Source organism: Nocardia sp. NPDC050718 (assembly GCF_040654235.1).
Lineage (GTDB): Bacteria > Actinomycetota > Actinomycetes > Mycobacteriales > Mycobacteriaceae > Nocardia.
Window position 1 is genome coordinate 230,687 of sequence record NZ_JBFAHQ010000002.1, and the last position, 461,373, is coordinate 692,059.

At 70.6% G+C, this 461,373-nt stretch carries 423 protein-coding genes, 5 tRNA genes and 4 pseudogenes (2 of these 432 only partly in view); 282 read left to right on the forward strand and 150 right to left on the reverse strand.

Annotated elements, in window-relative coordinates; all coding sequences use genetic code 11:
- The 3 genes from AB0H54_RS10540 to AB0H54_RS10550 all read left to right on the forward strand — a co-directional run.
- Positions 1–12,381, forward strand: partial view of a non-ribosomal peptide synthase/polyketide synthase gene (locus AB0H54_RS10540; RefSeq protein WP_357344576.1) — the 3' portion only. Its footprint begins 10,545 nt before the window's first position; 12,381 of the gene's 22,926 nt are visible here — the last part of the coding sequence; its start codon lies off the left edge, out of view; it ends in the stop codon at positions 12,379–12,381.
- Positions 12,382–12,516: 135 nt separating this feature from the next.
- Positions 12,517–13,848 (forward strand): pitrilysin family protein, encoded by a 1,332-nt coding sequence (locus tag AB0H54_RS10545; RefSeq protein ID WP_357345696.1) that lies wholly within the window; start codon positions 12,517–12,519, stop codon positions 13,846–13,848.
- 57 nt (positions 13,849–13,905) lie between these two features.
- Positions 13,906–15,345, forward strand: a complete 1,440-nt coding sequence (locus AB0H54_RS10550) for a tetratricopeptide repeat protein (RefSeq protein WP_357344578.1) — start codon at positions 13,906–13,908, stop codon at positions 15,343–15,345.
- Between the two features lie 4 nt (positions 15,346–15,349).
- Here AB0H54_RS10550 and AB0H54_RS10555 read toward each other — a convergent pair whose 3' ends face one another.
- Positions 15,350–15,682 carry a helix-turn-helix domain-containing protein gene (locus AB0H54_RS10555; protein ID WP_357344580.1) on the reverse strand — a complete coding sequence of 111 codons (333 nt, stop codon included), beginning with the start codon at positions 15,680–15,682 and terminating at the stop codon, positions 15,350–15,352.
- Positions 15,683–15,774: 92 nt separating this feature from the next.
- Between AB0H54_RS10555 and AB0H54_RS10560 the strand changes: the two genes are divergently transcribed.
- Positions 15,775–16,980 carry an MFS transporter gene (locus tag AB0H54_RS10560; protein WP_357344582.1) on the forward strand — a complete coding sequence of 402 codons (1,206 nt, stop codon included), beginning with the start codon at positions 15,775–15,777 and terminating at the stop codon, positions 16,978–16,980.
- Here AB0H54_RS10560 and AB0H54_RS10565 read toward each other — a convergent pair.
- On the reverse strand, positions 16,977–17,372 hold the full coding sequence (locus tag AB0H54_RS10565; protein ID WP_355277861.1) for a VOC family protein: 396 nt from the start codon (positions 17,370–17,372) through the stop codon (positions 16,977–16,979). The two genes, AB0H54_RS10560 and AB0H54_RS10565, sit on opposite strands and share 4 nt — an antisense overlap.
- A 134-nt stretch (positions 17,373–17,506) precedes the next feature.
- Between AB0H54_RS10565 and AB0H54_RS10570 the strand changes: the two genes are divergently transcribed.
- The 9 genes from AB0H54_RS10570 (at position 17,507) to AB0H54_RS10610 (ending at position 25,817) form a co-directional block, all read left to right on the forward strand.
- Positions 17,507–18,613 (forward strand): alcohol dehydrogenase catalytic domain-containing protein, encoded by a 1,107-nt coding sequence (locus tag AB0H54_RS10570; RefSeq protein ID WP_357344584.1) that lies wholly within the window; start codon positions 17,507–17,509, stop codon positions 18,611–18,613.
- Positions 18,614–18,687: 74 nt separating this feature from the next.
- A complete protein-coding gene (gene dapB, locus AB0H54_RS10575) occupies positions 18,688–19,434 on the forward strand; it encodes a 4-hydroxy-tetrahydrodipicolinate reductase (protein WP_357344586.1) in 747 nt (248 codons plus the stop codon).
- Positions 19,431–19,928, forward strand: a complete 498-nt coding sequence (locus AB0H54_RS10580; protein ID WP_357344588.1) for a hypothetical protein — start codon at positions 19,431–19,433, stop codon at positions 19,926–19,928. Before dapB ends, AB0H54_RS10580 begins: the two co-directional genes overlap by 4 nt.
- Positions 19,929–19,931: 3 nt before the next feature.
- A complete protein-coding gene (locus tag AB0H54_RS10585; protein ID WP_355277769.1) occupies positions 19,932–20,384 on the forward strand; it encodes a flavodoxin family protein in 453 nt (150 codons plus the stop codon).
- 91 nt (positions 20,385–20,475) lie between these two features.
- The gene (locus AB0H54_RS10590) at positions 20,476–21,534 is read left to right on the forward strand and encodes an NAD-dependent epimerase/dehydratase family protein (protein WP_357344592.1); all 1,059 of its coding nucleotides are present in this window, start codon (positions 20,476–20,478) and stop codon (positions 21,532–21,534) included.
- Positions 21,535–21,667: 133 nt separating this feature from the next.
- On the forward strand, positions 21,668–22,342 hold the full coding sequence (locus tag AB0H54_RS10595) for a response regulator transcription factor (RefSeq protein ID WP_357344594.1): 675 nt from the start codon (positions 21,668–21,670) through the stop codon (positions 22,340–22,342).
- Positions 22,339–23,559, forward strand: coding sequence for an ATP-binding protein (locus AB0H54_RS10600; RefSeq protein ID WP_357344596.1), 1,221 nt, complete (start codon positions 22,339–22,341; stop codon positions 23,557–23,559). The genes AB0H54_RS10595 and AB0H54_RS10600 overlap by 4 nt, the downstream gene beginning before the upstream one ends.
- Positions 23,552–24,577 carry a hypothetical protein gene (locus AB0H54_RS10605; RefSeq protein ID WP_357344597.1) on the forward strand — a complete coding sequence of 342 codons (1,026 nt, stop codon included), beginning with the start codon at positions 23,552–23,554 and terminating at the stop codon, positions 24,575–24,577. Before AB0H54_RS10600 ends, AB0H54_RS10605 begins: the two co-directional genes overlap by 8 nt.
- 40 nt (positions 24,578–24,617) lie before the next feature.
- Positions 24,618–25,817 carry a crosslink repair DNA glycosylase YcaQ family protein gene (locus AB0H54_RS10610; protein WP_357344599.1) on the forward strand — a complete coding sequence of 400 codons (1,200 nt, stop codon included), beginning with the start codon at positions 24,618–24,620 and terminating at the stop codon, positions 25,815–25,817.
- Positions 25,818–25,821: 4 nt separating this feature from the next.
- On the opposite strand, the gene AB0H54_RS10615 is transcribed toward AB0H54_RS10610, so the two are convergent.
- Positions 25,822–26,268 (reverse strand): toxin-antitoxin system HicB family antitoxin, encoded by a 447-nt coding sequence (locus AB0H54_RS10615; protein ID WP_357344601.1) that lies wholly within the window; start codon positions 26,266–26,268, stop codon positions 25,822–25,824.
- Positions 26,269–26,417: 149 nt separating this feature from the next.
- On the opposite strand from AB0H54_RS10615, the gene dapA reads away from it, so the two are divergent.
- Positions 26,418–27,326, forward strand: coding sequence for a 4-hydroxy-tetrahydrodipicolinate synthase (gene dapA / locus AB0H54_RS10620; protein ID WP_357344603.1), 909 nt, complete (start codon positions 26,418–26,420; stop codon positions 27,324–27,326).
- Entirely contained in the window at positions 27,323–29,359 is a 2,037-nt protein-coding gene (locus AB0H54_RS10625) for a ribonuclease J (protein ID WP_357344605.1), read from the forward strand. Before dapA ends, AB0H54_RS10625 begins: the two co-directional genes overlap by 4 nt.
- A gap of 61 nt (positions 29,360–29,420) precedes the next feature.
- On the opposite strand, the gene AB0H54_RS10630 is transcribed toward AB0H54_RS10625, so the two are convergent.
- Together AB0H54_RS10630 and AB0H54_RS10635 are read right to left on the reverse strand one after the other, a co-directional pair.
- Complete coding sequence (locus tag AB0H54_RS10630) at positions 29,421–29,975, reverse strand: hypothetical protein (protein WP_357344607.1); 555 nt, start codon at positions 29,973–29,975, stop codon at positions 29,421–29,423.
- Between the two features lie 36 nt (positions 29,976–30,011).
- On the reverse strand, positions 30,012–30,395 hold the full coding sequence (locus tag AB0H54_RS10635; RefSeq protein ID WP_355277746.1) for a DUF4189 domain-containing protein: 384 nt from the start codon (positions 30,393–30,395) through the stop codon (positions 30,012–30,014).
- Between the two features lie 297 nt (positions 30,396–30,692).
- On the opposite strand from AB0H54_RS10635, the gene AB0H54_RS10640 reads away from it, so the two are divergent.
- Positions 30,693–33,254 carry a DNA translocase FtsK gene (locus tag AB0H54_RS10640; protein ID WP_357344609.1) on the forward strand — a complete coding sequence of 854 codons (2,562 nt, stop codon included), beginning with the start codon at positions 30,693–30,695 and terminating at the stop codon, positions 33,252–33,254.
- Positions 33,255–33,417: 163 nt separating this feature from the next.
- Here AB0H54_RS10640 and AB0H54_RS10645 read toward each other — a convergent pair.
- Positions 33,418–33,491 (reverse strand) — tRNA-Leu (locus AB0H54_RS10645).
- A gap of 436 nt (positions 33,492–33,927) precedes the next feature.
- Between AB0H54_RS10645 and AB0H54_RS10650 the strand changes: the two genes are divergently transcribed.
- Positions 33,928–34,908, forward strand: a complete 981-nt coding sequence (locus AB0H54_RS10650; RefSeq protein ID WP_357344611.1) for a TerC family protein — start codon at positions 33,928–33,930, stop codon at positions 34,906–34,908.
- A gap of 54 nt (positions 34,909–34,962) precedes the next feature.
- On the opposite strand, the gene AB0H54_RS10655 is transcribed toward AB0H54_RS10650, so the two are convergent.
- Together AB0H54_RS10655 and AB0H54_RS10660 are read right to left on the reverse strand one after the other, a co-directional pair.
- Positions 34,963–35,247, reverse strand: coding sequence for a YciI family protein (locus AB0H54_RS10655; protein ID WP_357344613.1), 285 nt, complete (start codon positions 35,245–35,247; stop codon positions 34,963–34,965).
- Positions 35,248–35,283: 36 nt separating this feature from the next.
- Positions 35,284–35,850: an amino-acid N-acetyltransferase gene (locus tag AB0H54_RS10660; RefSeq protein WP_189024153.1), complete on the reverse strand. Its 567-nt coding sequence runs from the start codon at positions 35,848–35,850 to the stop codon at positions 35,284–35,286.
- A 182-nt stretch (positions 35,851–36,032) separates the two neighbouring features.
- Between AB0H54_RS10660 and pgsA (AB0H54_RS10665) the strand changes: the two genes are divergently transcribed.
- From pgsA (AB0H54_RS10665) to AB0H54_RS10685, 5 genes are all read left to right on the forward strand, one after another.
- Positions 36,033–36,689 carry a CDP-diacylglycerol--glycerol-3-phosphate 3-phosphatidyltransferase gene (gene pgsA / locus AB0H54_RS10665; RefSeq protein ID WP_357344615.1) on the forward strand — a complete coding sequence of 219 codons (657 nt, stop codon included), beginning with the start codon at positions 36,033–36,035 and terminating at the stop codon, positions 36,687–36,689.
- Positions 36,686–37,177 carry a CinA family protein gene (locus tag AB0H54_RS10670; RefSeq protein ID WP_355277733.1) on the forward strand — a complete coding sequence of 164 codons (492 nt, stop codon included), beginning with the start codon at positions 36,686–36,688 and terminating at the stop codon, positions 37,175–37,177. Before pgsA (AB0H54_RS10665) ends, AB0H54_RS10670 begins: the two co-directional genes overlap by 4 nt.
- A 91-nt stretch (positions 37,178–37,268) precedes the next feature.
- Positions 37,269–37,721, forward strand: coding sequence for a helix-turn-helix transcriptional regulator (locus AB0H54_RS10675; RefSeq protein ID WP_357344617.1), 453 nt, complete (start codon positions 37,269–37,271; stop codon positions 37,719–37,721).
- Positions 37,722–37,916: 195 nt separating this feature from the next.
- Positions 37,917–38,741, forward strand: coding sequence for a PspA/IM30 family protein (locus AB0H54_RS10680; RefSeq protein WP_355277728.1), 825 nt, complete (start codon positions 37,917–37,919; stop codon positions 38,739–38,741).
- 203 nt (positions 38,742–38,944) lie between these two features.
- Positions 38,945–39,799: a hypothetical protein gene (locus AB0H54_RS10685; protein WP_357344619.1), complete on the forward strand. Its 855-nt coding sequence runs from the start codon at positions 38,945–38,947 to the stop codon at positions 39,797–39,799.
- 58 nt (positions 39,800–39,857) lie between these two features.
- Here the strand turns inward: AB0H54_RS10685 and AB0H54_RS10690 are convergent, their stop codons facing one another.
- From AB0H54_RS10690 to AB0H54_RS10720, 7 genes are read right to left on the reverse strand one after another with little or no spacing between them, the layout of a single operon-like run.
- Positions 39,858–41,345 (reverse strand): carboxylesterase family protein, encoded by a 1,488-nt coding sequence (locus AB0H54_RS10690; RefSeq protein WP_357345699.1) that lies wholly within the window; start codon positions 41,343–41,345, stop codon positions 39,858–39,860.
- Positions 41,346–41,395: 50 nt separating this feature from the next.
- A complete protein-coding gene (locus AB0H54_RS10695) occupies positions 41,396–42,145 on the reverse strand; it encodes a GntR family transcriptional regulator (RefSeq protein WP_357344621.1) in 750 nt (249 codons plus the stop codon).
- 19 nt (positions 42,146–42,164) lie between these two features.
- A complete protein-coding gene (locus AB0H54_RS10700; protein WP_357344623.1) occupies positions 42,165–43,379 on the reverse strand; it encodes a M20 family metallopeptidase in 1,215 nt (404 codons plus the stop codon).
- Positions 43,376–44,347: an asparaginase domain-containing protein gene (locus AB0H54_RS10705; protein WP_357344625.1), complete on the reverse strand. Its 972-nt coding sequence runs from the start codon at positions 44,345–44,347 to the stop codon at positions 43,376–43,378. Before AB0H54_RS10705 ends, AB0H54_RS10700 begins: the two co-directional genes overlap by 4 nt.
- Entirely contained in the window at positions 44,344–45,306 is a 963-nt protein-coding gene (locus AB0H54_RS10710; RefSeq protein ID WP_357344627.1) for an ABC transporter substrate-binding protein, read from the reverse strand. Before AB0H54_RS10710 ends, AB0H54_RS10705 begins: the two co-directional genes overlap by 4 nt.
- 40 nt (positions 45,307–45,346) lie before the next feature.
- Positions 45,347–46,120 carry an ABC transporter ATP-binding protein gene (locus AB0H54_RS10715; RefSeq protein WP_355277712.1) on the reverse strand — a complete coding sequence of 258 codons (774 nt, stop codon included), beginning with the start codon at positions 46,118–46,120 and terminating at the stop codon, positions 45,347–45,349.
- Positions 46,117–46,971, reverse strand: a complete 855-nt coding sequence (locus AB0H54_RS10720; protein ID WP_357344629.1) for an ABC transporter permease — start codon at positions 46,969–46,971, stop codon at positions 46,117–46,119. The genes AB0H54_RS10715 and AB0H54_RS10720 overlap by 4 nt, the downstream gene beginning before the upstream one ends.
- Before the next feature lie 51 nt (positions 46,972–47,022).
- On the opposite strand from AB0H54_RS10720, the gene AB0H54_RS10725 reads away from it, so the two are divergent.
- Together AB0H54_RS10725 and AB0H54_RS10730 are read left to right on the forward strand one after the other, a co-directional pair.
- The gene (locus AB0H54_RS10725; RefSeq protein WP_357344631.1) at positions 47,023–47,466 is read left to right on the forward strand and encodes a hypothetical protein; all 444 of its coding nucleotides are present in this window, start codon (positions 47,023–47,025) and stop codon (positions 47,464–47,466) included.
- 28 nt (positions 47,467–47,494) lie between these two features.
- On the forward strand, positions 47,495–48,205 hold the full coding sequence (locus tag AB0H54_RS10730; RefSeq protein ID WP_357344633.1) for a PIG-L deacetylase family protein: 711 nt from the start codon (positions 47,495–47,497) through the stop codon (positions 48,203–48,205).
- A gap of 25 nt (positions 48,206–48,230) precedes the next feature.
- Here the strand turns inward: AB0H54_RS10730 and AB0H54_RS10735 are convergent, their stop codons facing one another.
- Entirely contained in the window at positions 48,231–48,908 is a 678-nt protein-coding gene (locus AB0H54_RS10735) for an HD domain-containing protein (RefSeq protein ID WP_357344635.1), read from the reverse strand.
- A gap of 128 nt (positions 48,909–49,036) precedes the next feature.
- Here AB0H54_RS10735 and AB0H54_RS10740 point away from each other — a divergent pair, with 128 nt between their 5' ends.
- The 3 genes from AB0H54_RS10740 (at position 49,037) to AB0H54_RS10750 (ending at position 51,689) form a co-directional block, all read left to right on the forward strand.
- Complete coding sequence (locus tag AB0H54_RS10740; protein WP_357344637.1) at positions 49,037–50,188, forward strand: nucleotide disphospho-sugar-binding domain-containing protein; 1,152 nt, start codon at positions 49,037–49,039, stop codon at positions 50,186–50,188.
- A 75-nt stretch (positions 50,189–50,263) separates the two neighbouring features.
- On the forward strand, positions 50,264–50,455 hold the full coding sequence (locus tag AB0H54_RS10745; protein WP_218716463.1) for a DUF3046 domain-containing protein: 192 nt from the start codon (positions 50,264–50,266) through the stop codon (positions 50,453–50,455).
- 7 nt (positions 50,456–50,462) lie between these two features.
- Positions 50,463–51,689 carry a phosphotransferase gene (locus AB0H54_RS10750; RefSeq protein WP_357344638.1) on the forward strand — a complete coding sequence of 409 codons (1,227 nt, stop codon included), beginning with the start codon at positions 50,463–50,465 and terminating at the stop codon, positions 51,687–51,689.
- Positions 51,690–51,708: 19 nt separating this feature from the next.
- Here AB0H54_RS10750 and AB0H54_RS10755 read toward each other — a convergent pair whose 3' ends face one another.
- Entirely contained in the window at positions 51,709–52,224 is a 516-nt protein-coding gene (locus AB0H54_RS10755; RefSeq protein ID WP_357344640.1) for a CGNR zinc finger domain-containing protein, read from the reverse strand.
- A 127-nt stretch (positions 52,225–52,351) separates the two neighbouring features.
- Between AB0H54_RS10755 and AB0H54_RS10760 the strand changes: the two genes are divergently transcribed.
- From AB0H54_RS10760 to AB0H54_RS10805, 10 genes and pseudogenes are all read left to right on the forward strand, one after another.
- The gene (locus AB0H54_RS10760) at positions 52,352–52,801 is read left to right on the forward strand and encodes a nuclear transport factor 2 family protein (protein ID WP_357344641.1); all 450 of its coding nucleotides are present in this window, start codon (positions 52,352–52,354) and stop codon (positions 52,799–52,801) included.
- Positions 52,802–52,976: 175 nt separating this feature from the next.
- Positions 52,977–54,014: a recombinase RecA gene (gene recA, locus AB0H54_RS10765; RefSeq protein WP_019048052.1), complete on the forward strand. Its 1,038-nt coding sequence runs from the start codon at positions 52,977–52,979 to the stop codon at positions 54,012–54,014.
- 528 nt (positions 54,015–54,542) lie between these two features.
- A pseudogene (locus AB0H54_RS10770) lies at positions 54,543–54,977 on the forward strand (regulatory protein RecX); the annotation flags it as partial.
- Between the two features lie 288 nt (positions 54,978–55,265).
- Positions 55,266–55,436, forward strand: a pseudogene (locus AB0H54_RS10775) (recombination regulator RecX); the annotation flags it as partial.
- A gap of 416 nt (positions 55,437–55,852) precedes the next feature.
- Positions 55,853–56,503, forward strand: coding sequence for an ABC transporter permease (locus AB0H54_RS10780; protein ID WP_357345701.1), 651 nt, complete (start codon positions 55,853–55,855; stop codon positions 56,501–56,503).
- Positions 56,496–57,668: an ATP-binding cassette domain-containing protein gene (locus AB0H54_RS10785; protein WP_357344643.1), complete on the forward strand. Its 1,173-nt coding sequence runs from the start codon at positions 56,496–56,498 to the stop codon at positions 57,666–57,668. Before AB0H54_RS10780 ends, AB0H54_RS10785 begins: the two co-directional genes overlap by 8 nt.
- Complete coding sequence (locus AB0H54_RS10790; RefSeq protein ID WP_357344645.1) at positions 57,665–58,432, forward strand: ABC transporter permease; 768 nt, start codon at positions 57,665–57,667, stop codon at positions 58,430–58,432. Before AB0H54_RS10785 ends, AB0H54_RS10790 begins: the two co-directional genes overlap by 4 nt.
- A complete protein-coding gene (locus tag AB0H54_RS10795) occupies positions 58,429–59,397 on the forward strand; it encodes a glycine betaine ABC transporter substrate-binding protein (protein WP_357344647.1) in 969 nt (322 codons plus the stop codon). The genes AB0H54_RS10790 and AB0H54_RS10795 overlap by 4 nt, the downstream gene beginning before the upstream one ends.
- A 175-nt stretch (positions 59,398–59,572) precedes the next feature.
- Positions 59,573–60,433, forward strand: coding sequence for a 3-hydroxyacyl-CoA dehydrogenase (locus AB0H54_RS10800; protein WP_357344649.1), 861 nt, complete (start codon positions 59,573–59,575; stop codon positions 60,431–60,433).
- Between the two features lie 38 nt (positions 60,434–60,471).
- Entirely contained in the window at positions 60,472–62,238 is a 1,767-nt protein-coding gene (locus AB0H54_RS10805; protein WP_357344651.1) for an oleate hydratase, read from the forward strand.
- Between the two features lie 59 nt (positions 62,239–62,297).
- On the opposite strand, the gene AB0H54_RS10810 is transcribed toward AB0H54_RS10805, so the two are convergent.
- The 4 genes from AB0H54_RS10810 to AB0H54_RS10825 form a co-directional block, all read right to left on the reverse strand.
- Positions 62,298–63,191 (reverse strand): amino acid ABC transporter permease, encoded by an 894-nt coding sequence (locus AB0H54_RS10810; RefSeq protein ID WP_355277672.1) that lies wholly within the window; start codon positions 63,189–63,191, stop codon positions 62,298–62,300.
- Positions 63,188–63,859: an amino acid ABC transporter permease gene (locus AB0H54_RS10815; RefSeq protein WP_355277669.1), complete on the reverse strand. Its 672-nt coding sequence runs from the start codon at positions 63,857–63,859 to the stop codon at positions 63,188–63,190. The genes AB0H54_RS10810 and AB0H54_RS10815 overlap by 4 nt, the downstream gene beginning before the upstream one ends.
- 92 nt (positions 63,860–63,951) lie before the next feature.
- A complete protein-coding gene (locus AB0H54_RS10820; RefSeq protein WP_355277667.1) occupies positions 63,952–64,788 on the reverse strand; it encodes a glutamate ABC transporter substrate-binding protein in 837 nt (278 codons plus the stop codon).
- 32 nt (positions 64,789–64,820) lie between these two features.
- Entirely contained in the window at positions 64,821–65,549 is a 729-nt protein-coding gene (locus AB0H54_RS10825; protein ID WP_355277854.1) for an amino acid ABC transporter ATP-binding protein, read from the reverse strand.
- A gap of 223 nt (positions 65,550–65,772) precedes the next feature.
- Between AB0H54_RS10825 and miaB the strand changes: the two genes are divergently transcribed.
- Entirely contained in the window at positions 65,773–67,314 is a 1,542-nt protein-coding gene (gene miaB, locus AB0H54_RS10830) for a tRNA (N6-isopentenyl adenosine(37)-C2)-methylthiotransferase MiaB (RefSeq protein WP_357344654.1), read from the forward strand.
- 137 nt (positions 67,315–67,451) lie between these two features.
- Complete coding sequence (locus tag AB0H54_RS10835; protein ID WP_357344656.1) at positions 67,452–68,030, forward strand: hypothetical protein; 579 nt, start codon at positions 67,452–67,454, stop codon at positions 68,028–68,030.
- 51 nt (positions 68,031–68,081) lie between these two features.
- Here the strand turns inward: AB0H54_RS10835 and AB0H54_RS10840 are convergent, their stop codons facing one another.
- A complete protein-coding gene (locus AB0H54_RS10840; RefSeq protein ID WP_357344658.1) occupies positions 68,082–69,461 on the reverse strand; it encodes a DUF349 domain-containing protein in 1,380 nt (459 codons plus the stop codon).
- A 263-nt stretch (positions 69,462–69,724) separates the two neighbouring features.
- Here AB0H54_RS10840 and AB0H54_RS10845 point away from each other — a divergent pair, with 263 nt between their 5' ends.
- From AB0H54_RS10845 to AB0H54_RS10875, 7 genes are all read left to right on the forward strand, one after another.
- Positions 69,725–70,498 (forward strand): hypothetical protein, encoded by a 774-nt coding sequence (locus AB0H54_RS10845; RefSeq protein ID WP_357344660.1) that lies wholly within the window; start codon positions 69,725–69,727, stop codon positions 70,496–70,498.
- Entirely contained in the window at positions 70,495–71,442 is a 948-nt protein-coding gene (gene miaA, locus AB0H54_RS10850) for a tRNA (adenosine(37)-N6)-dimethylallyltransferase MiaA (RefSeq protein ID WP_357344662.1), read from the forward strand. The genes AB0H54_RS10845 and miaA overlap by 4 nt, the downstream gene beginning before the upstream one ends.
- 8 nt (positions 71,443–71,450) lie before the next feature.
- Positions 71,451–72,275 (forward strand): TrmH family RNA methyltransferase, encoded by an 825-nt coding sequence (locus AB0H54_RS10855; protein WP_357344664.1) that lies wholly within the window; start codon positions 71,451–71,453, stop codon positions 72,273–72,275.
- Positions 72,276–72,318: 43 nt separating this feature from the next.
- A complete protein-coding gene (gene dapF / locus AB0H54_RS10860) occupies positions 72,319–73,209 on the forward strand; it encodes a diaminopimelate epimerase (protein ID WP_357345703.1) in 891 nt (296 codons plus the stop codon).
- Positions 73,210–73,372: 163 nt separating this feature from the next.
- Positions 73,373–74,803: a GTPase HflX gene (hflX, locus tag AB0H54_RS10865; protein ID WP_355277849.1), complete on the forward strand. Its 1,431-nt coding sequence runs from the start codon at positions 73,373–73,375 to the stop codon at positions 74,801–74,803.
- 127 nt (positions 74,804–74,930) lie between these two features.
- Entirely contained in the window at positions 74,931–75,803 is an 873-nt protein-coding gene (locus tag AB0H54_RS10870) for a lysophospholipid acyltransferase family protein (RefSeq protein WP_357344666.1), read from the forward strand.
- A 90-nt stretch (positions 75,804–75,893) separates the two neighbouring features.
- A complete protein-coding gene (locus AB0H54_RS10875) occupies positions 75,894–76,637 on the forward strand; it encodes a pirin family protein (protein ID WP_357344668.1) in 744 nt (247 codons plus the stop codon).
- 19 nt (positions 76,638–76,656) lie between these two features.
- Here the strand turns inward: AB0H54_RS10875 and lexA are convergent, their stop codons facing one another.
- Entirely contained in the window at positions 76,657–77,373 is a 717-nt protein-coding gene (lexA, locus tag AB0H54_RS10880; RefSeq protein ID WP_355277648.1) for a transcriptional repressor LexA, read from the reverse strand.
- 230 nt (positions 77,374–77,603) lie between these two features.
- Here lexA and AB0H54_RS10885 point away from each other — a divergent pair, with 230 nt between their 5' ends.
- The 3 genes from AB0H54_RS10885 to nrdR all read left to right on the forward strand — a co-directional run bounded on the left by AB0H54_RS10885 (position 77,604) and on the right by nrdR (position 80,150).
- A complete protein-coding gene (locus tag AB0H54_RS10885) occupies positions 77,604–78,251 on the forward strand; it encodes a hypothetical protein (RefSeq protein ID WP_357344670.1) in 648 nt (215 codons plus the stop codon).
- Between the two features lie 162 nt (positions 78,252–78,413).
- Complete coding sequence (locus tag AB0H54_RS10890; RefSeq protein ID WP_357344672.1) at positions 78,414–79,622, forward strand: hypothetical protein; 1,209 nt, start codon at positions 78,414–78,416, stop codon at positions 79,620–79,622.
- A 54-nt stretch (positions 79,623–79,676) separates the two neighbouring features.
- Positions 79,677–80,150: a transcriptional regulator NrdR gene (gene nrdR / locus AB0H54_RS10895; RefSeq protein ID WP_355277642.1), complete on the forward strand. Its 474-nt coding sequence runs from the start codon at positions 79,677–79,679 to the stop codon at positions 80,148–80,150.
- 12 nt (positions 80,151–80,162) lie between these two features.
- Here the strand turns inward: nrdR and hrpA are convergent, their stop codons facing one another.
- Positions 80,163–84,365: an ATP-dependent RNA helicase HrpA gene (gene hrpA / locus AB0H54_RS10900; RefSeq protein WP_357344674.1), complete on the reverse strand. Its 4,203-nt coding sequence runs from the start codon at positions 84,363–84,365 to the stop codon at positions 80,163–80,165.
- A gap of 192 nt (positions 84,366–84,557) precedes the next feature.
- On the opposite strand from hrpA, the gene AB0H54_RS10905 reads away from it, so the two are divergent.
- Entirely contained in the window at positions 84,558–85,199 is a 642-nt protein-coding gene (locus tag AB0H54_RS10905; RefSeq protein WP_357344676.1) for a Pr6Pr family membrane protein, read from the forward strand.
- A gap of 54 nt (positions 85,200–85,253) precedes the next feature.
- A complete protein-coding gene (locus AB0H54_RS10910) occupies positions 85,254–86,477 on the forward strand; it encodes an aminotransferase class III-fold pyridoxal phosphate-dependent enzyme (protein ID WP_357344678.1) in 1,224 nt (407 codons plus the stop codon).
- 15 nt (positions 86,478–86,492) lie between these two features.
- On the opposite strand, the gene AB0H54_RS10915 is transcribed toward AB0H54_RS10910, so the two are convergent.
- On the reverse strand, positions 86,493–86,984 hold the full coding sequence (locus AB0H54_RS10915; protein ID WP_357344680.1) for a GNAT family N-acetyltransferase: 492 nt from the start codon (positions 86,982–86,984) through the stop codon (positions 86,493–86,495).
- Between the two features lie 116 nt (positions 86,985–87,100).
- Here AB0H54_RS10915 and AB0H54_RS10920 point away from each other — a divergent pair, with 116 nt between their 5' ends.
- Together AB0H54_RS10920 and AB0H54_RS10925 are read left to right on the forward strand one after the other, a co-directional pair.
- Positions 87,101–87,691, forward strand: a complete 591-nt coding sequence (locus tag AB0H54_RS10920; RefSeq protein WP_357344682.1) for a DUF5134 domain-containing protein — start codon at positions 87,101–87,103, stop codon at positions 87,689–87,691.
- 58 nt (positions 87,692–87,749) lie between these two features.
- Positions 87,750–88,817, forward strand: a complete 1,068-nt coding sequence (locus AB0H54_RS10925; protein WP_357344684.1) for a hypothetical protein — start codon at positions 87,750–87,752, stop codon at positions 88,815–88,817.
- Positions 88,818–88,819: 2 nt separating this feature from the next.
- Here AB0H54_RS10925 and AB0H54_RS10930 read toward each other — a convergent pair whose 3' ends face one another.
- From AB0H54_RS10930 to AB0H54_RS10940, 3 genes are all read right to left on the reverse strand, one after another.
- A complete protein-coding gene (locus AB0H54_RS10930; RefSeq protein WP_355277625.1) occupies positions 88,820–89,521 on the reverse strand; it encodes a PhzF family phenazine biosynthesis protein in 702 nt (233 codons plus the stop codon).
- Between the two features lie 116 nt (positions 89,522–89,637).
- Positions 89,638–90,177 (reverse strand): carboxymuconolactone decarboxylase family protein, encoded by a 540-nt coding sequence (locus AB0H54_RS10935; RefSeq protein WP_355277623.1) that lies wholly within the window; start codon positions 90,175–90,177, stop codon positions 89,638–89,640.
- A 40-nt stretch (positions 90,178–90,217) separates the two neighbouring features.
- On the reverse strand, positions 90,218–90,805 hold the full coding sequence (locus AB0H54_RS10940; RefSeq protein ID WP_019048020.1) for a peroxiredoxin: 588 nt from the start codon (positions 90,803–90,805) through the stop codon (positions 90,218–90,220).
- A gap of 109 nt (positions 90,806–90,914) precedes the next feature.
- Here AB0H54_RS10940 and AB0H54_RS10945 point away from each other — a divergent pair, with 109 nt between their 5' ends.
- The 3 genes from AB0H54_RS10945 (at position 90,915) to AB0H54_RS10955 (ending at position 92,900) form a co-directional block, all read left to right on the forward strand.
- Complete coding sequence (locus AB0H54_RS10945) at positions 90,915–91,823, forward strand: hydrogen peroxide-inducible genes activator (RefSeq protein ID WP_355277620.1); 909 nt, start codon at positions 90,915–90,917, stop codon at positions 91,821–91,823.
- A 107-nt stretch (positions 91,824–91,930) separates the two neighbouring features.
- Entirely contained in the window at positions 91,931–92,167 is a 237-nt protein-coding gene (locus tag AB0H54_RS10950) for a hypothetical protein (RefSeq protein ID WP_355277618.1), read from the forward strand.
- A 103-nt stretch (positions 92,168–92,270) separates the two neighbouring features.
- Positions 92,271–92,900: a serine protease gene (locus tag AB0H54_RS10955; protein ID WP_357345705.1), complete on the forward strand. Its 630-nt coding sequence runs from the start codon at positions 92,271–92,273 to the stop codon at positions 92,898–92,900.
- A gap of 10 nt (positions 92,901–92,910) precedes the next feature.
- On the opposite strand, the gene AB0H54_RS10960 is transcribed toward AB0H54_RS10955, so the two are convergent.
- Positions 92,911–94,005, reverse strand: a complete 1,095-nt coding sequence (locus AB0H54_RS10960) for a LuxR family transcriptional regulator (protein WP_357344687.1) — start codon at positions 94,003–94,005, stop codon at positions 92,911–92,913.
- A 186-nt stretch (positions 94,006–94,191) separates the two neighbouring features.
- Here AB0H54_RS10960 and AB0H54_RS10965 point away from each other — a divergent pair, with 186 nt between their 5' ends.
- The 6 genes from AB0H54_RS10965 to AB0H54_RS10990 all read left to right on the forward strand — a co-directional run bounded on the left by AB0H54_RS10965 (position 94,192) and on the right by AB0H54_RS10990 (position 97,775).
- Complete coding sequence (locus tag AB0H54_RS10965; RefSeq protein WP_357344689.1) at positions 94,192–94,785, forward strand: biotin transporter BioY; 594 nt, start codon at positions 94,192–94,194, stop codon at positions 94,783–94,785.
- Positions 94,786–94,806: 21 nt separating this feature from the next.
- Positions 94,807–95,487 carry an ABC transporter ATP-binding protein gene (locus AB0H54_RS10970; protein WP_357344691.1) on the forward strand — a complete coding sequence of 227 codons (681 nt, stop codon included), beginning with the start codon at positions 94,807–94,809 and terminating at the stop codon, positions 95,485–95,487.
- A complete protein-coding gene (locus AB0H54_RS10975; RefSeq protein ID WP_357344693.1) occupies positions 95,484–96,086 on the forward strand; it encodes an energy-coupling factor transporter transmembrane protein EcfT in 603 nt (200 codons plus the stop codon). The genes AB0H54_RS10970 and AB0H54_RS10975 overlap by 4 nt, the downstream gene beginning before the upstream one ends.
- A 47-nt stretch (positions 96,087–96,133) precedes the next feature.
- Positions 96,134–96,724 (forward strand): TetR family transcriptional regulator C-terminal domain-containing protein, encoded by a 591-nt coding sequence (locus AB0H54_RS10980; protein ID WP_357344695.1) that lies wholly within the window; start codon positions 96,134–96,136, stop codon positions 96,722–96,724.
- A gap of 82 nt (positions 96,725–96,806) precedes the next feature.
- Positions 96,807–97,547 carry an SDR family NAD(P)-dependent oxidoreductase gene (locus AB0H54_RS10985; RefSeq protein WP_357344697.1) on the forward strand — a complete coding sequence of 247 codons (741 nt, stop codon included), beginning with the start codon at positions 96,807–96,809 and terminating at the stop codon, positions 97,545–97,547.
- A gap of 15 nt (positions 97,548–97,562) precedes the next feature.
- Complete coding sequence (locus AB0H54_RS10990) at positions 97,563–97,775, forward strand: 4-oxalocrotonate tautomerase family protein (protein WP_355277604.1); 213 nt, start codon at positions 97,563–97,565, stop codon at positions 97,773–97,775.
- Positions 97,776–97,830: 55 nt separating this feature from the next.
- Here AB0H54_RS10990 and AB0H54_RS10995 read toward each other — a convergent pair whose 3' ends face one another.
- The 3 genes from AB0H54_RS10995 to AB0H54_RS11005 form a co-directional block, all read right to left on the reverse strand.
- Positions 97,831–98,391 (reverse strand): hypothetical protein, encoded by a 561-nt coding sequence (locus AB0H54_RS10995; RefSeq protein ID WP_355277601.1) that lies wholly within the window; start codon positions 98,389–98,391, stop codon positions 97,831–97,833.
- Between the two features lie 96 nt (positions 98,392–98,487).
- The gene (locus tag AB0H54_RS11000) at positions 98,488–99,429 is read right to left on the reverse strand and encodes an alpha/beta fold hydrolase (protein WP_357344700.1); all 942 of its coding nucleotides are present in this window, start codon (positions 99,427–99,429) and stop codon (positions 98,488–98,490) included.
- Entirely contained in the window at positions 99,426–99,986 is a 561-nt protein-coding gene (locus AB0H54_RS11005) for a hypothetical protein (protein ID WP_357344702.1), read from the reverse strand. The genes AB0H54_RS11000 and AB0H54_RS11005 overlap by 4 nt, the downstream gene beginning before the upstream one ends.
- 154 nt (positions 99,987–100,140) lie before the next feature.
- On the opposite strand from AB0H54_RS11005, the gene AB0H54_RS11010 reads away from it, so the two are divergent.
- Positions 100,141–100,749 (forward strand): TetR/AcrR family transcriptional regulator, encoded by a 609-nt coding sequence (locus AB0H54_RS11010; RefSeq protein ID WP_357344704.1) that lies wholly within the window; start codon positions 100,141–100,143, stop codon positions 100,747–100,749.
- Between the two features lie 69 nt (positions 100,750–100,818).
- On the opposite strand, the gene speD is transcribed toward AB0H54_RS11010, so the two are convergent.
- From speD to AB0H54_RS11030, 4 genes are all read right to left on the reverse strand, one after another.
- Positions 100,819–102,021: an adenosylmethionine decarboxylase gene (gene speD, locus AB0H54_RS11015; protein WP_355277591.1), complete on the reverse strand. Its 1,203-nt coding sequence runs from the start codon at positions 102,019–102,021 to the stop codon at positions 100,819–100,821.
- An 8-nt stretch (positions 102,022–102,029) separates the two neighbouring features.
- Positions 102,030–103,145 (reverse strand): type III PLP-dependent enzyme, encoded by a 1,116-nt coding sequence (locus AB0H54_RS11020; RefSeq protein ID WP_357344706.1) that lies wholly within the window; start codon positions 103,143–103,145, stop codon positions 102,030–102,032.
- A 104-nt stretch (positions 103,146–103,249) separates the two neighbouring features.
- Positions 103,250–105,748: a DUF3516 domain-containing protein gene (locus tag AB0H54_RS11025; protein WP_357344708.1), complete on the reverse strand. Its 2,499-nt coding sequence runs from the start codon at positions 105,746–105,748 to the stop codon at positions 103,250–103,252.
- A 57-nt stretch (positions 105,749–105,805) separates the two neighbouring features.
- Positions 105,806–106,750, reverse strand: a complete 945-nt coding sequence (locus AB0H54_RS11030; RefSeq protein ID WP_355277582.1) for a PAC2 family protein — start codon at positions 106,748–106,750, stop codon at positions 105,806–105,808.
- A gap of 195 nt (positions 106,751–106,945) precedes the next feature.
- On the opposite strand from AB0H54_RS11030, the gene AB0H54_RS11035 reads away from it, so the two are divergent.
- Positions 106,946–107,686, forward strand: a complete 741-nt coding sequence (locus tag AB0H54_RS11035) for a sensor domain-containing protein (protein WP_357344710.1) — start codon at positions 106,946–106,948, stop codon at positions 107,684–107,686.
- A 137-nt stretch (positions 107,687–107,823) separates the two neighbouring features.
- A complete protein-coding gene (locus tag AB0H54_RS11040) occupies positions 107,824–108,987 on the forward strand; it encodes a DUF4192 domain-containing protein (RefSeq protein WP_357344712.1) in 1,164 nt (387 codons plus the stop codon).
- A 19-nt stretch (positions 108,988–109,006) separates the two neighbouring features.
- On the opposite strand, the gene galE is transcribed toward AB0H54_RS11040, so the two are convergent.
- Positions 109,007–109,987, reverse strand: a complete 981-nt coding sequence (gene galE / locus AB0H54_RS11045) for a UDP-glucose 4-epimerase GalE (protein ID WP_357344714.1) — start codon at positions 109,985–109,987, stop codon at positions 109,007–109,009.
- 3 nt (positions 109,988–109,990) lie between these two features.
- Positions 109,991–110,677: a metal-dependent transcriptional regulator gene (locus AB0H54_RS11050; protein WP_355277572.1), complete on the reverse strand. Its 687-nt coding sequence runs from the start codon at positions 110,675–110,677 to the stop codon at positions 109,991–109,993.
- A gap of 129 nt (positions 110,678–110,806) precedes the next feature.
- Here AB0H54_RS11050 and AB0H54_RS11055 point away from each other — a divergent pair, with 129 nt between their 5' ends.
- The gene (locus tag AB0H54_RS11055; RefSeq protein ID WP_357344716.1) at positions 110,807–112,048 is read left to right on the forward strand and encodes an acetoin utilization protein AcuC; all 1,242 of its coding nucleotides are present in this window, start codon (positions 110,807–110,809) and stop codon (positions 112,046–112,048) included.
- Positions 112,041–114,785 carry a GNAT family N-acetyltransferase gene (locus AB0H54_RS11060; protein WP_357344718.1) on the forward strand — a complete coding sequence of 915 codons (2,745 nt, stop codon included), beginning with the start codon at positions 112,041–112,043 and terminating at the stop codon, positions 114,783–114,785. Before AB0H54_RS11055 ends, AB0H54_RS11060 begins: the two co-directional genes overlap by 8 nt.
- Positions 114,786–114,897: 112 nt before the next feature.
- Here AB0H54_RS11060 and AB0H54_RS11065 read toward each other — a convergent pair whose 3' ends face one another.
- The 3 genes from AB0H54_RS11065 to AB0H54_RS11075 form a co-directional block, all read right to left on the reverse strand.
- Positions 114,898–115,866 (reverse strand): sigma-70 family RNA polymerase sigma factor, encoded by a 969-nt coding sequence (locus AB0H54_RS11065; RefSeq protein ID WP_022566390.1) that lies wholly within the window; start codon positions 115,864–115,866, stop codon positions 114,898–114,900.
- A 168-nt stretch (positions 115,867–116,034) separates the two neighbouring features.
- A complete protein-coding gene (locus tag AB0H54_RS11070) occupies positions 116,035–117,552 on the reverse strand; it encodes a methyltransferase (protein ID WP_357344720.1) in 1,518 nt (505 codons plus the stop codon).
- A gap of 450 nt (positions 117,553–118,002) precedes the next feature.
- Positions 118,003–118,749 carry a VOC family protein gene (locus tag AB0H54_RS11075; RefSeq protein WP_357344722.1) on the reverse strand — a complete coding sequence of 249 codons (747 nt, stop codon included), beginning with the start codon at positions 118,747–118,749 and terminating at the stop codon, positions 118,003–118,005.
- 201 nt (positions 118,750–118,950) lie between these two features.
- On the opposite strand from AB0H54_RS11075, the gene AB0H54_RS11080 reads away from it, so the two are divergent.
- Positions 118,951–120,342 carry an MFS transporter gene (locus AB0H54_RS11080; RefSeq protein ID WP_357344724.1) on the forward strand — a complete coding sequence of 464 codons (1,392 nt, stop codon included), beginning with the start codon at positions 118,951–118,953 and terminating at the stop codon, positions 120,340–120,342.
- On the opposite strand, the gene AB0H54_RS11085 is transcribed toward AB0H54_RS11080, so the two are convergent.
- Complete coding sequence (locus AB0H54_RS11085) at positions 120,313–120,672, reverse strand: DUF3099 domain-containing protein (RefSeq protein WP_357345707.1); 360 nt, start codon at positions 120,670–120,672, stop codon at positions 120,313–120,315. The genes AB0H54_RS11080 and AB0H54_RS11085 overlap by 30 nt on opposite strands.
- 143 nt (positions 120,673–120,815) lie before the next feature.
- On the opposite strand from AB0H54_RS11085, the gene AB0H54_RS11090 reads away from it, so the two are divergent.
- The gene (locus AB0H54_RS11090; protein ID WP_355277558.1) at positions 120,816–121,052 is read left to right on the forward strand and encodes a DUF3039 domain-containing protein; all 237 of its coding nucleotides are present in this window, start codon (positions 120,816–120,818) and stop codon (positions 121,050–121,052) included.
- Here AB0H54_RS11090 and AB0H54_RS11095 read toward each other — a convergent pair.
- Positions 121,025–122,011, reverse strand: a complete 987-nt coding sequence (locus AB0H54_RS11095; RefSeq protein WP_357345709.1) for a YihY/virulence factor BrkB family protein — start codon at positions 122,009–122,011, stop codon at positions 121,025–121,027. The two genes, AB0H54_RS11090 and AB0H54_RS11095, sit on opposite strands and share 28 nt — an antisense overlap.
- 385 nt (positions 122,012–122,396) lie before the next feature.
- Between AB0H54_RS11095 and AB0H54_RS11100 the strand changes: the two genes are divergently transcribed.
- The gene (locus tag AB0H54_RS11100) at positions 122,397–124,076 is read left to right on the forward strand and encodes a DEAD/DEAH box helicase (protein ID WP_355277838.1); all 1,680 of its coding nucleotides are present in this window, start codon (positions 122,397–122,399) and stop codon (positions 124,074–124,076) included.
- 10 nt (positions 124,077–124,086) lie between these two features.
- On the opposite strand, the gene AB0H54_RS11105 is transcribed toward AB0H54_RS11100, so the two are convergent.
- Positions 124,087–124,689 carry a TetR/AcrR family transcriptional regulator gene (locus tag AB0H54_RS11105; protein ID WP_357344726.1) on the reverse strand — a complete coding sequence of 201 codons (603 nt, stop codon included), beginning with the start codon at positions 124,687–124,689 and terminating at the stop codon, positions 124,087–124,089.
- Positions 124,690–124,836: 147 nt separating this feature from the next.
- On the opposite strand from AB0H54_RS11105, the gene AB0H54_RS11110 reads away from it, so the two are divergent.
- Positions 124,837–125,571 (forward strand): SDR family oxidoreductase, encoded by a 735-nt coding sequence (locus AB0H54_RS11110; RefSeq protein WP_357344728.1) that lies wholly within the window; start codon positions 124,837–124,839, stop codon positions 125,569–125,571.
- Positions 125,572–125,611: 40 nt separating this feature from the next.
- On the opposite strand, the gene AB0H54_RS11115 is transcribed toward AB0H54_RS11110, so the two are convergent.
- Both AB0H54_RS11115 and AB0H54_RS11120 read right to left on the reverse strand, forming a co-directional pair.
- Positions 125,612–126,154: a hypothetical protein gene (locus tag AB0H54_RS11115; RefSeq protein WP_357344730.1), complete on the reverse strand. Its 543-nt coding sequence runs from the start codon at positions 126,152–126,154 to the stop codon at positions 125,612–125,614.
- Positions 126,154–127,893, reverse strand: coding sequence for a DEAD/DEAH box helicase (locus AB0H54_RS11120; protein ID WP_357345711.1), 1,740 nt, complete (start codon positions 127,891–127,893; stop codon positions 126,154–126,156). The genes AB0H54_RS11115 and AB0H54_RS11120 overlap by 1 nt, the downstream gene beginning before the upstream one ends.
- Positions 127,894–128,018: 125 nt before the next feature.
- On the opposite strand from AB0H54_RS11120, the gene AB0H54_RS11125 reads away from it, so the two are divergent.
- Positions 128,019–128,777: a TetR/AcrR family transcriptional regulator gene (locus AB0H54_RS11125; protein ID WP_357344732.1), complete on the forward strand. Its 759-nt coding sequence runs from the start codon at positions 128,019–128,021 to the stop codon at positions 128,775–128,777.
- Between the two features lie 94 nt (positions 128,778–128,871).
- Here AB0H54_RS11125 and AB0H54_RS11130 read toward each other — a convergent pair whose 3' ends face one another.
- Positions 128,872–129,066 (reverse strand): hypothetical protein, encoded by a 195-nt coding sequence (locus tag AB0H54_RS11130; protein ID WP_029903635.1) that lies wholly within the window; start codon positions 129,064–129,066, stop codon positions 128,872–128,874.
- Positions 129,067–129,470: 404 nt separating this feature from the next.
- On the opposite strand from AB0H54_RS11130, the gene AB0H54_RS11135 reads away from it, so the two are divergent.
- From AB0H54_RS11135 to AB0H54_RS11145, 3 genes are read left to right on the forward strand one after another with little or no spacing between them, the layout of a single operon-like run.
- Positions 129,471–129,842 carry a DUF952 domain-containing protein gene (locus AB0H54_RS11135; RefSeq protein ID WP_357344734.1) on the forward strand — a complete coding sequence of 124 codons (372 nt, stop codon included), beginning with the start codon at positions 129,471–129,473 and terminating at the stop codon, positions 129,840–129,842.
- A gap of 38 nt (positions 129,843–129,880) precedes the next feature.
- Positions 129,881–130,363: a TrkA C-terminal domain-containing protein gene (locus AB0H54_RS11140; protein WP_355277544.1), complete on the forward strand. Its 483-nt coding sequence runs from the start codon at positions 129,881–129,883 to the stop codon at positions 130,361–130,363.
- 5 nt (positions 130,364–130,368) lie between these two features.
- Positions 130,369–131,547 (forward strand): cation:proton antiporter, encoded by a 1,179-nt coding sequence (locus tag AB0H54_RS11145; protein WP_357344736.1) that lies wholly within the window; start codon positions 130,369–130,371, stop codon positions 131,545–131,547.
- Here AB0H54_RS11145 and AB0H54_RS11150 read toward each other — a convergent pair whose 3' ends face one another.
- The 3 genes and pseudogenes from AB0H54_RS11150 to ppgK form a co-directional block, all read right to left on the reverse strand.
- Positions 131,548–132,438, reverse strand: a complete 891-nt coding sequence (locus AB0H54_RS11150) for an MHYT domain-containing protein (RefSeq protein ID WP_355277538.1) — start codon at positions 132,436–132,438, stop codon at positions 131,548–131,550.
- Between the two features lie 245 nt (positions 132,439–132,683).
- A pseudogene (locus tag AB0H54_RS11155) lies at positions 132,684–134,099 on the reverse strand (RNA polymerase sigma factor); the annotation flags it as partial.
- 194 nt (positions 134,100–134,293) lie between these two features.
- Positions 134,294–135,052, reverse strand: a complete 759-nt coding sequence (gene ppgK, locus AB0H54_RS11160) for a polyphosphate--glucose phosphotransferase (RefSeq protein ID WP_355277537.1) — start codon at positions 135,050–135,052, stop codon at positions 134,294–134,296.
- 95 nt (positions 135,053–135,147) lie between these two features.
- Between ppgK and AB0H54_RS11165 the strand changes: the two genes are divergently transcribed.
- Positions 135,148–136,044, forward strand: a complete 897-nt coding sequence (locus AB0H54_RS11165) for an inositol monophosphatase family protein (RefSeq protein WP_357344739.1) — start codon at positions 135,148–135,150, stop codon at positions 136,042–136,044.
- Between the two features lie 45 nt (positions 136,045–136,089).
- Here AB0H54_RS11165 and cei read toward each other — a convergent pair whose 3' ends face one another.
- Positions 136,090–136,773, reverse strand: coding sequence for an envelope integrity protein Cei (cei, locus tag AB0H54_RS11170; RefSeq protein WP_355277532.1), 684 nt, complete (start codon positions 136,771–136,773; stop codon positions 136,090–136,092).
- A 374-nt stretch (positions 136,774–137,147) separates the two neighbouring features.
- Here cei and AB0H54_RS11175 point away from each other — a divergent pair, with 374 nt between their 5' ends.
- Positions 137,148–137,450 carry a DUF4193 domain-containing protein gene (locus AB0H54_RS11175; RefSeq protein WP_218716942.1) on the forward strand — a complete coding sequence of 101 codons (303 nt, stop codon included), beginning with the start codon at positions 137,148–137,150 and terminating at the stop codon, positions 137,448–137,450.
- A gap of 16 nt (positions 137,451–137,466) precedes the next feature.
- On the opposite strand, the gene AB0H54_RS11180 is transcribed toward AB0H54_RS11175, so the two are convergent.
- Positions 137,467–138,003 carry a DUF3093 domain-containing protein gene (locus AB0H54_RS11180; protein WP_357344741.1) on the reverse strand — a complete coding sequence of 179 codons (537 nt, stop codon included), beginning with the start codon at positions 138,001–138,003 and terminating at the stop codon, positions 137,467–137,469.
- Positions 138,004–138,075: 72 nt separating this feature from the next.
- On the opposite strand from AB0H54_RS11180, the gene dut reads away from it, so the two are divergent.
- Together dut and AB0H54_RS11190 are read left to right on the forward strand one after the other, a co-directional pair.
- Positions 138,076–138,546: a dUTP diphosphatase gene (gene dut / locus AB0H54_RS11185; RefSeq protein ID WP_218716944.1), complete on the forward strand. Its 471-nt coding sequence runs from the start codon at positions 138,076–138,078 to the stop codon at positions 138,544–138,546.
- On the forward strand, positions 138,546–139,457 hold the full coding sequence (locus AB0H54_RS11190; protein ID WP_355277527.1) for a DUF3710 domain-containing protein: 912 nt from the start codon (positions 138,546–138,548) through the stop codon (positions 139,455–139,457). Before dut ends, AB0H54_RS11190 begins: the two co-directional genes overlap by 1 nt.
- 105 nt (positions 139,458–139,562) lie before the next feature.
- Here AB0H54_RS11190 and AB0H54_RS11195 read toward each other — a convergent pair whose 3' ends face one another.
- Positions 139,563–140,315, reverse strand: coding sequence for an alpha/beta hydrolase (locus tag AB0H54_RS11195; protein ID WP_357344744.1), 753 nt, complete (start codon positions 140,313–140,315; stop codon positions 139,563–139,565).
- A gap of 74 nt (positions 140,316–140,389) precedes the next feature.
- Here AB0H54_RS11195 and AB0H54_RS11200 point away from each other — a divergent pair, with 74 nt between their 5' ends.
- From AB0H54_RS11200 to AB0H54_RS11210, 3 genes are all read left to right on the forward strand, one after another.
- Positions 140,390–140,797 (forward strand): OB-fold nucleic acid binding domain-containing protein, encoded by a 408-nt coding sequence (locus tag AB0H54_RS11200; protein WP_019047972.1) that lies wholly within the window; start codon positions 140,390–140,392, stop codon positions 140,795–140,797.
- 3 nt (positions 140,798–140,800) lie between these two features.
- On the forward strand, positions 140,801–141,538 hold the full coding sequence (locus tag AB0H54_RS11205; RefSeq protein WP_357344746.1) for a DUF3159 domain-containing protein: 738 nt from the start codon (positions 140,801–140,803) through the stop codon (positions 141,536–141,538).
- Positions 141,539–141,667: 129 nt separating this feature from the next.
- Positions 141,668–142,288 carry a sigma-70 family RNA polymerase sigma factor gene (locus AB0H54_RS11210; RefSeq protein ID WP_355277519.1) on the forward strand — a complete coding sequence of 207 codons (621 nt, stop codon included), beginning with the start codon at positions 141,668–141,670 and terminating at the stop codon, positions 142,286–142,288.
- 41 nt (positions 142,289–142,329) lie between these two features.
- Here the strand turns inward: AB0H54_RS11210 and AB0H54_RS11215 are convergent, their stop codons facing one another.
- Together AB0H54_RS11215 and AB0H54_RS11220 are read right to left on the reverse strand one after the other, a co-directional pair.
- Positions 142,330–143,001 (reverse strand): TrkA family potassium uptake protein, encoded by a 672-nt coding sequence (locus tag AB0H54_RS11215; protein WP_357344748.1) that lies wholly within the window; start codon positions 142,999–143,001, stop codon positions 142,330–142,332.
- Between the two features lie 5 nt (positions 143,002–143,006).
- Positions 143,007–143,672 carry a TrkA family potassium uptake protein gene (locus AB0H54_RS11220; RefSeq protein ID WP_357344749.1) on the reverse strand — a complete coding sequence of 222 codons (666 nt, stop codon included), beginning with the start codon at positions 143,670–143,672 and terminating at the stop codon, positions 143,007–143,009.
- 172 nt (positions 143,673–143,844) lie between these two features.
- Here AB0H54_RS11220 and AB0H54_RS11225 point away from each other — a divergent pair, with 172 nt between their 5' ends.
- On the forward strand, positions 143,845–145,842 hold the full coding sequence (locus AB0H54_RS11225; protein ID WP_357344751.1) for an APC family permease: 1,998 nt from the start codon (positions 143,845–143,847) through the stop codon (positions 145,840–145,842).
- Entirely contained in the window at positions 145,839–147,206 is a 1,368-nt protein-coding gene (locus tag AB0H54_RS11230) for a TRAM domain-containing protein (protein WP_357344753.1), read from the forward strand. The genes AB0H54_RS11225 and AB0H54_RS11230 overlap by 4 nt, the downstream gene beginning before the upstream one ends.
- Before the next feature lie 82 nt (positions 147,207–147,288).
- Here AB0H54_RS11230 and AB0H54_RS11235 read toward each other — a convergent pair whose 3' ends face one another.
- Together AB0H54_RS11235 and glsA are read right to left on the reverse strand one after the other, a co-directional pair.
- Entirely contained in the window at positions 147,289–147,960 is a 672-nt protein-coding gene (locus AB0H54_RS11235) for an SIMPL domain-containing protein (protein ID WP_357344754.1), read from the reverse strand.
- Between the two features lie 67 nt (positions 147,961–148,027).
- A complete protein-coding gene (gene glsA, locus AB0H54_RS11240) occupies positions 148,028–149,836 on the reverse strand; it encodes a glutaminase A (protein WP_357345713.1) in 1,809 nt (602 codons plus the stop codon).
- Between the two features lie 304 nt (positions 149,837–150,140).
- Here glsA and dxs point away from each other — a divergent pair, with 304 nt between their 5' ends.
- Positions 150,141–152,039 carry a 1-deoxy-D-xylulose-5-phosphate synthase gene (gene dxs, locus AB0H54_RS11245; protein WP_357344755.1) on the forward strand — a complete coding sequence of 633 codons (1,899 nt, stop codon included), beginning with the start codon at positions 150,141–150,143 and terminating at the stop codon, positions 152,037–152,039.
- Positions 152,040–152,093: 54 nt separating this feature from the next.
- Here the strand turns inward: dxs and AB0H54_RS11250 are convergent, their stop codons facing one another.
- The 4 genes from AB0H54_RS11250 to AB0H54_RS11265 all read right to left on the reverse strand — a co-directional run bounded on the left by AB0H54_RS11250 (position 152,094) and on the right by AB0H54_RS11265 (position 156,463).
- Positions 152,094–152,927, reverse strand: a complete 834-nt coding sequence (locus AB0H54_RS11250) for a class I SAM-dependent methyltransferase (RefSeq protein WP_357344757.1) — start codon at positions 152,925–152,927, stop codon at positions 152,094–152,096.
- 77 nt (positions 152,928–153,004) lie between these two features.
- Positions 153,005–153,523 (reverse strand): hypothetical protein, encoded by a 519-nt coding sequence (locus tag AB0H54_RS11255; RefSeq protein ID WP_357344759.1) that lies wholly within the window; start codon positions 153,521–153,523, stop codon positions 153,005–153,007.
- 307 nt (positions 153,524–153,830) lie between these two features.
- The gene (locus AB0H54_RS11260; protein WP_357344761.1) at positions 153,831–154,508 is read right to left on the reverse strand and encodes a response regulator; all 678 of its coding nucleotides are present in this window, start codon (positions 154,506–154,508) and stop codon (positions 153,831–153,833) included.
- Positions 154,505–156,463, reverse strand: a complete 1,959-nt coding sequence (locus tag AB0H54_RS11265; protein WP_357344763.1) for an ATP-binding protein — start codon at positions 156,461–156,463, stop codon at positions 154,505–154,507. The genes AB0H54_RS11260 and AB0H54_RS11265 overlap by 4 nt, the downstream gene beginning before the upstream one ends.
- Before the next feature lie 165 nt (positions 156,464–156,628).
- Between AB0H54_RS11265 and AB0H54_RS11270 the strand changes: the two genes are divergently transcribed.
- From AB0H54_RS11270 to AB0H54_RS11280, 3 genes are read left to right on the forward strand one after another with little or no spacing between them, the layout of a single operon-like run.
- Positions 156,629–157,435, forward strand: coding sequence for an ABC transporter ATP-binding protein (locus tag AB0H54_RS11270; RefSeq protein WP_355277492.1), 807 nt, complete (start codon positions 156,629–156,631; stop codon positions 157,433–157,435).
- On the forward strand, positions 157,425–158,312 hold the full coding sequence (locus AB0H54_RS11275; RefSeq protein WP_357344765.1) for an ABC transporter permease: 888 nt from the start codon (positions 157,425–157,427) through the stop codon (positions 158,310–158,312). Before AB0H54_RS11270 ends, AB0H54_RS11275 begins: the two co-directional genes overlap by 11 nt.
- Before the next feature lie 3 nt (positions 158,313–158,315).
- Entirely contained in the window at positions 158,316–159,362 is a 1,047-nt protein-coding gene (locus AB0H54_RS11280; RefSeq protein ID WP_357344767.1) for an ABC transporter substrate-binding protein, read from the forward strand.
- Between the two features lie 51 nt (positions 159,363–159,413).
- Here the strand turns inward: AB0H54_RS11280 and AB0H54_RS11285 are convergent, their stop codons facing one another.
- Together AB0H54_RS11285 and AB0H54_RS11290 are read right to left on the reverse strand one after the other, a co-directional pair.
- Positions 159,414–160,661: an HRDC domain-containing protein gene (locus tag AB0H54_RS11285; protein ID WP_355277484.1), complete on the reverse strand. Its 1,248-nt coding sequence runs from the start codon at positions 160,659–160,661 to the stop codon at positions 159,414–159,416.
- A gap of 22 nt (positions 160,662–160,683) precedes the next feature.
- Positions 160,684–161,235 carry a DUF3000 domain-containing protein gene (locus AB0H54_RS11290; RefSeq protein WP_357345715.1) on the reverse strand — a complete coding sequence of 184 codons (552 nt, stop codon included), beginning with the start codon at positions 161,233–161,235 and terminating at the stop codon, positions 160,684–160,686.
- A 317-nt stretch (positions 161,236–161,552) separates the two neighbouring features.
- Between AB0H54_RS11290 and hemE the strand changes: the two genes are divergently transcribed.
- The 4 genes from hemE (at position 161,553) to hemQ (ending at position 165,217) form a co-directional block, all read left to right on the forward strand.
- Positions 161,553–162,608 (forward strand): uroporphyrinogen decarboxylase, encoded by a 1,056-nt coding sequence (gene hemE, locus AB0H54_RS11295; RefSeq protein ID WP_355277481.1) that lies wholly within the window; start codon positions 161,553–161,555, stop codon positions 162,606–162,608.
- A 204-nt stretch (positions 162,609–162,812) separates the two neighbouring features.
- Positions 162,813–164,171: a protoporphyrinogen oxidase gene (locus AB0H54_RS11300; RefSeq protein WP_357344770.1), complete on the forward strand. Its 1,359-nt coding sequence runs from the start codon at positions 162,813–162,815 to the stop codon at positions 164,169–164,171.
- 125 nt (positions 164,172–164,296) lie between these two features.
- A complete protein-coding gene (locus AB0H54_RS11305) occupies positions 164,297–164,452 on the forward strand; it encodes a hypothetical protein (protein WP_357344772.1) in 156 nt (51 codons plus the stop codon).
- A gap of 69 nt (positions 164,453–164,521) precedes the next feature.
- The gene (hemQ, locus tag AB0H54_RS11310) at positions 164,522–165,217 is read left to right on the forward strand and encodes a hydrogen peroxide-dependent heme synthase (protein ID WP_355277473.1); all 696 of its coding nucleotides are present in this window, start codon (positions 164,522–164,524) and stop codon (positions 165,215–165,217) included.
- A gap of 51 nt (positions 165,218–165,268) precedes the next feature.
- Here the strand turns inward: hemQ and msrB are convergent, their stop codons facing one another.
- The 4 genes from msrB to AB0H54_RS11330 form a co-directional block, all read right to left on the reverse strand.
- Entirely contained in the window at positions 165,269–165,697 is a 429-nt protein-coding gene (gene msrB / locus AB0H54_RS11315) for a peptide-methionine (R)-S-oxide reductase MsrB (protein ID WP_357344774.1), read from the reverse strand.
- Between the two features lie 65 nt (positions 165,698–165,762).
- Entirely contained in the window at positions 165,763–167,103 is a 1,341-nt protein-coding gene (locus AB0H54_RS11320; protein ID WP_357344776.1) for a glycosyltransferase family 87 protein, read from the reverse strand.
- 84 nt (positions 167,104–167,187) lie between these two features.
- Positions 167,188–168,741 (reverse strand): alpha/beta hydrolase, encoded by a 1,554-nt coding sequence (locus tag AB0H54_RS11325; protein WP_357344778.1) that lies wholly within the window; start codon positions 168,739–168,741, stop codon positions 167,188–167,190.
- A 32-nt stretch (positions 168,742–168,773) separates the two neighbouring features.
- Positions 168,774–169,535: a pyrimidine reductase family protein gene (locus AB0H54_RS11330; protein ID WP_357344780.1), complete on the reverse strand. Its 762-nt coding sequence runs from the start codon at positions 169,533–169,535 to the stop codon at positions 168,774–168,776.
- A gap of 35 nt (positions 169,536–169,570) precedes the next feature.
- Here AB0H54_RS11330 and zapE point away from each other — a divergent pair, with 35 nt between their 5' ends.
- Complete coding sequence (zapE, locus tag AB0H54_RS11335; RefSeq protein WP_355277461.1) at positions 169,571–170,590, forward strand: cell division protein ZapE; 1,020 nt, start codon at positions 169,571–169,573, stop codon at positions 170,588–170,590.
- Positions 170,591–170,651: 61 nt separating this feature from the next.
- Positions 170,652–171,449, forward strand: a complete 798-nt coding sequence (locus AB0H54_RS11340) for a tyrosine-protein phosphatase (RefSeq protein WP_357344782.1) — start codon at positions 170,652–170,654, stop codon at positions 171,447–171,449.
- Here the strand turns inward: AB0H54_RS11340 and AB0H54_RS11345 are convergent.
- On the reverse strand, positions 171,438–171,992 hold the full coding sequence (locus tag AB0H54_RS11345; RefSeq protein ID WP_357344784.1) for a GNAT family N-acetyltransferase: 555 nt from the start codon (positions 171,990–171,992) through the stop codon (positions 171,438–171,440). The two genes, AB0H54_RS11340 and AB0H54_RS11345, sit on opposite strands and share 12 nt — an antisense overlap.
- Before the next feature lie 71 nt (positions 171,993–172,063).
- Between AB0H54_RS11345 and AB0H54_RS11350 the strand changes: the two genes are divergently transcribed.
- Complete coding sequence (locus AB0H54_RS11350) at positions 172,064–173,572, forward strand: NAD(P)/FAD-dependent oxidoreductase (protein ID WP_357344786.1); 1,509 nt, start codon at positions 172,064–172,066, stop codon at positions 173,570–173,572.
- Positions 173,573–173,639: 67 nt separating this feature from the next.
- The gene (locus tag AB0H54_RS11355; protein ID WP_355277453.1) at positions 173,640–174,566 is read left to right on the forward strand and encodes a LysR family transcriptional regulator; all 927 of its coding nucleotides are present in this window, start codon (positions 173,640–173,642) and stop codon (positions 174,564–174,566) included.
- Positions 174,567–175,264: 698 nt separating this feature from the next.
- Here AB0H54_RS11355 and AB0H54_RS11360 read toward each other — a convergent pair.
- Positions 175,265–178,825 (reverse strand): hypothetical protein, encoded by a 3,561-nt coding sequence (locus AB0H54_RS11360; RefSeq protein WP_357344788.1) that lies wholly within the window; start codon positions 178,823–178,825, stop codon positions 175,265–175,267.
- A gap of 383 nt (positions 178,826–179,208) precedes the next feature.
- Between AB0H54_RS11360 and AB0H54_RS11365 the strand changes: the two genes are divergently transcribed.
- Entirely contained in the window at positions 179,209–180,162 is a 954-nt protein-coding gene (locus tag AB0H54_RS11365; protein ID WP_357344790.1) for a hypothetical protein, read from the forward strand.
- Here the strand turns inward: AB0H54_RS11365 and AB0H54_RS11370 are convergent.
- From AB0H54_RS11370 to AB0H54_RS11390, 5 genes are all read right to left on the reverse strand, one after another.
- On the reverse strand, positions 180,128–181,318 hold the full coding sequence (locus AB0H54_RS11370; protein ID WP_357344792.1) for a hypothetical protein: 1,191 nt from the start codon (positions 181,316–181,318) through the stop codon (positions 180,128–180,130). The two genes, AB0H54_RS11365 and AB0H54_RS11370, sit on opposite strands and share 35 nt — an antisense overlap.
- Positions 181,319–181,379: 61 nt before the next feature.
- On the reverse strand, positions 181,380–182,453 hold the full coding sequence (mraY, locus tag AB0H54_RS11375) for a phospho-N-acetylmuramoyl-pentapeptide-transferase (protein WP_355277444.1): 1,074 nt from the start codon (positions 182,451–182,453) through the stop codon (positions 181,380–181,382).
- Positions 182,454–182,627: 174 nt separating this feature from the next.
- Positions 182,628–182,702: transfer RNA gene (locus tag AB0H54_RS11380), tRNA-Val, on the reverse strand.
- A gap of 1 nt (position 182,703) precedes the next feature.
- Positions 182,704–182,774: transfer RNA gene (locus AB0H54_RS11385), tRNA-Cys, on the reverse strand.
- Positions 182,775–182,815: 41 nt separating this feature from the next.
- Positions 182,816–182,887, reverse strand: a tRNA-Gly gene (locus AB0H54_RS11390).
- A gap of 539 nt (positions 182,888–183,426) precedes the next feature.
- Here AB0H54_RS11390 and AB0H54_RS11395 point away from each other — a divergent pair.
- Positions 183,427–183,498: transfer RNA gene (locus AB0H54_RS11395), tRNA-Val, on the forward strand.
- Positions 183,499–183,728: 230 nt separating this feature from the next.
- On the opposite strand, the gene AB0H54_RS11400 is transcribed toward AB0H54_RS11395, so the two are convergent.
- A complete protein-coding gene (locus AB0H54_RS11400; RefSeq protein ID WP_357344795.1) occupies positions 183,729–184,361 on the reverse strand; it encodes a TetR/AcrR family transcriptional regulator in 633 nt (210 codons plus the stop codon).
- Between the two features lie 101 nt (positions 184,362–184,462).
- Between AB0H54_RS11400 and AB0H54_RS11405 the strand changes: the two genes are divergently transcribed.
- The 6 genes from AB0H54_RS11405 to AB0H54_RS11430 all read left to right on the forward strand — a co-directional run bounded on the left by AB0H54_RS11405 (position 184,463) and on the right by AB0H54_RS11430 (position 192,186).
- Entirely contained in the window at positions 184,463–185,548 is a 1,086-nt protein-coding gene (locus AB0H54_RS11405) for a hypothetical protein (RefSeq protein WP_357344797.1), read from the forward strand.
- Between the two features lie 8 nt (positions 185,549–185,556).
- A complete protein-coding gene (locus tag AB0H54_RS11410; RefSeq protein WP_357344799.1) occupies positions 185,557–187,050 on the forward strand; it encodes an aldehyde dehydrogenase family protein in 1,494 nt (497 codons plus the stop codon).
- A gap of 26 nt (positions 187,051–187,076) precedes the next feature.
- The gene (locus AB0H54_RS11415) at positions 187,077–187,919 is read left to right on the forward strand and encodes an SDR family oxidoreductase (protein WP_357344801.1); all 843 of its coding nucleotides are present in this window, start codon (positions 187,077–187,079) and stop codon (positions 187,917–187,919) included.
- The gene (locus AB0H54_RS11420) at positions 187,916–189,358 is read left to right on the forward strand and encodes a cytochrome P450 (protein WP_357344803.1); all 1,443 of its coding nucleotides are present in this window, start codon (positions 187,916–187,918) and stop codon (positions 189,356–189,358) included. The genes AB0H54_RS11415 and AB0H54_RS11420 overlap by 4 nt, the downstream gene beginning before the upstream one ends.
- Positions 189,358–190,272 (forward strand): oxygenase MpaB family protein, encoded by a 915-nt coding sequence (locus AB0H54_RS11425; protein ID WP_357344805.1) that lies wholly within the window; start codon positions 189,358–189,360, stop codon positions 190,270–190,272. Before AB0H54_RS11420 ends, AB0H54_RS11425 begins: the two co-directional genes overlap by 1 nt.
- 504 nt (positions 190,273–190,776) lie before the next feature.
- Positions 190,777–192,186, forward strand: coding sequence for a toll/interleukin-1 receptor domain-containing protein (locus AB0H54_RS11430; RefSeq protein ID WP_357344807.1), 1,410 nt, complete (start codon positions 190,777–190,779; stop codon positions 192,184–192,186).
- 379 nt (positions 192,187–192,565) lie between these two features.
- On the opposite strand, the gene AB0H54_RS11435 is transcribed toward AB0H54_RS11430, so the two are convergent.
- On the reverse strand, positions 192,566–194,095 hold the full coding sequence (locus AB0H54_RS11435; RefSeq protein WP_357344809.1) for a pentapeptide repeat-containing protein: 1,530 nt from the start codon (positions 194,093–194,095) through the stop codon (positions 192,566–192,568).
- A gap of 242 nt (positions 194,096–194,337) precedes the next feature.
- Positions 194,338–195,207, reverse strand: coding sequence for a phytanoyl-CoA dioxygenase family protein (locus AB0H54_RS11440; RefSeq protein ID WP_357344811.1), 870 nt, complete (start codon positions 195,205–195,207; stop codon positions 194,338–194,340).
- Between the two features lie 460 nt (positions 195,208–195,667).
- Here AB0H54_RS11440 and AB0H54_RS11445 point away from each other — a divergent pair, with 460 nt between their 5' ends.
- Complete coding sequence (locus AB0H54_RS11445; RefSeq protein ID WP_357344813.1) at positions 195,668–197,098, forward strand: FAD-dependent oxidoreductase; 1,431 nt, start codon at positions 195,668–195,670, stop codon at positions 197,096–197,098.
- Between the two features lie 132 nt (positions 197,099–197,230).
- Here the strand turns inward: AB0H54_RS11445 and AB0H54_RS11450 are convergent, their stop codons facing one another.
- Both AB0H54_RS11450 and AB0H54_RS11455 read right to left on the reverse strand, forming a co-directional pair.
- Positions 197,231–198,415, reverse strand: coding sequence for a saccharopine dehydrogenase NADP-binding domain-containing protein (locus AB0H54_RS11450; protein ID WP_357344814.1), 1,185 nt, complete (start codon positions 198,413–198,415; stop codon positions 197,231–197,233).
- Positions 198,405–198,866 carry an acyl-CoA thioesterase gene (locus AB0H54_RS11455; RefSeq protein WP_357344816.1) on the reverse strand — a complete coding sequence of 154 codons (462 nt, stop codon included), beginning with the start codon at positions 198,864–198,866 and terminating at the stop codon, positions 198,405–198,407. Before AB0H54_RS11455 ends, AB0H54_RS11450 begins: the two co-directional genes overlap by 11 nt.
- Before the next feature lie 42 nt (positions 198,867–198,908).
- Here AB0H54_RS11455 and AB0H54_RS11460 point away from each other — a divergent pair, with 42 nt between their 5' ends.
- From AB0H54_RS11460 to AB0H54_RS11475, 4 genes are read left to right on the forward strand one after another with little or no spacing between them, the layout of a single operon-like run.
- Positions 198,909–200,540, forward strand: a complete 1,632-nt coding sequence (locus tag AB0H54_RS11460) for an AMP-binding protein (RefSeq protein ID WP_357344818.1) — start codon at positions 198,909–198,911, stop codon at positions 200,538–200,540.
- Positions 200,537–202,111: a carboxyl transferase domain-containing protein gene (locus AB0H54_RS11465; protein WP_357344820.1), complete on the forward strand. Its 1,575-nt coding sequence runs from the start codon at positions 200,537–200,539 to the stop codon at positions 202,109–202,111. Before AB0H54_RS11460 ends, AB0H54_RS11465 begins: the two co-directional genes overlap by 4 nt.
- 49 nt (positions 202,112–202,160) lie before the next feature.
- Positions 202,161–202,376: a biotin/lipoyl-binding carrier protein gene (locus AB0H54_RS11470; protein ID WP_357344822.1), complete on the forward strand. Its 216-nt coding sequence runs from the start codon at positions 202,161–202,163 to the stop codon at positions 202,374–202,376.
- A 4-nt stretch (positions 202,377–202,380) separates the two neighbouring features.
- Positions 202,381–203,754, forward strand: coding sequence for an acetyl-CoA carboxylase biotin carboxylase subunit (locus tag AB0H54_RS11475; RefSeq protein WP_357344824.1), 1,374 nt, complete (start codon positions 202,381–202,383; stop codon positions 203,752–203,754).
- Positions 203,755–203,964: 210 nt separating this feature from the next.
- Here the strand turns inward: AB0H54_RS11475 and AB0H54_RS11480 are convergent, their stop codons facing one another.
- Positions 203,965–204,594 (reverse strand): TetR family transcriptional regulator C-terminal domain-containing protein, encoded by a 630-nt coding sequence (locus tag AB0H54_RS11480; RefSeq protein WP_357344826.1) that lies wholly within the window; start codon positions 204,592–204,594, stop codon positions 203,965–203,967.
- 54 nt (positions 204,595–204,648) lie between these two features.
- On the opposite strand from AB0H54_RS11480, the gene AB0H54_RS11485 reads away from it, so the two are divergent.
- The 5 genes from AB0H54_RS11485 (at position 204,649) to AB0H54_RS11505 (ending at position 210,951) form a co-directional block, all read left to right on the forward strand.
- The gene (locus tag AB0H54_RS11485) at positions 204,649–206,286 is read left to right on the forward strand and encodes a GMC family oxidoreductase (RefSeq protein ID WP_357344828.1); all 1,638 of its coding nucleotides are present in this window, start codon (positions 204,649–204,651) and stop codon (positions 206,284–206,286) included.
- Positions 206,283–206,711 carry a hypothetical protein gene (locus AB0H54_RS11490; RefSeq protein ID WP_357344830.1) on the forward strand — a complete coding sequence of 143 codons (429 nt, stop codon included), beginning with the start codon at positions 206,283–206,285 and terminating at the stop codon, positions 206,709–206,711. The genes AB0H54_RS11485 and AB0H54_RS11490 overlap by 4 nt, the downstream gene beginning before the upstream one ends.
- Positions 206,712–206,722: 11 nt before the next feature.
- Positions 206,723–208,213: an aldehyde dehydrogenase family protein gene (locus AB0H54_RS11495; protein ID WP_357344832.1), complete on the forward strand. Its 1,491-nt coding sequence runs from the start codon at positions 206,723–206,725 to the stop codon at positions 208,211–208,213.
- Positions 208,214–208,363: 150 nt separating this feature from the next.
- Positions 208,364–209,911: an NAD(P)/FAD-dependent oxidoreductase gene (locus AB0H54_RS11500; protein ID WP_357344834.1), complete on the forward strand. Its 1,548-nt coding sequence runs from the start codon at positions 208,364–208,366 to the stop codon at positions 209,909–209,911.
- Complete coding sequence (locus AB0H54_RS11505) at positions 209,908–210,951, forward strand: alpha/beta hydrolase (protein ID WP_357344836.1); 1,044 nt, start codon at positions 209,908–209,910, stop codon at positions 210,949–210,951. Before AB0H54_RS11500 ends, AB0H54_RS11505 begins: the two co-directional genes overlap by 4 nt.
- Before the next feature lie 103 nt (positions 210,952–211,054).
- On the opposite strand, the gene AB0H54_RS11510 is transcribed toward AB0H54_RS11505, so the two are convergent.
- Positions 211,055–212,350 (reverse strand): helix-turn-helix domain-containing protein, encoded by a 1,296-nt coding sequence (locus AB0H54_RS11510; protein WP_357344838.1) that lies wholly within the window; start codon positions 212,348–212,350, stop codon positions 211,055–211,057.
- A gap of 141 nt (positions 212,351–212,491) precedes the next feature.
- Between AB0H54_RS11510 and AB0H54_RS11515 the strand changes: the two genes are divergently transcribed.
- The 4 genes from AB0H54_RS11515 to AB0H54_RS11530 all read left to right on the forward strand — a co-directional run bounded on the left by AB0H54_RS11515 (position 212,492) and on the right by AB0H54_RS11530 (position 216,979).
- Positions 212,492–212,905 carry a nuclear transport factor 2 family protein gene (locus AB0H54_RS11515; protein WP_357344840.1) on the forward strand — a complete coding sequence of 138 codons (414 nt, stop codon included), beginning with the start codon at positions 212,492–212,494 and terminating at the stop codon, positions 212,903–212,905.
- A gap of 315 nt (positions 212,906–213,220) precedes the next feature.
- Positions 213,221–214,621, forward strand: coding sequence for an APC family permease (locus AB0H54_RS11520; RefSeq protein ID WP_357344842.1), 1,401 nt, complete (start codon positions 213,221–213,223; stop codon positions 214,619–214,621).
- 1 nt (position 214,622) lies between these two features.
- Positions 214,623–215,513 (forward strand): NAD(P)-binding domain-containing protein, encoded by an 891-nt coding sequence (locus AB0H54_RS11525; protein WP_357344844.1) that lies wholly within the window; start codon positions 214,623–214,625, stop codon positions 215,511–215,513.
- On the forward strand, positions 215,510–216,979 hold the full coding sequence (locus AB0H54_RS11530; RefSeq protein ID WP_357344846.1) for an oligopeptide:H+ symporter: 1,470 nt from the start codon (positions 215,510–215,512) through the stop codon (positions 216,977–216,979). Before AB0H54_RS11525 ends, AB0H54_RS11530 begins: the two co-directional genes overlap by 4 nt.
- 112 nt (positions 216,980–217,091) lie before the next feature.
- Here the strand turns inward: AB0H54_RS11530 and AB0H54_RS11535 are convergent, their stop codons facing one another.
- From AB0H54_RS11535 to AB0H54_RS11545, 3 genes are all read right to left on the reverse strand, one after another.
- Positions 217,092–218,726 carry a long-chain-fatty-acid--CoA ligase gene (locus tag AB0H54_RS11535; RefSeq protein WP_357344848.1) on the reverse strand — a complete coding sequence of 545 codons (1,635 nt, stop codon included), beginning with the start codon at positions 218,724–218,726 and terminating at the stop codon, positions 217,092–217,094.
- Positions 218,723–219,772, reverse strand: coding sequence for an alpha/beta hydrolase (locus tag AB0H54_RS11540; protein WP_357344850.1), 1,050 nt, complete (start codon positions 219,770–219,772; stop codon positions 218,723–218,725). Before AB0H54_RS11540 ends, AB0H54_RS11535 begins: the two co-directional genes overlap by 4 nt.
- A 231-nt stretch (positions 219,773–220,003) precedes the next feature.
- On the reverse strand, positions 220,004–221,428 hold the full coding sequence (locus AB0H54_RS11545; RefSeq protein ID WP_357344852.1) for an APC family permease: 1,425 nt from the start codon (positions 221,426–221,428) through the stop codon (positions 220,004–220,006).
- Between the two features lie 237 nt (positions 221,429–221,665).
- Between AB0H54_RS11545 and AB0H54_RS11550 the strand changes: the two genes are divergently transcribed.
- The 3 genes from AB0H54_RS11550 (at position 221,666) to AB0H54_RS11560 (ending at position 223,407) form a co-directional block, all read left to right on the forward strand.
- Positions 221,666–222,334, forward strand: coding sequence for an MspA family porin (locus tag AB0H54_RS11550; protein WP_357344854.1), 669 nt, complete (start codon positions 221,666–221,668; stop codon positions 222,332–222,334).
- 72 nt (positions 222,335–222,406) lie between these two features.
- On the forward strand, positions 222,407–223,072 hold the full coding sequence (locus AB0H54_RS11555) for an MspA family porin (RefSeq protein ID WP_357344856.1): 666 nt from the start codon (positions 222,407–222,409) through the stop codon (positions 223,070–223,072).
- Positions 223,073–223,170: 98 nt separating this feature from the next.
- Positions 223,171–223,407: a hypothetical protein gene (locus AB0H54_RS11560; RefSeq protein WP_357344858.1), complete on the forward strand. Its 237-nt coding sequence runs from the start codon at positions 223,171–223,173 to the stop codon at positions 223,405–223,407.
- Between the two features lie 88 nt (positions 223,408–223,495).
- On the opposite strand, the gene AB0H54_RS11565 is transcribed toward AB0H54_RS11560, so the two are convergent.
- Both AB0H54_RS11565 and AB0H54_RS11570 read right to left on the reverse strand, forming a co-directional pair.
- A complete protein-coding gene (locus tag AB0H54_RS11565) occupies positions 223,496–223,873 on the reverse strand; it encodes a hypothetical protein (RefSeq protein ID WP_357344860.1) in 378 nt (125 codons plus the stop codon).
- A complete protein-coding gene (locus tag AB0H54_RS11570; protein WP_357344862.1) occupies positions 223,870–224,454 on the reverse strand; it encodes a TetR/AcrR family transcriptional regulator in 585 nt (194 codons plus the stop codon). Before AB0H54_RS11570 ends, AB0H54_RS11565 begins: the two co-directional genes overlap by 4 nt.
- Before the next feature lie 219 nt (positions 224,455–224,673).
- Between AB0H54_RS11570 and AB0H54_RS11575 the strand changes: the two genes are divergently transcribed.
- The 8 genes from AB0H54_RS11575 (at position 224,674) to AB0H54_RS11610 (ending at position 235,285) form a co-directional block, all read left to right on the forward strand.
- Complete coding sequence (locus AB0H54_RS11575) at positions 224,674–225,642, forward strand: LysR substrate-binding domain-containing protein (RefSeq protein WP_357344864.1); 969 nt, start codon at positions 224,674–224,676, stop codon at positions 225,640–225,642.
- Positions 225,643–225,722: 80 nt separating this feature from the next.
- Entirely contained in the window at positions 225,723–227,024 is a 1,302-nt protein-coding gene (locus AB0H54_RS11580) for a D-arabinono-1,4-lactone oxidase (protein ID WP_357344866.1), read from the forward strand.
- Positions 227,025–227,026: 2 nt separating this feature from the next.
- Positions 227,027–228,019, forward strand: a complete 993-nt coding sequence (locus AB0H54_RS11585; protein WP_357344868.1) for a pyridoxal-phosphate dependent enzyme — start codon at positions 227,027–227,029, stop codon at positions 228,017–228,019.
- Between the two features lie 23 nt (positions 228,020–228,042).
- Positions 228,043–229,455 (forward strand): amidase, encoded by a 1,413-nt coding sequence (locus tag AB0H54_RS11590; RefSeq protein ID WP_357344870.1) that lies wholly within the window; start codon positions 228,043–228,045, stop codon positions 229,453–229,455.
- 144 nt (positions 229,456–229,599) lie between these two features.
- The gene (locus tag AB0H54_RS11595; protein ID WP_355277402.1) at positions 229,600–231,078 is read left to right on the forward strand and encodes a glyceraldehyde-3-phosphate dehydrogenase; all 1,479 of its coding nucleotides are present in this window, start codon (positions 229,600–229,602) and stop codon (positions 231,076–231,078) included.
- Between the two features lie 299 nt (positions 231,079–231,377).
- Positions 231,378–232,712 (forward strand): hypothetical protein, encoded by a 1,335-nt coding sequence (locus AB0H54_RS11600; RefSeq protein ID WP_357344872.1) that lies wholly within the window; start codon positions 231,378–231,380, stop codon positions 232,710–232,712.
- Between the two features lie 123 nt (positions 232,713–232,835).
- Positions 232,836–234,074, forward strand: a complete 1,239-nt coding sequence (locus tag AB0H54_RS11605; protein ID WP_357344874.1) for a MoxR family ATPase — start codon at positions 232,836–232,838, stop codon at positions 234,072–234,074.
- Entirely contained in the window at positions 234,071–235,285 is a 1,215-nt protein-coding gene (locus AB0H54_RS11610) for a VWA-like domain-containing protein (RefSeq protein WP_357344876.1), read from the forward strand. Before AB0H54_RS11605 ends, AB0H54_RS11610 begins: the two co-directional genes overlap by 4 nt.
- 20 nt (positions 235,286–235,305) lie before the next feature.
- Here AB0H54_RS11610 and AB0H54_RS11615 read toward each other — a convergent pair whose 3' ends face one another.
- Complete coding sequence (locus AB0H54_RS11615; protein WP_357344878.1) at positions 235,306–236,793, reverse strand: ABC transporter ATP-binding protein; 1,488 nt, start codon at positions 236,791–236,793, stop codon at positions 235,306–235,308.
- Between the two features lie 206 nt (positions 236,794–236,999).
- Positions 237,000–237,416 carry a hypothetical protein gene (locus tag AB0H54_RS11620; protein ID WP_357344880.1) on the reverse strand — a complete coding sequence of 139 codons (417 nt, stop codon included), beginning with the start codon at positions 237,414–237,416 and terminating at the stop codon, positions 237,000–237,002.
- A 333-nt stretch (positions 237,417–237,749) separates the two neighbouring features.
- Here AB0H54_RS11620 and AB0H54_RS11625 point away from each other — a divergent pair, with 333 nt between their 5' ends.
- The 4 genes from AB0H54_RS11625 (at position 237,750) to AB0H54_RS11640 (ending at position 243,557) form a co-directional block, all read left to right on the forward strand.
- Complete coding sequence (locus tag AB0H54_RS11625; RefSeq protein ID WP_357344882.1) at positions 237,750–239,942, forward strand: bifunctional SulP family inorganic anion transporter/carbonic anhydrase; 2,193 nt, start codon at positions 237,750–237,752, stop codon at positions 239,940–239,942.
- Between the two features lie 246 nt (positions 239,943–240,188).
- Positions 240,189–242,423: a bifunctional SulP family inorganic anion transporter/carbonic anhydrase gene (locus AB0H54_RS11630; RefSeq protein WP_357344884.1), complete on the forward strand. Its 2,235-nt coding sequence runs from the start codon at positions 240,189–240,191 to the stop codon at positions 242,421–242,423.
- 31 nt (positions 242,424–242,454) lie between these two features.
- Positions 242,455–242,931, forward strand: coding sequence for a TIGR02611 family protein (locus AB0H54_RS11635; protein WP_357344885.1), 477 nt, complete (start codon positions 242,455–242,457; stop codon positions 242,929–242,931).
- Entirely contained in the window at positions 242,928–243,557 is a 630-nt protein-coding gene (locus AB0H54_RS11640; RefSeq protein WP_357344887.1) for a (2Fe-2S)-binding protein, read from the forward strand. The genes AB0H54_RS11635 and AB0H54_RS11640 overlap by 4 nt, the downstream gene beginning before the upstream one ends.
- A 31-nt stretch (positions 243,558–243,588) precedes the next feature.
- On the opposite strand, the gene AB0H54_RS11645 is transcribed toward AB0H54_RS11640, so the two are convergent.
- Positions 243,589–244,407, reverse strand: coding sequence for an MBL fold metallo-hydrolase (locus AB0H54_RS11645; protein WP_357344889.1), 819 nt, complete (start codon positions 244,405–244,407; stop codon positions 243,589–243,591).
- Between the two features lie 129 nt (positions 244,408–244,536).
- On the opposite strand from AB0H54_RS11645, the gene AB0H54_RS11650 reads away from it, so the two are divergent.
- From AB0H54_RS11650 to AB0H54_RS11715, 14 genes are all read left to right on the forward strand, one after another.
- Positions 244,537–245,124, forward strand: coding sequence for an XRE family transcriptional regulator (locus tag AB0H54_RS11650; protein WP_357344891.1), 588 nt, complete (start codon positions 244,537–244,539; stop codon positions 245,122–245,124).
- A 212-nt stretch (positions 245,125–245,336) separates the two neighbouring features.
- Positions 245,337–247,403 (forward strand): threonine--tRNA ligase, encoded by a 2,067-nt coding sequence (gene thrS / locus AB0H54_RS11655; RefSeq protein ID WP_357344893.1) that lies wholly within the window; start codon positions 245,337–245,339, stop codon positions 247,401–247,403.
- Entirely contained in the window at positions 247,400–247,954 is a 555-nt protein-coding gene (locus AB0H54_RS11660) for an HIT domain-containing protein (protein WP_357344895.1), read from the forward strand. Before thrS ends, AB0H54_RS11660 begins: the two co-directional genes overlap by 4 nt.
- 5 nt (positions 247,955–247,959) lie before the next feature.
- On the forward strand, positions 247,960–248,637 hold the full coding sequence (gene pgsA, locus AB0H54_RS11665; RefSeq protein ID WP_357344897.1) for a phosphatidylinositol phosphate synthase: 678 nt from the start codon (positions 247,960–247,962) through the stop codon (positions 248,635–248,637).
- The gene (locus AB0H54_RS11670) at positions 248,634–249,557 is read left to right on the forward strand and encodes a phosphatidylinositol mannoside acyltransferase (RefSeq protein WP_357344899.1); all 924 of its coding nucleotides are present in this window, start codon (positions 248,634–248,636) and stop codon (positions 249,555–249,557) included. The genes pgsA (AB0H54_RS11665) and AB0H54_RS11670 overlap by 4 nt, the downstream gene beginning before the upstream one ends.
- Positions 249,554–250,678 (forward strand): glycosyltransferase family 4 protein, encoded by a 1,125-nt coding sequence (locus AB0H54_RS11675; RefSeq protein ID WP_355277354.1) that lies wholly within the window; start codon positions 249,554–249,556, stop codon positions 250,676–250,678. Before AB0H54_RS11670 ends, AB0H54_RS11675 begins: the two co-directional genes overlap by 4 nt.
- Positions 250,678–251,724: an NUDIX domain-containing protein gene (locus tag AB0H54_RS11680; protein WP_357345717.1), complete on the forward strand. Its 1,047-nt coding sequence runs from the start codon at positions 250,678–250,680 to the stop codon at positions 251,722–251,724. Before AB0H54_RS11675 ends, AB0H54_RS11680 begins: the two co-directional genes overlap by 1 nt.
- Before the next feature lie 347 nt (positions 251,725–252,071).
- Complete coding sequence (locus tag AB0H54_RS11685; RefSeq protein ID WP_357344901.1) at positions 252,072–253,250, forward strand: Cmx/CmrA family chloramphenicol efflux MFS transporter; 1,179 nt, start codon at positions 252,072–252,074, stop codon at positions 253,248–253,250.
- 150 nt (positions 253,251–253,400) lie between these two features.
- Positions 253,401–254,321: a pyridoxal 5'-phosphate synthase lyase subunit PdxS gene (gene pdxS, locus AB0H54_RS11690; RefSeq protein WP_355277352.1), complete on the forward strand. Its 921-nt coding sequence runs from the start codon at positions 253,401–253,403 to the stop codon at positions 254,319–254,321.
- A gap of 122 nt (positions 254,322–254,443) precedes the next feature.
- On the forward strand, positions 254,444–255,178 hold the full coding sequence (locus AB0H54_RS11695; protein WP_357344904.1) for a sulfite exporter TauE/SafE family protein: 735 nt from the start codon (positions 254,444–254,446) through the stop codon (positions 255,176–255,178).
- Between the two features lie 19 nt (positions 255,179–255,197).
- Positions 255,198–256,082, forward strand: a complete 885-nt coding sequence (locus tag AB0H54_RS11700) for a LysR family transcriptional regulator (RefSeq protein ID WP_357344905.1) — start codon at positions 255,198–255,200, stop codon at positions 256,080–256,082.
- A gap of 54 nt (positions 256,083–256,136) precedes the next feature.
- A complete protein-coding gene (locus AB0H54_RS11705; RefSeq protein WP_357344907.1) occupies positions 256,137–256,919 on the forward strand; it encodes an inositol monophosphatase family protein in 783 nt (260 codons plus the stop codon).
- 134 nt (positions 256,920–257,053) lie between these two features.
- Positions 257,054–257,773, forward strand: coding sequence for an SDR family oxidoreductase (locus tag AB0H54_RS11710; protein WP_357344909.1), 720 nt, complete (start codon positions 257,054–257,056; stop codon positions 257,771–257,773).
- 170 nt (positions 257,774–257,943) lie between these two features.
- Positions 257,944–258,441 carry a hypothetical protein gene (locus AB0H54_RS11715; RefSeq protein ID WP_357344911.1) on the forward strand — a complete coding sequence of 166 codons (498 nt, stop codon included), beginning with the start codon at positions 257,944–257,946 and terminating at the stop codon, positions 258,439–258,441.
- A gap of 66 nt (positions 258,442–258,507) precedes the next feature.
- On the opposite strand, the gene AB0H54_RS11720 is transcribed toward AB0H54_RS11715, so the two are convergent.
- Positions 258,508–259,122: a hypothetical protein gene (locus AB0H54_RS11720; protein WP_357344913.1), complete on the reverse strand. Its 615-nt coding sequence runs from the start codon at positions 259,120–259,122 to the stop codon at positions 258,508–258,510.
- Positions 259,123–259,201: 79 nt separating this feature from the next.
- Between AB0H54_RS11720 and AB0H54_RS11725 the strand changes: the two genes are divergently transcribed.
- Positions 259,202–260,023: an acyl-CoA thioesterase II gene (locus AB0H54_RS11725; RefSeq protein ID WP_357344915.1), complete on the forward strand. Its 822-nt coding sequence runs from the start codon at positions 259,202–259,204 to the stop codon at positions 260,021–260,023.
- An 8-nt stretch (positions 260,024–260,031) separates the two neighbouring features.
- Here AB0H54_RS11725 and AB0H54_RS11730 read toward each other — a convergent pair whose 3' ends face one another.
- Positions 260,032–261,831, reverse strand: a complete 1,800-nt coding sequence (locus AB0H54_RS11730) for an APC family permease (protein WP_357344917.1) — start codon at positions 261,829–261,831, stop codon at positions 260,032–260,034.
- Positions 261,832–261,937: 106 nt separating this feature from the next.
- On the opposite strand from AB0H54_RS11730, the gene pdxT reads away from it, so the two are divergent.
- Both pdxT and AB0H54_RS11740 read left to right on the forward strand, forming a co-directional pair.
- Positions 261,938–262,558 (forward strand): pyridoxal 5'-phosphate synthase glutaminase subunit PdxT, encoded by a 621-nt coding sequence (pdxT, locus tag AB0H54_RS11735; protein ID WP_357344919.1) that lies wholly within the window; start codon positions 261,938–261,940, stop codon positions 262,556–262,558.
- Between the two features lie 92 nt (positions 262,559–262,650).
- Positions 262,651–263,406 (forward strand): YebC/PmpR family DNA-binding transcriptional regulator, encoded by a 756-nt coding sequence (locus tag AB0H54_RS11740; protein WP_357344921.1) that lies wholly within the window; start codon positions 262,651–262,653, stop codon positions 263,404–263,406.
- Positions 263,407–263,468: 62 nt separating this feature from the next.
- Here the strand turns inward: AB0H54_RS11740 and AB0H54_RS11745 are convergent, their stop codons facing one another.
- Entirely contained in the window at positions 263,469–263,969 is a 501-nt protein-coding gene (locus tag AB0H54_RS11745) for an SRPBCC domain-containing protein (protein ID WP_357344923.1), read from the reverse strand.
- A gap of 105 nt (positions 263,970–264,074) precedes the next feature.
- On the opposite strand from AB0H54_RS11745, the gene AB0H54_RS11750 reads away from it, so the two are divergent.
- Positions 264,075–264,584 carry an O-acetyl-ADP-ribose deacetylase gene (locus tag AB0H54_RS11750; protein ID WP_357344925.1) on the forward strand — a complete coding sequence of 170 codons (510 nt, stop codon included), beginning with the start codon at positions 264,075–264,077 and terminating at the stop codon, positions 264,582–264,584.
- Positions 264,585–264,587: 3 nt separating this feature from the next.
- Here AB0H54_RS11750 and AB0H54_RS11755 read toward each other — a convergent pair whose 3' ends face one another.
- Positions 264,588–265,283, reverse strand: coding sequence for a GntR family transcriptional regulator (locus AB0H54_RS11755; RefSeq protein ID WP_357344927.1), 696 nt, complete (start codon positions 265,281–265,283; stop codon positions 264,588–264,590).
- A gap of 199 nt (positions 265,284–265,482) precedes the next feature.
- Between AB0H54_RS11755 and AB0H54_RS11760 the strand changes: the two genes are divergently transcribed.
- The 5 genes from AB0H54_RS11760 to AB0H54_RS11780 all read left to right on the forward strand — a co-directional run bounded on the left by AB0H54_RS11760 (position 265,483) and on the right by AB0H54_RS11780 (position 270,771).
- Positions 265,483–266,619 (forward strand): acetamidase/formamidase family protein, encoded by a 1,137-nt coding sequence (locus tag AB0H54_RS11760; RefSeq protein ID WP_357344929.1) that lies wholly within the window; start codon positions 265,483–265,485, stop codon positions 266,617–266,619.
- Positions 266,616–268,010: an amidase family protein gene (locus tag AB0H54_RS11765; protein WP_357344931.1), complete on the forward strand. Its 1,395-nt coding sequence runs from the start codon at positions 266,616–266,618 to the stop codon at positions 268,008–268,010. The genes AB0H54_RS11760 and AB0H54_RS11765 overlap by 4 nt, the downstream gene beginning before the upstream one ends.
- An 82-nt stretch (positions 268,011–268,092) precedes the next feature.
- A complete protein-coding gene (locus tag AB0H54_RS11770; RefSeq protein ID WP_357344933.1) occupies positions 268,093–269,064 on the forward strand; it encodes an ABC transporter substrate-binding protein in 972 nt (323 codons plus the stop codon).
- A complete protein-coding gene (locus AB0H54_RS11775; protein WP_357344935.1) occupies positions 269,061–269,945 on the forward strand; it encodes an ABC transporter permease in 885 nt (294 codons plus the stop codon). Before AB0H54_RS11770 ends, AB0H54_RS11775 begins: the two co-directional genes overlap by 4 nt.
- A 19-nt stretch (positions 269,946–269,964) precedes the next feature.
- A complete protein-coding gene (locus AB0H54_RS11780; RefSeq protein ID WP_357344937.1) occupies positions 269,965–270,771 on the forward strand; it encodes an ABC transporter ATP-binding protein in 807 nt (268 codons plus the stop codon).
- 87 nt (positions 270,772–270,858) lie between these two features.
- Here the strand turns inward: AB0H54_RS11780 and AB0H54_RS11785 are convergent, their stop codons facing one another.
- Together AB0H54_RS11785 and AB0H54_RS11790 are read right to left on the reverse strand one after the other, a co-directional pair.
- The gene (locus AB0H54_RS11785; protein WP_357344939.1) at positions 270,859–272,121 is read right to left on the reverse strand and encodes an amidohydrolase family protein; all 1,263 of its coding nucleotides are present in this window, start codon (positions 272,119–272,121) and stop codon (positions 270,859–270,861) included.
- A gap of 81 nt (positions 272,122–272,202) precedes the next feature.
- Complete coding sequence (locus tag AB0H54_RS11790) at positions 272,203–272,856, reverse strand: GntR family transcriptional regulator (protein WP_357344941.1); 654 nt, start codon at positions 272,854–272,856, stop codon at positions 272,203–272,205.
- Between the two features lie 181 nt (positions 272,857–273,037).
- On the opposite strand from AB0H54_RS11790, the gene AB0H54_RS11795 reads away from it, so the two are divergent.
- The 11 genes from AB0H54_RS11795 to AB0H54_RS11845 all read left to right on the forward strand — a co-directional run bounded on the left by AB0H54_RS11795 (position 273,038) and on the right by AB0H54_RS11845 (position 281,894).
- A complete protein-coding gene (locus tag AB0H54_RS11795; protein WP_357344942.1) occupies positions 273,038–273,784 on the forward strand; it encodes a sulfite exporter TauE/SafE family protein in 747 nt (248 codons plus the stop codon).
- Between the two features lie 31 nt (positions 273,785–273,815).
- On the forward strand, positions 273,816–275,018 hold the full coding sequence (locus AB0H54_RS11800) for an amidohydrolase (RefSeq protein ID WP_357344944.1): 1,203 nt from the start codon (positions 273,816–273,818) through the stop codon (positions 275,016–275,018).
- Positions 275,019–275,086: 68 nt separating this feature from the next.
- Positions 275,087–275,902 (forward strand): ABC transporter ATP-binding protein, encoded by an 816-nt coding sequence (locus AB0H54_RS11805; RefSeq protein WP_357344946.1) that lies wholly within the window; start codon positions 275,087–275,089, stop codon positions 275,900–275,902.
- Positions 275,899–276,753, forward strand: coding sequence for an ABC transporter permease (locus tag AB0H54_RS11810; RefSeq protein WP_357344948.1), 855 nt, complete (start codon positions 275,899–275,901; stop codon positions 276,751–276,753). The genes AB0H54_RS11805 and AB0H54_RS11810 overlap by 4 nt, the downstream gene beginning before the upstream one ends.
- 48 nt (positions 276,754–276,801) lie before the next feature.
- The gene (locus tag AB0H54_RS11815; protein ID WP_357344950.1) at positions 276,802–277,935 is read left to right on the forward strand and encodes an ABC transporter substrate-binding protein; all 1,134 of its coding nucleotides are present in this window, start codon (positions 276,802–276,804) and stop codon (positions 277,933–277,935) included.
- A gap of 58 nt (positions 277,936–277,993) precedes the next feature.
- A complete protein-coding gene (locus AB0H54_RS11820) occupies positions 277,994–278,506 on the forward strand; it encodes an MmpS family transport accessory protein (protein ID WP_355277285.1) in 513 nt (170 codons plus the stop codon).
- 39 nt (positions 278,507–278,545) lie between these two features.
- Positions 278,546–278,980 (forward strand): acyl-CoA thioesterase, encoded by a 435-nt coding sequence (locus tag AB0H54_RS11825; protein WP_357344953.1) that lies wholly within the window; start codon positions 278,546–278,548, stop codon positions 278,978–278,980.
- 91 nt (positions 278,981–279,071) lie between these two features.
- Positions 279,072–279,641, forward strand: coding sequence for a crossover junction endodeoxyribonuclease RuvC (gene ruvC, locus AB0H54_RS11830; RefSeq protein ID WP_355277825.1), 570 nt, complete (start codon positions 279,072–279,074; stop codon positions 279,639–279,641).
- On the forward strand, positions 279,638–280,237 hold the full coding sequence (ruvA, locus tag AB0H54_RS11835) for a Holliday junction branch migration protein RuvA (RefSeq protein WP_218721115.1): 600 nt from the start codon (positions 279,638–279,640) through the stop codon (positions 280,235–280,237). Before ruvC ends, ruvA begins: the two co-directional genes overlap by 4 nt.
- Before the next feature lie 3 nt (positions 280,238–280,240).
- Positions 280,241–281,338, forward strand: coding sequence for a Holliday junction branch migration DNA helicase RuvB (gene ruvB / locus AB0H54_RS11840; RefSeq protein ID WP_355277279.1), 1,098 nt, complete (start codon positions 280,241–280,243; stop codon positions 281,336–281,338).
- A gap of 43 nt (positions 281,339–281,381) precedes the next feature.
- A complete protein-coding gene (locus AB0H54_RS11845) occupies positions 281,382–281,894 on the forward strand; it encodes a GtrA family protein (RefSeq protein WP_308248646.1) in 513 nt (170 codons plus the stop codon).
- 11 nt (positions 281,895–281,905) lie between these two features.
- Here AB0H54_RS11845 and AB0H54_RS11850 read toward each other — a convergent pair whose 3' ends face one another.
- Positions 281,906–282,484 carry a DivIVA domain-containing protein gene (locus AB0H54_RS11850; protein WP_357344955.1) on the reverse strand — a complete coding sequence of 193 codons (579 nt, stop codon included), beginning with the start codon at positions 282,482–282,484 and terminating at the stop codon, positions 281,906–281,908.
- A gap of 36 nt (positions 282,485–282,520) precedes the next feature.
- Positions 282,521–283,150 carry a TetR/AcrR family transcriptional regulator gene (locus AB0H54_RS11855; protein ID WP_357344956.1) on the reverse strand — a complete coding sequence of 210 codons (630 nt, stop codon included), beginning with the start codon at positions 283,148–283,150 and terminating at the stop codon, positions 282,521–282,523.
- A 78-nt stretch (positions 283,151–283,228) separates the two neighbouring features.
- Between AB0H54_RS11855 and AB0H54_RS11860 the strand changes: the two genes are divergently transcribed.
- The 6 genes from AB0H54_RS11860 to AB0H54_RS11885 all read left to right on the forward strand — a co-directional run bounded on the left by AB0H54_RS11860 (position 283,229) and on the right by AB0H54_RS11885 (position 290,515).
- Positions 283,229–284,719 carry an NAD(P)/FAD-dependent oxidoreductase gene (locus AB0H54_RS11860; protein ID WP_357344959.1) on the forward strand — a complete coding sequence of 497 codons (1,491 nt, stop codon included), beginning with the start codon at positions 283,229–283,231 and terminating at the stop codon, positions 284,717–284,719.
- Between the two features lie 108 nt (positions 284,720–284,827).
- On the forward strand, positions 284,828–285,169 hold the full coding sequence (gene yajC, locus AB0H54_RS11865) for a preprotein translocase subunit YajC (protein ID WP_357344961.1): 342 nt from the start codon (positions 284,828–284,830) through the stop codon (positions 285,167–285,169).
- Between the two features lie 105 nt (positions 285,170–285,274).
- The gene (gene secD / locus AB0H54_RS11870; protein ID WP_357344963.1) at positions 285,275–286,984 is read left to right on the forward strand and encodes a protein translocase subunit SecD; all 1,710 of its coding nucleotides are present in this window, start codon (positions 285,275–285,277) and stop codon (positions 286,982–286,984) included.
- Positions 286,981–288,159: a protein translocase subunit SecF gene (gene secF, locus AB0H54_RS11875; protein ID WP_355277264.1), complete on the forward strand. Its 1,179-nt coding sequence runs from the start codon at positions 286,981–286,983 to the stop codon at positions 288,157–288,159. Before secD ends, secF begins: the two co-directional genes overlap by 4 nt.
- Positions 288,160–288,182: 23 nt before the next feature.
- Complete coding sequence (locus AB0H54_RS11880) at positions 288,183–289,895, forward strand: ABC transporter substrate-binding protein (RefSeq protein WP_357344965.1); 1,713 nt, start codon at positions 288,183–288,185, stop codon at positions 289,893–289,895.
- Positions 289,896–289,942: 47 nt separating this feature from the next.
- Positions 289,943–290,515, forward strand: a complete 573-nt coding sequence (locus tag AB0H54_RS11885) for an adenine phosphoribosyltransferase (protein WP_355277260.1) — start codon at positions 289,943–289,945, stop codon at positions 290,513–290,515.
- Here the strand turns inward: AB0H54_RS11885 and AB0H54_RS11890 are convergent.
- Positions 290,505–291,116 (reverse strand): GNAT family N-acetyltransferase, encoded by a 612-nt coding sequence (locus AB0H54_RS11890; RefSeq protein ID WP_357344967.1) that lies wholly within the window; start codon positions 291,114–291,116, stop codon positions 290,505–290,507. The two genes, AB0H54_RS11885 and AB0H54_RS11890, sit on opposite strands and share 11 nt — an antisense overlap.
- Positions 291,117–291,413: 297 nt before the next feature.
- Between AB0H54_RS11890 and AB0H54_RS11895 the strand changes: the two genes are divergently transcribed.
- Positions 291,414–292,991 carry an ABC-F family ATP-binding cassette domain-containing protein gene (locus AB0H54_RS11895; protein WP_357344969.1) on the forward strand — a complete coding sequence of 526 codons (1,578 nt, stop codon included), beginning with the start codon at positions 291,414–291,416 and terminating at the stop codon, positions 292,989–292,991.
- A gap of 6 nt (positions 292,992–292,997) precedes the next feature.
- Here the strand turns inward: AB0H54_RS11895 and AB0H54_RS11900 are convergent, their stop codons facing one another.
- Positions 292,998–293,435: a nuclear transport factor 2 family protein gene (locus AB0H54_RS11900; RefSeq protein WP_357344971.1), complete on the reverse strand. Its 438-nt coding sequence runs from the start codon at positions 293,433–293,435 to the stop codon at positions 292,998–293,000.
- Between the two features lie 88 nt (positions 293,436–293,523).
- Between AB0H54_RS11900 and AB0H54_RS11905 the strand changes: the two genes are divergently transcribed.
- From AB0H54_RS11905 to AB0H54_RS11920, 4 genes are all read left to right on the forward strand, one after another.
- On the forward strand, positions 293,524–294,036 hold the full coding sequence (locus AB0H54_RS11905) for a helix-turn-helix domain-containing protein (RefSeq protein ID WP_357344973.1): 513 nt from the start codon (positions 293,524–293,526) through the stop codon (positions 294,034–294,036).
- Between the two features lie 253 nt (positions 294,037–294,289).
- A complete protein-coding gene (locus AB0H54_RS11910; protein ID WP_357344974.1) occupies positions 294,290–295,237 on the forward strand; it encodes a hypothetical protein in 948 nt (315 codons plus the stop codon).
- A 25-nt stretch (positions 295,238–295,262) separates the two neighbouring features.
- The gene (locus AB0H54_RS11915) at positions 295,263–296,555 is read left to right on the forward strand and encodes an adenylosuccinate synthetase (protein ID WP_357344976.1); all 1,293 of its coding nucleotides are present in this window, start codon (positions 295,263–295,265) and stop codon (positions 296,553–296,555) included.
- Between the two features lie 128 nt (positions 296,556–296,683).
- Complete coding sequence (locus tag AB0H54_RS11920; protein WP_355277241.1) at positions 296,684–297,313, forward strand: NUDIX hydrolase; 630 nt, start codon at positions 296,684–296,686, stop codon at positions 297,311–297,313.
- On the opposite strand, the gene AB0H54_RS11925 is transcribed toward AB0H54_RS11920, so the two are convergent.
- Complete coding sequence (locus tag AB0H54_RS11925) at positions 297,310–298,041, reverse strand: metallophosphoesterase (protein WP_357344978.1); 732 nt, start codon at positions 298,039–298,041, stop codon at positions 297,310–297,312. The two genes, AB0H54_RS11920 and AB0H54_RS11925, sit on opposite strands and share 4 nt — an antisense overlap.
- A 175-nt stretch (positions 298,042–298,216) precedes the next feature.
- On the opposite strand from AB0H54_RS11925, the gene AB0H54_RS11930 reads away from it, so the two are divergent.
- The 21 genes from AB0H54_RS11930 (at position 298,217) to AB0H54_RS12030 (ending at position 324,964) form a co-directional block, all read left to right on the forward strand.
- Positions 298,217–299,893 (forward strand): fatty acyl-AMP ligase, encoded by a 1,677-nt coding sequence (locus AB0H54_RS11930; RefSeq protein WP_357344980.1) that lies wholly within the window; start codon positions 298,217–298,219, stop codon positions 299,891–299,893.
- Between the two features lie 27 nt (positions 299,894–299,920).
- Complete coding sequence (locus AB0H54_RS11935; protein ID WP_355277235.1) at positions 299,921–300,190, forward strand: acyl carrier protein; 270 nt, start codon at positions 299,921–299,923, stop codon at positions 300,188–300,190.
- 25 nt (positions 300,191–300,215) lie between these two features.
- Positions 300,216–304,445, forward strand: coding sequence for an aminotransferase class I/II-fold pyridoxal phosphate-dependent enzyme (locus AB0H54_RS11940; protein WP_357344982.1), 4,230 nt, complete (start codon positions 300,216–300,218; stop codon positions 304,443–304,445).
- Between the two features lie 128 nt (positions 304,446–304,573).
- Complete coding sequence (locus tag AB0H54_RS11945; RefSeq protein WP_357344985.1) at positions 304,574–305,584, forward strand: alkaline phosphatase family protein; 1,011 nt, start codon at positions 304,574–304,576, stop codon at positions 305,582–305,584.
- A 163-nt stretch (positions 305,585–305,747) separates the two neighbouring features.
- Positions 305,748–308,117 (forward strand): RelA/SpoT family protein, encoded by a 2,370-nt coding sequence (locus AB0H54_RS11950; protein WP_357344987.1) that lies wholly within the window; start codon positions 305,748–305,750, stop codon positions 308,115–308,117.
- Between the two features lie 278 nt (positions 308,118–308,395).
- Positions 308,396–309,976: a cutinase family protein gene (locus tag AB0H54_RS11955; RefSeq protein WP_357344989.1), complete on the forward strand. Its 1,581-nt coding sequence runs from the start codon at positions 308,396–308,398 to the stop codon at positions 309,974–309,976.
- 59 nt (positions 309,977–310,035) lie between these two features.
- Positions 310,036–311,088, forward strand: coding sequence for a hypothetical protein (locus tag AB0H54_RS11960; protein WP_357344991.1), 1,053 nt, complete (start codon positions 310,036–310,038; stop codon positions 311,086–311,088).
- A gap of 12 nt (positions 311,089–311,100) precedes the next feature.
- Positions 311,101–311,955: a hypothetical protein gene (locus AB0H54_RS11965; RefSeq protein WP_355277221.1), complete on the forward strand. Its 855-nt coding sequence runs from the start codon at positions 311,101–311,103 to the stop codon at positions 311,953–311,955.
- Complete coding sequence (locus AB0H54_RS11970) at positions 311,952–312,596, forward strand: hypothetical protein (RefSeq protein WP_355277218.1); 645 nt, start codon at positions 311,952–311,954, stop codon at positions 312,594–312,596. The genes AB0H54_RS11965 and AB0H54_RS11970 overlap by 4 nt, the downstream gene beginning before the upstream one ends.
- Positions 312,597–312,690: 94 nt before the next feature.
- Entirely contained in the window at positions 312,691–312,987 is a 297-nt protein-coding gene (locus tag AB0H54_RS11975) for a hypothetical protein (protein WP_022566424.1), read from the forward strand.
- Positions 312,984–313,238 carry a hypothetical protein gene (locus tag AB0H54_RS11980; RefSeq protein WP_218716423.1) on the forward strand — a complete coding sequence of 85 codons (255 nt, stop codon included), beginning with the start codon at positions 312,984–312,986 and terminating at the stop codon, positions 313,236–313,238. The genes AB0H54_RS11975 and AB0H54_RS11980 overlap by 4 nt, the downstream gene beginning before the upstream one ends.
- 11 nt (positions 313,239–313,249) lie before the next feature.
- Positions 313,250–313,846: a hypothetical protein gene (locus AB0H54_RS11985; RefSeq protein ID WP_357344994.1), complete on the forward strand. Its 597-nt coding sequence runs from the start codon at positions 313,250–313,252 to the stop codon at positions 313,844–313,846.
- Positions 313,843–314,658, forward strand: a complete 816-nt coding sequence (locus AB0H54_RS11990; protein WP_357344996.1) for a hypothetical protein — start codon at positions 313,843–313,845, stop codon at positions 314,656–314,658. The genes AB0H54_RS11985 and AB0H54_RS11990 overlap by 4 nt, the downstream gene beginning before the upstream one ends.
- 92 nt (positions 314,659–314,750) lie before the next feature.
- Positions 314,751–316,169: a hypothetical protein gene (locus AB0H54_RS11995; protein ID WP_357344998.1), complete on the forward strand. Its 1,419-nt coding sequence runs from the start codon at positions 314,751–314,753 to the stop codon at positions 316,167–316,169.
- Positions 316,166–317,662, forward strand: a complete 1,497-nt coding sequence (locus tag AB0H54_RS12000) for an SCO6880 family protein (RefSeq protein WP_357345000.1) — start codon at positions 316,166–316,168, stop codon at positions 317,660–317,662. Before AB0H54_RS11995 ends, AB0H54_RS12000 begins: the two co-directional genes overlap by 4 nt.
- Positions 317,663–317,669: 7 nt before the next feature.
- Positions 317,670–320,069: a hypothetical protein gene (locus AB0H54_RS12005; RefSeq protein ID WP_357345002.1), complete on the forward strand. Its 2,400-nt coding sequence runs from the start codon at positions 317,670–317,672 to the stop codon at positions 320,067–320,069.
- Entirely contained in the window at positions 320,066–320,374 is a 309-nt protein-coding gene (locus AB0H54_RS12010; RefSeq protein WP_218717193.1) for a transposase, read from the forward strand. Before AB0H54_RS12005 ends, AB0H54_RS12010 begins: the two co-directional genes overlap by 4 nt.
- 58 nt (positions 320,375–320,432) lie before the next feature.
- Positions 320,433–322,100: a peptidoglycan DD-metalloendopeptidase family protein gene (locus tag AB0H54_RS12015; protein WP_357345004.1), complete on the forward strand. Its 1,668-nt coding sequence runs from the start codon at positions 320,433–320,435 to the stop codon at positions 322,098–322,100.
- A gap of 68 nt (positions 322,101–322,168) precedes the next feature.
- Positions 322,169–322,681 carry a hypothetical protein gene (locus AB0H54_RS12020; protein WP_357345719.1) on the forward strand — a complete coding sequence of 171 codons (513 nt, stop codon included), beginning with the start codon at positions 322,169–322,171 and terminating at the stop codon, positions 322,679–322,681.
- A 40-nt stretch (positions 322,682–322,721) separates the two neighbouring features.
- A complete protein-coding gene (locus AB0H54_RS12025) occupies positions 322,722–324,545 on the forward strand; it encodes a TraM recognition domain-containing protein (protein WP_357345006.1) in 1,824 nt (607 codons plus the stop codon).
- Positions 324,542–324,964 (forward strand): DUF4913 domain-containing protein, encoded by a 423-nt coding sequence (locus AB0H54_RS12030; RefSeq protein ID WP_355281501.1) that lies wholly within the window; start codon positions 324,542–324,544, stop codon positions 324,962–324,964. The genes AB0H54_RS12025 and AB0H54_RS12030 overlap by 4 nt, the downstream gene beginning before the upstream one ends.
- Before the next feature lie 61 nt (positions 324,965–325,025).
- Here AB0H54_RS12030 and AB0H54_RS12035 read toward each other — a convergent pair whose 3' ends face one another.
- Positions 325,026–325,568: a hypothetical protein gene (locus tag AB0H54_RS12035; RefSeq protein WP_357345008.1), complete on the reverse strand. Its 543-nt coding sequence runs from the start codon at positions 325,566–325,568 to the stop codon at positions 325,026–325,028.
- A gap of 276 nt (positions 325,569–325,844) precedes the next feature.
- Entirely contained in the window at positions 325,845–326,750 is a 906-nt protein-coding gene (locus tag AB0H54_RS12040; protein WP_357345010.1) for a peptidylprolyl isomerase, read from the reverse strand.
- Positions 326,751–326,835: 85 nt separating this feature from the next.
- On the opposite strand from AB0H54_RS12040, the gene hisS reads away from it, so the two are divergent.
- The 3 genes from hisS (at position 326,836) to AB0H54_RS12055 (ending at position 329,931) form a co-directional block, all read left to right on the forward strand.
- On the forward strand, positions 326,836–328,110 hold the full coding sequence (gene hisS, locus AB0H54_RS12045; RefSeq protein ID WP_355281538.1) for a histidine--tRNA ligase: 1,275 nt from the start codon (positions 326,836–326,838) through the stop codon (positions 328,108–328,110).
- Positions 328,111–328,184: 74 nt separating this feature from the next.
- Complete coding sequence (locus AB0H54_RS12050) at positions 328,185–328,829, forward strand: hypothetical protein (protein ID WP_357345012.1); 645 nt, start codon at positions 328,185–328,187, stop codon at positions 328,827–328,829.
- A gap of 94 nt (positions 328,830–328,923) precedes the next feature.
- The gene (locus AB0H54_RS12055; protein ID WP_357345014.1) at positions 328,924–329,931 is read left to right on the forward strand and encodes a malate dehydrogenase; all 1,008 of its coding nucleotides are present in this window, start codon (positions 328,924–328,926) and stop codon (positions 329,929–329,931) included.
- Between the two features lie 9 nt (positions 329,932–329,940).
- Here the strand turns inward: AB0H54_RS12055 and AB0H54_RS12060 are convergent, their stop codons facing one another.
- Complete coding sequence (locus tag AB0H54_RS12060) at positions 329,941–330,954, reverse strand: Rv2578c family radical SAM protein (protein WP_357345016.1); 1,014 nt, start codon at positions 330,952–330,954, stop codon at positions 329,941–329,943.
- Between the two features lie 158 nt (positions 330,955–331,112).
- Between AB0H54_RS12060 and AB0H54_RS12065 the strand changes: the two genes are divergently transcribed.
- Positions 331,113–331,967 carry an SGNH/GDSL hydrolase family protein gene (locus AB0H54_RS12065; protein WP_357345018.1) on the forward strand — a complete coding sequence of 285 codons (855 nt, stop codon included), beginning with the start codon at positions 331,113–331,115 and terminating at the stop codon, positions 331,965–331,967.
- 12 nt (positions 331,968–331,979) lie between these two features.
- Here AB0H54_RS12065 and AB0H54_RS12070 read toward each other — a convergent pair whose 3' ends face one another.
- On the reverse strand, positions 331,980–332,954 hold the full coding sequence (locus AB0H54_RS12070) for an NAD-dependent epimerase/dehydratase family protein (protein WP_357345020.1): 975 nt from the start codon (positions 332,952–332,954) through the stop codon (positions 331,980–331,982).
- A 194-nt stretch (positions 332,955–333,148) separates the two neighbouring features.
- On the opposite strand from AB0H54_RS12070, the gene AB0H54_RS12075 reads away from it, so the two are divergent.
- Positions 333,149–333,478 (forward strand): type VII secretion target, encoded by a 330-nt coding sequence (locus AB0H54_RS12075; protein WP_357345022.1) that lies wholly within the window; start codon positions 333,149–333,151, stop codon positions 333,476–333,478.
- A complete protein-coding gene (locus AB0H54_RS12080) occupies positions 333,475–335,115 on the forward strand; it encodes a hypothetical protein (RefSeq protein ID WP_357345024.1) in 1,641 nt (546 codons plus the stop codon). Before AB0H54_RS12075 ends, AB0H54_RS12080 begins: the two co-directional genes overlap by 4 nt.
- Positions 335,116–335,185: 70 nt before the next feature.
- Here AB0H54_RS12080 and AB0H54_RS12085 read toward each other — a convergent pair whose 3' ends face one another.
- Positions 335,186–335,674, reverse strand: coding sequence for a hypothetical protein (locus AB0H54_RS12085; protein WP_357345026.1), 489 nt, complete (start codon positions 335,672–335,674; stop codon positions 335,186–335,188).
- Between the two features lie 53 nt (positions 335,675–335,727).
- Positions 335,728–336,654, reverse strand: a complete 927-nt coding sequence (locus tag AB0H54_RS12090) for a neutral zinc metallopeptidase (protein WP_355281471.1) — start codon at positions 336,652–336,654, stop codon at positions 335,728–335,730.
- 183 nt (positions 336,655–336,837) lie between these two features.
- On the opposite strand from AB0H54_RS12090, the gene aspS reads away from it, so the two are divergent.
- Both aspS and AB0H54_RS12100 read left to right on the forward strand, forming a co-directional pair.
- The gene (gene aspS / locus AB0H54_RS12095; RefSeq protein WP_357345028.1) at positions 336,838–338,655 is read left to right on the forward strand and encodes an aspartate--tRNA ligase; all 1,818 of its coding nucleotides are present in this window, start codon (positions 336,838–336,840) and stop codon (positions 338,653–338,655) included.
- Between the two features lie 75 nt (positions 338,656–338,730).
- Positions 338,731–339,699: a DUF389 domain-containing protein gene (locus AB0H54_RS12100; RefSeq protein ID WP_357345030.1), complete on the forward strand. Its 969-nt coding sequence runs from the start codon at positions 338,731–338,733 to the stop codon at positions 339,697–339,699.
- Between the two features lie 9 nt (positions 339,700–339,708).
- On the opposite strand, the gene AB0H54_RS12105 is transcribed toward AB0H54_RS12100, so the two are convergent.
- A complete protein-coding gene (locus tag AB0H54_RS12105; RefSeq protein WP_357345031.1) occupies positions 339,709–340,728 on the reverse strand; it encodes a hypothetical protein in 1,020 nt (339 codons plus the stop codon).
- A gap of 193 nt (positions 340,729–340,921) precedes the next feature.
- On the opposite strand from AB0H54_RS12105, the gene AB0H54_RS12110 reads away from it, so the two are divergent.
- A complete protein-coding gene (locus AB0H54_RS12110) occupies positions 340,922–342,091 on the forward strand; it encodes a kinase (protein ID WP_355281459.1) in 1,170 nt (389 codons plus the stop codon).
- Between the two features lie 76 nt (positions 342,092–342,167).
- Positions 342,168–342,986: a siderophore-interacting protein gene (locus AB0H54_RS12115; protein WP_357345033.1), complete on the forward strand. Its 819-nt coding sequence runs from the start codon at positions 342,168–342,170 to the stop codon at positions 342,984–342,986.
- Positions 342,987–343,081: 95 nt separating this feature from the next.
- Here the strand turns inward: AB0H54_RS12115 and AB0H54_RS12120 are convergent, their stop codons facing one another.
- The 3 genes from AB0H54_RS12120 to AB0H54_RS12130 all read right to left on the reverse strand — a co-directional run bounded on the left by AB0H54_RS12120 (position 343,082) and on the right by AB0H54_RS12130 (position 346,470).
- On the reverse strand, positions 343,082–344,329 hold the full coding sequence (locus AB0H54_RS12120; RefSeq protein WP_357345035.1) for a DUF6596 domain-containing protein: 1,248 nt from the start codon (positions 344,327–344,329) through the stop codon (positions 343,082–343,084).
- Positions 344,326–344,679, reverse strand: a complete 354-nt coding sequence (locus AB0H54_RS12125) for a YciI family protein (RefSeq protein ID WP_355281451.1) — start codon at positions 344,677–344,679, stop codon at positions 344,326–344,328. Before AB0H54_RS12125 ends, AB0H54_RS12120 begins: the two co-directional genes overlap by 4 nt.
- 114 nt (positions 344,680–344,793) lie before the next feature.
- Positions 344,794–346,470 (reverse strand): alkaline phosphatase D family protein, encoded by a 1,677-nt coding sequence (locus AB0H54_RS12130; protein WP_357345037.1) that lies wholly within the window; start codon positions 346,468–346,470, stop codon positions 344,794–344,796.
- 116 nt (positions 346,471–346,586) lie between these two features.
- On the opposite strand from AB0H54_RS12130, the gene AB0H54_RS12135 reads away from it, so the two are divergent.
- Positions 346,587–347,933 carry a replication-associated recombination protein A gene (locus tag AB0H54_RS12135; protein ID WP_357345039.1) on the forward strand — a complete coding sequence of 449 codons (1,347 nt, stop codon included), beginning with the start codon at positions 346,587–346,589 and terminating at the stop codon, positions 347,931–347,933.
- Positions 347,934–347,981: 48 nt separating this feature from the next.
- On the opposite strand, the gene AB0H54_RS12140 is transcribed toward AB0H54_RS12135, so the two are convergent.
- Both AB0H54_RS12140 and AB0H54_RS12145 read right to left on the reverse strand, forming a co-directional pair.
- A complete protein-coding gene (locus AB0H54_RS12140) occupies positions 347,982–348,380 on the reverse strand; it encodes a hypothetical protein (RefSeq protein WP_357345041.1) in 399 nt (132 codons plus the stop codon).
- A 52-nt stretch (positions 348,381–348,432) separates the two neighbouring features.
- Positions 348,433–349,155: a WYL domain-containing protein gene (locus AB0H54_RS12145; protein WP_357345043.1), complete on the reverse strand. Its 723-nt coding sequence runs from the start codon at positions 349,153–349,155 to the stop codon at positions 348,433–348,435.
- A 71-nt stretch (positions 349,156–349,226) separates the two neighbouring features.
- On the opposite strand from AB0H54_RS12145, the gene alaS reads away from it, so the two are divergent.
- The 5 genes from alaS to AB0H54_RS12170 all read left to right on the forward strand — a co-directional run bounded on the left by alaS (position 349,227) and on the right by AB0H54_RS12170 (position 355,643).
- Positions 349,227–351,890 (forward strand): alanine--tRNA ligase, encoded by a 2,664-nt coding sequence (gene alaS / locus AB0H54_RS12150; RefSeq protein WP_355281441.1) that lies wholly within the window; start codon positions 349,227–349,229, stop codon positions 351,888–351,890.
- The gene (gene ruvX, locus AB0H54_RS12155) at positions 351,890–352,453 is read left to right on the forward strand and encodes a Holliday junction resolvase RuvX (protein WP_355281438.1); all 564 of its coding nucleotides are present in this window, start codon (positions 351,890–351,892) and stop codon (positions 352,451–352,453) included. The genes alaS and ruvX overlap by 1 nt, the downstream gene beginning before the upstream one ends.
- Positions 352,450–353,997 carry an endolytic transglycosylase MltG gene (mltG, locus tag AB0H54_RS12160; protein ID WP_357345045.1) on the forward strand — a complete coding sequence of 516 codons (1,548 nt, stop codon included), beginning with the start codon at positions 352,450–352,452 and terminating at the stop codon, positions 353,995–353,997. Before ruvX ends, mltG begins: the two co-directional genes overlap by 4 nt.
- Positions 353,990–354,814 carry a shikimate dehydrogenase gene (locus AB0H54_RS12165; RefSeq protein ID WP_357345047.1) on the forward strand — a complete coding sequence of 275 codons (825 nt, stop codon included), beginning with the start codon at positions 353,990–353,992 and terminating at the stop codon, positions 354,812–354,814. Before mltG ends, AB0H54_RS12165 begins: the two co-directional genes overlap by 8 nt.
- Positions 354,815–355,190: 376 nt before the next feature.
- A complete protein-coding gene (locus tag AB0H54_RS12170; RefSeq protein ID WP_355281430.1) occupies positions 355,191–355,643 on the forward strand; it encodes a B-4DMT family transporter in 453 nt (150 codons plus the stop codon).
- Between the two features lie 51 nt (positions 355,644–355,694).
- Here the strand turns inward: AB0H54_RS12170 and aroB are convergent, their stop codons facing one another.
- The 4 genes and pseudogenes from aroB to AB0H54_RS12190 form a co-directional block, all read right to left on the reverse strand.
- The gene (aroB, locus tag AB0H54_RS12175; RefSeq protein ID WP_218717161.1) at positions 355,695–356,810 is read right to left on the reverse strand and encodes a 3-dehydroquinate synthase; all 1,116 of its coding nucleotides are present in this window, start codon (positions 356,808–356,810) and stop codon (positions 355,695–355,697) included.
- 437 nt (positions 356,811–357,247) lie between these two features.
- A pseudogene (locus tag AB0H54_RS12180) lies at positions 357,248–357,904 on the reverse strand (shikimate kinase); the annotation flags it as partial.
- A gap of 350 nt (positions 357,905–358,254) precedes the next feature.
- Complete coding sequence (aroC, locus tag AB0H54_RS12185; RefSeq protein ID WP_355281533.1) at positions 358,255–359,463, reverse strand: chorismate synthase; 1,209 nt, start codon at positions 359,461–359,463, stop codon at positions 358,255–358,257.
- A 188-nt stretch (positions 359,464–359,651) separates the two neighbouring features.
- Positions 359,652–360,116, reverse strand: a complete 465-nt coding sequence (locus tag AB0H54_RS12190) for an A24 family peptidase (protein ID WP_357345049.1) — start codon at positions 360,114–360,116, stop codon at positions 359,652–359,654.
- 176 nt (positions 360,117–360,292) lie between these two features.
- Here AB0H54_RS12190 and AB0H54_RS12195 point away from each other — a divergent pair, with 176 nt between their 5' ends.
- The 5 genes from AB0H54_RS12195 (at position 360,293) to AB0H54_RS12215 (ending at position 363,883) form a co-directional block, all read left to right on the forward strand.
- Positions 360,293–361,414, forward strand: a complete 1,122-nt coding sequence (locus AB0H54_RS12195) for an aminopeptidase P family protein (RefSeq protein ID WP_357345051.1) — start codon at positions 360,293–360,295, stop codon at positions 361,412–361,414.
- A 48-nt stretch (positions 361,415–361,462) separates the two neighbouring features.
- Positions 361,463–362,026, forward strand: a complete 564-nt coding sequence (efp, locus tag AB0H54_RS12200) for an elongation factor P (protein ID WP_355281422.1) — start codon at positions 361,463–361,465, stop codon at positions 362,024–362,026.
- A gap of 2 nt (positions 362,027–362,028) precedes the next feature.
- The gene (gene nusB, locus AB0H54_RS12205; protein WP_355281420.1) at positions 362,029–362,544 is read left to right on the forward strand and encodes a transcription antitermination factor NusB; all 516 of its coding nucleotides are present in this window, start codon (positions 362,029–362,031) and stop codon (positions 362,542–362,544) included.
- Positions 362,541–362,807, forward strand: a complete 267-nt coding sequence (locus tag AB0H54_RS12210; protein WP_357345053.1) for a YciI family protein — start codon at positions 362,541–362,543, stop codon at positions 362,805–362,807. Before nusB ends, AB0H54_RS12210 begins: the two co-directional genes overlap by 4 nt.
- A gap of 140 nt (positions 362,808–362,947) precedes the next feature.
- Positions 362,948–363,883 (forward strand): hypothetical protein, encoded by a 936-nt coding sequence (locus AB0H54_RS12215; RefSeq protein WP_357345055.1) that lies wholly within the window; start codon positions 362,948–362,950, stop codon positions 363,881–363,883.
- Positions 363,884–364,022: 139 nt separating this feature from the next.
- Here AB0H54_RS12215 and AB0H54_RS12220 read toward each other — a convergent pair whose 3' ends face one another.
- From AB0H54_RS12220 to AB0H54_RS12230, 3 genes are all read right to left on the reverse strand, one after another.
- Complete coding sequence (locus AB0H54_RS12220) at positions 364,023–366,506, reverse strand: NERD domain-containing protein (RefSeq protein WP_357345057.1); 2,484 nt, start codon at positions 366,504–366,506, stop codon at positions 364,023–364,025.
- A gap of 114 nt (positions 366,507–366,620) precedes the next feature.
- Positions 366,621–367,808 (reverse strand): serpin family protein, encoded by a 1,188-nt coding sequence (locus tag AB0H54_RS12225; protein WP_357345059.1) that lies wholly within the window; start codon positions 367,806–367,808, stop codon positions 366,621–366,623.
- A 126-nt stretch (positions 367,809–367,934) separates the two neighbouring features.
- The gene (locus AB0H54_RS12230) at positions 367,935–368,900 is read right to left on the reverse strand and encodes a zinc-binding dehydrogenase (protein ID WP_357345061.1); all 966 of its coding nucleotides are present in this window, start codon (positions 368,898–368,900) and stop codon (positions 367,935–367,937) included.
- 97 nt (positions 368,901–368,997) lie between these two features.
- Here AB0H54_RS12230 and AB0H54_RS12235 point away from each other — a divergent pair, with 97 nt between their 5' ends.
- The gene (locus AB0H54_RS12235) at positions 368,998–369,573 is read left to right on the forward strand and encodes a TetR/AcrR family transcriptional regulator (protein WP_357345063.1); all 576 of its coding nucleotides are present in this window, start codon (positions 368,998–369,000) and stop codon (positions 369,571–369,573) included.
- Positions 369,574–369,751: 178 nt separating this feature from the next.
- On the opposite strand, the gene AB0H54_RS12240 is transcribed toward AB0H54_RS12235, so the two are convergent.
- Both AB0H54_RS12240 and AB0H54_RS12245 read right to left on the reverse strand, forming a co-directional pair.
- Positions 369,752–370,375, reverse strand: coding sequence for an alpha-ketoglutarate-dependent dioxygenase AlkB (locus tag AB0H54_RS12240; RefSeq protein ID WP_357345065.1), 624 nt, complete (start codon positions 370,373–370,375; stop codon positions 369,752–369,754).
- A 37-nt stretch (positions 370,376–370,412) separates the two neighbouring features.
- Entirely contained in the window at positions 370,413–371,633 is a 1,221-nt protein-coding gene (locus AB0H54_RS12245) for an erythromycin esterase family protein (protein WP_357345067.1), read from the reverse strand.
- Between the two features lie 112 nt (positions 371,634–371,745).
- Between AB0H54_RS12245 and AB0H54_RS12250 the strand changes: the two genes are divergently transcribed.
- Together AB0H54_RS12250 and AB0H54_RS12255 are read left to right on the forward strand one after the other, a co-directional pair.
- Positions 371,746–372,441 carry a MerR family transcriptional regulator gene (locus AB0H54_RS12250; RefSeq protein WP_357345069.1) on the forward strand — a complete coding sequence of 232 codons (696 nt, stop codon included), beginning with the start codon at positions 371,746–371,748 and terminating at the stop codon, positions 372,439–372,441.
- Between the two features lie 167 nt (positions 372,442–372,608).
- Entirely contained in the window at positions 372,609–374,135 is a 1,527-nt protein-coding gene (locus AB0H54_RS12255) for an FAD-dependent monooxygenase (RefSeq protein ID WP_357345722.1), read from the forward strand.
- Between the two features lie 15 nt (positions 374,136–374,150).
- Here the strand turns inward: AB0H54_RS12255 and AB0H54_RS12260 are convergent, their stop codons facing one another.
- Entirely contained in the window at positions 374,151–375,041 is an 891-nt protein-coding gene (locus AB0H54_RS12260) for an RNA polymerase sigma-70 factor (protein ID WP_357345071.1), read from the reverse strand.
- A 116-nt stretch (positions 375,042–375,157) separates the two neighbouring features.
- Between AB0H54_RS12260 and AB0H54_RS12265 the strand changes: the two genes are divergently transcribed.
- Genes AB0H54_RS12265 through AB0H54_RS12275 form a run of 3 tightly spaced genes read left to right on the forward strand, consistent with a single transcriptional unit; the run spans position 375,158 to position 377,445 of the window.
- A complete protein-coding gene (locus AB0H54_RS12265; RefSeq protein ID WP_357345073.1) occupies positions 375,158–376,069 on the forward strand; it encodes an EamA family transporter in 912 nt (303 codons plus the stop codon).
- Between the two features lie 54 nt (positions 376,070–376,123).
- Positions 376,124–376,627, forward strand: a complete 504-nt coding sequence (locus AB0H54_RS12270; protein ID WP_357345075.1) for a VOC family protein — start codon at positions 376,124–376,126, stop codon at positions 376,625–376,627.
- Positions 376,628–376,656: 29 nt separating this feature from the next.
- Entirely contained in the window at positions 376,657–377,445 is a 789-nt protein-coding gene (locus AB0H54_RS12275; protein ID WP_357345077.1) for a MerR family transcriptional regulator, read from the forward strand.
- A 98-nt stretch (positions 377,446–377,543) separates the two neighbouring features.
- Here the strand turns inward: AB0H54_RS12275 and AB0H54_RS12280 are convergent, their stop codons facing one another.
- Positions 377,544–377,927: a hypothetical protein gene (locus tag AB0H54_RS12280; protein WP_357345078.1), complete on the reverse strand. Its 384-nt coding sequence runs from the start codon at positions 377,925–377,927 to the stop codon at positions 377,544–377,546.
- A 44-nt stretch (positions 377,928–377,971) separates the two neighbouring features.
- Here AB0H54_RS12280 and AB0H54_RS12285 point away from each other — a divergent pair, with 44 nt between their 5' ends.
- Positions 377,972–378,748, forward strand: a complete 777-nt coding sequence (locus AB0H54_RS12285; protein WP_357345080.1) for an AraC family transcriptional regulator — start codon at positions 377,972–377,974, stop codon at positions 378,746–378,748.
- Positions 378,749–378,840: 92 nt separating this feature from the next.
- Here the strand turns inward: AB0H54_RS12285 and AB0H54_RS12290 are convergent, their stop codons facing one another.
- Positions 378,841–379,128, reverse strand: a complete 288-nt coding sequence (locus AB0H54_RS12290; protein WP_357345082.1) for a hypothetical protein — start codon at positions 379,126–379,128, stop codon at positions 378,841–378,843.
- 550 nt (positions 379,129–379,678) lie between these two features.
- Between AB0H54_RS12290 and pyrR the strand changes: the two genes are divergently transcribed.
- From pyrR to pyrF, 7 genes are read left to right on the forward strand one after another with little or no spacing between them, the layout of a single operon-like run.
- Positions 379,679–380,311, forward strand: coding sequence for a bifunctional pyr operon transcriptional regulator/uracil phosphoribosyltransferase PyrR (gene pyrR / locus AB0H54_RS12295; RefSeq protein ID WP_355281373.1), 633 nt, complete (start codon positions 379,679–379,681; stop codon positions 380,309–380,311).
- Positions 380,308–381,264 (forward strand): aspartate carbamoyltransferase catalytic subunit, encoded by a 957-nt coding sequence (locus AB0H54_RS12300; protein WP_357345084.1) that lies wholly within the window; start codon positions 380,308–380,310, stop codon positions 381,262–381,264. Before pyrR ends, AB0H54_RS12300 begins: the two co-directional genes overlap by 4 nt.
- Positions 381,261–382,559: a dihydroorotase gene (locus AB0H54_RS12305; RefSeq protein ID WP_357345086.1), complete on the forward strand. Its 1,299-nt coding sequence runs from the start codon at positions 381,261–381,263 to the stop codon at positions 382,557–382,559. The genes AB0H54_RS12300 and AB0H54_RS12305 overlap by 4 nt, the downstream gene beginning before the upstream one ends.
- A gap of 13 nt (positions 382,560–382,572) precedes the next feature.
- The gene (locus AB0H54_RS12310; protein ID WP_357345087.1) at positions 382,573–383,079 is read left to right on the forward strand and encodes a transporter; all 507 of its coding nucleotides are present in this window, start codon (positions 382,573–382,575) and stop codon (positions 383,077–383,079) included.
- Positions 383,076–384,191, forward strand: coding sequence for a glutamine-hydrolyzing carbamoyl-phosphate synthase small subunit (gene carA / locus AB0H54_RS12315; RefSeq protein WP_357345089.1), 1,116 nt, complete (start codon positions 383,076–383,078; stop codon positions 384,189–384,191). Before AB0H54_RS12310 ends, carA begins: the two co-directional genes overlap by 4 nt.
- Positions 384,191–387,553: a carbamoyl-phosphate synthase large subunit gene (gene carB / locus AB0H54_RS12320; RefSeq protein ID WP_357345091.1), complete on the forward strand. Its 3,363-nt coding sequence runs from the start codon at positions 384,191–384,193 to the stop codon at positions 387,551–387,553. The genes carA and carB overlap by 1 nt, the downstream gene beginning before the upstream one ends.
- Position 387,554: 1 nt before the next feature.
- A complete protein-coding gene (gene pyrF, locus AB0H54_RS12325) occupies positions 387,555–388,379 on the forward strand; it encodes an orotidine-5'-phosphate decarboxylase (protein ID WP_357345092.1) in 825 nt (274 codons plus the stop codon).
- A 113-nt stretch (positions 388,380–388,492) separates the two neighbouring features.
- Here pyrF and AB0H54_RS12330 read toward each other — a convergent pair whose 3' ends face one another.
- Positions 388,493–389,587, reverse strand: coding sequence for a serine hydrolase domain-containing protein (locus AB0H54_RS12330; RefSeq protein ID WP_357345093.1), 1,095 nt, complete (start codon positions 389,585–389,587; stop codon positions 388,493–388,495).
- Between the two features lie 155 nt (positions 389,588–389,742).
- Between AB0H54_RS12330 and AB0H54_RS12335 the strand changes: the two genes are divergently transcribed.
- The 3 genes from AB0H54_RS12335 (at position 389,743) to AB0H54_RS12345 (ending at position 392,307) form a co-directional block, all read left to right on the forward strand.
- Positions 389,743–390,393: a DedA family protein gene (locus AB0H54_RS12335; RefSeq protein ID WP_357345095.1), complete on the forward strand. Its 651-nt coding sequence runs from the start codon at positions 389,743–389,745 to the stop codon at positions 390,391–390,393.
- Positions 390,394–390,535: 142 nt separating this feature from the next.
- Positions 390,536–391,660: an ATP-binding protein gene (locus AB0H54_RS12340; protein ID WP_357345097.1), complete on the forward strand. Its 1,125-nt coding sequence runs from the start codon at positions 390,536–390,538 to the stop codon at positions 391,658–391,660.
- Positions 391,651–392,307 carry a response regulator transcription factor gene (locus tag AB0H54_RS12345; protein WP_357345099.1) on the forward strand — a complete coding sequence of 219 codons (657 nt, stop codon included), beginning with the start codon at positions 391,651–391,653 and terminating at the stop codon, positions 392,305–392,307. Before AB0H54_RS12340 ends, AB0H54_RS12345 begins: the two co-directional genes overlap by 10 nt.
- Before the next feature lie 16 nt (positions 392,308–392,323).
- Here the strand turns inward: AB0H54_RS12345 and AB0H54_RS12350 are convergent, their stop codons facing one another.
- Positions 392,324–392,677, reverse strand: coding sequence for a DUF6463 family protein (locus tag AB0H54_RS12350; protein ID WP_357345101.1), 354 nt, complete (start codon positions 392,675–392,677; stop codon positions 392,324–392,326).
- A gap of 24 nt (positions 392,678–392,701) precedes the next feature.
- On the opposite strand from AB0H54_RS12350, the gene AB0H54_RS12355 reads away from it, so the two are divergent.
- From AB0H54_RS12355 to AB0H54_RS12395, 9 genes are all read left to right on the forward strand, one after another.
- Positions 392,702–393,292 (forward strand): TetR/AcrR family transcriptional regulator, encoded by a 591-nt coding sequence (locus AB0H54_RS12355; RefSeq protein WP_357345103.1) that lies wholly within the window; start codon positions 392,702–392,704, stop codon positions 393,290–393,292.
- Positions 393,293–393,639: 347 nt separating this feature from the next.
- On the forward strand, positions 393,640–393,960 hold the full coding sequence (mihF, locus tag AB0H54_RS12360; protein ID WP_043653536.1) for an integration host factor, actinobacterial type: 321 nt from the start codon (positions 393,640–393,642) through the stop codon (positions 393,958–393,960).
- Positions 393,961–393,965: 5 nt separating this feature from the next.
- Positions 393,966–394,550 (forward strand): guanylate kinase, encoded by a 585-nt coding sequence (gene gmk / locus AB0H54_RS12365; RefSeq protein WP_357345105.1) that lies wholly within the window; start codon positions 393,966–393,968, stop codon positions 394,548–394,550.
- Between the two features lie 28 nt (positions 394,551–394,578).
- Positions 394,579–394,857: a DNA-directed RNA polymerase subunit omega gene (rpoZ, locus tag AB0H54_RS12370; protein ID WP_110035543.1), complete on the forward strand. Its 279-nt coding sequence runs from the start codon at positions 394,579–394,581 to the stop codon at positions 394,855–394,857.
- A gap of 28 nt (positions 394,858–394,885) precedes the next feature.
- A complete protein-coding gene (gene coaBC / locus AB0H54_RS12375; protein ID WP_218721690.1) occupies positions 394,886–396,103 on the forward strand; it encodes a bifunctional phosphopantothenoylcysteine decarboxylase/phosphopantothenate--cysteine ligase CoaBC in 1,218 nt (405 codons plus the stop codon).
- A 246-nt stretch (positions 396,104–396,349) separates the two neighbouring features.
- Positions 396,350–397,561, forward strand: a complete 1,212-nt coding sequence (gene metK / locus AB0H54_RS12380; RefSeq protein WP_357345107.1) for a methionine adenosyltransferase — start codon at positions 396,350–396,352, stop codon at positions 397,559–397,561.
- A 14-nt stretch (positions 397,562–397,575) separates the two neighbouring features.
- Complete coding sequence (locus AB0H54_RS12385; protein WP_357345109.1) at positions 397,576–399,864, forward strand: primosomal protein N'; 2,289 nt, start codon at positions 397,576–397,578, stop codon at positions 399,862–399,864.
- A gap of 114 nt (positions 399,865–399,978) precedes the next feature.
- Positions 399,979–400,794, forward strand: a complete 816-nt coding sequence (locus AB0H54_RS12390) for an acyl-CoA thioesterase domain-containing protein (protein ID WP_357345111.1) — start codon at positions 399,979–399,981, stop codon at positions 400,792–400,794.
- Positions 400,795–400,921: 127 nt separating this feature from the next.
- On the forward strand, positions 400,922–401,536 hold the full coding sequence (locus tag AB0H54_RS12395) for a maleylpyruvate isomerase family mycothiol-dependent enzyme (protein ID WP_357345724.1): 615 nt from the start codon (positions 400,922–400,924) through the stop codon (positions 401,534–401,536).
- A gap of 29 nt (positions 401,537–401,565) precedes the next feature.
- Here the strand turns inward: AB0H54_RS12395 and AB0H54_RS12400 are convergent, their stop codons facing one another.
- Complete coding sequence (locus AB0H54_RS12400) at positions 401,566–402,411, reverse strand: NAD(P)H-binding protein (protein WP_357345113.1); 846 nt, start codon at positions 402,409–402,411, stop codon at positions 401,566–401,568.
- Positions 402,412–402,483: 72 nt separating this feature from the next.
- On the opposite strand from AB0H54_RS12400, the gene AB0H54_RS12405 reads away from it, so the two are divergent.
- Entirely contained in the window at positions 402,484–403,074 is a 591-nt protein-coding gene (locus AB0H54_RS12405) for a TetR/AcrR family transcriptional regulator (protein WP_357345114.1), read from the forward strand.
- Positions 403,075–403,076: 2 nt separating this feature from the next.
- Here the strand turns inward: AB0H54_RS12405 and AB0H54_RS12410 are convergent, their stop codons facing one another.
- Positions 403,077–403,478 carry a nuclear transport factor 2 family protein gene (locus AB0H54_RS12410; protein WP_357345116.1) on the reverse strand — a complete coding sequence of 134 codons (402 nt, stop codon included), beginning with the start codon at positions 403,476–403,478 and terminating at the stop codon, positions 403,077–403,079.
- Positions 403,479–403,521: 43 nt separating this feature from the next.
- Positions 403,522–405,096, reverse strand: coding sequence for an HD domain-containing phosphohydrolase (locus AB0H54_RS12415; protein ID WP_357345118.1), 1,575 nt, complete (start codon positions 405,094–405,096; stop codon positions 403,522–403,524).
- A gap of 89 nt (positions 405,097–405,185) precedes the next feature.
- Between AB0H54_RS12415 and AB0H54_RS12420 the strand changes: the two genes are divergently transcribed.
- From AB0H54_RS12420 to AB0H54_RS12445, 6 genes are all read left to right on the forward strand, one after another.
- The gene (locus AB0H54_RS12420) at positions 405,186–405,863 is read left to right on the forward strand and encodes a PadR family transcriptional regulator (RefSeq protein ID WP_357345120.1); all 678 of its coding nucleotides are present in this window, start codon (positions 405,186–405,188) and stop codon (positions 405,861–405,863) included.
- Positions 405,864–405,949: 86 nt separating this feature from the next.
- Complete coding sequence (locus AB0H54_RS12425) at positions 405,950–406,966, forward strand: alpha/beta fold hydrolase (protein ID WP_355281332.1); 1,017 nt, start codon at positions 405,950–405,952, stop codon at positions 406,964–406,966.
- A 77-nt stretch (positions 406,967–407,043) separates the two neighbouring features.
- On the forward strand, positions 407,044–407,583 hold the full coding sequence (def, locus tag AB0H54_RS12430; protein WP_357345122.1) for a peptide deformylase: 540 nt from the start codon (positions 407,044–407,046) through the stop codon (positions 407,581–407,583).
- Positions 407,583–408,506: a methionyl-tRNA formyltransferase gene (gene fmt / locus AB0H54_RS12435; protein ID WP_357345124.1), complete on the forward strand. Its 924-nt coding sequence runs from the start codon at positions 407,583–407,585 to the stop codon at positions 408,504–408,506. Before def ends, fmt begins: the two co-directional genes overlap by 1 nt.
- A 719-nt stretch (positions 408,507–409,225) precedes the next feature.
- The gene (locus AB0H54_RS12440; RefSeq protein ID WP_357345726.1) at positions 409,226–410,590 is read left to right on the forward strand and encodes a transcription antitermination factor NusB; all 1,365 of its coding nucleotides are present in this window, start codon (positions 409,226–409,228) and stop codon (positions 410,588–410,590) included.
- Positions 410,591–410,712: 122 nt separating this feature from the next.
- Positions 410,713–411,057 carry an MmcQ/YjbR family DNA-binding protein gene (locus AB0H54_RS12445; RefSeq protein WP_355281328.1) on the forward strand — a complete coding sequence of 115 codons (345 nt, stop codon included), beginning with the start codon at positions 410,713–410,715 and terminating at the stop codon, positions 411,055–411,057.
- 31 nt (positions 411,058–411,088) lie between these two features.
- On the opposite strand, the gene AB0H54_RS12450 is transcribed toward AB0H54_RS12445, so the two are convergent.
- Both AB0H54_RS12450 and AB0H54_RS12455 read right to left on the reverse strand, forming a co-directional pair.
- Complete coding sequence (locus AB0H54_RS12450) at positions 411,089–411,964, reverse strand: RNA polymerase sigma factor SigF (RefSeq protein WP_357345126.1); 876 nt, start codon at positions 411,962–411,964, stop codon at positions 411,089–411,091.
- Positions 411,964–412,386 carry an anti-sigma factor gene (locus AB0H54_RS12455; RefSeq protein WP_355281324.1) on the reverse strand — a complete coding sequence of 141 codons (423 nt, stop codon included), beginning with the start codon at positions 412,384–412,386 and terminating at the stop codon, positions 411,964–411,966. The genes AB0H54_RS12450 and AB0H54_RS12455 overlap by 1 nt, the downstream gene beginning before the upstream one ends.
- Positions 412,387–412,484: 98 nt before the next feature.
- On the opposite strand from AB0H54_RS12455, the gene rpe reads away from it, so the two are divergent.
- Positions 412,485–413,138 (forward strand): ribulose-phosphate 3-epimerase, encoded by a 654-nt coding sequence (rpe, locus tag AB0H54_RS12460; protein WP_355281522.1) that lies wholly within the window; start codon positions 412,485–412,487, stop codon positions 413,136–413,138.
- A 13-nt stretch (positions 413,139–413,151) separates the two neighbouring features.
- Here the strand turns inward: rpe and AB0H54_RS12465 are convergent, their stop codons facing one another.
- Positions 413,152–413,622 (reverse strand): hypothetical protein, encoded by a 471-nt coding sequence (locus AB0H54_RS12465; RefSeq protein ID WP_357345129.1) that lies wholly within the window; start codon positions 413,620–413,622, stop codon positions 413,152–413,154.
- A 541-nt stretch (positions 413,623–414,163) separates the two neighbouring features.
- Between AB0H54_RS12465 and AB0H54_RS12470 the strand changes: the two genes are divergently transcribed.
- From AB0H54_RS12470 to AB0H54_RS12490, 5 genes are all read left to right on the forward strand, one after another.
- On the forward strand, positions 414,164–414,787 hold the full coding sequence (locus AB0H54_RS12470; protein WP_355281321.1) for a riboflavin synthase: 624 nt from the start codon (positions 414,164–414,166) through the stop codon (positions 414,785–414,787).
- A 126-nt stretch (positions 414,788–414,913) separates the two neighbouring features.
- Positions 414,914–416,158, forward strand: coding sequence for a bifunctional 3,4-dihydroxy-2-butanone-4-phosphate synthase/GTP cyclohydrolase II (locus AB0H54_RS12475; protein WP_355281319.1), 1,245 nt, complete (start codon positions 414,914–414,916; stop codon positions 416,156–416,158).
- Between the two features lie 31 nt (positions 416,159–416,189).
- Positions 416,190–416,666, forward strand: coding sequence for a 6,7-dimethyl-8-ribityllumazine synthase (gene ribH, locus AB0H54_RS12480; protein WP_355281318.1), 477 nt, complete (start codon positions 416,190–416,192; stop codon positions 416,664–416,666).
- Positions 416,667–416,668: 2 nt separating this feature from the next.
- Positions 416,669–417,163: a PH domain-containing protein gene (locus AB0H54_RS12485; protein WP_357345728.1), complete on the forward strand. Its 495-nt coding sequence runs from the start codon at positions 416,669–416,671 to the stop codon at positions 417,161–417,163.
- A 23-nt stretch (positions 417,164–417,186) separates the two neighbouring features.
- Entirely contained in the window at positions 417,187–417,720 is a 534-nt protein-coding gene (locus AB0H54_RS12490) for a GNAT family N-acetyltransferase (RefSeq protein WP_357345131.1), read from the forward strand.
- Here the strand turns inward: AB0H54_RS12490 and AB0H54_RS12495 are convergent.
- Positions 417,717–419,663, reverse strand: coding sequence for a gamma-glutamyltransferase family protein (locus AB0H54_RS12495; RefSeq protein WP_357345133.1), 1,947 nt, complete (start codon positions 419,661–419,663; stop codon positions 417,717–417,719). The genes AB0H54_RS12490 and AB0H54_RS12495 overlap by 4 nt on opposite strands.
- A 124-nt stretch (positions 419,664–419,787) precedes the next feature.
- Here AB0H54_RS12495 and AB0H54_RS12500 point away from each other — a divergent pair, with 124 nt between their 5' ends.
- Positions 419,788–420,480, forward strand: a complete 693-nt coding sequence (locus AB0H54_RS12500; protein WP_357345135.1) for an HAD-IA family hydrolase — start codon at positions 419,788–419,790, stop codon at positions 420,478–420,480.
- Between the two features lie 16 nt (positions 420,481–420,496).
- Here the strand turns inward: AB0H54_RS12500 and AB0H54_RS12505 are convergent, their stop codons facing one another.
- Positions 420,497–420,916 carry a hypothetical protein gene (locus AB0H54_RS12505; protein WP_357345137.1) on the reverse strand — a complete coding sequence of 140 codons (420 nt, stop codon included), beginning with the start codon at positions 420,914–420,916 and terminating at the stop codon, positions 420,497–420,499.
- 99 nt (positions 420,917–421,015) lie between these two features.
- Here AB0H54_RS12505 and uvrC point away from each other — a divergent pair, with 99 nt between their 5' ends.
- From uvrC to tpiA, 7 genes are all read left to right on the forward strand, one after another.
- Positions 421,016–423,004, forward strand: coding sequence for an excinuclease ABC subunit UvrC (gene uvrC, locus AB0H54_RS12510; RefSeq protein ID WP_357345139.1), 1,989 nt, complete (start codon positions 421,016–421,018; stop codon positions 423,002–423,004).
- A gap of 119 nt (positions 423,005–423,123) precedes the next feature.
- Complete coding sequence (gene rapZ, locus AB0H54_RS12515) at positions 423,124–424,080, forward strand: RNase adapter RapZ (protein WP_357345141.1); 957 nt, start codon at positions 423,124–423,126, stop codon at positions 424,078–424,080.
- Positions 424,077–425,123, forward strand: a complete 1,047-nt coding sequence (yvcK, locus tag AB0H54_RS12520) for a uridine diphosphate-N-acetylglucosamine-binding protein YvcK (RefSeq protein WP_357345143.1) — start codon at positions 424,077–424,079, stop codon at positions 425,121–425,123. Before rapZ ends, yvcK begins: the two co-directional genes overlap by 4 nt.
- Positions 425,114–426,097, forward strand: coding sequence for a DNA-binding protein WhiA (gene whiA, locus AB0H54_RS12525; RefSeq protein WP_019047780.1), 984 nt, complete (start codon positions 425,114–425,116; stop codon positions 426,095–426,097). The genes yvcK and whiA overlap by 10 nt, the downstream gene beginning before the upstream one ends.
- 202 nt (positions 426,098–426,299) lie before the next feature.
- Positions 426,300–427,316, forward strand: coding sequence for a type I glyceraldehyde-3-phosphate dehydrogenase (gap, locus tag AB0H54_RS12530; RefSeq protein WP_355281305.1), 1,017 nt, complete (start codon positions 426,300–426,302; stop codon positions 427,314–427,316).
- Between the two features lie 5 nt (positions 427,317–427,321).
- Complete coding sequence (locus tag AB0H54_RS12535; protein ID WP_357345146.1) at positions 427,322–428,536, forward strand: phosphoglycerate kinase; 1,215 nt, start codon at positions 427,322–427,324, stop codon at positions 428,534–428,536.
- Between the two features lie 3 nt (positions 428,537–428,539).
- A complete protein-coding gene (tpiA, locus tag AB0H54_RS12540; RefSeq protein ID WP_357345148.1) occupies positions 428,540–429,325 on the forward strand; it encodes a triose-phosphate isomerase in 786 nt (261 codons plus the stop codon).
- A gap of 62 nt (positions 429,326–429,387) precedes the next feature.
- Here the strand turns inward: tpiA and AB0H54_RS12545 are convergent, their stop codons facing one another.
- Complete coding sequence (locus AB0H54_RS12545) at positions 429,388–430,176, reverse strand: META domain-containing protein (RefSeq protein ID WP_357345150.1); 789 nt, start codon at positions 430,174–430,176, stop codon at positions 429,388–429,390.
- A 108-nt stretch (positions 430,177–430,284) separates the two neighbouring features.
- Here AB0H54_RS12545 and AB0H54_RS12550 point away from each other — a divergent pair, with 108 nt between their 5' ends.
- Both AB0H54_RS12550 and secG read left to right on the forward strand, forming a co-directional pair.
- Positions 430,285–431,880, forward strand: coding sequence for an MFS transporter (locus AB0H54_RS12550; protein ID WP_357345152.1), 1,596 nt, complete (start codon positions 430,285–430,287; stop codon positions 431,878–431,880).
- A gap of 34 nt (positions 431,881–431,914) precedes the next feature.
- Complete coding sequence (gene secG, locus AB0H54_RS12555; RefSeq protein ID WP_357345154.1) at positions 431,915–432,148, forward strand: preprotein translocase subunit SecG; 234 nt, start codon at positions 431,915–431,917, stop codon at positions 432,146–432,148.
- A 15-nt stretch (positions 432,149–432,163) separates the two neighbouring features.
- On the opposite strand, the gene AB0H54_RS12560 is transcribed toward secG, so the two are convergent.
- The 7 genes from AB0H54_RS12560 to tkt all read right to left on the reverse strand — a co-directional run bounded on the left by AB0H54_RS12560 (position 432,164) and on the right by tkt (position 441,953).
- Positions 432,164–434,320 carry a thiamine pyrophosphate-dependent enzyme gene (locus tag AB0H54_RS12560; RefSeq protein WP_357345155.1) on the reverse strand — a complete coding sequence of 719 codons (2,157 nt, stop codon included), beginning with the start codon at positions 434,318–434,320 and terminating at the stop codon, positions 432,164–432,166.
- 223 nt (positions 434,321–434,543) lie between these two features.
- Complete coding sequence (locus tag AB0H54_RS12565; RefSeq protein ID WP_357345157.1) at positions 434,544–435,284, reverse strand: PaaI family thioesterase; 741 nt, start codon at positions 435,282–435,284, stop codon at positions 434,544–434,546.
- A gap of 123 nt (positions 435,285–435,407) precedes the next feature.
- A complete protein-coding gene (pgl, locus tag AB0H54_RS12570) occupies positions 435,408–436,193 on the reverse strand; it encodes a 6-phosphogluconolactonase (RefSeq protein WP_357345159.1) in 786 nt (261 codons plus the stop codon).
- Positions 436,186–437,094: a glucose-6-phosphate dehydrogenase assembly protein OpcA gene (gene opcA / locus AB0H54_RS12575; protein WP_355281291.1), complete on the reverse strand. Its 909-nt coding sequence runs from the start codon at positions 437,092–437,094 to the stop codon at positions 436,186–436,188. The genes pgl and opcA overlap by 8 nt, the downstream gene beginning before the upstream one ends.
- Positions 437,091–438,665, reverse strand: coding sequence for a glucose-6-phosphate dehydrogenase (gene zwf / locus AB0H54_RS12580; protein WP_357345160.1), 1,575 nt, complete (start codon positions 438,663–438,665; stop codon positions 437,091–437,093). Before zwf ends, opcA begins: the two co-directional genes overlap by 4 nt.
- A gap of 4 nt (positions 438,666–438,669) precedes the next feature.
- The gene (gene tal / locus AB0H54_RS12585; protein WP_355281289.1) at positions 438,670–439,806 is read right to left on the reverse strand and encodes a transaldolase; all 1,137 of its coding nucleotides are present in this window, start codon (positions 439,804–439,806) and stop codon (positions 438,670–438,672) included.
- A gap of 5 nt (positions 439,807–439,811) precedes the next feature.
- Positions 439,812–441,953 carry a transketolase gene (gene tkt / locus AB0H54_RS12590; protein ID WP_357345162.1) on the reverse strand — a complete coding sequence of 714 codons (2,142 nt, stop codon included), beginning with the start codon at positions 441,951–441,953 and terminating at the stop codon, positions 439,812–439,814.
- Positions 441,954–442,395: 442 nt separating this feature from the next.
- On the opposite strand from tkt, the gene AB0H54_RS12595 reads away from it, so the two are divergent.
- Positions 442,396–443,385, forward strand: a complete 990-nt coding sequence (locus tag AB0H54_RS12595; protein WP_357345164.1) for a heme o synthase — start codon at positions 442,396–442,398, stop codon at positions 443,383–443,385.
- Between the two features lie 67 nt (positions 443,386–443,452).
- On the opposite strand, the gene AB0H54_RS12600 is transcribed toward AB0H54_RS12595, so the two are convergent.
- A complete protein-coding gene (locus AB0H54_RS12600) occupies positions 443,453–444,940 on the reverse strand; it encodes an FAD-dependent monooxygenase (protein WP_357345166.1) in 1,488 nt (495 codons plus the stop codon).
- 96 nt (positions 444,941–445,036) lie between these two features.
- Between AB0H54_RS12600 and AB0H54_RS12605 the strand changes: the two genes are divergently transcribed.
- A complete protein-coding gene (locus tag AB0H54_RS12605) occupies positions 445,037–445,636 on the forward strand; it encodes a TetR/AcrR family transcriptional regulator (protein ID WP_357345167.1) in 600 nt (199 codons plus the stop codon).
- A gap of 86 nt (positions 445,637–445,722) precedes the next feature.
- Here the strand turns inward: AB0H54_RS12605 and AB0H54_RS12610 are convergent, their stop codons facing one another.
- Positions 445,723–446,688: a quinone oxidoreductase gene (locus AB0H54_RS12610; RefSeq protein ID WP_357345169.1), complete on the reverse strand. Its 966-nt coding sequence runs from the start codon at positions 446,686–446,688 to the stop codon at positions 445,723–445,725.
- Positions 446,689–446,764: 76 nt separating this feature from the next.
- Here AB0H54_RS12610 and AB0H54_RS12615 point away from each other — a divergent pair, with 76 nt between their 5' ends.
- Entirely contained in the window at positions 446,765–447,133 is a 369-nt protein-coding gene (locus AB0H54_RS12615; RefSeq protein ID WP_357345171.1) for a hypothetical protein, read from the forward strand.
- A gap of 63 nt (positions 447,134–447,196) precedes the next feature.
- Here AB0H54_RS12615 and AB0H54_RS12620 read toward each other — a convergent pair whose 3' ends face one another.
- From AB0H54_RS12620 to AB0H54_RS12640, 5 genes are all read right to left on the reverse strand, one after another.
- Positions 447,197–448,171 (reverse strand): heme A synthase, encoded by a 975-nt coding sequence (locus AB0H54_RS12620; protein WP_357345173.1) that lies wholly within the window; start codon positions 448,169–448,171, stop codon positions 447,197–447,199.
- Positions 448,172–448,237: 66 nt separating this feature from the next.
- Positions 448,238–449,020, reverse strand: a complete 783-nt coding sequence (locus AB0H54_RS12625; protein ID WP_357345175.1) for an ABC transporter permease — start codon at positions 449,018–449,020, stop codon at positions 448,238–448,240.
- Positions 449,017–449,949 (reverse strand): ABC transporter ATP-binding protein, encoded by a 933-nt coding sequence (locus tag AB0H54_RS12630; RefSeq protein ID WP_355281274.1) that lies wholly within the window; start codon positions 449,947–449,949, stop codon positions 449,017–449,019. The genes AB0H54_RS12625 and AB0H54_RS12630 overlap by 4 nt, the downstream gene beginning before the upstream one ends.
- Positions 449,946–451,664 carry a polyprenol phosphomannose-dependent alpha 1,6 mannosyltransferase MptB gene (gene mptB, locus AB0H54_RS12635; RefSeq protein ID WP_357345178.1) on the reverse strand — a complete coding sequence of 573 codons (1,719 nt, stop codon included), beginning with the start codon at positions 451,662–451,664 and terminating at the stop codon, positions 449,946–449,948. Before mptB ends, AB0H54_RS12630 begins: the two co-directional genes overlap by 4 nt.
- Positions 451,665–451,743: 79 nt before the next feature.
- Positions 451,744–452,676, reverse strand: a complete 933-nt coding sequence (locus tag AB0H54_RS12640; RefSeq protein WP_357345180.1) for a rhomboid family intramembrane serine protease — start codon at positions 452,674–452,676, stop codon at positions 451,744–451,746.
- Between the two features lie 395 nt (positions 452,677–453,071).
- Here AB0H54_RS12640 and AB0H54_RS12645 point away from each other — a divergent pair, with 395 nt between their 5' ends.
- The 9 genes from AB0H54_RS12645 to AB0H54_RS12685 all read left to right on the forward strand — a co-directional run bounded on the left by AB0H54_RS12645 (position 453,072) and on the right by AB0H54_RS12685 (position 460,337).
- Entirely contained in the window at positions 453,072–453,761 is a 690-nt protein-coding gene (locus tag AB0H54_RS12645; RefSeq protein ID WP_355281513.1) for a metalloregulator ArsR/SmtB family transcription factor, read from the forward strand.
- A complete protein-coding gene (gene sufB / locus AB0H54_RS12650; protein WP_218718234.1) occupies positions 453,758–455,194 on the forward strand; it encodes a Fe-S cluster assembly protein SufB in 1,437 nt (478 codons plus the stop codon). The genes AB0H54_RS12645 and sufB overlap by 4 nt, the downstream gene beginning before the upstream one ends.
- Positions 455,194–456,372 (forward strand): Fe-S cluster assembly protein SufD, encoded by a 1,179-nt coding sequence (gene sufD, locus AB0H54_RS12655; protein ID WP_355281270.1) that lies wholly within the window; start codon positions 455,194–455,196, stop codon positions 456,370–456,372. The genes sufB and sufD overlap by 1 nt, the downstream gene beginning before the upstream one ends.
- 35 nt (positions 456,373–456,407) lie before the next feature.
- Complete coding sequence (sufC, locus tag AB0H54_RS12660; RefSeq protein WP_355281269.1) at positions 456,408–457,175, forward strand: Fe-S cluster assembly ATPase SufC; 768 nt, start codon at positions 456,408–456,410, stop codon at positions 457,173–457,175.
- 1 nt (position 457,176) lies between these two features.
- Positions 457,177–458,430 (forward strand): cysteine desulfurase, encoded by a 1,254-nt coding sequence (locus AB0H54_RS12665; protein ID WP_355281267.1) that lies wholly within the window; start codon positions 457,177–457,179, stop codon positions 458,428–458,430.
- A gap of 3 nt (positions 458,431–458,433) precedes the next feature.
- The gene (gene sufU, locus AB0H54_RS12670) at positions 458,434–458,910 is read left to right on the forward strand and encodes a Fe-S cluster assembly sulfur transfer protein SufU (protein ID WP_355281265.1); all 477 of its coding nucleotides are present in this window, start codon (positions 458,434–458,436) and stop codon (positions 458,908–458,910) included.
- Positions 458,910–459,293 carry a metal-sulfur cluster assembly factor gene (locus AB0H54_RS12675; protein ID WP_355281263.1) on the forward strand — a complete coding sequence of 128 codons (384 nt, stop codon included), beginning with the start codon at positions 458,910–458,912 and terminating at the stop codon, positions 459,291–459,293. Before sufU ends, AB0H54_RS12675 begins: the two co-directional genes overlap by 1 nt.
- A gap of 126 nt (positions 459,294–459,419) precedes the next feature.
- On the forward strand, positions 459,420–459,794 hold the full coding sequence (locus AB0H54_RS12680) for a hypothetical protein (protein WP_357345184.1): 375 nt from the start codon (positions 459,420–459,422) through the stop codon (positions 459,792–459,794).
- Positions 459,795–459,908: 114 nt separating this feature from the next.
- Entirely contained in the window at positions 459,909–460,337 is a 429-nt protein-coding gene (locus AB0H54_RS12685) for a DUF4189 domain-containing protein (RefSeq protein WP_357345186.1), read from the forward strand.
- A 59-nt stretch (positions 460,338–460,396) separates the two neighbouring features.
- Here the strand turns inward: AB0H54_RS12685 and AB0H54_RS12690 are convergent, their stop codons facing one another.
- Complete coding sequence (locus AB0H54_RS12690; protein ID WP_357345188.1) at positions 460,397–461,026, reverse strand: TetR/AcrR family transcriptional regulator; 630 nt, start codon at positions 461,024–461,026, stop codon at positions 460,397–460,399.
- Positions 461,027–461,183: 157 nt separating this feature from the next.
- Here AB0H54_RS12690 and AB0H54_RS12695 point away from each other — a divergent pair, with 157 nt between their 5' ends.
- A protein-coding gene (locus AB0H54_RS12695; RefSeq protein ID WP_357345190.1) for a helix-turn-helix domain-containing protein crosses the window boundary here: on the forward strand, positions 461,184–461,373 show its 5' end (the start). It continues 1,034 nt past the right edge of the window; 190 of the gene's 1,224 nt are visible here — the first part of the coding sequence; its start codon is at positions 461,184–461,186; the stop codon falls past the right edge of the window.

Sequence of the window (461,373 nt, forward strand, 5' to 3'; positions counted from 1 at the left end):
GCCGTGCCGCGCGGGATCGACCTGCTGGTGGTGCTGCACGGTGTGCTCGCCGCCGGTGGCGTGTACGTGCCGATCGATCCGGCCCAGCCCGCCGACCGGATCGGGCACGTGCTCGAGACCGCGGCGCCGCGCCTGGTCGTCGCCGCGTCGGCGGGCAACCTCGACCATGTCGACCGGGGCATCCGATCCGCCACGGCCTCGGTGCATTTCGCCGCCGCGTCGCGCTCCGGCTTCCCGGTGCTGACCGTCGCGCAGCTCGAGGACCCGGCGCAGCCTCCGGTGCCCGGCGGCCCGGTCACCGACGCCGAACGCCTCGCCCCGCTGCACCCAGCGCACCCGGCCTACGTGCTGTTCACCTCCGGCTCCACCGGTCTGCCCAAGGGCGTGCTGGTCTCGCATCGGGCCGTGGTCAACGAACTGTGCTGGCTGCGTGGCGAATACGACCTGACCGCGGCGGACCGGCTGCTCCAGCGCGCGCCGCTGACCTTCGACGTCTCGCTGTGGGAACTGCTGTGCCCGGCGCTGCTCGGCGCCACCCTGGTCCTGCTGCGGCCCGGCGGGCACCTCGACCTCGCCTACCAGGCGCGGGTGGTGCGCGAACAACGCGTCACCGTCGCCGAATTCGTGCCGTCGGTGCTGGCCGCGATGCTCGCCGAAGGGCTGGCCGAGGACCTGAGCGGGCTGCGGATGCTGCACCTGGGCGGCGAAGAGCTGCCCGCCGCGCTGGCGGCCACCGTGCTCGCCACCGTGCCCGCCGAACTGCACAACACCTACGGCCCGACCGAGGTGACGATCACCAGCACCTTCCAGCAGATCACCGCGCCGGTCGAGCAGACCGAGCTGCCGATCGGCAGGCCGAGCTGGAACGTGCGCGCCTACGTGCTCGACGAGCGGCTGCACCCGGTGCCCGCCGGGGTCGCGGGTGAGCTGTACCTGGCGGGCGACCAGCTCGCCCGCGGCTACCTGGGCAGGCCCGACCTGACCGCCGACCGCTTCGTCGCCGACCCGTACGGGCCCGACGGCGGACGCATGTACCGGACCGGTGATCTGGTGCGCCGCGATCGCGTCGGCGCGCTGGTGTACCTGGGCCGCAACGACTTCCAGGTGAAGATCCGCGGTCTGCGGATCGAGCTCGGCGAGATCGAGGCCGCGCTCGGCGACGCGCCCGGCGTCACCCACGCGACCGTGGTCCCCGCGACCGACGACGCCGGACGACAGTGCCTGGTCGCCTACGTCGCCGGTGCGGTCGACCCCGCCGTGGTGCGCGCGCACGTCGCGAGCCGGGTGCCCGCCTACATGGTGCCCGCCCACCTGGTGGTGCTCGACACCGTCCCGCTCAACTCCGCGGGCAAGCTGGACCGGGCCGCGCTCCCGGCCGCCGACCTGTCCGTCACCACCGCCTACGTGGCGCCGCGCCCCGGCACACAGACCACGCTCGCCGCCGTGGTGGGCGAGCTGCTCGGGCTGGCCCGCGTCGGCGCCGACGACGACTTCTTCGACATCGGCGGCAACTCCCTGCTCGCCATGCGGCTCGTCGCCCGCGCCAACGCGGCACTGGGCAGCGCGCTCGACGTGCGCGACGTGTTCGACGCCCCCACCGTCGCCGGTCTCGCCGTCCGCGCCGTCACCCACACCGAGCAGCTGCCGCCGCTGACGGTGGTGGACCCGCGCCCGGCCCGAATCCCGTTGTCGCTGGCCCAGACCCGCCTGTGGCTGCTGAACCGGATCGACCCCGACTCCGCCGTCTATACGCTGCCCATCGCCCTGCGCCTCACCGGCGACCTGGACACCGACGCCCTGTGGGCGGCCCTGGGCGATGTCCTCGCGCGGCACGAATCGCTGCGGACGATCTTCCCCGAGGACGCCGAGGGGCCGACCCAGGTCGTTCTCCCGGTCGACCGGGTGCTGCCGGTCGCCGACGTCCGCGAGGTCGCCGAAGCGGACCTGGCCGACGCGGTGCGCGCGATCATCGGGGCGGGCTACGACCTGACCTCCCAGCCCCCGGTCCGCGCTGCCCTGCTCCGGCGGGTGCCGGACGATCGAGCAGCCGCACCCGCTGGCCGCAACGGTGCCGCCTTCGACGGCGCGGCACCAGGATTCGCGCTGCGCAACGGCACGGAGGACCACGCAGCCGGCACTCGCCGTGACGTGGTGTCCGACAGTGCCATTCGTCACGGTGTGACGTCCGTCGTCGCTCGCCACGACGGCACGGTCACCGACGGTGTCGTTCGCGGCGACGCGCGGGTGGACGAGGTCGAGCACGTGCTGGTGCTCGCGGTGCATCACATCGCCGCCGACGGTGTCTCGACCACGCCGCTGGCCCGGGATCTCGTCACCGCGTATGTCGCGCGCAGCGCGGGGACGGCGCCGGAGTGGGAGCCGCTGCCGGTGCAGTATCCCGACTTCACCCTGTGGCAGCACGCGGTGCTCGGCGACGCCGCCGATCCGGAATCGCGGCTGGCGCGGCAGCTGGCGCACTGGCGCGACGAACTGGCCGGGCTCGCACCGGCATTGGAGCTCGCCACCGATCGGCCCCGGCCCGCCGTGCGGACCGGCGCGGGCGGGTCCGTCGGGTTCGACGTGCCCGCCGACGTGGTGACCGGGATCGAGGAGCTGGCCCGCCGCCACGGTGTGTCCACCTTCATGGTGGTGCACGCGGCGTTCGCGGTGCTGCTGTCGCGGCAGGGAGCCGGGACCGACATCGTGGTGGGCACGCCCGTCGCGGGCCGGGCCGATGCCGCGCTCGACGATCTGGTCGGCATGTTCGTCAACACCCTGGTGCTGCGGACCACCGTCGACGCGGCCGCCGGGTTCGGTGACCTGCTCGCCGAGGTCCGCGCCGCCGATCTGCGCGCCTTCGCCAACGCCGAGCTGCCGTTCGAGCGCCTGGTCGAGGAGCTGAATCCGGCGCGCTCGACCGCGTATTCGCCGATCGTGCAGGTGATGCTCGCGTTCGAGCACCGCGACGACACCGGCATCGACCTGCCCGGCCTGCGCATCGGCGAGTTCGCCCTGCCCGCCGCGACCACCCAGTTCGACCTGTCGCTGGCGATCGACGAGATCACCGGCACCGCGGGCGAACCCGGTCTGCGTGGCTGGCTGCGCTACGCCACCGATCTGTTCGACGAAACCACGGTCGTGGCCTTCGGCGAACGCTTCGTGCGTGTCCTGGCCGCGGTGGTGGCCGACGAGACCGCGCCGGTCGGCGAGATCGACCTGCTCGATCCCGCCGAAACCGCCCAGCTGGCGGCATGGAACGACACCGCCGCCCCGCTGGACGCCGAGGCGACGCTCGTCTCGATGTTCGCCGCGCAAGCCCTGCGCACCCCCGACGCCGTCGCCCTCGACTTCGAGGGCCTGCGGATCACCTACGGCGAGTTCGCCGCTCGGGTCGCGCGTCTGGCGCGATTCCTGATCGCCGAGGGCGTGGGCCCCGGCGCCGCCGTCGGCGTCGGCCTGCGCCGCGGCATCGACCTGCTGGTCGCCGTCTACGCCGCGCAGGCGGCGGGCGCGGCCTACCTGCCGCTGGACCCCGACCACCCGGCCGACCGCATCGCCGACGTGCTCGCGACCGCGGCGCCGGTGTGCGTGCTCGCCGGCGCGGGCTTCCCCGGCGCCCGCGTCCTCGATCCGGCGGACCTGGACCTGTCCGGATTCGCCGCCGACCCGGTCACCGACGCCGACCGGATCCGGCCGCTGCGCGCCGCGGACCTGGCCTACGTGCTGTTCACCTCGGGCTCGACCGGCAAGCCGAAGGGTGTGGCCGTGAGCCACACCGCGATCGTCAACCGCCTGGTCTGGATGCAGGACGCCTACCGGCTCGACGCCGACGGCGTGGTGCTGCAGAAGACGCCGATCACCTTCGACGTGTCGGTGTGGGAACTGTTCTGGCCCTTGCAGATCGGCGCCACCCTGGTCGTCGCCCGCCCCGACGGGCACCGCGACCCCGCCTACCTGGCCGAGGTGATCACCCGCACCGGTGTCGATGTCGCGCATTTCGTGCCGTCGATGCTGGCCGCGTTCCTCGCCGAACCACGGGCCGCCGCGTGCGGGTCGCTGCGCCAGGTGTTCGCCTCCGGTGAGGCGCTGCCCGCCGCCGACGCCCAGCGCCTGCGCGCGCTGGTGCCCGGGGTGGCGGTGCACAACCTGTACGGGCCGACCGAGGCCGCCGTCGACGTCAGCTTCCACGAGGTCACCGACGCCGACACCGTCACCGTGCCGATCGGCGCGCCCGTCGCCAATACCGCCCTGCACGTGCTCGACGCCCGCCTGCGCCCCGTGCCGGTCGGCACGCCCGGCGAGCTGTACCTGGCCGGTGTCCAGCTGGCCCGCGGCTACCTCGCCCGCCCCGACCTGTCGGCGGACCGCTTCGTCGCCAACCCGTACGGGATCCCCGGTGAGCGCATGTACCGCACCGGCGACCTCGTCGTGCGTACCCGCACCGGCGAACTGGAGTACCTGGGCCGCACCGACTTCCAGGTGAAGCTGCGCGGCCTGCGCATCGAACTCGGGGAGATCGAGGCGATCCTGTCCGGCCTCGACACCATCGATCGGGCTGTCGTCACCGTCCGCGACGACGGCACCGGCGATTACCTCACCGCCTACCTCGTCCCAGCGAACGCCGATTCGGCGATCGACCTGGACGCGGTGAAGGCCGCACTGCGGCAAGCACTTCCGGCCTACATGGTGCCGAGCGCCTTCGTGGTGCTCGACGCGCTGCCCGTCAACGCCTCCGGCAAGCTGGATCGGCGTGCGCTGCCCGCGCCGGAACTCGCCGCGCGCGAATTCCGCGCTCCGGCGACGCCGTCGGAGCAGCTGGTGGCCGGGGTGGTCGCGGACGTGCTCGGCCTCGATACGGTCGGCGCCGACGACGACTTCTTCGACCTCGGCGGCAACTCGCTCATCGCGACCCGAGTCGCCGCCCGGCTCGGCGCCGCACTGGACCGGCAGGTCCCGGTGGCACGGATCTTCGAAACCCCCGTGGTGGCCGCGCTGGCCGCTGCGCTCGACAGCGCCGAGGGCACCGCCCGGCTGGCACTGGTGGCGGGGGAGCGGCCCGCCGTGCTCCCGCTCTCGCCCGCGCAGCAGCGCATGTGGTTCCTCAACCGGTTCGACCCCGATTCGGCCGGATACAACGTGCCGATCGCGGTGCGGCTCAGCGGTGTGCTCGATGTCGACGCGCTCGCCGCCGCCGTCGGCGATCTCGTCGAGCGCCACGAAGTGCTGCGCACCTACTACCCCGAGACCGCCGACGGCCCGGTGCAGCAGATCCTGTCCACCTCTGAAGCCGGTGTCGCCCTGCGGGTTCGTGACATCCCGGCCGACCAGGTCGTCGCGGCGGTCACCGAACTGGCCGGGACCACGTTCGACGTGACGGCCGGAGTCCCCTGGCAGGTCGTGCTGTACCGGCTCACCGCCGGACAGCAGGCGGACCGCGACCACGCGGACACCGACGAGGCCGTCCTGGCCGTGGTCGTGCACCATATCAGCGCGGACGGCTCGTCCGTCCCGCCGCTGGTCCGCGACCTGATGACCGCCTACCTGGCCCGTCGCGACGGCACCGCGCCCGCGTGGACGCCGCTGCCGGTGCAGTACGCCGACTACGCGCTGTGGCAGCGCGCGACCCTCGGCGACGAAGCCGACCCCGGCTCGGTGGCCGCCCGCCAGCTCGACTTCTGGCGCGGCGAACTCGCCGATCTCCCGGACGAACTGGCCCTCCCGCTGGACCGGCCCCGCCCGGCCGTGCGCACCCTCGCCGGTGGCACGGTGCCGGTCACGCTCGACGCGCGCACCCACGCCCGGCTGACCGAGCTGGCCAGGGCATCCGGCGCGACGCTGTTCATGGTCGTGCACACCGCGTTCGCGGCGCTGCTCGGACGCCTGTCCGGCAGCGCCGACATCACCGTCGGCACGCCCGTGGCCGGGCGCGGTGAGGCCGCGCTCGAGGACCTGATCGGCATGTTCGTCAACACCCTGGTCTTCCGCACCCGGCTGGTGGCGGGGGAGACGTTCGGTCAGCTGCTGGCCCGCCAGCGCGCCACCGACCTGGCCGTGTACGCCAACGCGGACGTCCCGTTCGAACGGCTCGTCGAGGTGCTCGACCCGGCCCGCTCCACCGCCAGGCACCCGCTGTTCCAGGTGGGCTTCTCGTTCCAGAACTTCGAGCGCGCCGAACTGGCGCTGCCCGGGATCACGGTGTCCGCGTTGGACACCGACAGCGAGCTGTCCCAGTTCGACCTGCACCTGATCGTCAGCGACACCTACGCCGCCGACGGTGCCGCGGGCGGTGTCACCGGTGTGCTCACCTATGCCCACGATGTCGTCGACACCGAGACCGCGGCCGCCCTCGCGGGCCGGCTGGAACGGCTGCTCACCGCCGTCGCCGCGGCGCCGCACACGCCGCTGGACGCCATCGACGTGCTCGAGCCGGTCGAGCGGACCCGCATCCTCACCGAGTGGAACGCCACCGCGCACGAGATCGACCGCACCGCGACGCTGCTCACCCCGTTCCGCGACCGCGTGCGGGCGAATCCGTCGGCGACCGCGCTCGTCTTCGAGGACACCGAGCTGACCTACGCCGAGCTCGACGCCCGGGTGAACCGGCTGGCCCGGCATCTCGTCGCCGAGGGCGTCGGCCCGGACGCGCTGGTGGCGGTGGCGATCCGCCGCTCGATCGACCTCGTCGTCACCCTGTACGCGGTGCTCACCGCGGGCGGCGCGTACGTGCCGGTCGACCCGGATCACCCGGCCGAGCGCATCGCCCAGGTCCTCGACACCGCGCGCCCCCACCTGGTCCTGTCCACCGCGCGCGACTACTTCGATCGGCAGTCGTCGACGGGGACCGGCATCGCGGCCATGGTGGCGCCCGCGCCCCGGATCGTCGTCGTCGACACCGTCGATACGTCGGTCTACTCGGCGGATCCGGTGGCCGCTGCCGAACTCCGTGCGCCGCTGCGGGATACGAACCTCGCCTATGTGCTGTTCACCTCCGGCTCGACCGGCAGGCCCAAGGGCGTGGCGATGAGTCACGCGGGGGTGCGCAACCAGATCGCCTGGCTGCTCGCGCGGTACGGGATCGACGGCGATGACGTGTACCTGCAGAAGTCCGCCGCCGGGTTCGACCTGTCGGTGTGGGGCTACTTCGCTCCGCTGGCCGCGGGCGCCACCCTGGTGCTCGCCACCCCGGACGGACATCGCGACCCGCTGTATCTGGCCGACCTGGTCGCCGCGCGGGGGATCACGGTCGCCGACTTCGTGCCGTCGATGCTGGCGATGTTCGCCGCGCACGGCGACGCGCGTCAGCTGGCGAGCCTGCGACTGGTGTTCGCGATCGGCGAGGCGCTCACCCCGGACACGGTGGCCGCCTTCGCCGCGCATTCGGCCGCGGCCGTGCACAACCTGTACGGACCCACCGAGGCCGCCGTCTCGGTCACCGCCTGGCCCGCCGAGGGGGCGACTGGGCAGACCGTGCCGATCGGGGTGCCCGCCTGGAACACCCGGGTCTACGTGCTCGACGAGCGGCTGCGGCCGGTCGCCCCCGGCGTGGCCGGTGAGCTGTACCTGGCGGGTGCGCAGCTGGCCCGTGGGTACCTCGGGCGGCCCGACCTGTCGGCCGACCGATTCGTCGCCGACCCGTTCGGCGCGGCGGGCGAGCGCATGTACCGCACCGGCGACCTGGTGCGCTGGAACCGCGACGGCGTCCTGAGCTACCTGGCGCGCATCGACTTCCAGGTGAAGTTCCGCGGTCAGCGCATCGAGCTCGGCGACATCGAGGCCGCGCTGGGTGGCCTGCCGGGGGTCAGCCAGGCCGCGGCGGTGGTGTCGGCGAGCCCGGCGGGCGACCGGCTGGTCGGCTACGCGGTGCCGGTGCCCGGCACCGAACTCGATGCCGCGCAGCTGCGTTCGGCGCTGGCGACGGTGCTGCCGTCGTACATGGTGCCGTCGGTGATCGTGCTGCTCGACGCGTTCCCGCTCAACACCTCCGGCAAGCTCGAACGCAAGGCCCTGCCCGCACCGGAATTCGTGGCCAGGCCGTTCCGGGCGCCGGTCACCCCGGCCCAGCGTGCCGTCGCCGAGGTCTTCGGTGAGGTGCTCGGCCGCGAGCAGGTCGGTCTCGACGACGACTTCTTCGAACTCGGCGGCAACTCGCTCATCGCCACCAGGGTCGCCGCCCGCCTCGGGGCGGCACTGTCGGCCCGGGTGCCGGTGCGCGCCCTGTTCGAGGCGACCACGGTCGCCGACCTGGCCGACACCCTGGCGGGCCGGATGGGCAGCGGCGCGGGCCTCGCGCTGACCGCCGCCCGCCGCCCGCACCGGATCCCGCTCTCGGCGGCCCAGCAGCGCATGTGGCTGCTCAACCGCCTCGACCCGGCGTCGGCGGCCTACAACATCCCGATCGCGGTGCGGCTGCGCGGCGACGTGGACGCCCAGGCGCTGGCCGCCGCCGTCGCCGATGTGCTCGACCGGCACGAGGTGCTGCGCACCGCGTACCCGGCGATCGACGGCATCGGTCATCAGGCGGTGTGGCAGTTCGTGCCGACCCCGGTCGTGGAGACCGTCGACCCGATCGCGGTGCCCGCGATGGTGGCCGCCGAGATCGGCCGCGGCTTCGATGTCACCGTCGCGCCGCCTGTGCGGGTGCGGGTCCTGCGCAGCGCGCCCGACGACGTCGTGCTGGTCGTGGTGATCCACCACATCAGCGCCGACGGTTTCTCCGCCGGTCCGCTGCTGCGCGACACCACCGGGGCCTACCTGGCCCGGCGCGCGGGCACCGACCCCGGATGGGCGCCCCTGGCGGTCCAGTACGCCGACTACACGTTGTGGCAGCGTGCGGTGCTGGGCAGCGAGGACGACCCGGACTCGGTCGCCGCCCGGCAGATCCGGTTCTGGCGCGACGAACTGGCCGGGCTGCCCGGCCTGCTCGAGCTGCCCGTCGACCGGCCGCGTCCCGCGGTCGCCTCGCAGCGCGGCGCGAGCGTGGACACCGTGGTGCCGCCGGAGATCTGGCGGCGGGTGGGGCAGCTGGCCCGCCGTGGCGACGCGAGCCCGTTCATGGTCGCGCACGCGGCGCTGGCCGCCCTGCTGGCCCGGCTGAGCGGCACCGGCGACATCGCCATCGGCACGCCCGTCGCGGGTCGTGGTGAGGCGGCGCTCGACGAGCTGGTCGGCATGTTCGTCAACACCCTGGTGCTGCGGACCGCCGTCGACCCGGCCGCGTCCTTCACCGACCTGCTGCGCCAGGCCCGCCGCGTCGACCTCGACGCGTTCGAGCACGCCGATGTGCCGTTCGAGCGGCTCGTCGACGTGCTCGACCCGGTCCGCTCGACCGCGCACAGCCCGCTGTTCCAGGTGATGCTCGCCTTCCAGAACCTGGACGCCGCGGCCACCGAGGTCAGCCTGCCCGACCTCACCGTCACCGGGCTCGACACCGACACCGCCGTCGCCAAGTTCGACCTGGACCTGGTGCTCGCCGACACCGCCGACGGCGGCTGCGCGGTGAGTCTCACCTACGCCACCGACCTGTTCGACGCCGCCACCGCGGCGCGGATCGCCGACGGCTACGTCCGGATCCTCGACGCCGTCACCGCCGACCCGGCCCGTCCGCTCGGCGAGGTCGACCTGCTGACCGACGCCGATCGGCGCCTGCTCGACACCTGGTGCGACACCGGGCATCCGGTGCCCGCCGAGATGCTGCCGGTCGCGTTCGACCGGCAGGCCGCGGCGACGCCGACGGCGATCGCGCTCACCGACGGCGACGTCTCGCTCACCTACGCCGACGTCGCGGACCGGGTGCACCGGCTCGCCCGCCACCTCGTCGACCAGGGTGTCGGACCGGACACGGCGGTCGCCGTCGCGGTGCGCCGCGCGCCTGAGCTGCTGGTGGCGGTGCACGCGGTGCTCGCCGCCGGTGGCATCTACGTGCCGATCGACCCCGATCACCCGGCCGAGCGGATCACCCGCGTGCTGCGGATCGCGCAGCCGGTGTGCGTGCTCACCACCTCTCGTGATCGCGCCGACCTGCCGGTCATCGGTTCCCCGGTGGACGGCGCCGATGTGGTGGAGGCCGACACGGTCGACCTCACCGCCTACCCGGCCGGACCGCTCACCGACGCCGAGCGCGTGCAGCCGCTGCTGCCCGAGCACACCGCGTACGTGATCTTCACCTCCGGGTCCACCGGTCTGCCCAAGGGCGTCGGGGTGCCGCATCGCGCCATCGTCAACCAGCTCGACTGGATGGCAACGGAATTCGGGTTCGCTCCCGGTGACACCGTCCTGCACAAGACGCCGATCACCTTCGACGCCTCGATCTGGGAACTGCTGCTGCCGTCGCGCGTCGGCGCCCGCACGGTCCTCGCCCGCCCCGGCGGCCACGGCGACCCCCGCTACCTGGCCGACCTGATCGCCGCAGAGCGGGTCGACACCGTGCAGTTCGCGCCGACCCTGCTCGCGGCGTACCTCGCCGAGTCGACGGCCCGGCCTTCCGCGGCCGAGCCGGTGCGCAACGGCGGTGCGGGCGCGGCACTTCCGTCGGCCGACGGCACCGCACTGCCGTTCGGTGACCACGAGACATCCGCGACCGGTCTGCGGCGGGTATTCGCCGGTGGCGAGATCCTGCCCGCGGCGCTGGCGCAGCGAGCGCGCGAACTGACCGGCGCGCAGGTGGTCAACCTGTACGGGCCGACGGAGACCGCCGTGCAGGTGAGCACCCACGTGGTGGACGACGCCGACACCGTGACGGTGCCGATCGGTACGCCGGTGTGGAACACCGGTCTCCGCGTGCTCGACGCGCGGCTGCGGCCGGTGCCGCCGGGCGTGACCGGCGAACTGTACGTCGGCGGTGCGCAACTCGCGCACGGCTACGTCGGCGCGGCCGGGCTCACCGCCGAGCGTTTCGTGCCCGACCCGTCCGCCGGGCCCGGTGCCCGGATGTACCGGACCGGTGACCTCGTGCGCCTGCGCGTCGGCGAGAACGGCACGGCCGCACTCGACTACGTGGGCCGCGGCGACCTCCAGGTCAAGCTCAACGGTCAGCGCGTCGAACTCGGCGAGGTGGAGGCCGCGCTGCTGGACCACCCCGGCGTCGCCCAGGCCGCGGCCGCCGTGGTGCCGGGTGCGGGTGCGGACCGGCTCGTCGGCTACGTCGTCGCCGAATCGACGGTGGCGCAGCGTGATCCGCTCGACCCGGCCGCCGTCCGCGCGGCACTGGCCGAGGCACTGCCCGGGTACCTGGTGCCCGCCGTGGTGCTCGTCCTCGACGAGTTCCCGGTCACCACCTCCGGCAAGCTCGACCGTGCCGCCCTGCCCCGGCCGCACCTGCGCCAGGCCGCCTACCGCGGCCCGGTCACCGAGACCGAACAGCGGGTCGCCGGAGAATTCGCCCGGGTCCTCGACCTGGACCGGATCGGCATGGACGACAACTTCTTCGACCTCGGCGGAAACTCGCTGACCGCGGTCCAGCTGTCCGCGCGCCTGAGCGAGGCACTGGGCGTCGCGGTGCCGGTCGCGTGGTTCTTCACCGACCCGACACCCGCCGTGGTCGTGGAACGGCTGCGCGCCCAGGACGATTCGGCCGACGACGCGTTCGCGGTGCTGCTGCCGCTGCGCGCTCACGGCACCGGCGCGCCGCTGTTCTGCCTGCATCCCGTGGGCGGTGTGTCCTGGTCCTTCGCCGGTCTGACCCGCCACCTCGACCCGGAGCGCCCGATCTACGGTCTGCAGTCGCCCGCCCTCACCGCCGACGAACCGCTGCCTGACACCATCGACGCCTGGGCCGAGCGCTACGTCACGGCCATCCGCGAGGTCCAGCCCGAGGGCCCGTACCACCTGCTCGGCTGGTCGCTGGGCGGCCTGCTCGCGCACGCCGTCGCCACCCGGCTGCAGGCCGAGGGCGCTGAGGTCGCGCGGCTGGCCATGATGGACAGCTGGCTCGGCGACGGACCCGAGCAGACGCCGCTGCCCACCGTCGGCGACCTGCTCGGCGGCCTCGCCGGCGACGAATTCGACGTGGCCTTCGACGCCGAGGGCCTCGCCGCCGCGGCCGCGGAGGCGGGCGGGCCACTGGCCGCGCTCGACCGGACCCGCGTCGCCCGCATCATCGACGCCGCCACCGCCTCGATGACGATGGTCGACGCCTACCGCCCCGAGCGCTTCCACGGCGACCTCGTCTACTTCGCGGCCACCCTCGACGACCCCACCGGCGCGCGCGGCGCGGCGAGCTGGGCCGGCGTCATCGGCGGTGACGTGCACCGGTACGGGATCGAGGCCACCCACTGGGCGATGGCGGGCGACGCCGCGCTGGCCCGGATCGCGGCCGTGCTCGACGCGGTCCCACCCGTGGACGCCGTGAGGGCCGATGCGCGAGCGGGGGTGCGGGGCGCATAGAATCGCGGAGCCGGCCGTCGAGCCTGCTGCCTGCTTCGCCGAGGCATCCGCGCACGTCGCCAGCACCCCTTTCCGAGAGGTTCGAGAAGCCATGTCAGTACAGCCGTCCGGTGGGATCGGGTGACGAAGCCACAGTTGACCGAGTCGAGTACCGAAACCGCTGACGACGTCTCCACCACCGGTGGTGTGCGCCGCACCGTGCTCCCCGGCGGGCTGCGCGTGGTGACCGAGCACGTGCCCGGCGTGCGCTCGGCCTCCATCGGGGTGTGGGTCGGCGTCGGCTCGCGCGACGAGGGCCCCACCGTGGCGGGCGCGGCGCACTTCCTCGAACACCTGCTGTTCAAGGCGACGCCCACCCGCTCGGCGCTCGACATCGCCCAGACGATGGACGCCGTCGGCGGCGAGCTCAACGCGTTCACCGCCAAGGAACAGACCTGCTACTACGCCCACGTCATCGACGAGGACCTGCCGCTGGCCGTGGAACTGGTCTCCGACGTGGTGCTCAACGGGCTGTGCCGGTCCGTCGACGTCGACGTGGAACGGCAGGTGGTGCTCGAGGAGATCGCCATGCGCGACGACGACCCCGAGGACCTGGTCGCCGACTCCTTCCTCACCGCGCTGTTCGGCGACCACCCGATCGGTCGGCCGGTGATCGGCACCGTCGAGTCCATCGAGGGCATGCGGGCCGCCCAGCTGCGTGGATTCCACCAGCGCCGGTACCGCCCGGACCGGATGGTCGTCGCGGTGGCGGGCAATGTCGACCACGACCGCACCGTCGAACTGGTGCATCGCGCGTTCGGGCCCCGCCTGGACGCCGCCGCCGATCCGGCCCCGCGCCGCGAGGGCAGGTTCCGCGCGCAGACCGCGCCCAGCCTGGTCCGGATCAACCGCGACAGCGAACAGACCCACCTGGTCTTCGGCGTGCGCGCCTTCGGCAGGCACGAAGGCCAGCAGCGCTGGCCGCTGTCGGTGCTCAACACCATCGTCGGCGGTGGCCTGAGTTCCCGCCTGTTCCAGCGCATCCGGGAGGAGCGCGGCCTGGCGTACTCGGTGTACTCGAGCGTCGACACCTTCGCCGACACCGGCGCGTTCTCGGTCTATCTCGGCTGCCAGCCCGAAAACCTCGCCCAGGTCACGACATTGGCGCGCGACGTGCTCGTCGACGTGGCCACCAACGGCGTCACCGACGCCGAATGCGCCCGCGCCAAGGGCTCGTTGCGCGGCGGCCTGGTCCTCGGGCTCGAGGACTCCGCCTCCCGGATGAACCGGATCGGCCGCAGCGAACTCAGCTACGGCAACCACCGCAGTGTTTCGGCCACGCTGGCCCGCATCGATGCCGTCACCACCGACGAGGTCAGCGCCATCGCCCGCACCCTGCTCGCCCGCCCCTACGGCGCGGCGATCGCGGGTCCCTACCAGCGCACCCGCGACCTGCCCGCCGCGGTCCGCAAACTCGTCGATCACTGAGCCCGCGCCCCGGCGGTAGTCTGCACGCGGAAGACCGCACAGGGGAGGGGAGAGGCCGTGCCGGTACAGGCGGCGATCGAACGCGCGCGGGTGGCCAGGGAACTCGGCCGGATCGAGGAAGCGCGGCGGATCCTCGGCACGGCGCTGGCATCCGCGCCCGACGATCCGGAAGTGCTGGTGGCACTGGGGAATATCGCGCTCGACCGCGACGAGCCCGCCGAGGCGTCGCGGTGGGCGGGGCAGGCGATCGTCGCCGATCCCGACCATCCCGACGCCCACCTGGTGGTCGGGATGGCCGCGGTGCACCTCGACGATCCGCGCCGCGCCCTGCGCCATCTCGAGACCGCGGTGCGGCTGAGTCCGCACAGCGCGCCGACGCTGCTGATGCTGGCCTGGCTGCTCGCCTACGGCCCCGAACCCGACCCGGCGCGGGCACGGGCCGTGCTGGCCGAGGCGGTCGAGCTCGCGCCCGACGACGCCGATGTCCACTGCGCGGCGGCCGAGATCTACCAGCGGCTCACCGACCAGGACGCGGTCCGCAGACACGTGGCGGCCGGGCTCGCCGTCGACCCGACGCATACCGACCTGCTGAACCTGCAGGCCAGACTGGAGTTCCAAGGCGTCGATGGCCGGGCCGGGGCCGTGGCCATCCTGCGCGGGCTCCTCGCGCGCACGCCCACCGATCCCACGGCCCGCAGGCTGCTCGCCGAAGTGCACTGGCGGGCGCTGATGCGATTGGCCACCTGGGTCTGGGTGTTCGCGGCGGGCCTCGCCTTCGCCACGATGTGGATTCCCGCGAGCGGGTTGCGCGTGCTGTCGCCGGTGCTGTTCGCCGCGTTGCCGCTGGCCTGGTTCGGGGTGTTCCGCAAACTCCGCGGGCAGCTGCCCGCCGGGTATCTGCGGGCCAGGGTGCTGCGGCCCCGGCCGCTGTTCGCCCTGGTCTCGGTCGGCGGTGCCGGCGTGGTCGCCGACATCGGCGCGGTCGCCCTGCGGTCGCAGTACGTCGAACTGGTCCGGCTGGGCGGGTGGTGCGTGGTGCTCGGCGCGCTCGGGGCCGCGGTCGGTCATCTGCTGCTGTTCACCGCCTGGCAGCGGCCGGGACGCGATGATCCCGAGGCCGAGGACGGCTTCGACTTCGCGCTGGCAATGCTGGTCGGCTCGGCGCTGCTCGGCGTGCCGCTGCTCGTCATCGCCGGGCTGGGACGCGGATGGGCGCGGCAGCCGGTGACATTCGGCGTGCTGCTCGCGGTACTCGGCATCGTGCTGGGCACCGTCGTGCTCGAGGGCGTCCTCGCGATGGCGCGGGACCGGGCGGGCTATCGCCGCGTCCCCCTGATCGTGGCGACGGTCCTGGCCCTGCTGGTCGCGGCCGGTGCCGCCGTGTGGTGGGGTGGCGGCGAGATCGCCGACGGCGAGGTGCGCGGGCACGAACTGGTGATGATGCCCGCCGGTCCCCCACCGAGCGGGGCGCTCGAGTCCTGGCCGCGCCTGCGGTAGGACCTCAGTCCGAAGCCGCCTGGTTGGCGGCGGCCACGACGGCGGGCAGCAGGCCGGGGACCGCGTCCTCCACGGCCTCGGCGCGCAGGCGCTGATAGGTCTGGCCGTCGATGGTCAGGCGCTCGATCAGGCCCGCCTCGCGCAGGATCTTGAAGTGGTGGGTCGCGGTGGATTTGTTGATCGCGTCGTAGAGCGCCGAGCAGCGCACCGGGGCGCCCGCGTTGGCCATGCGGCGAACCATCTCGAGGCGGACCGGATCGTGCAAGGCGCTCAGGACAGTGGGGAGCCCGGCGACCGGCAGGGGCGGCGCCGGGGGGAGACCGTTAGCCTGTGTCATGACATACCTCACTCGGGGGTTTGATACTCATCATACTAGGCGTAGGGTCGACGTCGTTCGATGGTGATCAAACTCTGCTGATAGGGGCTGCCATGGTGGCGACGACGATCGCTCCGGTCGAGTCGGGGAAGCGGTGGGCGTACGGACTCGTCCTCGCCGCCAGCGCGGTGGCGCTCGGTGTCTCCGGCGCGCCCGCGCCGCTCTACGGCATCTATCAGACCGAGTGGCACTTCTCGCCGCTCACCACGACCATGGTGTTCGCCGTGTACGCGGTGGCCGCGCTCGGCGCGGTGCTGGTCTCGGGCCGGATCTCCGATGTGGTCGGCCGTAAGCCGGTCATGGTGGCCGCCTTCGCGACGATGATCCTCGGCCTGGTGGTGTTCCTGCTGGCCGATTCCGTGCCGATGCTGTTGCTGGCCAGGGCCTTGCACGGCGCCGCAGTCGGCGCAACCGTCGTGGCGGGCGCCGCGGCCCTGCTCGATCTGCGGCCGACGCACGGCGCGCGGTCGGGCCAGCTCAGCGGGGTGGCGTTCAATGTCGGGATCGCGGTCGCGGTGCTGGGCACCGCGGTCCTCGCCCAATACGCGCCGTCGCCGCTGCGCACGCCCTACGTCGTGATCGCGGCGGTCTGCCTGGTCGCGGGCGCGGGCATCCTGGCCGTGCGCGAGCCGCACACCGCGCGGGTGAAATCGCGCATCACGATCGCGAAACCGGCGGTGCCGCACGAGATCAGGGCCGATTTCTGGTTCTCGGCGATCGGCGTGATGGCGGCCTGGTCGGTGCTGGGCGTGCTGCTGTCGCTGTACCCCTCGCTGGCCGCGGCGGAGACCGGCGTGCACAACCTGGTCTTCGGTGGCGTCGTCGTGGCGAGCACCGCGCTCGCCGCCGCGCTGGCGCAGCTGTTCGCGTCGCGGATTCCGGCGCGCCGCGCCGCCGTCATCGGTGATCTCGGCATGGCCGCCGCGCTGCTGGCCACCATCCCGGCGCTGGCCACCCAGCAGCCCGCCGTCGTCATCGTGGCCGGGCTGGTGCTCGGCGCGACCTTCGGCCTCGGCTTCGGTGGTTCGCTGCGGCATCTGTCGGAAGTCGTTCCGCCGCACCGCCGGGGCGAGACCATGTCGGCCTACTACCTGCTGGCCTACTCCGCGATGGCGCTGCCGACCCTGGCCGCGGGCTGGGCGGCCACCACCTGGGGCCTGTCGACGGTCTTCCCGTGGTTCATCGTGCTGGTCTCGGTGGCCTGCGTGCTGGCCGCGCTGCTCGGGCTCCGGGGAACCCGAGCAGCGCGTGCGCACTAGGCGGGCCAGCCGCCGTACGGCACGGTGATCAACTCCATGAAATGGCCGTTGGGGTCGAGGAAATAGACCCCGCGGCCACCGTCGTTGTGATTGATCTCGTTGACCCCGTGTTGCATCGGGTCGGCCCAATGATCCATCTGGTAGCGCTGGATCTTGGCGTAGGCAGCATCGAATTCGGATTCCGAGACGAGGAATGCGTAATGCTGCGGCTGGATTTCGGAAACATGCGGAGGCACCTTCGCGAAATCGAAGGTGACGCCATTGGCGACGGGGACCGGAATGAACGGCCCCCACTCTTTCCCTACGTCCAACCCGAGGAGATCCGCCCAGAATTCGGCGGTTTCCCGATTATCGTGACATCCGACAATGGTGTGATTGAACTGCACTGACAGTGGATTTCTCCTTGTTCGTGATGGCGCCGACCCTGGGCACGGTACGAGGCGGCCGACAGGAGCACCATCACCGCGAACGAGATTAGCCACCGATCCCGGATCGTGCAATCGTCGCGCGGGGTAGCGTCGCGCACATGAGGATTCGTGGAGCCGTCCTGGAACGCATCGCCGCGCCCGCGCCGTTCGCCGAGTCGCGGCCGATCACCGTGTGCGAGCTCGAGCTGGCCGCGCCGGGCCCCGGGGAGCTGCTGGTGCGGATCGAGGCGGCGGGGCTGTGCCACTCCGACCTGTCGGTCGTCGACGGCAACCGGGTGCGGCCGGTGCCGATGCTGCTCGGGCACGAGGCGGCGGGCCTGATCGAGGCGGTCGGCGACGGTGTCACCGATGTGGCGGTGGGGCAGCGGGTCGTGATGACGTTCCTGCCGCGCTGCGGCGAGTGCGCCGGCTGCGCGAGCAACGGCCGCACCCCGTGCGCGCCGGGCAGCGTCGCCAACAACGCCGGTGAACTGCTCGGCGGTGGCCGCAGGCTGCACCGCGACGGCGCCGAGGTGCACCACCACCTGGGCGTGTCCGGTTTCGCCACGCACGCCGTCGTCGACCGGCGGTCGGTGGTCCCGGTCGACGCCGACGTGCCGCCGGAGGTCGCCGCGGTGCTCGGCTGCGCGGTGCTCACCGGCGGCGGCGCGCTGCTCAATGCCGCGAAGCCGGGCAAGGACGATCGGATCATGGTCGTCGGGCTCGGCGGCGTCGGCATGGCCGCGGTGCTCGTCGCCGTCTCGCTCGGACTCGGTGAGGTGATCGCCGTCGACACCGTCCCCGAAAAGCTGGCGCTGGCAAAGGAATTCGGAGCGACCGCGGCATTCACGCCGGGGGAGATCGCCGAGCGGGGGGTCCAGGCGGAGGTGGTCGTCGAGGCCGCGGGCAATGTGCGCGCGTTCGAGACCGCCGTCGCCGCCACCGCGGCCGGTGGCGTCACGGTGACGGTGGGCTTGCCCGCCCCCGACGCCACCGCGACCATCTCGCCGCTGGCGCTCGTCGCGCAGGGCCGCACCATCGTCGGCAGCTACCTCGGCTCGGCCGTGCCCGAGCGGGACATCCCCGAATATGTCCGCCGGTGGCGCGCGGGCACGCTCCCGCTGGAACGGCTGGTGTCCGCCCGGATCGGGCTCGACCAGGTCAACGCGGCGATGGACGAGCTCGCGGCGGGCGCGGCGCTGCGCCAGGTGATCGTGTTCGACTGACCTCGGCGCCGGGTCACCCGTCGCTGCTCGATAGGCTTGCCGGTAAGGGCGAAGCGAGACACGAGGAGATACGGGTGACCATTCGGGTCGGAGTGCTCGGAGCACGTGGCAAGGTCGGACAGGCCATCTGCGCGGCCGCGGAGGCGGCGGCCGATCTGGAGCTTGTCGCCCAGGTCGACAAGGGTGACGCGCTGGAGACGTTCACCGAGACCGGCACCCAGGTGGTCGTCGATTTCACCCATCCCGATGTGGTGATGGGCAACCTGAAGTTCCTGATCGAGAACGGGATCCACGCGGTCGTCGGCACCACCGGCTTCGACGAGGTCCGCCTGGCCGAGGTGCGGGGTCAGCTGGCCCAGCGGCCCGAGGTCGGCGTGCTGATCGCGCCGAACTTCGCGATCGGCGCGGTGCTGTCGATGCGGTTCGCCGAGCAGGCGGCGCGGTTCTTCGAGTCGGTCGAGGTCATCGAGCTGCACCACCCGAACAAGGCCGACGCGCCCTCGGGCACCGCCTACCGCACCGCCGGGCTGATCGCCGCGGCCCGCGCCGAGGCGGGCGTCGGCCTCAGCCCCGATGCCACCACCACCGAGCTCGAGGGCGCCCGCGGCGCCGACGTCGACGGGGTGCGGGTGCATTCGGTGCGGCTGGCCGGGCTGGTCGCGCACCAGGAGGTGCTGTTCGGCACCCAGGGCGAGACGCTGACCATCCGCCACGATTCCATCGATCGCAATTCCTTCGCGCCGGGCGTGCTGCTCGGCGTGCGCGAGATCGCCGGGCGTCCGGGTCTGACGGTCGGACTCGACCCGCTCCTGGATCTGTGAACGCGTCCGAACCCGCCGCGTGGCGACCCGACCGTCAGGTCGTGAAGATCGTCGCGCTGGTGGCGTTCCTGGTGCTGGCGCTGGGCTACTACTTCCTCCGCCTCGGCGGACTCGCCATCGCCTACATCGCCGACGGCGGGTTCGCGGGGATCGCGATCGGCATCGGCATGCTGCTGCTGCCGATCGTCGGCGTGTGGATCGTGGGGGCGACGCTGCAGGCGGCGTTCGCGCACCAGCGCCTGGCCCGCCGGATCGACGAGGAGGGCCTCGAGGTCGACACCTCGGAGCTGCCGCGACGGCCGTCGGGCCGCATCGAGCGGGCCGCCGCCGACGCGTTGTTCGAGCGGATCAAGGCCGAATGGGAAGCCGATCCGGACAACTGGCGCTCCTCCTACCGGCTGGCCCGCGCCTACGACTACGCGGGCGACCGCACCAGGGCCCGCGAGACCATGCGCCGCGCGGTGGCCCTGGAAAAACTGGAACGCGAGGACTAGACCGTGGCCAGGTTGCTGCTCGTGCACCACACCCCGTCGCCGCACACGCAGGCGATGTTCGAAGCGGTCGTGTCCGGCGCCACCGATCCCGAGATCGAGGGCGTGGAGGTGGTGCGCCGGGCCGCGCTGGCCGTCACCGCGGTCGACGTGCTCGAGGCCGACGGCTACCTGCTCGGCACCCCGGCCAACCTCGGCTACATGAGCGGCGCGCTCAAGCACGCCTTCGACACCGTCTACTACCCGTGCCTCGATTCGACGCGGGGACGCCCGTTCGGGCTCTACGTCCACGGCAACGAGGGCACCGAAGGCGCGGAGAAGGGCGTCACCGCCATCACCACCGGGCTCGGCTGGGTGAAAGCCGCCGACTACGTGGTGGTCTCGGGCGCACCGGCCAAGCCCGACCTCGAAGCCTGCTGGAATCTCGGCGCCACGGTCGCCGCGCAGCTGATGGAGTGAGCCACCGCGCGCGGCACGGTCGCGAACAGTAAACTCCGCCTCGAAACAACGGGGTGGGGGCGAATCCCTCTGAGCTGCAAGGGAATCGACGATGGCGATTGTGTTGGTCACCGGTGCGACCGGTTTCGTCGCCGGACACTGCGTCCGGGAGTTGCTCGAGCACGGCTATCAGGTCAGGGCGACCGTGCGGGATCTCGACGCGGTCGGTCGGCGCACGCATCTGGTGGAGCTCGCCGACCGGCTCGGCGGCGCGGTGGAGTTCGTGCAGGCGGACCTGACCGCCGACGACGGCTGGGACGTCGCGGTGAAGGACTGCGACTACGTGCTGCACGTGGCCTCGCCGATCCCCGGCGGCGGCGAGGAATCCGAGCAGGCCATGGTCGAGGCCGCCGTCGAGGGCACCCTGCGGGTGCTGCGTGCCGCCGCCGTGAACCCGACCGTGCGCCGGGTCGTGCTCACCTCGTCGATCGTGACCGTCAACCTGGGCCACGACGTGGACAAGGTGTGCACCGAACAGGACTTCTCGAACCCCGACCGGCTCACCGGGTACGACAAGAGCAAGGCGCTCGCCGAGCGCGCCGCGCGCGAGTTCGTCGACGGGGCGCCGTCGCTGGGGTTCGACCTGGTCACCCTGCACCCGCCGATGATCCTGGGACCGCTGCTGCATCCGCAGACCAACATCTCCCACGAGCCGGTGATCCGGCTGCTCGGCCGCACGGTGCCGGGATCGCTGGACGTGGGGTGGTCCACCGTGGACGTCCGCGATCTCGCGCGCGCCCATCGCCTCGCCCTGGAGACCCCCGAGGCGGGCGGACAGCGCTACATCTGCGGGGGAGAGCACGTCTGGATGCGGGAGATGGCGGGCATCCTCGCCGCGGAATTCGGCCCGCGCGGTTTCACCGTGCCGTCGCGCACGCTGCCCCACTGGCTGGTGAAGCTCGCCGCGCTGACCGACGACACCGTCAAGCGCGTGGTCCCCGCGCTCGGCACGCGGGAGCGGGTCAGCGCGGAGAAGGCGAGAGCCGAGCTCGGACTCACCTTCCTGCCCGTCGCGCAATCGGTGCTCGACACCGCGGAAAGCCTGCTCACCCACGGCATCGTCACGGCGCCGGCGCCACGCCGGTGGACGCGGCGTCGCCGGACCGCCTGAGCGGGCCGACCGGGGCGAATCGCCACGGCCCCGAATTCTGGTGGGCTGACACGCGGGCGCCGGATGCGGTAGAACTCGACACCGACGGGTCGCGGGCTGGCCGCGAAGGGTGTACGAGGATGGGGAGTGGTCGGTGAGCGAGTTGCAGCAGACTCCGGCGGTACGGCGGATCGGGCTGGTCGAGGACCACGAGTCCGTCGCGATCGGGCTGGCGGCCATGCTCGGGCCCGAACCCGACCTGGACCTCGTCGCCACCGCCGACACCGTGGCCGGGCTGCTCGCCGCCGACGCCGCCCTGGACCTGGTCGTGCTCGACCTGCGCCTGCCCGACGGCTCGACCCCCGAGGACAACGTCACCACGCTGCGCGAACGCGGCATCGAGGTGCTGGTGTTCACCGGCGCCGACAACGCGTTCCTGGTGCGATCGGCGGCCAAGGCGGGCGTGCTCGGGGTGCTGCGCAAGTCCGAGAGCGTGGCGACCGTGGTCGCCGCGGTGCGCCGGGCCGCCTCCGGGGAACAGGTCGTCACCACCGACTGGGCCGCCGCGATCGACGGTGACCCGCAGCTGTCCGACGTCGGCCTCAGCCCGCGCCAGGAAGAAGTGCTCATGCTGTACGCCTCGGGGGAGAAGGCGTCGCGGGTGGCCCGGCTGACCGGCCTGTCCGAGCAGACCGTCAACGACTACCTCGGCCGCATCCGGCAGAAGTACGCCGACGCGGGCAGGCCCGCCCCCACCAAGACCGACCTGTACAAACGGGCCGTCGAGGACGGCTGGCTGCCCGTGCCGGAACGTCAGCAGCGCCCGTGACCACCACCGCGGTCCGCCCGGCAGCCGGGCCCGTCGCGGTGGACACCGAGCTCTCCCGGGCGGCGACCGACCAGATCCTGCGTCGGCTCGGCGTGGTGATCGGCGTCGGCGCCATCATCGTGATGGCCCTCGAACTGCCCGCCGTGCTGATCCAGCCGATCAACCGCTCGGTGTGGCCCGAGGTGCATCTGGTGGCCGCGTATCTGTTCTTCGCGCCGCTGGCCGTGGTGTCGGCGCGCGGGCCGGTCACCGCGATCCGCCGGGTCGCCGCGGCGGCCGCGATCTGCTATCTGGCGGCGACGGTGACGACGCCGCTGGTGTACTCCGTGGTGACCGTCGGGTCGTTCGCGTCGTGGCCGTATCGCGGGCTGGTCCTCGGGGTGATGGCGGGCGGGCTGGCCTGGTCGGTCCGCACGGCGTCGTGCTTCGCGGCGGTGCTCGCGGTGGCGACGAGCGCGTCCAACGCCGCGGTGGTGCCGGACAGTACGGCGTGGGCGCTGTTCGGTGACGTCACCAGGGCGCTGGGCGTGGCCGCGCTGTTCCTGTGGTGCGTGGTCTACGCGCGCACCGCCGCCGAACGGGTCGACAAGGAAGCGGTCCGGCAGCGCTCGCGGGCGGCGACGGTCGCGGCGACGGCGGCCCGCGAACGCGAGGCCGCCCGGTTCGCCGCGCTCATCCACGACGCGGTGCTGTCGACCCTGCTGGAGGCCTCCCGCACGGCAGGCTCCACCGCGGCCCTGTCCGCCCAGGCGACCCGCACCCTCGAACAGCTCGAACAGGCGCGCAGCGCACCGGAACTCGATCATCTCGACGCGGCCGCCGCGGTGGAGTTCCTGCGGGCCGCGGTCCGCGAGGTCGACGCCGACATCCCGGTCCAGGCGGCGCGGCGCGGCGCGGACCTGTGCCTGCCGCTGGAATCGGCGCAGGTGCTGGGCGCGGCGCTGAGCGAGGCCGTGCGCAACAGCGTGCGCCACGCGGAGGTCGCGGGCAGACGGGTGCGGCGCGACGTGGCCGTCACCGTGGCGACCGGCGGCATCAAGGTGGTGCTCTCCGACGACGGCGCCGGCTTCGACCCGGCCCGGGTGCCCGCCGACCGGATGGGCATCGCGGGCAGCATCCTGGGCCGGATGCGCACCCTGCCCGGCGGGGCGGCCTTCGTCGAGTCCGCGCCCGGCGCGGGCACCGTGGTGACCCTGGTGTGGGGCAGTCATGGCTGAGCGCGACCTGCCGTTCGGCATGCGGGACCTGTTCGGCCTCAGCGACGGCATGGCCTGGCTGTTCGTGGTGATCTTCGAGGCCACCATCGTCATGTACCTGCGGGTGAACTTCGACATCGTCCCGCCGATCCCGGCCGCCGTCGCACTGGTGCTGATGGCCGTCGCCGCGCTGGTGGTGCTGGTCTTCCCGGTGGATCCGCTGCCGTGGCCCGCCACCGCCTACGTCGCCTGTGCCGGACCGGCCGCGATGGCGCTGACGGTGCCGTGGATCGAGAACCCCACCGGCTTCTCGCACCAGCTGTGGACCGCCTACCCGACCTCGTACCTGCTGGCCATGCTGGTGCTGCGTGGACGCATCCTGTCGGCCTGGCTCGGCGTCGCCGCCGCGGCGACCGTGCTCGTCACCATGGGCGTGTTCACCACCTGGCATCCGGAGACGGTGGTGCGGGCGCTGACCCCGGTCGCCACCGTCGGCGTGGTGACGGTGTTCATGGCGATCGTGCGGCCCACCCAGCGCTCGCTGCGCGAGCTGCGCGGCCAGGCCAACCGGCGAGCGGCGACCGAGGCGGCGCTGGCCGCGGCGAGTGCCGAACGCGACCGTCAGCTGACCCGGCTCGAGCTGCGCGCCCGGCCGATCCTCGCGCGCATCGCCGAGGGCGCCCACCTCACCGACGGCGAACGCGAACAGTGCCGGCTGCTCGAAGCCGAACTGCGCGACGGACTGCGGGCTCCCGAACTGGTCACCGAACAGCTCAGCGCCGCCGCGCGCGGTGCCAGGGCGCGCGGTGTCGAGGTGACCCTGCTCGACGACGGCGGCTTCCGCGGCGTGCCGACCTGGGTGCGCCACAACGTGATCGACGCCGCCATCGAGGCGCTCGACGCCGCGCAGGAGGGCACGGTCACCGTGCGGGTGCTGCCGATCGGGCGCCGCTGGGTGGCGACCGTGCTGGCCGCCGCCGCGACCGGCGACCGGCGCACCGAGATCGATACCGCGGGGGTCGTGCGGGTTTCCACCTGAGCCGCGCCGATCTGTCGTACCCCTGTGCCAGGCTGAGGGAATGCAGCGGATGAATGCGGCGACGGCCCGGCGGATCGCGCTGGCCGCGCAGGGTTTCGGCAAACGTCGCCCGGCCAACCCGAACCGGCGGGCCGTCCTCGACGTCGTCGCCAGAACCCGTCTGCTGCAACTGGATTCGGTGTCGGCGGTGGTCCGGGCGCATTACGCGCCGGTGTTCAGCCGGATCGGTCCCTACGACCGCGCGCTGCTCGAGCAGGCGGCGTGGAGCGACAGCCCGCGCGCCCGTCGTGGCCTGGTCGAGTACTGGGCGCACGAGGCGGCGCTGATCCCGGTCGCGGATTGGCCGCTGCTGCGCTGGCGGATGGCCGAGTACCGGCACGGGCGCTGGTCGGGGATGCGCAAGGTTGTCGAGCGGAATCCGACCCTGGGCAAGGACATTCTCGATGTCGTCACCGAGGTCGGTGCGTCCAGCGCGGGCGAGATCGAACGCCACCTGGAACTGGACAAGCCCCGCCCCAAGGGCACCTGGTGGAATCTCAGCGACACCAAGATGGTGTGCGAACAGCTCTTCGCCGCGGGCGAGCTGTCCATCGCGCGCCGGGCGGGATTCACCCGCCAGTACGACCTGACCGAACGCGTCGTCCCGGCCGACGTCCTCGACCGCGAGATCGGCGAGGACGACGCCGTGCGCGAACTGCTGCGCCGCTCGAGTCGGGCGCTGGGCATCGGCACCGAGACCGACCTGCGCGACTACTACCGCCTGAACCGGCGCCAGAGCGCCCCCGCGATCGCCGATCTCGTCGACGCGGGCGAACTGCTCCCGGTCGAGGTCACCGGCTGGGACGCGCCCGCCTACCTGCACCCGGAGGCGAGCACCCCGCGCCGGATCACCGGCGCCGCCCTGCTGTGCCCGTTCGACCCGTTGATCTTCTTCCGCCCGCGCACCCAGCGGATCTTCGACTTCCACTACCGCATCGAGATCTACACGCCCGAACCCAAACGGGTGCACGGCTATTACGTCTTCCCGTTCCTGCTCGACGGCGTCCTGGTCGGCCGTGTCGACCTGCGCGCCGAGCGGGGCAGCGGCAGGCTGCTCGCGCCCGGCGCGTTCGCCGAGCCGGGCTACGCGACGGCCGAGACCGCGCACGCGCTGCGCGGCGCGCTGCGGGAGATGGCCGACTGGCTCGAACTCGACGAGGTCGTCGTCGGCGAGCGGGGCGACCTCGCCCCGCTGCTGTGACCGGCTACCAGCCCTTCGGGCCCTGGCCGCGCATCTGATCGCGCAGGGTGTTGGTGACCGCGCCCGAGAGCCAGGAGTTCAGCGACTGTCCGTTCTGCGCCGCCGCCTCCTCGGCCTTGGACTTGAGCTGCTCGACCAGGCGCAGGGTGACGCGGCTGATGTCGCCGGTCATCTCCTCGAAGGTCGGCTGTTCGTCGGAGCCCGACGGCGTGTTCTTGCGCACGTCGGCCACCGCCTCGGTGCCGTCGAGGCGGACGTGCACGGTGCGGTCGCCGAGTTCGGCGCTGATCTCCGCGGCCAGCTCCGACAGCGCCGACAGCAGCACCAGCCTGCTCGAACTCTCCACCGCCGCGGCCAGTGCGGCGGCGGTGGCCTGCGTTTTCTCGTCGCCGAGGGCCGCGGCGGCGATCAGTTCCTCGCGCAGCCGCGCGGTATGAGCGTTCAGATCCATGACATCAGTGTGACGTCATATCTGACGGCGCGCAAGGAAGGTCGTGATGTCACCGCCGAACAGGGAAGACGGCGAAAAACACCCACCGGCAGCCGGATCGGCCGCTAGGGTGTCGAGGCTCATCCGGCGACCGGGTAGCCTTTCTGACCATGACGAACGGTGAATCGACGCCAACGGAGCTGCACGCGTCCGGCACGGTAGGTGTCGCGATGGTGACCCCCTTCAGCGCTGCGGGCAAGGTCGACGTCGATGCCGGTGTGGCCCTGGCCGCACGCCTGGTGGACCGCGGCGTCGACCTGCTGGCCATCTCGGGGACCACGGGTGAGTCGCCGACCACCACCGAGACCGAGAAGGCCGAGCTGCTGCGCGCCGTCGTCGACGCGGTCGGCGACCGCGCCACCGTGATCGCGGGCGCGGGCACCTACGACACCGCGCACTCCATCGAACTGGCGCGCGCGGCCGAGGACGCGGGCGCGCACGGCCTGCTCGTGGTGACGCCGTACTACTCGCGTCCCACGCAGGAGGGCCTGCTCGCGCACTTCACCGCGGTCGCCGACGCCACCGCGCTGCCGGTGACGCTCTACGACATTCCACCGCGGTCGATCGTGCCGATCGCCATCGACACGATCCGCCGCCTCGCCGATCATCCGAACATCGTCGCGGTCAAGGACGCCAAGGGCGACCTGGTCTCCGGTGCCGACCTCATCGCGACCACCGGCCTGGACTTCTACTCCGGTGACGACGGCCTCAACCTGCCCTGGCTCTCGGTCGGCGCCACCGGCTTCATCAGCGTGATCGGACACGTCGTGCCCGAGCGCCTGCGCGAGATCCACCAGGCCTACACGGCCGGTGACGTGGCCAGGGCCAGGGAGATCAACGCGACGCTGCTGCCGCTGTTCGCGGCCATGACCCGCCTGGGAGGTGTGGCGATGTGCAAGGGAGCTCTTCGATTGCTCGGTGTCGATGTGGGTGAACCCCGGTTGCCCCAGCTGATGCCGACGCAGGCGCAGCTCGACGCGCTGGCGCTGGATCTGCAGGCCGCGGGGGTGTCGGAATGACCGAACCCACCGCACGTAAGCCGCGCCGCCGGTCCGCCAGTCGCGCCGCGGGCGCGCCCGAACCGACGCCGACCCCGGTCGAGCCGGTCGAGCCGCCGCGGCAGGCCGCGCCCGAGCCGGTCGCCGAGATCGTCGCCGAGGCCAACCTGGTCGGCGAGGCCGAGGTGGGCACCGATCTGATCAGCGTCGCCGAGGAGCAGGTCACCGCGCCGAAGAAGACCTCCTCGCGCCGCGCCAAGAGCAAGCCGGCCGCCGAGCAGGCGCCGCAGCAGCAGGCCCGCGGCGGTGGCCGTGGCAGGCAGGGCGGCGGCCGTGGCCGCGGTTCCGCGCCGGTGGCCGAGCCGCGCGAGAAGGCGCCCCAGGACCGCCTCGGTACCCCGCCCAAGCTGCCCAAGAACGGCCTGCGGGTGTTCGCGCTCGGCGGCATCGGCGAAATCGGCCGCAACATGACCGTCTTCGAGTACGACGGCAAGCTGCTGATCGTCGACTGCGGTGTGCTGTTCCCCGAGGACCAGCAGCCCGGCGTCGACCTGATCCTGCCCGACTTCCGGCCCATCGAGGACCGGATGGACGACATCGTCGCCATCGTGCTCACCCACGGCCACGAGGACCACATCGGCGCGGTGCCGTTCCTGCTGCGCAACCGCCCCGACATCCCCGTGATCGGCGCGAAGTTCACCCTCGCGCTGGTCGCCGCCAAGTGCCGTGAGCACCGGCTGCAGCCCAAGCTCATGGAGGTCGCCGAGGGCGAGACCACCGTGCACGGCCCGTTCGAGTGCGAGTACTTCGCGGTCAACCACTCGATCCCCGACGCCATCGCGGTCGCCATCCGCACCCAGGCCGGCGTCGTGCTGCACACCGGTGACATCAAGCTCGACCAGCTGCCGCTCGACGGCCGCCTGACCGACCTGGCCGGGTTCTCCCGGCTCGGCGACGAGGGTGTCGACCTGTTCCTGGTCGACTCCACCAATGCCGAGGTCCCCGGCTTCGTCACGCCCGAGCGCGAGATCGGCGGGGTGCTCGACAACGTCATCGGCAAGGCGCGCAACCGCGTCATCGTCGCGTCCTTCGCCAGCCACGTGCACCGCATCCAGCAGGTCGTCGACGTGGCGCAGAAGTACAACCGCAAGGTCTGCTTCGTCGGCCGCTCGATGGTGCGCAACATGCAGATCGCGCAGGACCTGGGCTACCTGACGGTGCCCGACAACGTGGTCGTCGAGATGGATCAGGCCGCGAACCTGCCCGGCAACCGCCTGGTGCTGATCTCCACCGGTTCCCAGGGTGAGCCGCTCTCGGCGCTGGCCAGGATGGCACGTGGCGACCACCGCCAGATCAACATCCGCGCCGACGACCTGATCGTGCTGGCCTCCTCGCTGATCCCCGGCAACGAGAACTCGGTGTTCGCGGTGGTCAACGGCCTGGCCCGGCTCGGCGCCACCGTCATCACCCAGCAGAACGCGAAGGTGCACGTCTCCGGGCACGCCTCCGCCGGTGAGCTGCTGTACCTGTACAACGCGGTGCGCCCGACCAATGCCATGCCGGTGCACGGCGAGTGGCGGCACCTGCGCGCCAACGCCGCGCTCGCGGTGGCCACCGGCGTGCCGGAGGAGCGGGTCGTGCTGGCCGAGGACGGCGTAGTGGTCGACCTGGTCGACGGCATCGCCTCCATCGTCGGCCGGGTGCCGGTCGGGCACGTCTACGTCGACGGTCTCTCGGTCGGCGACGTCGGCGAGTCGACCCTGTCGGACCGCCTGGTCCTCGGCGAGGGCGGCTTCATCTCGATCACCGTCGTCATCGACTCGACCACCGGCAAGGCGGTCAGCACCGAGCTCAACGGCCGCGGCTTCTCCGACGACCCGACCGCGCTCAACGGCGCGAACGAGCTGGTGGAGTCCGAGCTGCTGCGGCTGGCCGGCGAGGGCATCACCGACACCCACCGCATCGCCCAGGGCGTGCGCCGGGTGGTCGGCCGCTGGGTCGCCGACACCTACCGCCGCCGCCCGATGATCGTGCCGACGGTCATCGGCGTCTGATCCACCCAGGACACGAGAACCGCCGGGTGACATCGTCACCCGGCGGTTCGTCGTTCGTGGGTCAGGCTTGGCAGGCCGCGGAGTCGAGCTTCGCCGACTTCACGATGTTGCAGGCGAAGGTGTGCGAGACCTTCCAGGAATCGTCCTCGGCGACGAAGTCGACGAAGGCGTCCTGCACCGGCTTGCCGTCGATGGTGACGTCGGCGTCGGCCTTGAGCTTGCCGTCGGCGGGCTCGCCGACCTTGGTGATCGCGACGGTCACCTTGTTCTTGTTCGCGGCGTCGACGAACTTGTCGACCAGCATCGGATCCTGATCGGCGTCCTCGATGTAGATCTTCTTCTCGTCACCGGTGAGCTTGCCCGCCAGCGCCTTGTTGATCCGGCTGTTGAGCTCCTCGGCGGTCGGCTTGGGCAGGTTGGGCGGGGTGGTGACGGCGAGGTCGCCGCCCTCTTCCTTGCCCTGCTTGGTGCTGCCCGATTCGAAGCCGGCGCCCGCGGCGGTCGTGCTGCTCGCGCCCGCGCTCGACGAGGCGGTGTCGCTGCCGCACGCGCTGAGCCCGAGGGCCGCGACGATCGCGACGAGGACGGCGGCGGTCTTCATTGGACGGTTGTTCACTGCAACTCCCCAGATGCTGTTCGGAGACGGGTCGGGCTAGAGCTGGTAACCGCTGGTGCAGTTCCAGTGCTTGATGGCGGCGTTGCCCGGATTGTTGTTCAGCGCTTCGCGTTTGGCGCCGCCGATGGTCGACGCGGAGCCGTAGCTCCACCAGCCGCGCGAGATCGCGATCGCGCCACAGCCGTTGCGGTAGGACACCTTCACATCGCACCCGCCGCCTCCTCCACCGCGGCGGCAGGCCGCCATCGCGCCCGCCTCCGCGTCGGCATAGCTGCCGTAGTCGGTGGCGTACCCGTAGACCCCCGGTTTGACCGACACCGCGATGGCGCCGTAGTAGCTCCCTTGCGCGTTGGCCGGAGCGATGTGGCCCGCGACCAAGGCCGCGGTCGTCGCGCCGAAAACGGCAACGCTGGTGAGCATTCTCTTCACGTGTAGCTTCCCCTTCACGAGCTGCGGGTCATCGACCCGATCGAGCGCAGTCAACGTAACGGCCCGATCGTCGCGCGCGCCAGCGATCCGGCGCCGAAACGGCCGAATTGCAGGGGTTCGACAAGGATTCGATAAGCCACGGGCCGCGAAACGCGGTCGCGCGCGAGTTCTCCCCGTCCCGACCGGGGCCCCGCGACCTGCGACTCCGGGTGAGATCAGCGTCGCAACCGGGGTGGGACCAGTGTTGCGGATGGTCCGGACGGGGCCTGAGCGGCTAGCCTGATGGTCATGGCAGGTAAGTCCCGCAGCACCACGACCTCTCGGGCGCGGGCGGGATCGAGCCGGGGGCAGACGCCGCCGCCGCGATCTCGTTCCACGACACCGCGAGCGTCGGCGGCGCCACGCGGGCGCACCGCCCCCGCCCGCAGACCCGTCAAACGCGCGTCGAACACCGCGCCGCTGGCCGTGATCGGGCGCGGCGTCGGCAGCGGCTGGACCATGCTGGCCCGCGGCGTCGGCGCCACCACCCGCACGCTGAGCCGGGCGGGCGAGATCGAGCACGGGCACCGGCGCGACGGCATCGGCCTGGCGCTCATCGCGGTGAGCGCGATCATCGCCGCCGCCATGTGGCTCTCGGCGGGCGGCCCGGTCGGCCGTTTCCTCGAAGACGTCGTGCGCGCCATCGCGGGGACGGCGGGCGGATTGGCGCCGCTGCTGTTCATCGCGCTCGCCGTGGTGCTGATGCGCACCGAGCCGCACCCGGAGATCCGCCCCCGGCTGGTGCTGGGCGGCTCGCTCGTCGTGCTGCCCGCGCTCGGCATCTGGCACCTGGCCGCCGGGTCACCCACCGACGCGCAGGGGCGCTCGCGGGCGGCGGGCATCCTCGGCTACGCCATCGGCGGCCCGCTCGGGCAGGGCCTCACGCCCTGGCTGGCGCTGCCGATCCTGTTGCTGGCCATGGTGTTCGGCGTGCTGCTGCTCACCGGGACGACGGTGCGCGAGGTGCCCGCGGCGCTGCGGGAGTACTTCGGCCTCGGCGAACACGGTGACGACGACGATCCCTACGATCCGGCCAACTACGACGACGACGGTTTCCCGCTGCACCGCAACCGCACCCGTCGGCGCGGTCGGACCCCCGACGACAACTACCCGACCGACGAATTCGGCGGCTCCGACGCGCGCACCGAATCGCTCGGCGAACCGCCGTTGCGCGAGGCGAAGCAGCTGCAGCTCGACGAGGAACCGCCCGCGCCCGAACCCGCGCCCAAGCCGGCCCGCAAGCGTCCGCCCGCCAAGGTCGTCGACCAGACCCCGCCGCCGCCCGCGGCGCCGGAGTTCGTCACCGACCGGGTCGTCGACGGCGACTACACGCTGCCGCCGCTGACACTGCTGCTCGACGGTGAACCGCCCAAGAAGCGTTCGGCCGCCAACGAATCGATGATCGAGGCGATCACCGAGGTGCTGGTGCAGTTCAAGATCGACGCGGCGGTCACCGGTTTCGTGCGCGGCCCGACGGTCACCCGCTACGAGGTGGAGCTGGGCCCCGGCGTCAAGGTAGAGAAGATCACCGCGCTGGCCCGCAACCTCGCCTACGCGGTCGCGACCGAGAACGTGCGCCTGCTCGCGCCGATCCCCGGCAAGTCCGCGGTCGGCATCGAGGTGCCCAACTCCGACCGCGAGCTGGTGCGCCTGGCCGACGTGCTCAAGTCGCCGCACACCCGCAACGACCACCATCCGCTGGTGATCGGCCTCGGCAAGAACATCGAGGGTGAGTTCGTCTCGGCGAACCTGGCCAAGATGCCGCACCTGCTGGTGGCCGGTTCCACCGGTTCCGGCAAGTCGAGCTTCGTCAACTCGATGCTGGTCTCGCTGCTGCACCGGGCGACCCCGGACGAGGTCAGGATGATCCTGATCGACCCGAAGATGGTGGAACTCACGCCGTACGAGGGTATTCCGCACCTGATCACGCCCATCATCACCCAGCCGAAGAAGGCCGCCGCCGCGCTGGCCTGGCTGGTCGAGGAGATGGAACAGCGCTATCAGGACATGCAGGCCAACAAGGTCCGCCACATCGACGACTTCAACAAGAAGGTCAAGTCGGGCCAGATCACCGCGCCGCTGGGCAGCGAGCGGGTGTACCGGCCCTACCCGTACATCCTGGCCATCGTCGACGAGCTCGCCGACCTGATGATGACCGCGCCACGCGACGTCGAGGACGCGATCGTGCGGATCACCCAGAAGGCCCGCGCCGCCGGTATCCACCTGGTGCTGGCGACCCAGCGCCCCTCGGTGGACGTGGTCACCGGCCTGATCAAGACCAACGTGCCCTCGCGGCTGGCCTTCGCGACCTCCTCGCTCACCGACTCGCGCGTCATCCTCGACCAGCCCGGCGCGGAGAAACTGATCGGCATGGGCGACGGCCTGTTCCTGCCGATGGGCGCGGGCAAGCCGACCCGGCTGCAGGGCGCGTTCATCTCCGACGAGGAGATCCACGCGGTCGTCGAGTTCAGCAAGACCCAGGCCGAACCGGAGTACCAGGAGGGCGTGACCGCCGCCAAGGCAGGCGAGGTCAAGGACGTCGATCCCGATATCGGCGACGACATGGACGTGCTGTTGCAGGCCGTGGAACTCGTGGTCACCTCGCAGTTCGGCTCCACCTCGATGCTGCAGCGCAAGCTGCGCGTCGGGTTCGCCAAGGCGGGCCGGTTGATGGACCTGATGGAGACGCGCGGCGTCGTCGGGCCCAGCGAGGGCTCGAAGGCGCGCGACGTGCTGATCAAGCCCGACGAGCTGGACGGCTTGCTGTGGTCGATCCGGGGTGGCGACCCCGGCGGCGCCGAGGACGAGTAGGTCGAACGCACGCCGGTCTGCGCGCGATACTGGTTTGCTCTGACCGTGCCGGGAGTAGTCGGCGACGAACGAGGAGGGACCGTGGCTCACCGCGGAGTCGAACCGCGCGTCCGGGCCTTATGAGAGCCCGTCGGCACCTGCGTGAGCCGGGAGTGGTGAACGGTTCCCTCGGCGAGAGTCGAACTCGCACTTGCCGGTACCTGAGACCGGTGCCTCTGCCAGTTGGGCTACGAGGGAATGGCTGATCGCCCCGGGCCGCGCTGCGGCGGGCTGGGGTACGTGACAGGACCGCGAGCGGTCGGCTCGCGCGTGGGGGAGGGGTGCCTAGCGGCTCAGCGCCGGACGATGCCGGTCAGCAGTCGCCGCGGGCGCTCGAAAAGCGCTGCGGCAGCACGGCACCCAGGGGTAGCCGGTGCATCTCGACACGGCGTTCGTACTTCGCGGTGGATCCGTTCACGGCTAGCTCCTCTCGGGTACCGATGGGGTGACGATGCGTCGACGGTAGCAGCGGTCGGCGCCCGGCGAAACGGATTTTTCCGACGCGCCGACCGGCCCGTGCGCAGGTCAGGGCGCGTGTGTGTGAAATCATGACGAGCAAGCATTCCGCAAAATCAACTGAAACGGACATTTCGGGCATGATGGACCGCATGAACTTCATCGATCGGACCACCACATGCAGGTGACCACGCTCGAGTGGGTGATCACCGGTCTGGTGATCCTCGGCTTGTTCGTCTTCGACTTCTTCGCCCATGTGCGCACGCCGCACGAACCGACCTTCAAGGAATCGGGCTTCTGGTCGGCCGTCTACATCACCCTGGCGCTGCTGTTCGGCCTGGTCGTCGCCTGGAAATGGGGCGGCACCTACGCCGGGGAGTACTACGCGGGCTTCGTCACCGAGAAAGCGCTCTCGGTGGACAACCTGTTCATCTTCCTGATCATCATGAGCACCTTCGCCGTGCCGCGGATCTACCAGCAGAAGGTGCTGTTGATCGGCATCGTGCTGGCGCTGGTGATGCGCGGTGTGTTCATCGCTGTCGGCGCGGCCGCGATCAACGCGTTCAGCTGGGTGTTCTACCTGTTCGGCGCGTTCCTGATCTACACCGCGGTGAACCTGCTGCGCGAGAGCGGGCACGAGGTCGAACACGAGGAACGACGCGACAGCCGGATCGTCGCGCTGGCCAAGCGGGTGCTGCCCACCACCGACCAGTACGACGGCGACAAGCTCGTCACCCGGATCGACGGCAAACGTGTGGTGACCCCGCTGCTGCTGGCGCTGCTGGCCATCGGCTTCGCCGACCTGCTCTTCGCGCTGGACTCGATTCCGGCCATCTACGGCCTCACCGAACAGCCTTACCTGGTGTTCACGGCCAATGCCTTCGCGCTGATGGGCCTGCGGCAGCTGTACTTCCTCATCGGCGGCCTGCTGGACCGCCTGGTGTACCTGTCCTACGGCCTGTCCGCCATCCTGGCGTTCATCGGCGTCAAGCTCGTGCTGCACGCGCTGCACGAGAACACGCTGCCGTTTATCAACGGCGGTGAGCACGTGAACGTGCCGGAGATCTCCACCGTGCTCTCGCTGAGCGTGATCATCGGCATCCTGGTGATCGCCACGGTGGCGAGTCTGCTCAAGACCCGTCGCACCACCTCCTCCTGACCGCGCGCTGCCCGGAACCACCGTGGTTCCGGGCAGCGCTGTGTCAGCGGCCGGTCACTCGGCGAAGGCGCCCATCACCGGCTGCCATTCGACGACCCGCACGGCCTCGATCAGGCCCAGCTTCGCGAACGGGTCCTCGGTCAGCAGCGTGGTCAGCGCCTGCGCGTCCGCGGCGCGGAAGATCAGCAGCGCGCCGGTACCGTCCGGGTACGGGCCGCTGGTGAGCACCGTGCCCACGTCGACGAGCGCGTTGAGCCACCCGCGATGCTCGGGACGATTGGTCGCCCGGTCGGCCGCGGTGGCCTCGGTGTAGGTGTAGTGGACGGCGAAGATCGGCACTTCTCGATCGCTTTCTCGCGGTGGACTTGCGGATATTCAGAGAGTCAGCAGCATGCGGGTGTTGCCGAGGGTGTTCGGCTTGACGTAGCTCAGGTCGAGGAACTCCGCGACACCGGTGTCGTAGGACCGGCACATCTCGGCGTACACCTCGGCGGTGACGGGCGTGCCGTCGATCTCGACGAATCCGTGCCTGCCGAAGAAGTCCACCTCGAAGGTCAGCACGAACAGCCGCTGCAACTGCAGCTCGCGCGCGACCGCGACCAGCCGCTCGACGACGGCGCCACCGACCCCGCGGCCCTTCACCACCGGATCGACCGCGACGGTGCGCACCTCGCCCAGATCGGCCCACAGCACGTGCAGGGCGCCGCAGCCGACGACCTGTCCGTCGAGCTCGGCCACCCAGAACTCCTGGACGGACTCGTACAGCGTGACCAGGTTCTTCTCCAGCAGGATGCGGCCCGCGTACTCGTCGACCAGACGCTTGATCTCGGGGACGTCCGAGGTTCGGGCTCGTCGCACGACCACGCCGGAAACAGGCGCCGCGGAGGGCGCGACAGGATGCGCGTCGCTGGTCGAACCACCCAGTGGTCCCCGTGAGGTCATGGGGTGCACAGTAGTCGGCCGGGTTACCGATAGTCTGAACATGTGCCGCACATCCTGTCGTTCCGCTCACCGCATCGCGCCGGGCTCGACGACCGGATCGGACGGCATTGCCCACGCGAGCAAACCGCGCGCGAAACGGGTGGATTTCGGCGCAGTGCCGGTGAGTGCCGAGAGGGCGGGGCATGAGCGTGCGACCCGAAGAGATCGACCGCGGGTGGGAGGCGGCCACGGCGCCGCGGGTGGTGCCGGATCGCGCCGAGGCGCAGGTTCCCGTCTTGAATATCGCGAACGTGCTGACCATCGCGCGTATCGTGCTGGTCCCGCTGTTCGTGCTGGCGCTGTTCGCCGAGGGCGGGCACGACACCCGCTGGCGGATCATCGCGGCCGCGGTGTTCGGGCTGGCGGCGATCACCGACCGCTTCGACGGGCAACTGGCCCGCAAATACGGTTTGGTGACCGATTTCGGCAAGCTGGCCGACCCCATCGCGGACAAGGCGCTGATCGGTTCGGCGCTGATCGGGCTGTCGATCCTGGGTGATCTGCCGTGGTGGATCACCGTGGTCATCGTGGGGCGCGAGCTCGGGATCACCCTGCTGCGGCTGGTCGTGGTCCGGCACGGGGTGATCCCGGCGGGCCGCGGCGGCAAGCTCAAGACGCTGGTGCAGTCGATCGCCATCGCGCTGCTGCTGTTGCCGCTCTCGGGCGCCTTCGCCACCGCGGGCATGGTGCTGATGTACGTGGCCGTCGCGCTGACGGTGGTCACCGGCCTGGACTACGTCGGCCAGGCGGCCCGCCTGTGGCTGGCAGGGAGACGCGCGCGCGGCGAGTCCCGCTCGTGAGCGATCCGCTCGTCGGCGGCGCGCCGGTCGCCGAGCTGGTCGGGGCCTTGGCCGCGGCCGGTCAGACCGTCGCCACCGCCGAATCGCTGACCGCGGGCCTGCTGGCCGCCACGGTGGCCGGGGTGCCGGGTGCCAGCGCGGTGCTGCGGGGTGGGCTGATCGTGTACGCGACCGACCTGAAGAACCATCTGGCCTGCGTCGACGACGACGTCCTTCGGGTCGACGGTCCGGTGGCCGCGTCGACCGCCGAGCAGCTCGCCGTGGGGGCCAGACAGCGCTGTGGCGCCGACTGGGGTGTCGGCCTGACCGGGGTCGCCGGACCCGATTCCCAGGACGGGCACCCGGTCGGGACGGTATACCTCGGATTGGCCGGTCCACGGCACAGTGAGGTGGTCCGGTTGAAACTCGACGGCGACCGGTGGACGATCAGGATCGGTGCGGTGCACAGCGCGGTGCGGGAGTTGCTGCGCTGTGTGACGACGAACTAGCCGCGTCCGGGAACCACCGGCCGATGCTCGACGTTGTGCCAGAAAGAGGTGAGCACCGCTACGGCGGTGACACGAGGTGGAGGAGAACGAGATGACGCTGCTGCGGGAGGCAATCGGGGACAGTCTGCGGCGTGCGCGTCTCGCCCAGCATCGAACGCTGCGCGAGGTGTCGACCTCGGCGCGGGTGAGCCTCGGCTATCTGTCGGAAGTGGAGCGCGGCCGCAAGGAAGCCTCCAGTGAACTGCTCGCCGCCATCTGCGAGGCACTGGACGTGCCGCTGTCGCGGGTGCTGTGGGACGTGAGCACCATCATGGCCGGCGCCGACGGCTCCGCGCCGCGCGAGCCCGCGCTGACCGGCCCCGCCGCCGAGCGCGAGGCCACCGCTGCCGAGCCCGCGGCCGCCGAACCCGCCGCCGTGCCGGAGCAGGCCGCCACGGCGAGCGCGTCGGCCGAGCAGGGCGCCCGGATCGGCATCGCCGAGGACACCCGCATCGTCATCCCGGCGCCCAGGGCCGAGATGCTGGTACTGGTGAAGGGAATGTGACGCGGCGAACCACGTGCCCGACGCGCGAGACGCTGCACACAGCTGGTGAGAACGGATAGATTCTCATCAGGCGTCGATCGGGCCGGTCGCACCGGCCCGGGTGCCGCATGGTGAAGGATAAGCACATATCTGGTGCGTGACGGTCGCGCACCACCAGTCGCACGAGCGACGCACAGATGGAGGCGGGATCAATCGATGGCTAATCCGTTCGTGAAGGCCTGGAAGTACATGATGGCCCTCTTCGACTCCAAGATCGAGGAGCATGCGGATCCGAAGGTCCAGATTCAGCAGGCTATCGAGGAGGCGCAGCGTCAGCACCAGGCGCTGTCGCAGCAGGCGGCGTCGGTGATCGGTAACCAGCGTCAGCTGGAGATGAAGCTGAACCGCCAGCTCGACGAGGTCGAGAAGCTCAACGCCAACGCCCGGCAGGCCGTCACGCTGGCCGATCAGGCGGCCGCCGCGGGTGACACCGAGAAGGCGATCCAGTACACCAACGCCGCCGAGGCGTTCGCCGCCCAGCTGGTCACCGCCGAGCAGTCGGTGGAAGACCTCAAGGTGCTGCACGACCAGTCCCTGCAGGCCGCCGCGCAGGCCAAGAAGGCGGTCGAGCAGAACGCGATGATGTTGCAGCAGAAGGTGGCCGAGCGCACCAAGCTGCTCAGCCAGCTCGAGCAGGCCAAGATGCAGGAGCAGGTCTCGGCCTCGCTGCAGCAGATGGACTCCACCCTGTCCGCGCCCGGTTCCACGCCCAGCCTCGACGCGGTGCGCGACAAGATCGAGCGTCGCTACGCCGATGCGCTCGGTGCCGCCGAGCTGGCGCAGAACACGGTGCAGGGCCGGATGATGGAGGTCCAGCAGGCCAGCATCCAGATGGCGGGCCACAGCAAGCTCGAGCAGATCCGCGCCTCGATGCGCGGTGACGCGCTGCCCACCGGCAACAACGCCGCGGCGATCGATCCGGCGCAGCAGCAGCCCGCGCAGGCGCCGCAGATCAACAAGGGCCAGGCCGCCCAGCAGTAGGTGGTACCGGCCCACGCGGGTTCGCGGACGCGGGTCGGGCACCGTTGCTTGCTCGTTCGACGGCGACGCAACGGAGCCCGACCGGCGATCGGCCGCGAACCGGTGACCGCGTGGGCGCCGCCGCCGCGCTGGTCCCCGGTGCGGTGGTGGCAACTTGTCGTCGTCTGCTGCGACACTGGTCCGTGGCGACGAAAGGATGAGGGATGAGCGGGAGAACACGGCGCGAACGAGCCGAGATCGTCGATCCGGCGGCGCCGGTGGGGCCCACCGTGTCCGGTGGGGTGCCCGCTACCCTGCGCGAGGTCGGTGAACAGGCGATGGTGGCGGTGCGCCGCTGGGCCGATCCGCGCGAGAAGGAATTGCGCCGCAGGCGCCGCGCCCGTCGGCGCAGCTTCCAGCTCGGCACCGCCACGGGCATCACCACCGTCGGGGCGGTGGGTCTGGCCGTGGTGTCGGCGCCCGCCTGGGCGGTCGTCGTGATCGGTGGTGGCGCGGTCGCTTTCGTGACCGGGACCGCGTTGAGCGCGCGCCGGTATCTGCAATTGCGCGGTCAGCCGTTGCCGCAGGCGGCCTTCGTCGCCCGCAAGACCCCGGGCCTGCGCTCGGTGGCGCGCGGTCCGATCCAGCGCCTGATCCGCGCCGAACGCGCGTTGCACGGGCTCGGCGCCCAGATCGCCCGCACCCGCCGACTGCCCGAGGACGAACTGCGCGACCTGCTCGAGACGGCCCGCTCCGGCGCGGCCGCCCTGCACGCGCTGGCCACCGACATCATGGCGATGGAGCAGGCCGCCGACACCGTCGGCCGGGCCAATCCCGATACCGTTGCCGCGCTGAAGGTCACCGTCAACGGGGTGCTCGCGCGGCTGGAACACGGTGTCATGGAATACGAAGAGCTCGTCGCCGCGGCGGCGCGCATTCTCGCCGTCCCCGAGGACACCGTGGTCGCCTACCAGTTCAACGGCATCGTCGCGGATCTGCGCGAAGCCGCCGACCGGCTCGACGGCTGGGCCCAGGCGCTCACCGACCTGGCCGACCGCCCCGTCACCGGCCCGCGCTAGGCCGCGGGCGCACAACGACTTCCGGCCCCGGCGCCCTCGGCGTCGGGGCCGAGTCGGCTCAGGCGATGGTCTGGCGCAGGGCGTCGAGTTCGGCGCCGCGCGGGTTCGCCACCGTGGAGGACGCCGGACTGTCGAAGATCCGCACCTGCTTGCTCGCGCTGTCGAACGCAGGCCACCCCGGGTCGCCGTCGGTCGCGAATCGCACCCAGGCCGCGTGGATTTCGTCGGCCAGTGCCTGCGGCGGGTGCGGACCGGTCAGCGCGTGCGCCCCGGCGAGCGCGTCGAAGACGAACGGAACCTCGAGCACGTGGCAGGCGCCGAGGCCGGGAAGATCGGTGGGCCAGGCGAATTCGTACACATGGGTGGGCGCGCCCGCGGCATTGGCCTCGGCGAAGTCGACCGTGCCCGCCCGGAAGCACCAGTCGGTGAGGATCGCGTTGAAGATCTCGGCCGGGCCCGCGTCGGGGCGCTGCGCCGAATACGTCTGCGCCACCGCCGGATCGATGCCGTAGCGGGTGAGCACGAACGGCAGCGTGTCGGCGGTGACGGCCGCGGTGATGCCGGTCGGGACGGTGAAGAACCGGAACTCGTCGGCGGTGGTGCCCGCGATGAGCGGTACCGCGCGGTCGGGGTTCGCGGCCAGCACCGCCGTCGGCGCGCCGGGGACGATGTCGTCGTCGATCACCGGGAACAGGCTCATGATGCCCATGCCCTGCTCGACCACCGACGCGCCCCAGCGCCGGGGGTCGGGATCCGTCATCACCGCGAGGGCAACGGCGTTCTGCGCGGCGCGCAACTCGTCGGGGCCGAGCCCGCCGAAATCGGCGGCGGTCGGGGCGATGCCCAGTTCCGCGGCCAGCGCGGCGGACACCCTGCGGGCGTCGTCGGCGTCGGCGGCGACCGCGCCGTTGCCGCTCTGCATGATCGCGCGGCGGAACAGCCCGGTCGACTGCGGCGCGGCGATCAGCGCCGCCACGCTCATCCCACCCGCCGATTCGCCGAAGACGGTGACATTGTCCGGATCGCCACCGAAGGCGGCGATATTGTCGCGGACCCAGCGCAGCGCGAAGATCTGATCGTGGAGGCCGCGATTGAGCGGGGCGCCCTCGAGCACGGCGAAGCCGGAGATCCCGAGCCGGTAGTTGATCGACACCAGCACCACGCCGTCGCGCGCGAACGCGGTGCCGTCGTAGATGGCGCGCGCGTTCGACCCGCGCACGAACGCGCCACCGTGGATCCACACCAGCACCGGCAGCCCGCTCGCGCCCGGATCCGGCGTCCACACATTCGCGTTGAGGTACTCGTCGCCGGGAATGCCGTCGCTGCCGATCAGCGCGTGGATCGGCGCCGGATAGGGCGACTGCGCGCAGGTCCCGCCCATCGCCGTCGCCTCGCGCACCCCGTCCCAGGCGGGCGCCGGCGCGGGCAGCTGGAAACGTCGCGCGCCGACCGGCGCCGCCGCGAAGGGGACCCCGAGAAATCGGGTGACGCCCGCGTCGGTCCGGCCGCGCACCGCGCCGCTAGCGATGGTGACGATGGGTTCCATGGACTCCTCCTCGCTCACGCCCCGAGTATGGCCGGACGCGCCGCACGCCGTCAGCCGTTCGGCGCAGACATGCGCAGGGTGATCCGGTCACCGCGCATCCGGACGAACTCCAGGCAGGCCGGGTGGCCGTCGCTGAGCCGGGTGATCCGCTGCAGCACCAGCAGCGCACCGCCGGGCGGCAGCCCGAGCAGCGCGGCGGAGTTGTCGTCGGCGGTGACGGCATCGAGGTTGATCGAGACGGTGGTCAGCCGGTCGTCGGCGGCCCGCTCGATCAGGGCGAACAGGTCCTCGGTCTCCAGATCGGCGTGCAGCAGCGCGGTGCCGATGTCGAGTGGCAGGTAGGTGAGGTCGAGGGAGATCGGCTCGCCGTCGAGGCGGCGCAGCCGCTCGATGTAGCAGACGTGCTCGTCGGGACCGAGGCCGAGCGCGCTCGTCACCGCCGTCGGCGGCCGGACCTGCCCGGCGGTCCGGACCTCGTTGACGAGGGTCCCGTGTCCGCGCAGCGACGCGGCCAGCCCACGGGTGGCGGCGATGGTGTGCTCGAGCTTCGGGCGGCGCACCACCGTGCCGATGCCGGGAAACCGGTCGACCAGGCCCTCGCGCCGCAGGATCTCGAGTGCCTCGCGGATACTGTTGCGCGACACGCTGAATTCGCGTTGCAGCACCGCCTCGGCGGGCAGCTTGGTCGCGATGGTGCCCTGGGCGATCTGGCGGCGCAGCACATCGGCGACCTGCCTGGCCCGATCCGAGCGCAGCCGACGGCCGGGGTGCGCGCGGATCGGGTCGGGCTGGTGGGTCACGCGCCGAGCATACGCAGCCTCACCTGGACGGACGCAGATACCGGCCGATGGCGGCGGCCAAGGCGTCGACCGCGAACTCCATGGTGGCGACGCCGATGCTCTCGTCGTAGACCGCCCAGCCGTCGTCGCCGGGGCCGAAGGTGACCGCCGGGATGCCCGCGTGCCGGAAGCGGATGGTGTCGCAGTAGGCGGGTTTGGCGTAGGTGCGGACCTCACCGCCGCCCGCGTCCCGGTAGCCGGCGCGCAGCGCCGCCACGATCGGTTCGTCCGCGTCGAGGGGCACCGTGCCGGGGACGAAGGTCGGCCCGGGGGCGTAGGCGACGTGCACGTCGGTGCCCGGGGTCGGATGGGCGCGGGCGATGTCGTCGACGCGTTGCAGCAGCTCGGCGCGATTCACCTCGGGACCGAGTCCGACGATGGCGATCCGCGCCGACGCGGTGAGCGGGGTGAACTGGGCCATGCCCGCCTCGCCCGCGTCCAGCCCGACGACGCTGTGTCCCCAGCCCGCGGGCAACCCCGACAGCCCGGCCAGTACGGCGAGCAGGGCGTGCGCGGCATTGATGCCGGTGTCGGGCCGCCAGATGTGGCTGGACCGCCCGGTGACCGCGATGTCGACGAGCGCGTGGCCGGTGTGCTGGGTGGCCACCGCCACGCCGGTACCGGTGTCGTCGGTCCAGGCGGTCGGCTCGACGGTGATGCTCGCGTCCGCCCGCAGCCCCTGCTGCTCGAGCAGATACAGCGCGCCCTCGACGCCGTTGCGTTCCTCGTCGACGGTGAGCGCGACCACCAGCGTGCCGGTCTCCGGCGGCGTGGCGCACACCAGTGCGACCGCGCGCAGCAGCGTCGCCAGATTGCCCCTGGTGTCGGAGGTGCCGCGCGCGTACACCCGGCCGTCGTCGACGACGGCGCGGAAGGGGTTGTCGCACTTGGCCCATCGGCTGGGCGGCCCGGAGGGATAGGTATCGAGATGGTCGTTCAGCAACAGCGTCGGCCCCGGCCCGAACACCTTGGTGGCGATCAGGTTGGCGCGCGTCGTGGTGCGGCCGACGAGACGGGTCGCGAAGCCGAGTTCGTCGAGCAACGGGGCGATCTCGCGCGCCGCCCTGGTCTCCTCGGGCGGCCGCGCCGGACCGTCGAGGCTGTTCTCGCACCAGGGCTGACCGGCGGGGACCAGCAGCTCGACGAGTTCGGTGACGCTCAGGGCGGACAGGCGAGGGGTGTGCACGGTGGTCACGTCAGCGACTCCAGATGTTCGGTGAGAGCGGTGCGCAGTGCGGGCCCGGTCAGGCCACGCGACACCGCGACGGTGAGGAACACCCGCACCTGGTGCGGGGTGATGCGGTCGGCGAGCAGGACACCCGCCTCGACGAGCAGGCCACCGCCGCCGCGATAGCCGTAGACCGCGGCGGTGCGGCTGTCGGCGGCCCGGGTGGCGACCACCACCAGGGTGCCCGCGGCGGCGAGCTCGGCCGCGGCGGCCGCGAGGGCCGGTGGCAGGTTGCCCGCCCCGTTGCCCGCGACGACCACGGCGTCGCCACCGGCCGCGACGGCGCGCAGCGCGGTGTCGTCGGCCGCCATCGACGCGCCGACCAGCGGAACCCGGGCGATGACGGCGCCCGGTGCGCCCAGGGTGGTGGCCGGCGCGGGCGCGGGCTGCTCGACCGCTATCGCGGTGCCCGTGACGACGCCCAGCGCGGCCCGTCCCGGGGTCGCGAAGGCCGCGAGCCCGGTGCCGGACACCTTCTGCACCCCGCGTCCGAGCCAGAGCGCGCCGGCGAAGGCCACGACCGGCTCGGTGGACACCGGTGTCGCCACGGCGGCCACGGCGGCGCGCAGATTGGCGAGCGCGTCGCTGCCCGGTTCGCCGCCCGGGGTCATCGAACCGGTCACCACCACGGGCACGGTCCACGGTCCGGTGTAGGTGAGCCAGGCGGCGACCTCCTCGATCGAGTCGGTGCCGGTGGTGACGATCAGGCCGCCGCTGCCCCCGGCCACGGCGGCCGTCATCGCGGCGTGCAGGGCCCGCAGGTGCGTGAAGTCGACCTCCGAGCCGCCGACCCGGGCGATCTCGACGGCGGTCACGGGCGGGGTGCCGCCGAGCAGCCCGGCGACACCGTCGGCGTCGAGGGTGGGCACGGCGAGCCCGTCGACCAGCCGCATGCTGATCGTGCCGCCGAGGGTGAACAGGGTGGGCGCGCTCATGACTGCGGCAGCGCGCTCGGGTCGAGCAGGCGCGGGTAGTCGGCGGCGGGAACCGCCGGGTCCAGGTAGTTCCTCGATCGCGCCCAGGTGGCCAGCGCGTCGAGGTTGCCGGCGAGTTCCGGTCGCAGCTGCAGCGTGAAGTCGAACTCGCCCAGCACCTTCGCCACCAGCGCGGGCGCCAGCTTCGTCGCGTCGGCGACCGCGGTGGTCGCGGCGGGGTCGTGCGCGGCGAGGGCGGCGCTCGCCTCGGCGACGGCGTCGAAGAACTTCCGGAACGTCGCCGCCTTCTGCTGCGCGACGGCGGCCTGGGTCAGGTACAGGCTGTGCTGGCGGTAGGGGTCGGTGGTCACGTCCAGCTCGACCGCGTCCGCGCCGAGCACCTCCACCGCCTGGGCCTGGTAGGGCTGGAAGATCGAGACGGCGTCGACGTCGCCCTTGGCGATCGCCGTGGTGATCGCCGCGGGCGCCACCTGGACCAGTTCGGCGTCGACCCCGGCACTGGTCAGGGCCTTGGCCGCGAAGTAGGCCGCGCTGGTGCCGAGGGGGGTGCCGATCTTCTTACCCGCCAGCTGGTTCAGGTTCTCGATCCCGCGGCGTGCCACGATCCGCGAGCCCATCCAGCGCGACCCGTCGGCCACCACCCGCAGCTCGTTCGACTTGGCCAGCGCGCTCGCGGTGGGCACGTCGGCGGCGGTGGTGATGTCGACCTGGCCGCCCTGCAACGCCTGCAAGGCCTGCACACCGGTGGCGAAGTTGACCACCCGCACCGTCACTCCGTGCCGGGTGAAGGCTCCGCTCTGCTGGGCGACCGGGATCTGCGCCCACGACGGGTCGACGACGAAGCCGACGGTGAGTGTGTCGGCGCCGGTGGATGTTTCGCCCGCGCAGGCCGACAGGGACAGGGCCGCGGTGGCGGCGACGAGCAGAGCCGCGCAGGCTCTGCGCAGTGGTCCGGACATGGGTGACCTCCGAAAGTGGTTCCGAGTGAAGAGAAGCGAGTCAGTGCGGGAGCAGATCGTCCGCGTCGTCGCGCAATTCGGCGTGCAGCCTGCGGCGCAGGGCGCTGTAGCCGGGCAGCTCGGCGAGGCGGTCGGCCGGGCGCGGGCGGGGGAGCGGATTGTCGATGCGGGCGCGGATCCGGCCCGCGCCGAGGACGACGATGTGGTCGGCGAGCCGGATCGCCTCATCCACGTCGTGCGTCACGAACAGCACCGTGCGCCCCGAACTCGACCACAGCTCGGTCACCAGATCCTGCATGTGCAGCCGGGTCTGGGCGTCGAGCGCGGCGAACGGCTCGTCCATGAGCATCACCTCGGGCTCGCCGGCCAGCATCCTGGCCACGCCGACCCGCTGCCGCATTCCGCCCGAGAGCTGGTGCGGCCGACGGGTGGCGACCTCGGCGGGCAGGTGCACATCGGCGAGCAGTCGTGCGATGCGGGCCGGGCGGGCGCGGCGCGGGACACCGGCGGCGCCGAGCACGAAGTCGAGATTGGCCCGCACGCTGCACCACGGGAAGAGCACGTCGCGCTGGAACACCACCCCGCGGCGCGGTGCGGGCCCGGTGATCGGCACGCCGTCCTCGGTGACCACCCCGGCGGTCGGCAGCCGCAGCCCGGCGAAGCAGTCGAGCAGGGTGGACTTGCCGCAGCCGGACGGTCCGACCAGGACTGTGCAGGAACCGGATTCGATGGTCAGCGACAGATCGTCGAGGACCGGGCGGGTCCGGCGGGGGAAGTCGACGGTCAGACCGCGCGCGGTCAGGGTGACGCTCATCGTTCCTCCTGGTCCCAGCCGATGAACGGGGCCGCCGCGCGCGCCACCACCTGATCGCACAGCACCCCGAGGACGCCGAGCACCAGCAGGCAGAAGATCATCCGGTCGACCTGGGAGAACAACTGCGCCTGGGCGATGCGATAACCGAGCCCGACCGTTGTTCCGGCCATTTCCGCGACCACGATCAAGACGAACGCGGTCGCGGTGCCCACCCGCAATCCGGTGACGATATCGGGAAATGCCTCGGGCAGAACGACGCGCACGAGTGTGCGCCAGCGGGAAGCGCCCGCACAGCGCGCGACTTTCAGGAAATCGGCGGGTGTCGCGGAAAGTCCGGAATGCGTATTGATCCACACCGGAACGAAGACGCCGAGCGCGATGACGAATTGTTTACTGCCTTCGCCGAGCCCGAACCACAGAATGGCCAGCGGCACCAGCGCCACGGTCGGCACCGGGGCGAACAACCGCAGTACGGGCTGCACGATCAGCCTGCCCGCGCGGGTGGTCGCGGTCAGCGCCCCCACCGGGATCGCGACGAGCACGCCCACCGCGAATCCCCGGATGACGCGGTCCAGGCTGGCCAGCGTGTCGGCCCGGAGACTGCCGTCGCGCCACATCGCCGCGCCCGCGGCGGCGATATCGCCGAGACCGGGAAAGAGGATGTCCGGAAATATCCCGGCCGCGTGCACCGCGGTCCACAGCGCGGCCACGGCGACGATTCCGATTCCCGCGGTCAGGACGCGAGCGAGTGGTGTGCCCAGTCCGCGAAGAGTGCGATATGTCCGTTGCCGGGTGGGCGCCGCCGATATCGGTGCGGCGCGGGTTTCGAGGGTTTCCGTGGTCACGGCCATTCCCGCCTTTCCTGCGTCAGGAATGTTATAGAGCCGGGGTATTACGCCGAGGTGTCCGAATTCGCGTCCGCCGTGCTACGCCACCTGCACCGCCGGGAAACGCCCGCTGACGGGGCCGCTCCGGTCGGGATCCGCCACCGGATTCACGCTGATCCGAAGGTGACGGCCCGGGGCGTCCCGGTGTGTCCCGGCCTCGGGGTGAACCCTGAGATCGCCCCCGATTTCCGTGCTGACCTGGTGATTTATCGGATCGCGGGTGGGAGCATCGAAGGTGTCGGATCGCCGCGGGGCGGTCACGGAACTGGCGAGGAGCACATCATGGTCTGGAAAGTCATCGGCATCGTCGTGGTCGCGTTGATCGCGTTCTGGATCATCGGGGCGCTGATCAAGGCGCTGCTGCCGGTCCTGGTGATCGCCGCGATCGGTACCGGGGTGTACCTGCTGTACAAGGCGATGACCGGCTCGAACGACAAGACCACGCTGACGAAGCCGTAATCGCGGCGTCCGCGATTAGCATGGCCGGGTGGATCAGGTACCCGAGGACTGGCAGCGCGGACTGGTGATCGTCGCGCATCCCGACGACATCGAATACGGAGCGGCCGCCGCGGTCGCGCGGTGGACCGGACAGGGCAAGGACATCCGCTACCTGCTCGTCACGCGCGGCGAAGCGGGCATCGCGGGCATGCCGCCCGCGCAGGCCGGACCGCTGCGGGAGATCGAGGAGCTGGCGGGCGCGCGGGAAGTCGGCGTCCACACCGTCGAATTCCTCGACCACCCCGACGGGCGGATCGAGGAGGGCTTGGCGCTGCGGCGGGAGCTGGCGGCCGCGATCCGCAGGCATCGCCCGGAGATGGTGGTGCTGTTCAACTTCGGCGACACCTGGGCGCCCGGGATGGTCAACAGCGCCGATCATCGGGCGGTGGGCCGCTCGGCGATGGACGCCATCTCCGACGCGGGCAACGAGTGGATCTTCCCCGAGATCGCCGACCTGGCACCGTGGTCGGCGCGCTGGGCCGCCGTGGTCGGTCCGGTCGCGACGCACGCCGTCGACGTCGGCGAGCAGCTGGCGCAGGCGAAGGCGTCGCTGTCCGCGCACCGGCGCTATCTCCAGGTCCTCAGCCCGGTACCGGTCGAGCAGCAGGTGGACGAGATCGTCTCCTACGCAACGGGTCCCAAGGACGGGTTCCCCGCCGCGCACGCGGTCGGATTCGAGCTGTTCACCTTCGGGGGCTGAGTCACCTCTTTCGGGGTGCGCGGGCTCAGCCGACGGCGTCCGCACCGGGTCCGGTCCGCACCCGCCGACCGCGCCGGGCGAGGGCGGCGACGCGCTCGATCACCGGGCGCCACTCCCGCAGCGGCGCCACGGACAAGCCGACGACCTTGCCCGCGTCGTCGGCACGGCGCAATGCCAGCGCGGCGGCGAAGTCCGGGTCGCCGCGGAAGGCGCGCGCCTCCTCGGGCGACATCGGTCCGCCCTGCGCGATCAAGGTGCGCAGGCTCGAGGCGGACAGTCCGGCGGCATGCACCGGATCCGTCGCCACCAGAAAGCGTTTGGCGACCACATGCAGCGCCACCAGGCGCGCGACCCGCTCGCCGAGCAACGCACGCACCGCGTCGGCGCCGTGGCGGCCGTGGCCCGCGTCGTCGCCGGGGACCAGCACGTGCCCGATGTCGTGGACCAGCCCGGCGACCTGGAGTTCCTCGTCGGCGGGATGGTCGCGGCGCAGCAGTTCCGCGCACTGGCGGTCGTGATCGAGGATGTCGACCGGATCACCGGTGCGGTCGGCGGTGTCCCAGGCGTCCGCGCAGCGGGCGAGCAGCGCGAGCAGCGCGTCGACCGTGGCGATCGCGCCGCCCGAGCCTGGCGCCGCGTGCTCGGGTGTGCCGGGGACGGGTTCGCCCGCCGGCGGGTCGGGCGTGGGGTTTTCGGGCCGCACGACAGATCACTCCTCGCGATTCGACGGGCCGGCGGACGCGCGCCCGGCTGTCGTCGTGACGGTAGCCGACCAGCCGGTAGCCGGCTGGGCGCGGCGAACCATGCCGGGAGGTATGGCACGCTGACGGCATGCGAGTAGCTGTGGTGGCCGGGCCCGATCCGGGGCATGCGTTTCCCGCGATCGCGTTGTGTCTGCGATTGCTGGCCGCGGGCGACGAGCCGGTGCTGTTCACCGGCCCGCGCTGGCTCGACGCGGCCAGAGCCGCGGGCATCAGTGTGCGCAGGCTCAAGGGGCTGGCACCGCGACCCACCGACAACGACGCCGACGCGGGCGCGCGCATCCACGAACGCGCCGCCCACATCGCGACCGAGAACCTGCCCGAACTCAGCGCGATGCTGCCGGACCTGATCGTCTCGGACGTGCTCACCGCGGGCGGCGGGATGGCGGCCGAGCGGCTCGGCCTGCCGTGGGTCGAACTGTCCCCGCATCCGCTGTACCTGCCCTCGAAAGCGTTGCCGCCGATCGGCAGTGGTCTCGCGCCGGGGGAGGGCGTGCGCGGGCGGGTGCGCGACGGCGTGCTGCGCACGATGACCGCCCGCGCGGTCAAGGCGGGCAATCGGCAGCGTTCGGCGGCGCGCGAGAGCATCGGCCTGCCCGCCGAGGATCCCGGCCCCACCGCCCGGCTGGTCGCGACGCTGCCCGCGCTGGAGGTCGACCGGCCCGACTGGCCCGCCGACACCCATATCGTCGGGCCGCTGCTGTGGGAGCCGACCGACGCGATCCTGCCGGTCCCGCCGGGCGACGCGCCGCTGGTGATGGTGGCCCCGTCCACCGCGCATACGGGGGTGGACGCCATGGCCGACACCGTGCTGGCCGGACTGGCCGGGCTCGGTGTCCGGGCCGCCGTCTCGATGCTCGACACCCCACCGGCCGAGCTGCCCGCCTGGGCGACCGCCGGGCTGGGCCGCCAGGACACCCTGCTCACCGAGGCGGCGGTGGTCGTCGGCGGCGGTGGCCACGGCCTGCTCGCGAAATCCCTGGCCGCCGGGGTGCCGGTGGTGACCGTGCCCGGCGGCGGTGACCAGTGGGAACTGGCCAATCGTGCGGTGCGCCAGGGGAGTTCGGTGCTGGTGCGGCCGCTGACCCCGGAGGCGGTCGGCGCCGCGGTCCGGCAGGTGCTCGACGACCCGGCCTACACCGCCGCGGCTCGGCGCGCCGCCGCCGGGCGGGCCGAGGTCGAGGATCCGGTCGAGATCTGTCAGAAGGCCGCCGAGCGCTGACCCCGGGGTCGCGGGGGAGGTCTCGGGCACCGGTGGCCCTGTCGGGTGTCGCCGAGCGCGAGTATCTTGGGCTTCGTGCGGTTGACCGAATTCCAGGAGCTGATGCACACCGAGTTCGGCGTGGCGCGCGCCGACGCCATGCTGGCCGATCACGTGATCCCGGCGCTCGGGCGGACCGGTGCCGCCGCGATCGAGGCGGGCGTCGACCCGCGAGATGTGTGGCGCGCCCTGTGCGCCGACTTCGATGTTCCCCGAACCCGATGGTGAGCAGGTCATGGCTGTGACAGCGCAGAACCCGGACACCCGGCCGTACCGGTTCGACGAGCGGCTGCGGATGATCCCGGTCGATCCCGAGACGCTCGCGGCCAGGGTCGCGGTCGCCGACCCCCACGATTTCGGCGGCCTGCGCAGGCTCGGCATCGCGCTGATGCTGCTCGGCCGCCACGACGAGGCCCTCGACCGGCTCGATCAGGCGCTGGAATTGGCCGATACCGAGCGGCGCCGGATCACCGTGTGGATCAACCTCGCCGACGTGTACCGCTACCAGGGCGAACCCGCGCCCGCGGAGATCCTGTACCGGCGCGCGCTCGACGCCAGCCGCGCCCTCGATCCCGAGCTCGTCTCCTTCGCCGCCCATCACCTGGGCAAGTCGCTGGCCGAGCAGCACCGGCCGCGGGAGGCGCGGGAACTGCTCAACGAGGCGATGCGGCTGCGGGTGGCCGACGGCGATTCCGAACTCATCGAGTCCACCCGGGCGGCCCTGGACCATCTCGACGACCTGGCCCTGCCGCTGCCGCCCGCGATCGCCGAGCTGCTCGGCCCGGTGCCCGCGTGGTCGGACGATCACGAGGGCCGTGGCGGCAATCTCGCGCGGTCGGGCGGGTACTGGATCAAGCGCGGGCCGCGCGCCGTCGCCGAGCACGATCGGCTGATCTGGTTGCGCGACAACGGCATCGCGGTGCCCGCCGTGGCCGCCTTCGCCGAGGACATCCTGGTGCTGGCCGACGCCGAGGCCCGTTCGCTCACCGATCTGGCCGGGGATCCGGCCGAGGTCGGCACCGTGATGGGGCGGGCCCTGCGTGCGCTGCACGCCCTGCCGGTCACCGGCTGCCCGTTCGACGGCCGCCTCGAGGTGACCCTCGCGCAGGCCCGCAGGCAGGTCGTCGAAGAGTTCGCCGACACCGCCGATTTCGACCCCGACCACAGCGAACTCGCGCCCGAGGCGATCCACGAGCACCTGGTGGCGCAGCGCCCGTCCGAGGAGGATCTGGTCGTCGCGCACGGCGACTTCACCCCGGGCAATGTGCTCGCCGGTGGCGTGCTGATCGATGTCGGCGCGCTAGGGGTGGCCGACCGCTATCGCGATCTGGCCCTCGCCGAGCGCGACCTGGCCGGGGATTTCGGCATCGACGCGGTGGCCGCGTTCTTCACCGCCTACGGCCTGACCGGGCCCGACCGCGCGAAGCTCGAGTACTACCGGCTGCTCGACGAATTGTTCTGAGGCCGTGGCGCTGCGGCGCTCAGCTGGTCTTGGCGTAGTGCCGCGCGGCCTTGGTGCGGTTGCCGCAGGTCGCCATGGAGTGCCAGCGCCGGGTGCCGTTCTTGGACGTGTCGTAGAAGAACAGCACGCAGTCCGGGTGCGCACACTGGCGGATCCGGTGCGGCGCCGCGGCGATCAGGCGCAGCAGATCGTCGGCCGCGAGCCAGCCCGGCAGCCAGGCCGGGTCGGCCACCTCGGGGATGTCGCGCGGGCCGTCGGCGGTGAGTTCACGGCGCAGCCTGCCCCGGTCGAGCACCTGGTTGAGCGCGGTGGGATCGGCGGCGGTGACCGCCGCGTGGACGGCGTCGCGGGCGGTGTGCAGCGCGGTGAGGGTGTGCTCGTCGACGGGCACGCGGTCGGCGAGTCCGGTGAGCTCGAGCCACAGCCGCAGCCCGTCGAGATCGGTGAGCAGGTCACCGGGGGTGGCGCCCGCCCACCGCGTGTTGAGCAGGTCCAGAGCCGGTGGTTCGCCGGTGTGCGGACGGGGATCGCGCATGCCTGAGGTTACCAACTCATCTCCTAACCACTGTCGCGATTTCACGGGTTGACGGCACTGCCGGGTCACCCTACTGTCTAACCTGTCAACGCTGGATAGCTAGTTAACATTCCGGAAGGGGTCCCCCGTGCGACCGCCACTGCCACCCTTCGACCTCGAATCCGCGCGCGCCAAGGTGTTCGCCGCCGAAAACGCCTGGAACACCCGCGATCCCGAGCGGGTCGCCGCGGCTTACACCGAGGATTCGGTGTGGCGCAACCGCGACGAGTTCTTCACCGGCCACGCCGCCATCGTCGAGTTCCTCGCCCGCAAGTGGTCCACCGAGAACGGCTACGCCCTGCGCAAGGACCTGTGGGCCTTCCACGACAACCGCATTGCCGTGCGCTTCCAGTACGAGTGGCACGACGAGGCCGGGCAGTGGTGGCGCAGCTACGGCAACGAGCAGTGGGAGTTCGCGCCGGACGGGCGGATGGCGCGGCGCGAGGCCAGCATCAACGACGTGCGGATCGACGAATCCGAGCGGCGGATCTTCGGGCCGCGCGCCGAGGGCGACGATTCGGTGCTGCCGCAGCGGTGACGGCGGGGTCCGCGGTGTGTGATGTGCGCCGGGTTTGCGGGTCCTCGCGTGTTGCCGGGCGCGTCGCTTGACTCGAATGGGTGTTCGACTAATCTGAGCGCCAGAACTTGTCGGTGCCGGCCTCTACTGTGGGCGCCAACCAGAGAGACACTCACCTCGAGAAGGGGACCACATCATGGCACCGCAGGCCTACGATCGCGACAAAGCGCTGGAGCTGGCACTGGCGCAGGTGGAGAAGAGCTTCGGCAAGGGCGCGGTCATGCGTCTGGGCGAGGAGGCCCGCCAGCCCATCTCCGTCATCCCGACCGGCTCCATCGCGCTCGACGTCGCGCTCGGTATCGGCGGGTTGCCGCGCGGTCGCGTCGTCGAGATCTACGGCCCGGAATCCTCGGGTAAGACCACGGTCGCGCTGCACGCGGTGGCCAACGCCCAGGCCGCCGGCGGCGTCGCCGCGTTCATCGACGCCGAGCACGCGCTGGATCCCGACTACGCCCGCAAGCTGGGCGTCGACACCGACGCGTTGCTGGTCTCCCAGCCCGACACCGGTGAGCAGGCGCTCGAGATCGCCGACATGCTGGTGCGTTCCGGCGCCATCGACATCATCGTCATCGACTCCGTCGCCGCCCTGGTGCCGCGCGCCGAGATCGAGGGCGAGATGGGTGACAGCCACGTCGGTCTGCAGGCCCGCCTCATGAGCCAGGCGCTGCGCAAGATGACCGGTGCGCTCAACAGCTCGGGCACCACCGCCATCTTCATCAACCAGCTGCGCGAGAAGATCGGCGTCATGTTCGGCTCGCCGGAGACCACCACCGGTGGTAAGGCGCTGAAGTTCTACGCCTCCGTGCGCCTGGACGTGCGCCGCATCGAGACCCTCAAGGACGGCTCCGACGCGGTCGGCAACCGCACCCGCGTGAAGGTCGTCAAGAACAAGGTGAGCCCGCCGTTCAAGCAGGCCGAGTTCGACATCCTCTACGGCCAGGGCATCTCCAAGGAGGGCTCGCTCATCGACATGGGCGTCGAGCACGGCTTCATCCGCAAGTCCGGCTCCTGGTACACCTACGAGGGCGACCAGTTGGGCCAGGGCAAGGAGAACGCCCGCAAGTTCCTGCTGGAGAACACCGACGTGCGCGACGAGATCGAGAAGAAGATCAAGGAGAAGCTGGGCATCGGCGCCGACCTGACCGCCGAGGCCGACGCGCCCGCCGACTTCTAGCCGATGGGCTCGCCGACCTCCGGCGGCCGGGCGCCCCGCGACGCGGTGGATCCGGTCGAGGACATGCGCAGGCAGCTGGCCCGCCTCGGCATCGAGGTGGCGCCGGAACCGCCGCAGCGGCGAGACCGTCACCGCGACAGCGCGGACACCGAACTCGTCCGGTCGGCTCGGGTACACCGGGCCGAACTGGACGCCAGGGGAATTCGGTCGGGTGCGGGCGATCCGCAGCGCGCGCACCCGACCGGATTCGCCGATCATGATCAACCACACGATTCCGCTGCGCGGATCGGGGATGATCATGAAGAGTGGGGGAGCGGGGCACGGCCCCGCGGCGCCCGGCGCGGACGGAAGTCCGGCCGGCGCGAGAAAGACTCCCTGTCGACCGGCGTCGGTGGTGACGACGGGCGGCAGGTGGATCCGGTGGCGGCCGGATCCCAGCCGGGAGAGCCCGACAGGCGGGCCGGCACACGCCGGCTCGCCCCGGGCGACCGTCCGAAGGCGACCGTCGACCAGGCCAAGGACGCCTGCCTGAATCTGCTGGCGGTGCGCGCCCGCAGCCGGGCCGAGCTGGAGAAGCGCCTCGGGGAGAAGGGCTTCCGGCTCGAGGTGACCGCGGCCGCGCTCGACCGGCTCGCCGAAGTCGGCCTCGTCGACGACGGTTCCTTCGCCGAACAGTGGGTGCACGAGCGCCATACGTACTCCGGCCGCGGAAAGCGCGCTCTACAGCGCGAACTGCGCGACAAGGGCGTCGCCCCCGCCGAGGCCGAGAACGCGCTGGCGAGCGTCACCGACGACGCCGAACGCGCCCGCGCCACCGACCTGGTGCGCCGCAAACTGACCACCCTGTCCCGAGACCTGGACCGCGACAAGGCCGTCCGCCGTCTCGTCGGCATGCTGGCCCGGCGCGGTTACGACCAGTCCACGGCGTTCGCCGTCGTCACGGCCGAGCTCGCCGAGGCAGGCTTCGAACAGACACCCCCGCCGCCGCGCCGGGTGTCCGGGCTCGATTCGAGCGCGACCGGGCGGTCCCACGATCGCCGACGGCCCGAACGACCGGAGGATGATCCGTCGGACCACGCCGACAGTGAGACCGAGCCGGTCCCGGACGGCCGAGACCAGGGCATCCCGCGCCGAGACCGCTCCCGATGGTCACGCGCGGTCAGCACCCGGGCCGACAGCGAAGGACCCGGCGACACCGCCGACCCGGATCTGGTGCCCGACCGGCGCGCGCCGCGCCGCCCGGTCCCCGGCGACGATCAGGCCGCCGCCGACCTGGTCCGCCGCAAACTCCGCGCGATCCCCGCCGACCTCGACCGCGCCAAGGTCACCCGTCGCCTCGTCGACATGCTCGCCCGACGCGGCTACAGCCCCTCCGTTGCCTACGCGGTCGTCAAAGCCGAACTGGCCGAGGCCGATCGCTGAACCGGGGTGGCCGAACCTCGCTGGGTGCGCTGCCCGCGCGAGAACACCGAGCCGGTGGCCGACACGCCGAAGCGTTGTCCGTGCGAGAACGCTGGATCACGCGGGTGTCCCGTCGCCTCCGCACCGCGGACGCCCGACGCCGCGCAACGCGGGGTCCGCCCGACGACCGCGATGCCGGAACACTGTCGGCCGCAGCGGCGAGCTACTGCCGCACGGCCGGTGCCGGGAACAGCCCCCGTGCGGGAGGCGCGGCGCGTAGGATGATTCGGCGCCGGCGAAACGTGGTTTCGCGCAGGCAGATTCGAGCGTCGCAGACTGCGGCGGGGGTGTGGTGACGGGGTGTTTCACCCGAGGTCGGGGTGGGCATTCCGGGGGACAGGGCCCGGTGTGGCCGCCGAACTACGGGGAGGTGGACCCTGGACGCGTTGTGGTCGTTCGTGGTGAACCGGCGCGAGCAGTTGCTGGTCGATTCGTTTCTGCACGTGTCGGCGGTGGTGCAGTCGCTGGCGCTGGCGACGATCGTCGCGGTGCTCGTCGGGGTGCTCGTGTACCGGAGCCCGCTCGGCTCCGCGGCGGCGACCGCGAGCGCGGGGGCGATCCTCACCGTCCCGTCGTTCGCGCTGCTCGGCCTGCTGATCCCGTTCCTCGGCCTCGGGGTCGGGCCGACGATCGTGGCGCTGGTGCTGTACGCGCTGCTGCCGATCCTGCGCAACACCGTGCTCGGGCTGGCGTCGGTGGATCCGGCGGTGATCGACGCCGCGCGCGGTGTGGGGATGAACCGGCTGCGGCTGCTGACCGCGATCGAGCTGCCGCTGGCGTGGCCGTCGATCCTGGCCGGGATGCGGGTCAGCACCCAGATGATCATGGGCATCCTGGCCCTGGCCGCGTACGCGAAAGGCCCCGGCCTCGGCAATCTCATCTTCTCCGGGCTCTCGCGCCTGGGCAGCCCGAACGCGGTGCCGCAGGCACTGACGGGGACCGTGCTCATCGTCGTGCTCGCACTCGCGCTCGACGGCGTCCTGATGCTGCTCGGCCGGCTCACCATCTCGAGGGGAATTCGTGACTGACACCGACACCACCACCGGCACCGCCGCGGTCTCCGGGGTCGAGATCGTGCTCGACCGGGTCACCAAGCGCTATCCCGACCAGCCCGATCCGGCGGTCGAGGAGGTCAGCATGACCATCCCGGCCGGGGAGATCGTCGTCCTGGTCGGGCCCTCCGGGTGCGGCAAGACCACCACCATGCGGATGATCAACCGGCTGATCGAGCCGACCTCGGGCACCGTCACCATCGGCGGCCGCGACGCCGCCGCCATCGACGCCGACGAATTGCGCCGTGGCATCGGCTATTCCATCCAGCAGGCCGGGCTGTTCCCGCACCTGACCGTCGCCAGGAACATCGCCACGGTGCCGGGCCTGCTCGGCTGGGACCGCAAGCGCACCCAGGCCCGCGTGGACGAGATGCTCGGCCTCGTCGGCCTCGACCCCGCCGTGTACCGGGGCCGCTACCCGCGCCAGCTCTCCGGCGGGCAGCAGCAGCGCGTCGGGGTGGCCAGGGCGCTGGCGGCCGATCCGCCGGTCCTGCTGATGGACGAGCCGTTCGGCGCCGTCGATCCGATCACCCGCGCGCTGCTCCAGGACGAATTGCTGCGCCTGCAGGGCGAACTCGGCAAGACCATCGTCTTCGTCACCCACGATTTCGGTGAGGCCGTGAAACTCGGCGACCGGATCGCCGTCCTGGGCGAGCGGTCCCGCATCCTCCAGTACGACACCCCGGCGGCGATCCTGGCCGCCCCCGCCGACGACACCGTCGCCGGGTTCGTCGGCAACACCGCCACCATCGACCGCCTCGGTCTCGCCGTCCTCGCCGACCTGGACCTGGACCAGGGCATCGCCGTCCCCGAGGACACCGCCCCGGCCGACCTCACCGACCGCCTGCGCACCGCGCGGCAGGACTGGGGCATCGTCCTCGCCGCCGACCGCACCCCGGCCCGCCGGATCGCGGCGGGTGAACTCGCGCACGCGAATTCACTGCGCGACCTCGGAACCCCGATCCGGACCACACTGCCCACCGACGCCACCCTCCAGGACGCGCTCGCGATCCTGCTCACCGAACGCACGGCCTCGGCCGTGGTCGTCGACAACACCGGCGCGTTCGCGGGCGTGGTCACCGTCGACACGCTGATCAGCCACCTGGCCGCCGCCGGGACCGCCGAGACGGTCCAGGCATGACCGCGAACGCGCCCGCCGCCCCCGCCGCGCAGCGGCGCGCCGAATTCCTGCGGCTGCTCGTGCAGCCGGTGATCGTGCTGATCCTCACCGTCGGCGTGCTGGTGTGGGCGTTCCGGCGCGACCTCACGCTCACCCAGCAGGCCAGCATCAGCGCAGGCAACATCGCCGAGGTCACCTGGCAGCACATCCTGATCACCGCCGCGGTGGTGATCATCGTCGTCGCGGTGGCGGTGCCGCTGGGCACGCTGCTCACCCGGCCCGGCTTCCGCGGGTTCGCGCCGATCTTCGTCGGCATCGCCAATATCGGGGCCTCGGCGCCCGCCATCGGCCTGATCGTGCTGTGCTACCTGGTCACCCGCACCACCGGATTCTGGGTGGGGGTCGCGCCGATCGCGTTCTGCTCGCTGCTGCCGGTGCTGCGCAACACGATCCTGGGCTACCAGGAGGTCGACCCGGCGCTGGTCGACGCCGGTCGCGGGCAGGGGATGTCGGCGGCGCAGGTGTTGCGGCGCATCGAGTTCCCGCTCGCGGTGCCCTACATCCTGGCCGGGCTGCGCACCTCGCTGGTGCTGGCCGTCGGCACCGCGACGCTGTCGTTCCTGGTGAGCGCGGGCGGGCTCGGCATCCTCATCGACACCGGCTACAAGCTGCGCGACACCGTCACCCTGACGGTGGGCGCGGTGCTGGCCGTGGCCCTTGCCCTGTTCGTCGACTGGCTGGGCGCACTGGCCGAACAGTTCCTCGGACCGAGGGGGTTGCGGTGAGGATCACCCGATGGCTCGGCGTGGCCGGGGTGCTGCTGCTGGCGAGTTGTGGTCTGCAGTCGGGCGGTTCGGTGCCGCTGCCGGTGGGACCGGGCAGCATCGTGGCCGTGCCCGCGCTCGACGGGGTCGCGGTCACCGTGGGCTCCAAGGACTTCACCGAGGCCAACATCCTCGGCTACCTGATCGAATTCGCGCTCACCGCGGCGGGCGCGAACGTGCGTGACCTGACCAATATCCAGGGCTCCAACAGCCTGCGCGACGCCCAGCTGCACGGTCAGGTCGACATCGCCTACGACTACACCGGCACGGGCTGGATCAACTACCTGGGCAACGAGACACCCGAACCCGACGAGGTACGCCAGTTCGAACTCGTCCGCGACGCCGACCGCGCCGAGCACGACATGGTGTGGGCCGCGATGGCGCCGATGAACAACACCTACGCCCTGGTCACCAGCAGGCGCACCGCCGAGGAGACCGGGGTGCGCACGCTGTCGGACTACGCGGCCCTGATCGCGAAGGACCCGGCCGCGGCCGGCACCTGCGTGGGCACCGAGTTCAACGTCCGCCAGGACGGCTACCCGGGAATGGCCCGCAAGTACGGCATCGATGTCGGTGCCGTGCCGAAACAGATCGTCCAGGACGCGCTCGTCTACCAGGCGACGGCCGACGCGAAGCAGTGCCGGTTCGGCTCGGTCGCCGCCACCGACGGCCGCATCCCGGCGCTGGATCTGGTGCTGCTCGCCGACGATCGCGGCTTCTTCCCGAAGTACAACGCCGCGCTGGTCATGCACGGCCCGTTCGCCGACGCGCACCCCGAAGTCGCGTCGATCATGGCGCCGATCTCCGCGCGGCTGACCAACGCGGTGATCACCGAGCTCAATCGCCAGGTCGACATCGGCGGCCGCGAACCGGCCGACGTCGCCCGCGACTGGATGGTCGCGGAGGGACTGGTCACCGCGGGCTGACCCACCGCGGCGGTGTGCCGAACTGTTACCGGCGTTCCGCCCGGGATGTCCGAAACGCGGGGCTTCTTCACACCGCGCGCTCAGCTTCCCGGGCCATGATGGACGGCGGTGGAGACACCGGCAACCGAAACGCGGAGCGGCGTGGGGGTCCGCTTCCCGACTGGGAGGATGACGCATGACGATCGAATTCCGCAGGGTGACCGTCCTGGGGACGGGGGTGCTCGGATCCCAGATCGCGTTCCAGACCGCCTTCCACGGCTTCGATGTGACCGCCTACGACATCGACGACAAGGCGATCACCGCGGCGCGTGCCCGATTCGACGAACTCGCCACGGTGTACCAGCAGGACGTCGACGGCGCCGACGCGAGCAACACCTCAGCGACCGCCGCGGGTATCACGCTCACCACCGATCTGGCCGTCGCCGCGAGCGAGGCGGACCTGATCATCGAGGCGGTGCCCGAGGTCCTCGAGATCAAGCGCGACCTCTACGGCAAGCTCGCGACGCTCGCGCCCGAACGCACCGTGTTCGCGACGAACTCCTCGACGCTGCTGCCCAGCGACATCGTCGACGCCACCGGCCGCCCCGACCGGTTCCTGGCGCTGCACTTCGCCAACCACGTCTGGAAGTTCAACACCGCCGAGGTGATGGGCACCGAGCGCACCGATCCGGCGGTGTTCCAGGCCGTGGTCGCGTTCGCCCGGGCCATCGGCATGGTTCCGATCGAATTGCACAAGGAGAAGGCGGGCTACGTCCTCAACTCGCTGCTCGTGCCGTTCCTGAACTCGGGCATCGAACTCGCCGCGGGCGGCTACGCCGAACCCGCCGCGGTCGACGAGACCTGGCGCATCGCCACCGGCGCCCCGATGGGCCCGTTCCAGATCCTCGACATCGTCGGCCTGAGCACCCCGTACAACATCCTGGTCAACGGCAACGACGCGCACAAGAAGCTCGCGGCCTGGCTCAAGGAGAACTACATCGACAAGGGCAAACTCGGCGCCGCCACCGGGGAGGGGTTCTACCGCTACACCGCTTAGTCCCGCTCGACATCGCCGCCAACGGACAGAGGAGTCGGATGTACTACAGCAGTGGTAACTACGAAGCGTTCGCCCGTCCGCGCAAACCCGAAGGGGTGGACCGCAAGTCGGCCTGGTTCGTCGGGGCCGGCCTGGCATCGCTGTCGGGCGCGGCCTTCCTGATCAGGGACGGGCAGCTGCCCGGGGACCGGATCACCGTCCTGGAACGGCTGGCACTGCCCGGCGGTGCGCTCGACGGCATCAGGGAACCGAAGAAGGGGTTCGTCATCCGCGGTGGGCGCGAGATGGAGAACCACTTCGAATGTCTGTGGGATCTCTACCGTTCGGTGCCCTCGATCGAGATCGATGGCGCCAGCGTGCTCGACGAGTTCTACTGGCTCAACAAGGACGACCCCAACTTCTCGTTGCAGCGCGCCACCGTGAAACGCGGCCAGGACGCGCACACCGACGGCCTGTTCACCCTCACCGACCGCGCGCAGAAGGACATCGTGAAGGTGTTCCTCGCCACCCGCGAGCAGATGGAGAACAAGCGCATCGACGAGGTGTTCGGCCCGGACTTCCTGGCCAGCAACTTCTGGCTGTACTGGCGCACCATGTTCGCGTTCGAGGAATGGCACAGCGCGCTCGAGATGAAGCTGTACCTGCACCGGTTCATCCACCACATCGGCGGCCTGCCGGACTTCTCGGCGCTGAAGTTCACCAAGTACAACCAGTACGAGTCGCTGGTGCTGCCGCTGTACCGATGGCTGCTCGACCAAGGGGTGCGGTTCCGCTTCGACACCGAGGTCACCGACGTCGATTTCGACATCAGCGGGCCGCGCAAGCAGGCCACCCGGCTGCACTGGGTGTCCGACGGCGTCGACGGCGGCGTCGATCTCACCGCCGACGACCTGCTGTTCGTCACCATCGGCTCGCTCACCGAGAACTCCGACGAGGGCGATCAGCACACCCCGGCGAAGCTCGACGAGGGCCCGGCCCCGGCCTGGGATCTGTGGCGGCGCATCGCGGCCAAGGACCCCGCGTTCGGGCATCCCGACGTCTTCGGCGGCCACATCCCGGAGACCAAATGGGAATCGGCCACGGTCACCACCCTCGACGAACGCATCCCGCGCTACATTCAGAAGATCTGCAAGCGTGACCCGTTCAGCGGCAAGGTGGTCACCGGCGGCATCGTGACGGTGCGGGATTCGTCCTGGCTGATGAGCTGGACGGTGAACCGGCAACCGCATTTCAAACAGCAGCCCGCCGACCAGATCGTGGTGTGGGTGTACGCGCTGTTCGTCGACAAGCCGGGCGATTTCGTGAAGAAGCCGATGCAGGACTGCACGGGTGCGGAGATCACCCAGGAATGGCTCTACCACCTGGGCGTGCCCGAGGCGGAGATCCCGGAGATGGCCGCCGACGCCGCGACCTGCGTGCCGGTGATGATGCCGTACGTGACGGCGTTCTTCATGCCCCGCCAGGCGGGCGACCGGCCCGAGGTGGTGCCCGCGGGCGCGGTGAACTTCGCCTTCATCGGCCAGTTCGCCGAGACCACCCGCGACTGCATCTTCACCACCGAGTACTCGGTGCGCACCGGCATGGAGGCGGCCTACCGGCTGCTCGACATCGAGCGCGGGGTGCCGGAGGTGTTCGCCTCCACCTACGACATCCGGTCGCTGCTGGCCGCCACCAGCCGCCTGCGCGACGGCGAGGAGATGAGCCTGCCCGGGCCGGATTTCGTCCGCCACCGGTTGCTGAAGAAGCTCGACGACACCGAGATCGGGCCGCTGCTGCGCGAATTCGGTCTCCTCGGCGAAGACTGACGAACACACCGCGGGGCCCGATCCGTCCGGACCGGGCCCCGCGGTGGGTCGTCGTCGAGCTAGTTCTTGGTGATGTCCACGCCGGGCGCGGCGTCGGTGACGATCGAGTCGGCGGCGACCACGGCACCGCCGCCCTTCTTGCGCCGCGACCGCAGCCGCTTCTCCAGCGTGGTCGCCAGGAAGGTCAGCGCCAGGTTCAGCGAGATCATGATCAGCGCCACGACCATGAGCGCGGGGATGGTGTTCTGCTGCGCGGCACCCTCCTGCTGACCGGCGCGCACCAGTTCCACATAGGTGATCTGGTAGCCCAGCGCGGTGTCCTTGAGCACCACCACCATCTGCGAGACCAGGGCGGGCAGCATCGCCGTGACCGCCTGCGGCAGCAGGATCAGGCGCATCAGCTGGGTCTTGCGCATGCCCAGCGCCACCGCGGCCTCGGTCTGGCCCTTGGGCAGCGACCGGATGCCCGCGCGCACGATCTCGGCGATGACCGAGGCGTTGTAGATGACCAGCGCGATGACGACCGCGGCCAGCGCCAGATCGTCGGACCGGAAGACCTTGTACTCGCCGAACACGGCGAACAGGAAGATCATCAGGATCAGCACGGGGATCGCCCTGGCCAGCTCGACGATCGCGCCCGCGATCCAGCGGACCCACTTGTGGTCCGACAACCGCAGGATGCCGAAGATCATGCCGAAGATCAGCGCGAACACGATCGAGATGACCGCCGCGGTCAGCGTGCCCCGCAGACCCGGCAGCAGGTAGGTCTCCCAGACACCCGCTTCCAGGAACGGCTTCCATTTCTCGGCGGTGAACTGGCCCTGCTCGGCGAACGCGTCGTAGAGCAGCCAGCCGAAGGCGGCCAGCGCGACGACGACCAGGACCGAGTAGAAGTGATGCCGGACGCGCGCGCGGGGGCCCGGCGCGTCGAACAGGACCGACGCTGCGCTCATCGGGCTACCTCGAATCGCTTGGCCAGCCAGCCGAAGAACAGGCCGGTCGGCAGGGTGAGAATGACGAACCCGAGGGCGAAGATCGCGCCGATCGCGAGCAGCGCGGCCTCGTTCTCGTTCATCTCGCTCATCAGGAACGCGGCCTCGCCGACGCCGATCACCGAGGCGATGGTCGAGTTCTTCGTCAGGGCGATCAGCACGCTGCCCAGCGGGGCGATGACCGCGCGGAAGGCCTGCGGCAGCACCACCAGGCGCAGGTTCTGCGCGAAGCCGAAGCCGAGCGAGCGGCCCGCCTCGGACTGGCCGAGCGGCACCGTGTTGATGCCCGCGCGCAGCGACTCGCAGACGAACGCCGCCGTGTAGACGCTCAGGCCGACGATCGCCCAGCGATAGTTGTTGTCCGCCAGCGAATCACCGGCCAGCTTCCAGCCCAGCGTGGTGTAGAGGCCGAGCGAGCAGAACACGATGATCAGCGTCAGCGGGGTGTTGCGGAAGATCGAGACGTAGACGGAGCCGACCCAGCGCGCGACCGGGATGGGGGACACGCGCATGCCGGCGACGAGGGTGCCGAGGACCAGCGCGCCGATCGCGGAGAAGAACGTCAGCTTGATGGTCACCCAGAAGGCGTCGAGGATTTCGGAGTCGTACCTCGAGATCAGGTCGAACACGGACGCGCGTCCTCCGATCGATGTGGAAGGGTCAGCAGGACTTCACCCGCGATGGCGGCCCGGGACGTCCCGGGCCGCCATCGCGGAGGTGATCAGTAGCGGTCGACGGTCGGCGGCTGCGGGATCGCGAAACCGGTGCCCGCGAAGGACTTCTCCAGCGCGGCCTTCCACGAACCGTCGGCGATCATCGCCTCGATCGCGTCGTTGATCTTGGTGCGCGCCTCGGACTCGCCCTTCTTGATACCGATGCCGTACTTCTCGGTGGTGAAGGGCTTGTTGACGAGCTTGTAGGAGCCCGGCGACTGCGCGGCGTAACCGGCGAGGATCACGTTGTCGGTGGTGACCGCGTCCATCGCGCCGCCACGCAGCGCCTCGATGCACAGCGAGTACGTGTCGTAGGTCTGCAGCTGCGCCTGCGGGTACTTGTCCTTGATGTTCTGCGCCGGGGTGGAGCCCTTGACCGAGCAGACCTTCTTGCCCGCGAGCGAGTCCGGGCCGGTGATGTCGGTGTTGTCGGCGCGCACCAGCAGGTCCTGGCCGGCGATGTAGTACGGGCCGGCGAAGTCGACCTTCTCCTTGCGCTTGTCGGTGATCGAGTAGGTCGCGACGACGTAGTCGACCTGACCGTTCTCGAGCAGCGTCTCGCGCTGCGCCGACGGCGACTCCTTGAAGGTGATGTTCTCCGGCTTCACGCCCAGCTTGTCGGCGACGTACTTGGCCACCTCGACGTCGAACCCGCTGTAGGTGCCGTCGGTGTTGCGCAGGCCGAGGCCCGGCTGGTCGAACTTGATGCCGACGGTCAGCTTGCCGTCCTTGGCGTGGTCGAGCACCGACCCCTCGTCACCGCCGCCGCAGCCCGCGGTGAGCGTGGCAGCCAATGCCAGTGCCGCGGCGCCGATTCCGACCCGCATCGCACGATTGATCCTCATCGAGTGTCCTTCTCCTGGTGATGGGTGGATGGTCAGTGACTGAGAATTTTGCCGAGGAAGTCCTTGGCACGGTCCGAGGCGGGCGCGGTGAAGAAGGTCTCGGGCGCGGTGTCCTCGACGATCTCGCCGTCGGCCATGAACAGCACGCGATCGCCCGCCCGGCGGGCGAAGCCCATCTCGTGGGTCACGACGAGCATCGTCATGCCCTCCTTGGCGAGCGAGACCATCACCTCGAGCACCTCGTTGACCATCTCCGGGTCCAGCGCCGAGGTGGGCTCGTCGAAGAGCATGACCTTCGGGTCCATCGCGAGCGAGCGGGCGATGGCCACGCGCTGCTGCTGACCACCCGAGAGCTGCGCCGGGTACTTCTCGGCCTGGTTGGCGATGCCGACCCGGTCCAGCAGGGCGAGCGCGTTCTTGCGCGCGTCGTCCTTCTTGATGCCGCGGACCTTCAGCGGCGCGAGCATGACGTTCTCGAGGATCGTCTTGTGCGCGAACAGATTGAACGACTGGAACACCATGCCGACCTCGGCGCGCAGCGCGGCCAGCGCCTTGCCTTCGGCGGGCAGGGCGACACCGTCGACGGCGATGTCGCCGGAGTCGATCGGTTCGAGCCGGTTGATCGTGCGGCACAGGGTGGACTTGCCCGAGCCCGAGGGGCCCAGGACGATCACGACCTGCCCGCGCGGAACTTCCAGGTTGATGTGGCGCAGAACGTGGAGATCACCGAAGTGTTTGTCCACGTTGCGCATCGAGATCATCGGCGGCGCGCCAGCAGTGGCTGCGGCGTCGGCTTTCCCGGTCGCGGGTGCGGCGTCGTCGGTCATGGTCAGAAACCTTAGGCGTTCTTCGGAGATTTGCCCGGCTTTCCGTGACTCGCCGCAACGGCACGCCGAAACGACACCGGCCGGTAACCTGCCGGTACCACGGGCGACTCCCGGACGCGACGCAGACCACCTCGGGTGCGGCCCGTACCCTGGACGGGTGGATTCGAACGGACAGAACGCGACGGAGCGCGCGCAGACGCAGACGCGCAGTTACGAGGTCCGCACCTTCGGCTGCCAGATGAACGTACACGACTCCGAACGCTTGTCCGGCCTGCTCGAAGACGCGGGCTATGTGAAGGCGGCGCCCTCGGACACCCCCGACCTGGTGGTGTTCAACACCTGCGCGGTGCGCGAGAACGCCGACAACAAGCTCTACGGCACCCTCGGGCACCTGGCGCCGGTCAAGCAGGGCAGGCCCGGCATGCAGATCGCCGTCGGCGGCTGCCTGGCGCAGAAGGACCGCGAGACCGTCGTGCGCAAGGCGCCCTGGGTCGACGTGGTGTTCGGCACGCACAACATCGGCTCGCTGCCGGTGCTGCTCGAGCGGGCAAGGCACAACGAGGAAGCCCAGGTCGAGATCCTGGAATCGCTCGAGGCGTTCCCCTCGACGCTGCCCGCCAAGCGGGAATCGGCCTATGCGGGCTGGGTGTCGATCTCGGTGGGCTGCAACAACACCTGCACCTTCTGTATCGTGCCCGCGCTGCGCGGCAAGGAGGTCGACCGCCGCCCCGGTGACGTGCTCGCCGAGGTGCAGGCCCTGGTCGACCAGGGTGTGCTCGAGGTGACGCTGCTCGGCCAGAACGTCAACTCCTACGGCGTGAACTTCGTCGACCCGGAGCAGCCGCGCGATCGCGGGGCCTTCGCCCAGCTGCTGCGCGCGACCGGGCAGATCGAGGGCCTGGAGCGGGTGCGGTTCACCTCCCCGCACCCGGCCGAGTTCACCGACGACGTCATCGAGGCGATGGCGCAGACCCCGACCGTGTGCCCACAGCTGCACATGCCGCTGCAATCCGGGTCGGACCGGGTGCTCAAGGCGATGCGCCGCTCCTACCGCAAGGAGCGCTTCCTCGGGATCATCGACAAGGTGCGCGCCGCGATGCCGCACGCCTCGATCACCACCGACATCATCGTCGGCTTCCCCGGGGAGACCGAGGAGGACTTCCAGGAGACCCTGGACGTCGTGCGCCGGGCGCGGTTCACCAGCGCCTACACCTTCCAGTACTCCAAGCGGCCGGGGACACCCGCCGCCGAGCTGCCCGACCAGCTGCCCAAAGCCGTCGTGCAGGAGCGCTACGACCGGCTGATCGCGCTGCAGGAGCAGGTCTCGCTGGAGGCCAATCAGGCACTGATCGGCACCGAGGTGGAGCTGCTCGTCGCCGACGGCGCGGGCAAGAAGAACGCCGCCACCGCCCGGATGAGCGGCCGCGCGCGCGACGGCAGGCTGGTGCACTTCCGGCCCGGCGCCGACGCGGGGATCCGGCCGGGCGACCTCGTCGTCGTCGACATCACCGAGGCCGCGCCGCACCACCTGATCGCCGACGGCGTGGTGAAGTCGCACCGGCGCACCAGGGCGGGCGACGCGCACGAGCGCGGCGTGACGCCGAAGACCGAACCGATCGGCGTCGGCCTCGGGCTGCCGCGGATCGGCGCGCCCGCGGTCGAGCCGGTCAGCAGTGGCTGCTCGACCGGCTGCTCGTGACCGCGACGCCGGAGGAACCCGAATCTACTACCGGACGTAGTGGGTCGGGTGCCGGTGGCGCTGACGGGGATGGCACAGTAGAGCCCGGCGCACACGAGACCAGCAACGAGCAGCCTGCGGACAGGAGCGATGACGCGGTGAACCGGGTGGACGACAAGGAATTCGAACAGTTCCGCGGTGAACTCGACGCGGTGGAACGCCGCATCGCCGGCGAGATCGATCCCGGCGCGCGGGCGCTGGTCGTGGCGGGCGCGGTCTTCGCGCTGCTGATCTCCCTGGTGCTGCCGACGGCGGGCACCGCGCGCGGCTTCGACGTGCTGCTGAACACCGACGCCGCGGGCGTCGAGCACATCGGCCTGCCGTCGCGGATCTTCGTCTGGCTGGTCATCGTCTTCGGCGTCGGCTTCTCGCTGCTCGCGCTGACCACCCGCCGCTGGGTGCTGGCCTGGCTGGCCTGCGCCGGTTCGGCGGTCGCCAGCGTGTTCGGCGTGCTGTCGATCTGGCACCGGCAGACCCCGGGCCTGGGCAACTACGAGGGCGCGGGCCCCGGCATCGGCCTGATCCTGGGCACGATCGCGATCATGGTGCTCACCTTCCACTGGATCCGCGTCGTCTGGAGCCGGACCGCCGTGCAGCTCGCCGCCGAGGAACAGCGCCGCAACGCCGCGCGCGAGGCGGAGGAACGTGACCGCAAGCGCCTGACCGGCGAAGAGTAGTCCCCGAACGAAGAAACCCCCGACCGGACCGGTCGGGGGTTTCTTGCTGTCTCAGCGGTTGCTGACCGCGCCTTCGGCGGCCTCGGCCCATTCCCGCCACTGCTTGGCCTGCTCGAGCGCCTTCTCCGCGTCGCGCTTCTTGCCCGCCGCGGTGGCCTTGGCGGCCTGCTCCTCGAACTGGGCGACCCGCTCGCGGAACTGCGCGGCGCGCGCCACGGCCTCCGGATCGGTGCGCCGCCACTGCTGGTCGGCGGCGTCGCGCACGCGCTTCTCGATCGCGCGCAGCTTGCCTTCCAGCTCCTGCATGCGCTCGCGCGGCACCTTGCCGACGGCGTCCCACTTGTCCTGCAGTTCGCGCAGCGCGTTGCGGGCGGCGTCGAGCCCGGCGGCCGGGTCGATGTGCTCGTAGGCGCGCAGCAGCTCCTGCTTGGCGGTGGCGTTGTGCTCGAACTCGGCGTCGCGCTCGGAGACCGCCGCGTTGCGGGCGGCGAAGAACACGTCCTGGGCGCTCTTGAACCGCCGCCACAGCGCCTCGTCGGCCTCGCGCGGAGCGCGGCCCGCCGCCTTCCACTCGGTGAGCAGGTCGCGGAACACCGCGGCCGTGCCGGTCCAGTCGGTGGAGCCGGACAGCTCCTCGGCGCGCACGCACAGCTCTTCCTTGCGCGTCTTGGCCGAGGCGCGCTCGCGGTCGAGCTCGGCGAAGTGCGCGCCGCGGCGGCGGTTGAACGCCTCGCGGGCCTTGGAGTAGCGCTTCCACAGGGCGTCGTCGACCTTGCGGTCGACCCCGCGGATGGACTTCCACTCGTCGAGGATCTCGCGCAGCCGGTCGCCCGCGTGCTTCCACTGGGTGGACTCGGCGGCGATCTGCTCGGCCTCGGCGGCGAGGGCTTCCTTGCGCTCGGTGTGCTCGTGCCGGGCGCGCTCCTTCTCTTCCTTGGCGTGCGCGGCGGCTTCCTCGGAGTGCTCGGCGATCGCCTGTAGGCGCGCGGCCAGACCGTCGATGTCGCCGATGACGGCCGCGGTCGGCAGCGACTCGGCGATCGTCAGCGCGGCGGCCTTGGTCTTGCGGGCGTCGGCGCCCGCGGCCAGCCTGGCCTCGAGCAGCGCGACCTCGGTGGCCAGGTCGTCGAAGCGGCGGCCGAAGTGCTCGAGCCCCTCGGCGGCGTCGCCCGCCTGCCAGGACCCGATGATCCGCTCGCCGTCGGCGGTCTTGACCCACGCGGTGCCGTCCTCGTCGACGCGGCCCCACTTGCTGGGGTCGGTCACCGTCGGCACGACCACCGCGTGCGGATGCGGTTGATCGGGGCCCGGCGCCGGTTTCACGGCGTGAGGCTTCGGCGGACGCGGAGACTTTCCGCCGGGCTTGGGGGTACCGGACGGTCGCGGGCCCGGACCGGGGGTGGGCTTCGCGGTTCCGTTGCTGTCGGTCATTGCTCTCCGTCCCTGCCGCGCGTCACGGCTGCCTGGTTACGCCCTAGCACATCCCATTGAACCCGGTCGGAGCCGAGGAAACCATCGATCCGAGCGATCGGATGCCGGATTTCCTGGGATTTCGTCCCGGACGACGTGGGTAGTCGCACCTGAAAACACTAGCAATCTCGGTGGGCATCACCGCGCCGGACACTCGCAGACGCCTCCCTCGTCGCGGTGCGGCTGGTGCGGCCCCCCACCCGCGCTCCGGCTACGGTTACCCGGTGTTCTCGATAGCGGCCCTGGTCCCGTCGCCGCCGATGCTGGTGCCCGAACTGTGCGGGCGCCCGGTGGCGGCCGAAAGCGATCCCGACGACCCGACCGCGGTGCTGCGCGCCGCCGCCCTCGACGCCGCGGCCGCGCTCGCCGCCTCGGCCGACCGCTGGACGGTCCTCGGCGTCGGCGCGCACGACCAGAACTTCGCGGCCACGACCAGAGGGACGTTCCGTGGTTTCGGCGCCGACGTCGTCGTCGGGCTCGGCCCGGCGGGCCCGGATCCGGTCCCAGCAGACCCCCAGCTTCCGCTGCCGGTGCTGGTCGCCGGATGGTTGCGCGAGCGGGTCGCACCCGGGATCTCGGCGACGGCGCGGCTGCTCGCCGCCGACACCTCGCCGGCGGACTGCGTCCGCGCGGGCGCGGCGCTGCGGGCCGCGCTCGACGCCGATCCCGCTCCGCACGCGGTGCTCGTCGTCGCCGATGGCGCGGCGACGCTGACGGTCGGGGCGCCCGGCTACCTGGACGAGCGTGCGGCACCGGTCCAGGACGCGCTCGACGCCGCGCTGCGCGACGGCTCGCGCGCCGGTCTGGCCACGCTCGACCCCGCGCTGTGCGCGCAGCTGCTGCTCGACGGCCGGGCCGCCTACCAGGTACTCGGCGGTCTGTTCGCCGCCGATCCGGCCGATCCCCGGGTGCGTACCCTCTATCAGGGCGCACCCTATGGTGTCGGCTACGACGTGAGCGTGTGGGAACCCGGTGGGCAGGAAGGTAGCGGCGAGTGACGAGCAGGCCGGGGCGCCCCATCGCGGTCGTCGGCCCCACCGCCACCGGCAAGTCCGATCTGGCGCTCGACCTGGCCGAACGCCTCGACGGCGAGATCGTCAACATCGACGCGATGCAGCTCTACCGCGGCATGGACGTCGGCACCGCGAAACTGCCGCCGGACCAGCGCCGGGGCATCCCGCATCATCTGCTCGACGTCCTCGACGTCACCGAGACCGCGACGGTCGCCGCCTACCAGAGCGCCGCGAGCGCCGTCGTCGCGGACATCACGGCGCGCGGGCGCACCCCGGTCATCGTCGGGGGCTCGATGATGTACGTGCAGGCGCTGCTGGACCAGTGGGATTTCCCGGCCACCGACCCGGCGGTCCGCGCCCGCTGGGAGACGCTGCTGGCCGAGGGCGGTGTGGTGGCCGTGCACGCCGCGTTGCGCGCGGCCGATCCGGTCGCGGCCGCCACCATCCTGCCCACCGACGGCAGGCGGATGGTGCGCGCGCTCGAGGTCGTCGAGCTGACCGGGCAGCCGTTCGCCGCCTCGGCGCCGACCATCGGCACGCCGCGCTGGGACACCGTCATCCTCGGCGTCGACCGGGAGACCGCCGCGCTGGACGCCCGCATCGAGGCCCGCACGGCCCTCATGTTCGACACCGGTCTGGTCGAGGAGGTGCGCGGGCTGCTCGAGGTCGGCCTGCGCGCAGGCCAGACCGCCCGTCGCGCGATCGGCTACGCCCAGGTGCTGGCCCATCTCGACGGTGAGTACGACCTCGCCCACGCCCGCGAGCGCACCCTGATCGGCACCCGCCGGTACGTGCGCAGGCAGCGGTCGTGGTTCCGCCGCGATCCCCGGGTGGCCTGGGTCGACGGCGCCGATCCCGAGCTCGCCGCGACCGCGCTGGCCCTGCTCTCCACGCACCGAACAGACCCGACAGGACGGACAGCGCAGTGACGCGACGAGTGAGTACCCGCAACGCCTCGGTGCAGGTGTGGCAGGCCTACCTCAACAACCGGACGAAACGTCATCGTGACGGCCGGTTCCTCGTGCAGGGCGTGCGTCCGATCACCCAGGCGCTGGCCAACGACTGGCCGCTGGAGACCCTGCTCTACCGGCTGGGCACCCCCGAACTGTCCAGCTGGGCGCGCGAGGTGCTCGACACGGCCGACGTGCCACAGGTCGGGCTGGTGCCCGAGCTGATGGCCGAGCTGGGGGAGAAGGCGGCGAGCGTGCCGGAGATCGTCGCGGTCGCGGTGTCGCGCCAGCCGGACCTGGCCGACTACACGCCGGGCGAACCGGGCGAGGACGCGCCGGTCGTGGTCGTGTTCGATCGCCCGAACTCGCCGGGCAACCTGGGCACGCTGATCCGCTCGGCGGACGCCTTCGGCGCGTCGGGCGTGATCGTCACCGGCCACGGAGCCGACCAGTTCGACCCGCAGGCCGTGCGCGCCTCCACCGGCTCGTTGTTCGCGGTCCCCGTGCTGCGCGCGGCCGGGCCCGCCCAGGTGCTCGAGTTCCGCGACCGCCAGGTGGCCCGCGGCATCCCGACCCGCATCGTGGGCACCGACGAGGACGCGCCGAGCACCATCTACGACTACGACTTCACCGAGGCCACGATCCTGGTGGTCGGCAACGAGACCACCGGGATGAGCTCGGCCTGGGCCGAGGCGTGCGACGACCTGGTGACCATCCCGATCGGTGGCACCGCCAGCTCGCTGGGCGCGCCGTCGGCGGGCGCGATCAGCCTGTACGAGATCGCCCGCCAGCGGCGCACCTTCGCCCGGTAACGCGGCCCCCGGCGGCGCAGGGGAGAATAACGACGTGTCCGACATCGAATTCAGCAAAGGCCACGGCACCCAGAACGATTTCGTGGTGCTGCCCGACCCGCAGGTCCGGCTCGACCTGACCGTCGACCGGATCGCCGCGCTGTGCGATCGGCAGCGCGGTCTCGGCGCCGACGGCGTGCTGCGGGTCGCGACGGCGGGCGCGCTGGTCGAGGCGGGTGTCCTCGCCGCCCTCCCCGAGGGCGTCGCCGCCGCCGACTGGTTCATGGACTACCGCAACGCCGACGGCTCGATCGCCGAGATGTGCGGCAACGGCGTGCGAGTGTTCGCGCACTACCTCGCCGCGTCCGGGCTGGAATCGCGCACCGAGTTCGTGGTCGGCAGCCGCGCGGGCGCCCGGCCGGTCGTGGTGCACGCGGCCGGACCGGTCGACGGTGAGGTCACCGTCGACATGGGCGTCGTCCGGGAACTCGGGCCGTCCACCGCCACCCTGGGCGGCTGGGCGCTGTCGGGTATCGGCATCGATGTCGGCAATCCGCACCTGGCCTGCGTCGACGAGGGACTCACCGCCGACGCGCTGGCCAAGCTGGATCTGGCCGTCTCACCCGGCTTCGATCCCGACCTGTTCCCGCACGGGGTCAATGTCGAGATCCTCACCGCCCTCGGCCCCGACAACGCGGTCGACATGCGCGTCTACGAACGTGGCGTCGGCGAGACCCGGTCCTGCGGAACGGGAACCGTGGCCGCCGCGGCCGCCGCGCTGACCGCCGCCGGCGTCTCGGTGGGCACCGGATCCGGCGAGGTGACCGTGCGGGTCCCCGGCGGCCGGGTCCGGGTCACCGTCGATCGGGGCCGGGCGTGGTTGCGCGGTCCGTCGGTGCTGCTGGCCACCGGCACGCTGTCGCGGGACTGGTGGGACGCGCTGGAGCGCCGATAACCGGATGCACGGTGTCACCGTGACGTGGCAGCATAGAGGGCGTATGACGAAACCAGAAACCCCCACAGACCCCCACTCGACCGAGCACACCGCCGCGGCCGAGCCCGACGTGGCCGCCGATCGCGGCGACGTCGACGACGCGCTGGCCCGCCACGCGGCCCGTATGCGGCAGCCCGGCTGGTCCCCCGAACCCACCGTCGGCGAGATGCAGCTCGACGAGCGCTCCTCGCTGCGCCGCGTCGCCGGACTGTCGACCGAACTCACCGACATCACCGAGGTCGAATACCGGCAGCTGCGCCTGGAACGGGTCGTGCTGGTCGGGGTGTGGACCACCGGCAGCTCCGCGCAGGCCGAGGCGAGCATGGTCGAGCTGGCCGCGCTGGCCGAGACCGCGGGCTCGGAGGTCCTCGAAGGCCTGATCCAGCGCCGCGACAAGCCCGACCCGGCCACCTACATCGGTTCCGGCAAGGCCGAGGAACTGCGCACCGTGGTCCTCGAGACCGGCGCCGACACCGTGATCTGCGACGGTGAACTCACTCCGGCGCAGCTGACCGCGCTGGAGAAGGTCGTCAAGGTGAAGGTCATCGACCGCACCGCGCTGATCCTCGACATCTTCGCCCAGCACGCCACCTCGCGCGAGGGCAAGGCCCAGGTCGCGCTGGCGCAGATGGAGTACATGCTGCCCCGCCTGCGCGGCTGGGGTGAGTCGATGTCGCGGCAGGCCGGTGGTCGCGCGGGCAGCAACGGCGGTGTCGGTCTGCGTGGTCCTGGTGAGACCAAGATCGAAACCGACCGTCGCCGCATCCGCGAGCGGATGGCCAAGCTGCGCCGGGAGATCCGCGAGATGAAGACCGCGCGCGACACCATGCGCGCGCGCCGCGCCGGCAGCGGTGTCCCCGCGATCGCGATCGTCGGCTACACCAACGCGGGCAAGTCGAGCCTGATGAACGCGCTCACCGGCGCGGGCCTGCTGGTGCAGGACGCGCTGTTCGCCACCCTCGATCCGACCACCCGGCGGGCCGCGCTCGACGACGGCCGCGAGATGGTGTTCACCGACACCGTCGGCTTCGTCCGGCACCTGCCCACCCAGCTGGTCGAGGCGTTCCGCTCGACGCTGGAGGAGGTCACCGGCGCCGATCTGCTGCTGCACGTCGTCGACGGTTCCGATCCGCTGCCGCTCGAGCAGATCAAGGCGGTCCGCGAGGTGATCACCGACGTGATCAAGGAGCAGGGCACCGCCGCGCCGCCGGAACTGCTGGTGGTCAACAAGATCGACGCGGCCGACCCGAACGAGCTCACCCGGCTGCGCGGGCTGCTGCCCGACGCGGCCTTCGTCTCGGCGCAGACCGGTGCCGGAGTGGAGGAGCTGCGCGAGCGGCTCTCGGAGGTGCTCGGCGGGCTCGATGTCGACATCAGCGTGCTGCTGCCCTACAGCCGCGGCGATCTGCTGGCGCGCATCCACGCCGACGGCCGGATCATCACCTCCGAGCACGAGGAAGGCGGCACCAGGGTCCGCGCGCGGGTACCGCACGCGCTGGCCGCCGCCCTGTCGGAGTACGCGCACTCGGGCCCGGCGGAGGCCGTGCCGAACTGATCCGACCAGCGGGGTTTGCCGCGAGTTAGCGGTCAACGTCGATGCGACACAGCCATTTTCGGGCGCTATGGTCGATTGTCGACAGCAGGAGGGTGTTATGTCGAATGACCAGCGGGGTCCAGGAATTGTGAACGAGAACAGGGCGGGATCGGTCGAGCAGGGCGACCGGATCCTCTCCGACAACGCGCCGTTGAATCCGACGCCGAGCGAGTGGGAGATCCGCGCCTTCGAGGCGGTGTTCGCGCCTGTGCGCGCGTGGGCCAGTCCGCGGTTCTACGGTCTGGAGAACATCCCGGCCGAGGGGCCGGTATTGATCGTGGCCAACCACAATCTGCTCGGCGGGATCGACGCGCCGTTGCTGATGCCGGAGATCCTGCGGCAGCGTGGACGTTTGGTGCGCGGCCTGGCCGAGCACGTGCTGATGGTGCCCGGCGTGCGGGAGATCCTGCATCGCTTCGGCGCGGTGCGCGGCACCCGCAACAACTGCCTGGCGCTGCTGGAGCGGGGCGAGGCCGTGGTCGTGTTCCCCGGTGGCGGCCGGGAGGCGATCCGCCGCAAGGGTGAGAAGTACGTGCTCAAGTGGGAGGGCCGGACCGGCTTCGCGCGGATGGCGATCCAGGCGGGGGTGCCGATCGTGCCGCTGGCGATGATCGGTGTCGACGACGCGTTCGACATCGTCTTCGACGGCCAGCACCCGGTGATGCGCCCGCTGCGCTGGACCTGCAGCCTGCTCGGCATCAACCCCGAGCTGAATCCGCCGATGGTCAAGGGCATCGGCCCGACGCCGCTGCCCCGCCCGGAGCGGTTCTACTTCTCGGCGGGCGCGCCGATCGACCCGGCGCCCTGGCTCGAGGCCGACGATCTCGACGCCGCGGCCATCGATCTGCGTGATGTCGTGCGCAAGGGGCTCGAGGAAGAACTCCAGTTCCTGTTCAACGAACGCGAACGCGACTCCGGCCGCACCCTGATCGGTCGCCTGCGCGGCGCCCTGCCCTTCTGACCTTCGCCGGCCGGCGCCGTGGAATGCCCGCGGCGCCGCCCGCGTTACCCGCTATGCGGACCATAGTCCGGATGACGGAAGGTGACGACGATGGCGACGGCGCAGGTACAGGTGGTCCCGGGCGCGGAACGCGCGCACTGGTGGAACGCCTGGCTCGACTCCCGGCAGTCCTTCCCGGCGACGGGCAATTTCGTCCTCGAGGACAACGCGCACGGGCTGCTGCTGGTGCACAACGAGGACATCGTCGGCCCCGGTGAGGGCTTCGACACCCATCAGCACCGCGACACCGAGATCCTCACCTGGGTCCTGGAGGGCGCCGTGGTGCACCAGGACTCGGCCGGGCATTCCGGGGTGATCCATCCGGGCCTGGCCCAGCGGATGAGCGCGGGCACCGGCATCCGGCACTCCGAACGCAACGGCGCGGGCTACCGGGAACGCGAGCGCCTGCACGTCGTGCAGATGTGGATCCCGCCGGACACTCCCGGCGTCGGGCCGAGCTACCAGGAACTCGACATCGAGGACGCGCTGCGCCGCAACACCCTGATGCCCGTCGCCTCCGGCATGCCGCGCCACCGTGCCGACGCCGCGATCGGCATCGGCAACCGGCACGCCACCTTCCATGTGGCGCGGCTGGACCCGGGACACTCGATCGCCGTGCCCGACGCACCCTACGGGCACGTCTTCGTCGCCCGCGGCTCCGTCGACTTCGAGGACCACGGCGCGCTGGCGCAGGGCGACGCCGTGCGCCTGACCGCCACCGGCGGCCACCGCGTCACCGCGCTGACCGCCGCCGAACTGCTGATCTGGGAGATGGACGCGGCCGTGCGCGACTGAGCGCGCGCACGGCCACGGCTCAGATCTTGCGGATGACGGTGACGACCTTGCCGAGAATTTGCGCGTCGTTGCCCGGAATCGGTTCGAAATGCGGGTTGTGCGGCATCAGCCACACGTCCTTGCCGGTGCGCTTGAACGTCTTCACCGTCGCCTCGCCGTCGATCATGGCCGCGACGATGTCGCCACCCTCGGCGACGTTCTGCTGCCGGACCACGACCCAGTCGCCGTCGCAGATGGCCGCGTCGACCATGGACTGGCCGACGACCTTGAGCAGGAACAGCGAGCCGTCGCCGACGAGCTCGCGGGGGAGCGGGAAGACGTCCTCCACGGCCTGCTCGGCCAAAATCGGCCCACCGGCGGCGATCCGGCCGAGCACCGGAACGAATGTCGGCGTCGGCCTGCTCGCGTCGACCTCGTCGGGCGCGTCGACGGGGAGGGTCGTCACCGAGCGAACCGCCTCGTCCAGGCCGCGAACGTTCACCGCGCGCGGACGATTCGGGTCGCGGCGCAGATACCCCTTGCGCTCGAGCGCGCGCAGCTGATGCGCCACAGAGGAGGTGGAGGTGAGCCCGACCGCGTCGCCGATCTCGCGGATGCTGGGCGGATAGCCACGCTCGGTCACCGAGGTGCGGATGACGTCGAGGACCGTGCGCTGACGCACGGTGAGATCCGCACCGGATCCCGATGTGACGGTGCCGGTAGCGCTTTCGTCACCCGTGTCGTCTGTGTGGGTCACCGTGTCCCGCCCTTCCGCTGGTCGATTTCGCCTTTCCGACGTTAGTCGTGCCACGCCGAAGTATCAAACATCTGTTCGAGCATGTCGGGCGTTTCGTGCTGACATCGCCTCCGCGGCGTGGTAGAAATCGAACATCAGTTCGTCGCACAGGTGTTCGAACAATGTGTGACACAGCGGCTTCACCAGCACTTCCTTCAGCAGCGGAGCACACCACCCCGGAGGTTCTTCCGATGAGCACAGCGACCAGCGCCCTGCGTTCCCACGACCACGCCGCCTACCCCGAGCCGATCGTCCGGCGTCGTCGCGACGCCCGCGCGCGACGGCCGTTCTCGCTCGTGCGTGGCGTCGGTGCCGGCTCGATTGTTCGTCGCCCGGCGCCGGTGCCGCCGCCGCTGGTGGCGCGTCCCGAGATCTCGCGCGGGCCCGCCACCGAGGTGTTCGCCGCGTACGGGACCGACGGTCTGGCCGCCGCGCGCGACGTGCTCGTCGCGGCGTCGGCGCGGCCGGTCGACGCCGACCTCGATCTCGCCTTCGCCACGGTGCCGCAGACGGAAGCGCCGCGCCGCACCCGCGAGCCCGTCCGGACTGAGCGGGGGCCGCGGCAGGCGGGCCGTCGCGCCGACGCGGCGCTGTACGACCGCGTGTCCGGCACTCGGCGGGCCGGGGGAGTGCATCCGGTGCGCCGGGTCGAACAGGCTCAGATCGGTTTCGCCGCACTGGCGGTGGCGGCCCTGGTGACGGCGATCGTCGTCGTGGCCTTCCTCGGTCTGGCGCACCTGCGTGCCGGGAGCTTCGGTGATCGGTTCGAGCCGGCGAATCCCGGGATTTCGCAGTCGGTGGACGCCGGAACGGGCGGACTGTCCGGGACAGTCAACTAGGGTGAAAAGTCCTGGACAGAAAGGGTTTTCGGATCGTCCGGGCAGCTCGGAAGATCAACGGCATCACCGAAAAGCGTCCCAGAACTAGAACGCGTTGCTACCGTGACGGGCATCCCGAACCGAGGCGGGTAGGGGCCTCGGCGTTACCGGTTGCGAGGTCATATGCGCCGCTCTTCGATCGTTGTGCTGCTCTGTCTGCTCCTCGGCGCGGTAGCGGCGCCACCGGCCGGCGCGGCTCCCGCGTACACCGGCTATCTCGATCTCCCCGCGCTCAACGCCGACGGCGAGTTCGGCGGCGGTCTGCATCCGGCACTGCCACTGACTGAGTCACCGCTGCGGGAAGCCCTGGCCGAGGCGCGCGCCGACGGCGTCGCGCCCGCGCGCTACGCGACCCTGCTGCACCAGTATTGGCTCGTGGTCGCCACCGACAACGCGGCCATCGATCTGGCCGCCTGGGAGCCCGCGCGCGGCGTCGCCGCCAATTCGGCCACCTTCAGCCAGGTGTACGTCAACTACTTCCGCATCGCCGCGGCCCGGCCCGACTTCTACTGGGCGGGCCTGGCCGGGATCGCGGGCGGCTCCTTCGCCTCCGGCTTCTTCGACGTCGGTGACATCGGCGCGGTGCTCTCGGTCGCCGGGATCCACGAACTCGGGACCGCCGTCGCCGAGCTGCTGCGGGCCACCCCGCCCGAACTCGTGGCCGAGGTGCCCGCCGACATCACCGGGCTGGCGCTGCACGGCCCGCGCCTGACCGCCGCCGACCTCGCCTGGTACCAGACCCGGCTGATGATCATGCAGAAGCACATCTTCACCGACCTGGTCCCGCAGCACGAGGTCTACCTGGCCGAGGGGATGGCGGGCATCGAGGAACTGTTCGCCGCGGGCGTGATCGACGACAGCATGCGCGCGGCCTGGGCGGGCATCGACGGCGGCACCGCGGCGGGCCGGGCGGACTCGCTGGTCCGGATGACCGACCGCGAACAGAACCACATCGTCGCCGACCAGTGGGATGTCACCGCGGCCGGTCGCGACGGCATGGGCCGGGTCCTCACCTACGTCACCACGGTGGCGGGCAAGCCCGCCGTGCCCGGCGTGCGCGCACCCGGCGTCTACGCGCCTGCGACGGTGCGCGCCGGCGGACTCGGCCTGCGGATGCCGCTGCCCGACTTCAACTGGGCCGACCGCGACGCGCGCTGGGCCTACATCACCGCGGACCTGGTGCCGCGCCATCTCGACCTCACCGCCGACCCGGCGCACGCGGTGTCGGTCTTCGCCGAACCCTTCCCCGCCAAGCTCACCCGGGGCCGGATGTTCGCCCGGTTGCCCGAGCTGATCGCGGACCTGACCACGCAGTGGCAGGTGGTGCAGTAGTGACAGGTATTCTGTCAAGTGCCATGGAGTGCGCCTCGACGAAGGAACCCTCGGATGCATTGCCCGTATTGCCGACACCCTGACTCGCGAGTCGTCGACTCGCGTGAAGTCGAGGAGGGTACGGCGATCCGCCGCAGGCGGTCGTGTCCGTCCTGCGGTCGCCGGTTCACCACCGTCGAGACCGCGATCCTGTCGGTGGTCAAGCGCAGTGGTGTCACCGAACCGTTCAGCCGCGAGAAGGTGATCGTCGGTGTCCGACGCGCCTGCCAGGGCCGCGAGGTCGACGACGACGCGCTCAACCTGCTGGCCCAGCAGGTCGAGGACGCGGTGCGCGCCAAGGGCTCTCCGGAGGTGCCCAGCCACGAGGTGGGCCTGGCCATCCTCGGTCCGCTGCGCGATCTCGACGAGGTGGCCTACCTGCGCTTCGCCTCGGTGTACCGATCCTTCACCAGCGCAGCCGATTTCGAGCGCGAGATCACCGAGATGCGCAAGGCGCGCGCGGCGGCCGTCGCGGCGCCGACCGACTGACCCGCCGGCCGGTCAGCGCCGGATCGCGCCGATCGCCTTCTCGATCCGCTTGGCCGACACCGGATACGGCGTGCCGAGCTTCTGCGCGAACAGGCTCACCCGTAGTTCCTCGATCATCCACCAGATCTCGGTGACGTCGCGGGCGTTGCGGCGGCCCTCGGGCAGGCTGCGGACCAGCTTGTCGTAGGCCGCCAGCATCCGGTCGACCTCGACCATGCCCTGGCGATCGCGCACGGCCGAGCCGGGCAGCGATTCCAGCCGCTGCGCCGCGGCGAGCAGGTAGCGGGGGAGTTCGCGCAGCCTGGCCCGCCCCCATTCGGCGACGAAACCGGGGAACAGCAGATCCTCGAGCTGCTGGCGGACATCGTCGGCGATATCGGTCTCGGTGGTGTCGGCCAGGGCCGCGCGGGCCCGGTGCGCGGCCGAGAGTACCGGCGCCACGGCCCGGATCAGCCCGGTGACGGCGCCGGCCAGCTGGGGCCGGACGGTGGCGACCAGCGCGTCGAACTCCGCCGGGGTCCGGACCGGTCCGCCCGCGGCGGCGATGAGCTCGTCGGCGGCGGCCACCCGGCAGTCCTCGACCAGCTTGTCCAGCGAGCCGTCGGGGTTCTGGCTCAAGGCAAGCCGGTCGGCGGCGGGCAGCCCGGCGGTGACCGCGCGGGTGGAGGTCGGGATCGCGGCGAGCAGCAGGGTGCGCACACCGGCGCGCATGGCGGCGGCCTGCTCGGCGGGCGAACTGAGCACCCGCACGGCCACCCCCTCGCCCTCGGGCACCAGCGCCGGATACCCGGTGACGGTCTGCCCGGCCACCTCGCGGCGCACGGTCGACGCGACCGAACCCAGTGACTCGGAGGTCCACACGGTGGCGGGCGCCCGCTCCGCGCCCGCCGTCGCCCGCGCCACCGAGGCCGACACCTGGGCGGCCAGCTGGGTTTTCAGCTGGGCGAGATTCTTGGACTTGGCGAGCACGGTGCCCCGGCCGTCGACCGCGGCGAAGGTCATCCGCAGATGATCGGGGAGCGTGGTGGGTGCGAGATCGTCGGCGGTGATGGTGACCGAACCCAGCCGGGACAGCTCCCTGGCCAGCCCGGTGCGCAGCGGCTCGGCGCGGGGGACCAGCTCGCGCAGCGCGGCCGCCGCGAAATCGGGAGCGGGAACGACCTGGCGGCGCAGGGTCTTCGGCAGGGTCTTGATGAACGCGGCGGCCAGTTCCTCCCGCATGCCGGGGACCAGCCAGTCGAAGCCGACGGCCCGCACGTGCGCGAGCTGCTCGACCGGGATGCGCACCGTCACCCCGTCGTCGTCCTGGCCGGGCTCGAACTGGTAGGTCAGCGGGAAGCTGAGCTCGCCCTGGCGCCAGGCGTCGGGGAAATCGGTCGGATCGAGCGCGGCGGCACCGGCGTTGACGACGGTATCGGTCGAGAAGTCCAGCAGGGCGGGATCGGTGCGTTCGGCCTTGCGCCACCAGCTGTCGAAATGTCGCACCGAGACGACGTCGGCGGGGACGCGCTGGTCGTAGAACTCGAAGAGCACCTCGTCGTCGACGAGGATGTCGCGGCGCCGGGCCCGATGCTCGAGGTCGGCCACATCGTCGATCAGCGCGCGGTTGCGGGCGAAGAAGCCGTGTCTGGTCTGCCATTCGCCCTGCACCAGGGCGTGCCGCAGGAACAGCTCGCGCGACAGTTCCGGATCGATCCGCCCGTAGTCCACGGGACGGCCGGTGACCAGCGGAACGCCGTAGAGCGTAGCCCGCTCGTAGGCCCGCGCCGCGCCCCGCTTCGACGACCAATGTGGTTCGGAGTAGGTGCGTTTCACCAGATCGCCCGCGAGCCGCTCGGCCCATTCGGGTTCCACCTTCGCCGCGATCCGACCCCACAGCCGCGAGGTCTCCACCAGCTCGGCCGCCATCACCCAGCGCGGCGGCTTCTTGGCCAGCGAGGACCCGGGGAAGATCATGAACTTGGCGTTGCGCGCGCCGAGGAACTCCCGCGACTCCGCCTCGCGCACCCCGATGTGCGACAGCATGCCCGCCAGCAGGGACTGGTGGATCTGCGCGCTCGGCCACGGCATGGCCTCCTCGGCCGTCGCGGCCGAATCCGCTGATCCGCGAGCGTCTTTCGCCGCTGTGGTGTCCGTCGCCGATCCCCGTTCCGGCCGCGCCCCGCGCCCGCGTCGGGACGAGCCGCGCTGTCGCGCCGACGACCGGTCACCCGCGTCGGCGGCCGACAGTGGCTGCGCGCGGTCGGCCGTGCGTCCGCCGTCGCGCCTGCCGCGCCGCGGGCTCGCACCGTCCTCGACCGCCGCGTCGACGTTCTCCCCGCGTGTGGCCCCGGCGTTCCAGCCGAGCCCACGGGTGATCGTGCGCAGCTGACCGTGCAGGTCCTGCCACTCCCTGATCCGCAGGTAGTGCAGGAACTCCTCGCGGCACATCCGGCGGAACTGGTTGGACGACAGCGACTTGCGCTGTTCGGTCAGGTAGTCCCACAGCCGCAGGTAGGCCAGGAAATCCGACCCGTCGACGGTGAACCGCGCGTGCCGGGTGTCGGCGGCCTGCTGGTGCTCCACCGGCCGTTCGCGCACGTCCTGGATGGACAGCGCCGCCACGATCACCAGCACCTCGTCCAGGCAGCCGTTGCGGTGCGCTTCGACGAGCATGCGCGCCATCCGGGGGTCGACCGGCAGCTGCGACATCTCCCGGCCGATCGGGGTGAGCGTGAGATGGCCACCCGAATCCGCTTCGCCGTCCACCGCTTTGGCGCTGCCGTGGGCCAGCGCGCCCAGTTCCTCGAGCAGCGCGATGCCGTCGCGGATGGCGCGGCGATCGGGTGCCTCGACGAAGGGGAAGCTCTCGATGTCACCCAGGCCGAGCGCTGTCATCTGCAGGATGACCGCGGCGAGATTGGTGCGCAGGATCTCCGGCTCGGTGAACGCGGGCCGCGACTCGAAATCGTCCTCGGAGTACAGCCGGATGCAGATGCCGTCGGCGACGCGGCCGCAGCGGCCGGAACGCTGCCGGGCCGAGGCCTGCGAGACCGGCTCGATCGGCAGCCGCTGCACCTTGGTGCGCATCGAGTAGCGGGAGATGCGGGCGGTGCCGGGGTCGACCACATAGCGGATGCCCGGCACGGTCAGCGAGGTCTCGGCGACGTTGGTGGCCAGCACCACCCGGCGGCCGGTGTGCGGGGCGAACACCTTGTGCTGCTCGGCCGCCGACAGGCGCGCGTAGAGCGGCACGATCTCGGTGCGGGGGAGTCTCAGGTCGCGCAGGGTGTCGGCGGTGTCGCGGATCTCGCGTTCGCCGGACAGGAACACCAGTACGTCGCCGTCGCCCTCGGCGAACAGCTCGGTGACCGCGTCGGCGATGGCGTCGGTGGGGTCGCGGTCGACGACGCGGGTGTCGTCCTCGTCGTCCTCGGCGCCGGGCAGCTCCAGCGACAGCGGGCGATAGCGCAGCTCGACCGGATACGACCGGCCCGACACCTCGACGATCGGTGCCGGCGTGCCCTGCGCGTCGGCGAAGTGGCGGGCGAACAGCTCGGGATCGATGGTCGCCGAGGTGATGATCACCTTGAGGTCGGGGCGCCGGGGCAGCAGCTGTTTCAGGTAGCCGAGCAGGAAGTCGATATTGAGGCTGCGCTCGTGCGCCTCGTCGATGATGATCGTGTCGTAGCGGCGCAGCAGCCGATCGCGCTGGATCTCGGCGAGCAGGATGCCGTCGGTCATCAGCTTGACCAGCGTGCGGTCCGAGGCCTGGTCGGTGAAGCGGACCGTGTAGCCGACCACGTCACCCAGCTCGGTGCCCAGTTCCTCGGCGATGCGCTCGGCGACGGTGCGGGCGGCGAGGCGGCGCGGCTGGGTGTGGCCGATGGTGCCGCGGATGCCGCGGCCGAGCTCGAGGCAGATCTTGGGGATCTGGGTGGTCTTACCCGAGCCGGTCTCGCCCGCCACGATCACGACCTGGTGCGCGGCGATCGCGGCGGCGATGTCGTCGCGGCGCGCGGAGACCGGGAGTTGTTCGGGGTAGGTGATCCGCGGAACCGCCGCGCGGCGATTCGCCACGCGGGTCTCGGCGGCGGCGATCTCCGCCTCGAGCGCGGGCAGATCCTCGGCGCGCGACCGGTCGAGCTTGCGCCGGAGCCGGTGTTCGTCGCGCAGCGAGACCTCCGCCAGGCGGGTGCGCAGCGCGCGGGTACCGGTGCTAGCTGTCCTGGTCATTGCGCCTACCAGCCTAGCGAAGGCCGCCACCGGTTTTCCCGGCACGCCGCCCACGGCCGGTGTCGCGGAGACCAACGACACACCGTCGGACCGGACCGTCGGCCCGCGCGTGTCTGGAACCGTCGCCGTAGATGCCGCGACGCGACGCCGCAGACCGGCGGTTTCGCCGTCGGGGCGTGCGATGATCCCGAGATGAGCGCAGCGGCGGGCACGGCGTGGTGGATCAGGGTTCTGCGGATCGGGTTCGGCATCCTCGGCGCGGTCGCGCTGCTGTGGATTCCGCTGCGCAACATCGACTCCGCGACGTTCTCGCTCACCAACTACCTGAGCTACTTCACGGTCGAGTCGAACATCCTCGGCGTGATCGTGCTGCTGGTCGGCGGATTCCTCGCCCCGCAGGGCCGTGGCTGGCAGCTGTTCCGTGGCGCGGCGACGCTGTACATGCTGATCACCATGGTCGTCTACGCGGTCCTGCTGTCCCGGATCGACGTGATGCTCAACGACAAGTGGATTAACGACGTCATGCATCGGTACCTGCCGCTGGTGCTGCTGCTGGACTGGGTGCTGGTGTCGATGCCGGAGCGGCTGCGGCCGAGTCCCGCGCTGGTCGGGCAGTGGCTGGTCTACCCGCTGCTCTACGGCGCCTACAGCTTGATCCGCGGCCCGATCGTGGACTGGTACCCGTATCCGTTCATCGATCCGCGCCAGCAGGGCTACCTGTCGATGGCGATCGGGCTGGTCGTGTTGTCGCTGGTGTTCGCCGTGCTCGCGGTAGCCATGGCGTCGCTGGGCGATCTGCGGGCGTGGTGGCGGGAGCGCGCGTCCGCGGATTGAGACATCCGCGAGTCCGGCGAGCGCGGCCGGGCCGGTTCGGGTAAGTGTGGAACCATGAATGCGCTCTGGCATGGATTCGCCGATATGGGTGCCGTCACTCGGGACGGTGCGTTCGTCGTCGCTCGCGGTGACGGCGCCTACGTCTACGACACCGCGGGCACGCGGTACCTCGACGCCACCGCCGGGCTCTGGTTCGCCAATGTCGGGCACGGTCGCGCCGAGATCGCCGACGCGGTCGCCGAGCAGTTGCGCACCATCGCGCACTACTCCAACTTCGGTGACCTCACCGAACCGCCGACCCAGGAACTGGCCGAGAAACTGTCGGCGATCGCGCCGGTGCCGGGCAGCAAGATCTTCTTCACCTCCGGTGGCTCGGACTCGGTGGAGACCGCCGCCAAACTGGCCCGCCGCTACTGGCACGAACTCGGCCGCACCGACAAGAAGATCCTGGTCGGCCGCCGCCTGGCCTACCACGGCATGCACTACGCGGGCACCTCGATCGGTGGTCTGGCCGGCAACCGGGAGGGGTACGGCGAGCTCGTCGCCGACACCCGCACTGTCGAGTGGGACGACGCGAAATCGCTGCTCGCCCTGATCGAGGACATCGGCGCCGAGCAGATCGCGGCCTTCTTCTGCGAGCCGATCATCGGCGCGGGCGGGGTGTACCTGCCGCCGGCAGGGTACCTGGCCGAGGTGCGCCAGATCTGCCGCGACAACGACATCCTGTTCGTCGCCGACGAGGTGGTCACCGGTTTCGGCCGGATCGGCGGCACCTGGTTCGCCTCCACCAAGTTCGCACTCGAACCCGATCTCGTCACCACCGCCAAGGGCCTGACCTCGGGCTACGTGCCGATGGGCGCGGTCTTCATCGCACCGCACCTGGCCGAGCCGTTCTTCGCGGGTGGCGTCTGGTGGCGGCACGGCTACACCTACGGCGGGCACGCGGGCGCGGCGGCCGCGGCGCTGGCCAACCTGGCCATCGTCGAACGCGAAGGGCTGCTCGAGGAGGCGGCCCGCCTGGAGAGCACCCTGCACACGCTGCTCGCGCCGCTGGCCGAGCATCCGCGTGTCGCCGAGGTGCGCAGTGGGCTCGGCGCGGTGGCCGCCGTGCAACTGGCCGACCCGTCCGAGGGTCCCGGCCTGGTGAAAACCCTGCGCGAGCACGGCATCTCGGGTCGCGCCGCCGGTCAGGGCGCCATGCAGATCTCGCCGTCGTTCGTGATGACCGACACGCAGGTCGCCGAGCTCGTCGAGGGCTTCACCCGCGCCCTGGGCTGAGCGCGGGGCCGGTGGCTAGAGGGCCAGCGTGAAGAACTGGCTGTGTGGATCGAGGACGTAGTCGGCGAAGGGCGCGCACTCGGTGAACCCGTGCCGTAGGTAGAGGCGGCGGGCGGGCGCGAAGTACGCGTTCGAGCCGGTTTCCAGGCTCAGCCGCGCGTAGCCGCGTCGTCGCGCCTCCGCGACGATGTCGGCCAGCACCCGCGCGGCGACGCCGCGGCCGGTGAACCCGTCGGCGGTGCGCATGGACTTGATCTCGCCGTGGCCCGCGTCGAGTTCCTTGAGCGCGCCGCAGCCGGCCAGCTCGGCGCCCGCCCAGGCACTCCACACCGTGACCGCGGGATCGCGCAGGGCGGCCAGGTCGAGGGCGTGCATGCTGTCGGCGGGGGAGTTGGCCGCCATCTCGGTGTGATGGCCGGTCAGCAGGTCGCGGATCGGGGCGTCGGAGAGGTCGTCGACCGTGACGCGCAGTGCCTGCGCCGAGGCCACGGAGGGTGCGTCGGACATCGGTCCATGATCCGTCATCTCCCGCGGGTGCTCTCGCCTGGGGGCAAACCCGCCCGCGGGGACGCCGGTCGATGCGAGCATGGGGTGCGCGGGTCTCGACTCGAAGGTGGTGGGGTGTGGCCGAATTCGTTGAGCACTATGCACTCGTCCGGTGGCCGGTGGTCGCCGCGTTCGTGCTCGCGACGATCATCGTCGCGCGGCGGTTGACCGGCCGGGTGGCGCCCGGGCACCGGGTCGACGCGGCCGCCGACAGCGCCCACCTGCTCATGTGCCTGGTGATGCTGGCCATGCTGATCTTCCCCGCCGCGACCCATCCGCTGGCCGTGCGCGGTGTCCTCACCGCGCTCACGGTCGCCTTCGCGATCCTGCTGGCCGAGCGCGTCGTCGTGCTGCGGGCGCAGGCCGCCGCGGGTCCGGACGGCGTCCTGGCGCTCGGCTATCACACCGTCGCCGCCGCGGCGATGCTGTACGCGATGGCCGGGCACGGCGGCGGGCACACGGTGAGTGGACCGGCCTGGCCCGCGCTGGCGCTGGCCGCGTTGTTCGCGCTGGACGCCCTGCTCGCGCTCGGTACCGTCGGTCACGGACCGCGCCCGCACCGGTTCGTCCACCCGGCCGGTGCCCATCCACTGAGCTCGGCGCTGATCCCCCATGTGGTGATGGATATCGGTACCGCCTTCATGCTGATCGCCGCGATCGGGCGGTGAATACCGATCCACAACCGCTCGCGCTGCGAATTGCCGTTGTGTGGACAGGAATTCGACGATGAACCGGCAGCGTGGTCCCGACCCGGCGGTCGGTGGCGTCGAGCGGTCCGTCCCCGACCTCCCGTCCGAGCCGGACGACCGCGAGGCGCTGCGCACCCTCTTCCGGGCCACCGGTGCGGCGGCCTTCGGGCTGGCGCTGCGGGTGCTGCACCGGCGGGGTGCGGCCGAAGACGTTGTCCGCGAGGGATATCGGCGACTCCGCACGACCCCGTGGACGGCCGACGCCGAGCCACCGGACCCACCGGCCGACCTCGCGGACGACCACGGTCCCGATCTCGGGACGCCATGGGGCCGTTCGGCATTCGTCGGTGGGCAGCGGCGGGACCCCGGCTCCGACACCGGCTTCGGCCGGGGCGCGGTCTACGGCCGCGACGGTTCCCGGGTCGGCGGCGACCTCCCGCCGGTGGGCGAGCCGGAACTGCCAGCGCCCTATCGGGGGCGCGGCGAACCGCAGTTCGACGCCGAGCAGACCTGGCTGCTCGCCCAGGTCCACCGGCTCGCGATCCAGCGACTGCGGCTGGACCGGCACGACCGCGACGACATGCCCTGGCTCGCCGCGTCGGCCCGGCTCGGCTTCGCCGATCCGCTCGACAGCCACTGCGAGGTGTTCGTGCTCGCCTACTACGGTGGGCGCACCTACCGGGCGATCGGGCGTGAACTGGGCCTGCGGGTCCCCGTCGTCACCCGGCTGCTCGCCGAGAGCGTGGAGCGGCTGGCCGAGCAGCGCACCATCCGCGTCGGCAGCACGCGGCACTGGTGTCCACCGGGCTCGGTGCTCGCCCTCGCCGACGCCTACGCCCTCGACGCGGTCGCCGAACTCGAACACCACCACATCGAGAACAAGCTGGCCACCATGACCACGCCCGGCCTCGCGCAGTTCGCCGACCGGGTCCGCGGCGTGCACGACGTGCTCGCGCGCCTGGCCGCCGACGACCAGCGCACCCCGCCCCGGCACCTGGAGACCCGCATCCTCGCCGACCTGGCCGGACCCGGCAGCCCACGGCGCGGGCACTGGACCGCCCGCCCACCCTGGCTACGCCGCTTCGGCGGCCCGCTGGGGAGCTGAGCTCAGAGCACCACCACGTGGTCCTCGGCGACCCGGCCACCGAGCCGCACCCAGCCGTCGGAATCCCATTCGGTGTAGAGCTGGGACCCCTGGCCCTGGGTCACCACCAGACCGCGGCGCAACTGGGCGGTGAGCGCGACCGCCGCCGCGCCGGTGGCCTCGTCCTCGGCGATGCCCATGGCGGGGGCGAACATGCGGGAGCGCAGGGCGCCGCGCGGTTCGTCGGTCCAGGTCCAGAAGTAGTGCTGGCCCGTGCTGAAGTCGTCGGGCCGCAGCAGCGCCAGTTCCTCGGCCGTGGCCAGCTCGTGGAAGGTGAAGTCGGGCGCCCATTCGGCGCGGGCGGTGATCCAGGTCAGGCCGTCGGTCTGGGCGACGGCGACGGGTCCCGCGGGGACCTGGAGGGTGTGTACCGGCGTGCGCTGCACGGCCAGCCACCACGCGGTGCCGACGCTCGGATGCCCGGCGAACGGCAATTCCACGGTGGGCGTGTAGATCCGGACGTCGGCGATCCCGTCCACGGGGTCCTGCACGACGGTGGTCTCGCTGAAGCCGAGCCGCGCGGCCAGCTCCTGCTTGTCGAGCGCGACGACGTCACCCGCGCGGGCGATGCCGAGCGCGTTGCCGAGCTGCCCGGCGGGGTCGGTGAACACTCGGACGACCTCGACCTGGATGTCCGGGGCATCGGGCACATCATGTGCGTTCATGATCGCGAGCCTACCGGCCGGTACGCGAGCCCGGCAGGATCGCGCGCCCGGTCGTGTCCTCGGGAAACGACCGCGGCCCCCGACCGGATTCCGGTCGGGGGCCGCGGGGCGCTACCTCAGACGGCGGCCGAGGCCAGGGCCTCGGTGGACTGCACCGCCTGGCCGACACCGGCGACGATGGCCGCCGCGCGCAGCGACTCGAAGATCACCTCGCGCGAGGCACCGGCCTCACGCAGCGTCTTCTCGTGCGCCTCCAGGCAGTGCGCGCAGCCGTTGATCGAGGAGACCGCGAACGACCACAGCTCGAAGTCGGCCTTGTCGACACCGGGGTTGCCGATGATGTTCATCCGCAGCCCGGCGCGCAGATCGTCGTAGCGGCCGTCCAGGAACGCCTTGCCGCGGTAGAACACGTTGTTCATGCCCATGATCGACGCGGCGCCCAGCGCGGCCTCGTAGGCCTCGGCGGACAGCACGTCGGCGGCTTCCTCGGCGATCTCGCGCAGCGTGGTGGCCGAGCGGGTCGCGGCGGCCGAGGCGAGCAGGGTGCCCCACAGCTGCTGCTCGCTGAGCACCGTGGTGCGCGCGATCGACGACAGATTGAGCTTGAGGTCCTTGGCGTACTCGGGGAGGGAGTTCTTCAGGTTCTCGATGCTCATGACAGTGGGGCTCCTCTGGGTGTTCGGTGGGAAAGGTGGATCAGACGCTGGCCGAGAGCAGTTCGCCCGCGTTGATGGTCGGATCGCCCTTCTTCCAGTTGCAGGCGCACAGCTCGTCGGACTGCAGGGCGTCGAGCACGCGCAGCACCTCGTCGACGTTGCGGCCGACCGAACCGGCGGTCACCGAGACGAACTGCACCTCGTTGTTCGGGTCGACGATGAAGGTGGCGCGATCGGCGACGCCGTCGGCGTTGAGAACGCCGGTGGCGGCGGCCAGCTCACGCTTGAGGTCCGACAGGATCGGGAAGGGGAGGGTCTTGAGATCCTCGTGCTGGGCGCGCCACTGGAAGTGCACGAACTCGTTGTCGACCGAGGCGCCGAGCACCTGGGCGTCACGGTCGGCGAACTCCTCGTTCAGCTTGCCGAAGGCGGCGATCTCGGTGGGGCACACGAAGGTGAAGTCCTTGGGCCAGAAGAACACGATGCGCCACTTGCCCGCGTGGTCGTCGCTGGTGATCTGGGTGAAGTAATCGTCCGGCTGCTGCGCGTCGACCTTCGACAGGTCACCTCCGATGACTGCCTTGAGGTTGTATGCCGGGAACTGGTCGCCGATGGTCAGCAGAGCCATGCTCATCTCCTCATTCGTGGTGTGGTCGCGCTCGTCGTGTGAGCCCGCGGTGATCTTGCCGAAAGCGTACTGAAAGGTAAAGCCGATCGCTCGTCGTACACTGATAGGCGTGACTGATCAGACTTATCAGCCAACCCTGTCGCAGCTGCGTGCGTTCGTCGCCGTGGCCGAATATCGGCATTTCGGCACCGCCGCAGCGCGTTTGACTGTGAGCCAACCCACGTTATCGCAGGCACTGGCATCACTGGAAAACGGCCTCGGACTGCAGCTCATCGAGCGCAGCACCCGTCGCGTGCTGGTCACCGCGGCCGGGATGCGGCTGCTGCCGCAGGCGATGGCGACCCTCGAGGCGGCCGACCGTTTCGTGGCCTCGGCGACCGGTGACGGACTCGGCGGGGTGCTGCGGCTGGGCATCATCCCGACCGTCGCGCCCTACGTGCTGCCGGACCTGCTGCCCGAGCTGCGCCGCAAACTGCCCGCGCTGGTGCCCCAGGTGGTGGAGGACCAGACCGCCCGGCTGCTCGACGGGCTGCGCACCGGCGTGCTCGACGTCGCCCTGCTCGCGTTGCCCACCGACGCCCCCGGCCTGGTCGAGATCCCGCTGTACTCCGAGGAATTCGTGCTCGTCACCCCGCGCGGGCACGAGCTGGCCGGGCGCACCGACCTGGCCGCACCGGTGCTGGCCGACATGCCGCTGCTGCTGCTGGACGAAGGCCACTGCCTGCGCGACCAGACGCTCGAGCTGTGCCGCACCGCCGAGGTGCACCCCGGCGCGGTCGGCGACACCCGCGCCGCCTCGCTGACGACGGTGGTGCAGTGCGTCGCGGGCGGCCTCGGGGTGACCCTCATTCCGCAGATGGCCGTGGCCACCGAGACCGCGCGGGCCACCCTCGACACCGCGCGCTTCGCCGATCCCGCGCCGGGCCGCACGATCGGGCTGGCATATCGGGGGTCATCCGCGCGGGCCGAGGATTACGAATACCTCGCAGCTGTGATCCGATCGAAGCGGCCCTTTTAGATCTCATCTGTTCGTACGACGATATTCCGGGCCGTCGGTGCTGTCCTTTATAGGGTGACGATTCCGTCGTGGGATCGGCACGACAAATGTGGGAGACAGTCGAAGGAATGGCCATGTACAAAGTACGTTCAACCATCGCGGTGCTCGCTTGTGCGCCGATGATCGCTCTAGGTGCCGGCGTCGCCGGCGCAGCACCCGCGGCGGACCCCGTCCCCGTCGCACCGGTTCCGGTTCAGGTCGAGCCCGTTGTGTTGTCACCGTTCATCACGATCCCCGGTGCCTTCCTCGCATGCGGCATCGTCCTGATCACCGTTCCCTTCTTGTACCCGGTCTGCGTGGTCTGACACGCAGATGCCGAAAACGAGAAGCAATCAAGGCACTCCCGCACTTCAGCGCGGGAGTGCCCCTACGACATGGGGTCGGTGGTGGATCGCCGCCGCCACGCTGCTGCTGGTCTGGGGCACCGTCGGCACTGTCGGGACGGCGCAGGGAGCCGCCCCGGTGACGCTCGGTGGTGGCTCCGGCATCGTCCTCGACGACGGCTCGACCTGCACACTCACGACGATCGGCTGGGATGGTGCCGGTCATCTGGTCGGCTTCACGGCCGCGCACTGCGCCGCCGCCGGTGAGGGCATGGGAGTGGCCGCCGAGGCCGATCCCGAGGCAGGCAACGTCGGCACGATCGCGGTGCTCGGCAGCGATCTCGACTACGCGGTCATCGCCTTCGACGAGAGTGCGGTGATCCCGGTGAACCGGGTCGGCTCGACCACGATCACCGACGTCGGCGTGCCCGCCCAGTTCCCGGCTGTCGCCTGTAAGGAAGGACGGACAACAGGGCAGACCTGTGGGCTGGTCTACGGAGACGTCTTCGGTGGCGCCTCGTGGACGCTGACCCAGATCTGCGTGATCCTCGGTGATTCCGGCGCGCCCGTCGTCGTCGGTTCGACGCTCGTCGCGATCGTCAACGGCTATATCGGGCTGCCGTGCATCGGCCCGCAGGTCGGCGCGAATTTCTCGCTGATTCTCGCGGATGTCGACGCACGCGGCGGAATCGGTGCAGGATTCCATCCGATTTGATTGCGAATAGTTACTGCGCGGAAATGGCAGTGGTCAGCAGGAGCCGAACCAATTCCGCCTGCCGGTGTGTTTTCGTCTTCGCGAAAATATGCTGCAGGTGCGTGCGGGCGGTGAATACCGAGACGGAGAGCTGATCGGCGACGGCGGGCAAGCCGTCGCCGCGCAGCACCCCCATGGCGACCATGGTCTCCGCGTCGGTCAGGCCGTACAGATCGTGCAGGGCCTCCGGCTCCGGCTCGGGGTCGTGATCCGGATCGACGAGCAGGAGCAGCACCGCGCGGTGCCACAGTCCGTCGCCGGCGATGCCGTCGAGCGGGGACACCCGCAGAATCAGCGGCTTGCGGCCGGAACAGCGGGTGACGGCCACGTTGCCGCTGGAGAATCCGGGGTCGGCGGCGCAGTTGATCAGGTCCCTGAGCTGTTTCTGGGTGGTCGGGGATCCGGCCCGCAGACAGCCGAAGGCGTCCACCGACAACCCGTCGGACGCCTCGGTGATCCGCTCGGCCATCGAGTTGGCGAACACCAGCGCCGCGTCGGTGGTGACGATCATGATCCCGTAGTGCGCCTGCTCCAGGGTCGCGAGCGCGAAGGCCCGGTCCCGGGACAGTTCGACCAGCTTGGACTGGGTGCGCAGCGCGCCGCGCAGGTGCGGCACGAGCACCCGCAGCAGCGCCAGGCCCGCGGGATGGCCGGTGATCGACTGGTGATCGGGCATCGTCAGGCAGATCCACGACGACGGGCGATCGTCGCTGAGCCGGGCCAGGAAGCTGTTGGACAGGCCGTTCGCGCTGACCTGGTCGGCGAGCGCGCTGCCGTGCTCCGGCACGGCGAACAGGTCGTCGCTGGTGGCGGTGCTGCCGACCGGCAGCTGTTGGACCCGCTCGGCGACGCGCTCGAGCTGCGCGGGCAGATCCGGCGGGCTACTGGCCCCCGCGGATTTGATCGCGAACCGGTCACCGACCGGATCGGCGATGACCAGGAAGCCGTGGACCGCGCCGAAGGTGTCGGTGATCTCCCCGATCACCGAGTCCCACCGGTCCGGGTCGTTGCCCGCGCCGTAGATCGCGGCGATCAAGTTCGAAAAACGTTGTAGCGCTATCGACATGATGGCCCTTCCTCGGCCACGGGTTGTCGGCGCGCTGCCGTTGTGCGGCGAGCGCCGCCCGGGAAGTCCCAACCTTCGAATCGTAATCGATCTTCGGGCGCGGCGAAATGCTCGCCGATGTCTTCCGACCGCGGACTCAGGCGCCTCACCTGCTATCTTGAACGTCGTTCAATTCCATGGTGAAGGATGTCCGCTGTGTCCGATATCGAGAAATCCCCTAAGCCCGCGGTCGGTTTCGCCGCGCGGGACCTGGCGCAGATCGCGGTGTTCGCCGCGCTGATCGCCGCCCTGGGGCTGCCGGGCGCGATCACCGTCGGATTCAGTGGCGTGCCGATCACCCTGCAGACCCTCGGTGTGATCCTGACCGGCGCGATCCTCGGCGCGCGCAAGGGCACCGCCGCCGTCGCGGTCTTCATCGCGCTGACCCTGATCGGCCTGCCGCTGCTCTCGGGCGGTCGCACCGGCCTGACCGCGCTGGCCTCGCCGACCGCGGGCTATCTGATCGGCTGGATTCCCGCCACGCTGGTGATCGGGTCGCTGACCGCGCTGATCCTGCCGAAGTACCCGATCGTGCCGGGCCTGCTGATCAACGCGCTCGGCGGCATCCTGGTCATCTACCTGTTCGGTACCGCCGGCCTGCTGGTCCGCACCGACCTCGGGCTCTGGGCCGCCATATCGACCAATTTCGCGTTCGTGCCGGGCGACCTGGCCAAGGTCGTCATCGCCACCGTGGTGGCCAAGGGTGTGCACCGGGCCTATCCCGGACTGATCCGTGGCTGAGCGCGCGGGTCGGCGGCGCGCGTGAGCGAGATCGTCCTCGACGGGGTGGGCCACCGGTTCGGCGACCGGACCGTCCTGCGCGAGATCGACCTGCGGATCACCGAACAACGGGTCGGGCTCATCGGCGCCAACGGCTCGGGGAAGTCGACGCTGGCGCGGATGCTCAACGGCCTGCTGAAGCCGACCTCGGGCAGCGTCACGGTCGACGGGATCGACGCTGCCCGCAAGGGTGCCCAGGTGCGGCGCAAGGTCGGCTTCGTGTTCACCGATCCCGACACCCAGATCGTGATGCCGACCGTCACCGAGGACCTGGCGTTCTCGCTGCGGCGCAGCGGCCTCGGCCGCGCCGAGATCGCGGCCAGGGTGACCGGGATGCTGGACCGATTCGGGCTGGGCGCGCACGCCGACCATCCGGCGCACCTGCTCTCAGGCGGGCAGAAGCAGCTGCTCGCGATCGGTTCCGCGCTGATCCGCGAGCCCGAGGTGATCGTCGCCGACGAGCCGACCACCCTGCTCGACCTGCGCAACGCCCGCCGGGTGTCGGAGGCGCTGAACGCCCTCGACCAGCAGGTGATCGTGGTGACCCACCAGCTCGCCCTGCTCGACGGCTTCGACCGAGTCGTGGTGCTGGACAACGGGTCCGTCGCCTACGACGGCCCGCCCGCGGACGCGGTCGGCGCGTACCGGCGGCTCGTCGAGTGATCGGCCTCTACCGTCCCGGCGATTCCCCGCTGCACCGGATGCCCGCGGGGGCGAAGCTGGTGCTGCTCGTCGTCGCGATCGTCGCGATGACCGTCTTCGTGCGCGGTCTGCCGGGTGTGGGTGTGCTCGTGCTCCTGATCGCCTGCCTGTTCGCGCTCGCGCGGATCTCCTGGCGGGTGGCGCTGGCGCAGATCCGGCCGGTGCTGTGGATGACGCTGATCATCGGTGTGTTCCAGCTGTTCACCACCTCGCCGACCCGGGCGGTCGTCGTCTGCGCTGTGCTGCTCGCCTCGGTCGCGCTCGCGGCGCTGGTCACCGTGACGACCAGGGTCACCGACCTGCTGGACGCCCTCACCCGCGCGCTCGGGCCGCTGCGCCGGGTCGGGGTGGATCCCGAGCGGGTGGGGCTGCTGCTGGCCCTGGCCATTCGCTGCGTTCCGTTGCTGGCGCAGATCGTGCACGACGTCGCCGAGGCGCGCCGCGCTCGCGGGGTGTCCTGGTCGGCGACGGCCCTGGTCACGCCCGTGCTGGTGCGCGCGTTGCGGACCGCCGACGCGATGGGGGAGGCGCTGGCGGCGCGCGGCGTCGACGACGACTGACGACGACCTCTTGCGATTAGTAGACGACCGGTCGTATAGTCGTTCGCATGGCACGGCCCCGGCGTAGCGACGACACCCGAGCACTCCTGATCGAGGAGGGCGCGGTCGGTCTGCTGTCCAACGGCTATCACGGCACCGGCATCAAGCAGGTGCTCGACAAGGTCGGCGTGCCGAAGGGGTCGTTCTACAACTACTTCGACAGCAAGGAGAGCTTCGCGCACGCGGTGATCGAACATCACTCGCTCTGCGTGCAGCGCAACCTGGCCGAAGCCTTCGGCGGCGCCCCCGACGCGCTCACCGGTCTGCGCCGCTTCTTCGGCACGCTGACCGCGGACTTCGTCACCGCCGACTACACCGGCGGCTGCCTGATCGCCAATCTCGGCGGTGAACTCGAGGGCAGCGAGACCTTGCGCACCGCGCTCTCGGCGGCCTGGGCGGCCTGGCGCGACGGCGTCGCGGGCGCCCTGCGGACCGCGCAGGCCGAGGGGACGGTGCGCGCCGACATCGACGCCGTCGACCTCGCCGATCTGCTGCTGGAGTCGTGGGAGGGTGCGGTCATCCGGATGAAGATCGACCGCACCGTCGAGCCGCTGGACAAGTGTCTGCGCCGCCTGCTCGACGACTACTTCCGGCCGTAACCGAGCCCTATCTCGCGTCCCAACCCTGCCGGTCGTCCATCCTGAGACGACCGGTCGTTTCCGAACTCGAAAGGAACAGTCGATGTCGACTCCGAAGACGGTCGTCGTGACCGGGGCATCCAGCGGAATCGGGCGTGATGTCGCCCGCGCCTTCGTCGCCAGAGGCGACGCGGTGGTCCTGGGCGGGCGCGACGCGGACAAGCTCGCCGCCGTCGCCGCGGAACTCGACGCGCCGGATCGCGTGGCCACCGTGGCCGGTGATATCGGCTCGCCCGCAACGGGATCGGCATACGTCCGCGCCGCTCTGGAGCGATTCGGCCGGGTCGACGCGCTGATCAACAGCGCGGGCGTGTTCGGCGCGACCCCCTTCGTCGACGTCACCGAGTCCGAGCTCGACCGCTATCTCGGTGGCAACCTCAAGGGCACCTACTTCACCACCCAGGCCGTGGTGCGCCAGCTGCTCGCCCAGGGCGACGGCGGCAGCGTCGTCAACATCGGTACCGTGCTCATCGACCACGCGATGACCGGGCTCCCCGCGTCGGCCGCGCTGATCAGCAAGGGCGGCGTGCACGCCCTGACCACCAGCCTGGCCGCCGAACTCGCGCCCGCCCGGATCCGGGTGAACGCGGTCGCGCCCGGCATCATCCGCACCCCGCTGTTCGGTGACGGCGACGAGCGCGCCGCCGCGGGCGCTGCCCTGCTCGGCCGGATCGGCGAGGTCGCCGACACCACGGCGGCCGTGCTGTACCTGACCGACGCCGAGTTCGTCACCGGCCACATCCTCCCCGTCGACGGCGGGTTCATCTCGGGTAGAGCGGCGTAGAAAGGAAACCAAACCATGCCGTATGTCAACATCAAGGTCACCGACGAAGGGGTCACCCCGGAGCAGAAGGGTCAGCTGATCAAGGGTGTCACCGACCTGCTGTTCGAGGTGCTCGGCAAGTCGCCCGACAGCACCTACGTGGTGATCGACGAAGTGGCGCTGACGGATTGGGGCGTCGGCGGGGTCAACGTCGCCGAGTATCGCGCCCAACGCGCGGCGCGCGGCTGAGGGTGCCACGGTGCGCCGGGTGCGGGCTCTCCCGCGCCCGGCGCACCGCCGTTCGTCAGGCCGGGCCGTCGAACGGCACCGCGGCGTCGAGGGCGAACCAGCCCATCGGGATCCGCTTCCCCCGGGTCAGGAAGTAGCTCGGGCCCAGCCACAGATCCGGCTCGATCTCCCGCAGTTCGTCGTAGATCCGCCGGGCGGGCCGCCGCGAACCGACCCGCGGATCGTCATAGTCGAACAGCACCGCCGCGCGCCCGTCGAGCACGGAATCACCCACCGTGGCCACGAAATTCAGCGCCCGCATGCCGCCGAGCAGACGGAAGACGTTGTGGCCGACCGCCACCCCGCCGTCCACGTGACGAAACGATTTCGCCACCCAGAAATACGACGGCCGCGCCATCACCGGCCCGAGCACCCGCTCGGCGGACCCGGGGAACGACCGCATCGTCACATCACCGTCGAGCCGCGCGAAGTCGCGTTCGGTCACCGCGGGCGCCGCGTCGAACAGCGCGCGGAACTCGGTGAGCCCGGCCCGCGACAGGGCGTCCAGGCGCGGGCGATGGCCCGACGGCGCGCGGACCGGCATCAGACCGTCGGCGGACAACGGTGTCGGCGTCATGAGCGGACTCGATTCTGTCGATGCTGTGCATCTTGCATACTGCCAACGTTCGGCGCCGACGGCACCGGAATCGGCAGTCTGCCCCACCGACCGCACTCAGCGCCCGAACGGTGTCGTGAGCTCGCACGGCACCGGTGGCGCGTGCGCCGGATCCAGCGCACCCAGGACGAAGGAGACCGTGCGTGGACTGGCGGCGATGCTGAAATGCTCGGTGAAGTCCTGCTCGCACCCGTCCTGGAGGACGATGTTCGTGGTCTCCGGTCCCGGCACGAGGCTGGTCGGATAGGGCGTCAGCAGGACGTCGTACCGAGAGGTGATGTTGGTATAGCGCACGCCGGGCGCGTAGACCCCGTCGCGGGACAGTGCGGTGAGATAGTCCGAGCCGCGCAGGACTTGCGGACAGATCTCGCAGCCGGTGGCAGCCACCAGATTCCACAGCGGCGTGTCGATCCCGGTGCCGCGCAGCGACTCGCGCAGCCGATCCAGAGCCATCACATCGGTTCCCTCCCACAGCCCCGACAGCGCGACGATCCGTTCCACCGAAGCCGCGCCGCCCAGGTACTTCGCGTAGTGGTTGGAGGAGAGCGTGCCGAACGACTCGGCGAGGATGTCGACCTTGCCCGCACCTGTCGCCCGCCGGACCTCGGCGACGAAATCGCCGATCTGGCGGGCATTCTCGGTCACGGGACGCATCGCGCCCGGTGTCCATTCGGTGGGTGTCGCCCAGCCGGGGGAGCCGTAGGTCAGCGCGAACACGCAGTACCCGGCGTTGGCCAGCAGCGGGGACATGGTCTGCCAGTTGATCGTCCGGTTGACGAATCCGCCGTGGACGAGCACCACGGGATTCGGGTGCGCCGCCGAGGGGGTGCAGGACCAGTCGTTCGACCCCGGCGGGGCCGCGCCGGGCGTCTGTAGCTGTGCCCGCACGCCGTCGAGAATGCTCCACGGAACCGGAAGTGGTTGCGCTACAGCTGATCCGCTGTGCGCGGTGAGGAGCCCGATGGCCACGGCGACTACCGCGCGGCGTGCTGTCCTCATCGCACCTCCCCATAGCCGACCGAGCTGTCGACCGCGAACCAGCACACCGTCACCCGGCGTTGTCCGATCCGCAGAAATCCGGGGCCGAGCCAGAGGCCTGGTTCGATCTCCCGCAGTTCGTCGTAGAGACGCCGGGTCAGCCGTGGTCCGGCCAGGCGCGGATCGCCGTAGTCGATGCGGACCGCGGGCCTGCCGTCGACCACGGACGGGCCGATCGTCGCGGCGAACGGCAGCCCCCTGGAGCCGCCGAGGGCGGTGAAGAAGTTGTGGCCCGCGATGAGCTCGTCGTCGACGCGGCGGAACGACTTGCCCATCCAGAAGAACGAGGGCCGCGACAGGATCCGCCGTAGCACCCCGGTGCCGACCGGCGCGAAGCCGCGCAACATCAGATCGCCGTCCAACCGGTCCAGATCCCGCGCCGAGGTCGGGGTGGCGGCGCTGAATCGCCGCGCCAGGTCGGTGATCGGCACCGCCGAGAGGCGGTCCAGCCGGGGGCGGTGGTCATCGGGCCGGCGGACCGGCATCAGGCCGATGCCGGAAGGCAATGCTCGGGTCACGGGGTACTCGATTCTCGAGAAGGTTGGTTCGGGCATTGAAATGTCATCAGCATTCAGATGCTGTCGACATCTGAATGGGGAGAGTGTGCCCGGTCACACCCATCCCCGTCAATGGCATCGGGGGACATTCGCGGCGCGCCGGTAGGGTCAGGCCGTGCAGAAACGCTTGAGCCGGACGGAATCGCACGCGCTGACCCGCGCGAAGCTGATCGAGTCGGCCACTGTGCTCTACCTGCGCGATGGCTACGGCGCGACCTCGAACAATCAGGTCGCCGAGGCGGCCGGATTCAGTCGTGGGGCGGTCTATTCGAATTTCGCCAGTAAGGAGGACCTCGCGCTGGCGGTCCTCGATCAGTTCCTCGACGCCGAGATCGCCACGATCAGCGCGGCGGTCGGCGACGGCACGGTCGACGAGCGGTTCGCGGCCTTCGAGCGCTGGATGCTCGAGGCGGCGCGGGAACGGCGGTGGGCGATGCTCAAATCCGAACTGGCCGTTGCCTCCCGGCACAGTCCCGCGCTGCGCCGCGAGCTCGCCGAGCGCGACGAGACGGTGCACCGCACCGTGACCGCCTTGCTGACCGCGCTCTTCGCTGAAGCCGGACTCGAGGCCTTTCCGATCGCGCCGCCGACCCTGGCCCGGTTGCTGATCGCGGTGGCCAAGGGCGTCGCGATCGACGGCGTCATCGAACCCGACAAGTCCGCGGAGTGGCTGACGGAGTTGCTGGCGACGCTGCGCGCGTTCGCCGCGATGCTCGGCGGCTGACGGGGAAAACGACGAAGGCGGTGACCCGGGGTCCGGGTCACCGCCTTCGGTGGCTGTCGCGAAGCGAGCTCAGGCGCGCAGGGCGTAGGGCTCGATCGCGCCGCGCTCGAGGGCGCGGGCGTCGATGGTCTCGGCGCGGTAGGGGAGCAGGGCCAGGCGGTCGGTCATGCCGCGCACCGGGTCGTCGATCTTCTCGTTCAGGCCGAACAGGAAGGTCCACTCGTGCTCGTCGCTGCCGTAGGGGACCACGGTGGCGAACTGCTCGTGGAACCGGCCCCACGAGCGCTTGAGGGTCTCGTTGCGCCACATGGTCGCGCAGCCGGCCTGGGCCGACAGCACGCCGCCGGGCGCCAGCAGTGCCTTACATCGGGACAGGAACTCCGCCTCGTAGAGGCGGTTGTGCTGGGCGTCCTCGACGCGCTCGTCCGGCAGATCGATGACGATCACGTCGTAGCGGGTGCCCGCCTCCTGCGCGTTGGCCAGGAAGTCCCAGCCGTCGGCGTAGTGCACGTGCACCGGACCCTCGCCGGCGACCGCGGCCGCCAGTTCCTCGGTGGTGTAGCCGTAGGGCAGGTGCCGGGCGCACAGCTCGACCTCGCGCTGGTCGATGTCGACGTGGTCGACCAGGGTCGCGCCCGCCGCCACCGACATCTGCGAGGCCACACCCTCGCCGGAACCGATGATCAGCACCCGGTCCAGCTTCTCGGCCAGCACGAACGCCGGGACCATCATGGCCTCGTGGTAGGTGACCTGGGAGAACTCGGTGGACTGGCGGTCGTCGTCGGAGAACAGGGAGATGCCCTGATCGGTCCGCGCGATCACCATGTGCTGGAACGGGGTGTTCGTGTCCACGATCACCTCGTGCAGATCCCAGATCCGGGTCAGGCCGTCGCCCACCGGTTCGTAGATCTTCTCGGCACCGTGGCCGCGCTGGACGACCTTCATCCGAACATCCTTGGGAGACAACTTGTCTCGCAGGAGTTCTACCGCCTTCGTCGCACCGGCGCCGATGCTGCCGCAGGTGAAGACGTCGACGAAGATGTCGCCGGACTCCGGATAGGTGTGAATCGAGGCGTGGGACTCCGACAACAGGGCGAGGACGGTCACCCCCTGCGGATCGAACTTTTTGTGAACGACATCGCAGATGGTGACGCCCGCCGCGATCAGAGACTCACGCAACGCCGATTCGAGTCGTTCGAGATCGTCACACAGGTCTGTGTCGACACCACCGAACTCGGCCAGCACGTGCCAGCCGGTGAATTCCGCCGTCATGGGCAAACTCACTCTCGCTCAGCGCCCGAGACATGAACGGTCAAGGGCGGAAAACCATTGAAGGACACCGACGAATAACTCGCGGTATAGGCGCCGGTGTCGAGGATCTGGATCTGATCACCGGCTCGCAACGTGGTCGGCAGAAGGACCTTCGTGCGTTGATACAGTACATCGTCGCCGTCGCAGGTCGGACCCGCGACCACCGCCTCACCCACCGGATCGCCGTCGCGATCGGTGACGAACCGGTAGGCGATGTACTCGTTCTCCGTCTCGGCCATACCGTTGTACCGGCCGATGTCGAGATACACCCAGCGCCGGCCATCCGGCGCGAATCGCACGCCGACGACCTCGGCGTGAATGGTGCCCGCGTTGCCCACCAGCGCGCGGCCGGGTTCGACGACCAGGCCGGTGGACTCGGGCAGGAACTCGGCGGCGGCCGCGGTCATGGCGGCCGCGATCGCGTCGAGTTCGGGGGCCGCGTCGACGTAGGAGATCGGCAGGCCGCCGCCCACATTGACCGCGGCGACGTGAATGTCCTTGTCCGCCAACGCGGTCACGATCTCACCGGCCTGCCGGATGCCGATCCGCCAGGCGGCCGGATCGAGCTGCTGGGAGCCGACGTGGAAGTACGGGCCGCCCACCACCAAGCCCAGATCGCGGGCGCGCACCAGCAGCCGCAGCGCCTCGCTCGGCGCGCAGCCGAACTTGGTGCCGAAGGGGGTGCGCGACTCTGGCGCCGAGGACAGGAACCGGCACTCGACCTCCGCGCCGGGGGCATGCTCGGCGATGCGCAGCAGATCGTCCTCGGTGTCGAAGGCGTAGCGGCGCACCCCCAGGGCGAAGGCGCGCGCGATGTGGGCGCTCTTCTTGATGGGGTTGCCGTAGCAGAGCTTGCCCGCGTCGATCCCCAGGCGCAGCGCCTGGTCGATCTCGCCGATGCTGGCCACGTCGAACTCGGCGCCCTCGGCGTCGAGCAGGGTCAGCAACTCGTCGACCGGTGCCGCTTTCACCGCGTACCTGATCCGGGTGCCCCGGCTGCGCCGCGCCGACACGGCGGCTGCGAGAGCTCGGTAATTGGCACGTACCCGTTCGGGGTAGATGACAAGGTACGGGGATTCGGGCATAGTTGAACTTTCGGTCGGCGGCCGGGAGAGACTATCAGCGGCGCCTACCCAACAACGAATCCGTCAAACATTCGTCATTTTCGACGATAGTGAACGGGTATCACTCAGCCCGCCGACACCGTGACCTCGTCGAACACGACCTCGCCCGCGGCGTCGGACTCCTCCAGATCGACGATGGCCGTCAGCGCCCAGCCGTGGTCCCCGGCGGGGTCGTCGAGCACCTGGCGCACGTGCCAGAAACCCGGCCGCTGCTCCACCTGGAACAGCTGCGGCCCGCGGGCGTCGGGACCGGTGCCGATCGTGGCGTACTCGTCGAAATAGGGGGCGAAGTCCTCGGCCCAGTCGGGGCCGGGGCTCAGTTCGTCCAGGTCGTACCAGCGCTGTCGCGAGGCCAGTTCGACCCGGCGGAACATGGCATTGCGCACCATCACCCGGAAGGCGCGCTCGTTGGCCGAGATCGGGCGCACCGACTCCGCGCCGAACGCGACCTGCTCGGCGTCGTTCTCCGCGCCGGGGTTGGTGAGCTGCTCCCATTCGTCGAGCAGGCTCGAATCCACCTGGCGGATCAGCTCGCCCAGCCATTCGACGAGGTCGTCGAGTTCCTCGGTGCGCGCCGCGTCGGGCACCGTGCGGCGCAGCGCGCGGTAGGCGTCGGCGAGATAGCGCAGCACCACGCCCTCGGAACGGGCCAGCTCGTAGAACGAGATCAGCTCGGCGAAGGTCATCGCGCGCTCGATCATGTCGCGCACCACCGACTTCGGCGACGGCGCGAACTCCGAGACCCAGGGATGCCCGGCCCGGTAGGTCTCGAACGCGGGCTCGATCAGCTCGGCCAGCGGTTTGGGCCAGGTGACCTCTTCCAGGAGCTCCATGCGCTCCTCGTATTCGATACCGTCGGCCTTCATCTCGGCCACCGCGGCGCCGCGGGCCTTGTGCTGCTGGGCCATCAGCAGCTGACGCGGGTCCTCCAGGGTCGCCTCGATCAGTGAGACGACATCGAGTGTGTAGGTGGGGCTTTCGCGATCGAGCAGTTCGAAGGCGGCCAGCGCGAACGGCGAGAGCGGCTGATCGAGAGCGAAGTCACGCTGCAGGTCGACGGTGAGCCGGGCCATCCGGCCCTTGGCGTCGGGTTCGGTGAGCTGTTGCACCACACCGGCATCGCGCAGCGCGCGGTAGAGCCGGATCGCGCGCAGGATGTGCTTGCGCTGGGCGGGCCGCGGCTCGTGGTTGTCCTCGAGCAGGTGGCGCATGGCGTCGAAGCAGTTGCCGGGCCGGGCGATCACGTTGAGCAGCAGGGCGTTGGTCACCGCGAAGCGCGACACCATCGGCTCGGGCTGCGCGGCGACGAGCCGGTCGAAGGTCTCCTCGCTCCACGAGACGAAACCCTCGGGTGGCTTGCGGCGCTGCACCTTCCGCTGCTTCTTCGGGTCGTCGCCCGCCTTGGCGATCAGGCGCGCGTTCTCCACCTCGTGCTCGGGCGCCTGGACGACGACGGTGCCCATGGTGTCGAAGCCGGCGCGACCGGCGCGGCCCGCGATCTGATGGAACTCACGGGCTTTGAGCCTGCGGGTGCGGACACCGTCGAACTTGGTGAGCCCGGTCAGCAACACCGTGCGGATCGGCACGTTGATGCCGACGCCGAGGGTGTCGGTGCCGCACACCACCTTCAGCAGGCCGTCCTGGGCGAGCTTCTCCACCAGCCTGCGGTACTTGGGCAGCATGCCGGCGTGATGCACGCCGATGCCGTGCCGGATCAGCCGCGAGAGGGTCTTGCCGAAACCGGCGGCGAACCGGAACTCGCCGATGGCGGCGGCGATCGCGTCCTTCTCGGCGCGAGTGGCGAAGTTCACGCTGGTCAGCGCCTGCGCGCGTTCCAGCGCGGCGGCCTGGGTGAAGTGCACGACGTACACCGGCGCCTGATGGGTGGTGACCAGTTCTTCGAGCGTCTCGGTGATGGGGGTGCGCACGTAGGAGAACGTCAGGGGGACAGGGCGTTCGGTGCCCGCGACCACCGCCGTGGAGCGGCCCGTACGGCGTTCGAGATCCTCGGCGAAGAAATCGACCTCGCCCAGGGTCGCCGACATCAGCAGGAACTGCGCGCGCGGCAGCTCGATGATCGGGACCTGCCAGGCCCAGCCGCGATCGGGATCGGCGTAGAAGTGGAACTCGTCCATCACGATCTGGCCGACCTCGGCGTCGGGGCCCTCGCGCAACGCCAGGTTCGCCAGGATCTCCGCCGTCGCGCAGATGATCGGGGCGTCGGCGTTGACCGCCGCGTCGCCGGTGACCATGCCGACGTTCGCCGCGCCGAACACCTCGCACAGTGCGAAGAACTTCTCGCTGACCAGCGCCTTGATCGGCGCGGTGTAGTAGCTGCGCTGCCCGTTGGCCATCGCGAACAGGTGCGCGCCGACCGCGACCAGGGACTTGCCCGAGCCGGTCGGCGTCGCCAGGATCACGTTGGACCCCGACGCCAGCTCCATCAGCGCCTCGTCCTGCGCCGGATACAGGGGGGTGCCCTGCTCGGCGGCCCACGCCGCGAACGACTCGTAGAGCGCGTCGGCGTCGGTCCCGGGGATTTCGAGCAGGTCGGTCAGATCCACTCCGACCACCCTAGTGGGCAGGATGGGCGTGGCCCCCGTCAGCACGGCCCGGGCGGGTCAGTCCTCGCTGTCGCGGGCGTTGTCGCCGTAACCGCCCTGCTCGGCGAGGAAGCGCTCGAACTCGGCGCCGAGCTCCTCGCCGCTGGGCAGTTCACCGTCGCCGGCCAGCAGGCTGGACTGGCTCTCCTGGGCGGTCACGAAGCTGTCGTACTGGCGTTCCAGCGCCGTCACGACCGTCTCGACCTCCTCGTTGCCCGCGATGTGCTCGGCGACCTGCTCGCGCACGCGCGCGGCCGCCTCGCCCAGCGCGGTGAGCGGCAGTTCGAGGCCGGCGCTGTCGGCGACGTTCTCCAGCAGCGTCTGCGCGGCTTCCGGGTAGTCGGTCTGGGCCAGGTAGTGCGGCACGTGCACGGAGAACCCGAGCGACTCGTGGCCGTGCTGGGCCATCCGGAACTCGAGCAGCGAGGACGCGCTGCCGGGCACCTGCAGCTCGCCGGGCCAGCGCTGGTGGTCACCGATCAGCGAACGGTCCGAGGAATGCGCGGTGACACCCAGCGGCCGGGTGTGCGGAATCGCCATCGGGATCGCGGACAGCCCGATCGTGCGGCGCACGCCGAGCTGCTCGGCCAGCAGCCGCACCGCGGTGGTGAACTTCTCCCAGCGCAGATCCGGCTCCAGGCCCGCCAGCAGCAGGAACGGGGTGCCCGCGGTGTCGCGCAGCGCCCACAGGTTCAGCTCGGGCTCGGCGTACTCGGCGAAGTGATCGGTCTTGAACGTCATCAGCGGACGGCGCGAGCGGTAATCGAGCAGCTCGTCGACGTCGAAGGAGGCGACGAGCTCGGATTCCAGGCTCTCGCGCAGATGGGTGGTCGCCAGGCGCACGGCGTGACCGGCGTCGGTGAAACCTTCCAGCCCGTGCACCAGCACGGGGCCCGCGCCGTCGTCCGACGACAGCTGCGGTGCGGGGAACTCCAGCTCGTACATGTGCGACTGGTCATCCATCGCGTACTCCTTCCTGCGCGGTCCACCAACGCTCGCGGCGGGGGAGGCGTTCTCCATTGTCCCCCACGCGAGCAGACGCGTCGCACACGGCCGGAGGACGGCTCGTCCTGCTACACAACAGCCACCGCTGCCTCGACATTCCCGCGCGGCGTGGCGATCACGCCCCGACCGGCCCGGTGCGGCACAGTGGGAGGGGTGAACGTGGCGGAAACGACACCGGCCCACCACGGCGATCCGGTCCGGCGCCCCGGGCAGCGGCGCCGGACCCTCGTCTGCGCGGTGGCGGTCGCCGGGCTCGCGCTGACCGGGTGTGGCGAGAGCATCAGCGGCACGCCGGTCGCCCAGAGCGCGATGGCGGTCCGGCACGTCGACGGCGCGCTCGCCGATCTGCTGCCCACCGCGCAGCAGTTCCCGGCCCGGTATCCGGCCGTGGTGCTGCCGCCGCAGGCCGCGGCCGCGGCGGCGGGCGATCTGGACGGGGTCGGGGCCGGGGCCACCGTCAGCCCGTCGCGATGCACGCCACCGGACCCCGAGCCGGGCGGCGAACCGGCCGCGGTCGCGGTCGGCAACGACGACGCGAGCCGGGCCACGCTCACCGTCGAACTGTCACGCACCACCGAGGCCGCCGCGCGCCTGCGCGACCGGCTCGCCGGGTGCGAGCAGATCCGGGTCAGCCGGGCGGGCGCGGAATCGACCGTCTCGACCGTGCTCGGCACCGCCGTCCCGGCGGGCGCCGACGACGCGGTGTCGTTGCGGCGCACCGTCGTTCCCGATGTCGGCGGGGCCGGGCTGACCCAGACGATGCAGACCTCGATCGGGCAGGTCGGCGATGTGCGGATCACCGTGACGTCGATGACCTTCGGCGCGGGGCAGCCGGACGACCAGGCCGTCGCGGAGATGTTCGCGACCGCCGTGCGCCGGGTGCGCGGGGCCTAGCACGCGGGGGTGACAAGTCCGGTCCGGGCGCGACGCCGGGACCGGGATCGCTCCACAGCCGCGACGCCGTCAACAGGGCGGCGGAATGCCCAGGTCGGCTGTCCGGCGCCGACGACGGCCCCGGGCACGGTGGAGCCATGACACCTTCGACGAACTCCACCCGCCGGGCCACCCGCTCCGGACCCTTTCCCCGGGCGCTCACCTGCGCCGAATCCACGCCCGGCTATCCCGCGCGACTGCCGCAGCCGCCGCTGCGGGTGGACGATCCCGGCGAGCTGATCGCCGCCCTGCCCGCCATGCTCGGTTTCGTCCCCGAACGCTCGCTGGTCGTCGCGGTGCTGCGCGGCGCGGGTGGGGGCGATGCCACGGCGATCGAGGCGGTCGTGCGCTTCGATCTGGACGCACTGGGCGATCCGCACCGGATCGGTCAGTTCACCGCCTGTGTGGGGTCGATCTGCCTGCGTGAGCACGCCGGCGGGGTGCTGGCGGTCTTCGTCGACGAGGCCGGGACCGGGGTGCTGCCCGCGCTGCGGGCGGCGTCGCTGCTCGAAGCGCTCGGTGACGAGGGCGTCGCCGTGTGTGGGGCCTGGTCGGTGCCCGCGATCGTGGCGGGAGCACGGTTCCGCGATCTGTTCCAGCGCGGTGCGGGCGGGGTCGTCGGGGATCCGGCGGCGTCGATGGTGGCGCTCTCGCACGTCCTCGACGGCAGGCAGATCCGCGGCTCCCGCAACGAACTGACCGCCCTGGTCCGGCCCGACCGGCACCTGCGCGCCCGGGTGCAGACCAGGCTCGGACCCGCGGTCGCGCGCTATCGCGAAGGCCTGTCCGCGGCGGCGCGCGCCGGGCACGCGGTGGCCTATCAGCGCCGGGCGCTGGAATGGGTGCTGTGGCAGATCGCCGACGCCGCCTCGGGGGCGCCGCGCGCCGATCGCGAACTCGCGCAGCTGGCCGCCACGCTGCGCGACCGGCCGATCCGCGACGCGATGTACGGGCTGGCACTGGGCGATCACGCCGAGGCCGCCGAACAGCTGTGGGCCCAGCTGGCCCGGGCCACCCCCGGCGCCGACCGCGCCGAAGCCGCCGCGCTGCTGGGGTTCAGCGCCTATCTGCGCGGGGACGGCCCGTTCGCCGGCGTCGCCCTCGCCGCGGCGGTGGACGCCGACGCGACCCACCCGATGGCCGTGCTGCTGGAGACCTCGTTGCAGAGCGGTTTGCGGCCGGAACGGCTCCGCAAACTCGCGCACTGCGGTCACCAGATCGCGGCCGATCTGGGGGTCGACATCGGCCCACTCCGGTCATGACACCGGCGATCGGCGGAACTCAGCGCGCGCTGTGCGCCTTGTCACCGAGCGAACGCAGGAATTCCCAGGCGTCGGAGACGATCTCGTCGAGATCGTTGTGCGCGGGCTGCCAGCCCAGCTCGGCGATCGCCCGGTCGCTGGAGGCGATGAGGACCGCCGGATCGCCCGCGCGGCGCGGCGTGTCGATCGCCTCGATCGGCAGGCCGGTCACCCGCTCGCACGCCGAGATCACCTCGCGCACCGAGAAACCGGTGCCCGAGCCGAGATTGAGGATCCGGTGGCTGCCCGGCTGCGACGAGGACAGGGCGAGCAGATGCGCCTGCGCCAGGTCTCGGATGTGGATGTAGTCCCGCACACACGTGCCGTCCGGCGTCGGCCAGTCGGTGCCGTAGACGGAGATGGCCTTCCGGTGGCCCAGCGCCACCTGCAACACGAGGGGGATCAGATGCGTTTCCACGACCCGGTTCTCACCGAGACCGGCGTAGGCGCCTGCCACGTTGAAGTAGCGCAGGCTCGTCGCGGCCAGACCGTGCGCCACCGCGTAGGAGGTGATGGCGTGGTCGATGGCCAGCTTGCTCGCGCCGTAGGGGTTGGTGGGGCGGGTGGGCGCGGCCTCGGTGATCGGCACCTGCTCCGGTTCGCCGTAGGTCGCGGCGGTGGAGGAGAACACCAGGCGCGGGGTGCCGGTCTCGCGGATCGCCTCGAGCAGGGTCAGCGTCTTGACGACATTGCCCTGCCAGTACTTCTCCGGCTGCTCCACCGACTCGCCGACGAGCGACTGCGCCGCGAAATGCAGGACGCCGTCGAAGGATTCGGCGCGCAGCAACTCCGGTGCCGCGACGGCGATGTCACCCTGGACGAAGCGGGCGCCGGCGGGGACACCGTCGGCGTTACCGGTCGAGAGGTCGTCGACGACGACCACCTCGTTGCCGGCCTCGAGCAGGACGGCGGCGCAGACGCCACCCACGTAGCCGGCGCCGCCGGTGACCAGAAGTTTCACGTATCAGACCAGCCTCACCTGGACGGCGTGCGCCATCTCTTCGGACAGTTCGAAACCACTGTGCCCCGGCACCGTGATCAGCACCGCACCCGGCTTGGTCTCGACGGTGACGCGCGCGTCGGGCACCACACCCGCCTCGCGCAGCCTGCCGATGACCTCCGGGTCGGTCTGGATGTGCTCGGCCAGCCTGCGCACCACGACGGCGTGCAGCGCGCCGTTGGGCAGGTCGGACAGCCGCACGAGCGTCTCCTCGGCAGCGGGGGTATCGCCGAGGCCGAGCTCGTCCAGCCCGGGGATGGGATTGCCGTAGGGCGAGGTGGTCGGGTGGTTGAGCACCTCGATCAGACGCCGTTCCACCTCCTCGCTCATCACGTGCTCCCAGCGGCACGCCTCGGCGTGCACGTTCTGCCAGTCGAGGCCGATGATGTCGACCAGCAACCGCTCGGCGAGCCGGTGCTTGCGCATCACCGCGACCGCCATGGCGCGGCCCTTGTCGGTCAGCTCGAGGTGGCGGTCACCCGCGACCAGCAGGAGGCCGTCGCGTTCCATCCGCGCGACCGTCTGGCTCACCGTCGGACCACTCTGCTCGAGCCGCTCGGCGATACGCGCCCGCAGCGGCACCACGCCCTCTTCCTCGAGGTCGTAGATGGTACGGAGATACATCTCCGTGGTGTCGACCAGATCCTTCACCTGTTACCCCTTCGTCGGCACGAATTCTACCCACGCGCGAACGCCCGTCCGCCCGCCGGACCGGCGGCCCTATTTCTACTGCATGTCAACGCGTCACGGGGGTCGCTGCTTCCGACTAGCGTGGCGAGCATGGTCACGCCGCCGCGCAGCGAAGAGCCCGGGACCGTCGTGTGGACCGAGCGATTCCTCGGCTACACCTGGAGTCCGGAGCACCCGATGAAACCGGCGCGTCTGCAGTTCACCATGTCGCTGGCCGAAAGTCTGGGCGTGCTCGACGGTGTCGAGCCGTTGGCGCCGGCCGCGGCCACCCGGGCCGACCTGTTGCGGGTGCACAGCAGCGCCTACATCGAAGCGGTGCGGCGGGCCGGGGACGGCCCACCGACGCCCGAGGACACGGTGTACGGCTTGGGAACCGCCGACAATCCCATCTTCCCACGCATGCACGAGGCGGCGTCGGTCATCGTGGGCGGAACGCTCGCCGCCGCCGGGGAGATCGCGGCCGGGCGGACCCGGCGGGCGGTGAGCATCGGTGGTGGCATGCATCACGCCATGCCCGACGCGGCGGCGGGCTTCTGCATCTACAACGATGCCGCGATCGCGATCTCGTGGCTGCTCGATCACGGCTTCGACCGCATCGCCTACCTCGACGTCGACGTCCATCACGGCGACGGCGTGCAACGCGCCTTCTACGCCGATCCGCGGGTGCTGACGATCTCGCTTCACCAGCACCCGGCGACGTTGTGGCCCAACACCGGCTGGCCCACCGAGACCGGCATCGGGGCGGCCGAGGGCACCTCGATCAACCTGCCGCTGCTGCCCGGCACCCGGGATGCCCAGTGGCTGCGCGGATTCCACGCGGTGGTGCCCGGCGCGGTGGCCGCGTTCCGGCCGCAGATCATCGTCAGCCAGTGCGGCGTCGACACCCATCGGGAGGACCCGCTGGCCGATCTCGAACTCACCGTGGACGGTCAGCGCGCGGCCTTCCTGGCGATGCGTGATCTGGCCGACACGTATGCCGAGGGGCGCTGGCTGGCCATCGGCGGCGGCGGATACGGCGTGGTCCGGGTGGTGCCCCGGGCCTGGACGCATCTGCTCGCCGCGGCCCTGGACCGGCCGCTGGCACCGGAGACCCCGGTCCCGGCCGACTGGATCGAGCAGGTGCGCGCCGCCGCGCCCCGGGTCCAGCCGCCGACCAGCATGGGTGACGGTGGCGACACCGCCTACCGGCCCTGGGACGGTCCCGGTGGCACCCCCGAGCTCGGTGACGCGGGCCAGATCCGCGCCCAACGGGCCATCGACACCGCCATCACGGCCACCCGGCGGGCGAGTTTCGCCCTGCTCGGGCTCGATCCGGAGGACCCTCGTGACTGAGCCGCTGCTCCCCGACACCCCCGATACGCCCGCGAATCCGCCTGCGCCACCCCAGCACTGGTACGGCGACGTGCTCGCCTCCGACGGCGGCGTGGTCCGGGTGCGCCCGATCGTGCCCGCCGACGCGCCCGCGCTGGCCGTGTTCCACGCCGCGCTGTCGGATCGCACCCGGTATCTGCGCTATTTCGGTCCGTACCCGCGGATCTCGCCCAAGGACATGTACCGCACCACCCACGTGGACTACCGCGACCGGGTGGGACTGGTCGCCCTGCTCGGGGACGCGATCATCGGCGTCGCCCGCTACGAGCTGCTCGACCGGCAGGGCCCGCGCGCCGCCGAGGTCGCGTTCGTGGTCGCCGACGAGCACCAGGGCCGCGGGCTGGGCTCGGTGCTGCTCGAGCACCTGGCGGGGGCGGCGGCCGAGAACGAGGTGGTGGCCTTCGTCGCGGAGGTGCTCGCCGAGAACGAGGCGATGATCACCGTCTTCCGCGATGCCGGCTATCAGCTGCAGCGCAGTCGCGACGGCGCCGAGGTGCATCTGGAATTCGCGATCGACCCCACCGAAGCGCTGCGCACCGTGCGGGATTCGCGCGAGGCCGCCTCGGAGGCGCGCAGCGTCGGCAACCTGCTCGCACCGGGCTCGGTGGCCGTGATCGGCGCGTCGCCGGAGGCCACCCGGGTCGGCGGCGCGGTACTGGCGAACCTGCTCGCCGGCGGCTTCAGCGGCCCGGTGTTCCCGGTGAACCCGCACCGGCGGTCGGTGCGTGGGGTGCGCGCCTACGCCACGGTGCGCGAGATCCCCGACGAAGTGGACCTGGCGGTCGTCGCGGTACCACCGGCCGCCATCGGGTCGGTGCTCGACGACTGCATGGCCAAGGGGGTCAAGGGCCTGGTGGTGCTGACGGCGGGTTTCGGCGAGACCGGACCGGAGGGCCTGGCCGCCGAACACGAGCTGGTCGCCGCGGCCCGCGGCCACGGCATGCGCGTGGTCGGTCCCAGCGCGCTCGGCATCGCCAACACCGACCCGGCGGTGGGGCTCAACGCCACCCTGGCCCCGGTGCTGCCCGAGCGCGGGCGGATCGGGTTCTTCTGCCAGTCCGGCCCGCTGGGCGCGGCGATCCTCGGCGAGGCGGCGGCCCGCAATCTCGGCCTGTCGACGTTCGTGTCGGCGGGCAACCGCGCCGATGTCTCCGGCAACGATCTGCTGCAGTTCTGGGACACCGCCGCCGATACCGAGGTGATCCTGCTGTATCTGGAGAGCTTCGGTAATCCGCGCAAGTTCTCCCGGCTGGCCCGGCGGGTGGCGCGCGGCAAGCCGATCGTGGCGGTGAGCAGCGGCCGCCTCGCGGCGGGCGCCGATATGGATCGCACGGTGGTGCGCGACCTGTTCGCCCAGGCCGGGATCATCCAGGTCGACTCCATCTCGGAACTGTTCGACTGTGCCGCGCTGCTGGCCAGTCAGCCGTTGCCGCGCGGACCACGGGTGGCGGTGGTCGGCAACAGCGCCGCGCTGAACTGGCTGGCCATCGACGCCGCGCACAGCGAGGGCCTGCGCGTGCACCGGCCCGCCACGGCGCTGGATCGCGGTCCCAGCGCGCGGCCGACCGAGCGGGCCGCCAGCGCGCCGGTCGACGGACCGGTGGATCTGGGGCCGGAGGCCACCCCCGCCGACTACCGGGAAGCGGTGCAGGCCGCGCTGCGCAGCGACGAGGTCGACGCGGTGATCGTCGTCGTCGCCCCGCCGGTGCCGGTGCCGATGACCGGCTTCGCCGACGCGCTCCGGGCGGCGGCCGCCTCGGCGCCCGGCAAGGACAAGCCGGTGCTGACCACCTTCGTCGCCGAATCGGGCATTCCGAAGCTGCTCGCGGTCCGCACGACCGGTGGCGCGCCGGCCAGAGGCTCCATCCCCTCGTATCCGGACCCGGAACGCGCGGCCAGGGCACTGGCCAGGGCCGAGCGTTACGCCCGCTGGCGGGACCGGCCGGTCTCCCCGGTCGTGCGGCCGCCCGGCATCGACACCGCGGCCGCGTCGGCCCTGGTGGCGGAGTGGCTCGCGGAATCGGGCGGGCGCTGGCTCACCGACGAGGAGACGGTGCGGCTGCTGAGCTGCTACGGCATCGACGTCGTGGAGTTCCGGGCGGTGCACGACGCCGAACAGGCGGTCGCCGCCGCCGAGGAACTGGGCTATCCGGTCGCGGCGAAGGCCACCGGGGAGCTGTGGCGGCGCAGGCCGGACCTGCTCGGGGTGCGCCTGGACCTGTGGACCCCCGACGCGGTCCGCCAGGCCTATACCGACCTGGTGGAGATCTGCGGCGATCCGCTGCTGCACGTGCAGAAGATGGCGACCAAGGGCATGGGGTGCGTGCTGCGGGTCACCGACGACCCGTCGTTCGGGTCGGTCATCGAGTTCGGGCTCTCGGGCCTGATCATCGAGCTGCTCGGCGACCGCGCGTTCCGCGCGCTGCCGCTCACCGCGGAGGAATCCGTGGCCCTGATCGAGGCGCCACGGGCCGCGCCGCTGCTGTCCGGGGGTCAGGCAGGGCCCGCCGTCGACAAGGCGGCCCTGGCCGAGCTGGCGCAGCGCATCTCTGCCCTGTTCGACGACATCCCGCAGATGCGCGAGCTGTCCTGCGATCCGGTGCTCGCGGCACCGTCCTCGGCCGAGATCATCTACGCCAGGGCCCGGATCGGCCCGGAACCGAGCCGCTTCGACACCGGCCCGCGCAGGCTGGCCTGAGCGGGTCCCCGACGAACAACGCCGACCGGCTCGCGACCCCGGAGGGGTGAGGTCGCGGACACCGGTCGGCGTTTCGGCAGACGACCCCGCGGGGCCGTCGGGTTCTGGGGGATCAGCTGGCGTAGGCGCGCAGCCGGTCGGCGCGCTCACCCTTGCGCAGCTTGGACATGACCTCGCGCTCGATCTGGCGGACCCGCTCGCGGGACAGACCGAACAGCTTGCCGATCTGGTCCAGGGTGCGGGGCTGACCGTCGTCGAGGCCGAAGCGCAGGCGGATGACCTGCTGCTCGCGCTCGTCGAGGGTGGCCAGGACGCTGCGCACGTCGTGGTGCAGCAGGCCGGCGATGACCGCGCTCTCGGCGGAGGTGGCCTCGGAGTCCTCGATGAAGTCGCCCAGCGGGGCTTCCTCGTCGTTGCCGACCGGCATGTCCAGGCTGACCGGGTCGCGGCTGTGGTCGAGCAGGTCGGCGATCTTCTCCACCGGGATGCCCGACTCGTTGGCGAGTTCGGCGTCGGTGGCCTCGCGACCGAGCTGCTGGTGCAGCTCACGCTTGATCCTGGCGAGCTTGTTGACCTGCTCGACCAGGTGCACGGGGAGCCGGATGGTGCGGCTCTGGTCGGCCATACCGCGGGTGATGGCCTGGCGGATCCACCAGGTGGCGTAGGTGGAGAACTTGAAGCCCTTGGCGTAGTCGAACTTCTCCATCGCGCGGATCAGTCCGAGGTTGCCCTCCTGGATCAGGTCGAGCAGCGGCATGCCGCGGCCGGTGTAGCGCTTGGCCAGCGAGACGACCAGACGCAGGTTGGCCTCGAGCAGATGCGAGCGGGCGGCCTGCCCTTCGCGGACCAGAATCGCCAGATCACGCTTGCGGGTCGCCGATAACCGCTTACCGGTCTCGAGCAGGTGCTGGGCATACAGGCCCGCCTCGATACGCTTGGCCAACTCGACCTCGTCGGCCGCCGTGAGCAGTGCCGTGCGGCCGATTCCGTTCAGGTACACGCGTACCAGGTCGGCGGCCGGGCTCTGGGCGTCGATATCGGACTCGCTGGGGCGCACACGAGTAGTGGCGGGGCTTGTCATGACTTGCCTCCTGTCGGTGGTGTCTCACTCCGATCAACGGACCCGACTTAGAGAAAGTTCCCGATCGTGCCGGTGATAAACCGCTCTGAGCTGCGGGTTCCCACCGGTACGGCTGAGAAGTTCCTGAGAAGAGCACCGTGCCCGGAACTCGGCCCACCACCGGGCGGCTTACACGGGTCGGACCAATCCGTGGCGCACCAGACCGGCCACGACGCCGAGTGCCTGGGCGGCGAACTCCGGGGTCACCTCGTCGGCGCCCTCGGCGAGGGCCAGCAGTTCGAGCAGTTCGTACAACGGCAGACCATCCGGTCGCATTCCCGCGACCAGGGCCACCGTCGACTCGTCGACCTCGTGCTGCCAGCGCGGACCGTCGCCGCGATGCAGCCGCGCGACCTGCTCGGCCCAGCCGTGCTCACCGGGCAGATACACCCGCTCCAGGGCGGTGGCCGGGCTCGGCGCGAAGCGGGAGGTCCAGGCGAGGGTGTCGTCGGCGGCCACCGCGCGCAGCCACGCCGAGCGCGCGAAGTAGGCGGGCGCCTCGTCACCGAGCGGATCATCGAAGCCGTGGGTGAGGTCCTCGGCCATCAGCTCGGTCGGTCCGTCGATGGCGTGCAGGTAGACGAACCCGAACCCGATGCCCTCCACGTCGGCGGCCTCGAACGCCGCCAGCCACGCTTCCGCGCGGGCCTGGGCGGCCGGGTCACGCGGGTCGAGGCCCGCGTCGCGCAGCCAGGTGCCCACGTAGAGCGCCGGATCGGCGACGTCGCGCTGCACGACCCAGGCGTCGACGCCGTGGGCGGGCAGCCACGACGACACCCGTTGCCGCCAGTCCTGGCCCTCGACGTGCACCCAGGCGGCGAGCATGGCCGCGGTGCCGCCGGGGGCCAGCAGGCCGGGCGCCTGCCCGATCACCAGTTCGCTGGCACCGTCCAGGGCCAGCCCGGAGTCGCGATAGGTGTGTTCGATGCGTGCCGGGCCGACCACGAAGGGGGGATTGGCCACGATCTGATCGAACTTCCGGCCCGCCACCGGTTCGAACCAGGAGCCTTCCCGCAGTTCGATGTCGAGTTCGTTCAGGGTGGCGGTGGCCTGGGCCAGCCACAGCGCCCGCGCGTTGACGTCGGTGGCGGTGACCCGGCCCGCGTAGCTCGCCGCGTGCACGGCCTGCACACCGCAGCCGGTGCCCAGGTCGAGCAGGGTGCCCACCGGTTCGGTCGGTGTGGCGCGCAGCAGCGACAGCGACGCGTGCCCGACACCGAGGACATGGTCCTCGGTGAGGGTGCGCCTGCGCATCGAATCGTCGAGGTCGGACAGGATCCAGCGGGTGCCCGCGCCGGTGTCGAGCGGGCGCAGATCCAGTGCGGCCCTGAGGTCGTCGCCGTCCCGGGCCAGCAGCCCCGCCGCGACGGCGTCGTCGATCCGCACCGGCGACAGCGCGGCGGCGACCTCGCGTTCCGGCAGCGCGTCACCGAGCAGCAGCAGCCGGATCAGCGTGCCCAGCTCCCCGGCCGCCCGCGCGGCCCGGCGCACCGGCACCGGCTCGGACCGGCCCAGCGCGGCATGCACGTCGGGGCCGAGCGCGTCCACCAGCGTGTCGGCGTCGTAGCCGACCCGGATCAGCGCCGTGCGCAGGTCCGGGGACAGTGCGGTGAGCAGGGAACCGGTGGTCGTGGGGTTCGTAGGCACCCGCCTACTCTGCCAGGGCAACGCGCGCCCGGATCGACCAGCTACAGGCGCGTGTCGTGCGGCACTGCACGCGCCCACCGCTGGAAGGGCCGTTCCCGTGCCGACGGTGCTGGGCTGGCAACCGTCGCCGCCACCGGCCACTCCCGGACCATGTCCGGCGGTCGATGGGGCTGGCTGTCGTGGCCGCCACCAGGCCGGTCCCGGACCCTGTCCGGCCGTTGATGGAGCTGGCAACCGCCGCCGCCGGGCCGTTCCCGGACCATGTCTAGTGGTCGATGGGCTGGGTGTCGTCGCCGCGACCGGGCCGGTCCCGGACCATGTCTGGCCGTCGATGGGCTAGAGATCACCGGCGCCCAGGCTCGTTCTGGCGCTGGCGCATCGGGTCCGGTCGTCGATCGGTCGTCCGGCAGGAGCTCGGGGTGGTGACGACGGCGGTCCCGGCCGGTGGCGTCAGCCGGTGTACGGGTCGCGGCCGGTGACGCAGTAGAGCGCGGAACCGGGGTCGCGCAACACGATCCAGCGTTCGCCGTCCGCGACCCGGGTGGCGCCGAGCGATTCGTGCCAGGCGGCGGTGGCGGTGATATCGGAGGAGGCCAGGTCCGGGTGGGCGGCGGCGGGGCGCGGCTCGTCGAGGCGCTGGAGCAGGAAGTGCAGCGGCTGATCGGGACCGCGCAAGCGGGAGAACTCGGGACGGCGGCCCGGTCGATGGGTCCAGCCGGTCAGCGCCTGCCAGAAGGCGGTGTCGGTCGCGATGTCGGCGGGGGACAGGTCCAGGCAGATCTGATCGAGGCGGGTCACGGTGCCGTCGGGCGCGGTCGACACGACGACCGGGGGTGGGGTCGCGTCCTCGGACGCGGCGGCCTCGCGAACCGGGGTGAAGCAGAACGTCTGTCCGGCGGGCGATTCCAGCACGGTGTAGTCGCGTTCGACAGTGACGACCCGGGCGCCGAGATCGGTCGCGCTCGCCACCGCGGCGGGGATGTCGTCGACGTCGAGGTCGAGGTGGATACCGCCGTCGTCCCCGACGCGCTGCATCTTCAGCCAGGCGGGACCGGTGGCGGGCAGCAGGGTGACGAATTCGCCGTCCGCGCCCCGGGGTTCGGACACGGTGGAGCCGGTGACCGTCGCCCAGAACCGCACGCAGTCGTCGAAACCGGTGGCGGGACGGTCGAGAAAGGCCCACGTCCAGCGAATCATGCTGTCTCCGTTTCGGTGTGGATCGGGTCCCGGCGCGGCCGACCGATCGTCGGCGCGGGGGCGGAGGTCCTGTCCGCACGGTAGGCGGCAACGGGCGCGCTGTCGACCGCGATATCGCCGGGCGGCGAGTTGGCAGGATGTCGACGAAAGATGTCATCGCGGCCACTCGTTCGTGCCGCGAAGTTCCGGCACCCTGTTCCGGTGACCGATCTCCGCGCGCCCCTGCCGCCCACCGGCGACGACCCGGCCGACCGCGCCACTCCCGTCCCCGGCGACGCGGGGGCCATCGATCGGCCGACCGACGCCGCGCCGGTGATCACCCGGCGTCGTCGCGCCCCGCATCCCGCGTGGATCGTGGCGGGCGTCGGCTTCGTCGCCTTGCTGGGCGCCGCCGCCTTCCGCTCGGTGCCCAGCGTCCTGATCGACCCGCTGCACGCCGAATTCGGCTGGTCACACGCGACGATCTCGGCCGCCGTGTCACTGAACATGCTGCTCTACGGCGTGATCTCGCCGTTCGCGGCCGCGCTGATGGACCGCTTCGGCATCCGCCGGGTGGTGTGTTCGGCGCTGGTGCTGATCGCGGCGGGCAGCGGGCTGACGGTGTTCATGACCCAGGCCTGGCAGCTGGTGGCGACCTGGGGCCTGCTGGTCGGGGTGGGCGTGGGATCGATGTCGATGCCGTTCGTCGCCACCATCACCGGCCGCTGGTTCGTGCGCAGCCGCGGCCTGGTCACCGGCGTGCTGACCGCCGCGGGCGCGACCGGTCAACTGGTGTTCCTGCCGCTGGTGTCGATGCTGGCGCACGAGCACGGCTGGCGGCTGCCGTCGGTGCTCGTGGCGGGCGTCGCGCTGGCCGTGGTGCCGCTGGTGTGGCTGTTCGTCCGGGATTACCCGAGCGATGTCGGCGTGCGGGCCTACGGTGCGCCGGACGGTTCGGACGCGGGGCTGCGCGTCGCGGTCGCCGGGGGCGCGAGCCGGGCGCTGAAGGTCCTGGCCTCGGCCGCGCGCAGGCCCGGGTTCTGGCTGCTGGCAGGCGGTTTCGCGGTGTGCGGCGCGTCGACCAACGGCTTGGTCGGCACGCATTTCGTGACCGCGGCCCACGATCACGGCATGCCGCCGACCACCGCGGCGGGGCTGCTGGCGCTGGTCGGGATCTTCGATGTGGCGGGCACGATCGCCTCCGGCTGGCTCTCGGACCGGGTCGATCCGCGCTACCTGCTGCTCGGCTACTACTCGCTGCGCGGGCTCTCGCTGCTGATCCTGCCTTCGCTGCTGGGTCCGCACACCCAGCCCAGCATGTGGGTCTTCGTGGTCTTCTACGGCCTGGACTGGATCGCCACGGTCCCGCCGACCGTGCTGCTGTGCCGGGAGCTGTTCGGCGCCGACGGGCCGATCGCGTTCGGCTGGGTGTTCGCCGCCCATCAGGTCGGCGCGGCGATCGCGGCCACCGGCGCGGGACTCATCCGCGACCTGCAGGGTTCCTACGATCTGGCCTGGTATCTCGCCGGCGCGCTGTGCGGCCTGGCGGCGCTGATGTCGATGCTGGTGCGGCGCCCGCAGGCGTCAGCCGTCGATGGCCTTGTGCGGGCGTGAGTCCAGCGCGATCTGGTTGGCCCGGCCGTCCCAGCGGCTCGGCTCGTCCTTGCTGCGCGGCGGCCGGTCGTTGGCGATGAGCACGGCGATCCACGGCAGCGGCACCGAGGCCACGATGATCAGGATCGAGATCAGCGGGTTCTCGAACGCGCTGTAGGCGATCGCGGCCAGGATCAGGCAGGGGATGCGGAAGGCCATGATGATCGTGTAGCGGCGGACGCGGGCGCGATGCTGGTCGTCGAGCGACGGCGCGGCCTCGGTGATGAGCACCGGGTGCTTGGCGTCGGCGCCGGGGAAATAGCCGCGCGAGGAACTCGGCGCGGCGGGCATCGTCACCTCCGGGGCCGGTGTCGGCTCGTCGGCGCCGGGGGTGTCGCCGTGGGACTGCATACCCCGAGTCTTCCACTCGACGCCGGCGAACGCACACGCGGCTGGTCAGCGGTACGCGCCCGGGATGCGGCATCATGGAAGGCGTGAGTACAGACACTCTGGTACGCCCGGAAACCACGACCGACGAGACGACCGGCGACGACGTCCCCAAGTTCTTCCACTACGTGAAGAAGGACCGGATCGCCGAGAGTGCCGTGATGGGCACCATGGTCGTCGCGCTGTGCGGCGAGGTCTTCCCGGTGACGCGTTCGCCCAAGCCCGGTTCGCCGGTCTGCCCGGACTGCAAGAAGGTCTACGACGGCTTGCGCAAGGGCGACTGAACCGGCTCCGCGTTCGGTGCGGTCGATGCCTCCGCCGAGGCGTCGGCCGCCTCGTCGCGTTCGTCGTCACCGCGCACCTGGTTGCTGAGCCACTCCTTGACCTGCTCCATCCGGGTGGCCCTGGCCGGCCAGAACTCCTGCACCGCGGCGTTGAACTCGGCGCCGAGGATCACCGCGAAGCCGAGGAAATAGGTGAACAGCAGGAACGCGATCGGCGTGGCCAGCGCGCCGTAGCTCACCCCGGTGGCGGTGATCCAGGCCAGATACCGGCGCAGCAGGTCGCTGGCGGCCAGGAAGAACACCCCCGCCACCAGCGCGCCGCCGAAGAGCCGGTGCCAGGGCAGCGATCGGTGCAGCGCCAGCTTGTAGAGCGTGGTCAGCCCGACGATCAGCAGCAACCCGACGATCGGGTAGTAGAACGTGTCGATCAGGCGCAGGCCGGGTTCGCGCCAGGTCTCGGGCAGCACCCGGCCGATCCGGGTGGGCCCGAGCGCGATCACCGGCAGGATCAGCACCGCCGCCACCAGGAACTGCACGTACAGCAGCAGCGCGAAGATCCGCTGCCAGACCGGGTGCCGGGCGTCCTGCTGATCGTGGGCCTCCACGATCGCGTCGACGAAGGTCGCCATCGCCGAGGACCCGGCCCACAGCGACAGCACGAAGCCCACCGACACCACCGCGCCGCGCCCGCGGCCGAGCACGTCGTCGACGGTGGGTTCGATCAGGTCGGAGACGACCGACGGGCTGAAGAACTCCCGGCTGAACGCGATGATCTTGGATTCCACGATCTGCACCGTGTCGGGGCCGAAGAGCCCGCCCACGTAGCCGAGGCTGCCGAGCAGGCCGAGCAGCAGCGGCGCGAGCGAGAGCGTCTGCCAGAAGGCGGCGGCCGCCGATTTGGCGAAGATCGAGTTGTTCCAGCACTTCTGGGCCACCCGGACCACCAGCCGCCACGCCATGAGCAGCCACCGCGTCACCCGGGCGTGTTCGCGGGGACGTTGCCCGGCGGCCGCGGGCGGCGCGGGCGGACCGCCGGGCAGGGATGCCTGCGGCGGGTGTGCCGCGTCGGCTGCCCGGATCTGGTCGTTGCTCATGGTGTCTCCAGCATCCCGCACGATGGTGGTCCGTGTGGTGCGGGCCGGGCATCGTGTCGGCGGGTAACAGGTAAATGGCCGGTGACCTCGGGCTCGTTTGTGATGCCTGTCGCCCACCCCGCGTCGGTTTGGCGACACGCCGCATCGGGCGGCTAGGGTCGTCTGCGTGACTGGGTCGGGTGGCGTCGCTGCGGCGAGAGAAGCGGGTACACCGGGCGATGCGGCCGCGGGGGGTGCGTCGGGGGGTTCCCTGCGCGCCTGGCAGCGGCGCGCGCTCACGAAATACCTGGCCACCAAGCCGCGCGACTTCCTCGCGGTCGCGACCCCCGGCGCGGGTAAGACCACCTTCGCGCTGCGGGTAGCCGCGGAGTTGCTGGCCGATCGCACGGTCGACCAGGTGACCGTCGTCGCGCCGACCGAGCACCTCAAGCACCAGTGGGCCGCCTCGGCCGCCCGCTCCGGCATCCAGCTGGACTCGCGCTTCTCCAACAGCACCGGCGGCACCTCCGGCGACTACCACGGCGTCGTGGTGACCTACGCCCAGATCGCGGCCCACCCCGCGCGGCACCGGGTGCGCACCGAGAATCGCCGCACCCTGGTGATCCTCGACGAGATCCACCACGCGGGCGACGCCAAGAGCTGGGGCGAGGCCACCGAGGAGGCCTTCGGCGACGCGACGCGCAGGCTCGCGCTGACCGGAACCCCGTTCCGCAGCGACGATTCCAAGATCCCGTTCGTCACCTACGAACCCGACGAGGCCGGTTTCCCGCGCTCGCGCGCCGACCACTCCTACGGCTACGCCGACGCCCTGGCCGACGGCGTCGTGCGCCCGGTGGTCTTCCTGGCCTACTCCGGTGACGCGCACTGGCGCGACAGCGCGGGCGAGGAGCACACCGCCCGCCTCGGCGAACCGCTCAGCGCCGAACAGACCGCGCGTGCCTGGCGCACCGCGCTGGACCCGGCGGGCGACTGGATCTCGGCGGTGCTGCGCGCGGCCGACACCCGGCTGCGCCAGCTGCGCGCCTCGGGCATCCCCGACGCGGGCGGCCTGGTGATCGCCACCGATCAGGAACGCGCCCGCGACTACGCCGAACTGCTGGAACACATCTCGGGGGAGCGGCCCGCGGTGGTCCTCTCCGACGACCCGCAGTCCTCGAGCCGCATCGACGAGTTCGCCAAGGGCACCCAGCCGTGGATGGTCGCGGTGCGCATGGTGTCCGAGGGCGTCGACGTGCCGCGCCTGGCCGTCGGCGTGTACGCGACCAGCGCGTCGACGCCGCTGTACTTCGCGCAGGCCATCGGCCGGTTCGTGCGTGCCCGCAAGCCGGGGGAGACTGCCAGCGTCTTCCTGCCGTCGGTGCCGGTGCTGCTCGACCTGGCGGCCCAGCTCGAGCTCCAGCGCGACCACGTGATCGGCAAGCCGCATCGCGAGAAGAACGCGCTCGACGACGAACTGCTGATCGACGCGAACAAGACCAAGGACGAGCCGGGCGAGGAGGAGAAGTCCTTCGTCGCCCTGGCCGCCGACGCCGAGCTCGACCAGGTGATCTACGACGGCTCCTCCTTCGGCACCGCCACCATCGCGGGCAGCGACGAGGAAGCCGACTACCTGGGTATCCCCGGCCTGCTCGACGCCGACCAGATGCGCGCGCTGCTGCGCGAACGGCAGACCCGTCAGCTCGCCGACCGCAGTGCCCAGGACGCCGCCGTCCCCGCGCCCGCCGCGGTCGTCGAACGGGTCGCGACGTCGGACAAGCTGGGGGAACTGCGCCGCGAACTCAACAGCCTGGTCGCGATGCACCACCACCGCACCGGCAAACCGCACGGCGTGATCCACGGCGAGCTCCGGCGCGAATGCGGCGGTCCGCCCACGGCTCTGGCGACCGCCGACCAGCTGACCGAGCGCATCGCGGCCCTGCGACGCCAGTAGCGCGTGGACGCTACGTCGTCGACGCCGCGAGCACGTGCAGCGCGCTGTCGACGGCGGCGCTGAGCTCGGCATGGCCGACGTCGTCCCTGGCCTGGATCGAGAGTCCGTACAGGACGGTGCTGTACAGCGTCGCCAGCGCGGCGGTGTCGGTGCCGGGCCGCAGATCGCCGTCGGCGACGCCGCGGTCGAGCCGAGCGTGGATGTCGGCGGTGGTGTGCCGGCGGGCCTCGGCGAGGAACTCACGGACCGAGGCGTTGCGCGTGGTGTAGGTCGCGCCCGCCAGGACCACCATGCAGCCGTGCGGCAGCCCGGGGTCGGTATAGGTGGTGATGTTGTCGCGCAGCATCGCCGCGATGGCGGCGTAGGCGGTGGGTTCCTCGCGCAGCGCCCGCGCCGTGCGTGACCCCTCGGTACGGCCGTAGAGCTCGACCGCGGCGCGGAACAGGGCTTCCTTGTCGCCGAAGGCGGCGTAGAGGCTGGGGGAGTTGATGCCCATGGCGGTGGTGAGGTCGGCCATCGAGGCGCCGTCGTAGCCGCGTTCCCAGAACACCTCCATGGCGCGCCGCAGGGCGACGTCGCGATCGAAACCGCGTGGGCGGCCGCGTTCTGCCATGGCGAACCTTTCTGTGTCGATCGACAAACATACCTCGTCGAGCCCCCGCTCGTAAATTCTGTATCGATCGATAAGAAACTCTTGACGCGGCTCGGCGTCGTGCGCTTGGCTATTTGTGTACTGATCACTACATAAAGGAGCGAACCGATGACGAGCAGCACCGTGGCCCTGGTGACCGGTGGCAGCCGGGGGATCGGCGCCGCCATCGCCCGCAAGCTGGCGGGCGCGGGCGCCGACGTGGCGTTCACCTACCAGCGCGACGAGAGCGCGGCGAAGGCCGTCGCCGCCGACATCGAGGCGCTGGGCAGGCGGGCGCTGCCGCTGCGCGCCGACAGCGCCGACGCGGGGCAGATCGCCGCCGCGGTCGACCGGACCGCGCGGGACCTGGGCGGGCTGGACGTGCTGGTGAACAACGCGGGCATCTTCCCGGCCAAGCCCTACGAGGAATTCGGCCTGGACGAGATCGACCGGGCGCTGAACATCCACGCGCGCGCCCCGTTCGTCGCGGGCCAGGCCGCGCTGGCCCATCTGGGCGAGGGCGGGCGGATCATCTCCATCGGCTCGAACCTGACCGACCGCGCGCTCTTCGGCGGCCTGGCGCTCTACAACCTGAGCAAGTCCGCGCTCAACGGCTACACCAAGGCGCTGGCCCGCGAACTGGGCCCGCGCGGCATCACCGTCAACCTGGTCCAGCCGGGACCCACCGACACCGACATGAACCCGGCGGGCAGCGACCACGCGCCGGTCCAGCGGGAGTTCAACGCGCTGGGGCGCTTCGGCGCGCCCGAGGACGTCGCCGATCTCGTCGCTTTCCTCGCCGGTCCCGCCGGGCGGACCATCACCGGCGCGGTCATCACCATCGATGGTGGCACCAACGCCTGAGCGCGCCGGGGCACCGCGCGAACGGCGGTGCCCCGGCGCGTCAGACCGCGAAGAAGCGCGCGGGATCGAGTGCGTTGATGCTGGTCCAGCGCTGTTCCTGGACGGGTGCCGCGGTGTCGGTGGTCGCGTCGAAATAGCCCTGGAGCTCCAGGGCGAGCCGCGGATTCTCGTCGACCTGCCGGGCGATCGTGTACAGCACCGCGAGCACGTGCACGCACCGGTCGGTGCGCGCCGAGCACGAGCAGTCGGTACTGGCCAGGGTCGGGGCGGGCGAGTGACCCGCGTCGAGCAGCGCGCGGTGCATCTCGTCGGTGACCACCGAGGAATCGGGAATCGCCCGCGCGATCGTGGTCACCTCGGCCCGGGTCAGCGGCACCACCTCGACATGGGCGATCGAAGCCTGACCGCCCCGATGCAGATGCGCGCGGACCGTGCGCCCCTCGATCTCGGTGCGCACGCCGTGATTGCGGGCGATGCTGCGGGCGCGGGGCAGCATCGGTTCCGGCTTGGTCTGGCGCAGCGGCTCGGCCAGCCGGACCCAGTCCTTGCCCCAGGGCGTGTAACCGAATTCGTTGTCGGCCATCAGTTCTCTCGCTTCCGGCGCAGGATGTCGACGAGGGCGTCGTCGTCGAGGCGGGCCAGTTCGGCGATGCCCGCCGCGTCGGACAGATCGGTCAGCGCCGATTTCCGGGTGTGCATCGCGGCGATGTGCTCCTCGACCGTGGTCGAGCTGGTCAGCGTGGTGACCGTGACGGTGCGGGTCTGCCCGATCCGGTGCGCGCGGTCGGAGGCCTGCGCTTCGACGGCCGGATTCCACCAGCGATCGAAGTGGATCACATCGGCGGCGCGGGTGAGGGTCAGACCGGTGCCCGCCGCGCGCAGGCTCAGCACGAGCACCGGTGGGCCGTCCGGTGACTGGAACGCGGAGACGATCCCGGCGCGCTGGTCGGCGTCGAGCCCGCCGTGGAAGAACGGCGCGGTGACCCCGAACTGTTCGGCGAGATGCCGCACCAGCAGCTCACCGGTCGCGCGGTACTGGGTGAAGATCAGCGTGGGGTCGCCGGTGTCGAGATTGGTCGCCACGATGTCGGTGCAGAGGTCGAGTTTGCCGGAGCGCCCGGCCAGTTCGTCCAGGTCGCCGGAGACCAGGCCGGGATGGTTGCAGACCTGTTTGAGCCCGGTCAGCGCCGCGAGCACGCGCCCCTGGCGTTGCAGCCCGGAGCCGAAGCCCTCGTCGAGCGCCTCGGCGAGCACCGCGTCGTAGACCCGTTCCTGTTCCTGCGTCAGGTCGCACAGCAGATCGCTGTGGATCTTCGCCGGCAGCGAGGCCGCGACCTGGATCTTCTTGCGGCCGAGGAGGACCGGTTCCACCGCGTCCCGCAACCGGGCCGCGGCCGTGGCCGACCCCTCCTCGATCGGTTTGACGAACCGGCGCCGGAACTGGGTGCGGTGGGCGAACAGTCGCGGCACGGTGAGGTGCAGCAGCGCGAACAGCTCGTCGAGATGGTTCTCCACCGGCGTGCCGGTCAGGGCGACCTTGGCGTCGGCGGGCACGGCCTTGGCGGCCCGCGACACCTGCGTGCGCGGATTCTTCAGCGCCTGGGCCTCGTCGAACACCACGGTCGCCCACCGGGTCTCGGTCAGGGCGGCCCCGTGCAGCCGCAGCGTCGGATACCCGGCGACCACGATCGTGCCGGGCGCGGCGGGCACCGCGCCACCGCGCCAGGACACGGCCGTCAGATCGGGCGCGAACCGCGTGATCTCGTGGACCCAGTTGCCGACCAGCGAGGTCGGGCACACCACCAGTTGCGGGCCGGCGGACCGGCCGCGCAGGAATCCGATGGTCTGCACGGTCTTGCCGAGCCCCATCTCGTCGGCCAGCACCGCGCCGCCGTACGCCGCGACGGTCTCGTGCAACCAGCTCACGCCCCGCACCTGATACGGACGCAGCGTGGCGTCGAGCAGGCCGGCGAGTTCGATGGCGGCGAGCTCGGTCTCCCGTAGCACCCGCGCGGCTCGCTCCGCCGAGAAGATCGCGGTGCCGACGGCGTCGGGGACGGCGTGGGCGGCGATCGGCAGGGTGTCGGGCCGGACGTCGGTGTCCTGGGCGAGCACCGCGCGCCACGCCAGCGTCGACGGCGCGAGGTCGTCGGGAGCCAGTCCGGCCAGCTCGGCGGGCGTCACGACGGCGGCCGGGACCTCGGTCGGCTCGATCGCGCCGCGTTCGCCGACCGGGAGCGCGAGCGTGAGGTGTTCCCGATCGCCGAGGTCGGTGGGCGCGGGGCCCGCACCGTGACCGGTCCACGTCCACAGGGCGAACAGGTGACGGTCGGGGAGATAGGTGGCCTGAGTGGCGGGCAGAGCGGTCTCCTCTGATCGGGCAGCGCGAACGACCTAACAACGTACACTGTACTGAGTTTGTTCCCGACCGCCAGAAAGGACCGCGCGTGCCCACCGACGGCGACGAGTCCACCGCGCAGGCCACCCGCATCCTCGAGCTGCTGTGGCGGCACGCGCTGCCCGCCAGACCGGGCGCCCGCGGCCCGAAACCCGGGCTCACCGTCGACGCCGTGGTCGCCGCGGGCATCGCCCTGGCCGATCGCGACGGGATCGACAAGCTGACGATCCGCGCGGTCGCCGCCGACCTCGGGCTGCGCGCCATGAGTCTCTACACCTATGTGCCCAGCAAGGAGGCGCTGCTGGTGCTCATGGTCGACGCCGTCGCCGCCGACGACCCGCCGATCCCGGCCGACCTGCCGATCCGCGACCGGATGATCGCGGTGGCCGCCCGGATCCGGGCCGAGCTGATCGCGCACCCCTGGCTGCTCGAGGTCTCGCCGTGGCGGCAGGTGCTCGGGCCCGCTCGAATGCGCCGCTACGAAGGTCAGCTCGCCGCGATCGAGGGCATCGGGCTCGACGACCTCGCGATGGATCGCGCGATCGCGGTGCTCACCGACTTCGCCACCGGCAACGCCCGCCTCGCCATCGCGGCGGCGGGTGCGACGGCCCAGCTCAGCGACGCCGACTGGTGGAACGTGCACGGCCCCCTGCTGGCGAGGGTGATGCCCGCCGCGGAGTTCCCGCTGGCGGGCCGGGTCGGCGCGACCGTGGGCGAGCACTACCAGGCACCGGCCGATCCCGACGGCGCCTTCTCCTACGGCGTCGCGACCCTGGTCGACGGCATCCTCGCCGACGCCGCGGGCTGATCCCGGAGACAACAACAGCGGGCGTCCGGATTCCGGATCGCCCGCTGTCGGGTGTTCTGTTGTCAGATGTTGTTGTTTCGGACGCGAGGAGTGGTCAGAGGGCGGGAGCGGATTCCGTGTCGATCACGGCTTCGAGCTCGCGCAAACGGTCCATGTGTTCATTCGCGTGGTGCTGGCAGAAGAGCAACTCGCCACCCGCGGGAAGAACGGCACGCACTCGGGCAGCCGCCCCGCAACGATCGCAACGATCGACCGCGGTCAGTGGGGTGCTGGTCAGGGTTCCTGGCATGACTCCTCCGTCCCGGCTCCCGGCGCTGCGTGGCCGTTCGCCTAGGTGTGGGCCCCGTGGTCACTCCACGTGGCTCGCGTCCGCTACTTCCCAGCAGTGGTACGACTACTCTCTCAGACGTTCGGGGTTCAGGCTTTGTTCCCGGAAGTGAATCTTTGTGTTTTCGATAACACGACCTGCGGTTTCGCTGAAAGCGAACACATGCTGGTCATGCTTCCGAGCCCACGCCGACCACTCGCGGTGCCGTCGCTGCCACCTCCCACTCGCTCCCTGCCACTCATCGATATGTCGCTCGCTGCGGTGTTGCTCGTTACTACCGGGCGTGACCGCGTATCGAGGGAGTTCCGATGATCCTGTGGCAGGGTCTTGGACGTCCGATCCTGTTGTCTACCCGGAGATTACCCGTGACGTCCGACACCCACACGCTTGTTCACCTGTGTTCTTCCCAAGAATGGGCCGACGCCCGACGGGTAGGTGAACGCAGGCCGCCCTCGCTGTCGGAGAGCGGATTCGTGCATCTGTCCACGCCGGCGCAGGTCCACCTGCCCGCCAACCGGCTCTTCGCCGGACGCACCGACCTGGTGGTGCTCTGGCTCGACCCGTCCCGGTTCACCGGCGAGGTGCGCTGGGAGCCGGGGGTGCCGACCGATCCGGCCTCGATGCTGTTCCCGCACCTGTACGCGCCGCTGCCCGTCGCCGCCGTGCTCGAGGCCGTCGCGTACCTGCCCGGCCCGGACGGACACTTCGATACGCCCCGGCGCGGCACAGTGGCGTAGGCCACATCCGCGGTGGCGGCGCGACTACTGTGGAAGGTGTGAACGTCGACGTCACAGCGCTACCGGGAATCGGAGTGCGCAAGGATTTCGAGGTCAAGTCGGGTCGTCGGGTCGGCGTGGTCGCCCACCGCGACGGCGACATCGACCTGATCGTGTCCAAACACGACGACCCGGACGCGATCGCGGCCCAGGTGCCGCTGTCCACCGACGAGGCGTCGGTGCTGGCGAACCTGCTCGGCGCGCCGCAGCTGGTCGCCAAACTCAACGACGACCATCGCGATCTGCCGGGCATCACCACCCGCCAGCTCGCGATCCTCGACGAATCACCGTACGCGGGACGCACACTCGGTGAGACCGCCATGCGCACCCGCACCAAGACCTCGATCGTCGCGGTGATGCGCGCCGGTCAGCTGCACCCGTCGCCGGGGCCCGACTTCACCTTCACCGAGGGTGACCTGCTCGTGGTCGTCGGCACTCCGGACGGCCTCGACGCGGCCGCGAAGATCCTCGCGCACGGCTGACCGCCGTGACCTCGCAGGCCCTGGCTCTGCTCGAGCTCGGTGTGATCTTGTTCGCGCTGGGCATCTGCGGGCGGGTGGCGGCCCGGTTCGGCATGTCGCCGATCCCGCTGTATCTGCTGGGCGGTCTGGCCTTCGGGCGCGGCGGCTATCTACAGCTGGAGGCGGCCACCGAGTTCGGGCATCTGGCGAGCGAGATCGGCGTCGTGCTGCTGCTGTTGCTGCTCGGGCTCGAGTACACCGCCCCTGAACTGATGACCGGCCTGCGGCGCTCCTGGGCCGCGGGCGTGGTGGATCTGGTGGCCAACGCGCTGCCCGGCGCCGCGGTGGCGCTGATCCTCGGCTGGGGTGCGACCGGAGCCGTCGTGCTCGGCGGCGTCACCTACATCTCGTCGTCGGGGATCGTGGCCAAGGTACTCGACGACCTCGGCCGGCTCGGTAACCGCGAGACCCCGGTGGTGTTGTCGATCCTGGTGCTCGAGGACCTGGCGATGGCGGTATACCTGCCGATCCTGACCATGATGCTGGCCGGGCTGAGCCTGCTGAGCGGGCTGGTGTCGCTGGCCGTCGCGCTGGCCACCATCTCGGTGGTGCTGGTGGTGGCGCTGCGGTTCGGCCGGGTGGTCTCGGCCGTGCTCGACAGCGCCGACCGCGAGGTGTTCCTGCTGCAACTGCTCGGTGCCGCGCTGCTGGTGGCGGGCGCGGCCTCGGCGCTGAACGTCTCGGCCGCGGTCGGCGCGTTCCTGCTCGGCATCGCGATCTCCGGGTCCACCGCGCACGAGGCGGCGAAGCTGCTCGAGCCGCTGCGCGATCTGTTCGCCGCGATCTTCTTCGTCGCCTTCGGGCTGTCCATCGATCCGGCCGCGATCCCGCCGGTGTTCGGCTGGGCGGTGGTGCTGGCGGTGGTCACCGCGGGCACCAAGATGGCGGTCGGCTGGTGGGCGGCGAGCAGGCAGGGGATCCGCCGGATGGGCCGGGCCAGGGCGGGCGCCGCGCTGGTGGCGCGCGGTGAGTTCTCCATCGTCATCGCCGGGCTGGCGGTCACCTCCGGCAAGGTCGATCCCCGGCTGGCCGCGCTCGCCTCCGGCTACGTACTGCTGATGGCGATCCTCGGGCCGGTCGCGGCCAGGGTCGTCGAGCCGGTCGTCGAATTCACCCGGCGCCGTGCGGGTCTGGCGCCGAGCTGATCAGTCCACCACCCGGCGCGGCCAGGCGCCGACGCCGTCGTAGACCAGCTCCTCGGTGTGGTGTTCCACGTAGGGATGCGGCGGCATCGGTGCCACCGGCGCGACGTCCCGCTGCGGGCGCGACCGGGGCCCGCGCCGGGAGGTCAGCCACATCCGCGGCAGCGCCTCCTCGTTCTCGATCTCGGTGAGGCTCACGCTGATCAGCACCAGCATGGTGACGATGCTGCTCACCCCGATCAGTGGGGCCAGCAGGTCCATCGCGCCCGAGCCCGCGGGCGGTGCAGCGTGGTGATCGGAGTGGGCGTGCATGGCGGCCATGCCGGTGTAGTGCATACCGCAGACCGCGACGCCCATGATGATGGCCGCGCCGACCGTCGCCAGAAAACCCTTGACGCGCAAGGTGAACCAGAGCGCCACGATCGAGGCGACCACCGCGATCACCATCGACAGCGCGACGATCTTCGCGTCGTAGCTGACCGTCGCCGTCGACTTCATCGCGTACATGCCGGTGTAGTGCATGGTGCCGACGCCGAGCCCGGTGATCGTCCCGCCCGCCAGCAGCGAGCGCAGCGTGGGCTGGGGCTTGTTGACCATGAACAGCCCGATCCCGACGACGACCATCGCGGTGAGCGCGCTGAACAGCGTCAGCGGAATGTCGAAGCGGATCTCCGCGCCGCGGATCGAGAAGCCGAGCATCGCGATGAAATGCATGACCCAGATGCCGGTTCCGCCGATCGCGATCGCGGCGCCGACCAGCCAGCTGACCCGCCCCTCCACCGCGTTGCGGCCGCGGGCCGCGCACTGCAGGCCGAGCAGACATCCGGTGACGGACATGAAATACGCGAGAACGGGAGTGATCCACCCGTAGCTGAAGTGATAAATGTCGAGCACGCCGCGAAAACCCTCAATGCCAAGTACCGCGAACCGGCGGCGGTAGAACGAAAAACTGGATGTGACGATACGGCGAAGATCGCGAATCCGTGTCGTTCACAGCGCAATCCGGCACTGTGGGTTTGGTCACGAAAAGGTTACCGAGTCCGGTTTATTGGGAATACCGACCGATCGGAATGTGCATTCGGAAACAAAAAAGCCCGTGCCCATCCGAAGATGGACACGGGCCTCCGTGTCGAAACGCGCTAGTCGAGGTAGTCGCGCAGCACCTGCGACCGGCTCGGATGGCGCAGCTTGCTCATCGTCTTCGACTCGATCTGACGGATGCGCTCGCGCGTCACGCCGTAGACCTGGCCGATCTCGTCGAGGGTGCGCGGCTGGCCGTCGGTGAGGCCGAAGCGCAACCGCACCACGCCCGCCTCACGCTCGGACAGCGTCTCCAGCACCGACTGCAGCTGATCCTGCAGCAGGGTGAAGCTCACCGCGTCTACCGCGACGACGGCCTCGGAGTCCTCGATGAAGTCGCCGAGCTGGCTGTCGCCCTCGTCGCCGATGGTCTGGTCCAGCGAGATCGGCTCACGCGCGTACTGCTGGATCTCCAGCACCTTCTCCGGCGTGATGTCCATTTCCTTGGCCAGCTCCTCCGGGGTGGGCTCACGGCCCAGGTCCTGGAGCAGCTCGCGCTGGATGCGGCCGAGCTTGTTGATGACCTCGACCATGTGCACCGGGATACGGATGGTGCGGGCCTGGTCGGCCATGGCACGGGTGATGGCCTGGCGGATCCACCACGTCGCGTAGGTCGAGAACTTGTAACCCTTGGTGTAGTCGAACTTTTCGACCGCGCGGATCAGGCCGAGGTTGCCCTCCTGGATCAGGTCCAGGAACGCCATGCCGCGACCGGTGTAGCGCTTGGCCAGCGAGACCACCAGGCGGAGGTTGGCCTCGAGCAGGTGGTTCTTGGCCCGGTTGCCGTCGCGCACGATCCAGTTGAAATCGCGGCGGGTGGTCACCGACAGCTTCTCGCCCGCCTCGGCGAACTCGCGCATCTTCTCCGCGGCGAACAGGCCGGCCTCGATCCGCTTGGCGAGTTCGACCTCCTCCTCCGCGTTCAGCAGCGCGACCTTGCCGATCTGCTTGAGGTAGGCGCGCACCGAGTCGGCGGACGCGGTGAGCTCGGCGTCCTTGCGCGCCTGACGCAGCGCCTCGGACTCCTCCTCGTCCCACACGAAATCGCCGGAGGCCTTGTCCTTCTCGGACGGCTCCTCGGTCTCGGCTTCCTCGGTGGTGTCCTCGGCCACCTCTTCGACCAGGGCGTCACCGTCGGTGAGCTCGTCCTCGGAGACCTCCAGGTCGCCGAGATCGTCGAGCTCGATCGACTCGTCGTCGAGCTGTTCCTCGCCACCCTCGGCCGCCGTCGCCTTCTTGGCGGCGGCCTTCTTGGCGGGCGCCTTCTTGGCGGCAGCCTTCTTGGCCGGAGCCTTCTTGGCGACGGCCTTCTTCGCCGGGGCCTTCTTGGCAGCGGCCTTCTTGGCCGGAGCCTTCTTGGCCGGGGTGGTGGCGTCGGCGTCGGCGTCGGCCGAGTCGGCGGTCTGACGGGTATTCGTGGCTACCACGTACGCCCTTTCGTGACGGTCTCGTGCGGCGTCACGCCAGAGTGGTTTTCCGGCGGAGCGGTCGGTCGGGTTGCACCGGCGGTGCGTCGGTCGGGTGGAGCCGGTCTGTGCACCGGTCCGCGCGACCGGCCGCGGCCGGAAGGTTTCACCGGCTCACCGCCGGACGTGTTCCATTGTAACGATCCAACCAGGGTACTCATGGCACGATGCCACCCAGGCGTTGCGCCGACCTCCGCGCCGGGCTACGGCGCGATGCCCTTGTCGATGGCCATGGCCGCGCCGACGATACCCGCGGTGTTCTTCAACACGGCCGGGATCACCGGAGTTCGGTTGGTGAGCAACGGTATCCACTGCTCGTGGTCGCGGCTGATGCCGCCACCGGCCACGATGACCTTCGGCCAGAACAGGTCCTCGAGGTGCCGCAACACGGTGCTCACCCGCTCGGCCCACTGCGGGTAGCTGAGCTCCTCGCGGTCCTTGACCGACGCCGCGGCCAGGTGCTCGGCCTCGTCGCCGGCGACCACCAGGTGGCCCAGCTCGGAGTTGGGCACCAGGGTGCCGTCGTAGAGCAGCGCCGAGCCGATCCCGGTGCCGAAGGTGAGCAGCAGCGTCAGCCCGTCGAGCTCGCCGGCGGCGCCGTAGCTGTCCTCGGCCAGCCCGGCCGCGTCGGCGTCGTTGAGCACGGTCACCGCGCGCCCGCCCAGCGCCTTCGAGAACAGCTCGCGCGCGTCGGTGCCGATCCACGCGTGGTCGATGTTGGCGGCGGTCCTGGCGTGGCCGTCGAGCACCACGCAGGGCAGGGTGATCCCGACCGGGCCGTCCCAGTCCGCCAGCGCGACCAGTTCGGCCACCGCGGCCGCGACGGCGTCCGGCGTGGCCGGCTGTGGCGTGGCGATCTTGAGGCGCTCGTGGGTCAGCGTGCCGGTCGCCAGGTCGACCACGGCGCCCTTCACCCCGCTACCGCCGATATCGATGCCGAATGCGTGCCCCCGAGCGGACATGGATCAACCCCTTGCTGACGCGCCGATGTGCCTGACAAAGAGTAGCGGTAGTCACCCTGCGCGCGAGGCGTCGCCACATGTGATCCGATGGAGCCGTGCCCGAACCCATCGTGTCCGAGACCGTCCTCGCCCCGACCGCCGCCGACCACGAGGAGTTGCGGCTGCTGGCCGTCGAACTCGCCGAGGCGGCGGCCGCGCACGTGCGTGCCCGCAGACCCGAAGTGTTCGCCGCCGGTGGCCCCGTGGCGGGCGCCGTGGCGACCAAGGGTCACATCACCGATCCGGTCACCGTCGTCGACACCGAATCCGAGCAGCTGATCCGCGCGCTGCTGGCCGAGCGCAGGCCCGCCGACGCGATCCTGGGCGAGGAGGGCGGCGGCGATGTCGGCGCCACGGCGCCGGGGGCGATCACCTGGGTCGTCGACCCGATCGACGGCACCGTGAACTTCCTCTACGGCCTGCCCGGCTACGCGGTCTCGGTGGCCGCGGTGCGCGACGGTGAACCGGTCGCGGGCGCGGTCGTCGACGTGGCCGCGGCGACCACCTACAGCGCCGCGCGCGGGGCCGGCTCCTACGCCGTGCGCGCCGACGGCACCCGCGTGAAACTGGCGTGCGCGCAGGAGGATTCGCTGACGGTGGCGCTCGTCGGCACCGGCTTCGCCTACGGCAGGCAGCGGCGCGCGGCGCAGGCGCGTTTCCTCACCGAGGTGCTTCCGGAGATCCGCGACATCCGCAGGCTCGGTGCCGCCGCCATGGACCTGTGCCACGTCGCGTCCGGCGAACTCGACGCCTACTACGAGCACGGGCTCAACGCCTGGGACTGGGCCGCGGGCGCGCTGATCGCCGCCGAGGCCGGTGCCGTGGTGCACGTCCCCGACGTCACCGTCGGTGGCGCCGCGGGGGAGCTGACGATCGTGTCCGCGCCGGGCGTGGCGACCGAGCTGACCGCCCTGCTCACCCGGGTCGGCGCGACGACCGCCCTGCCCGACTGACGCGCACGCGCCGCGGGCCTGCGGACCCGCGGCGCGTGGCTCGGCTCAGCACTTGACGGTGCGGGCGGCGTCCAGGAGTTCGGGATCGATGGAGGACGAGCTGGCGCCGGGCGCGAGGTTCTTCAGCGACCGCAGCACCTCCTCGGCGTCGGCGCCGGGGCGCAGCGATTCGCCGAAGGCCAGGCCGAGCACCAGGTCGACGGTGTCGTCGGTGCGCGGATCCTCGATCAGCTCGGCGCAGGGCGCGACCAGCTGCACGGACGCGGCGGCGGGCCGCCCGTTGACGCCGTAGCGGATCTGACCGGTGCAATTGAGGTCGCCGCTGACGTAGACCGGATCGTTACCGACCTGTGTCCCCGGCGCGCCCGCGAACCCGAGGTCGCCCAGCGCGGCCGCGATGTGACCCGCCTGGCCGCTCTTGCCGTTGGCGTTGAAGACCCGCACCTTCGACTCCGAGAGGGCCGCGGGATCGACGTCGTCGAGCCGGGACGGATTCATCCGGGTGCCCAGCGCGGCGGGCTGGGCCGCGTTGGTGGCGGTCGGCGTGCTCGGTGCGTTGCAGGCCATCGGCTCGTTGCTGTCGTCATGGGTCCGAAACGCCGTGATCCAGACGAACAGGCTCACCAGAGCCAGCACGAGGACGAGCGCGAGCCAGAGCTCGGGCCGCCGTCGCGGGAAGGGTTTGCCGTCGCGATCGGTCGCGCTGCCTTCGGTGATCAGTGAAACCACGCGCTCACTCTACGAGTCCGGTGGCGATGCGCGAGTGCGGGAGGTCTCGGCGAGTTTCCCACCAGGTGAAGATTCGTCGTCGGTTTCGACTCGGCCGGGTTTTGATTGCGACATTTGTCCGTAGGTCCGCTATTGTCTGGCCGCCCAGATCGAATAATCACCGGTGAAACGGTGGTCGGTCGCGGGAACAACAAGGGCATGTCCTGCGTTAACCGAACGCTGTCGGAGTCATCGATCCTCGATCGACGCTGATAGGCGGCCGGTGTACGTGTGAGGTGCACCACCGGCGGGGCGGTACGAACGCCGGACCCCAGTGGGGTACGGCCATCGAACCGATCCGGGATATACGGAGTAAGGACTGAGGGGAAGACGACATGGCAACCGACTATGACGCACCGCGGCGCACCGAATCCGACGAAGTGTCGGAGGATTCGCTCGAGGAGCTGAAGGCCCGCCGCAACGAGGCGCAGTCCGCCGTCGTGGACATCGACGAGTCCGATACGGCGGAATCGTTCGAGCTTCCCGGCGCGGACCTGTCCGACGAGGTACTCAGCGTTCGGGTGGTCCCGAAGCAGGCCGACGAGTTCACCTGTTCGAGCTGCTTCCTCGTGCACCACCGCAGCCGACTGGCCAGCGAGAAGGGCGGCCAGCTGATCTGCATGGACTGCGCCGCCTGACGCGACGCGAGACGGGTCAGCCCGCGCTCGGGAGCCCGAGCGCGGCCAAGACCCGGTCCGGCCTGCGCGTACTGATCAACCAGTACGGCGTCGGGTCGTCCGGGTCGTCCAGAACGAGCAGCGCCATCGGGCCGATCCAGGCCCGATGCTGCACATACGCGGCGGGGTCGAGCTGTCGGCCCAGCGCCGCACTCTTGGCCGTCGGTGCGACGGCCGCGGCGCGCGCGACGAAGCTCACCGGCAGGTGGGCGCGGTCGACGCGCAGTTCCGCCGTACCGTCGGGCGCGACGGTGACCTCGAGGCGATGCCGCGACATCCACAGCAGGATCCAGACCGGGATCGGCGCCAGCGCGACGTAGGGCAGCCAGGCCCGCAGGCCCGGCGCGCCCATGTGGATCTCGGCGGCCAGCAGGCCCGCGATGGCGAACCCGATCGGCCACCACCACAGCGGCACCCAGAGGCGTTCGCGATAGGGCGAGGCACCGTGTCCCGAGGACGCGGAGCGCTCGGTGTCGGCGGTATCGGTGGTCGGCGAATGGGGCTGGTCGGGCACCCCTCAACACTAGGTCACCGCACCAGGGCGGCGACGAGAAGGTCCGGGGCCGACCGCGTAGGCTCGACCGATGTGAACGCACTTGCACCGATTCCGCTGCGGCGGCTCGATCCCGGCATCCCCGTGCCGACGCGTGCCCATCCGGGTGACGCGGGCGTCGATCTCTGTACCACCGAGGACGTGATCATCGAACCGGGCGAGCGGGTGCTGGTCGGCACCGGGATCGCGATCGCGCTGCCGGTCGGCACGGTCGGGTTGATCCATCCCCGGTCCGGGCTGGCCGCGAAGGCGGGATTGTCCGTGGTCAACACCCCCGGCACGGTGGACGCGGGCTATCGCGGCGAGATCAAGGTGTGCCTGATCAACCACGATCCCCGCACGGCGATCGAGCTACGGCGCGGCGATCGCATCGCGCAGTTGCTGGTGCAGCGGGTCGAGCTGGTCGACTTCGCCGAGGTCGACGATCTCGACGAGACCGCGCGCGGCACCGGCGGATACGGGTCGAGCGGCGGGCATGCCAGCCTGGCCGGCGAGGAGGCGTAATGGGTCTGTTCGGGAAGAAGAAGCGCGCGCCCCGCGAGGACGCGGCCTACGACGACGCGGAGTACGCGGACGCCGACGACTACACCGATGCCGACGGCTTCGACGAGTTCGAGGACGAGTACGACACCGACGAGTTCCAGCGCCCCGACTTCGCGCACCTGGACTTCGACGACGCCCCGACCGACGAGCGCATCTACGGCAACTTCGACCACGAGCCGGATGCCGCCGCAGGCCCGTACGACATCAGCGAGGTGTCCGACGAGATGGTCGCGCGCCGCCTCGATCTGGGGTCGGTGGTCATTCCCGTCCCGGCGGGCGGGCAGCTGCAGGTGGAGATGAGCCCCGACGGCACCCCGCAGGCGGTGCACCTGGCCACCGAGCACGGCAGGCTCACCGTCGCCGCCTACGCGGCGCCGAAGTCGGCCGGGCAGTGGCGCACGGTCGCCGCCGATCTGGCCGAGTCGCTGCGCGGTGACGGCGCGAGCGTCGCCGTGGAGAAGGGGCCGTGGGGCCGCGAGGTCAAGGCCATCACCGAGGGCGCCGACCTGCGGTTCATCGGTGTCGACGGACCGCGCTGGATGATCCGCCTGGTCGCCGCCGGTCCGTCCGGCGCGGTCGACGAGCGCAGCCCGCTGATCACCGCCGCCCGTGCCGTCCTGGCCGATGCCGTGGTGCGGCGCGGTGACGAGCCGCTGCCGGTGCGCGATCCGCTCCCGGTGGTGCTGCCGCAGGAACTGGCCGAACAGCTGGCCGCCGCCCATCAGCAGCAGGTGCTCGCCCAGCAGCAGGCGCTGGCCGCCCAGGCCGCCGCTGCCCAGGCCGCGCCGGCCTCGGCGCTGCCGCCGAAGATGCCCGACGAGCCGCGCCGCGGTGCCGACGGGTCGGCCATGCAGCAGCTCGGCCTGAACTAGCGGCCGGCCCGCCTCTCCGTGACTTCTGCCGGTCGAGGGGAGGTAGTCGGCTGCCGACCGGGCCGGCGGTCCGGGGTGGGTGGCGTGCTGGGCGTGCCCGGCGAGTTACCCGTGTGCTCGCGAAATCAGTTGTCCCGCAGAGTGGGCGCCGAATCGGCCGATCGCGTCCAGTTCGGCGAAGCCCGCGTGTCCGAGTACCGATGGATCGGCACCGAGCTCGTCCAGGGTCACTCGACGCAGCCGCGCCTGTGGCAGCGTCGCGGCCCACTGTTCGGCCACGGCGATCGGGTGGATCGGGTCGTCGCTCGCGCCGACCACGGCGACCGGCACGCGGGTGTCCGCAAGCCGTTCGAGTGTCGGCCAGGCGTAGGCGGCCGCCTCGTCGAGCGCGCGCGGCAGGTGCGGCCACTGGCCGCGCCAGGACTGGGTGAGCGCGTCGGCCAGCCAGGCCGGGCTGGAGGCGCGCATCCGCTCGATCACCGCGTCCAGTCCGTCGGCGCGCAGTTGCTCGGCGGTAACCGACGCGCTGAGCGCGGCCGGGCAGGCGGCGGTTTCGGCACCCGTCCAGGCGGGTAATGCCGTGATGACACCGACCACCGCGGTCGGCTGCCCGGCTGCCCAGTCGAGCGCGATCGCGGCGCCGAGGGAGATCCCTGCGGCCAGGACGGGGCCGCGGGCCGCGGCGGCATCCAAAGCCGCGGTACAGCTCGCGATCACGGCCTGGGGGTCCGGTTCGACGGCCTGGAACGCCAGTCCGTGCGCGGCCGCTGCCGGTCCGAACGCACGGGCGGCGAAATCGGCGTCGGAACCGGTTCCGGGCAGGGCGACCACGGTGACCTGGGATGGGGAGCGCAACACGGACCGAGCGTAGCGGCCGATCGTTTGCCCATCTACAGTGGCGGTGTACGGCCAACTAGCGGGAGAAGCGTGCCATGTCGTCATCCACGGGCGGACACAAGTCGGGATCGGGTCCGGACTCGGGATATTTTCGTCGACTCGGTCGCCGTTTGACCGCGGATATCGACCAGCTCGACGCCGAGGAACTGGCGGAGACGGCCGATGCCTCCGGTGCCCGGCGCGCGGTGGATTGTTGTCGCGGTGAGGAAGCCACCATCCTGGGCCGACTCCGCAGCGTCGAGGCGTGTCCCAAGGCCGCGGGCGCGACCGTGCAGGCCGAGTTCTTCGACGGCACCGACGCGATCACCCTGGTCTGGATCGGCCGCAGGCGGATCCCCGGTATCGAGCCGGGCAGGCGGATCCTGGTCCGTGGTCGCGTCGGCGACCGCGACGGCCGCAAGGTGATCTTCAACCCCTACTACGAATTGCGCGGGAACAGCTGACGTATGCCCTCCAGCGACGAGTACCGCATCGAGGCGGACCCCGAGCCCACCGTGGCGCTGCCGGTGGCGACCGATGAGCCGGTCGACCCCGCGGTGGACGCCGAGGTCGAGCAGGCCGAACAGACGCTGCTCGAGCAGCTCGGCGGCATCAGCGGCCTGATCTACTCCACCCTGCCCGTGCTGGTGTTCGTCCCGGTGAACACCTTCGCCGGACTCACCGCGGCCATCTGGGCCGCCCTCGGCGTCGCCGCGGGCGTGCTGGGGTGGCGGCTGTACAAGCGCAGCCCCGTGCAGCCCGCGATCTCGGGCTTCCTCGGCGTCGGCGTGTGCGCGTTCATCGCCTACCGGATGGGCGAGGCCAAGGGATTCTTCCTGTTCGGCATCTACACCAGCCTCGTGTACGGCGGGGTGTTCGCGCTGTCGATCCTGTTCCGCCGGCCGCTGGTCGGGGTGATCTGGGGCGCGCTCAACGGGCACGGCACCGGCTGGCGGGCCGATCGGCGCATCCGCAGGCTCTACGACCTGGCCACCGTCGTGTGGGTGGTCGTCTTCGGCGCCCGCTACCTGGTGCAGTCCCAGCTCTACGACACCGACCACACCACCTGGCTGGCCGTGGCCAGGATCGGCATGGGCTGGCCGCTGACCGCGGTGGCCCTGGTGGTCACCGTCTGGGCGGTGCGCCGGGCCGGCCACCTGCCGATCGAGAAATCCGGCGCCGGAACGGATTCCGCCCGCGCCTGAGGCGTGACCGGCCCCACTTTCGGAGGTGGGGAAGTACCCACCCTGGGGTGCCTGGTAGCACCGTCGAGTTCGTCGCACGATCAATGCGTACCGAAAAACGCAGTGATCGTGAAAGGACCGGCGACAATGATGGCTACCGAGCATCGCCCCGACGTCTCGAAGAAGTCGAACGCCTCCGTGCTGTCGGAGAGCAAGCGCATCGGAGCCGAGCTGGACGCGCTGATCGGCCCCGCCGCGGCCGGTGATCGCGATGCCGTCGCCGAGATCGTGCGCCTGGTGCACCCGCTGGTCCGGCGCTACTGCTCGGCCCGGATGGGCGCGACCGGGCATCTCACCGTCACCGCCGACGACGTCACCCAGGAAGTGCTGATGGCCACCGTGACGGCCATCCCGCGCTACCGCGATCAGGGCAAGTCGTTCCTGGCCTTCGTCTACGGGATCGCCGCCAACAAGGTCTCCGACGCGTTCCGCCGCGCCAAGCACACCGCCTACCCGATGGCCGAACTGCCCGACGCCGCGTGCGGCGCCGCCGGCCCGGAGGAGTGGGCGCTGGCGCTGGAGCGTCGCGCGGCCACCCGTGACCTCATGCAGGTGCTCGCGCCCAACCACCGCGAGGTGCTGGTGATGCGGATCGTGCTCGGCTGGAGCGCGGCCCAGACCGCCGAGGCCATCGGCACCAGCCCCGGCGTCGTGCGGGTGATGCAGCACCGCGCGCTCAACAAGCTGCGCGCGGAGCTGAAGGTCGCCTGAACCGGCCACGCCGCCCGCGCGTCGTGAACCGTATCGGGGAGTTACGGTTTGATGCCGTGGGTGGCCAGGGCGAGGCGCAGGTCCTCTTCGGCCTCCACCGAGGTGACGAACAACAGCTCGTCGTCGCCTTCGAACGGGTCGTCGGGCTGGGGCACGATCACGCGGCCGCCGCGCAGGATGGTCACCAGCGCGGTGTCGCGCGGCATGACCAGGCTGCGCACCGGCTTGCCCGCGAGCTGGGTGTCGGTGGGCAGGGTGATCTCGACCAGGTTGGCCTGGCCCTGCCGCAGCGTCATCAGCCGCACCAGATCACCGACCGACACGGCTTCCTCGACGAGTGAGGCGAGCAGGCGCGGCGTCGACACCGCCACGTCGACGCCCCACGACTCGTTGAACAGCCATTCGTTGCGCGGATCGTTCACCCGCGCGACCACCCGGCGCACGCCGAACTCGGTCTTGGCGAGCAGGCTGTGCACCAGATTCGCCTTGTCGTCGCCGGTGGCGGCGATGACCACCTCGTAGGTCTCGAGTCCCGCGTTCTCCAGCAGCGACAGCTCACAGGCGTCGGCGTGCACCCACACGGCGTCGGGGATGGCGGGCGGGTCGATGTGGTCGAGCTGTCGCTCCAGCAGCATCACCCGATGCCCGCCGCGTAGCAGTTCCCTGGCGATCGAGCGCCCGACGGCACCCGCCCCGGCGATGGCCACCTTCATGTTTTTCAGTCCTCGCTCGTGGGAGCCTTGGCGGCCATGGCGACCGCCTCACCGACACTGCCGGAGGTCGCCGCGACGTAGACCACGTCGTCGGCCTGGACGATGGTCTTGGACTCGGGCAGCAGACCCTGGCCGAAGCGCAGGACGAACGCCACCCGCACCCCGAGCTCGCGCTCCAGATCGCGCACCGTGCGGCCGGACCAGTCCTCGTGCAGGGTGAGCTGGGTGACCGCCACCGCGCCCGTGGGGTCGCGCCAGGTGGTGGTCGAGTTGTCACCGATGAGCGTGCGCAGGAACCGGTCGGTGGTCCACGGGACCGTCGCGATCGTCGGGATACCGAGCCGCTCGTAGACCTCGGCGCGCTTGGCGTCGTAGATCCGGGCGACGACCCGCTCGACGCCGAACATCTCCCTGGCCACCCGGGCCGAGATGATGTTGGAGTTGTCACCCGAGGACACCGCGGCGAAGGCGTCGGCGCGTTCGATTCCCGCGCGGGTCAGGACGTCCCGGTCGAAACCGACACCGATCACTTCCTGCCCGGTGAAGCCCTCGCCCAGCCGGCGGAACGCGCTGGGATCGCGGTCGATCACCGTGACCTCGTGTCCCACCCGGACCAGAGCGCGCGCCAGCGACGAGCCGACCCGTCCGCACCCCATGATCACTACGTACACCGTGCACCCTCGTTCCTGGCCAACCCGTGGCATCCGGCTTGGACCGTACCCGCCGGAGGCTCCCATCGCCCATTTTCCCCCGGGCGACGCGGTACAAACAATCACGACACCGCGCTCGTGCGCCGCCGACGTGCGCGCGAAGGCGGCCGCGTTCTCCTCTATGCTCAGCCCGGTGTCCAAGTTGACGACGGCAGCCAAGCGATTGCTGCTCGGCAGGCCGTTCCGCAGCGATTCGCTCGGCCACACGCTGTTGCCCAAACGTATCGCTCTGCCGGTGTTCGCCTCCGACGCCATGTCGTCGGTGGCCTACGCGCCGGAGGAGATCTTCCTGGTGCTCTCCGCCGCGGGAATCTCGGCCTACATGTACGCCCCCTGGGTCGGTGTCGCCGTCGCGTTCGTGATGGCCGTGGTGGTCGCCAGCTACCGGCAGAACGTGCACGCCTACCCCTCCGGCGGTGGCGACTACGAGGTCGCGACGAAGAACCTGGGCCCCAACGCCGGACTGACCGTCGGTAGCGCGCTGCTGGTCGACTACGTGCTCACGGTGGCGGTGTCGATCTCCTCGGCGGCCTCCAACATCGGCTCGGCGATCCCGTTCGTCGCGACGCACAAGGTGCTGTTCGCGGTGGTGGCGATCGCGATCCTCACCGCGATCAATCTGCGCGGTATCCGCGAATCGGGCACCGCGTTCGCGATCCCGACCTACGCCTTCATCGTCGGCATGTTCGTCATGCTGGGCTGGGGCATGTTCCGGATCTTCGTGCTGGGCGACGACATCCAGGCCGAATCGGCCGGGTTCGGGCTCAACGCCGAGGACGAGCACCTCTACGGGCTGGCCTTCGCCTTCCTCATCGCCCGCGCCTTCTCCTCCGGCTGTGCCGCGCTGACCGGTGTCGAGGCGATCAGCAACGGCGTGCCCGCCTTCCGCAAGCCCAAGTCGCGCAATGCCGCGACCACGCTGCTGATGCTGGGCACCATCGCGATCGTGCTGCTGATGGGCATCATCATCCTGGCGCAGAAGATCGGCATCGTCTATGCCCACGACACCGCGAACCTGGTCGGGGCGCCCGCCGACTACCACCAGAAGACCCTGATCGCGCAGATCGCCGAGAGCGTCTTCCACGGCTTCCCGATCGGCTTCTTCTTCATCACCATCGTCACCGCGCTGATCCTGGTGCTGGCCGCCAACACCGCGTTCAACGGTTTCCCGGTGCTCGGCTCGATCCTCGCCCAGGACCGCTACCTGCCGCGTCAGCTGCACACCCGCGGCGACCGGCTGGCCTTCTCCAACGGCATCCTGTTCCTGTCCGGCGCCGCGATCGCGTTCGTCGTGCTGTTCGGCGCCGAGGTGACCAAGCTCATCCAGCTCTACATCGTCGGTGTGTTCGTCTCGTTCGTGCTGAGCCAGACCGGCATGCTGCGGCACTGGACCCGGCTGCTGCGCACCGAGACCGATCCGGCGCAGCGCTCGAAGATGAAGCGGTCCAGGGTGATCAACGCGGTCGGCCTCACCGCGACCGGCACCGTGCTGGTGATCGTGCTGATCACCAAGTTCTTCGCGGGCGCCTACATCGCGATCATCACGATGGTGGCGATCTTCATCGTGATGAAGCTCATCCGCAAGCACTACGACTCGGTCTCGCGCGAACTCGACGAATCCGATTGGGACGGCGTGCTGCCCAGCCGCACCCACTCCATCGTGCTGGTCTCCAAACTGCACCTGCCGACCCGGCGCGCGCTGGCCTACGCCCGCGCGACCCGCCCGGACACGCTCGAGGCGATCACGGTCAACGTCGACGACGCCGACACCCGCCGGCTGGTGCGTGAGTGGGAGAACAGCGAGATCAACGTCCCGCTGAAGGTGATCGAATCGCCGTACCGCGAGATCACCAAGCCCGTGCTGGACTATGTGAAGCGGGTCCGCAAGGACGCGCCGCGCGACGTGGTCACCGTGTTCATCCCCGAGTACGTCGTCGGGCACTGGTGGGAGCAGGTGCTGCACAACCAGTCCGCGCTGCGGCTCAAGGGCAGGCTGCTGTTCGAGCCGGGCGTGATGGTCACCAGTGTGCCGTGGCAGCTCAGTTCCTCCGCCCGCGCCAAGCAGGCCGCCGAGGGGAACGCGCCGGGGTCGGTGCGGCGCGGGTTCGAAGAGCCGGGTCGTCGCCGATGAGCGAGTGGCGCGGACAGGAATTCGAGATCCGGCTCGGGCCGCCGGGGCACGGCGGATTCTGTGTCGGCAGGCACGAGGGCCGCGTGGTGTTCGTGCGCCACGGCCTGCCGGGCGAGCTGGTGCGCGCGCGGGTCACCGAGGATCGGGGCGGGTCGTTCTGCCGGGCCGACGCGGTCGAGGTCATCGAGGCGTCGCCGGATCGGGTGCCCGCCACCTGCCCGGTGTCCGGGCCGGGCGGCGCGGGCTGCTGCGATTTCTCCTTCGCGACCCCCGCCGCGCAGCGCGCGCTCAAGGCCACCGTGGTGGCCGAGCAGCTGCGCAGGCTGGCCGGGGTGGACCGGGAGGTGACGGTCGAGCCGATCGCCGGGGATGCCGGCACGGACACCGGTGGCTGGCGCACGCGCGTGCGGCTGGTCGTCGACGGGGCGGGCCGGGCCGGGGTGCACCGGTTCCGCAGCACCGACGTGATCGCGGACCTGCGGTGCCCGCAGCCGGTGCCGGGCGCGCTCGACGGCATCGCCGACCGGCTCTGGACGCCGGGCTCGGACCTGGTCGTCGCCGTCGACGGCGACGGTGTGCGCCACATCGTGGAACTGGCCGCGGTGCCCGACACCGCGCAGCCCGGCGGCCGCCCGGCGACGCCACGCGGTGCGGGCCGCGGCCGTGGTCAGCGACCGACTCGTCGCCGGGAGTCCGGCGGCCCCGGCGGTGACGAGCGCGGCGCGGTCCGGGACCGGGCCGCCGCCCGCAAGTCGGCCACCAACGCGCCCCGCGAGGAGTGGGTGATGGCGGGCACCGGCCGGGCCGTGGAATACGTGGCGGGCCGGCGCTGGGAACTGTCGGCCACGGGCTTCTGGCAGGCGCATCGCGGTGCCGCGCAATGCTATTCGGACCTCGTCGCGGAGTGGTCGGGGCTGGCGCCCGGCGGCTCCGGCTGGGATCTCTACAGCGGAGTCGGGGTGTTCGCGGCGCGCCTGGCCGAGCAGACCGGGCAGACCGGTGCGGTCGCCGCCGTCGAATCGGCGCGCTCCGCCGTCGCCGACGGTGTCGCCGCCCTGCACGACCTGCCGTGGCTGGACCTGAGCGCCGACCGCGTCGAACGCTGGGTGCGCACCCGGGGCGACGGGGGCGGGCCCGATGTGGTGGTCCTCGATCCGCCGCGCGCGGGCGCGGGCAAGGAGATCGTGGCCGCGGTCACCGACGCCGATCCCCGCCGGATCGTCCACATCGGCTGCGACCCGGCGTCGTTCGCGCGCGACCTCGGCCTGTATCTCGACGCCGGGTACCACCTCGCCGATCTGCGTGCCTTCGATGCGTTCCCGGCCACCCACCACGTCGAATGCGTGGCGTTGCTCGACCGCTGAGGAGTCGGCGGGCCACCGCGGACAGTGGCTCCCCGCTGGACGCTCAGCGGACGCCGCCGGTCCCGCGGCCACCGAACCCGGATCAGTCCAGAGCCCAGGTGACCCGGACGGTCGCGCCGATCTCGGTCTCGCCGGGAACCACCGGCACCGGGGAGCTCGCGCGGGCCATGAGCATCGGCGCGCTGTCCATCTCGGCGCTGATGTCGTAAGCGCGGGGGAGCGGCACGGCCGTGTCCTCGGTGATCTGCACGACCGCGCCCAGGCTGACGCCCGCGCGGGCGGCGTACTGCTCGGCCTTGGTCTTCGCGTCGTCGAAGGCGGCGTCGCGGGCCTGGGCGAGCAGCGGCTCGGGATCGGCGATCCCCCGGGTCAGGCCACCCAGGCGGACATCGTCGCCGCCCGCGGTGACCGCGGCCGCCACCGTCTCGGCGGGCTCGGTGCCGGTGCCCTCCCGCAGGGCGATACTGAGCCCGGTGGTGGCCAGGTAGCCGGAGATCTCGCTGCGCCCCTGATCGGTGTAGACCGTCTCGGTGCGCACGCTCAGCCCGCTGGTGGCCATGTCGGCGTCGCTCACCCCGGCTGCGCGCAGGGCGGCGACGACGGCGCTCACCCGGTCGCCGGCGCGGCCGTAGGCGGCGGCGACGGTGTCGGCGCGCGACTCCACCGACAGCGTGACCCGGAGCAGATCCGGGACCGCGCGGACCGTGCCGCGCCCGACCATCGTGGTGCTCGCCTGCCAGGATTTCTTGCCCACCGCGGTACTCCTGTCGGTCGAAGGATGCTGTGCTGCCCAACGTCTCGCCGCGGGCCCGAGTTCCCCGTCAGTAGTTGCCCGCGTTGCCGGACAGGGTCCGCACCGCGGCTTCCATCTGCGCGTACGCGCCCGCGGCGAGGCGTTGCAGCAGGGCCAGTTTCAGCTGCGGGTGGTCGTGGGTGAGGTGATCGAAGACCTCCGGTCGCATCACCGCCACCCGCACCGGCGTCTCGGCGATGATCTCGTTGACGAACGGCTGCCCGAGCAGCATCGGGATCTCGCCGAACGACATCCCCGCCGACAGCGTCACCAGCCGGTGCACGCGCCCGTCGGTGCCGGGGAAGGTCATCCGCACCCGGCCCTCCAGGATCAGGAAGAGTCCGCAGCGCGGGTCGCCCCGATCGGCGATCACCTCGCCGCGCGCGATGGTCCGCGATTCGAAGTCCTTTCCCAGCCGGGTGCGATTGTCGGGGTCGAGGCCGACCAGCAGCGGGTGTTCGTCGAGCGGGATCGAGCGGCGCGGATCGGCGCCCGGCGGGCGGTGCCTGGTCAGGATGATGTCCTCGCACCACTCGGTCGCGGTGTCACGGTCGATGAACACCCGCCCCCGCGGATCCTCGGGGTCCAGGCTCGACGCCTCGTGCCCGAGCCGGGCCTCGGGATCGACCAGCGCGACCCGGCAGCCCCGGCGGACCAGTTCGTTCTGCAGCGCCGCGAGCATCTCGCGCGCGACCGCGCTCACCTCGCCGACCCGGCGCAGGTCGACGACCAGGGCGTCGAGGTCGCCGACCTTGCTCTCGATGGAGCGCACCGTGCGCTCGGCGCCCGCGAAGAGCAGGTCGCCGTGCAGTTCGTAGACCCGGGCGCGGTCGCCGTGGTCGGCCAGCACCGCGGCGTCGGCGGGGGAGCGGCGCAGCCGCGAGGGCACCTGCGCGACCGAGTAGTCGGCCCGGATGGCGGTGCGCGCGGCGCGGGTCACGTGACAGAAGTGCAGTTCGAGCCGCCGGGACAGCTCCCGGCAGGCCGCGACCCCGCGCACGCTGTTGCCCTGGGCGTCCAGGCGCGGGGAGTACACCGAGATCCCGAGCTGGCCGGGCAGCACGGCGATGATCCCGCCGCCGACGCCGCTCTTGGCGGGCAGGCCGACCGTGGTCACCCAGTCACCGGCCGCGTTGTACATGCCGCAGGTCGTCATCACGCTGAGCACCCGCTCGGTCAGCGCGGTCGACAGCGCCCGCTCCCTGGTCTTCGGATTCACCCCGTTGTCGGCCAGCGTCGCGGCCATCAGGGCCAGATCGGCGCAGGTGATCTCGATCGAGCACTGCCGGAAGTAGCGGTCGACCGCGTCGTCGGGGTCGACGTCGATGATGCCGACCGAGCGCAGCATGTAGCCGATCGCGCGGTTGCGGTAGCCGGTGCGCGCCTCGGACTCGTAGACGGCCTGATCCATCGTCAGCTCCCGCCCGGCGAAGCGGGAGTAGCAGCGGCGGACCCGCTCGAACTTGTCGGCGGCGTCCCGGCCGCTGATCAGCGAGGCCGCGGTGATCGCGCCGGAGTTGATCATCGGATTGCTCGGGCGCTGGGTGTCGGGCTCGAGGGCGATCTCGTTGAACGGCTCGCCCGACGGCTCGACGTCGATGTGCGCGGCCACCCCGTCCAGGCCGCGATCGGCCAGCGCGAGCGCGTAGGTGAACGGCTTGGAGATCGACTGGATGGTGAACCCGATGTCGGTGTCGCCGACCTGGTAGATCAGCCCGTCCGCGGTGGCCAGGCACAGCCCGAACGAGTCGGGCGCGACCGCGGCCAGTTCGGGAATGTAGTCGGCGGGCGCGCCGGAGGTGTCGTCCCGGCAGACCGCGTACACCTCGTCGAGCATGGCCGCCACCACGCCGGGGTCGATCGTGCGCGCAACACCGTCCGGTTCGGCCACAGCGCCACTCTAGGACGCCGCGTGGCAGGTCCCGTGGGGGCGCGCGGGGGAGATAGTCCTCACAGGCGATCGCGGCCCGTGGTGACGGCGTCAGGCGGCGGCGCGCCCTGTTCAGCGGCGTGCCGCGCCGACCGGCGCCCCGACTGTGATCCTCGGCGTGAGGCGCCCGGAAGGGGCCGCGAGCCGGGGCCGCTCGCGCGGCCAAATACACTGGGCGGATCACACAGTAGTCCGGAGGGAGCGAGTTCAGGTGGGAGTGCTGTCGCGGGTGGATTCACCCGAAGATCTGCGCCGGCTGAGCGTGCCGCAACTGCGGGATCTGGCGGACGAGATCCGCGAGTTCCTGGTGCAGAAGGTCGCCGCCACCGGAGGCCACCTCGGCCCCAACCTAGGCGTGGTCGAACTGACCATCGCGCTACACCGGATCTTCGACTCCCCGGCCGATCCGCTGATCTTCGACACCGGCCATCAGGCCTACGTGCACAAGATCCTCACCGGCCGCAAGGACCGGTTCGACTCGCTGCGCATGCGCGACGGCCTCTCGGGCTACCCGAGCCGCGCCGAGAGCGAACACGACTGGGTGGAGTCCTCGCACGCCTCGGCGGCGCTGTCCTACGCCGACGGTCTGGCCAAGGCCTTCGCGCTGAGCGAGCAGAACCGCACCGTCGTCGCCGTCGTCGGTGACGGCGCGCTCACCGGCGGCATGTGCTGGGAGGCGCTCAACAACATCGCGGGCGCGCCCGACCGCCCGGTGGTGGTCGTGGTCAACGACAACGGCCGCTCCTACGCGCCGACCATCGGCGGCCTCGCCGACCGGCTGACCGCGCTGCGCACCCAGCCCGCCTACGAGCACGCCCTCGACGCCGGGAAGCGTCTGCTCAAGAGCATTCCCGCGGTGGGGGATTCGGCGTACTCGATGGTCCACGCGCTCAAGGCGGGGATCAAGGACGCGGTGAGCCCGCAGGAGCTGTTCTCCGATCTGGGCATGAAGTACGTCGGCCCGGTCGACGGCCACGACCTGGTCGCGCTCGAGGCGGCCATGCGGCGCGCCAAGGACTTCGGCGGACCGGTCGTCGTGCACGTGGTCACCCGCAAGGGCAACGGCTACGAGCACGCCGAGAACCACGTCGCCGACCAGATGCACGCCTGCGATCCGATCGACCCGCTCACCGGCCGCCCGCTCGCGGGCAAGAAGGCCAAGGGCTGGACCGCGGTGTTCTCCGAGGAGCTCATCGACCATGCGTCGCGGCGCGAGGACATCGTCGCCATCACCGCGGCCATGCCCGGCCCCACCGGCCTGGCGCCCTTCGGCGAGCGCTTCCCGCACCGCATGTTCGACGTGGGCATCGCCGAGCAGCACGCGATGGCCTCGGCGGCGGGGCTGGCGCTGGGCGGTATGCACCCCGTCGTCGCGATCTACTCCACCTTCCTCAACCGCGCGTTCGATCAGCTGCTGATGGATGTCGCGCTGCTCGAGCAGCCGGTCACGGTGGTGCTGGACCGCGCGGGCATCACCGGCCCCGACGGCGCCAGCCACAACGGCATGTGGGACTTCTCCCTGCTCGGCATCATCCCCGGCATCCGGGTCGCCGCCCCGCGTGACGGCGCCACCCTGCGCGAGGAACTCGCCGAGGCGCTGGCGATCTCCGACGGCCCGACGGTGCTGCGGTTCCCGAAAGGCAGTGTCGCCGAGGACATCACCGCGGTGGAGCGTCTCGACGGTGTCGATGTGCTGCGGCTGGCGGTCCCGGCCGCGGGCTCGGCGCAGGCCCAGCACGGCGATGTCCTGCTCGTGGCGGTCGGCCCGTTCGCCGAGACGGCCATGCGGGTCGCCGAACTCCTGGAGCCGCAGGGCATCTCGGTCACCGTCGTCGACCCGCGCTGGGTCATCCCGGTGTCGGACACGCTGGTCAAGATGGCCGAGAACTACCGTCTCGTCGTCACCGTCGAGGACGGCGGCCTGCACGGTGGCATCGGGTCCACGCTCTCGGCCCGCCTGCGCGACGCCGGTCTCGACGTGCCGACCCGCGATCTCGGTGTGCCCCAGCAGTTCCTGGACCACGCCTCGCGCGGGGAGATCCTCGAGGAACTGGGACTGACCGCCGAGGCCATCGCCCAGCGCATCGGCGGCTGGCTGCAGTCGCGCTGACGCACAACTCCCGCATCCCGCGCGCCCGGTGATCTCACCGGGCGCGCGGCGCGTTCAGGGGCGCCGGGCGACGACGGCGAAGTTCAGCGGGATGCGCGGTGCCCCCGGCGGGAGCGTCCAGCCCCGCTCGTCGGCGACGAGTTCGTCGAACGGGCGCCAATCCATGTAGGGCAGTTCGTGCAGCGCCTCGATCCGCAGACCGGCGCCCAGCAGCGCGCCGACGACCTCGCCCAGGTCGTGCCGCCATTCGTGATTGGTGGTGTGGGTGATCGAGCCCGCGGAGTCCTCGGTATAGGTGCCCGCGTCGGAGTAGGTGCGGGTGCCGCCGCCGGCGAGGTAGTCGTCGTTGATCTCCCACGGCCCGAACTCCATCGCGCCCAGGATCGGGTGGTCGTCGCGAAGGACGAACACGCCTCCGGGAACGAGCAGGTCGTGGATGGAGCGGGCCCACGCGGTCAGCTCCGGCAGCCAGACGATGGTGCCCGCGCTGGTCACGATGGTGTCGAAGGTCCGGTCGAGCACCGAGGAGGCGTAGCGCGCGTCGCCCTCGACCCAGGTGATGTCGCGACCGTCGGCCGCGGCGATGCGCGCCGCGTGCCGCAGCGAGTTCGGCGACAGGTCGAGCCCGTGCACCTCGACCGCGCCCAGCCGGGCCCAGGACACCGTGTCGGTGCCGATGTGGCATTGCAGGTGCAGCAGCGAGCGCCCGACGATCCCGGTGCCGGGCAGATGGGGCGCCAGGACGGCGAGGTCGTTGCGCACCACCGACGAGATCGCGGCCGGATCGGCCAGGAAGGCGTCGACGTCGTACATCCGCGAGCGCGCGTGCACATCGGCCCGGTCGTTCCAGTTCGCGCGGTTGGCGGCGATGGCCTCGGCTTCGGACACGGCGGATCCTCTCGACGGTGACGGCGGACGAGGAGCCACGCTAACGCCGAGTGGTCGCCGGGTCGAGGGAATTTCGGTCAGTACGCGGGCCGGCGGTGGGCCAGCCAGCGACCGGTGCTCGGCAAGAAGGTCAGGACCAGCAGCGCGATATTGAACAGGAACCCGATCGCGTTGAGCACGCTCAGGTCGGAATCGAAGGACACGGTGAGCGAGGTGGAATCGTCGGTCCGTGCGTCCAGATGGTTGTACAGCGCAATCGAGGTGACGACCGACAGCACCAGCGTGCCGGTACCGCCCAGCCCGATCAGGACGCGCGAGACCTGCTTGCGCGCCAGCATCAGGATCCCGCCGATGAGCAGGACGAGCGAGCACAGCGCCGAAATCCCCAGCAGCACTTGGATCTTGCTCCAGAACCCGGTCGGGTCGAAGTCGGCGTCGGTGGTCAGGAACGGGATGGCCACCGCGCCGAACACGCCGCGCAGGCCGCCGAGGATGGCGAGGATGCCGGCGAAGATGGCGGTGACGGCGTTGGGTTCAGGTGGGCCCCCCTGGAATCGGGGCGGCTGATAGGGCTGCGGAAAGCGCGGGTCGGTCAAGGCCGTACTCCAAACCGTGTGGGGCGTAACCCCGTTCAATACCCACCGGTGACCGTGCGTACACATCGAACGGACGCGGTGCCGCGTCGCCGGCGCCACGCCGACAGCGGATCACGGTGCGGTCACGTGTGGTGGGCTCTGGGCCGCGGTCGGCCAGGTCCGGGCTGCGGGCCGGTGGGCGTGGGCTGCTGTGGTGTGGTGGGCGCGCGGCTGCGGTGCAGTGGTGGACGGGTGCGGTGGGCGGGCGCTGTGGTGCGGTGGGCGCGGGGCTGCCGTGCAGTGGTCGCGCGGTGCGGTTGTCGCGCGCCTACGAGGGGCGGCGGGCAGGGGAGTACTCCTGTTCGGGGCGGCCGGTCGCGCCGTAGCGCAGCTGCATGCGCAGGTCGCCGGTGGTGACGAGGGCGGCGAGGTAGCGCTGGGCGGTGGCGCGGGAGATGCCGATCGCGGTGGCGATCTCGCCCGCCGACATCGGCGCGTCCGCGGCCTGGGCCGCCCGTAGCACCAGCTCCCGAGTGGGGGAGGACGCGCTGGTGGCGCGGTCGGGTGCGGGTGGGGCCGGGCGCAGCGCGTCCCAGGCGGCGTCGACGTCGCGGGCGGTGACGTCCGGCGCCGCGAGGATCCGCCGGTAGCGCGCGTATCCGGCCAGGCGCGCGGCGAGCACGGTGTGGTCGAACGGCTTCACGAGGTAGGCGAGGGCGCCTGCCGATGCCGCCGCCCGCACCGTGGCGGATTCGGTGGCGGCGGTGAGCATCATGGCATCGCAGCGCAGGTCCCGGACCAGGTCGATCCCGGATCCGTCGGGCAGGTACACGTCCACCAGGGCCAGGTCGGCGGCGTTCTCGGCGAGCGCCTGCCGCGCCGCGGCTACCGTGTTGACGACCGCGCCGACGGTGAATCCCGGTAGCGCCCCGACGATTCCGGCGTGCATGTTCGCCACCCGGAAGTCGTCGTCCACGACGAGCACGCTGAATTCGGTCCGGCTCACGTCGGCTCTCCCTCGGTCAGCACGCCCGGCAGACGCGCGATGAACTCCGCCCCGGTCAGCGCCGCGCCGGGAGTCCCCGCCGACGCCAGCCACACATCCCCGCCGAGCGCCCTGGCCACCTGCCTGGACAGCGTGAGTCCTACCCCGCGCCCGCCCGGCACCCCCACCCCCGGCTTGGTCGACACTCCGTCCGCGAACAGAGCGTCCACCAGATCCGGCGCCACCCCGCCCCCACTGTCGGCCACCGTGATGTGCAGCGTCGAACCCTCCTGCACCAGTTCGACTTCCACCACCGCCGCGGGAGCGGCGAAGCGCGAACCGGACTCGGCGCGCCGACCTCGCGGTTCGGCCCCCGACCCGGTCGGTTCTTCGCCGGACTCTGCCGCGGGTGCGATGTCGGTGTGGGCTGCTGTCGGGTCGGGGGATTCCCCGGCGGGCAGTGCCGGTGAACCCGTCCGGGTTTCGGCCGATCGGCGGGCCGCGTCGACCGGGGGCAGTGCGGTCACCTCGCGAGCGGGCGCCGCTGTCGGATCGGGGTCGACACCGGCGACCTTCGGCGAGTTCTGGGTCGCGTCGTCCTGTGCAACCGGCGGGGCACCCCCGCGTACCGCGTCGATCGCGTTGTCGAGCAGATTGCCCAGGACGGTCGTGACATCCACCGGCGCAGCGAGATTCGCGTCGATCCAGGTGTTCGGCCCCAGCCGGAGCTGGACGCCGTTCTCCCTGGCGTGCGCGGCTTTGGCGGCGAGGAACGCTTGCAGATACGGGTCGCGGACCGCGTCGATGCCCGGCATGGCGGCGCCGAGCGGGCCGGAGCCGAGCAGTTCGTCGATGTAGCGGGCGGCCTCGCCGGGCCGGTCGCCGTGCAGCAGCCCGCTGAGCAGGTGCAGCCGGTTGGCGAATTCGTGGCGCTGGGCACGCAGGACGGTGCTCATCGACTGCACCGCGTCGAGTTGGCGGGTCAGCGATTCGACATCGGTGCGGTCGCGCACATCGAGCACCGCGCCCAGCGAGCGCCCGTCGCGGGTGACCATTCGCGCGGTGACCACCACGATTCGGTCACCGACCGCGGCCTGGACCGGGAGCCCGTCGGCGGCCCGGAACGCCGCGAGCACGCGGGCGGTGAGCCCGATCGTCTCCACCGGACGGCCGCTCTCGCCCTCGATCCCGAGCAGGGCGCGCGCCTCGTCGTTGATCACCGTGGTGCGCCACCGGTCGTCGACCGCGACCACGCCCACGCCGATCCCGTGCAGCACCACGTCCTGCTCGCGCACCAGTTCGGCCAGCTCCGCGGGTTGCAGACCCAACGTCAGCCCGTGCCAGCGCCGGGCCAGCAGGATCGACCCCGCGATGCCGGCGAAGAGCGCGCCGAGCACCAGCACCCCGGCCTTGCTCAGGTCGCTGCTCAGCTGCTCGCCCACCGCCTCGGTGGAGATGCCGACACTCACCTCGCCGACCACCCGCTCCGAATCCGGCGCGCGCACCGGCACTTTCGCGCGCACCGAATCGCCGAGCGTGCCGTGCTCGCTGATCACCACCTCGGCCCCGCCCAGCGCCTGCGACGGATCGGTGCTCACCATCTCGCCCAGCCGGGTCGGGTCCGGATGTGCCAGGCGCAACCCGGCCTCGTCGGTGATCACTACGAACAGCGCGCCCGTGCGCTGCCGCGCCGCCTCCGCGGTCCGCTCGAGGTCCCCGGCCACGAGCTCGGCGCGCAGTGACGGTCCCGGCGTCAGCGGCAGGGCCGCGTACCGGGCGACCTCCGCGCGCACCACCGGATCACTGGCGACGGTCCGCGCGATCGCCAGCGCCCGCTGCCCGTACTCGGCGGTGAGCCGCTGATCGCTGAGGTAGGCGAACACCCCGAACGCGAGCCCCAGGGTCAGCGCGACCAGCGCGACCTGCAGCAACACGATCTGCGTCCGCAGCCGGACGCCCCGGGGGAACAGCCTCACCGGCTCAGTCTAGGCACGTCCCGCACGCGTGAGCACAATGCGCAGAACCTGCGGAATCGCTGGTTGCGCTGGTTGTGCGCACAAGCGCGCGCCCTGTGACCCAGCCCACTTATCTTTCGATAGCGGCCGCACATCACAGCAGCGGCGCCGGACACAGGAGCAGCAATGAGCAATCCACTCATCGAACTCCGGGGCGCGACGAAGCGCTTCCCCGGAACCGACGGTGGCATCCACACGGCGGTGAAGAACATCGACTTCACGGTCGCGGCGGGCGAATTCGTCGCCGTGGTCGGCCCGACCGGGTGTGGCAAGTCCACCACCCTCTCGCTGGTGTCCGGCCTCGAGCCGACCTCGGCGGGCCGGACGCTGGTGCGTGGCAAGGACGTCGACGGCATCCCCGACGGCATCGGCTACATGTTCCAGCAGGACGCGGTGCTGCCCTGGCGCAGCGTCATCGACAATGTCGCGCTCGGCCCGCGCTTCCGTGGCGTGTCGAAGGCGCAGGCCAAGGCGAAGGCCGCCGAATGGGTGCGCATCGTCGGGCTGGCCGGGTTCGAGGACTACTACCCGCACCAGCTCTCCGGCGGCATGCGCAAGCGCGTCGCGCTGGCCCAGACGCTGGTCAACGAGCCCGAGATCATCCTCATGGACGAGCCGTTCAGCGCGCTCGACGTGCAGACCCGCCAGCTCATGCAGGACGAACTGCTGCGCGTGTGGGCCGGCACCGACGCCGCGGTGATCTTCGTGACCCACGACCTGGAGGAGGCCATCGCCCTGGCCGATCGGGTCGTGGTGATGACCGCGAGCCCGGCGACGGTGTGCGGCGACTTCCGCGTCACCCTCGAGCGGCCGCGCAATGTCGAAGAGGTGCGCCTCACCGAGGAGTTCCGCGACCTCTACAAGGAAATCTGGGAAACGCTGCGCGATCAGGTCGAGGCGGCGCGCACGAAGGGAGCGACCCGTGTCGCTTGAGGCGATGGACAAGATCGCGGTCACCGTGCCGGAGGTCGAGGCGGAGACCGAGGACCAGATCCTGGCCCGGGTCAAGGCGAAACACCGCAGGTCCAAGCTGCGGGTGTGGGGCCTGCGGGCCGCGCTCATCGCGCTGTGGCTGGGTTCGTGGGAACTGGTCGCCAGCGTGTGGATCGACCCGTTCTTCTACTCCAAGCCCTCGCTCATCTGGGACCGGCTGGTCGAATGGTTCACCGAGGGAACGCAGTTCGGCTCGATCTGGCTGCAGATCTTCACCACCGTGCAGGAAGCCGTGCTCGGTTTCGTGATCGGCACCGTGGCCGGCGTCGTCCTGGGCACGCTGCTGGGCCGCAGCCGCTACTGGGCCGATGTGCTCGCGCCGTTCATCAAGGCGCTCAACGCCGTTCCGCGCATCGTGCTGGCCTCGCTGTTCATCATCTGGTTCGGTCTCGGCCTGGAGTCCAAGGTGGCGACCGTGGTGGTGCTGGTGTTCTTCGCGGTGTTCTTCAACGCCTTCACCGGCGCCAGGGAGGTCGACGGCAATGTCATCAACAACGCGCGCATCCTCGGCGCGAGCAAGCGCCAGATCCTCGGGTCGATCGTGCTGCCCAGTGCCACCACCTGGATCCTGTCCAGTCTGCACACCGCCTTCGGCTTCGCGCTGATCGGCGCGGTCGTCGGCGAATACGCCGGTGCCAGCAAGGGTTTGGGCCTGCTGATCTCCAACGCGCAGGGCACCTTCGACGCGGCGGGCATCTACGCGGGCATGATCATCATCACCGTGGTCGCGCTGATGGCGGAATGGCTGATCGGCGTCGCGGAGAACCGGCTGCTGAAATGGCGTCCCTCGCAGGCGCAGTCCGGGCACGGGGTGTAGACGATGAGGTACCGCAAGACGCTCGCCGTCGCGCTGCTCGCGATCAGCTCGCTGCTGCTGGCCACCGGCTGCCGTGACTCGCGCACCATCCCGATGGCCGACGGCAGGCCCCAGATCACCATCATGGTGGGCGGTTTGGAGAAGGTGATCTATCTGCCCGCCATGCTGGCCCAGCAGCTCGGCGCCTTCGACGCCAACGACCTCGACGTGAAACTGCTCGGTGAACAGTCCGGCGCCAGCGCCGAGACCGCGCTGCTCACCGGCGACGTGCAGGCCGTGGTCGGCTTCTACGACCACACCATCGACCTGCAGGCCAAGGACCAGTGCCTGCAGACCGTGGTCCAGTTCGCCGATGTGCCGGGGGAGGTGGAGCTGGTGTCCACCGCCGACGCCGAGGACATCCGTACCCCGGCCGACTTCCGTGGCCGCAAACTCGGCGTCACCTCGCTGGGCTCGTCCACCGACTTCCTCACCCAGGCGCTGGCGGGCCAGGCGGGCCTGAGCACCTCCGACTACACCCGGGTGAAAGTCGGTGCGGGCCAGACCTTCATCGCCGGCATGAACCACGACGGCATCGACGCGGGCATGACCACCGACCCGACCGTGGCCAAGATGGTGCAGTCCGGCGACGCGAAGATCCTCACCGACATGCGCAACGAGGAAGGGACCCGCGCCGCGCTCGGCGGCCTGTACCCGGCCTCCTCGCTGTACATGAAGTGCGACACCGTCGCCGCGCATCCGGAGATCGTGCAGAAGCTGGCGAACGCGTTCGTGCAGACCCTGCGCTGGATCGACACCCACACCCCGGAGGAGATCGCCGCGACGATGCCCTCGCAGTACGCGGGCAGCGATCCGGCTCTCTACGTGCAGTCGATCCGGGACTCGATCGGCATGTTCAACGGTGACGGCCTCATGAAAACCGAAGGCGCCCAGAATGTTCTGCGCATCCTCGGTCAGTACTCGCGCAATGTGGCCCCGGTCCGCGACCGGATCGACCTCGCGGCCACCTACACCAACCGGTTCGTCGAGCAGGCGCAGCCGGCTCCCTGATCGGTGTCCGGCGCCCTCGGCCCTGCCGCGTCCCGCGGTGGGGCCGAGGCGCTAGGCGTCGGGGGTCAGTGCCTTGGTCAGGGCGGGCACGGCCAGCGCGCGCTGCCACGGCCGGGCGCCGCCCGCGCGCAGGAACTCCTCGATCGTGGCCGACAGCTCGTCGGGCTCGCCGACGTTCTTGTAGTCGGGCAGCCCGTCCCAGCACAGCCTGCGGACCAGATCGGGGGAGAGCAGGTTCTCGACCGGGATGGCGTACTCGGTGGACAGCTCGCCCATCGCGCCGCGCGCGGTGGTCAAGCGGGCCGCGGCGGCGGGGTCGCGGCGTTCCCAGCGGTTGACCGGGGGCGGACCGTCGAAGGGCAGCGTCAGCGGGGGGAGTTCCTTGTCCGGCAGGGTGCGGCCGCGTTCGACCGCGGCCAGCCAGTCCCGGGAGTAGCGGCGCTGGCGCGGGCCGCCGAAGACCGGCAGGGTGCGCAGCTGGGCGATGCTGCGCGGTTCGCCGGTGGCCGCGGCCACGATCGCCGCATCGGGCAGGATGCGGGCGGGCGCGACATCGCGGGCGCGGGCCAGCTCGTCGCGGGTGGTCCACAGTTCCCGCACGATCGCCAGCTGACGCGGGCGCCGCAGGGTGTGGATGCCGGAGGTGCGCCGCCAGCGATCGGCCTTCGGCGCGGGCGGCTCCATGGTGCGGACGTGCTCGAATTCCTCGGCGGCCCACTCGATCTTGCCCTGATCGGTGAGATCGGCGGCGACGGTGTCGCGCAGTTCCAGCAGCAGCTCCACGTCCAGGGCGGCGTAGTTGAGCCATTCGTCGGGCAGCGGCCGGGTCGACCAGTCGGCGGCGCCGTGTCCCTTGCGCAGCGAGCGGCCCAGCAGGTTCTCCACCATCGCGGCCAGGCCGACGCGCTCGTAGCCGGCGATCCGGCCGCCGAGCTCGGTGTCGAACAGCCGGGCCGGGCGCAGCCCGAGTTCGGCCAGGCCGGGCAGATCCTGGTCGGCCGAGTGCAATACCCATTCGAGCGGGTTGATCGCCTCGGCCAGCGGGGTCAGCGCGTCGGTCACCGGGATCGGATCGATCAGGAAGGAGCCCGCGTCCGCGCGGCGCAGCTGGATCAGATACGCCCGCGCCGAGTAGCGGAAACCGGACGCACGCTCGGCGTCGACGGCCAGCGGACCGGTGCCAGCGGCCAGCGTGCGGGCCGCCGCGGCGACCTCGTCGGCGGTCGCCAGCACGGGTGGCACCCCCTCGGCGGGGGCGAGCAGGGGCTCTGCTGCGGTTGGATCCTCGGCGACCGGCATAAACGTGAACTCTACGTGGCGATCAAGGGCGATCGGTGCGGGTATAGGACTCCGGTCGCAAATGGGTGATCCCGGCGGGCGGCAGCCCGGCGGCGAAGGCCAGGACCTCGCAGAACGCCTCCACGTGCCGCCGCATCTCGGTGTTCATCGCCGTCCAGGAGGCGCGCAGCTCCAGCTGGTGGGCCCGCGGCGGGCCCGCGATGTCGCCGTAGCGGACCGAACTGGTGGCCGTGACGGTGCCGCCGAGGGCGGTGAACGGCTCGCCGCGCGACTCCAGGGAGTCGACCAGCCAGCTCCACGCCACCTCGGGCAGCAGCGGGTCGGCGGCGAGCGCGGCATCGATGTCGGCCTGGATGTAGGCGACCAGCCGGAACACACCGTGCCAGGCCTCGTCGCCGTCCGGGTCGTGCAGCAGGATCAGCCTGCCGAAGGCGTCGCCCTCGGAATCGATCGGCACGATGGCGCTGTCGGGGTGGGTGACCTCGGCGCCGAGCGCATAGGAGAACGGCGCCAACCGTTGCGGGGGACGGATAGGCGCCAGCTCGATTCGAGGGTGCACGGTTGCGGTGCCCATCGCATCGACCGCCGCCCGGAAAGAAGCAGGCTCGCGGGGCGTTCCCCCGGTCGGTGCGGCGCCGTCGCGGATGTCGAGCGGTGTCACGAGGAGAAACGGTAGACCGTGCGTGCCCGGCGTCGTCGGAGGCGCGCCGCCTGTGCGCGTCGTGCGCGGGCTGTGTTGCGCAGGGCGCATTCTCGGCGTCGATGGGATGCGCGATGCGCGACGCGGGGGATTTCCGTCGGCGATCCGCGGTCGTGGCGGGATCGCCCACCCGATCGGGGGTGAGGTGGCGCTCCGGAGCCGGCAGCGATGGCCGCTTAGGATGGGCGGTGATGAGCACTTACACCCGCCGCCGGTTGACCGATGCCCCCTTCCTGGCCGCCGCCACCGGCGCGACGCCCAGCAGGCGCCCCGTGTGGTTCATGCGCCAGGCGGGCCGCTCGCTGCCCGAGTACCGGGAGCTGCGCAAGGGCATCGGCATGCTCGAGTCCTGCTTCGACCCCGAGCTGGTGTGCGAGATCACCATGCAGCCGATCCGCCGCCACGGCGTCGACGCGGCAATCCTGTTCTCCGACATCGTCGTTCCGCTCAAGGCAGCGGGCATCGACCTCGACATCGTGCCGGGCGTCGGCCCCGTCGTCGCATCGCCGGTGCGGACCGAGGCCGATGTGCGGGCTCTGCCGCGGCTGCGGCCCGAAGAGGTCGGCGCGGTCGCCGAGGGCGTGCGCCTGCTCACCGACGCGCTCGGCGACACCCCGCTCATCGGGTTCGCCGGCGCGCCGTTCACCCTGGCGTCCTACCTGGTCGAGGGCGGGCCGAGCAAGCAGCACGAGCGCACCAAGGCGATGATGCACGCCGACCCGAAGACCTGGCACGCCCTGCTCGGCACGCTCACCGACATCACCATCGCGTTCCTGCAGGCCCAGCTGGCCGCCGGGGTCGACGCGGTGCAGCTGTTCGACTCCTGGGCGGGCGCGCTGTCGCTGGCCGACTACCGCGAGTTCGTGCTGCCGCATTCGGAGCGGGTGTTCGCCGAGGTCGCCGCCGCGGGCGTGCCGCGCATCCACTTCGGGGTCGGGACCGGCGAGCTGCTCGGGGCGATGGGCGAGGCGGGCGCGGACGTGGTCGGCGTCGACTGGCGGGTGCCGCTCACCGAGGCCGTGCGCCGCGTCGGCGCCGGAAAAGGCTTGCAGGGCAACCTGGATCCGGCGATCCTGTTCGCCGGGTTCGACGCGGTCGAGGCCGAGACCCGCCGCATCCTGCGCGAGGCCGACGACGCCATCACCCTCGGCGCGACCGGGCACATCTTCAACCTCGGCCACGGCGTGCAGCCCGAGACCGATCCGGGCGTGCTGACCGCGCTCGTCGACCTGGTGCACTCGCTGTAGTTCCCGTCGCGCCCGCCCCGTCCGGTGGGACGGGTCGGGCAGTCTCCGGCCGCCGGTCCACAGCTCGATGGCCGCGTCTTGGTACTTCCTGCTGGTTCCGGCGTGGATGCCGCTCGCGGAGATCCGGGGCGTGGGTGGTGATCCCGGTGACAGCGTCGAGGGTGTGAGTTCCGGCGGTCGTCCTCGCGCGACTACGGTCGAAGCATGCGGATCGCGATCATCGGTGGCGGCATCAGTGGGCTCGTCGCGGCGTATCGACTGCGGCAGCGGCTGGGCACCGAGGCCGACATCGTGGTGCTAGAGCAGCGCGCGCGGGTCGGTGGGGTGCTGCACACCGGCGAATTGGCCGGGGAGCCACTGGATCTCGGCGCCGAGGCGTTCGTCGGGCGCAGGCCCGAGGTGATCGAGCTGATGACCGAGCTCGGCATCGCCGACCAGCTCGTGCGCCCGGCGGGCAAGCGGCCGCTGGTGTGGGCGCAGGGGGCGGCGCATCCGCTGCCAGGGCGCACGCTGATGGGTATCCCGTCCGAGGCCGAGTCCCTGCGCGGGCTCGTCGACGACGCGACGCTGGCGCGGGTCGCGGCCGAGCCGCAGCGCGCCTTCGACTGGACGCCGGGTGCCGATGTCGACGTGCACAGTCTCGTCGCCGATCGCTTCGGGCCGCAGGTCGTCGAGCGCAGTGTCGACCCGCTGCTGGGCGGCGTCTACGCGGGCACCAGCGCCTCGATCGGCGTCCGCGCCGCGCTGCCCACCCTCGCCGCCGCCCTCGATCGCGGCGCCCGCAGCCTCACCGACGCGGTCCGCGAGGCCCTGCCGCCGCCGAGCACCGCGCCGGTCTTCGGCGGCCTGCGCGACGGCTACGGCGCCCTGCTCGCCGCCCTGACCACGGCGTCGGCCGCGCGACTGGTCACCACCCTCGCGGCCACCCGGGTGGCCACCGCGCCCCGGGGGTGGGTGGTCGACCCGATCGGCCTCGTCGACGCCGTCGTCCTGGCGACCCCGGCCCCGGCCACCGCCCGGCTGCTGCACCACGTGTCGCCGGTCGCCGCCGCGGCCGCCGGGGAGATCGACCTGTCCTCCTCGGCGCTGGTCGCCATGGCGCTGCCGCTAGCCACCGGCCTGCCGGACAACTCGGGCATCCTCGTCGCCACCGGAGAACCCCTGCGCGCCAAGGCCTTCACCCTGTCCAGCCGGAAGTGGCCGCACCTGGGCGCCCGCGAGGTCGCCCTGGTCCGCGCGTCCTTCGGCCGCTTCGGCGACGAAGCCCCGCTGTCCTGGTCCGACGAGGAACTCGTCGCCGCCGCGGTCGCCGACCTGACCACGGTGACCGGCACCGAGATCGCTCCCCTCCAGTCCGTCGTCCAGCGCTGGCCCGGCGGTCTGCCCCAGTACGCCCCCGGCCACACCGACCGCATCGCCACCCTGGAGGCGGCCGTCGCAGACCTCGACGGGCTCGCCGTGGCGGGCGCCTACCTCCACGGCGTCGGCGTCCCCGCCTGCGTCGCCTCGGGCACCGCCGCAGCCGAACGCATCGCGAGCGCCCTCACCTCCACCGTCGAGTAGGGTCACCGCGGACAGCGGCCGGGTCGACGACCGCTGCGCCGATCCACGGGGCTGGACATGTCTCGACGCACTCACCCGGCGTGTCCCCGACCGGGTTCGATAGCGATGCTGCATGATCGCGCGCTGTGACGACCACCGGCGACCAGCCCACCCGCACCCTGATCCTCGACCCCGAGCTCGGCCCGGTCGAACTGCACGCGGGTGCGGCGACCACCGTGACCTCCGTTTTCGGCCGCGACGAGACCTCGCCGTGGCGGGCGGGCAGGCCGGTGACCGACTGACGACCACCGGCGGAACCCGTATCCCCGCCCACCCGGCAGGCGAAATCACCGCAGTGGCACCATGGATCCATGGCGCGACTCGACTACCAGGCCCTCAACTCCACCATTCGCTACCTGATGTTCTCGGTGTTCCAGGTGCAGCCGGGCGTGCTCGGCGAGGACCGGGCCGCGGCGATCAAGGAGGCGCAGGCGTTCTTCGACGGCCTGGCCGACAAGGGTGTCGTGCTGCGCGGCATCTACGACGTGGCCGGCCTGCGCGCCGACGCCGACTTCATGCTGTGGACCCACGCCGAGCGCGTCGAGGACCTGCAGGCCGCCTACGCCGACTTCCGTCGCACCACCGAACTGGGCCGGGCCAGCGCCCCGGTGTGGAGCAATGTGGCGGTGCACCGCCCGGCGGAGTTCAACAAGAGCCACATCCCCGCGTTCCTGGCGGGGGAGGACCCGGGCAACTACATCTGCGTGTACCCGTTCGTGCGGTCCTACGAGTGGTACCTGCTGCCCGACGAGGAGCGGCGCAAGATGCTCGCCGATCACGGCAAGGCCGCCCGCGGCTACCCGGACGTGCGCGCCAACACCGTCAGCTCGATGGCGCTGGGCGACTACGAGTGGATCCTCGCCTTCGAGGCCCCCGAGCTGCACCGCATCGTCGACCTGATGCGTGACCTGCGCGCCACCGAGGCCCGCCTGCACGTGCGCGAGGAGATCCCGTTCTTCACCGGCCCGCGCGTCGAGGTCGACCAGCTGGTCACCGCGCTGCCGTAGTCGGGACACCGCGAAGGGCCCGGTCACCTCGACCGGGCCCTTCGTCGTGTGTCAGTCCTCGGCGGGCTGCAGGCGCAGCGCGATCGAGTTGATGCAGTACCGCTGGTCGGTGGGCGTCGCGTAGCCCTCGCCCTCGAAGACGTGGCCGAGGTGGCTGTGGCAGTTGGCGCACAGCACCTCCACCCGGCGCATGCCGAGCGAGTCGTCGGCGCGCAGGATCACCGCGTCGGAATCGGCCGGGTCGAAGAACGACGGCCAGCCGCAGTGCGAGTCGAATTTCTCGGTGCTGCGGAACAATTCGGCGTCGCAGGCGCGGCAGGTGTAGACGCCCTCGGTCTTGGTGTCGGTGTACTCGCCGACGAACGGGCGTTCGGTGGCGGCCTCGCGGAGAACGGCGTATTCCTGCGGGTCCAGTTTCGCCCGCCACTGCTGCGGCGTCAGCTGGATGCGCGGCGTGGGTAACGAAGTATCGGAACTCATCACTCCACGCTAATGGGTTCGGCCGGTGCGCGCCGCGATCGTCGCGTCACAGCACCGGCCGTGCCCTATTTCAGTGCGGGTTCGCGGTCGTCGACCGGCTCTTCCGGGGCGACCGGATCGTCGCGATCGGGCGCGGGGGAGACCGCGGCGGGCGCGGGCTTGTCGTCGTCGGAACCGTCGCGCGAATCCGGCGCGCTCGCCATCCACGCCGGGTCGATGCCGAACCGCAGCCTGCCCTCGCGGCGCGCGGCCAGGTAGCGGTCACCCAGCACACAGAACACGACGACGAGCAGCAGACCCCAGCCGAAGGTCACCCGCAGGTACTCGAGCGTGCGCCCGGTGCTCTGCCAGCGATCCGAGAGCCACTTGTCGTAGGTCATGAACCCGAAGATCGCCAGCCAGGCAGGCCAGTTGCGCAGCACGGAATTGCGCAGCACCACCGACAGCAGGAACGGGAACAGCATCATCGAGTAGTACATCTGGCCCAGCGAGAGCAGCAGGAACGACGCGGTGAGCAGGACCCCGGAGAACGTGGTGACGAAGAACAGCTCGTCGTCGCGGTAGTAGCGCCACAGCAGCCACAGCGTCACCGCGACCACCGCGGCCATCACACCCTGCACCAGCAGGATCAGCCAGTGCGGCAGGCCGTAGTAGAGCCCGTTCCCGCCGATCGAGCTGTTGAAGTAGTCGCGCGTCTGCGCCAGATACGGCACCACCCGGGTGAAGAACTTCTCGGGATCCGCCGACAGCGGCCAGGCGATCGCGGTGAGCGTCAGCGGCACGCCGAGCGCGGTGATGAAGACCTTCCACTGGCCGCGCACGGCCGCGACGAGCAGCAACGGCGCCAGCGTCGGTTTGACCGAGATGCTCAACCCCAGCGCGACACCGGCCCAGAGGTCGCGTCGCGCCAGCAACAGGTGCAGGAACGCCATCTCGGCCAGCAGCAGACAGCCGTTGACATTGGTGAAGACCAGCGTGTTGGTCACCGTCTCGGAGGCGAACATCGCGAGCAGCAGCGCGGGCGCGGCGACAGACCCGAGACCGAACTTGAACAGCCGCAGCAGCAGGTACCAGGCGATCAGGATCGCGACGGCGTTGAGGCCGATGAACAGCCAGCGGGACAGCTCGTACTCGATGACCGCCACCGGCGCGATCAGCAGCGTTCCACTCGGGTAGTACAGATAGTGCGGGTCGACCGAGGAGAAGTCGGCGGTGTACAGCGGCCTGCCGTTCAGGAACTCGAACGAGGCGTTGTACACAGGCCGGTAGTCGTCGGTGACGAATCCGTTGACCGCCTTGATGAAGACACGGTTCAGCACGGTCATGACCGCGAAGGGCCAGAGTGCGAACTTGATCACCTCGGCGGAGGTGCGAGCGGTGCGGGGCTCGAGCTGTCGGAACAACACTGGGGCACGGTACACCGGATCGGGTAGCGATGGTGTCGCCGGACCCGTCCGACGCGCCGGAATCACATGGTCGTACGACCTGGATCAGGCGGGGCAGGCACCGCCGTCGGCGGGCAATTTCGCTTCCGCGAGGTAGTCGGCGACCGCCTTCTGCGCACAGCCGGAGTGTGCGGTCACCGGGTGCCCCCAGCCCTGCCAGGTCATGGTGGCGTGCCGGGCGCCCGCCGCCCCGAGCGCGCCGGTGACCGAGGCCGCGGCCCCGCCGACGATCGGGTCGGCGGCACCGGCGAACACCAGCACCGGCAGGTCCAGCTTCGTCGGCAGCGGCGGCGCGGTCGAGACCGGCCAGGCCGAGCAGACCATCAGCCCGATCGCGGCGGTGCGACCGAAAACCGGATATTTGCCGGCCCAGGTTCCGGCGAGCTCGCGGGCCCGGTCCGGGGTCGGCGGCTGCTGGCTGTCGGTGCAGCGGTTGACGAATTCGCCGTCGGAGTTGATCGCCGCGGATTCGCGGGCCACCAGCGCCGCCAGCGGGGCGCGGTCGCCGCGGTCGGCGGCGGCGAGGATGTCGGCCAGCGCGGTGACCCGGCTCGCCTGGTCACCGCGCGGGCTGGACAGGAAGCCGGTGAGCGCGGTCGAGAGGTCGGCGCCCGAGATATCGCCGAGGCCGCCGCTGTTCGCCTTGGCCACCAGCCCGATGACGGTGGCGCGCGGGTCGGCGCCCAGGGCGCAGTTGGCGGCCTTGCAGCGCTGGGCGAACGCCGTCACGGCGGCCTCGGCGCCGGTGACGGCGGCCTCGGTCATCGTCGTCAGGTCGGCGCCGACCGGTTCGGGGGCGTCCAGGATCAGCCGGGCCAGGTGGTCGCCGTAGCGGCGGGCGTAGCTGAGCGCGACCTTGCCGCCGTTGCCCGTGCCGAGCAGGTTGATCTTGTCGACCTGCCACTGCTTGCGCAGCTGTTCGATGTCGTCGGCCGCGTGCGGCGCGTCGAAGGTGCCCTCGTAGGGCTGCAGGAAGTCGCGGCAGGCGATGGTGGCGTCCTGGCTGTAGCCGGCCACGGCGCCGACCTGGTCGTCGCTGCCGATGCCGAACTGGCCGAGGTCGGTCATCACCGCGCGCAGCTGCGCCGGGATGCAGTCGATGGGCTGGGAGGCGCCGATCCCGCGCCGGTCGACGGCGACGATCGGCTGCGCGGCCAGCAGCGCGCTGTTCGGCCCGATCGCCAGCCCGGCCAGCGTCGAGGCCGAGGAACGATCGGCGCCGGAGGTGAGTACCAGCGGCGCGGCGTCGGCCGGGGTCTGCGGCAGCCGGGCGCGCAGCGCGCCCGCCCGGAACGTGCCGAGCACGGTGCCTGCGGTGTCGATCGGGGTGGAGAAGTCGGCGCATTCGAGCACCAGCCCGGCCGGGGCCGGACCGAAGTCGAGCGAACCAAGCGTGGCGGCGGTGCAGTCCTTCCAGGCCAGGTCGGTCTTGGGGACTTCCGCCGTCGCCGGTTCGGGCACCGTGGGTGTCTCGGTCTGCGCGCCACCGACCCCCGGCCGCTCGACAGCGACGACGGGCCGATCCGACGGTCCGGCCCCGCAGCCCGCGAGCATGATCGACAGTGTCGCGGCCGTCGCCGCGGCCCGAGTCCAGCGCATGGGCTACACACTGCCAGGTTCGGCGCCAGGTTTCATCGACGGGCCCAGCGGGCCAGTACGGTGCCGTCCTCGGCGAGCACGAGCTGCCTGCGGTGCATCGGGAGGTCGAAACCGCTCGCCGACAGCGAGATTCGCCCGCCCGCCCCGCCCACCAGCACCGGGGCGGTGGTCAGGCACAGCTCGTCGACCAGATCGGCCTCGGCCAGCTGGCCGAACAGATGCGGGCCGCCCTCGCACAGCACCCGCTGCAGGCCGCGCTCGGCGAGTACCCGCAGCAGCGCGGCGGGCATGATCGCGGCCTCCCCGGCGACCACCACCTCCGCGCCCGCCGCTTCCAGCGCCTCGACCTGCTCCGCTGCCGCGTGGGCGGTGGTGATGATCAGCGGGGCGGTCTCGGCGTCGGTGAAGAACCTCGACGCCGGATCCAGGCGCGCGCTCGCGGTGACGACGGCGATCGGTGGCGGCGTGCCGTCCGCGGACCCGCCGATCCCGTGCCGGAAATGCGCGCGCCGCCGGTCCGGATCGGGGTGCGCGCCGCCGTAGTCCTCCGCGCGCACCGTGCCCGCGCCGACGACGATCACCTCCGCCAGTTCCCGCAGCAGCCCGAACACGCGGTGGTCGGCGTCGGTGCCCAATCCCGCCGAGACCCCGTCGACGGTGAACGCCCCGTCGATACTGTTGACGAAGTTGGCGCGCACCCAGGGGCGTTCCAGCTGGCGGGGATAGGCATAGCACCTGGCCAGTGCGTCGTCGTCGAGGTCTGCGAGCTGGGTCACATTGTGGATACGCTGCATAGGATCCGATGCAACCACGTCCGTACGATTCGTTCATGCAAGAACGCCTCGTCGATCGCCATCCGGAGGTCCCGGCCGACCAGCTCGTCGCGCAGATGGTGCCCCCGCCCATGTTCGACGAGGTCAGCTTCGCCTCCTACATTCCCGACCCCAAGGAACCGAGCCAGGCCGCCGCGGTCGCCAAGGCCGAGGAATTCGCCGGTCAGGTCGCCAAGATCCACAAGGCCGCGTCCAAGAAGAGCCTGTTCGGCAAGAAGAAGGCCGTCAGCGGCGCCGGTCTGTACCTCGACGGCGGGTTCGGCGTCGGCAAGACCCACCTGCTCGCCTCGATCTTCCACAGCGCGCCCGCGCCCAAGTCGTTCGGCACCTTCGGCGAGCTGACCAACCTGGTCGGCGCGCTCGGCTTCGTCAACGCCGTCGAGCGGCTCTCCGGCAACAGCCTGCTGTGCATCGACGAGTTCGAGCTCGACGATCCGGGCGACACCACGATGGTCTCGCGCCTGCTCACCGAGCTGTCCGCCGCGGGCGTCTCCATCGCGGCCACCTCCAACACGCTGCCCAGCCAGCTCGGCGAGGGTCGTTTCGCCGCACAGGATTTCCTGCGCGAGATCAAGAAGCTCGGCTCCATCTTCGAACCGGTGCGCGTCGACGGTCCCGACTACCGCCACCGCGACCTGCCGCCCGCCCCCGAGCCGACCTCGCCGGACATCCTGGCCGAACGGGCCGCCACCACCCCGGGCTCCACCCTCGACGACTACGACGCGCTGCTGAAGCACCTGAGCACGCTGCACCCGTCGAAGTACGGTGCCCTGATCAACGGCGTGACCTCGGTGTTCATCTCCGGCGTCCACCCGGTGACCGACCAGGCCGTCGCGCTGCGCATCGTGGTGCTGGCCGACCGCCTCTACGACGCCAGCATCCCGGTGACCGTCTCCGGCGCCAAGCTCGACGAGATCTTCTCCCAGGAGATGCTCGACGGCGGCTACCGCAAGAAGTACCTGCGCGCGATCTCGCGACTGCTGGCGCTGTCGCGCTTCGAGGCCGCCGCCGCGTAACCGACCGGCGCCGGGTACGTTCGTGCTGACCGTGACCCGGCGTCGTCGAAGGAGCCCTGTCGTGACCCGTAGCCGTGCTCTGCGCGCGAGTCTGGCCGCCGCGACCGGAGTGGCGGTGCTGCTCGGTCCGGCGCTCGGCCAGGCCGTGGCCGCGCCCGCGCCCGCCAGTGAGACCACCGCCGATCGGCTGCTCGGCCTCACCGGCGTCCAGAACGCCAGGGACGCGGGCGGTTACCGCACCACCGACGGGCACCGGGTGCGCACCGGGCTGGTGTTCCGCACCGGCGCGCTGGACAAGGCGACCCCCGAGGATCTGGCCCGGCTCAGCGCCCTCGGCGTGCGCGTCGTCGACGACCTGCGCACCGGCTACGAGCGCGGCCTCGGCGCCGACCGGCTGCCCGCGGGCGCGGTCGGCAACTCCTACGACGTCATCGGCCAGGCGCCGCCGCTGATCCTGGCGGGCGCGTTGTTCGGCGGCGAGGGCATGTACCGCGCGTTCATCACCGCGCCCGGCGCGAACGAGGCGTTCGCCGCCGTGCTGCGCGACATCATCGCCGCCGACGGTACCGGCGTGCTCTACCACTGCAGCGCGGGCAAGGACCGGACCGGCTGGACCTCGGCGATCCTGCTGACCCTGCTCGGCGTCGACCGGGCCACCGTCACCGCGGACTACCTGGCCTCCAACGTCTACCGGGGCGCCGCGCCCACCGACCCGCTCAACGGCGTCCAGCAGAGCTGGCTCGACGCCGCGTTCGACCAGGCGGACCAGAGCTACGGCAGCTTCGACGGCTACGTGCGTGACGGCCTCGGCCTGTCCGACGCCGAGGTCACCGCGCTGCGGGCCGCGCTACTCGACTGAGTCGCCCAGCGTCCGTTCGTAGACGAAGTCGGAGTGCACCTGGTTGCCGACCGTGAACGTCTTCGTGCCCACCTGGGTGAAACCGTGCTTGGCGTAGAACTTCTGGGCGCGTTCGTTGGCCTGGTTCACGCCCAGCCACAGCACCGCCGCGCCGGCGTCGCGGGCGGTCGCCACCGCCGCGGTCATCAGAGCGGCGGCGACACCGCTGCCGTGATGCCCCGGCAGCACGTACATCTTGCTCAGCTCGACCACCGCACCCGGGCTGACCTGGGCATCCACCTCCGGATCGGTCGGCCTGCCCGCCACCAGCATGGCGTAGCCGACGATCTCGTCACCCTCGACGGCCTTGAGGACCGTGCGCTCCGGATCGGACAGGTACTCGCCGAACCGCTCGCCCGAGAGCATCTGCTCGAGGAAGATCTCGATATCGCCCTGGGTGGCCTCCGGCGGGCACGCCAGCGGGAAGGTCGCCGCGGCGACGTCACTGAGCTCCTCGGCATCCCAGAGCCCGGCCCGATCGACGACGACGGAACTGTTGGTCATAGTTCCAGTACAGCACGGGTCGGCCCGGCGGCGGTGGCACCCGCGCGCCGGTGCCGAGTACTCTCCTCGCCATGACGAGCGGTAGCCGCATCGGGATCGTCGGTGCGGGAGTGGCGGGTTTGGCCTGCGCGAAAGTGTTGAGTCGGGCGGGTTTCCCGGTCGAGGTGTTCGACCGGGCCCCTGATGTCGGAGGTGTGTGGAGCGCCACCCGACGCTATCCGGGGCTGCGCGCGCAGAACAGCAAGGTCCGGTACCACTTCAGCGATTACCCGATGCCCGAGGACTTCCCGCGCTGGCCCGACGGCCAGCAGATCCAGGCCTACCTGGCCGGGTACGTCCAGGAGTTCGGCCTGGCCGAACACCTGCGGCTGGGCACCGAGGTCGTCGCCGCCGACCCGGTCGACAGCGGCTGGCTGCTCGAGGTCCGTGATCGCGACGGCGTGCACCGCACCACCTGCGATCACCTGATCGTCGCCAACGGTGTGTTCAGCGACCCGGTGCTGCCCGCGCTCCCCGGCGCGGCGGCGTTCGCGGCCGCGGGCGGGCGGCTGGTCCACGTGTCGGACTTCCACGACGTCGAGCAGGCCCGCGACCGCTCGCTGGTCGTGATCGGCTACGGCAAGTCGGCCTGTGATGTCGCCGAGGCCGTCAGCCATCTGGCCGACGAGACCAGCGTCGTCGCGCGCAGGCTCACCTGGAAGATGCCACGCACGCTCGATCTCGGCCTCGACTACGAGCGGCTGCTGCTGACCCGCCTGGGCGAGGCGCACTTCCGGTCGCGGGAGCCGCGCCGCATCGAGCGCTGGCTCGACGCGCTCAGCCTGCGGCAGGCGAACCTGGATCTGGTCCAGGAGCGGGTGACCCGCAAGCTCCGGCTACGCGAGCTCGATCTGCTGCCGACGGGCGGCATCGAGGAGATGACCAACAGCGGCGCGAGCCTGGCGACCGAGGGCTTCGCCGAGCAGGTCGAGGCGGGCCGGATCACCGTCCACCGCGAGACCGAGGTCACCGAGCTGATCGGCGGGCAGCACGGGCCCGCCGTGCGCCTGTCCGACGGCACGCTGAAACTGGCCGAGATCGTCGTCTGCGCCACCGGATACCAGCAGGAGGTGCCGTTCCTGACCCCGTTCGTGCGGCGCAGCCTGACCGACGAGGTGGGCGATTTCCGGCTCTTCCGCAACATCCTGCCGGTCGAGGTGCCCAACCTGACCTTCGCCGGCTACAACAGCTCCAATGTGAGCGCGCTGAGCGCGGAAGTCGGCGCGCACTGGATCGCCGGGCTGCTCACCGGGAAGTTCGTGCCGCCGATGCCCGAGCAGATGAACTCCGAGATCGACGAGCGGCTGCACTGGTCGCGGGAACGCTCGGCGGGCTATCACGCCCAGGGCGCGTCGGTGGTGCCGTTCTCGCTGGCCAATATCGACGAGATGCTCGACGACCTGCGCACCCCGCTGCCGCTGACCAGCAGGCTGGCCCAGTGGGTGCGCCCGGTGCGGCCCGCCACCTACCGGCGGGTGCTGCGCGAACATCCGGCGACCGTCCCCATGGCACCCGCGCCCGCGCCGGTTGCCGAGCGGTAGCCCGACACGCAGGATCGCCGCCGCGACAACACTTGGCGGTGATCCTCGCGTTGGTGATAATCCTCGCGTGGACGCGCTGGATCTGAACCTGTTGCTCGCCCTCGACGCACTGCTGGAGACCAACAGTGTGACCGAGGCGGCCCGGCGTCTGCATACGTCGACCTCGGCGATGAGCCGTACCCTCACCCGGTTGCGCGCCGTCCTCGGCGACCCGCTGCTGGTGCGCTCCGGTCGCCGGCTGGTGCCGACCCCGCGGGCGCTGGAGCTGCGCCACGACGTCGCCGGACTGGTCGACCAGGCGCGGTTGCTGCTCACCGCCCGCGACGACACCGGGGCGGGCCGCCATCGCGATTTCGTTGTCCGGGTGGCCGATTCGGTCGCCCCCCGGCTGACCGGTCCGCTGCTGGCCGCGGTCCGCGCCCAGCTGCCCGGCGTCACGGTGCGTGTGCTGGCCGCCGACGCCGCGGACACGGTGGTCGCCCTGCGCGACGGCCGGGTCGACGTGGAGGTCGGCATGATCGGCCAGACCGACCCGGAGACGGTGGTCACCCGGCTGTTCGCCGACCGCTGGATCGGCCTCGCCGCCGCGGGGCACCCGTTCGGCGCCGACCGCCCCACCGTGGCCGCCTACGCCTCCGCCCAGCACCTGGAGGTCTCGGCCACCGGCCGCACACACAGCCCCATCGACGACCGGCTGGCCCTGCACGGCCGCACCCGGCGCGTGGTCGCCACCGTCCCCGACCTGTCCACCGCGCTGTTCACCGTCGCCACCACCGAATTGGTCTGTCCCGCCCCGGAACTGCTCGCCCGCCCCGCCGCGCTCTCCCTCGGCCTGACGACCTTCGAGATCCCCCTCCCGCTCCCGGCCCCGGTCGTCGCCATGGCCTGGCACCCGCGCAACACCGCCGACGCGGGTCACCGCGCCCTGCGCGACCTCATCGGCACCGTCCTGCGCGAGGCCCCACGCCCCGACCTGGTCGTGGCGCCTGCCTGACCGGCTGGCGATGCCCACGGCCCGGTGGCCGCTGCACCGGTGCCAGACCGGTCCACAACCGCTAGCTGAACCGGCTGACGGTGCCGACGTTCGACCGTCCTCGGTGGCGGAGACCTGGCGCGGTTTTCGGGTCGCGGCGCGGACTGGGCACTAGCGTCGGAGCTCGGCATGGGCCGTCGGCAGCGGCCGGGGCGCACACTGGGCACCGGCGTCGGAGCTCGGCCCGCGCCGTCGGCAGAGGCCGGGGCCGCGTGTCGAGGCCTGGTGCGGACTCCGCTGTTGGTGGCGGTGCCCGGCTGGTGCCGCTGGCGGAGACCTGGCGCGGTTTTCGGGTCGCGGCGCGGACTGGGCACTAGCGTCGGAGTTCAGCCTGCGCTGTCGGTAGCGGCCGGGGCGCGTGCGAGGCCTGGTGCGGACTCCGCTGTTGGTGGCGGTGCCCGGCTGGTGCCGCTGGCGGAGACCTGGCGCGGTTTTCGGGTCGCGGCGCAGACTGGGCACCGGCGTCGGAGCTCGGCGTGGGCCGTCGGTAGCGGCCGGGGCGCGTGTCAAGGCCTGACGTGCGTGCGAGGCCTGGTGCGGACTCCGCTGTCGGTGGCGGTGCCCGGCTGGTGCCGCTGGCGGCGGCCAGACGCGGCTTCCGTGTCAGTGGTCCGGCGAGGTGTCCGGTGTGCGCCCGGACCGGAGGACGGCGCCGCTGCTCAGCCGGCGTCGGTTGTCGGTGGTCCGAAGACGTCGCGCCGTCCCGGCGGCAGCCCGGCGGACCGCTTCAGCTCGTCGAGCATCGCCTGCAGTTTGTCGACGTTCGCCCGTTCGATATCGAAGGCACGGAACGTCCCCGTCACGGTGATCCCCGCCGCATCGGTCGCGGTCGGCGGAACCGGATCGGAACTCACCCGATCGAGTGGGCTGGTCGCCGGCGCATCCGGCCCGCCCGGATTCGCCGCGGCGAACCCGCCGGTCTGCGTCCGCTCGCCGCCATAGCCACCCGCGGAATCGATGCCCGGGTACCCGTGGTCGGCCGCCGAAGAGCCGAATCGCGTGGTGGACTCGCCGCCCGCGTCGCCGCGGCCGCTCAGGGTCTCCCCGAATCGAGCCGTAGAGTCCAGGCGCGCGCTTCCGTCATCACCGGTCGGTGCGCCGAATCGGGTCGGGGGTTCGAAGGCCGTGCCGCTGTGGTCGGTCGTCGAGCCGTCGAATCGGGTCGTGGGTTCGATACCCGCGTTGTCTCGGGTGCTCGTCGAGGAGCCGAATCGCGTTGTCGGCTCGATGCCCGCGTCGCCTCGGTCGCTCAGGGTCTCGCCGAATCGCGTCGTAGAGTCCAGGCGCGCGCTTCCGTCATCACCGGTCGGTGCGCCGAATCGCGTCGTGGGTTCGAAGGCCGTGCCGCTGTGGTCGGTCGTCGAGCCGTCAAATCGGGTCGCCGGTTCGATACTCGCGTTGTCTCGGGTGCTCGTCGAGGAGCCGAATCCGCTGGCGGGCGTTGTGCCTGCGCCTGCCGGGTCGGTCGTCGGTGTGCCGAATCCGGTTGCGGGCGATAGGCCCATGCTCGGCTGGCCGGTCGTCGGTGCGTCGAATCGGGTCGTGGGTTCCGGCCCCGTGCTCGGCGTGGCGGTCGACGAGGCGCCGAATCCGGCAGATGTTGCACCGCCGGTGGTCTGCGTGGTGTCCTTCGGCGCGGACAGGCGGGCGGGCGGTACCGACGGCGACGTGTCACCGGGGGCGGTGAGTCGCTCTCGTGGGGCCGCGTCGTCGAAGATCGATCCGGGGCGCTGTGTGTCACCGGTGAAGCCGTTGCGGGCGTAGCCGTTCGAGCTCGGGGTCGAGGGTGTGGTCAGGTCCTCGTCGGTGAAGGTCCAGTGGATGCCGCTGGCGGTGGTACCCGAGCCGGCGGATACCGGTGCCGCGGTGGATCGCGGATCGAACCCGTTCACCTGGTGGGTGTTCGCCGCGGTCTCGCCGCGAACACCGGCGGTGAGACCGGCCGATCGGGGATCGCTCACGACCCGCTCGGGTTCGCCGCTCGAGACATCGATCCGATTGCCGGACAATGCCTCCGACGATCCGGTACCCACGACGGGGGCTGCTGTCCCGCCTACAGGCCTGCCGACCGGCCTGGCCCGCTCCACACCCGTCTCGACGGGCGGCCGCACCCCGGTCTCGGTCGGCGGATCCGACAGCGCGTCGACGAGCGCGGCATTCGTCTGCGGCGTGACGACCCCGTTGATCACGCCGTCACCGCCACTCACGGCAACCCCTGGTGCGGTACGACCCGGCACGGTGAGCTCATCCCCGGCCCCGGCCCCGGCCCCGGCCCCGGCCCCGGCCCCGGCCCCGGCTCCGGCTCCGATCTCGGTCCTGGCCCCGATCTCGGCCCCGGGCCTGGACCCGATGTCGGTCCCGGCCCCGATCTCGGCCGCAGCACTAGTCTCGGCTCCGGCCCCGATCCTGGTTCCGGCCCCGATCCTGGTTCCGGCCTCAGCTGCGGTTCCGTCGCCAGCCACAGCCCCGGTCGTCACCCCCGACAGTCCCGCGTCCGGCGACACCCCATTGCGCCCGAGCGCGGAGATCGACACCGTCCGCCCGGCGATCTCGGCGTCACCACCCGAAGCACCGGCCGCACCACCCAGGCTCGCACCGTTCTGCGGCAACCGCTGCGTGACTTGCCAGTCCACGGCCTCGATCACACTGTCGTCCGACAACTCGACCGCCCGGCCGTTCGCCGACCCCAACCGCGCGGCGACACCGCCTGTCGTCCCGGCCCGCTCCGCAGCCTCCCGGCTCCGTTCGGCGGCGGCCGCGCGCATATCCAGTTCGGCCGCGGCGGCGAGGCGGTCGGCCCATTCGCGGGCGGTAGCCGTGGGAACGACATCGTCGACCTGCTGTTGCGCGGCGGCCGCGAGCCGGTCGGCCCACTCCCGCGCGGCCGCGGTCGGAACGACGTCGCCTGTCGGCTGGTCGGCTGCCGCCGCCGCGAGCCGATCGGCCCACCGCCGCGCGGACTCGGCCGCGGCGACATCATCGACCGGCTGCGCTGTCGCGACCCTCGTCTCCTCGGCCTGCTGCTGCGGTACGGACACGCCGGTGCCCGGCTCGCGCGCCGCGAGCTTCGCGTCGTCGCGCTCGATTCCCTTCGCCGACACCGTCGCCGCGGCGTCGTCCGCCGATCCCGCCGATCCGTCGACACCTCGCGATCCATCGACCCGCACGTCAGCCACGTCAGCCACGGCACCCACGTCAGCCGCGGCACCCGCACCCGCCGATCCGTCGACACCTCGCGATCCATCGACCCGCCCGGCAGCTGCGATATCCGAGCCTGCCGCAGCACCCGCCCCCGCCGACAAGGGGACGGCATGCCCATCCGCCACCGGCGCCGCGACCCGCACACCCTGCACACGGTCACCGACGCCCGACTCTCCCCGCGCAGGCAGCTCGTGCACCGCCCCCGCCTCGTCGAGCACCCGAACACCGTTGCGCGGCTTCACACCGTTGACCCTGGACGCACCGTTCACCGGCGCCCGGCCGTTCACGGGTGGCACACGATCGGCGCCATCACCGGGCACCCGGCTCGCACCGTTCACCCGCACCGCACGATCGCTGCCGTTCACCGGCGGCACCGAACCGGCCGACCCGGCGGCCTCCTCCGACAGCGTGCCCACGGCTGACCCGGTCGGCGACGCGAAGCCCCCTGTCGCGGACCTCTCGGCCGACCGTCCCGCGCGACCCGAGCGCACGGCCCGCGCCGTATCGGCGAACGGCGCTGCCTCGGAAGCCGACTCACCGACCGGTTCGAAGCTCGTCGAGGAGCGGGGGACCGGGGCGACGGTGAGCGGCCAGGTCGGGTCGCCGAGGTGATCGGTCCGGGAATGCCGGCGCTCCAGCGGCGGCCGGTCGCCGGGCGGGGCCGAGAACTCTTCTCCGGCGCCCGGATCGGTGGCCGCGCGCTCGGCGGCTTCGGCGGCCTCCCGCACTTCCCGGCGGCTGCGGGTACCCCGGGCGCGGGGCGCCGGTTCGGGATCGCCACCGTCGAGGGCGTCGAGCCGGGCGCTGAGCCGGGAAATGTCCTGTGACGCATGGAATGCCCAGGTCTCGAGCCTGCGGATCCTGGTCTGGTCGGGCAGATCCTCGTCGGCGGGGAAGGCGGGGACTTCCTGCTGGACCCGGGCGGCGACGATATCGAGCTTGTCACTGACCTCACGCAGCGCCGCGGCGATACTCGCCAGCATCGACCCGATGGACTCGTCGTGCTCAGCGTGGTTCATGCACACCCTACTTCCCGTGCTCGGCGAGCGTGCCCGCCCCGGCCGCAGCGATCATATCCACCGGGCGCTGCGGCCGCGTCGTCGCGATGTCCCGGTGACCGGATCGGCGACGCGCCGAAGCGTTTCGTAATCCGGACGAAATGGACGGGCAACAGGCCCGGTCTGTGTATCGAAATGATCAAGATCTCGGCGACGTTCTGCGACGTCGGCACAATGAAATAGCTTGATATTCAAGTGGAGTCGCGTTTGTGATCTCGATCACCGGTCGGTGACGCTCCCGAGCGCGGGTCAAGGGGGCTGGCGGCCGGTCGGTGGCTGCGGGAACCTGAAGAACAGGGCGTGGGCGCGGGCGCACGTCAGGGTCCCTGGTGAGGGAGTGTGGTGTGAGGACGAAGCGGCGAAGCGACACCCAGGTGGTGTGCGGACGGCGGGCGCTGCTCGACGAACTCGGCATCTCCGAAGGAACCCGGCGGGCGGCGCCGGAACGTACCGGATACGGCTGTGGTTGCCCCGAATGCGTGGCGACCCAATGGAATACCCAGCGACTCGAACACTGGATCTGCGGCAGGCTGACCGCGGCAGGCGCCGAGGAAGCCGAGGTCGACGCCCGGGTCGGCGACATCCCGGTCGACATCTTCTGGCGGCGCGGCGACCGGCGCTGCGTGGTCGAGGTGCGCAGCGGCCCCCTCGACATCACCGCGGCCCGCGCGCACCGCAGACGCCTGCAGGCGGCGGGTATCGACGACGTGCTGTGGGTCTGCCCGCAGGGCTACTGGGTGCCGCTGGTGCCCGCGGTCGGCATCGCCGATTTCTCGCCCGCGGCCGCCGACTACCGCATCGATCAGGGCATGCTCGCCGCCGGCGAGACGGGTTTCGCCGGTCCGGTGCGACCGGGCTGGGAACTGCGTGACTTCCTCCAGGGCTGGGTGACCGGCGAGATCCATTGGGGTCATGCGGATTCGACGACAGGAGGGTGGGCCGAGGTGGGCACCTGGGAACGGCATACCGCGGCGCAGGCCGCGATGATCGAGCATCAGCGCGGGGAGCTGCGTGACCAGCGGGTCCAGCTGGCGGTGTCGCGCCAGACCGTGCGCGACAAGCAGAAGCTGGTCACCCGCCTGCACCACCGGATCGACCGCGCGGGCGTGAACGCCGACGCCGAGGCGATCACCCTGGCCGGGGTGCGCAGCGAGTTGGTGGCCCAGCAGCGGATCGCGGCGGGCCTGCGCGCGACGATCGGGCGGATGGACCGCACGATCAATCAGTGGCAGTGGCTGACCTGCTGCGCGATGCTGCTGGTGATCACCGTGCTGGCCGGTGCGATGGTGACGCGCTGAGGCGCATGGGCGTCCGGTCCCACCGCCAGTCGTTGCGCAGGACGAGACCGGCCAGGTCGAGCAGTTCGAGGCCGGTCTCGGCGCGCAGGCTCGCCAGCGCGCCCCGATCGTAGGGGCCCCGGTCGAGATCGGCGGCGATGCGTTCCTCGATCGCCGGGTCGGTGGCGCGGGCCCGCAGCCGGGCCGGGTCCAGCGCGCTGCCGGTCCATGCCAGCCAGCCCCAGCCGTGGTCGTGGGCGTAGGCGCGGGCGAGCTCGCTCTGGATCCGGGTGTGGTGGAAGGCGATCCGGCCCAGCGGGACGACGTCGACGAGCACCGTCCGGCCGTCGGCGAGCTGGGCGGCGACCGTCGGATAGTGCACGTGGTCCGCGCCATCGAAGCTGTAGGTGAGCGCCGTCGGTTCCTCCTGGAACGCCGTCACCGCGGGACTGGCGTCGAGGGTGCGCAGCAATCGGGCCGCCAGCGCGGAGTCGTAGGCGACGTCGCGGCCGACGGTGGCGAGATAGAAGCGGCCGCGGCCGTCGTCGTCGCCGTCGGCGACGCGGGCCGAGGCGGTCGGCAGGGGAGCGGGGGTGCTGGTGGCCCACTCGACGTCGTCGAGCAGCGGCCCCAGCTCGTCGGTCTCGTCGAGAGGCTGTAGTTTGGCCAGGATGCTGGCGGTCTTCTTCTGCCAGCCCAGGATTCGCTGCATCACGTACCCGGCGACGCGCTTGGCGTCGGCCTGGTCGTGCCCGGCCAGGCGCAGCTTCAGATACGACCATTCCATCGCCACCAGATCGGTGTCGGTGGCGTAGGTCTCGGCGAGCAGTTCCCGCACCAGCCGCAGATCGCCCGCGCCGCGCGGGTAGCGGTGCCCGAACACCTCGGCGCAGCGGTGCCCGGAGCGGGCGGCTTCGCGCACGAGCTGCCCGATCGCCTTGGCGTAGAGCTGGCGGACCCGGTCGCGTGCCAGGTCGTAGCGGGCGCCGATGCGGGTGAGGGTTTCCGGGCGCTGCCCGCCGATGCCCAAGCGCAGGGCGACGATGCGCGCGTCCCTGGCCGCGCGTTCGGCGTGCTCGGTGAGCAACTCGGCGACCAGCTCGTCGAGTTCCTCGAGCTCGAAGGAGACATCGGTGGCGATGTCGTGATCGAGTTCCCGCCCACTCCCGGTACTCACTGGGCCACCTCCCGCTCGCTCGTGTCGGGTCAGCGTAGCGGGGCGGGCCGACAGTTCCCGGCTACAGCGCGGTGATGTACTCGCCGTAGAACAGGCACAGCCCGATCGCCGAGGCGATACCGGCCAGCACCCAGAACCGGATGATCACCGCGGTTTCGGGCCAGTTGTTCAATTCGAAGTGGTGATGGAACGGCGCCATCCGGAACAACCGCGTGTGCGTGGTGCGGAAGACGACGATCTGCAGCACCACCGACATGATCTCCGCGACGAACAGCGCGCCGAGCACCACCGCGAGCAGTTCGGTGCGGCTGGTGATCGACAGCCCGGCCACCAGACCACCGAGCCCGAGCGAGCCGGTGTCGCCCATGAAGATCTTGGCAGGCGCCGCGTTCCACCAGAGGAACCCGATGCAGGCGCCCGCGGCGGCGGCGCTGACCACCGCGAGATCGAGCGGATCGCGCACGTTGTAGCACCCGCGCCCGGGGCTGAGTTCACACGAGTTCTCGAACTGCCACAGCGTGATCACCACGTAGGCGCCCAGCGTCAGGCTCATCGAGCCCGCCGCGAGCCCGTCGAGTCCGTCGGTGATGTTGACGGCGTTCGACCACGCCACCACCAGCAGGCAGATGAACGCGACGAAGATCAGCGACCCGAAGGCGATGGTGTTAATGTCGCGGACGTAGGAGAGATTGTGGCCGGCGGGGGTGAGCCCGGTCGCGCCGGGGAAACGCAGCGCGAGCACCGCGAACACCACCGCGGCGCCGATCTGCCCGAGATACTTGCCCGCCGCGGTCAGGCCGAGATTGCGGTGTTTGCGCAGCTTGATCGAGTCGTCGAGGAATCCGACCATGCCCAGCGCCGAGGCCAGCAGCAGCACCAGAATGCCGGATGCGCTGGGTCCCGGCGCGTCCCACAGCAGGCCGATCAGGTGCGAGCCGAGGAACCCCGCCCACACGCCCGCGCCGATCGCGAGTCCGCCCATCGTCGGGGTGCCGCGTTTGGTCTGGTGGCTGGCGGGCCCGTCGATCCGGATCTCCTGCCCGAAGCCGCGGCGCGCGAACACCCGGATCAGGACCGGGGTGAGGGTGATGGTGACGAACAGGGCGATCCCCGCCGACAACAGGATCTGCCTCAACTGCTCGCCCCTCCGTACTGCTGGTCCGCGTCGCCGTCACCGGCCCGGCGACGCCGAGTGCCGATCCTAGGGGAGCGTCGACGGAATCCGGGCCGGGAGTGACCTGGGTTACATGCCGTGACCCGTCGGGCCCGGAAACGCAAGAAGGCCCCGGTCGAAACCGGGGCCTTCTTGTGGTGCGCGATACTGGGATTGAACCAGTGACCTCTTCCGTGTCAGGGAAGCGCTCTCCCGCTGAGCTAATCGCGCGAGGTGGAGACGGGAATCGAACCCGTGTGCACGGCTTTGCAGGCCGTTGCCTCACCACTCGGCCACTCCACCGCGCAAAGGAGGATGGACATGAATGTCTAACCTACCTCTCGAGCGGATGACGGGATTTGAACCCGCGACCCTCACCTTGGCAAGGTGATGCGCTACCACTGCGCTACATCCGCATTCGCACTTCCGGAGGCTGTCTGCCTTGCGGCTTCGCTGCTCTCCGTGGTGCGAGGAAAACATTAGCCGACGGTCGGCGCAGACTACAAATCGGCTGGTAGATGGGCCCAAATGTGAATTACAGGGGTGTTGTTCGGTCGTCGGCGGGGGTGTGGCGGCGGTGGATGCGCGCCGAATCGTCCGTGACGGTTGCGGTCGAGGCTCGGACTTCCCGATCGGGCGAGCTCTCGATCGAGCTGTCGCCCTCGACGTGGTGGCCGGACGCTCCTCGACTTGTGCCCTGCCGCCCGGGCGGCAGGCCTCTGGTGGTGCCGACCTCAGATGTGCTGCCCTCCGGCATGAAATAACGTAGATATGCGCATTGAACCATTCCACTGGTGGAACCCCGGCTGGACCCGAGCGTGCGGGCGGCGGTCCACAGAACAAGCTGTGGACCCCGAAGCCCCCGTTCACGAGGCGATTTGGTGTCACCCGGGTGCACCGTGCTAATGTTCCATCTCGTTCGAGAGGCCCTCCAAATCCTCTCGATACAGTGTTCGGTCCCATAGCTCAGCGGGAGAGCGTCCGCCTCACACGCGGAAGGTCGCTGGTTCGAAACCAGCTGGGACCACTTAAAAACCGCAGGTCAGAGCCTTTTTGGCGATGGCCTGCTTTTTTTCGTGCACTATACGTGCAATAAGAGGCTTTTGTTGGGGGTCTGAAATCCCTCTCATGCCCCGCCATCGACTCCCGCACGCCTCGCTAGATCGTGATTCGTGTCACGGATCGTCGCGGTTCGGATGTCGGAGAGGGCGAGATGCCGGCGGCGAGTGCCTCGTCGGGCGACTCGGCCGGTCGGTGTCAGGTCCGTGGGCCGTGGGCGGCCCGGACACCATCGGAGATCATCAGCCACATCGTCGTGATGTGGTCGATGAATTGCTGCCGGGTCAGCGCCAGCGTGCCGTCGAGCCAGTCGAGGATGGCCTGGATGCTGCCGTTTACCAACATGGTGGCCGCGACATCGATGAGTGAGTGGTCGTCGCCGTGGACCGCTCGAGCCTCCGCGGCGAGCACTTCGACGATCCGGTACACGGCCTCGGTGCGGCGCCGGACGGCCGCCTCGGTCGCGGCCATCTCGCTGAACAACACGCGAAGCCGATCAGGTTGCGCGAGTGCGTATTCGGTGAGATTGGCGGCCATGCTGCGGACCATCTGCTCCAGCGGGACGGTGTTGTCCGGGGCGACCGCGAGTAGCAGGACCTCGGTACCCAGTTCATCGATGACGGCGGCGGCCAGCGCGTCCAGGTCGGTGAAGCACTCGTAGAAGTAGCGCTTGCCGATGCCGGCGTGCTCGGCGATGCGCTCCACCTTCAGCTGACGCCAGCCGCCTGCCGCGACCACGGCAACGGCGGAGTCGATGAACGCCTTGCGTCGACGTTCGGTCCGCTGTACGGCGGTTTCGCCGCCGTAGACGCGCTGCTGTGCGGGTGTCACGGGGTCTCCTGACTCGCTCCTTGACCACGTCGCCAAGATCTGCCACGCTACCGTAACAGTTCATCTAGAACGCAATCGTTACAGATTTAGGAGCGATGACAGTGACGTCGGTAGCTGAGCACCTGGACCCATCGGTCGTCGGCGAAGCGGCAAGCCCGCAGCGGCATCCGATCGAGTGGTGGTACGCGAACGTCCAGATCGAGGCGCCGGGTGCCCCCATCCACGGCATGACCCTGATCTCGATTTTCTCCAAGTTCGACGGGGTGATCGAGGAACATCGGCGGGTCATCATCTCCCCCGAGGGCGGCATCTTCGCCGACTTCGGCAGCGGGCCGCTGACCCGCGACTCCATCCGGGCGAGCGCGACATCGATGGACGTGACTCTGGGCCGCAACCGCATGCGGGGCGCATACCCTTCCTACACACTGGATGTGGACGGCGAAGCGAGCAGTGGTGCGCGGATCGAAGCCCACCTGCTCTACACCGCCGACGTCACCGAGGCTCGCGAGGGCTACATCGGAAACCAGCTCAAGCACTGGGTGATCTACCGCGCCGACGCCAAGGGCACGATCCGCGTCGGAGACGAGACGTACGACGTCACCGGACTGGGCTACATGGAGCACCTCTACGGCACCCTCGGCTGGCTCGAGCCCTACCTGGGTGAGGTAAAGCCGCCCACGTTCGTGGAGGGCTGGAACTGGTACTGGTCACCGGCGGCGGGGCCCTCGGGCGTCGTCGTACAGGCTGGGGGGTTCATTCGGGACGGCGAGGCGGTGCCGTTCGCGTCGATCTGCGCCGACGGCCGCGAACACCACCTGTTCGTCACCGGAACGATCGACGTCCTCGAACGCCGCACTTACGACGGTGTCTCCTACACCCACAAGTTCCGCCTGACCGACAGCAACCCGGCCGGCTCGGTGGACATCACCATCACCCGGCTCCCCGCCGCACAGCGTGCGATCAAGACCGCGCCCGGCGGCAGCAAGGTCGCGTTCATCACCGGCTACGTCAGCTTGGCGGGCACCGTCACGATCGACGGCGTCGAGCACGACGTCACCAGTCCCGCCTTCGGCAGCGTCTTCACCGTGTCGCTGGCGGGCCCGATGCTGGCCGCCCGGGAGCTGCCCGCCGCGATCCGCGTCCCGCTCGGCCGGGTGCTGCGCGTCGCCCAGCAGCTGCGGAAGTGAACCCGCCGATGACGACATTGAAGATCCACCGCCCGGCCGACGGCACGCTCATCGAGGAGATCGTGGCGCACGACGCCGCGCACGTCGACGCGGTCGCTCAGCGGCTGCGCACCGCCCAGGTCGAATGGGTGCGCATCGGTGCCAAAGGCCGAGCCGCCTGGATCAAACGGTACCGAAAGTGGTTGTTCGACAACGCCACGCGCCTGATCGAGATCGCGATGGAGGAAGGCGGTCGGGTCCGCAACGAGCCGACCCTCGAGACCACCCTGATCCCGGAGATCATCGACTACTACCTGCGGGTGACGCCCGCGCTGCTCGAGCCGCGGCCGGTCCGCGGCTCGTCGCCGCTGACCTTCGGCAAGCGCTACACCGTGCACCGGTCCGCGTTCCCGCTCGTGGGTGTCATCGGGGCCTGGAACTTCCCGCTGCTGCTGACCCTCGGCGACGCCATCCCCGCCCTGCTGGCCGGGTCGGCGGTCGCGCTGAAGCCCTCCGAGGTCAATCCGCGCGTGGTCATCGAGGCGGTGCGGGGCTGGCGCGAAGACATCGGCGCCCCACCGGTTCTCGATGTGCTGCTCGGCGGCGGTGAGGTCGGTAGCGCGCTGGTGGACGCGGCCGACTACATCCAGTTCACCGGATCGGTGGCCACGGGCCGGCGGGTCGCGGTGCGGGCGGCCGAGAACCTCATCCCGGTCAGCCTCGAACTGGGCGGTAAGGATCCGCTCATCGTGCTCGCGGGCGCCGATATCGCGCGCGCGGCCAACTGCGCGGTGTACGGCGGCTTCGCCAACAACGGTCAGGTGTGCATGGGCTTCGAACGGGTCTACGTGCACGAGTCCGTCTACGACGAGTTCGTGGATCGGGTAGTCACCAAGGTGCGACAGCTGCGGTCCGGTGTCGACGACCACAGCGATGTCGGTGCCCTGATCCACCCGCCGCAACTTCAGATCGTCGACCGCCAGGTCCGCGACGCGGTGGACAAGGGGGCGCGGATCCTGACCGGCGGCAACCGGATCGACCGGCCGGGCAACTGGTTCGAGCCGACCGTGCTGGTCGACGTGGACCACTCCATGGCCGTCATGCGGGAGGAGACCTTCGGCCCGGTGCTGCCGATCGTGCGCGTCGCCGACGCCGACGAAGCTATCCGTCTCGCCAATGACTCCGAATTCGGTTTGTCCGCATCGGTTTTCGCGGCCACGGTCGCCGAGGGCAAACGCGTCGCCGACCGGCTCGACACCGGCGCGGTGTCGATCGACGACTTCGTCGCCAACATGGTGTGCGCCGATGTGCCGCAGGGCGGATGGAAGAAGTCGGGTGTCGGCTCCCGGCTGTCGGAGACCGGACTGCTGAAGTTCACCCACACGAAAGTCGTTGCCGCCAATTGGATTCCGACACTCGACAACGACGTGTTCTGGTTCCCCTACACCCCCGCTCGCCGTGCCGTATTCGGCGCGGCGGCCCGACTGATCCAGGGCCGCGGCTCGGGCCGATTCGGTCTCTGAACCTCGGTAGAAGAGAAGGAACAACGATGTCCCTGCTGACGCATTACCCACCAATAGATCTCCGCGGCGCCGTCGTGGCCGTCACCGGCGGTGCCCGCGGCATCGGCCGGGCGACTGCCGCGCTGTTCGCCGCCAGGGGCGCCGCGGTCACGATCGGCGATCTCGACGCCGCGACGGTCGAGACGACCGCGAAGGAAATCGGCAGTCGCGGTGTCGTTCTCGACGTGACCTCGCGCGCCTCGATCGACGGCTTCCTGGCCGCGGCCGGGCCGGTCGACATCCTGGTGAACAACGCCGGCATCATGCCGCTGGGCACGTTCCTCGACGAGCCCACCAACATCAGCGCCGCGCAGATCAACGTGAACTTCTGGGGCCCGATCCACGGGATGCAGGCCGCGCTGCCGGGCATGATCGAGCGCGGGCGCGGCCATATCGTCAATGTCGCCTCCCTGGCCGGCAAGATGCCGACCCCCGGTGGGGCGGTCTACTGCGGTACCAAGCACGCGGTGGTGGGTTTGAGCACGTCGGTGCGCGCCGAGGTTGCCGAACACGGCGTGAGTGTCAGCACGGTCATGCCGAGCCTGGTGCACACCGATCTGGGTTCGGGCGCGAGCCTGCCCAGCGCGCTGTCGCTGGAACCCGAGGATGTCGCCCGCGCGATCGTCGACAGCGTCCGCCACCGGCGGGCCGAGATGGTCCTGCCGCGCTGGCTCGGCGCCGCCGTCGACGTGACCCGGGTACTGCCCGGCGCGGTCGTCGACACGACGCTGCGGGTGGGCGGACTTCGTGACCGCGGGCTCGCGGCAAACGACAGCGCCGAGCGCGCCGAATACCGGCGCCGGCTGGCCGGACAGGCGCAGCGGTCATGATCACAGCACTTGCCCGGCAGGCGGAATCGGTGATCCTCGGCGCTGCCCTGCGCCTGCCCGCCCGGCCCTCCGATCTGGCGCAGCCCCCGGCGGGCAGCGGGCTACTGCCCGTCCGCGGTGACGGTGGGCTGCCGCTGGTCGGTTACTCGCTCAACGTCTTCGACGACCTGCTCGGCATGCAGCGTCTGCTCCACGACCGCTACGGTCCCGTGCACTGGACCAGTGCGTTCGGTACCCGGCTGGTGCTCGCGGTGGGTGAGGAGGCCGCCGGGGAGGTGCTCGCCAACCGCGACCGGACCTTCGCCAGCTCGGGCTGGACTCGGTTCCTGGGACCGTTCTTCCGGCGCGGCATCATCCTGATGGACGCCGAGGAGCACATGTTCCATCGCCGCATTTTGCAGCAGGCCTTCACCCGGCCCCGCCTGGTCGGCTACCTCGCCACCATGAACGAGACCATCGACGAGTCGCTGGCCCGGTGGGAACCCAGCGCCGAATTCATGATGTACCCCACCGCCAAACAGCTCACCCTCGACATCGCGTCCTCGGTGTTCATGGGTGCCCGGCTCGGATCCGAAGCACGGCGGCTGCATCGCGCGTTCACCACGTCCGTCGAGGCCACCTTGGCGATCGTGCGCGCCGACATTCCCGGTGGTCGCTGGCACGCGGGCCTGCGTGGGCGAAAGGTCCTCGAGGAGTACTTCCGTTCCCAGCTGGCCGCCAAGCGCGCCGACCCGGGCACCGACCTGTTCTCGGTGTTGTGCGGGGCCAAAGACGAGACCGGGGCCGAGTTCAGCGACGACGACGTCGTCAACCACATGATCTTCCTGCTCATGGCGGCCCACGACACGACGACCACGACCATCGCCATGATGACGTATTTCCTTGCCCAGCGCCCGGATTGGCAGGAGCGCGTGCGGGCCGAGAGCCTGGCCCTTGGCAAGGACTCCCTCGACTACGACGACCTGGAACAGCTGCCGTCCCTGGATCTGGTGTTCAAGGAGACCCTGCGCATGTGCTCGCCGGTGGGCATGCTCGCCCGCGAAGCCGTGGCCGACACCTCGATTCTCGGCCACTACGTGCCGAAGGGCACTCTGATCGGGTTGGCACTGTCGTCCGGGCACCGGATGGAACCGTGGTGGTCCGACCCCGACCGCTTCGATCCGGAACGATTCGCCCCGGACCGGCGCGAGGACAAACGTCATCGCACCACTTTCGCGCCGTTCGGTGGCGGTGCCCACAAGTGCATCGGCATGTATTTCGGTGGGATGGAAGCCAAGACGATCCTGCACAAGATGCTGCTGCGGTACGCGTGGAGTGTGCCCCGCGGCTACCTGCCCCGGATCGGTTTCGGCACCGGCCCCTACCCGGTCGACAACTTGCCGATCCAGCTGGCGCGCCGCACGAGCGACGCGCACAACCACTCCCGGCGGAGTGCGTGATGACCGAGCAACCTACCCACACCTCCTATCGCGAGCGGGTCCGCGACGCGGAACCGATGGTGGTGGACGAGCAGCACATCGACTCCGCGCCACGGCTCGGCCCCGACTCGCTGATCTGGAAGTTCTACGGCGACTACCGAGTTCAGCTGTTCGGCTTCCAGCGGCTGGCCGGCACCGAGAACGCGGTCGCCGAGCTTGCGCAGGGGGTCACCGACCATTCGATCATCTTCGGTGACTTCCTCGGCCGCGCCATGCGCACCGCGCCCCCGGTGCTGAAGGCCGTCTACAGCGACGAGCCCTACACGTGGGGGAACACGGTCCGCGACTTCCACAAGAACATCAAGGGGGAGATGCCCGACGGTTCGCGCTATCACGCCCTCAACCCCGAGCTGTTCTATTGGGCGCATGCGACGTTCGTCGACCAGATCCTCTACTGCACAGACACTTTCGTGCGCAAGCTGTCCTACGAGGAGAAGGCCCAGATCTTCGAGGAAAGCAAGATCTGGTACCGGCACTACGGGGTCAGCGCCCGCAGCCAGCCGCAGACCTACGACGAGTTCGTCGCGTACTGGGACGGCATGCTCGACCGCTTCGCACCCAACAAGACGCTGACCTACGCGACCGGATACATCCGCAAGGGTGTGCCCGGCCCCTCGTCGGTGCCGTCGCCGATCTGGACCGTGCTGGCCGCGCCGCTGAACGGTTACATCCGCACGATGATCGTCGGAACGATGCCACCGCAACTGCGCGCGGCCTGCGCGCTGGACTGGGACGAGCGCCGCGAGCGCCGATTCCAGCGTGCCGCGGCCACGGTTCGCGCCCTCGACCCGCTCCTCAGCCGATTGCCGACCCGGCTCCGGTACGCCCCGTGGGCGGCCGAGGGCTGGCAGCGTGTCCGCAAGACGCGGACCTGACCCGAAAGCGTTTCCATGCCTGTTCCGTCAACGCTGACGTTCGAACGGCTGCGCGCTCTGATCGCGATCGACGAGCCGGCCGCACGACAGACCGCCACGGCAACCTTTCCGGCACTGACGTTCCTCGCAGAGGCGAAGGCCAGCACACCACCGCACCGGACTCGTCGGTGATCACACCGTCGTTCGGCAATTCCGCGACAAGGCCGCGACTCACGTCGGTGAAGTCGCGGTCGTTGTCGAAGTCGAAATACGAGCGTGCTGCCTGCCCTATCGAGCGTGTCTGCTCCGTAGCACCGCGCGCGTGCGTCGTCATACTGGCCCTCCACCCAGGATCGCCAACCGGCCGATACCGCCGACTCTGCCAAGGCGACAATCCGACAACCTCACCCGCAACGGGGGAAACCACTCCGGGAACCACGGCATCGCCCGCAAATCTCCTATCCGAACAAGTCCGGCCCAGCCATACTCTCGTAGTGCCCGTTCCGGGCAGACCTGGGAGGTGAAGTGGTCACGATCGAATCGGCAGCGCGACGTCCCGGGATGGTGTTTTTGAGCTACCGGCGCGAGGACACCCAACACGTCGCAGGCAGACTCTTCGACCGGCTCACAGATAGGTTCGGCGATGATCGAGTCTTCATGGACATCGACTCGATCGAACCCGGTGTCGATTTCACCGAGGTCGTAGCCGACGCGATCGGCCGTTGCACTGTACTGCTGGCGCTGATCGGACAACGCTGGGCGACAGTCACCAACACGCAAGGGCAGCGTCGACTCGATACCCCCGGCGATCTCGTCGCTGCAGAGATCGCTGCAGCGCTGTCCCGCAACATTCGGGTGATATCGGTGCTCGTCGACGGCGCCGCGATGCCGAGCCAGGCACACCTGCCGCCCGCGCTGCAGACCCTGGCCTTTCGCAACGCCGTTCACCTGCGCCACGAAACCTTCCGCGCAGACACGACTAGGCTGCTGGACACCCTGGAGAAGGCGTTCCAGCCACCATCCCACGGCCCGACCTCCACCGGCCGGCCACCTGCCGCGACTCCAGCCCGATCGAACGAGAACCGCACCACGCGCTCGACCGGCACGGAACCGGCCACCTCTGCCCGACGATCGAGTTCGCAGATCCACCCCAACGCGCCGGATCGCCAGCACCCGGAATGGGCGCCGCTCCGGCGCGACGAGGGCCGCTCGGCCAGATTGACAGTGACGTTGCGGGCGGATCGATCGATCACCTACACCTTCACCGTCAGAACCGGATTGGATGGGAAACTCCATGCGAAGGTGGACGGCACCAAACGGCCTGACCTCAGGCGTGAGCTGAGGCTGGCGCCGCACTACCGCACTCGGCTCCACTACGACGTTCGAGTCGACGGCACTATGTTTCGGTTGGTCGCCGACCGCGGCGAGATGAAGAACCCGTCGGGCATGTTCCGGCAGCTGTTACTGATCGCCGATGGACGCGAGGTCTACAACGACTTCCACATCACGGATCGGCGTCGCCGGCCCACTGCCGGACGGCCGCTGCCGTCGCAGGGCCTGGCTGTCGCGGAGGCATTGTGGCAGTTCGGGATCTACCCGGGGATCGACACCTTTCCCGAGATCTCGGCCAGCCGGGAGTCCATGGCACGCACGTATCTGGGAATCCCCGCTCAGGAGGCGATCTTGTGTCTGGTCGACCGCTCGCCGGCGCTGGACGGCAGTGAGTGCGCGGCATTCACCGAGCGCGGTGTGTACGAAGTGTTCGCCAAGGCTGTGCGGTTCAAGGAATACGAGGAAATGCCGCGGTGGACTGTCCCTGGCGTGGGGCACCCTGCTCCACCCACCATCACTTTCGGTGGTACAAGGGTCACTCCGCAGATCGTTGACGAGATGTTCGACGCGACTTTGTCGCGGTTGCCGGGTACTCGGGGCTGACCATCGGCGCGAACCCTTGTTCGATCCCGCCAGTGTCCTCGGATACATTGGGCCAGAATCGATCCGGAGTGCGAGGTGCGACCGGCCACACCGAAGCGGCGACTGATCATGGGAACCCTGTGCATGTGCGATCAGCCGCCGCGGTGCGGCTCCCGGATCGTTCGGTCAACGCTGCGGCTGATGCAGGGCGATTCAGTTGTGAGGCTGGCTATGTCAGCCTTCCTCGGTCAGTTTCGAGATGTTGGCGGTCGATATGGCAGGTCGGTCCCTAGGTGCGGCGCGCTTGACGCATGAGCCACGCCAACACCCCCCAACTCCGGACGAGTCGCCAACGGCCAGCCCGCATACCCTCGACCCAGCTCGGTGCGGTCGAGAGGGATCAATTCTCGACCGCTGTGCGGTCGCGTACGCGTGGGGAGTTCATGGTGCTCGCGACGGGCGGCCATTTTCGTGGTTCGACATTGTTCGGCTTCCCGACGCCATCATTGCCCCAATCGAACACCGGCGGCGGCGGACCCCACTGCCGCGGCCGGGTGAAGGCTATTCGCCCCGAGCCGAAGTCGGCAGCTACGAAACTGGATATGCCCGCGAATGTCGCCTCTTCGAACGTGGCGTTGGTGGTGAACGTCGTTTCGTGGAACGTGGCGTTGCCGGTGAAGGTCGCCCCGTCGAACTTGGCGAAGCTGGTGAACGTCGCTCCGTCGAACGTCGCGTCGCCGGTGAACGTCGTCCCGTCGAACTTGGCGAAGCCGATGAACGTCGCCTCTTCGAACCTGGCGTCGCTGGTGAAGATCACCTTGGTGAACCAGCCATCGCTGAACGTCGCCCGGTCGAATGTGGCGTCACTGAACGTCGCCTCCTGAAACACGGACAGCCCGGTATACGTCGCTTCTTCGAAGGTGGCGTCGGCGGTGAACGTCGCCTTGTTGAACGTGGAGCTGCTGGTGAACGCCACCTTGTCGAAGATCGCGTCACCGTTGAACATCGCCCCGTCGAAGGAGGCGACGCGGGTGAACGTCGCCTTACTGAAGTTTGCGGCGCTGGTGAAGGTCGCCTCGTCGAAGGTGGTGAAGCCGGTGAACGTCGCGTCTTCGAAAATGGCGCTACGGGTGAATGTCGCGCCTTCGAACGTCGCGGCACCGGTGAACGTTGTCTCGGCGAACCTCGCGGCGCCGGAGAATGCCGCACGGCTCAAGTCGACGTCTTCGAGGTGAGCGGTGCGGAAGTCGAAGTCGCTTGCCGACCAACTGTATTCGGCCTCCGGTCGCAGACGATCGGCAATCACTCGCACGATGGTCTTCCGGACCTCGCTGTCATTCTGCCGATACTCGATGTGTTCCTCGGTTTCCCCACGAACTCGCCCGTGCTCGACGCGGGGCGCCTTGACCACGAACTTGGTCCGGCCACTGGCGCCGTGCTCGGCGTCATAGGGCAGGCGCAGGTAGCCACAGAGGACATCGATGCACTGTTGGCGGCGTAGGCCCTCGGATTCGTCGGCGGCGCCGGCCATCGCGTACACCCCGGCGATTCGGACGGCGACGTCGGTCGCCCCGAGCTGGGCCGCCGCGGCGCCGAAGCGCTCCACGAACCGGCCCTGCTCGAGATCACGCTGGCGTCTGTAGGCGATCACCAGCGCGACCACACCACCCACACCCGCCACAACCGTCAACGCCATCCTGGTCACGTCGATCTCGGCCGCGGCCTTGGCCTCATCGACAGGTGTAATCCAGCGAAGGAGCCCGTAGGCAGCGAACGCCACGACCAGTCCGGCGACCAGCATGAGCCCAACCGCGGCGAACAATCGGATCCGACCTGTGCGGCGACTCAGTGCCGCCCGGTCCATTCGCGCACGCAGCGCGGTCGACTTCATCCGCGCTCGTGCGCCAGCGGCGCTCACCCATTCGAGCATCGCTTGATTGTGCTGGAAACCGTGCCCTACTTCGACAAACGCCACGGGAGTGTTGCGGTGTCGTCGAGGCGTGGTTCGGTCACGCGGGACTGCCCGAATAGGACCGGAGCCGGTGAGGGCTCGGTCGAGGCGCGGGTGGCTGGGGGAGTCCAGATGTCGCTTTCGACGATGGCTGGTCAGACATGGCGTTCCATGTTTGACCAGCCATTTTTCGTGCAGAATGCGTGCCGCTCGGGGACCGCTCAGAGCCCCAGGTAGTCCGAGAGCTCGTGGTAGTCGCTCATCCACAAACCCGCGGTGCCCTTCGGGTACTGCGAGCGGAAACCGATCAGGCTCTGCACCCGCGGCGACAGCGTGCGCGCCGTCTCCATGGAGACGAGGAATGGGTAGGCCTCCTCGCCGGTGAGGATGCTGGGGGAGAGGCCGATGCTGAGCGCCCGGCGGTAGAAGTCGGTGGTCACGTTCGCGCCGCCGCCGTGCGCCAGTTTGGAGCTGAAGAGCAGGACGTCGCCGGCGTTCATGGTGGCGGGGATGGTCTGCTCGGGTGTGCCTCGGTCCTCGTAGTCCGGCCAGGTGTGGCTGCCCGGGATCACGCGGGTGGCGCCGTTCTCCTCGGTGAACTCGGTCAGCGCGAAGAAGAAGTTCACGCCGGTCTCCGGGCCGGCCGGTCCCAGGCTCAGGAATGGGTACCAGTTCTCGAGGTCGCGGTGCAGCGGCTGCGCGGCGTTGCCCGGACCGATCTCGATCACCTGGCCGGTCACCATCCAGTAACTGCCGGCCTCCTCGAGGAAGATGCCGTCGCTCAGCGCGTGGAGCACGTCGTCGTCGATGATCTCCTTCCGGAAGGTCTCGCTGTGGGTGATCATGTTGGTCAACCGCTTGGTGTTGGCGCCGAAGAAGACCTGCATCCCGTCGTCGTCGACCCGCGACCCGGGACGGATGGCCTGCAGCGAGGGCTCGATGTCGGTATTGAGTCGAGCTACCTGGTCGGCCGTCAGGAAGCGCTCGATGATCACCGCGCCGTCCGCTGCGAGGATCCCGAGGATCTCGCTGATCGGAGCGTTGCGGTCGGCCCTCCGAAGGGTTGCGCCGGTCGTCGTTTCTTCAGCCACGGTGTCCATCCGATCTGTTCGAAGTGTCCCGACGGGTTGTCCCCGCCCACGAAGGCGTCACTGCGGACGATGTGACGCTGATCTCTAGACTCACCGCCTCGTGCGTGACGATCCACGCACATGCGCACCAGCTCCTCGGGCCGAGCTGTGCGGCATGCACACCGCGGGTCGCCGACGCTGATACCGGCCCCGGATGCGACGGCACTCGAGCGGCACCGGTGGCCGTGAACTGTCGGCCGAGCGCGCTGCGGCGCTGAGGGGAGCCGGCCGAAGTGCTTCCGAACCGGTACACCGAGTGTGAATTCCGGGTCTTGGGCCGAGCACCCTGGGCGGCTCGGTTATCGGCAGGTGAATTGTGCACCACCGGCGGTTCGCACCTTGTGGGGGTTGTAGTAGAGCGTCAGTGACCTCGGTCACGAAGCTGGACTACGACATCCGGACAGTGCTGTAGGAGGACCCCATGGAATACGAGAACGCGATGGTCGATGTGATCGTTGTCGGTGCAGGCCTTTCGGGGCTGGTCGCCGCGCGACGTCTCGATCAGGCGGGTATCACGTCTCTGCGAGTCCTCGAAGCACGGGACAGAGTCGGCGGGCGCACCAAGACCCATCAACTCGTCAACGGTCGATTCGCCGAAGAAGGCGGCCAGCTCGTCGGACCGGAGTACAAGCGGCTCATCGCACTGGGAGACGAGCTCGGGGTGGCGACCTGGCCGCACCATGAGCACGGCAAGTCGGTCTTCGAGCGGCGCGGTCGCGTCATCCGGTTCGACGGCTCGATGCCGTGGTCGGCGGACCCCGTGGGGTCGGCGGACTTCATGCAGTCGTTGATTCGGCTCGACCGCTGGTGCAAGCGCTGTCCGGACGGCGACGACGCGCTCGCGACGCCCGAAGCCGCGGCACTGGATGCCCGCACGTTCGCGTCGTGGGTGAACCGCACCACCAAGACCGCGACGGCACGCACGCTGTGGGCCATCATCGGTGCCCTGACACTGGGAGCCCAGCCGGGTGACCTGTCGTTGTTCTACGTTCTGCGCCACATCCGCGCGATCGGCGGCGTGGAAGCCTTGCTCGCCTCCCTGTCGGGCGGCTCCGAGCGTTCGTTCACCGGCGGTTCGGCCGAGCTGAGCATCAGAATGGCCGCCGAACTCGGCGACCGGCTCGTCCTCGGCGTGCCGACGCTCGCGATCCGGCAGTTCGACGACCATGTCGAGGTCGACACCGCGGGCGTCACCCACCGTGCCCGCCGCGTGGTGATCGCGATGAGCCCGGCCGATCGCACCGCGATCAGTATCGATCCCCAGCTCCCGTTGCCGCAGCGGAACCTGGGCGAGCGGCTGGCGATGGCGCACGCCTTCAAGGTCCACGTGGTCTATTCGGAGCCCTTCTGGCGCCGCAAGGGTCTCAGTGGCGCGAGCATGAGCGACTCCGCGCCGCTCATGCTGACCTTCGACGACACCGCGCCCGGCGAAAAAGAGGGTGTCCTGGTCGGTTTCGCGCGCGGGGACGGCGGACGCAGTGCCGATCTGCCCGACCCCATGCCTGCCGACCCGGCCCGTCGTCGAGCGGCGGTCCTGGCTGGTTTGGCCAGGGCGTTCGGCGAGGAGGCGCTGAACCCGGTCGAGTACCACGAGATGAACTGGACCGAAGAGCGCTGGACGACGGGGTGCGTGCCGATCTGGTCGCCCGGGCTCGTCACCACGTGCGGGCCGGGCTCGGTCGCGGTGGCCGGTCGGGTGCACTTCGCGGGCTCGGAGACCTCGCCCGTCTGGACCGGTTCGATGGAGGGCGCGGTGATCGCCGGTGAACGAGCGGCCGCCGAGGTGGCGGCGGCGTCCGCCGCCGAGCTCGCCGACCGCCGAGTTTCGGGGGTTGCGACGCCGGTCGTGTGACGAAGACTTTCGACCCGCCCAGTTCGGCATGAGCGCTGGGCGGGTCCGACAGTTGCAGCGACTTCAGGGTTTCCGCATGGACGACAAAAGGGGTGGCACCGGATCGCGGTGCCACCCCTTTGCAGCGGTCGGTCAGGCGGTGATCTCCTCGACCACGACCTCCACGACCCCGTCCGGATGTTCCTCGGCGGAGCCATGCCGGGCGTACTGCGCCAGGTCGTCGAAGAAGGTGGCGGCGTCGATGACCTCGGGCCCGTGCACACCCGGCCGGTCGACCTCACCGCGCGCGGCCATGAGGGTCGCCACGGCCAGCGGGATACCGGTCATCGTGCCCATGCTGTCGTCGGGGACCACGAGCGGCCGGGCGCCGACGCGGATTCGTTTGCCGCCCTTGGTGCCTTCGGCGAGAGCGAAGAGCACCGGCAGCGACGGCGCGGGCCCCGCCGCCGACCCCATGGTGTTCGGCTCCAGCACCAGCGCTCGGCCCGCCCCGGCGACATCGAGTTCACCGGAGTGCACCCGGCCCGCGGTGCGGATCAGCGCCTCCATCAGCAGCGGACGTGAGGTCATGAGGTTGAGCGACTCCCGCACGCCGTCGCGGGACCGGGGGAGGGTCAGCGGCTCGGGGTGACCACACACCCAGACCGATGCCGCACCCCGCCCCGGGTAGCTGATCGTGCGCTCCTCGAGCGGCTGTCCGTCGGCGAGCCCGCCGTCGCGCCAGACCTTGATCGTCGCGGTGCAGTTGTGCATCCAGTGTTCGATCGCGGCGGAGGACTGCACACCGGTGTCGACCTCGGCACGCTGGAACCCGGAGGCCCGCCACGAGGTGTAGACCGTCTCCACCTCGTCGCACTCGTTCATCGCGAGGACGCCGAGGAGATTGCTGATACCGGGGCTCGCGCCGACGCCGATCACGGCCGTGATGCCCGCCGCGCGTGCCTCCGCGTCGAGGTCGAGCATGTCCAGGGTCGGCTCGAAGTCGTCACAGATGTCGAGGTAGTGCGTGTGTGTCGCGATCGCGGCGCGCAGGACCAGCGGGCCGAAGCGGTAGAACGGCCCCGTCGTGTTGAGCACGAAGTCGACACCGGTGAGTGCGTCGGTGAGGGCCGCGGCGTCGGAGATGTCCAGCGCGAGGGGAGTCGCACCGGCGCCGAGCTCGTCGGCCAACGCCTTGGCGGCCTGCTCGTTTCGGTCGGCGATGAGTACTTCGGCGACCTCGTCGGCGCCGACGAGCGCTCGACAGGCGTGTGCGCCCATCTCGCCGGCGCCGCCGGTGACCAGGATTCGCTTTCCGGTGGTGTGTTCAGCGGTCATCGTGACTCTCGGTCTCCTGTGTGTCGGCGGGGGTCGGCCCCGCGGCGGGTGGTGGGGGATCGGTGTCGAGGTCGGCGGTGAGCGCAACGCGCTCGTCCGCCGTGAACGGGCGTGCGGTGCGGGCCAGGGCATCCCACGCCACGAGGGTCGCCTCGGAGCGATTGCAGACGGTGCCTTCGGCATCGAGGAGCAGCTCGGCGAGGTCGACGCTCGATCGGCCGACGCGCACCGGCTGGATCACGACCTGCAGTGGGCCGGTCTCCTCGAGGATCTCCTTGCGGTACTGCATGCGATGCGCGGCCACGACATAGGCGGGGTGGCGAGTGTGCCAGCGGTCGCGCAGGTACTCGACGCGCGCTTGCTCGAAGGCCTTGGTGTAGGCGGCGGCGGTCAGATGGCCCAGGTAGTCGAAGTCGTACGACCACGGATGCACCGTCGTCGTCCAGCTCATGGCGCAATCACGATCATGGCATCTCCAGGTTGTCCTTGACAGATGTTGTTTCCCTATCGTTTTATATCAAGTGTCCCAAATAAGAAACCCCCAATCCATTCGAGGAGGGATCTCGTCGTGAATGAGGTCAGCAGGCTTCGACCACCCGCGGTCGATCACGTCAGTCCGGTTGACGACCTGCTGCGCGCAGTCGCGAGCGACCCCGCCCGTCCGCTACTGCGGTCGCATCACGAGATCCTCACGGTGGGCGAGCTGGCCGACCGTGCCCGCCGCGTGGCAGCGGCACTCACCCGTCGTGGCGTGTCCGCGGGGGATCGGGTCGCGCTGGTCAGCGGAAACTCGATCGACCGGGTCGTGTGGATGTTCGGCATCTGGTGGGTCGGCGCGGTCGAGGTGTCGGTGAATGTCGAGCTCCGGGGTCCGATGCTGGCCCACGTCCTGACCGACTCCGACCCCAGCCTCATCGCCTGTCAGGACGATCTGCTGGAACGGGTCCGCGAGGCCACGATCAGGGATGTCCTGCCCATGACCGAACTGCCGGTGGAGCCGGTCGGCGAAGCCGCGCGCGAAGACCTCGACGCCGCTCAGCGGCGCTTCGGCCCCGGTGAGCTCGCGACGATCCTCTACACCTCGGGAACGACGGGCCCGGCCAAGGGGGTGATGCTCCCCCGCGCGTACTTCTCCACCCTCGCCGCGCACGTGTGGATCGACCGGCTCGGTCTCCGGGCCGATGACATCGGCTACTTCCCGCTCCCGTTCTTCCACGTGGACTTCCACGTCCAGCTCACGGCGTGCCTGCAGTCCGGCGGCTCGATGGCCTTCCGGGAGCGGTTCTCGGCCTCGGAGTACTTCGCCGACGTCCGGCGGTTCGACGCGAGCTGGGCCACGGGAGTCGGCGCGATGCTGTCGATCCTCGCCCAGGGCACGCTGCCCGAGCCGGGTACGCACCGCCTGACGCGATTGATCGGAGCACCGGTGCCGGAGATCGCCTACGAGATGTTCGAGGATCGTCTCGGAATTCCCGTCCTCACCCTGTTCGGTCAGACCGAATGCGACGGGATCGCCATGGACAGCGTGCACCAGCGACGCCGTGGCGCTGCCGGACACCCGCACGACGCGATCGATGTCGCGGTGGTCGACGACAACGACCGGCCGCTGCCCGCGGGCGAGACGGGGGAGATCGTCTTCCGCCCGCAGAACCCGCATATGGCCGCCCTCGGCTATTGGGGACGGCCCGAAGCGACCGCCGAGGCGTGGCGCAACCTGTGGTTCCACACCGGCGATTCCGGGCACGTCGATGCCGAGGGGTTCCTGTACTTCGACGGGCGCCGGACCGACAGCTTCCGCCGCCGCGGCGAGAACATCTCGGTGTGGGAGCTCGAACACAGCCTCAACACCGCCGCCGGTGTCCGCGAATGTGTCGCCATCGCGGTTCGCGACGAGCACGGTGGCGAGGACGAGATCAAGGTCTTCGTCGTCCCGGACGGGGAGTCGGTGGTGCTCGCGGACTTCATCGAGCACTGCCGCACCGTGCTACCCCGATTCGCCATGCCGAGATACCTCACCGTCACCGACGGCTCCGAGTTCGTCCGCAGCGCGGGGACCGGCGTCGTTCAGAAACACCTGCTCTCCCGCGACATCACGTCGCCCGACGTCATGGAAGTGCCCCGATGACCACACCTGGTGGATTCAACTGGCCGGACGCCCTGGCCCAACTCGACCGTCGGCGCGCCCTGTCCCGCGAACTCGGCGGCGAGCGCCGGGTCACCCGGCAGAAGGCGCAGGGCCGGAACACGATTCGGGAACGGATCGCGGCCATCTCCGAGAGCTTCAGCGAGATCGGTGAATTCGCCGTCTTCGAGGAACGCGACGCGCTGGGCAACCGGCTCGGAACCCTCCCCGCGAGCTACGTCTGCGGCCTGGCGAAGGTGGACGGCAGGCACGTGGCTCTGGGCGGGGAGGATTTCACCGTGCGTGCCGGCGCCCCGCAGAGCTATCTCGACCGGATGAAAGGCGGGATGGGTGGGTTCGTCGAGGACCTCGCCCACGAGTACAAGATCCCGCTGCTGTTGTTCGTGGAGGGCATCGGTGGGGATGTCGCGGCGCAGGAGGAGAAGGGGCACGCCTACCTCACCAGTTCCATGAGCTGGGCACGATCGTTCGAGCTCCTCGACGAAGTGCCGGTGCTGACGATGCTGAGCGGTGCCGCCGTCGGTGCCAGTGCGGCGCGCGCCGTGGCCAGCCACTTCTCGGTGATGACCAAGGACTCCGTGATCTTCGCCGGTGGCCCGCCGTTGGTCCGGCGCGCACTCGGCCTCGACATCGACAAGAACGAACTGGGCGGTGGACCCGCCGCGACCGGCTCGGGCACCGTCGACAATCTCGCGCGCGACGAGGACGACGCGATCGCGCAGATGCGCGCGGTACTGAGCTACCTGCCCCAGAACATCTGGGAGCTTCCGCAGCGCACGTCGTGCGACGATCCCGTCGATCGCCGTGCGCCGGAGCTCCTCGAGATCATCCCGGAGAACCGCAGGCAGGCGTATCGCGCGGCACGGGTGGTCAAGGCCGTGGTCGACGAGGGGTCGTTCTTCGAGATCGGCGCCCGGTGGGGAAAGAGCCTGGTCACCGGTCTCGCCCGGATGAACGGGATGCCGATCGGTGTCCTGGCCAGCAACCCGCAGCACCTCGGCGGGGCCATGGACTCCGCCGCCGCCGAGAAGCAGGTGCGGCTGATCAATCTCTGCAACACCTTCCACCTGCCGGTCCTCTATTTCGTCGATGTCCCCGGCTTCATGGTCGGCCCGCAGGCCGAGCGGGCCAACGTCATGCGATGGGGCGTGCGCGCGATCCGGTCGGTGGTCGAGGCGACCGTCCCCATCATCACGGTGCAGGTCCGAAAGGCGTATGGCCTGGCAGTGTCGGCGACGGCCAATCCCGACCGGCTGGGACTGCGGCTGGCCTGGCCCAGCGGCGAGTGGGGCGACCTTCCGATCGAGGGCGGTGTCGAGGCCGCCTACCGGCGCGAGATCGAGGCGGCCGAGGATCCTGCCCGGATGCGGGCGGAGATCGAGGCGCGCATGGGTTCGCTCGTCGATCCGTGGCGCACCGTCGAGGCGTTCGGCGTGGAGCACATGATCGACCCCCGCGAGACCCGCGAAGTCGTGGCCGCGTTCCTCGAAGGCAGTCAGGGAGCACTGGCCGCGGCCGTGAGCCAGGCACGCGGGCCACTGCGCCGTCACTGATGACCATCACCCGGCGCGAAATCCGCACCATCGGAAAGGAAGAACAACCATGATCGAGATCGCAGCCGACTGTGCGGCGACAGTGTGGAAGGTCGTCGTAGCGCAAGGCGACCGGGTCGGGGAGGGTGATGTGCTGCTCATCCTCGAGTCGATGAAGATGGAGATCCCGGTCGAGGCCGAGGACGACGGTGTCGTCGCGGAGGTTCACGTCCAGGTCGGCTCCGTCGTCTCCGACGGCGATGTTCTCGTGACGCTGGAGGGCTGAGGTCGTGTTCGACAAGGTCCTCATCGCCAATCGCGGCGAGATCGCCGTGCGCGTCATCACGACGTTGCGGCGGCTCGGCATCGCCAGCGTCGCCGTTCACTCCGACGTCGACGCGGACAGCCTGCACGTGCGCCTGGCCGACGAAGCGGTGCCGATCGGTGCGGCACCGGTGTCGGAGAGCTATCTCCGCATCGATCGCATCATCGAGGCGGCGCTCGCCACCGGCGCCCAGGCCGTCCATCCCGGCTACGGGCTGCTGTCGGAGAACCCCGACTTCGCTCGCGCGTGCACGTCGGCGGGTTTGGTGTTCATCGGCCCGAGTCCGGAGTCGATGGAGATGATGTCGTCGAAGATCCGGGCACGAGAAACCGTGGCGGCCGCCGGTGTCCCGGTCGTCCCCGGCTACACCGAGCCGGTGGTTCCCGGTCCCGAGGCGTTCGCGATGGCGGAAGCCATCGGCTATCCCGTTGCCGTCAAAGCCGCGAGTGGCGGTGGCGGCAAGGGATTCCGGGTGGCCTATGGCCCCGACGAGCTCGTTGCCGCGATGGAGGGCGCGTCGGGGGAAGGTGAGCGTTTCTTCGGGGACGCCACCGTGTATCTCGAGCGCTACCTCGAGGACCCGCGCCACGTCGAGGTGCAGATCATCGCCGACACCCACGGCACCACGCTGCACCTGTTCGAACGCGACTGCTCGATCCAGCGGCGACACCAGAAACTGATCGAGGAGGCGCCCTGCCCCGTGCTCACCGACGCGCAGCGCCAGCGCCTCGGTGAGATCGCCGTGCTCGCGGCGAAGGCCGCGAACTACCACTCCGTCGGCACCGTCGAGGGCCTGCTCGTCGGCGACGACTTCTACTTCCTGGAGATGAACACCCGCATCCAGGTCGAGCACCCGGTCACCGAACTCGTCACGGGCCTGGACCTGGTCGCGGAACAGATCCGCATCGCCGCGGGCGAGCCACTGTCCTTCGCGCAGTCCGACGTGCGGATCACCGGCCACGCGATCGAGTGCCGGATCAACGCGGAGTCGGCCGCCAAGGGCTTCCGGCCCGGCCCCGGCCGGATCGACCGCTTCGTCGTCCCGGCCGGCGACGGCGTCCGAGTCGACAGCGGTGTCGTCGACGGCGACACCGTGCATCCCTACTACGACCCGATGATCGCCAAGGTGATCACCTGGGGCGAGGATCGCCGCGCCGCCACCGACGCGATGCGCAAGGCGCTCGACGAGACCGCGGTATCGGGTATCCCGACGCTGATCCCGTTCCACCGTGCCCTGCTCGCGAGCCCGGAGTGGGAGAACGCCGGCACCTGCCGTGAGCTGATCGAGGACCGGGCGTGGTTGAGGTCCACGGACTCCTGGGGCGACGGGCGCGAGTGACGGTGCACTCTGCACCGGCCGGCGACCACGGACACACCAGATCTGTGTGGCGCGCGCCATAGGCGCTGGCGAATTATTGCTACCGGGCCGGTGATCGGTCCCACGGATCTAGCGCAGGAGCGACACCATGACCGGCATACTCGTTGCCATCGCGACGCGGTGGCCGGCGGGCTCCGCCTCGACGGGTACGCCGGCCCCGGTGTGTGAGGCTCACTGATGGGTGGCGTCGAGGGTGCTCATCGCGAGGGCGGCGTCGACCCAGAGCCGTACCGGCGGCGCGGCCGTGGGATCGTCGCCGTCCCAGAGCTTGGAGCCCAGCACCGCGTAGCTGCCGTAGCCGTCGATGAGTGCGACCAGATAGTCGCCGATTTCCCGCGACCGCGCGGTCGGCAGGTCACGGAAAACCAGCGCCGCGTGGACGTGCACCTGAACCGTCGAGCGCCACGACGTGAGGTAGTCGATCATCTCCTGCCCCAGCTTGTCCGGGGAGCTCGCCGCCTCGGCATAGAAGAACAGGGTGATCCGGCCGAACGCGATCGAGGGTCCGTCGAGAGGTATCTGCGCGGTCAGCACCCGAACCAGTCGCTCGATCGGATCCAGCCCGGTCTCCTCGGCGATCGCGGCCAAGCGCTTGCCGGACAGCCGGAACGCCTGACGAAAGGCGAGGCGCAGCAGGTCGTCCCGGCCGCCGACGTAGTGGTTGAGCACTCCGGTGGACCACCCACTGCGCACCGCGACGTCGCGCAGGGTGACCGCTGAGACACCTTCCTCGGCGACGATCGCGAGCACGGCGTCAGCGATCTCGGCACGGCGTTGGTGATGGTCGACGATCTTCGGCATCTCTCTATTCAAACACAAACGATCGATATAAATAACTACCTCTAGGAGCATGTCATGACCACGACCGGCACCTCTGGCAGGAGGGACGACGTCGACGCGCTGATCATCGGCGCGGGTCCGTCCGGCGTCACCACCGCCCGGCTGCTGGCCGAGAGCGGATTCCGGGTCACCGTTCTGGAGCAGGGTGACTGGCCCGACGTCGCCGACTACCCCAGCGAGAAGCTCGAACGCGACCTGCTCGTCGCCTCCCGGTGGAACCCGAATCCGAACCATCGCCGCCGCCCGAGCGACTACCCCGTCGACGACTCCGATTCCGACGTGCACCCGTTGATGTTCAACGGTGTCGGCGGGAGCAGCGTCCTGTTCTGGGCGGAGTGGCCGCGGATGATTCCGTCCGACTTCCGGGTTCGCACCCTGGACGGCATCGCCGACGACTGGCCCATCACCTACGAGGACCTGCAGCCCTACTACGAGGCGATCGACGAGATGATCGGCGCCTCGGGTCTCGATGGCAACACCGCCTACCCGCCGGGCTACGTGCTTCCGCAACCACCGCTGCCCATCGGCCGGATCGGCCGGAAGGCGGCCGAGGGCATGAACAAACTGGGCATCGGATGGTGGCCCGGCACCTCGGCGATCCTGTCGCAGGGCCTCGGTTCGCGCGGGGCCTGTGCTCGCTGGGGGACCTGCGGCAGTGGCTGTCCGGAGGGCGCGAAGGCGTCCTTCGACGTCGCGATGTGGCCGGGTGCGCTCGCAGCGGGCGTCGAACTGGTGGTCGGGGCGCGGGTCAGGGAGATCACCGTCTCCGACCAGGGCTTGGCGACCGGTGCCACCTGGATCGACCGCGAAGGTGTCGAGCGGCATACCTCCGCGCCGGTGGTGATCGTGTGCGCCAACGGAATCGGCACACCGCGTCTGTTGCAGTTGTCCACCTCCTCGCTGTTCCCGGACGGGCTCGCGAACTCGTCGGGCTACGTCGGACGCAATCTGATGATGCATCCGGTGGCGACCGTGCTGGGGGAGTACGAGCAGGACCTCGAACCGTGGATCGGGCCGGAGAGTCATCCGGTCTGGTCGATGCATTTCGCCGAGACCGACACCAGCCGCGGCTTCCATCGCGGCGCCAAATGGACGGCAGTGGTGCATCAGGGGCCGGTGAGCCTGCTCCAGCGGTTCACGGAGCTGCCGCTGGCCGAGCGCAGCGGTCCCGCTGGGCACGCGTTGATCGAGCGCCTGCACGGCCGCTCGTACGAGCTCGCGGCATCGATCGAGGATCTGCCCGTCTTCGACAACCGAGTGACCCTCGATCCCGATCTCGTCGACAGCGACGGTATCCCGGCGCCGAAGATCCACTACCGGATGTCGGACGAGAGCAAGCGTGCCCTCGACTGGCACCTGGACCGGCTCACCGAGGTCCACGAGGCCGCGGGCGCCGTATCCACCAAGCGGGTGGACTTCGGGGGCGAGACCGGGTGGCATCTGCTCGGCACCGCCCGCTGCGGCGACGACCCCGCGACCTCCGTGGTCGACGGCTACGGGCGATCCCACGACGTGCCCAACCTCTACATCTTCGACGGCAGCGTCTTCGTGACGTCATCCGCGGTGAATCCGACGCCGACGATCACCGCGTTCGCACTGCGTGCGGCCGAGCATCTGATCGAGACCGCCGCTGACCAAAGGACTCCGCTGTGATCGATTTCCCCGACGACGAAACGCGTACCGGTGCCGCGCGGATCGCGGACCTGTGGTTCCCCGGAAGCGAGCGTTCGCCCCGGATGACCGCGCTGCCCGGCTACGACGTTCTGCTCGACCGCGCCCTGCGAGTCGACCCCGAACTCTCCGGGGCGTTCCTCCATGTCGCCCAGCTCGCCGCCGGGGTCGACGAGCTGTCGCCGGAGATCGTCGCGGGCTGGCCCGCCGAGATCGTGGAAGCGGCTTTCTATTTCCTCAGCTGCACCTATTACATGGCGCCCGAGGCGCGGCGGGCGGTCGGCTATCCCGGCCAGACGCGGACGCCTTCCGCGGAGGCCACCCCGGACCAGATGGTCGACGACGATCTGCTCGCTCCGGTGCTCGCGCTCGGCCCCACCTACATCCCGACTCCCACCACCGACTGAAGGAACATGCCATGAGTCCCGAAAAGATCCTGGCCGACGCCCAGCAGCGCATCGACGACCTGGCGCCGGTCCACTACATCGGGGGCGCGTTCGTCGCGAGTACGGCCACCTCGACCGTCGAGGTGATCGGTCCCGGCACGGGCACCCGGCTGGGCGTCGCGGCGCGGGGCACCGTGGCCGATGTCGATGCCGCGGTCGCGGCAGCGCGCGCGGCGCTGCCCGGTTGGGCCCGGCTGACGCCGGGCGCGCGCGCCGAGGCGTTGTTCCGGTTCGCCGACGCCATCGATGAGCAGGCCGAGCTGCTGGCGGCGCTCGAAGCACTCAACGTCGGGAAATCGTATGCCTATGCCGCGTACGAGATTCCGTTGATCTCCGACTGCTTCCGGTTCATGGCCGGTGCGGCGCGGACGGCCCAGGCGCCGGCTCCCGGCCAGTACGCCCAGGACCGGCTCTCCTACATCCGCCGCGAGCCGGTCGGCGTGGTCGGTGCCATCACACCATGGAACTTTCCCCTGCTGATGGCGGCCTGGAAGATCGCCCCAGCACTCGCGGCGGGAAACACCATGGTGCTCAAGCCTGCCGAGCTGACCCCGTTCAGCACCCTGATTCTCGCCGAGCTCGCCACCGGCATCCTGCCGCCGGGGGTGCTCAACATCGTCGTCGGCAAGGGCTCGACCGTCGGTGACGCGATGAGCCGTCACGACGACATCGACATGATGGCGCTGACCGGCAGCGTCCGGTCCGGACAGCTGGTCGCGGAGGGCGCCGCGACGACGATCAAACGTGTCCACCTCGAGCTCGGCGGCAAAGCACCCGTCATCGTGTTCCCGGACGCCGATCTGGACGACCTCGTCCCGACCCTGGTGGCCACCGGATACGGCAACGCGGGCCAGGACTGCGGCGCGGCCACCCGGGTGATCTGTCACGAGGACGTCCGCGATCGACTGGTGGCGGCGCTCACCGCGGCGGCGGGCGAGCTCCGCAGCGGGAACGCCGCATCGGGTGCGGAGTTCGAACTGGGTCCGTTGATCAGTGCGCAGCAGCGCGACAGCGTCGCGCACATGGTGGACCGGGCCTGTCGAGACGGCGCCCGCGTCGTGCTCGGGGGCGAGGTACCCGAAGGCCCCGGCTTCTTCTACCCGGCGACGATCCTCGTCGATGTCGCCTTCGGCTCGGAGATGTCCCGCGAAGAGGTCTTCGGCCCGGTGATCTCGGTGGAGACCTTCACCAGCGACACCGAAGCGATCACCAAAGCCAACAGTGTCGATTACGGCCTCGCGGCCTCGGTGTGGACTGCCGATACCGCTCGGGCGCTGCGTTTCACCGAGGAACTGAACTTCGGCTCGGTCTGGGTCAACACGCACCTCAACTTCACCAACGAGATGCCGTGGTCCGGTTTCGGGAAGTCGGGCTACGGGCGGGACAACTCGACCTACGCCCTGGAGGACTACACCAGGACCAAGCACGTGATGCTGCCGATCGGAGCACTGCGCGGCGCCTGATCGCGCTGTGTCCGGCGGTTCGGGGTGGTGCACTCTGCACCGGAATCGGGTCCAGAACACCACGGATCTGTGTGGCATGGGTCATACCCGCTGGCAGACGATGGCAACGGGTCGAAGAACGGCCCGGCAATCCGAAAACAGGAGTTCACCATGGCCCGCAGCAGTGCCCCTCCCGAGTCCGCCGACATCGTCATCATCGGAGCCGGAGTCTCCGGTGTGGGGTCGGCGTGCTACCTCCGGCAGGCCTTTCCCGGCAAGAAGATCGTCGTCCTCGAGGGCCGCGGGCGGATCGGCGGCACCTGGGACCTCTTCCGGTACCCGGGAGTCCGCTCCGATTCCGAACTCCACACCTACGGCTACGAATTCAAGCCGTGGAGTCACGAGCACGCGATCGCCGACGGCCACCTCATCCGCGAGTACCTCGAGGAGACCGCGGCCGAGAACGACATCGACGCCCTGATCCGGTACCACCATCAGGTCGTGTCGGCGGACTGGTCCAGTGCCGAGGGCGTCTGGACGCTGCGGGTCGAGGTCGCGGTCCCGGGGGAGAAGACGCGGACCGTCGCGATCAAGACCAACTGGGTGTACGGCGCCTCCGGGTACTACCGCTACGACGAGGGCCACACGCCGCAGTTCGAGGGCCGCGAGGACTTCGCAGGCGACATCCTGCACCCGCAGTTCTGGCCCGAGGACTACGACTACGCGGGCAAGCGCGTCGTGGTGATCGGCAGTGGCGCGACCGCCATCACCATGGTTCCGGCGATGACGACAGGCCCCGGCGCCGCCGCACACGTCACGATGCTGCAGCGCACTCCCACCTACGTCATGACGCTGCCGCGTGTCGACAAGGTCGCCAAGTTCCTCTACCGGACTCTCGGGCTGGAGCGCGGATACGCCGCGACCCGGATCAAGAACGTGTGGCGCGACTTCCTCTTCGTCGGCTACATGCTCAAGTTCCCGGACTCGGGACGCAAACTGATGCGCCAGCAAACCAGCAAGGCCCTGCCCGACGGCTACGCCGTCGATACCCATTTCAACCCGCCGTACAAGCCGTGGGAACAGCGGCTGTGCATGACACCCGACGGTGACTTCTTCCAGGCGATCAGCGAGGGCAAGGCCTCGGTGGCCACCGACACGATCGATCGCTTCACCGCGACCGGGATCCGGCTGGCCTCGGGGGAGGAGATCCCGGCCGATGTGATCGTCACCGCCACCGGACTCAACCTGCGAATGTTCGGCGGCATCCCGCAGACGGTCGACGGGCAGCAGTTCGACATCGGTGACAGCGTCACCTACCGCGGAATGCTGCTGTCCGGCCTGCCGAACTGGTCGTTCGCGTTCGGCTACACGAAGTACTCGTCGTGGACCATGAAGGTCGGCCTGACCGCGCAGTACGTCATTCAGCTGATCAGGCATATGGACGCGCACGGCTACGACAAGGTCGTGCCGGTCGCCGAGCCCGGGATGGCTACCGAGCCGCTGCTCGACCTCAACTCGGGGTACGTCACCCGCACGGCGGACGCCCTGCCCAAGCAGGGCGTGCGACTGCCGTGGCGGATGCTGACCTCCTACCAGGCTGACAAGAAGCTGCTGAAGGGCCCGGTCGGCGACGATCACCTGCGGTTCAGCTCCGCGAACGATCGGCGGGTACCGCCGACGGCGACGCCCGACGCGGCGAGCAAGGTGCGTGTGCCGTGAGCGCCCCGGCCACCACGACCCGCCTCTCGGTCGGCGAGCGCCTGCAGCGACAGCTCGCGATCGGGCTGGCGCGGCTGCCGAAACCGCTGCTCGAGCGCATGGTCGGAACGCACGCCAACTCCGACGGCGAGGTGATGGCGCCCGAGATCGCGATGCTCATGGCCTCCATCGCCAAGGGTCCCGATTTCAGTGATCTGGCGCCGGCGGAAGCCCGTGCCGCCGAGGCGAAGGGCGTCGACGTCTTCGGTGAGCGCCCCGTGCCCATGCGTGAGGTCGAGGAGCTCGAGCTGCCGGGGGGCCTCGCGGCGACTCGATATCGGGCGGGCAGTTCCTCCGGAGGGCTTGTCGTGTTCTTCCACGGCGGCGGTTTCGTGCTCGGCAGCCGCGCCGCCTACGACGGCCCGCTACGTTTGCTCGCCCGCTGGACGGGCATGGACATCCTGTCCGTGGAGTACCGCTTGGCACCGGAATTCCCCTATCCCGCACCGCACGACGACGCGATGGTCGCGTGGGAATTCGCCCTCGCCAACGCCGCCGGGTGGGGCATTCCGCGAGACCGGGTGGTCGTCGCGGGCGACAGCGCCGGAGCGAACATCGCCGCGGTCCTCGCTCAGCGGGTGCGTGATCCCGAGCGTCGCCCCGCGCTGCAGGTGCTGATCTACCCGGTCACCGACCTGAGCGGATCCCGGCCGTCGAATCGGGAGTTCGCCGACTCACCGGCGCTCACCGCCAAGCAGATCGACTGGTTTCTGAATCACTTCGTGCCGCCGGGCATCGACCGTCGCGATCCCCGGGTTTCGCCATTGTTCGCCGATGACCTGACCGGCGTCGCACCGGCTCTCGTCACCGTCGCCGGTTTCGATCCGCTGCGCGACGACGGGTTGGCCTACGCTGCCAGGCTTGCCGACAGCGGGGTATCGACGGAGCTGATCAGGGAGCCGGGCCTCGTGCACGGCTATCTGGGGTACACGGCGCTGAGCGCGACGAGCCGGGCCGGCGTCGAGCGAATCGGATCGGCGATCCTGCGGGCCTTGGGATGAAAACGGCAGGGCAGTGACATCCTGGCTGGGCGGTGACACCGCCGCCCAGCCAGGCGTCGACCGCGACGATCGCGGTCGACGCGAAAGGCGCTTCCGCGCTGGACTATTCGCCGGTCTGCAGCTGGACCAGTGCCAGCGCGGTGTCGACGGCGGCTGAATTCTGTGCGAGGGGACGAGGCAGCAGTTCGTCTACCCGGGCGAGGCGGCGATCGATCGTATTGCGGTGCGCGAACATGCGGTCGGCCGTCTTCGAGATATTGAACTGTTCGGCGATGTAGACCCGTGCGGTCTCCCGCAACACCGGCTCGGCCGTCGCCAATCCGCCCAGCGTGTCGGCGATGAACTGGCGCGCTTCGGCCAGATCGTTGGTGAGCAGGCAGATGAGCTGCACGTCCTCGAATCGAACCGCGCGACATCGGGACCGGAGACGGGTGAGCAGCCCCTGCGCGGTGGCGGCATCGAGATGGCTGCGCCGGAATCCGTTCACGTCGTGCGCCGGGCGCCCCACCGCGATCCGGACAGTGGGAATCTGTGCCACGATCTCGTCGAGTTCGGTGCGCGACGGCACACGGTTGACCGGCATCCATGTCCACAGCGTCGCGGTGCCCGCGACGAGTGTCAGACGGCGTTGGGCACCCGATGCTCGCATCACCAGCTCGGCGGCCTGCTCGAGGCCTGCGGGCTGATCGAAGGAATCGGCCCAGATGATGGCCGCCAAGTGGTGCCCGGTGAGCGCGTAACCGAGCTGGGCCTCGGCCCGGGGACGCGTGATCGGCGCACCTCGGAGCAGCAGTTGCAGTGTGGCCAGACGTTCCACTTCGGGCCCCTCGTTGAGCTCGGCCCGCGCTTCCTCGATATAGGCGACGATGGTCGACCTGGATTCGTCGAGGGAGTCTCCCAGCGAATTCCCCGAGACCTCGACCAACTCACGCAGCAGGTCCTTGTCGTCGGTGGTGTCGAAACAGAACCTCAACCACGCCGACCAGCCGACCCGCTGCGCCGCGCGCCACGGTCCGATGTCGCTGACATCGAGGCCGCGAAACGCGAGATCGCGCGCGTAGTTCCTGGCGTCGGCGATCATTTCCAGTTTCACCGGGCAGCCTGGATCGTCGATATTGGCCATCAGCCAATGGTTCAGTATCGAGCGGGTGAAGAGGCGATCCACCTCGGAGAGGATCGGGTCCTCGGTCAGTGCACCCGCACCCAGACTTCGCTGGCCGGCCTCCCACATCTCCTGGGCGATCTCGATCGAATGCTCCTGCATCTTGATAGCCGCTGTGCGGAAGAGCTCGCGCACGCGCTGCGAAGGCTGCCGTTGGTCATCATTCTTGGCGTTCACCGTTTGCCTCCCGAACCTTCTCCGAATAGACAGCATATTTCCAGATATGGCGTGAGTCACAGTGCACCTTGCACCGAGAGGACGCCCAGCGCGGTGCCTCTTGGTGTAGGTCGTCGCACAATCCAGCGAGCAAGGTGTCACACACGCCACTCACTCGATTGGCTCGGGCGGCCCGCCCGCTGCGACTGTGAAGGAGGACCCGTGTCCATTTCCAAACACGCCGTCTACACCGGGAAAATGAACGAGATCTGCGCTGCGGTCGCTGCTCGCGATCTCGACACAGTTCTCGAATACTTCGACGACGAGTGCGTGGTCGTCAACGGCGCCGGCGGGACCGTGGGCGACAAGTCGGCACTCGTTCCCGGATTCCAAGAGATGTTCGCGACGTTTCCCGATTGGACCCCACGGGTGGCCGCGTCGTTCGTCGAAGGCGACACCATCGGTGTGCTCTTCGAAGTGACGGGCACACCGGGTGGGGAAGGTGCCGGAGTCACCTGGATCGGGACCGGCTACTCGACGTTCGATCCCGAGACCCTGAAGATCGTCCGCGACGTGTACTTCATGGACGAGGCCGCGCTGGAGCAGAAGATCAGCGACGCGTCCGCGATCGGCTGACCACGTCCGGAGCGAGGTGTCGCGGTAGGCATTGTGCCCCGGCACCCGTTCCGGCGTGCAGCACAATGCTGTAGAGATGCAGATCACTCCGAACTCAGAATGAGACATCGCACACAGTGCGATCCGAGGTGGTGGCAAGGCGAGCGCATCGACCCGTTCGATACGCGGAACCTGCCGATTTCGATTCTTGTCTTCCTGCCGCATTGACTCCCACCATGCGGCTGTTCGCAGCTATCGATGCTGAGTTTTCAGTGGTGCGCCAACCATTCGGGACAGCAAGTACATGGAAGGTGGACGCCACTGATGAGTGGATATGTGCCTGAACCAGCGGCCGCGCAGGCAGACAGCGCGGACGCGCGCGATACCGAGAGACCGGGGCAGCGGGGAATCGGCCGGGCGACGCTGGTCTCACTGAGCCTGGCGTCATTCGTGCCCGCTGTCGCTTTCGCCACCGGCCCCCTGATCATGTTCTCCGCAGTGGGAGCGATGGCGTGGGTGTCCGCATCGGTGTCGATGATCGCCACGATCTGTATCGGGGCTTCTGTCATTCACTTCGCGCGTCGCTATGTGGCGTCGGGTTCGCTGTATTCCTATGTCGGCTACGTTTTCGCGCCGTGGTCGAAGAAGATTGTCGGGGCCTCGCTGCTGGGTGCGTACATCACGGGAGTCGCCGGTCTGATCGTCGTCGTCGGAATGTATCTGGGGAGTTTTCTGCATTCGCTGGGCGTGGAGTCCGCGGCGAAGCTCGGTTCCCTGCTGATCATCGGCGCGGTGACGATCGGTGTCATCGCCGTCGTCGCGGTGCGCGGACTCGATACCTCGATCTGGGCGGCGATCGTGTTGACCGTCGTCTCCTTGCCGCTGGTGCTGTTCATCGTGGGTGCCAGTGCCGTCCACACCGGGATCGACGTCGCGGCCCAGCTGGACTTCGCGAGCTTCGAGATCAGCGGCGCGCTGCGTGGCGCCGCACTGGGCATGGTGGTGCTGGTCGGCTTCGAAAGCTGCGCCGCGCTGGCGACCGAAACCGCCGATCCACGGCGAAATGTTCCGTGGGCGATCATCGCGCCGCCCGTGGTCATCGGTGGCGGGATGCCGATCTTCATCATGCTGACGGTTCCCGGCCTGCTGGCCGCCGGTGATGACCTCGCGGCCGGTGTATCGGCGCCCGCCGCGCTCGCGGCACAGGCCGGACTGCCCACCTGGATCGGGCAGTTCAGCGACCTGGTCCTCGCGATCGCGTCGGTCGGTTCCGCGCTGGCCTTCCTGAACTACGGTGCGCGACTTGTGGTGCGGCTGGCCGAAGACGGCCTGCTTCCCCCGGCGTTCGCCCGGGTGGATATCCGCCGCGGCACTCCGGTCACCGCGATTGTCGGCGTCGCGGTGGCGAGCCTGGGATGGCTCGTGGTTTCCGCGAGCCTGCTGCGGAACATCGTCGAGGTCTACACGATGACCGCCGCGCTCGTGATCGACCTCTGGGTGCTGCCCTACATCCTGATCGCGGTGGCGGCCGTCGTGCAGACGGTGCGCGAAGGGCAGATCCGCCCCTGGCTGTGGGGCGCGTCGGTGATCGGCGCCGTGTCGATGACGTGGGTATTGATCAGCGGCATCGCCGACGCCGCGCCGGGAGCCGCCAGCAAGATGATCTACGTGATGATCGCGACGGTCGCGGTCCTGCTCGGGGTCTTTCGCTACAGCCGGACACGATCGGGGAACTGACATGGCAGAAACGATTCGTCCCCATGAGGTCGTCGTGATCGGGTGCGGACTGATGGGGTCCGCCATCGCGCGAGCGTTCGCCGCCACGGGGATATCCGTGGCCGCGTGGAACCGCACGCACAGCAAGGCCGAGGCGCTGGCCGTCGACGGAATCACCGCTGTGCGCGACATCGGCGACGCGATCGCCGCGGCGCCGCTCGTCATCGGTTGTACTACCGGCTACGACACCCTGTGGTCGGCGATCGCCGATGTCGAGTCCGGCTGGGACGGTACGACTGTGGTCAACCTGACCGCCGGCACACCGGCAGACGCCGAGCAGCTGGAAGCCAGGGTGGTTGCTACCGGCGCGCGGTACCTGGACGGCATGATCGTCTGCTATCCCGACGCGATCGGGACCCCGGACGGCTTCCTCTGCTACGCGGGCCCGTCGTCGGTGTGGGCCGACCATGCGGAGCAACTGACAGCGCTCGGTGGTGGCACACGCTATCTGCCGGGCGGTATCGGGGCCGCGAAGGCGATGGCGGAGTGGTGCGGGGCGTTCTTCGTCCCGTCGCTGGTCAGCTACATCGAGGCGGTGGCCTTCGCCGCCGATCAGGGCGTCACCCGCGACGAGATCGATGCGCTCACGGCGATGATGATCGCGCTGCTGGCGCAGGCGGTCCCCACGATCTCGGCAGCGGTGAGCAGTGGCGAGCACAGCACCGATCAGGCCACGATCACCACCTTCCACGACCCGAGCGTGGCCGTGGTGCACGCCATGGAGGCGCACGGACACCGTGCGCTCATGTATTCGGCGGCCATGGCGAGAATGCGCGCGGCCATCGACTCGGGCCTGGGTGAGCGTGGCATGTCGGCACTGGCGCTGTCCGGACGACAGGACGTGGCGGTATGAAGTCTCCTGGCACCATCGAAACGGGGCAGCTCACCGCCGGCCGGAAGCCGACCGGCCGATTACCCCGCCAGTTCTGGGGACTGGCAGCCACCGAGGTATGGGAACGGTTCAGCTTCTACGGATTGCAGGCCGTTCTCAGCTTCTATCTCTTCTACTCCGTCACCGACGGCGGTCTCGGATTGCCGACGGACTCGGCCGTCGGGATCGTGGGTGCCTACGGCGCGTTCGTCTACATCATGCAGTTCGTCGGCGGCTGGCTCGGCGACCGGTTGATCCCACCGAGGGTTCTCGTCCTGGCCGGTGGTGTCGTCATCATGGCGGGCCACATCGCGCTCGCCGTGGTCCCCGGACTACCGGGCCTGGCGGTGGGGCTGGTGTGCATTGCTGTCGGTACCGGCGCACTCAAGACGAACATCTCGGTGATCGTCGGGCGCCTGCTGCCCGCCGACGCGGCCTACCGTGACGCCGGCTTCTCCTATTTCCTGATGGCGATCAACACCGGTGCCCTGATCGGTCCGCTCGCCACCGGGTGGATGCAGTCGGTCGCAGGCTTCCACGCGGCCTTCGTGATCGCCGCGATCGGGATGGCTCTCGGCCTGGTCCAGTACATCGTCGGCTACTCGCGACTGCCCGCGGAGTCGGCGATCGTCGCCGACCCGGTCCGCGGCCGCGCACTGCTCGTTCCCGCGACGGTCGGGGCTGTGGCGGCGGTGCTGCTCGTCGCGGTTGTCGCCTCCGGCGTCGTTCCACCGGAGGGTCTGACCTACCTGGCCGGTGGGCTCATCGTCGTCTGCGCTGCGGCCTTGTTCGGCGTCGTGTTGCGAGCGCCGACCACGACCGCTGTGGAGCGGCGTCGGGTTCTCGGGTTCTTGCCGCTGTGGGTCGCCGCGGTGCTGTACTACGGGATTCTGCTGCAGATCTTCACCACGATGGCCCTCTTCATCGCGGACCGGGTCGATCTTCGCGTGCTGGACTGGGAGATGCCCGGGGCGTGGTTGATTGCCTCGTTCTCGGTATTCGGAGTCTCCCTGACGCCCGTTATCGCGCGGTTGTGGGCACGCGGTTGGTTTGCCCGGTTCGGCGCGGCGACAAAGGTGACGGTCGGACTCGTCCTGGTGTCCTCGTCCTACTTGATCCTGCTGCTGAGCGAGTTCAGCCCGGGCAAGACCGTCTCCCCGATCCTGGTCATGGCGACGATGGCGATCGCCGGAGTATCCGAGGTGTTCGTCAATCCGGTGACGTTGTCGCTGGTGACACGGATCGCCCCCGATAACTTCCGGAGCCAGCTGACCGCGCTCGGCGTGATCGTCATCGGCGGTGGTGCGGCGCTGTCGGGGATCCTCGGAATCCTGTTCACCGTGATCCCGACACTGACGTATCTGATCGGCGTCGGCGTCGGCGGGCTGCTGATCGCCGCGACCTTGCGTGCGCTGTCACCGTGGATCCAACGGATGGTCTCGGAATGATCGGCGGGTAGTCGACCAGGGCAGGCCCGCGTCGACCGAGGGGTGGCACCGGACTTACGGTGCCACCCCTCGCGCGTCTCGCGATCCCGTTCGGGTCAGCCGTTTTTCGTGCTCAGCCGCGGACCCGGTCGCGGTACCCGTCCCACTCACGGTCCTTGAGTACGAACTTCTGGATCTTGCCCGTCGATGTCTTGGGCAGCTCGCCGACGATCTCGATATCCCGTGGCGCCTTGTACCGCGCGAGCCGCGCGGTCACGTGCTCGCGCATCTCGGCTGCGGTCGCGGTCTGCCCGGGCCGCAGGATGACGAATGCCTTCGGCCGTTCGCCCCACCTGTCGTCGGGAACGCCGACGACCGCGACCTCGTCGACGGCGGGATGCGACAGCAGCGCCTGCTCGACTTCCACGGTGGAGATGTTCTCGCCGCCGGAGACGATGATGTCCTTGGCCCGATCGCGTAGCTCGATGTAGCCATCCGGGTGCATGACACCGAGATCGCCGGAATGGAACCAGCCGCCGGTGAACGCCTTCGCGGTGCCCTCCGGGTCCTGGTAGTACCCCTTCATCACGTTGTTGCCACGCATCACGATCTCACCCATGGTGCTGCCGTCGGCGGGTACGTCCGCCAGCTCGTCGGAGGCGGTGTCGGTCCGTACCACCCGTAGCCGATCGGCCTGGATCATCGCGACACCCTGCCGGGCGCGCAGGCGTGCGAGCTCGGCGGTATCCAGGGTTGCCCAGGCCTGCTGCTCCACGCAGATCGACATCGGGCCGTAGGTCTCGGTGAGACCGTAGACGTGGACGATCTCGAGGCCCATGTCGCTCATCCGGGAGATGAGTGTGGGGCTCGGCGGTGCGCCACCGGTCGTCACCGTCAGCCGCCGCGTCAGCTGATGGGCGTTCGCGGCGTTGAGGATCGTGTTGACGACGGTGGACGCGCCGTTGAGATGGGTGACGCCGTGCCGGTCGATCAGATCCCAGATCACCTCGCCCCGTACCTCGCGCAGGCACACCTGGGTACCGCCCGCGCCGGCTACCGCCCAGCCGGTCGCCCAGCCGTTGCAGTGGAACATGGGCAGGGTCCACAGGTAGACGCTGCGATCGGTGTGGGTGGAGTGGACGATGCCGCCCAGCGCGTTGAGATACGCGCCGCGGTGGGTGTACATGACGCCTTTGGGGCGGCCGGTCGTGCCGGAGGTGTAGTTGATCGAGATGACGTCGTTCTCGTCGGGGACCGACCACGACAATTCGCGTGTCGAGGTGAGTCCGAGCTCGAGCAGTTCGGTCAGCGGAGTGGACGACGCGACCGGGTCGCCGGCGGGCGCGGCGGCCGGATCGGTGATCGCGACCAGCGTCTGGACCGTCTGCAGATCCGGCGCGAATTCCGCGACGCGAGGGGAGTATTCGGAGTCGTAGACGAGCACGGAGGCGCCGCTGTGATCGCAGATATAGGCGATCTCGGCAGGGGAGAGCCGGGTGTTGATCGCGACGAGAATCGCGCCTGCGAGCGGGACGGCGAACTGCGCGACCAGCGCCTGCGGGATGTTCGGGGTCAGATAGGCGATCCGGTCGCCGGGACGGACACCGGCTTCCAGGAACCCCCGGGCGATCGTCTCCGAGGCGTCGGCGAGTTCCCGATAGGTCATCGTGATGTCGCCGTAGACCACGGCGGGGCGGTCGGGGTAGACGTCGGCCGAACGCCGCAGATACGACAGCGGCGTCAACTGCGTGGAATGGGGATCGTTCATCTCTTCGCTTTCTCCAGTGGATTCGGGGTCATCACTTCGGCGATGGCTTCGGCGAATCGCACGGTCGCCGCGCGGCTCGTCCGGCTGAACGCGGTGAAGGAGATGAATCCGTGTACCAGCTTCTCCTCGCGCAACAGCCGCGTCGGCACGCCTTCCGCGGCGAGCCGCTCGGCGTAGTCGATGCCCTCGTCGCGCAGCGGATCGAAACCGGCCACGGCGACCACCGCGGGCGGCAATCCGGACAGATCCTGCGCCTGCATCGGCGAAACCCGGGGATCGTGGCGTTCGATCCCCGGGGGGAGGTAATGGTCGACAAACCACCCGATCTGCTTGACCGACAACGCCGGTGAATCGGAGAACTCGCGATGCGAGTCGTAGAACACGGACAGATCGGTCACCGGGTACAGCAGCGCCTGGGCCGCCGGGACCACCGCGCGTCCACGGAGTCGGCTGGCGAGCACGGTGGCGATATTGGCCCCCGCGCTGTCGCCACCGACCGCGACCCGCGTCGCCGGTATCCCCCACGCGGGTGCGAGCGCAACGGCGAAATCCCATGCGGTGAGGGCGTCTTCGAGTGGAGCGGGAAAGGGGTGCTCCCGATACTCCACGGCCAGTACGTCGAGCCCACTGTGGATCGCGAGCCGACGAGCTGGTGCGTCGTAGCCGGTACGGTTGCCGAGAACGAAGCCACCACCGTGGAAATACACCAGCAGTCCGGCCGATTCCGCCGAGGCGCGGTAGCGTGTCGCCGCCAGACCACCTGGCAACTCGAGATCCTCCACCAGGTACAGCGGCGGCAGCACTTCGGCGAAGGTGGCGCTGTCTGCGTCGGGCATCTCGCGTGCCCGGACCGGCTCGTGATCGCTGTAATCGGGCCCGTCGGCCATCGCCTTCATCAGCAGGGCGATCTCCGGGGCCATTCGACTGCCGGCCTTGTTGGTCGGCGCGTCCGCGAACAGATTCAGTATCGCCGCCGGAGTTCTGCCGCAGAGGATGGTCGCACAACGGATGAGCCGCTGCGATAAGGACGGCGTGCGCGCGGCCATCACGCCACCTCGGCAGCGGTGACGCGCACAGTCGACCGCGGACCATGCCCGGTCGGCAGAGGCCGGCCTCGTCGAGTCTTCGCAGCAACCATGATGCTGACTCCTACTTCCTGATCGTCGGATCGGCGGTGCATCGATACTCGCTGCACCGGCATCCGGCAAACCATTGAGGAAGCGTGCGGATTCCGGCGGTTCTGTGTGCAAACTGCTGAATCGCCGAGTGACGAACTGTCAGTCGCCGGCCGGCTCCCTGTCGAGGCCGCGGGCGTGGCGGGTGGACCCCGCTGCGTCGCTTCGACGTCTGATGATCCGCAGCGTCAGACCCAGCGCGGCGACCGCGGCCACGGCGGCGTAGGTCATCGCATCGATGGGCGGAGCCGGAGGGTTGATGAAGCTGTTGACCCACGGCCAGACCATCCCCAGCGCACCGATCGCCGCGCAGCAGACCACACCGATTCCCAGCGCGTTCTCGCGGACCAGGAGAACGACCGCCGCGGCACAGATCAGCACGTAGGGCAGCACCCAGAGGTAGACGGTCATCGTCGCCAGTGCCGAGTACATCGTGAGCAAGCTGTCCGCACTGATGACCACGGTGCCGATCAAGATCGATGTCGAGGCGCCCGCCGCGAACCCGATCGCGCGGCTCGGCGTGCCGAAATCGTGGTTTCGCCGAGCGAAGAGCCGTGGCAACAGACCGTCCTCGGCGGAGGCGGCCAGGATCCGTGAGAGGTAGTTGGTGTATCCGAGAAGGGCCGCGAAAACCGCTGCCGCCAGCAGCAGATCGGTGGCTCGGGCCACGCCGTCGCCGAGCCCGGCCTCGACAGCCAGTGCCGCCGGTGCGGAGATCCCCGCGGCCAGCTGGTCACCGACCCGCATCAGGCCGGGAATCTGCAGGACCGTCATCAGGAAATAGCCGAAGACGAGGATCGGAACGACGAGAACGGCGAGCGGGACCGTTTTCTTCGGGTCGGTGGTCTCCTCGGCCAGCGTCGCACCACTCTCGAAACTGACCAGCCATGCGGCCGCGGCACCGAGGCCGATGACGATGCCGGAGATCGAAGCGCCCTCGAGGGAGAGCTGCCGGTCGAGTTCGAGCCCGGTGTGCCACGCACTGGCACCGCTGATGAACAGCAGGACCGGGACCGAGACCGCGGTGAGCAGTATCGCGACCCGGGCGGAGGCGTCGAGCCCACGCCGGGCGATCACCGCGGGTACCACGCCCGACACCAGGAACATCACGACCATCGACGTCGGCGATGTCGCGGCATCGACCCCCATGCCGGCCAGAAAACTCGACAGATAGATCGCGAACAGCACTTGGATGCCGATCAGCTGTCCCAGGTAGCCCAGCATCAGTGCGGCCGCGACAACAGTTCGTGCCCACCGGCCGAAGACCTCGCCGACGAACGACGCCAGTGAGCCCGAGGAGACATACCGGCGGGCGAACACGATGACGATCCGGGCCAGTGCGAAGCCGATGGCCGCGGTGAGCAGCGCGGCCACCCAGCTGCCGTAGCCGGCCGGTCCCACCAGCAACAGCGGGAACGAGGCGATGCCGACGGCCGGAATCGCGCCGGAAGCGCACAGAGCCAGGAGTCGGGCCTTGCTCAGCGGAGCCGACGTTCCACCGTCTGCCTGGGCGGGGGCAACTGACATTTCATACCTCGAAGAATGCGGGGGGGGGGGGGGTATCCCGGCATTGTGCTTTCCCGCACCGATCGAGGAATAGGACAGTTTGCTGCGCGGTCGAGGCCGGGAAGGTGCACAACTACGTAGCCGGGTCACCCGGCCGAAGGGCAGTGTTTCGCATCACATCGCGAGAGTGATGTGCGCCACTCGGTCTGCCACCCGGAGATCGAGAATTCCCGGAATCAAGAGGAGATTCTGATCATCATGAGTTCTCGTTGGGCAAGGACACGACTGTCCGTCGTACTGGGTGTCTCCGGTATCGCCGCGGTGTCCTTCGCTATGGCGACGTCGATCCCGGCGGCCGCCGATGTGTTCGTCCCGCTCCCGGACGGGGCCAAGTCGGGGCCGGGTGTCACCGTGACACGAACCGGTGAGCGTGCCGTGGTCTCGCCATCGATGGCGGGCAACGGCGTGGGTCGGGTGGTGTGGGTGTCCGGACGGGCGAGCGCGGATGTCACCGTCACGCCGGCGGGAGAAGTCGGCCCGACCAACGGTCCGGCCGGTCTGCCGGGGAGCAACAACTCGTCCACCCACGGCGCTTCGCAACTGAACACCGGCTACATCGTCGGCTGTCAGGTGAGCATCGCCGACGACGCGATCGGTGCGGGTGTATCCGGCGGGATCTCGACGGCCGGGGTCAGTGCGGGCGGCTCGATCGGCGTCAATCTCGGTCCCGGCGAGGTCAAATTCGTGCAGATCGACTACAAGGACATTCTGGAGCCCGGCGTGTACTCGGTGGAATACCGCGACGCCGAGATCGAGATCCAGGGCTGTGCGGGCTACGCGCAGGCCCGCGCGTACACGGTGGTCGAGATCATCGGTGACCACTATTCCAAGACCTCGCTCTACGGTGCTCCCTTCAGCATCGGCTGAGCGGCCGGCAATTTCCGAAACCATCGTCCATCGCGTCGTATCGCGAAACGTGAACCCACCAAGGTGAATTCGATGTCCAACCGTAAGTATTCCACTCGACTCGGCTTCGGCGCGGTCGCTTCCCTCGCGCTCGCCCTGGCCGCTGTGCCTGCGTCGGCCGCCGACACCTTCGTCCCGTTGCCCGGGGGCGAACTTGTCGAAACCCTGTCCGACGGCACTGTGGTCACCGTCCGGCTGACCGGGGAGTCGGCGAATATCAACCCCTCGCTCGGCTCGACACCCGTGCACCGCAATGCGTGGGTCTCGGGCTCGGCTCAGGTCGACGTCGCCGGCACCGGTTCCGGGGCGGGCGGGCTCATCATCCCGGGCTATGTCGTCGGTTGTCAGGTGAACATCGCAGGCGGCGGTGTCGGCGGCGGCGTGGAAGGGGCCTCGGACTGGGAAGGAAACGCGAGTGCGGGCGTCGGCACCAGCGGTGAGCTGTCGCTCGGGCCGGGCCAGGCCAGGTCGTTCTACATTCTGGATCGCGAGAAGGCCGACGACTTCGGCGCCGAGGACCACAAGGTCTACAACGTCTTCTCCGGTACCGGCGGTTCGGTGACCTGGTCCGATCAGACGATCGGCCTGACCGGTTGTGGTGGCTACGCGCAAGCGCGCGCCTTCGTCAGCGTCGAAATCGTGACAGACCGCGTCACCAGCTGGGTGACGCTGTGGGGTCAGCCCTTCAGCCTCGGCTGAGCCGAGGTCCCCGCCGCGCATCCCTGTTCACCAGTCGACTCCGCCGGAGCGGACACACCGCGTAGTTGTCGTCATCTCCTCACTGATTGGTCCCCACCATGTTCGAGCAGTTCGCCCCACGGTTTCCGGAGCCGGATGTGATCGTCCGGATCCACTGGTCAGAAATCGGGGGCGACTGCTTGGACCTCTTCTATGAGGCGTGCACGAGCGCCGCACGCCGATTCGTGGCCTCGTTCAACGCGACTCATACCGACGCCATCGCCACAACGCTGGCCGATACCGCTGCGCTGTTGTTGCCGCGACTGCCATGCGAACGGAACTGGACAATTCCGTAGCTGCCGACCGCGGGCGGCGCCGCCCGCGTGGTCGGTCGAATCGGTGTCGGTGTCTGGCTCTGTCCGATCGAATGGCCCTTGCCCGCGTCTACCTCGCGCCGAATCCGGCCAGTATCGCGATGGGCGCCAACACTATCCACTGCGGCAATCGCAGGAGCGCGGCCCGGCCGGGCATCCGTAGCGCGATCACGAAGAAAACCAGCGCGTATCCCGCGAACCGTGCCGCGGTCAGGGCCGCGACCAGTTCGGTCCCGGCCGGTTGCCACCACGCCAAGGCGAGCAGGGTCGCCGCGGTCGCGAGCAGGTCGACACTGACCATGTGCCACACCGAATGCAGCGTCCGCTTCGTGACATCGGCCAGCGAGGAGGTCAGCAGCGGTCGCACCGGATCGACATGCCCGCCGACGAGATGGATCGCCGACACGACCGTCGCGAGCAGGCCGGCGGTCAGCAGGTACCCGTTCATCGCGGCCCGATTCCGGCCGTGACGATTCTGCCGAGCCGGGCGGCGAGGTCGGGTGTCGGTGGTTCGCCGAGGACGCCGAGGTGGAAGAAGATCGTGCCCGCGATCGCGTCGAGGACGAGCTCGATCGCGACGTCCTCGCCCACCTCGCCGCGCGCACGCGCGCGTTCGAAGATCTCGACCATCCGCAGCTTCGCGGGGGCCAGGAACGAATCACGCAGCACGGTGCGCAGTTTCGGGTCCGCGGCGAAGTCGGCGAGCAGACCGGGGAGCGCGGCGGCCGCGGCGGGCGCGCTGAGCTCGTCGATCAACGCGTCGATCAGCGCGGTGACGTCGGCCCGCGTTGTGCCCTCGTCGGGTACCGGTCCCAGGTCGACACGGGTGAACACCGCTTCGTAGACGACCTCGGGTTTCCCTGTCCAGCGTCGGTAGATCGCGTCCTTACCGACTCCGGCGCGTGCGGCGATCCCGGTGATCGAGGTGGCCGAGTAGCCGATCTCGACGACCAGCTGTTCGGCGGCGTGCAGGATGGCCGCGTGGGTGCGGTGGTCGCGGGGGCGTCCGGCAGGAGCGGGTGAACTCATGCGATTAACAATACGGGTCTACCCGTATTGTTAATGCGTGGACTGCGGCACAGCCCTGTAATCGGCCCGGACGAACCGAGATCGGCAGCGCCGAGGTCGACGCACTCGCCGCCCGGCTACGCGCCGAACTCACCGCGCTCGATGTCCTGGTCAACGCCGCCGCCATCGCCGGTGCCCGGGCCGGACCCACACCGTGGTGTACTCCGTACGCTGGTGCGGATGGACCTGCACATGCGACACCTGCGCTACTACGTGGCGGTGGCCGAGGAGCTGAACTTCACCCGCGCCGCGCAGCGACTGCATATCGCGCAGCAGGCCCTGAGCGCGCAGATCAAGCAGCTCGAGCAGGCGGTCGGGGTGACGCTGTTGGTGCGCAATACCCGCAATGTGGCGTTGACCGCCGCTGGAACCGCGTTTCTTGCCGACGCGCGGGCCCTGCTCGACGCCGCGGACACGGCGGTGGACCGGGCGCGAACAATCCAGCGCGGTGAATACGAACAGCTGACCTTGGGTTTCCTCGAAGGGGCGGCGCTCACCCTCACCGATCCCATCCTGTCGGCGTTTCGGCAGCAGCATCCACAGGTGCAGGTGGAACTGCGGCAGTTCGGGTACGACGATCCCTCGGCGGGGCTCGACGGGGGAGCGGTCGATGTCGCCTTCGTCCGGCTGCCGGTCTCGACGCCAGAGCTCGAGTTCGAGCCGTTGTTCGGTGAACCGGTCGTCGCCGCGTTACCGGTCCGGCATCGGCTCGCCCGGCGGCACGAGGTATCGGCCCGAGAACTGCTCGACGAACCCCTCCTGAGTTCGGCCTGCACCGACCGGACGTGGAACGCGTTCTGGGAACTCGATTCCCACCGGGGTGGACGACCCGCGCCGGTGGTGTCCCGGTCCACCACCTTGCTCGAGGAAATGCACAAGGTCATGACCGGGGTGGGGATCGGGGTCACCGTCGCCTCCTGTCGCTGGCTGCCTTTCCCCGGTGTCACCTTGGTGCCTATTCGCGATGCGGCGCCCAGTCAGGTGGCCGTGGGCTGGCGGCGCGGACAGTCGTCGGCACTCGTGCGCTCGTTCGTGGCGCTGGCACGGACGGTGCGCGATGAGCGAGCGGATCTGGTGCTGGCCCTGGCGGAACCCGACTTCACCGACCCCACGCCACCGCCGGCGCTGAGTCCGGCCGGGCCGAGCTGAGGATTCACAACCAGATTTTGTCGATCACCCGTATCTGAGTGTTTCCGCGACATCGGTCACGGGTCCTAGCGTTTCACTTCATGAATCAAGGGTCTTGGCGGAACTTCGCCGGTGATCAGGTGTGCCGTCCCCGGACGATCGAGCACCCAGGGACCGCGGCGGAGTTGACCGCGGTGCTCGAACGTGCCGACGCCCGTGGGGAGACCGTCCGGGTCGCCGGCTCGGGGCATTCGTTCAACGATGCCGTGCTCACCGAGGGCACGATGATCAGCTTGGCGAGGATGAACCGGGTTCTCGATATCGATTCCACGTCCGGGCTGGTGCGCTGCGAGGCGGGCATCTCCCTCGGCGCCTTGAGCGGGGCCATGTGGCAGCAGGGCCTGGCCTTCGCGAACCTCGGCGACATCGACGTGCAGTCCATCGCAGGCGCCACCGCGACCGGCACGCACGGGACGGGCATCGGCCTGCCGAATCTGTCGGCGAGCCTGCGATCGATCGAATTGACCACAGCCGACGGCAGGCGGGTGGAGATCGATGCCGACAGCGACCCGGAGGCTTACCGTGCGGCCCGGGTGGGTGTGGGCGCGCTCGGGGTGGTGAGCGCGGTGACCCTGCAGGCAGTGCCTGCCTTCACGCTGTCGGGGGTGGATACCGTGGCACCCCGCGCCCAGGTACTCGAGCAACTCGACGACCTGGTGGACAGCAACGATCATTTCGGCTTCTTCGCCTTCGCGCACAGTCCGCTGGTGATGACGAAGACCTGGAATCGGACCTCCGAAGCGCCCAGGCCGCTGCCCGCGGCCGCTGAGTGGATCCAGGACGAACTGCTCACCAACTACACGTTCTGGGCGATGTGCCGGTTGGGCCGCGCACGGCCGCAATGGATTCCGGCGGTGAATCGGCTGTGCACCAGGCTGTCGGGCACGACCCGCCGCGTCGATCGTTCCTATCGGGTGTTCGCCACACCGCGTCGAGTGCCGATCACCGAGATGGAGTACGCCATTCCCCGCGAGCACGCCGCGGAGGCGGTGCGCCGGATTCTGGCCCTGGCCGAAGAATCGCGCTTCGATGTCCCGGTGCCGATCGAGGTGCGCTTCGTGGCACCCGATGATGCGTTTCTCAGCCCGGCCGGTGACCGGCCCACCTGCTATATCGCGGTGCACCAGTTCGAGAATATGGCCTGGGACAACTATTTTCGGGCCGTCGAACAGATCATGATCGGCTATGGGGGGCGACCGCACTGGGGCAAGCGGCACTTCCGCACCGCCGCTGACCTGGCCCCGGAATTCCCGCATTGGGATCGGTTCGCGGCGGTGCGCGATCGGCTGGACCCGCAGCGGCGTTTCACCAACGCCTACGTCGAACGAGTGTTGGGGAACTGACAGTGCCACTTCTGCACGAGCGCTACCCGAACCTGCGCGATTCGCTCCCGCACCTGTCCCTCGGCGCGGCGCCCACCCCGGTCCGCCGCCTGTCCTTCCCCCACACCGGTGCCGAGATGTGGTGCAAGGACGAAGGCACCTTCGGCGATGGCGGCTGGGGCGGCAACAAGGTTCGCAAACTGGAATGGCTGCTGCCCGACGCGATGCGCAGGGGCCGACGCACCATCCTCACCGTCGGCGGCCTCGGCACCAACTGGGGGCTCGCCACCGCCCGCTACGCGCGCGAGCGCGGACTGCACACCGTGCTCGCCCTGATCGATCAGCCACTCGACGATCATGTGATCGCCCAGCTCGAACGCATCCGACACTCGGGTGCCACTGTGTATCTCACACGTTCCGTGGCTCGCACAGCCGTGGCTGTGCCGTGGCTGATGGCGCGCCACAGTAACGGCGCCACACTGCCGTACTTTCTCCCGGCGGGCGGATCGTCACCGATCGGCACACTCGGCTACGTCGAGGTGGCCCTGGAAATCGCCGACCAGGTCGCGAGCGGGAGCCTGCCCGAGCCGACGCACATCGTCACCGCGATCGGCTCCGGTGGCACCGCCGCCGGGCTCAGCCTGGGCCTGGCCCTGGCGGGTCTGCGCACGCGCGTGGTCGGAGTCGTGGTCAATGACCAGCTGCGCCTGGACGACCGCCGCCTGCTCCGGGCGGCCCGGCGCACCGAGCGCCTGCTCCGCACGCGTGGCGCGCGGTTGCCGGACCTCGACCTCACCTCGGATCGCCTCCTGCTGATCCGCGATCAGCTCGGCGACGGATATGGCCATGGCACCGAATCCGGCAGTGCCGCAATGAAACTGGCGCATTCCGAGACCGGGCTCGAGCTCGATCCTGTCTACACCGCCAAGGCCATGGCCGCGGTGCTCGACCTCGACCGGGATCGGCGGTTCGGTGACGGGCCGATCGTCTATCTGCACACCGACGGGCCGCGATGAGCGGCGCACCAGGAGAATCACCGATGGAGACGTCCACGGACGGACTGGCCGACATCGCGCGCGCGATCGAGGCCGGGCGACTCACGGCGGTCGCTGCGGTCACCGCGGCGCTGGACCGCATCGACGCCGCCCAGCGCGACATCAACGCCTTCCGGCTGGTTCGCCGCGACCAGGCGCTCGCCGAGGCCCGCGCCGCGGACCGGCGGATCGCCGCGGGCGTGCGGCTGCCGCTGCTGGGTGTGCCGATCGCGGTCAAGGACGACACCGATGTGGCGGGGGCGCCGACCGCGTTCGGCTGCGGCGGCGACGTCCCGCCCGCCACCGAGGATGCCGAGGTGGTGCGGCGACTACGCGCGGCCGGGGCGATCATCGTCGGCAAGACGAACACCTGCGAGATCGGCCAGTACCCGTTCACCAACGGCGCGGCCTTCGGGCACACGCGCAATCCGTGGAGCGCGGGGCACACACCGGGCGGATCCTCCGGCGGCAGCGCCGCCGCGGTGGCGGCCGGGCTGGTGCCCGCCGCGCTGGGTTCCGACGGTGCCGGTTCGATCCGGATCCCCGCGTCCTGGACGAATCTGGTGGGGATCAAACCCCAGCGCGGGCGCGTGTCGACCTGGCCCGAGCCGGAAGCGTTCCACGGTCTGACGGTCAACGGCCCGATCGCCCGCACGGTCGCCGATGCCGCGCTGCTGCTCGACGCCTGCTCCGGCAACCATCCGCGGGAACTGCACTCCCCACCACCGATCCGTGCTGCGGACGCGGTCGGACGCGACCCCGGGCGAGTGCGGGTCGCGGTCGCACTGCGGGCGCCCTTCACCGGCTTCCCGGCTCGGCTCGATCCCGAAGTCCGCGCGGGTGTGCAGCGCGTCGCGGCCTGCCTGCGCGCACTCGGTCACGTCGTGGTCGTCGCGGACCTTCCCTACAACGCCTTGTTCAGTGCGTCGTTCCTGCCGCGTTCGCTGGCTGGGGTGGCCGCATGGTACGACCGGATGGGTGATACAGCGCGGGTGGACCCGCGCACTCGGGCCAATGCCCGCACCGGTCGCCTGCTCGCGGGTCTGCCACTGACCGCCGCGCGCAGGCTGGAGCCACTGCTCCAGCGGCGGATCGGCGCGATGTTCCACGACTTCGACCTGGTTCTCGCACCGACGACCGCCACACCGCCGTTTCCGGTCCACGCGCCCGACGGACTCGGCAGTGTCGCGACCGACCGCCTGATCATCGGTAGCTGTCCCTACACCTGGACGTGGAATGTTCTCGGCTGGCCGGGCGTGAACGTTCCCTCGGGATTCACCGCTGCCGGCTTGCCGGTCGGCGCGCAACTGCTCGGCACGCGGAACTCCGAGCCGCTGCTGATCGCCACGGCGGCCCAGCTGGAATCGGAGCTGCGCTGGGACCGGGCCCGTCCGGATCCCTGGTGGCTGCGCGAGTGAACCTCGGTCCGTGGTGCGGCCGATCGTGATGTTGTCGTGACCTGCGGAGTGGCGGAAACCTCACTGGTGGGGAGCCGGTCGCAGTGAAAATGCGGTGCTCCTTAGCATCGAGGGTGACTATCAACGAGAACCTGAGGACGTGTGGTGACCACCGAACAACTTGACCGCTGGAACGCTCAGGAAGCCGCCGCCGAGGCGATGATCCCGATCATCGGCACGCTGTACCGCGGCACGGGCGTGACGATCCTGCTGCACAGCCGGTCGCTGGTGAACAAGTCGGTGATCAGCATCCTGCGGACGCACCGGTTCGCGCGGCAGATCGCCGGCGAGGAACTGTCCGTCGACGAGACCCTGCCGTTCCTGCAGGCGCTGAGCGAGCTGGACCTTGGTCCGTGCAAGATCGACCTCGGTCAGCTGGTGATGGCCTACCGCGCCGACGACCGCGGACTGTCCATCGCGGAGTTCACCGCGACCGTGCTGGCCGAGGTGATCGACGGCAACAAGGCCGAGCCGCAGGGCCCGCGCGATGTCGTGCTCTACGGTTTCGGCCGCATCGGTCGGCTGGTGACCCGGCTGCTCATCGAGAAGGCCGGCTCCGGCAACGGGCTGACCCTGCGCGCCGTCGTGGTCCGCAAGGGCGGCGACGACGATCTGGCCAAGCGCGCCTCGCTGCTGCGCCGGGACTCGGTGCACGGCCACTTCAACGGCACCATCAAGGTCGACACCGACAACGACACGATCACCGCGAACGGCAATGTCATCAAGTTCATCTACAGCGATGATCCGACCACGATCGACTACACCGCGTACGGCATCGACAACGCCATCCTGATCGACAACACCGGCCGGTGGCGCGACCGCGACGGTCTGTCCCAGCACCTGCGCCCCGGCATCGCCAAGGTCGTGCTGACCGCGCCGGGCAAGGGCGATGTGCCCAACATCGTGCACGGCGTGAACCACCGCAGCCTGGACCTGTCCCAGCAGATCTTCTCCTGCGCCTCCTGCACGACCAACGCGATCGTGCCGCCGCTCAAGGCGATGGACGACGAATTCGGCATCCTGCGTGGACATGTCGAGACGGTGCACTCGTTCACCAACGACCAGAACCTGCTCGACAACTACCACAAGGCCGACCGTCGCGGCCGGTCCGCGCCGTTCAACCTGGTGCTCACCGAGACCGGCGCCGCGTCCGCCGTCGCGAAGGCGATGCCGGACTTCAAGGCCAAGATCACCGGTAACTCGATCCGGGTGCCCACGCCGGACGTCTCGGTGGCGATCCTGAACCTGCAGCTCGCGCAGGAGACGACCAAGGAGGACGTGCTCGCGTACCTGCGTCAGGTCTCGCTGGCGGGTCCGCTGAGCCGCAACCTCGACTACACCGCCGCCAACGACGTGGTCTCGAGCGACTTCATCGGCTCGCGCGCGGCGTCGATCATCGACGCCAACGCCACGATCGTCGAGGGCGACACCGCGATCCTCTACGTCTGGTACGACAACGAGTTCGGTTACTCGTGCCAGGTCGTGCGCACCGTGCAGTACATCTCGGGTATCGAGTACCCGACCTACCCGCAGATCGGCGCGCCGACCGCCGAGCCCGCGCTGGCGGCCGCCGACGGGCGGTAATTCGCACCGCGACCTGCGGATCAGGCGGGCGCGCGACCTCCGGTCGGCGCCCGCCTGCCCGGCCCTCGCGTTGTCGAGCCGGGCGGCGATGTGCATACTGGGCACATGACATCGAGTCGAAAGGGCGTTCGGCGCCCGGGCCGTTGAGCCCCCTGCCGGTCATCGCACCGGCTTCCCTCCCGCTCGATCGAGCGGAAATCCCGCACTTCCCGCAGCGTCCTCGCGCGTCCGGACCACCTGGCGACGATGCCCGCCTCGCTCTCTGGCTGCGGGTCCGCGAATTCGCGGTGCCACCCAGCATGATCGATCGCGCCACCGCACGGCGGCGCGTCGGCGACTGGGCCGGTGCCTGCGCCGCGGCCCACGTCGACGTCGACATCGATCTCCGCGCGCTCGCCCGGATCCACGGCGGGGAGCTCGCCGCGCGGGTGCGCGCAGATCTGCGTCACCTGGCACCGGATCTGCTGCGCTGGCACCTGCCCAGGGTCGCGCCCGACGGACTGCTCCGGCCAGGCCTGACGATCACCCTGGCGCGCTATCCGATCACCGAAACCTATGGTGGCAGTGACGGATTCGTGCACCTGGTGGTGCGGACCGCACCGGCGTGGGCCGAGGCCGGGCAGCGGATCACGCTCGCGCTCTGGGACGGTTCCGGAACGAGTCCGCACCCGCACGCCCGGCCGCACCGGCGCTTCCGGCTCGATCTGCACCGGCATCTGTGGGACGCGCGCAGGACCGGCGAATTGCCGGGCCGCTCCGGCCCGGCAGCACGCCGGATGCCTACCGGGACAACGGAATCCACTGCTGACGACGGGCCATGGACAGCTCTGGAGTCGCAGGGGTGCGCGGTCGGCCGATGGGCCGCCGAGGCCGCGATCCTGCTGCGCGCCGAGCGCTCACCGGCCGGTATGGTTCTCGTGCGCTACGGCGCCCGCCGCCGGATGGTCCTCGATCTGAGTGAGGAGCCCGCGTCACCGCGCGTGCTCGACGCCGATCCGGTGCCGCGGATCGCGCGGAACCACACGCGCGGAGCGGAATCCGCGCTTCCGGTGCTGCCCGATGCCGCGACCTGGATCCTCCCCGATCTGCTGTTGCTGCGTGCCGGCGCGATCACCGCGGATCGGCTCCATCCCCTGGTCACCGCGGCCCTCGACCCGGACGGCGGATCGGTCGGCCCGGACCGTGATCCGGACGCCGGTGGCCCGCGGATCGTCGAATGCCGGGGCGCGCGGCATCGGATCGGCTTCGTGAACGGTGCGCTCGCCGCGCTGGATCACGACCCGGCCGAAATCCGGCGGGAGGAACTGCTGGTCGCGCTGACCGGCACCGCGCTGCCGTGCCTGCGGGCCATCGACGAGGCGCATCGGCGGCCCGACCGCCTCGCCGGTATCCGGGAGCGGCTGGACCACGGCGACACCGACGGCGCGCTGGCCGTGATCGAGGGCCTGCTCGGTACGGGTGCGCAGTTGCGCGATGGACCGCTGCGCGACGAACTGGAATCCGCCGTGCGGCGGCGGATCACCTACGGCCTCTTCCGGGCCGGGCTGTCCGCGCCCGGTCACGGTCTCGACCGGTCCGCCCCGCGTCCCCGCAGCGAGCGGGCGGCGCATCCGCGCCACACCCGAACCTCCTGACCCGCACGGCCCGCGCCGCGCTCACCCATCGCCTGGACGACCTTCGTCCGGCAAGGCTGCGGGCGCGCATCGGCCGACCTGCGTGTGACTCCCCATTCCTCTTCGACCCCAAGGTGATTCCTCATGACTGTGCGCACCCTTTTCCCGCCGCGTCCGACCACCGGCACCCAGCTCCGCGTCGCGGACGAACTGCTCGCCCTGCTCGGTGAGACGACGACCGAACCACGCCCCGATGCCCGGCTGGAGGCCCTGACCCTCGCGGTCGCGGCCGATCTGCCGGTGCTGCTGTGGGGCGAGCCGGGGATCGGCAAGACCGCCGCGCTGACCCAGCTCGCCGACTCGCTCGACCTGCCGTTGACCACCGTGATCGCGAGTGTGCACGAGCCGTCGGACTTCTCGGGCCTGCCCATCCTCGGCGACGATCCGGCGGTCCAGGGCGTGCCGATGGCGCCGCCGGACTGGGCGGTGCAGTTGGTCAGGGCCGGGCGCGGTCTGCTGTTCCTCGACGAACTGTCGACCGCACCGCCCGCGGTGCAAGCCGCCCTGCTGCGGCTGGTGCTCGAGCGGCGGATCGGCTCGTTGCAGTTGCCGCCCGGTGTCCGCATCGTCGCCGCGGCCAACCCGCGCTCCTCGGCCGCCGACGGCTGGGAACTGAGCCCGCCGTTGGCCAACCGCTTCGTGCACCTGCAGTGGACGCACGATCACGAGGTTGTCGTGCGTGGCCTCGGCGGGACCTGGCCGCGGGCGACGCTGCCCCGGCTGAAGCCCGAAAAGCTGCCGGAGGCCGTGGCTTTCGCGCGACGCGCGGTGTGCGAGCTGCTCGCGGGCCGCCCGAAACTGGTGCACCAGCTGCCGACCACCGAGACCCGGCGCGGCGGTGCGTGGCCGTCGCCGCGCAGCTGGGAGATGACCGTCCGGCTGATCGCCTTCGCCACCGCGGCGGGCACCGACCGCGATGTGCTGTCGACACTGGTGCGCGGCACCGTCGGTGACGGCCCCGGCTTCGAGCTGCTGACCAGCATCGACCGGATGGACCTGCCTGATCCCGAAGTGCTGCTGGCCGATCCGGCGGCCGCCGTGCTGCCCGCACGGGGCGATCTGCGCCAAGCCGTGCTCGACGCCGTCGTGGCCGCCGTGCGCAGGCGCCCGGAGAAGGCGCGCTGGGAGGCGGCGTGGGCGCTGCTGGCCGGGGCCGTGGCGACCGGGGCACCGGATCTGGTGGTGGTCCCCGCGACCACGCTGGCCACCCTGCGCCGCGACGACTGGGAGATCCCGGCCGCGATCGAGCACCTCGCCGGCTCCGTCTCGGTGTCACGTCAGGCCGAGCAGGCCACGGCCCGCGTCACCGGGGCACGCCGATGACGACCGTGCTGGATCACGAGAAGCTGTATGCCGCACGGCTGTACGCGGTGTCGGCGCGGCCCTACCTGGCCACCGCCCTGTACGCGCTGCACATCGTCGAGTCGCGGCAGGTGCCGACGATGGGGGTGGACAAGTATTGGCGCTGCTATGTCTCACCGGCGTTCGTGGCCGGTACCTCGGTGGAAGAACTCGCCTCGATCCTGGTGCACGAGGTGTCGCACCTGCTGCGCGATCATCACGCGCGCAGCGATCGCTACGCTCGCGCGCACGAGCTGACCGGTGCGGCGGAGCGCCTGCGGATGAACATCGCCGCCGACGCCGAGATCAACGACGACGCGTTCGGCGACGGCCTCGTCACGCCGGCGGGGGCGGTCCTGCCCGCTGACCTCGGTCTGCCGGCGGGCGAGCTCATGGAGGACTACCTCGGTCAGTTCCGGCTGGGACGGCTGACCGAGCACCTCGCCTGGCTCGACTGCGGCAGCGGCGCCGACGGACTCGACCGGGCCTGGGAACTCGGTGCCGACGGCGCCGACGGCCTCAGCGAGCAGGAACGCGACGCGGTCCGCTTCCGGGTGGCGCAGGGCATCGTCGGCAGGCCGGGCGACGCGCCCCAGGGATGGCAGCGGTGGGCCGAGGCGGCTCTGCATCCGCCGCAGCCGTGGCGGGACCTGCTCGGCGCCGCGCTCCGCTCGGCGGCGTCGGCGCCGGGCGTCGGCGCGGACTACACCTACGGCCGCCCCGCGCGGCGCTCGGCCGCGCTGCCCGGGGTGGTGCTGCCCAGCCTGCGCCGCATTCCCCCTCGGGTCGCGGTCGTCATCGATACCTCGGGGTCGGTCAGCGATGTCGAATTGGGCAGCGCGCTACTGGAAGTCGCCGCCATCACCCGCGCGGTCGGCGGCCGCCGCGACCTGGTCACCGTCCTGTCGTGTGACGCCGCGGTGTGGATCGCGGACCCGCTGTGCCGGGCCGAGGGCATGACATTGATGGGCGGTGGCGGCACCGACCTGCGCACCGGATTCACCGCGGCGCTGCGCACCCGCCCGGACGTGGTGGTGGCCCTGACCGACGGCCAGACGCCGTGGCCGGCCACTCGTCCGCCGTGCCGGACGATCGTCGGGCTGTTCCGCCGTCCGGGCGCGTGGAGCGAGGCCGATCCGGACTACGTTCCGGACCGGCCTCCCGCCTGGGCGCGGGTGGTCGACATCGGCTGAGACCGATGGGCCTGGGCAGGTCAGACCTTCGCGCCGACGAGTTGCCGGTAGTCACCGTTGCGGGCAACCAAGTCGTCGTGCGGGCCGGTGTCGACGATCCGTCCCTCTTTGAGGAACACGACGGTGTCCGCTTCACGAATCGTGGACAAGCGATGCGCGATGACCAGCAGCGCGCACTCCTTCCGCACGGACTGGATCGTCACGTTCAACGCCTGCTCGGTCTCGGCATCCAGCATCGCCGTCGGCTCGTCCAGCATCATCAGCACCGGCCGCCGAATCAAGGCCCGTGCCAATGCCACTCGCTGCCGTTCGCCGCCGGAAAGGAGAACACCGTGCTCACCCACCGGGGTGTCGAGGCCACGGGGCAGCCCCGCGACGAGATCGGCCAGGCCGGCCAGCTCGATCGCGCGCCGCAGGTCATCGTCGGTGAGACCTGGCTGTCGATAGGTCACATTGTCGCGGAGGCTACCGAACAACAGCGGCGCATTCTGTTCCAGCAGACTGATTTCCGAGCGCCAAGCTCGACGCGGCTGATCGACATACGACCGACCCGCCAGCAGGATGTCACCGCCGTTCGGATCGTAGAACCTGCTCACCAACGAGAAGACCGTGGACTTTCCCGCGCCCGAATGCCCGACCAGCGCGACATGGCCGCCTGGTGGCACCGCGAAGGACACTCCGTCGAGGATGGTCCGCTCATCGTAGGAGAAGCGCACATCCCGGAACTCGAGCGCGTGATCGCCGTCGTCGGCGCGCTCCGCACACGTTGTGCTCGCCGGCTCGGCGCCGTTCCGCCGGATGTCGTCGACGTCCTCGGAAGGCAGGTCGAGGGTGGAGTGAATCCGGCTGAGCGCGCCCAGCGCCTGTTGCAGCCCGACCGATCCGTTGAAGAGGTCGCTGACCGGGATCAGCAGATTCATGGCGAGAAGCATCATCGATACCAGGCCACTCAACTCCATCTGGTGATGTGCCACCCGGACACCACCGACGAGGAGTGAGACGACGAACGACCCGGTCACCGCCAGATGCATGGCCGGATTTCCCAGCGCCTTCAGCCTGGCGGCACGCATGCCGGCGGCGAACGCGACCTCGGCCAGTTCGGTCAGATGTTCGTGCTCACGGTCTTCGGCATTGTTCACCTTGACGGTGCGAACCCCGGTGAGTGCTCGTTCGATGTCCGCGGACAGCGCGCCGACGCTCGCCTGCAACTGCGTCGAAGCTTTCTCGATTCTTGTCATGACCAGCAACATCGCGCCCGCGGCGACCGAAACGGTGGCGATGACGATCGAGAAGAGCAGCCAGTCGATGTAGATCATCACCGCGATCGTGCCGACCAGGGTGATCGCGCCGGTCAGTAGCTGCACGACGCTGGAACCGATGGCGTTGCGCACCACCGTCGAATCGAGCGTCACGCGGGAAATCAGGTCCCCGACCCGCAGCGACTCGAGGGTGGGAATTCGCAATCTCAGCAGATGCCCGGCCAGCCGACTGCGCACCGTCAAGAGCACCGACTCTGCGGACCCACGAGCTACTCGGTGGCGGATAATCGTTGTCAGCCGACATCGTCACTCACGTCCCCCCCGTCGGCCGACGACGATCAGCCGCCTGTAGGGCCCGGCTCACCGACCAGCTTGCCGTCTGCTTCGACCCATGTGTGTGCGGCAAAGGGTAGTTCCTGGGCCGAGGAGACATGACGTCGATGGGGGTGGGAGGCCTAGGCGGCGACGCGGCGCCGGGCCGAAAGGCGCTGTGCCACCAGCATGTACAGGCCGGAGAACAGCAGTCCGGCGAGGGGGATCAGGGGGAGGTAGGACACCCAGACGATCGGCTCCGGCAGGGCGAGGGCGATGACGGTCGCGACGACGGTGACCACGAAGACCGCGGCCGACCAGCGATGCAGGCGGCGGGCATTCGCGCGCCCGCCGGTCGCCGCGACCTGCCGTGCGTTGCTGCGGTAGTACCGGACGAACAGGACGCTGCCGGAGAGGAAGAGTCCGGCGAGGGGGAGCAGCGGGAGATAGGAGACCCACTCCGGGCCGCTCAGCGCCAGCACGACCACCGTGAGGACCACGATCGTGGTGAAAGCGATGGCGAGCCACCGGTGGGATCGGCGTACCCAGGTGCTGGTCATCGGGAACCCTTTCGTTGTCTGGTCTGCGGAAACGATGTTTCCACCAACCCCGGGCACCGCGCTTCTCGATTCCTGATCGTTCCGGCCGACAGGGGAGCGGACCCCGACGTATTGCATGTGGTGCACGTCACAGTTGAGTCGCGATTCGTCCCATTCGCCTCGAGAACTTTCCATACGCTTGGGTAGTTCTTTACTATTGGCCCGACCCTGTGTCTCGGGTCGAGTCTCTCTTCGAGCAGTGCCGTTCCGCCGCCGTTCGCTCGCAGCTCAGCATCAATTGCCAGTGCATGTTCGACCGATGAACCGGGAGCCGAGCGGCCCCGGCGAAGGAGAATGATGACCGACAATGATCCGGGCCATTCGCTGAAATCTGTTCTTCAGCAAGATCTTCCAGCATCACTCGTGGTGTTTCTCGTCGCCTTGCCGCTCTCCCTCGGGGTGGCGCTCGCCTCCGGCGCCCCCGTCGTCGCCGGACTCATCGCCGCCGCGATCGGCGGCGTGGTCGCCGGGCTGCTCGGCGGCTCGTCGGTCCAGGTGAGCGGGCCGACCGCCAGTCTCGCCGTCGTCGTCGCCGGTGCCGTTCAGCAATTCGGCTGGGCCGCCATGTGTTTCATCACCGTGGGAGCGGGTCTGCTGCAGATCCTGTTCGGGCTCAGCCGCATCGCGCGTGCCGCGCTCGGCATCGCCCCGGTCGTGGTGCACGCCATGCTCGCCGGGATCGGCGTGATCATCGCCCTGCAGCAGGTACACGTGCTGCTCGGCGGGACCACCGTCAGCTCGCCGTGGGCGAGCATCGTGGCACTGCCCAACCAGGTGATGTCGGTGCACAAGGGCGACCTGTTCGTCGGGCTGCTCGTGATCGCCATCCTGATCGGCTGGCAGTACCTGCCGCGCCGCGTCCGGGTGGTCCCCGGTCCGCTGGTCGCGGTGGTCGTGGCGACCGTTGTCTCGCTGATCCTGCCGCTGACGGTGGACCGGGTGCGCCTGGACGGCTCGCTGATCGACGGCATCGGGTTGCCCGCGCTGCCGCACGGTGGCTGGGTGCCGATCGCGCTGACCATGCTCACCGTCGCGCTCATCGCCAGCGTGGAAACCCTGCTCTCGGCCGTCGCCGTCGACAAGATGCGGCCCCAGCAGCGCACCGACTTCGATCGCGAACTACTCGGTCAGGGCGCCGCCAACATGGCCTCCGGCGCGCTCGGCGGCCTGCCGATCGCGGCCGTCATCGTCCGCAGCATCACCAATGCCAACGCGGGCGCCCGCAGCCGGGCCGCCACCGTGCTGCACGGCTGCTGGATCCTGGTCTTCGCGATCGCGCTGGTCGGCCTGGTCCGGCAGATCCCGACCGCCGCGCTGGCCGGGCTGCTGGTGCTGATCGGTGTGCAGCTGGTGAAACTGGCGCACATCAAGCGGGCCCGCCGCACCGGTGACATCTACGTCTACCTGGTCACGGTGGTGGCGGTTGTGTCGCTGAATCTGTTGCAGGGCATGGTGATCGGCCTGATCGCCTCGTTCGCGTTGCTGCTGTGGCGGGTCGTGAAGTTCACCATCGCCGCGGCGCCGCGGACCGACGGCACCTGGCTGGTGCGCATCGACGGCACCTGCACCTTCCTGGCCGTGCCCCGGCTCACCAGTGAACTGGCGAAAGTGCCCGCCGGCGTGGACGTGACGGTGGAGCTGAGCGTCGACTTCCTCGACCACGCCGCCTGCGAGCTGCTCTCCGAGTGGGCCGACGTGCGCGAATCCGGCGGCGGCACGGTCGATTTCGTCGAACTCGGCACCGCGCGGATGGCGCGCGCGCACGACGGGCCGCCCGAGCACGGCCACGCCCGCAAGGCGGTCGACGAGGCGATCCGGCCGTGGCGCCGCAGCGGCGGCGTCGACCCGATCGCGGCCGGCATCGCGGCCTACCACCGCGGGCACGCGCACCTGCTGCGCCCGCACCTGGCGGGGTTGCGGCACCGTCCCGACGCCGACACCTTCTTCCTCACCTGCGCCGATGCCCGCATCGTGCCCAATGTCATCACCAGCAGCGGGCCCGGTGACCTGTTCACCGTCCGCAACGTGGGCAATCTGGTGCCGGTCGGCGGCAGCGACGTCTCGGTGGAAGCGGCGCTGATCTACGCGCTCGACAAGCTGGACGTGCGCGCGGTCGTGGTGTGCGGGCACAGCGGGTGCGGGGCCATGGAAGCGCTGTACGCGCAGGTCCAGGCCGGTCCCGGCCTCGACGATTGGCTCGCGCACGCCGCGCCGACGCTGGCGGCGTTCCACGCGGGGCACCCGGTGGGCGAGGCGGCCCGGCGGGCGGGCTTCGGCCCGGTCGACCAGCTGGGCATGGTGAACGTCGCCCGGCAGGTCCAGACCTTGATGGACTATCCGGCGGTGCGCGACGGGATCGCGGAGCGCGGGGTCGTGGTGTCGGGTCTGTTCTTCGATCTGGCGACCGCGCGGGTCATCGAGGTGACCGCCGACGGGATCGCCGAATTCGACGACAGTCACCGCCGTGTCGCGGCCGAACCGGTGTGAGCGCCCGGGTCCGGTGTGGGTCACACCACACCGGGCCTGCGGTTATGGCGACACCCACTCTTCGTGCGGCACACTGGTTTTGCCAAGTCTTTACCAATACGGTGGTTGGCACCTCACCCCGGTTCGCCGACGTACCGGGGTTCTCGTCGCTTCATCACGGGAAGCTGTTCCGCGGTCGACCGACCGCCCACGACACGTAGATCGTCCATCGACCACGGCCGCGCGCCGCGTCGCCGAAGGAGAACCATGTCTGTCGCGAACGACCTAGCTCCACCCGCCGCATCGGCGGCGCCCACGCCCGAACCCGCGCCGCCGTCCTGGCGGCAGACCCTGCTGCGCCATGATCTGCCTGCCTCGATCGTGGTCTTCCTCGTCGCCCTGCCGCTGTCGCTGGGCATCGCCGTCGCCTCCGGTGCCCCGGTCGCCGCCGGTCTCGTCGCCGCGGTCATCGGTGGCATCGTCGCCGGTGTGCTCGGCGGTTCGGTGCTGCAGGTCAGTGGCCCCGCCGCGGGCCTCACCGTCGTCGTCGCCGAATCCATCGCCCAATTCGGCTGGCGAACCACCTGTTTCATCGTTGTCGCCGCGGGCGTGTTACAGATCCTGTTCGGGCTCAGCCGGATCGCCCGCGCCGCGCTCGCCGTCGCGCCGGTGGTGGTGCACGCGATGCTCGCCGGGATCGGCATCACCATCGCGTTGCAGCAGGTCCACGTGCTGCTCGGTGGTTCCTCGCACAGCACCGCTTGGCGCAATCTGATCGAGCTGCCCGGCCAGCTGCTGTCCCTGCACGGCGGTGACGCGTTCGTCGGCGCCGTCGTGATCGTGGTGATGCTGGGCTGGAAGTACCTGCCGCCGAAGATTCGCGCGGTGCCCGGTCCGCTGGTCGCGGTCGTCGCGGGCACCCTGCTCTCGATGGTGCTGCCCGCCGAAGTGGAGCGGATCGTGTTGAGCGGCTCGCTCTTCGACGCGTTGCAGCTGCCCGAGCTGCCCTCGGGGAACTGGTCGGCGATCGCCATGATGGTGCTCACCATCGCCCTCATCGCGAGCGTCGAGAGCCTGCTCTCCGCCGTGGCGGTGGACAAGATGCACACCGGTCCGCGGACGAATTTCGACCGCGAGCTCGTCGGCCAGGGTTCGGCGAACGTGCTGTCGGGCCTGGTCGGCGGTCTGCCGATCACCGGCGTGATCGTGCGCAGCGCTACCAATGTGCAGGCGGGCGCGCGCAGCCGCGCCTCGACGATCCTGCACGGCTGCTGGATCCTGCTGTTCTCGGTCGCCCTGGTCGGCCTGGTCGAGCAGATCCCGAAGGCCGCGCTGGCCGGGCTGCTCATCGTCATCGGCATCCAGCTGGTGAAGCTGGCCCACATCCGGCTGGCCCGGCGCACCGGCGACCTGCTGGTGTATCTGGTCACCGTGCTCGGCGTGGTGTTCCTGAACCTGCTCGAGGGCGTGATCATCGGTCTCGCACTGGCTTTCGGGCTGCTGCTGTGGCGCGTGGTGCGCGTGCAGGTCGCGGCGACGCCGCTGCCCGTGGGCGAGCGGTGGCTGGTCCGCATCGATGGGTCGTGCACCTTTCTGGCCCTGCCGAAACTGTCCGCCGAGCTCGGCAAGGTGCCCCCGGGCGCCGACGTCACCGTGGAGATGACGGTCGACTTCCTCGACCACGCCGCCTCCGAGGCCATCGAGAGCTGGCAGCACCAGCAGGAAAGCGGCGGCGGCAGTGTCGATTTCGTGGAGATCGGCAGCGCCAGGATGGCCGACACCGTCGGCGCCCCGCCCGCCCGCGGCTTCGGCCGCGCGACCTGGGACGAGCTGCTCGGGCCGTGGCGGCACCAGAAGTCCGGCAGCGACGCGCTGACCGCGGGCGTCTCGGCATTCCACCGCAGTCACGCCCACGTCGTGCGCCCGCACCTGGACGAGCTGCGCGACCGGCAGGACCCGGACTCCTTCTTCCTCACCTGCTCGGACTCGCGGATCGTGCCCAATGTGATCACCTCGAGCGGACCCGGTGACCTGTTCACCGTCCGCAATGTCGGCAATCTCGTGCCGACCACCGGGGACGACTCGGTCGAGGCGGCGCTGGTGTTCGCGCTAGAGGAACTCGCCGTGCGCTCGGTCGTGGTGTGCGGGCACTCCGCCTGCGGCGCCATGAAGGCGGTCTACCGGGGCGCCGAGGCCGACGGCGGGCTGAGCTCGTGGTTGCGGCACGCGGAGGCGAGCCTGGACCGGTTCCGCGCCGACCATCCGGTCGCGGTGGCGGCGCGGGCGGCGGGCTTCGACGAGGTCGACCAGCTCGGGATGGTCAATGTCGCGGTGCAGCTCGAGACGCTGCACCGGCATCCGGCCGTGCGCCGCGCGGTCGCCGAACGCGGGCTGGCGGTGTCGGGATTGTTCTTCGACATCGCGGGCGCCCGGGTGATCGAGGTCACCGCCGAGGGCGTGCGCACCATCGACGATCGGGACGACGCCCCGGTCACGGGGTGATTCCGGCGTCGGCGGCTCGTAGGCTGGAGCGATGACGAGCAAGCCGACCGCCCCGACCACCGACGCCCCGGCGGATTCCACCGCCGGGGCGTCGGCGGCCGAGCCGGCGTCCGAACACCGCTGGCGCGCCTTCCGGGCGAGCATCGAGCACCGCCCTACCCTGAACGTCGGCTACCGCATCGCCGTCGGCGTGGTCGGTGGGCTGGTGCTGTTGATCGGGATCGTCACGATCCCGTACCCGGGACCCGGCTGGGCGCTGGTGTTCGCGGGCTTCGGCATCCTGGCCACCGAGTTCGTCTGGGCCCACCACACCCTGACCTGGGTGCGCGGCAAGTACCGGATCGTCATGGATTGGTACACCTCACGCGGGTGGACGATCAAGATCCTCGGCGCGGTGGCCACCTTCGCCCTCGTCGTCGCGACGCTGTGGGTGCTCGGCACATTTTCGATGGTCTCAGGGTGGATCGGAGTCGATTGGCCATGGTTGCGCAGTCCCCTGATGTCGTGAGCACCGTCCCCGGACGCCTGCTCACCGATCCCGCGTGGGTCGCGGACCGGATCGGCGAGATGAGCCGTGCGTGGGGCACCGAGACCTCGCGCGTCGGCGGCACGCTGTGGTGGTGCATGGTCGCCTCCGCGCTCGTCGACCAGATCACCACCGCCTACGCCACGGGCGTCCCGGCCCCGATCGCGGCGCTGGACGAGCTCGACTGCGAGATCCGGCCCGACGGGGGCGTCGAGCACGTGCGCTTCCGGTCGCGGGTCGCGCTCGCCTCGCCCGCCGACCGCGACGCCGCCGCCGGGGCGGTCGGCGCCGCCCTGCGGGAGACCCTGACCGCGGTGATCCTGCAGGTCGCCGCCGTCTCCGGCGCGGGCGTGCCCGCGCTGTGGGCCGTGGTCACCGACGCGATCGGCAACCGCGCGCTCGACGCGGGCGCGCCGGAAGCCGCCACCCGGCTCGCCGGCGAGGTGGGCACGCGCCTGCTCGCCCCGCGCTTCGTCACCGTCGGCGACCGCACCTTCGTCAAACGCCTGTCCTGCTGCCTCGTCTACGAGGTACCGGGCTGCCAGATGTGCACCAGCTGCCCGAAACGCCCCGCGGCCGAACGCGAGGCCCTGCTGGCCGAAGCGTGATCCAGCGGGCGCACGGTGCCGACAGGCTCGATCAGCCGATCGATGGCGCGAGATACTCCAGCGCGTAGCCGGCGCCGGAGGGGGTTACGCGGGCAATGCCGGGGGAGTCGAGGTGGGCGCCCGCGACGAAGTGGTCCGGTCGAATCAGCTGTTCGAGCAGGGCTGCTCGTGCGGCGCGGGCCTGGGCTTGGTCGCCGTCGAACTCCCAGGACACGTTCGGCTGATCGAACTGGAGCGTGGGAACGTGCACGGTGTCGCCCCAGACGAGAAGGCGGCCTGCGCCGCTCCTGACGTCGTAGACGGTGTGGCCGGGTGTGTGGCCCGGTGTCGGGATCGCGGTGACCCAGTCGTTGATCGCGACCTGCTCGGTCACGGGGACGACCCGGTCGCGGAGCGGCGCGAGCCGCCCTGTGAACACCGCGGTGTCGCCCGCCCCGATCCACACCCGTTCCAGTTCGGGGAACGCCTCCGCGCCGTCCGGCGTGATCAGGCCGCTCACGTGGTCTTCGTGGTTGTGGGTGATGGCGGCGTCGGTGACCCGCGCGCGATCGATTCCCGCCTCGTCGAGTGCGTCGTAGATCAAGCCCATGGTGGGGTCGTGCCAGACGTCGGAGGCGCCGGTGTCGATGAGCACCGACCGGGTGCCGTCGGTGACGAAGAAGGCGTTGACCGACAGCCGCAGGTTGTCGCCGGCCAGCGGCACGGCGGTCGGCAGCACAGGGAGCGGGCGCCCGTCCTCGTCGCGGAGCCGGGTCGGTGGCATGTCGATGTATCCGTCGCGCAACGAGATCACGTGTAGGTCACCGAATTCGAACGTGGCGTGGTGCCGGCCGGTCGAGATCAAACGCATGGAAGCCTCCGTCGTGGGCGCCGATGCGCCTCTACTTTGGGAGACTAGTTCTCCTATAGGAGAATGTCTACACTGTGGGCGGCGGATACCCAGCAACCGAGGAGCGCGGTGGTCGAGCAAGGCGGAGACGTGGCCGAACCACCCCACGGTGACGACCTGGCTGGTGCGTTCGGCGCCAATGTCCGGCGACGCCGTGAGGACGCGGGTCTGACGCTGGAGCAGCTGTCCACGCAGTCCTCGGTCAGCCGGGCGATGCTGTCCAAGGTCGAACGCGGCGAGAAGAGTCCGACGATCGGCGTCGCGTCCCGGATCGCCCACGCGCTCGACGCGTCGCTGTCGGACCTGATCGGCGGAGGAGCAGCGACGACATCCGGTGTGGCCGTTGTGCTGCGCAAGCGCGATCGCCCCGTTTTCCGCGACCCCGACACCGGCTTCGAGCGGCACATGGTGTCGGCGGCCCCGGGCGTGGGCGGCGGCGAAATGGTCGCCCACTACCTGCCCGCACAGGTCTCCACCGGCCTGCTGCCCGCGTACCCGCCGGGGAGCGAGAAGCAACTCGTGGTGCTCGACGGCACCCTCACCGTCGCGATCGGCGGCATCATCGAGACGCTGAACGCGGGCGACTCCATCTTCTTCCAGGCCGACGCGGACCACGGTTTCGCCAACCGGACGGACGCTCCCTGCGAATACCTCATGGTCATCTCGCGCAGAACCTGAACGGCGGCGGGACGGGATTTCGCTCTCCCGACCGAGTGCCGCGCGCGGCGGCGACTCGATGCGAACCGTCGGCCGCCCGCGATCCGCGACACGAACACGACTCTGGCCAGAATCGCGGGGAGACGGAACAGCTAGCATGGTCGCGTTCGCAGGATCGAGCCTGCGCCGTGCGGGACAGCCCCGCCGGACGTGACGTCAAGGAGAGCATTCCCGTGACCACCTCTGCACCGATCAGCCCTGTCGCCCTCGTCCGGGTGCCGGCCGGGACTACCGCGGGCGCGGCGGTGCGGGAAGCGGGGTTGCCGACCAAGGGACCGGACACGATCGTGGTGGTCCGCGACGCCGAGGGCGCGCTCAAGGACCTGTCCTGGACCCCGGACACCGACGTCGAGGTCGAGGCGGTCGCCGCCGACACCGAGGACGGCCGCAGCGTGATCCGGCACTCGGCCGCACACGTGCTGGCCCAGGCGGTGCAGCAGGAGTTCCCCGACGCCAAGCTGGGCATCGGCCCGCCGATCAAGGACGGCTTCTACTACGACTTCCGGGTCGACCGGCCCTTCACCCCCGAGGATCTGGCCAAGCTGGAGTCCCGGATGAAGAAGATCATCAAAGGCGCGCAGCGCTTTTCGCGTCGCGTCGTCGAGATCGACGAGGCCAAGGTGGAACTGGCCAAGGAGCCGTTCAAGCTCGAGCTGATCAGCGACAAGTCCGGCATCGACGATCCGGAGATCATGGAGGTCGGCGGCAACGAGCTGACCATCTACGACAACCTGGACCCGCGCACCGGCGAGAAGATCTGGGGTGACCTGTGCCGCGGCCCGCACATCCCCACCACCAAGTTCATCCCGGCCTTCAAGCTGACCCGCAGCTCCGCCGCCTACTGGCGCGGTGACCAGGACCGCGAGGACCTGCAGCGTATCTACGGCACCGCCTGGGAATCGTCCGAGGCGATGGACGAGTACCTGCACCTGCTGGCCGAGGCCGAGCGCCGCGACCACCGCAAGCTGGGCCTCGAGCTGGACCTGTTCAGCTTCCCCGACGAGCTCGGTTCGGGTCTGCCGGTGTTCCACCCCAAGGGCGGCATCATCCGCAAGGAGATGGAGGAGTACTCGCGGCAGCGTCACATCGACGCGGGCTACGAGTTCGTCAACACCCCGCACATCACCAAGGGACATCTGTTCGAGGTCTCCGGTCACCTCGACTGGTACAAGGACGGCATGTTCCCGGCCATGCACCTCGACGCCGAACTCAACGAGGACGGCTCCGTCCGCAAGCCCGGCCAGGACTACTACGTCAAGCCGATGAACTGCCCGATGCACAACCTGATCTTCCGTTCGCGCGGCCGCTCCTACCGTGAGCTGCCGCTGCGGATGTTCGAGTTCGGCTCGGTGTACCGCTACGAGAAGTCCGGCGTGGTGCACGGCCTGACCCGCGTGCGTGGCATGACCCAGGACGACGCGCACATCTACTGCACCAAGGAGCAGATGCACGCGGAGCTGACCACCACGCTGCAGTTCGTGCTGTCGCTGCTCAAGGACTACGGCCTCGACGACTTCTACCTCGAGCTGTCCACCAAGGACCCGAAGAAGTTCGTCGGCTCCGACGAGCTGTGGGAAGAGGCCACCGAGACCCTGGCCAAGGTCGCCGAGGCCTCGGGCCTGGATCTCGTGCCCGATCCGGGCGGCGCCGCGTTCTACGGCCCGAAGATCTCCGTGCAGGCCAAGGACGCGCTGGGCCGCACCTGGCAGATGTCGACCATCCAGCTCGACTTCAACCTGCCCGAGCGGTTCGACCTGGAATACACCTCCTCCGACGGCACCAAGCAGCGTCCGGTGATGATCCACCGCGCGCTGTTCGGTTCGATCGAGCGCTTCTTCGGCGTGCTCACCGAGCACTACGCCGGTGCCTTCCCGGCCTGGCTCGCGCCGGTGCAGGTCGTCGGCATCCCGGTCGCGGAGAACTTCGCCCCGCACCTGGACGCGGTGATCGAGCGGCTGCGGGACGGGGGCGTGCGCGCCCAGGTCGACCGCAGCGACGACCGGATGCAGAAGAAGATCTTCAACCAGACCGCGCAGAAGGTGCCGTTCATGCTGCTGGCGGGCGCGCGCGACGTGGAGGCGGGCGCGGTCAGCTTCCGGTTCCGCGACGGCAGCCAGGTCAACGGCGTGCCGGTCGACGACGCGGTGGCCACCATCCTGAGCTGGATCGCCCGCCGGGAGAACACCTCGCCCACCGCGGACGGGTTCGAGGTCGTCGGCGCGGCGAAGGCGTCCTCATGAGTGAGAGCATCGCCTCGGAGGCCGGGTCGATCGTCGACGCGGGCGCCGGTCAGCCCGACCGGTTGCAGCGGCTGTGGACGCCGTACCGGATGTCCTACATCACCGGCGAGATCAAGCCCAAGGACGCCACCGGTCACCCGTTCACCGACATCCCGAAGATGTCGGACGAGGACGGGTTGATCATCGCGCGTGGCGAACAGGTCTACGCGGTGCTCAACTTGTACCCGTACAACCCAGGGCACATGATGGTGGTGCCGTACCGCCGGGTCGCCGACCTGGAGGATCTGACGCCCGCCGAGAGCGCGGAGCTGATGGCCTTCACGCAGCGGGCCATCCGGGTGATGAAGCGGGTCTCGCGGCCCGCCGGATTCAATGTCGGGCTCAATCTCGGCGGCGTGGCCGGTGGTTCGCTGGCCGACCACCTGCACCAGCACATCGTGCCGCGCTGGGGTGGGGATGCGAACTTCATCACCGTGGTCGGCGGGGTGAAGGTGATGCCTCAGCTGTTGCGCGAGACGCGGCAGCTGCTGGCGGAGGCGTGGGAGGAATAACAACCGTGCTCAGCTTCTTCGGCCGCCAGACGTTTGCGAAAGCGACTGCGCCGCTGGGCAAAGCGCTCGTCGGTACCGGGCTCACCCCGGACGCGATGACACTGATCGGTACCACCGTGACGATCGCGGCCGCGGTGACCCTGTTCCCCACCGGGCACCTGTTCTGGGGCACGATGGTCATCTGGCTGTTCGTCATGTTCGACATGCTGGACGGGGCGATGGCCCGGGCCCGCGGCGGCGGCACGAAGTACGGCGCGGTGCTCGACGCCACCTGCGACCGGGTCGCCGACGGCGCGATCTTCGGCGGTCTGGCCTGGTGGGCGGTGTACCACGAGCAGAGCAAGGAGCTGTTCGCGGCGACGCTGATCGTGCTGGTCACCTCGCAGGTGATCTCGTACGCGAAGGCGCGCGCCGAGGCCAGTGGCCTGTCCGCCGACGGCGGGCTGATCGAGCGGCCGGACCGGCTGGTCATCGTGCTGGTCGGCGCCGGGCTCACCGGCATCGGCGGGCACTGGGGCATCGAATGGCTCACCTGGGCCGTCTACGTGGCCATGTGGATCCTGGTGGTGGCCAGCGTCATCACCGTGTTCCAGCGGGTGCTCGCGGTGCGTAACTCGCCAGGCGCGCGGACCGTCATCCCGCCCACCCCGCAGCCCGGCGCGACCGGAGGTGCGGCGTCGTGACCCTCGCCGAGCGGGTGAGTGACCTGGGCTATGCCGCCGGGTGGCGCGTGGTGCGGTCGGCGCCGGAACCCCTGGTGCGCAAGGTGTTCGACCTCGGCGCCGATCGGGCGGTGAAGAACGGCGGACCGGAGCAGTTGCGGCGCAACCTCGCCCGCGTGCTCGGCGTACGTCCCGACGAGGTGCCCGCTGACCTGATGCGCGCCAGCATGCGCTCCTACGCCAGGTATTGGCGCGAGGCGTTCCGGCTGCCCAGCATGGACCACAGCACCATCGACTATTACGTCGACGGCCTGGAACACCTCGACGCGGCCCTGGAACGGGGCCGCGGCGTCATCTTCGTGCTGCCGCACTCGGGCAACTGGGATATGGCCGGGGTGTGGCTGGTGCAGCACTACGACACCTTCACCACGGTGGCCGAACGGTTGAAGCCGGAGTCGCTGTTCGAGCGCTTCGTCGCCTATCGGGAGAGCCTGGGCTTCGAGGTGTTCCCGCTGACCGGTGGTGAGCAGCCGCCGTTCGGGCAGCTCGCGGACCGGCTGCGGCAGAACCGGATCGTCTGCCTGATGGGCGAGCGCGACCTCACCGGCAAGGGTGTGCCGGTCGACTTCTTCGGCGAACGCACCTGGATGCCCGCCGGCGCCGCCAAGCTGGCCATCGAGACCGGCGCCGCGCTGATGCCGGTGCACGGGTGGTTCACCGTCGAGGCCGACGGCACCGAGAACTGGGGACTGAAAACCGAAGCGCCACTGGATGTCTCCGTGGGCGTCGCGGCCGCCACCCAGGCGCTGGCCGACCGGTTCGCGGCCAATATCGCCGAGCATCCCGCCGACTGGCACATGCTGCAACCGCTGTGGGAAGCCGATCTGTCGCCCGAGCGACGGGCCCGCATCGCCGCCGCGCAGACAGGGGGAGCGCGGTGAAGATCGGCATGGTGTGCCCGTACTCGTTCGACGTTCCCGGCGGGGTGCAGGCCCATGTGGTCGAGCTGGCCCGGGTCTTCCTCGAACGCGGACACAAGGTGAGCGTGCTCGCGCCCGCCTCCGACGACACCCCGCTGCCCGATTTCGTGGTGTCGGCGGGCCGCGCGGTGGCGATTCCGTACAACGGGTCGGTGGCGCGGCTGTCGTTCGGGCCGATGGCCTACACCCGGATCCGGCGCTGGATCGACAGCAACGACTTCGACGTGCTGCACATCCACGAGCCCAACGCGCCGAGCCTGTCGATGCTCGCGCTCAAGATCGCCGAGGGCCCGATCGTCGCGACCTTCCACACCTCGACCACGAAATCGCTGGTACTGAGCACTTTTCAGGGCGTGCTGCGGCCGTACCACGAGAAGATCAACGGCCGCATCGCTGTCTCCGAGCTGGCCAGGCGCTGGCAGGTCGAGGCGCTCGGCTCGGACGCGGTGGAGATCCCCAACGGTGTCGACGTCTCGGCGTTCGCCCGCGGCCCGCTGCTCGACGGCTATCCGCGCGCGGGTGCGACGGTGCTGTTCCTCGGCCGCTTCGACGAGCCGCGCAAGGGCATGGACGTGCTGCTCGGCGCGCTGCCCACCCTGATCGACCGGCATCCCGACGTGCAGATCCTCATCGTCGGGCGCGGCGACGAGGACCGGCTGCGCCGCGAGGCGGGCGAGCACGCCGGGCACCTGCGCTTCCTCGGCCAGGTCTCCGACGCGGAGAAGGCCGCGGCGATGCGCAGTGCCGATGTCTACGTCGCGCCGAATCTGGGTGGGGAGAGCTTCGGCATCATCCTGATCGAGGCGATGGCCGCGGGCACCCCGGTGGTGGCCAGTGAGCTCGACGCCTTCCGCCGGGTGCTGCGCGACGGGACCGCGGGCCTGCTCACCCCCGTCGGTGACTCGGCCGCCCTGGCCACCGCGATCGACACCGTCCTCACCGACGACGAGACCAGGCAGCGACTGGTGCGCACGGCGACCCAGGTGGTCGCCGCCTACGACTGGCCGGTGGTGGCCGAGCAGATCCTGCGGGTCTACGAGACCGTCACGGTCGGCGATCTCCGCGTGCGGGCCGCCGGATGATCACCTTCTCCGCGACCTCGGTCCTCGTTCTCGGGCTGATCGCCGTCCTCGTCCTCGCGCTCGGTGTCTGGGCGTACTCCACGGCCAACCGGCTCGACCGGCTGCACGTGCGCTCGGACCAGTCCTGGCAGGCGCTCGACGCGGCGCTGGCCCGGCGCGCGGTGGTGGCGCGCGCGGTGGCGATGGCGATCGCCGGGCCGGTGAGCACCGACTCGCGGCGCGGTGAGCGGGCCGCCCAGCTCGCCGCCCTGGCCGATCGCGCGGAGCGGGCCGATCGCGGTGACCGCGAGACCGTCGAGAACCAGCTCTCCGCCGCGCTGAGCCTGGTCGACATCGACCAGCTGCGGCCGCAGCTGGTCGCCGAGCTCGCCGACGCCGAGGCGCGCGTGCTGATCGCGCGGCGTTTCCACAACGACGCCGTCCGCGACACCCTCGCGCTGCGCACCCGGCGGCCGGTGCGCGTGCTGCACCTGGGCGGTACCGCGCCGCTGCCGCACTACTTCGAGATCACCGAGCGGGCCACGCCCGCCGCGGCGACCGGCCTGGACGTGAACACCACCCGCACCTCCGCCCGGGTGGTCTTGCTCGACGAGCAGGACCGGGTGCTGCTGCTGCGCGGCCACGATCCGATGCTGCCCGAGGTGGCGTTCTGGTTCACCGTCGGCGGCGGTGTCGAACCGGGGGAGAGCCTGCGCGACGCCGCGGTGCGCGAGCTGTACGAGGAGACCGGCCAGCGGGTCGATCCGGCCGCGCTGCGCGGTCCGCTGTGGCGCCGGGTCGCGGTGTTCCCGTTCAACGGTGAGCTGATCCGCTCCGAGGAACTGTTCTTCACGCTGCGCGCCCCGAGCTTCGAGTGGCGGCCTGCTGCCCTGAACGCGCTCGAGCGCCGCACCATCACCGACCACCGCTGGTGCACCCCCGCCGACATCCGCGCGCTCGACGATCAGGGTGAGGCGGTCTACCCCTACCACCTCGACGAACTTCTCACCGAAGCCGCCGCGGTGGCTTCGGACGACACCGAACACGTCGTACGCTCGATCCGCTGACCCGATCGGGCGTCCCGGAGCGAGGCGACCGGTGCGGATCCGCTCGCGATGGCCGGAGCGTGTGCTCGTGCAGACCAGCGCGGTCCGCAAAACAACTGGCGCGGACGATGTTCCCGCGCATACGGTGGGCGGGTGAATTCTCCGGAGGCATCCAGAAGGTAGCCGTCCGGCCCTCGGGCCGGATGGCGTCGCGTGAACGAGCTCCCTCGGTCCGATGACCGGGGTGAGGTGTCGTTTCGCGATGCCGGATGATCCTCGATTCCTCGCGGCGGGCCGTGCTCCGCCCGTGCCGCGTCCTCTCGGACACCGCGCGTGCGGTGTCCCGATCTCCGGAGAGCTGATCAACCATGCCCATCGGGGTTTTCGTGCTCGCTGTCGCGGTATTCGCGCAGGGCACATCGGAATTCATGATGTCGGGGCTGCTGGCGCGGACCGCCGCCGACCTCGGCGTCTCGCTCGGGACCGTCGGGTTGCTGACCGCGGTGTACGCGGTCGGCATGGTGCTCGGCGCGCCGACGATGGCCCTCACCGCGGGCCGGTGGCCGCTGCGACGTTCGGCGACAACGTTTCTGGCGGTGTTCTGCCTCGCGCACGTCGTCGGCGCGCTGGCCGGCGACATCCCGGTGCTGGTCGCGACACGGGTCGTCGCCGCGGTCGCCAACGCCGGATTCCTGGCGATCGTGCTGGCCGCGCTGCCGACGCTGGTCGGGCCCGCGCTGATCGGGCGGGCGACCTCCGTGGTCGTGTCGGGCGTGACGGTGGCCTGCGTCGCCGGGGTTCCGGCGGGCACCGTGCTCGGTCAGCTGTGGGGGTGGCGTTCGGCCTTCTGGGCGGTCGCGCTGGTGAGCGCGGTGGTGCTCGTCCCGGTGGCGCTGCTGCTGCCGCGGGCCGCCGACGCCACCGCCGGCACCTCGGTCCGAGCCGAGTGGGCGGTCCTCGGCGTGCGTCCGGTGCGGGTCGCGGCGGTCGCCGGGATCCTGGTCAACGCCGCGACCTTCGCGGGGTTCACCTACCTCGGCACCATCACCGCCGCGGTCGCCGGGGCGGACAGCGGCTGGGTGCCCGCGGCCCTGGCGGTGTTCGGTCTCGGCTCGTTCGCCGGGGTGACCCTCACCGGCCGGTTCAGCGACCGGTTCGGCCCGTCGATCATCACCGTCGGCACGGCCGGACTCGTCGCGGTCTGGGCACTCGCGGCCCTGACCGCGCGGACGACGGCGGGCGTGGCGGTCATGACGTTCGTCACCGGCGCGGCCGCGTTCGGCGTCGGGTCGGCGTTGATCGCGACCATCGTGCGGACCGCGGCGAGCTCCGCGCCACGCCTCGCGGGCGCGCTGGCGACCACCGCGCTGAACATCGGCGCGATCCTGGGTCCGGTGGCCGCCGGGGTGGTGGTCGATCGGGTGGGCGACCCGGTCGCGGCCCTGTGGTGCGGGGCCGCGGCGGCCGCGGGCGCGGCGCTGATCGTGCTCGCCGACCGGTTCGGGCGCCGCCCGGCGCCGACCGTGGAAACGGCCGACGCGTGCTGAGCGGCGGGCCACCGGAGCAGGCCAGCGACGGGTGGCGACGGCATCGCCGCTGGTCGCGGCAAGGCCAGTGGACCTCAACTGGCTATGAAGGCCGAATTGGGACGGTTCTAGAATCGACGGTGTCCATACCGAGCGACCTGATTGGCGCACATGACACAGGAGACAGCCGTGACTACGCCTGAGACCACCACCACCGTCGGCACCGCCCGCGTGAAGCGCGGCATGGCCGAGATGCTCAAGGGCGGCGTGATCATGGACGTGGTCACCCCGGACCAGGCCAAGATCGCCGAAGACGCCGGCGCGGTGGCCGTCATGGCGCTCGAGCGGGTCCCGGCCGACATCCGCGCCCAGGGTGGCGTCTCCCGGATGAGCGACCCGGACATGATCGACGGCATCATCTCCGCCGTGTCCATCCCGGTGATGGCCAAGGCCCGCATCGGCCACTTCGTGGAGGCACAGATCCTGCAGAGCCTCGGCGTCGACTACATCGACGAGTCCGAGGTGCTCACCCCCGCCGACTACGCCAACCACATCGACAAGTGGAACTTCACCGTCCCCTTCGTCTGTGGCGCCACCAACCTGGGTGAGGCCCTGCGCCGCATCACCGAGGGCGCGGCCATGATCCGCTCCAAGGGCGAGGCGGGCACCGGCGACGTGTCCAACGCGACCACCCACATGCGCACCATCCGCGCCGAGATCCGCCGCCTGACCTCGCTGTCGGAGGACGAGCTGTTCGTCGCCGCCAAGGAACTGCAGGCCCCATACGAGCTGGTCCGCGAGGTCGCCCAGACCGGCAAGCTGCCGGTCGTCATGTTCACCGCCGGTGGCATCGCCACCCCGGCCGACGCCGCGATGATGATGCAGCTCGGCGCCGAGGGCGTGTTCGTCGGCTCCGGCATCTTCAAGTCGGGCAACCCCGAGCAGCGCGCCGCCGCCATCGTGAAGGCCACCACCTTCTACGACGACCCGGACGTGCTGGCCAAGGTCTCCCGCGGCCTGGGCGAGGCCATGGTCGGCATCAACGTCGAGGAGATCCCGCAGCCGCACCGCCTCGCCGAGCGCGGCTGGTGAACTGAGGCCGATCCGGCCTCGAAATCTTCGGTACCGACGGGCGTCGTGCGCGAGCACGGCGCCCGCCGTCGTCGGCCTGAGGCCCGAAGTGCTGCCGTGTGGACATACCGTACAGTCGGTCCGTGACCGCGCTCGACTTCTTCTTGCTGGTCGTCGCGGGATTCTTCACCGGTCTGGTGGGGTTCGTCACCGGGATGGCCTCGATCGTCTCCTACCCGGCCCTGCTGGCCGCCGGGTTGCCGCCCGTCGCCGCCAATGTCACCAATACGGTCGCGATGGTGGCCGTCGGGGTCGGGGCGACGGCCAATTCCGGGCGCGAACTCGTCGATCGTGGACCGACCCTGGTGCGCTGGGCGGTGCTCTCGGCGATCGGCGGGCTGCTGGGCGCGCTGGCCTTGTTGGTGGCACCCGACGGCGCGTTCGAGGTGGTGGTGCCGTTCCTGGTCGCGATCGCCTCGATCGCCCTGCTGGTGCAGCCGCTGGTGCGCCGTCACGTCGGTGAGCTGAGCGCGCCCTGGATCGTGCCGCTCGGGATCCTGTTGATCTCCACCTACGGCGGCTATTTCGGCGCGGGCGCCGGGGTCATCTATCTGTCGATGATGCTGCTGTGCACCTCCGAATCGCTCTGGAGCGCTTCGGTTCTGAAGAGTTTCCTGCTCGGCATCGCCAACCTGGTCGCCGCGGTCGGCTTCGCCGCCTTCGGTCCGGTGCACTGGGGCGCGGCGCTCGCGCTGGCGCTGGGTGCCCTCGCGGGCGGCTGGTGCGGTCCGCCGGTGGTGAAGGTGATCCCGCCGACGCTGCTGCGGGTGACCGTCGGCGTCCTCGGCCTCGGTCTGGCCGTCTACCTGGCCCGCTGACGTCGGTAGGGTCGGGGGAATGGAGCTTCGGCAGTTGCGGTATTTCGTGGTGCTCGCCGAAGAGCTGCACTTCCGGCGCGCGGCCGAGCGTCTGTTCATCACGACGCCCACGCTGAGTCAGCAGATCCGGGTGCTCGAACGCGAACTCGGCGGTCCGCTGCTGGTGCGTGAGCCACGGGTGGAGCTCACCGCGGCGGGAGAGACCCTGGTGCGCACCGGCCGCGCCGTCCTGTCGGCCGCGGAGACGGCGGTGCGCGAGACCCGGCGCGCGAGTACCGGCGGTGCCCAGGTGGTGCGGTTCGGCCTGCTCAACGGTGCGCCTGCCTGGCTGCCCGCGCGGTTCGAAGCGCTCGCCGGTGCGATCGGCGCGCGCCTGGTCCTCACCGGTGGCACCACCGCCGATCAGCTGCGCATGCTCGCGGCCGACGAGGTGGACCTCGCGCTGGTCCGCGGGCCGCTCGAGATTCCCGAACAGTTCACCGCCCGGCCGATCGCCAGTGAGGGACTCGGCGTCGTGATGTCCGCGCGGCATCCCCTCGCCGGGCACGCCGAGATCACCCCCGAGTTGCTCGACGACCACGAACTGGTGCTCTTCGCCCGCGACTCCGCGCCCGGCCTGCATCGCGCGCTGCTCGCCGAACTGGCCGCACGCGGTGCCCGAATCCGGTTGAGCGACAGCGCGATGGGACACGCGCAGCTGCTCGCGGTCCTCCCGCATCGCACCGATCTGGTCGGCCTGAGCTCTGATCGGGTCCGCGACCATCCCGGTCTCGCGTGGCGCCCGCTGCGCGACGGCCCGATCCCCGTCGACTATGTGGCGGTATGGCGGGCCGCGAGCGGGCATCCGATCCACGCCGCGGTGGCCGAGACGACCGCGGCGGGCCGGTGGCGTGCGCCGATGTGACGGCCGGTTCTCGTTCGCCCGCAGGTGATCTTCGGGGTGCGTAGCCTGGAGACGGTGCACCACTCGGATGTTGAAATCGCAGTTCACGCAACACAAGTCGCTTCGGGAGTGATCCGGTCCGCGTTCCACGCGCCGCTCACCCGGTACGCCAAGGAGGGTGACGATTTCGCCACCCAGGCAGACCTCGCCGCCGAACAGGCCATTCTCGATGTTCTCGCGACCGCCTGTCCGGGTGATCGCTTTCTCGCCGAGGAATCGGGGGTGACCGGCGCGGCCCGCAGCGACCGCACCTGGCTCGTCGACCCCCTGTGCGGGACACGGAATTTCGCGGTCGGCACGGAGTTCGTCGCGGTGAACGTCGCGCTGCGGACCGGCGCCGCCATCGGGGTCGCCGCCGTCGCCGATCCGTTCGCCGACGAGGTGTTCTGGACGGCGGGCCACGGCGCCTACCTACGCAGCGACGGCGCGGATCAACCGCTCCTACCCCGGGCCGACAGCCGGCTCGTCGATGTCGATCTGGATCACGACTTCCCCTGGTCGAGTCCCGCGCGCCTGTTCGACGCCCCCGGTTTCGCCGGGGAGTTCCACGCGCGCGTGCTGTCGACCTCACTGGCCCTGGCCTGGGTGGCGGCCGGTCGCCGGGCCGCGTACGTCACCGGCGGAGATCTGCGCGACAGCGTGCATTTCGCCGCCGCCATCGCGGTGTGTGAGGCCGCGGGCTGCACCGTCACCAATCTGGCGGGTGGGCCGCTGCACACCGCGCCGCACGGGCTGATCGCGGCCGCCGACGCGTCGACCGGTGCCCGGCTGGTCGCCGCGGTCGCCGCGCTGCGCTGACCGTCGCGGGCACGAGCGCATCGTGCGATAGGCGGTGCGCTCGTGGCCCGTGAGCTGGGCTGTTAGGGATCGGCGAACGCCGGTTCGGCTGCCGGACATGGAGTTTCGCCCTGCCTCGGTGCTGAGCTTGGTCCATGAGTGAGAACAGCACAGTGATCATCGGCGGCGGCTCGGGCATGGGTCTGGCCCTGGCGCATCGGCTGCTCGCCGACGGCGCCGAGGTGACCATCGCGGGCCGGTCGGCGGATCGGCTCGCGAGGGCGGCGCGGGAACTCGACCAGCACCCCGGCACCCTGCGCACGGTCGTCGCCGACATCACCGGGGAGGCCGACATCGCCCGCCTGTTCGGTGCGACCGGCACCGTCGACCACGTCGTCGTCACCGCCGCCGACATGACCGGCGCCTACCAGCCGATCACCGACTTCGACACCGACGTCGCGGCGAAAGTGGTGGCGGCCAAGATGATCGGCCCCGCTCTCGTCGCCAAACACGCCAGGGTCGCCGACGGCGGCTCGATCACGGTCACCTCCGGTATCGCCGCCTACCGGCCCGCCCCCGGCGGATCCCTGGTCGCCATGGTCAACGCCGCGCTCGCGGGCTTGGTCGCCGCGCTCGCGGTGGAACTCGCTCCCTTGCGCGTCAACGCCGTGTCGCCCGGCTGGGTGGACACGCCGATCTGGAATGCCTTCGCCCCCGCCGACAAAGCCGAACGCCACCGCGCCATGGCAGCCCGCCTCCCCGCCGGCCGACTCGGCACGCCCGCCGACCTCGCCGAGGCCTTCCTCGCGGTCCAGCGCAACCCGTTTGTCACCGGCACGGTCCTGCACGTCGACGGTGGCCACCGTCTGGTGTGATGTCGTGCGCCCGGCCACCTCTCACAGACCACCGTTGCCGGGTTCTCAGAGTTTCCACACCATCGCTGGGTAGCGTCCGGGCCGTGGCATCGAGGCCTGCGTCGTGTGGCGCGGGTCCGTGCCGTCGCCCGGAGGGCGAAGACGCCTGACCCGAACGTAAGGACGAGTGGATGAAGTTTGGTAAGACCGGACGTATCGCTATCGCAGGTCTGGCCGTGGTCGCGGCTCTCGGGCTGAGCGCGTGCAGCGACGACAAGGGTGACAAGCCCGCCGCGAAGACCACCACCAGCGCCAAGGCCCCGGCCACGAACGCCGCGAACCTGCCGCCCGTGCCGACGGTTCCGCAGCTGAGCGAGCAGCTCACCACTGCGCTGGATCCCGCCGTCCCGAACGAGCAGAAGATCGACTTCGTGCAGGGTGTCTCCGCCGATCCGGAGCTGCCGAACCGTTTGGCCCAGGCGGCCAAGGACGCCAATGTGGCTGTGCAGGTCACCGAGGTGACCTCGTTCGGTGACAGTGTGAACGCGAAGGCGAACTTCACGGTGAACGGTCAGACCAATGTGGTCGATGTGCCGTTCGTCGCCGAGGACGGCAAGTGGAAGGTCCAGAAGGCCTGGGCGTGCACCATGCTGACCAACCTGGGGCAGCAGTCGGTCGCCTGCGCCTGATCCCGTGACCCGAGAGCCCCGGCCGGTGTATCGGCCGGGGCTCTCGGCTGTCCGGTCGAGAGTGGGTCATGGGCCGATGCGCAGGGCCGCCCGGTCCGGATGGTCCCAGCGCAGTGTCCAGGTGGCGGTCTCGGGGTGTTCGGCGGCGTGCTCGCGCAGGGCGGGCAGCGTCCACCGCTCCGTGGGCGGGGTGCGGCGCAGCGCGGCCTGGTCGCTCAGCTCGAGGCGCACGGTGAGGTCGAAATCCAGGCCGCGACCCAGCAGCATCGGCCCGGCGAGCACCAGGACCAGATCGGCGGGCGCCGGGCGGATCGACGCCCTGGCCGACCGGTCCCGCGCCTCGTCCCAGAGCGCGGGCAACCAGCGCCCGGCGGTCCGGACCGCGTCGAGGATCTCGCGGCGCACCGCGTCGTAGTCGAACCAGGCTGTGCGATAAGACCATTCGTCGTCGCGGCCGTACTCCATCCGCAGCGAGGCCGGGCGGACGAAATCGTGCAGCGCGACCACCTCGGCCGACCGTCCCCGCCCGGTGAGCGTGTCGGCGATCCGGCGGGCCAGCTCGACCGGCGCGGCCGCGTCGGCACCGTCGACGGCGAGCACCCGTCGTCCCGGCAAGGCTGCCAGCCGGTCGGCGACGAGCCCCGCCACCGCAGCGGGGGAGATGGGCGTGAACGTCGGCACCGCACTATCACAGCAAATTCCGGGGCACACTGCCGAGCCGGACAGACCAGACAGTCGGCGACGGGATAATCTCGAGCGCATGGCGACTATCGAAGAGGCGCTCGAGATCGAGCAGCTGGAACGGGACATCTTCCGTGGTGCGGCCACCGAATCCCAGCTGACGCGCACCTTCGGCGGCCAGGTCGCGGGCCGGGCACTGGTCTCGGCGGTGCGCACCGTCGACCCCGCCTTCCAGGTGCACTCGCTGCACGGCTACTTCCTGCGACCGGGCAATCCGGAGGAACCCACCGTCTACCTGGTGGAGCGCATCCGCGACGGCCGGTCCTTCTGCACTCGCCGGGTCACCGGCGTGCAGGACGGCCAGGCGATCTTCACGATGTCGGCCTCGTTCCACCGCGGCGACGAGGGGCCCGAGCATCAGGACGTGATGCCCGCGGTCGAAGGGCCGGACCTGCTGCCCGACGCCAGCGTCACCATGAGCCCCGAGCGGCTCTGGGCGATGCGCGAGTGGGAGCACTGGGACATCCGTACCGTCCCGTCGGATCAGGTCACCCAGCGGGAGGGCTTCGTCTCCCAGCAGCAGGTGTGGTTCCGGTACCGCCACAAGCTGCCCGACGACCCGCTGTTCCACGTCTGCACCCTCGCCTACATGAGCGATATGACGCTGCTCGGTTCGTCCAAGGTGGCCCACCCCGGTGAGCCGACCCAGGACGCCTCGCTCGACCACGCGATGTGGTTCCTGCGCCCGTTCCGCGCCGACGAATGGCTGCTCTACGACCAGTCCTCGCCCTCGGCGGGGTTCGGTCGCGCGCTGACCGGCGGCCGGATCTGGGACCGCGAGGGCAACCTCGTCGCCGCGGTCGTCCAGGAGGGCCTGATCCGGACGCCGCGCCACAAGTAGGCCGGGCCTCAGCTCACCTGGACGCGCAGGTGGCACACCACGGTGTCGGGCATCTTGCGCAGGACGCGTTCGAGCTCGTCGCTGCGATGGCTCGGCAGGACACGCGCCCAGCCCGAGGGCGGGTCGATCTCCGCGATGACGACCACCTTGCGTCGGCCCGCGAAATGCGCACGGACGTAGGCGGCGACGGGTCCGCCGACGGTCGCGTCGCTGTCCTCGAGCATGACCAGGTGGACTTCGGGATGCCACGCTTCCCACGCCTCGGCGAACGCTGTCGCCGACTCGCCGGGCAGGCAGACGTGCACCGCGGTGACGTCGTCCCCGATCGACATGGCCGCCGACAGCGCCTCCCGGCTCAGCTCGCAGACCTCCGCGATCGGCACGATGATGGCGGTGCCGGTGCGGCGCGGTGGCGCGGGCGGGACGCCGACGATGCCGCGGGAATGTCCGATCCTGGTGTAGGCGTTGCGGATTCGCTCCATCCCGACCATGAGCGCGGGCAGGACCAGCACGATCAGCCAGGCACCTTCGGCGAACTTCATCGCGGTGGTGACGATCGCGGCGACGAAGGTCAGCACGGCGCCGAAGCCGTTGAGCGCGATCCGCCACCGCCAGCCTTCGCTCCTGGCCTGCCACCAGTGCCGGACCATGCCGGTCTGCGCGATGGTGAAACCGACGAACACGCCGATAGCGAACAACGGGACCAGGACGTTCATCTTGCCCGCGGCCGCCACCAGCAGCACCGCGGCGCTCACACCGAGGGTCAGCACGCCGTAGCGATACACCTGGCGCGGGGTCGCGACGGCGAAGCGGTGCGGCAGACAGTTGTCGTCGGCGAGCAGCCGGGTCAGCGTCGGCAGGCCGCCGTAGGAGGTGTTGGCCGCCAGCGCCAGCAGCACCACCGTCGCGAACTGCACGACGTAGTAGCCGACCCCGTGCCCCAGCGCCGCCTCGGTCAGCTGCGAGAGCACGGTGGTGCCCTCGATCGGCTGCAGCGAGAACTTCTCGATCAGGACCGCCAGTCCGATCAGCATCGTGCCGAGCAGCAGGCCCAGCGCGACCTCGGCCCGCTGCGCGCGCCGCACCCGGGGTTCCCGGAAGCTCGGCACCGCGTTCGCGATGGCCTCCACGCCGGTCAGCGCCGCGCACCCGCTCGAGAACGCCTTGAGCAGCAGCAGCACTCCGACGGTGTGGATATCGCTCACCGCCGCCGTCCCGCTGGTGACGGCGGCGGGTTCCGAGCGCAGCAACCCGCCGATGATCACCACGAAGATGCCCGCCACGAACACCGCCGTCGGCACCATGAACGCGCGGGCGCTCTCGGTGATGCCGAGGAGGTTCAGCGCGGTGATGCCGACCAGCACCGCCAGGCAGATCCAGATCGTGTAGTCGTGCAACGTGGGGAACGCCGAGGTCAGGGCCGCGACACCGGCGGCGATCGACACCGCCACGTTCAGCACGTAGTCCACGATCAGCGAGGCCGCCGCCAGCAGGCTGGAGCGGTGCCCGAGATGACGCTCGGCGACCGCGTAGGCGCCACCGCCGTTCGGGAACGCGGCGATGACCTGGCGATAGGAGGCGATGAGGACCGCCAGCAGGGCGGCGATGGCCAGCGTCACCGGCAGGGTCATCCCGAGGCCGAGACCGCCCGCGGTGGCCAGCACCAGGACGATCGCCTCGGGACCGTAGGAGACCGACGCCATCGCGTCCAGGGACAAACCGGCCAATCCGGTCGAGACCGTGAGCCCGCGACGGTGCGCGACGATCGGCGCTGGTCCGGAGCTCCTGCGTGGCAGAAGTGCAATCACGAACCGAGTGTCGACCCGATCCGGGCGAATGCACCCCGGCGTTGACGGAATGTTGACAAAGACCGTGAGCGGGCGCACACCGGCCCGCCTCGTAAGCTCAGCGCCTGTGAACGCATCCTCGCCTGCCGCCCGGCCGACCATCGGCGTCCTCGCGCTCCAGGGTGACGTGCGCGAACACGTTGCCGCGCTGGACCACTGTGGCGCCGACGCGGTGCTGGTGCGGCGCGAAGCCGAGCTGGCCGCCGTCGACGGACTGGTGCTGCCCGGCGGCGAGTCGACCGCCATCTCCAAGCTGCTGCAGGCCTTCGACCTGCTCGAGCCGCTGCGCGCCCGGCTGCGCGACGGGCTGCCCGCCTTCGGCTCCTGCGCGGGCATGATCCTGCTGGCCTCGGAGGTGCTCGACACCAGGGCCGACGCCCAGCACCTGTCCGGCATCGATATGACGGTGCGCCGCAACGCCTTCGGCCGTCAGGTCGACTCCTTCGAGACCGACCTCGATTTCGCCGGGCTCGACACGCCGGTGCGGGCCGTGTTCATCCGCGCCCCGTGGGTCGAGCGGGTCGGCGCGGGCGTCGAGGTACTGGCCCGGGTACCGCACGGTCCGGCGCAGGGTCGCATCGTCGCCGCCCGGCAGGGCAATGTCGTGGCGACCTCGTTCCACCCCGAGGTGACCGGCGATCTGCGGGTGCACGAACTGTTCGTCGACCTGGTTCGTTCGGCACGGTAACGCCCGCGGCCACTGCGCGCGCACGGTCCGAGTAGGCTGGATCGAGCTTGTCCGCCCGGGCAGACGCGCAACCGACCTGAAGGAAGTAGGGCATGAGCGGCCACTCCAAATGGGCCACCACCAAGCACAAGAAGGCGGGAATCGACGCCAAGCGCGGCAAACTCTTCGCCAAGCTGATCAAGAACATCGAGGTGGCGGCCCGCACTGGTGGTAGTGACCCTGCGGGTAACCCGACGCTGTACGACGCCATCCAGAAGGCGAAGAAGTCGTCGGTCCCCAACGACAACATCGAGCGCGCCCGCAAGCGCGGCGGCGGCGAGGAAGCCGGCGGCGCCGACTGGCAGACGATCATGTACGAGGGTTACGGCCCCAACGGCGTCGCCGTGCTGATCGAGTGCCTCACCGACAACCGCAACCGCGCCGCGGGCGAGGTCCGCGTCGCGATGACCCGCAACGGCGGCAACATGGCCGACCCGGGTTCGGTGGCGTACCTGTTCGGCCGCAAGGGCGTGGTGACCCTCGACAAGAACGGCCTGTCCGAGGACGACATCCTCGAGCACGTCCTCGACGCGGGCGCCGAAGAGGTCAACGACCTGGGTGAGTCCTTCGAGATCATCAGCGAGCCCGGCGATCTGATCGCCGTGCGCAGCGCCTTGCAGGCCGCGGGCATCGACTACGACTCGGCCGAGTCCGGCTTCCAGGCGTCGGTGTCGGTCGCGGTCGACGCCGAGGGTGCCCGCAAGGTGCTCAAGCTGGTCGACGCGCTCGAGGACAGCGACGACGTGCAGAACGTCTACACCAACGTCGACATCTCCGACGAGGTCGCCGCCGAGCTCGACGACGAGTAGCGACACGCGCACACACGCACCGCCCCGGCCGGGACTTCGGCCGGGGCGGTGCGTGTTTCGGGCTAGGACGCGCGCTCGGAGTAGTACGCCGCCATCGACGGGTAGTAGTCCGCGAACTTCGGGCGCTCGGTCTGCGTGCACGCGGCGACGAACATGTCCGCGTAGTACTCCCAGCCGGGACCGATCTGCGGGATCTCGGCCAGCTGGTACTCCGAGGTGAGGTGGTGGACCAGGCGCACGTCGGTGGCCGCGCCGGTGTCGAGCAGCGTCACCTCGAGCCGCCACACCCCGATCTGATCGGTCGAGGACAGGCCGAGGTGGATCGGCGGGGTGCAGTCGTCGATGTTCATGCCCGTCCACGGCTCGCCCTCCTCGAACCGCAGCTGTACCCGGATGGTGTTGCCGGTGCCCGCTTCGCCCTCCCAGGTGCCGTACCAGCCGGCGGTCAGGTGCGGATCGGTCAGTCGCGCCCACACCTCCTCGATCGGCAGGCCCAGCGACCGGGTGATCACCAGATCACGGCCGTCGGGTGTCGGCTGGAGTTCACCGGTGGGTGTGGGCATGCGCGGTTCTCCTCGGCTCGGGTGGAGCGACGATCTGCGACGGTGTCGACGGTACGCCGCGATATCCGCTGGTGTCGCGCTCGGCGCGGCGAGCACAATGGTCCGATGACCCGGATCGAGGCCGTACGCGGCGACATCACCGAACAGGCGGTCGACGCGGTGGTCAATGCCGCCAACTCCTCGCTGCTCGGCGGTGGCGGCGTCGACGGCGCGATCCACCGCAAGGGTGGGCCCGAGATCCTGTCCGCGTGCCGTGACCTGCGCGCCTCGCACTACGGGAAAGGCCTGGCGACCGGTCAGGCGGTCGCGACGACCGCGGGACGGCTGCCCGCGCGCTGGGTGATCCACACCGTCGGCCCGGTGTGGTCGGCCACCGAGGACCGCTCGGACCTGCTGGCCTCCTGCTATCGCGAATCCCTGCGCGTCGCCGCCGAACTGGGTGCCCGCACGGTCGCGTTCCCGGCCATCTCCACGGGCATCTTCGGCTGGCCGATGGACGACGGCGCCCGGATCGCCGTGGCGACCGTGCGCGCGGCCGACCCGGCCGTCGACGAGGTGCGGTTCGTCCTGTTCGACGATCGAGCGCTCGCCGTGTTCACCGCGGCGCTGAGCTGAGCGCTACCGGCGCGAACTGATCTCCCTGACCTCGCGCAGATGCTGTTCCATCGCGGCGGCCGCCGCCGGGCCGTCGTGGGCGTCGACCGCGCGCAGGATCTCGGTGTGCCCGTGCACCGAGATCCGGCGGCCCAGGGGAGTGCGGTGCGAGAGCACCCGGGTGTGCCTGGTCCACTCGGTGGTCATCGTGCACAGCGTCACCAGCAGCGGGTTCTGCGCCGAATGGGCCAGCAGCGTGTGGAATTCGATGTCGAGGGCCATCGATTCCTCCGGGCTCAGCGACTCGTCGGAGCGGTCGAGGACCGCGTGCAGGGACAGCAGATTCGATTCCAGCGCCCGCTGGGCGGCGAGCTGGGCGATGCGGGGTTCGACCAGATCGCGGAGCTCGGTCGCGTAGCCGAGTTCGGTGTCGAGGTCGGCGAGATTGTCGTGGAGTTCGGCCGCGCCGCGGGACGGGTCGGTGACGGTGCTGCCGCGCCCCTGCCTGCGGTCGACGAGCTTCTTGGACTCCAGTTCGAACATCGCCTCGCGCAACGAGGATCGGGAGACCTGGAGCGTGGCCGCCAGTTCCCGTTCCGGCGGCAGCCGATCGCCCGCGCGCAGCGCGCCGTCGATGATCAGCCGTTCCAGGTGCGCGGCCACCTCGGCGCCGACACTGCCGGTGCGGCGGCGGAGCGGGGGAATGGGCGCGACGCTCACGAACGGACTCCCTCACGAGGCTGATTTGGTCCGGCCAATCCTACTCGAGCCCCTGGATTTCGGCGCATATTGCGGCGGCGTAAAGCCTCTGTTACGCAAGTTTCGCCCGGTAGCAGGCGGTTTCATAGTGGCATACCGTTATCGAATCAGATGGTCGGACCAATGTTCGGCATCGGCTCGTTGACAGCGGAGGAACCACGTGACCGCAGTGGCAGGCGACCAGATCGCGGCAGCATTCCCGGTCCTGCAACAGGGCGCCGGACTCGCCCCCGGGGCCACCTACGTGCCCGCGGATCCGGCGCGGGTGCTGTGGGGCAGGCTCCCGAAGCGGGGAGACACCCCGGTGACGACCGTGGCGCCGGGCGCGACCGTCGTGATCGACACGATCAGCCACGAGGGCTTGCTCGACGACCAGGGCTCCGACCCGGCCGCCTACTTCGGCGGTCACGGCGTGGCCAGGGACCAGGTCCTCGACGACGCGGTCGAGGTGGTCGCGCGGCGGACCCGCGCGGCCGGGGCGGGGCCGCACATCGTCACCGGGCCGATCGCGGTCGACGGGGCTCGCCCCGGCGACCTGCTCGCGGTCCGGGTCGAGCACCTAGCGCTGCGCGCGCCCTACGGCGTCATCTCCACCCGGCACGGTCGCGGCATGCTGGCGGGCACCGCGTACGACGGGTCCTACGGCCAGTTCTGCACGGTGACCGGGGAGCCCGACGCGTGGTTCGGCGCCATGCCGATCGCGCCGGGCAGCGCGCACCAGGCGCGATTCCCGCTGGCGCCATTTCTCGGGATCATGGGTGTCGCCACCGACACCGCGGATTGGGCGCATTCGGTGCCGCCCGGTCCGCACGGCGGCAATATCGACGTCAAGCTGCTCACGCCCGGCGCCACCCTGTTCCTGCCGGTCCAGGTGCCCGACGCGCTGTTCTACGTCGGTGACCCGCATTTCGCGCAGGGCGACGGGGAAGTGGCGCTCACCGCGCTGGAAGCGCCGCTGCGGGCGACGGTGCGGCTGGACCTGATCCCGGCCGACCAGGTGGCCGATCTCGGCGTCGGCCCGTTCGCGGCGGGGCACGGCCTGGTGATCCCGACCGGGCTCGATCCCGATCTCGACACCGCGCTGTCGCGGTGCGTCGGCAACGCGGTCGACCTGCTGGGGGCGCTGTTCGAGACCGATCCGCGCCGCGCCTACCTCTACCTCAGCGCCGCCGCCGATTTCACCGTCTCGCAGGCGGTCGACCTGACCAGGGGCGTGCACGGCAAGATCCGGATCGCCGACTTCGCGCACACCGCGAAGACCGAGCTGGCCCGCTACGTCCTGGAGCGGGCCCGGTGACCGCACGAGTGCGCGACGCGGTGGACACCAAGGTGTGGCGTGAGGTCGGCGCGCCGCTGGTCCCCGCGACGGCCACCGGCCCACTGACCGGGCACTCCGTGGCGGTGAAGGATCTGTTCGCGGTGGCCGGGTATCCCCTCGGCGCCGGGGTCGCCGCCTACCTCGCCGAGCGCGCCCCCGAATCCCGGCACGCCACCATCGTGGCCGCACTCCTCGCGGCGGGCGCTGATCTCACCGGCATCGCCACCACCGACGAATTCGCCTACAGCATCACCGGCGGCAACGGCCGCACCGGAATGCCGGTGAATCCGGCCGCGCCACAGCGTGTTCCGGGCGGCTCGTCCAGCGGACCCGCGGTCGCGGTCGCCCGGGGCGAGGCGAGTATCGGGCTCGGCACCGACACCGCGGGCTCCATTCGGGTGCCCGGCGCGTACCAGGGACTCTGGGGAATCCGGACCACTCACGGCAGTCTCGACACCACCGGCCTGCTGCCGCTGGCCCCGTCGTTCGACACGATCGGCTGGCTCGCCCGCGACGCCGCCACCCTCGCCGCCGTCGCCGCGGCGGTGTATGCCGCGCGGCAGGCTCCGGCCGATCCAGGCCGCGCGGCTCCGGATGATCCGCCAGTCAGTGGAGCATGGGTCGCCGCAACGGATTTCGGCACACGGGCGGCGGGGCCCGGGTCGGCGGGCGCGACAGGCGGAAGCAGCGACGCACCCGAACTCGGCCCCGTCGCGCCCACGACCGCGCGTGCCCGGACTCGGACGGCGGCAGCGCCGCGGGTGCCGAGTGCTGTGCAGCGAACCGAGCCCGGGCGACTCGTCGTCGATCCGGCGTTGTGCGCCGCCGCGCCGTCGTCGGCCGAGCAGTGCCTGTGGGCCGCAGGCGAACTCGGTGCCGCACGGGTCGCTCTCGGCGCCGAGCTGGACCGCTGGTTCGGTGCCTTCCGGACCGTGCAGGCGCACGAGGCGTGGGCCGCGCACGGCGACTGGATCGTCGCCCATCCGGGCGCCCTCGAGCCCGAAGTGGCCGACCGGTTCGCCTGGGCGGCAACGGTCACCGATGAGGGCGCCGCTGCCGCACGGAATCTCGTGGCCCAGGCGTCGGCGCGGATCACCGATGTCGTGGGCGACGGGGTGCTGCTGCTGCCGACCACGGCCGGCCCGCCCCCGTATCGCGAGGCCGACGCTCGCACTCGCGATGCCGCGCGCACGGCCACCCTGCGCCTGACCTGTCTCGCCGCGATCGCGGGCTTGCCCGCGGTCACCCTGCCGCTACCGCGTCACGACGGGCTGCCCATCGGGTTGTGCCTGCTCGGCGCGGCCCACACCGACCACGCGCTGATCGGGCTGGCTGCCCGGTGCGCCTCGGCCCTCACCGGTTCCGCCTGACCACCCTTCGTACGACCCGCCACCTCGACGGCGTGGTCCCGGCATCGCGGGCGGCGGTGCCGGACACCCGATAGGAATCATCATGAAACATCCATCGCGACACGTCCTCTCGGCGTTGTTCACCGCACTGATGCTGGTCCTCGGCCTGACCGCGTGCATCGCCACGCCCGACGGCGGCGGCGACCCGGCCACGATCAAGATCGGCACCCTGCGCGGACAGCCCCACCTCTACGCGCCCTACTTCATGCAGCGGTTCGCGCCCGCGGGCACCACCTACGACATCGTGCTGTTCGAGAACTCACCCGACATCAAGAACGCGCTCGCCTCGGGCGCCATCGACTTCGGTGTCCTCGGCGCGCCGTCGATGCTGGCGGGGAGCGCGGCGGGCCAGGACGTGCGGATCGTGGCCTCGGCCGCCGACGGTGGGTCGGCGTTCGTCGGTAAACCCGAGATCGCCACACCGAATGACCTGCGCGGCAAGAAGATCGGCTTCCCGCCCGGCTCCTCCCAGGAGATCGTGCTGAAGCTGACGCTGCGCGCGCACGGCCTCGATCCGGCGACCGACGTCCAGCTGGTGAACCTGGCCTACTCGGACATGGCCAACGCCTACAAGTCCGGGCAGATCGACGCCTTCCTCAGCGCCGAGACCGCGCCGTCGATCGTCAAGCAGATCGGCGCGCACGCGATCGTCTCGCCCTACGACACCCCGATCGGCGGGGTGAACATCGTCTTCGGCACCCGGGGCGCGCTGATCGAGCAGGACCGCGACCGGGTCCAGCAGACCGTGCGCAGCTTCGTCCAGGCCATCGAGTTCATGAAGGGCGATCACCAGGCATGGGTCGACGGGCTCGTCAGCACCTTCGGCCTGGACCGCGCGATCGTCGAGACCGCGACCGGGAACGTCTGGCTGCGCTGGGAACTCGACGACGCCTACCGCGGCCGGGTCGGCGCGCTCGCCGAGCAGATGCGGGCCTTCGACCAGCTGGCCCGCACGCCGGACCTGACGAAGGTCTTCGACACCGGGTTCCTGACCGCGGCGGGCGTCGGACGATGACCGCGCTCGACGCGGCTCCCACCGATCGGCCGACCGCGCCGCCCGCCGCCGCGCCCGTCACGCGGCGCGCGGCGCGGGTGCCGGGCAGGGTGGTCGCCGTGCTGTGGGCGCTGCCGGTCCCGCTGCTGCTCGGACTGCTGTGGGATCGCGGTGTCGCGGGTGGCTGGACCCTGCCGTTCGGCATCCAGATGCGGTTCCTGCCCACGCCCTACGACGTGGCGCGGCGGCTGGCCGATCTCGCGGTCGGCGGCGTCATCGACGACACCTACAGCGGCACCCTCTGGCTGCACCTCTACGCCAGCACCCTGCGGGTCGTGCAGGGCTTCGCGCTGGCCGCCGCCGTCGCCATCCCGCTCGGGATCGTCATGGGCCGCTCCCGGCTGGTGTACCGGATGCTCGAACCGACCATCAACCTGGTGCGCCCGATCCCGGTCACCGCCTGGGCGCCGCTGTCGCTGCTGATCATCGGGTTCGGCGACCGCTCGACCATCTTCCTGGTGTTCCTGGCGGCGGTGTTCTCGATCCTGCTCAACACCATCGCGGGGGTCAGGGCGGTCCCGGAACGGTTGCTCGAGGCCGCCGCGATGCTGGGCACCCCGCCCGCGCACACGCTGTACAAGGTGGTGCTGCCCGCCGCGGTGCCGAGCATCGTCGCCGGACTGCGGATCGCGCTCGGGCTGTCCTGGGTGATCCTGGTCGTCGGTGAGACGGTCGGCATCCGGATCGGGCTGGGCGCCTTGATCACCCAGGCCAGGGAGCAATCGCGGACCGATCTGATCATCGCGGTGATGATCGTGATCGGGCTGGCCGGATTCCTCGCCGACCGGCTGCTGATGCTGCTGGTCCGGCTCCTCGCGGGGCGCAGGCCCCTGCTCCCGTGACCACGCAGACAGGACCGGTATGAAGATCTACTCCACCCGCCGTCGCCCGCATCGCCCGGCGCGGATCGTCGTCGACGGCCTCGGCAAGCGCTATCCGGGCGCACCCGGCTTCGCGGTCGACGGCGTCGAACTCGAGATCGCCGCAGGGGAATTCGTCTGTGTGGTCGGCGCGAGCGGCTGCGGCAAATCGACGCTGCTGCGCATTCTCGCCGGGTTCGAGGAGACCACCACCGGCGCCGTCACCGTCGGGGACGAACCGATCAGCGGACCCGGCCCGGAACGCGGGGTGGTCTTCCAGGACTACGGGCTGTTCCCGTGGCTGACCGTCGCCGAGAACATCGCTTACGGACCGAGGCAGGCCAGGATGACCCGCCCCGACATCCGCGAGATCACCGATCGCTGGCTCGACACCGTCGGCCTCACCCGGGTGCGGACCTCGTTCCCGCACCAGCTCTCCGGCGGCATGCAGCAGCGGGTCGCCATCGCCCGGGTGCTGGCCAACAGTCCCGCCGTGCTGCTGATGGACGAACCGTTCGGCGCGCTGGACGCGCTCACCCGCACCGAGATGCAGGCCGAGCTCAAGCGCATCCACCGCGAGACCGCGGTGACCGTCGTCTTCGTCACCCACGGCATCGACGAGGCGGTGTATCTGGCCGATCGCGTGGTGGTGATGGCGGGTGGCTCGGCGCACGGCAACGCCGGGCACGTGCGCGAGATCGTCGAGATCGACCTGCCCGCCGAACGCGACTCCACCACACCGGAATTCAACGCCTACAAGCGGCGCATCGACGCGCTGGTGCACCAGGGCAACCACGCACAGGTCTGATCGTCGGCCCGCGCTCGGTCCCGGACGACCGGGGCCGCGCGCCGCGGACCGCGCGTGCGGAGACGGCGGCGCGAGATCCGGTACCGGTCACCGCACCGGTACGGGGCGCAGGATCTCGGTGGTGCGCGTGGTGCGGGCGACGATGCGACCCGCTTTCACGACATAGCAGCGGTCGGGACGGTCGAGCAGGGCATCGGCGAGCCGGTGGGTCCCGAGGACGACGAGGTCGGCCTGAGCGCCGACCCGGATGCCGTGCCGGTCGCCGATGCCGAGCACCGCCGCCGCGTCGGCGGTGGCCATCGCCAGGACCCGGCGCAGGTCGTCGGCGCCGGCCAGGTGGCCGGTCTGGGCGAGGAACAGGCCGATATCGAGCAGGTCGGCGTTGCCGTAGGGCGTGAAGGCGTTGCGAATGTTGTTGGAGGAGTAAGCGGTCGAGACCCCGGCCGCCCAGAGCTCGCGCACCGGGGCGACCCCGCGTCGCACGGCCGTCTCGTCCGCGCGGCCACCCAGATGCATGTCGGTCGCGGGCAGCGGGACCACCGCGACCCCGGCCGCGGCCAAGCGCGCCATCGTGGCCCGCCGCTCACCGGGTGGGCGGCCGGCGAGCGAGGTGACGTGCCCGATCGCGACCCGGCCGCCGAGCCCGGCTCGCTCGGTGGCGGTGGCGATGTAGTCGGCCATGGCGAAGCGCGGATCGGTCGCGTCGTCGGCGAAATCGGCGTGGATGTCGACGGGGACACCGAATTCGGCGGCCAGCTCGAAGACCAGGTCGACATGGCGTTCGCAGCCGGCGACGTCGGCTTCGTTGTAGGAACACCCGCCGATCACGTCCGCGCCGCGCCGCAGCGCCGCGCGCAGCAGCTCGAGCGTGCCTGGCGCGCGCAGGATGCCCTCCTGCGGGAACGCCACGATCTGCAGATCGATCAGGCCGCGGTACTCCTCGCGCAGGTCGAGCAGTACGTCGACCCCGAGCAGTCCCACGATCGGGTCGACATCGGGATGCGCGCGGATCGCGGTGGTGCCGTGCACGATCGCCTGGTCGAGCACCCTGCGGGCCCGCGCCGCCACGTCGGCGGCGGTGAAACCACGCTTGAGCTCCCCGGTGATCGCGATGGCGCCGGCCAGGGTGCTGTCGGGCGCGGTGGCCTGCGTGTCCAGCAGCGCCTTGTCCAGGTGGACGTGCGGTTCGATCAAGCCGGGGATGACCACCCGTGCGGCGCAATCGATCTCGGTCGCCGCCAGGCATCGCAGATCGGTTTCGACGGCGGTGATGATCCCGTCGGAGACGGCGATGTCGACGAGTTCGGCGTCGTCGGCGACGCGGGCACGGCGCAGCACTAGATCGGCCACGAAAACCTCCTGGAACACGAGGGGACGTCTTTGTATACGACTCTCGTGTTTCCGGCGGAGGTGAGCGATGCTGCGGGTGTGTTACGCGTCCGCCGGGCGGTTGCGCAGTCGATAGGCGGAGTCGGCGTGCGCGATGTGCTCGGCGACCACCGCGCGGGCCCGCTCGGCGTCACCGGCCTCCAGCGCGGCGCAGATCTGTTCGTGCTCGTGCCAGGAGTCCTCGGCCCGGCGCGGCAGTTCGACCGCGTACACCCAGGCGATCTTCCAGCTGAGCTGGGTGATCAGCTGGGTCAGCAGCGCGCTGCCGGACGCCTCGGCCAGTACCTCGTGGAAGCGGCTGTTGAGCCGGGCCAGCTCGTCGAGCCTGCCGTCGCGCACCGCCTCCTGGCCCAGCGAGGTGAGTTCTTTGAGCCTGCCCAGCTGTTCGGGGCTGCGCCGGGTGGCCGCGCGGCTCGCGCACAGCGGCTCCAGCAGGGCGCGGATCTCGAGCAGATCGGCCGCCTCGGCCTCGGTCAGCTCGGCGACGAAGGTGCCCGCGTACGGCCGTGACGTGGCGAAACCCTCGGCTTCGAGGGTGCGCAGCGCTTCGCGCACCGGCACCCGGGAGACGCCGTAGCGCTCGGCCAGGGTGTCCTCGGTCAGGCGCTGGCCGGAGACGAAGTCGCCGCGGATGATGTCGTCGCGGATGGCCCGGCAGACCTGCTGCGGCGTCATCCGGCGCACGGTGCTGCTCACATCGCCTCCAGGGTCGATCGCGGGGGAGTGCCGCGCTGTTCGTCTACGATCCGCGGCCGATATCCCTCGAATCTACGGCATGGTGCCGCTCGACCGGCCGGTGGCGAGGCTCACCGGCGCTCACCGAGCCTCGTGATATTCGTTCGTATACGATCGTGCCACGCTCTTCGGAAAGGTAGTCATGGATCCCGTGCACATGGCCCTGCTGCTGGCCGCTGGTGTCGGGGCAGGTTTCTGCAACGCCATCGCCGGCGGCGGCAGTCTGCTGTCGTTTCCCGCCCTGCTGGCGTTCGGGCTGCCGCCGGTCACCGCGACCGTCACCAATGCCGTCGCGGTGTGGCCCGGCTACCTGGGCGGCGCCGCGGCCCTGCGCAAACGGACGGGGGAGTACCGGGAACTGCTGCCGCGCCTGGTGATCACCGGGACCGCGGGCGCGCTCGGCGGTGTCCTCGTGCTGCTCGCCGCACCGCCCGCGGTGTTCGCGGCGCTGGTGCCGTACCTGGTGCTCGGGGCCACCGCGCTGTTCGCGGCGCAGCCGTGGCTCTCGCGCAGACTGGCCGTGCGGCAATCGGATTCGCGGCTGCTGCTGTTCGCCGGGGTGTTCCTGGGCGGCGCGTACGGCGCCTACTTCAACGGCGGGATGGGGATCGTCCTGCTGACCGCGCTCGCGCTCGGCCTCGACGCCTCGGCGCAACTGCTCAACGGGCTCAAGAGCGTGCTCACCGTCGCGGTGTCCACCACCGCGATGATCGCGGTCGCGCTGTTCGGTCCCGTGCACTGGCTCGCCGTCGCCCTCCTGGCGCCCGCGTGTCTCGCTGGTGGCGTGCTCGGTGCGCGGTTCGCCGACCGCCTGCGGCCCACGGTGTTCCGTGGTGTCGTCATCGTCTTCGGTGCCGGTGCGGGCACCGCCATGTTGCTCACCGCCTGACCAGGGCGATCGTCCCCGAGGAGGACCCGAGATGACCGAACTGCTCCTGCGCGGCGGCAGGCCGTGGACCCCGGGCGCCCCGCCGATCCCGGCCGACGTGCATCTGCGCGACGGCCGGATCGCCGCCATCGGCGCCGGACTCGACGCGCCCGCCGCCGAGGTGATCGACCTCGACGGCGCGCTCGTGCTGCCCGGTCTGGTCGACACCCACTGCCACCTGGACAAGACCCTGTGGAGCGGGCCGTGGGTCCCGAACACGGGTGGCCGCACCCTGGCCGGGCGCATCGCCAACGGGGAGGGCCGCCGCGCCGAACTCGGTATCCCGAACGTCGACTACGCGGGAAACCTGCTCGCCGCCATGGTCGCCGCGGGTACGACCCACGTCCGCAGTCACGTCGACGTCGACCCCGAGATCGGGCTCACCGGTGTCGACGTGGTCCGGGCCGCCGCCGAACGGCACCGCGACCGCGTCGACGTGGAACTGGTCGCCTTCCCGCAGGGCGGCCTGCTCCGCCGCCCCGGCACCGCGAAACTCCTCGAGGCGGCGCTGGCCGACGGCGTCGAGGTCATCGGCGGGCTCGACCCTGCGGGCTACGACAACGACGCCGCGGGCCACCTCGACCTGATCTTCGGCCTGGCCGAGCGCTACGGCGCGAAGATCGACATCCACCTGCACGACGGTGGTTCCCTCGGCGCCTGGCAGTTCGGCCTGATCATCGAACGCACCCGCGCGCTCGGTCTCGCGGGGCGGGTCACCATCAGCCATGCCTACGCGATGGGCCAGCAGGAACCCGACGAGCAGCGGCGCATCGCCGACGAACTCGCCGCCGCCGGCGTCGCGATGGTGACCTGCGCGGTCGGCGAGGCGCCGGTGGTGCCGGTGCGGGTGCTGGCCGCGGCCGGGGCGACGCTGGCGCTGGGCAACGACGGCATCCGCGATCTGTGGACGCCCTACGGCGACGGCGACATGCTGCGCCGGATCGGCACCGTCGCCTACCGGGACCGCCTGGTCGCCGACGCGGAGATCGAGCTGGCGCTGCGGGCCGGAACCCACGGCGGCGCCCAGGTTCTCGGCCTCGCCGAGTACGGGCTCACGCCGGGCGCGCCCGCCGATCTGTGCGTCGTGGACGCGGCGACGCCCGCCGCCGCGGTCGTCGCGCTGCCCCCGCGCCGCCTGGTGCTCAAGCGGGGCCGGGTGGTCGCCGCGAACGGCACGTTGAGCGGCGAGGATTGATCGTATACGAAACAAGGGTGTAATCCGCCGGACCGCGATCGGCAACGACCGGTCACTAGAAATAGTCCATGAGCGCAACGGCTTCCACCGCGTCGCCCGCCGCCGACTCGTATACGAGAATCGACAGCGGCCTCGACCCCGAACCGGCCCTGGCCTTCGACGGCGTTTCCCTCGTCTTCGGTGACGGCACGCGGGCCCTGTCCGATATTGACCTGCGGGTCCGGCCCGGCGAGTTCGTCTCGCTGGTCGGCCCGTCCGGCTGCGGGAAATCGACCCTGCTGCGGCTGGCCGCCGGCTTCGAACAGCCGACCGCGGGCCGTGTCGCGGTCGGCACCCGCAGGCTGGGCTACGTCTTCCAGGAATCGACCCTGCTGGCCTGGCGCAGCGTCGCCGCCAATGTCGAATTGCCCGCCGAGCTGGCCGGTGTCGACCGGGCGACCCGGCGCGCGGACGCGCGGGACGCGATCGAGCGGGTCGGCCTGGCTGGCTTCGAGAAGCACAAGCCGGCGCAGCTGTCCGGCGGCATGCGGATGCGGGCCTCCATCGCCAGGGCGCTGACCCTGCGACCGGAGCTGTTCCTGTTCGACGAACCGTTCGGCGCCCTCGACGAGATCACCCGGCAGCGCCTCAACGAGGAGGTCGGCGCGCTGTTCCGGCGCGACGGCTTCGCCGGTGTCTTCGTCACGCACTCGGTCGGCGAGGCGGTGTTCATGTCGACCCGGGTGGTCGTCCTGACCGGCAGGCCGGGCCGGGTGGCTGCCGAGATCGCGGTGCCCTTCGACTTCCCGCGGCTGCCGCAGCTGCGCTACACCCCGGAGTTCGCGGCGATCTCGGCCGAGGTCTCGGCGGCGCTGCGCGGTGCCGAGCAGGAGACGGCCGCGTGACCGCCGTGGTGGTGCCCGGTGCCGGGCTCGATGTGGCGGCGCCGCGGGCCCGGCGCCGCTGGCCGTTCCGGATCTCCCCGATCCGGATCCTCGCCCCGATCGTGGTGTTCGTCGCGGTGCTGGCCTGCTGGTCGCTGGTGAGTCACGTCCTGCTCGACCCGCAGTCGCGGTTCCTGCTGCCCGCGCCGGAACAGGTCGTCGCCAAGGGCCTGCTCGACCCGGTCGCGCGGACCGCCATCCTGGCCGCGCTGTGGTCGACCGTGCAGGTGGCGCTGGTCGGGCTGGTCGTCGCGATCGCGCTCGGGGTGAGCTTCGCGGTGGTGATGAGTCAGGCGCGCTGGGCCGAGTACTCGCTGTATCCGTACGCGGTGGTGCTGCAGACGATTCCGATCCTCGCGGTGGTCCCGCTGTTCGGGTTCTGGTTCGGCTACGAGTTCTCCAGCCGGGTGATCGTGTGCGTCATGGTCTCGCTGTTCCCGGTCGTCACCAATACGCTGTTCGGCCTGAAATCGGTGGCGCCCGCCGAACACGACCTGTTCACCCTGCACGGGGCGAGCCGGTGGCAGCGGCTGCGGAAGCTGCAGTTGCCCACCGCGCTGCCCGCGATGATCTCCGGCTTCAAGATCTCCGGTGGCATGGCGATCATCGGGTCCATCGTCGCCGACTTCTTCTTCCGGCAGGGCGAACCCGGCATCGGCCGGATGATCGACGTCTACCGCCAGCAGCTGGCCACCGAGGAACTGCTCACCGCGCTGCTGCTGTCCTCGCTCGTCGGCCTGATCCTGTTCTGGCTCTTCGACTTCCTGGCCCGGCGCGTCGACCGCGCGCAGGGTCTGCGCCGCGACGCCTGACCCCGACTGTCCCACCCTCGTATTCGCTCGACCCCGAAGGAACCTCCGGTGCAGAAACATCTCCTCGCCACGGCCGTGCTGGCCGGCACCATCGCGCTGACCGCCTGTACCGGCACGACCTCGGTGCCCGCGCCGACCGGTCAGGGCGCGCTCGCCGGGGTCTGCCCGGCGACCGTCGTCATCCAGACCGACTGGTACGCCACCCCTGAGCGGGCGGCCGCCTACCAGCTGGTCGGGCCGAACGGCACCGTCGACGTGCAGAAGGGCGCCTACTCCGGTCCGCTCGGTGACACCGGCGTGAATGTCGAAGTGCGCCTGGGCGGTCCGTTCCTGGGCGGGCAGCCGGTCCCCGCCCAGATGTATCAGGACCAGAGCATCACCCTCGGCTTCGTCCCGACCGACGACGCGGTGCGCGCCGCCGCCAAGTTCCCGGTGACCGGGGTGTTCGCCTCCCTCGACGTGAACCCGCAGATCGTGCTGTTCGACCCGGCGACCTATCCGCAGGTGACCTCGTGGAAGGACGTGCCAGGCACCGGCGCGCCGGTGGTCTACAGCGAGGGCAAGCTGTTCATGGACTACCTGATCGCGCACGGCGACGTCTCCGCCGCCCAGGCCGACGCCTCCTTCGACGGCACGCCGAGCCGCTTCGTGGCCGAGCGGGGCAAGGCGATGCAGCAGGGGTACGTCTCCAACGAGCCCTATCGCTGGGAGCACGACGTGAAGGGCTGGCTCAAGCCGGTGAAATCGCTGCTGGTGCACGAATCCGGCTACGAGATCTACCCGCACGCCTGGTCGGTGCGCAGCGGCGAGCTGGACGCGCTGGCGCCGTGCCTGAGCAAGCTCGTGCCGATGTTGCAGCAGGCTCAGGTCGACTACGTCCGTGATCCCGAGCCGGTCAACCAGGCGCTGCTGCGGATCGCCCAGGCGATTCCGGACGGGCCGCCGATGACCGCGGGCGGCAATACCGATTCGGTGCGGGTGCAACTCGCGCAGAAGATCGTCGGGAACGGACCCGATGCCACCCTCGGCGACTTCGACACCGGGCGGGTCGACCGGGTGATCGGCGTGGTCACGCCCATCCTGCGCGCCCGGGGGCTGGCGGTCCCCGACGGCATCACCGCGGGCGCGATCGTCACCAACCGGTTCGTCGACCCGGCGATCGGCTTGCCGAGCACGCCGTAGCCGGTCGGTTCCGTCGGGTAGTGTCCTGGCTCTATCCGCTTGTGCCCGAGGGGGACCGATGACCTATCAGCCGCCACCGCCGCCGTATCAGGGCGGGTATCCGCAAGGTCAGGGTGGGTATCCGCAGGGCGGGTACCCACCGAACTACGGGTATCCGCAGCCGCCGAAGAAGAAGCCGGTCTGGCCGTGGATCGTCGGCGGTGTCGTGCTGGTGCTGGTCCTGCTCGGCGGCGGCTGCGCGGCGATCATCGGCGTGGCGGCCTGGCAGGTCGACAAAGAGGTCAACAGCAGCGCCGACCTGGTCTACGAGGTGGGCGGCACCGCCTCGCAGGTCGACATCACCTACTACAGCGGCGATTTCGACCAGAACACCGCGAACGGGTCGAGCGTGCCCTGGCGCAAGGACGTCACCGTCTCCGGCTTCGCCAAGATGGGCAGCATCACCGTGACGACGACCGGCCTGGAGGAAGGCACCGTCAGCTGCCGGATCCTGCGTGACGGCAAGGTGCTCGACGAGGACACCTCCACCGGCACCTTCGGCTTCGTCACCTGCAGCGCCACCATCGACTGAGCGCGGAACCTGTCGGACCCCGCTGCCACACTGGCGGGCATGACGGAATCTGCTGTGCCGTTTCGGGTCCGGATCCCCGTGCGCGTCACGGACCTCGACGCCCAACTGCATGTCACCGGCTCGGCCTACCAGCAGTTCGCCGATCACGCGCGGTTCGCGTGTGTGGCGGCGGCGGGCGTCTCGGTGCCCGACCTGCTGGCGGCGGGCCTCGGGCCGGTGAATCTCGAGCTGAACGTCCGCTACCACCGGGAACTGCGCGCCGACGACACCGTGGAGATCGACTGCCGGTGGACCTGGAGCGGTGGCAAGACCTATCGGGTCGAGCACACGCTGACCAGGGACGACGGCGAGGTCGCCGCGACCCTGTCGTACGTGGCCGGTCTGCTCGACCTGGGCGAGCGCAAGCTCGTCGCCGATCCCGCCAGGGTCTGGGCCGAATTCGCGAAGGATCACGCCCTGCTCGGGCTGGCCTGACCGGTGGCCGGCGTCCGTGTCGTTGGTCCGTGGCAGCGGGGGAATGCTCTAGACTTTCGAACAATTGTTCGTGTCTTCGAAGGGGCTGCCGGTGCGGGTGATGGGCGTCGATCCCGGGCTCACCCGGTGCGGGCTCAGCATGGTGGACAGCGGGCCGGGGCGTAAGGTCGTCGCGCTCGATGTCGGGGTGGTGCGGACACCACCCGAGGCGGAGCTGGCGCATCGGTTGATGGCGGTGGCCGACGCGGCCGAGCACTGGATGGACACGCATCGGCCCGAAGCCGTCGCGATCGAGCGAGTCTTCGCCCAGCACAACGTGCGCACCGCGATGGGCACCGCGCAGGCGGGCGGGGTGATCGCGCTGGCCGCCGCCCGGCGCGGGATCAAGGTCGCCTTCCATACGCCCAGTGAGGTGAAGGCCGCGGTCACCGGCAACGGCACCGCGGGCAAGGCGCAGGTCACCGCCATGGTGACCCGGATTCTCGGTCTGCAGGTCGCCCCGAAACCCGCCGACGCCGCCGACGCGCTCGCCCTGGCGATCTGTCATTGTTGGCGGGCGCCGCTGATGGACCGGATGGCGGCCGCGCAGGCGCAGGCGGACGAGGTCCGCCGCCGCTACGAAGAACGGCTGGCCGAACAACGGAAGGTGGTGCGCGGGTGATCGCGTCGGTTCGCGGCGAGGTACTCGAGATCGCGCTCGACCATGTGGTGATCGAAGCCGCGGGCGTCGGCTACCGGCTCAACGCCACCCCGGCGACGCTGGCCGGGCTCAGCCGCGGCGAGGAGACCCGCCTGTACACGGCGATGATCGTGCGCGAGGACTCGATGACCCTGTTCGGCTTCGCCGACACCGAGGCGCGCGACCTGTTCGGGCTGCTGCAGACGGTATCCGGCGTCGGCCCCCGGTTGGCGATGGCGGTGCTGGCCGTTCTCGAACCAGAGGCGCTGCGCAAGGCGCTGGCGGAGAGCAATGTCGCCGCGCTCACCCGGGTGCCCGGCATCGGCAAGCGGGGCGCCGAACGCATGGTCGTCGAACTGCGCGACAAGGTGAACCTGGTGCCGGTGCCCGCCGGTCCGCCCGGTGCGCAGGTCCCGGTCACCCCCGTCCGCGAGCAGGTCACCGAGGCGCTCGTGGGGCTCGGCTTCCCGGTGAAGCAGGCCGAACCGGCCGTCGACGCCGTCCTGGCCGACCAGCCCACCGCCACCACCTCCGTCGCCCTGCGCGCCGCACTCGGCCTGCTCGGCAAGAACAGGTAGGCCATGGACGACGATTTCGAGCTCGCGCCCGGCGAACCCGACGAATCCGCCGTCACCGCGCGGTATCTGCACTCCGACGGCGAAGCCGAGACCGGCCTGCGCCCCACCTCGCTCGACGACTTCATCGGCCAGCCCCGCGTCCGCGAACAGCTCGCCCTGGTGCTGCGCGGCGCCAGGCAGCGCGGCGCCACCCCCGATCACGTGTTGCTCTCGGGCCCGCCCGGCCTCGGCAAGACCAGCATGGCGATGATCATCGCCGCCGAACTGGGCACCGCGCTGCGCATCACCTCCGGGCCCGCCCTGGAACGCGCGGGCGACCTCGCCGCCATGCTGTCCAACCTGGTCGAGGGCGATGTGCTGTTCATCGACGAGATCCACCGGATGGCCCGCCCCGCCGAGGAGATGCTGTACCTGGCGATGGAGGACTTCCGGGTCGACGTCGTGGTCGGCAAGGGCCCCGGCGCGACCTCGATCCCGCTCGACATCGCCCCGTTCACCCTGGTCGGCGCCACCACCCGCTCCGGCGCGCTGACCGGCCCGCTGCGCGACCGGTTCGGCTTCACCGGCCACATGGACTTCTACGAGCCCGCCGAGCTGCTGCGGATCCTGCAGCGCTCGGCGCGCATCCTCGGCGTGCAGATCGACCACGACGCCGCCGCGGAGGTCGCGGGCCGCTCCCGCGGCACCCCGCGCATCGCCAACCGCCTGCTGCGCCGCGTCCGCGACTTCGCCGAGGTCAGGGCCGACGGCGTGATCACCCACCCGATCGCGATGGCCGCGCTCGAGGTCTACGACGTCGACGCGCTCGGCCTGGACCGGCTCGACCGCGCCGTGCTCGGCGCGCTGGTGCGCGGTTTCGGCGGGGGACCGGTGGGCGTGTCCACGCTCGCGGTCGCCGTCGGCGAGGAAGCGGCCACCGTCGAAGAGGTGTGCGAGCCGTTCCTGGTGCGCGCCGGGCTCGTCGCCCGGACCCCGCGCGGCCGGGTCGCGACGGCGGCGGCCTGGGAGCATCTCGGGCTGGTGCCCCCGCCCGATCTGGTCATCGGCGCCATCGAAGTGCGTGGGCGCGAACCGCAACCGAGCATGGACCTGCTCGACTGAGCCAGGTGGGCGAGGCGCCCGATCGTCGTCTACTGTCGGCCGGGTGGCAGTCCATGCGGTGGTGCAGCGATTCCCCGAGCCGTTGCGTTCCCTGCTCCTGAAGCATCGGGAGCTCCTGAAGTTCGCGGTCGTCGGCGCGATCACCTGGTTCATCGACACCGGCGTCGTGTACGCGGTGAAGCTGACGGTGCTCGGTGACAAGCCGCTGACCGCGCGCCTGCTCGGTGCGCTGATCGCGACCATCGCCTCCTACATCCTCAACCGCGAGTGGTCCTTCCGCACCAGGGGCGGCAGGCAGCGCAGCCACGAGGCGGCGCTGTTCTTCACCGTCAGCGCCCTGGGTATCGGCGTCACGATGATCCCGCAGGCGATCTCGCTGTACGTGCTGAATCTGCGGGTGCCGCACGTGGATCCGGTGGTGCAGGCGGTGGCCAACTTCGTCTCCGGGCAGATCCTGGGCGTGCTGCTGGCGATGGCGTTCCGGTTCTGGGCGTTCCGCCGCTACGTCTTCCCCGACGACCTGCGCGAGGCCGAACTGCACAGCATCCAGGGCTGATCAGACCGCGGTCACTGCCTGCGTTCGGCGTGTTCGAGCGCGGTGGTCACCAGGTCGATGAAGGCGTCGACCTCCTCGCGAGAGTAGCCGCGGGTGCCGAGGCGGGTGTCGGTGAAGCGCACGCCGCGCACGTCGGCGGCGGTCAGGCTGCCCGGACCGTTGTGCGCCAGCGTCGCGGCGACCAGGTCGAGGAAGGCGTCGACCTCTTCCTCGTGATACCCCCGCCTGCCGACCGTCGACTGGCTGAATCGCATGCGGTGCACGTCGTCGGGGGTGAGCATCTCGGCCACGTCGTCGCCGGGCCGGGCCGCGGGGACCGGGGCGCCGCCCTTCTGCCGGTACTCGAGCTCGGTCCTGACCCGGTCCAGGAAGTCGTCGACCTGGTCGGCCTGATAGCCGCGGCCACCGAACCGCGGGGCGCCGAAATGCACGTGACGGATGTCGTCGGCGGTGAGGACGCCCTGCCCGTCCAGGGTGGCCGAGACCAGTTCGAGGAACGCGTCGACCTCGTCTGCGTGGTAGCCGCGATGACCCAGGGTCGGCATGGCGAAGTGGGTGCGGCTCACATCGTCGGGCGTCACAGCGGTCATTGTGTCAGGATTGCCCTTCTATCCCACGGGTTTTCGTCATCGCGCAGCAACTCGGACGCCTTCGATGAACAGCCGCCGTACCGCGTGACTGTACACCGCGAGCAGCGCCGGATCAGGGGTTCGCATGCCGTGCACGATGCCGGCGACCACCATCCCCAGCGCCGCTTTCGCCGTGGTGGGAGTATCCAGATCGGGGCGCAGATAACCCCAGCGGACGCCGTGCTCCAGATAGCCGGTGATGACGATCTCGGTGGAGTCGAGCAGCCCGAACACCCGGGCGGTGAGCTCGTCGTCGATGCCGGTCGCGTGGAGCAGCAGCAGTTGCGGCACCCGGGGATCGTCGAGCAGCACCCGGTTGAGCGATTCGCCGATCCGGTCGAGCAGCGCGGTGTACTCGTCGAGGGTGGTGGCGGTCTCGGGGCTGAGCTCGGTCGCCAGCGCGGTGAACACGCGGCTGGTCACGTCGTCGATGACGTGGTCGATGATGTCGCGCTTGTTGGCGAAGTAGCGGTAGAAGGTGCCGTGCCCGATGCCGAGGCGCACGGCGATGTCGGCGATGCCGGTGGCGTGATAGCCCTTCTCGGAGAAGCAGTCGAACGCGGTGTCGATGATCTCCCTGCGCAATTCGGCTTTGCGCTGTTCGACGCGGGCGGATGGCTTCGTCACCGGGCTGATGTTACTGTCGCCGCCGACGGAATGATGTGTCATTCTGTTACAGACACCTGATGTATGTGGAGGTTCGGCGTGGCACCTCAGTTGGACGCGGTCGTGGTCGGGGCGGGATTCGGCGGCATCGGCGCCGCGATCGAGCTCGACCGGCTCGGACTGCACGATTTCGTGATCCTCGAGCGCGAGGACGACCTGGGCGGTACCTGGCATGTGAACCGGTATCCGGGCCTGGCCGTCGACATCGCCTCGGTGACCTACTCCTATTCCTTCGAGCCGAACCCGCACTGGTCCCGGCTGTTCGCCCCCGGCGCCGAGCTCAAGAAGTACGCCGAGCACGTGGCAGACAAGTACGACCTGCGCAGGCGGATGCGGTTCGGCACCGTCGTCGACGGCGCCCGCTGGGACGAGGACAACCAGCAGTGGGTGGTCTCGATCGCCGGCGGGGAGACCGTGACGGCGCGCTACCTGCTCGCTGCGACCGGTTTCCTGTCCCAGCCCTACACCCCGCCGTTCCCGGGGATCGAGTCCTTCGCGGGCAAGATCATCCACACCACCGACTGGGACGCCGACTACGACCTGACCGGGCGCAAGGCCGCGATCATCGGCACCGGCGCCACCGCGGTCCAGTTGGTGCCCGAGGTGGCCGAGCGGGTCGCCGCGCTGACCGTCTTCCAGCGCACACCCATCTGGGTGGTGCCCAAGGTGGACGCCCCGATCCCCGGCGCCGTCCAGGAGCTGTTCGCCAAGGTGCCGCTCACCCAGAAGGCGGCCCGGCTGGTCAACACGAGCATGCTCGAGGCCCTGATGGTCGTCGGCGTGCTGCACTACGCGCAGGCCAAGCCGCTGAACAAGGCGGCCGCCATGCTGGCCAAGGCGCACCTGTTCGCCCAGGTCCGGGACAAGGAGACCAGGGCCAAGCTCACCCCGCACTACGACTTCGGCTGCAAGCGCCCGACCTTCTCCAACCGGTACTTCACGACGTTCAACAAACCGCACGTGCGGCTGGAGACGAACTCGATCGACCACGTCGAACCCGACGGCATCGTCACCGCCGACGGGCACAAGACCGAGATCGACACGCTGCTGCTGGCGACCGGCTTCAACCTCTGGGACGTGAACTTCCCCGCCATCGAGATCGTCGGCCGGGACGGGGTGAACCTCGGAAAGTTCTGGCGCGACAACCGCTTCCAGGCCTACGAGGGCATCACCGTGCCCAAGTTCCCCAACTTCCTCAGCCTCAACAGCCCCTACTCCTACAGCGGGCTGTCGTACTTCACCACCATCGAGGCGCAGATGAAGCACATGGGCAGGCTGTTCACCGAGTTGTTCCGGCGCGGCGAGCAGACCTTCGAGGTCACCGAGCGGGCCAACGCCGAGTTCCTGGACCGGGTCACCGACAAACTGGGCTCCTCGGTGTTCTACGGCGGCGACTGCGCCACCGCCCGCAGCTACTACTTCAACCAGCACGGTGAGGCGGCCCTGCTGCGCCCGACCAGCACCGCGAACGCGCACCGTGAGGCGGTCACCTTCCCACTCGACGACTACACCTACGGCCGCACCGCCTGAGCGGCGCGCGGAGGGAGAGACGGTGTCCGGTGTGTCGTCGCGGCGGGGAACTGGCAGACTGTCAGGCGTACATGCACGTCCACCACTGACTAGGGACTGACTTCGACGATGGACTTCCTGTTTCCGCTGCTGATCCTCGCCCTGCTCGTGCCGATGTTCTTCGGTATCCGCAAACAGAAGCGGGAGGCCGAGAAGGTCTCGTCGATGCAGGAGGGTCTGAAGGTCGGTGACCAGGTCGTCACCACGTCGGGCCTGTACGGCACCGTCGTCGACCTCGACGACACCACCGTCGACCTGGAGATCGCCGAGGACGTCGTCACCACCTGGCTGCGTCAGGCGATCCGCGAGGTGCGGGCCGACGAGCAGGCGGTCGAGGAGACCACCCCCGCGATCGACGCCGCCGTCGAGGAGTCCGCGGAGCAGACCGAGACCCGGCTGACCAAGGACTGATCGCACTCCCTCGTCGCCGGTGCCCCGCGTTGCGGCAGGCACCGGCGCGGGCATCGTCGTGCCCACCCGTTCCGACCTCGACTTCCGCCTAGGAGATGACCTGCTGTGCCACCTTCCCAAGGATCGGCGCATCCGTACCGGTTGCTCGGCGTCTACGCCGCGCTGCTGGCCGTGATCTACGCGCTGGTGTTCTTCACCGGTGACCATTCCCCCACGCCCAAGCTCGGCATCGACCTGCAGGGCGGTACCCGCGTCACCCTGACCGCGCGCACCCCCGACGGCAGCAGGCCCAGCCAGGACAGCCTGAAGAAGGCCCAGGAGATCATCGAGAACCGTGTCAACGGCCTCGGTGTCTCCGGCTCCGAAGTGGTCATCGACGGCGACAACCTCGTCATCACGGTGCCCGGTGAGGACAGTCAGCAGGCCCGCGCGCTGGCCACCACCGCCAAGCTCTACATTCGGCCGGTGCTGGCCGCGACGCAGCCGCAGGCCGGTGGCGCCGCGCCGCAGGTGCCGCCCGCCCAGGGCGGGACGCCGACCACGAGCGCGCCCGCGCCCGGCGAGACGCCGGCCCCCGCGACCGGTGAGACCACCGCTCCCGCGGCGGGCGAGCCGACCACGCCGGCCCCGCAGTCGCGGGTGTTCCCGGCGCAGGCACCGCCGACGCCGACCCCGGCACCCGGCGGCACCTCCGTCCAGCAGCAGCAGGCCAAGGAGATCGCCGACGCCAAGGCGCTGCGGCAGAGCACCGACCAGGCCGTGCAGCAGGTCGCCATGGCGAGCATGGACTGCACCAAGCCCGACCCGCTGGCGGGCAACGACGACCCGGCACTGCCGCTGGTCACCTGCTCGCAGGACGGCACCGAGGTGTTCCTGCTCGGCCCGAGCCGCATCGACGGCCAGGAGATCGCCGACGCGACCTCCGGCCTGAACTCCCAGCAGGCCCGGCACGAGGTGAACCTCGAGTTCAAGTCCGCGGGCGCGGATGCCTGGCAGGCGCTGACCGGTGAGTACGTCTACAAGCGGGTCGCGTTCGTGCTCGACTCGAAGGTCGTCAGCGCGCCGCAGGTGCAGCAGGGTCCGCAGATGGGTGGTCGCACCTCGATCTCGGGCAGCTTCACCGCCGACAGCGCGTCCGAGCTGGCCAACACGCTCAAGTACGGCTCGCTGCCGCTGTCGTTCCAGACCTCGGAGGCGGAGACCGTCTCGGCGACGCTGGGCCTGTCCTCGCTGAAGGCGGGTCTGCTCGCGGGCGCCATCGGCCTGATCGCGGTGCTGCTGTACTGCCTGCTCGTCTACCGGATGCTCGGCCTGATCGCCGGGTTCTCGCTGATCGCGGCCGGTGCCGCCGTCTACGGCATCATCGTGCTGCTCGGGCGCTGGATCGGGTTCACCCTCGACCTGGCGGGCATCGCCGGTCTGATCATCGGTATCGGCCTCACCGCCGACTCGTTCGTCGTGTTCTTCGAGCGCATCAAGGACGAGATGCGCGAGGGCCGCAGTTTCCGCTCGGCGGTGCCGCGCGGCTGGGCCAGGGCGCAGCGCACCAACCTGTCCGGTAAGACGGTCAGCCTGATCGCCTCGGTCGTGCTGTACCTGCTCGCCGCCGGCCAGGTGAAGGGCTTCGCCTTCACCCTCGGTATCACCACCGTCCTCGACGTGATCGTGCTCTACCTGGTCACCGCGCCGCTGATGATGATCGTCTCGCGCTCGCCGTTCTGGGCGAAGCCGTCGGTGAACGGTCTCGGCTCGGTGCAGCAGATCGCCAGGGAGCGCGCCGCGGGCCAGCCAAGGCCGAAGGAGATGTCACGATGACCAACGCCCATCCCACCGACGAGTCGGTGTACCTGGACCAGGCCGAGGCGTCGCAGGCCCCGAAGCACGGGTTCTTCGAGCGGCTCTACACCGGCACCGGCGGTTTCCCCATCGTCAGCCGCCGCAAGCTGTTCTACGGCATCGCGGCGGCCCTGCTGCTGATCTCGGTGCTGAGCATCGCGGTGCGCGGCTTCACCCTCGGCATCGACTTCGCCGGCGGTTCGCGCATCCAGATCCCCGCCGCCGACATCTCCACCCAGCAGGTGGAGGACGTCTACGCGCAGACCCTCGGCCACGGCCCGGTGTCGGTGCAGAAGGTCGGCTCCGGTGCCTCGGCCACCATCCAGGTGCGCTCGGAGACCCTGGACGCGGCGCAGACCGAGCAGGTCCAGACCGCGCTGTTCGAGGCGTTCCAGCCGAAGGACTCCGACGGCCAGGTCAGCCGCAACGCGATCAGCATCGCCGAGATCAGTGAGACCTGGGGCGGGCAGATCACCAACAAGGCGCTGATCGCGCTCGGGGTGTTCGTCGCGCTCACGATGATCTACATCGCGATCCGCTTCGAGCGGGACATGTCGGTCGCGGCCATCGTGTCGCTGTTCTTCAACCTCATCGTCACCGCGGGCATCTATTCGCTGGTCGGCTTCGAGGTGACCCCCGCCGCGGTGATCGGTCTGCTCACGATTCTGGGTTACGTGCTCTACGACAACGTGGTCGTCTTCGACAAGGTCGAGGAGAACACCCGTGGCGTGCTGCACCTGAACAAGCGCACCTATGCCGAGCAAGCCAACCTCGCCGCCAACCAGACGCTCATGCGGTCGATCAGCACCACCGTCATCGGCATCCTGCCGATCATCGGCATGCTGGTGATCGCGGTCTGGCTGCTCGGCGTCGGCACGCTCAAGGACCTCGCGCTGGTGCAGCTGGTCGGCATGATCGTCGGCGCCTACTCGTCGATCTTCCTCGCCGTTCCGGTGCTGGTGTCGATCAAGGAGCGTTGGGGTCCGGTGGCCGCGCACACCAAGAAGGTGCTGGCCAAGCGTGCCGCAGGTCCGGCCGCCCGGGTACCGGTGGGTGCCGCCGCCGGTGCGCCGCGTGGTCCTCGTCCGAGCGATGCCGGGGCGCCGCGGCCGGGTGCCCGGCCCAGCGGGAAGCGGCACAAGAGAAGGAACTGACGGCGACAGCAGGGGGTCTCATCATGCGACGCGGCACGATACGACTGATCACCGTCCTGGCCACGGCGGCCCTGGGCACCGGCCTGGTGGCCGGATGCTCGAGCAAGAACCAGGTGCCCTCCATCGGGTACGCCGTCGACGCGGCGGTCGCCAGCTACAACGGCGGCAGCACGCTCGGCGCGACCAGCGGCGCGAGCGCGGTGTTCGGCCGGGTGCTCACCGGGTTCTTCTACACCGGACCGGACGGTCAGCAGGTCGCCGACACCGACGCGGGCACCGCGAAGGAAGTGCCGGGCGAGACACAGACCGTGCAGTACCGGCTCAACCCGGACGGGGTGTACTCCGACGGCGTGAAGACCTCCTGCGACGATCTGGTGCTCGCCTGGTCGGCGCGCTCGGGCCGGTTCACCCGGCCGGGCGAGCGCGGCCCGGTCCCGCTGTTCGACGCGGCGAGCACCGCCGGTTACGCCGACATCGAGCGGGTCGACTGCCAGCCGGGTTCCAAGGACGCCACCGTGGTGTTCCGCCCCGGCAGGCACTACCTGCCGTGGCGGACGCTGTTCACCGCCGCCGAGCTGATGCCGGCGCACGTGGTGGCACAGGCCGTCGGCGTGCCCAGCGTGGTGAGCGCCCTGCAGACCGGAGACGGTGCCGTGCTGGGCCGCATCGCCGACTTCTGGAACGCGGGCTGGACCATGAAGGCGGGCTCACTCGACCTGACCAAGTTCCCGTCCTCGGGGCCGTACCGGATCGAATCCTTCACCGCGAAGGACGGTCTGGTCCTGGTCGCGAACGAGAAGTGGTGGGGCAGCCCGCCGGCGACCAGCCGGATCGTGGTGTGGCCCAAGGGCACCGACTACGCGGCGAAGGCGAAGGAGAACGCGTTCGGCGTCGTCGATCTGGGTGCCGGTTCGGTCGCCGACCTGGCGCTCGACGGTTTCGACGAACAGACCGTCGCCAGCCGGAGCGCCGAGCAGCTCGTGCTCGCCACCGGCGGGGTGTTCGGTCCCGTCGAGGTCCGTCGCGCGTTCGCCCAGTGTGTGCCGCGCCAGGCACTGTTCGACACCCTCGGCAAGGCCGGGGACCCGCCGAAGAGCGGCCTGGGCGCCGGTCCGCTCAACGCTCATGTCGTGCAGCAGGACTCGCTGTACTACCCGGCCGTGATCGGCGGGGCCGACCGCTACAAGGGCGCCGACATCCCGGCCGCGACGGCGACGCTGGCCTCGGCCCGCGCCCCCCAGCCGACCGTCCGGATCGGCTACCAGGCCCCGGACGCGCGTCGGGCGAAGACCGTCGCCATGATCGCCGAGTCCTGCCGCGGGGCGGGGATCACCGTGGTCGACGCGGGCGCACCGGATTTCACCCCGGCCAGGCTGGCCGAGGGCGCGGTGGATGCCGTGCTGGGTGGCACCGCGGCGGTCCCCGGCCCGGCCGGATCGACCACCGGGGTGGCCGCGTTCGCGGCGTTGCGGGCCGGTAACGGCCTCGATGTCGGTGGGTTCGCCAACGGTCGCTACGATGCGATCACCGATCAGCTTGCGGGCGAGACGAACTCGACCGTGACGCTGAATCTGCTGACCGAGGCCGAGAACCTGCTGTGGGCGCAGCTGCCGAGCATCCCGTTGTTCGCGACGCCGCGCCTGATCGCCTTCGGCAACGGCATGCAGAACGGGATCGCCGGGCCGACCCAGGCCGGAACCGGGTGGAACATGGATCGCTGGGTGTTGCAGCGATGAGCAGTGGTGACAGTCACGCGGGGCGTGACCGTGAGGGAGAGGTGTCGATGAGCAAGCACGCGGTGGTCGAGTCCGACGACCAGGTCAGCGCGCGGACCGGCAAGGCCGCCGACGCGGTGTCGCGGTTGACCCGCTGGCACGACGACTTCCCCACGCCGGGTGTGCGTTTCGCCGATCTGACCCCGGTGTTCGCCGACGCCGAGGGCTTCCGCGCGGTCATCGACTGCTTCGCCGCCGTCGCCCCCGACGCCGACATCGTCGCCGGGGTGGACGCGCGTGGCTTCCTGCTCGGCGCGGGTGTCGCGGCCACCCTCGGCACCGGTGTGCTCGCCATCCGCAAGGGCGGCAAGCTGCCGCCGCCGGTGGTGTCGCGCGAGTACCAGCTCGAATACGGTTCCGCCGCACTGGAAATCCCGGCCGACGGGGTCGAGCTCGCGGGCAAGCGCATCCTGCTGCTCGACGACGTGCTCGCCACCGGCGGCACGCTCGCCGCCGCGGCCGCGCTGTTCACCGAGGTCGGCGCCGAGGTGGTCGCCGCCGCCGTCGTCCTGGAGCTCGAGTTCCTGAAGGGCCGCGAGCACCAGGGCGACTACCCGGTGACCTCGATCGTCAAGCTCTAGCCGCGCGCCACATCAGCCACAGCGGCGGGCCGCCGGGGATCCGGATCTCGTCGGTGACGGTGAAGCCGAAGCGCTCGTAGTACGGCACGTTGTCGGGGTTGCTGGATTCGAGATAGGCGGCCGCGCCCTCGGCGTCGATCCGGTCGAGCCGGGAGCGCAGCAGGGTGTGGCCGTAGCCCGCGCCGCGATCCTCGGGGCGGGTGCCGATCATCGCCAGGTACCAGTGCGGGGTCGACGGGTGATGCTGTTTGAGCAGGTCGCCGACCGTTCTGCCCGCCCCGACGCGACGCCCGAAGGCGCGGATCAGGCCGGGCACGACGCGCAGTTCGGCGCTCGCGGCGGGCTGGCGCTCCGGCGGCGTCCACAGCGCGGCGCCCGCGACGGAACCGTCGGGGCGGACGGCGAGGTCGGAGGCGCCGGCGGGGAAGAAGATGTGGCGGGCCATGGTGCCGAAGAACCGGGGCAGGCCGACGGCGCGCCGGTGCTCGTCGGGCAGGATCCAGCTCATCACCGGGTCGTGCTGGAACGCGGCACCGAGGGCGTCGGCGGCGGCCCGCACGTCTCCCGGTGTGGCGGCGCGTAGTCGTTTCGGCTCCGTCATCACGGTCCTCCGATCACAGGTCCAGCCTTCGTCGGCTGAGAATCGCCCTGGCGTCCAGGCTAGCCGTGACGACGAGCGGTAGCGGACGGGGCCGAACGGTCCTGCGCCCGATCGAACGCCGTCGGGTGAGCGGGCTCACCATGCCGGAAAAGGGGTGGCGCGAAGGTGCGGTGCGGTGCTATCAATGAGTGGTCTTGTTCCCGGCGATCGGAGTCATGCGTTGATTTCTTGAGGTAGCGCTCCCGGACGGTCCGCACTCTGCGCACCGTGTATCCGTCGCACCTCAAGGGGATCCGTATGACCTCTCTTTCTTTTTCCGATCTGTCCTTCCACTGGCCGGACGGCACCGTCGTGTTCGACGGGCTCGACGCCGTCGTCGGACCGGGCCAGATCGGCCTGGTCGGCAGCAACGGCGCGGGCAAATCCACCCTGATGCGGCTGATCACCGGCGCGTTGCGCCCGAACCGTGGCTCGATCACGGCGCCCGGCCGGATCGGCTACCTGCGCCAGGACCTCGGCATGCAGGCTCGACAGCGGGTGGAGACCGTGCTCGGCATCGCCGAAGTGCGTGCCGCGCTGCACCGCATCGAGCGCGGCGAGGGCACACCCGAGGACTTCGACACCGTCGGCGTGCACTGGCAGATCGAGGACGAGGCGATCGCGCTGCTCGGCAAGCTGGGCCTGGACTATGTCGCCGGTTCCGTCGCCGACCTGGACCGCACCCTCGACACGCTCTCCGGCGGCGAGACCGTGCTGCTCGGACTGGTCGCCGAACTCCTGCGCGAGCCCGACGTGCTGCTGCTCGACGAGCCGACCAACAACCTCGACGCGGTCGCGCGCACGCGCCTCTACGAGGTCATCCGGCAGTTCCCCGGCACGGTCGTGGTGGTGAGCCACGATCGGGAACTGCTGGACCGGATGGACGGCATCGCCGAGTTGCGAGCGGGCGAGATCCGTTCCTTCGGCGGCAATTTCACCGAGTACGAACGGATCGTCGAGCAGGAACAGGAGGCGGCCCGCGCGGCGGTGCGCGACGCGCGCAGCGATGTCCGCAAGCAGGCCCGCGAGCTGGTCGAGGCGCGGACCAAGCTGGACCGCAGGCAGCGGTTCGCGCAGAAGATGCAGGACAACAAGCGGGTGCCGAAGATCGTGGCGGGGTTGCGCAAGAACGCCGCCGAGGTGTCGGCGGGCAAGCTGCGCACTTCGCACATCGAGAAGCTCGATTCCGCGCGCGAAACCCTCGACCACGCCGAGGAATTGGTGCGCGCGGACCGGGAGATCCGGATCGACCTGCCGGGGACCCGGCTGTATCCGGGGCAGGACGTCGTCACGCTCGAGCAGGCGCGGCTGGCCAACGGTCCGGTGGTGGACCTGCGGGTGAGCGGACCGGAGCGGATCGCGCTCACCGGGCGCAACGGCGCGGGCAAGTCGACGCTGCTGCGCCGGATCGTCGAGGAACAGCCGAAGGTGCCGTGGCGGTTGCTGCCCCAGCGGCTCGACGTATTCGACGAGACGCGCAGCGTGTTCGACAATGTCGCCGATGCCGCGCCGCACGCGAGTGCCGAGCAGATCCGAGGTCAGCTGGCGCGCTTCCTGTTTCGCGGTGCCGACGCCGATATCGCGGCCGCGGCGCTGTCGGGCGGGGAGCGGTTGCGGGCCGCGCTGGCGACCCTGCTGCTCGCCGAACCGGCGCCGAAACTGCTGATGCTCGACGAGCCGACCAACAACCTCGACCTGCCCAGCCTGGGGCACCTGACCCAGGCGCTGGCGAGTTTCGAGGGCGCGCTCATCGTGGTCAGCCACGACGCGCGGTTCCTCGACGACATCGGGGTGACCCGCACCCTCGAGCTCACGCCCGAGGGACTGGTCGAGTAGCGGGGGCTACCGCGTGGCGGCCCGGCGGATGACCGCCGGGTACCGGAGCATGGTCGGCCCCAGCCACAGCGCGACCGCGGTGATCGCGAGCCAGGGCCGCAGGTGCGGACGCATCCGGTGGATGCGCCCGTCCGGGGCGAGGTCGAGCACCATCGCCTCGGTCATCCGCAGCGGGCCGAACCTGGCCTCGCCCAACAGGATCCGGGTGTCGCCCGAGCCGATGGTGTCGGTCCAGCGCAGCTCGGCGATCGCGCGGTAGATCAGCGTCAGCAGCGGGGCGAGGTCGGCGCGGCCGCGGAACACCAGCCGGCCCGAGACCGGCGAGACGAGTTCGGCGTCCTCGGTCAGGGTGTCGAGCAGGGCGGGGATGTCGTTGGCGGTGGTGGCGTGGCGGAACCGGGCGACCGGATCGCCCACCTGGCTGTCTGCGAGTGCGTCGGTCACGATCGCACTCCTTCCTCGCGGACGGAATTCCCGGACAACCCGACCGTAACCAGCTAGCTTGCAAAAAGCAATGGACTACGATGGCGGTATGGCCAAGACGGAGTTCGCCGACATCGTGTGCTCGATCGCCCGCACGGTGGGCATCGTGGGGGAGCGGTGGACCCCGCTGATCCTGCGCGACCTGTTCCTCGGCATCACCCGCTTCGAGGATCTGCGCCGCGACCTCGGCATCGCCTCCAACGTCCTCGCCGATCGCCTGCGCACGCTGCGCGACAACGAGATCGTGGAAGCCCGTGTCTATCAAGACAATCCGGTCCGCACCGAATACGTCCTCACCGAACGCGGCCGCGATCTCTACCCCGTCCTGACGATGCTCCTTGCCTGGGGCGACCGCTGGCTGTCCGCCCCCGACGGCCCACCCCTGCACGTCGTCCACCGCGACTGCGGCCACATCACCGAGGGCGTCGTCGTCTGCCACCACTGCGCCACCCCCCTCACCGCCACCAACGTCACCTGGCACCCCGGCCCCGGCGGCCGCCCCGGCCCCGGCGCCACCCTCATCGGCCACCACCTCACCCCGCTGCCCGACTCGTCGGCCTGAGGTGACGTAGACCGGCCAGGGCCACCGTTTTGTCGGGGTCCGGCCGCAATTGGACCTCGACGACCACGGCCAGGATCCGCTCGCCGCCACGATGGAACGCGACCACCGCGTCGGCGTGATATTCGGTCGGTGCCGGGACTGTCGCGTCGCCGGGCGCGGTGGTGCCGGTGCAGGGCGAATCGGCTGGGGCTCTTGACGATCGTTGTTTTGGTTGAATAGACTAAAAGCACGCTGACGAGAGGGAGTGGTTCTGATGGGGTATGGGCATTGGGATGACAGTGCGTACCGGGCGGGGAAGACGTTTCGGGCGCGGGCGGGGGAGGACGATTTCGGGTATACCGCGCAGATGCGGGAGCGGCCGTATGACACGTGGTGCGCGCATCCGTTGCTGGATCCGTTCGGGGTGGGGAAGCGGGAGTGCCGGGATTCGGCCGAGCACGGGAACTCGCTGCCGGTGGCCGTGCTGTTCGATGTCACCGGGTCGATGGGGCGGGTGCCGCGGATCATGCAGGACAAGCTCGGCAAACTGCACGGACTGCTGAAGAACAAGGGCTACGCGGAGGATCCGCAGATCCTGTTCGGGGCGATCGGCGACGCCGATACCGATCGGGTGCCGTTGCAGATCGGGCAGTTCGAATCCGACAACCGGATGGACGAGCAGTTGCGGGCCGTCCTGCTCGAGGGTGGCGGTGGCGGGCAGAAGTCCGAAAGTTACGAGCTGGCCGCCTATTTCATGGCAGAGCACGTCGCGACCGACGCGTGGGACAAGCGCGGGAAGCGGGGCTACCTGTTCATCATCGGCGACGAGCTGAACAAGCCGCGGCTGGCGGCCCGCCACATCAGGGCGGTCATCGGCGATCACGTGCGGCGCGATGTGTCGGTGGAGTCGATCTATCGCGAGCTGGCCGAACGCTGGCACGTGTACTACATCCTGCCGAATCAGTCGTCGTACTACCGGGATCCGGAGATCGCCGAGCACTGGCGCGGCCTGCTCGGCCAGAACTTCCTGAAGCTCGACGACCCCGGCGCGGTCTGCGAACTGATCGCGTTGACCATCGGGCTGGGTGAGGACCGGGTCGATGTCGACACCGGCCTGGCCGACCTGCGCGATGTCGGGTCGGTCGACGAGGCCGACGCGGTGAGCCGGGCCCTCGGCGCGCAGCCGCCCCGGGGCGTCCGCGCCCTGCCGCCCGGCAAGTGACACACGAAAAGGAAGGGGTACAGCCGTGTTCGACATCGAACACCTCGTCATCGTCGATCTGGGCTTCGGCGACGCGGGCAAGGGCGCGACGGTGGACTGGCTGTGCGCACCCGAGGCGGACCTCGGGGTGGCGGCGGTCGTGCGGTTCAACGGCGGTGCGCAGGCCGCGCACAATGTCGTGGCCGACGGCCGCCACCACACCTTCGCCCAGTTCGGCGCGGGCACCTTCCACGATGTGCCGACCGTGCTCTCGCGGCACATGCTCGTGGAGCCGATCGCGCTCGCCGCCGAATCCGAGCGGCTCGCGGCACTGGGGGTGCGCGATCCGCTGGGGCTGCTCGCCGTCGACGGCCGGGCCCTGCTCACCACGCCGATCCACATCGCGGCGAACCGTGCCCGCGAGGACGCGAGGGGTTCCTCGCGGCACGGTTCCTGCGGTCGGGGCGTCGGCGAAACCGCTTGGTACGCACTGGAACACGACGCGCCGACGGTCGCCGACTGCCGGACGCCCGCGATCCTGCGCGCCAAGCTGGACCGGCTGGCCGCGCACTACGACGCGCTGATCGGGCCCAGCGCGCACGGCTACGAATCGGTCGACGCGCTGGTGGCGATGTACCGCGATTTCGCCGGCGCGGTCCGCGTCAGCGACGACGGCGAGCTCACCCGCGCCGCGGCGCGGGGCAGGCTTGTCTTCGAAGGGGCGCAGGGGGTACTGCTCGACGAGTGGCGCGGACTGCATCCGCACACCACGTGGTCGACGGTGGAGCCGCGCCACGCCCGCGCCCTGATCGCCGGGGTCGGGGGCACGGCCAGGGTGCTCGGCGTCACCCGCACCTATATGACCAGGCACGGCGCGGGCCCGCTGCCGACCGAAGCGCCGCTGGGACACCCGGAGCCGCACAACGGCACCGGTCCCTATCAGGGTGCGTTCCGGCAGGGGCACCTCGATCCGATCCTGCTGCGCTACGCCGTCGAGGTCTGCGGTGGGATCGACGGGCTGGTGGTCAACCATCTCGACACGCCCGGAACCCTCGGTGCCGCAGCGGCATACGACACCGCGGCGGGTCGGGTCACCGAGCTGACGCCCGGCCCTTGGCGTGATCTCGAGCACCAGCAACGACTCACCGACCGGCTGTCCGCGGCGACCCCGGTGCTCGAACCCGTCGTCGGCGATCCGGCGGACTGGCTCGCCCGCCGCCTCGGTGTGCCGGTCGTGCTGACCGGGCACGGGCCGGACCGGCGGGACCGCAGGGTGCGCCGACCTGTGCTCGGCGCGACCGCCGGGGACCGCGTCGCGACGGCCGCCCGGTCCGCGTGAGCGAATCCAGGGCGCCGGGCCGGTCGTGGCATGAACTCGGCGGCGGTCTCCGCACGGCGGACACGCGCCGCCCGCCGACGTCGGCGTGGGTTCCCATTCGGCGCGGGATTCCGGCAGGATGGGACGACGTGGAGCAATCCGTCGTATCGATCGATGTCGTCACGTTGCGGTGCTGGGAGACCGACAGCGCGGTGCGCGTCGGGATCGCCGCCCGCGAGTTCGAACCGTTCACCGGCGAACTCGCGCTGCCCGGTGTGCTGCTCGGGCGGGGCGAGCGGCTGGCCGAGGCCGCGCGGCGGGCGGTGCACACCAAGCTGGGCGTGCCGGTCGAGGCGATCGGCGCGGTCGGTCAGTTGGTCACCTTCGACGAACCGCATCGCGATCCGCGCGGGCCGACGCTGTCGATCGCCATGTGGGCGGTCGTCGCCGAGCACGAGGGACCGGCCGAGTGGGTGGAGTTCGACGCGGTGCCCCCGCTGGCCTTCGACCACAACCGGATCGTCGAGACCAGCCGGAGCCTGCTCGCCGGTCTGCTGTGGAAGGACCGGACGCTGACCAGGGCGCTGGCGGGCGCGGAGTTCCCCGCCACCCGCGCGGTCGAGCTGAGCACCTCGCTGCACGGCACGCGCCCCGACCCCGCCAATCTCAATCGCACGCTGGCCGCGATCCCGGGGCTGGACCGCACCGGTGAGCGGCGGCGGGTGAAGGCCACCGGCAGGCCCGCGGTCGTGTGGGCCTTCGACGTCACCGAGAACTAGCCGGGCAGGTCGTAGACGGCGTAGGTCCGGCGCAACACCGGGTAGGACACATTGCGCACGGGCACCCCGCCCGCGGTCTGCCCGCACTCGCTGCCCGCGTGGGCGTGCCCGTGTAGCGCGAGCGTGGCGCGTCCCGCGTCGATCGCCTCGCCCGTGGCGTGACATCCCAGGCCGGGATAGATGGACGTGGGCTCGCCGACGAGGGTGTCGACGACGGGGGCGAAGTGGGTGAGGGCGATCCGGGTGGGGCAGTCCAGGCGCTCGAGCGCCGCGCGCAGGCGTGCGGCGTCGACCGGGCCGCGGCGCATCCTGGCCCGATGCTCGGCCGATCCCGTCTCGGGATCACCGGGATGGCCGGGGAAGCCGCCCGATCCGCCCATCACCCCGGCGACCCCGACCCGCTGCCCGCGGATCGTCAGCGTCGTCGAATCACCGTCCAGCACAACGACACCGGTCTCCGTGAGCCGGCGGGTGATGAACTCGCCGCGGTTCTCGTCGTGGTCGTGGTTGCCCAGGACGGCGAGCACCGGAATCGGGAGATCGGCCAGTTCGGCGCAGAGCAACTCGGTGTTGGCCCTGGTCCCGCCCTCGGTGAGGTCACCGCCGAGGAGCAGCAGGTCGGCGTGGCGGTCCAGGTCGAGGAAGCCGGGCCGGAACTTCCCGGCGACGGCCGGTCGCAGGTGCAGGTCGGCGGTGGCGGCGAGACGGATCGGCGCGATGTTCCCCACCCGCCAAGCAGGCCACAGCGGTGCGCGGCTGTCAATGCGATTCCCCGCGCCACCCCAGGGGGCGGGAGTGCCCACCCTGAGGGTTCGGCGGGTGGCCCCTGAGGTCTCTTCCGGTGCGCGGCCGAGGAGCGCAGAGTAGTAGCTACGCCCCCGAACCCTCCGAAGGAACCACGACATGCAGTCGAGCTACGTGCACCACGTCAGGCAGCAGTTCTCCCGGTACGCGGACACCCGTTCCTACATCTACCTGCGGGAATCCGGGCGTGACCTGGTCGAGGAGGTCGTCACCTACCGCGAGCTCGACCGTGACGCCCGCGCGTTTGCCCAGTGGTTGTCGCAGCAGCCGGAGGCCGCCCAGCCTGTGGTGCTGCTCTACCTCGACGGGATGGCGTTCCTGCGGGCCTTCCTCGGCTGCCTGTACGCCGGTGTCGTCGCCGTCCCGGCGCCGCTGCCGCACGAGGACCGGGCCGCGCAGCGGGTGCGCGGCGTCATCGCCGACTCCGGCGCGCAGCTGGTGCTCACCACCACCGACTTCGCACCGCTCGTCGAGTCCACCACCGGCGCGACCGTCGTCGCCACGGACCAGCCGCTCGGCGACGCCGACGCCTGGCAGTTGCCCGAGATCGACCTCGGCACCATCGCCTTCCTGCAGTACACCTCGGGATCGACCGGCACGCCCAAGGGCGTCGTCGTCACGCACCGCAATCTGCTGCACAACGAGGCCGCGATCGTCGCGGGCGGGATGACCGAGGGGTCGACCGGCGTCAGCTGGATTCCGCAGTTCCACGACATGGGCCTGATCGGCATGCTGCTCGGCGCCGCCTACGTGGGCGCGAACCTGGTGTTCATGGCGCCGACGACGTTCATCAAGCGCCCGGTGCGCTGGCTGCAGGTCATCGACCGGTACCGGGCGACCTACACCGCCGCCCCGAACTTCGCCTACGACCTGATCCTGCGCCGGGTCAGCGACGAGCAACTCGCCGAACTCGACCTGAGCAGCCTCGAGGCCGCCCTCAGCGGCGCCGAGCCGGTGCGGGCTCGCACGATCGAGGCGGTGCTGGAGCGTTTCGCGCCCGCCGGGCTGCGTCCCACCGCGTTCCTGCCCGCCTACGGGATGGCCGAGGTGACGCTGCTGGCCAGCTCCGCGGCGATGGGCGCCGCTCCGGTGTACTACGACCGGCCGGGCGATGCCCCGCTGGTCGGCTGTGGCCGCGCGGCCGACGGCCTCGAGATCCGGATCGTCGACCCGACGACCCTCGAAGAACTGCCGGACGGCGCCACCGGGGAGATCTGGGTCCGCGGGGACAGCGTCGCCGCCGGGTACTGGAACCGGCCCGCCGAGACCCGCGCGACCTTCGACGCCCACCTCGGCACCGAGGGGCCGTTCCTGCGGACCGGCGATCTCGGCCTGCTCCACGACGGCGACCTGTTCGTCGCGGGCCGCCTCAAGGACCTGCTGATCGTCAACGGCCGCAATGTCCACCCGGCCGATGTGGAGGAACGCGTGCAGGAACTGCACCCCGCGCTGGCGGGCAACGCGGGCGCGGTGGTCTCGGTGGACGTGCTCGACAAGGAACGGCTGGTCGTGATGCAGGGCGTGCGGCCGGACCTGCTCGGTGACACCACGCTCGCCGAGCTGACCTCCGCGATCAAGATCGCGGTGGCCCGCGGCTTCGATGTGCCCGCCCCGAACGTCGTGCTCGTCGCCGCCCGCTCCGCGCGCTCGGTGCATCGCACCACCAGCGGCAAGATCCAGCGCGGCTCGATGCGCGAGGCGTTCCTGACCCACAGTCTCGAACGGGTACTGCACGAGGACCTCGAACCGGCGCTCGACCACGCGCTGACCATCTGATCGACACCGACCAGCCAGGAGCCGACCATGTTCCGCACCACCACCGCCCACCCGTCGACCTCGATCCAGGACTGGCTCGTCGAGCGGGTCGCCGACTACACCGACCGCGCCCCGCACCAGGTGGATCCGTCGATCCCGCTGGCCGAGCTCGGCATGGACTCCGTCTCGGCGGTCTCGCTGTGCGGGGAGATCGAGGACCGCTGGTCCCTCGAGATCGACCCCACGCTGGTCTTCGACTATCCGACCATCGCCGCGATCGCCGGCTATCTCGCCGACGAGTTCGCCTACGCGGCATGAACGGTCAGCGCCCGGAGGCGGCGGCATGAGCGATATCGCGATCGTCGGGCTGGATTGCCGCTTTCCGCAGGCGGCCGATCCGGCGGCGCTGTGGCAGCTGTTGCTCGACGGCCGGGACGCGATCTCGGCGGTGCCCGCGAATCGCTGGCACGCCGAGGACTTCCACGATCCGGCGGGCGGACCGGGCACCATCAACACCCACAGCGGCGGATTCATCGACGACGCCGACGCGTTCGATCACGAGTTCTTCGGGATCACCCCGCACGAGGCCGAGACGATGGACCCCCAGCAGCGGCTGCTGTTGCAGGCGACCTGGCGCGCCTTCGAGGACGCGACCCTCGATCCCCGGGCCCAATCCGGTTCGCGCACCGGCGTGTACATCGGGGTGATGGCCAATGAATGGGCCAATCTGCAGATGTCGGACTACGCGGCGATCACCCCGCAGCACGGTTCGGGCAACGGCTACTTCATGACCGCCAACCGGCTGTCCTACCAGCTCGATCTGCGTGGCCCGAGCCTGGCGGTCGACACCGCGTGCTCGTCGTCGCTGGTCGCGGTCCATCTCGCCTGCGCCGCACTGACTTCCGGCGAGTGTGATCAGGCCGTCGCCGGTGGCGTGAACCTGGTGCTCACCCCGGCGGTCGGGGTGTTCTACACCCAGGCGGGGCTGTCGGCGCCCGACGCGCGCTGTAAACCGTTCAGCGGCAATGCCGACGGGATCGTCCGCGGCGAGGGCGTCGCGGTGCTCGTGCTGCGCCGCCTGGCCGACGCGCAGGCCGCGGGACTGCCGATCTACGCCGTGATCAAGGGCAGCGCGGTGAACTCCGACGGGCGCAGCAACGGCATCAGCGCGCCGAACCGGTGGGCCCAGCAGCACGTGATCGCCGAGGCGTATCGGCGAGCCGGGGTGGCGGCCGGGGCGGTCGACTTCATCGAGGCGCACGGCACCGGGACCGTCCTCGGCGACATGATCGAGGTCAAGGCGCTGGGCGGGCTGCACGGGCGCGATCGCGCGCGGCCCTGCGGAATCGGTTCCATCAAAGGCAATCTCGGCCACACCGAGGGCGCGGCGGGCGTCGCGGGGCTCATCAAGGTCGCGCTGAGCCTGCACCACGGTGTCGTCGCGCCGACCCGGTTCGCCGAGCAGGAGAACCCGCGATTGCAGCTGGAACGGCACGGGCTGCGCCTGCTCGCCGAACCGATGCCGCTGACCGGACCGGCGCTGGCCGGGGTCAGCGGCTTCGGGATCGGCGGCACCAACGCCCACCTCGTGCTGGCGGGCGCGCCGGTGGGAGACGACCCGCCCGCGGCCGGTGGCGGGGTGCTCACCGTGTCGGCGGACAACGCGAAAGGTCTGGAGCGCAACGCACGTCGGCTGGCGGAGACGCTGGACGCGGTCCCCGCGGACCGGTTCGCGCAGGTGTGCTGGACGAGCAATCGGGTGAAATCCTCGGGGCGGCACCGGCTCGCGATCGTCGCCGACGATCCGGCGGACGCGATCGCCCGGCTGCGCGCCGGTGCGGACAGCGGCGTGGCGGGTCCGATGCGGGTCGGCTGGGTGTTCACCGGGCAGGGGTCGCAATTCGCCGGGATGGCCGGGGCCGCCGCCGCGGCGAGCCCGTCGTTCCGGCGCGCGCTGGGGACCGTCGACGCCGCGATGGCCGCGCACCTGGGCGCCTCGGTGCGGGAGCTGCTGCTCGACGACACCATCGACATCGATCGCACCGGACTCGCGCAACCGGCGATCTTCGCCATGGAATACGCACTGGCCCAGGCACTCGCCGACGCCGGCGTCCGCCCGGCGTGGGTGCTGGGGCACAGCATCGGGGAGTTCACCGCCGCCGCGGTGGCGGGCGTGCTCGACCTCGAGGACGCCTGCCGACTGGTCGTCGCGCGTGGCAGGCTGATGCAGGAATTGCCCGGCGGCGGTGCGATGCTCGCGGTCCGGGCGACGCGCGCGCAGGTCGCCGATCTGCTCGCGGGGGAGCCCGAGGTCGCCGTGGCCGCGGTCAACGGGCCCGCCGATCTGGTGCTCTCCGGCGCCGCCGCCGCGCTCGACCGGATCCGGTCCGCCCTCGCGGAACGGCGGATCGTCGCCAAGCCGCTGACCGTGTCGCACGCCTTCCACAGTCCGCTCATGGCACCGATGCTGGACGAGTTCGCTGCCGTCGCCCGGGACCGCGCCTATCGGGTCGCGGCCCTGCCGATCTACTCGACCGTGCGGGGCAGGCTGCTCGAGCCGACCGAGACCATGGACGCCGGTTACTGGACCGAACACATCGGCGCCACCGTCCTTTTCGGCGACGCGCTGGCGGCCGCGCTCGACACCGACCCCACCCATGTCGTCGAGATCGGTCCGCGCCGTCAGCTGATCCCGCTCATCGGCCGGGCCCGCCCCGAACTGCTGCCGCGGTGCCTGGCGCCGAGTCCCGGCCCCGGCGCGACCGGGCGCGAACTCGCCGAGACCGTCGCCGCGCTGTACCGCGACGGCCTCGACCCCGACTGGGATCACCTCTACGAGCCCGCCCAGCGGGTCCGGCGGCGGCTGCCGGTCTACGACTTCGCCACCGAGCACCGCTTCTGGATCGAACCGACCACCCTCACCCCACCCGCCCCGCAGGCCGAGGACACCACCATGGACCAGATGATCGCGCTCTTCCGCGAACAGAACGCGCTGCTCGCGCGGATGGCGCCGGGCGTGACGGCGGCCGTCGCGCCGCCGTCGGCCGCTCCCGGCACCCCCGACGTCGACCCGAACGCCGTCGCCGGCATCGTGCTGGCCGAATGCGGGCGGGTCAGCGGATTCGCGGTCGAGCGGCTGCGCGACAGCGAAACCCTCACCGGCGAACTCGGATTCGACTCCATGATGCTGTCGGATCTGTTCGGTGGCCTGATGCGCAAGCTGCCGGGGCTGCAGGTGGACCCGGCGTGGCCGAGCGCCGCCACCACCGTCGGTGACGTGGTCGGGTACGTCACCGCTCAGGTGGCCGGAGCGGCCCCGGCGCCCGCGCCGGCCCCGGCCGCGCCCGAACCGGCGCCGGGGCCGGTCGCGCCCGAGTACCGGATCGCCGACTTCCCGGAGGTGCGCGCGATCGAGGACCGGATGACCGGGGCGGCGGCGCTGGGCCTGGACAACCCCTACTTCCTGATCAACGACGGCGTCACCCGCGACACCTCGCTGATCGACGGTGTCCCGGTGCTGAACTTCTCCAGCTACAACTACCTGGGGCTGTCCGGGCACCCGGCGGTCGTCGCGGCCGTGCAGGACGCCGTCGCCCGGTACGGCAGCTCCTGCTCGGCGAGCCGGGTGCTCTCCGGCGAGAAGCCGGTGCATCGCGAACTGGAGGCCGAACTCGCGCGGTTGCTCGGCACCGAGGACGCGATCGCGCTGGTCGGCGGCCATTCCACCAATGTCACCATCATCGGGCACCTGGTCGGACCCGACGACCTGGTGATCCACGACAGCCTCGCCCACGACAGCATCCTGCAGGGGTGTGTGCTGTCGGGCGCGACGCGACGGCCCTTCCCGCACAACGACCACGTGGCGCTGGACCGGCTGCTCGGCGAGCTCCGGCCCCGCTACCGCCGGGTGCTGATCCTCATCGAGGGCGTCTACAGCCAGGACGGCGACATCCCCGACCTGCCCGCGATCATAGAGATCAAGAAGCGGCACCGGGCACTGCTGATGATCGACGAGGCGCACAGCGTCGGCGTGCTCGGCGCGCACGGCGGCGGCATCGGCGAGCACTTCGGGGTGGACCGCGACGACGTCGAACTGTGGTCGGGCACCATGTCCAAGGCGCTCGCCGGATGCGGGGGATACGTGGCGGGCAGCGCCGAGCTGATCCGCTTCCTCAAGTACACGACGCCCGGCTTCGTCTACAGCGTCGGCATGACACCGATGAACGCCGCCGCCTCGGCCGAGGCGATCCGGCAGCTGCGCACCGACCCCGCCCCGCTGGTCCGGTTGCGGCACAACTCGCGGCTGTTCCTGGAGTTGGCCCGCGCGGCCGGGATCGACACCGGCGACAGCGCCGACACCCCCATCATCCCGTGCATCGTCGGCGATTCCCTGCGGACCATGCGGCTGTCGAACACGCTGCTGCGCCGGGGGATCAACGTCAATCCGATCATCTATCCGGCGGTCCCGGAAGATCTCGCGCGCCTGCGGTTCTTCGTCACCGCCTGTCACACCGACGACCAGATCCGCGAGACCGTCGCGATCCTCGCCGAGGAACTGGCCGCGTCGGCCTAGACGAGGTGGCAAGGCGCTGTTGGCTTCTCGTTCAGCGGGGCGACCGGGACGCGCGCGACCGGTGAAACGTCGATGAACACCGCCGCGCCACCCTCGCCGGGCCGCCCGCGCTGCCGCATCGTGAGGACATGCGCGAGATGTCGGCGCCGGCGCGCGTGCTCGTCGCGCTGGCCACCGCCCTGCTGACCGTCCCGCTGCTGTGCTCGGCCGCGGGCTCCGGCACCGCCTTCGACCGGCCCGTCCCCGCCGTCGACGCGGCGGCCGCGTTCGGTGTCCCCCGTCCGGGCGGGCCGGTCGCGAAGGTCGTCGTGATCGGGATCGACGGGCTGCTGTTCGACAAGGCCGATCGCGTCCAGGCACCCCGGCTGCGGCACCTCGCCGCGCAGGGACTGCTCTCGCGCGGCAGCATCGCCGGGCACATCACCGTCTCCGGACCGTCCTGGGCGAGCGCGCTGACCGGTGTGTGGGATACCGAGCACGGCATCACCGGCAACGAGTTCGACGCGAGTGCCTTCCTGGCCCACCCCAGCGTGTTCACCCGGATCGAACGCGCCGACCCCGCCCGGCACACCGTCTCGATCGGCACCTGGGAGCAGTTCGCGACCATCGCGCGCAGCGGCGACCGGCGCGCCGACCTCGCCCTGACCACCGCGCCCGAGGCCGGCGACCTCGACGAGTCGGCCACCGATGCCGCCACCGCCACCGAGGTCGCGCGCACGATCGAGCGCACCGGGCCCGATCTGGTCGTCACCCACCTCGACCAGATAGACCTGGCGGGTCACCGGCACGGTGGCGCCTCGCGCGCCTATCTCGCGGCGATCCGCCGGGTCGACGCGCTGGTCGGGCAGATCGTCGCCGCCGTCGACCGCCGGGCCGCGGACCATCCGCGCGAACAGTGGACCGTCCTGGTCACCACCGACCACGGCCATCGCCCGGCCGGCGGGCACGGCGGCCAGACGCCGGACGAGACCGCCAACTTCGTCATCGCCCGCGGCGCCGACTTCGCCCCCGGCACCGCGACCAGCGCGTACACGCTGATCGACCTCACCCCGACCGTGCTGGACCTGCTCGGCGCACCACCGGGGCGGCTTGACGGCCACAGCCTGCGCAGCTCGCGGCCACCGGTCGACGAACGCTGAACAATCCGCAGGTCGAGGACGGTTTTCGGGCCGAGTCGCGACCGTCGCACGCCTGTGACCGCAGGGAACCGAACACCAGGTCGGTGTGGGGACTAAAGTTGGTGGTCCGGGCGGTTGCAGCACTCGGCCGACAAGGTCCGAATGCAGCGTGAGAGGCGGTGGCATGACTCGACAACTCGGCGAGGCGAAGGTTGGGCAGGAATCCACCGGCGCCCCGCGGAACGATGGTGCCCCGGCGACCCCCGAACCGGCCAAACAGTCACCGACCGCCTCCGTGCCCAGCTCGGCCTCCCGGCGCGTGCGGGCCAGGCTCGCACGCCGGATGACCGGCCAGCGCGGCATCGCGGCGGTCAAGCCGGTGCTGGAGCCGCTGGCCACCGTGCACCGTGAGCTGTACCCGAAGGCCAATCTCGCGCTGCTGCAGCGCGCCTTCGACGTCGCCGACGAGCGGCACGCCAAGCAGTTCCGCAAGTCCGGTGACCCCTACATCACCCACCCGCTGGCGGTCGCCAACATCCTCGCCGAACTCGGCATGGACACCACGACGCTGGTCGCGGCGCTGCTGCACGACACCGTCGAGGACACCGGCTACTCGCTCGAACAGCTCAAGGAGGAGTTCGGGCAGGAAGTCGCCCACCTCGTCGACGGCGTCACCAAGCTCGACAAGGTCAACTTGGGCGCGGCCGCCGAGGCCGAGACCATCCGCAAGATGATCATCGCCATGGCCCGCGACCCGCGCGTGCTGGTGATCAAGGTCGCCGACCGGCTGCACAACATGCGCACCATGCGCTTCCTGCCGCCGGAGAAGCAGGCCAAGAAGGCCAAGGAGACCCTCGAGGTGATCGCGCCGCTGGCGCACCGCCTCGGGATGGCCACCGTCAAATGGGAGCTGGAGGACCTCGCGTTCGCGATCCTGCACCCCAAGAAGTACGACGAGATCGTGCGCCTGGTCGCCGATCGCGCGCCCTCGCGCGACACCTACCTGGCGAAGGTGCGCGCCGAGATCGTCAACACGCTCGCCGCCTCGCGGATCAACGCCGTCGTCGAGGGCAGGCCCAAGCACTACTGGTCCATCTATCAGAAGATGATCGTCAAGGGTAAGGACTTCGACGACATCCACGACCTGGTCGGCATGCGCATCCTGTGCGACGAGGTCCGCGACTGCTACGCCGCGGTCGGCGTCGTGCACTCGCTGTGGCAGCCGATGGCCGGCCGGTTCAAGGACTACATCGCCCAGCCGCGCTACGGCGTGTACCAGTCGCTGCACACCACCGTCGTCGGTCCCGACGGCAAGCCGCTGGAGGTGCAGATCCGGACCCAGGACATGCACCGCACCGCCGAATTCGGCATCGCGGCGCACTGGCGGTACAAGGAGACCAAGGGCAAGCACTCCGGGGACGCGGCCGAGGTCGACGACATGGCGTGGATGCGCCAGCTGCTCGACTGGCAGCGGGAGGCCGCCGACCCCGCCGAGTTCCTCGAATCGCTGCGCTTCGACCTGAAGTCGCCGGAGATCTTCGTGTTCACCCCCAAGGGCGATGTGATCACGCTGCCGCAGAAGTCGACCCCGGTCGACTTCGCCTACGCCGTGCACACCGAGGTCGGGCACAAGTGCATCGGCGCCAGGGTCAACGGGCGCCTGGTCGCGCTGGAACGGCAGCTGGAGAACGGCGAGGTCGTGGAGGTGTTCACCTCCAAGGCGCAGAACGCGGGCCCGAGCCGGGACTGGCAGAACTTCGTCGTCTCGCCACGCGCGAAGGCCAAGATTCGCCAATGGTTTGCCAAGGAACGTCGCGAGGAGGCCCTCGACAGCGGCAAGGAACAGATCTCCAAGGAGGTCCGCCGGGTCGGGCTGCCGCTGCAGCGGTTGATGAGCGTGGACGCGATGACCGCGGTCGCGCACGAGCTGCACTACTCCGACATCTCCGCGCTCTACACCGCCGTCGGCGAGCACCAGGTCTCCGCGCACCACGTGGTGCAGCGGCTGATGGCCCAGCTCGGCGGCATCGGTGACGTCGAGAACGAGCTGGCCGAGCGGTCGACACCGTCGACGACGCCCGCCCGTCAGCGGGTCACCGGCGACGCGGGTGTGCTCATCCCCGGCGCGCCGGGCACGGTGGCGAAGCTGGCCAAGTGCTGCACGCCGGTGCCGGGCGACGAGATCATGGGCTTCGTGACCCGTGGTGGCGCGGTGAGCGTGCACCGGACCGATTGCACCAATGCCGGATCGTTGCAGGAACAGTCGGAACGCATCATCGAGGTCGAGTGGGCGCCGTCGCCGTCGTCGGTGTTCCTCGTCGCCATCCAGATCGAGGCGCTCGACCGCACCCGGCTGCTGTCGGACGTCACCAAGGTGCTGGCCGACGAGAAGGTCAACATCCTGTCCGCCTCGGTGGCCACCCACGGCGACCGGGTCGCGATCAGCAAGTTCACCTTCGAGATGGGTGACCCGAAGCATCTGGGCCACCTGCTCAATGTCGTGCGCAATGTGGAAGGCGTCTACGACGTCTACCGGGTGACCTCCGCGGCCTGACCCGAACCCCGGCCCGGGCACTCTCGTTCGCGAGGGTGCCCGGGCCGCTGTCTGCCCGGACATAGCTGGTGGATCGCCAGAAGATTGCTGGGACAACGGGGTTTGCCGGGGGCAGCGAAAGGGCCATTTTGGGCAGGGGTTCGGGGTCCCGGAATCTGTTACGGTTTACTGCGTTTCAACGCTCCACTGGTCAGCCGAAACGGACTGTGATGCGGATCGATATGGCTCGGTGCACGACACGACTCACGGGGACGATCATCGCGTTCACCGTCGCTTCGGTGACGGTATCGGCAGGCGTGGCCACTGCGGACGAGGCCGCGCCCGGTGCCCCGTCCACCCAGGTGTCGATCTCGGCGTGTCCGGCACTGTACGCCTTGGGGATCCAGGGCACAGGAGAATCGTCGCCGGACGCGGCGCCGAGTACCGATACCGGCATGCTGTCGACGGTCTTCCGGCCGATGTTCGCCAAGGCTGCTGAGCCGGGGCTGGTCGATCGCGCGTATGTGCCGTACGAGGCCGGATTCGGCGGCGCGGTACCCGGTGGGGTGGTGCCCTACACCCAGTCGGTCGACGGTGGCCTCGAGCGGCTGCGGTCGATGGCCACGCAGGTCGTGCAGCGCTGCCCGGACGCGCGGATCGCGGTGGTCGGGTATTCGCAAGGCGCCCACGTGGCCTCGCTGTTCGCCCAGGAAGTGGGCGCGGGCACCGGCACGGTGGCGGCCGACAAGGTCGCCGCGGTCGCGCTGTTCGCCGATCCGACCCGCGGCGCCAACGCCCCGGTGTTCCCCGGCGCTCCCGACCGGACGACGCCGACCACCGCGCCCGGTACCTCCGGCGCCGCGCTCGACGCCGTCGCCGCGGTCCGCCAGGCTCCCGCGCCCGGCGGCGGGCTCGGTTCCAGCGACACCCAGCCCGCCGACTTCGGCAAGCTCACCGGCCGGGTCGCGAGCTTCTGCGCGACAGGTGATCTCGCCTGCGACGCGCCGCAGGGCGCCCCGCTGCTGCGGGCGGTGACCAATCTCGTCAGCCAGGTGAAGCTGTCCGGCGGCGACCCGATCGGCTCTCTGGTCTCCATCGCCCAGGCGCTGGCCTACACCTCCATCAAGACCGCGACGACCGTGGTGAACGAGGACATCTCCGGCAGCACGCTCGCCGATGTCTCGCTCTCGCCGAAGAAGTCGATCTCCCAGCGCATCGCCGACGCCTCCGACCCGCGCGGTCAGCTCGACGTGAACGCGGCCTACCAGGCGCTGCTGAAGGTCGGCATGATCGGGCTCAACGCCGTCACCACCGTGGTGAAGACCGTGCTCAACCCGGCGAGCATCGCCGAATTGGCCACCGCGACACTGTCCAACCCGCTGGTCGGGCTGACCCTGCTCGGCACCAAGCTCGTCGGCGCCGTGCCGCAGCTGGTACCCCCGACCACCGGGGTCCGCCTGGTCAGCGAGGCGTACACGGCCGTGCAGCAGAACATCACCGACAACGCCGAGCTGCTCGACGTGACCACCTGGGTGCGCTACTGGAACACCACCCAGCGCCACGACGCGTACTCGCGCATGGGCGTCGGCGCGCAGGGCGCGACCCCGACCCAGTACGTCGCGGACTGGTTCGCCGCGGTCGCGCGGGACGCGGCGGGCGCCTCCGGACAGGGTGCGGTGCCGGTCGGCGGATCGGACAAACGCGGTGCCGGAATCTTCACCAGCCCGACCGGCGCGTCTACGACACCCAAACCTTCCGGTGGGGGACAATTTCCGTTCGGGACAGGAGCCGATGGCGCCTCATCCGGCGGCGCGACGACTCCGCCTGCCGCGTTACCCGGAACCACCGCTCCCACCACCCGTTCGTTCTCTATGAACTGATCACCTAGAGGTCTTGCAATGCGAATCCTTGTGCCCGGCGCCGCGGAAAGGGGTGAATGTTGAAGTCGTACAACGAACTGTCGCGCTGGTACTCGGCGCTCGAACCGGAGACCGAGGCAGCCGACCCCGCGCGCCAGGACACCGCCGACCCGGCGGCGGGCGAGGACGACGGTCCCGCCCGATATTCGCAGCGCCCCGAGCGCGCCCCGTCCGCCGCACCGGCAGCCGAGCCCACCGGGCCCGTGCCGCCCCCCACGGCGGCGGTGGAGCCGAGCCGGACACCAGGGGACGAGGACCGCGACGACTACTACGGTGTCGCGGGCGACCACGACCGCCCGGTCCACCAAGCGCGCCCGTATCCGGTCGATGTCGCCCCGGAGCCCGCGCCCGCACCGCCGGCCGAACTGGCCGCGCGGCGCAGCGAATTCACCGGCGGCTGGTCGGACTGGGTCGCCGGGCCCGCGCCGGGCCCCGACGACGAGTACGACGCCGAACTGGTCCAGTTCCCGTGGACGGACGCCGCCGACGACGAGTACGACGAGGCCCGGGTGCTCGAGCCCTCCGGCTCGCTGCGCGGCCGCAACCGCAACCGGACCTGGATCGTGCTCGCCGTGTCGGTCCTGGTGCTCGTCCTCGCCGCCACCGGCGTGTTCTTCCTGCTGTTCGGCCGCGGCGGTGACACCGCCAAGCACGCCGCGCCGCCGCTGCACTTCACGGCGGGCAACCTGACCGCCGAGACGGTCGGCCAGTGCCCGACCGAGAACACCGGCGCCGTCGTGCGCAGCGCCGAGGCCGGTGGCACCGGCTCCGGTCCCGACGCCGTGCTCGCCTTCCAGTACGCCTACTACGTGAACCGATCGGGGGAGCAGGCCCGTGCGGTCGTGACCCCCGACGCCGATGTCTCGCCGGCCGCCGTGATCCAGCGCGGTATCGATTCCATCCCGGTGGGGACCACCCACTGCGTGCGGATCACCACTGTCGCCGCCGACCGGTTCACGGTGGAGGTCACCGAGTTCCGGCCCGCGGGCGCGCCGGCCACCTACACCAAGCAGTCGGTGCGCACAGCGCTGGTCGGCGATCGCACGCTCATCACGGGCATCGCGGCAGGGTAAGGAGCAGAGGCGATGACAGACGACTGGAGCCGATGGCTCGACGACGCCCCCGCGGGGGAGCCGTCGGGTGACGCGGCGCGTGATCCGGCTCCGGTGGTGCGGTTGCGGCGCAGGTCGGGCGAGCGTTCCGAGGGCACCCGCAGGCCGATCCTCGTCGTCGGCGGCTGCGGCGGCGCGGGCACCACGACGACGACGCTGGGGCTGGCCGCGGAATTGGTCACCGAGGCGGCGGCGCCGGTGGCGGTCGACGCGACCGCCGCCGGCAGCGATCTCGCGCTGCGCGGCGCCGACAAACACCTGCACCCGGTGAACCTGCAGTCGTGGGTCTACGGCCGCGGCGACGACGAACCGGCGCCGATCGAGGACTGCCTGTCCCGCTCCACCTCCGGCTTCGGACTGCTCTGGCGCGACGCGACGCCGCTGCGCAGGCGCGCGACATATCTCACTGTCGCCAGGGCTTTGGACACCGGCGGCTACACCGCGGTCTACGACGGCGGCAGCCCGATTGCCGGTCGGCAACTGCGCCCGCTGCTCGACGACGCCGACATCGCACTGGTCCTGACCATTCCGGCCCGCGTCGACGCGGCCAACCGCCTGCGGGTGACGCTGGAATGGCTCGACGACCACTACGGCGACGACGGCGCCGGGGTGGTAGCCGATACGACGATCGTTGTCTCCCACCAGTATTCGCACGACGACTCCCGCGTAGCCGAGCATTTGCGCGAGCATCTGTCCGGCTGGGTCCGCGAGGTCGTCGAGATACCGTACGACCCGCATCTGGCCCGCGGTGAGCTGGTTCGGCACAGCGAGCTGGCCGAGCCGACGCGTGCGGCCTATGGGCGGTTGCTCGCCGGGGTGGCATCATGACGGCCGCTATGAATCTTCGTCGTCGTCGTGAACCGGCGCCCACCGGTGTCGGTGTCGTCGCACCCCCCGAATCGCTGCGCGCGCAGATCTGGGAGCGGCCGGTGCCCGGAGTCGGTCGCGCGCCCCTGGTGTGGTTGCTCGGCGTCCACGGTGGCTCCGGTGCCACCACCCTCGCGCACGTCCTCGCGCCCGCCGCCGATGCGCGCGGCAAGTGGCCTGGGGTGTACGAGCGCGAATCCCCCTACGTCGTCCTCGTCGCGCGCGAGACCATCTCCGGTCTCACCCGCGCGCACGACCTGCTGCGCCAGCACCACGCGTTGCTGGCCGGTCCGGCGCTGGTCCTCGGCCTGATCACGGTCGCGGCCCGCCCCGGCCGGGTGCCGCCGGAGATCCGGCGCTATCGGGACGTGGTCGGCTCGCTGGCCGGGCACGTCTGGCAGGTGCCGTGGATCGAGGAATGGACGCTCGTCGAGTCCGAGGCGCTGCCGGTGTGGTCGCCCGGAGACGAGATCGCGCCCAGGAAGCGCCGGGTCGATCCGCTCGACGAGGTACCGGCCGAGATCGGTGAGCTCGGTACCGATCTGGTCGCCGCGATCCGCGCGAGCATCGACGATCCCGCACCGGGGGAGGGTCGATCATGATCGCCGGGCAAGCCGGCCGCCGGTGGTGTACAAACGTGTGTCGGCGTCGAAGTGTTTGTGGCACAACACCTTTACAGTGGGAGAAAGGCACCCGATGAGCATGATCCTCCTCGCCGTGCAGGACACGTACGGCACCGTCCTGGCCCAGGTGGGTAATCCGACCCCGGAAGCTCCCCCCGGTTCGGAGAAGATCCTGCAGCTGGTGCGGTATCTCACCTGGTTCGTGCTGCTGTCGGGCATCTGCGGTATCACCTACGCCGGCGGCAAGTTCGCCTGGGAGCGCTGGACCGGTGGCGGCCTCGAGTCGCCGAAGATGGTGGCGGGCGCCATGATCGGCGGCGTCGTCGCGACCAGCGCGGGCACCATCATGAACGCGGTCATCGGTACGTGATCACCGTGTTCGCCTACAAGCAGATCCCGGCCGACGTGCTGGCGCCCATGATGCAGCTGCTCAACTGGCTGCTCTGGTTCGTCCTGCTGTCGTGCCTGGCCTGGATGATCCTGTCGGCAGGCCGGCTGTGGATCGCCTTCCGCTCCGACCTGGCCGTCAACGACGCCTCGCACGGTGTCCTGATGAGCCTGCTCGGTGCCGCGGTGGCCAGTACCGCGTCCGCGATCGCGCTGGCGTTCCTGCCGGCGTGAGGGGGAGCACCATGACACGGCCGGTCGCGGTCGGTATCGCGTTGCTGGCCGCGGCGGTGGGCTGCGGCCGCGGCGGCGATACCGGCCCCGATCTGTCCGCCGCTCCGACCGGGGTGCGCTGGCAGGACTACCAGGGCATCGCCCTGCCCCAGTCCGACCAGGGCCCCACCTCGGTGACCCAAGGCGCCGCAACGGGTTTCGAGCACTCCCCGCGCGGCGCCGGGCTGGCGGCACTGACGCACACCATCCGGTTGTCGGTGGCGCCCGACAACCAGTGGGCCACCGTGGTGAATCAGGAATTGGTGCCGGGACCGGCCCGCGACGAGTGGGCGATCAACCGGGTGCAGTTGTCGATCACCGGGCCCGCCGCGCCCGAGTACGCGCCGAGATTGTTGGGCTACAAAATTACCGAATACCGTGACGAACAGTCCCGAGTCGATGTCTACACCGAATATTCGGACAGATCACGCGCCGTGAACCACACCACGGTCGGCTGGTACGGCGGAGACTGGCGACTGCAGTTACCCGATCCGCAATCCACCGACCGACCCGTCGACGCGATCGACGAACTACCCACCGACATCGTGGCATTGGAGGCACCACAGTGAGCGTGAAGGAGCCGGGCGCGCGCGACCGCGCTTCTTTCGGCATGATCGCCTCGGGTGCGCTGCTCGCCCTGATCCTGGTCGTCGGCGCGGTCGTGTACTTCACCAGCAGTGGTGGCGCCGAGGAGGACGCCGCGCCCCCGCCCGCGCAGGCCGCGGGCGGAACGGGGTTCGCCGATCCCGAGGTCGACCTGTTCGGCAGGCGGGTGGACGTGCCGAACAACCCGGCGGGACAGCCGCTGGCACAGGACGAGTCGAGCCAGCGCTCGCCGGTGGATTCGGACTGGCTGACCGCCGCGCCCGAGGGCACGACCAAACCGCACGGCTGGCAACGGGTCTACGGCGCGTCGGTGCCGTTCTCCACCTCCGACGGCCCGGCCCGGATCGAAGACGGTCTGGCCGTCGGCTACGCGCGCACCCCGCAGGGTGCCGCGCTGGCCGCCGCGCAGATCACCTACCGGCTCAACGCCAGGCCCGCCGACCGTTCGCTGTACGTGACACAGGTGCGGGTCAGCACCGCCCAGCTGGCCGCCTACGACTCGGCGCTGTCGAGCGACCGGCTGCCGAAGCAGCAGCCGGAGAAGGTGACCCGCTATTTCGTGGCGTCGGACGCGTTCAAGATCGATGATTACGCCGACGACATGGCGATCGTGCGGCTCGCCTCGCGCGGGCCGGTGATCGACGGAAAGCAGTTGTATGCCGCCATGCGGATGATCGTGGTGTGGGACGCGGGCGACTGGCGGCTCAAGCCGTCGTCGACGACCAACACCCAGACGGAATACGTGGAATCGCTGGCGGGGTGGACGAAATGGTGAGCATCGGTGTACAGCAGCACAGCCCGGATCGATTCCCTGCGGACCATCGAGGGGTGCCAACAATGCTGAGGCGAATACTCACAATCGTCGCGGTGATCTTCACCGTGATGATCGCGACGCCGACCGTGGCCTACGGCCAGACCTACGGCTTCGACCAGGCCTGCAACGAACTGCACGACACGCTCGACGGTGTCGCCATTCCCGGGATCTCCCTGGGCGACGCGGCCTCGGCGGTGTGCAAGGCGGGCAACGCCGCCTCGCATCCGGGCGACGCGGCCACCGCGGTCAAGGACAAGGCGTGGGACTCCACCTTCGGCAAGGTGGTCGACTCCCTGATGAAGGGTCTCGGCGAGGCCCTGATCCTGGCGCTGACCTTCTGGATGAAGGTGCCCAACGAGGCGGTGAGCGACTCCGGCGCCCTGTTCACCAAGATCAACGACTACACCTATCAGATACAGATGCTGTTGCTGATCGCGTCGGTGATCATCACCGGCGGGCGATTGGCCGAGGCCAGACGCGGGGCGGCGGTGAGCGAGGCCGCCGAATCGTTCCGGTTGTTCGCCCGGGTCGTGTTCAGCTCGTGGATGCTCGGCGCGGTGATCGTCGCGGGCACCCGGGCCTCGGACAAGTTCTCGGAGTGGATCATCCAGGACGCCACCGGCGGCAATGCCAAGAACATGGCCGAGCTGATGGTGAAGACGTCCAAGTTGCAGGCGTTCTCGCCCGGTCTGGTGCTGATCATCGCGATCGTCGGCCTGCTCGGCGCGCTCGCCCAGATCGTGCTGGCCATCGTGCGGCAGGGTCTGCTGGTGGTCGCCGCCGGCGTGCTGCCGCTGGCCGCGGCCGCGTCGGCGACCGGGACGGGCAAGCAGTCGTATCAGAAGCTGGTCGGCTGGATCATCGCGTTCATGCTGTTCAAGCCGGTGGCGGCGATCGTGTACATGATCGCGTTCACCACCGCGGGACACGTCGACGAGACCACCACCTCGGGCGGGCTGCCGGAAGGTGAACAGGCACAGCGGATGCTGGTCGCGCTGGTGCTGCTGTGCAGCGTCGCGTTCGTGCTGCCCGCGCTGATGCGCCTGGTGGCGCCCGCGGTCGCGACGGTCGGCACCGGTGGTTCGGGTCTGATGGTGGCCGGTGGTACCGCGGTCGGCGCGATGGCGCTCGGTGCGATCGGCACCAAGGCGGTCGCCTCGCGGCCCGCGGCGGCACCCGGTTCGGCCGGGTACTTCGGCAGCGGCGGCTCGGGCCCGCGGCCCGGCGGTGCCGGTGGCGCGGGCGGCGGCGCTCCGCGCGGCCCGGCCCCGACGCCGCCACCGCGCGGCGGTGGTCCGGCGCAGGCGGCACCCAGTTCGGGCTCGGTACCCTCGGGCGCGGCCCGCAATGTCGTCGCCGCGCGCGCCGCGGCGGGCAGCGCGGCCCGCGCCGATCAGGCGGCGGGCGACCTCGCCGGTGACCGCTGGGCGAATCGTTCACCCGACCTCGGCAGGAGCACGATCCCGCGATGACCACCACCTCGACCGACACCTACGAGCGGCGCTCGTACGGGCTGTGGCAGAAGCCGCGCAGCGCGGGCCTTTTCGGCCTGCGCTGGGAAGAGACCGTGATCGGTTTCGTCGTGGTGATCACCGCCCTGATCAGCGCCATGGTCGGTGGGTTCAAATGGGGTTTCGTCGTCGGCGGCCTCGGCGCGCTGGTGATGGTGCCCCTGGTGTGGCGGACGGGGGGCCGTTCGGGCTACGAGACGGGATTGATGATGTTCAACTGGATGCGCTCGCGCCGCAACGGCGAGCACGTGTACCGCGGCGGCCGGTTCTCCCGGATCCCCGGCGGCGTCACCAAGCTGCCGGGGCTGCTCGCGCCGTCGAAGCTCTACGAGGGCATCGACGCGGGCGGCTACCACTTCGGGATGATCCACCTGCCCGCCTTCGCGCAGTACACCGTGGTGCTGCGGGCCTGGCCGCAGGGCCACGAGGCGGTCGACCAGCCGGTGATCGACCGCTGGGTCGCCGCGTGGGGCACCTTCCTCGCCTCGGTCGGCCAGACCAGCGACATCGTCGCGGTGGTGCCGGTGATCGACACCGTGCCCGAGACCGGCAACCGGCTGCTCAACGAGGTCTCCACGATCACCCGCCCGGAGGCGCCGGACCTGGCCCAGCAGGTGATGTACGAGCTGGCCACCGAATTGCCGCAGGAGCGGGTGCAATTGCTGCCGCGCGTGGCGATCACCTTCAAGGCCACCACCGCCGAGCGGCGCAAGAACCCGGCCGAGGAGGCCGTGGAGATCGGGCGCAGGCTGCCCGGCATCTGCGCGGCGCTGGCCGAGGCGGGCGTGCGGGCGCAGCCGATGTCGGCGGAGGAGGTCATCTCCTTCATCCGCCGCAGCTACGACCCGGCCGCGCAGGCCGATCTCGAGGTCGCCGCCGCCGATCCCGGCGGGCATGGCCTGGGCTGGGACGACGCGGGTCCGGTCTCGCACGACGAGAAGTGGGATCACCTGATCCACGACGGTGGCCGCTCGGTCACCTGGGAGATGGACGCGGCGCCGGAGGGCGCGGTCGACGAGCGGGTGCTGCAGCGGCTGCTCGCCCCGAATCCCGAAGTGCCGCGCAAGCGCATCGCGATCGTCTACCGGCCGCACTCGGCCGCCGACGCCGCCGAGATCGTCGACGACGACTTCAAGAACGCGCTCGTGGCGCAGCAGAGCGAACGCGGTGTCGTCTCGGCCGCCGCGACACTGCGGGTCGGCGCGACCCAGCAGGCTCGCGAGGAACAGGCCCGCGGGCACGGTGTGACCCGCTTCGGCGCGCTGGTGACGATCACCGAGCCGCTGCGCGGCGACCTGCCGCGCATCGAGGCCATCACCCGCGACCTCTCGACGCAGGCCCGGCTCAAGATCCGGCGTTGCTACCGCTACCAGGCCGCGGCGTTCGCGGCCTCCCTCGGTTGCGGCGTCATCCTGCCCGAGCACGCGACCATTCCGAAGGCATTGGCGGGGTGAGGCGATCATGGGACGCGACTTCGACGACATCGCGCTACGGCCCGTTCATCGGCCGCCCCGGATCCGCGGGGAGCGCGAACCACGACCGGCCGGGAGCGCGTCGCGCGTGAGCGACGAGGTGCTCGGCCTGGAGGAGCGCACCGAACGCGCCGAACGGGAGTCGGCGCGCGGTAGCTCCGTGGCCGACGAGCACGCCGAGCGCGAGCGCCGTCCGCGCGAGGGCAGGCCCCGCACCGGGGAACCGGGCGGCCGCTCCCGCGCGGACGAGCCGCGTCGGCCCGCCGCCGAGCGCGCGCCGCACGACGAGGACCACCGCAGGTCGCGCGCGGACGACGACCACCGCAGGCCGCGCACCGGCGAGAACCGCAGGCCGCGCGAGGACGACCAGCGCGCCCGCCGGGACGAGCCGCGCGCGGGCCGTGGCGAGCGCCCAGCGACGGGGGAGCGCCGACCGCGCGGTCCGCGTCCCGATATCGACCGCGCCGCCAAGGCCAGGATCGACCGTGGCCTGCGCGCCGAGGACCACGGGCCGCGGCTGGACCACGAACGCGCGATGGATCCGCGCCGCAAGCCACGTCCGGCCGAGCCGAGCGCCTTCATCAAGGCGCCGCGCCCGGTGCGGGCCGACCGGCCCGACGACGCCGCCGACCGGGCGATGGGCACCGGCCGCGCGGCCAAGTCGCGCAACCGGTCCGACCGGCGCGGCCAGTCCGGGCCCTCGCTGCTCGACGACGCCACCCGCGCCCGCTACGAGATGATCGCCCGCGAGCAGTCGGGACTGCGCGCGGCCTGGGCGACCTTCCGCATCCACACCGACGACCTGCGCCGCAACAACGCGCAGGCGCGCACCGAGGCGGTCGTCAACGACGGATTCGACCGCACCACCGCGGAATTGACCGATCGCGGCTACTCGGGTCCCGGCGGCGGCAAGATGAACGTCGTCGGCCGGCCGGTCGAGTACCGGGCCACCACCGCCCAGGTCGCCGGTCTGTGGCCGTGGTCGGTGGGCGCCGGCGCGCCGCTGATCGGCACCCCGCTCGGCTCGCACCTGCACACCGGCGCGCCGGTCTGCTTCGACCCGATGAACTGGTTCATGCGCGGCAGCTTCATCACCGCGCCGAGCCTGTTCGTGCTCGGCCTCAACGGTTTCGGCAAGTCCTCGCTGGTGCGCCGGATCGTGCTGGGCGGCATCGCCCAGGGCATCACCCCGCTGATCCTGGCCGACGTGAAGCCCGACTACCGCAAGATGGTCGAGCTCGTCGGCGGTCAGGTGATCGACCTCGGCTACGGCCACGGCAAGCTGAACCCGCTCGCGGCGGGTGTGCTCGGCTCGGTGGTGCCCCGGCTCGGCGAGTTCCCCGCGCTGCAACGCCAGGTGCTGCAGGACCTGCGGGCCCGCCAGGTGACGCTCATCGCGGGCCTGGTGGAACTGGTCCGCGGCGCGCGGGTGGCCGACTTCGAGGAGACGCTGATCGCGACCGCGCTGCGCATCCTCTACCAGCCGGGCAGTGGCTACGCCCCCGACAAGCCGCCGATCATGGAGAACCTGCTCGAGGTGATCGTCGGCGGCGGCGCGGAACTCATGCTCGACGCCGGTGCCGACAACGAGGACGAGTACCAGAACGCGATCAAGAACCTGCGGCGTTCGCTGCGCGCGCTCACCCAGGGCCCGTTCGGCGCGATCTTCAACGGCCAGACCACCGTGCCGATCGACACCGGCGCCGTCGCGGTGTGCATCGACGTCTCGCACATCCCCACCGGCGACAAGAAGCTCAAAGCCGCGGTGATGCTGGCCTGCTGGGCCGACGGCTTCGCCTCGGTCGAGGCCGCGCACGTGCTGGCCGACGCGAAACTCGGTCCGCAGCGCTATTTCCAGGTGGTGATGGACGAGCTGTGGCAGGTGCTCGGCCTCGGCGACTTCATGGTCGACCGGGTCGACGAACTGACCCGCCTGCAGCGCGGCCTGGCCACCGCGCTGATCATGATCAGCCACACCATCAAGGACCTGCAGGCGCTCGGTTCCGACGCCGCCATCGCCAAGGCGATCGGCTTCCTGGAACGCGCGCGCGCCAAGATCTTCGGCGCCCTGCCCGCCGAGGAGATCAGCAGGCTCGACTCGACGGTGCCGTTCACCGCCGCCGAGCAGGAGATGGTCACCGGCTGGTCGGCGCCCCAGGCCCTCACGGGGGAGGCGCTCAAACCCGGTCAGCAACGGCCGTCGCCGCCCGGTACCGGCAAGTTCCTGCTCAAAATCGGTGAGGATCGCCGCCCCGGCATCCCCTTCCACATGGAGTTCACGGTGTCGGAGAAGGAAAGCGGAATCCACGACACGAACCAGCGGTTCAGCGAGTTCGGCGACAATCCGCGCGGAGCGCCCGACCCCTCGGCGGACGGGGGCGCGCAATGATGCCGCACCGGTCCTACCGCCGGGTCTCGCCCGAGGTGCGTGACGCCGCGGTCGCCCAGGTCGTCGCGCTGACCGACAAGCTGCGCAGCGAATCCGAGGCGTGCCGGGTCGTCGCCGAACAGATCGGTGTGCACGCCAATTCGGTGCGCAACTGGGTGCGCGCGGCCGAGGGCCCGAGCCTGGAGCGGATGGACGCCACCGCGCTGCGCCGCAAGGTGGCGCTGCTGCAACAGCAGCTCGCCGCCGCGGCCGAGATGAACCGCACGCTCGCCGACACGCTCAACGAAACCCGGCGCCGCACGTGATCACCGCCGCGGCGGACCCGGATCCCGGCGCCCGGCGCGGAACGCCAGGAGGCGGCCGGTGAATGCCCGCACGATGCTGATGTCGGCGCTGGGCTCGGTCATCGGGCTGATCGCGCTCGTGCTGGTCATCGTGCTGCCCTCCTCGGACGAGACCTGCGAGACCACCGGTGTGCTGAGCGGTTCGGCGGCGCCGACCCTGCCGCCGCTGGGCGGTGCGGCGACCGGCGATTCCCGGGCCGCCGGGTCCACCACGCCGACCGCCACGTCGAATCCGGCCGTCACCGGCACGCCGTCGCTGGCCGCCGGCGTCGGTCCGCTGCGCCGGACGCTGCCGCTCGAGGTCGGCACCTTCACCATCTCCGACGTGTTCGGTTCGCGCGGCGGCGATCACAAGGGCATCGACATGGCCGCCGCCGACGGGACCACGATCTACTCGGTGTCCGACGGCCGGGTGGTGGCCGCCGGTCCCGCGTCGGGTTTCGGCAACTGGATCGTCGTCGACTCGGTCGACACCAACGGCCGCGCCTTCTCCGCCGTCTACGGCCACATGTGGGACCGCGGCGTGAAGGTGCGCACCGGGGAGACCGTGACCGCGGGACAGCCGATCGGGATGGTCGGCTCGGCGGGCGAATCCAGCGGCCCGCACCTGCATTTCGAGATCGTCCCCGGTGGCCGCTTCACCGGCGGCCGCCAGATCGACCCGATGCCGTGGCTCGACGGCGCGCCGACCCCGGATGTCGGTGGCGCGCGCGCCTTCTCGACCGACGCGAACTGCGTGCGCGGCTTCGGCAGCGCCGGTGGCGCGCTCGCCGACGGGAAGGTGCCCGCGGAGCTGGAGATCTGGTACCGCAGGGCGGGCACGGTGTGCCCGGAGATCTCGTCCTCGCTGCTGGCCGCGCAGGCCAAGCAGGAGTCGGGGTTCCGGCGCGGGCTCACCTCGCCCGCCGGTGCGCAGGGCCTGGCACAGTTCCTGCCCGGCACCGCGGTCAGCATCAATCCCGACGACGGCAAGCCGTACGTCATCGATGCCGACGGCAACGGCACCGCGAGCGTCTGGGACGACGGTGACGCGATCATCGGCCAGGCCCGCTACATGTGCGCGATCGCGCACAAGATCGCGGGCTGGATGGCCGCGGGCAAGGTCTCCGGTGACCTGCCCGCGCTCACCCTGGCCGGGTACAACGCCGGTGAGGGCGCGGTGCTCGCCTCGGGCGGGATGCCCAATCAGTATGCGGCGCACTACTCCGAGACCCGGCCGTACGTCACCAACATCCTGTCGATGGAGCCGCAGTACCGCGCGCCCGGCGCGCAGGGCCGGTTCACGCCCGAACCGGGCGGTGGCGGGGCACAGATCGTCGAGGCCGCGCACGACTGGCTGGGCATGCCGTACGTCTGGGGTGGCGGTGGCGTCCAGGGCCCGAGCAGCGGCGGTTTCGACGCGCCGGGCCTGACCGCCGCCGCGGTGTTCGCGGCGTCCTCGGGCGCGATCACCCTGCCGGGCACCGCCGAACAGCAGTGGGAGTCGGGCCGTGAGGTGCCGATCTCGAAGGTGTCCGCCGGTGACCTGGTGTTCAGCGGTTTCGGGCCGAAGGGGCCGTCGAAGGTGGGGATCTACGCGGGCGACGGTCAGGTGATCCAGGCGGTGCCGCCGTCGAGCAGCGGTGGCGGCGGTGGCGTCACCGAGGTGGCGGTACCGGGCGACGCGCGGGCGAGGAGGGTGTTGTGACCACACGTCCCTCGACACCGGGGATAACCTGGTGGGAGAGAACACGAATCCGCACAATTCCGGCGGTGATGCTCGTGGCGGTCCTGCTCCCGGTCGCCGCTTGCGGCGGCGATCCCGATGCCGCGCGCCCGGACTCGGCGACCTCGACCACCCGGCTGCTCGACGCCGCGGCCACGGTCGACCCGACCACGGCCGACGGGGTCGCGGTCGTGGCCCTGCGGGAGATCTACACCTGGAACCCGGCCACCGAGCAACCGGGCGATTCCCTGCAACGCGCGCGAAAATGGCTGGGTCCCAGCATGATACGTATGCTGGACAGTTCGACGGGAACCACCGACACGCCGAAACCGTCGCTGCAGTGGGCGGACTGGGCGAAGGCGAAGGCGCACGTCGAGGCATTCGCCTTCGCCTCCGGGGAGCAGGCGCCGGCGAGCGCGGATCCCTCGGTGGCGCAGTACAAGATCGGCATCGAGCAGACGGTCGTCTACCCGAACGGGCGGTCCGAGGCCCTCCCACCGGGCACGGTCATCGCGACCGTGGTGCAGACGCCGCAAGGCTGGCGCCTCGACGCGTTCCGCTGAGCACCCACCACCATCCGACAAGGTCCACAAGGAGGCACACGTGGCGAAGAAGAAGGTGACGGATCCGGCCGCGGTCGGACCCGACACGACGCTGATCCTGATCGTGTTCGGCTTTGCGACGCTGATCACCCTCGCCGTCGCGCTGCACCTGGGCAACGCGCTGTCGGTGGTGCCGCAGAACATTCCGGCCAACCCGATCGCGGTGGTCGCCGATCTGGCGCGCGGCAAACTGCACTGGCCGCGCGCGTCCACGGTGATCGTGCTGCTGGTGATCGCCGCGGCCATCGCCTACGTGGTGGTCCGCAAGCAGATGAAGAAGCGCGCGGTCAAGGGCAGGCTGTCGATCGACGACAAGGCCGACCACATGGGCAGTGGCAGTGCCATCGCCTCGATCACCGAGGCGGGGGTGCGGCAGAAGGCGGTCGATCTCGGTGTGCGGCTGGGCAGCAACGACGCGCCTGGTGTGCCGATCGGTGTGGCCGTCGCCGACGGGTCCCCGCTCTACGGCTCCTACGAGGACCTGCATCTCGACATCTGGGGCCCACGCCAGGGCAAGTCCACCTCGCGGGTGATCCCGGCGATCCTGTCGGCCATCGGCCCGGTGCTGACCACCTCGAACAAGCGCGACGTGGTCGACGCGACCCGGAATGTGCGCGAGGCCAAGGGCAGCGCGACCTTCGTGTTCGACCCGCAGGGCGTGGCAGGCGAACGGCCGGTGTGGTTCTGGGATCCGCTGGCCTGGGTCGATCACCGCAAGGAGGGCTGCGAGATGCGGGCGGCCCGGCTGGCGGGCCACTTCGCCGACGCCGAGAGCGGCGGCGCCGACAACACCGACAGCTTCTTCGACCCCGAGGCCGAGGACCTGCTCGCCGGATTGTTCCTGGCCGCCGCGATCGCGGGCAAGCCGATCACGCAGGTGTGGGAATGGGTGACCAACCCGCAGAACAGTGAGCCGATCGAGCATCTGCGCGGCGCCGGACACGACTTCACCGCCTCCGGCCTGGCGATGCAGTACAACGCCGAACAGCGCACCAAGAGCGGCATCTTCGGCACGGCCAAGAAGATGGTGCGCTGCCTGCAGATGTCGAATGTGCACCCGTGGATCACCCGTGGCAACGGCGACCGGCTGCAGTTCGATGAGCTCGAGTTCATCGAGCGCAACGGCACGCTGTACTGCCTGTCGCTGGAGGGCCGCGGGTCGGCCGCGCCACTGGTCAGCGCGCTGACCGAGGCCGTCATCGATGTGGCCATGCGCAAGGCCTCGCTGTCGTCCGGCGGTCGGCTGCCGATCCCGCTGCTGGCGGTGCTCGACGAGGCGGCCAATGTGGTGCGCTGGAAGGATCTGCCCAAGCAGTACAGCCACTTCGGCTCGCGCGGCATCGTCGTGATGACCGTGCTGCAGTCCTGGGCGCAGGGCGCGCGCTGCTGGGGTGACGCCGGGATGAGCGCGCTGTGGTCGGCGGCCAACATCAAGGTGCTCGGCAGCGGTGTCGATGACATGGCGTTCCTGCGTGACCGATCCGAGGCGATCGGCGAGTACGACTCCATCTCGCAGTCGATGTCGCAGTCGGGCAGCAGCAAGAGCTACTCGCGCTCGCTCAGTTCCTCGGTGACCTTCACCGCGCAGGGCCTGGCGACGTTGCCGCGCGGTCGCGCGGTGGTGTTCACCTCGGGTCAGCCCGCTGTGCTGGTCCGGACCGTGCCCTGGTGGGAGGGGGAGTACGCCGAGGCGGTCAAGCAGTCGATCGAGTACAACGATCCGACCCGCAAGACCCGCATCGACGATCTGATCGGAACGCCGGTGCTGTCGAATTCCACTCCGCCGGAGCAGTACGGCGACGTCGAGGAGGTCAAGCCCCTGTGAGCGACCAGAATTCGGGTGCTCGGGACATCGTGAACGGGTATCCCAACGTGTTCGACTTCGTGAACGACTACCTCAGCAGGGTGTACAGCAGGCAGGTCACCGATATCAGCGACACGGTGTGGTGCACGGAATGGTGGCGCCACCCCGAGGCCGCGGTCCGGCTGCACGCGCTGTGGCAGGCCTGGGAGCACTTCCGGCTGGAGGGGGGTCCCGGCATCAGCGTCTGGTTCCTCGACCACGCCGACCCACATATGGCGAAGTTGTTCGATCCACGTGGGCCGTTCAAGTACTGCAGTGTTCGCAACGGCCACAAGGGAATGCTCGACCGGCTTCCGCTGGAGGATCAGGTCGGCGCGGACCGGGCGCAGTTCACCGATCCCGACGTGAACCGGACGATGGACAAGACCAAGCCGTTCTAGCCACGCTGATCGTCGGGGGCGCTGCGGTCGCCCCCGACGACGCGGTGCTCGCGGTCGTGGGTCAGCGGCCGCGTTCGAGACCGCGCGGGTCGATCCCGCGTTCGATTCCGGAACGCCGAGCGCCCGCGTTGGTACGCCGGATCGCTTCCTCCGGCGAGATACCCTGCCCCATCTCGACCAGCATGCGAACTTCGGTCAATTCCGGTGCGACGCCCGCCCGTTCGAGATGGGCGGCGATGGCCGCGCGCCGTTCGACGGTGTCGTAGCCCACCTGGGGTGCGTTCCCGCCTGCCGCGGTGGCACTCGCCGAGAACGGGGAGGACGGGTCCTTCTCCAGGGTGAGCCCCCGCGGCTGGGCCGACTTCGAGCCGACCGACATCATCTGCACGAGTTCGATATTGCGCGGGTCCTTGGCCTTCAGATCACGGGCCTCGCGGACCTGCAGCTCGCGGGCTTCCTTCATCTTCGCCTCGACCGCCTTGGCGCGGGCCTCGGCTTCTTTCTGGCCGTGCTCCCGCGACTTGAGGGCGACCAGGGTGGCCATCTGCAGCATGGTGCGCATCATGGACGCCGTTTCGCTGCCGATGTCGTCGAGTTCCGCCATGACTGCTCCCCGATGCCGCTGTGGAAGTGGACAACTGAGCCTACCGCGCGAAGGACACGACTGTATGTCTGGCGGAGCCACGCAAGGGAGGTGTCGAGAAGTTTCGGTGGACATGGAGTGGCGAGGGAGAAAATACGGCGGTCGAGGCGGCCGGCCGGATGAACAATAGGATTGCCTTGCCTCTGATGATCTTCTGGCGGTGTCGGGGCCGGAAAACCGGAAACGGGCCGGACGCCGCGGTGGCGTCCGGCCCGTTTCGGGTGGGGCGAGGGGGTGTCAGCCCACCTTGACGGTGGTGAAGCTGATCGGCATCTTCGGCTTGCCGCCACCGGCCGACATGGAGCCGTCGTCGCCCGCGGCGCCGACCTTCTCCAGCGTCTTCAAGCCTGCCTCGTCGATGGTGCCGAAGATCGTGTACTTCGGCGGCAGGATGGTGTCGCCGTAGACCAGGAAGAACTGGCTGCCGTTGGTGCCCTCGGGGGTCAGGCCCGAGTTGGCCATCGCGATCACGCCACGCTTGTACTTGATCGGGCTGTTGAGCGCGGGATCGTTGTCCGGATCGGTCGTCGGGAACTGATCGGTCGGGTACTCGTTGGCGAAGCTGTAGCCGGGCCCGCCCATGCCGCTGGCGGTCGGGTCGCCGCACTGCAGCATCTCGAAGCCCTCCTCGGCCGAGATGCGGTGGCAGCTGGTCTTGTCGAAGTAGCCCTGCTGCGCCAGGCTCACGAAACTGTTGACGGTGCACGGCGATTCGGCACTGTCGAGCTCGAGGCCGATCGGGCCCTGGGTGGAGTCGATGGACACCTTGGTCTTCGGCGCGTCGGGGCCGGAGGCGACCGTGGTGGTGCTCGGCGGCGCCACCGGCTTGCTCGCGGGCTCGGCGCCGACCGGGTAGGCGCAGGTGACGGTGGCCGGCTTGGCGGCGACCGCGGGCGCGTCGGCGGCGGGGGGCAGCTCCCGCTTGCTGGTGGCGGAGGTGCTCGCGGTGGCCGAGGAATCCGCCTCGTCACCGTCCTTGGTGAGGAAGTACACGCCGGTCACCGCGGCGGCGACCACGATCACACCGAGTACCGAGCCCGCGATCACCAGGCGCTTGCGCTTCTTCTCCTGCTCGGCCCGTCGTTCCAGCTGGCGCTCCAGCTTGCGCTTGGCCGCCGCCCGTCGCTGTTCGTTGCTCGGCACTACCGCGTTCCTCCCGTGTTGTCGGATTCGTCTAGAGGGTAACCGGTTGGACTCGAGGGGCGCCCGTGGGGAAAACTGGATGATCGTGACCAAGACCAGCAGCTTCACCGCCCCGAAGGGGGTTCCGGATTACGTGCCGCCCGGCTCGGCCGAGTTCGTCGCCGTGCGCGACGGCTTGATCCACGCCGCCCGACTCGCCGGGTACGGGCACATCGAGCTGCCGGTATTCGAACAGACCGCCCTGTTCGCGCGTGGTGTCGGTGAGTCGACCGACGTGGTCAGCAAGGAGATGTGGACCTTCGCCGACCGCAACGGCGAGAGCTTCACCCTGCGCCCCGAAGGCACCGCCGGTGTGATGCGCGCGGTGATCCAGCACGGTCTGGACAAGAGCGGTCAGCTGCCGCTCAAACTCTGCTACGCCGGTCCGTTCTTCCGCTACGAGCGCCCGCAGGCCGGCCGGTACCGGCAGCTGCAGCAGGTGGGCATCGAGGCGATCGGTGTCGACGATCCCGCGCTGGACGCGGAGGTCATCGCGATCGCCGACGCCGGCTTCCGCGGCCTCGGCCTGGACGGGTTCCGCCTCGAGATCACCTCGCTGGGCGACGAGACCTGCCGCCCGCAGTACCGGGAACTGCTGCAGGAGTTCCTGCTCGGGCTGCCGCTCGACGAGGAGACCCGCCGCCGCGCCCAGATCAACCCGCTGCGCGTCCTCGACGACAAGCGGCCCGAGGTGCGCGAGCTGACCGCGAACGCGCCGTTGATGATCGATCACCTGTCCGAGTCGGCGAAGACCCACTTCGAGCAGGTGCTCGCCCACCTCGACGCGCTGGGCGTGCCGTACGTGGTGAACCCGCGCATGGTCCGCGGCCTGGACTACTACACCAAGACGACCTTCGAATTCGTGCACGACCAGCTGGGCGCGCAGTCCGGCATCGGCGGCGGCGGTCGCTACGACGGGCTGATGGCCGAGCTGGGCGGGCAGCCGCTCTCGGGCATCGGCTTCGGGATCGGCGTCGACCGGACCGTGCTTGCCCTGGCGGCCGAGGGCAAGACCGCGGCCGACCCGGCGCGCTGCCAGGTCTACGGCATCGCGCTCGGTGACGCCGCCAAGGCACGGCTGGTCGCGCTGGCCGGCGCGCTGCGCGGCGCGGGGATCAGCGTCGACCTGGCCTACGGCGGGCGCGGGATGAAGGGCGCGATGAAGGGCGCCGACCGCTCCGGCGCGACATTCACCCTGGTGCTGGGCGATCGCGATCTCGAGGAGAACTCGATCGGGGTCAAGGAGATGGCGACCGGCGAGCAGCGGCAGGTGCCGCTGGGCGAGGTCGTCGGCGTGCTGCGCACCGCGCTCGGCCACTGAGCCCGGCGGTCCGGGGCGCGGTAGTCTGACCGCGCCTCGGACCGGACCGGCCGGACCGGGTGGAGAGGGACATCGTGGACGGGGAGTCCGGGCGGGCGGCGACGGAACCGGTCGGCATCGACCTGGTCGCGCCCGAGATGTTCGCGCCCATGCTGCGCAGGCTCGCGCTGGCCGCGATCGGTGTCGGCGTCGGTGTGACGCTGCTGTCCGCGATCTGGTTGAGCTGGCCGTTCGCGATCGTCCTCGGACTGGTCGTCGCGGTGCCGACCATCGGCTATGTGTTCGCGTTCCGGCGCAGACGGATGTGGTTGAGCGGCACCGAGATCCACGCGCACCGGCTCTTCGGTACGCGGCGGATCGACCTCGCGGGCGCGACCGGTGTGCAGCTGCTGGTCTACCCGGGCAGGCTCAGCCGGATCGTGCTGAAGGTGACCGTGGGCGCCGAGATCCAGGTGGTGCCGCTGGCGATGTACACCGATTCCGGCAGCGGCCGCGAACTGCATCTGCTCGGCCTGCGCAAGCTCGCCGACGCGCTGGCCGCCAGCGAGCTCGCCGCCGCCGTGGCCGTGTCGGAGGTCCTGGTGCAGCAGTTGCGGGCCGAGGCGCGCGATGCCGGGCTGGGGGAGCGGCCGCTGTATCGCGGCGTGCGGCTGGTCCGGGCCAAGGACGCGGTGTCGCCCGTGGTGCTGACCGACGCCGAGGTCGCCGAGCTCGTCTGAGCCGCGTGGTGTTCTGCCTCACGGATCCCCGTGCGGGGACTCCTGACTGATTAGCGTGGGAGGCGCCAGAGTCGTCCAGCGCGAGGAGTCGGTCGTGAGCAACCCAGCCAGCAGAACTCCGGTCACCGTCAGCGTCACCGGTGGCGCGGGCCAGATCGCCTACGGACTGCTGTTCCGGATCGCCGCGGGGGCGATGCTCGGGCACGACACCCCGGTGCGGTTGCGGCTGCTCGAGGTGCCCGCCGCGGTGCGCGCGCTGGAGGGCGTCGCGATGGAACTCGAGGACGGCGCCTTCCCGCTGCTGTCCTCGATCGAGATCACCGACGATCCCTCGGCCGGATTCGACGGCGCGAGCGTGGCGCTGCTGGTCGGCGCGCGGCCGCGCGGCCCCGGGATGGAACGCGGCGACCTGCTCGCCGCGAACGGCCCGATCTTCACCGGTCAGGGCGCCGCGATCAACGCGGTCGCGGCCTCGGACGTGCGGGTGCTGGTCGTCGGGAATCCCGCGAACACCAACGCCTACATCGCCATGCGCAACGCCCCCGACGTGCCCGCAGACCGCTTCACCGCGCTGACCCGCCTCGACCACAATCGCGCGATCGCCCAGCTGGCCGCGCGCACCGGCGCCCCGGCGGCCGACATCACCCGGATGGCGGTGTGGGGCAATCACTCCGCGACCCAGTTCCCCGACCTGACGCACGCCACCGTCGCGGGCAAACCCGCACCGGAACTGGTCGAGCCGGAGTGGGTGCGCGAGGTGTTCGTGCCGACCGTGCAGCAGCGCGGCACCGCGATCATCAAGGCGCGCGGCGCGTCCTCGGCCGCCAGCGCGGCCAGTGCCGCCATCGACCACATCCACGACTGGGTTCTCGGCACCCCCGCCGACGACTGGACCTCCATGGCGGTGCCCTCCGACGGCTCCTACGGCGTCCCGAAGGGGCTAGTGTGCTCGTTCCCGGTCACCTGCGCCGGTGGGCGGTACCGCATCGTCGACGATCTCGATCTCGACGACTACGCGCGGGCCAAGATCGACGCGGGTGTCGCCGAGTTGATCGCCGAACGGGACGCGGTCATCGATCTCGGCTTCGCCAAGGCGGACTGACGGCGGATCTCACCCGAACAGCGCGAGCTGTTCGCTCGGCGGCACCGGCGCCGGTCCTGCCGGCACGGTCCGGCCCTGTGGTCGGCGCAGATCGTAGGCGGCCAGCAGCGGGTCGACCCGCTCGCGCAGCCAGGAGCTGTAGGCGGGCGTGACCGAGCCACCGCGACCGTAGAGCTGACGGTAGCGGCGCACCAGCGCCGGATGTTCGGCGGCCAGCCAGCCGAGGAACCAGCCGCGCGTGCTGCCGCGCAGGTGCATGGCGAAGGCCGTGGCGCTGTCGGCGCCCGCGTCGGCGATCGCGGCGAACAGGGCGTCGAGGTGGGCGCGGCTGTCGGTCAGGCACGGGATGACCGGCGCCACCATGACATGCACGGCGAAGCCCGCGTCGGCCAGGGCACGGACCAGATCCAGGCGTGCGCGGGGTGCCGGGGTGCCCGGCTCCAGACTGCGGTGCAGGTCCTGGTCGAGGATCGCGATCGAGACCGCCACGCTGACCGCCACCCGCCGCGACGCCGCGGTGAGCAGGGGCAGGTCCCGGCGCAGCAGCGGCCCCTTGGTGAGGATGGAGAACGGCGTCCCGGAATCGGCGAGGGCGCCGATGATGCCCGGCATCAGCCGGTAGCGGCCCTCGGCCCGCTGGTACGGGTCGGTATTGGTGCCCAGCGCCACCGGCTCGCGCTGCCAGGACCGCCGGGTCAGCTCCTTGCGCAGCACCGCCGCCACATTCGTCTTCACCACGATCTGCGAATCGAAGTCCTCGCCCGCGTCCAGTCCGAGGTATTCGTGACTGCCCCGGGCGAAGCAGTAGCGGCAGGCGTGCGAACACCCACGCATCGGGTTGATCGTCCAGCGGAACGGCAGCGTCGAACTCTCCGGCATCTTGTTCAGCGCGCTCTTGCACAGCACCTCGTGGAAGGTGATGCCGTCGAACTCGGGCGTCCGGACGGTGCGCACCAGCCCTGCCCGGGTCAGTCCGGGCAGGGCGCCGTCCTCGGCATCGAGTGCCTGCGCTTGCCACCGCATGCCCTGAGTCGAACATGTGTTCGAGGTGGTGTCAAGCCTGGTCGGTCCGGATCGGTCGGCAGCGGCCGTCCAGTTGGTCCGTACCGGCGTAAAATCGCAGGTGGCGGACCGTGCGGCCCCGCGATCCGCGGTGTGGGTGACTCGGTGAGAAGTGGTCGATGGAAGGACCGTTGGTCGGTGCGGTCGTCGCTCAGCTCGTGCTCGGCCTGCTGTTTCCGGGTGCCGGCTCGGCACCCGCGGTGAGCTATGTCGCCCTCGGCGACTCCTATACCGCCGCGCCGGGTCTGCTCGATCCCGTGCCGGGGAGTCCGCCGCTGTGCACGCGATCCGCGCAGAACTATCCGCACCGGCTGGCGGCGGCGACCGGATGGGAACTCACCGATGTCAGCTGCGCCTCGGCGGCGACGGCGCACATGACCACGGCCCAATACGCCGATCAGCCACCGCAATTCGACGCGCTGTCGGCGCGGACGCGGGTGGTCAGCTATCAGGCGGGCGGCAACGACCGCAATCTGTTCCAGGCCATGGTGCTCACCTGCTCGGCGCTCAACGCGGGGAACGTCGGTGCCGTCGGGGCGCCGTGTCGCGACAGCCAGGGTTCGCGATTCAGCGACGACATCGCGGCGGGCGAACCCGCGATGGGCGCGGCGATCGGGCGGATCCGGGAGCTGGCACCGCACGCGCGGGTCTATGTCGTCGGTTATCCGGCGGTGCTGCCGGAAGCGGAGCACTGCTACCCACAGATGCCGCTGAGCACGGGCGACGTCGACTACGCGCGGGGCATCGAACAAGAACTCAATGCCGCGCTGCGGCGCCAGGCCGAGGCCAACGGCGCGATCTACGTCGACATCTACACCCCGGCCATCGGGCACGACGCCTGCCGGGACCCCGCGACCCGCTGGGTCGAACCCGTGCTGCCCGCGCAGGCGAACGCCACCCCGGTACACCCCAACGCCGCCGGACAGCAGGCCACCGCGGAGATCCTCCGCGCGGCCGTGACGGCGCCGGGGTGACCGGCACGCGGACTACGCGGTGCGCGGTGCGCGCAGGAAGTCGACCAGGTCGGCGACGGTCTCCTCGGTCGGGCGGGGGTGGTAGCCCAGCTCGCGTTCGGCCTTGCCGTGATCGACGATCGGGGCCGACAGGATCGCGCCGAGCGCCGCCTTGGACAGGATGTCGGAGCCGAGGCGCTTGCTGATCGGCTCGACCACCGGCAGCACGGCGCCGAGCGCCTTGGCCGGAATCGCGAACCGCGGGCCCTTGGCGCCGGAGCGCGCCGCGGCCATCCGGCACAGGTCGATCAGCTGGGTCATGTACCCGCCGAGCAGGTAGTTCTCGCCGGTGCGGCCCTTCTCGCCCGCCAGGATCAGGCCCTGCGCCACATCGCGCACGTCGACCAGATCGAAACCGCCGCCGATCATCACCGGCATCCGGCCGCGCATCGCCTCCGCGGCGGTGCGGTTGAGCCGGGACAGGTTCTTCGGGTTGTCGGCGGGGCCGTAGACGCCGGTCGGGTTCACGATCACCGCGTCGAGGCCGCGTTCGATGACCGGACGCAGCGCCTGCTCGCCCGCCCACTTGGACCGGTCGTAGACGGGCAGGCCCGGATCGGTGGAGCGCAGGGTGGTCTCGTCGATGTGCCCACCCGCGCGGTACTGGTCGAAGGCGTGGATCGAGCTGGTGTGCACGAACCGCCGGACGCCGGCCTCGAGCGCCGCCTCCGCGGTGACCCGCACGCCCTCGGTGTTGACCCGCCAGGCCAGGTCGTTCTTCTCGGCCAGCGTGATCAGCGCGACCAGGTGGTAGACCACCTCGGCGCCGTCGAGGGCGCCGCGCATCGACGCCGGATCGAGCACGTCACCGGACACCCAGGTGACGGCCGGATCGGACGTGGTCGGCGCAGCACGATCGATGGCCACCACTTCGTGGCCACGCTCGAGGAGCTGTGGGATCAGGTTGGTACCGAGGTAGCCGGCTGCGCCGGTCACTGCGACCTTCATTCCGCCGAGGATATAGAACATGTTCTAGTTTTGAAAGCGGATCGGGTGGATCGGAGCCGACACGGCTCGAACGAGGTCGGGGTGTTCGGTTATATTTGGCGCACACTGCGCCTTCGCGCGGGCGCGTAGGGAGTTCCGCGGCCGCCGATCGCGCTCGCAGAGCAGGATTTTCACGACGAGTTGGGGGGATTCGCATGACCGATCTCTCGGTCGATACCGATGCCGTCGCCGCTTTCGCGACGACGAACGCGACCGTGGCGGGGGACATCGCGGCGGCGGGCATCACCGACGCGGCGGGCAACGTGGCGGCGATGACGCCGGTGTTCGGGCTCATCGGCGCCGATTATCTGGCGATGTTCGCCGCCGCACAGGCCCTGCAGGCCAAGGACATCAACGATCTGTCGGCCAAGTTCTCCAAGCTGTCCGACGCGGCCTTCAAGTCCTCGGTGACCTACAACACCGAAGACGTCTCGCTGGCCGTCGATCTGGCCCGCCAGTCCGCGGGGATGGGGGGCCTGGCATGAGGCCGCTGAGCACCGACGACGCGGGTGTCATCACTCCGGACACCGCGCTGGCCACCGCCGACGCCGCGACGCAGTCCGCGCTGGGCGCCGTCCCGGTCGACTACAGCGCCGCCGCCCAGGCGATCCTCGATGTGCCGCTGGTGCAACTGCCCGAGGACTTCGAGGCCGTCGAGGAACCCGTCTTCACCCTCGCGCAGAAGATCACCGACGACGCGCAGAACGCCGCGGTCTCCCCGGCCGGGCTCTCCGGCCTGTCCGGCCTCGGCACCGGCGGCACCGTCGACGCGCAGGACATCCTGTCCGGCATCTCGACCGACGCCTCCGCCGCGCTGAGCGGCGCGCAGAGTGCCGTCAACCAGGTCGCCGGGCCCGCGCTGGCCACCGCGCAGACCGCGTTCGACCAGGCCAAGAGCGCGCTCACCAGCGCCGCCACCGGCGGCACCGCGAGCACGACGAACTCCACCGCATCGGCGGCGTCGACCACGCTCACCGAGGATCCGGTCTCCGCGCTGCTCAACGGCGTCTCCATTCCCGCGCTGCCGGGCATCGACTCGCTGTTCGAGCCGATCCTGCAGCTGCTGAGCAGTTTCGGCACCGGTGTCTTCGGCTCGCTCGACCCGACCACCCTGCTGAGCAACTCCTCGTCGCTGATCGAATCGGCGATGAGCGTCGCCCAGGGCGGTCTGAAGACCGTGCAGCAGCTGTGGGAGGGCGAGGCCTCCGACGCGGCGACCACCGCCAGCCAGCAGGCGCAGACCGAGGGTCAGGAGACCAGCCAGCGCGGCTTCGACATCTCCGCGCTGACCGAACAGGCCGCCGCGGTCGTCCAGTCGGGCAACGCGCAGCTGTCGGCGATCGCCACCACCTTCGCCGCCCAGGCCACCGCGCTCGCGCCGACGATCATGCTGCCGCCGACCCAGGCCACCCTCATCGGTCTGGCCACCGAGCATCTCGGCTCGGCGGTCACGGTCGTCAACACCACCCGTGGTGAACTGGCCGGCTACACCGGACAGCTCAACGGCGTGGTGCAGAACCTGGTCGCCCAGAGCGGCCTGCCCTCGCCGGAGGAAGTGCTGTCGGCGGCCTCGGAGAACATCGCCGAGCCGCTGCTGACCCAGGCCGAGGACGCGCTGTCGGGCACCTCCGACGACTCGACCACCGCCGCGAGCACCACGCCGGGCAGCACCACCACCACGCCGGGCTCGACCACCACCGCCGGCCTGAGCACCGGCGGTTCCGGTGGCAGCACCGGTGGCGCGCTCGGCGCCCTCGGCACCGCGCGAGGCGGTTCGAGCGGTAGCACCGGCGGCACCCCGAGCGCGGGCACGCCCAAGGCGACCACCGCCGTGCCGGGGTCGGCCATGCCCGCCGGTCGGGTCATGTCCACCGCCCTCGGCTCCACCGGCCTCGGCACCACCTCCACCGCGGGCACCAGCGGTTCCGGCTTCATGGGTGGCGGCGGTGCCGCGGGCGCGGGCGGCAAGGGCAACAACGACGAGGAACACGGCCGGACCGTGCAGCCCTACCAGAGCCGCACCGGCAACGACGACCTCACCGGGCCGCTCGGCGAATCCACGCCCGAGGTCATCGGCGCGGTGCACGAGGACGAACGCGACGCCGACGAGGACCGGTTCTAGCCACCGGATCCCCGACGACGAACGACAGTGCCCCCGGTTTCGGCCGGGGGCACTGTCGTCTGGTCTGGGCTCAGCGCTTTTCCTTGAAGGCGTCGATCAGCTTCTTGGACAGGTCGGTGAAGCGCTTGCGTGCGGCCTTCTGCTCGTCGTTGAGGCCGTCGGACGAATCGGGGGAGTAGACGACGAGGTGGGTCTCGCCCTCGACGTCGGCAGGCATCAGATCGATGATCGTCGTGCCCTTGCCCTCACCGGCCGGGATCCCGAAATCGACCTCGCGCAGCGCGGTGATCTCCTCGCGCGCCGCCGCGAGCACGTCCTCGGGCACGGTGCCGTCGACCCGCTTGGCGGCGGTCTCGGGCTTGCGGTCCTTGCTCACCGCGTCGGGCGAGTGCACGGCCTTGCCGTCGGCGAAGACCTGCAGCACCGGCCGCAGATCGGTGCGCTGGGACCAGCCGTCCGGAATCGAGGTCACGCTGACCAGCGGTAGCGGCGCCGGCTCGGCCTGGGCGACGGCGCTCGCACCGGGCAGTGCGAGCGCGCAGACGAGCAGTCCGGTCATGGTCAGGCGCATATTTCCCCTCGAAAGACGATGTGGCGGTATCTCGTTGAGGGTCAGCGTAGCCCGGTCGGGTTGTTGAGGTCACCGGCGGAATAGGTGTCGCACGACTTGACCGACCCGGTCTTGTACCCGGTGAGGAACCACTTCTGGCGCTGCTCGGACGATCCGTGCGTCCACGACTCCGGGTTGACGCCGCGCCCGGCCGCGCGCTGGATCCGGTCGTCGCCGACGGCGTTGGCCGCCGAGAGCGCGTCGCGGATGTCGTTGTCCGACAGCGGCTTCAGGAACGGCTGGCTGCTGCCCGGCGCGGGCTGCTTGTCCGCGTAGTGGGCCCAGATCCCGGCGTAGCAGTCGGCCTGCAGCTCGGTGCGGACCGCGCCGGACTGGGCGCCCTGCGGGTCGCGCTGGGCACGGCCGATGTCGCCGAGCTGGTTCTGGATGTGGTGACCGACCTCGTGGGCCACCACGTACTCCTGGGCCAGCGGTCCCGCGCTGGCCCCGAAGCGGTCGGTGAGCTCCTGGAAGAACGCGGTATCGAAGTAGGCGGTCTGGTCGGCCGGGCAGTAGAACGGGCCGACGTCGCTGGTGGCGTTGCCGCAGCCGGTCGACACCGCGCCGGAGAACAGCACCAGCTTGGGCTCGATGTAGCGCTTGCCGGTCTGCCTGGGCAGTTCCTGCGACCAGACCCCGTCCAGGCTCTGCGCGGTCGCGACCACCCGGCAGTCGACGTACTTGTTCGCGTCGGCGCCGGTCTTGCAGTGCGACGGGGTGCCCGCGGTGCCCGGCTGGCTCTGCTGGGTGTCCTGCGCGCCGGTGAAGTTGCCGAGCACCGAGCCGGGGTCACCACCCAGGAGCAGCGTGATCACCAGCAGGATGAGACCGCCCGCGCCGCCGCCGATGGCGAGCTTGCCGCCCATGCCGGGGCCGCCGCCGGACGAGGCCCGGCCGGGATCGATCTCCATACCTTCGTTGAAGGTCATCGCGGTACTCGCCTTCGCTCGGTGTTCCAGCTGTCCTGCAGCACGATTCACCGCCGGAAGACCCACGGCCGGCGGGCACGCGTCACAAGCTTGACACGGCGACCGAGATATCGGTTTCCTCTCGGGGATCGTGTCTCACTACGATGGCGGGGAGTCCGTACGAAGTCTGTCGAAAGGAATACCGTGCTGCGCACCCACTTGGCTGGTTCGCTGCGAAGCGAGCACGCCGGTCAGACCGTCACCCTCACCGGCTGGGTGGCCCGGCGTCGTGACCACGGTGGTGTGACCTTCATCGATCTGCGCGACGCCTCGGGTGTCTCGCAGGTGGTCTTCCGCGAGGGCGAGGCGGCCGAGCAGGCCCACAAGCTCCGCGCGGAATACTGCGTGCAGGTCACCGGTGTGGTGGAGCAGCGCCCCGACGGCAACGAGAACCCCGAGCTGCCGACCGGGCAGATCGAGGTCGACGCCAAGGAACTGGTCGTGCTCAACGAGAGCGCGCCGCTGCCGTTCCAGCTCGACGAGACGCCCGGCGACGAGGCCCGCCTCAAGTACCGCTACCTCGACCTGCGCCGCGAGGGCCCCGGGCACGCCATCCGGCTGCGCTCCAAGGTCAACGCCGCCGCCCGCGAGGTGCTGGCCCGCCACGAGTTCATCGAGGTGGAGACCCCCACGCTGACCCGCTCGACGCCCGAGGGCGCCCGCGACTTCCTGGTGCCCGCGCGCCTGCAGCCGGGCAGCTTCTACGCCCTGCCGCAGAGCCCGCAGCTGTTCAAGCAGCTGCTCATGGTCGGTGGCATCGAGCGCTACTTCCAGATCGCGCGCTGCTACCGCGACGAGGACTTCCGCGCCGACCGTCAGCCCGAGTTCACCCAGCTCGACATCGAGATGAGCTTCGTGCGCCAGGAGGACGTGATCCTGCTGGCCGAGGACATCCTGGTCGCGCTGTGGAAGCTGGTCGGCCACGACATCACCACCCCGATCCCGCACATGACCTACGCCGAGGCGATGCGCCGCTTCGGCTCGGACAAGCCGGACCTGCGCTTCGGTGTCGAGATCACCGAGCTCACCGACTACTTCAAGGACACCCCGTTCCGGGTGTTCCAGTCCGAGTACGTCGGCGCGGTCGTGATGCCGGGCGGCGCGAGCCAGCCGCGGCGTCAGCTCGACGCCTGGCAGGAGTGGGCCAAGCAGCGCGGCGCCAAGGGCCTGGCCTACATCCTGATCAACGAGGACGGCACCCTGGGCGGCCCGGTCGCCAAGAACCTGACCGACGCCGAGCGCGACGGGCTGGCCAAGCAGGTCGGCGCCGAGCCGGGCGACTGCGTGTTCTTCGCCGCGGGCACCACCAAGTCGAGCCGGGCCCTGCTGGGCGCCGCGCGCGGCGAGATCGCCCGCAAGTGCGACCTCATCGACCCGAACGCCTGGGCCTTCGTCTGGATCGTCGACGCGCCGATGTTCGAGCCGACCGCCGACGCCACCGCCAGCGGTGACGTGGCCCTGGGCTACTCGGCCTGGACCGCCGTGCACCACGCCTTCACCTCGCCCAAGCCGGAGTCGATCGACACCTTCGACACCGACCCGGGCGCGGCGCTGGCCTACGCCTACGACATCGTCTGCAACGGCAACGAGATCGGTGGCGGTTCCATCCGTATCCACCGCCGCGACGTCCAGGAACGCGTGTTCAAGGTGATGGGCATCGGCCACGACGAGGCGCAGGAGAAGTTCGGCTTCCTGCTCGACGCCTTCGCCTACGGCGCCCCGCCGCACGGCGGCATCGCCTTCGGCTGGGACCGCATCACCGCGCTGCTGGCCGGCGAGGACTCGATCCGCGAGGTGATCGCCTTCCCGAAGACCGGTGGCGGCGTCGACCCGCTCACCGACGCGCCCGCGCCGATCACCGCGCAGCAGCGCAAGGAGGCGGGCATCGACGCCAAGCCGGAGGTCAAGGGCGAGGCCAAGGCCGCCGCCGACGCGCCGAAAGCCGTTGCCTCCGAGAAATAGCGGTCACCGACGGTAGCCCGGTACCTTCTGGTCAGTTCCCCGCCGCCGTGGCGGCATTGATCAGAAGGGCCACCGGTGCTGCATCTGCGAGTGATCAGTCCGCCCGAGCAGACCGACGCGCTCGTGCGCGCGCTCGAAGCCGACGCGGGCGTCACCCATCTGACGGTCGCGCGCGGGATCGCTGTCGACCCGCAGGGTGATCTCGTCCAGGCCGACGTGGCGCGCGAGGCCGCCAACAAGGTCCTCGCCGACGTCAAGTCGCTCGGGATCGAGCAGACCGGCGGCATCACGCTCGGCCCCGTCGAAGCCGTGCTGTCCGACGCGGCCGACCGGGCGGTGCGCGCCGCGCCCGGTGATCCGAGCGATGCCGTGGTCTGGGAGCAACTGCTCAAAGAGACCCACGAGGAGTCCTCGCTCAACGCGACCTTCGTCGCGTTCCTGACCATCGCCTGCCTGCTGGCCTCCATCGGCGTGGCGACCAACTCGCCGGTCACCATCGTCGGCGCGATGGTGGTGGGTCCGGAGTTCGGGCCGCTGGCCGCGCTGTCGGTGGCCCTGGTGCGCCGCAACTGGCGGCTGGCCCGGCGCTCGGTCATCGCGCTGGCCGTGGCCTTCCCGGTGGCCATGGTGATCACGCTGTTCGCGACCCTGCTGTGGGAGCGGCTGGGCTGGGTGACCACCGAGGGGGTCATCGACGCGCACGACGTGGACTTCATCTACGAGGTCGGGCCGTTCTCCCTGGTCGTGGCCGTGCTCGCCGGTGCGGCGGGCATGCTGTCGCTGGTGACGGCCAAGTCGGCGGCGCTGATCGGGGTGTTCATCTCGGTCACCACGGTGCCCGCCGCCGGGTACGCGGTGGTGGCCGCCACGATCGGGCAGTGGCATCGCGCGTTCGAGTCGGCCGGTCAGCTCGCGGTGAATCTGCTGGGCATCGTCGTCGCCGGTGTGCTGGTGCTCGAGTTGCGGCCGCGCGCGGGGGACGATCCCGGCCCGTTCGAGCGATTCAAGCGGGCCATCGGGATGAGCACACCGCTGCGGCACTGAGCTCCCGGCTCAGATCCGGGCGACGGGTCCCGCGGTGAGCATGCGGTACGCGTAGGTCACCGCGATCGCGCAGACCGGGCCGGCGATGAACAGGCCGAGCCCGCACGCCGCCGCGCCGACGACGGTCACCAGGGTGACCGTGAGGGCCAGCAGCAGCGCGGCCCACAGGTTGGCCAGGACCAGCTGCGCGCTCGCCTTGATCGCTTCCAGCGGACCGTAGTCCTGATCGATCACGAAGTGCAGGGAGAACATGCACAGGAATCCGACGATCAGGCCGGGCAGCAGGCACAGCGACGCGGCGAGCAGGGTGGCGGCGAAGGCCAGCAGCGCCGTCAACAAGACATTGCCCGCGTTCACGAATCGGAAGAACGACCCGAAAGCCGGTGGATAGCCGTCCGTTTCGTACAGCGCGCCACGGATCATCACCGCCTGCAGCAGCCACAGCGCGACCAGGACCACCAGGAACAGGAACAGCACGGTGAACAGCGATGTCGGCTCGAAGATCTGGACGATCGCGAGGAAGGCGAGATAGATGAGCACGCCCACCGCGGTGACCCCGAGCCACGGCCCGGGATTGGCGCGGAAACGGTCCCAGCCGTAGCTCAGCGAGCGGCCGACATCGAGGGCCTGTGCTCCCGAATGGTAGTAACCCGGCGTCTGCCCGCCGCCGGTGGCCGACACGCCGGGTGCGGGTGCGGCGGCATACCCGGGATTGTCGGGTTTCGCCTGGGGGGCGGGGTAACCGGGTCCGGTGCCCGCCGGCCCGTACTGCGGTGCGCTGGGGGGCGGTCCGGCAATCGGCGGTGCCGGCTCGAGCGGCTCCTCGCCGTACTGCGCGGCGCCGGGACCCTCGAATTGCGGATAGCCTGCGCCACCGGCCATTCCGTGCCTGCTCGGCCCGGGGCCCGCCGCACCGGCCCGGCCCGGCGCCTCGTGCCTGCCCGTGCCTTCGGCGAACTGTCCGCCACCTCCGGGAACCGGTGGCCCACCGGGTGAATCGCTCGATGCGGCGTACGGCGTGTCGGTCACTGTGGTAGACCTTTCGACTCAACCGGTTTGCGGTGTGGCGCACTGCAGTTGACGATGAGAAAACCCGACGACAGTCGGGTGTGTCAAGCGAACAGTGACACTCGCGCAACCACGGTGCCAACACGCCGAGCGACGCGGAAAGGTTGTGTAACCGCTCGCTAGAAGTGACCAGGTACGAGTAGCTTGAGAGGCGATGACCGCACTATTGGCCGAACGCGCCGCCGACGTCGTGTCCGCAGCACAACAGTTGCTCACAAAGCGAATGGGTGCTCCGGTGAAGCTGAGCGATCCGATGGAGCTCAGCGGCAGTGGTAGGACGACAGTCCTACGCGTGCGTGTTGCGGAGAACGCATTTTCGTTGCCGCGCACGCTGATCGTGAAGCAGGTGCGCGGTTCCGCACAGGACCGCCGCACCGGTGGCTTGGCGCCCGGAGTCGCCAGCATCGACGCGGCATTCCTGCGCGAGGCGGTGTCCTACCAGTTCACCACCGCGCTCAGCCGCGAACAGCGCCCCGGCGCCTACTTGATCGCGCACAGCGTGCCCGACCGGCTGCTGGTGCTCTCCGATCTGGGCGACAACGCGCTGCTCACCTCGGTGCTACAGACCCGCGCCGAGCCGGGCACCCGCAACGCGCTGATGGCGTTCGCGCAGGCGCTGGGCCGGATGCACGCCGCGACCGTGGGGCGCGAGCCCGACTTCGTCGCGCTGATGCGCCGGGTCGACTCGGTGCATCGCGTCGACGGGATCGCCCAGCAGGCCCACGCCGCGATCGCCGATGTGCCGGGTCTGCTCGAGACCGAACTGGGCATCGAGGTGCCGGGGGAGATCGCCGAGCGGATCGTGCACGGCAACCGCCTGTTCACCGGTGGCCGCTACCGCGCGTTCAGCCCGTCGGATCTGTGCCCCGACAACGTGATCATGAACGACGAGGGCGCCCGCTTCCTCGACTACGAGTGGGGCGGCTTCCGCGACGCCACCCTCGATATCGCCTACGCGCTGGTCTCGTTCCCGGGGTGCCTGTGCGATTTCGAGCTCTCGCGCAGCCGTGCCAGGGAAATGGTCGAGGCCTGGCGCTCGGCCGTGGTCGGCGTGTGGCCGTCGCTGGCCGACGACACCGTGCTCGCCGAGCGGATCCTCGAGGCCCGGCTGATCTGGGTGTGGCTGTCGACGTACTGGTTCCTGCCCGCCGATCACACCCGCATCGCCACCGCGCGCGAACACGGTCTGTCCGTACCGCGCTCGGAGGCGCTGATCAATCGCTGGTCGGCGCTGGCCGAGGACGCGCGTGTCACCGGCGACGACGCGGTCGGCGATTTCGCCGAGCAGGTGTCGGCGATGCTGGAAGAGCGCTGGTCGGAGTAGCCGCGCGGCGCAGGCTCCCCACTTCCCTCGCCGACGGGAGTACCGTCGGCGAGGGTCCGAGGAGTTGGGAGCAGCAGTGCCGAAACCGGTTACCGTCACCGTCGTCCGCAAGCAATGGTTGACCCCGCACCTGGTGCGGATCGTCGGCACCGCCGACGGATTCACCCCGAACGTCTTCACCGACGCCTACGTGAAGCTGATCTTCCCGCCGCCCGGGGTCGAGTACCCGGAGCCGTTCGATCTCGACACCGTGCGCGCGACGCTGGGCCCGGAGAGCCAGCCGGTGCTGCGCACCTACACCGTGCGATCCTTCGATCCCGCGCGCAACGAGATCAGCATCGACTTCGTGGTGCACGGCGACGAGGGCATCGCGGGTCCGTGGGCGCGCTCGGTCGAGCCGGGCGCGCGGTTCCGGCTGAACGGCCCCGGCGGTGCGTTCGCGCCCGATCCGGCGGCCGAGTGGTACCTGTTCGCCGGGGACGAGTCGGCGTTGCCCGCCATCGCCGCCGCGCTCGAGGCGCTGCCCGCGGGCGCGCCCGCGCAGGTGTTCGTCGAGGTGGGCGGCCCGGAGGACGAGATCGCGCTCACCTCGCCCGCCGACCTGCGCCTGCACTGGGTGCACCGCGGCGTGTCCTCGGACCGGATCCCCGACGATCTCGCCGGGGAACACGCGCCGCTGGTGGCGGCGGTACGCGCGGCCGAATGGCTGCCCGGCCAGGTCCACGCGTTCGTGCACGGCGAGGCGGAGTCCGTCATGCGGCAGCTGCGCCCCTACCTGCGCAAGGAACGCCAGGTGGCGCCGAAGTGGCTGTCGGTCTCCGGGTACTGGCGGCGCGGCCGCACCGAGGAAGGTTTCCGCGAGTGGAAGCGCGCGCTGGCGGCCGAGGGCGCCTGATCCGCGCGCAGTCACCAGCGGCATCAGCCGTCGGCTCCGCGGTGGCCTGGGCGCGCTCCGGTTGCGGCGCACCGCCGGGGGGCCCGCGACTTCACTCAGGTGATCAGTGCGGCCAGCTTGCCACGGAGGTGCGTGCGCTCGACCGTGTTGTCGGTGAGCAGCAGCGCGGCTTCGTAGGCGGCGACGGCCTCCTCGACCCGGCCCACCTCGGCCAGGAAGGCCGCCCGCGCCGCGTCGAGGTAGCCGTAGGTCGCCAGGGCGGGCTCCGCGCCGAGCGGCCCCAGCAGCGCGAGCGCCCGCTCCGGGTCGCCGCCGAGGCCGACCGCGATCGCGTAGTTGAGCCTGGCGACCGGTGACGGCCACACCCGCAGCAACAGCCGGTACAGGCCGATGATCTCGGCCCAGTCGGTCTCGGCCCAGCTGGGTGCTTCGTCGTGTACGGCGGCGATCGCGGCCTGCACCGTGTACCGATCCACGTGCGGCAGTGCCTGTTTCACCAGCGCGATGCCCTCGGTGATCGCCGCGCGGTCCCAGCGGGCGCGGTCCTGGTATTCGAGTGTGCGCAGCTCGCCCGCCGCGTCGACCCGGGCGGCGCGGCGGGCGTCGGTGAGCAGGATCAGCGCCAGCAGCCCGGTGACCGACGGGTCGTCGGGGACCAGCGCGCGCATCATCCGCGCGAGTTGCAGCGCGCGTTCGACGAGATCGGCACGCACCAGGCGGTCGCCCGCCGGCGCGGTGTGGCCGGTGGTGAACAGCAGGTGGATGACCGCGCAGATCGCGTCGAGGCGCTGGGGCAGCTCCCGCACCGACGGCACCCGGTACGGAATGCCCGCGACGGCGATCTTCTTCTTGGCCCTGGTGATCCGCGCCGCCATGGTCGGCTCGCTGACCAGGAACGCGCGCGCCACCTCGGCGGTGGTGACGCCGCAGACGAGCCGCAGCGTCAACGCGATCTGAGCCTGCGGCGCGAGCGCCGGGTGGCAGCAGGTGCTGATCAGCCGGAGCCGGTCGTCGGGGATCGTCGGGTCGGCCAGGGCGGCCAGCGCGAGGTCGGCGGTGTCGTCGGCCGGTTCGTCGACGACCAGCTCGGGCAGTGCCCGGCGGAAGGTGCTGTCCCGGCGCAGCAGGTCGAGGCCGCGGCGCCGGGCGACCGTGGTCAGCCAGGCGCCCGGTCTGGCCGGAACGCCGTCACTCGCCCAGGCGGTCAGGGCCGTCGCGTACGCGTCCTGGACGCATTCCTCGGCCAGGTCGAAATCGCGGACCAGCCGCACCGTCGCGGCGAGCACGAAGGCCCATTCGCGACGGTGCGCCTGCTCGACGGCCGCGGCCGCCGTCGTGGTCACGGCTGCGGGAAGACCTGGAGCGGGCGCACTTCGACGCCACCGGTCGGCGCGGGCACCTGCGCGGCGATCGCGATGGCGGCGTCCAGATCCGGCGCCTCGATCAGGTAGTAGCCGCCGAGCGCTTCCTTCGCCTCGGCGAAGGGGCCGTCGGTGATGACGACCTCGCCGCCGGCGTCGTGGCGGATCGAGGTGGCGGTGACGGTGGGCTGCAGCGCGTTGCCGCCGAGGTTGGCGTCGCCGGCGAGCTGCTGGAAGGCGCGGTGCGCGGTCAGCATGTCACCGAGTTCGGCGGGGGACATGGCGGCGTAGGTGGCTTCGTCGCCGTAGATCAGGACCAGGTACTGGCTCATGACGGTGCTCCTTCGGATCCGGGCTGCCCGCTCGTCGGGTAGCCGTACTCACCCGACGAGCGACCGAGGCCGCGATCGACAGCCTGTCCGAAGAATTCTGCGCCGATTTCCGGGTCAGTGCACCGGAGTGGCCCGGGGTTCCAGCCGCCCGCCCGCGGGCACCGCGAACGAGGCGCCGTGCCGCAGCCCGGTCGCGGGGTCGGTGACATCGAGGACGTAGAACCAGTCCATCTGCGTCTGCGTCGGGGTCACCTCGAGCACGCCGAAGCCGTGCGAGTCGAGCTCGGTGTAGCGCAGGTGATGGTTGGCCGCCTTGATGGCCTCCTCGGCGGGCACCGAGACGGTCCGGTTCGGCACCTTCAGCATGTCGCCGACGCTGGACGAGGTGACCGAGGGGACGACGAACTCCGCGCCCACGGTCGGCCCGCCCGGATAGTTCGCGGCGTCGAGCGGCAGGTCCGCGGCCCAGGAGGTGTGGATGTCGCCGGTGAGGAACACGACGTCGCCCACGGTGTTGTCGGCGATGGTGCGGAACAGGGTGCGCCGGTCGGCGGTGTAGCCGTCCCACTGGTCGCCGTTGACGGTCAGGCCGCCCTGCGGCACGCCGATCGCCTCGGTGATCGCCTGGGTGGTGGCGGGTTCGAGCGGCGGGAACACCAGCGGCGCGATCATCACCGAGTTGCCGATCAGCTTCCATTGCGCGGGTGAGGAGCTCAGACCCGCGGTCAGCCAGTCCATCTGGGCGCGGCCGGTGATGGTGCGGGCCGGGTCGTCGGCCTGCCGCCAGCCGGCGCCGGGGCCCGCCTCGTGGTCGCGGTAGCTGCGCAGATCCAGCATCGACAGCTCGGCCAGGGTGCCGAACCGCAGCCGGCGATAGATCTGCACCTCGGTGCCGGTACGGGCGGCGCGCACCGGCATCCACTCCAGGTAGGCCTGCGCGGAGGCGGCCCGGCGGGCGCTCCACGGACCGTGCACGGCGGGATCGTGGTTCTCCGAGCCCTCGCGCCAGGAGTTGTCGGCCGACTCGTGGTCGTCCCAGGTGCAGATGAACGGCACCGACGCGTGCAGCGCCAGCAGATCGGGGTCGGTCTTGTACTGGCCGTGCCGGGTCCGGTAGTCGGCCAGGCTGACGATCTCGTTCACCGGATCGTGGGCGCGCACCGCGCCGTTGCGGCCGGTGTACTTGCCGCGCGCGTACTCGTAGATGTAGTCGCCCAGGTGCACGACCGCGTCGAGGTCGGTGCGGGCGGCCAGGTGCCGGTAGGACCCGAACCAGCCTGCTTCCCAGTTGGAGCAGGAGACCAGGCCCAGGCGCAGGCGGTCGACCTCGCTGTCGGCCGCGGGCGCGGTGCGGGTGCGGCCGACCGGCGAGGTCTCGCCGAGGGCGGTGAAGCGGTAGTAGTAGTCGGTGGCCGGTGCCAGGCCGGTCGCGTCGACCTTGACGGTGTGGTCGGCGTCGGCGGTCGCGGTCACGGTGCCCGAGGCGGCGATACCGGCGAAGGACTCGTGCGCGGAGATCTCCCAACGGACGGTCGCGGGGGCGCCGAGGCCGGAGCCGGGGACCGCGTCCTCGGCGACGCTGACCCGGGTCCACAGGATCACCGCGCCGGGCAGCGGGTCGCCGGAGGCGACGCCGTGGCGGAACACCGCGCCCGCCGCGTGCGCCGTCGCGGTACTCAGTACCACCACCGCGGCCGCCGCCGTCCCGCCTTTGAACAGGGTGCGCCGGGCGAACTGCCCTGTCGCGGAGGTGATGACGCCGTTGTTTTCGACCACGAGGAGCGATCTCATCCCACCGACGGGGTGACGCGCAAGTCCTGTTCGTAAAGTTGGTCAATCGTTCAATTCCGCGTCGGGTCGCCTCCGCCGCCGCGGACCTGTCCGACCGCCTCGGTACCCTGCCAGACGTGAGCGAGAGCCTGTTCGACGTGCCCGGAGAACCCGCCGCGCCCGAGCACGGTCTCGACGCGGTGATCCGGCGCGACTCCGGTGCGCCACTGGCGGTCCGGATGCGGCCGTTGTCACTCGACGAGGTGATCGGCCAGCAGCACCTGCTCGGGCCGGGCTCGCCGCTGCGCCGCCTGGTCGAGGGCTCCGGCGCGGCCTCGGTCCTGCTCTACGGCCCGCCGGGCACCGGCAAGACCACCCTGGCCTCGCTGTTGTCCCAGGCCACCGGTCGCCGCTTCGAGGCGCTGTCGGCGCTGTCCGCGGGCGTCAAAGAGGTCCGTGCCGTCATCGACGTGGCGCGGCGCAGGCTGACGGTGGGCGAACAGACCGTCCTGTTCATCGACGAGGTGCACCGCTTCTCCAAGACCCAGCAGGACGCGCTGCTGGCCGCGGTCGAGAACCGGATCGTGCTGCTGGTCGGCGCGACCACCGAGAACCCGTCGTTCTCGGTGGTGTCGCCGCTGCTGTCGCGGTCGCTGGTGCTGCAGTTGCAGTCGCTCACGCCCGACGACATCCGCCAGGTCCTCGACCGCGCGATCGCCGACCCGCGCGGGCTCGACGGGCAGTACACCGTCGCCGAGGACGCGCTCGAGCACCTCGTCCGGATCGCGGGCGGCGACGCGCGCCGCGCGCTGACCGCGCTGGAGGCCTCGGCCGAATCGTCGCTCGACGGCGTCGTCGACGTGGCGTTGGTGGAGGCCAGCGTCGACAAGGCCGCCGTCCGCTACGACCGCGCGGGCGATCAGCACTACGACGTGATCAGCGCCTTCATCAAGTCCATCCGCGGCTCCGATGTCGATGCCGCCCTGCACTACCTGGCGCGCATGCTCACCGCGGGCGAGGACCCCCGTTTCATCGCCCGCCGCCTGATGATCCACGCCAGCGAGGACATCGGGATGGCCGATCCGATGGCCCTGCAGACCGCCACGGCCGCCGCCCAGGTGGTGCAACTGGTCGGCCTGCCCGAGGCGAAACTGGCCCTGGCCCAGGCCACCATCCATCTGGCCACCGCGCCGAAGTCCGGCGCGGTGACCTCGGCGCTGGGCGCGGCCATGGCCGATATCGCCGCGGGCAAAGCGGGTGCGGTGCCCCCGCATCTGCGCGACGGCCACTACGCCGGGGCCGCCGCGCTCGGCAACGCGCAGGGCTACAAGTTCCCGCACGACGCCCGTGACGGTGTGCTCGCGCAGCAGTACCCGCCCGACGATCTGGTCGGCACCGACTACTACGAGCCGACCGATCACGGCTTCGAGCGCGAAGTCGGTCCGCGGGTCACCAAGCTGCGCCGCATCGTCCGCGGGAGCTAGTCCGACCGCGAAGAGCGGGGCAGTGGCGGTCCAGCGTGCGTCGCCGACTCAGTCGACGGCGAACAGTGCCGTCCCGCCGACCGACCAGATCCGGTGCAACCTGCCCGCGACGGCCTCCATCAGATCGATACCGCCGTGCTCGGGGTTCCCCGCCCGTTCCGAATGCCACCGGACCGCGAAGATCCCGGAGCCCTCGGCATCGAGTTCCGCACTCGCGGCCGAGTCGACCACGAAGCGCACGTCCGGCCGCTGCGCCCGGAACCCGGTGACGAAGTCGGCCAGGTCGGTGGGGCCGCGCAGGGCGTCGGTGAATTCCCGGGTGGGGGCGGCGAATCGAATCCGGAAGTCGTCGGTGAGCACCTCGTGCGCAATGGCGGGGTCGGTATTCCAGAGCTCGGTCCAGCGGGCGGCGAGCTGGTCTGCGGTGGTCGATGCGGTGGTGGTCATGGCCTGCTCCCTGGCGAAGGGCCGCCCCGGCGGCGGCCTGTGTCCCCAGACTTCAGTCCGTCCGCGACAACGGTGTGTCGGTGATCGACATCACATCGATCAGCCGCCCATCGCTGGTCGGAACGGTCGACAGGTCGATGCCCCGGTCGGGCGCCGTGTCGTCGAGCATCTGCGCGCGCACCACCCGATCGAGCCGGAATCCGCGCAGCCCCGAGCGCATCCGGCACCAGGCGTAGAGGAACCAGTGCTCGCTGCCCGCCACGAAGGCCAGCGGCTCGACGTCGCGTTCGGTGGGAGCCCCGAGCCGGTCGAGGTACTCGAGCCGTAGCACCCGCCGGCCGACCATGGCGTCCAGCATCGCGGGGGAGAGGACGGGCGCGGGTGCGACCGGGAAGAAGCGCACCCGGTCGACCAGCGCCGTCGCCCGCAGCCGGTCCTGCTCGGGCAGCACCGCCACCACCTTGTGCACCGCCGACAGCGCGGCCGCCGCGAACGGGGTGCCCGCCAGCCGGGGCAGCGCGACGGCCAGCGCGGTCGCCTCCGCCGCGGTCAGGCTGACCGGCGCCAGGGTGCGGTGCCGGTCGAGGGCGTAGCCGCCCGCGCGGCCGGGCACCGTCCGGATCGGCAGCCCGGACTGTTGCAGCGCGGCCAGATCCCGTTCGATCGTGCGGGTCGACACCTCGAAGCGGGCGGCCAGCTGACGTGCGGTGCGCGGCCGCGGACTGTAGGCGCGCAGCTCTTCGGCGAGGGCGTAGAGCCGCTCGGTCTTGGTCACGTCCGGATTGTCGCCGAGACCACCGACTCCGGCGCAAAACCCGCGGAATGCAGGCGGTAAGCTGGACAGCTGTGCAGACCCACGAGATTAGACGGCGTTTCCTGGACCATTTCGTCCGTGCCGGACACACCGAGGTGCCCAGTGCCTCGCTGATCCTGGCCGACCCCAACCTGCTGTTCGTCAACGCAGGCATGGTCCAGTTCGTGCCGTACTTCCTCGGTCAGCAGACCCCGCCGTACGCCACCGCGACGAGCGTGCAGAAGTGCGTGCGCACCCTCGACATCGAGAACGTCGGCATCACCACCCGCCACAACACCTTCTTCCAGATGGCGGGCAACTTCAGCTTCGGCGACTACTTCAAGCGTGAGGCCATCACCCTGGCCTGGACGCTGCTCACCAGCAGCGTCGCCGACGGCGGCTACGGCTTCGACCCCGAGCGCCTGTGGGTCACCGTCTACCTCGACGACGACGAGGCCGAGCGGATGTGGCTCGAGATGGGCGTGCCCGCCGACCGCATCCAGCGTCGCGGCATGGCCGACAACTACTGGTCGATGGGCATCCCCGGCCCCTGTGGCCCGTGCTCGGAGATCTACTACGACCGCGGCCCCGAGTACGGCGTCGAGGGCGGCCCCGAGGCCGACGAGGACCGCTACATCGAGATCTGGAATCTCGTGTTCATGCAGAACGAGCGCGGGGCCGGGATCGGCAAGGACAACTTCGAGATCCTCGGCCCGCTGCCCAAGCAGAACATCGACACCGGCATGGGTGTCGAGCGGGTGGCGTTCCTGCTCCAGGGCGTAGACAACGTCTACGAGACCGACCTGATGCGCCCGATCATCGACAAGGCCGAGCAGCTCACCGGCCGCTCCTACGGCGTCGAGCACACCGACGACGTGCGCTTCCGCGTGATCGCCGACCACGCTCGCACCGCCGCGATGCTCATCGCCGACGGCGTGAACCCCGGCAACGACGGCCGCGGCTACGTGCTGCGCCGCCTGCTGCGCCGCATCGTGCGCTCGGCCCGCCTGCTCGGCGCCGAGAAGCCGGTGATGGGCGAGCTGATGAAGGTCGTCTCCGACCTGATGTCGCCCTCCTACCCGGAGCTGGCCACCGACTTCGGCCGGATCGAGACCGTCGCGGTGGGCGAGGAGACGGCCTTCCTGAAGACCCTCAACACCGGCGAGACCCTCTTCGACAACGCCGCGACCGCGGTGAAGTCCAAGGGCGGCAAGCAGATCACCGGGTCGGACGCCTTCGCGCTGCACGACACCTACGGCTTCCCGATCGACCTCACCCTCGAGATGGCCGCCGAGGCGGGCCTGTCGGTGGACGAGGAGGGTTTCCGCTCGCTCATGGCCGAGCAGCGCAAGCGCGCCAAGGACGACGCCCAGGCCCGCAAGCACGCGCACGCCGACCTGACCGTCTACAAGGAACTCGTCGACCGCGGTGCCACCGAGTTCACCGGCTTCGACGAGCTCACCTCCGAGGCGAACGTGCTGGCCCTGATCGCCGACGGCGTGCGGGTGCCCGCCGCGCAGGCCGGGTCCGATGTCGAGGTCATCCTCGACCGCAGCCCGATGTACGCCGAGTCCGGCGGTCAGATCGCCGACCGTGGCACCATCACCGCCTCGGGCCTGAAGCTGCGCATCAACGACGTGCAGAAGATCGCCAAGAAGCTGTGGGTACACAAGGCCACCGTCGAGCAGGGCCAGATCACCGAGGGCGATGTCGTGCTCGCGCAGGCCGATCCGGCCTGGCGCCGGGGCGCCACCCAGGGCCACTCCGGCACGCACATGGTGCACGCCGCGCTGCGCCAGGTGCTCGGCCCCAACGCTGTGCAGGCCGGTTCGCTGAACAAGCCCGGCTACCTGCGGTTCGACTTCAACTGGCAGGGCGCGCTGTCGGAGCAGCAGAAGGCCGACATCGAGGCCGTCTCCAACGACGCGGTCGGCGCCGACTTCCCGGTGAACACCTTCGTCACCGACCTGCCCAAGGCCAAGGAGATGGGCGCGATGGCCCTCTTCGGCGAGAACTACGGCGACGAGGTGCGCGTCGTGGAGATCGGCGGCCCGTTCTCGATGGAGCTGTGCGGTGGCACGCACGTCGAGCACTCCTCGCAGATCGGCCCGATCACCGTGCTCGGTGAGTCCTCGGTCGGTTCCGGCGTGCGCCGCGTCGAGGCGTTCGTCGGCCTGGACTCCTACAAGTACCTGGCCAAGGAGCGCGCGCTGCTGGCCGGTGTCGCGTCCTCGCTGAAGGTGCCGTCGGACGAGGTGCCCGGTCGCGTCGAGCAGCTCGTGGAGCGGCTCAAGGTGGCCGAGAAGGAACTCGAGCGCACCAAGATCGCCGCGGTGCTGTCCTCGGCGGGCACGTTCGTCGAGCAGGCCGAGCGGATCGGCTCGGTCCTTCTGGTCGCGGCCGCCGCGCCCGAGGGCGTCGCCGCGGGCGATCTGCGCACCCTGGCCACCGATATCCGCGGCCGGTTCGGCAGCGACGCCGCGGTGGTCGTGCTGCTCGGCAACACCGACGGCAAGGCCCCGTTCGTGGTGTCGGTCAACAAGGCCGCCCAGGATCTCGGCTTCAAGGCGGGTGACCTGGTGGCCAGCTTCGGCCCGAGCATCGCCGGTCGCGGTGGCGGCAAGCCGGAGATGGCGCAGGGCTCCGGTTCGGATCCGTCGGGTATCCCGGCCGGTCTGGCCGCGGTCCGTGCCCGGGTGGCCGAACTCGCCGGCTGATGCCACCGACCGCAGGTCCAGCCGACCAGGAACCGGCCGACCGACCGGATCCGGCCACCGACCCCGGCCGGGGCCGCCGGATCGCGATCGACGTCGGCAGCGTCCGGATCGGGGTCGCCTCGAGCGACCCCGACGGAATCCTCGCCACTCCGGTGGAGACCGTGCCGCGCGCCAAGCCGTCGAAGTCCGGCGGGCGCGCGGCGGGTCCGCCCGCCGACATCGCGAGAATTGCCGACATTGTGCGGGAGTACGAAGCCGTCGAGGTGATCATCGGGCTGCCGCGTACCCTGCGCGGTGAAAACGGCACGGCGGCGGGGATCGCGCGTCGGTTTGCCCGGGAGTTGCGCCGGGTGATCGACCCGATTCCGATACGCCTTTCCGACGAACGTTTGACTACGGTGTCTGCTGCACGTGCGCTGCGCGACAGCGGAGTTCGCGCACGTGGCCAGCGGCAGGTGATCGATCAGGCGGCAGCCGTGTCGATTCTGCAAGGATGGTTGGACGAGCGGAGTTCGGTGTTGAAGGACGCAGCAGACGCGAGCGTGGTCGGAGACGATGCATGACCGACCGATGGGCCAGGGCCGAGGAACGCTACCGGGCGCGGGAAGCTGATCGGCGCTATCCCCGCCGCGACGACTGGGGTCTGGACGCCCGGGAGGCGCGCGAGGAGCCGCAGCAGGCCGGTCCCGCGGGCTGGGACGACGATGACGACACCAACGTCATCCCGCGCTACGAGGACGAGCACTACGACGACGAGCCCGAACCCGAGCCGGTGGCTCCGCCGCGCAGGGTCGGTCAGCGGGCCGCTCCGGCGGGCCGCGCCGCGGGTGGACGGCCCGAGGCCGATCGTGGCCGCGCTAAGGCGCCGTCCGGTCGCGACAAGCAGCCCGGTGGCCGTGGCAAGGCGGCGTCGGGACGCAAGCGGTCGCGAATCGCCTCGCGCAAGGCCGCCGAGCGCAAACGGCGCCGCCGCAACCTCTGGGTGGTCGGCGCCCTGCTGGCCGTGCTCATCGTCTCCGCGGCCGGTTTCGCCGGCTACAAGCTGATGAGCCGGTTCGCCCCCGCCGAGGACTTCGCCGGTCCGCCCGGTGCCCTGGTCGTGGTCCAGGTGCATCCCGGTGACACCGCGTCGCAGATCGCCGGCGCCATGCACGAGCGCGGAGTGGTCGCCAGCCGGGAGGCCTTCTACGAAGCGGCCGTACGCAATTCGGGGATGAACAACGTGCAGCCCGGGTACTACGCGATCGGCGTGAACAGCCCGGCGGCCACCGCCGTCTCCACGCTGGTCGGTGGGAAGTCGCGCGTCGGCAACGTCACCGTCTCCGAGGGACGGCTGCTGCACGACAAGCACGACGCGAACACCGGTGGCCGCTACGACGGCATCTACCGCAAGGTCGCCCAGGCCAGCTGCATCGGCGCCGAACAGAAGTGCGTCACCTACGAACAGCTCGACGCGGCGGGCGCGAGCACCGACCTGGCCGCCCTCGGCGTGCCCGACTGGGCGATGAAGGGCGTGCGGGAATCCCCGGACCGGTCCCGGCAGCTGGAGGGCCTGATCGCGGCGGGCACCTGGGATTTCGATCCCAGCGGGACCCCGCAGCAGATCCTGCGGCAGCTGGTGACCTCGAGTGTGGAGCGCTACGAGTCGACCGGGCTGCTGCAGTCCGGCGCCACCACGGGCCTGACGCCGTACCAGACCCTGGTGTCCGCGTCGCTGGTGGAGCGCGAGGCGAAGCCGCAGGACATGAGCAAAGTGGCCAGGGTGATCGTGAACCGGCTCAAGGCCGACCAGATGCTGCAGTTCGACTCGACGGTCAACTACACCCTGGACACCACCGAGGTGGCGACCACCAACGCCGACCGGGCCAGGGAAACCGCCTGGAACACCTACGCGATGCGTGGCCTGCCCGTCACGCCGATCTCGGCCCCGTCGCTGGACGCGTTGCGGGCCATGGAGAATCCGGAGCCGGGGGCGTGGCTGTACTTCGTCACCGTCGACAAGGAGGGCACCACCCTGTTCACCGAGAGCTACTCCGAACACCTGCGGCTGGTCGCCCAGGCACAGCGCAGCGGCATCCTCGACAGCTCCAAGCCCTACGGTGGCTGAGCCGCGCAAGGCGGCGGTGCTCGGCAAGCCGATCGCGCACTCGCGGTCGCCGCAGCTGCACCTGGCCGCCTACCGGGCGCTCGGGCTGGACTGGACCTACGAACGGGTCGAGTGCTCGGCCGAGCAGCTGCCGGGTCTGGTCGGCGGTCTCGGACCGGAATGGGTCGGGCTCTCGGTGACGATGCCGGGCAAGGAAGCCGCGCTCGCCCACGCCGACACGCGCACCGACCGGGCGGTCCTGGTCGGCTCGGCGAACACCCTGGTGCGCACCGAGGCGGGTTGGCTGGCCGACTGCACCGATGTGGACGGCGTGCTCGGCGCGCTGCGCGGTGGCGGCGTCGACCGGGTGCGTGAGGGTGTGGTGCTCGGCGCGGGTGGCACCGCCCGGCCCGCCCTGCTGGCGCTGGCGGAACTGGGCGCGGAATCGGTGACGGTGGTCGCGCGCGACGCCGGACGGGCCCGCGACGCGCTGGAGCTCGCCGAACGCCTGGGTCTGGCCGTGTCCACGATCGACTTCGAGGCCGACGCCCTGGCCGCCGTCTGCGCGACGGCGGGCGCGGTGGTCAGCACCATTCCCGCGGACGCGGCCGCCGCGGTCGCGGACCGGGTGGCGGCGGCCCCGGTGGTGCTCGACGCGATCTACAACCCGTGGCCGACCCCGCTGGCCGCGGCGGTGGCCGCGGCCGGGCACACCGTCGTCAGCGGTCTGCAGATGCTGCTCAACCAGGCCTACGGTCAGGTCGAGCTGTTCACCGGGCAGCCCGCACCGCGCGCCGCGATGGCGGCCGCGCTCGACGAGACCCTTCCGTCGGCCTGAGCGTCGTATTACCCTGGTGCCCAACGCAATCTAGGGGAGGGATTGGCTGTGTTCGGTCGAATCGTGGTCATGGTGCTGTCGGTTGTCGCCTCGGCGATCGTTGTCGGGGGTCCGGCCTCGGCGCAAGGGGGTTGTGCCTCGCCGCAACCGTCCTGGGGGTTCACCTGCGTGGCGTCGGCATCGAACGTCTCGCTGGCGAGCTGTCTGAAGGACGCGCCGCTGTGGAGTGATCGGGCGCGTTGTGAAGCGCGGACCGACGGTAGCGGCAGGTACGACCTCTGGGTGCCGTCGAACTGACCGTCCCGGCGCCTCCGGGAATCGCCCGATCCGGTGGAATTGATACCTGTTCTAGTTTTTTCCGGTTAAGGTGTTGCTCATGACCGCTTGGGTGTTACGAGCCACTGTCCTGGGCGCGCTGGTCGTCGGCTTACGGTTGCTGCTCGCCGTCGCGATGGCGTTCGCGCCGACCTACGGCACGATCTGGCGGGTGGCCTGCCTCGCCGTGATCGTGGGTGTCGTGGTCGCCTGGGGAATGCGCGACGGCCAGGCGGGCGCCGCCACCGATCTCACCGTGCGCTGGCTGGCGGCCGGGGCCGTCGCCGGCCTCGCGAGCGGGGCCGTGTGCCTGGTCCTCGATCAGGTGCCCGGCATCGAACTCGGCGAAGCCGGTGCGCTGTTCGAACTGACCTCGGCGGCGTCGTTCATCCTGCTGCTGGTGTTCCTGCCCGCGATGGCGGGCGTCGCCCTCGGTCGTCGACGGGCGCGGCGCACCCCCGAATCCACCGCCACCGCACCCCAGACCCAGCCGGAGTTCGCGCCGGTCGTCTGAGTCCACCGATACTGTGCCCGGCGAGGACCGCTCGCCGGGCACAGTGCCGTGTCAGAGCAGAATCGGGCCGCCGGTGGAGGCCTCACGCGCGATCGCCGAGTAGGCCGCGGCCAGCAGCGACGGATCGGGACCCTCGAGCCTGCCCGGCTTGGCCAGCCCGTCGAGCACCACGAACCGCAGCACGCCCGAGCGGGTCTTCTTGTCGGTCTGCATGGCGTCCATCAGCTGCGGGAGCGCGTCACCGTCGTAGCTGACCGGCAGTCCGACGCTCTCCAGGATGGTGCGGTGCCGGTCGGCGGTGGCGTCGTCGAGACGGCCGGCCAGCCTGCCCAGCTCGGCCGCGAACACCAGGCCGACGGAGACGGCGGCGCCGTGGCGCCAGCGGTAGCGTTCGCGGCGCTCCACGGCGTGGCCCAGCGTGTGGCCGTAGTTGAGGATCTCGCGCAGGCTCGACTCCTTGAGGTCGGCCGCCACGACATCGGCCTTGACCTGGATGGCGCGCCGGATCAGCTCCGGCAGCACGTCACCGGTGGGATCGAGCGCGGCCTCCGGGTCGGCCTCGATGAGATCCAGGATCACCGGGTCGGCGATGAAACCGGCTTTGATGATCTCGGCCATGCCCGCGACGATCTCGTTGCGCGGCACCGTCTCCAGGGTGGCCAGGTCGACCAGGACGGCGCTCGGCTCGTGGAAGCTGCCGACGAGGTTCTTGCCCGCCTCGGTGTTGATGCCGGTCTTGCCGCCGACCGCGGCGTCGACCATCGCCAGCAGCGTGGTCGGCACGTGCACGATGCGCACCCCGCGCATCCAGGTGGCGGCGACGAAGCCGGCCAGGTCGGTGGCCGCGCCACCGCCGAGGCTCACGATGGCGTCGTTGCGGGTGAGCCCGATCCGGCCGAGCACCTCCCAGCAGAACCCGGCCACGGCCAGGTCCTTGCCGTCTTCGGCGTCGGGGATCTCGATGCGGTGCGCGTCGATCCCGGTGTCGGCCAGCGCTTTCCGCACGACCTCGGCGGTCTCGGCCAGTGGCGGCTGATGGAAGATCGCCACGGTCCGCACGGCGTTGCCCGCGGTGACCGCCTCGACGAGATCGCCGAGCAGCCCGCGTCCGATGATCACCGGGTACGGGTCGGCGGTGCGGACCTGGATGGTGGTCGGCTCTGTCACGTGCGCTGCTCCGATTCTTTCTGGTCGTTGGTCTTGCGCCGGCCGCCGCGTCGGCGCGGCCGGTTGCGCCGGGTGCGCTCGCCCTGGGCGGTCGCGCGGTCCGCGTCGCCGGGCTGGCCCGTTCCGGACCGCTGCCCGGTCGGCGCCGGAGTGCCGGTGCGCTGACCCGCCGGGCGATCCGGTGACGTCGCACCGGACTGGGCCGCGGGTTCCCCGCCGGGCGCACGGGTCGACCTGGCATCGGCCTCGCGGTTCGCGCCCGCCGAGCGGATGCGGACCCCGCCGCGCCGGGACCTGGTGCGCCGGGACCGGCGGGCGCCGGTCGTGCGCGCCTCGCCCTGCGGTGTGCCCGCGTCACCGCCGGGTGCGGGGTCGGAGCCGGATCGCGTTGCCGCCGAACCGGTCCGGTCGATCGTGGCCTGCTCGGTCGCCCGGCGCGCGGCCGCGGCGCGTGCCCTGGCGCGGCGTCGCGCCCTGGACCGGTTGCTGCCGATCCCGGGCCTGCTGGTGGCCGAACCCGAAGCGGCGGTACCGGATCCGCCGGTGGCGCGCTCGGCGTCGAGATCGGTGCGCACCGATTCCAGGCCGAGTTTGGTGAGGATCATCCGCACCACCCGGCCCGGGCTGCGCCCGTCGGTCCGCACGCGCACCGTGGCGACCTCGCGGTAGAGCGGGCGCCGGATCCGCATCAGCTCCCGGTACTTGGCACCGGGATCGGTACCGTTGAGCAGCGGTCGCGCATTGCTGGAGCCGGTACGCCGAAGTCCTTCGGCCACACTGATTTCCAGGTAGACCACGGTCGCGGAACGCAACACCTCGCGAGTCCGCGCCGACAGCACCGACCCGCCACCGAGGGAGACGACGCCATCGTGCTCGAGCACCGCCCGGCGCACCACCAGCTCCTCGATCCGGCGGAACTCCGGCTCGCCGTCGGTCGCGAAGATCTCCGGAATCCCGCGCCCGGTGTCGGCCTCGATCCCGGCATCGGTGTCGTACAGCTCGACCCCGAGCTCCCGCGCGAGCTTGCGCCCGATGGTCGACTTCCCCGACCCCGGCGGCCCGACCAGCACCACACGCGCACGAGGTTCGGCCACCGCCTCGATTTCGGCGGTGCCGGTCCCGGTCGCCTCGCCAGTGGTTCCAGTCGGCTCGGCGTCACCGGGTGCGTCGGCTGCCTCGGTCGGCTCGACGTCACCAGGTGCGCCAGCGGTCTCGGCCGACTCGACGTCAGCGGTCGCATCAGCGGTTCGGGACGCCTCGGGGTCGCTGGTCGTGTCGGCATCACCGTTCGGGTTGGCGGCACTGGTACTGGTCTCGCCAGCAGTGCCAGCGGTGTCGGTCGCGTTGATGGGGCTGACTACTCGGTCGGCGCGGTCGTCCGCGCCGACGGTCGATGGGGGACCCGCGTCGTTGTCCTCCGCGGCCCCCTCCTGTCCCTGCCCGGTCACGGCGTGCGGCTGTCCGCGGGCACGTGCGGGCGGTTGCCGATCCGCTTGATGTAGCTGGTGATGTTGTCGAGGGTCTCGGTCAGCGAGTCGCCGCCGAACTTCTCCAGCGCCGCCTGCGCCAGCACGAGCGCGACCATCGACTCCGCGACCACGGCGGCCGCGGGCACCGCGCACACATCCGAACGCTGGTGGATGGCGACGGCTTCCTCGCCGGTGGACATGTCGACGGTCGACAGCGCACGCGGCACGGTCGAGATCGGCTTCATCGCGGCGCGCACCCGCAGCGCCTCGCCGTTGGTCATGCCGCCTTCGAGACCGCCCGCGCGGTTGGTCGAGCGCAGCACACCATCGGGGCCGGGACGCATCTCGTCGTGGGCCTGGCTGCCGCGCCTGCGCGCAGTCTCGAAACCGTCGCCTACCTCGACACCCTTGATCGCCTGGATGCCCATGAGGGCGGCGGCCAGCCGCGAGTCCAGCCGCTGCTCGCCGCTGATGAACGAGCCGAGCCCGATCGGCAGACCGTCGACGATCACCTCGACGACGCCGCCGAGGGTGTCGCCGTCCTTCTTGGCCGCCTCGATCTCGGCGATCATCGCCGCCTCGGCGTCGGCGTCGAACGCGCGGACCGGGCTGGCGTCGATGGCGTCGAGATCGTGCGCACCGGGGGTGACACCGGTGGTGTTGGCCGCGGTGCCGATCGACACCACGTGCGAGATCACCTCGACACCGAAGGCCTGACGCAGGAAGTTGCGGGCGACCGTGCCCGCCGCGACGCGGGCCGCGGTTTCGCGGGCACTGGCCCGTTCGAGCACCGGGCGGGCGTCCTCGAAGTTGTACTTGAGCATGCCGGAGTAGTCGGCGTGACCGGGACGCGGACGGGTCAACGGCGCGTTGCGCGCCATCCCGGCGAGTGCCTCCTCGTCGACCGGGTCGGCCGACATCACCTCGGTCCACTTGGGCCACTCGGAATTGGCGACCTCGATCGCGACCGGACCACCCATGGTCCGGCCGTGGCGCACGCCGCCGACCAGGGTGACCTTGTCGGCCTCGAACTTCATCCGGGCGCCGCGCCCGTAACCGAGCCGACGGCGCGCGAGCTGTGCGGAGACGTCGTCCGATGTCACCTCGACTCCGGCGACCATCCCTTCCAGGAGGGCGACGAGAGCGGGACCATGGGATTCTCCGGCAGTTATCCAGCGCAACACGCCGACCATCTTCCCATGTCGCCGCGCGTGGTCGGGCACGTGGGCCGACGTGATGAGCGGCACGTCGCCGCCGCGCCGGGCCGCGCGGTGGCGGCCACCGCCCCGATCGTGCTGCACCGACCCGGTCCCGACCGGTATCGGGGTACCGGCGCCAGGTGTGTGATCGGCCCGGCGCGTCGCGCTGCCGGTCATGCCAGCGCCATCGCGGTGACGGTGGCCAGGCACATCGCCGGACCGTGCGGCACCGGTCGCCGCGACCGCGGCCCGCTGGCATCGCGACCCAGTGCCACGCGCAGCCGGTGCCCGCCGAGCATGCCCACCGCGATCGCCGCCGTGAGCGCGGGCGCGGCGATCGCCGCCCACACCCACGCGGGCGGTCCCGCGTGCGCGGCGGCGGCCCCGAGACCCACCGCCAGCTTCACGTCACCGGCGCCGAGCGCGGCCGGGGAGAGCAGATGGATCACCAGGTACGGCATGGTCAGCAACGCGGCCCCGATGAGCGCCGTCGCCAGGTTCCCGGTGTACCCCGCGTAGAGGAACACCGCCGCCGCGCCGACGCCGGTGAGGGCGTTGGGGAGCCGGCGGGCATGGATATCGAGGACACCCAGCAGCAAGCACCAGGCGATGAGCAGGCAGAACGCGGCAGTGGTCATGCGTTCGATCGTGCGCGGCGGCGCGCGCCCCGGCGAGGCCCGTTCGGCGAATGTGGACAACTCCGCGCGATGTGGACAACGCGGTGTCCAGTCGGGCGCGCGGTGGACGCGCCGACGCCGGGAAAAGTGCCGAGTTCGGTGCCGACGTGTCGGTCGTCGAGCGGTAGCGTTGACCCATGTGTGCTGATACCCCGCGTCCCGATCACGCGGCACGGCGTGGTGCTCTGCGGAGCCTGCTGGTGGAGAACGGCGTCGACGCGCTGCTGGTCACCGATCTGGTCAATATCCGCTACCTGACCGGGTTCACCGGCTCCAATGCCGTGCTCCTGGTGCACTCCTGGGATATGCGCGGTGCCGAGGACCGCACCGTCATCGGCACCGACGGCCGCTATTCCGCGCAGGTGGCCGTGCAGGTTCCCGATCTGAGCGCCGAGATCTCCCGGGCCACCGCGCGGCGGATCATCGAGCTGGCCGGCGAATGGCAGCTGGGCCGGATCGGCTTCGAGAGCCACGTGGTCACCGTCGCCGAGCACACCTCGTTCCAGGCGCTGCGCACCGGACTGCAGCTGGTACCGACCAACGGGCTGGTCGAGCAGCTGCGCATGGTCAAGGACGACTACGAGATCGCCCAGCTGCGCGCGGCCTGCGCGGCCGCCGACGCGGGTCTGGCCGACCTGCTCGACCGCGGCCTGATCCGGCCGGGCCGGACCGAACGCCAGGTCGCCCGCGACCTGGAGTGGGCGATGTTCGAGCACGGCGCCGAAGCGATCTCGTTCGAGACGATCGTCGCCACCGGCGTGAACTCCGCCGTGCCGCATCACCGCCCGACCGGCGCGGTCCTGGCCACCGGCGACTTCGTCAAACTCGACTTCGGCGCGGTCGTCGACGGCTACCACTCCGACATGACCCGCACCCTCGTCCTCGGCAGGCCCGAGGACTGGCAGCGGGAGATCTACGAACTGGTGGCCCGTTCCCAGCGAGCCGGGCGCGAGGCGCTCAAACCGGGCGCGGGGACCGCCGAGGTCGACGCCGCCGCCCGGGTCGTCATCGAGGAGGCGGGCTACGGTGCGCAGTTCGTGCACGGCCTCGGGCACGGGGTCGGGTTGCAGATCCACGAAGCGCCCGGAGTGGCGAAAACGAGTACCGGTACACTACTTGCTGGCGTGGCGGTGACCGTCGAACCTGGTGTGTATCTTCCCGGCCGCGGCGGGGTCCGGATCGAGGACACGCTCGTGGTACGCGAGGCGGGCCCGGACCTGCTCACCCTCACCAGCAAGGACCTGACCGTCGTCGAGTGACGCCGGTCCCCAGAGACCGCAGTAAACGAACGAGGAGATCCGAGGACAGTGGCGGACACCAGCGACTTCAAGAACGGCCTTGTGCTGAAAATCGACGGTCAGCTCCAGCAGATCGTCGAGTTCCAGCACGTCAAGCCGGGTAAGGGCCCCGCTTTCGTGCGGACCAAGCTGAAGAACGTCGTGTCCGGCAAGGTCGTCGACAAGACCTTCAACGCGGGCGTCAAGGTCGAGACCGCGACCGTCGACCGTCGCGACATGACCTACCTGTACCACGACGGCACCGATTACATCTTCATGGACGGTGACACCTACGACCAGATCTCCATCCCGGAGGCCACCATCGGTCAGGGTGCGCGCTTCCTGCTGGAGAACATGGGCGTACAGGTGGCCGTGCACGAGGACGCGCCGCTGTTCGTCGAGCTCCCCGTCACCATCGAGCTGGTCGTGCAGCACACCGACATCGGCCTGCAGGGTGACCGCTCCACCGGTGGCACCAAGCCCGCCACCCTGGAAACCGGCGCCGAGGTGCAGGTCCCGCTGTTCATCAACACCGGCGACAAGCTGAAGATCGACTCGCGCGACGGCAACTACCTCGGCCGCGTCAACGCCTGATCGTGACGGACTCCCCGGCAGACAAAAAGGGCTCGTTCAAGAAGCTCGGCGCACGCCACAAGGCGCGCCGCCGGGCCGTGGACCTGCTGTTCGAGGCGGAGGCGCGCGACGTCGACGTCTCCGACCTGCTCTCCGAACGCGCCGACCTGGCGACTCGTGACCAGAGCGTGGCTCCCGTGCACGCCTACACCTCGGTCCTGGTCGAAGGCGTCGCCGACGACCTGGACCGGGTCGACGGCACCATCGAGGGCTACCTGCAGGACTGGACGCTGTCGCGCCTGCCCGCCGTCGACCGGGCGATCCTGCGGATCGCGGTGTGGGAGCTGTTCCACGCCACCGACGTCCCCCCGGTGGTCGCGGTCGACGAGGCCGTCGAGCTGGCCAAGGAGCTGTCCACCGACGACTCGCCGTCGTTCGTGAACGGTGTGCTGGGGCAGGTCGTGCAGGTCGCGCCGCAGGTGCGCGCCGCCGCGGCCGCCACCAGGGCCGCGCGTCCCGCGCCGGAGGACCGGTCGTGACGAACAAGTACCTCGTCATGGTCATGCGCACCCCCGCGTTCGACCAGTCCGTGGTCGAACCGCACCGCGCGTTCCTGCAGGAACTGCTCGCCAAGGGGCAGCTGCAGGAGAGTGGCCGGTTCACCGACGGCACCGGCGGCGCCTACGTCGTCCTGGCCGAAAGCCTGGACGCCGCAACGGCTATCGCGCACGCCGATCCGGTGCACACCACCGGAGCGTCGGAACTGACGATCTACGAATGGGAGATCGCCGTCTCGGCGTGAGACCTTCCGGCGACAGCCGCGCATCCTCCCGGATGCGCGGCTGTCGCCGTTTCCGGGCCACTTCCGATGCGGATCACGATGGCGTGCAGGAGAATGCAACCAGCATCGAACGCCGTCGGATCGGCGGGCTGGGGGAGACCGTGAGTGAGCATCCATCGTTGAGCAGCTGGCACATGACCCGGGCGCAATTGCTCTGGGCCGCACTCGGTCTGGCGGTCGTCTTCGCGATCCTGATCATGGCGCGGGGCAGTGTGCGCGAGATCTTCAAGGTGCAGCCGGATTTCGTGCTCGGGCTCTCGCTGTCGATCAGCACGATCTTCTTCACCAAGGCGTTCTCCCGGTCGGGGATCGCCTCGGCGGTGCACCACATCCACGAACCGCGGGATCCGAATGTGCTGGCCGCCTTGGATTCCGCGGTCGATCAGCGGCTGCACGCGATGGGGTTGCACGAGAACGTCGCGCTGCTCAGCCGCGATATCGCGGTGGCGAGCAAGCGGATCAACGAGTTCTACGATCTGCAGGCGATGGAGCCGCGGTTCCACGCGACGGCGCCGCTGTTGCGGGTGGCGCTGACCGACCTCGACGACGCGCTGGCCATCGTCAACCGGGTCGCCGACCGGATCGGTACCACCGAAACCACGCAGGTGTACCGCATTCCGGAGGCGACCAGGTCGCACCTCACCGACGCGCTGCGCGATGTCAGGGAGGCCTCGGCGCGGCGCAACGAGACCTACGAGGCGCTGCGCGCGCAGGTCGCCGGCGAACCGATCGACGATCTGTGGGGGCTGTTCGCGGTGCTCACCTCCGACACCCTCAAAGCGCAACGCGACCTGGAATCGCTGGTGAGCAAGTCGATCCAGTCGGTGCCCGCCGACCGCATCGCGGTTCTGCAGGGCTATGTCGCGGCGTCGCTGAGCCGGCTGGTCACCGTGGGTGACCTGATCCGCGCGCGTGGGCTCGCCGCGCCGCCCGCCCTGCAGATCATCGCCGAGGATCTGCGGCGCGCGCAGGCCAAGCTGACCAGGGCACAGGAATCCGATGGCGACCAGCCCGCGACGCAGGCGGCGGTGGCCTGAGCCTGATCCCGACGGCCTCCGCCGGTGGGTGTACGGGAAACCGGCGGAGGCGCGACCGACGCTGGGTGGCGCGGTGTCGGGTGTGCGCGGGGCACATCGGTGATCTTGCTACCTCGAGTGCGCTCGAGGTCAAGCCGGTTCAGCGGTCGGCGTGCACCAGGGGCGCGAGAAACCCGGTGACCTGCGCGGTCGAGGGCCGGCCCAGTCTGCGGCCGAGGACATCGGGGGCGTCGGCGACAGCGCGGCACCGATCGGGGTCGGTGTTGGCGGGGTCGGCCGAGTAGCGTTCGCCGACCATGATCGCGCGTCCGGCCTCCCGCCCGGTGCGCAGTTCGTAGACGGTGATCTCGTAGGTCGCCCGGAACAGATTGACCGTGCGGCCGATGGGGGAGCCCGGCGCCGCGGGGAGCTGGCAGGTCTGGACCAGGTCGCCCAGGCTCGTCTGGCGCATGCAGGCGATGAGCTGGACCGTGGCCGGGTCGGTCGGATGCCAGGCGGGCGAGCTGTTCGTCGCGACCATGGTGGCCAGGTCGCCCGACAGATAGGTCGGCCGCGCGCCGTCGCGCTGGTACTCCGCGGCGTTCGGGAACGGCTTGCGGTCGTCGCACATCCGGTCGTAGTCCGCCATCTCGAACCGGCTCGCCTGCACGGCGGTGATGGCGAAGAAGCCCGCCCCGAACAGGGCGATGAACAGCAGCAGTCCGATGCCGGGCCCGATCCGCAGCCTGCGTCGCTCGCGCGGGCGTCGCTCGCGCACCGGCGTGTTGCGCCACCGTTCGAGCAGCGAGGACCCGCCGGACCGGCTCGAGACCCGCTCCTGCGACCGATTCGTGGCGGCCGGGCGGGCGGGGGTCCGATCCTGATCGACCCAGTCGCTCCAGTGTTCGGTGTCGTCGAATCGCTCGGCGCCGCCGTGGTGGTCGGAATCGGGGCTGCCCGATGACGCCGACCAGGCGGTGGCGGCGGTACCGGCAGCGGCGGCGTATCCGGGTGCCACGTATGCCGGATAGTCCGGATCCTCGTCCTCGGGCCAGTCATCGTCATCGGCCATCGTCGGTTCGACCTCGTGCGGGAACTCGGCATCCGAGTCATCGCCCGGTGCGGCGAAGCTGCTCGCGGCGGCACTCGGTGAAGCCAGGGGAGACTCGGCGGACCGGTCATCGGTCGACTTCACCAGCGACACAGCCGCTCCCGCATCCTCGCCGGAGACGGGTGTCGCTGCGGTGACGTCCGTACCGGTGACGGATTCGTCCGGCTCCGCAGGGGCAGTGGCCGTTTCGTCGGGTGACGGAGCAGATCCGTCTTCCGTGCTGCTGGAAACCTCGACCCCGGTGTCCGGTTGGTCCGTGGCGCCGTCCGGTCCGTGGACCTCGGTCACGACCTCGTCGTCGGTGGGCTCCGCCGCGGTGGCGTCGGTACGCTCGGGCAGCGTGCCGACGGTGAGGGAAGCCGCTGGTGCCACGGGGTTTTCCGGATCGTGGGCGTCGATGTCATCCGATGTGGGCTCGGCCGCTCCGGTCTCGTGGGCAGGGGCGGCATCTGCCGCGTGCTCGGCGAGATCGGCTTCGGGGGCCACGGCCTGCTCGGGCTCACCCACGGTGTCGTCGGGAAGCTCCGTCGAGACCTCGGTTCTCGGCGTCGACGCAGTCTGCGAGTCGTCGTCTGTGGCAGCCATACTCACCAATCCCGCCAACGGCGCGACAGCACCGTTCGACTCCTCGCTGTGCCCCGCAGTGTCGTCCGAGGTCGCGGAGACGGTGCTCGGCGCCTGGTCGGCGGATTCCCGCGCCGCCGGACCTGATTCCTCGGTGTCGGCGGAGGTCCGTGACCGATGCGTGAGCCGATCGATCGCGGCGAGGAACCCAGGTGTGCTCGCCTGCGCCACTCGGGTGCCCACCCGGGAGGCGCCACGGCCGGGGGCGGTCTCGCCCTCCTCGGCCTGCCCGAGTCCGGCGGCGGCCGGTGCGGCCCTGGTCGAGGTCGACGGTTCCAGCCGTGCCGGAAACCCCTGGTCGGCCAACGCGACCCGGGACGGCAGCAGGTGGCTGAGATTCAGGGCCGCGAAGACGCGGCGCACATCGTTGACATTGAGCCGGACCGTGCGCCCGGTCTCGGCGTGGAAGTAGTCGCGCAGAGACGAGGAATCGTCGCGTTCGACCAGCACCGCCCGGTACCCGTCGGCGATGCGGGCCTCCTCGAGGGTGATCCGCGCGCCGGGCTGGGGGACCAGCGCGACCACGGCGTTCACCCAGCCGAAGATCCCGGACTGCTGCAGCAGGTTCTTGGCGGCGAAGACCTGCCTGCGCACCTGGACGAACGGATTGGGCACCCGCACCGCGTGATAGAGCGCGGCCTCCGCGCCGTCGACCGTCCAGGGGCCGTTGGGCGGGGTGGCGAGCACACCGTCCTGGCGCGCGGTGAACCCCTTCACCTCCACCACGGTGGCTCCCTGCGGCGTACACACCAGCGCGTCGACCTCGACCGATCCGCCCCGGCTCTCCGGCACATGGCAGCGGAAGATCGCCACGCCCCCTACCTCGGACGCGGCCCATTCCCGGATCGCCGCCGCGACGACCTCTTCTGCGCCTTCGAGTTCGGTTTCGTCCGCGACAACGACGATCACCACGACCCCCTGAGCAACCGATTGCGGACCCCTACCAGGATACGACCTCCGTCGGCGACATCGAAACCGAATCCTGTTGTCGAGCAACAGAATCGGCAATGACGATTACCGCTCTCACCGGGCGCCGCCCGGGGTGTGGCGGGACGGGGGCGAGGTCGCCCATTCCAGCGGCGGCCGAGTCACCTGACCTGCGACAACGGCCGTTCCCGTCGGCCGGTGTACCGCGAGGAAGCCGAACGGCCGGTCGATGCGCACGGAGGTGATCGTCGACCACTGCTCCTGGGGGACGCTGCCCATGCGCATCGCCACGGCGGTGACAGCGGCGGCCTCGAACCCCTCGGCGTCGAATCGGGCCATCACGTGCTGCCCGGCGGCGCTCACCGCCAGCGGAGTGTCGGAGATCCCGGGGAAGTGCCCGGACTCCGCGTTGCCCGCGGCGCCGAGGCCGAACAGGGCGGCATGGCGGGTGAGGTCGTGCGCGCCGCGAACCTCGAACGGCGGGAGTTGCACCTGGACACGGTCACCGCCCGCGCCGAAGATCTTGCGCCGCAGCACCGTCAGGCACGGGGCTGTCGTGTCGGGGGTGGGCGCGACAGCATCGGGTATCGCGCCGTCGAGCGCGGCCAGCCCGGTGGCCAACGCCTGCCGTGGCCCGTCGGCACCGATCAGCAGGTGCACGTCGAGATCGCCGGTGCCGGTGACGATCACCCTGGTCACGTCGGTGCCGAGGACCGAGACGCTGCCGTCGGCGTGCCCGGTGCGGTACAACCCCGGTCCCTGATGTCCCTGCCACGGTCCGGATTCCGGTGTCCAGCGGATCAGCTGGAACGGCGTTACCCAGCGGGTCCGGGCGACCAGCGCGGTGGCCAGCGCGAACACCGTCGAGGCGTCGACGGTGACCGGGAACGTCTCGATCAATCCGCCGGTGCGCTCGCTCGCCCAGGCATCGAGCGCGGCCTGATCCACCAGGGTTCCCGCCGAGCCCTCGGGCATGCTGCGGACCCACTCGTCCCGCAGCGCGATCCCCGGCCGCACCCAGGCGCCGGTCGCCAGCGCCACGTCGGCCGAGGAGTCGAGCGAGTGCAGCAGTTCCAGCCCGGCCCGGTGCGCAGACTCGGCCGAAACCTCCACCGCCGCCGCCAATTCCGCCCGAGCCGCCCCTTGGGCAGCCCCCGCCAGCAGCGCCAGCAGTACCCACGCGCTCGCCCCCGACACCACGGCGTCATCGTCGGCGAAGGTCGCGGTCCATCGCGCGGTCAGCGCATTCGACGAACGGACAGGCAACGCCACTCGACTCCCCATGCCCCGAATCCTACGGCCAGTGCCCGATCTCCGGCTCCGGCTCCCTCCTCATCGCCCGCCCCCGAGGCCGATTCCGTGGACTCGAACCCGTGGGTGCCCGTCGCTGATCGCCGCGGGCCGACGGGATCACGGCCGCAGCAGGACCGTGCCGAGGGCGCTCCGCTCCTCGAGTTTGCGGTGGGCGTCGGCGGCTCCGGTCAGCGGCAGGACGGAGTCGATGCCGACGGTCAGCTGTCCCCGCGCGGCGGCGTCGAGGGCGTCCGCTCGTCGGCGGGCCACCTCGCCGAGCCAGGCGGGGCCCGCGCAGCCGGTGAGGGTGAGGCCGCGCAGGATCAGGTCGACGGCGGCGAGCTGGGTGGGGACTCCCGCGAGCCAGCCGTAGCTGAGGACGCGGCCGGTGCGCGGGGTGATCAGGTCGAGCAGCGGCGTCACGGAATCGCCGCCGATGGAGTCGAAGACGACGTCGACGGTGCCGCCTGCCAGCAGGTCGCGGAGCTGATCGGCCCAGTCGGGCGCGGTGTGGTCGACGACCTCGGCGGCGCCGTGCTCGCGGGCCAGCCGGGCCTTCTCGGCGCCGCCCGCGGTGGCGATCACGCGCACCCCGCGCGCCGCGCACAGCTGGGTGAGCGCGCTGCCGACGCCGGTGGCGGCCGCTTCGACCAGGACGGTCTCGCCCGGCGCGAGCGCCGCGGTCGCGACCAGGGCCAAGGCGACCGAGCCCGGCATCTGGGTGGCGGCGGCGAGGTCGGTGCGCAGGCCGTCGGGGATGACGGTCACCGAATCCGCCTCGGCCACCACGAGTTCGGCGTAGGCGCCGACGCCGCTGGTGGTGGCGACGACCCGGGTGCCGAGCAGCGCCGGGTCCACGCCGGCGCCGAGTTCGGTCACCGTGCCCGCCGCCTGGAACCCGAACACCGCGGGCAGTGCGACGGGGATGGGGAACTCGCCTGCCCGCACCTTGGTCTCCGGGTAGAGCACCGGGATCGCCTCGGCGCGGACGAGGACCTGCCCGCCGCCCGGTCGCGGTGCGTCGACCGCGCGCGGCACCAGCACCTCGGGGGCGCCGGTCTCGGTCATTACGATTGCCTGCATCAGAACTCCATAAGTTGACTGCCGGTCCAGATATCCGAACGATATGGACCGGCGGTCAACTTGTCAACGGATCGGCCGATGCCGAGGAAGCGACGCGATGACAGGCCCACGCCCCACCGAACGCGCCGACGCCGCGCGCAACCGTCGAGCGATCCTCGAGGCGACCGCCGCACTGCTGGCCGAACACGGTGCGGCGGGGGTGACGATGGATCGGGTCGCCGCGGCCGCGGGTGTTGCCAAAGGGACCATCTTCCATCGCTTCGGCAGCCGGGCCGGCCTGCTGTACGAGCTGGTGGCCGAGGGGGCGGCCGAGATGATGGCGGCGGTGGCCGGCGGGCCGCCGCCGCTGGGGCCCGGCGCGCCGGCGACCGACCGGCTACTCGCCTTCTTCGACGCGATGACGACGATGGTCACCGCTGACGTCGAACTCATCGCCGCCTACCAGGCCATGCCCCCGCACCCGCGCAGCGCGGAATTCCATGCCTTCTGGGCCGAACACATCACGGCATTGCTGCGCGAGGTCCGCCCGGAGATCGACGCCGAGACGGTGGGCGCGCTGTTGCTGTCGATCATCGGCGGGGAACTCGCGCAGCAGATGGCCAGGGCGGGCGAGGTCGACCGGCTGCGCGCGGGCGTGCGGGAACTCGTGCACTCGGTGCTGACCGTGCCGTGACCCGCTGCGGCGCAGTCGGTCACGGTGCCCGCGGCTGGCCGCGTGAACTGCTCGGCAGTCAGCCGGACCGCTGAGGTATGCCCGATCGAGCGTGTCGCGGAATCGTGCGGTAGCCGGGCCGGGGCGGTCTGCGCGGAGTCGGGGAACTCCGTGTCGGGCACGGGTTCCGGCGGGATCGTCAGCGTACGTTGCGTGGGCGGAACTGGATGCTGATGCGTGGGCCGACCGGGCGCGTGGTCTTGGGTACCGCGTGCTCCCAGGTGCGCTGGCAGGCGCCGCCCATCACCAGCAGGTCACCGTGTCCTGCGGTGAACCGCACGCTGGCCCCGCCGCCGCGTGGGCGCAGCAGTAGGGCGCGTGGCGCGCCGACCGAGACGATCGCGACCATGGTGTCGTGGGTGGCGCCGCGCCCGATCGTGTCGCCGTGCCAGGCCACGCTGTCGCGGCCGTCGCGATAGAAGCACAGCCCCGCGGTGCGGAAGGGTTCGCCGAGTTCGGCGGCGTAGTGCTCGCTCAACGCGTCCCTGGCGGCGACGAGGATCCGGTCGGGGAGCGGGTCGTGCTCGCCGAAGAACGACACGAGGCGTGGCACGTCGACGACCCGGTCGTACATGGGGCGGCGCTCGGCGTGCCACGGCACCCGCTCCGCGAGCCGGTCGAACACCACGCTCGCGCCGGTCAGCCAGCCGGGCAGGACATCCACCCAGGCCGTCGCGTCGAGCTGGGTGCGCCGGATCGGCTCGATCGAACCCAGCGCAACCGCCTCACCGTCGAACAGTGAACCTTGCAGGGGCAGCGACATGGCGACAGTCTAGCGCGGGTTCGAACGTATGTTCGGATCAGTGCCAGTATTCGTGTCGGGTGCCGTCGGTGTCGGCGACGAACACGATCGCGTCGGCGCCCGCGAGCCCGTCCGGCTCGAAGGGGAGGTGACCGGGCACGATCGGGTCGCCCGCGCGGATCGACGGCGGGAGCGCGGCGCGCAGGGCGGGCGCGGAGAACAGTGCGCGGCGGGCGGTGGCCGCGGCCAGTTCGAACTGGAGGGTGCCCGGTGCGCTGGCCGGGTTCGCGTCGGTCGCCACGAACGTGTAGCGCTCATCCAGGGTGAGCGCGACCAGCGCGCCCGCCCCGGACCAGTGCGCGTCCTCGCCGCCCATGGTGAGGGTGGATCCGGCGCGTTGCAGGTGCACGTTGTGCGCGAAGACCAGGGTCGGTCCGCGTCCCTGCTCGTCGGCGACGATCGCGAGCAGGTTGTCGGCCATCATCTCCGCGCGGACGCTGAGCAGGTTCGCGACGCGATCGGGGCCGGGCGTGGCCATGGCGGCGTGGTAGCGCAGCAGGCCGAGCGCGGTGCGCGCGTAGGCGAGGGCGAGGTCGTAGCCGGCCGGGTCGGCGGGCCGCAGCGACGGTGCCGCGCGACGCAGCGCGCTCGCGATGTCGTCGGCGACGACGCGCAGCGCGCGGGCGCGCTCGGAATCGCCGATCGAGACGGCCGGGTCGTACACGGCCGCCGGATTCGACCAGTCGGCATCCTCGCCGAGCAGCGCCTCGAGCTCGCGCATCGACGTCGGCCGCAGCGGTTCGGGCAGATACTCGCCGGCCGTGGTCAGAGCGACTCGGGGGCTGGGCACGTCGGTCTGCTCGGTCGGCGCGTCGAAGCCATGGAAGCGAAAGCGGTCGGCGGGGGCGCGGTCGGCGTTGTACGCGCGCAGCCATTCGACGAGTTCGCGATTGCCGGGCACGGCGCCGAAGTGGTGGCTGAAGCCGGTCGCCAGGACCGTCTCGAGATCGGTCGCCGCTCCATTGATGTAGTCGTCGACGATCGAGGCGGCGAAGACATCGGATTCGAGCGCGATCGATCGGAACCCCCGCTCGGCCAGCTGGGCCAGGAGTTCGTTGCGCAGCAACGGAAATGCCACGATCCCGTGGGTGGGTTCGCCGAGGGCGAGCAGGACGGGCGGTTCGGCGCGGGTGGCGAGCAGGTCGTCGACGGCGCGGCCCAGGCTCGCCGTGTCGTCGAGCTCGCGGCCGAGGTCGCGCGGGGTGGTGGCGGTAGGCATGAACACTCCTTGGTCGGTAGGCATGCCTTCGACAGTATCGTTGAAGGTTCGGGTGAAACTTTCGCGAATAGTTGCTGGTGATAGTCGAGAAAAGTCTCAAAGGAGGCAGAGCTTGCGGCCGATCGATCTGGCCCGGGAACACGGCTTGTCCGCCCAGGCGATCCGCAATTACGACGAGGCGGGCATCCTCCCGGCGGCCGAACGCAGCGCGTCGGGATACCGGTGCTATACGTCCCGGCACGCGCAGGCGTTGCGGGCTTTCCTCGCCCTGCGCGGCGGACACGGGCACCAGCAGGCGGCCGCGATCCTGCGGGCTGTCCATCGCGGTGATCGCGAATCCGTGTACCGGCTCCTCGATGTCGCCCATGTCGCGCTGCTCGACGAGCGCGCCACCCGCACCGAGGTCGCCACCGCCCTGGGGAGCCTGTCGACCGCCGAGCCCGCGCCGATCGCCGGTCGCGCGTTGACCGTCGGTGAGCTCGCGCGCCGGATCGGTGTGCATCCGGCGACGCTGCGCACGTGGGAAGACGCGGGCATCCTGCGTCCCGAACGCGACGCGGGGACGGGCTATCGAATCTACGGAGCAGCGGCGGTGCGTGATGCCGAGATCGCGCGCCAGCTCCGGCGCGGCGGCTATCGGCTGGTCCAGGTGGCGCAGTTCGTCGAGTCCCTGCGCGCGGCGGGCGGAACCGAGGCGTTGCGCGTCTTTCTCGAGGATTGGCAGGATCGGCTGACCGCGCGCGGCAGGCACCTGCTAGCTGGTGCGGCCCAGCTAGACGGCTATCTGCGACTGCTCGACGAGCCGTAGCGGCGGCCGGGGAGTCGGCGAAAGCCGGAGTAGGCGAGGCCGAATCGCTCTTCGCCCCTTCCAAGGTATAGCCGACCCGGGGGCTTGCGGCAAGACCCCGGTCCTCCTGCACAATCTCACCTCGACATTCGGACCGGCGACAAATGGGAGTGACGCGAGTGCGTGAAATGAAGACCGACGTGATCGTGGTCGGCGCCGGACCTGCCGGGTTGATGCTGGCCGGGGAACTGTCCCTGGCCGGGGTGCGCCCCGTGGTGCTCGAACGACGCGCGGAGCCGGGGACCGCGCACAAGGCCAGTGGCCTGGGCGGCCGGATCCTGGACATGCTGCGCTATCGCGGCCTGCTCGACCGCTTCACCGCTGTCGGCAGCCCGATCCCGGCCCCGATCTTCCCGTTCGGCGGTATGCACGTCGACTTCGGTCCGCTGGCGGACGGGCCGATGGACGCGATGGGCATTCCGCAGGCGCGGGTCGAAGAGTTGCTCGCCGAGCGGGCCGTCGAGCTGGGCGCGGAGATCCGCCGCGGGCACGAGGTGATCGCGCTCGCGCAGGACGACGACGCGGTGACCGTCGAAGTCACCGGGCCGGACGGGCCGTACCGGGTGCGCGCGCAATATGTGGTCGGGTGCGACGGCGGACGCAGCCGGATCCGGGAACTGGCCGCGATCCCGTTCCCCGGCAACACCTTTCCCGAGGTCAACCGGCTCGGTGTGGTCGCGCTGCCGGACTCGGTGGCCGTGCTCGGCGACGGCGGCATCGACGTGCCCGGCTTCGGGCCGATCCGGCCCGGCTTCACCCGCACCGAGCGCGGTGTCTTCGCGATCGGTCCGGTGCGGGCCGACGAGCGGGTGATGTTCTTCCAGACCACCGAGGAGGAGTTCACCGAATACGACAACGACGACCCGCTGACCCTGGCCGAACTCGGTGCCAGCGCCCAGCGGGTCCTCGGTGCCGAGTTGCCGCTGGGCGCACCGGTCCGGTTGTCGCGCTATCAGTTCCAGGCCCGCCGGGCCGAGCGCTACCGGGTCGGCCGGGTCCTGCTCGCCGGCGACGCCGCGCATCTGCTGCCCGCCACCGGCACGGCGCTCAATGTCGGCATGCTCGACTCGGTCAACCTGGCGTGGAAGCTGGCCGCCACCGTCCAGGGCACCGCCGCGCCCGGTCTGCTCGACACCTACCACGACGAGCGGTACGCCGCCGCGGGCCGGGCGTTGCAGCAGACCCGCGCCCAGGCCGCGCTGCGCCGTGGCCAGGACGAGGCCGCCGACGCGCTGCGCGCGGTGTTCCAGGAGCTGTTCGCCGACGAGCCCGCGCTGCGCAAGCTGGCGGGCATGATCTCGGCCGGTGACGTCCGCTATCCGGTTCCCGGCGCCGACCCGCACCCGCTGGCCGGCGCGTTCGCGCCCGACCTCGCGCTGCGCACCGAGCAGGGCCCGACCAGCGTCGCCGAACTGCTGCACGCCGCGCGGCCGGTCCTGCTCGACCTCGCCGATCGCGCGGAGCTGCGCGAGCTCGCCCTGGCACGGGAACCGCGGATCGTGATCGTCACCGCCGAGACCGCGGACCGGCCCGCCGACGCGCTGCTGCTGCGGCCCGACGCCTACGTCGCCTGGGCCGCGGGCGTCGACGAATCCGCCGACGCCGCGGCGCCCGCCCTGCGCGCCGCGCTCGACACCTGGGTCGGCACGCCCTGACGACGCCGTCGCGGATCAGCGGGCGACGCTGGTCGCCCGCTCGATCCGCGACAGCTTCTCGGGATTGCGCACCACGTACACACCGGTGATCGCTCCGTCGTCGAGGCGGACGGTGACGACGCTGTCGACCGTGCCGTCGCGCCGCACGATCAGGGCGGGCGCGCCGTTGATCTGGGTCGGCTCGGTCGACACCGCACCGGGGAACCGGGGCAGGCCGCCCGCCATCAACCGCGCGACCTTGTCGGCGCCGACGATCGGGCGCACGACCGCCTTGACCACACCGCCGCCGTCGGCGAGCAGCACCACCTCCGGCGCGAGCAGATCGAGCAGTCCCTGCAGGTCACCGGTCTCGACCGCGCGGGCGAACGCCGCCAGCGCGTCGCGGCTCTGCGCGGAGGACACCGGACCGCGCGGCCTGCGCGCGGCGACGTGGGCCCTGGCCCGGTGCGCGATCTGGCGCACCGCGGCCGGGCTCTTGTCCACCGCGGCGGCGATCTCGTCGTAGGCCAGGTCGAAGACCTCGCGCAGGACGAACACCGCCCGTTCGACCGGGGCGAGCGTCTCGAGCACCAGCATCATCGCCATCGAGACGCTGTCGGCCAGCTCCACGTCCTCGGCGACATCCGGTGCGGTGAGCAGCGGTTCGGGCAGCCACGGCCCGACATAGGTCTCCTTGCGCCTGCCGAGGGTGCGCAGCCGGGTCAGCGCCTGCCGGGTCGCGATCCGGACGAGATACGCGCGCGGATCGCGGATCTCGGCCTGATCCACGTCGGCCCAGCGCAACCAGGTCTCCTGCAGCACGTCCTCGGCGTCGGCGGCCGAGCCCAGGATCTCGTAGGCGACCGTGAAGAGCAGGTTGCGGTGCGTCACGAAGGCCGCGGTGGCGGCGTCGGTTCCCTCGCTCATGGGTGGTCCTGTCTTTCGGTGCCGGTCTTCCCCATGAGACGCCGCGGCCGGCCACGGTGTGACAGTGGGGTCGGTCACGCGTTGAAATCCGCGGTCGGCTGTGGATTACTCCTGGAGTGGATGCGATCTCGACGACCGAGCGGCCGACCCGCCCCGTCCTGCCCGGCTGGTCGGTGCCGCTGGTGTTCGTCGTCGGCGCGACCTCGCAGTACCTCGGCGCCGCGCTGGGCGTGTTCCTGTTCGACACCACCGAACCGGCGACCGTGGCGTGGTTGCGCGCCGCCGCGGCCGGGCTGGCGCTGCTGGCCTGGCGACGACCGTGGCGCACGCGGTGGACCCGGCGCGGTGTCGCCGTGGCGGCCGGGTTCGGCGTCGTCACGGTGTCGATGAACATCGTGTTCTACGAGGCGATCGCGCGGATTCCGCTGGGCACCGCCGTCGCCATCGAATTCCTCGGTCCGGTGGCGGTGGCCACGCTCGGCTCGCGCCGAGCCAGGGATGTGCTCGCGGTCGTGCTGGTCGCCGCCGGGGTGCTGCTGCTGGCCGGGGTGCAGTTCGACGTCGAGCCGGTCGGGCTGGCGTTCGCGGTCGCGTCGGCGGTGCTGTGGGCGGGCTACATCCTGGTCGGTAAGCGGGTGGCCGACGCGGGTGACGGGCTGGACTCGCTCGCTGTCGGCATGGCGGCCGCCGCGGCCCTGCTCGCGCCGTTCGTCCTGGTCCCGCAGCTCGCGATCGACCCGTCGGTCTTCGCCGACCCCCGCACCTGGCTGTTCGGTCTCGGTGTCGGCGTGCTGTCGAGCGCGGTCCCGTACGCGCTGGACCAGGTCGTCCTGACCGCGGTCGGCCGGGCTCGCTTCGCGCTGTTGCTCGCGCTGCTGCCCGCCACCGCCACCGTCGTCGGTGCCATCGCCCTGGCCCAGCGCCCGACCGCCCTCGAACTGACCGGCATCGCCCTGGTCATGCTGGCCCTGACGATCAGCGCGCTCCCCGCCCGCCAGCCCACCCCGGAGCCACCCGCCCCGCTGTAGCGGGAGCGGCACGCGGTTTGACCCTCACGTAGCGTCAGGGTCGACCATGCCGGTATGAACACATTTCCCGCTTTCGAGATGAGCCCGGTTCCCGTTCCCGGACCGGATGCCGTTGCGCCCGAACCGTTCCGCGGTCTCTACGGCATGCCGATGTTCGTCACCGTGCCGACCGGGGATCTCGCCGCGTCGGTGGATTTCTGGGTTCGTGGGCTCGGGTTCTTCGACCTGTTCACGGTGCCGGGGCAGCTGACGCATCTGCGCCGCTGGGCTTTTCAGGACGTCCTGCTGGTGCCGGGGGAGCGCCCGGCCGACGCGCCGGCCACCACGGTGAGTTTCTCGTGTGTGCTCGGTGAGATCGAGGGGATCGTCGCCGCGTGCGAGGCGGTGACGCCCGGGTGCACGATCGGGCCCCGGGTCATGCCGTGGAACTCCGTCGAAGTCGAGGTCCGCACTCCGGAGAACCTCCGCGTGATCATGACGGCCGCCCAGCCGTTGGACCCGGACAGCCCGGCGGCCGCGCACCTCCGGTCGATCGGCATCGAAGCGCCTGAGCGATGACGGGCGTCGGGCACGGCACACTGGAGGCCGTGTCCGAACCGCTCACCGTCGGCGTCGCGGCGGAACTGCTCGGCGTCACGACGCGCACCCTGCACCACTGGGACGCGGTCGGGCTGGTGCACCCGTCCGACCGCACCGGCGCCGGCTATCGCCTGTACACGGCGGCCGATCTGGTCCGCGCCCAGCGCGTGGTCGTCTACCGCGAGCTGGGGGTGCCACTGGACGAGATCGGCGCGCTACTGGACGCGCCTGCCGCCGACGCGCTGGCCACCCTGCGCAAGCAACGCGACGCGCTGCACGCCAGGCTGCGGCGGCTGCGGCGCACCACCGAGGCGATGGACCGGATGATCGAGGCCAGGGAATCGGGCATCCGGCTCAGCCCGCAGGACCAGGTCGCGATCTTCGGCGGTGACTGGCAGCCGTCCTGGGTGGCGCAGGCTCGCGAGCGATGGGGCGACACCCCGCAGTGGACCCAGTACGCCGAACGCGCGGCGGAGCGCTCGGCGCGGGACTGGCAGCGGATCGCCGAGGACACCGCCGCCCTGCACGCCGACCTCGCCGATGCCCTCCGCGCCGGTGTCGCGCCCGGCAGTGCGCGCGCGGGCGCGCTGGCCGAACGGCATCGCGCGTCGATCGCGGTCTACTTCGACTGCACGCACGCGATGCATGTCTGCCTGGGCCGCCGCTACGTCGGCGACCCGGAGTACACGGCGTTCTACGACGCCATCGAGCCCGGTCTGACCAGCTGGTTGAGTGCGGCTATCGACGCCAATGCCCAGGCCAACGGTGTCGATCCCGAGACGGCCACCTGGGCCTAGTCCGCCGCGAAACAAGCTGTCACAGTGATGATCTGGCGGATAGCCCGGAGTCTGGGTTTCGGTTCGCGCGCCTGTCGTGATCCGGTCGACGCCCGAGCTCAGCCGGTGACCGCGAAGACCAGCGCAGCGACCACCAGTGCGGCGAGCGCACCCACATCGACCCGGGCCACCCGCAGCGTCCGCGGATTGAGTGCCCCGGGGCCGATCGCCGCGGTGAGCACGAGAAACGAAGCGGTGCTGAGGATTCCGGCCCCGATGGTCACCGCCCGGACCGACGGCACGAACGCGCCGACGATCAGCCCGATCCCGACCAGCGCGAGCAGGACGGCCCGATGCCGGAGCAGCAACTCGAGATCCCGGTTCGGCACCTCGGTGCCGTAGGCCGTCGCGACCCGTCCCGGCGCCACCGCGACCACCCCCGGCAGCACATGCACCAGCCCCACGACCACCAGCAACGCCGCGCCGACGATATCCCCGACCATCCGTCCACCTCTCCTTCGACACTGTTCGTGCAAGCATGGCGGGTATGGGCGCAGCACCACTTCCGGAAACGTGCCGACTCCCGGCGACGGTGTGGCTGTGGGCCGGGCACGCGATCTACCGTGGCCCGTCGCTGCGGCTGGACCGGCACTCCGGGTCGGTGGCCTGCCTGGCCGTCGGGCTCGACGCGGCGTTCACGGTCGAGGCCGACGCGATCGGCGCGCGGACGGCACGCAGTGTCCTGGTGCCGCCGCGCACGCCGCACCGGATCGTCGCCGACGGCCGAATGCTGTTCTGCTACCTCGATCCCGGCTCACCCCGCGCCGCGGCCTGCCGGCACCGGATGCGCGAGGGCATCGGGGGTTTCGGTGTCGCCCACGCGGACGAATCCGCGCTGATCCGGCTCGCCGCCACCGACTCCGCGCCGCTCGACCTCCTCGACCTGGCGTCCGGAACCGCGAGCCCCGCCCTCGATCCCCGGATCGCCGCCGCGACCGCCCTGCTGTGTGCCGACCCCGCCGCGGACGTCTCCGCCGATCAGCTCGCCGCGGCGGTCCATCTGTCGAAATCCCGGCTGCTGCACCTGTTCTCCGCCCAGGCGGGCACCACCTTCCGCCGCTATCGGGTGTGGGCCAGGATGCTCGCCGTCGGCCGGGCGGTGGCCGACGGCGCCGATCTCACGACCGCGTCGGCCGCCGCCGGATTCGCCAGCCCCTCCCATTTCAGCGACACCTTCCACGCCCTGTTCGGCCTGACCGCCGCCGAACTCCTGGGTGCCGGTACCCGCATCGTCGTCGAGGAACCGGCCTTGCTCGCGACGTAGCGACCCGAACCGGCTCGCCGGTCGACGCGAATCCGGGTGCGCCCAGGGCCACGCTCGCCGGCCGTGACCCCGCGTCACGGTCGGCGAGCGGCTCAGCCCCGCGTCAGGAAGTTGTGGGCCTCGTGGATCGTGATGACCGGCTCCGCGGTCAGGCCGACCTCCTGGCTGAGCGGCCGGATCGTGGTCTCCGCGAACTCCTGGAACTGGGCAGCGGACTCCCACACATCGGTGACATGGAACCCGTCGTCGGTCTTGCGCACCACATGGAAGATCATCCCGGGCCCGCCGGTGCCCCCGTGGGTGAAGCCCATCTTCTCCAGCACCTGGTCGTACTGCTCCAGCGTCGCGCCGGGGAAATCGAGTTCGACGGCAACAGCCATGACGTCATCTCCTTGCCGAATGGTCGTGCGGAAGGGTGCACGGAATCGCTCGTCCGCACCGCTCGGGCGGTCGAGCCGAAGGGGAGCGACGATCGAACCCGGCTCGTCGACGAACCGGCCGAAGAAGATCGCCGTGACCCGGCGCTCCGATCGGGCCACGCTGTGCGCTGAAGATCGGCACCACATCCGGGCGAACGGGTGTGGTGCGCGTCACAGTCTAGTCGGCCCTCCTCACACCGACAAGCGCTCATCGCGACAGCCGCTGCCCGAGGCTGGTCGAGCGGGCGACGGTGGCCGGTCGGGTGGTTCGTGAATGGCGTCACGTGTGCTCGTGGGGGAGCCGGGTCGGGTGGGAGGTGAAACCGCAGCGCTCACAGGGGTTTCGGGTGGGGTGTGATCGGGGCCGCACGTGGCGGGGTGGGGTGGGGCGTCGTGGTCGCGCTCACAGGTGGGCCTACCTGGTCAAAGGCCGGTCGGGACGCTGATAGGGTGGAGCGCGAGTTAGGCATCCTTTAACGGACCGTCCGGTGAGGCGGGGAAGGAGGTCGGCATGGCTGTGCCCGAACGGGCGGCCAGAACCGGCGCGGGCGAAACATCGCAGCGGCACACTCCCGAGTGGGTGGCAGCCGGCCGCGAGCTGTTGTCGCCGTCGGACGTGAACCGGACCGTCGCGCGCATCGCGCATCAGATCATCGAGAAGACCGCCCTGGATTCCGGCGACGCCGACGCACCGCGGGTGGTTCTCATGGGCATCCCGACCCGCGGCACCACGCTGGCCAACCGGCTCGCCGCCAAGATCGAGGAATTCTCCGGCGTGCGGCCCGCGCTCGGCTCGCTCGACATCACCCTCTACCGCGACGACCTGCGCAGCCGTCCGCACCGTCCGCTCGAGCGGACCTCGGTGCCCGACGGCGGGATCGAGAACGCCCTCGTCGTCCTCGTCGACGACGTGCTGTTCTCCGGCCGCACCGTCCGCTCGGCCCTCGACGGCCTGCGCGACCTCGGCCGCCCGCGCGCGGTCCAGCTCGCGGTGCTCATCGACCGCGGCCACCGCGAACTGCCGATCCGCGCCGACTACGTCGGCAAGAACGTGCCGACCTCGCGCGCCGAGGACATCTCGGTCCTGCTGACCGAGCACGACGGACACGACGGTGTGTACCTGCACCAGGAGGCGCAGCAGTGAAGCATTTGTTGACGGTGGCCGACCTGGATCGCGGCACCGCCACCGAACTCCTCGACGAAGCCGAGCGCTTCGAACAGGCCCTGCTCGGCCGCGAGGTGAAGAAGCTGCCGACGCTGCGCGGCCGCACCGTGATGACGGTGTTCTACGAGAACTCCACCCGCACCCGGGTGTCGTTCGAGGTCGCGGGCAAGTGGATGAGCGCCGACGTGATCAACGTGAGCGCGTCGAGTTCCTCGGTCTCCAAGGGCGAATCCCTGCGCGACACCGCGCTCACCCTGCACGCGGCGGGTGCCGACGCGCTGATCGTGCGCCACCCGGCCTCCGGCGCCGCGCACCAGATCGCGCGCTGGATGGAGCAGTGGGCGCGCGAGGAGAACCGCGCCGCCCCCTCGATCATCAACGCGGGCGACGGTACCCACCAGCACCCCACTCAGGCACTGCTCGATGCGCTGACCCTGCGCCAGCGTCTCGGCGACATCGACGGCAAGCGGATCGTGCTGGTCGGCGACATCCTGCACAGCCGGGTCGCGCGCTCGAATGTCTTGCTGCTCAACACCCTCGGCGCCGAAGTGGTGCTGGTCGCGCCGCGCACGCTGCTGCCGGTGGGCGTGGACAGCTGGCCGTGCCGGGTCGCGACCTCGCTGGACGCGGAACTGCCCGGCGCCGATGCGGTCATGATGCTGCGCGTGCAGGCCGAGCGGATGAACGGCGGCTTCTTCCCGTCGGCCCGCGAGTACTCGATCAACTACGGACTGTCCGAACGGCGGATGGGCCTGCTCGGCGACGACGCGGTGGTGCTGCACCCCGGTCCGATGCTGCGCGGCATGGAGATCGCCTCGGCGGTCGCCGATTCGCCGAAAGCGGCAGTCCTGCAACAGGTGACGAACGGAGTGCACATGCGGATGGCCGTGTTGTTCCGGCTGCTCGTCGGCACCCAGGAGGTGGCGGCGTGAGTGAATTGCTGATCAAGAATGTCCGGCCCTACGGCGAGGGCGAGCCGGTCGACGTGCTGGTGCGCGACAGCGTCATCGCCGAGATCGGTTCCGGCATCGAGGCTTCGGCGGGCGCGGAGGTGATCGACGGCGACGGCCAGATCCTGCTGCCCGGCTTCGTCGATCTGCACACCCACCTGCGCGAGCCCGGTCGTGAAGACACCGAGACCATCGAAACCGGTTCGGCCGCAGCGGCACTGGGTGGCTACACTGCGGTGTTCGCGATGGCCAACACCAGCCCGGTGGCCGACTCGCACGTCATCACCGATCACGTGTGGCGGCGTGGCCAGGAGGTCGGCCTGGTCGACGTGTTCCCGGTCGGCGCGGTCACCGTCGGGCTCGAGGGCAAGCAGCTCGCCGAGATGGGCACCATGGCGGCGGGTATCGGCCAGGTCAAGATGTTCTCCGACGACGGCCACTGCGTCTACGACCCGCTGATCATGCGCCGCGCGCTGGAATACGCGAATTCGCTGGGCGTGCTGATCGCCCAGCACGCGGAGGAGCCGCGGCTGACCAAGGGCGCCGTCGCGCACGAGGGCCCCAACGCCGCCCGCCTCGGCCTGGCCGGCTGGCCGCGCGCCGCCGAGGAGTCGATCGTCGCGCGCGACGCCCTGCTGGCCCGCGACGCCGGTGCCCGCGTGCACATCTGCCACGCCTCCACCGCGGGCACCGTCGAACTGGTGAAATGGGCCAAGTCCCAGGGCATCTCGATCACCGCCGAGGTCACCCCGCACCACCTGCTGCTCGACGACTCGCGCCTGGAGACCTACGACGCGGTCAACAAGGTGAACCCGCCGCTGCGCGAGTCCGCCGACGTGGCGGCCCTGCGCCAGGCACTGGCCGAGGGCGTCATCGACTGTGTCGCCACCGACCACGCCCCGCACGCCGAGCAGGACAAGTGCTGCGAGTTCGCGGCCGCCCGGCCCGGCATGCTGGGGCTGGAGACGGCGCTGTCGATCATCGTGCAGACGATGGTCCAGCCCGGCCTGCTCGACTGGCGCGGCGTCGCCCGGGTGATGAGCGAGAAGCCCGCCGCGATCGTCGGCCTCGACGACCACGGCCGCCCGATCGCCGTCGGTGAACCCGCCAACCTCACGCTGATCGACCCCGACGCCGAGTGGACGGTGCACGGCGCCGAACTGGCGAGCATCTCGAACAACACCCCGTTCGAGGACATGACGTTCCCGGCCCAGGTGTCAGCCACCGTGCTGCGCGGCCGGGTAACTGCCCGCGAGGGCAAGGCGGTCGGGATCTAGGGAGGCCAGGAACGTGGAAAGAACTCTGTGGGTACTGGGGTGTCTGGCCCTGTTCCTCCTGTGCCTGTGGCTGATGTACCGAGCCTGGCAGAAGAAGGCCACCCGGCAGCAGGCCCGGATCGGCGAGCTGCCGACCGTGCCCGCCGAGCTGGGCGCGCAACTACTGGAACCGACCACCGGCCTCTACCTGGGCAGCACCCTCGCGCCCAGCTGGCAGGACCGGATCGCGGTCGGTGACCTGGGATTCCGGGCGACCGCGGAACTGACGCGGTTCGAACGCGGAATCCTGCTCGAACGCGACGGGGCGACGGTGATCTGGATTCCGCAGGAATCCGTGGTCGCCGTGCGGACCGAACGCGGCCACGCGGGCAAAGTGATGACAGAGAATGGTGTGCTGGTAATTCGCTGGACACTGCCGACCGGAACCGAGATCGATACCGGATTCCGGGGCGACGACAAGACGGTGTACCCGGCATGGACCGCGGATGCGACCAGGGCGACGACGGGAGACGAGGAATGAGCAAAGTGAAAGCGGCCTTGGTACTGGAGGACGGCCGCGTGTTCCGCGGTACCGCCTTCGGCGCCGAGGGCCAGACCCTGGGCGAGGCGGTGTTCTGCACCGCGATGACCGGATACCAGGAGACCCTGACCGACCCCAGCTACGACCGCCAGATCGTGGTGGCCACCGCCCCGCAGATCGGCAACACCGGCTGGAACGACGAGGACGACGAGTCCGGCAAGATCTGGGTCGCCGGCTACGCCGTGCGCGACCCCTCGCCGATCTCCTCCAACTGGCGCGCCACCGGCACCCTGCAGGACCAGCTCGACAAGCAGAACGTGGTCGGCATCGCCGGCATCGACACCCGCGCGGTCGTGCGCCACCTGCGCACCCGCGGCTCGATGAAGGCGGGCATCTTCTCCGGTGCCGCCCTGGCCGGTGACGACGAGCTGCTGGCCCGCGTCAACAGCCAGCCCTCCATGCTGGGCGCCGACCTCGCCGAAGAGGTCAGCACCGACGGCATGTACACGATCGAGCCGGTCGGCGACCATCGCTTCACCGTCGTCGCGGTCGACCTGGGCATCAAGACCAACACCCCGCGCATGTTCGCCGAGCGCGGCGTACGCACCCACGTGGTGCCGTCGAACACCTCCCTCGACGACATCCTGGCGCTGAACCCCAACGGCGTGTTCCTCTCGAACGGCCCCGGCGACCCGGCCACCCAGACCGGCGCGATCGCGCTGACCCAGGGTGTGCTCGAGCGCGGGATCCCGCTGTTCGGCATCTGCTTCGGCAACCAGATCCTGGGCCGGGCGCTGGGGCGGAGCACCTACAAGATGAAGTTCGGCCACCGCGGCATCAACATCCCGGTGGTCGAAGAGGGCACCGGCCGCATCTCCATCACCGCGCAGAACCACGGCTTCGCGCTGGAAGGCGAGAAGGGCGAGGTGTTCGACACCCCCTTCGGCAAGGCCGAGGTCTCCCACATCTGCGCCAACGACGGCACCGTCGAGGGTGTGCGACTGATCGACGGTCGCGCCTTCTCGGTGCAGTACCACCCCGAGGCCGCCGCAGGCCCGCACGACGCCGCATACCTGTTCGACCGTTTCGCCGGTCTCATGGAAGGAGCCTGATGCCTCGCCGCGAGGATCTGAAGCACATCCTGGTGATCGGCTCTGGCCCGATCGTGATCGGCCAGGCGTGCGAATTCGACTACTCCGGTACCCAGGCGTGCCGGGTGCTGCGGTCCGAGGGACTGCGCGTATCGCTGGTGAACTCCAACCCGGCGACCATCATGACCGACCCCGAGTTCGCCGACTCCACCTACGTGGAGCCGATCACCCCGGAGTTCGTCGAGAAGGTCATCGACAAGGAGCGTCCCGACGCCATCCTGGCCACCCTCGGTGGGCAGACCGCGCTCAACACCGCGGTCGCGCTGCACGAGCGCGGGGTGCTGGAGAAGTACAACGTCGAGCTGATCGGCGCCGACTTCGAGGCCATCCAGCGTGGTGAGGACCGGCAGAAGTTCAAGGACATCGTCGCCAAGGTCGGCGGCGAGAGCGCCCGCAGCCGGGTCTGTTACACCATGGACGAGGTCCGTGAGACCGTCGGCGAGCTCGGCTTCCCGGTCGTGGTGCGCCCGTCGTTCACCATGGGCGGCCTCGGTTCCGGCATGGCCTACAACGACGAGGACCTCGACCGCATCGCCGGTGGCGGCCTGGCCGCCTCGCCGACCGCGAACGTCCTGATCGAGGAGTCCATCCTCGGCTGGAAGGAATTCGAGCTCGAGCTCATGCGCGACGGCCGCGACAATGTCGTGATCGTCTGCTCCATCGAGAACGTCGACCCGATGGGCGTGCACACCGGTGACTCGGTCACCGTCGCCCCGGCGATGACGCTCACCGACCGCGAGTACCAGAAGATGCGCGATCTCGGCATCGCCATCCTGCGCGAGGTCGGCGTCGACACCGGCGGCTGCAACATCCAGTTCGCGGTCGACCCGAAGGACGGTCGCCTGATCGTCATCGAGATGAACCCGCGCGTCTCGCGCTCCTCGGCGTTGGCCTCGAAGGCCACCGGCTTCCCGATCGCCAAGATCGCCGCCAAGCTGGCCATCGGCTACACCCTCGACGAAATCGTCAACGACATCACCGGCGAGACCCCGGCCTGCTTCGAGCCGACCCTGGACTACGTCGTCGTGAAGGCGCCGCGGTTCGCGTTCGAGAAGTTCCCCGGCGCCGACGCCACGCTGACCACCACCATGAAGTCGGTGGGCGAGGCGATGTCGATGGGCCGCAACTTCTCCGAGGCACTCGGCAAGGTGCTGCGCTCGCTCGAGACCAAGGCCGCCAGCTTCTGGACCCTCGACGACGGGCAGTGGGCGCCGAAGGACCCGAGCGATCCCACGTCGGTGCGCGAGGCGATCGAGGCCATCCTCGCCGACCTGCGCGTACCCACCGAAGGCCGCATCTACCAGGTCGAGCGGGCGCTGCGTCTCGGCGCGAGCATCGAAGAGACCGCGCTGGCCTCCGGTGTCGACCCGTGGTTCGTCGCCGAGGTCGCCGGACTGGTCACGCTGCGCCAGGAAGTCCTCGACGCGCCGGTGCTCGACGAGGACCTGCTGCGCCGCGCCAAGCACTACGGCCTGTCCGACCGCCAGCTCGCCGCCCTGCGGCCCGAGCTCGCGGGCGAGGCCGGTGTGCGCTCGCTGCGCCACCGCCTGGGGGTGCGCCCGGTCTACAAGACCGTCGACACCTGTGCCGCCGAGTTCGAGGCCAAGACGCCGTACCACTACAGCTCCTACGAGCTGGATCCCGGCGCGGAGTCCGAGGTCGCGCCGCAGCGTGAGCGCGACAAGGTGATCATCCTCGGCTCGGGCCCGAACCGCATCGGTCAGGGCATCGAGTTCGACTACTCGTGTGTGCACGCCGCCCAGACGCTCTCGGCCGCGGGCTACGAGACCGTCATGGTCAACTGCAACCCCGAGACCGTCTCCACCGACTACGACACCGCCGACCGCCTCTACTTCGAGCCGCTCACCTTCGAGGACGTGCTCGAGGTGTACCACGCGGAAACCGAGTCGGGCACCGTCGCCGGTGTGATCGTGCAGCTCGGCGGCCAGACCCCGCTCAGCCTGGCGCAGCGGCTCACCGACGCGGGCGTGCCGGTCGTCGGTACCTCCGCGGCCGCGATCGACCTGGCCGAGGACCGCGGCGAATTCGGTGACGTGCTCGTCGCCGCCGGCCTGCCCGCGCCCAAGTACGGCACCGCCACCACGGTCGAGCAGGCCAAGAAGATCGCCGCCGAGATCGGCTACCCGGTGCTGGTGCGCCCGTCCTACGTGCTCGGCGGTCGCGGCATGGAGATCGTCTACGACGAGACCTCGCTCGAGGGCTACATCTCCCGCGCCACCGAGCTCAACCCCGAGCACCCGGTGCTGGTCGACCGCTTCCTGGAAGACGCCATCGAGATCGACGTCGACGCCCTGTGCGACGGCGAGGAGGTCTACCTCGGTGGCGTCATGGAGCACATCGAGGAAGCCGGTATCCACTCCGGTGACTCCGCCTGCGCGCTGCCCCCGATCACCCTGGGCCGCAGCGACATCGAGGCCGTGCGCCGCTCCACCATCGCGCTGGCCAAGGGCATCGGCGTCAAGGGCCTGCTCAACGTGCAGTACGCGCTCAAGGACGACATCCTCTACGTGCTCGAGGCCAACCCGCGCGCGAGCCGCACGGTGCCGTTCGTCTCCAAGGCGACCGCGGTGCCGCTGGCCAAGGCGTGCGCGCGCGTCATGCTCGGCGCGTCCATCGCCGACCTGCGCAAGGAAGGCATGCTGCCGCCCGAGGGCGACGGCGGCCACGTGCCGCTGGACGCGCCGGTCGCGGTGAAGGAAGCCGTGCTGCCCTTCCACCGGTTCCGTCGTGCCGACGGCTCCGGCGTGGACTCGCTGCTCTCCCCGGAGATGAAGTCCACCGGCGAGGTCATGGGCATCGACGCCGACTTCGGCACCGCCTTCGCCAAGAGCCAGGCCGCCGCCTACGGCTCGCTGCCGACCGAGGGCACCGTGTTCGTCTCCGTCGCCAACCGTGACAAGCGCGCCATGGTGTTCCCGATCAAGCGCCTGCACGACCTGGGCTTCCGCATCCTCGCCACCGAGGGCACCGCGGAAACCCTGCGCCGCAACGGCATTCCGTGCGAGCAGGTGCGCAAGCACTCCGACCCGGAAGCCACCGACCCGGCGACCGGCATGCCGGAGGCCTCGATCGTCGAGCAGATCCGCGACGGCGAGATCGACATCGTGTTCAACACCCCCTACGGCAACTCGGGCCCCCGCGTGGACGGCTACGAGATCCGCACCGCCGCGGTGGGCGCGAACATCCCGTGCATCACCACTGTGCAGGGCGCGGCCGCGGCGGTGCAGGGCATCGAGGCGAGCATCAACGGCGGCATCGGCGTGCGCTCGCTGCAGCAGCTGCACTCGGTGCTGCGGGGCTGACATGCACAGCTTCGGTCACCGGTTGCAGCACGCCATGCGGGAATTCGGCCCGCTGTGCGTCGGCATCGACCCCCACCCCGGGCTGCTCCGGGCGTGGGGGCTGTCCGAGGACGTCGACGGGCTCGAGGCGTTCGCCGAGATCTGCGTCGAGGCCTTCGACGGTCGTGTCGCCCTGGTGAAGCCGCAGGTCGCGTTCTTCGAGACCTACGGTTCGGGCGGTCTCGCGGTGCTCGAGCGCACCATCGAGGTGCTGCGGGCCTCGGGCACCCTGGTGCTGGCCGACGCCAAGCGCGGCGACATCGGCTCCACCATGGACGCCTACGCGCACGCCTGGCTCGGTGACGGCCCGCTGGGCTCCGACGCCGTGACGGTCTCGCCGTACCTCGGTTTCGGGTCCCTCGACCCGGCGCTGAGCCTGGCGCACGACAATCATCGCGGCGTGTTCGTCCTCGCGGCGACGTCGAATCCCGAAGGGGCGCAACTCCAGCGGATCACCGCCGCGGACGGTCGCACGATCGCCCAGACCATGGTCGACGAGGCGGCGGCGCGCAACGCGGGCCACGGTTTCGGCTCGGTCGGTGTGGTCGTCGGCGCGACGCTCACCGAGGCGCCGGACCTCTCGGCCCTCAACGGCCCCATCCTGATGCCCGGTGTCGGCGCGCAGGGCGGGGGAGCGGACTCCATCCGCGCCCTGGTCCCCGCGGCGAACCTGGCCGCGGTGGTACCCAACGTGTCGCGCGAGGTACTGAGCGCCGGCCCGTCGGTCACGGCGCTGTGCGACAAGACGGCTCGCCTGCAGGAGGAGTTCGCGTTCCTCCAGGGCTGACGACAACGCGACAGGCCGGGGGTAGCGACAAGCTGCCCCCGGCCTGATCGTTTCCATGGGCCGCGCCCCGCGATCCGGCGGGGCGGATCGGTTCGCGTGGCGGCGGACCGCGGTCAGGCGAGGCAGTAGGTGGCGGTGACCGTGGCCAACAGCGACAGCGCGTCCGACGAATCCGCCGAGCCGAGCACCATCGTCAGCGACCGTCCCCCTGTCGAGCGGAACGCGTACGACACGTAGCCGAGCAACTCGCCGCCGTGTCCCCACAGCCGGTCGCCGCACGGCGGGTCGAACCGCTGCAGGCCGAGGCCGTAGTGGAACCCCATCCCCATCGGGACGGTTTCACGCATCCGGTCCAGCGCGGCGGGGCTGGTCAGCCGTCCGCCCAGCAGGGCCGCGAAGAACGCGTCCAGATCGGCGGTGGTGGAGATCATCTCGCCCGCCGCGCCGTCCAGCGACGGATTCATCTCGGTGACCTCCGTGCGGCCGACACCGTCGATGTCGCGGTGCGCGGTCAGCGCGGGCGCGGGGATGGCGGGATCGTCGCCGGGAATCGTGGTGGCGGTGAGCCGCAGCGGGGTGAGGATCCGGTCGCGGACCTCGTCGCCGTAGCGGTGCCCGGTCAGCCGCTCGATCAGCAGGCCGAGGACGACGTAGTTCGTGTTGGAGTAGCGGAAGCGGGCGCCTGGCGCGAAGTAGGGCTCGTGCGCGGTCGCGACGGCGACCAGATCGCGGGGCGCGTAGCCGCGGAATCGGTCGGCGCCGCGCCAGCGGTTCGTCGACAGTCCGGGCTCCTTCATGTAGTCGTACAGCCCGCTGGTGTGATTCATCAACTGCCGCACGGTGATCCGGTCGCCACCCGGAATCAGGCCGGGCAGGTGTGTCGCGATCGGGTCGGCGAGGCGGATCCGGCCCTCGTCCATCAGCTGCAGCACCACGGTCGCGACGAAGGTCTTGGTGATGCTGCCGATCCGGAACCGGCTGTGCGGGTCCGGTGTGGGCCGTCCGTCGCCGCCGTGCTGCCACTCGCGAGGTCGCTCTCCGTCGGAGACCCGCAGCAGGACGTCGGTGCCGTGCCATCGGGCTGTCGCCTCGACCATGTGCCCGACAACCCGCCACCGCGCCGTCACGAGGACGGCGGCGGCCACCGTCGTGGCCACCAGAACGGTCCCCAGGACGACCACGCAGGCACGAAATAGCTTCTGTCGCATGGTATTCGACGCTAGGCAGCGGATCCGCCGCCGACGAGGGTGTACGCCCCGCGATCGGGGTGCGGAAAACCCCACCCCCGGACTGCGGTCGCCCCGCCCGGACCGGGGGGTCGACGCTACCGACCGGCGCGGGCCTGCTCCCTAGCGTCGAAAGCATGGAGACGACAGGGAATTCGACCGGCCTCACCGGCATCGCCGGCTGGGCGGTCCAGCTGATGGAACAGCTCGGCGGGCTCGGCGCCGGTATCGCGATCGCGCTCGAGAACCTCTTCCCGCCGCTGCCCAGCGAGGTGATCCTGCCGCTGGCGGGATTCACCGCGAGCCGCGGCCGGTTCGGCCTGGCCGAGGTGCTGCTGTGGACGACGCTGGGGTCGGTTCTCGGCGCGCTCGCCCTCTACGGACTCGGTGCCGCCCTCGGCCGCGATCGGCTCCGCCGGATCGTCGACCGGCTACCACTGGTGCGCCTGTCCGACCTGGACCGCACCGAAGACTGGTTCGCCCGCCACGGCGACAAGGCGGTGTTCTTCGGCCGGATGATCCCGATCTTCCGCAGCCTGATCTCGATCCCGGCCGGTGTCGAACGGATGCCGATCGGGCGTTTCACCGTGCTGACCACGGCGGGCAGCCTGCTGTGGAACGCGGTCTTCGTGTTCGCGGGGTACGCCCTCGGCGAGAACTGGCACGTCGTGGAGACCTACGCGGGTGTGTTGCAGAAACTGGTCATCGCGGCGGTGCTCGTGGCTGTGACGTGGTTCCTCGTCGGCCGCCTCCGTGACCGGCGTCCGCGCGCCGGTGTCCGACGATGACCGCGACAGCTACCGCGGCACCACCTCCGGTGCGCCGGGATCGGCCGGGGGCCGGGATCATCGCGCCGTCGCTGTTCGCACGGCCAGGGGCCGTGACCGCACGCCGGTCGCCGAAGTGGCTGTGACAGGGGAGGATCGGGAGATGGTTTCTGCTCCGGCACGATCGTCGCGAAGTGCCGCGGCGATCGCGGGGTACCTGCTCGGTGTCGCGACCGTCCCGCTCGATCTGCTCGCCGCACTCGCCGCGCCGGTCGCGATGCCGCTCACCGATCGGGTCGCGACGATCGAGCGATGGCGGGTGACGCACCTGCTCGGTGTTCCCCCGACCGCTGCTCCCCGGGGCGCGCGGGCCGCCGGGTACCTGGCGGCCCGCGCCGTGATCGGGCTGGTCGGGGCCGTGGTGCTCGGGCTCTGCGGTGCGGGTGTCGTGTCCGCGGCGGCCCTGGTGTACGGCGCGAGCACCGGCGCGGCGGTGCCGATCGTCGATGCCACCGAACCGGGCCAGATCACCTGGACGACGGTGGCGGTGGTGCTGCTGCCCGGCGCGGTGCTGTGCTTCCTCGGGGTGCAGGGACTGGTCGGCGTCGTGCGCGCCGACGCGTGGGCGCTGCGGCGCAGCGTGCGGCCGGGGCCGGGCGAGCTGGCCCAGCGGGTGGCGCAGCTGACCACGACCCGCGCCGACGTGGTCGGCATCATCGACGACGAACGCCGCCGCATCGAACGCGACCTGCACGACGGCGTGCAGCAGCGCGTCGTCGCCCTGTCGATCCTGCTCGGCCGGCTGGAACGCGAGCCCGACGGTGCCGCCGGCGCCGAGCTGCAGCGGCGGGCGATCACCGAGACCGGTCACATCCTCGACGAGCTGCGCGAGGTGTCGTGGCGCATCTACCCGGCCATGCTCGCCCGTGACGGACTCCACGCCGCGCTCGAAGCCCTGGCCGACCGGACCCCGCTGCCGACCCGGCTCGACTACGCGCTCTCCGAGCGCGCGCCCCGGCCGGTCGAATCGGCCTGCTACTTCGCCGCCAGCGAGGCGATCACCAACGCCATCAAGCACTCCGGGGCCACGGCGGTCGAGGTCGGTGTCGAGCGTGACGGGCCGGTCGTGCGCCTGCGGGTGCGCGACGACGGGATCGGCGGCGCCGACCTCACCGGCCACGGGCTGGCGGGGATGGCCACCCGCGTCACCGCGATGGACGGCACGATGCGAGTGGACAGCCCGCCGGGCGGCCCGACGACGATCACCGTGGAGGTTCCGTGCGGATAACCCTGGCCGAGGATTCCGCGCTGCTGCGCGAGAGCCTGGCCCAGCTGCTGACGGCCGAGGGCCACGAGATCGTCGACTCCGTCGGCACCGCGAGCGAGTTGCTGGCCGCCGTGCGGGTCCGGCCGCCCGATCTGGTCATCGCCGATGTCCGGATGCCGCCCGACCACGTCGACGAGGGCATCAGGGCGGCGCTCGAGATCCGCCGGGAGCAGCCCGGCATCGCGGTCCTGGTGCTCTCGCAGTACGTCGAGCGCAGGCACGCCGCGGAATTCCTGACCGGCACCGGCGGCATCGGCTACCTGCTCAAGGACCGGGTCGCCGCGATCGGCGCGTTCCTGGAGGCCGTCGAGCGGGTCGGCGCGGGCGGCACCGCCTTCGATCCGGAAGTGGTGCGTCAGCTGCTGCTGCGCAATCGCGCCGATTCGCCGCTGCACCGGCTGACCGAGCGTGAGCGGGCGGTGCTCGAGCTCATGGCGCAGGGCCTGAGCAATGCCGCCATCTGTCAGCAGCTGTTCGTCACCCGCAGTGCCGTCGAGAAGCACATCAACGCGATCTTCACGAAGCTGGACCTGCCCGCGGGCGAAGCGCACAACCGGCGCGTGCTCGCGATCCTGCGGCACCTGCGGGCGGGCGCGGTCGACGCCTAGCCCGTGCCCGCCGCGGTCAGGCCTCGGCCGCGGCGGGAATCCGCCCGCGCCACCAGCCCAGCGCGCCCACACCGAGCGGCACCAACAGGGTGACGAAACCCGACAGCGGCATGTAGACCAGTCCGGCAATGGTCGTCACGGCCAACGCGAGCAGTACCGACCCGGGCACGAACCCGCGAACTCGCTCCAGCTCGATCATGGCCAGCCCGAGCCCGATGCCGAGCACCCCGAACAGGGTGAACCAGAACGACAGCTCGGTGTCCTGATCACCGGCCACGAGCAGCGCGACGCCCATGATCGTGTGGACGGTCGCGATGACCACCAAGGCCGCCCCAGCCAGGGGGAATCTAGTTCTTGAATTCATATTCATAAACTGTGCCACTAGGCTGACGCGGTGGCAAGACCCCGGCTCTTCACCGACGACCAGGTGCTCGACGCGGCCCGCGATCTGCTGGCCGATCCGGCGATCACCCGGCCTGCGATCACCGCGATCGGCCAGGCCGCGGGCGTGCACACGGGGTCGATCTATGTGCGATTCGCCTCACGTGACGAACTGCTCGCCCGGCTCTGGCTGCGCTCGATCCGGCGCTTCCACGAGGGGCTGCTCGACGCGCTGGCCGGGCCGTCGCCGCTGCTGGCCGCGGCGATCTACCTGGTGCGCTACTGCCGCGAACATCCGACCGAGGCCAGGGCGATGAAGATGTTCCATCGCGACGAACTGCTCGCGGTCGGTCCCGAAGAACTCCAGCACGAGATCGCCACGGTCAACGACGCCATGAACGCCGCCCTGCTGGCCGCGGTGGTCACCGAATTCGGTGCCGCCGACCCCGAGGCCACCGCCGTCGCGGAGGCCGCGGTGAAGGCGATTCCGTACGGTCTGGTGCGCGACTACATCGCGCGGGCGGCGCCGATTCCGGGGTGGGTCGACGAGGTCACCGCGACCGCGACGGGGGCCGTTCTGGATCGATTTCGTTCCCGATCTTGACGACACGCGGTGTGAAATCCAGCGACACGCGGGGATTTTCCGGAAACCCGCTGGTCGCGCGCCACCGGGTTTGCGGGGCCTGTGATCGCTGCGGGCGCAACCGAATGGCTAACACCGCCCAAATCGGCATAACCGCAGGTGGGGGTGCATTTTCTGAATTCGGCGGTACGATCGGGGCGGAAGAATCGCCGGTCACCGCATCGGGCCCGCGCGCCCCATACGGCATCCGTAATCCGGCCCTGACCTGGGGGTCGGGTTCGCAATCGGCGGGCGTCGTGGGTACGGTCGCACAGACCGTCCGGGTAACCGGCGGTAGATCTAGCAATGAACGATGAGACGGAGGAACCGTGGCCCTTCCCCAGCTGACTGACGAGCAGCGCGCCGCTGCTTTGGAGAAGGCGGCTGCCGCTCGCCGTGCTCGGGCGGAGCTCAAGGAGCGCCTGAAGCGTGGCGGTACCAACCTGAAGCAGGTCCTCACCGACGCCGAGTCCGACGAGATTCTCGGCAAGATGAAGGTCTCTGCGCTGCTCGAGGCTCTGCCGAAGGTGGGCAAGGTCAAGGCTGCCGAGATCATGACCGAGCTGGAGATCGCCCCCACCCGGCGGCTCCGTGGCCTGGGCGACCGTCAGCGCAAGGCGCTGCTGGCTCGCTTCGACTTCGACGCCTGATTCAGGTGGTCGAACACACGCGGAAGGGTCGGCTGGTTGTACTGGTCGGCCCCTCGGCCGTGGGTAAGTCCACGGTCGTGCGGTGCGTGCGGGAACGCCTGCCCGAACTGGTATTCAGCGTGTCGGCGACGACCCGGGCCCCCCGGCCCGGGGAAGTCGACGGCCGGGACTACCGTTTCGTTTCCCGAGCCGAGTTCGACGCCATGATCGCGGCGGACGAACTGCTCGAATGGGCGGACATCCACGGGGGGTTGCAGCGATCGGGCACCCCCGCGGCCCCGGTGCGGGACGCACTGGCGGCCGGACATCACGTTCTGCTCGAGGTCGATCTGGCCGGTGCGCGCTCGGTCCGGCAGGCGATGCCGGAAGCGCTGCTGGTGTTTCTCGCGCCGCCGAGCTGGGAAGAACTGGTCTCGCGCCTGCGGTCCCGCGGCACCGAGACGCCCGAGGTGATCGAGCGCAGACTCGAGACCGCCCGGGTCGAATTGGCGGCCTGTGACGAGTTCGACACGGTCATCGTGAACAGCGAGGTGACGACCGCCTGCGAGCAGTTGGTATCGTTATTCGTTAGCACAAATTCGAGTTCTTGACCCACTAACCCCGCAGGAGCCTCCCCTAGTGAGTACGGACATCGCAGCCGCGCCCGCGTACGACACCCCGATCGGCCTCACCAACCCGCCGATCGACGAGCTGCTCGAGCGCACGTCGTCCAAGTACGCCCTGGTGATCTACGCCGCCAAGCGCGCGCGTCAGATCAACGATTACTACAACCAGCTCGGTGACGGCATCCTCGAGTACGTCGGCCCGCTGGTCGAGCCCGGCCTGCAGGAGAAGCCGCTGTCGGTCGCCATGCGTGAAATCCACTCGGACCTGCTCGAGCACACCGAGGGCGAGTGACAATCTCTTTTCCGGAGGCGTAGAGACCATGCGGATCGTCGTCGGGGTCGGCGGGGGCATCGCCGCCTACAAGGCGTGTGCCCTCGTTCGCCGGTTCACCGAGACCGGCCATCAGGTGCGGGTCATCCCCACCGAGTCGGCCCTGCAGTTCGTCGGTAAGGCGACCTTCGAGGCACTGTCCGGCCAGCCGGTGCACACCGGCGTGTTCGCCGACGTGCCCGAGGTGCCGCATGTCCGGATCGGCCAGGAGGCCGATCTCGTCGTCATCGCCCCCGCCACCGCGGACCTGATGGCGCGCGCCGCTCAGGGCCGCGCCGACGATCTGCTCACCGCCACCCTGCTGACGGCTCGATGTCCGGTGCTGTTCGCGCCCGCGATGCACACCGAGATGTGGGAGCATCCGGCGACGGTGGCCAATGTCGCGACGCTGCGAGCGCACGGCGCCAATGTCATGGAACCCGCGTCGGGCCGGCTCACCGGCACCGACACCGGTCCGGGCAGGCTGCCCGAGCCGGAGGAGATCTTCGGTCTGGCCTCGCTGCTGCTCGAACGTCCCGACGCGCTGCCCCGCGACCTCACCGGTCGCCGCGTGGTGATCACCGCCGGTGGCACCAGGGAACCGCTCGATCCGGTGCGTTTCCTCGGCAACCGCAGCTCGGGCAAGCAGGGCTACGCCCTGGCCAGGGTCGCCGCCCAGCGCGGTGCCCAGGTGACGCTGATCGCGGGCAACACCATCGAGCTCGCGCCGCCCGCCGCCGTGGACCTGGTCCACATCACCACCGCCGACCAGCTCAAGACCGCGGTCGACAAGCACGCGCTCGGCGCGGACGCGGTGATCATGGCGGCCGCGGTGGCCGATTTCCGTCCGACCCATGTCGCCGCTGCGAAGATCAAGAAGGGCGCTGACGAGCCCGACGTGATCCCGCTGACCAAGAACGAGGACATCCTCGCCGGCTTGGTCGACGCCCGCACCGACGGCAGGCTCGCCGGCACCGCGATCGTCGGCTTCGCCGCCGAGACCGGCGACGACAACGGTGACGTGCTCACCCACGCGCGCGCCAAACTGGCCAGGAAGGGCTGCGATCTGCTCGTGGTCAACGCGGTCGGGGAGGGCAAGGCGTTCGAGGTCGACACCAACGACGGCTGGTTGCTCGGTGCCGACGGCACCGAACAGGCCCTCGATCACGGCTCCAAGGCGCTGCTGGCCAGCCGGGTGCTCGACGCGCTCGTCCCGCTGCTGCGCTGACCGGGTACGGTCGCCGAAAGCTTCGCGAGATCTGTTGCGCTGCAATGATCGTCGCGCAGTGTACTGCGTACGGACACCGTCCGTGGGCGCCTTCGCCGCTTCGGTGAACAGTCCGGGACAGTCTGTGTGCACTGCGCCACCTCGTCGGTGGTTTGGAATAGTCTGAGAAGAAGGGTTGTGCGGTAGCACCGAGAAGTTACCGTCACAAGCCGACACGAGTAACCCGTTGAGGGAGAGGGAATAACTGTGCGTACGACAGGTAGTCGGCTATTCACCAGTGAGTCCGTGACGGAGGGGCATCCGGACAAGATCTGTGACGCGATCAGCGATTCCATCCTCGACGCGCTGCTCGCGGCTGACCCGCGCAGCCGGGTCGCGGTGGAGACTCTGGTGACCACTGGTCAGGTCCATGTCGCGGGCGAGGTCACCACCTCCGCCTACGCCGACATCCCGCGGATCGTCCGGGAAAAGGTCCTCGAGATCGGATACGACTCCTCCGCAAAGGGTTTCGACGGCAACTCCTGCGGTGTGAACATCGCGATCGGTGCCCAGTCGCCCGATATCGCGCAGGGCGTCGACACCTCGCACGAGGCGCGCGTCGGCGGGTCCGACGACGAGATCGAGCGTCAGGGTGCCGGTGACCAGGGCCTGATGTTCGGCTACGCCACCACCGACACCCCCGAGCTGATGCCGCTGCCGATCGCGCTCGCGCACCGGCTCTCGCGCAAGCTCACCGAGGTCCGCAAGTCCGGCGTGCTGCCGTACCTGCGCCCCGACGGCAAGACCCAGGTCACCATCGAATACGACGGTGACAAGCCGGTCCGGCTCGACACCGTGGTCATCTCGACCCAGCACGCGGCCGATATCGACCTGGACAACCTGCTGGCCCCCGACATCCGGACGAAGGTCGTCGACGCCGTCCTCGGCGATCTGAACCTGCCGACCCTGGACACCTCCGACATCCGCCTGCTGGTCAACCCGACCGGCAAGTTCGTGCTCGGTGGCCCGATGGGCGACGCGGGCCTGACCGGCCGCAAGATCATCGTCGACACCTACGGCGGCATGGCCCGCCACGGTGGCGGCGCGTTCTCCGGCAAGGACCCGTCGAAGGTCGACCGCTCGGCCGCCTACGCCATGCGCTGGGTCGCCAAGAACGTCGTGGCCGCCGAGCTCGCCGAGCGCGTCGAGGTGCAGGTCGCGTACGCGATCGGCAAGTCGGCCCCGGTCGGCCTGTTCGTCGAGACCTTCGGCACCGAGAAGGTCGACCCGGCCCGCATCTCGGCGGCCATCTCCGAGGTCTTCGACCTGCGTCCGGGCGCGATCATCCGCGATCTGGACCTGCTGCGCCCGATCTACGCGCCGACCGCGGCCTACGGACACTTCGGCCGTACCGATGTCGACCTGCCCTGGGAGCACACGGACCGCGCCGACAAGCTGCGCGCGGCCGTCGGCCTGTAAGACCCACCGCCCGCGTGGCAGCGGACGAGACGACGACAGCAGCGGGACACCCGATCGCTCGGGTGCTCCCGCTGCTGTCGCCTGCGCACCTGGACCGTGACTTCGACTATCTGGTCCCCCCGGAACTGGACGAGATCGCGCAGCCGGGCGTGCGGGTGCGGGTCCGCTTCGCGGGGCGGCTCGTCGACGGATACCTGCTCGAACGTCTTCCGCGGAGCGAGCACACCGGCAAGATGGTGAAGCTCGAACGCGTCGTCTCCCCGGAGCGCGTCCTCACCCCCGACGTGCTCCGCCTGGCCACCGCCGTCGCCGCCCGCTACGCGGGCACCCGCGCCGATGTTCTGCGCCTGGCCATCCCACCCCGCCACGCCCGCACCGAGTCCGGCGGAACCAAGAAGTCCACCGCCGCAACAGAACCCGCGGACACCGCGCACGCGTCCGGCGATGCCACGCAGGCGGAGGTGATACAGCAGCCGACCGTGATCGGTTCAGAGGGCGCAGCGTCTGGTGCGCGGGCCGAGGCTGTGCGGCGGCCGACTGTGGCCGGTTCGGAGGGTGCAGCGCTCGGCGCGCAGGCTGAGGCGGTGCAGCGGACGGCCGCGGCCGATTCCGTGGATGCCGCGTCCGGTGCGCGGGCCGAGTCCGTGGGGCGGCGGACCGCGATCGGTCCCGACGGTGGAGATACCGACGCGGTGCCCGAACCGAGCGTCGATACCTCGGCGTGGAGTCGCTATGTGCACGGCGAGGCGTTCGTCGGGGCGTTGCGGCAGCGCCGGGGTGCGCGGGCCGCGTGGCAGGCGCTGCCCGGGGAGGACTGGGCGGCCCGCTTGGCCGAACTCGCCGCGACGGTGGTGGCGAGTGGGCGCAGCGCGGTGCTGATGGTGCCCGATCAGCGTGACCTGGATCGGTTGCTCGCCGAATGTGTTCGGCTGGTAGGGGATTCGGCGGTCGGGTTGTCGGCGGGGCTGGGGCCGGCGGCGCGGTACCGGCGGTGGCTGGCGGTGCTGCGTGGGCAGGCGCGCATCGTGGTCGGCACCCGCGCTGCGGTGTTCGCGCCCGCGTGCGACCTCGGGCTGATCGCGATCTGGGACGACGGCGACGACACCTACGCCGAGCCGCGAGCCCCGTACCCGCATGCCAGGGAAGTGGCGATGCTGCGGGCCCACGAGACGGGCGCGGCATTCGTCGCCGCCGGGTTCGCCCGCACCGCCGAGATCCAGGCCGTCGTCGAATCCGGCTGGGCCCGTGACCTGCTCGCCGAACGTCAGGTGCTGCGCGAGGTGATGCCGCGGATCAGCGCGCCCGGCGACACCGATTTCGCCCTCGAACGCGATGCGCTGGCGCGAGCGGTCCGGATGCCCGGCGTCGCCTTCGCGGCCGCCCGCGCGGCGATCAAGGAGAACGCCGCGGTCCTGGTCCAGGTGCCCCGGCGCGGCTATGTCCCCTCGCTGGCCTGTGCGAAATGCCGGACGCCCGCCCGCTGTCGGCACTGCAACGGGCCGCTGTCCCTGCCGCACTCGACCGACGGTCAGGCGGCGAGCCCGCAGTGCAAGTGGTGTGGGATCACCGAGGCGGCCTTCCGCTGTCAGGCCTGCGGCGCGCGGGCACTGCGGGCGATGGTGATCGGTGCGGCGCGCACCGCCGAGGAACTCGGCCGGGCCTTTCCCGGCGTGCCGATCCGGGGCTCGGGCGGCGGGGAGGTCATCGACACCGTCGAGCCCGGCGCCCAGGTGGTCGTCGCCACGGTCGGTGCCGAACCGCTGGTGCGCGGCGGCTACGGGGTGGCGCTGCTGCTCGACGGCTGGGCCCTGCTCGGCCGGGCCGACCTGCGCGCGAGCGAGGACACGCTGCGGCGGTGGATGGGCGCCGCCGCCCTGGTCCGCCCGCGCGGGCAGGTCATCGTGATGGCCGAACCGGCCCTGCCCACCGTCCAGGCGCTGGTCCGCTGGGATCCGGTACACCACGCCGCGGCCGAACTCGAGGCGCGCGCCGAGGTGGGGTTCCCGCCCGCCGTGCGGCTGGCCGCCGTCGACGGCACGTCCGCCTCGATCGCGGAGTTCCTCGACGCGGCGGCGCTGCCCGACGGCACCGAGGTGCTCGGTCCGGTCCCGCTGCCGCCGACCGCGCGCAAGCCGTTCTCCGGCGGCGACTCGCCCGCCGAGGTCGAGCGCATGCTGCTGCGGGTCGGCCGATCCGCGGGCGCGCCCCTGGCCCGCGCCCTGACCGCCGCGCAGGCGGTCCGCAGCTCCCATCGGTCCGACGACCCGCTGCGGGTCCAGGTCGACCCGGTCGACATCGGCTGATCGGCGCGCCCGGATCGCCGGGCGCGACCCGTCGGACACGGTGCGGACACCTGTCGGATCAGACGCCGCCGCGCCCTGCCCTACCATGACCTCGGGCGAGCAGAGAGGATCGTGGTGGAATTCTTCACGACGCGCGACGGGACGTACGTGGCGAACGATCTGGCGGTCAGCCGCTGGTCACCGAACCAGCTGCACGGTGTCGCGGTGTGTGGCCTGCTCGCGCTGGAGGCCGAGAAACACAGCCCGGGTGCGGGTTTCGTCCCCGCGCGGCTCTCGGTCGACCTGTTCCAGCAGGTCACCCGGGACCCGATCACACTGCACAGTGCGGTGGTGCGGGCCGGTAACCGCATCAAGGTCGTCGATTCCTGGCTCGTCCAGCAGGACCAGACGCGGGCCAGGGCGACGGTGACGTTCCTGGCCGCCACCGAGGATCCGCCCGGAACGGTCTGGCAGCCGCCCCGGACCCTGCCCGCCCCCGCGGAACGCCGCGACGATCCGCAGGGTGCCCTGCCGCTGTTCAAGTCCGGGGACGCCGACTGGATCGCCGACTTCGGCGCGGCGCGCGACGCCGAGCGCAAGGTCACCTGGCAGAACCTGCCCCCGCTGGTGGCCGGGCAACCGTTCACCCCGTTCCAGCGGGCCGCCGCCACCGGTGACCTCACCAACCTGGTCTGCCACTGGGGTTCGCGCGGCGTCGGCTACATCAACGCCGACATGACCCTCACCCTGTCCCGGCTGCCGGTGGGCCCGGAACTCGGCATGCAGGCCCTCGACCACGTCGGGAACGCCGGGGTCGCGGTGAGCACCGCTACCATGTACGACCGCGAAGGCCCGCTCGGCACCTGCGTGATCACCGCCGTGGCCAACGACCGGCGCCGGTCGATCCCTGCCCACCGTGGCGAACCGATGCCGGCGACCGCCGAGGGCTGACACCGGGCCCGATGAATTCGCGCGGTCGCCGTCGTCTGCACTGACGACGGCGCGCGCCCGCGCGTCCCCCGAACCGCGCCCTGGAGGTCCCGTGGCGACAACCCCCTCTCGCGACGAACTGTGGGCGATGACCCACACCGAACGCGCGGCCCTCGCCGATGACCTCGCGCTCTTGGACGACGACCAGTGGGCCAGGCCATCGCTGTGCGGGGACTGGACGGTCGAGCAGGTCGTCGCCCACCTCACCGCGGCGGCGAGTATCGGGCGACTGCGCTGGCTGGCCAGCGTGCTCGGGGCCCGCTTCGACTTCGATCTGCACAATGCCCGGCGGCTCGCCGAGCATCGCGGAGCCACCCCCGCCGAAACCCTCGCCCGGTTCCGGGCGGTCGTGACCAGCACGACGGCGGCGTCCGGGCACACCGCCGCCTGGCTCGGCGAGGTCGTCGTGCACGGCCAGGACATCCGGCGACCACTCGGGCTGTCCACCACCCCGTCGACGGCGGCCGCCACGGCCGTCGCCGACTTCTACGCGAGCCGCGATTTCACCGTGCCCAGCAAGACCACCATCGCGGGCCTGCGCCTGGAAGCCACCGACGGGCCCTTCGCCACGGGCACCGGTCCGCTGGTCAGCGGTCCGACGATCGCGCTGGTCATGGTGATGGCGGGCCGCGCCGCCGGTGCTGACGCGCTCGCGGGCCCCGGTCTGCCGGTGGTACTGGATCGTCTGGCCGACCAGACCTGAGCCGGGCCGCGGTCGGACGCGGACTCCGCTCAGCGGAACATCGCCGACTGCCCCAGCGCCCACTCCGCGTAGGCGGTCGCCGGACGGCCGAGCACCCGCTCGATATCACCGCTGACCTGCTGCTCCGCCGCAGTCGGCGTGCCGAGGATGGTCAGCGTGTGGTCGGCGACCGCCGCCGGCATGAACCGCAGCATGTTCTCCTTCGCCTGCTCGGCGGTGAGTTCGACGAAGCCGATCGGATCGTCGATGGCCACGGCGAGCGCGGCCGCCTGGTCGCGCGGAGTCACCACGGCCGGGCCGGTGAGGGTGTAGGCGCGCCCGGCGTGCCCGTCTTCGCGCAGGGCCACGGCCGCGACCGCCGCGATGTCCCCGGGGTCGACCGCGGGCAGACCGACATTCCCGAACGGCGCGGCGACGGTCCGTGCGGTGCGCACCGGCTCGATCCAGGCGTAGGTGTTGGAGAAGAAGGCGCCCGGGCGCAGTGCGGTCCAGGCCAGGTCGGACTCGGCCAGCGCCCGTTCGAACGCGATGGTCCGGGCGTATCCCGCGGAGTCGGGCCGGGTCACCGCGCCCTGCGAGGACACGAACACCACCCGGCGGATACCGGCGGCGGCCGCGGCCTTCAGCAGGTCGGCCGGTTCGGGGCCGGTCATCAGCTGCTCGCCGGTGATCAGCAGGAACAGGGCGTCCGCGCCCTGGAGTGCGGGGGAGAGGCTGTCGAGGTCGCCCAGGTCGGCGACGACGTGTTCCACGCCCGCGGGCAGGTCGACCGGGGTGGCGCCGCGGGAGACGGCCCTGACCCGCTCGCCCGCCTCGGCGAGCAGTCCGACCAGCTGGCGGCCGATATTGCCGGTGGCTCCGGTGACGACGATCATGAAAACTCCTGAGTTAGTTGGCTGACTAACCCACCGTAGCAACGCTCGGCAGGGTTGTCTATAGTTAGTTGCATGACTGACTCAGTGGCGGGAGTGCGGCCGAAGATCGGCAAGCGGGAGCGGCTCGTCGAGGCGGCCGCGCGAGTCTTCTACGAGCAAGGTGTCGAGAAGACGACCATCGCCGACATCGCCACCGCGGCCGACGTGCCGGTCGGCAACGTCTACTACTACTTCAAGACCAAGGATCAGTTCGTCCACGCCGTGATCGACACCCACGCGAGCGTGCTGGCCGAGATCGTCGCCGGGATCGAGCCGCTGCCCGGGCCCGCCGAACGGTTGAAGGCGATGGTCGCGAGCTGGGTGGACCAGCGCGACCTCGCCGCGCGCTACGGCTGCCCGACCGGTTCGCTGGCCGCCGAACTCGACAAGCGGCCCGACGCCTTCGGTGGCGAACCGGCGCGGCTGATGAGCCTGCTCATCGACTGGGCGCGGGCCCAGTTCACCGAACTGGGCCGGTCCGACGCCGCCGAACTCGCCATTGCCTTCGTCGCGTCCTATCAGGGAATCTCCCTGCTCGCCAACACCTTCCGCGACCCCGAACTGATGGTCACCGAGGGCGCGCGGCTGACCCGCTGGATCGACGAGCTGGCCGGGCAGGGCTGAGCTCACCCGGCGGGCTGCCACCCCGAACACAGCAGGTCGATCGTGGTGATCCGGTCCCGCTCGGTCGTCAGGAAGACGCGTTGCTCGGCGATCCGGGCCGCGCCGGGATCGTGCGTGGGTCGCATCCGGACCAGCCAGTGCAGCGCGAGCTTGTCGCCGCGCCGTTCGTGACCGGCGTCGACGACGGTGAAGTCGTCCGGGCCGCCGAACCAGCCGCGGAACCGGTCCATGGTCGGGCCCGCGCCCACCGCGTCGAACGGGCCGGGTGGGATGAGCCCGCGCAGGCGCACCTCGGGGGCGAGGCAGGCGGTCATGGCGGTGAAGTCGCGCCGGATGAGCGCGGCGAGAAATGTGTCGGCGACCGGGGAGTCGGTCGTCTGCCGGGGAGTGGTGGAGGTAGTCATACCGGAAGTGTCGCCCCGCGCGCGGCGGCCGGACATCGGGTGATCACCCGATCTTCGCGGGCTGATCCTCGTCCGGCAGCAGACCGTGGCGCATCGCGAACACCGCCGCCGACCCCCGGCTGTGCACCCCGATCTTGGTGTAGATGTGCTCGACGTGGCTGCCCGCGGTGCGCGGGCTGATGCCGAGGGCCTGCGCGATCTCGCGGGTGGACCGGCCGCGCACCAGCAGCGCGAGGACATCGAGTTCGCGCGCGGTGAGCCCGGCGATCTGGGCGCGCTTGCGCGGCCTGCGGCCCTCGGCGGCGGCCAGCACCGCCGCCACGGCGTCGCCGTCGAGCCGGCCCGCGGTCACCTCGGCGCGCAGGACGCGCGCCCGGTCGTCGGGGTCGGCGGCCGGGCGATGCGGGCGGTCCTCGGCGAGGGCGCGCGCCATCTGCGCGGCGGCCAGCAGGCGCGCGGCCGGCGGCAGCATCGAGCCGGTGAGCCCGCGCGGATAGCCGGAGCCGTTCATCCGCTCGTAGACCATCGATGCCGGTCCCGCGAGCTGTGCGAGGTGCGGGCTGCGGGCCAGGATGCGTTCGGTGAGGTAGGGCACCATCCGCACGCGTTCGCGTTCGCTCGGGGTCAGTGGGCCCGGCTTGTTCCAGATGCCGGTGGAGACGCCGATGGTGCCGAGCCGGCACACCAGCCCGGCCCGGCGCAGCGTCGTCGCCTGCTCGGCGGGCAGGCCGTATTCGCGGGCCGCCGCCTCGGCCAGCTCGGCCACGGCGCGGGAATGGCCGAGGAACCAGGTGGCTTTCGCGTCGGCGTAGTCGGCGAACACCGTGAGCACCTCGGTGAGTTCGGCCTCGGGAACGGGGCGGTCGAGCGCGGCGCAGCCGTCGATGACGTGCTGCCAGGCGTCGACCCGGTCCAGTCCGTCGAGCAGCGCGCCGTCGTCGCGGACGCACAGCTCGACCAGCTCCGGATCGAACTCGGTGCCGCTGCGCGAGCGCAACATCCGCACGGCGGCCTCGATTCCGCCCATCCGGGCGTGCACCTCGGCGTCGTCGGCGATGTGGACCACCCGCATCACCGGGATGATCCCGTCGCCGCGCAGGCCGGCGGGCACGCCGTGGCCGTCCCAGCGTTCGAAGGCCTGCGGCAGCGCGGTGCGGACCGCCGCGGGCAGGTCGAGGCGCTCGGCGATGTCGGCGGCGGTCCGGCAGTGGGTGAGCAGGGAGTCCATGCTGTCGCGCACGCCGCCGGCGAGGAACCGGCTGGTCACCGAGATCCGGTGGAGCGGGGAGCCGGTCGTGGCGAGGTGGCCGAGCAGGAAGGTGAGCATCGGCAGCCCGGTCTTGTCGATCTGGTAGCTGTCGGCCCTGATCCGCAGGTCGTCGCCGAACCAGCGCGCCATCTCGGGGGAGTCGGCGACGCAGCCGACCCAGGCCAGCAGCGAAATGTAGTACGCGGCAGCGCGATCGGCGTCGGACAGGCCCGCGGCCGCCGCGAGCCGGGTGGCCAGCACGGTCTGTCGCAGGACGTGCTCCTGTGGCTGGCCCAAGCCGAGATCGGTGGCCAGCGACAGCGAGGCGACCAGTTCGGCCAGGCGCATCGGCCGGCGCGGCTCCGTCATGGTGAGTTCAGAATACCCCTTGCGTTCGATGCATTGCCGATATATCGTCGATAGTGTCAAGAACAACGAGAGAGCCTGAGGAGGCTGTCATGCACAACGCAGAGAATCGAGAATTCGGACACTTCGGTCGCGGTCGTGGACCCGGCCACGCGGAATTCGGTCCCGATCGGCGGCAGTTCCGCCGGGGTGGGCGACACGGGCACGGTCCCGAGTTCGGACCGGGCTTCGGTCCCGGGTTCGGCCCGGGTTTCGGACCCGGCTTCGGTCGTGGACGCGGCCGCGGCGGCCGGGGCAGGCGCGGTGACGTGCGTGCCGCGGTGCTGCTGCTGCTCGCCGAGCGGCCCATGCACGGCTACGAGCTGATCCAGCAGATCCGCGAGCGCAGCGACGACATCTGGCGTCCGAGCCCGGGGTCCATCTACCCGGCTCTGGCCCAGCTCGAGGACGAGGGACTGGTGCTCATCGAGAAGGTGGCCGGTCGCAAGACCGCCCAGCTCACCGGCGAGGGCAAGGCCTACGTCGAGGCCAACACCGCGGAACTCGGTGACCCGTGGGCCGAGGTCAAGCAGGATGTCGGCGCCCAGGCGCTGGATCTGCGCGGCCTGGTCGGACAGGTCATGGGCGCGGTCGGTCAGGTCGCCCAGGTCGGGACGCCGGAGCAGGCGGCCAAGGCGGCCGAGGTGCTCACCGAGACCCGGCGGGCGCTGTACCGCATCCTCGCCGAGGACGACATCGCGCCCGCGGGCGACGTCACCGACGAGAAGTGACGCCGCGGTGTCCCCAAAAATTAGGGGCAAAGATTACCCGGTTCTGAGGATGCGAAACCTGAACGAGTGGAGTACTTGTTTGGGATATGGAACAGCGGAATCGGTTGTGGGTTTGGGGAACTGCACAAAAACGACGCGCGGGCGCGCTAGGCCTGGTCCTGGCCGCCGCGCTGGGCGGATGGGCGGCGCCGCTCGCCGCCGCGGAGCCCGCGGGCTACCGGCCCGCCGTCGTCCCGACCGAACCGGGGCCACGGCAGAGCGATCACCTCGCCGCCGCACGCTACATCGACGACCACCCGTCCGCTGTTCCGCAGGGGCTCAACGACTTCGGCTGTAAGCCGACCGCCGGGCATCCGCGTCCGGTGGTCCTCGTGCACGGTACCGACTCGAGCGCGTACTCCGATTGGGCGGGTATCGGTCCGCAGCTCGTCGACGCGGGCATGTGCGTGTTCGCCCTGAACTACGGCGGCGCTCCGGGCGCCGACACCTACGGCACCGAGGACATGCGGGTCAGCTTCGCGCAGGTCGGGGCGTTCGTCGACGACGTGCTGGCCGCGACCGGGGCGACGAAGGTCGACCTGGTCGGCTTCTCCCAGGGCGCCACGGTCAGCCGCTTCTACGTCAACAAGCTCGGTGGCGCGGCGAAGGTCGGCACCTGGGTCGGCCTCGCCTCGCCCAGCTACGGCGGCGTGATGTACGGCCTGGTCCCGGTGGGACAGGCGGTGCCCGGCATGATGGACGTCTTCGCCAAGGTCACCTCGACGGCGGCGGTCCAGCAGGCGCAGGGCGAACCGCTCATGGTCGAACTCAACGCGGGCGGCGACACCGTGCCCGGGGTCCGCTACGTCACCGTCGGCAGCCGCGTGGACGAGATGATCCAGCCCTTCGACAACATCGCGCTGCACGGCGCGGGCGCGGAGAATCTCGTCCTGCAGGATCTGTGCGCCGACGACCTGACCGGCCACTTCCACATGGTCTACGACCCGTTCGTGCAGCAACTGCTGCTCCAGGTGCTCGATCCGGCGCACGCGCCCGCTCCGGTGTGCGCACCGGTCGCGTTCGGCACCGGCATCCCGCAGGTGATCATCGCCGGGAACTCCTGACGACCACGCCGGACGGGAGCACCGGCGGCGGTCACTAGAATAGGACGACCGCACTTCGTCCAGCCGGGAGCCGCCGCGTGACCATTCAGCCCGTTCGCCTGTTCGGCGATCCGATTCTGCGTTCCCGTGCGGATGCGGTCACCGAGTTCGGTGCCGAACTCGGTCAGCTCATCGCCGATCTCACCGAGACCATGCACGACGACGGCGGGGTCGGGATGGCGGCGCCGCAGATCGGCGTCGGGCTGCGGGTGTTCGTCTACGACACCGGCGACGCCGCGGGCCACGTGGTGAACCCGGTGTGGTCGGCGATCGGCGACGACGAGCAGGTCGGGCCGGAGGGCTGCCTGTCGATTCCCGGCGTGCGCTACGACGTGCGCCGGGCCCTGCGGGTCGCGGTCTCCGGTGTCGACAGTGCCGGTGCGCCGGTGGAATTCGAGGCCGAGGGACTGCTCGCGCGCTGCGTGCAGCACGAGACCGACCATCTCGACGGCGTGCTGTTCGTCAGCAAGCTCGAGCCCGCCGACCGCAAGGACGCGATGCGCACCATCCGCGAGTCCGACTGGTTCCGCAACGGGGTGACCGTGCGCGAGTCCAGCGGTGTCGGCGGTGGCCGCTGATGCGCGTCGTCTTCGCCGGCACCCCCGAGCCCGCCGTGCCGTCGCTGCGGCGGCTGATCGAGAGCGAACGGCACGAGGTGGTCGCCGTGGTCACCCGGCCCGACGCCGTCGCCGGTCGCGGCCGCAAGCTGCTGCGCTCGCCGGTGGGTCAGCTCGCCGACGAGCACGGCATCCCGGTCCTCACGCCCCGCAAGCCGTCCGAGCCGGAGTTCGTCGCGGCGCTGACCGAGCTCGCGCCGGACTGCTGCCCGGTGGTCGCCTACGGTGCGCTGCTGCCCCAGCAGGTGCTCGACATTCCCGCGCACGGCTGGATCAACCTGCACTTCTCGCTGCTGCCCGCCTGGCGTGGCGCCGCGCCGGTGCAGGCGGCGATCGACGCCGGTGACGACATGACCGGCGCGTCGACCTTCCTCATCGAGGCCGGACTCGACACCGGCCCGGTGTACGGCGTGATGACCGAGAAGATCAACGTCACCGACACCGCGGGCGAACTGCTCGGCCGGCTCGCCGAGGCGGGTGCCGTCCTGCTGGAGAAGACCATGGACGGCGTGGAAGACGGGACGCTGCAAGCGATTCCGCAATCCGCCGACGGTGTGTCGTACGCGCCGAAGGTGACGGTGGAGGCGGGCCGGATCCGGTTCGACGAGCCCGCACTGGCCATCCACCGCCGGATTCGCGCCGTCACCCCGGCGCCCGGCGCGTGGACCGAGATGAACGGACTGCGCCTCAAGCTCGGCCCGGTCGAGATGGTGGAGGAAACCTTGCCCGAGAGCGAGATCGAGGTGCGCAAGTCCGGCGTCTTCGTCGGCACGTCGACCACAGCGGTCCGGCTCGGTCAGGTCCAGCCACCCGGCAAGAAGATGATGAACGCGCTCGATTGGGCCCGCGGCGCGCGCCTGGCACCGGGCCAGGTGATCGGATGAGCGCCTCCGATCGCCGGCGTCGCCGCGAAGCCGACGCACGCGGCACGACGCCACGTGACGAGAAGAAGGTCACGGGCAAGGACATCGACGGCGGCTGGGCGGCCCGCGCGGCCAAGGGCGGCGGCACCGTCCGCGCCGGCGGCGCCAGCTCGCAGCGCTCGAACTGGTCGGACGACCGCGGCACCACCGGTGACCGGCGCGCGGGTGGCGGCACGAGCGACGGGCGGCGGGACGACCGTGGTCGTGGGCCGAGCGATTCGCGTGGTGGCGACGAAGGTCGTCGTGGCGCTGGTGACTCGCGGCGTGGTCCGGGCGTGGGGGACTCGCGCGGCGCGGACCGTGGCGTGAGTGATTCGCGTGGTGGTGGCTTCGGCGGTCGGAGCCGTGGCGACGACCGGCGCACCGACGTTGGTGAGCGTGGTGGCTCGGGTGCGCGGGCCGGTGGCGGCACCGCCGGCGATCGGCGCGGGCGCGACGAGCGGTCGGGCGGTCCGCAGAGTCGGGGTGGTGCGGCCGGTGGCCGAGCTGCCGCGGATCGTGGTGCCCGCGTCGGGGACTCTCGTGGTGGCTCGGGAGATTCGCGTGGTGGAGCGGGGCGCGACGGTGGTTCGCGGTCGGGCGATTCCGGCCGCGGTGGCAAACGGCCGGCGAGTGAGCGCGGTGGTAGCCAGGCCGGGCGCGGTGGGGAGCGCAGGCGCGAGGATCGGCCGGATCCCAGTGTGCCGAGCCCGCGCAAGCGGCGCGGCGAACCCGTCGATCCGGCGCGCGAAGTGGCCCTCGATGTGCTGCGGGCGGTGCGCGATCGCGACGCCTACGCCAACCTCGTGCTGCCGAAGCTGCTGCGCGAGCGCAAGATCAGCGGACGTGATGCCGCGTTCGCGACCGAACTCACCTATGGCGCGAGCCGGTCGCAGGGGCAGCTCGACGCGGTGATCGCGGCGTGCGCGGGCCGTCCGGTCGCCGAGATCGACGGACCGATCCTCGACATCCTGCGCCTCGGCGTCTACCAGCTGCTGCGCACTCGCACGGGCGCGCACGCCGCCGTCGACACCTCCGTCGACCTGGCCCGTGCCGAATTCGGCCAGGGCCGTGCAGGTTTCGTCAACGCGGTGCTGCGCCGGGCGGGGGAGAAGACGGCCGAGGAGTGGGTGGCCGAGCTGGCGCCCGCCGACCCGGTCGGCGGACTCGCCTTCGAATACGCCCATCCCACCTGGATCGCCCAGTCCTTCGCCGACGCGCTCGGCGCGCAGGCGGGCGAGCTGGCCGCGCTGCTGGCCGCCGACGACGAGCGCCCGGTCGTGCACCTGGTCGCGCGGCCGGGGGAGATCACCGCCGAGGAGCTCGCGCTGGTCACCGGCGGCGAGGAGGGTCGCTGGTCGCCGTACGCGGTGTACCTCGACGGCGGCGACCCCGGTCAGCTGGAACCGGTCCGCGACGGCATCGCGGCCGTGCAGGACGAGGGCAGTCAGCTGGTCGCCCTCGCCCTGACCAGGGCACCGCTGGACGGCCCCGATCAGGGGCGCTGGCTCGACCTGTGCGCGGGCCCGGGTGGCAAGGCGGCCCTGCTCGGCGCGCTGGCCGCGATCGACCTGTTCACCGTCGACGCCGTCGAACCGGCCGAGCACCGGGCCGAACTGGTCCGCAAGTCGACCCGCGGCCTGCCGGTCACGGTGCACGTGGCCGACGGTCGCGACAGCGGTCTGACCCCCGGGTACGACCGCGTCCTCGTCGACGCGCCGTGCACCGGTCTCGGCGCGCTGCGCCGCCGCCCGGAGGCCCGCTGGCGGCGCACCCCGGCCGACGTGCCGGAACTGGTGACCCTGCAGCGCGAATTGCTCGCCGCCGCCTGGGACCTGCTGCGTCCCGGCGGTGTGGTCGTGTACTCCACCTGCTCGCCGCACCTGTCCGAAACCGTCGGCGTCGTCGGCGATTTCGTGCGCCGCTCCGGTGCCGAGCAACTGGACACCCGCGCGTACCTCCCCGGCGTCACCGATCTCGGCGACGGACCGTCGGCACAGCTCTGGCCGCACCGCCACGGCACCGACGCCATGTTCCTGGCGGCCCTGCGCAAGCCGCTCGACTGACCCATCCGTGGCCGGCGACAGCGACGCCGGCCACGCGTTGGTTCCCGTGTCCGAGTTCGGCCGTCGACGACACGCGACATTCGTCCAATCGCCGCGCCCCGCATCGGGCGCAGAATCGGTGCATGGCGATGACGTGGGAACAAGTGGTGGCGGTGGCGACGGAGCTACCGGGTGTGGAGGAAGGCACCTGGTGGCGCACTCCGGGACTGAAAGTCGGAGGCAAGGGCTTCGCGCGCCTGCGGGTCGAAGCCGAGGGCGGCCTGGCGCTGCTGTGCGAACCGGCCGAGAAGGAAGCGCTGCTGGCCTCCGGTGACCCGGTGTTCTACACGACACCGCACTACGACGGGCATCCGTTCATCCTGATCGACCTCACGGCGGTCGACCCCGAACAGCTCGCCGAACTCATCGACAGTGCCTGGTGGTTGCGGGCGCCGGCCCGGATGCGGCGCGAGCGACAGGGCGCGTAGGGGACGTCGTTGTCCCGGCGCGACGGGGAACTCAGTCCCGTTCGGACAGTTCGCGCAGGCGGGCAAGGGTTTTCGCGAGGATGCGCGAGACGTGCATCTGGGATATCCCCAGCTGGGCGGCGATCTGGGTCTGGGTCATCGACTCGAAGAAGCGCATCGTCAGGATGCGGCGCTCGCGTTCGGGCAGACCCGCCAGCAGCGGGCGCACCGCGATGTACTCCTCGACCCGGTCGAACTGCGACTCCTCCTCGCCCAGGGTGTCGAGCAGGGACGCGTCGCTGTCGCGACCGACCGACGCGGCATCGATCGAGGTGGGCTGATACGCGTTGCCCGCGATGACGGCCTGGGTGACCTCGTCGGGGTCGACGTCGAGCTCGGCCGCGATCTCCTTCGCGGTGGGGGAGCGGCCCAGCCGTTGCGAGAGCTGGTCGACCGCGGCCCCGATGCGTAGGTGAGTCTCCTTGACCCGCCGCGGAACTCGCATCGCCCAGGTGTTGTCGCGGAAGTAGCGCCGGACCTCGCCCATGATCGTCGGCACCGCGAACGACAGGAAGTTCGAGCCACGGCTCAGGTCGAACCGGTCCACCGCGTGCACCAGGCCGACGCGCGCCACCTGCGACAGATCGTCGAACGGTTCGCCGCGGCCGCTGAACTTCCTGGCGATGTGATCGGCCAGCGGGATGCAGCGGTTGATCAGCGCGTCGCGCGCCACGGCGTGCTCGACGCTGCCGGGCGCGGTCGCCGCGAGCCGCTCGAACAGGGCGCTGACGTCGTCGTAGCCCGAGACCGGCTCCTCGGTCTCGGTGTCGTCGGCGGTGTCCTCGGCGGGGTTCTCCAGTTCGGTGGTGGTGTCGGCGCGGGTTTCCTGGTCGGGCTTGTGGTCTTCGGTGGTGTCCTCGCCGTGCACTACGCCTTCCCCCGGACCCGACGGAATCGGACCGTCGTTGGATAGCCGGACACGGCCGCGTCGAAGCCCTGCTGGTCGGCGCTCACCTCGTCGCTGAGCGTGCGCAGCACGTGCCAGCCGAAACTGCGCTGGTCGGGCATGCCCTCGGCCGCGGCCACACCGTCGACGCGCACCAGCAGTTCGGTGTCACCGACGACGAATTCGCAGGTGAGCGCCGAATCGGGCGCGGCGATCGCGATGAGGGTCGAGCAGACCTCGTCCACGGCCAGGCGCACGTCGGCGACCTCGTCGAGGGTGAAATCGCTGAGTAGGACCAGGGTTTCGGCCAGTCCGCGCAGGATCGGCAGCTGGGTCAACGATGCTGCTACGCGAATCTCCACCGGGGCGCTGAACAGCCCTTGTTCCGCCGAAAAATTGGTCACCCTATGGAGGCTACCCACATCCCGGCAGGGCAATCACCATTTGGTCGCTACACTTGCGCGCTGTGTCCACACCGACGTTCACCCGCCCGGCCGTGCCGATGATCGCCCCGTCCATCCTGTCTGCGGACTTCGCGAATTTGGCCGCCGAGGCCGCCGCTGTCGAAGGATCCGACTGGCTCCACGTCGACGTGATGGACGGCCATTTCGTGCCGAACCTCACACTCGGCCTGCCGGTCGTGCAGAGCCTGCTCAAGGCGACCGACATCCCGTTCGACTGCCACCTGATGATCGACGACCCGGGCCGCTGGGCGCCGGGCTACGCCGAGGCGGGCGCCTACAACGTCACCTTCCACGCCGAGGCGACCGACGATCCGATCGCGGTGGCCCGCGATATCCGTGCCGCCGGCGCCAAGGCCGGGCTCTCGGTGAAGCCGAACACCCCGATCGAGCCGTACCTGGAAATCCTGAAGGAATTCGACACCCTGCTCGTGATGAGCGTGGAACCCGGCTTCGGCGGGCAGTCGTTCATCCCGAGCGTGCTGGAGAAGGCGCGGATCGTCCGTAATCTCGTCGACGCGGGCGAGTTGCGGCTCGTCGTGGAAATCGACGGCGGCATCAATACCGACACCATCGAACAGGCCGCCGCGGCGGGCATCGATTGTTTCGTCGCCGGCTCGGCCGTCTACAACACCGCCGATCCCGGCGCCGCCGTGCAGACACTGCGCAGCATGGCGACGTCGGCCTGGCTGTAGAACGCGAATTCGGTTACAGGGAGCGGAGTTTGCGCGTGCCGAGGGCGCGCGCGGCATCGATCACGGCGTGCAGCGGGGGCCGGTTGTCGGCGGCCTCCGGTGCCTGCACCCAGGTGCGGTAGCCGGTGCGCTCGTCGTCGGGCGAGGGCAACACGATCTGGCTGCCGGTGCAGGCGACCGTCGCGTAGAGGCGGAACAGCTCGGCGGACGCGGTGGTGGTGAGAGTGTCGGGGCGGCACGGGCCGGTCAGGAACGTCCAGCGCCTGGCCCGCGGATGGTCGACGACCGGGCCCGCGATCGCGGCGCCACGCAACCGGGCCTGCACGCGCTCGCCGAGATCACCCGGCATGGTGACCGCGCCGTAATGCGCGCCGATCTGGAGCAGAATGCGACGGGAATCCGGATCGATCGTCGCGGGCAGATGGAGTTCGCGCCGATAACGGACGCACCGAATTTCCAGCGTGGAATCGACCAATGTGCTCACGCGGCACCCCCACATCTTTCGAACCTGTTGTGACCCACAGTGTTGTCTGACTTCCTGGAGTGGTGGACTATCCCTGGGTCGAACTCCCCACGGTCTCGCCGCAGGTCGGATGCGCCACCGACCTGCCCATGATCATCAGTTGAACGGCGAGAATCGGTGACGTAACAATATTGCGTCAATGGCATCATCGGCGCAAGCATTCGAATCACCGTGTTTCGAGTTCGGAATTCCGGGGTAAAGCCAGGTTAGAGCCGTCGGGTGAATGGGCGCGACCGGTTCGCCGAAAATTCGATTGAACGATTACCACCGGAATGATTAACGGTGGGGTTGCGTCATGTCGATGTCTGTTTGCCGACCGTTCGATGCGGTGGTGCTCGTTTCCGTCGGTTCGATCATGCTCGCGGTCCGATTCGACCCCGACCCGTCGGGGCTCACTCGCCCCGCCACTAGGCTGTGCGCGAGCGGGTACCGCCGGGAATAGCGGCCACGCACCTGCTGTTGGGCCCAACGGGTACGGATGACGCGACAAGGGAGTGCAGGCATGTTCACAGGGATCGTCGAAGAGCTGGGCGAGATCGTCGCCACCGAACAGCTGGCCGACGCCGCCCGGTTGACGATCCGCGGCAAGCTGGTGACTTCCGATGCCGGTCACGGCGATTCGATCGCCGTCAACGGTGTCTGCCTGACCGTGGTCGACGTGGTCGACGGCGACAGCTTCACCGTGGACGTCATGGCGGAGACGCTGAACCGGTCGAGCATCGGTGCCCTGGTCACCGGCTCCCGGGTCAACCTCGAGCGGGCCGCGGCGCTCAACAGCCGCCTCGGCGGTCACCTCGTGCAGGGCCACGTCGACGGCACCGGCACCGTGCTCTCGCGGACCCCGTCGGAGAACTGGGAGGTCGTGCGGATCTCGCTGCCCGACGCGATCGCGCGCTATGTGGTGGAGAAGGGCTCGATCACCGTGGACGGCGTCTCCCTCACGGTCTCCGGCCTCGGCATCGCCGACGAGCCCGCCGCCGACGGCACGCGCGACTGGTTCGAGGTGTCGCTGATCCCGACCACGTTGGCGCTGACCGTGCTGGGCACCGCCCCGGTCGGCACCACGGTGAATCTCGAGGTCGACGTGATCGCCAAGTACGTGGAGCGACTCGCCCAACGCGGATGACCACCAGGCGGCATGCGGTCATCGGAACCCCCGATCGCACGCCGTACTGTGGTATCCGATGCGAATCGAGGCCGTGCGGCCGAGGAACACGCGGCCCCGGCCGCCAAGATTACGGAGCAAGCAGACGTGACCAGGTTGGACAGCATCGAGCGCGCGGTCGCCGATATCGCGGCCGGTAAGGCTGTCGTCGTCGTGGACGACGAGGACCGTGAGAACGAGGGCGATCTCATCTTCGCGGCCGAGAAGGCCACTCCGGAGCTGGTCGCGTTCATGATCCGCTACACCTCCGGCTACATCTGCGTGCCGCTGACCGGCGACGACTGCGACCGGCTCGGCCTGCCGCCCGCCTACGCGATGAACCAGGACAAGCACGGCACCGCCTACACCGTCTCGGTCGACGCGCGCGAGGGCATCACCACCGGCATCTCCGGCGCCGACCGCGCGGTCACCATGCGCCTGCTGGCCAGCGCCCAGGCCAAGGCCGACGAGTTCACCCGGCCCGGTCACGTGGTGCCGCTGCGCGCCAAGGACGGCGGCGTGCTGCGCCGCCCCGGCCACACCGAGGCGGCGGTCGATCTGGCCCGGATGGCCGGTCTGCGCCCGGCGGGCGTGATCTGCGAGATCGTCAGCCAGAAGGACGACGGCCACATGGCCCGCACCGACGAGCTGCGGGTCTTCGCCGACGAGCACGACCTGGCGATGATCTCGATCGCCGACATGATCGCCTGGCGGCGCAAGCACGAGAAGCACGTCGTGCGGGTGGCCGAGGCCCGGATCCCGACCGCGCACGGTGACTTCAAGGCGGTCGGCTACCAGAGCATCTTCGACGACGCCGAGCACGTCGCGCTGGTGCGCGGCGATATCGGCGACGGCGAGGACGTGCTGGTGCGGGTGCACTCCGAGTGCCTTACCGGCGACGTCTTCGGTTCGCTGCGCTGCGACTGCGGCCCGCAGCTGGACGCCGCGCTCGAGATGGTCGACGCCGAGGGCCGCGGCGTGGTCCTCTACATGCGCGGGCACGAGGGTCGCGGCATCGGCCTGATGCACAAGCTGCAGGCCTACCAGCTGCAGGACACCGGCCGCGACACCGTCGACGCCAACCTCGACCTCGGCCTGCCCGCCGACGCGCGCGACTACGGCACCGGCGCGCAGATCCTGGTCGACCTGGGCATCCGGTCGATGCGCCTGCTCACCAACAACCCGGCCAAGCGCGTCGGGCTCGACGGCTACGGACTGCGGATCACCGAGCGGGTGCCGATGCCGCTGCGGGCCAACGCCGAGAACCTGCACTACCTGCGGACCAAGCGGGACCGGATGGGCCACGATCTGATCGGCCTGGACGACCTGGATCTGGGCGAGACCGCGCAGTGATCACCACGCACACTCCCGAAAGGCGGCAACGATGAGCGGCACGGGTGTCCCGTCCTTCGCGCTGGCCCAGGCCAAAGACGTCAAACTCGGCATCGTCGCCTCGCGCTGGCACACCGAGATCTGCGACACCCTCGTCGCCAACGCGCAGCGGGTCGCGAAGGAAGCCGGCGTCGAGCAGGTGACCGTGGTGCGCTGCGCAGGCGCGATGGAACTGCCGGTCGTCGCCCAGGAACTGGCCCGCACGCACGACGCCGTCGTCGCGCTCGGTGTCGTGATCCGCGGCGGCACACCGCATTTCGAGTACGTCTGTGATGCGGTGACCGCCGGTCTGACCCGGGTCTCGCTGGACGCGGCCACCCCCGTCACCAACGGCGTGCTGACCACGAACGACGAGGAGCAGGCGCGCGACCGCGCCGGGCTGCCCGGCTCGGCGGAGGACAAGGGCGAGCAGGCCTGCGCCGCCGCCCTCGACGCCGCGCTCACGCTGCGCGCGCTGCGATCGGCGTGACCGTGCCGGTGGTGCGGACCTGGCGACGCGGCGCGAGTGCCCCCGAACCCGGGCAAGCCTGGGAGTTCGAGGTGCGTCCGCGCCGGGCGATCCGGACCGCGGTGGTCGTCGCGATCGTCATCCTGGTGTTCTTCACCTTCGGCGGCCTGCTGCTGCGCACCGGCTCGACCGGCGTGAACTTCCGGTTCGCCGACCAGATCGCGATGATCCTGATCGGCGTCCTCGGCGCGGGCGCGGTCCTGCTGCTCACCCGCCCCCGGGTCCGCGCGGGCGCCGCGGGCGTCTCGGTCCGCAACATCCTCGGCGACCACGAGTACCCCTGGTCCTACATCCGCGGCGCGTCCTTCCCCGACCGCAAGTCCTGGGCCCGCCTCGAACTCGCCGACGACGACTACGTCCCCATGCTGGCGATCCGCTCCAACGACAAGGCCCACGCCGCCGACGCCATCGAACGCCTCCGCGACCTCGGCGCCAAGTACGCGTCCACCCCGGACTGACCGGTCTCGGTAGTCTCGCGGGCATGACGCCCGCGCAGGTCCTGGCCGCCGCCTTCGCCGACGATCCGTTGATGAGCTACGTCTGGCCGGACCCGGCACGGCGCCGGAAGGCGTTGCCGCTGCTGTGGGAATCGCGGCTGGCCTCTCGGCAGCGGCAGGGCGCGGTCGACCTCGCCCACGACGAGGACGGGTCCGTCGCGGCCGTCGCCATGTGGGAGACACCCGGCGTCGAGTCGGCGCTCGCCAAGCGGATCACGCTGCTGCGCGCCCTCGGCCGGAGCCTGCCCAGGGCACTGCCCGCGCTGCGCGGCATCGACAGCACCCGGCCGCACGAGCCGCACCTGTATCTCGCGACCATCGGCACCCGCCCGGACCGGCAGGGCCGCGGGCACGCGGCCGAGCTGATCCGGCGGCGCCTCGACGCCGTCGCCGCACCCGCGTTCCTGGTGGCGACCCGGGCGTCGAATGTGCCGTTCTACCAGCGGTTCGGATTCCGGGTGACCGAACCGCTGCGGGTGGCCGAGGTCGAACTGTATCCGATGGGACTGGAACGCTAGCGGGTGTCGCCGAGGACGGCGCCTTCGCGGCGGGGGTCGGCGCCGCCGATCCAGCCGTCCTTGCCATCGCGTTGCAGGGCGCTCAGGCCGCTCGATTGCGGGGCCACCGAGACCTGGTGGCCCATCTGGCGCAGGCGCTGGACGAGGGGATCGTGGTCGCCGTTGTCGGTGGCGTCGATGTCTGGGTGTTCGCCGCCGACGCCGGTGACCGGGGTGTTGCCGGCGCCGAAGGAGACGCCGGAGACTGCCTGCTGTGGGTCCAGGCCCCAGTCCAGGGTGTTGATCAGGGTCTTCACCACGAACTGGATGATCACCGAGCCGCCGGGGGAGCCGGTGACGAGGGCGAGGTCGCCGCGGTTGCCCGCGTCGTCGCGGTCGAAGACCAGGGTGGGCGCCATGGAGCTGCGCGGGCGCTTGCCCGGCTGCAGCCGATTGGCGACCGGCGTGCCGTCCGGATCGAGTGGGTCGGCGGCGAAGTCGGTGAGCTGGTTGTTGAGCACGAAGCCGTCGACGAAGTGGAACGACCCGAAGGCCGACTCGACCGTGGTGGTCATGGCGGCGGCGTTGCCGTACTTGTCGACGACGGAGATGTGGCTGGTGCCGTGCTCGGGCGGCTGCGGGCCGTTGCCCAGCGGGACCGGACCGAGATCGCCCGGCTTGGCGGTGCCCATGCTGCGCTGCGGGTCGATCAGCGTCGACCGCTGCTTGAGGTACTGCGGGTGCACCAGCGACAGCACCGAATTGCCGGGCAGCGGAACGAAATCCGGGTCGGCGACGTACTTGTTGCGATCGGCGTAGGCGAGCCGCTCGGCCTCGGAGATCAGGTGCACGGCCTGGGCGTCGGGCCGCCCGCCGTTGGCGTCGAGCTCCTGCGGACGCAGCGACGGGATGTCGAAGTTGGCCAGGATGCCGAGCGTCGCGGCCACCGTGCTGCCGCCCGAGGACGGCGCGGGCATGCCGCACAGCTCGAACTTGCGGTAGCCGGTGCACAGCGCGGTGCGCTTCTTGGCCTGGTAGCCGGCCAGATCACTGGTGGTCAGCAGGCTGGGCGTGCGCCCGCCCGCCGTGCTGCCCGCCGCCTCGACGATGTCCTGCGCGATGGCGCCGCTGTAGAACGCCTGCGCGCCGTCGCCCGCGATCGCCGACAGGGTCTTGGACAGGGCCGGATTGGTCAGCACCGTGCCGGACTTCTTGGGGGAGCCGTCGGCTTCGAGGAAGTACCCGCGGGCACCCTCGTCGGCCGCCAGATCCTTGGCCGACTCGGCGATCTGGCCCGCCAGCCGGGGACTGATCTCGAAGCCGCTGTCGGCCAGGCTGATCGCGGGATCGAACAGTTCCTTCCACGCGGTCAGCCCGTGCTCGCGATGGGCGAGTTCGAGCAGCCGCAGCACGCCGGGCACGCCGATGGAGCGACCGCTGGCGCGGGTGTTCGGAGCGGGTTCGGTGCGGTCGGTGTCGCTGACCCAGCGCAGGTAGTTCTCGGTCGCCGCGGCGGGCGCGGTCTCGCGGCCGTCGTAGGTCTCGACGGTGCGCGACTTCGCGTCGTAGTGCACGAGGAAGGCGCCGCCGCCGATGCCGGAGGCCTGCGGTTCGACCAGCCCGAGCACCGCCTGCGCGGTGACCAGCGCGTCGGCGGCCGTGCCGCCGGCCCGGAGCACCCGGCACGCGGCCTCGGTGGCCAGCGGGTTCGCGGTGGAGACCGCGTAGGTGCGAGTGCGCACCGCGGTCATGTCCGCGCGGTAGCCCGACGCGATCTCCGGGTTGGTGCTGAGGTTCTGCGAGGTGGGGGCGTTCGTCGCCGGAGCGGCCGAGACGGGCGTGCCGTTCGGCGTGCTGGTGCACTCGGCCGCCGCGGTGTCGCCGGACGAGCAGCCCGTCAGCAGACCCACCGTGAGGACTCCGGCCGCCGCGGCCCCGATCCACGTCTGTCGCCTTGGCGTCATCCTGGCAGCGTAACCCCGCGCGGCCCGGCCCCGCCGATTATTTCTCGGTGACGGCCGCGCGAATGTTCGGTAGACGAACCAGTTTTCCCCCGGCGACCGGCCGCGGCATCGCTACCCTGGCGACATGGATATCGACGCGGTGCTGTTCGACTTCTCCGGCACGGTCTTCCGGCTCGAGGACGACCGGACCTGGGCCGACGAACTGGTCGGCGACGACGGCACCCCGTTCGACGTCGCGGCGAAAGCCGAAGTACTGCGCCGGATGACGGCCCCCGTCGAGCAGTTCATGACCTTCGACGCGGCGGGCCAGCACGCCTGGGACCACCGCGATCTCGACCCGGCCCTGCACCGGCACGCCTACCTCGAGGTGCTGCGCGGCACCGGCGTCCCCGGCACCCACGCCGCGCGCCTCTACGACCGCCTCATCGACCCGCTGGCCTGGACCCCGTACCCCGACACCGGCACCGTGCTGGAAGCCCTGTCCGCCCAGGGCATTCCGATCGGCATCGTCAGCAATATCGCCTTCGACATCCGCCCCGCCTTCGCGAAACACGGCTGGGACGGCTTGGTCGGCGCGATGACCCTGTCCTACGAGATCGGCGCCGTCAAGCCGGACGCCGCGATCTTCCGCGAGGCCACCGACCGCCTCGGCGTCGAGCCGGAACGGGTGCTGATGATCGGCGACAGCGCCGAGGCCGACGGCGGCGCCGCCGCGCTCGGCGCCCGGTTCGCCCTCGTCGAGCCGCTGCCGACGGCCGAGCGCCCACGCGCCCTGATCGAGGCGCTCGGCGCGCACGGCGTCCGGCTCGACGCCTGAACGACGCGGAGCGGGCTCAGCGCTCGCGGGTGAACCAGGCGAGAGCGGTGGGGCGCAGCAGCAGGGCGACGATCGCCCCGTTGGCGACGATGCCGACCGCGCCAGGGGGCAGTCCGGTGAGGATCCCGGTGCACGAGACCAGGCCCGCGATTCCGGCGACGCCGACCGCGGCCTTCCTGATCAGCTCGCCGCCCCGCCCGAACAGCACGATCAGTGGCACCAGCGCGAAGGTCGGCAGGTAGCCCGCCAGCAGGGTGGCGAGCGAGCCGTTCGTCCCGAGCGCGACCGTGATCACGATCAGCACGACACCGACCAGGGCCGCGACGGCGGCGATCAACCGGGCACCGCGCACGCTGCCCGGCATCACGCCCGCCGGCGTCGCCTCGTCGAACAGGTCGTCGTCGGCGAGGGCGGGGGCGGTGGGCGCGTTCGTCACGCCGACCACGCTACACAGGTGGGTTTCCCGGCTCGGCGGACCGCCGTGGCACCCGGTCGGCGGTGTGGGTCTGTCGGACGCGCTCGCTAGGCTGGATGGGTGGCAGATCCCGCGACGTACCGGCCGGCGCCGGGCACCATTCCCGTCGAACCCGGTGTGTACAAGTTCCGGGACGCGCACGGGCGGGTCGTCTACGTCGGCAAGGCCAAGAGCCTGCGCAGCCGATTGAACTCGTACTTCGCCGACGTGTACTCGCTGCACCCGCGGACCAGGCAGATGGTGACCACCGCCGCGAGCGTCGAGTGGACCGTGGTGTCCACCGAGGTCGAGGCGCTGCAGCTCGAATACAACTGGATCAAGGAATTCGATCCGCGGTTCAACGTCCGCTACCGCGACGACAAGACCTACCCGGTGCTGGCGGTGACGCTGAACGAGGAGTACCCGCGGCTGTTCGTCTACCGCGGCGCGCGCAAGAAGGGGGTCCGCTACTTCGGTCCCTACGCGCATGCCTGGGCGATCCGCGAGACCCTCGACCTGCTGCTGCGGGTGTTCCCCGCGCGTACCTGCTCCAATGGAGTCTTCAAGCGGCACAACCAGATCGGGCGCCCCTGCCTGCTCGGCTACATCGACAAGTGCTCGGCGCCGTGCGTCGGCCGGGTCACCGCGGACGAGCACCGCCAGATCGTCGACGACTTCTGCGACTTCCTCTCCGGCAAGACCGACAAGATGGTGCGCGCGCTGGAACGGCGCATGCACGAGGCCGCCGACGATCTCGACTTCGAGACCGCCGCCCGCCTGCGCGACGACGTCCAGGCACTGCGCCGGGCGCTGGAGAAGCAGGCGGTCGTGCTCGGCAGCGGCACCGACGCCGACGTGATCGCCTTCGCCACCGACGAACTCGAAGCCGCCGTCCAGATCTTCCACGTCCGCGACGGGCGGGTGCGCGGCCAGCGCGGCTGGGTGGTCGACAAGTCCGGTGACGCGCTCGACGTCGCCGAATCCGGCACCGAACTCGCGGCGCTGGTCGAGCAGTTCCTCACCCAGTTCTACGGCGAGCAGGCCGCGATGGCCGACCAGAACGCCGACCGGGACGTGGTGGTCGTCCCGCGCGAGGTACTGGTTCCCGAACTGCCCGCCGACGCCGCGGAGATCCAGGATTGGCTGAGCAGGTTGCGTGGCTCGGCGGTCTCGCTGCGCATCCCGCAGCGCGGCGACAAGAAGGCGCTGGCCGAGACGGTGCAGCGCAACGCGGGCGAGGCTCTGGCCCAGCACAAACTCAAGCGCGCCGGCGATCTGACCTCCAGATCCCAAGCCCTGCAGGACATCCAGGACTTCCTCGATCTCGACAGCGCGCCGCTGCGGATCGAGTGCGTCGACATCAGCCATGTCCAGGGCACGGATGTGGTCGCCTCGCTGGTGGTCTTCGAGGACGGCCTGGCCCGCAAGTCCGACTATCGGCACTATGCGATCAAGGAGGCGGCCGGTGACGGCCGTTCCGACGACGTCGGCAGCATCGCCGAGGTGACCCGCCGCCGGTTCGCGCGCCTTGCCCGCGACCGGCAGCAGGTCGTCGACGTCGAGCCCGACGACGCCGACGAGCCCACCTCACGTCCCGGGGTGGACCCGACCACCGGCAAGCCGCGCCGCTTCGCCTACCCGCCCAACCTCTACGTCGTCGACGGCGGCGCGCCGCAGGTCGCCGCGGCCGCCGAGGTGCTCGACGAACTCGGCATCACCGATGTCGCGGTGATCGGCCTGGCCAAGCGGCTGGAAGAGGTGTGGGTGCCGGGCGAACCCGACCCGGTGATCCTGCCGCGCAACAGCGAAGCGCTCTACCTGCTGCAACGCGTGCGCGACGAGGCGCACCGCTTCGCGATCACCTTCCACCGCAGCAAGCGCTCGCGCCGGATGACGGCATCGGCGCTGGACTCGGTGAAGGGGCTGGGCGAGGCGAGGCGCACCGCGCTGGTCACCCACTTCGGCTCGGTGGCCCGGATCAAGGACGCGACTGTCGACGAGATCACATCGGTGCCCGGCATCGGCGTCTCCACGGCGAAAGCAGTGCTGGAAGCACTGAACAGCCCGTAGCGCGGGAGGGGCGGATCGCAGGACGCAACATTGCGAGTGCCGTACGTTGTGTGTCTGCGCCCGATACCCGAACCGGTGCGGGATGATCGAAAGGCACCCAGAAACGGATCCGGTAGGACATGACACGCGTCGAATCGAACAACAATGCGGGGGCGGTACCCGGACAGGCCGGGGCGGTCCCCGATCCACAGCAACCAGTAGAAGTGGTCATCGTGACCGGCTTGTCCGGCGCGGGCCGCGGCACCGCCGCGCGCGTATTGGAGGATCTCGGCTGGTACGTCACCGACAACCTGCCGCCCGAACTGATCGGGCGGATGATCGAGCTCGGCGCCGCGGCCGAACCACCGGTCCGGCGCCTGGCGCTGGTCATGGACGTGCGCAGCCGCTTCTTCACCGGTGACCTCTCCGGCGTCACCGAGCACCTGCGCTCGGCGGGCATCCGGACAAGAGTGCTGTTCCTCGAGGCCTCCGACGACGTGCTGATCCGGCGCTTCGGTTTCGCCCGGCGCAGGCACCCGCTGCAGAGCGACAGCCCCGACGGCACGCTCTCGGCCGGCCTGACCGCCGAGCGGGTCCGGCTCGCGGCGGTGAAGGCGGCCGCTGATGTCGTCATCGACACCACCGAGCTGTCGATCCACCAGCTGCACCGCAAACTGGAGGAGGTCTACGGCGCGGGCGCGCCCGCCGCGCTGCAACTGACCGTGCAGTCGTTCGGGTTCAAGTACGGTGTTCCACTCGACGCCGACATGGTGTTGGACGTTCGATTCCTGCCCAACCCGCACTGGATTCCCGAGCTGCGGGAACACACGGGGCAGGAATCGGTGGTCAGTGACTACGTGTTGTCGAGGCCCGGCGCGCAGGACTACCTGCAGACCTGCCACCATCTCGTCGACCTGACCACGACCGGATACCGGCAAGAGGGGAAGCGATACATGACGGTGGCAGTGGGGTGCACCGGCGGCAAACATCGCAGCGTCGCGATCGCCGAGGCGCTCGGTGAGCGCATCGGCGCCGATACCGGGCACGCGGCCGTGGACGTCGTCCGCGTCGTGCACCGGGATCTGGGGCGCGAATGAGTGGATGGGAAGCCGACCCAGCCGTCGTCGCGCTGGGCGGCGGACACGGGCTCTACGCGACCCTGACCGCGGTACGCAGGCTGACCAGGCGGATCACCGCGGTCGTGACGGTCGCCGACGACGGCGGGTCCTCGGGCCGGTTGCGCGGTGAGCTGGGCATGCTGCCGCCGGGTGACCTGCGGATGGCGCTGGCCGCGCTGTCGGAGGACGCCGACGGCGTGTGGACCACCACGGTGCAGCACCGCTTCGGTGGCACCGGGGCACTGGCCGGTCACTCGGTGGGCAATCTGATCCTGGCCGGCCTCACCGATGTCCTCGGTGATCCGGTGGCCGCGCTCGACGAGGTGGGCAGACTGCTGCGGATCACCGGCCGGGTGCTGCCGATGTCGCCGGTCCCGCTCGACATCGAGGCCGAAGTGTCGGGCCTGGAGTCGGATCCGCGGATCGGGCGCAGTGTGCGCGGTCAGGTTGCGGTGGCGACCACGCCGGGTAAGGTCCGGCGGGTGCGGCTGATTCCGTCCGATCCGCCTGCCAGCCCCGAGGCGACCTCGGCCATCGAGCACGCGGATGTCGTTGTGCTGGGCCCGGGTTCGTGGTTCACCAGCGTCATCCCGCATGTGCTGGTGCCGCAACTGCACGACGCGCTGGTGCACACCAGGGCGCGCAAGGTGCTCGTGTTGAACCTGGCCGCCGAGCCGGGGGAGACGGCCGGCTTTTCCGCCGAACGTCATCTGCATGTATTGTCCCAGCACGCACCGGATTTCGCGGTCGACGACGTGCTCGTCGACTCGGCGTCGGTGCCCGAGGGGCGGCAACGGGAACATGTGGCAAGAGCCGCCGAACAGTTGCGTGCACGGGTAACGTTCAGCGATGTCGCCGAGCCGGGAACGGATCGGCATCATCCCGGAAAACTTGCCGCCGCACTGGATCAGCTGATCCGGGCGCCGCGGCCGCAACTGGCAGGGCTTCGAGTCGAGGGACGGCACACGGGATCGGATGTGCGTTCCGGGTCGGTGGGAAAGGAGCGCGTCTCGTGGCGATGACAGCCGAGGTGAAGGACGAGCTGAGCAGGCTCGTGGTGTCGCAGGTCAGCTCGCGTAAGGCGGAATTGTCGGCCCTGCTGCGATTTGCGGGTGGTCTGCACATCGTCGGGGGCCGGGTGATCGTCGAGGCCGAGGTGGACATGGGTTCCATCGCGCGACGACTGCGCCGGGAGATCTTCGAGCTCTACGGGTACGGCTCCGACGTGCACGTTCTCGGTGCGGGTGGGTTGCGCAAGACCTCCCGCTACGTGGTGCGGGTGTCGAAGGAGGGCGAGGCGCTGGCCCGCCAGACCGGTTTGCTCGACGTGCGCGGACGCCCGGTCCGCGGCCTGCCCGCCCAGGTGGTCGGCGGCAGTATCGGCGACGCCGAAGCGGCCTGGCGCGGAGCGTTTCTCGCGCACGGTTCGCTGACCGAGCCGGGGCGGTCCTCGGCGCTCGAGGTGAGCTGCCCCGGGCCGGAGGCCGCGCTGGCGCTGGTCGGTGCGGCCCGGCGGCTCGGGATCACCGCCAAGGCCCGTGAGGTGCGTGGCACCGACCGGGTCGTGGTGCGCGACGGCGAGGCGATCGGTGCCCTGCTCACCCGGATGGGCGCGCAGGACACCCGGCTCACCTGGGAAGAGCGCCGCATGCGCCGCGAGGTGCGGGCCACCGCGAACCGGCTCGCGAATTTCGACGACGCCAACCTGCGGCGTTCGGCCAGGGCGGCCGTGGCCGCGGCCGCGCGTGTGGAGCGGGCGCTGGAGATCCTCGCCGACGACGTGCCCGACCATCTGGCCGCCGCGGGCAGGCTGCGGGTCCAGCACCGGCAGGCCTCGCTCGAGGAGCTGGGTCAGCTGGCCGAGCCGCCGATGACGAAAGACGCGGTGGCGGGCCGGATCCGGCGCCTGCTGTCGATGGCCGACCGGCGGGCCAAGGACCTGGGCATTCCCGACACCGAGTCGGCGGTGACGGCGGAGCTGCTCGACGACGCGTAGGTCGGCATTCGCCGCGCGCTGTGGCGAATCCGACGTTTAGGGCAGAGCGGTCATGCATGATCGCTCTGCCCTTTATTCTGTGGTTCCCGCAGGCAGGGGGCCGGGAACCTCACAAATCACAGGTGGCTGTCGTGAAGCAGGTGACGGCTACTACTGTGGTTCCCGTCGGAATGAATCCGCTTGAAAGCTGAGGAGCGATAACGTGACTGTCCGGGTAGGTATCAACGGCTTCGGTCGTATCGGACGTAACTTCTTCCGTGCGGTGGAGGCGCTGAAGGCTGTCGGCAAGACCGATATCGAGATCGTCGCGGTCAACGACCTCACCGACATCAACACCCTGGCGACCCTGCTGAAGTACGACTCGATCCTGGGTCGGCTGCCGCAGGAGGTCTCCGTCGACGGTGACGTCATCGTCGTGGGCGAGCAGCGCATCAAGGCGCTGGCGATCAAGGAAGGCCCGTCGGCGCTGCCGTGGGGCGACCTGGGCGTCGACATCGTCGTGGAGTCCACCGGCATCTTCACCGACGCCGCCAAGGCCAAGGGCCACCTGTCCGCGGGCGCCAAGAAGGTCATCATCTCCGCGCCGGCCTCCGGCGAGGACATCACCATCGTGATGGGCGTCAACGACGACAAGTACGACGGCAGCCAGAACATCATCTCCAACGCCTCGTGCACCACCAACTGCCTCGGCCCGATCGCCAAGGTCCTCAACGACGAGTTCGGCATCGTCCAGGGCCTGATGACCACCATCCACGCGTACACCCAGGACCAGAACCTGCAGGACGCGCCGCACAAGGACCTGCGTCGCGCCCGCGCCGCGGCCCTGAACATCGTGCCCACCGGCACCGGCGCCGCCAAGGCCATCGGCCTGGTGCTCCCCGAGCTGCAGGGCAAGCTGGACGGCTACGCGCTGCGCGTTCCGGTCCCGACGGGCTCGGTCACCGACCTCACCGCGACCCTGGCCAAGCCGGCCACCATCGACGAGATCAACGCCGCGATGAAGGCCGCCGCCGAGGGCCCGCTGCAGGGCATCCTCAAGTACAACGTGGACCCGATCGTGTCGAGTGACATCGTCACCGACCCGCACTCCTCGATCTACGACGCCCCGCTGACCAAGGTCATCGGCAACGAGGTCAAGGTCGTGTCCTGGTACGACAACGAGTGGGGCTACTCCAACCGCCTCGCCGACCTCATCGGCCTCGTCGGCAAGTCGCTCTGACCGCGATGACTGTTCAGACACTGCAGGATCTCCTGGCCGAGGGCGTCGAAGGCCGGGGCGTGCTCGTGCGCTCCGACCTGAACGTCCCCCTCGACGACAACGGTCAGATCACCGACCCGGGCCGCATCATCGCCTCGGTGCCGACCATCCAGGCGCTGGTCGAGGCCGGCGCCAAGGTGGTCGTGATGGCCCACCTGGGCCGTCCCAAGGGCGAGCCGGACGCCAAGTACTCGCTGGCACCGGTGGCCGTGAAGCTGGCCGAGCTGCTGGGCCGCAATGTCCAGCTGGCCGGTGACGTGGTGGGCTACGACGCCCTCTCGCGGTCCGAAGGCCTCACCGACGGCGACGTGCTGCTGCTGGAGAACGTGCGTTTCGACGCGCGCGAGACCAGCAAGGACGACGCCGAGCGGGCGAAGCTGGCGGCGGCCTACGTCGAGCTGGTCGGTGACGACGGCGCGTTCGTCTCCGACGGTTTCGGCGTGGTGCACCGCAAGCAGGCCTCGGTCTACGACGTCGCCCAGCAGCTGCCGCACTACGCGGGCACGCTGGTGGCGGCCGAGGTCGAGGTGCTCCAGAAGCTCACCCAGGACCCGGCCCGCCCGTACGCGGTGGTGCTCGGCGGCTCCAAGGTCTCCGACAAGCTCGCGGTCATCGAGGCGCTGGCCCCCAAGGTCGACACCCTGGTGATCGGCGGCGGCATGTGCTTCACCTTCCTTGCCGCACAGGGCCTTTCGGTGGGCACCTCGCTGCTGCAGGAAGAGATGATCGACACCTGCAAGGATCTGCTCGAGCGCTTCGGCGACGTGCTGCACCTGCCGGTCGACATCGTCGCGGCCGACAAGTTCGCCGCCGACGCCGACGCGAAGACGGTCGCCTCGACCGAAATCCCCGACGGCTGGATGGGCCTGGACATCGGCCCCGAGTCGGTGTCGCGGTTCGCCGCGCTGCTGACCGAGGCGAAGACGGTGTTCTGGAACGGCCCGATGGGCGTGTTCGAGTTCGAGAAGTTCGCCGCGGGCACCCGTGGGGTGGCCGAGGCCATCGTGACCGCGACCGGCAAGGGTGCGTTCACCGTGGTCGGCGGCGGCGACTCGGCGGCCGCCGTGCGCACGCTCGGCCTGCCCGACGACGGTTTCTCGCACATCTCCACCGGTGGTGGCGCGTCCCTGGAATACCTGGAAGGCAAAGAGCTGCCCGGTATTTCGGTGCTGGAGGGCTGAGCGATGGCACGGAAACCGCTCATCGCGGGCAACTGGAAGATGAACCTCAACCACCTCGAGGCCATCGCACTGGTGCAGAAGGTGGCCTTCGCGCTGCCGGAGAAGTACTTCGCCAAGGTCGACGTGTCGGTGATCCCGCCGTTCACCGACCTGCGCAGCGTGCAGTCGGTGGTCGAGGGCGACAAGCTCCTGCTCACCTATGGTGCGCAGGACGTGTCGGTGCACGATTCCGGTGCCTACACCGGCGAGGTCAGCGGGTCGATGCTGGCCAAGCTGGGCTGCACCTTCGCGGTGGTCGGGCACTCGGAGCGTCGTCAGTACCACAACGAGGACGACGCCACCGTGCTGGCCAAGGCCAAGCAGGCGCTGAAGAACGAGATCACCCCGATCGTCTGCATCGGTGAGGGTCTGGGCGTCCGCGAGGCGGGCACGCACGTCGAGTACAACCTCGAGCAGCTGCGTGGTTCGCTGAAGGGCCTGACGGCCGAGCAGATCTCGCAGGTCGTCATCGCCTACGAGCCGGTCTGGGCGATCGGCACGGGCAAGGTCGCCTCGGCGGCGGACGCGCAGGAAGTCTGTGGCGCGATCCGGGCCGAGCTGGCCGAGCTGGCCTCGCCGGAGGTCGCCGCGGGTGTCCGTGTGCTCTACGGCGGTTCGGTCAACGCCAAGAACGTCGGCGAGCTGGTCGGTCAGCCCGACATCGACGGCGCCCTGGTCGGCGGTGCTTCGCTCAAGGCGGACGAGTTCGCCACCCTGTCGGCGATCGCCGCGGGTGGACCGCTGCCCTGATCGGGTAGACAGCGACGAAGGGCCGGAAACCGCACTGGTTTCCGGCCCTTCGTCGTTCGGCGTTACTGCGCGTGCAGGACCAGGCCGCTGCCGTTGTCGTTGCGCAGGGTGAGGGTGTCGCCGTCGACGGTGGCCGTGGTGCGGCCGTCCAGGGCGGTCAGCACGCTGCTCTCGACCTCCATGACCTCCGGCGCGCACATCATCTTGGTGGTGGCGACGGCGAAGTTCACCGCGTCGCCGGGGCCGATGCCCGCCGTGCCGGTCATCCGGTTGCAGCCGGCCATCCCGCTGACGGTGCCGCCCTCGCCGATCGTCAGGTTCGGGCTCACCTCGTCGAGGGTGGTGGAGCGGACCTGCCCCTGCGGGGTCAGCAGCGTGGTGACCACCCAGGTGGTGCCGAGCAGCGGCTTGTCCGGGGTGACGATCTTCTTGTCGGTGAGGTGGACGGTGACCGTCTTGCCGGTCAGCGTCAGCTTGTCGCCGTCGAGGCGCCAGGTGGGGTCGGACTCCAGGAAGGTGTTCTGCCAGGCGTCCGCGCGGCCGCGGTCACCGGTGCACGCCATCAGGGTGCCCGCCAGCGGGGAGGTGTGCAGGATGTGGTTGCTCAGGTCGACGGTGCCGCTGCTGGTGTTGCAGCCCGAGTTCGCCGAGATGCGGCCGTCGGCGAAGGTGAGTGTCATCGGACCGCCGCCGGGGATGGTGTCGCCGTCGACCTCGGTGGAGATGTAGGTGTGGCCCATCGGGGTCGCCGCGTCGTCGGGTGCCTTCGGTTCGTCCGAGGAGGAACAGGCCGTGGCCGCGGCGGTGGCGAGCACACAGAGCGCGGCGAGACGGATCAGTGTTGCCGACATGTCGCCCATCGTACGGCTCGCGGTGCGGTGAATCCGTTGCCCGAGCGCACCGGGTCGCGCGCCGTTGCGGACCCGTTCCCGGCCGTTCGCCGGGGATATGCTCGGCGGGTGAGCAGCGTGACGGCGGGACCGGTGTCGACGTGGGCGCCGTTGCGGTCGCCGGTGTACCGGGCGCTGTGGATCGCGCAGCTGGTGTCGAATCTGGGCACCTGGATGCAGACGGTCGGCGCGCAGTGGATTCTGGTCGACGCGCCGAACGCCGCGGCGCTGGTGTCGTTCGTGCAGACCGCGCTGGCACTGCCGGTGATGCTGCTGTCCATCCCGTCCGGGGTGCTCGCCGATCTGGTCGACCGGCGCAGGTTGCTGATCGGCGCGCAGACCGGCATGGCGCTGGCCTCGCTCACCCTCACCGTGTTCACCGCGACCGGGCACACGACCCCGTCGGTCCTGCTGACCCTGCTGTTCCTGCTCGGCTGCGGGCAGGCGCTCACGGCGCCCGCGTGGCAGGCGATCCAGCCCGAGCTGGTGCCGCGTGACCAGATCACCTCCGCGGCCGCGCTGGGCAGTATGAGCATCAATATCGGTCGCGCGGTGGGGCCCGCGATCGCGGGTGTGATCGTCTCGATCGCCGGGCCGACGGTGGTCTTCGGGTTCAACACCCTGTCGTTCGTCGGGATCGTCGCGGTGCTGCTGGTGTCGAAGTGGGCGACTCGGCCGCGCACCCTGCCCAGCGAACGCCCGCTCGCGGCGCTCCAGGCGGGCACCCGGTTCATCCGCGCGGCGCCCGCGATCCGGCGGGTGCTGTTCCGCGCGATCCTGTTCATCGCCCCGGCGAGCGCGGTGTGGTCGCTGCTGCCGGTGATCGCGCACGACCGGCTCGGTCTGGCCTCCGACGGCTACGGCCTGCTGCTCGGCGCGCTCGGGCTGGGCGCGGTGTGCGGCGCGCTCGGGCTGTCCCGGTTGCGGGTGCTGTTCACCCCGACCCAGCGACTCGCCTTGGCGGCGGTGCTGTTCGGACTGGGCGCGGTGGCGACCGCGCTGGTGCCGAACGTGCCGCTGGTGCTGATCCTGCTGGTCGGGGCCGGTCTCGCCTGGCTGCTGGCGATGTCGACGTTGAACTCGACGATGCAGCTGCTGCTGCCCGCGTGGGTGCGGGCCCGCGGGCTATCGGTGTACATGCTGGTCTTCATGGGCGGGCAGGCCATCGGCTCGCTGCTGTGGGGCCTGGTCGCGGGCGCGTACGGCGCGGTGACGGCACTGCTGATCGCGGCGGTCCTGCTGGCTTGCTGCGCGGTGAGCACGGTGTGGTGGCCGATCCGGCACAACGTGGAGGACATCGACCTGTCCCCGGCGGCGTTCTGGCCGGAACCGCAGCTCGTCGTCGAGCCCGACCCGGAGGACGGCCCGGTCCTGGTGATGCGCGGCTATGACGTGCCGCCCGAGGACGAAGCGGTGTTCACCGAGTCGATGGCGCTGGTCGGACGGTCCCGGCAGCGGACCGGGGCGATGGAGTGGCGGCTCTACCGCGACGTCGGCACCGTCGACCGGTTCGTCGAGGCGTTCGTGGTGCGGTCCTGGGCCGAGCACATGCACCAGCATCAGGTCCGGTTGACCGCTCGCGATCAGGAGATCGAGCTGATGGTCGCGGGCTGGTCGGCGGGGGCGGAAACGGTGTCCCACCTGGTCGCGGTCGAGCCTGGTTAGACCTGCCGCCCGTCGACCCCATAGGATGGGCGCCATGTCGCTGTTCCTCGATATCCTCCTTGTGATCACCAGCGTCCTGTTGGTGCTGCTGGTGCTGCTGCACCGCGCCAAGGGTGGCGGCTTGTCCAGCCTGTTCGGTGGCGGCGTCCAGTCGAGCCTGTCCGGCTCCACCGTGGTCGAGAAGAACCTCGACCGCATCACCATCTTCGTCGGCCTCGTCTGGCTGATCTCGATCCTCGGCATCGGCCTGGAGATCAAGTTCGCCTGAGTTCTGCCGAGGTCGCTAGACCACCGACCACACCACCCGCTGCGCGGCCGCCTCGATGGCCTCCTCGCCGAGCAGCACCGTGTCGGCCGCCGGTCCGAGCGGCACGAAGCTGTCCGCACTGGTGACGCGGGCGAGCGTGCCCTGGAACCCCGCGTCGACGAGTGCCGCGAACACCGACTCCGACACCCCGCCGGCGCGGCGGGTCTCGTCGGCGACGAGCACCCGTCCGCTCGCCTCGGCGTGGTGCAGCAGGTCGGCGATCGGGAGCGGGTTGAGCCAGCGCAGGTCGACGACGCGGACCCGGATGTTCTGGGTGGCGAGCCGGTCGGCGGTGCGCAGGCTCATCGGTACCCCGTTGCCGAAGGTGACCAGGGTGAGGTCGGTGCCCTCGCCGTAGACGCGGGCGCGGCCGATCGGCACATGGTCGGAGGTCGGTGCGGCGAGCCAGGATTCGTCGCCCGGATGCAGATCCCTGGTGTGGTACAGGGCGATCGGTTCCACGAACAGGCACACGCGGCCGTCGACCCTGGCGGCGGACACACACGTGCGCAGCATGGCCGCCGCGTCGTCGGCGCGGGCGGGCACGGCCAGCACGACCCCGGGGATGTCCCGCAGGGCCGCCAGGGAGTCGTCGTTGTGGAAGTGACCGCCGAAGCCCTTCTGATACGCGAGTCCGGCGATCCGCACCACCATCGGATTGCGGTACTGCCCGTTGGAGAAGAACGACAGCGTCGCCGCCTCGCCGCGGATCTGATCGGCGGCATTGTGCACGTAGGCCAGGTACTGGATCTCCGGAATCGGCACGAAGCCGGCGAGCGCGGTGCCCAGCGCGGTACCGAGAATGCTCTGTTCGTCGAGCAGGGTGTCGAAGACCCGGCGCGCGCCGAACCGCTTGCGCAGCCCCTTGGTGACGCCGTAGACCCCGCCCTTGCGGCCGACGTCCTCGCCGAAGACCAGCACGTCGCGGTCGCGGGCGAGCAGGTCGCCCAGGGTGTGGTTGATCGCCTGGGCCACGGTCATCGGGGGCTGGTCGGTGGTATCGACGTGGTCGCGCAGGACATCGGCGCGGACCGCGTCCGGGGTGGCGGGCGCGAGCGGGGCGGTGACGGCGCCCGCCGAGCTCAGCCGGGGTTCGCGCACCACCTTCTCCGCCGTGTCGCGCACCGCGCCACCGATCCGGTCGTAGCGGGCGAGCAGGTCGGCGGTGTCGGCGATCCCCGCAGACAGCAGGTAGCGGGCGGTGCCGAGCAGCGGATCGCGGGCCAGATCGGCGGCGATCTCGGCCGGGCCGCGATAGGCGCCCTCGACATCGGAGCCCGCGTGCCCACCGAGCCGCACCGTGCGCACGTGCAGGAAGACCGGCACCCGCCAGGTCCGGGCGAGATGCACCGCGTCGTCGGCGGCGCCGAGGACATCGGGCAGGTCGCAGCCGTCGGTGGCGAGGTAGGTCAGGCCCGGCCGCGGCCCGTAGTCGCGTTCGATCCAATCCGGCGGCGTGGGCACGCTGATGCCGAGCCCGTTGTCCTCGCAGACGAACACGATCGGCATCGGCACGCCCTGGTGTGAGGCGTGCACCGCGGCGTTGATCGCCCCCGCCGCGGTCGAGTGGTTGGCCGAGGCGTCACCGAAACTGCACACCACCACCGCGTCGGCGGGCCACGGGCACGGAACCCCCTGGCGGGCGGCCCGATCCAGGGCGAAGGCCAGGCCGACCGCGCGGGGCAGGTGCGAGGCGATGGTCGAGGTCTGCGGGATGATCGCGGCCTGCTTGCTGCCGAACACCTTGTGCCTGCCGCCGGAGATGGGATCGGCGGCCGCCGCGACGACGCCGAGCAGCACGTCCCGGATCGGGTCGAGGCCGGTCACCCGACGGCATCGCTGCACGAAGAAGGCCCCGGACCGGTAGTGCAGCAGAGCCGGATCGTCGACCCGCAGGGCCGCCGCCACCGCCGCGTTTCCCTCGTGCCCCGAGGAACCGATGCTGTAGTACCCCTGCCGGGCCGCGCCGAGCCGCCGGGCGGTCAGATCGAGATGCCTGCTGGTCACCTGGGATTCGAAGATCTCCAGCCCGACGGCCGCGTCGATCGCGGGTGGCCCGTCGGTGCGCGGCGGGGCCGTCAGTTCGGTGAGCGCCGTCCGGAAGGCCGCGTCGAGATCGACCGCCCCGCTCATGGCCGCGCTCCGTCGGCCGCACCCACTCCTCGCAGATCGCGCATCGTCACCACTCCTCGCTCGAGTCGAGTCGACGTCCGTTCGCCGGCCTTGCCAGGACTCCGATGCTAGGCGCTCCGGCCGCCGAACTCGGCCGTTCCGGCCCGGACACTCGGTGGATGTCGCGATCGGCCCCGCGACCGCGATGCCTGCCCGGTCGGCGCGCGTGCCTGGGAGGCGGGCGCTACTCGGCCGGTGGTGTCTGCTCGCGGGGGACGACCCACAGCGCCTCCGCGAGGGCGCAGAGGTCGCCGTCGCGGGTGGCGAGGGCGACGCCCACCGTGTATTTGCGACCCTCGGCGTGGATCGGCCAGGCATGGGCGATGTACTCCGCGCCGGCCGGGACCGGACGGAAGCGGGTGGCGGTGAGCGCCGCGGTGACCGCGCCGCGGGCCATCTTCTGGAACGTCCAGGCGGCGATGCCGCCGGGGCAGTCGAGGGCGGACCAGACGATCTCCGGTGGGAGTTCGCCGGTGTCGTCGGCCAGGCTCAGATCGGGGGTCCAGGCGGCGGCGACCATCGGCCGGTCCGGCACCGGCCAGGGGAACAGGCGCAGGCCGTGGCCGGGGGAGCACTCGACGCCGCAGCCGAAGCAGTCGGTGACCGGGCGGTGCGGGCTGGCCAGGGCGGCGTCGGCCGCCCGCTTGGCGGCGGACCAGGACGGGCCGGGTGGTGCGGTGATGCCGAGGTCGGCGGGTACGGCGGTGGCGAGGACGGTGCCGTCCGCGTCGGTCAGGGTCGCGTGACCCGGTGCGCCCGCGGGCAGCGCGATCGGAGTCTCGATCGGGACCGCGCGGCGGAAATCGACGCGCACCGTGTCGGCGCCGGAGCGGCGCGCCAGCAGGCCTGCGACGTACCCGCCGAACGCCACCCGCGGATAGCCGTGCACATGGGCCGGAATCGTCACCGTCTCGGTCTGGATCATGCTGGTGGTCACCCTTTCGGCCGGTCGAACACCTCCGACGATATCGATGCGGCGCCGCAGGCCGACAGGGTGTCCACACGAAAGGGCCGGGTCCCGCCGGACCCGGCCCTTTCGATGACGCGATTACTCCTCGTCGAGGAGCAGGTCCGCGGCGGCGGCCTCGTCGACGACCCAGGTGGTCGATTCGATGCCGACCGCGCCGGCGGAGGGCACGTCGTCGGGGGCGGCCCCGTTGACGGCGGCGGTGACCGCGGCGGCCTTGCCGACGCCGCTGACCACGAGCATGACGTGGCGGGAACGGTGCACGGCGGGCAGCGTCAGCGACACCCGGGTGGGCGGCGGCTTCGGGCAATCATGAACCGCGACAACGTAATCCGTGGTCTCCCGGATCGCGGGGGAATGCGGGAACAGCGAGTTGATATGTCCCTCGGGCCCCATGCCGAGCACGGTCAGGTCGAACTCGCCGCGCTCGTCGAGTTCGGTGTGCACGATCTGCGCGTACGCGGCGGCCGCGGCCTCCGGAGAGCCGTAGGTGCCGTCGGACGGGGCGATCGGGAACACGTGCGCGGGGTTCAGCGGAACGAAGTCGAGCAGCGCCTGCCTGGCCTGCAGCTCGTTGCGGTCCGGGTCGCCGTCGGGCACGAAACGCTCGTCGCCCCAGTAGACGTAGAGGGTCGACCAGTCGATGTCGCCCGGGTCGCGCCGGACCCGCTCCAGCAGCCGGATGCCGTCGCTGCCGCCGGTGAGCACCACCGAGGCGGTACCGCGCTCGGTCTGCGCGGCGACGATCACCTCGACGAAGCGTGCGGCCGCGGCATCGGCGAGACCGTCGGGATCGTCGTGGACTTCGACGGTGTTGGCGGGGAATTCGGCGCCGAGTTCGTCGTGCACGTCGATGTGCTCACTCATAGGTCACCTTCTCGATTCCGGCGAGTGCCTCGGCGTAGATCTCGTCGGCGTCGAGCCGGCGCAGTTCCTCGGCGAGGCAGTCGCGAGTTTCCCGGCGCGCCAGCGCGATGCGCTGGTCGGGCTCGCCGGTGCGGGTCAGCGTTGCGGTTCTTCCCAGTTGCGGCCTGCTGATGGCGATCGAATCCGTGCGGCGGTGCAGCTCGACCTTCAACTCGCCCGTCCGGCGGACGACGGGACAGTTCAGCCGCGCGGCCAGCCAGCCCGCCAGCGTGTCCAGCGCGGGCTCACTGGCCAGGCCCGACACGGTCACCGAGGTGACCGGCTCGAACGGCGGCTCGTCCAGCGCGGCCGCCAGCAGTGCCCGCCAGTAGGTGATCCGGCTCCACGCGAGATCGGTGTCGCCCACCGCGTAGGAGTAGCGCCGCTTCTTGATCGCGGCCTGCGGATCGGGCGCGAAGGTGGCGTCGGTGATCCGGCGCTTGGCCAGCTTGCCCACGGAGTCCATGGACGGGAACTCCGGCGCGCCCCGCGGCCACCACGCCACCACGGGGGTGTCGGGCAGCAGGAACGGGGTGACGACGCTGCTCTCGTGATTCACCAGCGGACCCTGCAGCCGCAGCACGATCACCTCGGCCGCGCCCGCGTCCCCGCCGACCCGGATCTGGGCGTCGAGGCGAGTGTCGGCGTCGCGGTCACCGCGGGCCAGCACGATCACCCGGCAGGGGTGTTCGCGGCTGGCGTCGTTGGCGGCGTCGATCGCGTCCTCGGCCTCGGAGGAGTCCAGGGTGCAGACCACCAGGGTGAGCACCCGGCCCTGGGTGATGACGCCGTTGGTCTCGCGCAGCTGCACCATCTTCTTGGCCACGTCGACCGTGGTGGTGTCGGGCATGTCGACGATCACGGGCGCCGCCACTCCCGCCCGCTGCGCGCGAGCATCTCGTCGGCCGAGGCCGGACCCCAGGTGCCCGCCTCGTAGGGTTCGGGCTTGCCGTCGGCGGCCCAGTGCGCCAGCACCGGATCGAGGATGCGCCAGGACAATTCGACCTCCGCGTTCACCGGGAACAGTGAGGGCACGCCGAGCAGCACGTCCAGGATCAGCCGCTCGTAGGCCTCGGGCGAGGACTCGGTGAACGCCTCGCCGTAGCTGAAGTCCATGTTCACGTCGCGCACTTCCATGCCGGAGCCCGGCACCTTGGAACCGAACCGCAGGGTGATGCCCTCGTCCGGCTGCACCCGGATGACCAGCGCGTTCTGGCCGAGCTCCTCGGTCATCGTCTGGTCGAAGGGCAGGTGCGGCGCGCGCTTGAAGATGACCGCGATCTCGGTGACCCGGCGGCCGAGGCGCTTGCCGGTGCGCAGGTAGAACGGGACACCGGCCCAGCGGCGGTTCTCCACGTGCGCGGTGATCGCGGCGTAGGTCTCGGTGCGCGACTGCGGGTCGAAGCCCTCTTCCTCGTGCAGGCCGACCACGTGCTCGCTGCCCTGCCAGCCCTCGGTGTACTGACCGCGCGCGGTCGTCTCGTCCAGCGGCTCGACGAGTTTGGTGGCCGAGAGCGCCTTGATCTTCTCGGTGGTCAGCTGCTGGGGCTCGAAGGAGGTCGGTTCCTCCATGGCGGTGAGCGCCAGCAGCTGCAGCAGATGGTTCTGGATGACGTCGCGGGCGGCGCCGATGCCGTCGTAGTACCCGGCGCGCCCGCCGAGGCCGATGTCCTCGGCCATGGTGATCTGCACGCTGTCGACGTAGTTGGCGTTCCAGATCGGCTCGAACAGCTCGTTGGCGAAGCGCAGCGCCAGGATGTTCTGCACCGTCTCCTTGCCGAGATAGTGATCGATGCGGAAGACCTGCTCCTCCGGGAACACCCGGTTGACCAGCGCGTTGAGTTCCTTGGCGCTGGCCAGGTCGTGCCCGAAGGGCTTCTCGATCACCACCCGGCGCCACGGCAGGTAGCCGTCGGCGTCGGTACTCGTTGGCTGGGCGAGCTTGTGCTCGGAGAGCTGGTCGAGCACCACCGGGAACATGTTCGGCGGAATCGACAGGTAGAAGGCGTAGTTGCCGCCGGTGCCGCGGGTCGCGTCCAGGGTCCGCAGGGTGTCGGCGAGCGTCGCGAAGGCGGCGTCGTCGTCGAAACTGCCCTGGACGAACCGCACGCCCTCCGCCAGGTGGTCCCAGACCTCCTGGCGGAAGGGGGTGCGCGCGTGCTGTTTCACGGCGTCGAGGACGACGGCGGCGAAGTCCTCGTGGGCGTAGTCGCGCCGGGCGAAGCCGACCAGGGCGAACCCGGGCGGCAACAGGCCCTGGTTCGCGAGGTCGTAGATGGCCGGCATCAGCTTCTTGCGGGACAGATCTCCGGTGACACCGAAGATCACCATGCAGCAGGGTCCCGCGATGAAGGGAACCCGTTTATCTCGTTCGTCGCGCAGCGGGTTGTGCCACAGCCCCGCCGCCCGATCGCTCGATGCTGTGCCGGCCATCGGGTCAGTTGCCCCCCGCCGCCGCGGAGTTCAGTTCGCCGGTGGTGGCTTCCAGCAGTTCGTTCCACGCCTGTTCGAACTTGTCGACGCCCTCGCGCTCGAGCAGGTCGAACACGTCGTCGAGGTCGATGCCGACCGCGCTCAGGTCGGCGAAGACCTGCGCGGCCTCGACACCCAGCCCGCTGAGCGTGTCGCCGCGCACCTCGCCGTGATCGGCGAAGGCCTGCAACGTCTTCTCCGGCAACGTGTTCACGGTGTTCGGGCCGACGAGCTCGGTGACGTAGAGGGTATCCGGGTAGTCCGGGTTCTTCACGCCGGTCGAGGCCCACAGCGGCCGCTGGCGGTTGGCGCCCTGCGCGGCCAGGTGGTTGTAGGTGGAGGTGTGCGCGCCACCGTCGAACACGTCCTGGTACTCGGCGTAGGCGAGCCGGGCGTTCGCGACGCCGGCCTTGCCGCGCAGCGCGAGCGCCTCGGGGGTGCCGATCGCCTCCAGCCGCTTGTCGATCTCGGTGTCCACGCGGGAGACGAAGAACGAAGCGACGGAATGGATCTTGGCCAGGTCGTGGCCGCCGATCTTGGCGTTGCGCAGACCGTCGAGGTAGGCGCCCATCACCGCGCGGTAGCGCGGCACCGAGAAGATCAGCGTCACGTTGACGCTGATGCCCTCGCCGATCACCGAGGTGATGGCGGGCAGGCCCGCCTCGGTGGCCGGGATCTTGATGAACAGGTTCTTGCGGTCGACGATCTTCCACAGCTCGATGGCCTGGGCGACGGTCTTGTCCGCGTCGAAGGCGAAGCGCGGGTCGACCTCGATCGACACCCGGCCGTCGACGCCGTTGCTGGCCTCGAACACCGGGGCGAGCACGTCGCAGGCGGCGCGCACGTCGTCGGTGGTCATGGTGCGGATCGCGGCGTCGGCGTCGGCGCCCTGGGCGGCGAGTTCCTTCAGCTGACCGTCGTACTCGTGGCCCTGGCTCAGCGCCGCCTGGAAGATGCTCGGATTCGTGGTGACGCCGACGATGCTCCTGGTCGCGATCAGGTCGGCGAGATTGCCGGACTCGATCCGCTCACGGGACAGGTCGTCGAGCCACACCGAGACGCCCGCGGCCGAGAGCGCGGCGAGATTCTCGTTCTGTGCCATTGGTTTTACCCCTTCACCTTGTCGGTCGAACGCAGCGCGGCGGCGACGACGGCATCGGCGGTGATACCGAACTCGGAGTACAGCTTCTTGAAGTTGGCCGAGGCGCCGAAGTGCTCGATCCCGACGACCTCACCCGCGTCACCGACGAACCGGTGCCACGGCATCGCGATACCGGCCTCGACGGCCACCCGGGCGCGCACCGAAGGGGGCAGCACCTCGTCGCGGTAGCCCTGCTCCTGCGCGTCGAACCATTCCACGCACGGCATCGAGACCACGCGGGTCGGGATGCCCTGCTCCTCCAGCGTAGTGCGCGCGGCGACGGCGAGCTGGAGCTCGGAACCGGTGCCGATGAGGATGACCTGCGGAGTGCCGGTGGAGGCCTCGGCCAGGATGTAGCCACCCTTCTTGACACCCTCGTAGCTGGTGCCCTCGAGCGTCGGGATGTCCTGGCGGGTCAGCGCCAGCGCGGACGGGCCGTCCTGGTGCGGGGTGTCGTAGGTGTGGAAATGCGAGGTGTGCTCGTCGGAGTCGCGCTCGAGGATGGTGCGCCAGGCGTGCACGGTCTCGTTGGCGTCGCCGGGGCGGACCACATTGAGGCCGGGGATCGCGCGCAGCGCGGCCAGATGCTCGATCGGCTGGTGGGTCGGGCCGTCCTCGCCGAGACCGATGGAGTCGTGGGTCCAGACGTAGATGGCGGGCACCCGCATCAGCGCGGCCAGGCGCACGGCCGGACGCATGTAGTCGGAGAACACCAGGAAGGTGCCGCCGTACGGACGGGTCGGGCCGTGCAGCGCGATGCCGTTGAGGATCGAGCCCATCGCGTGCTCACGGATGCCGAAGTGCAGGGTGCGGCCGTAGGGCTGCGCCTTCCACATGCCGGTGGAGATCGACTCCGGGCCGAAGCTCGGCTGGTTGGGCATGGTGGTGTTGTTGGACTCGGCCAGGTCGGCCGAACCGCCCCACAGCTCCGGCAGCTCGTCGGCGACCGCGGCCAGGAACTTGCCCGACGCCTTGCGGGTGGCCATGCCCTTGGGATCGGTCTCGAAGGCGGGCAGCGCCTCGACCCAGCCCTTGGGCAGGGTGCGGGTCTGCAGGCGGTCGAACAGCGCCTTGTTCGACGGGTTGGCCTCGGCCCACGCGTCGAAACCCTGCTGCCACTTCGCCTTCGCCTCGGCACCGCGGCCGAGCGCCCCGCGGGTGTGCTCGATGACGGCCGGGTCGACGTCGAAGGACTTCTCCGGGTCGAAGCCCAGCGCCTTCTTCACCGCGGCGACCTCGTCGGCGCCCAGCGCCGCGCCGTGCACGCCGCCGGTGTTCATCTTGTTCGGCGCGGGGAAGCCGATGATGGTGCGCAGGATGATGATCGACGGCTTGGCGGTCTCGGCCTTGGCCGCCGCGATGGCCGCCTCGATCGCCACGACGTCCTCGCCGCCCTCGACGATCTGCACGTGCCAGCCGTAGGCCTCGTAGCGCTTGGCGACGTCCTCGGTGAAGGCGATGTCGGTGTCGTCCTCGATGGAGATCTCGTTGTCGTCGTAGATCACCACGAGGTTGCCCAGCTGCTGGGTGCCCGCGATCGAGGACGCCTCGGCGGTGACGCCCTCCTGCAGGTCGCCGTCGGAGGCGATGGTGTAGATGAAGTGGTCGAACGGGCTGGTGCCCGGCGCGGCCTCAGGATCGAACAGGCCGCGCTCGCGGCGGGCGGCCATCGCCATGCCGACCGCGGAGGCCAGACCCTGGCCCAGCGGGCCGGTGGTGATCTCGACGCCGTCGGTGTGCCGGAACTCGGGGTGGCCCGGGGTCAGCGAGCCCCACTGGCGCAGGTCCTCGAGGTCGGTCAGCTCCAGGCCGAAACCGGCCAGGTACAGCTGCACGTACAGGGTGAGGCTGGAATGCCCACAGGAGAGCACGAACCGGTCGCGGCCGACCCAGCGCGGCTCCGCCGGGTCGTGGCGCATGGTGCGCTGGAAGAGGGTGTAGGCGACCGGCGCGAGACTCATCGCGGTGCCGGGGTGCCCGTTGCCCGCCTTCTGCACGGCGTCGGCGGCGAGCACGCGGGCGGTATCGACGGCCTTGGTGTCGAGGTCCGTCCAGTCGCTGGGGTAGTTCCGCTGAGTGAGGGCGCGAATGTCGTCTGTGACTGACACGACCGTGGTTCTCCTGACCTAGGTTTCGTCGACGGCGATACATGGCAGCGGCGATGGGTGTCTGATGCGGATCGCACGCGGCCGGGGGTGCGTACCGATGTACATCCATACCCTAGTGGTGGTGCTCGGTGGGACCGGCGCGAACCCTGGTTGTGAGTCTAGTGCCGACCCGGGCGTCGTCTCCCGGTGTGGGCGGCATCGATCGGCGCGCCGGACGGTGGCGTGTCCGCGGTGCCGTTCACCTGCATGTCGATGCCGGTTCACCACCGCGTGCGGCCGGGCGAGGGCCGCGAGCGGTGCGGTGACCGCGCCCACGGTGGCAGGGGCCTGGCGCGGAGCGGCATCGGCGTGGGTCTACCATCGTCTGTAGTAGTGGCCGCGCCGCAGCCGCGCGCTGCTCGTTCCAATGCCGGATGCGAAGCACAGCGTGCGAGGAGAAACAGTGCGGATCGATCCCCAGCCGGGTAGTAGCGGTGCGCACAATTCCTCGACGGCGCTCGCCGATCGCCTCTCCGGCGACGGCTTGGTCTCCAAGGTACTGCGCAAGCCGCTCGCCTACATCGCGCTCACCAAGCCGCGCGTCATCGAGCTGTTGCTGGTCGCCACGATCCCGACCATGCTGCTCGCCGATCGCGGCACCGTCGACATCCGGCTGATCCTGGTCACCCTGTTCGGTGGCTGGATGGGCGCGGCCAGCGCCAACACCCTCAACTGTGTCGCCGACGCCGACATCGACAAGGTGATGAAGCGGACCGCGCGGCGCCCGCTGGCCCGCGACGCCGTGCCGACCAGGCACGCGCTGGTCTTCGGTGTCGCCCTCGGCGCGATCTCGTTCGCGTGGCTGTGGTGGCAGGCCAACCTGCTCAGCGGCGTGCTGGTCGTCGCGACGATCCTGTTCTACGTCTTCGTCTACACCAAGGGCCTCAAGCGCCGGACCTCGCAGAACGTGGTCTGGGGCGGCGCCGCGGGCTGCATGCCCGCCCTGGTCGGCTGGTCCGCGGTCACCGGCACCATCGGCTGGCCCGCGATCGTGCTGTTCGCCGTCATCTTCTTCTGGACGCCGCCGCACACCTGGGCGCTGGCCATGCGCTACAAGGAGGACTACCGCGCGGCGGGCGTGCCGATGCTGCCGGTGGTCGCGACCGAGCAGGTCGTCACCAAGCAGATCGTCATCTACACCTGGCTGACCGTGCTGGCCACGCTCGCCCTGGTCCCGGCGACCGGTGTCATCTACACCGCGGTCGCGCTGGTCGCGGGCGCCTGGTTCCTGCTGATGGCCCACCAGCTCTACGCCGGGGTGCGGCGCGGTGAGTCGGTGAAGCCGCTGCGGCTGTTCCTGCAGTCGAACAACTACCTGGCCGTGGTGTTCTGCGGGCTGGCCGTGGACTCGGTGCTCGGCTGGAACACGGTGGGCTCCTTCATCGGGCTGTAGACCCCGCGCGCGAACGGCGGCCGGGCAGACACTGCCCGGCCGCCGTCGTGTCCGGCATCGGTTCCGTTCACCAGCGGCGGGCCAGATGGCCGTCCGGGCGGATCAGGATCTGGGTGCCGGGGGTGGCCGCGTAGGCGGTGAAGGCGTGTCCGTCGGTGTCGACCAGGGTGGTGGCCGCGGGGTGGTGCGGGTCGTCGGCGCGGCGGATCTCGACCGTGTGGATCGTGGGATCGCCGACGGACGCGTCCTTCGCGGAGCGTCCGGACAGCGGGCGATCGGTGTCGGGTGTCGGCGACGGCGTCGGCGCGAAACGCAGCAGGGTGGCGTGCGGGCCGCGGAACAGGTCGAAGAGCCGGATACGACGACCGGCGGCGTCCACGAGCGGGGCATCCGGCGCGCGGTCGCCCGCGACGAGCGGACCTTGCTCGGCGGGGGAGCGGTAGGAGATGCCGAGCTGGCGGGTCTCGGGGCCGCGGCGCATCGCGTCCTCGTCGCCGTCGACGAGCTTGTCGAGGAGCGCGGTGCTCAGGCCGAGGACCTGGGCGGCGACGGTGCGGCGTTCCGGTTCGTAGGTGTCGAGCGGGACCGGGTCGCCCGCGAGGGCCGCGGCCAGCTTCCAACCGAGGTTGTAGGCGTCCTGGACACCGGTATTGAGGCCCTGGCCGCCGGTCGGCGGGTGGACGTGGGCGGCGTCGCCCGCGAGCAGCACCCGGCCGTCGCGGAACCGCGCGGCGAGGCGAATGTTGGGGCGCCACACCGTGACCCAGGACAGGTCCGTCAGCTCGAGCGCCAGCGCGGGCGCGTGCCGGTCGGCGAGTTCCTGGAGGGTGGCCAGGTCGGCGGCCTGGTCCTGCGCGAGCGGGGCGGCGAACTGGAAGCGGCGCCCGCCGGGCAGCGGTGACAGGGCGAATCCGGTCATCGGCTGGTCGGCCGCCGCGGCGAACCAGTAGCCGAACTCGTGGTCGAGGGCGTCGACGCGGACATCGCCGAGCAGCATCCTGATCGAATCGTCGGTGCTGCCCTCGAACGCGATACCCAGGCGCTTGCGGACCGTGCTCGCCCCGCCGTCGGCACCCACGAGATAGCACGTGCGCACCGTCTCCCGGCGGCCGTCGCGTTCCAGGATCACCGTCACGCCGGTGGCGTCCTGCGTGAATTCGACCAGCGCCGTATCGAATTCGACCTGTCCGCCCAGCTCGGCCAGCCGGTCCCGCAGGATCGCCTCGGTGTCGGACTGGCCGAGCACCCACGCGTTCGGGTACGGCACATCGGGTGTCGGCGCGACCGGCTCGGCCATCCGCCGCTCACCGGCGAACTCGCCCCCGAAATAGGCGCGCATGACCGGGAGGTCGCGCCCGGCGGCCAGCACCGCGTCGAGGACGCCGAGATCGTCGAACACCTCGAGCGTGCGCGGCTGGATGCCGTCACCGCGCGAGCCCTGGAAGGCCGACGCCGCCCGGTCGACGACCCGGACGGCGACGCCGCGCCGCGCGAGATCGATGGCGAGGGTGAGCCCGGTCGGGCCCGCACCGGCGACGAGTACCTGGTCGGTCATGCGAACTGCCTCCTGCGACAAGAACTGAATCCACATTCAGTGAATATGAATTCAGTTTCAGCGTTGGTACGGTGCTTGTCAAGGAGGTGGCCTCGGATGGCAGGCAGGCGCGAGAAATCCGCGGAGACCGAGCAGGCGCTCAAGGACGCGGCCCGGCAGGTGTTCGCCGAACACGGCTACCTCAACGCGAAGATCACCGACATCACCGCCACCGCGGGCCGGGCGGCCGGGTCGTTCTACAACCACTTCGCGAGCAAAGAGGAACTGCTGCAGGCGCTGCTGGCCGATATCGCGGCGGCGGGCGACGAGCGCGCGGCCGATCCCGAGCACAACGGGGACTTCACCGATCCGGCGGCGATCCGCTATCACGTGCGCGGCTACTGGACCTTCGCGCGCGAGCACGCCGCGGTCCTGCGGGCGATCGAGCAGGCGGCACAGGTGAGCCCCGAATTCGCCCGCGTCATCGCGGGATTCGGGGCGGCGCAGCGTGCCGACATCGCCGACCATATCGCCGACTTCCCCGAGCGCGGGCTCCAGCTGCCGGGGACCGTGGACGCCAGTCTGGCGATGATGTTCGCGGCGGTCGACGGGATGCTGCGGATGGTGGCGGACGGCTCGGTGACGATCGGCGACGAGGAAGCGGTCGAGTCGATCACGCGCTTCGTCTACCGGGGACTCACCGGTCGCGACTACTGACCTCGCGCCCCGCCGGGGTGTGCGGGTCCCGGCGGATGCGGCAGTGGGCCACGGATCCGCCGGGAGCCCGAGGTGAGCCGGCGGCCCTAGGGGAGCAGGACGAGGGAGCCGGTGGTCTTGCGCGCGGCGAGATCCCGGTGGGCCTGGGCCGCGTCGGCGAGTGGGTAGGTCGCGCCGATCCGGAAGGTCAGCGTGCCCGCCGCGATGGCGTCGAAGACATCCGTCGCGCGCCACAGGAATTCGGTGCGGGTGCGGGTGTAGGCGCCCAGCGACGGGCGGGTCAGCCAGAGCGACCCGGCGGGGTTGAGGCGCTGCGGGTCGAACGGCGGGACCGCGCCGCTGGCGGCGCCGAACAGGGCGAGGGTGCCGCGCACGCGCAGCGCGGCCAGGCTCGCTTCGAACGTGCTCGCGCCGACACCGTCGTAGACCACCGCGACACCCTCGCCGTCGGTGAGCTCGCGGACCCGCGCGGCCAGGTCGTCGCCGTAGCGCAGGACCTCCGCCGCGCCCGCCTCGCGGGACAGCTTCTCCTTGTCGTCGGTGGAGACGGTGGTGATCACCCGCGCGCCCTTGGCGGCGGCCATCTGGGTGAGCAGCAGGCCGACGCCGCCCGCGCCCGCGTGGATCAGCACCGGGTCGCCCGGCTCGGGCCGGAACACCGATTCGATCAGGTAGTGCGCGGTCATGCCCTGGAGCAGGGCGGCGGCCGCCACGGTCGGGTCGACGGCGTCGGGCACCCGCACCGCCACCGCCGCGTCGACGGCGACCCTGTCGGCGTAGCTGCCCGGTGCCGCCGCCCAGGCGACCCGGTCGCCCACGGCGAACTCGGTCACCTCGGCGCCGACCGCCGCGACGACACCGGTGCCCTCGGAGCCCGGAATGTACGGAGTCGCCTGCGGGTACTGGCCGGTGCGGAAGTAGATATCGATGTAGTTGACGCCGACGCCCTGGGTGTCGACCAGCAGCTGACCGGGCCCGATCTGCGGATCGGCCACCTCGACGTACCGCAGGACCTCGGGACCACCGTGCTCGGAAACCTGAATGGCGCGCATGAGTCTCCTTTGTACACCCCGTGTTCGACGCCACTCGGGGGTGGACTCGCGACTACCGGCCGGTAAACTCTGGCCCATGAGTGCTACCACCGCCGCCCCCGTCGCCGTGAAGGTGCCTGCCGAGGTCGAGAAGTCCGTCGCCAAGTTCGTCGCCGAGCACGGCGGTACGGGCACGGCCGTGCTGCAGTACATCGGCGAGCAGGGTGTGCGCATCACGCTGGTCGGTGCCGACGGCATCCTCGGCGACCGCGTGGTGGCCGACCTGGCGACCGCGAAGGCCCTGGTCGAGCGGGTCGACGGGCTCACCGAGACCGACGAGTGGAACCGCGAGCTGGTCTCCGTCGTGACGCCGACCAAGGCGCACTGGAAGAAGATGGCGGGCTGGGTCGCCCACCAGACCAAGTTCCCGAAGGCGCGCAACTGGAAGCTCTTCGCCGGCGCCTGATCCCGGCCCGAACGCCCGACAGCCCGCGATCCTCGGATCGCGGGCTGTCGTCGTTTCGGGAACTCAGTGCGCGGCGGCCGACGACACCGGCGCGGGCACGCACACCTGCTCGCGGACCCGCAGCGAGGCCCACAGCGCGGCGGTGGCCGCCGTGCACGCGGCCGCGCCACCGACATGGATGGCGACCAGCGCGGCGGGGACGTCGGTGAAGTACTGGACGATGCCGACGAGCGACTGCGACAGCACCAGGCCGAGCAGCACGTACAGGCGGACGCGGATCGCGGGGGTGATGCCGACGGCGAACAGGCCGAAGGCCAGGCCGATCAGCAGCGCCAGATAGCCGACCAGCAGCTGCGAGTGCAGGTGCACCAGCGTGACGATCTCGACCTCGAGCCGGGCCACCGGCCGGTCGATGCTCTTGTCGCCCGCGTGCGGGCCGGCGGCGGTGACCAGCGTGCCCGCGATCAGCACCCCGGCCAGCGTGACGCCGCTGAGCGCGGTGAGCCAGCGCAGGGGAGCGGGTACCTGGACGGTGTCGATGCCGTCGTCGGGCTGGCCGATCTTGGCGTACAGCACGACCGCCAGCCACACCATCACCATCGAGGCCAGCAGGTGCACGGCCACCGTCCACCACAGCAGGCCGGTCCGCACGGTGATCCCGCCGATGATCGCCTGCACGACGGTGCCGCCGGGCATCAGCCACGCGTAGACGAGGACCTCGCGCCGACGCCGGGCGCGGACCACGGCGAGCACGATCAGCGCGGCGCACAGCGTCACCGCGAAGGTGAGCATCCGGTTGCCGAACTCGACGGTCTGATGCAGGACCGGCACCTCCGAGACACCCACCGGGGTGAAGCTGCCCGGGAAGCACTGCGGCCAGGTCGGGCAGCCGAGGCCCGACGCGGTGACGCGCACGACGGCGCCGGTCACCGAGATTCCGGCCTGGCTGAGGATCACCGCGAGCGCGATGAGCCGCTGCACCCGCAGCGAGGGGAGCGGCAGCCGGTCGACGAGGCCAACGAAGGCGCGATACAGCACGTCACGATGGTACTGGCCGCGAAATCCCGACCGATACCAGGGCTACTACAGTGCGTCGTTGATCACTCAGCTGAACCGGAACAGGCGGGTCGCGAGCCAGCCGCACAGCACGCCCCACACCGCCAGTACCGCGACTCCGAACCAGTCGACCGCGCCCGTCAGCGCCGATTCCAGGGCGAACGCCAGCGCGCCGGAGGGCACCAGCCGGACCAGCACGGTGAGGACATCGGGCAGTGAATCGCCGACGAGCACCAGGCTGGCGACGCCGAGCATGATGAACCAGAGGATATTGGCCAGTGCCAGCACGACCTCGGCCTTGAGCGTCCCGCCCAGCAGCAGGCCCATCGCCGCGAACGTCGCGGTACCGAGGGCGATCACCAGCGCACCGAGCGCGAGGCCGCCGATCCCGGGCCGCCAGCCCAGGGCGGCGCCGATCGCGCCGAGCAGGATCGCCTGCAGTACGACCACGATCAGCACGGCCGCGCACTTGCCCGCGATCACGCCCCAGCGGGGCAGCGGGGTCGCGCCGAGCCGCTTGAGCGCGCCGTAGCGGCGGTCGAAGCCGACGGCGATGGCCTGGCCGGTGAACGCGGTCGACATCACCGCGGTCATCATGACCATCGGCACCACCTTGTCCACCCGGTGCTCGCCGAGCTCGCCGAACGGCAGCAGGGTCAGACCGATCAGCAGGGTGATCGGGATGAACATGGTGAGCAGCAGCTGTTCGCCGTTGCGCAGCAGCAGCTTCAGTTCGAGGCCGGTCTGCGCGATCAGCATCGTCCGCCGGGTGGCGGGGCGCGGGTCGGGAGCGAAGGTGCCGGGCAGGAACCGGCTGGTGGTCTCGGTCATCCGCGCAGGTCCCGTCCGGTCAGTTCGAGGAAAACGTCCTCGAGGCGGCGCTGATCGATGCGGATGTCGGTGGCGAGCACGTCCATCCTGGCGCACCAGGCGGTGACCGTCGCCAGCACCTGCGGATTGATCTCACCCTCGACCAGGTAGGTGCCCGGTGTCGTCTCCCGTGGCGAGAAGCCTTCCGGCAGCGCCGATTTCAGCAGCGCGATATCGAGCTTCGGTGGGGCGCAGAAGCGCAGCTGGCCCGCGGCGCCGTGCGCGGTGACCTCGGCGGGCGTGCCCTGCGCGACGATCTCCCCGTGATCGATGATCACCAGCTGGTCGGCGAGCTGCTCGGCCTCGTCCATCATGTGCGTGGTCAGCACCACGCTCACGCCGTCGCGGCGCAGGGCGTCGATCAGCTCCCACACGATCAGCCGGGCCTGGGCGTCGAGCCCGGCGGTCGGCTCGTCGAGGAACACGATCTCCGGCCTGCCGACCAGCGCGCAGGCCAGCGCGAGCCGCTGCTGCTGGCCGCCGGACAGGCGGCGATACGGCGTCCGGCGGTTGTCCTGCAGACCGAGGGTGGACAGCAGCCAGTCGGGATCGATCGGGTCGGCCGAGTAGGCGGCGACCAGGTCGAGCATCTCACCGGCCCGCGCACCCGGATAGGCGCCGCCGCCCTGGAGCATCACGCCGATGCGGGGGCGCAGCTGCTCGGAGTCGGCGATCGGGTCGAGGCCGAGGACGCGGACCGTGCCCGCGTCGGGGCGCACGAAACCCTCGCACATCTCCACCGTGGTGGTCTTGCCCGCGCCGTTGGGGCCGAGCAACGCGAACACCTGGGCCTGCTCGACCTCGAACCGCAGGCCGTCGACCGCGGTCGTCTCGCCGTAGCGCTTGACCACGCCGTCGACGCCAACAGCGGGTCCGGAGCGACTTCTCACGATGTCACACGGTAAGCCGTGCCCTCCTGTGACGGAGCCGACACCCCCGGCTGAGCCCGCCAGGGCAGGGAGTGACGGGTGAGTGCGAAGAACAACGCGAAGCAGACCGCGGCGGCCAGTGCGGCGCCGATGATCTGGAAGACCTGGAACTCCGCCCCCCGTGGCATCACCAGCATCGAGACGACCGCGGAGAACGCGACGGCGGGCACGCGGAACACCGGCTGGGTGGCCCAGGCGGCCAGCGGCACGATCGCCCACAGCAGATACCAGGGCTGGACCACCGGGAACAGCAGCACGATCGCGCCGAGCGCGACGCCCAGGGCGCCGACCGGATGCAGCCGGCCGGTGCCGGTGGCGACCAGCATGCGCACGGTGATGTAGGCCGCGACCGCCGCCGCGATCGGGCGGGTGATCGACAGCAGCGCGGTCGTGTGGTCGCCGAGCCCGAGCAGGACGCCGCCGAACCCGGTGATGATGCCGATGACGGTCGGCAGCGACATCCAGCTGCGCACGGCGCTGGCGGTGTTGAGCGTGAAGATCCAGCCGAAGCCGAGACCGCTCACCGAACTCACGAACAGCGTTGTCACCCCGGCGATCACGCCGAGCAGCAACGCGGCCTTCACTACCGCCTTGAGGTCGCCGCCCCAGCGGCGGGCCAGCGCCATCCCGACGAAGCCGAGCGCGATGATCGAGGTGAACTTGATCGACGACGACAGGGTGATCACCACTGCGCCACCGATCAGCAGCCCGTAGGCGCGCGCGTCGAACGGCGCGAGACCGGTGCCGTTCAGCAGATCGGGGGTGCCGCCGTTGCCGTAGATCGCCCGCAGCATCAGCTCCACACCCGCGAGCATCAGGCCGAGCATCAGCGCGTCGTTGTGCACGCCGCCGACCAGGTGGAACAGCACCAGCGGGTTGGCCGCGCCGAGCCACAGCGCGCTCACCGGCGCGACACCGCAGCGCACCGACAGCCGCGGCAGCGCCCACACGATCAGCGCCACGCCCGCGAGCGCGAGCAACCGGTGCACCCACACCCCGGCGATGATGTTGTCCCCGGTCAGCTCCGCGATGCCGCGGCCGATCCAGAGGAACAGCGGGCCGTACGGCGCGGGGGTGTCGCGCCAGATGGTCGGCACGTTGTTGGTGAGGACGTTGTCGATGCCGAGCCCGGCGACCGGACCCTCCAGATACGGGTCGATGCCGCGCGCGGCGATCTCGCTCTGCGCCAGATAGGAATAGACGTCGTTGCTGAACATCGGCGGTGCCACGCTGAGCGGGATGATCCACAGCAGCAGCGTGCGGTCCAGCTGCGACCGGGTCAGCCGGTGCACCGGCGACCCGGCCAGCCCGCCGACCGCGAACCGGCCGAGCAGCAGCCACGCGCCGATCACCAGCACGGTGCCGAACATGCACATCGCCAGCGAACCGGTGTGCGCCCTGGCGAAGATGCCGAGGACCCGCATGCCCGAGACGGGGTTCTGGTGGACCGGCTGCGCGCCGATGCCCAGCGCCGCGATCGCCATCAGGACCGCGCCGGTCGCGCCCATCAGCCGGATGCGGTCCAGCTGCGCGCGCTCGCGCCGGTCGAGGCCGGGGACCTCGTTCTCGTCGCGGTGAAGCACCGCGACGGTGTGATCAGGGGTCGGCACGTCGAGCCCGAGAGCTCGCCTCCCGAACGCCAGTGTCTTGCGCGCCGCGCCCTCCAGTACCGCCACGGAGAGCGAGCCTAGTGCGGCGCGCCGCGACCGGTGGTGCTCCGGTCGGTGCCGCGTCGCCGACCAGCGCCGATCACGGCTAGCGCGGTTGCGGCGCCACGGCGGTGGGGGCCGACACCTGGGGCGGTGGGCCAGGGATGTCGGCGCGCACCATCAGCGTGGCCCCGACGATGACGGCCAGGCACGCCACCGCGACCGCGCCCAGCGACGCCCAGCCGATCCGGCGCGCGGCCTCGGGCGTGCGCGCCGACAGCCATTCCGGGACGAACAGGATGCCCAGCGCCGCGAGCGTGCCGGCGGCCAGCCCGCCGAGGTGGCCCCACAGCGAGATGCCGGGCAGCGAGAAGCTGATCAGCACGTTGACGCCGATGACGACCAGCATCGGTGTCGGGCTCTGCCGCAGCCGGATCAGCGTCACGGTGACCGCGCCGAACAGGCCGTACACCGCGCCGGAGGCGCCCGCGGTGGCGACGACGGTGTCGGACAGGGCCATCACCGCGGCGGAACCGCCGAGCAGCGAGATCAGGTACACGCACGCGAACCGCACCCGGCCGAGCACCCGCTCCAGATCCCGGCCGACGACGTAGAGCGCGAACATGTTGACCAGCAGGTGGATCGCGCCGTAGTGCAGGAAGCCCGAGCCGATCAGCCGCCACCACTCACCGTCGGCGACCAGCAGCGGGACCAGCACGAACTCCCGGAACAGCGCCGAGCCGCGGTAGTTGTCCATCGCGCTGCCCGCCTGGGCGGCCGTGACGAGATAGACCAGGACGTTGACCGCGATCAACGCGTAGGTCACGTACGGAACGGCGGCCGCGCCCGCGGTCGCGCCGCCGACGGTGCGCACCTGGCGCACCTCGCTCCGACCCTGGCGCACGCAGTCCACGCAGTGCTGGCCGACGGCGGCGGGCCGCAGGCACTCGGGGCAGGCGGGCCTGCCGCACCGGGTGCACGCGAGGCCGGTGGGGCGGTCGGGATGGCGGACACACGTCGGTGCGGGCGGGTTGGACACCTCGTCATCGTGCCACGGCCCGTGAACCGGGGCGGGCCGACCGCGCGGCGACGTCCGCCGGGGCCGCAACACCGGTGTTGCGTAATTCCGCGGGCCGGACGGCGGCCCCCGGTCGTGTGCGATGGGTCACCCCGGCGGCGGCCGCCGGCGCGGCCGCGGCGTCCGCACCTGGGGTTTTGCCGGGCGGTCGCGGTGCCAGGCGATCTTCGTCGCAGGTCAGGGCACCCTTTGTCAGGGGACCCTTATTAGATTTAGGGAAGTAATTCCGCCACACTGGTGTTGTGAAAACCGTGGGTTTGCGGACAGACGTGGACGGGACCGGTCGTAAGACGACCGGCGCCCGGTCGTCCGCCGGTCCAGCGGCGACCGCGCACGAAGGGCACACCAGGGCGGCGATCGTCCAGTTGCTGCTCGAGGACGGCCCGATCACCGCGACCGCGATCGGCACCGCGCTCGGGCTCGCGCCCGCGGGCGTGCGCAGGCATCTGGACGCGCTCATCGACGCCGGCCAAGCGCGGGCGAGCCGGTCGGCGCCGTGGCAGCAGAAGGGCCGCGGCCGCCCGGCCAAGCAGTACCAGCTGACGGCGGCGGGGCGGGGCAATCTCGGCCACGCCTACGACGATCTGGCCGGCGCGGCGATCCGCCAGCTCGGCGAGATCGGCGGCGAGGCGGCCATCGCCGAGTTCGCGCGCAAGCGGGTTCGAGTCATCGTCGACGGCATCGAGCCGGTCGCCGAGCACACGGCTCCCGTCATCGAGGCCAAGGTCGAGGAGATCGCGGAAGCGTTCGCCGACGCCGGTTTCGCCGCCACCACCCGCCAGGTCGGCGCCGGTGTGCAGATCTGCCAGCATCACTGCCCGGTGGCCCACGTGGCCGAGGAGTTCCCGCAGTTGTGCGACGCCGAACTGGACGCTTTCCGGGACCTGCTGGGGACCCACGTTCAGCGACTTGCGACCATCGCCAACGGCGATTGCGCCTGCACCACCCACGTACCGCTGGTCGCGCTCCCGAAAACAGCTTCCACCCCATCCGCCGCACAGCCCGCGGCGGGACGAACGAACGACTCCGGAAGGAGTGCCGAATGACGACGACCACCGACCAGGTGCAACCGCTGACCCAGGACGAGACCATCGCCTCGCTGGGCAACTACGGTTACGGCTGGGCCGATTCGGATGTGGCCGGTGCCAGTGCGCAACGCGGCCTGTCGGAGGCTGTCGTTCGCGACATCTCGGCCAAGAAGAGCGAGCCGGAGTGGATGCTCGACATCCGCCTCAAGGCGCTGCGCATCTTCGATCGCAAGCCCATGCCGAACTGGGGCTCCAACCTCGACGGCATCGACTTCGACAACATCAAGTACTTCGTGCGTTCGTCGGAGAAGCAGGCCGAGAGCTGGGAAGACCTGCCCGAGGACATCAAGAACACCTACGACAAGCTGGGCATCCCCGAGGCGGAGAAGCAGCGGCTGGTCTCCGGTGTCGCCGCGCAGTACGAGTCCGAGGTCGTCTACCACTCCATCCGCGAGGACCTGGAGAAGCAGGGCGTCATCTTCCTCGACACCGACACCGCGCTCAAGGAGCACCCGGAGATCTTCCAGGAGTACTTCGGCTCGGTGATCCCCGCCGGTGACAACAAGTTCTCCGCGCTCAACACCGCCGTGTGGTCGGGTGGCTCGTTCATCTACGTGCCGCCGGGCGTGCACGTCGACATCCCGCTGCAGGCCTACTTCCGGATCAACACCGAGAACATGGGCCAGTTCGAGCGGACGCTGATCATCGTCGACGAGGACGCCTACGTCCACTACGTCGAGGGCTGCACCGCCCCGATCTACAAGTCCGACTCGCTGCACTCCGCGGTCGTCGAGATCATCGTGAAGAAGGGCGGCCGCTGCCGCTACACGACCATCCAGAACTGGTCGAACAACGTCTACAACCTGGTCACCAAGCGGGCCAAGGCCGAGGCGGGCGCCACCATGGAGTGGGTCGACGGCAACATCGGCTCCAAGGTCACCATGAAGTACCCGGCGGTCTGGATGACCGGCGAGCACGCCCACGGCGAGGTGCTCTCGGTCGCGTTCGCCGGTGTCGGCCAGCACCAGGACACCGGTGCCAAGATGCTGCACCTGGCCCCGCACACCTCCTCGACCATCGTGTCGAAGTCGGTGGCGCGTGGCGGCGGTCGCGCGTCGTACCGCGGCCTGGTCCAGATCAACAAGGGCGCCCACGGTTCCAAGTCGACCGTGAAGTGTGACGCGCTGCTGGTCGACACGATCAGCCGCTCCGACACCTACCCCTACGTCGACATCCGCGAGGACGACGTGACCATGGGCCACGAGGCGACCGTCTCCAAGGTCTCCGAGGACCAGCTGTTCTACCTGATGAGCCGCGGTCTGACCGAGGACGAGGCGATGGCGATGGTGGTGCGCGGCTTCGTCGAGCCCATCGCCAAGGAACTGCCGATGGAATACGCGTTGGAACTGAACCGGCTCATCGAGCTGCAGATGGAAGGGGCCGTTGGCTGATGTCGTCGCTCGAGACGCCGACCCAGAATCCGGGCGCGGGCGCCGCGGTCAACAAGGGCGAGGTCTTCACCTCGTTCGACGTGGACCAGTTCGAGGTGCCGTCGGGCCGTGACGAGGCGTGGCGGTTCACCCCGCTGCGCCGGCTGCGCGGCCTGCACGACGGCACCGCGGTGCGCGACGGACAGGCCACGGTCGAGGTCACCCCGGTCGCCGGGGTCACGGTCGAGACCGTCGACCGCACCGACGCCCGCCTCGGCCAGGCCGGCACCCCCGCCGACCGTGTCGCCGCCCAGGCCTACTCGGGCTTCGAGTCGGCGACCGTCGTGTCGATCGGCGCGGAAACCGAAGTGGCCGAGCCGGTCACCGTGACCGTCACCGGTCCGGGCGAGGGCAAGACCGCCTACGGTCATCTGCAGATCCGCCTGGACAACTTCGCCGTCGCCACCGTGGTCCTGGACCAGCGGGGCAGCGGAACCTACGCCGAGAACGTCGAATTCGTGCTGGGTGACAGCGCCAAGCTGACCGTCGTCGCCGTCCAGGAATGGAACGAAGACGCCGTGCACGCCACCGCGCATCACCTGAAGCTGGGTCGCGACGCCACCGTGCGCCACTTCGCGGCCACCCTCGGCGGCGACCTGGTCCGGCTCACCGGCACCGTGCGCTACGCCGGTCCCGGCGGCGAGGCCGAGCTGTTCGGCCTGTACTTCGCCGACGCGGGTGAGCACTTCGAGCAGCGGCTGCTGGTCGATCACTCCGAGCCCAACTGCAAGTCCAACGTGCTGTACAAGGGTGCGCTGCAGGGTGATCCGGCCTCGGCCAAGGGCGATGCCCGCACCGTGTGGGTCGGCGACGTGCTGATCCGCGCGGCCGCCGAGGGCACCGACACCTACGAGGCCAACCGCAACCTCGTGCTCACCGACGGCGCGCGCGCCGACTCGGTGCCGAACCTGGAGATCGAGACCGGCGAGATCGCCGGTGCCGGACACGCCAGTGCCACCGGCCGTTTCGACGACGAGCAGCTGTTCTACCTGCGCGCTCGCGGCATTCCGGAGGACGTCGCCCGCCGCCTGGTGGTGCGCGGCTTCTTCCACGAGATCATCCAGAAGATCGCGGTCCCCGAGGTCCGGGAGCGGCTGGAGGCGGCCATCGAGGCCGAGCTCGCCACTGTCGGTATCTGACCCACTCTTACCTCCCACGAAGGAATTCGAATTCGATGACCACCTTGGAAATCAAGGACCTGCACGCCGAGATCACCACCCCCGAGGGTGAGTCCAAGAAGATCCTCAACGGCGTCAACCTGACCGTGCGCTCCGGCGAGACGCACGCCATCATGGGCCCCAACGGCTCGGGCAAGTCGACGCTGTCCTACGTGATCGCGGGTCACCCGAAGTACACCGTCACCCAGGGCACCATCACCCTCGACGGTGAGGACGTGCTGGAGATGTCGGTCGACGAGCGCGCTCGCGCCGGCCTGTTCCTGGCCATGCAGTACCCGGTCGAGGTCCCCGGTGTCTCGATGTCGAACTTCCTGCGCACCGCCGCCACCGCCGTGCGTGGCGAGGCCCCCAAGCTGCGCACCTGGGTCAAGGAGGTGAAGGAGTCGATGAAGGAGCTCGAGATCGACGCCGCCTTCGCCGACCGCAGCGTCAACGAGGGCTTCTCCGGTGGCGAGAAGAAGCGCCACGAGGTCCTGCAGCTGGGCCTGCTCAAGCCGAAGATCGCGATCCTCGACGAGACCGACTCCGGCCTCGACGTCGACGCGCTGCGCATCGTCTCCGAGGGCGTCAACCGCTACAAGGAGCGCGAGAACGGCGGCGTGCTGCTGATCACGCACTACACCCGCATCCTGCGCTACATCCAGCCCGACTTCGTGCACGTGTTCGTCAACGGCAAGATCGTCGCCGAGGGTGGCTCCGAGCTGGCCGAGGAACTCGACGCGAACGGCTACGTGCGCTTCACCTCCGCGACCGCTGGAGCCTGAGATGACCGCGACGGTGCCGGCCCTCGACGTGGCCCGGATCCGGGCCGACTTCCCGATCCTGAACCGTACGGTTCGGGACGGGAAACCGTTGGTGTACCTGGATTCCGGGGCGACCTCGCAGCGTCCGCTGCAGGTGCTGGACGCCGAGCGCGACTTCCTGCTCACCCGTAACTCGGCGGTGCACCGCGGCGCGCACCAGCTGGCGGAGGAGGCGACCGACTCCTACGAGGACGCCCGCGTCGCCATCGCCCGTTTCGTCGGCGCCGACGCCGGGGAGATCGTGTTCACCAAGAACGCGACCGAGTCGCTGAACCTGGTGGCCAACGCCTTCGGCGACGACCGGTTCCCCCACAGGGTGGGTCCCGGCGACGAGATCGTGATCACCGAGCTCGAGCACCACGCGAATCTCGTGCCGTGGCAGGAACTCGCGCGTCGCACCGGTGCCACGCTCAAGTGGTACGGCATCACCGACGACGGCCGGATCGACCTGGATTCGCTCGAACTGTCGCCCGCGACCAAGGTGCTCGCGTTCACCCACCAGTCCAATGTGACCGGCGCGGTCGCCCCGGTGGCTGAATTGGTGCGCCGGGCGAAGGAAGTCGGCGCGCTCGTCGTGCTCGACGCCTGCCAGTCGGTGCCGCACATGGCGGTGAACTTCCGTGAGCTCGGCGTGGACTTCGCCGCGTTCTCCGGCCACAAGATGCTCGGCCCGATGGGCGTGGGCGGACTGTACGGCCGGCGGTCGCTGCTCGAGGAGACCCCGCCGTACATCACCGGCGGGTCGATGATCGAGACCGTCACCATGGAGCAGACCACCTACGCGCCGCCGCCGCAGCGCTTCGAGGCGGGCACGCCGATGACCTCGCAGGTCGTCGGGCTGGCCGCCGCGGTCCGCTACCTGGAAGACCTCGGCATGGACGCGATCGCCGCCCACGAGCACGCGCTCACCGGCGCCGCGCTCGACGGCCTGCGCGGGATCGAGGGCGTGCGGATCATCGGGCCGACCGAGAACGTGGACCGCGGTGGCGCGGTGGCATTCGTGGTCGACGGCATCCATGCCCACGACGTGGGCCAGATCCTCGACGACCAGGGTGTCGCCATCCGGGTCGGGCACCACTGCGCCTGGCCGCTGCACCGCAAGTTCGGTGTCGCGGCGACGGCGCGCGCGTCGTTCGCCGTGTACAACACCCTCGACGAGGTGGACGCGCTGGTGCAGGCCGTGCGGAAGGCTCAGAGCTTCTTCGGAGTTGCATAAGTCATGCGCATGGAGCAGATGTACCAGGAAGTGATCCTGGACCACTACAAGCACCCGCACCACCGCGGGCTGCGGGAACCGTTCGGTGCCGAAGTGCACCACGTGAACCCGACCTGTGGTGACGAGGTGACCCTGCGCGTGCACATCGACGACGCGGGCGAGGTCGCCGACGTGTCCTACGACGGGCAGGGCTGCTCGATCAGCCAGGCCGCCACCTCGATCCTCACCGATCAGGTGATCGGGCTGCCGGTGCAGCAGGCGCTGAAGGTGGTCGAGTCCTACAGCGAGATGATCTCCAGCCGCGGCACCGTCGAGGGTGACGAGGACGTGATCGGCGACGGCATCGCCCTGGCCGGCGTCGCCAAGTACCCGGCGCGGGTGAAGTGCGCACTGCTGGGGTGGATGGCGTTCAAGGACGCCGTCGTGCGGATCGCCTCGGCCGAAGAAGTCAAGCCTGCCATGGGAAATGGGGAAGCGTGATGAGTGAGACACCGGCTGTCGAAGCCACCGAGGCCGCCGCTCCCGAGGTGGAGCTGACGCCCGAACAGGTCGAGCACCTCGAGAATCTCGAGGAGGCCATGCGCGACGTCGTCGACCCCGAGCTCGGCATCAATGTCGTCGACCTCGGCCTGGTCTACGGCATGTCCGTCGACGACGACAACATCGCCACCCTCGACATGACGCTGACCTCGGCGGCCTGTCCGCTGACCGACGTCATCGAGGACCAGTCCCGCAACGCCCTGGTGCGCAGCGGCCTGGTCGAGGACCTGAAGATCAACTGGGTCTGGATGCCCCCGTGGGGCCCGGACAAGATCACCGAGGACGGTCGCGAACAGCTGCGCGCCCTCGGCTTCACGGTCTAGAAATTGCGCGAAAAGGCTCGGATTCCATGGGAATCCGGGCCTTTTCGGTTCCCGTAGGCCCGCTGGATTCGCCGCCGGGCGCCGATATCCGGTTGCGGGTGCGGCCGCGACGAGGATTATGGAGGAATGGCCGAGTCGAGCAGGAGCAGTGCCGCCGAACGCGGTCGGTACGCGCTCGTCGGCGGTCTCGCCGCGGTCGTTCTCGCGCCGGTGGCGGCCGCGACGACGGCCGCCGTCTATCGATTTCCGGTGCCGCTCGTCGGCTATACCAGCGGAATAGGCGGCGCCCCGACGGCGGCGGTCGGCAGCATCTTCTATCTGGTGCTCGGCGGTGCGGTGGTGCTCGCGGTGGCCGGTGCGCTGGGTGGTCTGCTCACGACGTGGGGGAATCCGGCACCGACTCGGCGCAATTATCTGATCGCCGGCGCGGCTGGATTGTTCGTCGCGTTTCTGGGCGCCGTCGGGCTGGCGCTGCTGGAATTCCTCGTCGGGCCATGGTGATGTGTTCCTTTGTCGCGCTGTGATTTTCCTCCCTGCTATTGGATGTACGCCGTTGTTCGGCAATAATCCTGAGGTTCCGGACTTCCGGGACAGATTCCAGAGGAGAATTGTTCGATGAGTTTCTTGGGTAAGGCCGGTCTCGCCGTCGCGGCGCTCGGCCTTGCGGCCGGTTCGGTCCTCGGCGCCGGTGCGGCGAACGCGGAGAGCCTGCACGCCGCCATCTCGTTCAGCGACGCGGACTGGGCCTTCGCCTACAGCGTGAACAAGCCGACGGCCGAGGCCGCCGCCGACGAGGCGCTCGCCGCCTGCGACGCCGCCGACTGCCACATCTGGGCCGCCTGGGCCAACGGGTGCGGTGTTATCGTCGAGGGCGACGGGGGCGCGATCGGCATCGGCACGGGTGCCACCAGCCGTGAGGCGGAGACCGAGGCCTACGCCAGCCTGGGCGAGCTGGAGCCGAAGGCGCTGCTCGCGAACACGGGTTCGGCAGCGCTCAGCGGGGCGCACGTGGTCAAGACGATCTGCACGGCCAACGCCCGCTGATCACCGCACGCCGAAGGGCCCGGATCCGCACGGATCCGGGCCCTTCGGGGTCGGTGGGCCTAGGCGGGCTCCGGCGGGGTGAGCGAGGCGATCCAGGCGCCGATCATGTCGGCGGTGTGGTCGATGACGACCTCGCGATCGAGGCCGTCGTTCTCCATCTCGACCGAGCGCAGCGCGGTGGCGAAGCCGGCGTTGAGGACGACGAAGGCCATGGTGTCGATGTCGATGTTCTCGGTCGGGCCGAGCATCTGGATCAGGTACAGCTTCATGATCATCCGCAGCCGCGGCTCGAATTCCGGGATGCCGCTGCCGTAGAAGTGCAGATCGGCGACGAGGGCGCGCACCAGCGGTCCGTTGGCGATCAGGATCTCGACCGCGATCCGGATCACCTCGGCGACGGCGTCGCGCGGGGTCTTGTCGGCGGAGCCGGTGAGCAGGCGGCTGTAGCGGTCCTCGACCTGCAGGAACAGGCTGTCGGTGAGTTCCTTGACGATCTCGTCGCGGTCGGTGAAATACCGGTACAGGGTGCCGATGCTCATGCCCGCCTCGGCGGCGATCCGATTGGTCGAGGTGTTGCCGATTCCGCGGCTGCCGAAAAGATGAGCGGACACCGCGAGAATGCGGGCGCGGGTTTCCTTCGCCCGGTCCTGCTTGGGGCGTTTGCGCTGCTTGTCGGCGTGCGGTGGCATTCGGAGACCTCGGTCGAAAGAGGAGTAGAAGGTGAGCAGTTGCTCATCCTAGAGTCATGATCATGGAGAAACCGGAGTGTAGGCCATCACCGGGGCCGGGCACTACGGCAGCTGAACCACCGCCGGCCGCGCCGACGCGGTGTGGAAGGAGTCGACGATGATGACGATCCCCGTGGATGGAGCCCCGATGTGGCAGCCGCTGCGCGATGTCCGGACGCTGACGGGCACGCTGGTGAGCCACTTCGTCGACACCGTGGCCACCTGCCGGACGCTACCCGGCGACGCGATCTCCGGTGACGTCACGGCGGTCACCCGCCTGTGCCTGGAGATCGTCGGCGGGATGCTCG

Bases quoted from the DNA above. Each gene is read 5' to 3' on its own strand.
- AB0H54_RS10555 (WP_357344580.1), bottom strand. From the start codon at position 15,682: ATGACACAGGCTAACGGTCTCCCCCCGGCGCCGCCCCTGCCGGTCGCC.
- AB0H54_RS10560 (WP_357344582.1), top strand. From the start codon at position 15,775: ATGGTGGCGACGACGATCGCTCCGGTCGAGTCGGGGAAGCGGTGGGCG.
- AB0H54_RS10570 (WP_357344584.1), top strand. From the start codon at position 17,507: ATGAGGATTCGTGGAGCCGTCCTGGAACGCATCGCCGCGCCCGCGCCG.
- AB0H54_RS10590 (WP_357344592.1), top strand. From the start codon at position 20,476: ATGGCGATTGTGTTGGTCACCGGTGCGACCGGTTTCGTCGCCGGACAC.
- AB0H54_RS10605 (WP_357344597.1), top strand. From the start codon at position 23,552: ATGGCTGAGCGCGACCTGCCGTTCGGCATGCGGGACCTGTTCGGCCTC.
- AB0H54_RS10610 (WP_357344599.1), top strand. From the start codon at position 24,618: ATGCAGCGGATGAATGCGGCGACGGCCCGGCGGATCGCGCTGGCCGCG.
- AB0H54_RS10615 (WP_357344601.1), bottom strand. From the start codon at position 26,268: ATGGATCTGAACGCTCATACCGCGCGGCTGCGCGAGGAACTGATCGCC.
- dapA (WP_357344603.1), top strand. From the start codon at position 26,418: ATGACGAACGGTGAATCGACGCCAACGGAGCTGCACGCGTCCGGCACG.
- AB0H54_RS10625 (WP_357344605.1), top strand. From the start codon at position 27,323: ATGACCGAACCCACCGCACGTAAGCCGCGCCGCCGGTCCGCCAGTCGC.
- AB0H54_RS10635 (WP_355277746.1), bottom strand. From the start codon at position 30,395: ATGCTCACCAGCGTTGCCGTTTTCGGCGCGACGACCGCGGCCTTGGTC.
- AB0H54_RS10640 (WP_357344609.1), top strand. From the start codon at position 30,693: ATGGCAGGTAAGTCCCGCAGCACCACGACCTCTCGGGCGCGGGCGGGA.
- AB0H54_RS10650 (WP_357344611.1), top strand. From the start codon at position 33,928: ATGCAGGTGACCACGCTCGAGTGGGTGATCACCGGTCTGGTGATCCTC.
- AB0H54_RS10660 (WP_189024153.1), bottom strand. From the start codon at position 35,850: ATGACCTCACGGGGACCACTGGGTGGTTCGACCAGCGACGCGCATCCT.
- pgsA (WP_357344615.1), top strand. From the start codon at position 36,033: ATGAGCGTGCGACCCGAAGAGATCGACCGCGGGTGGGAGGCGGCCACG.
- AB0H54_RS10675 (WP_357344617.1), top strand. From the start codon at position 37,269: ATGACGCTGCTGCGGGAGGCAATCGGGGACAGTCTGCGGCGTGCGCGT.
- AB0H54_RS10680 (WP_355277728.1), top strand. From the start codon at position 37,917: ATGGCTAATCCGTTCGTGAAGGCCTGGAAGTACATGATGGCCCTCTTC.
- AB0H54_RS10685 (WP_357344619.1), top strand. From the start codon at position 38,945: ATGAGCGGGAGAACACGGCGCGAACGAGCCGAGATCGTCGATCCGGCG.
- AB0H54_RS10690 (WP_357345699.1), bottom strand. From the start codon at position 41,345: ATGGAACCCATCGTCACCATCGCTAGCGGCGCGGTGCGCGGCCGGACC.
- AB0H54_RS10705 (WP_357344625.1), bottom strand. From the start codon at position 44,347: ATGAGCGCGCCCACCCTGTTCACCCTCGGCGGCACGATCAGCATGCGG.
- AB0H54_RS10710 (WP_357344627.1), bottom strand. From the start codon at position 45,306: ATGTCCGGACCACTGCGCAGAGCCTGCGCGGCTCTGCTCGTCGCCGCC.
- AB0H54_RS10715 (WP_355277712.1), bottom strand. From the start codon at position 46,120: ATGAGCGTCACCCTGACCGCGCGCGGTCTGACCGTCGACTTCCCCCGC.
- AB0H54_RS10720 (WP_357344629.1), bottom strand. From the start codon at position 46,971: ATGGCCGTGACCACGGAAACCCTCGAAACCCGCGCCGCACCGATATCG.
- AB0H54_RS10740 (WP_357344637.1), top strand. From the start codon at position 49,037: ATGCGAGTAGCTGTGGTGGCCGGGCCCGATCCGGGGCATGCGTTTCCC.
- AB0H54_RS10750 (WP_357344638.1), top strand. From the start codon at position 50,463: ATGGCTGTGACAGCGCAGAACCCGGACACCCGGCCGTACCGGTTCGAC.
- AB0H54_RS10755 (WP_357344640.1), bottom strand. From the start codon at position 52,224: ATGCGCGATCCCCGTCCGCACACCGGCGAACCACCGGCTCTGGACCTG.
- recA (WP_019048052.1), top strand. From the start codon at position 52,977: ATGGCACCGCAGGCCTACGATCGCGACAAAGCGCTGGAGCTGGCACTG.
- AB0H54_RS10790 (WP_357344645.1), top strand. From the start codon at position 57,665: ATGACCGCGAACGCGCCCGCCGCCCCCGCCGCGCAGCGGCGCGCCGAA.
- AB0H54_RS10800 (WP_357344649.1), top strand. From the start codon at position 59,573: ATGACGATCGAATTCCGCAGGGTGACCGTCCTGGGGACGGGGGTGCTC.
- AB0H54_RS10805 (WP_357344651.1), top strand. From the start codon at position 60,472: ATGTACTACAGCAGTGGTAACTACGAAGCGTTCGCCCGTCCGCGCAAA.
- AB0H54_RS10810 (WP_355277672.1), bottom strand. From the start codon at position 63,191: ATGAGCGCAGCGTCGGTCCTGTTCGACGCGCCGGGCCCCCGCGCGCGC.
- AB0H54_RS10820 (WP_355277667.1), bottom strand. From the start codon at position 64,788: ATGAGGATCAATCGTGCGATGCGGGTCGGAATCGGCGCCGCGGCACTG.
- AB0H54_RS10825 (WP_355277854.1), bottom strand. From the start codon at position 65,549: ATGATCTCGATGCGCAACGTGGACAAACACTTCGGTGATCTCCACGTT.
- AB0H54_RS10840 (WP_357344658.1), bottom strand. From the start codon at position 69,461: ATGACCGACAGCAACGGAACCGCGAAGCCCACCCCCGGTCCGGGCCCG.
- hflX (WP_355277849.1), top strand. From the start codon at position 73,373: ATGCGGCAGCCCGGCTGGTCCCCCGAACCCACCGTCGGCGAGATGCAG.
- AB0H54_RS10875 (WP_357344668.1), top strand. From the start codon at position 75,894: ATGGCGACGGCGCAGGTACAGGTGGTCCCGGGCGCGGAACGCGCGCAC.
- AB0H54_RS10885 (WP_357344670.1), top strand. From the start codon at position 77,604: ATGAGCACAGCGACCAGCGCCCTGCGTTCCCACGACCACGCCGCCTAC.
- AB0H54_RS10890 (WP_357344672.1), top strand. From the start codon at position 78,414: ATGCGCCGCTCTTCGATCGTTGTGCTGCTCTGTCTGCTCCTCGGCGCG.
- nrdR (WP_355277642.1), top strand. From the start codon at position 79,677: ATGCATTGCCCGTATTGCCGACACCCTGACTCGCGAGTCGTCGACTCG.
- hrpA (WP_357344674.1), bottom strand. From the start codon at position 84,365: ATGACCAGGACAGCTAGCACCGGTACCCGCGCGCTGCGCACCCGCCTG.
- AB0H54_RS10905 (WP_357344676.1), top strand. From the start codon at position 84,558: ATGAGCGCAGCGGCGGGCACGGCGTGGTGGATCAGGGTTCTGCGGATC.
- AB0H54_RS10910 (WP_357344678.1), top strand. From the start codon at position 85,254: ATGAATGCGCTCTGGCATGGATTCGCCGATATGGGTGCCGTCACTCGG.
- AB0H54_RS10915 (WP_357344680.1), bottom strand. From the start codon at position 86,984: ATGTCCGACGCACCCTCCGTGGCCTCGGCGCAGGCACTGCGCGTCACG.
- AB0H54_RS10925 (WP_357344684.1), top strand. From the start codon at position 87,750: ATGAACCGGCAGCGTGGTCCCGACCCGGCGGTCGGTGGCGTCGAGCGG.
- AB0H54_RS10930 (WP_355277625.1), bottom strand. From the start codon at position 89,521: ATGAACGCACATGATGTGCCCGATGCCCCGGACATCCAGGTCGAGGTC.
- AB0H54_RS10935 (WP_355277623.1), bottom strand. From the start codon at position 90,177: ATGAGCATCGAGAACCTGAAGAACTCCCTCCCCGAGTACGCCAAGGAC.
- AB0H54_RS10940 (WP_019048020.1), bottom strand. From the start codon at position 90,805: ATGGCTCTGCTGACCATCGGCGACCAGTTCCCGGCATACAACCTCAAG.
- AB0H54_RS10950 (WP_355277618.1), top strand. From the start codon at position 91,931: ATGGCCATGTACAAAGTACGTTCAACCATCGCGGTGCTCGCTTGTGCG.
- AB0H54_RS10960 (WP_357344687.1), bottom strand. From the start codon at position 94,005: ATGTCGATAGCGCTACAACGTTTTTCGAACTTGATCGCCGCGATCTAC.
- AB0H54_RS10965 (WP_357344689.1), top strand. From the start codon at position 94,192: ATGTCCGCTGTGTCCGATATCGAGAAATCCCCTAAGCCCGCGGTCGGT.
- AB0H54_RS10980 (WP_357344695.1), top strand. From the start codon at position 96,134: ATGGCACGGCCCCGGCGTAGCGACGACACCCGAGCACTCCTGATCGAG.
- AB0H54_RS10985 (WP_357344697.1), top strand. From the start codon at position 96,807: ATGTCGACTCCGAAGACGGTCGTCGTGACCGGGGCATCCAGCGGAATC.
- AB0H54_RS10990 (WP_355277604.1), top strand. From the start codon at position 97,563: ATGCCGTATGTCAACATCAAGGTCACCGACGAAGGGGTCACCCCGGAG.
- AB0H54_RS10995 (WP_355277601.1), bottom strand. From the start codon at position 98,391: ATGACGCCGACACCGTTGTCCGCCGACGGTCTGATGCCGGTCCGCGCG.
- AB0H54_RS11000 (WP_357344700.1), bottom strand. From the start codon at position 99,429: ATGAGGACAGCACGCCGCGCGGTAGTCGCCGTGGCCATCGGGCTCCTC.
- speD (WP_355277591.1), bottom strand. From the start codon at position 102,021: ATGACGGCGGAATTCACCGGCTGGCACGTGCTGGCCGAGTTCGGTGGT.
- AB0H54_RS11020 (WP_357344706.1), bottom strand. From the start codon at position 103,145: ATGCCCGAATCCCCGTACCTTGTCATCTACCCCGAACGGGTACGTGCC.
- AB0H54_RS11030 (WP_355277582.1), bottom strand. From the start codon at position 106,750: ATGGATGACCAGTCGCACATGTACGAGCTGGAGTTCCCCGCACCGCAG.
- AB0H54_RS11040 (WP_357344712.1), top strand. From the start codon at position 107,824: ATGACACCTTCGACGAACTCCACCCGCCGGGCCACCCGCTCCGGACCC.
- AB0H54_RS11055 (WP_357344716.1), top strand. From the start codon at position 110,807: ATGGTCACGCCGCCGCGCAGCGAAGAGCCCGGGACCGTCGTGTGGACC.
- AB0H54_RS11065 (WP_022566390.1), bottom strand. From the start codon at position 115,866: ATGACAAGCCCCGCCACTACTCGTGTGCGCCCCAGCGAGTCCGATATC.
- AB0H54_RS11075 (WP_357344722.1), bottom strand. From the start codon at position 118,749: ATGATTCGCTGGACGTGGGCCTTTCTCGACCGTCCCGCCACCGGTTTC.
- AB0H54_RS11085 (WP_357345707.1), bottom strand. From the start codon at position 120,672: ATGCCCGCCGCGCCGAGTTCCTCGCGCGGCTATTTCCCCGGCGCCGAC.
- AB0H54_RS11095 (WP_357345709.1), bottom strand. From the start codon at position 122,011: ATGGCGTGGCGGCTGGTGGTCCGGGTGGCCCAGAAGTGCTGGAACAAC.
- AB0H54_RS11105 (WP_357344726.1), bottom strand. From the start codon at position 124,689: ATGGCAGAACGCGGCCGCCCACGCGGTTTCGATCGCGACGTCGCCCTG.
- AB0H54_RS11110 (WP_357344728.1), top strand. From the start codon at position 124,837: ATGACGAGCAGCACCGTGGCCCTGGTGACCGGTGGCAGCCGGGGGATC.
- AB0H54_RS11115 (WP_357344730.1), bottom strand. From the start codon at position 126,154: ATGGCCGACAACGAATTCGGTTACACGCCCTGGGGCAAGGACTGGGTC.
- AB0H54_RS11130 (WP_029903635.1), bottom strand. From the start codon at position 129,066: ATGCCAGGAACCCTGACCAGCACCCCACTGACCGCGGTCGATCGTTGC.
- ppgK (WP_355277537.1), bottom strand. From the start codon at position 135,052: ATGTCCGCTCGGGGGCACGCATTCGGCATCGATATCGGCGGTAGCGGG.
- AB0H54_RS11175 (WP_218716942.1), top strand. From the start codon at position 137,148: ATGGCAACCGACTATGACGCACCGCGGCGCACCGAATCCGACGAAGTG.
- AB0H54_RS11190 (WP_355277527.1), top strand. From the start codon at position 138,546: ATGGGTCTGTTCGGGAAGAAGAAGCGCGCGCCCCGCGAGGACGCGGCC.
- AB0H54_RS11200 (WP_019047972.1), top strand. From the start codon at position 140,390: ATGTCGTCATCCACGGGCGGACACAAGTCGGGATCGGGTCCGGACTCG.
- AB0H54_RS11205 (WP_357344746.1), top strand. From the start codon at position 140,801: ATGCCCTCCAGCGACGAGTACCGCATCGAGGCGGACCCCGAGCCCACC.
- AB0H54_RS11210 (WP_355277519.1), top strand. From the start codon at position 141,668: ATGGCTACCGAGCATCGCCCCGACGTCTCGAAGAAGTCGAACGCCTCC.
- AB0H54_RS11215 (WP_357344748.1), bottom strand. From the start codon at position 143,001: ATGAAGGTGGCCATCGCCGGGGCGGGTGCCGTCGGGCGCTCGATCGCC.
- AB0H54_RS11230 (WP_357344753.1), top strand. From the start codon at position 145,839: ATGAGCGAGTGGCGCGGACAGGAATTCGAGATCCGGCTCGGGCCGCCG.
- glsA (WP_357345713.1), bottom strand. From the start codon at position 149,836: ATGCTCGACGAGGTGTACGCGGTCTGCCGGGACGACACCTCCGGCGCG.
- AB0H54_RS11270 (WP_355277492.1), top strand. From the start codon at position 156,629: ATGAGCAATCCACTCATCGAACTCCGGGGCGCGACGAAGCGCTTCCCC.
- AB0H54_RS11280 (WP_357344767.1), top strand. From the start codon at position 158,316: ATGAGGTACCGCAAGACGCTCGCCGTCGCGCTGCTCGCGATCAGCTCG.
- AB0H54_RS11285 (WP_355277484.1), bottom strand. From the start codon at position 160,661: ATGCCGGTCGCCGAGGATCCAACCGCAGCAGAGCCCCTGCTCGCCCCC.
- AB0H54_RS11290 (WP_357345715.1), bottom strand. From the start codon at position 161,235: ATGGGCACCGCAACCGTGCACCCTCGAATCGAGCTGGCGCCTATCCGT.
- hemE (WP_355277481.1), top strand. From the start codon at position 161,553: ATGAGCACTTACACCCGCCGCCGGTTGACCGATGCCCCCTTCCTGGCC.
- AB0H54_RS11300 (WP_357344770.1), top strand. From the start codon at position 162,813: ATGCGGATCGCGATCATCGGTGGCGGCATCAGTGGGCTCGTCGCGGCG.
- hemQ (WP_355277473.1), top strand. From the start codon at position 164,522: ATGGCGCGACTCGACTACCAGGCCCTCAACTCCACCATTCGCTACCTG.
- msrB (WP_357344774.1), bottom strand. From the start codon at position 165,697: ATGAGTTCCGATACTTCGTTACCCACGCCGCGCATCCAGCTGACGCCG.
- AB0H54_RS11325 (WP_357344778.1), bottom strand. From the start codon at position 168,741: ATGCGCTGGACTCGGGCCGCGGCGACGGCCGCGACACTGTCGATCATG.
- AB0H54_RS11330 (WP_357344780.1), bottom strand. From the start codon at position 169,535: ATGCAGCGTATCCACAATGTGACCCAGCTCGCAGACCTCGACGACGAC.
- zapE (WP_355277461.1), top strand. From the start codon at position 169,571: ATGCAAGAACGCCTCGTCGATCGCCATCCGGAGGTCCCGGCCGACCAG.
- AB0H54_RS11345 (WP_357344784.1), bottom strand. From the start codon at position 171,992: ATGACCAACAGTTCCGTCGTCGTCGATCGGGCCGGGCTCTGGGATGCC.
- AB0H54_RS11350 (WP_357344786.1), top strand. From the start codon at position 172,064: ATGACGAGCGGTAGCCGCATCGGGATCGTCGGTGCGGGAGTGGCGGGT.
- AB0H54_RS11360 (WP_357344788.1), bottom strand. From the start codon at position 178,825: ATGAACCACGCTGAGCACGACGAGTCCATCGGGTCGATGCTGGCGAGT.
- AB0H54_RS11410 (WP_357344799.1), top strand. From the start codon at position 185,557: ATGACGACATTGAAGATCCACCGCCCGGCCGACGGCACGCTCATCGAG.
- AB0H54_RS11415 (WP_357344801.1), top strand. From the start codon at position 187,077: ATGTCCCTGCTGACGCATTACCCACCAATAGATCTCCGCGGCGCCGTC.
- AB0H54_RS11420 (WP_357344803.1), top strand. From the start codon at position 187,916: ATGATCACAGCACTTGCCCGGCAGGCGGAATCGGTGATCCTCGGCGCT.
- AB0H54_RS11425 (WP_357344805.1), top strand. From the start codon at position 189,358: ATGACCGAGCAACCTACCCACACCTCCTATCGCGAGCGGGTCCGCGAC.
- AB0H54_RS11435 (WP_357344809.1), bottom strand. From the start codon at position 194,095: ATGCTCGAATGGGTGAGCGCCGCTGGCGCACGAGCGCGGATGAAGTCG.
- AB0H54_RS11445 (WP_357344813.1), top strand. From the start codon at position 195,668: ATGGAATACGAGAACGCGATGGTCGATGTGATCGTTGTCGGTGCAGGC.
- AB0H54_RS11450 (WP_357344814.1), bottom strand. From the start codon at position 198,415: ATGACCGCTGAACACACCACCGGAAAGCGAATCCTGGTCACCGGCGGC.
- AB0H54_RS11455 (WP_357344816.1), bottom strand. From the start codon at position 198,866: ATGAGCTGGACGACGACGGTGCATCCGTGGTCGTACGACTTCGACTAC.
- AB0H54_RS11460 (WP_357344818.1), top strand. From the start codon at position 198,909: ATGTTGTTTCCCTATCGTTTTATATCAAGTGTCCCAAATAAGAAACCC.
- AB0H54_RS11465 (WP_357344820.1), top strand. From the start codon at position 200,537: ATGACCACACCTGGTGGATTCAACTGGCCGGACGCCCTGGCCCAACTC.
- AB0H54_RS11470 (WP_357344822.1), top strand. From the start codon at position 202,161: ATGATCGAGATCGCAGCCGACTGTGCGGCGACAGTGTGGAAGGTCGTC.
- AB0H54_RS11480 (WP_357344826.1), bottom strand. From the start codon at position 204,594: ATGCCGAAGATCGTCGACCATCACCAACGCCGTGCCGAGATCGCTGAC.
- AB0H54_RS11485 (WP_357344828.1), top strand. From the start codon at position 204,649: ATGACCACGACCGGCACCTCTGGCAGGAGGGACGACGTCGACGCGCTG.
- AB0H54_RS11495 (WP_357344832.1), top strand. From the start codon at position 206,723: ATGAGTCCCGAAAAGATCCTGGCCGACGCCCAGCAGCGCATCGACGAC.
- AB0H54_RS11500 (WP_357344834.1), top strand. From the start codon at position 208,364: ATGGCCCGCAGCAGTGCCCCTCCCGAGTCCGCCGACATCGTCATCATC.
- AB0H54_RS11525 (WP_357344844.1), top strand. From the start codon at position 214,623: ATGGCAGAAACGATTCGTCCCCATGAGGTCGTCGTGATCGGGTGCGGA.
- AB0H54_RS11530 (WP_357344846.1), top strand. From the start codon at position 215,510: ATGAAGTCTCCTGGCACCATCGAAACGGGGCAGCTCACCGCCGGCCGG.
- AB0H54_RS11535 (WP_357344848.1), bottom strand. From the start codon at position 218,726: ATGAACGATCCCCATTCCACGCAGTTGACGCCGCTGTCGTATCTGCGG.
- AB0H54_RS11540 (WP_357344850.1), bottom strand. From the start codon at position 219,772: ATGGCCGCGCGCACGCCGTCCTTATCGCAGCGGCTCATCCGTTGTGCG.
- AB0H54_RS11545 (WP_357344852.1), bottom strand. From the start codon at position 221,428: ATGTCAGTTGCCCCCGCCCAGGCAGACGGTGGAACGTCGGCTCCGCTG.
- AB0H54_RS11550 (WP_357344854.1), top strand. From the start codon at position 221,666: ATGAGTTCTCGTTGGGCAAGGACACGACTGTCCGTCGTACTGGGTGTC.
- AB0H54_RS11555 (WP_357344856.1), top strand. From the start codon at position 222,407: ATGTCCAACCGTAAGTATTCCACTCGACTCGGCTTCGGCGCGGTCGCT.
- AB0H54_RS11560 (WP_357344858.1), top strand. From the start codon at position 223,171: ATGTTCGAGCAGTTCGCCCCACGGTTTCCGGAGCCGGATGTGATCGTC.
- AB0H54_RS11565 (WP_357344860.1), bottom strand. From the start codon at position 223,873: ATGAACGGGTACCTGCTGACCGCCGGCCTGCTCGCGACGGTCGTGTCG.
- AB0H54_RS11570 (WP_357344862.1), bottom strand. From the start codon at position 224,454: ATGAGTTCACCCGCTCCTGCCGGACGCCCCCGCGACCACCGCACCCAC.
- AB0H54_RS11575 (WP_357344864.1), top strand. From the start codon at position 224,674: ATGGACCTGCACATGCGACACCTGCGCTACTACGTGGCGGTGGCCGAG.
- AB0H54_RS11580 (WP_357344866.1), top strand. From the start codon at position 225,723: ATGAATCAAGGGTCTTGGCGGAACTTCGCCGGTGATCAGGTGTGCCGT.
- AB0H54_RS11590 (WP_357344870.1), top strand. From the start codon at position 228,043: ATGGAGACGTCCACGGACGGACTGGCCGACATCGCGCGCGCGATCGAG.
- AB0H54_RS11600 (WP_357344872.1), top strand. From the start codon at position 231,378: ATGATCGATCGCGCCACCGCACGGCGGCGCGTCGGCGACTGGGCCGGT.
- AB0H54_RS11605 (WP_357344874.1), top strand. From the start codon at position 232,836: ATGACTGTGCGCACCCTTTTCCCGCCGCGTCCGACCACCGGCACCCAG.
- AB0H54_RS11610 (WP_357344876.1), top strand. From the start codon at position 234,071: ATGACGACCGTGCTGGATCACGAGAAGCTGTATGCCGCACGGCTGTAC.
- AB0H54_RS11620 (WP_357344880.1), bottom strand. From the start codon at position 237,416: ATGACCAGCACCTGGGTACGCCGATCCCACCGGTGGCTCGCCATCGCT.
- AB0H54_RS11625 (WP_357344882.1), top strand. From the start codon at position 237,750: ATGATGACCGACAATGATCCGGGCCATTCGCTGAAATCTGTTCTTCAG.
- AB0H54_RS11630 (WP_357344884.1), top strand. From the start codon at position 240,189: ATGTCTGTCGCGAACGACCTAGCTCCACCCGCCGCATCGGCGGCGCCC.
- AB0H54_RS11635 (WP_357344885.1), top strand. From the start codon at position 242,455: ATGACGAGCAAGCCGACCGCCCCGACCACCGACGCCCCGGCGGATTCC.
- AB0H54_RS11645 (WP_357344889.1), bottom strand. From the start codon at position 244,407: ATGCGTTTGATCTCGACCGGCCGGCACCACGCCACGTTCGAATTCGGT.
- AB0H54_RS11660 (WP_357344895.1), top strand. From the start codon at position 247,400: ATGAGTGAGAGCATCGCCTCGGAGGCCGGGTCGATCGTCGACGCGGGC.
- AB0H54_RS11685 (WP_357344901.1), top strand. From the start codon at position 252,072: ATGCCCATCGGGGTTTTCGTGCTCGCTGTCGCGGTATTCGCGCAGGGC.
- pdxS (WP_355277352.1), top strand. From the start codon at position 253,401: ATGACACAGGAGACAGCCGTGACTACGCCTGAGACCACCACCACCGTC.
- AB0H54_RS11700 (WP_357344905.1), top strand. From the start codon at position 255,198: ATGGAGCTTCGGCAGTTGCGGTATTTCGTGGTGCTCGCCGAAGAGCTG.
- AB0H54_RS11710 (WP_357344909.1), top strand. From the start codon at position 257,054: ATGAGTGAGAACAGCACAGTGATCATCGGCGGCGGCTCGGGCATGGGT.
- AB0H54_RS11715 (WP_357344911.1), top strand. From the start codon at position 257,944: ATGAAGTTTGGTAAGACCGGACGTATCGCTATCGCAGGTCTGGCCGTG.
- AB0H54_RS11725 (WP_357344915.1), top strand. From the start codon at position 259,202: ATGGCGACTATCGAAGAGGCGCTCGAGATCGAGCAGCTGGAACGGGAC.
- AB0H54_RS11740 (WP_357344921.1), top strand. From the start codon at position 262,651: ATGAGCGGCCACTCCAAATGGGCCACCACCAAGCACAAGAAGGCGGGA.
- AB0H54_RS11745 (WP_357344923.1), bottom strand. From the start codon at position 263,969: ATGCCCACACCCACCGGTGAACTCCAGCCGACACCCGACGGCCGTGAT.
- AB0H54_RS11750 (WP_357344925.1), top strand. From the start codon at position 264,075: ATGACCCGGATCGAGGCCGTACGCGGCGACATCACCGAACAGGCGGTC.
- AB0H54_RS11770 (WP_357344933.1), top strand. From the start codon at position 268,093: ATGAAACATCCATCGCGACACGTCCTCTCGGCGTTGTTCACCGCACTG.
- AB0H54_RS11775 (WP_357344935.1), top strand. From the start codon at position 269,061: ATGACCGCGCTCGACGCGGCTCCCACCGATCGGCCGACCGCGCCGCCC.
- AB0H54_RS11780 (WP_357344937.1), top strand. From the start codon at position 269,965: ATGAAGATCTACTCCACCCGCCGTCGCCCGCATCGCCCGGCGCGGATC.
- AB0H54_RS11795 (WP_357344942.1), top strand. From the start codon at position 273,038: ATGGATCCCGTGCACATGGCCCTGCTGCTGGCCGCTGGTGTCGGGGCA.
- AB0H54_RS11800 (WP_357344944.1), top strand. From the start codon at position 273,816: ATGACCGAACTGCTCCTGCGCGGCGGCAGGCCGTGGACCCCGGGCGCC.
- AB0H54_RS11805 (WP_357344946.1), top strand. From the start codon at position 275,087: ATGAGCGCAACGGCTTCCACCGCGTCGCCCGCCGCCGACTCGTATACG.
- AB0H54_RS11820 (WP_355277285.1), top strand. From the start codon at position 277,994: ATGACCTATCAGCCGCCACCGCCGCCGTATCAGGGCGGGTATCCGCAA.
- AB0H54_RS11825 (WP_357344953.1), top strand. From the start codon at position 278,546: ATGACGGAATCTGCTGTGCCGTTTCGGGTCCGGATCCCCGTGCGCGTC.
- ruvB (WP_355277279.1), top strand. From the start codon at position 280,241: ATGGACGACGATTTCGAGCTCGCGCCCGGCGAACCCGACGAATCCGCC.
- AB0H54_RS11850 (WP_357344955.1), bottom strand. From the start codon at position 282,484: ATGACCGCTGTGACGCCCGACGATGTGAGCCGCACCCACTTCGCCATG.
- yajC (WP_357344961.1), top strand. From the start codon at position 284,828: ATGGACTTCCTGTTTCCGCTGCTGATCCTCGCCCTGCTCGTGCCGATG.
- secF (WP_355277264.1), top strand. From the start codon at position 286,981: ATGACCAACGCCCATCCCACCGACGAGTCGGTGTACCTGGACCAGGCC.
- AB0H54_RS11880 (WP_357344965.1), top strand. From the start codon at position 288,183: ATGCGACGCGGCACGATACGACTGATCACCGTCCTGGCCACGGCGGCC.
- AB0H54_RS11885 (WP_355277260.1), top strand. From the start codon at position 289,943: ATGAGCAAGCACGCGGTGGTCGAGTCCGACGACCAGGTCAGCGCGCGG.
- AB0H54_RS11890 (WP_357344967.1), bottom strand. From the start codon at position 291,116: ATGACGGAGCCGAAACGACTACGCGCCGCCACACCGGGAGACGTGCGG.
- AB0H54_RS11895 (WP_357344969.1), top strand. From the start codon at position 291,414: ATGACCTCTCTTTCTTTTTCCGATCTGTCCTTCCACTGGCCGGACGGC.
- AB0H54_RS11905 (WP_357344973.1), top strand. From the start codon at position 293,524: ATGGCCAAGACGGAGTTCGCCGACATCGTGTGCTCGATCGCCCGCACG.
- AB0H54_RS11910 (WP_357344974.1), top strand. From the start codon at position 294,290: ATGGGGTATGGGCATTGGGATGACAGTGCGTACCGGGCGGGGAAGACG.
- AB0H54_RS11930 (WP_357344980.1), top strand. From the start codon at position 298,217: ATGCAGTCGAGCTACGTGCACCACGTCAGGCAGCAGTTCTCCCGGTAC.
- AB0H54_RS11935 (WP_355277235.1), top strand. From the start codon at position 299,921: ATGTTCCGCACCACCACCGCCCACCCGTCGACCTCGATCCAGGACTGG.
- AB0H54_RS11940 (WP_357344982.1), top strand. From the start codon at position 300,216: ATGAGCGATATCGCGATCGTCGGGCTGGATTGCCGCTTTCCGCAGGCG.
- AB0H54_RS11945 (WP_357344985.1), top strand. From the start codon at position 304,574: ATGCGCGAGATGTCGGCGCCGGCGCGCGTGCTCGTCGCGCTGGCCACC.
- AB0H54_RS11950 (WP_357344987.1), top strand. From the start codon at position 305,748: ATGACTCGACAACTCGGCGAGGCGAAGGTTGGGCAGGAATCCACCGGC.
- AB0H54_RS11965 (WP_355277221.1), top strand. From the start codon at position 311,101: ATGACAGACGACTGGAGCCGATGGCTCGACGACGCCCCCGCGGGGGAG.
- AB0H54_RS11970 (WP_355277218.1), top strand. From the start codon at position 311,952: ATGACGGCCGCTATGAATCTTCGTCGTCGTCGTGAACCGGCGCCCACC.
- AB0H54_RS11975 (WP_022566424.1), top strand. From the start codon at position 312,691: ATGAGCATGATCCTCCTCGCCGTGCAGGACACGTACGGCACCGTCCTG.
- AB0H54_RS11985 (WP_357344994.1), top strand. From the start codon at position 313,250: ATGACACGGCCGGTCGCGGTCGGTATCGCGTTGCTGGCCGCGGCGGTG.
- AB0H54_RS12000 (WP_357345000.1), top strand. From the start codon at position 316,166: ATGACCACCACCTCGACCGACACCTACGAGCGGCGCTCGTACGGGCTG.
- AB0H54_RS12005 (WP_357345002.1), top strand. From the start codon at position 317,670: ATGGGACGCGACTTCGACGACATCGCGCTACGGCCCGTTCATCGGCCG.
- AB0H54_RS12010 (WP_218717193.1), top strand. From the start codon at position 320,066: ATGATGCCGCACCGGTCCTACCGCCGGGTCTCGCCCGAGGTGCGTGAC.
- AB0H54_RS12020 (WP_357345719.1), top strand. From the start codon at position 322,169: ATGCTCGTGGCGGTCCTGCTCCCGGTCGCCGCTTGCGGCGGCGATCCC.
- AB0H54_RS12035 (WP_357345008.1), bottom strand. From the start codon at position 325,568: ATGGCGGAACTCGACGACATCGGCAGCGAAACGGCGTCCATGATGCGC.
- AB0H54_RS12060 (WP_357345016.1), bottom strand. From the start codon at position 330,954: ATGCGGTGGCAAGCGCAGGCACTCGATGCCGAGGACGGCGCCCTGCCC.
- AB0H54_RS12065 (WP_357345018.1), top strand. From the start codon at position 331,113: ATGGAAGGACCGTTGGTCGGTGCGGTCGTCGCTCAGCTCGTGCTCGGC.
- AB0H54_RS12070 (WP_357345020.1), bottom strand. From the start codon at position 332,954: ATGAAGGTCGCAGTGACCGGCGCAGCCGGCTACCTCGGTACCAACCTG.
- AB0H54_RS12075 (WP_357345022.1), top strand. From the start codon at position 333,149: ATGACCGATCTCTCGGTCGATACCGATGCCGTCGCCGCTTTCGCGACG.
- AB0H54_RS12080 (WP_357345024.1), top strand. From the start codon at position 333,475: ATGAGGCCGCTGAGCACCGACGACGCGGGTGTCATCACTCCGGACACC.
- AB0H54_RS12085 (WP_357345026.1), bottom strand. From the start codon at position 335,674: ATGACCGGACTGCTCGTCTGCGCGCTCGCACTGCCCGGTGCGAGCGCC.
- AB0H54_RS12090 (WP_355281471.1), bottom strand. From the start codon at position 336,654: ATGACCTTCAACGAAGGTATGGAGATCGATCCCGGCCGGGCCTCGTCC.
- AB0H54_RS12110 (WP_355281459.1), top strand. From the start codon at position 340,922: ATGACCGCACTATTGGCCGAACGCGCCGCCGACGTCGTGTCCGCAGCA.
- AB0H54_RS12125 (WP_355281451.1), bottom strand. From the start codon at position 344,679: ATGAGCCAGTACCTGGTCCTGATCTACGGCGACGAAGCCACCTACGCC.
- AB0H54_RS12130 (WP_357345037.1), bottom strand. From the start codon at position 346,470: ATGAGATCGCTCCTCGTGGTCGAAAACAACGGCGTCATCACCTCCGCG.
- AB0H54_RS12140 (WP_357345041.1), bottom strand. From the start codon at position 348,380: ATGACCACCACCGCATCGACCACCGCAGACCAGCTCGCCGCCCGCTGG.
- ruvX (WP_355281438.1), top strand. From the start codon at position 351,890: ATGCCACCGACCGCAGGTCCAGCCGACCAGGAACCGGCCGACCGACCG.
- mltG (WP_357345045.1), top strand. From the start codon at position 352,450: ATGACCGACCGATGGGCCAGGGCCGAGGAACGCTACCGGGCGCGGGAA.
- AB0H54_RS12170 (WP_355281430.1), top strand. From the start codon at position 355,191: ATGACCGCTTGGGTGTTACGAGCCACTGTCCTGGGCGCGCTGGTCGTC.
- AB0H54_RS12190 (WP_357345049.1), bottom strand. From the start codon at position 360,116: ATGACCACTGCCGCGTTCTGCCTGCTCATCGCCTGGTGCTTGCTGCTG.
- AB0H54_RS12195 (WP_357345051.1), top strand. From the start codon at position 360,293: ATGTGTGCTGATACCCCGCGTCCCGATCACGCGGCACGGCGTGGTGCT.
- AB0H54_RS12225 (WP_357345059.1), bottom strand. From the start codon at position 367,808: ATGGGGAGTCGAGTGGCGTTGCCTGTCCGTTCGTCGAATGCGCTGACC.
- AB0H54_RS12230 (WP_357345061.1), bottom strand. From the start codon at position 368,900: ATGCAGGCAATCGTAATGACCGAGACCGGCGCCCCCGAGGTGCTGGTG.
- AB0H54_RS12235 (WP_357345063.1), top strand. From the start codon at position 368,998: ATGACAGGCCCACGCCCCACCGAACGCGCCGACGCCGCGCGCAACCGT.
- AB0H54_RS12240 (WP_357345065.1), bottom strand. From the start codon at position 370,375: ATGTCGCTGCCCCTGCAAGGTTCACTGTTCGACGGTGAGGCGGTTGCG.
- AB0H54_RS12245 (WP_357345067.1), bottom strand. From the start codon at position 371,633: ATGCCTACCGCCACCACCCCGCGCGACCTCGGCCGCGAGCTCGACGAC.
- AB0H54_RS12255 (WP_357345722.1), top strand. From the start codon at position 372,609: ATGAAGACCGACGTGATCGTGGTCGGCGCCGGACCTGCCGGGTTGATG.
- AB0H54_RS12260 (WP_357345071.1), bottom strand. From the start codon at position 375,041: ATGAGCGAGGGAACCGACGCCGCCACCGCGGCCTTCGTGACGCACCGC.
- AB0H54_RS12270 (WP_357345075.1), top strand. From the start codon at position 376,124: ATGAACACATTTCCCGCTTTCGAGATGAGCCCGGTTCCCGTTCCCGGA.
- AB0H54_RS12280 (WP_357345078.1), bottom strand. From the start codon at position 377,927: ATGGTCGGGGATATCGTCGGCGCGGCGTTGCTGGTGGTCGTGGGGCTG.
- AB0H54_RS12285 (WP_357345080.1), top strand. From the start codon at position 377,972: ATGGGCGCAGCACCACTTCCGGAAACGTGCCGACTCCCGGCGACGGTG.
- AB0H54_RS12290 (WP_357345082.1), bottom strand. From the start codon at position 379,128: ATGGCTGTTGCCGTCGAACTCGATTTCCCCGGCGCGACGCTGGAGCAG.
- pyrR (WP_355281373.1), top strand. From the start codon at position 379,679: ATGGCTGTGCCCGAACGGGCGGCCAGAACCGGCGCGGGCGAAACATCG.
- carA (WP_357345089.1), top strand. From the start codon at position 383,076: ATGAGCAAAGTGAAAGCGGCCTTGGTACTGGAGGACGGCCGCGTGTTC.
- carB (WP_357345091.1), top strand. From the start codon at position 384,191: ATGCCTCGCCGCGAGGATCTGAAGCACATCCTGGTGATCGGCTCTGGC.
- pyrF (WP_357345092.1), top strand. From the start codon at position 387,555: ATGCACAGCTTCGGTCACCGGTTGCAGCACGCCATGCGGGAATTCGGC.
- AB0H54_RS12330 (WP_357345093.1), bottom strand. From the start codon at position 389,587: ATGCGACAGAAGCTATTTCGTGCCTGCGTGGTCGTCCTGGGGACCGTT.
- AB0H54_RS12335 (WP_357345095.1), top strand. From the start codon at position 389,743: ATGGAGACGACAGGGAATTCGACCGGCCTCACCGGCATCGCCGGCTGG.
- AB0H54_RS12340 (WP_357345097.1), top strand. From the start codon at position 390,536: ATGGTTTCTGCTCCGGCACGATCGTCGCGAAGTGCCGCGGCGATCGCG.
- AB0H54_RS12350 (WP_357345101.1), bottom strand. From the start codon at position 392,677: ATGAATATGAATTCAAGAACTAGATTCCCCCTGGCTGGGGCGGCCTTG.
- coaBC (WP_218721690.1), top strand. From the start codon at position 394,886: ATGCGGATCGTCGTCGGGGTCGGCGGGGGCATCGCCGCCTACAAGGCG.
- AB0H54_RS12395 (WP_357345724.1), top strand. From the start codon at position 400,922: ATGACCCACACCGAACGCGCGGCCCTCGCCGATGACCTCGCGCTCTTG.
- AB0H54_RS12400 (WP_357345113.1), bottom strand. From the start codon at position 402,411: ATGATCGTCGTCACCGGAGCCACCGGCAATATCGGCCGCCAGCTGGTC.
- AB0H54_RS12405 (WP_357345114.1), top strand. From the start codon at position 402,484: ATGACTGACTCAGTGGCGGGAGTGCGGCCGAAGATCGGCAAGCGGGAG.
- AB0H54_RS12410 (WP_357345116.1), bottom strand. From the start codon at position 403,478: ATGACTACCTCCACCACTCCCCGGCAGACGACCGACTCCCCGGTCGCC.
- AB0H54_RS12415 (WP_357345118.1), bottom strand. From the start codon at position 405,096: ATGACGGAGCCGCGCCGGCCGATGCGCCTGGCCGAACTGGTCGCCTCG.
- AB0H54_RS12420 (WP_357345120.1), top strand. From the start codon at position 405,186: ATGCACAACGCAGAGAATCGAGAATTCGGACACTTCGGTCGCGGTCGT.
- AB0H54_RS12425 (WP_355281332.1), top strand. From the start codon at position 405,950: ATGGAACAGCGGAATCGGTTGTGGGTTTGGGGAACTGCACAAAAACGA.
- fmt (WP_357345124.1), top strand. From the start codon at position 407,583: ATGCGCGTCGTCTTCGCCGGCACCCCCGAGCCCGCCGTGCCGTCGCTG.
- AB0H54_RS12445 (WP_355281328.1), top strand. From the start codon at position 410,713: ATGGCGATGACGTGGGAACAAGTGGTGGCGGTGGCGACGGAGCTACCG.
- rpe (WP_355281522.1), top strand. From the start codon at position 412,485: ATGATCGCCCCGTCCATCCTGTCTGCGGACTTCGCGAATTTGGCCGCC.
- AB0H54_RS12470 (WP_355281321.1), top strand. From the start codon at position 414,164: ATGTTCACAGGGATCGTCGAAGAGCTGGGCGAGATCGTCGCCACCGAA.
- ribH (WP_355281318.1), top strand. From the start codon at position 416,190: ATGAGCGGCACGGGTGTCCCGTCCTTCGCGCTGGCCCAGGCCAAAGAC.
- AB0H54_RS12490 (WP_357345131.1), top strand. From the start codon at position 417,187: ATGACGCCCGCGCAGGTCCTGGCCGCCGCCTTCGCCGACGATCCGTTG.
- AB0H54_RS12495 (WP_357345133.1), bottom strand. From the start codon at position 419,663: ATGACGCCAAGGCGACAGACGTGGATCGGGGCCGCGGCGGCCGGAGTC.
- AB0H54_RS12500 (WP_357345135.1), top strand. From the start codon at position 419,788: ATGGATATCGACGCGGTGCTGTTCGACTTCTCCGGCACGGTCTTCCGG.
- rapZ (WP_357345141.1), top strand. From the start codon at position 423,124: ATGACACGCGTCGAATCGAACAACAATGCGGGGGCGGTACCCGGACAG.
- yvcK (WP_357345143.1), top strand. From the start codon at position 424,077: ATGAGTGGATGGGAAGCCGACCCAGCCGTCGTCGCGCTGGGCGGCGGA.
- AB0H54_RS12535 (WP_357345146.1), top strand. From the start codon at position 427,322: ATGACTGTTCAGACACTGCAGGATCTCCTGGCCGAGGGCGTCGAAGGC.
- tpiA (WP_357345148.1), top strand. From the start codon at position 428,540: ATGGCACGGAAACCGCTCATCGCGGGCAACTGGAAGATGAACCTCAAC.
- AB0H54_RS12545 (WP_357345150.1), bottom strand. From the start codon at position 430,176: ATGTCGGCAACACTGATCCGTCTCGCCGCGCTCTGTGTGCTCGCCACC.
- secG (WP_357345154.1), top strand. From the start codon at position 431,915: ATGTCGCTGTTCCTCGATATCCTCCTTGTGATCACCAGCGTCCTGTTG.
- AB0H54_RS12560 (WP_357345155.1), bottom strand. From the start codon at position 434,320: ATGAGCGGGGCGGTCGATCTCGACGCGGCCTTCCGGACGGCGCTCACC.
- AB0H54_RS12565 (WP_357345157.1), bottom strand. From the start codon at position 435,284: ATGATCCAGACCGAGACGGTGACGATTCCGGCCCATGTGCACGGCTAT.
- pgl (WP_357345159.1), bottom strand. From the start codon at position 436,193: ATGAGTGAGCACATCGACGTGCACGACGAACTCGGCGCCGAATTCCCC.
- zwf (WP_357345160.1), bottom strand. From the start codon at position 438,665: ATGGCCGGCACAGCATCGAGCGATCGGGCGGCGGGGCTGTGGCACAAC.
- tal (WP_355281289.1), bottom strand. From the start codon at position 439,806: ATGGCACAGAACGAGAATCTCGCCGCGCTCTCGGCCGCGGGCGTCTCG.
- AB0H54_RS12600 (WP_357345166.1), bottom strand. From the start codon at position 444,940: ATGACCGACCAGGTACTCGTCGCCGGTGCGGGCCCGACCGGGCTCACC.
- AB0H54_RS12605 (WP_357345167.1), top strand. From the start codon at position 445,037: ATGGCAGGCAGGCGCGAGAAATCCGCGGAGACCGAGCAGGCGCTCAAG.
- AB0H54_RS12610 (WP_357345169.1), bottom strand. From the start codon at position 446,688: ATGCGCGCCATTCAGGTTTCCGAGCACGGTGGTCCCGAGGTCCTGCGG.
- AB0H54_RS12615 (WP_357345171.1), top strand. From the start codon at position 446,765: ATGAGTGCTACCACCGCCGCCCCCGTCGCCGTGAAGGTGCCTGCCGAG.
- AB0H54_RS12625 (WP_357345175.1), bottom strand. From the start codon at position 449,020: ATGACCGAGACCACCAGCCGGTTCCTGCCCGGCACCTTCGCTCCCGAC.
- sufB (WP_218718234.1), top strand. From the start codon at position 453,758: ATGACGACGACCACCGACCAGGTGCAACCGCTGACCCAGGACGAGACC.
- sufD (WP_355281270.1), top strand. From the start codon at position 455,194: ATGTCGTCGCTCGAGACGCCGACCCAGAATCCGGGCGCGGGCGCCGCG.
- sufC (WP_355281269.1), top strand. From the start codon at position 456,408: ATGACCACCTTGGAAATCAAGGACCTGCACGCCGAGATCACCACCCCC.
- AB0H54_RS12665 (WP_355281267.1), top strand. From the start codon at position 457,177: ATGACCGCGACGGTGCCGGCCCTCGACGTGGCCCGGATCCGGGCCGAC.
- sufU (WP_355281265.1), top strand. From the start codon at position 458,434: ATGCGCATGGAGCAGATGTACCAGGAAGTGATCCTGGACCACTACAAG.
- AB0H54_RS12675 (WP_355281263.1), top strand. From the start codon at position 458,910: ATGAGTGAGACACCGGCTGTCGAAGCCACCGAGGCCGCCGCTCCCGAG.
- AB0H54_RS12680 (WP_357345184.1), top strand. From the start codon at position 459,420: ATGGCCGAGTCGAGCAGGAGCAGTGCCGCCGAACGCGGTCGGTACGCG.
- AB0H54_RS12685 (WP_357345186.1), top strand. From the start codon at position 459,909: ATGAGTTTCTTGGGTAAGGCCGGTCTCGCCGTCGCGGCGCTCGGCCTT.
- AB0H54_RS12690 (WP_357345188.1), bottom strand. From the start codon at position 461,026: ATGCCACCGCACGCCGACAAGCAGCGCAAACGCCCCAAGCAGGACCGG.